The following is a 461,373-nucleotide window of genomic DNA, read 5'->3' as shown; positions in this document are numbered from 1 at the left end:
AAGCAAAACGCCAGCACTCAGGCTGGCGTCTTGCGATTGGGCGGGGCGATCAGCGCGGCACAACCGGCTTGCGCGCAGGCTTCGGTCCCTTGCCCTTGGCCGCATCCTTGCGCTCCTTGGCAGCCTGCTGATTACGGGCGAACGCAGCGGCCTTGGCTTGCTCGCGTTTATCCCAGGCATTGCCGCCGTCACTGGCCCGCGGCGGCAGGCCGGTGTGCTGGGTCAGGATCTTGGTGGTCTCCTTACCGACCTTATGGCTGCCAGCCGGGGTCGAGTTCTTGCGACGGGCACTCTGGTAGCTGTCGGTGGCAGGCTGGTGCAACGGAATCAACTGGTTCTTGCCCGGCCCGATCAGGTCGGCGCGGCCCATGCGGGTCAGCGCTTCGCGCAGCATCGGCCAGCCTTTCGGATCGTGATAACGCAGGAACGCCTTGTGCAGGCGGCGCTGCTCTTCGCTCTTGACGATGGTCACCGCGTCGCTCTTGTAGGTGACCTTGCGCAGCGGGTTCTTGCCCGAGTGGTACATCGCGGTGGCCGTAGCCATCGGCGACGGATAGAACGCCTGCACCTGGTCGGCCCGGAAGCCGTTGCCCTTGAGCCACAGCGCCAGGTTCATCATGTCTTCGTCGGTAGTGCCCGGGTGAGCCGCGATGAAGTACGGAATCAGGTACTGCTCTTTCCCGGCTTCCTTGGTGTACTTCTCGAACATCCGCTTGAATTTGTCATAGCTGCCGATGCCCGGCTTCATCATCTGGTTGAGCGGACCTTCCTCGGTGTGCTCCGGGGCGATCTTCAGGTAACCGCCGACGTGGTGGGTCACCAGCTCCTTGACGTACTCCGGCGACTCGACCGCCAGGTCGTAACGCAGGCCGGAGGCAATGAGGATCTTCTTCACCCCAGGCAACGCACGAGCGCTGCGGTACAGCTGGATCAGCGACGAGTGGTCGGTATTGAGGTTCGGGCAGATGCCGGGGAACACGCAGGACGGCTTGCGGCACGCGGATTCGATTTCCGGGCTCTTGCAGGCGATGCGGTACATGTTCGCGGTCGGGCCGCCGAGGTCGGAAATGACCCCGGTGAAACCAGGCACCTTGTCGCGGATCTCTTCGATCTCGCGAATGATCGACTCTTCCGAGCGGTTCTGGATGATCCGGCCTTCGTGCTCGGTGATCGAGCAGAAGGTGCAGCCACCGAAGCAGCCACGCATGATGTTTACCGAGAAGCGGATCATCTCGTAAGCGGGGATTTTTTCCTTGCCATACGCCGGATGCGGGACACGCGCGTAAGGCATGCCAAACACGTAGTCCATTTCCTCAGTTGTCATCGGAATGGGCGGCGGGTTGAACCAGACGTCGACTTCGCCGTGCTTCTGCACCAGCGCACGGGCGTTGCCCGGGTTGGTTTCCAGGTGCAACACGCGGTTGGCGTGGGCATACAGCACCGCGTCGTTGCGCACCTTCTCTACCGATGGCAGGCGAATCACGGTCTTGTCGCGGGTCATCCTCGGGCTCGCCAGGATCTGTACGACCTTGGCTTCGCTCGGGTCCTCGACCGGACCCTTTTCCTGCTCAATGGCGCAGGCAGCGGTGTCCTGGGTATTCACGTACGGGTTGATGATCTTGTCGACCTTGCCCGGACGGTCGATGCGCGTGGAATCGACTTCGTACCAGCCTTGCGGCGTGTCGCGGCGAATGAATGCGGTGCCGCGCACGTCGGTGATGTCTTCGATCTTGTGGCCGTAGGACAGGCGCTGGGCCACTTCGACAATCGCCCGCTCGGCGTTGCCGTAGAGCAGGATGTCGGCGCAGGCGTCGATCAGGATCGAGTTGCGCACCCGGTCCTGCCAGTAGTCGTAGTGGGCGATGCGGCGCAGGGACGCTTCGATACCGCCGAGGACGATCGGCACGTGTTTGTAGGCTTCCTTGCAACGCTGGCTATAGACCAGGCTCGCACGGTCCGGCCGCTTGCCCGCCAAACCGCCCGGCGTGTAGGCGTCATCGGAACGGATTTTCTTGTCGGCGGTGTAGCGGTTGATCATCGAGTCCATGTTGCCGGCCGCGACACCGAAGAACAGGTTGGGCTCGCCGAGCTTCATGAAGTCGTCTTTGGACTGCCAGTTCGGCTGGGCAATGATGCCAACGCGAAAGCCCTGGGCTTCCAGCAGACGGCCAATGATCGCCATGCCGAACGACGGATGATCGACGTAGGCATCACCGGTCACGATGATGATGTCGCACGAATCCCAGCCGAGCTGATCCATCTCCTCCCTGCTCATCGGCAGGAACGGCGCCGGTCCGAAACATTCGGCCCAGTACTTGGGATAATCGAATAATGGCTTGGCTGCTTGCATGTCGATGACCGGTATAGAAGATGAAAAATCGCGGGCGCGGAATATAGCACAAAAAATAACCAATTGTGGCGAGGGAGCTTGCTCCCGCCCGGCTGCACAGCAGCCGGATCCCCCGCACACCTGGATTACATGTGCAAACTGGGGGCTGCTACGCAGCCCAGCGGGAGCAAGCTCCCTCGCCACAAAGGCGGGTCAAGCGAACAGATTTACTCGTCATCATCAAAATTGTAGCTACCCGGCGCCAGGTTTTCGAAGCGCGTGTATTTGCCGATAAACGCCAGGCGGATGAAGCCGATCGGGCCGTTCCGTTGCTTGCCGATGATGATTTCGGCAATGCCCTTGTGTTCCGTCTCGGGGTGATACACCTCGTCACGGTAAACGAACATGATGACGTCGGCGTCCTGCTCGATCGCTCCGGATTCCCGCAAGTCCGAGTTCACCGGACGCTTGTTGGGGCGCTGTTCCAGGGAACGGTTCAACTGCGAAAGGGCAACGACTGGGCAGTTGAATTCCTTGGCCAGGGCCTTGAGGGAACGGGAGATCTCGGAAATCTCGTTGGTCCGGTTGTCGCCGCTAGAGCCGGGGATCTGCATCAACTGCAGGTAGTCGATCATGATCAGCCCGACCTCGCCGTGCTCACGCACCAGGCGGCGGGTTCGGGCGCGCATCTCCGACGGGCTGATACCTGCGGTATCGTCGATGAACAGCTTGCGGTCGTTGAGCAGGTTCACCGCCGAGGTGAGGCGCGGCCAATCGTCGTCTTCCAGCTGGCCGGAACGGACCTTGGTCTGGTCGATACGCCCGAGGGACGAAAGCATACGCATGATCAGCGATTCGCCTGGCATCTCGAGGGAGTACACCAACACAGCCTTTTCACTGCGTAGCACGGCGTTTTCCACCAGGTTCATCGCAAAGGTGGTCTTACCCATGGACGGACGGCCGGCGACGATGATCAAGTCGGACGGCTGCAGGCCGCTGGTCTTCTCGTCGAGGTCGGTGTAGCCGGTGGACAGGCCGGTAATGGCGTTGTCGGTGTTGAACAAGGTGTCGATGCGGTCGATGGCCTTGGTCAGCAGGTCGTTGACGCTCACCGGGCCACCGGTTTTCGGCCGCGCCTCGGCGATCTGGAAGATCTGCCGCTCGGCTTCGTCGAGAATCTCAGCGGCGGTGCGACCTTCCGGGTTGAACGCACTGTCGGCAATCTCAGTGCTGATGCCGATCAACTGGCGCAAGGTCGCCCGCTCGCGAACGATCTGGGCGTAAGCCTTGATGTTGGCGACCGACGGCGTGTTTTTCGCCAGTTCGCCGAGGTAACCGAGGCCGCCGACCTGGGATGTCTGACCTTCCTTGTCCAATTGCTCGGCCAGGGTCACGACGTCGATCGGCATGTTCTGATCGGCCAACTTGGCGATCGCGCGGAAAATCAGGCGGTGGTCATGCCGATAGAAATCGCCGTCGGAGACTTGATCAAGCACGCGTTCCCAGGCGTTGTTGTCCAGCATCAGACCACCGAGCACGGCCTGTTCGGCCTCGATGGAATGCGGAGGCACCTTCAAGGCAGCGGTTTGCAGATCGTATTGCTCGGGGGCGGTGATTTCGTTCATGGCCACGTCAGGTTATGAAAATCAGGAATTGCAGAAAGACAAAGGGCACGACCTGTAGACAGGATCGTGCCCGATGTTACCGGTTGGCGCCCGAGGGTGCCAACCGACAGGTGTTGCTTAGGCTGCTACCACGACAACGCGTACGGTGGCTTCAACTTCGGCGTGCAGGTGCACGGCTACGTCGAATTCACCTACGTTGCGGATGGTGCCGTTCGGCAGACGAACTTCGCTTTTCGCAACTTCAACGCCGGAGGCGGTCAGTGCGTCAGCGATGTCGTGAGTACCGATCGAACCGAACAGCTTGCCTTCGTCGCCAGCGGTGGCAGTGATGGTCACTTCCAGCTCGGCCAGTTGGGCAGCACGGCTTTCAGCCGATGCCTTACGGTCTGCGGCGGCTTTTTCCAGCTCAGCGCGACGCTCTTCGAACGCAGCCAGGTTGGCAGCGGTCGCAGCGGTGGCTTTGCCGAAAGGCAGCAGGTAGTTACGGCCGTAACCGGCCTTAACGTTTACTTTGTCGCCCAGGTTGCCCAGGTTGGCGATTTTTTCCAGAAGGATCAGTTGCATGTGAAAATCCTCTAACTTTTAACCTTCACCGTTCGCGTTGTCGGCGTCTTTCGGCGCCATACGACCGCGAAAATCAATCAGGCTGTCGACGATGGCCAGGACCACCAGCAACGGATAGATCAGCTGCATGAACAGCAACAACGTGACGTACAACCCGACCAGCCAGAACCTGGCCAGTCGCTTTTGCGCCACAAGCCCGTGAATCAGGGCCAGGGCGGCAAACACCAGCGGTACACTGCACAACGGCGTGAGCATGGCCATCTGCGGACCGAAATTCGGCCCCAGGAGCATGCCCGCCAGCAGTAACATCGCCAGCCCGAGCGGGAAACGAATGGCGCGAAATTCGCGACCAAAACCACCCGGGTTGTACAACAACGCTTGCCAGTAGCGCCCGATAATCAGGCTCAGCACACTGACGATTTGCAACAAGGCCGCAATCAGGCCGGTCAGGACCGGTGCGATCAGGGACGCGAAACGCGCCTGCTCCTCTGCCGACATCTGTTGGTAGAGATCACCGAGGGCCTCGGGCAGGATTTTTATCAAAGCCTGCGAGAGCATCTCGATCTGGGGTGCGAAAGCCACCCCGAGCACCACTGAAAACACCACTCCCATCGCTATGCTGACCAGCAGCACGCGGTTCCAGGATTCGCTGGCGCGCAACACCAACGCCAGCGCCGAAGACCCCAGCAGCACCATCAGTGCCCGCGGGTCAGCGGAATACAACCACCAGAGCAAGGCCGGCAGCAGTCCCAGAGCAAGAACGCCAAGGGCGTCCCTCAATCCGCGCCGCAGGAGTACGAGACTCACCGCGGCAGCACCCAACCAATACAACAACGGCAATGCCGCGCATCCAGCCACTACGAGAGTGGCCTGCATACGACCGCGCATGATGAACTCAGCTAAGGCGCGCATGCATTCAATCCTTTGCTACGTATCGACTGCCCGGTCTCAGCGGCCGTGGCTGTCGGTGTAGGCCAGCAGGGCCAGGAAGCGGGCGCGCTTGATAGCGGTGGCCAGCTGACGCTGATAACGTGCTTTGGTACCGGTGATACGGCTTGGAACGATTTTGCCGGTCTCGGATACGTAGGCTTTCAGAGTGTTGAGATCTTTGTAATCGATCTCTTTCACGTCTTCAGCGGTGAAGCGGCAGAATTTACGACGACGGAAGAAACGTGCCATGTGATTGGCTCCTTAAAAGGTCCGTGGATTACTCGTCAGCGTTATCGCTGTTGTCGCTGTCGCTATCGCTGTCATCGCCATCGGCGCTGTCAGAGTGCTCAGGACGGTCGCGACGCTCACGGCGCTCACTGCGGTTTTCTTCAGCCTTGAGCATCTCGGATTGGCCGGTGACGGCTTCTTCGCGACGGATGACCAGGTTACGGATCACTGCATCGTTGTAGCGGAAGTTGTCTTCCAGCTCGGCCAGGGCCTTGCCGGTGCACTCAACGTTCAGCATCACGTAGTGAGCCTTGTGAACATTGTTGATTGCGTAGGCCAGTTGACGACGGCCCCAATCTTCCAGACGGTGGATTTTGCCGCCGTCTTCTTCGATCAGCTTGGTGTAACGCTCAACCATGCCGCCGACTTGCTCGCTTTGATCCGGGTGGACCAAAAAGATGATTTCGTAATGACGCATGAATGCTCCTTACGGGTTGTAGCCTGCCGCTCAAAAACGGTCAGACAAGGAGTGAATGACACTTATGGACTTGAGGACGCTAGACACATAAGTGCCTGCCATCACAGCAAGGGGCGCAATTGTAGAGAAGGGTCGAGGGCGGCGCAAGGCAATTGGCGATTATTTGAACAACCACCACTTTCAGTTACACACAGACCAATGTGGGAGCGAGCCTGCTCGCGAAAGAGGTGCGTCATTCAACATAGTTATCGAATGTCAGTCCGCTTTCGCGAGCAGGCTCGCTCCCACAAGGTTGTACTGCGATCAGGGCTTTTTGGCGGCTGCCTTGGCCCCACGCTGGCGCTGGGCTTCGAACAGGCACACGCCGGTGGCAACCGAGACGTTGAGACTGCTGACACTGCCGGCCATCGGCAGCTTGACCAGGTAGTCGCAATGCTCGCGGGTCAGGCGGCGCATGCCCTTGCCTTCGGCGCCCATGATCAGGATGGTCGGGCCGGTCAGGTCCTGGTCATAGATGCTGACCTCGGCCTCGCCCGCCGTGCCGACGACCCATAAGCCGCGCTGCTGGAGTTTCTCCAGGGTGCGCGCCAGATTGGTCACGGCCACCAGCGGGATCACTTCCGCCGCACCGCAGGCGACTTTACGCACGACCGGGGTCAAGGTGGCCGACTTGTCTTTTGGCACGATCACCGCCAACGCCCCGGCGGCATCCGCCGAACGCAGGCAGGCGCCGAGGTTGTGCGGGTCGGTCACGCCGTCCAGCACCAGCAGCAACGGCGCGCCCTCGGTGCGATCGAGCAACTCGTCGAGCATCGCCTCGCCCCAGACCTGACTCGGGCTGACTTCGGCGACGACGCCTTGGTGCACGCCTTCAACCCAGGCGTCCATCTCACGCCGCTCGGCCTGGCCGACCGCCACGCGATTTTCGCCCGCCAGCTCGATCAACGTCTGGACACGCGGATCGCTGCGCCCTTCCGCCAACCAGATCTGCTTGACCCGCTTGGGGTGGTGACGCAACAGCGCCTCCACGGCATGCACGCCGTAGATTTTTTCCAGCTGACTCATGACTTGCCCTTGGGTTTACGCGCCCCGCCACTTTTGGCTGGGGACGAGCCCGCTTTCGGCGGACCTTTACGGTGCTTGCTCGGCTTGCTGGTCGCCTTGTCCGGGATCGACCTTCCGGTCTTTCCCCCAGACGCCGCTTTACCACCGTTCTTGGCTTCGGCCAGCAACGCCTGTTTCATTTCACGGCTTTTGCGCAACTCGGCATTTTTCGCCGCCGCATCGCTCGGGCGATAGGCCTCGACAGCCTTCTCCTTGGCCGAACCGCGACGCCCCGACTTGGCCGGAGCAGGCTCGGCGGCGGTCTTGGTTGCTGGCGCAGCCGTTTCGGTGCCGCGCTTCTTGCGACCGATCGGCGCGCTGATGGTTTTTTCGGCCATCTCGAAGTCGATCTTGCGCTCGTCCAGGTCGACGCGCATCACCCGCACTTCAACGGTATCGCCAAGACGGAAGCTGCGACCGGTGCGCTCGCCCGCCAGGCGGTGATGCACAGGATCGAAGTGGTAGTAGTCGCCAGGCAGCGCGGTGACATGCACCAGGCCTTCGACGTAGATGTCGGTCAGCTCGACGAACAGGCCGAAACCGGTCACGGCGGTGATCACGCCCGGGAAAGACTCACCCACGCGATCCTTCATGTACTCGCACTTGAGCCAGTTCACCACGTCGCGGGTCGCTTCGTCGGCACGTCGCTCGCTCATCGAGCATTGCTCGCCGAGCTGCTCCAGGGCCGCCTCGTCGTACGGGTAGATACGCGCCTTGGGGATGGTCATCGCGCCGGCACGCTTGACGTGCGGGGTGTCCATCTTCGAGTGGATCACGCTGCGAATCGCCCGGTGCGTGAGCAGGTCGGGGTAGCGACGGATCGGCGAAGTGAAGTGGGTGTAGGCTTCGTAATTCAGGCCGAAGTGGCCCTGGTTGTCGGCGCTGTACACCGCCTGGCTCAGCGAACGCAGCATCACGGTCTGGATCAGGTGGAAATCCGGACGATCCTTGATGCTTGCCAGCAAGGCCTGGTAATCCTTCGGCGACGGACCTTCCTTGCCCTTGTGCAACGACAGGCCAAGCTCGCCCAGGAATGCCCGCAATTTTTCCAGACGCTCTGGCGGCGGACCGTCGTGGACGCGGTACAGCGCAGGAATTTCATGCTTCTTCAGGAACTCGGCCGTGGCCACGTTGGCCGCCAGCATGCATTCCTCGATCAGCTTGTGGGCGTCGTTGCGAATCGTCGGACGGATCTCGGCGATCTTGCGCTCGGTACCGAAGATGATCCGGGTTTCCTGGGTTTCGAAATCGATCGCGCCCCGCACGTGACGCGCCGCCAGCAATACCTTGTACAGCGCGTAGAGCTGCTTGAGGTGCGGCACCACGTCGGTGTACTCGCCGCGCAGCTTGCGCGATTCGGCGAGTTTCGGCGTTTCCAGCATCGCACTGACCTTGTTGTAGGTCAGGCGGGCATGGGAATGGATCACCGCTTCATAGAAGCAGTAGTTCGTCATCTCGCCGGATTTGGAGATATCCATCTCGCAAACCATGGCCAGGCGATCGACCTGGGGGTTGAGCGAACACAGGCCGTTGGACAACTGCTCGGGCAGCATCGGCACGACGCGCTCGGGGAAATACACCGAGTTGCCGCGCACCTGGGCCTCGGCATCCAATGCAGAGCCGAGCTTTACGTAGCTGGAGACGTCGGCAATCGCCACGTACAACTTCCAGCCGCCGGAGAACAAGCGCAACTTGCCTGGCTTGGCTTCGCAGTAGACCGCGTCGTCGAAGTCACGGGCGTCTTCGCCGTCAATGGTGACGAACGGCAGATGGCGCAGATCGATGCGCTTCTCTTTGTCCTTCTCTTCGACTTCCGGCTTGAGCTTGGCAGCTTCCTTGAGCACCGCCTCAGGCCAGACGTGGGGGATGTCATAAGTGCGCAGGGCAACGTCGATTTCCATGCCCGGAGCCATGTAGTTGCCGACCACTTCCACCACGTCGCCTTGCGGCTGGAAGCGCGGGGTTGGCCAGTGGGTGATTTTCACCTCGACGAACTGACCGACCTGGGCGTTGGCGTTGCGGCCCGGCGTCACCAGCACTTCCTGCTGGATCTTTGGGTTGTCGGCGACGACAAAACCGATGCCGCCCTCTTCGAAATAACGACCGACAATGGTCTCGTGGGCACGGGACACCACTTCGACGATCACACCCTCACGACGCCCACGGCGATCCAGGCCGGAAACACGGGCCAGGGCGCGGTCGCCGTCGAACACCAGGCGCATCTGCGCCGGGCTCATGAACAGGTCGTCACTGCCGTCATCCGGAATCAGGAAGCCGAAGCCGTCGCGGTGCCCGGCAATACGACCCAGGATCAGATCGAGCTTGTCGACCGGCGCATAAGTGCCACGGCGGGTATAGATGAGTTGAGCGTCGCGCTCCATGGCGCGCAGACGGCGGCGCAGGGCCTCGAGCTGGTCCTCGGTGGTCAGACCGAATTCTTCGACCAACTGCTCACGGCTAGCAGGCGAACCCCGATCGGCGAGATGCGCCAGGATCAGTTCGCGGCTAGGAATAGGGTTTTCATATTTTTCCGCTTCACGAGCGGCCTCGGGATCGAGGGACTGCCAATCGGCCATTAGAGAGTTTTCACCTTGTCTATATGCGGGTTAGTTTGGCATAGGCGTAATGAAACGGGAAATTTCAAGCGTCAGATGCCTTTTCTAAAGCCTTTTGACACGCCTTTAAAGCCTGTGATTGCACCGCTCGTGAAATTTAGCTTTTTTTTTGCACCGAGGGGTTTACAGTTAAAAACACGCTCCGTATAGTGCGCGCCATCGACGACGCACACACGCTGTCGATATTGCCCAGATGGTGAAATTGGTAGACACGCCAGCTTCAGGTGCTGGTGACCGCAAGGTCGTGGAAGTTCGAGTCTTCTTCTGGGCACCAATTTCAAGCAGCAGATAATGTCTGCGAGCTTTTACAGAAACCCGCGAAAGCGGGTTTTTGCATTTTTGCCCCCGTCGTTTCGTTTTGGCAATTACCAAAACAAAAACAGGGGTTTACAGATCAAAACGCGCTCCGTATAGTGCGCGACATCAACAGCGGCAACGCTGAAGATGCTGCCCAGATGGTGAAATTGGTAGACACGCCAGCTTCAGGTGCTGGTGACCGCAAGGTCGTGGAAGTTCGAGTCTTCTTCTGGGCACCAATTCAAGCTTCAAGGTTTACGTACCTTGAACCTCACAAAAACCCGCGAAAGCGGGTTTTTGCGTTTTCGGGATCCGAAAATTCCCTCTGTGGCGAGGGGATTTATCCCCGCTGGGCTGCGTAGCAGCCCCAAAAGCAACGATCTCAATCTTACTGGCACCGAGTTGTCTGGCCGGGGGCCGCTGGGCAGCCCAACGGGGATAAATCCCCTCGCCACAACGCACATGAGAAACAATATCGTTTATCATTGTTACAAGTTTTTGCTACACGACAGTGAGGAACCCCCGCGAATGATGTTTCGAACCACCCTGCGCCGCGCCCTGACCTGCACCCTGCTCGGCCTGACCCTCGCAACGCCCCTCACCCAAGCCGCCGACAAGGTGGAACTGACTCTCTACAACGGCCAGCACAAAGAAGTTGGCGATGAACTGGCCAAGGCCTTCGAGGCCAAGACCGGCATCCACGTCAACGTGCGCAAGGGCAGCAGCAACCAGCTCGCCAGCCAGGTTGTCGAAGAAGGCGAGCGCTCCCCTGCCGACGTGATCTACACCGAAGAGTCGCCGCCCTTGAACAAGCTCGGCGAGCAAGGGCTGCTGGCGAAGATCGACGACGCCACGCTCAACGTACTACCCAAGGATTATGTTGCGAGCAATGGCACCTGGATGGGCGTGACCGCCCGCGTGCGTGTGGTTGCCTACAACCCCAAACTGATCGACGAGAAAGATCTGCCGAAAACCGTCCTCGATTTCGCCCAGCCGCAATGGCAGGGCAAGGTCGGCTTTGTACCAACCAGCGGCGCGTTCCAGGAGCAAGCCGTCGCCATCATCAAGTTGCACGGGATGGACGCCGCCGAGGAATGGCTCACCGGGCTGCGCGCGTTCGGCAAGGTCTACAGCAACAACATGGTTGCCCTCAAGGCCGTGGAAAACGGCGAAGTCGCGACGGTCCTGGTGAATAATTACTACTGGTTCGCGCTGCAGCGAGAGAAAGGCCAGCTCGACTCCAGGCTGCACTATTTCACCGGAGGCGATGCCGGTGGCCTGGTGACCGTGTCCAGCGCCGCTGCGCTGAAATCCAGCAAGCACCCCAAGGAAGCCCAACAACTGCTCGCCTACATGGCCAGTGAAGAAGGCCAGCGCGTGATTACCCAGACGTCCGCCGAGTACCCCCTCCACAAAGGCATGGTGTCGGACCGTGGCCTCAAGCCGTTCACTGAACTTGAACCGCCAAAAGTCACTCCGGCCGACCTCGGCAATGCTGAAGAAGCCCTGGAGCTGGAACGTGAAGTCGGCCTGAACTGATGACACCGTCGCTGAACGCTCCCTCTGCCGCGAGGAGCTATATTCCCCGGCGCAAGCGCCCGTCGATCGGTCTGCTGCTCCCGGTTCTGCTGCTGGTGCTGCTGAGCGCGTTGCCGCTCCTGTATGTCATCGCGAAGGCCTGGCAGGCCGGTTGGACAGAAGCATTGCACTTGCTCTGGCGGCCTTATGTATTCGGCCTGCTGCGCAACACCTTGGCGCTGATGATCGGTGTCACGCTGGCCTGTGGCGTGATCGGCCTGTCGCTGGCCTGGCTTTTGGAGCGCAGCGATCTGCCGGGACGCAGGGTCTGGGGCGTGATCCTCTGCCTGCCATTCGCAGTGCCGGCGTTTGTCAGCAGCTTCACCTGGGTATCGCTCAGCGCGCAATTCGAAGGACTGGGCGGGGCCATCCTGGTCATGACGCTGTCCAAATATCCGCTGATTTTCCTGCCGGTGGCGGCAACGCTACGCAATCTCGATCCCTCTCTTGAGGAATCCGCACGAACCCTGGGGCAAAATCGCTGGGGCGTGTTTTTTCGCGTCACCCTGCCATTGCTCTGGCCCTCGCTGCTGGCCGGCTCACTGTTGATTGCCTTGCACATGCTGGTGGAGTTCGGCGCGCTGTCGATCATCGGACTGCAAACGTTTACCACCGCGATCTATCAACAATTCGAGCTGGAGTTCAGCAACGCCAATGCCGCCATGCTGTCAGCGGTGCTGTTGGTGCTTTGCCTGGCACTGTTGTGGCTGGAATTGCGCGTGCGCGGCAAGGGCCGCCACGTACGCACCGGACAAGGCGCGGCACGCCGCGCGGAACAGGTACGGCTCGGCCCCTGGGCGTTCCTCGGCCAGCTGTATTGCGCGGCACTGACGGTCATTGGCAGCGGTATTCCGCTGGGGATGCTGGTGTATTGGCTGGCGGTGGGCACTTCCGCCGCCTTCCCGGTGGGCGAGATCGGCGAAGCCCTGCTGTCATCCCTGGCGCTGTCACTGGGCGGCGCCGCGCTGTGCCTTGTACTCGCGGTGCCGGTCGGCCTGCTGGTGGTGCGTCACAAGGGGCGCCTGGCGCTATGGGCAGAACGCCTGCCGTATTTGCTGCATGCACTGCCAGGCCTGGTGATTGCCCTGAGCCTGGTGTATTTCGCGCTGCACTATGTGCCGGCGCTCTATCAGACCTCGGGTTTGCTGCTGATTGCCTACGCGCTGCTGTTCCTGCCGCTGGCCCAGGCGCCGGTGCGCACGGCGCTGAACAAGGCCGCGCCGCAGCTGGAAGAAGCGGCTCGCACGCTGGGGGCTTCTCCTTTCAGTGCGTTTTGCCGGGTGACCTTGCCGATTATCTTCCCGGCGCTGGGGGCGGCATTTGCGCTGGTGTTCCTGGACGCGATGAAAGAACTGACTGCTACTTTGCTGCTCAGCCCGACCGGGCTCAACACCCTGGCGACAGCGGTCTGGGCACATACCTCGAACATCGAGTTTGCGGCAGCGGCGCCTTACGCGGCGCTGCTTATCCTGGTGTCGGGGTTACCGGTCTATTTGCTGACGACGCGGATGTATCTGAGCCGCTGAAATCGCTTTCGCGAGCAGGCTCGCTCCTACAGGGGGTTGTTGCGCATGTGGATGCAATGAACACTGGAGATCAGCGTGAGAGCGAGCCTGCTCGCGAAAGCGGTGGGTCAGCTTGCATCAGCGTTGAATGTGCCGCCTTCGCGAGCAGGCTCGCTCCCACAATGGGATTGGAATACAACCGAAGAGCCAGGTCGGCTGTCAGGCCGCCTCGCCGTGGATGTTGATCTCGGCGCCCCGTTAACCACGCTGGCCGAACGCAGGCATTGCGCAGTGGGCATCCCGGCATGGATGCCGGGATAGCCGCGCTGGGCCAGGGACGGCCCTTCGCGGCGGGCCCACGGAGCAATGCCGGAGTGAGGGCATGCCGAGCCCAAGCGAGGCACCGAGTGGTGGGGCAAAAGCGTTTTGCTTACTTTTGCGCTTCATAAAAGTGAGCCGCCGTCAGGGCGGAACCCTAAGCAGCCGTTACTACAGCAACGGATATGTACCCGGTCAAACTGTCAGTCCGTCATCGCCTCCACCTGATCAGGCCCTGAACTGCCCCAGGCTCGCCTTCAACTGCGCCGCCAGACTGTCCAACACCTTGCCGCTGGCAGTGGTCTCGACCACCGCCTGGGCGGCTTTTTCGGCCTGGGCGTGGATGGTTTCCACCCGTCCGCGCACCGCTTGGGCGCCCTGGGCCTGATGCGCCGCTGCCTGGGTCGCCAGGCCGATGGCCGCGTGGACCTGCTCGACCGAAGCCTGCACTGATTGCTGCAGCCGCGCGCTGTCTCGCAGCACCGCCAGACCCTCGTTCGCTTGTCGTCCAGCCTGGCCAATCGCAGCCACCGCTTCGCGCGCACCTTGTTGCAAGGCGACGATATGCGCCTGGATGTCGCCGGTCGAACTCTGGGTCTTGCTCGCCAGTGCCCGCACCTCGTCCGCCACCACTGCAAATCCGCGCCCGGTTTCGCCTGCCCGCGCCGCTTCGATGGCCGCGTTCAACGCCAGCAGGTTGGTTTGCTCGGCGATGCCATGGATAACCGTCAGGACCACTTCGATCTGCTCGCTCTGCTGCGCCAGCCGCTCGATGACCTTCGCCCCGGTGTCGACCTGTCCGGCCAGCGCTTCGATCAAGCCGCCGACCTTGGCCGCGGTGCGGGTCGTTTCATCGGTGGCCTGGCGGATCTCCACTACCTGCTGCAAGGCCGCCTGCATCGCCTGGCTTTCCGACTGCGCCTCATCAGCCATCTGCGACAGGGCCCGCAGGCTCTCGGCCACTTCGTCGCGCTGCATGCCGGCCGCCGCGTCGGCGCCGGAGTTGCGCAGGGTCATTGCACCGATTTCCTGGCCGGTGCGCTGGGCCACGTCACCCGCTTCACGCACGATAGGTTGCAATTTGTCGACAAAACGATTGACCGCCGAAGCCATGTCGCCAATTTCATCCTTGCTGCTGATCTGTACACGCTTGGTCAGATCGCCCTCGCCCGCCGCCAGGTCGTTCATCGCTGCAATCAACAGCTTCAAGCGATTGACCACTCGCCGCCCCAGCACCACGGCCAGCAATGCCAGCACGCCGAACCCAACCAGCGCCAGGCCCAGGCCGATGCGCCAGCGCAACGTTCCCGCAGCCTCCTGCACGGTGGCGGCGGTATTGGTCTGCATTTGCGTGGCGGTTGCCTGCGCCGAGCCCAGGCGGCCACGCATGGCGGTGGCGCTGTCCGCGGCTGCGCCCTTGAGGCTGTCACCGACCAATTGGTCACTGCTGGCGATCAATGCGGAGAAGCGCTGGTCCAGCGCTTTCAGATCGGTTTCCACCGAGGCGGTAGAAACGCCCATCAGCACTTTGCCAATTTCCACACCGTTGGGGTTGATCGACGCTTCGAGGTAATAGACCGACGGGTCGTTCTTCGCCGCGTCCAGCACCTTGTCCAGTGCTCGCTCGCCCTTGCCTTTTTCCAGCAGGGCCTTGTTGATCGGGTTTTCACGGTTCAGATAACGAGTCAGGTGTTCGCCGGCAGCGTCGTCATAGATGACGAACAACACGTTGGGATTGCGCTGGGCGCGGCGGGCGAATTCGGAAAGGGTCGGCACGTCGCTGTCCCACATGGCGCGAGGCGCGACCGAGGCCAAAAGCTGCGCCATATCATTGGCGGAATCCCTCAGGTCTTTTTCCAGAGTCGCACGCAGATGGGCCTGTTCCTCCTTCAGCCGCGAGGACAAACCGGCGTTCAACCGTTGGCGGGTGCTGGCGGAAAGGCTATCGAGGCTGGAGGTGACTTCACGCCCGGCCTGCTCCAGCTCACCGGAGAGTTTCTGGCTGTCAGCCCCAAGGCGCGCGTTCAGGTCGGCCTCCAGCGCAGTGACCGTGCTTCGGGTCAGCGCAACGGCGACCAGTACCTGCACCAAAAGGGCGATACCGAGCGTAACGAAAACAGGCCGCAGCAAACGGCTTTGTAACAGTGAGAGAACGGCCGACACAGGGGAATCCCTCTACTAACGCCAGTAAATTGATGGCACTTCACAAGAAGTACTTATTATCAAGGGTGCGTAGCAAAGGTCGTGCCGTCTGACAGACAGAGACGACAAAGGACCCAAACGAGGGTCCTTTGTGTGTTACATCAACGACTTATCAGGCGAAAGGGTGACGCAGAACGATGGTTTCGTTGCGGTCCGGCCCCGTCGAAATAATGTCGATCGGCGCACCGACCAGCTCTTCGACGCGCTTGATGTAGTTGCGGGCCGCCACGGGCAGCTCTTCCAGGGTCTTGGCGCCCACGGTCGATTCGGTCCAGCCTGGCATCTGCTCGTACACCGGCTCCAGGCCAATGTAGCTGTCTGCATCGGTCGGTGCGTCGATGACGGCGCCGTCCTGGTTCTTGTAGCCCACGCAGATGTTGATGGTCTCCAGGCCGTCCAGCACGTCCAGCTTGGTCAGGCACAGGCCCGAGATGCTGTTGACGTCGATGGCGCGACGCAGGATGACGGCATCGAACCAGCCGCAACGACGGGCACGGCCGGTGGTGGCACCGAACTCGTGGCCGCGCTTGGCCAGGAAGGCACCGACGTCGTCGAACAGCTCGGTCGGGAACGGGCCCGAACCGACGCGGGTGGTGTAGGCCTTGGTGATGCCGAGGATGTAGTCCAGGTACATCGGGCCAAAACCCGAACCGGTGGCGATGCCGCCAGCGGTGGTGTTGGAGCTGGTGACGTACGGGTAGGTGCCGTGGTCGATATCCAGCAGCGAACCCTGGGCGCCTTCGAACATGATGTCCTTGCCGGCACGGCGCAGCTCGTGCAGCTCGGCGGTAACGTCGAGCATCATCGGCTTGAGCAGCTCGGCGTATTCCATGCACTCGTCCAGGGTCTTCTGGAAGTCGATGGCCGGCTCTTTGTAGTAATTGACCAGGACAAAGTTGTGGTAGTCCAGCAACTCACCCAGCTTGGCGGCGAAACGTTCGCGGTGGAACAGGTCGCCGATGCGCAGGCCGCGACGGGCGACCTTGTCTTCATAGGCCGGGCCGATGCCGCGACCGGTGGTGCCGATCTTCAGCTCGCCACGGGCCTTTTCACGGGCCTGGTCCAGCGCAACGTGATAGGACAGGATCAGCGGGCAGGACGGGCTGATGCGCAGGCGCTCGCGCACCGGTACACCCTTCTCTTCCAGCTTGATGATTTCCCGCAGCAGGGCGTCGGGGGCAACCACCACGCCATTGCCGATCAGGCACTGCACGCCTTCGCGCAGCACGCCCGAGGGGATCAGGTGCAGAACGGTTTTCTCACCGTCGATCACCAAGGTGTGACCTGCGTTGTGGCCACCCTGGTAGCGCACTACGGCGGCAGCATGTTCGGTCAGCAGATCAACGATCTTGCCTTTGCCCTCATCACCCCACTGGGTGCCCAGGACTACGACATTCTTACCCATAACACTTGTCCTCATTCGCGCAAACTTGGTGCCGGCGATGGCCGGCAGGAAAACTCAAGAAGCCAGCGGCAATACTTGCCAAAGCCCGTTCTGCTGAATCAATTGCCGGTCGCAGTCCGCTTCACGGGCGGCGGCCAAAGGTTGCCCAGGCAATGCCTGGACGACACGCTGACCCTCACCGCGCAACTGGCAGACCATCTGCCAGAGTGCCGCATCCGTACTGTCAGGCATCCAGATACCGCCAGACGGTAACTCGATCTCAGCACGCCCCAGGGTCACCAGGGTTTTCAAATCGGTAGAGAAGCCGGTCGCCGGACGGGCACGACCGAAATCGGCACCGATGTCGTCGTAGCGACCGCCTTGGGCGATGGACTGGCCAACGCCCGGTACGAACACCGCGAACACCACGCCGGTGTGGTAGTGATAACCGCGCAGTTCACCCAGGTCGAAATACAACGGCAGCTCCGGGAAACGCACCGACAGACGCTCGGCAATCGCCAACAAGTCATCAAGGGCCGCCAGCACAGGGGCCGGCGCACCGGCCAGACGCTCGCGAGCGGCGCCCAGCACCTCACGGCCGCCACACAGATCCACCAATGCCCGCAGCATGCCGGACAATTGTGTCGGCAGGCCTTCGGTCAGGCTGATGACTTCGTCGATGGCCTTGCGCTGCAACGCATCGAACAACTGCTGTTCCACTTCGCCGGACAGGCCGGCCGCACGTGCCAGGCCGCGGTAGATGCCGACATGGCCCAGGTCCATGTGGACATCCGGCACGTCAGCCAGTTGCAGCATGGCCAGCATCAGGCTGATGACTTCCACGTCGCTGCTCGGGCTCGCGTCGCCGTACAGCTCGGCGCCCAGCTGGATCGGGCTGCGCGAAGACGACAAGGCACGCGGCAAGGCATGCAGGACACTGCCGGCGTAGCACAGGCGGCTCGGACCTTCACGACGCAGGGTGTGGGCATCGATGCGCGCCACTTGTGGCGTGATGTCGGCCCGAAAACCCATCTGCCGACCCGACTGCGGATCGATGACCTTGAAGGTGCGCAGATCCAGGTCCTGGCCCGCGCCGGTCAGCAGGGATTCCAGGTACTCGATATGCGGGGTCACGACAAATTCGTAACCCCAGCTCTGGAACAGATCCAACACCTGCCGACGCGCTACTTCGATACGCGCGGCCTCCGGTGGCAGTACTTCTTCGATGCCATCTGGCAGCAGCCAGCGGTCTACCGTTGCCATTACGCCATTCCCCTATGATCCGGGCGGCCAACTTTCGGGCTGGCCTTGAGTGAAGCAGAAAATGCCCGCGCCATGCGAAAAACCGCAAACCACGCGCAAGGGCGACGTGACGAATGGCCTTGAATCGGCCTCGCCAAGCACTTTCCTCGAAAAACCTGTCGGGTCATTTCACCCGACGCCTGCAACCAACACCACAATCGAACGTGCAGACGCAAAAAAGCCGGGAATTTCCCGGCTGCCGCATCATACACACGTTTTCCCAAAGGATCACCCCGCCCGACGTTTTAGCCGCCGGGCGGAGTGCTTCAGGTCAACGTCGCATCAAGGCTTGGCCTTTTCCAGGTAGTGGAAAAAGTCGCTGCTTGGGTCCAGGACCAGAACGTCGGACTTGTTCGCGAAGCTTTCACGGTAGGCGCGCAGGCTACGATAGAACGCGTAGAACTCCTGATCCTGGCCGTAGGCCTTGGCGTAGATCGCTGCGGCCTGGGCATCGCCATCACCACGGACTTCTTCCGACTCGCGATAGGCTTCGGCCAGCAGCACACGGCGTTGGCGATCGGCGTCGGCACGGATGCCTTCAGCCAGCTCGTTACCCTTGGCACGGTGCTCGCGGGCTTCACGCTCACGCTCGGTGCTCATGCGCTCGAACACGCTGCGGTTCACTTCCTTCGGCAGGTCGATGGCCTTGACGCGGACATCGACCACTTCGATACCCAGCTCTTTTTCCGCCATCGTGTTCAGCGAACGGGTGATGTCGGACATGAGCGCATCGCGCTCACCGGAGACCACTTCATGCAGGGTACGCTTACCGAACTGGTCACGCAGACCCGATTCCAGGCGACGGGACAGACGTTCGTCAGCGATCTGCTTGAGGCCGGACGTCGCGGTGTAGAAGCGCTCGGCATCCTTCACGCGCCACTTGGCATAGGCATCGACCATCACGGCTTTCTTTTCCAGCGTCAGGAAGCGCTGCGTCGGCGCGTCCAGCGTCATCAGGCGGGCGTCGAACTTGCGCACCTTGTTGACGTACGGCACTTTCACATGCAGCCCCGGCTGGACATCAGCCTGGACCACGCGACCGAACTGCAGCAACACCGCACGCTCGGTCTGAGCCACGATGTAGAAGCAGTTCCAGGCAGCGATCGCCACGACGACACCGACAATAAGGGCGATCAGCGATTTATTGCTCATCAGCGACTCTCCCTGGTACGTGCTTGCTGTTGCTGCAGGTCCGCCGCCGCGCGGGCATTGGCTTCATTGCTGGCGGCTGCCGCCGCGCCGGTTGACGGCGTGCCGGTGTTGCGACCGCTCTCGACCATCTTGTCCAGCGGCAGGTACAGCAGATTGCTCTGGCCGTTCTTGTTGCCGGTCACGAGGACCTTGCTGGTATTACTGAAGACTTCCTGCATGGTGTCCAGGTACAGACGCTGGCGGGTCACTTCAGGAGCCTTGCGATACTCGGCCACCAGCTTGGTGAAGCGATCAGCCTCACCCTTGGCGCGGGAAACCACTTCGTCGCGATAACCGTTGGCATCCTCGATGATGCGCTGGGCCTGGCCACGGGCTTCCGGCACGACGCCGTTGGCGTAGGTTTCGGCCTGGTTGCGCGAACGCTGCTCGTCTTCACGGGCACGGATCACGTCGTCGAAGGCTTCCTGGACTTCACGCGGTGCCGCTGCGCTCTGCACGTTGACCTGGGTGACAGTGATACCGGTGCGATAGGTGTCGAGGAAGCGTTGCAGACGCTCCTTGATTTCGCTGGCCATCAGCTCGCGACCTTCGGTCAGCACCTGGTCCATGGCGGTGGAGCCCACCACATGGCGCAAGGCACTCTCAGTCGCGTGTTGCAGGCTGATTTCCGGCTGGTCGACGTTCAGCACGAAGTCCTGCAGGTTGGTGATCTTGTATTGCACGGTCAGCGGCACTTCGACGATGTTCTCGTCCTCGGTGAGCATCTGGCCCTGCTTGGTGTAGGCACGCTCACGCGTGACGTTCTCCATGTACTTCTGGTCGATCGGCGGGAAATAGATGTTCAGGCCCGGGCCGACGGTTTCGTAGTACTTGCCGAAGCGCAGCACCACGGCTTGCTCCTGCTCGTCCACGACATACACCGCGCTGTACAGCCAGACAGCCGCAAGCACGACAAGACCGATGCCGAGCAGGCCGAAGCCACCGCCTCTGCCCGGACGGCCGCCGCCATCGTCACCGCGTTTCTTACCACCACCGAACAAACCGTTCAGGCTTTCCTGCAGCTTGCGGAAGGCCTCGTCGAGATCCGGTGGTCCCTTGCGGTCGCCGTTGTTACGACGCTTGCCGCCCCAGGGATCCTGGTTGTTCGAGTTGCCACCCGGCTCATTCCAAGCCATAGCGCTCTCCATCTGATAAAGCAAAGACGCACCCACGGCGCGCCGGCCAATGCTACAGAATGCCTGACACAGCTTTCTCAGGCTTTTATTGCAAAGTGTGTTGCTCGATGAATTCCATCGGTTGCAGCCCTTCACGACTGACCAGCCGGTTCAGTTCCGACCGAGGCAGGCGAACGGCCAGCAGGCAGACACCGTCTTCGTCGTGTTCTTCTTTCTGCACCGCCCCCAGCTCGAAGAACTGGGCACGCAGCCGGGCAAAACGCTGTGGCAGCTTCAGGGTGCCGACAAACAGGTCGTCGCCCAGCAGCTCCGCCACGGCCTGCTTGAGCAGGTCCAGGCCGCTGCCATCACGCGCCGACAGCCAGACCCGCTGCGGCTTGCCGTCGGCATCACGCTGGATCTGCGGTTCCACGCCCTCGAGCAAATCGAGTTTGTTGTATACCTCGAGGATCGGCAAGTCCTGCGCCCCGATCTCGCCCAGCACCACCATGACCTGCTCGATCTGCAGCATCCGGTCCGGCTCGGCAGCATCGATCACATGCAGCAGCAGGTCGGAGTTGCTCGACTCTTCGAGCGTAGCCCGGAAAGCCTCGACCAGTTTATGCGGCAGGTGCCGGATGAAGCCCACGGTGTCGGCCAGTACGATCGGCCCGAGGTCGTCCAGGTCGAGCCGGCGCAGGGTCGGGTCGAGCGTGGCGAACAACTGGTCGGCCGCGTAGACGTCGGACTGGGTAACGTGATTGAACAGCGTCGATTTGCCGGCGTTGGTATACCCCACCAGTGAAACCGTCGGGATGTCCGCCCGCTTGCGGCCGCGTCGCGACTGCTCGCGCTGGCTGCGGACCTTCTCCAGTCGCCCCTTGATCTGGCGCAGGCGAACCCGCAGCAGGCGCCGGTCGGTTTCCAGCTGGGTTTCACCCGGGCCACGCAGGCCGATACCGCCTTTCTGGCGCTCAAGGTGAGTCCAGCCGCGAACCAGCCGTGTGCTCATGTGCTCAAGCTGGGCCAGTTCGACCTGGAGCTTGCCTTCATGGGTACGCGCGCGTTGGGCAAAGATATCGAGAATCAGCCCGGTGCGGTCGATCACGCGACACTCGAAGACACGTTCGAGGTTACGTTCCTGACTGGGCGTAAGGATGTGATTGAAAATCACCAGATCGATGTGCTCGGCCTTGACCAGGTCGCGCAACTCCTCGACCTTGCCACTGCCGATCAGGAACTTGGCGGTTGGCCGATGACGCGGCACGTTGACAAACGCGACGGTCTCGGCGCCGGCCGAAATTGCCAATTCCTGAAACTCCTGCGGATCTTCGCGCGCCTCAGGGTCCTGTCCTTCCAAGTGAACGAGAATAGTCCGTTCACCACCACCGTGGCGCTCAAAGAACAAAGGAGGCTCCTATCAAGCGTTACCCGGCTCAGCGTCAGCGCCTTCGGATTCGGTTGCGCTAGGCAGACGAATTGGACGAACCGGCACTACCGTCGAGATAGCGTGTTTGTAGACCATCTGGCTGACGGTGTTTTTCAGCAGGATGACGAACTGGTCGAAAGACTCGATCGTGCCTTGCAGTTTGATCCCGTTGACCAGATAGATGGACACCCCAACTTTTTCTTTACGTAAAGTGTTCAAGTAAGGGTCTTGTAGCGAATGCCCTTTTGACATGTGCCGCACTCCTTTAAGGATCAATTATAAAAATCGGAATCAGATGGCTTGGGCCGTCACACCCCCAAGGATAGACGGCAATTGCAAGGACTCAGCTCAATATGGAGATGGTCCCAAGGTATTTCAAGGCGCGTGGCAGATTGTCGCAATCAAGGCTGTCGAGCCAATGCAAGTCAGTCCAGCTGCGCAACCAGGTGAACTGGCGCTTCGCCAATTGGCGCGTGGCGATAATCCCACGCTCGCGCATCTCGGCTGACGTCAGCTTGCCGTCCAGGTAATCCCAGACTTGTCGATAACCTACCGCACGTATAGACGGCAACCCGGCATGCAGGTCACTTCGCTCACGCAGGGCTACGACCTCGTCTATGAACCCCTGTTCCAACATCAATGTGAATCTTTGTTCAATACGCTGATGCAACACTTGCCGGTTCGCCGGAGCGATGGCCAGATTCGCGACAGTATAGGGCAATTGTTGCAGTCCCGAAGCGGCTGCTTCAGTACTTTGCGCAGATTGTCGCTGGCGCAGGGCCGTCATGCTCTGGCCGCTGACCCGATAAACCTCCAGCGCTCGGCTGAGCCGCTGCGGGTCGTTGGGGTGAATACGCGCCGCCGACTCGGGATCGATCAGCGCCAATTGCTCGTGAAGCGCTTGCCAGCCAAGGCGCGCAGCCTCTTCTTCGATCTGCGCGCGCACCTCGGGATCGGCCGCCGGCATGTCCGCCAGCCCGTCGACCAAGGCCTTGTAATAGAGCATGGTGCCGCCCACCAGCAGCGGAATCTTGCCCCGCGCGGTGATCTCGGCCATGGCCTGGAGCGCATCACGCCGGAAATCGGCTGCCGAGTAAGCGTCGGCCGGGTCGAGGATATCGATCAGGCGGTGCGGATATTCAGCCAGCAGTTCCTTCGATGGCTTGGCGGTGCCGATGTCCATGCCCCGATAGACCAAGGCCGAGTCGACGCTGATCAACTCGCAGGGCAGCACCTTGGTCAGTTCGATGGCCAGGTCGGTCTTGCCGGCGGCCGTCGGCCCCATCAGGAAGATCGCCGGAGGGAGCTGGTTCATCAGCGACCGCGCAGGAACAGTTTGTCCAGGTCGTCCAGGCCCAATTGGGTCCAGGTCGGCCGGCCATGGTTGCATTGACCGCTGCGCTCGGTGTTTTCCATGTCCCGCAGCAGACCGTTCATTTCCGGCAGGGCCAGGCGCCGGTTGGCGCGGATTGCGCCGTGGCAGGCCATGGTGCCGAGCAGTTCGTTCAGATGCGCCTGGATCCGGTCACTGGTGCCGTACTCCATCAGGTCCGCCAGCACGTCGCTGACCAGGCGATTGGCCTCGGCCTGTTTCAGCAAGGCCGGGATCTGCCGGATCGCCAGGGTCTCCGGGCCCAGGCGCTGCAACTCGAAGCCCAGGCGCTGGAACCAGCTCACATGCTCATCGGCGCAATCGGCTTCGCGCTGACTGACAGCCAGGGACTCGGGCACCAGCAGCGGTTGCCCGCTCAAGCCTTCGCTGGCCATGGCGATCTTCAGCCGCTCGTACATGATCCGCTCATGGGCGGCATGCATGTCCACCAGGACCAGGCCCTGGGCGTTTTCGGAAAGAATGTAGATGCCTTTGAGCTGCGCCAGGGCATAGCCTAGCGGCGGGATATCGCCCTGGCCATCGGGCAATGCCGCCGCACCAGCCTCCTGCAACGGCTTGAAAAATTCGCGATAGGCAGCCTGGGCCTCCGCCGCCGGCACATTCGACTGAGGACGCGGTGTGTATTGGTATTGATAGCCGCTGCCGGCACCGCTGCCGGCCGTGTTATAGACCGGCTGGGGCTGGGGTTGCTCAAGCAGCGCGTTGGCCGCAAGGCGCATTTCGCCTTGGGGACCGAATTCGCCAGCTTCCAATCCGCTTGGCCGGACCATGCCGGCCACCGCCGCCGGGGCCGCCAATTGATCTTCAGGACGCACGTCGCCCAGGGCGCGATGCAAAGTGCCGTAAAGGAAGTCATGGACCATGCGCCCGTCACGGAACCGCACTTCATGCTTGGTCGGGTGCACGTTGACGTCCACCACCGAAGGGTCGACCTCGAAAAACAGCACGAAGGTCGGATGCCGACCGTTGAACAGCACATCGCGATAAGCCTGGCGCACCGCGTGGGCCACGAGCTTGTCGCGCACCGCGCGGCCATTCACATAGAAATACTGCAAGTCCGCCTGGCTGCGAGAGAACGTCGGCAAGCCGACCCAGCCCCACAGGTGCAGGCCATTGCGCTCCACCTCGATGGGCAATGCCTGCTCGAGGAAACCCGCACCGCACACCGCGCCCACGCGCCGGGCGCGGGCCGCATCATCGTGGGCCTCGTGCAGGCTGAGGATGGTCTTGCCGTTGTGGCGCAAATGGAAAGCCACGTCAAAACGCGCCAGGGCCAGGCGCTTGATGACTTCCTGCAAATGATCGAACTCGGTTTTCTCGGCCTTGAGGAACTTGCGCCGGGCCGGGGTATTGAAGAACAGGTCGCGCACTTCCACCGAGGTGCCCACCGGATGGGCGGCGGGCTGGACGCGAGAAGCCATGTCGCGGCCTTCGGTCTCGACCTGCCAGGCCTGGTCGGCATCGCGGGTGCGGGACGTCAGCGTCAGGCGCGACACCGAGCTGATGGACGCCAGCGCCTCGCCACGAAACCCCAGGCTCATGACCCGCTCAAGGTCTTCCAGGTCGCGAATCTTGCTGGTGGCGTGGCGAGCCAGCGCCAGCGGCAGGTCGTCGGCGGGAATGCCGCGACCGTCATCGCGCACCCGCAGCAGCTTGACGCCACCTTGCTCGACATCGACGTCGATGCGCTTGGCACCGGAGTCGAGGCTGTTTTCCAGCAGTTCCTTGATCACCGACGCCGGGCGCTCGACCACCTCACCGGCGGCGATCTGGTTCGCCAACCGCGGGCTGAGCAGTTCGATGCGAGCGTTGCCGCCAATCACTTCATCCGTCATTGCTTGACCGCCACTTCGTTGCCGGGAATGGTCAGGGTCTGTCCGATCTTCAGCTCGTCACTCTGCAGGTTATTGGCGCTGCGCAAGGTAGCGGGCGACACCTGGTAGCGCACCGCGATCATCGCCAGGGTTTCGCCAGGACTGACGCGATGATCCCGCGGTCCCTGGGCAATCTTGCCCGAATCGCGCAGCCAGGCGATGTAGGTACCCGGCGGCGGGTTCTGCTGGAAGAACTGCCGCACACCGCTGCTGATGGAACGGGCCAGGGCCTGCTGGTGGCTCGCGGAGGACAGTTTCGAGGCTTCGTTGGCGTTGGAGATAAACCCGGTTTCCACGAGGATCGACGGGATGTCCGGCGACTTGAGCACCATGAATCCGGCCTGTTCGACGCGTTGCTTGTGCAGCGGGGTAACGCGGCCGATGTTGCTCAGGACCTTCTGCCCAACGTTGAGGCTTGACGTCAACGAGGCGGTCATCGACAGATCCAGCAACACGCCGGCAAGCATCCGGTCCTTGTCGTCGAGGCTGACATTGCCGGCACCGCCGATCAGGTCGGAACGGTTTTCACTGTCGGCCAGCCAGCGCGCCGTCTCGGAAGTGGCGCCACGATCGGACAGGGCAAATACCGAGGCGCCGAACGCAGCCTTCGAAGGCGCGGCGTCGGCGTGGATCGAGACGAACAGGTCCGCACCTTTCTTGCGGGCGATCTCGGTGCGGCCACGCAACGGAATGAAGTAGTCGCCAGTGCGGGTCAGCTCGGCGCGAAAGCCTTTCATGCCGTTGACCTGGCGCTGCAACTCCCGGGCGATGGCCAGCACCACGTCTTTCTCACGCTGACCGCGCGAGCCCGAGGCGCCCGGGTCTTCGCCACCGTGGCCGGCATCGATGACCACGATGATGTCGCGTTTGCCGGCTGGCGCCGGTGGCAGCTTGAGCGCAGGCTCGGTGGGTGTGACCGGCACGGCAGGCACCGTCGCGACCTTGGTCGGGGGCGGTGGCGCAGGCGCGGCGTCGGCCGGGTTATCGAACAGATCCACCACCAACCGGTTACCGTACTGGGCATTGGGTGCGAGGGTGAAACTCTTCGGGGTCACGGCCTGTTTCAGGTCGATGACCACTCGCAGGTCGGTGGGCGTGCGCTGGGCCGAACGCATCGCGGTAATCGGCGTGTTGGCCGTGGGCACGTTCAGCGGCGCGCCCAGGGATGCACCGTTGATGTCGATCACCAGGCGATCCGGGGCCGCGAGGGTGAACACGCTGTGCTGCACCGGGCCTGTCAGGTCGAACACCAGCCGGGTGTTGTCCGGCGCCCGCCAGAGGCGAACACTGTTGACCTTTGTCTCAGCCACAGCATCGACGGCCAGTGCCGTAAGCAACAGTCCTACGACAGCAACCACCGCGCGAAAGCGCATACCAAACCCCATCATCAATTAGTTTTCCAGTGCCAGAGCGGCACACCACGACTCGCCACGCGAGCCTTGCGGCGTCAGTTTCAGCGAACGCCCGCCGTTCTGCGCGCCAATGGTAATGGTCAGGTCGGGCTTTGGCAAAAAGCCTGCACCCTTCTGAGGCCATTCGATCAGGCACAAGGCGTCATCTTCGAAATAATCACGGATCCCGAGAAACTCCAGCTCCTCAGGATCGACCAGTCGATACAGGTCGAAATGGAAGGCGCGGGTATCACCGATCTCGTAGGGCTCGACCAACGTGAACGTGGGGCTCTTGACCGAGCCGACATGCCCGAGGCCGCGAATGATGCCACGGGACAGGGTGGTTTTCCCCGCGCCAAGGTCGCCTTCGAGAAAAATCAGACCATGGCCTGCGGTGGTCTGCGCGATGCGGGCGCCAAATTGTGTCATGGCTTGTTCGTCCGCCACGTACAGGGTTACTTCAGACACGGTGAGTGCTCCTCCAACAACTGACGAATGGCCGGAATCAGATCGGTCGCGGCCAATCCGCGGCCCGAGCGACCGACCTGCACCCCGGCATTGGCATGCAGCCAGACGGCCAGGCACGCGGCTTCGAATCCTTCCATTCCCTGGGCCAGCAAAGCGCCGGCCACGCCAGCGAGGACATCCCCCAGGCCAGCGGTGGCCATCGCCGGATGACCCTGACCGCAAACCGCCAGGCGCCCGTCCGGGCTGGCGATCAGGCTACCGGCGCCTTTGAGAATCACGCTGGCTCGGTATTTTTTGCTCAATGCGTGGGCCGCCGCTGGACGATCGGCCTGCACCTGCACGGTGGAAATCCCCAGCAGTCGCGCGGCCTCGCCCGGATGCGGGGTGATGAGGCACTGCTCCGGCAGACTGACCATGCCATGGCTCAACAAATTCAGCGCATCGGCATCCCACACCTGCGGCAGCGACGCATTGGCCGCCGCCGACAACAGGCTGCGCCCCCAAGCGGCCTGGCCAAGGCCCGGCCCCACCACCAGCACGCTGGCCTGCTTGAGCAACCCCATCAACTGGTTAGCCGAATGGGTGCCTTGCACCATCACCTCGGGCAAACGCACCAGCGCGGCGGCCACGTGCTCGCTGCGGGTCGCCATCGAAACCATCCCCGCACCGCTGCGCAAGGCGCTTTCGGCGCTCATCTGGATGGCGCCGCCAAAACCGCGGTCGCCGCCAATCAACAGCACATGACCAAACTTGCCCTTGTGGGCTGAAGGCGCACGGGGCGGCAGACGCGGCAGGTTATGCGGCAAGAGCAATCGAGCGCTGGCCGGCGCCGCGTCAACGAAGTCCGGGTCCGCGTGCAGGTCGTTGAATACCAACTCTCCCACCCGATCCGCCGCATCGCCGGTGAACAGACCGAGCTTCAGGCCAATGAAGGTCACGGTCAGGTCCGCCGTCACTGCGGTACCCAGCACCCGACCGGTGTCGGCACACAACCCGGAAGGGATATCCACCGCAGCGACCGGTAACCCGCTGACATTGATGGTGTCGATTGCCCGAACATACGGTTCGCGAACGTCACCGCTCGCCCCGGTGCCGAGCAACGCGTCGAGCAGGACACCGCGCAATTCGCAATCATCCGCCCAAGGTTCCACCGGCACACCAACCGCCACGGCTTCGGCATGGGCATTGGCGGCATCACCCAGCAACCGCCGGGGCTCGCCTACCGCCAGTACCCGGACCGCCCAGCCGGCACGCCGGGCCAGAGTCGCCACCAGGTAGCCATCGCCGGCGTTGTTGCCATGGCCGGCGAATACGGTCAACTCGCCGGCTTCAGGCCAGCGCCGAACGATCGCTCGCCAGGTGGCGCGGGCGGCGCGCTGCATCAATTCGAAGCCGCTGGTGCCCGCCACGATCAGTTGTGCGTCGAGGGCCCGGACTTGCGCGGCACTGTACAGCGCGTCGGGAAATTCATCTTTAGTCTGCGGCATGCGTCTTCGGGCTCCGATGTCTGGCAGAATTATACGCATCTCAGCTCCGGTTTCTCTCGCCTCATGCCTGCCATTCCCACAGACCTCCCCGCCCTCGCCCAATCCATCAAGGACTGGGGCCGCGAGCTGGGCTTCCAGCAAGTCGGCATCAGCGGCCTGGACCTTGGCGAGCATGAGCAGCACTTGCAACGCTGGCTCGAAGCCGGCTACCACGGCGAAATGGATTACATGGGCGCCCACGGCAGCAAACGCTCGCACCCGGAAGAACTGGTGCCCGGCACATTGCGGGTGGTGTCCCTGCGCATGGACTACCTGCCGGGCGACACCCGAATGGCGCAATTGCTTGGCGAACCGGAAAAAGCCTACGTCTCGCGTTATGCGTTGGGCCGCGATTACCACAAATTGATCCGTAAACGCGTGCAGCAATTAGCAGAAAAAATCCAGGCAGCCATCGGCCCCTTCGGCTATCGCGCGTTCGTCGACAGCGCACCGGTGCTGGAAAAAGCCATAGCCGAACAGGCAGGGCTGGGCTGGATCGGCAAAAATACGCTGGTGTTGAACCGCAAGGCCGGGAGCTATTTCTTCCTCAGCGAGCTGTTCGTCGACCTGCCGCTGCCGGTGGACCCGCCCCACGGCACCGAGCATTGCGGAAAATGCACCGCCTGCCTGGACATCTGTCCGACCAACGCCTTCGTTGGTCCCTACGTATTGGATGCCCGGCGTTGCATCTCCTACCTCACGATCGAACTGAAAAACGCTATCCCCGAGGAGCTGCGGCCGCTGATCGGCAATCGGGTGTTCGGTTGCGATGACTGCCAGATCGTCTGCCCGTGGAATCGCTTCGCCCGGCCCTCTGCGGAAGGCGACTTCAAGCCACGCCACAACCTGGACAATGCCGAACTGGCCGAGCTGTTCATGTGGGATGAGGACAGGTTTCTCAGCAGCACCGAAGGTTCGCCATTACGCCGCGCCGGTTATGAGCGCTGGCTGCGTAACCTGGCGGTGGGGCTTGGCAATGCGCCGACGACAATTCCCGTGCTGGAGGCGTTGAAGGCTCGACAGGATTATCCGTCAGCCCTGGTGCAGGAACATGTGCAATGGGCGCTGCGCCAACATGCCGAGCGTCAGACTTCGTCGTTATAGACGAACTTGGGCATTTCCCAGTGAAACCGGATCGCCAGGAGCCGCAGCAGGAAACCACCAAACAGGGTGATCAGAATCGCCTGCTCGCTGGGCAATTGCAGGTAGACACACAGCAGGTAGCACCACGCAGCGGCGAACGAGACGCTGGCATAGAGTTCGCGACGGAAAATCAACGGGATGTCGTTACAGAAGATATCCCGGAGAATGCCGCCAAAAACCCCGGTAATCACCCCACTGACCGAGGCCACCAACATGCCATGGCCCATTTCCAGCGCGGTCATGCAGCCGATCAAGGTAAACGCCACCAGCCCGACGGCATCGAGCACCAGGAACAGCGAGCGCAGGTGACGCATCCAGCGCGCGAGGAATACCGTCAACATGGCCGCCGCGGTCGTCAGCACCAGGTATTCCGGATGCTTGACCCAGGTCAGCGGGTAATGCCCCAGCAGCACGTCGCGCACCGAGCCGCCACCCAGCGCCGTGATACAGGCGATCAGCACCACGCCGAACCAGTCCATGCCACGCCGCCCGGCAGACAAGGCGCCGGTCATGGCTTCGGCGGTAATGGCGATCAGATACAGCATCAGCAGCATGGTGGCAGTCCTTGCGGGAAGGCGCGCAGTCTAGCCAGTTTGGGCAGGCACCAAAAGGGGGCAGCTACGACCTGCCCAATACAATACCCGTGGCGAGGGGATTTATCCCCGCTGGGCTGCGCAGCAGCCCCTGATACGCCTGACACCAAGCAACCTGACACAGCGGGGCATCAGGTTTTGGGGCTGCTACGCAGCCCAACGGGGATAAATCCCCTCGCCACAAGAGCGCTCGGCGCTTGAATCAGAACTTGATGAAGTGCTTGCGATAATGCTGCAACTCGGCGATGGATTCGCGGATGTCGTCCAGGGCCAGGTGGGTGCTGCCCTTCTGGAAACTGTCACGCACTTCTGGCGCCCAGCGAGCGGCCAGCTCCTTGAGTGTGGAGACATCCAGGTTGCGGTAATGGAAATAGCTTTCGAGGGATTTCATGTGGGTATAAAGGAAGCGACGGTCCTGGCAGATGCTGTTGCCACAGATCGGCGACTTGCCCCTTGGCACCCATTGTTCCAGGAAGGCGATGGTCTGGGCTTCGGCCTCGGCCATGCTGATCCTGCTCTCGCGCACCCGTTGGGTCAGTCCCGAGCCGCCGTGCTGGCGGGTGTTCCACTCGTCCATGCCGGCCAGCACCTCATCACTGTGGTGGATCGCAATCACCGGACCCTCGGCCAGGGTGTTGAGATCGCTGTCGGTGACGATGGTGGCCATTTCGATGATGACGTCGGTGTCAGGGTTCAGACCGGTCATTTCCAGGTCGATCCAGATCAGGTTCTGCGGGTTTTGCATGGGGGAGCTCCTCGGCTTAGCTGCGCAGTTTAGCCTAGGCAACCGGTCGGGCGTGCTAAACTCGCCGCCGTTTTACCCTATTCGCTGCATTTCTTCATACGGAACACCCATGGCCAAACGCCAACTCAATCGTCGTCAGAACTGGCGCATCGAAAAGATCCAGGGCGAGCGCGCCGCCCGCGCAGCCAAACGTGAATCCAGTGCCGTCGAGGCCCTGGAGGGCGGAGACCTGGGCCCTGAGCAGACCGGACTGGTGATCGCGCATTTCGGCGTCCAGGTCGAGGTCGAGGCCCAGGAAGGCGAGTTGGCCGGCCAGGTATTCCGTTGCCATTTGCGGGCCAACCTGCCGGCGCTGGTGACCGGCGACCAGGTGGTCTGGCGGGCCGGCAACCAGGGCATCGGCGTGATCGTCGCGCAACTGCCGCGCCACACCGAGCTGTGCCGCCCGGACAGCCGGGGCCAGCTCAAGCCGGTGGCGGCCAACGTCGACATGATCGTGATTGTCTTCGCCCCGCTGCCTGAGCCCCACGCCAACCTGATCGACCGTTACCTGGTGGCGGCCGAACACGCCGGCATCCGCCCGTTGCTGTTGCTCAACAAGTTCGACCTGATCGACGAACACAACGCCCCGGCGCTGAACGCCCTGCTGTCGGTCTATCGGGATCTGGGTTACCCGGTGCTGGAAGTCTCGGCCCACCACGGCAACGGCATGGAGCAATTGCAGCAGCAACTCGACGGGCGCATCAGCGTGTTCGTCGGCCAGTCCGGCGTCGGCAAGTCTTCATTGGTCAACAGCCTGCTGCCGGAAGTCGAGACCCGCGTCGGGCCGTTGTCCGAGCTGTCCGGCCAGGGCACCCACACCACCACCACCGCGCGGCTGTTCCACTTTCCCGGCGGCGGTGAGCTGATCGACTCGCCGGGCATCCGCGAGTTTGGCCTGGGCCACGTCAGCCGGGCGGATGTCGAAGCCGGGTTCATCGAGTTCAACGACCTGATCGGCACCTGCCGCTTCCGCGACTGCAAGCACGACCGCGAACCCGGCTGCGCCTTGCTCAAGGCGCTGGAAGAAGGCCGCGTGCATCAACAACGGATGAACAGCTACCGCTCGATCATCGCGAGCTTGCCGGAAAGCAGTTACTGATTGTGGCGAGGGGATTTATCCCCGCTGGGGTGCGAAGCGCCCCCCTTTCCATGTAGATGAACAACAGGGCTGCTACGCAGCCCAGCGGGGATAAATCCCCTCGCCACAGATAAATCCCCTCGCCACAGGTTTGCGATCGCCAGTCAGATCACTGCGCTGGCGGCTCCGCCGGTTTCGGCGCGGCGTCGTCGAACAGGTTCAGGCGCTCGCGCAACTCATGGGCCGGCACTGGTTGCTGGTCCGCCGGCAGCGCGTTCGGATCGGCGGCCGCGCCAGGCGTGGCGGGCGATGCAGGCACTTCGCCCGGCGCGCCCTCGCCCGGGGCCGGGTCTGGCGCCGGATCGTCGGTTTGCGAACCTTCGATGGCTTTCTGGGCTTTCTTGGTCAACACCACGATGTCGATGCGGCGGTTGACCGGGTTGAACGGATCCTTGCGATCGAACAGTGCCGAAGACGCATAACCGACGACCCGCGCCACCTGCTCATCCGGATAGCTGCCCGCCACCAGGGCACGCCGTGCCGCGTTGGCCCGGTTGGCCGACAGTTCCCAGTTACCGAAGTCGCCTTTGCCGACGTAAGGCTTGGCATCGGTGTGGCCACTGATGCTGATCTTGTTCGGCACCGCTTTGATGGTATCGGCCATGGCCAGCAGGATGTCTTCGAAATACGGCTTCAGGCGCGCACTGCCAGAGTCGAACATCGGACGGTTATCGGCGTCCATGATCTGGATGCGCAGGCCGTTCGGTGTGATCTCGAAAAGGATCTGGTCCTTGAATTTCTGCAGTTCCGGGTTCTCTTCAACCTTGTTCTGCAATTCCTGCAGGAGCAATTCCAGGCGTTCGCGCTCGACCTGCTCGGCCATGCCTTCGGCCTCATTGGCGTCGACCGTCGCCTTGTCAGGCTGAGGCTGGGATTTGACCTCGGGGTTGAGGGTATTTTCCGGCGCCAGGACCGGCGAGCCGCCCAGGTCGATGATGTAGGGCGTGCCGCTCTCGGAAAAACCGATCGGATCCTTGAAGTAACCGGCGATGGCGATTTTCTGTTCCGGGGTCGCGGTGGACAGCAGCCACAGCACCAGGAAGAACGCCATCATCGCCGTGGCGAAGTCGGCGAAGGCAATTTTCCAGGCGCCCCCGTGGTGCCCGCCGGCAATGCGCTTGACGCGCTTGACTATAATGGGCTGGTTATTTTCCATAACTTAACGACCGCGAACCGCTTGTTCCAGCTCGGCGAAGCTTGGACGGTGCGCCGGGTACAGGACCTTGCGACCGAACTCCACCGCCAGGGACGGCGGCATGCCCGAGGCCGAAGCCACCAGGGAAGCCTTGATGGCCTCATAGACGTTGAGCTCTTCCTTGGCGTCATGCGCCAGGGAATGGGCCAGCGGGCCGAAGAAACCGTACGCCGCCAGAATACCGAAGAAAGTACCCACCAATGCCGCGCCCACGTGCAGGCCGATCGACGCCTGATCGCCTTCACCCAGGGATGCCATGGTCACCACGATGCCCAATACCGCCGCAACGATACCGAAGCCGGGCATGCCGTCGGCGATGCCGTTGACTGCATGAGACGGGTGCTCGAGGTCTTCCTTGAGGCTGTACAGCTCCATGTCGAACAAACCTTCAAGCTCATGGGGGGCCATGTTGCCGGACGACATGATGCGCAGGTAGTCACAGATGAACGCCGTCATGCGCTCGTCTTTCAGCACCGAGGGGTACTTGGCGAAGATCGGGCTGGCGGCGGCGTCTTCGATGTCACCCTCGATCGCCATCATGCCTTCGCGGCGGCTTTTGTTGAGGATCTCGTAGACCAGCCCCAGCACCTCGAGATAGAAGGTGTGGCTGAAACGCGAGCCGAACATGCTCAAGGATTTCTTGAGCACATGCATTGTCATATAGCCAGGGTTGGCCTGCAGGAATGCACCAAGGGCTGCACCGCCGATGATCAACACCTCGAAAGGCTGGACCAGCGCGGCAATCTTGCCATGGGAGAGCACGTATCCGCCGAGCACGCTCGCGAACACGACGATGATGCCGATAATTTTAGCCATAGATAGAAAGTACTTATTTAAGTCGGGTTCAAGGTCATATTCGGAAGCTGAAAAATCTCTTCTTCTACTTATCGGCAAAACTGCGCCAGACTATAGCCAGTTCCGGCGAAAAGCCAATTTTGCCCCGTTCCGGGCGTAGATACCCCATGCGATGATCACGTCCAACCATGGCTAACGAAACGAACGTCCCAACTCCAAGACCGACCACCCTCGAAGGCTGGGTAAAGCTGCTCGAGGGCGTGCACCTGCCGGTGCCCCAGGCCAGCCACGACCTGGTCTGCAAGGCGATTGGCGACAGTCGCCGCTCGCTGCGTGACATCGCCGAATTGATGCAGGACAGCCCCGCGCTGGCCCTGAGTGTCATTCGCGAAGCCAACCACCACACGCACGGTACCCTGGCGGAACCGGCGGAAAACCTTGAGGTGGCCATCAACCGCCTCGGCCTCAAGCGCACCGAAGAACTGCTTGCTCGCCTGCCCTCACTGCCGGGGCAGCAGATTCCCTTGGCCCTGCGCCAGTTGCAATTGATCAGCCAGCACGCCACGCAACAGGCCAACGGTTTTTTTGCCAGCCGCCTGGCGCGGCTGTGGCAAGACATCCATTGGGGCAGCCTGCTGTTCCTGTCACCGCTCTGGCCGCTGGCCCTGACTCATCCACGACTGCTCGGGGAATGGGAGCTGCGCGTCGTTCATAAAGGCCAGCCAGCCGGCGAAGTGGAGCGTGAACTGTTCGGCGTCAGCCTGCTGAAAATCTGCCTGGCATTGGTGGAGACCTGGCGCCTGCCGATCTGGGTAGCGCAGGGCTATCGCCTGCTGCTCAACGAGCGTCGCGAACTGGTCAAAGTGCTGCGCATTGCGCGCGACAGTGAGCATCCACTGCGCCAACAGAATCGCCTGGACGACGACCCGACCCTGCGGCGCTGGCTCAATCAGCCAGCCAACACCGTGCTGCTGGCCAACGGCCTGGCACTTTCGGCACAGCAGGCGTGGGACAGCCCGCACAGTGCCCGCTGGCAATACCTCACCAGCCTGTATCTGCAGATGCCGATGGACGACATTCAGCAACAGCTTCACCAACAGGCCGCCAACAGCGCGCGTCAGCACGCCATGCCGGACCTCTGGCATCCCGCCGTGGCGCTGATCTGGCCGCCGGGCAGCAAGCGGGTCCACCCAGGTTTGCTGCCCGCCGCCCCGCCCAGCGCCCAGGACCTGAGCCAATGGCGCAAACAATGCGCCGCGTTGCTGGTGGAGCCGAGCCCGTTCCGCAACGCCATGCACCTGACCACCTCGGCACGGGATGCGCTAGCGGCATGTGGCATGCGCCGGGTCATGATCTTGATGGCCGACCGCAGCCAGACCAGCGTGCGCGTGCATCAGATTGCCGGTTTGCCCAAGGAAGCGGCGGCCATGAGCTTCTCCATCAGCCAAAGCAAAATCCTGCAACGATTACTTGCCCAGCAGGCCCAGGTTCGCCTGACCCCGCAAAACAACGCCCAATATTCGGCATTGCTGCCAGCGGGCCTGCGCAGCCTGTTTCGCGGCGAACACTTGCTGCTGCGCTCTCTGACCTGTAACGGTCGAGTGATTATGCTGGTGGTGGTAGACCAGGGCGGCGGACCGTTTTCGGATGTGACGGTACAAGCTTTCGGTAAAACCGTACAGTGCATCGAGCGCGCCCTGCACAGCTTCACCAACCGCGGCCGCTGAACTTGCTACAATCCTTTCCCTTTGCGCCCCAGGAGGCCTCACATGCCTGACTTCTCTGGCTTGCCGCTGGTAATCGAACCGAGCGAACTGCGGCCGCGCCTCGATGCTCCCGAGCTGATTCTGGTGGACCTCACCAGCGCGGCCCGCTACAGCAACGGGCACATCCCCGGCGCGCGTTTCGTCGATCCCAAGCGCACGCAACTGGGTCAGCCTCCGGCCCCAGGCCTGTTGCCGGCAAAAGCCGACCTTGAGGTGCTGTTCGGCGAACTCGGACACAACCCCAACGCCGTCTACGTGGTGTATGACGATGAAGGCGGTGGTTGGGCCGGGCGCTTCATCTGGCTGTTGGACGTGATCGGTCATTCGAATTATCACTACCTCGACGGTGGCTTGCTGTCCTGGCTGGATGAGGGCCTGCCGGTGTCCACTGAAATGCCCGCGCCCGGCGCAGGCCCGGTGAGCCTTGTGCTGCACGACGAACCCACTGCCACCCGCGAATACCTGCAAGGCCGTCTCGGCGCTGCCGACCTGGCCATCTGGGATGCACGCGGCCCGCTGGAGTACTCCGGCGAAAAAGTCGTCGCGGCCAGGGGCGGCCATATTCCCGGCGCGGTGAACTTCGAATGGACCGCCGGCATGGACCCGACGCGCAACCTGCGCATTCGCAAGGACATGCCCGAGATCCTCGAACAGTTGGGTATTACACCCGACAAGGAAATCGTTACCCACTGCCAGACTCATCACCGCTCTGGCTTCACCTATCTGGTGGCCAAGGCGCTCGGTTATCCGCGAGTCAAAGGCTATGCCGGTTCCTGGGGCGAATGGGGCAACCACCCTGACACCCCGATCGAGCTTTGAAGATTCCTAAGGACATTTAATGAAGAACCGCTTGTTCATCCTTTCCCAATACCTGCTGCCGCACCACTTGCTGTCGCGCCTCGCCGGCTGCATTGCCGAATGCCGCGTGCGCTGGTTCAAGAACGCCTTTACGGCCTGGTTCGCCAAGCGCTACCAGGTGGATATGTCCCAGGCCCTGGTGGAAGACCTGAGCGCCTACGAGCACTTCAACGCCTTCTTCACCCGCGCGCTGAAAGACGGTGCCCGCCCTCTGGATCAAACCCCAGGCGCGATTCTGAGCCCCGCCGACGGCGCCGTCAGCCAGCTCGGCCCGATCGAGCATGGCCGCGTGTTCCAGGCCAAGGGCCACAGCTTCAGCGTGCTGGAACTGCTCGGCGGCGATGCGGCCAACGCAGCGCCATTCATGGGCGGCGACTTCGCAACGATTTACCTGTCGCCCAAGGATTACCACCGCGTGCACATGCCGTTGGCCGGCACGCTGCGGGAAATGGTCTACATCCCGGGGCGCATTTTCTCGGTCAACCAGACCACTGCCGAGAACGTTCCGGAGCTGTTCGCCCGCAACGAACGCGTAGCGTGCATTTTCGACACCGAACGCGGGCCGATGGCCGTGGTGCTGGTGGGTGCAATGATCGTGGCGTCCATCGAGACGGTCTGGGCCGGCCTGGTGACACCGCCCAAGCGCGAACTCAAGACCTTCCGTTATGACGAAGCCGCCCGTGCGCCGATTCACCTGGAGAAGGGTGCCGAGCTGGGCCGTTTCAAACTGGGTTCGACCGCTATCGTGCTGTTCGGGCCGGATCAAGTGAAGTGGACCGAAGACCTGGTAGCCGGCTCGCCGGTGCAGATGGGTCAAGGACTGGCATTACCCAAGGCTTGATCACCGAGGCAGCGACGTGAGTCGCTGCCATCGCCGGCGGTCTTCCCCCACGCCTTGGAAACCTCAGCCCTGGCTCCCATTCACTGCCCCTGGAATAGGTATGACACGTTCGGTTTTTACCAGATACACCGTGCTAGTTCTGATGATCGGATTCACCGTACACCTGACAGGGCTACTCTTCATCACTGACGGCAGTAGCTACACGACGATTTCCAACCTGAGCCTGTTCCTGCCTGCATTGCTCTTGTGCATTGTCGACGCACGCCTGCGCCAAAGCCTGATGCAGAAACGCTATTGGCCGGTCCTGCTGATGCTGGCCTTCTCATTGCTGATCGCATTCCTGAACCCCGGCTCATCGACATCCGCCTTCTCGCAGTTCAAAACCGTGCTCTACGTGACCTTGTATCTCGGCACTGTGCATATACTGGCTCGAGAGGGGCTGCTTGAAAAAAGCCTCACGTTTGCCTTCGCCGTGGCAGGACTCTTTGCAATCGCAGGCCTGCTGATTCATTTCGTACAGCAAGACCAGAACATCTTTTTCATGGGCGGACGCTTGTTCAACCTGGGATATGGCGACTACGCGAATTTCAAGAACCCGATCATCGCTGCGCTGTACTACGGTTTTTTTGGCATCTACGGGTTCCACCTCCTGCTGACCAAACCCTGCGGGCCATGGCTCAGGGTCTTCTACATGGCGTGCGTGGCAGGTCTGTCGCTGTACCTGTTCTGCACCCTTTCAAGGGCCGTCTGGCTTGGGTATGGCCTGGCCATCTGCACCAGCGTGGTGTTCCAACACACACCACGAACAAGAAAATGGCTGTACCTCACAGGTGCTCTTTTTCTTGTGGCAGTTGCATGGTTATGGCCAGTCATCGTCGATCAGCAAAGTCGTGGATTCAGCCTTCGCGACCTGATCTGGGCTGGCTGGCTGAGCCGCATCGAAGAGTTCTGGCTATTCGGGGCCGGCGCGGGGAGCAATTTTGACATCTGCGTTTTGGAAACCCAATGCTACAACCAGGTGCACAACCTGTTCCTGCAGTTCTTTTATGAGTTCGGGGTCGTCGGGGCGGCGCTGCTGCTACTGGCCGTTTTCCATGTTTTCATCTGCGCCGTTGACAGAAAAACCTGGATAAACCCTATAGGCTCGGCGGGTTTTCCTCTGCTTATCTTCGCAATAGTGACGGCCATGTTCGACTACCACACGGTATTCAACAGGCCCGGGGTCTATTGGATCGTCTTCTGGCTTCCTGTCGGGATCATTCTTTCCCAGCGTTTTTTACCAGGCCCTGCGTCTTGCAAAGAGGCTGTCGATGCTCATTGATATTTTCCGATCAGCCAAACGCTACTGGCATATCGAAATTCTTGGTGGCCTGGACAAACCGTTCAGATGGCGCCGGCTTTACCAGAAGTGCCAGCGCATCAACCGGTACCGCTATCTGTTCTGGTTTCGCCTGGCCTACGCCATGCATCAGCAGGACAGCAAGTTCTGGAGACGGCGCGGCAAACTGCTGAACGAGCGAATCAGTCGCCAGTTCAATGTGGAGATCATGCTCGGCGCCACCATTGGAGAAGGGCTTTGGATCGCGCACCCGAATGGAATCGTTATCACCTCGCACGCCGTTATCGGCAAAGACTTCAAGATCTGGCAGAACTGCACGCTGGGCATCAAGGGCCAAAGCGAGGCTGCGCTCTTGCGTATCGGTGACGGCGTCAGGGTACACGCCCATGCCTGCATCATTTCAGACGATTTGGAGCTGGGCGACAACGTGATCGTCGGCGCTGGCGCCTTCGTCAACAAAAGTATCCCGGCCAACCACTTGTATATCACCCGCAGCGTCGGCGAAATGAAAGCCTACGATCCCCAGTCAATGGGCCGTCTGCAAAGCTAGCGTGGCCGACCGGCGCTGCGGCGGTCGTGGACGCCGCGGGCGCCAGGTGTCGCCGCAGCATGATCTTTTGCCCACACCTGCTAGAGTTGGAAACATTCCCTTCATTTCCCGCCGGAGCCCATCCACGGCATGAATGAGACCAGCCCTCTCCAGTTACTGCGCGTCTCGACACCGACCCAGTCGCGCCTGTCCTTCTGCGATGCCACGCCACGCGACCTCAAGCGCTGGATCGGCAACCTGCCCAAGGCCAACATCGGTGAAACCGCGCGCCTGCTGTACCAGGTCCTCGGTGAACTGAACCAGTTGCTCACCCCGAGTGAAAACCGCCTGCAACTGCTCGAACTGTTGCGGCCCGAGGTTTATTACGTCTGCAAGCACCTGGAGCGACATTTCCTGCAACAGGCCATCGTGCTGGACGAGCGCTCGCGCAAGATCGTCAACCTGAGCCAGGCCCTGCAGACTCATTTGGCGATGGGATACAAACAAATCGTCGCGCGCATCTCGCCAAAATTCACCAAGGACCGGGCGCGCCTGCTGGCGACAGCGCTGCAACGGGCGATACATGCCCTCGACGGCACGCTGTTGCGAGCCAGCCAGCTATACAGCCCCGTGCCTGAAGGTTTATGGCTCGATTTGCACCAGCTGTACCGGATCGCCTGCCAGCACCGATTGCAGCACCTCAGCGTTGGCGATGAGCTGGCCAGCCAGGTCCCTCAATTGAATGCCGAGCAGACCTACGTCGTCGCCCTGCTGCTGGGCGCTTCGCGCAGCAACCAGTTACGCCAGAGCCAGATCGCCCGGCTGGCCGAAGTGCTGGAGCCGTGGAGTCAGAGCGTCAAGCTCGACCCGGCCGTCACCGCCGCTAGCCTGTTTGCGGTCGCACCGCAACTGGATGTAGGGCCGCGCTATCGCTCCAAATTTCGCGCCGAACAGCAACCGAGCCTGCAGGGGTTCGATCCCCAGCCCCTGGTGCGTGCCATCAGCGCTCACCTGGCGCAACCTGGCGACTCGTCCCTGGCGGTACCTGCCGGCATGAGTGCCGATACCTTGCATCATCTGCAAGCGGCCTGGGGCGAAGCCGCCGAACGCAGCTTCCAACGCACCGAAGGCAACGGCACGCTGACCCTGTGCGTGGGCATGAGCGCGCTGCACTATTACCTTGGGGGCGAACGTTCCTTCAGCGAAATCCTGAAGAACCCGGCCATGCGCAAGGCCCGATTCGAGGCCTCGCCGACCAAAACCAACGACACCTGGAACCAGGCGTTCGACGCCGCGCCAGCTGGCGACAGCGACCTCTTGCCCTACGAGGAAATCGAGTATCCGGTCAACCCGGCCGATGACGACGGCGCCAGTTCCGACAACCAGCATCATTTCCCGACCTTTGAGCTGCCGATCATCAATCACAGCCCGGGTGGGTACTGCCTAGGCTGGCCGAAGGAAGTGCCGGAGCAATTGCAGGCCGGGGAGATGGTCGGGATTCGTGACACCAGCGACCAGGCCTGGAGTATCGCCGTGGTCCGCTGGATCCGGCAGGTGCGCAACGGTGCGATGCAAATGGGCATTGAACTGGTAGCTCCCCATGCCCAGCCTTGCGGCGTGCAATTGGCGCGCGAGCAGAACGAGCAAGGCCACTACTTGCGGGGGTTGCTGCTGCCGGAAATCAGCGCGATCGACCTGCCGCCCACGATGATCGCTCCGCGCCTGCCCTTCCAGGAAGGCCAGCGAGTGTTGATCAATACCAACGGACAGGAAAGACGAGCCTCGCTGGATCGGCGCGTGACCAGCACCCACAGCTTCAATCAGTTTGCTTATCACCCCGAAGACTCAGGCACCGGCGGGGATGGCAGTGACAAGGAAGGCGATTTTGATTCGCTGTGGAAGTCACTCTAGGGTGATGCGAGCCTTTGGTGGCGAGGAGATTTATCCCCGCTGGGCTGCGTAGCAGCCCGATTGCAGTCACCCCGATCAACCAATACATCGCAGTGCCTGATCTAGGGTTGCTGCGCAACCCAGCGGGGATAAATCCCCTCGCCACAGGGCTTATTGCAAACTAAACCTGCCCGTCGCGATCCCTGAAGCCCAGCAAATACAGCACCCCATCCAGCCCCAGGGTCGAGATGGCCTGCCTGGCTGATTGCTTGACCAGCGGTTTGGCCCGGAACGCCACGCCCAGCCCGGCGATCGCAAGCATCGGCAAGTCGTTGGCGCCGTCACCGACCGCGATGGTCTGCTCCAGTCGAAGGCCTTCTTTCGCGGCCAGCTCACGCAGCAAGTCCGCCTTGCGCTGGGCATCGACGATCGGCTCGACAGCCACGCCGGTGACCTTGCCATCCACCACTTCCAGTTCGTTGGCGAACACGTAGTCGATGCCGAGTCTGGCCTGCAGCTGTTTGGCAAAATAAGTGAAGCCGCCGGACAGGATGGCGGTCTTGTAACCCAGGCGCTTGAGCTCGGCGAACAAGGTTTCGGCGCCTTCGGTCAGGCGCAACGAGGCACCGATCGAGTCGAGCACATTGACATCCAGGCCTTTGAGCAACGCCAGGCGCTCCTTGAAGCTGGCGCGGAAATCCAGCTCGCCGGCCATCGCCCGCTCGGTAATCGCCGACACCTTGTCGCCGACGCCGGCAGCCTTGGCCAACTCATCGATGACCTCGGCTTCGATCAACGTCGAGTCCATGTCGAACACCGCCAGGCGACGGTTGCGGCGAAACAGCGAATCCTCCTGGAAGGCGATGTCAACGTTCAGCTCTTGCGCCACGCTGAGGAACTCGGCGCGCAAAGCCTGGGGATCGGCGGGTTCGCCGCGCACGGAAAACTCGATGCAGCCCTTGCCTTGATCGGCCGGAGTATCCAGCGGCATGCGCCCGGACAGTCGGTCGATATGGTCGATGTTCAAGCCGTATTGGGCAGTGATCGAACTGACACGCTGCAATTGCTCGGCGGTCACCTTGCGGGTCAACAGCGTCACGATATGGCGTTTCTTGCCCTGGCCAGCCACCCACTGTTGGTAATCTTCCTCGGAAACCGGGGTGAAACGCACCTGCTGATCAAGCTTGTATGCGGTGAACAAGATGTCCTTGAGCACCGATTTGCTGTGTTCGGCGTCCGGGATTTCAACCAGGATGCCAAACGACAGCGTGTCGTGGATCACCGCCTGACCGATATCGAGAATGTTCACACCACCCTGGGCCAGAACGCCGGTAATGGCCGCAGTCAGACCCGGACGGTCGCTGCCAGTGATGTTTATCAGGACGATTTCACGCAAGGCGCACCCCCGCAGGTGGAAAAAAACCGCATTCTACCCACATTCAGTGACCATCGGGCACCGCCAGTGCTTTGCCGGTCATGGGGCTGTCGCTATACTGCGCGTCAATTTCACGGACAAAGAGCCGAGCTCAGTGAACCGGCCCACGCCAGTCAAAACCGACAATTTCTTCCTGCTGATCTTCCGAGCATTGCGCCATCGCCGCGTGCCGATCGCATTGCGCATTGCCAGCCATAACGTGATCCTGGTCGCCTTGGCCCTGGTCATCTATGCCTGCGTGATGGGCCTGCAATTCAAGCAGGCCATGCACGAGCAGGCGGATGCCCTGGGCGAGAGCCTGACCACCCAGACCGCCACGTCCGCCACCGAGCTGCTGGTGTCCAACGACATCCTCAGTCTCAATGTGCTGCTCAACAACCTGACCAAGAACAAGCTGGTGGCCCACGCCGCCATCTACAGCGTGGACAACCGCATCCTCGCCGAGGCCGGCCAGCGTCCCAAGCCAGGCTTGCTCGGCGAAACCGGCGGCATGTACCAGAGCAAGATCACCTTCCAGGACGTGACCGCCGGCCAACTACGCATCAGCCTGGACATGGACCAGTTCCAGCAACCCATGACCATCAGCCTGCAAAGCATGGGCATCCTCAGCGCGATCCTGCTGGCATTGGCCCTGGCGTTGAGCTTGCGCCTGGGGCGGCATATATCCACGCCGCTGTTGCAGTTGCGCGTCTGGCTGCGAGACATCGACGAACACACGCCAGCCACCCAGCGCCAGGATGAAATCGGCGACCTGGCCCGGCAGCTGCACGCCAGCTTCGCGCCGGAGCCGGAACCCGTGCCGGAACCTGAAGACATCGACTACGTTGACGAGGACGATGCGGAGCCGGGCTTCGAAGTGCGCAACCCGCGCGACCCGGGGTTCGACGAAAGCGCGCCGCTGCCCGCTGCCCGCCCCGCGCCGCGACATGTGGTGCGCACTGTCGAAGACGACGATGACGACGAGGCCTTTGCCGATTTGCGCGACGATTCGATCGGCGCCGAACCACAACCGCTTGCCCGCCCTGTCGCCTCGAACCAGCCCCAGCACAGCGCCGTACTGGCCGTGCAACTGGGTGCCCAGGACCAACTGCGGCGCCTGCCCCAGGCTCGCCTGAAAGAACTGCTCGAACGCTATCGCGACTGCCTCGACCAGGCCGCATCGCTTTATCAGGGCGAACTGCACACCCTGAACGACGGCAGCACGCTGATGCTGTTCCACACCGAGGACAGCGGCGACGACTACCTGACCAACGCCATCTGCTGCGGCGAATTGCTGCGGGCGCTGGGTCATCAATTGCAGATCGAAGTCGCCGACAGCGGCATCACTCTGCAATTGCAACTGGGCCTGACCTTGGGCGATGGCTTGTTCGGCCTGAGCCAGATCGACCTGCTGCTGACCGAAACCGCCCAGGACGCCCTGGCCCTTTCCCAACACAGCCGCAACCTGCTGCTGGTGGAACGCAAGATAAATGACGACGCGCTGATCCGCCAACGCGCACGCATCCGTCCGATCGCCAGCCCCGAGGGCGCCTGCTGTGTGGAACGACTGATGGAGCCTTATCCGTCGATGCTGGAACGGCAACTGGCGCGGATGCATGAGCGCCAGGCCTGAGTTCCGTTGCCAGGCATAAACGAAGCCCGCAGATGAGTGATTGTCTGCGGGCTTTTTTATTGGCTTCGATGGCCTCTTCGCGAGCAGGCTCGCTCCCACAGTGGATCTGTGGCTTGCCGCCCTCCCCTGTGGGAGCGAGCTTGCTCGCGATGAGGCCGGCCCAGGCACCGGAATTCCAGCAGACAGACATGAAAAAGCCCGCATCAACGCGGGCTTTGTCTTGCATCCATACCAACCGTCAGAACCGGAACACTTCCATGTCCGTCCGAATCGGCAGGGCCATCGGAATCTTGTCCTTTTCCTTTCCTGCCGGCTTGGCCGGGGCGGGAGCGGGCTTGCGTGGAACTTCAGCGATAGGAGGCTGGTTGGCCAGCGGCTTGAGCGAGACGGACAACTGTTCGGCCAGTCGTTGCAGCAGCACACCCTGGGCCTGAACCTGCGCCGCCGTGGTGCCGGCGTGTTGCTCTTGCAGATGAACGATGCGGTTCTCACGCACCTTGCCGCGACGGTCAATCAACCGCCATTGGGCATCGAGTACCGCCGGTTGTGATTCACCCGAGTCCAGGCGGGTAATCGACAGCAGGACCTGCACATCCGGGGTGAAGCCTTGGGTAGCCGGCGCCAGCACCACGCGCTGACTGTCCAGGTGACCGGCGACCTGGCGCAGCAGCAGCTGGTCGATGTCCGAGGACAGGCTGCCGGCCCAACGACCGTCCGTGGCGGCTTGCAAGCTGCCGTCCGGTTGGCGTTGCAGGAGAGTTTCGCGTTGCAGGTAGTCGGCAATCAATACAGGGCCCAGCAAAACCGCCATGCCTGTGCTTTGCGCAGGCTGGGCCGGGGTACCGCTGTCCAACTGATACAGCGACACCGGCTGGTGCATGCTGCAACCCGCCAGGCCAAGCAGGCCGGCGAGCCACAAAATAGGTAGGCGCAGAGCAGTCATCGTCCCGTCCAGGTGGCAGCCACAAGGCTTACCACAGTGAAAATACTCGGTCATTATGAAGAACGCTCGGCCACGCCGGCGCTTGAAAGGGCCTATCATCCGTGAATATGCGTTCCGACTCCAGCGCCAAAGTTCCGATCTGCGGCTTTTAATCGCAGACCGAGCCCTCTAGCACGGTCAATTGAGGTTTTCGACGAGCAGTGCATCCACCCGTTGAAAACCCCTTGGAAGCTTGTTGCCCCGCCGACCGCGTTCACCTTTGTAATGCTCAAGATCGTCCGCTTTCAGTGAAAGCGTACGCTTTCCAGCCTGCAGCACAAGCGTGGCACCTTCAGGTAACACTGCAATATCCGTGACAAATTCCTCGCGACTCGCCACCCGTTCGCCAGGAATCCCGATGATCTTGTTGCCTTTGCCTTTCCCAAGCTGTGGCAGGTCGCTGATCTTGAAGACCAGCAACCGACCTTCGGTCGTCACCGAAGCCAGCCAGTTGTTATCGCGATCGCTGACCGGGCGCGGGGCAATGACCTTGGCGTTGTTCGGCAGGCTCAACAACGCCTTGCCCGCCTTGTTCTTGGCTTGCAGGTCTTCACCCTTGACGACGAACCCGTAGCCGGCGTCCGACGCGATAACGTACAGCCCGTCATCATCAGGCATCAGCACACATTCAAAAGTTGCACCCGGCGGAGGTGTTAATCGTCCGGTCAGCGGTTCACCCTGGCCACGCGCCGATGGCAAGGTGTGGGCCGGCACCGAATAGCTGCGCCCGGTAGAGTCGATGAACACTGCGAACTGGTTCGAGCGCCCCGGCGCCAAGGCCTTGAAGCCGTCCCCGGCCTTGTAGGAAAGCCCGGCAGCGTCGATGTCATGGCCCTTGGCGGAGCGCACCCAGCCTTTTTCCGACAGTACAACGGTGACTTTCTCGTTCGGCAACAGGTCGTGCTCGCTCAAGGCCTTGGCCTCGGCACGCTCGACAATCGGCGAACGACGGTCATCGCCGTAGGTTTCGGCGTCCTTGAGCAACTCGGTGCGTACCAGTTTCTTCAGTTTGGCTTCGCTGCCCAGCAAGGCTTGCAGCTTGGCCTGTTCCTTGAGCAATTCATCCTGCTCGGCACGCAGCTTCATTTCTTCCAGGCGTGCCAGTTGGCGCAGGCGCGTGTCGAGGATGTAGTCGGCCTGGATTTCACTGAGGGCGAAGCGCTCGATCAGGCTGGCCTTGGGATGCTCCTCGGTGCGGATGATGTGGATCACTTCATCGAGGTTGAGGTAGGCAATCAGCAAGCCGTCCAACAGATGCAGGCGACGCTCGACCTTGTCCAGGCGAAATTGCAGGCGCCGACGCACCGTCTTGACCCGGAATTCGAGCCACTCCACGAGCAATGCCCGCAGGTTTTTCAGCTGCGGCTTGCCGTCCAGGCCGATGATGTTGATGTTCACCCGATAGCTGGATTCCAGATCGGTGCTGGCGAACAAGTGCTGCATCAGCGCGTCGTGATCGACCCGGCTGTTCACCGGAATGATCACGATGCGGCAGGGATTCTCGTGGTCGGATTCGTCGCGCAAGTCAGCAACCTGCGGCGCTTTCGACGGTTTTGCCTGCATCATCGCAGCAATCTGCTCAAGGACTTTTGCCCCGGAAACCTGATGCGGCAGCGCGGTGACGATAATGTCACCGTCTTCAACGTGATAGACGGCGCGCATGCGCACCGAACCGCGACCGGTCTCATAGATTTTCAGCAGATCGGCACGCGGCGTGATGATTTCCGCTTCGGTCGGATAGTCCGGGCCCTGGATATGTTCGCAGAGCTGTTCCACCGTGGCTTTCGGCTCGTCCAACAAGCGCACGCACGCTGTGGCGACTTCCCGCAGGTTGTGCGGCGGCACGTCGGTGGCCATGCCCACGGCAATGCCGGTGGTGCCATTGAGCAGGATGTTCGGCAAACGTGCCGGCAACACCAGGGGTTCATCGAGGGTGCCGTCAAAGTTCGGCCCCCAGTCCGCGGTGCCTTGGCCCAGCTCGCTGAGCAGCACTTCGGAATAGCGTGACAGGCGCGCCTCGGTGTACCGCATGGCCGCGAAGGACTTGGGATCGTCCGGCGCACCCCAGTTACCCTGCCCGTCCACCAGCGTGTAGCGATAGCTGAACGGCTGGGCCATCAGCACCATGGCTTCATAGCAGGCCGAGTCGCCGTGGGGGTGAAACTTGCCGAGCACGTCACCGACGGTACGCGCCGACTTCTTGTGCTTGGAATCGGCGTCCAGCCCCAACTCACTCATGGCATAGATGATCCGCCGTTGGACCGGCTTCAGACCGTCGCCTATATGCGGCAAGGCGCGGTCCATGATCACGTACATGGAGTAATTGAGGTAGGCATTTTCGGTGAAGTCAGCCAGCGATCGGCGTTCTACGCCGTCCAAGCTGTCTGCAAGAATGTCGCTCATGCGGGCCTCATCAGTTCGTTGTCTGGCGCAGCAGCATGGTGCCGTCGCGCTGGGTAAATTCAAGTTTGTTCAGGGCGCTCATGCCCAGCAGCACTTGCGTGCCTTCCAGGCCTGGCGCCACCAGGGCACGGACATCACGCAACACGATGTCACCCAATTGCAGCCGGTCGATACGGGTGCGGTAGCCTTCGCTCAAACCATTGGCGGTGCTCAACCTCACGCCAAGACCTTTTTCCAGCTTGAGGCGCTCGGCCAATTCCTGCGGGATCGCCACGTCGGTGGCCCCGGTATCGAGCATGAAATCCACCGGCTGGCCGTTGATCTGGCCGCTGGCGACAAAATGTCCCTGCCGGTTGCCGATCAGCTTTACTTCGATAAAACCTTCGCCCTTCTGCGAATGCACCTCGGCATTGGGGTTGAGCTCTCGCTGCTCCCACTGGGCAAAAAACCGCGTTGCCAGAAACAGTGCCGCGCACCAGGCCAGGATCATCAGTACCCGGCCGGCGCGCTTGCCCGGTGGTTGCTGGCTCATGGCGCGGCACCCCAGCCACCCTCGGGCGCGGCGAAGCGCCAGATAACCGGCCGCTGCTCGCCGTCAGCCCGCGCACCGTCGTTGTTGTCCACGCCGATCCAGGCGCCGTCGGCGTCGACGATGAGCGCTTCGACCAGGCCGAAGGGCTGTGGATAACGGCGATTTTCCTGCAACGCCTCCCCCGCAAACGACCAGCAGCGCTCGACCTTGGCGGTCTGCGGGTCACGCCGGCAGATCTGATAGGCGTTTCGCTCCAGGGTAAACAGCTTGCCGTTGAACAATGACAGATCGGCGAAGTCCCGGGAAACCGCCTTGGCCTCGGGAAACTGCGCCGGCTGCATCTCCTGCCCCGCTTCGCTCAACAATACGCAATTGCCGTCGCAGTCCCACACCGTTTGCTGGCGCTTGAGCAACACCAGCCCACGACGCTCCCGTTCGGCGGCCAGCCATAGCTGATCGCCAGCCGGGTTGACCGCCACACCTTCGAACAGGGCATTAAAATGCAGCAGCATGCCGCTGCCCCGGGCCTGGCGGAGCATGGTCGGGGTGATTTTCAGCCAGGCTGCTTCGCCTGCCGGCGATATTCTCAGCACGGCGGCGTGGGACTCACTGACCACATAACGCTGACCGGCGCTGTCGCAACTGATGCCTTCGTAGTCCAGTTCGCCACCGCGCACGAACGATGCCGCCCAGGTCCGCGACTGCAGGCCCCAAGGCAAATCATTCTCCGGCACGGCAGGCACCTCGATACCGACAGCTTCGGCCTGCCAGGCCCGGGCATCGGAGGGTTGAAGCCGGTAAATCCGGTCATCGTCGCGATCGGATACCGTCCACATCTCGTTGCCACACAGGGCCAGCCCGGACAGATTGCCGCCGCGCATGCCATCGACGACATGCTCGGACAGCAACTTCAGTTCCGGCACTGGCGCTGCGACTACCACCCCCGCCCACAGCAACAACGCCAGGGCGAAACCGTTGCGCATCAGGCCAGGACCTCGGCCAGATCACCCTTGGATTCAAGCCAGTTCTTGCGGTCGCCGGCGCGTTTTTTCGCCAGCAACATGTCCATCATTTCCGACGTCGCTTCGAAATCATCCAGGGTCAACTGCACCAGCCGACGGGTGTTCGGGTCCATGGTGGTTTCGCGCAACTGCGGCGGGTTCATCTCGCCCAGGCCTTTGAATCGGGTGACCTGCGGCTTGCCGCGTTTTTTCTCGGCCACCAGCCGATCAAGGATGCCGTCGCGCTCGGCTTCATCCAGGGCGTAGTAGATCTCCTTGCCCAGGTCGATACGGTACAACGGCGGCATCGCCACGTAGACGTGACCGGCATCCACCAGCGGGCGGAAATGCTGGACGAACAAGGCGCAGAGCAAGGTGGCGATGTGCAAGCCGTCGGAGTCGGCGTCGGCGAGGATGCAGATCTTGCCGTAACGCAACTGGCTCATGTCCTCGGCGCCCGGATCGACGCCGATGGCCACCGCGATGTTATGCACTTCCTGACTGGCCAGCACTTCGCTGCCGTCGACTTCCCAAGTGTTGAGGATCTTGCCCCGCAGCGGCAGGATCGCCTGGAACTCCTTGTCCCGCGCCTGCTTGGCCGAGCCGCCGGCGGAGTCACCTTCCACCAGGAACAGCTCGGAGCGCATCGGGTCCTGCCCGGCACAATCGGCGAGCTTGCCCGGCAGTGCCGGGCCCTGGGTGATGCGCTTGCGCTCGACCTTCTTGCTTGCCTTGAGGCGACGGCCGGCGTTGTTGATCGCCAGTTCGGCGAGGGCCAGGCCGGTTTCCGGATTGGCATTGAGCCACAGGCTGAACGCATCCTTGACCACCCCGGAGACAAACGCAGCCGCCTCGCGGGACGACAGGCGCTCCTTGGTCTGGCCGGAGAATTGCGGCTCCTGCATCTTCATCGACAATACGAAGGCGATGCGCTCCCAGACGTCTTCCGGCGCCAGCTTGACGCCACGAGGCAGCAGGTTACGGAATTCGCAGAACTCGCGCATCGCATCGAGCAAACCCTGGCGCAAGCCGTTGACGTGGGTGCCGCCTTGGGCGGTGGGGATCAGGTTGACGTAGCTCTCCTGGACGCTTTCGCCGCCCTCGGGCAGCCATAGCAGCGCCCAATCCACGGCTTCCTTGTTCCCGGCCAGGCTGCCGCAGAACGGCTCGTTGGGCAGGCGCTCGAAACCGTTGACCGCATCGACCAGGTACGAGCGCAGGCCGTCCTCGTAGTGCCATTCGACCTTCTCGCCGGTGGCCTTGTCCTCGAAACTCACCAGCAGCCCCGGGCACAACACCGCCTTGGCCTTGAGGACGTGCTTGAGGCGCGTGACGGAAAACTTCGGTGAATCGAAATACTTCGGGTCCGGCGCGAAATACACGCTGGTGCCGGTGTTGCGCTTGCCGACGGTGCCGACCACTTCCAGCTCGGTGGCCTTGTAGCCGTCAGCAAAGGTCATCTGGTATTCGTTGCCGTCACGCTTGACCCGCACCCGCACCTGGGTCGACAAGGCGTTGACCACGGAGATACCCACCCCGTGCAGGCCGCCGGAGAACTGGTAGTTCTTGTTGGAAAACTTGCCGCCGGCGTGGAGCTTGGTGAGGATCAGCTCGACGCCCGACACACCCTCTTCAGGGTGAATGTCCACTGGCATGCCGCGGCCGTCATCGCTGACTTCCAATGAATGATCGGCGTGCAGGATGACCTGCACCGACTTTGCGTGCCCGGCCAAGGCTTCGTCGACGCTGTTGTCAATGACTTCCTGGGCAAGGTGATTCGGCCGACTGGTGTCGGTGTACATGCCGGGGCGCTTGCGCACCGGGTCGAGGCCCGAGAGGACTTCGATGGCGTCTGCGTTATAGGAGCTAGCGCTGGGAGTGGCCATGGGGTCTCGTCGTCAGTGTTCAGTGAAATAGAGGCAATGGTTCACAGTGAGGTGAAGTCGATCGCCTGGTACAAATCGGCGCCAATGCCGGCAAAACTCAATAACGCCGGCAACTGCTGGGCAAACCCTTGGAAACTGTGGTCGCCGCCGGCCTGGATACGCAACGCGCAGGCACGGTAATACTGCTGGGCGTGGCGATAATCCAGCGTTTCGTCACCGGTTTGCAACCATACCTGAAACCGCTGCGGATCCCGGGGCGCCGGCACTTCCAGCTCGGCCAGGGCCGTCACGTGGTCGTGGGTCAATTCCCAGGTCTCGTCGGTGTACAAATTCTTCTGCGTGCCCAGATAACCGTCGAACATCCGATGCGGGCTGACCGCCGGATTGACCAACAGGGCCTTGAGGCCGTGGCGCTCGGCCAAGTGAGTCGCATAGTAGCCGCCGAGCGAGCTGCCGACCAGCAGCGGCCGCCCCAGTTCTGTGATCGCCTGCTCCAACTGAGCAATCGCCTCGCGCGGATGGTGATGCAAGGCCGGCACCCGCAACTGGTCCCCCAGCCCGAGGCGCGTCATCACTTCGGTCAGTTGACAGGCCTTGGTCGACGCCGGGGCACTGTTGAAGCCATGGATATAAAGGATCGAACCCGACATGGGCAACTCCCTGGGTGCTGGGCAAAGGCCGGAGTTTACAGGGAGTTTGTGGAAGTTTGGGCGGTTTCGAATACCCCTCCGTCTTCGTGGCGAAGGAGCTTGCTCCCGCTGGGCTACGCCGTAGCCCCTTGAGCAGCAACGCCCGTTCCGACTGATAGAACACGGTGCCTGGTCTTGGGCCTGCTTCGCAGGCCAGCGGGAGCAAGCTCCCTCGCCACGGGGGGCTTTGTCAGCCGTTAAAACTTCATTGTCTCGGCTCAACGATTGTTTCTGGGGGGTTGGGCGTGGCTTTGAACATGGTGCAGTTCCTTTTTCCGTAGGGGAACCGCCATCTCCCGTTTCCAGGCGAGAGGGTGGCAGCTATGCGCGGGCTGGAAAACCGGAGTAAAGGAGCAAAACCCGGCAGACTCGAAAGTCTCCCGTGCATAGCCGCCATAACGCAGAACTGCACACGCAAAAAAAGCGCTGCAGTATCTCATGTGGCGCGCTGAAGCATCCTTACTATCGGGTTTCCAGGCCCGGCCGCTGAATTTTGCAGCGACGGGAAAAGACTAGCGACGCCCCTTCCCACCCGGCAACCGCCAGCACTCGCCGGAAAAATCCGCTTGCGTCAGAAAGGTCTTCCGCCCCTTCCCACAACCCTGGCTGACTACCGCCGCCATCGCGAGCAAGCCCGCTCCCACACAAATCCGTGGTCATTAGATTTTTCCGGCACAGCAAAAATCCCCCTGTGGGAGCGAGCCTGCTCGCGAAAGCGGTGGGTCAGCCTGCATCAGCATTGAATGTGCCGCCGCCTTCGCGAGCAGGCTCGCTCCCACATTAAAACCGGCGTACCCCCGCGAGAATAAGGCCGGCTGCCAGGCCGCCTCGCTTTAGACCTTGATCTTGATCTGGGGCGCCCCGTTAACCACGCTGGCCGAACGCAGGCATTGCGCAGTGGGCATCCCGGCATGGATGCCGGGATAGCCGCGCTGGGCCAGGGACGGCCCTTCGCGGCGGGCCCACGGAGCAATGCCGGAGTGAGGGCATGCCGAGCCTTGGCGAGGCACCGAGTGGTGGGGCAAAGCGCTTTTGCTTACTTTTGGCGCTCTCCAAAAGTGAGCCGCCGTAAGGGCGGAACCCTAAGCAGCCGTTACCGCAGCAATGGATATGTACCCGGTCAACAAAGCCCTGGTCGACTGTCAGGCCGCCATCGCGAGCAAGCTCGCTCCCACAATAGAATCGGAATACGACCGGTAAAGATATGCCGGTTGTAAAGCCGCCTTCGCGAGCAAGCCCGCTCCCACAGTTTGGGGTCAGTCCAGCTTGATCGAACTCAATAGCCGTTGGATCCGTAGTCAGGCGTAAACGCAAACCCAACCACCCGCTCAACTCCTGTCTCCAACCGCCCATCCGGCAACAACCGCAACCACCGATACCCTGGCGCCTGCGAGCCCACCGCAAAATCCTCACTCCCAGGCTCAAACTGAATACAGGTCGAAGGCGAAGCCAACAAACGAACCCCCTCGCGCACCCGGTCTATTTCCTGATGCACATGCCCCCACAACACCGCCCGCACCTGCGGAAACCGATCCAACACCGCAAACAGCGCCTCTGGATTGCGCAACCCGATCGGCTCCATCCACGCACAACCAATCGACACCGGATGATGATGCAGACACACCAGATGATGCCGCTCCGGCGCCTCGCTCAAGGCATTGGCCAACAGAATCAACTGCTCCTCGGCCAAAAAACCCGGCACCGAACCTGGCACGGCTGAATCCAACAGAGTGACTCGCCAGTTGCCGATGTCCACCACCGGATCGAGCAACATGCTCTGCACCGCCGCCTCAAGCATCACCTGCGGCTCATCATGATTGCCCGGAATCCACCGCGCCGGCGCATCGATACGCGCAGTCAGGTGCCGAAATGCCTCGTAGGATTGCAGCGTACCGTCCTGGGACAAATCGCCCGTGGCGAGCATCAGGTCGATATCCGGGTGCTGCCGGAGTACGAGGTCAACCACCGCCCGCAAGCTGTCACGGGTGTTCATACCCAGCAACGAAGCATCGGCCTCGGCGAACAAATGGCTGTCAGACAGTTGGACCAGCAGCGCCGCGTCGGCAGTGGTCAAGCTGGATACGCTCGGCAAATCGCTTTCTCCCAGGCGCAATCACGCCGTTGCATGAGCGGCAATTATGCTGGGGGATGATCGAAAGGGGAAACCCGCGAACCGGAACCGGTTCACAACTACCGTACGACTTCGAACTCGTGGCCCAGCGCCAGGCAATGACTCAGCCACTCGCCCAGGAAAAGGTTCAACTGGGCCTTTTCGTCCGGCTGGTGCATTGACGCATTGGGGTAAGGATAGATGCCGCGAAAGCGTCGTGCATGTTCGGCGCTGACCACTTCGGCCATGCGTGCATCGTGATAGACCTGCACTTCCAGCTGCGGCACCGGCAGCCAGGGCAGGCTGTGCTCCTGGCGCACCTGCAATGTGGTGGTGTATGGACAGGTCTGCAGCACTTCCAGGGCCAGCACGCCGAGCATCTGGTCGCCGTGGGTCACGGCGATGCGGCGCGGTGCCGGGTCGTTGCGCATGTCCGGCAACAAGCGCATCAGGCGGGCATAGTTGGCCTCGCAGGCGGCCTGCAACCCCACCAGGTCGACGCGATAACGATCGCGCAGCTTGTTCAGGACCATAGCCCCCTCACTTCATCTCGATTCAAGGCCAGCCATTGCAAGGCAATGATGCTGGCCGCGTTGCAGATACGTCCGTCGCGCACCGCTTGCAGGGCGTCTTCGAATGCCCAGGTCTTTACGCGGATATCTTCAGCCTCTTCCAGCAGGCCATGCAGGCCGCCGGCCCCCGTACTGTCGCAACGCCCCAGGTAAAGATGCACGAACTCATTGCTGCCGCCCGGCGACGGGAAATACTTGGTCATCGGCCAGAGCGCAGCGAAGACCAGCCCAGCTTCCTCCTGCGCTTCGCGATGAGCAACTTCTTCCGGTTGCTCGTCCTTGTCGATCAGACCAGCCACCAGTTCAACCAACCAGGGATTGGCGGCCTTGCCAATGGCACCCACGCGAAACTGCTCTATCAATACCACTTCGTCGCGCTGCGGATCGTAGGGCAGCACACACACCGCATCATGACGTACAAACAGTTCACGACTGATCTCACGGCTCATGCCACCGGCAAACAGCTCGTGGCGCAAGACGAGGCGGTCGAGCTTATAGAAACCCTTGAAGCAGGTTTCACGCTTGACGATGTCCACGTTGCTCGGTGTGGCGTTGGCGAAATCGGTCATGACAATCCTCGTGTGCAGTGGAACGATGCGGGGTTCCAACCTCGGCTTCGCGCCATCCTAACGCGCCCGTACCGTTTGATGCAGCCCCTTTCCACTGATCGGGATGGACGGCAGAAGGTGAAAGAACTCTAATGAGCTTAGTGGCGAACTGATTGCCCTGCCGACAGTCGAAGCGGGTAACTTTTTGCCTTTCCCTGTTTCACGAAGGACGCCCATGTCGCTTTTCAAGATTGCTTCGCTGGCCGCCATTGCCCTGATCCTGGGCGCTTGCCAGAGCCTGTTCCAACCCAATTACCGCGCCCCGCTGGAGACCACTCGCGATGCGTCGGAGCAATTGCAGCCTGGCTGCGCCAGCGCCGACTGCCCGCTGGTCAACATTGACACACTGCATTTCCCCACCGAGCCCGCGCTGGACGGAATCATCGAAAAACGTCTGCTGCAAATGACCCGCACGACCCCGGACGCCCCGGTGGCGCCGACCCTGGCCGCCTATCGCGAGCAGTTTCTGCGCAGCGCAGAGCCGCGCAACAGCAGCTATCTGCAGGCCAAGGTACGTGAGCAACATGACGGCCTGGTGATCATCGAACTGTCCAGCTACTTGGACACTGGCGGCGCTCACGGCACCCCTGGTCGCGGTTTCATCAATTATTCGCGCCAGCAGCAAAAAGTGCTGACGCTGTCGGACATGCTGCTGCCGGGCCAGGAAGAAGCCTTCTGGAAAGCCGCGCAAGTGGCCCACAACAGCTGGCTGATCAGCACCAAGCTGGATCAGGAACCGGAATTCCTGAAGCAGTGGTCCTTCCAGAAAACCCCGCACATCGCGCTGACCTACGGCGGGGTGATCCTCAAATACGAAGTGAGCACCATCGCGCCGTACGCCCTGGGCCACATCGAATTGAAGATCGCCTACCCCCGCCTCAACGGCATCCTCAAGCCCGAGCTGTTTCCCGGCCGTAGCTGAAAGCCCGGCCCAGCAACAATTGCAGCACCCCTGCCAGGATCAGCGACGGCAGGGTAGCGCCGATGTCCGGATAGAAGTTGGCTAGCAGGTGGTAGGTACTCACCCCGCCCAGCCAGGCCAACAACGCCGGCCAGCGCAACGCGACCGAGCGCACCTGGCTGCTGCGCTTGCGCAGGATGAAGTGATCCACCAGCACCACGCCGAACAGCGGCGCGAACACCGAGCCGATCAGCAACAGGAAGTTCTGGTACTGAGCCAGCGGCGCGAAGCAGGCGATCACGGTGCAGATGACACCAATCGCCAAGGCCAGGTGCTCGACCTTCAGCCCCGACAACATGCTCGTCGACACCGCCGCCGAATGAATGTCGGCGAAGGCGTTTTCCGACTCGTCCAGAAGAATCAGCAACAGCGGGATGCCCAACCCGGCACCAGCCAGGGCCAGCAGCAACGCATTGACTTCGCCGCTCGGCGCGAACGCCAGGGTGTAGGCCACGCCCAGGCTCATCAGCCAGACGTTACCGATGAAGAACCCCACGGCCGTGCCGCCGAAGACGTTTCTGGCGCGTTTGCCGAAACGCGAGTAGTCGGCGATCAGCGGCAACCAGGACAGCGGCATGGCGATGGCGATGTCAAAACCCACCGCCAGCGACATCGAACCGTCGCCGGACTGGGCCCACAGCGCCGGCAGATCGGCCTTGGCGAACAGGTTCCAGGTCAACCAGATGCACGCCGCCAGCAGCAACCAGATGCCCCATTTGCGCAGGATTTTGCGTACGAAGGTCAGCGGCCCGCTCACCGCGAGCAGGGTCGCCAACGCGCCGAAGAACAGCGTCCACAGCAATGGATTCGAGCCCAGGCTGCCTTCGCTGAAGGCCCGCGCGCCGAGCAGGCTGGCGGCATCGCGCATGACGATGATTTCGAACGAGCCCCAGCCGATCAACTGCAACAGGTTCAACAGCGCCGGCACGCTCGCGCCCTTGCCACCGAGGCTGAGCTTGAGCGCGGCCATGGCCGACAGGCCGGTGTCGCTGCCAATCACCCCGACCGCCGCCAATAGCAGGACGCCCACCAGCGTGCCGAGGAAAATCGCCAGCAGCGAACCGCTCAAGCCCAGGCCCGGCGCAAGCAAGGCGCCGACCTGCAAGACCATCAGGCCGATGCCCAGGGAGAACCACAGGGAAAACAGATCGCGGGCGCCGAAGACGCGTTTGTCCAGGGGCACGGCGGTGTCTGGGGAATAGGTGCTGGGTTGGATGTTCAAGGGTTGTTTTCTCAGAGAGATAATTGTTGTTCTGGTGATGACTTTCGCGAGCAGGCTCGCTCCCACAGTGGAACTCGGTGGTTCACAAATCTTGTGTTCACCGCAGATCCATTGTGGGAGCGAGCCTGCTCGCGAAGGCGGCGGCAAGATCAGCACCGCCCTCAGCGCAGATCACACTTTCTTGTAAAGCTGACTGCCTTCCTTCTTGAACCGCTCCGCCTGCTCCGCCAGGCCTTGGGCGACCTCGACATCCACCGCTTCAATGCGCTGGTTGGCCGCGTACTCACGCACTTCCTGGGTAATTTTCATCGAGCAGAATTTTGGCCCGCACATCGAACAGAAATGCGCGACCTTGGCCGAATCCTTCGGCAGGGTTTCGTCGTGGTACGAGCGGGCGGTGTCCGGGTCGAGGCCGAGGTTGAACTGGTCTTCCCAGCGGAACTCGAACCGCGCCTTGCTCAAGGCGTTGTCACGGATCTGCGCGCCCGGATGCCCTTTGGCCAGATCGGCCGCATGGGCGGCGATTTTGTAAGTGATGATTCCCGTCTTGACGTCATCCTTGTTCGGCAGGCCGAGGTGTTCCTTCGGCGTGACATAGCAGAGCATCGCGCACCCGAACCAGCCGATCATCGCCGCGCCGATGCCGGAAGTGATGTGATCGTAGCCCGGCGCGATGTCGGTGGTCAGCGGGCCGAGGGTGTAGAACGGCGCCTCGTCGCAGCACTCGAGCTGCTTGTCCATGTTCTCCTTGATCAACTGCATCGGCACGTGGCCGGGGCCTTCGATCATGCACTGCACGTCGTGCTTCCAGGCGATCTTGGTCAGCTCGCCGAGGGTTTCCAGCTCGCCGAACTGCGCTTCGTCGTTGGCGTCGGCAATCGAGCCCGGACGCAGGCCGTCGCCCAGCGAGAAGCTGACGTCGTAGGCCTTCATGATTTCGCAGATGTCTTCGAAGTGGGTGTAGAGGAAATTTTCCTTGTGGTGCGCCAAGCACCACTTGGCCATGATCGAACCGCCACGGCTGACGATACCGGTGACGCGCTTGGCGGTCATCGGCACATAACGCAGCAACACGCCGGCATGGATGGTGAAGTAGTCGACACCCTGCTCGGCCTGTTCGATCAGCGTGTCGCGAAACAACTCCCAAGTCAGGTCTTCGGCCGCGCCGCCGACTTTTTCCAGGGCCTGGTAGATCGGCACGGTGCCGATCGGCACCGGCGAGTTGCGGATGATCCACTCGCGGGTTTCGTGGATGTGCTTGCCGGTGGACAGGTCCATGACCGTGTCCGAACCCCAGCGGATGCCCCATGTCAGCTTCGCCACTTCTTCTTCGATGGACGAACCCAGCGCGCTGTTGCCGATGTTGCCGTTGATCTTCACCAGGAAGTTACGGCCGATGATCATCGGTTCCAGTTCGGTGTGGTTGATGTTGGCCGGAATGATCGCGCGGCCACGGGCGATTTCGTCACGCACGAATTCCGGGGTGATGACTTTCGGCACGCTGGCGCCGAAGCTGTGACCGGCGTGTTGCTGGTCCAGCAGGCCGGCGGCGCGGGCCACTTCCAGCTTCATGTTTTCGCGGATGGCGACGTATTCCATCTCGGCGGTGATGATGCCTTTGCGCGCGTAGTGCATCTGGCTGACGTTGGCGCCCGGCTTGGCGCGACGCGGGTTGTTTACATGGGCGAAGCGCAGCTTGGTCAGCTCGGGATCGGCCAGGCGTTCCTGGCCGAAATTGGAACTCAGGCCGGCGAGACGCTCGGTGTCGCCACGAGCTTCGATCCACGGCGAGCGCACATCGGCCAGGCCCTTGCGCACATCAATGGACACGTTCGGGTCGGTGTAGGGCCCCGAGGTGTCATACACCACTACTGGCGCGTTGATTTCGCCGCCGAAGTCGGTGGGGGTCACGTCGAGGCTGATTTCGCGCATCGGCACGCGGATATCCGGGCGACTGCCCTGGACGTAGATTTTTTGCGAGCGGGTAAACGGTTGGACCGATTGCTGATCGACCTGGGCCGATTCACTGAGGTTGGTCGCGTTTTTTGATTTTGTCGTCATCACGGGCTCTCCAGACACACATCCAGGCAGTGGATTTTTGTCGGAGCGAACCTGTGGCGAATGGACGCGTCCCTGCACGAAAGTGCGAACGCTGTGCTTGCTGCTCGAGCCTGTTCGAAGATCGAAAGTCGATTGTCGAACAACATCCCGGACGAAGCACAAGAGGACTCGCCGGGTGACGAGAAATCTTGTTCCCTACGCAGGCGCTAACCTGATCAGGTTCAACGGGATCCGAAATTATTCGATCTCAGCCTCATAGCAAGGCACCCCGACAAGAACCCGGCCAGTCTAGACACAACCGGCGCAGAACGCCATCGCCAGGGCAAAAGCCGTGATGAATGGCGCATATACAGGATTGTTGCCGTGCGTAGGCGCAACTACACTCGCTACGCCGCGCGCCTGTTATGCGCATTCAATCTTGAACGTAGGGATCGCCTCATGCTGCGCAAACTCTCACTGGCCCTTGCCGTGTCTTGTGCGACCAATGGAATGGCCTGGGCCGCCGAAGCCCCGTTATCCACCAGAACCGACCTGGTCAGCGTGTACCAGGAAGCGGTGGACAACAACGCCGACCTGGCCGCCGCCCGCGCCCAATACGGCGCCCAGAAAGAAGTGGTGCCCCAGGCCCGCGCCGGGCTGTTGCCCAATCTTTCGGCCGGAGCCGACCTGAACAACACCCGCACCGAGCTCGACCAGCCGGCGATGACCGCCACCCGCAGCTCGACGGTGTACCAGGCCACCTTGTCCCAGCCGATTTTCCGCGCCGACCGCTGGTTCCAGTTGCAGGCCGCCAAATCGGTCAACGAACAAGCGTCGCTGCAGTTGTCGGCCACCGAGCAGAACCTGATCCTGCAAAGCGCCGAAGCCTATTTCAATGTGCTGCGCAGCCAGGACAACCTGGCCTCGACCAAGGCCGAGGAAGCCGCGTTCAAGCGCCAGCTCGACCAGTCCAACGAACGCTTCGACGTCGGTCTTTCGGACAAGACCGACGTGCTGCAGTCCCAGGCCAGCTACGATACCGCGCGGGCCAACCGGATCATCGCGCAGCGCCAGGTCGAAGATGCCTTTGAAGCGCTGATCACCCTGACCAACCGCCAATACAATGCGATCCAGGGCGTCGTCCACACCCTGCCGATCCTGCCGCCGGCGCCCAACGACGCCAAGGCCTGGGTCGACACCGCTGCCCGGCAAAACCTCAATCTGTTGGCCAGCAACTATGCCGTCACCGCCGCCGAAGACACCCTGCGCCAGCGCAAGGCCGGCCACGCGCCAACCCTCGACGCCATCGCGCAATACCGCAAAGGTGACAACGACGGCCTCGGTTTTACCAACCCGAACCCCACCGGCCAGCGCTACGGTGGCGACGCCGAGCAACGGACCATCGGCCTGCAATTGAGCATTCCGATCTACAGCGGCGGGCTGACCAGCTCCCAGGTGCGCGAGTCCTACTCGCAACTCACCCAGACCGAGCAGCAGCGCGAAGGCCTGCGCCGCCAGGTGGTGGAAAACACCCGCAACCTGCACCGCGCGGTGAACACCGATGTGGAGCAGGTCCAGGCCCGGCGCCAGTCGATCATTTCCAACCAGAGCGCGGTGGACGCCACGGAAATCGGCTATCAGGTGGGCACCCGCAACATCGTCGATGTGCTCGACGCCCAGCGCCAGCTGTACACTTCGGTGCGCGATTACAACAACGCCCGGTACGACTACATACTCGACAATTTGCGCCTCAAACAGGCCGCCGGGACGTTGAGCCCGGAAGACCTGCAGGCCCTGTCACGCTACCTCAAGCCCGACTACAACCCGGACAAGGACTTCCTGCCGCCGGACCTGGCACAGGCCGCCGCGCAGCAACTGCGCGCTCGGCCGGCGCAGTAGCACACCGGTCGCCTGTGGCGAGGGGATTTATCCCCGCTGGGCTGCGAAGCAGCCCCAAAACCTGCTAGCAAGGTGTGTCTGGCAGTCTGAAGGGGGGCGCTTCGCACCCCAGCGGGGATAAATCCCCTCGCCACAACGGCGCCCGCATGTGCGATCAGCGGCCGTCGAGCAACCGCCCCAACCCGTCCAGCAATCGCTGCAACGCGCCCTGGTTGCTGCGCATCACCTTCAACCCCGCCTCGGCCATGCGCTGGGCATCGCGGGGCAGTTCGAACAGGCGCTGTACCGCCAGGGCCAGGCTTTCGGCATCTTCGACTTCCTGCAACGCACCGGCCGCGCGCAGTTGCGCGGCGATTTCGAGGAAATTGAACAGGTGTGGGCCACTGAGGACCGGTTTTGCCAGCGCCGCCGGTTCGAGCAGGTTGTGCCCGCCGTTGGGCACCAGGCTGCCGCCAACAAAAGCGCTGTCGGCCAGCGCGTAGAGAAACAGCAGCTCGCCCATGGTGTCGCCCAGCAGCACCGATGCCTGTGCAGTGACCGGTTGCGCACTGGAACGCCGGACCGTGGCGAAACCTTCACGCTCACACAACTGCGCCACCGAATCGAAGCGTTCCGGATGCCGCGGCACCAGGATCAACAACGCATCGGGATAACTGGCGAGCAGCCGTTGGTGGGCTGCCAGCACCACTTCATCCTCACCCTCATGGGTGCTGGCGGCGATCCACACCGGGCGGTCCACGGCTTGCCATTGGCGGCGCAGGGCGCTGGCGCTTTCGAGCAGTTGCGGGTCGATGGTCAGGTCGAACTTGATCGAGCCCGTCACCTCGACGGTTCCGGCTCGGGCACCGAGTTGGCGAAACCGCTCGGCCTCGGCTTCGGTCTGCACGGCGAACAGGCTCATTTCCCCGAGCATCGGTCGGGTGAGCCTAGGGAAGCGCGCATAACCGCGCGCCGAACGCTCCGAGAGCCGGGCATTGGCCAACGCCACCGGGATACCGCGCCTGGCGCATTGATGGATGTGGTTGGGCCACAGCTCGGTTTCCATGATCACCGCCAGTTTCGGCCGGACCTGATCGAGAAAACGCTTGGCCGCGCAAGGCAGGTCATAAGGCAGATAGCAGTGCTGGACGCGCGGCTCCTCGGCGAACAACGCCTTGATCCGCTCCGAACCGGTGGGCGTCATGCACGTCACCGTGATCGGCAGCTGTGGATAACGTTGCAGCAAGGCGCGGATCATCGGCGCGGCGGCAATGCTCTCGCCCACCGACACCGCATGGACCCAGATGCCGCCCGGAACCAGTGCTGGCAAGCCCCACGCAAACCGCTCGCCGATGCGGCGGGCATAGGCCGGCGCCTTGCGTGCCCGCAACCACAGCCGAATCGCCACCAGCGGCAGCCCCAGATAAAACAATGCGCTATAGAGAGTTCTGTTCATGGCGGCGGAGTTTATCGGTTTTTCAGCCAATCGCCTGCAACTGCACGGCAAAACGTTCCGCCAGCCAGCGCGCGGCCGGGCCCAGCGGTTCATCGCGACGCCAGACCAGCTCCACCACCAGGGCCGGCGGGGTCCATTCGCTGCTCAGCTCGACCATCTCTCCCAGATAGGCCGGGTATTGCACAACGTGGCGAGGGAGCCAGGCCCAGCCCAGGCCACTTCTGAGCCATTCGGCGAGCACATAGAAGCTGTCGGCGCGCCAGACCTGCGGGCTGGCCTGCTCGCTGCCGGGGTAGACGCTGGTCTGGGTCGCCATCAGCAACTGCCGGTGCCGGGCCATTTCCCGGCACGACACATAGCCATGGTGCGCCAGTGGATGGCCCCGGCCACACACCGTGACCATCTCGACGCTGCCCAGCACCCGCCGCTCCAGCGCCTCTGGGATCTGATCGTGATAGAACAGCAAGCCAAGATCGGCGCGACGTTCCACCAGTTTGCGCGCCACGTCGCCCTGGGCGGCGCTGGCAAGCTGCACTTCGAGCGTTGGAAACTGCTCGGCCAGCGCCACCAGGCTGTCGATTACCGGTTGATAGGGCATGGCTTCATCCTGGGCCAGGCGCAGCGAAGCCTCCTGCCCGCGCATCAAGGCCAGGGCTCGACCGTTGAGCCGCTCGCATTGGCGCAACACTTCCCGCGCCTCTTCCAGCAGCGTCTCGCCCGCATCGGTGAGCCGGGGTTGGCGACCGCTGCTGCGCTCGAAAAGGTTCACGCCAAGGTCGGCTTCGAGCAGGGCAATCGCGCTGCTGATGGCCGACTGCGCCTTGCGCTGGTCCCGAGCCACGGCGGAAAACGAGCGTTTCTCGGCCACACCGACAAACAGCCGCAACTGCTCCAGATTCCATTGAACATTCATGGCGCAACCTATCTCCATTACAGATAGGTAATGACTTTACCGCATCTGCTCGTTCTCTAGAATGGCCCCATCGAAACACGCAACCGTCAATGAGGATCTGCCCATGAACGCCTATTACTACCTGGCCATCGCCATCTGCGCCGAAGTGATCGCCACCGTTTCGATGAAAGCGGTCAAAGGCTTGAGCACACCGCTGCCCCTGCTGCTGGTCGTCGCCGGTTACGGCATTGCGTTCTGGATGCTGACGCTGGTGGTGCGCACCGTACCGGTAGGCGTGGCCTACGCGGTCTGGGCCGGGATGGGCATCGTCATGGTCAGCGTGGCGGCGCTGTTCATCTACGGCCAGAAACTCGACGTACCGGCGATGCTGGGGATGGCGTTGATCGTGCTGGGGGTGGTGGTGATTCAGTTGTTTTCCAAGACGGCGGGGCACTAAAGCAGCGCAAGCTCCAAGCTTTAAGCTGCAAGCGGAAGCGATACCCTCTCGCTTGTAACTTGCAGCTTGAAGCTTGAAACTTGCCGCTTCATTTCCTCCGAGGTCGCTGCATGCCATCCGTTATTTCCACCGACATCCTGATTGTCGGCGCCGGAGTCGCCGGCCTCTGGCTGAACGCGCGCTTGCGCCGCCAGGGGTTTTCAACCGTGCTGGTGGAAAGCGCCAGCCTCGGTGGCGGGCAGAGTGTCAAATCCCAGGGCATCATTCATGGGGGCGCCAAATACGCGCTGCACGGAGCCCTGACCGGCGCCTCGGAAGCCATCGCCGATATGCCGCGACGCTGGCGCGAAGCCCTGAAGGGCGACGGTGAGTTGGATCTGTCCGGCGTACGCATGTTGTCCGACGCTCATTACCTCTGGTCTCCCGGCACCCTGGCCGGCAACCTGACCAGTTTCTTCGCCAGCAAGGCCGTGCGCGGTCGCGTCGACCAGGTCAAAGGCGAGCAACTGCCGCCGGCCCTGCAGGACAAGCGCTTCAAGGGCAAGGTCTACCGCCTCGCCGAGCTGGTGGTGGACGTTCCCAGCCTGATTGCCCGCCTGGCGGACCTGGCCGGCGACAGCCTGCTGGCCGGGCAGCGCATCGAACCCTTGCACGAACAGGGCGAGCTGGTCGGACTGAAGGTCGACGACCGCGAGATCCGCGCCCAACGCATTGTCCTCAGTGCTGGCGGAGGCACTGCCGACTTGCTCAAGGCCCTTGGCCTGGATCAGCCGGCCATGCAGACCCGGCCGCTGCACATGGTGCTGGTCAAGGGGCCGAGCCTCAAGCCGTTGTATGCGCACTGCCTGGGCGGCGGACCGAAGCCACGCGTCACCGTAACCACGCACCCGGCAGCCGACGGCCAGTGGGTCTGGTACTTGGGTGGCGACCTCGCCGAGGGCGATGCCGTCGCTCGCGAACCCGCCGCGCAGATTGCCATCGCCCAGAAAGAAATCAGCCAGTTGTTGCCGTGGATCGACCTCAGTACGGCGCAATGGGCCACGCTGCGGGTCGCGCGCGCCGAACCGCTGCAATCGGGCCTGACCCGTCCGGACAATGCTTTTGTCGCCGAGCAAGGACGCCTGCTGGTGGGTTGGCCGACCAAGCTGGCGCTGGCCCCGGACTTTTCCGACCGGGTCATCACCGCGCTGCAACGCGACGGCATCCAGCCCAGCCACCCCGCCCCGCTGCCGGCCCTGCCGAAACCGCCCATGGGCGTCCCCGCCTGGGAGCAATTGTTGCCATGAGCCTACCGACCCTGCACGACCTGCATCGCCCGCTGGGCCATAACGGCCCGCTGGTTTCTCCCCTGGGCCTGGGCACGGTCAAGCTTGGCCGCGACCAGGGCGTCAAGTACCCCAACGGTTTTCGCATCCCGGATGACAGCGAAGCGCGCATGCTGCTCAAGCTGGCCCGCGAGCTGGGCATCAACCTGATCGACACCGCACCGGCTTATGGGCACAGCGAAGAACGCCTCGGCCCACTACTGCGCGGCCAGCGTCACGACTGGGTGATCGTCAGCAAGGTCGGTGAGGAGTTCAACGATGGCCAGTCGCGCCACGACTTCAGCGCCGCCCATACGCGGTTTTCGGTGGAGCGCAGTCTCAAACGCCTGGAAACCGAGTATATCGACCTGGTACTGGTGCACTCGGACGGCAACGACCTGGCGATCCTCAACGACAGCGAGGTCTACCCGACCCTGGCGGCCCTCAAGCGCGAGGGCAAGATCGGTGGCTTCGGTTTCTCCGGCAAGACCGTCGACGGCGGCTTGAAAGCCCTGGAGCAAGGTGATTGTGCGATGGTCACCTACAATCTGAACGAACGAAGCGAAAAGGCGGTCATTGACTACGCAAGCGAGCACGGCAAGGCGATCCTGGTAAAAAAAGCCCTGGCCAGCGGTCACGTCTGCCTGAGCCCCGGCGAAGACCCGGTTCGCACCAGCTTCGAACTGTTGTTTGAGCATCCCGGGGTTGCCAGTGCTATTGTCGGCACCATCAATCCGCTGCACCTCGCCCATAACGTCGCGACCGTAGCCAAGGTCCTGCGTAAAAACTGACGCCGCCTACGCGGTCTTAAGCAAGGAGCCGACATGCCGCGTACGCTCATCAGAAAAAACCCGAGCAACTTCAAGACCCTGCCCCTCGCTGTCGAAGCAACGCCCGAAGGCCTGACATACCAGAGCGTGGGCATGCCGCTGAATTTCGCCCAGACTTTGCAGCGGCGCCGCCCCGTGACAGTCGACGATGCCGAGCGTTTTTCCGTGGAACTGGCGAACCTGGGCGTCTCGGTACGCCTGACGCTGCATTGGCAGAACCGCGATTATTGGGTGCTCGTGCGTCAACGCCGACAGGATCGCGGCGATGTAGTGCTCAAGCTGATTTCCGGCTACGTCCCGGCCCATGAACTGAACCTGCCGCTGCTCACCGCGATCAACGAAATAGCCGAAGAATGCCTGCTGGAAACCCCTGAAGGCTGGCTTGGCGGACGTTTCAACGACACGTGGTTGCCGGCGCCCTATTCAAGCGCCCTGCATTACCGTGAGGCCCTGCCGTTTCGACTGGCCCCGCTATCGGGCTCGGCTCGCCCGGTGCGCTGCGCCAACCTGCAACTGATCGAACGCCCAAGGGCCTACGTCCATTTGCCCACGGCATCGCTGCAGTTGATCTACGATTTGCGCCTGGATGTGCCCAAGGAAGCCAAGTCCCTGAGCCTTTTCCATGTCGATGAACGGCTGGAGGGCGACCAACTGGTCGCGCGCCTGGATCGCAAGCGGCCCGATCTCTACCTGATGCCGCTGCAGGACGGGCAACCCTTGCCCGAGCTGTATACGTTGAAGAAAGACCAGTTATACCCGGCCAGCACCCGAGGGTTGTATCTGGCGGAGAGCTTCGCCCGACAGGACGGCTGGCTGGTGCGCGAGGAGCGGATTCGCTGGAAGGACTGGCTGCGCCAGCAAGGGCTGACGCCGCCAGGAAAAGAATCCGGGCTGACCCGATTGAAGGGCAAGGCCCGGCAGTTGCTCAAGAAGATCGTGCCACGCAAGGTGGTGCGTTAGTCGAGGCAGCGCTAACAATGGTCGATTGCAGGACCTGTGGCGAGGGGATTTATCCCCGCTCGGTTGCGCAGCAACCGCAAAAAACGGGGCCGCTTCGCAGCCCAGCGGGGATAAATCCCCTCGCCACAAGAGCCCTCGCTCACAACTGCGTTAGCTTGAGCCGGCTCAGTTATTGCGGATCTTCTCCACAATCGCCGTCGTCGAGCTGTTCTCCACCAGCCCCAGCACCTTCACGGTGCCGCCATAAGCCGCGACGATATCGGCGCCGACGACCTGGTCGATGCCATAGTCGCCACCCTTGACCAGCACGTCCGGCTTGACTTGACGCAGCAGGTTTTCCGGCGTGCCTTCACTGAAGCTGATCACCCAGTCCACCGCGCCAAGGCCGGCCAGCACCGCCATGCGGCGGTCAACGCTGTTGATTGGCCGGCCCGGCCCTTTGAGACGGCTCACGGAGGCATCGTCGTTGACCGCGACGATCAGACGATCGCCTTGGGCTCTGGCCTGTTCGAGGTACGTCACATGGCCGGCATGGAGGATGTCAAAGCAACCGTTGGTGAACACGATTGTTTCGTTGTGCGCGCGGGCGTCGTCGACGGCCAGCAGCAACTGCTCCAGCCCGAGCACGCCACGCTCGGAACCCTCTTCACGCTGGATGGCGCGACGCAGCTCCGGAGCGCTGATGGCCGCCGTACCCAGTTTGCCAACCACGATACCCGCCGCCAGGTTCGCCAGGGCCACCGCATGAGGCAGTTCCTCGCCAGCGGCGATGGCCGCCGCCAGTGTGGAAATCACCGTATCGCCGGCACCCGTCACGTCGAATACCTCACGGGCACGGGCCGGCAGGTGCAGCGCCGGATGATCGGGACGCAACAAGGTCATGCCATGTTCGCCCCGGGTGACCAGCAGCGCACCGAGCTCCAGGTCGTGCATCAGCTGTGCGCCTTTGCTCACCAGCTCGTGCTCGTCGGCGCAGCCACCGACGATGGTCTCGAATTCGCTGAGGTTCGGGGTGATCAGGCTCGCGCCACGGTAGATGGAAAAATCCTTGCCCTTGGGGTCGGCCAACACCGGAATGCCCCGGGCACGAGCCGCCTGGATAAGCGTCTGGTGATTTTTCAAGGCGCCCTTGCCGTAGTCCGACAACACCAGCACCTTGATACCTTCGAGCAGTTGATCGACCTCGGCGCCAAGGGCCAGGGGATCGGTGGCGAACGGTTCTTCGAAGTCGATCCGCAACAGTTGTTGATGGCGGCTGATGACCCGCAACTTGACGATCGTCGGCTGGTGCGCAATGCGCTGGAATATCGCCCGCACGCCCGCGCCCTTGAGGCTGTTGGCCAGGCTGTCGGCGGCTTCGTCGTCGCCGGTCACGCCGACCAGGGACGCCGGTGCGCCGAGCGCGGCAATGTTCAGGGCGACGTTGGCGGCGCCACCTGGCCGATCCTCGATATGCTCGACCCTGACCACCGGCACCGGAGCCTCGGGGGAAATCCGTGATGTACCGCCATGCCAATAGCGGTCGAGCATGACATCGCCGACCACCAATACAGGGGCTTGATCGAATCGCGGCATGGACAACTTCATGGAGCATCCCACATACAAAATGAACAGGGGCGCGATATTAGCACAGGGTTGGGGAAGGCTCGTCCATGGCGGTTATCGGATGAGATGCACGGGCTGGCCGAGGCACCTCGACGGTTCAAGGTCGACGGGCCTGGTCGTCCTCCGGCGGCGTCCCATTCAGCCGCCGGACCCAGAAAAGCTCGTGGCGCCGAACCGCCTTGCGGAAAAATTCGTCTTCTCCGGTGCTGGGCCAGCGGCGCCCGGCCAGCAGTCGCTGGATGATACGGCGCAGCCGTCGCTTGAATGGAGGTCGGCCCTGCAAGTCATGCTGCATGCCAAGGGCCATGGCCTTGTCCATGCGGGTGGAGGCGTCCAGCGACGGGCTCCACAACCCATCGGCCGGCAACGGTTCGATGGCCGGCGGCAGCGCAATGCCATAGCCTGCCGGGCCCATCGGCCAGCGGTCGTTGTCGTGCAGGTGATTGGCATAGAGCAGCAATGTCTGTGGCCGCCAGGTGCTGAGTTCGATCGCCTCCATCAGCGCCCGGGTACTGGCGACATGATCGCTGTGGGGGTCCAGCTCGGGGTGCGGCGTCAGCACCACCTCGGGCCGGTGATGTTCGAGCAGCCGCGCAAGGTCAGCCACCAGGTTGCGCCACGTCGGCAGGCCATCCGCGTCACCCGGCAGGTTCAAGGCATTGAACCGACGAACCTGGCGGATATCGCTCTCGCCCGACTCCCGCGAGCCAAAGCCCTGGTCCGGCGTCTTGGCCATGGCCTCCAATTGCAGGCAGTAGTAACCCAGCTGCACGCACTGCTGTTGCGCCACGCCCCCCCACAATGGCACGGCCAAGCTGTCCCAACTGCGCAGGCGACCCTTGAGACGAGCGGCCTCGGCGGGATCCAGGCCCATGTCGCGATAACGCTCGGCCTCGATCTCACCCTGGGTCAGCGTAACGATCGCAACCTCGCTGGCACGACTGTACAGCCCGAACGCCGCCAGTTCGGCGTCATCGGCATGGGGCGCGACGATCAGCAGGCGCTGCCGGGCGAAATCCGGGTTGCTCAGCACATGCAACATAGCCTGGGGAGCCAGGCTGCAAAAACGCCCGCGCAAGGCCAGGGTCCCGGTAGTCAGCGCGGCTCCTTGCCCGGACAGATTGAGGAAGCGCTCGCCACAGACGCCCCGCTCAAGATCCTGGCGATCCTCACCGATCCACACCTGTGGGTCGAGGAACCGCCCCAGCCAACGACTTTTTACCCGTACCTGCAGGATCAGCGTCTGCCGGGCATCGAACTGACCCGTGACCTGCAGGCGTCCGCCGCTCAGCGTGACGGGAAATTGCGGGGTATCTGGCGGAAAGTCATAGCGATAATCATCGCTCGGAGCATAGAACAGATGGTCGGAGAACCAGGCTTCATGAGCCACCCAGCCCAACAGGAGAAACACCGGCAACGACCACCACGAGACCGTGAAGCCGAGCACCAGCGCCGCCAGCAGCGCGCCGGCCAGAACCAGGCGCTTGCGTTGACGGTGGCGTTTGAGCAGTTGCTGCTTGCGTGCGCTCACGGTGCTGTTCCCTCGTTCATCAGCTGCGTGTCCTCGCTCAAACCTGGTAGACCGGAACCCGGTTGCACCAGCGATCCTTGTATTCGCGATCGGCGCGGCCGAACGAGTAGCGCAACGGTTTGCCCGCCGCCCGGGCGTGCTCCCATTGTGCCTGGGTGTTGACGAAGCTAAGCACGCTGCCCGGGCTGAAATCTCGGCTCTGCGGGTCAACCCCGCCATTGATATATTCCAGGCTGAACCAGCCGGGCGCCTCGACCCGATACAGAATCTGGATCGCCACCGGTTCGTCATTCAGATAGATCAGCGAGCCGGTCATGAATTCGCGCATCAGGCTGAACACCTCGGCCAGATGGGTCTTGCCGGGGGCTTCGAAATTCCAGCGACGCTGGAACAGGTCGGCATACACCGCAGCCTGCTCGCCGGGGCTCAGGTCGAGCATTGGCCGGATACTGCCACCGGCGTCTTCCAGCAGGCGCTGCTCGCGACGCTGGTTGTAGCGAAACTTCTTGCTGTAGTCCTCGGGCTCACGCGCCAGCGCCAGGCCTTCGGGTTGTTCGGCGAGACCGATGATGTGCGGTGCATTCAGTTCGGACACATACCGCATGCGGTGCCGCAGGCGAACCTGGGCGCCTTGGCTGACGGGCAGGATGACCTCGGCATTGCCGAGGTCGAGCATGCCACGCTTGCCTTCACGCTTGAGCACATCCTTGGACAGCGCCACATGCCGGCCCCAGGTAGGCATGGCGGCACACAGCTGGCCGTCAACGAGCCAGCCCAGGTAGCGCACCGGAATGCCCACCAGCCCGGCCAGGCGCTCGACCACATCAGGGTGTGTCGCCACGCTGCCACCGAATTGATGCCAGGCCTGGGCGTATGCCACGGCGTCTATGGGGGTCCAACCGTTCTCGCGCCAGGCCCGCCAGTAACTCAGGATCAAACGAAGGTCTCCTTCGCCACCTCGTCGGTAGCCTCGACGAAGTCCTTCTCGTGCAAGCGTGCGTAGAAGCCATTCAGCGCCAGCAACTCGGCGTGGGTACCGCGCTCGACGATACGGCCCTTGTCCATCAGCAGGATGAGATCGGCTTTCTCGATCGTCGACAACCGGTGGGCGATGACCAACGTGGTGCGCCCTTTCATCACCTGGTCGAGGGCTGCCTGGATGTGCCGCTCGGACTCGGTGTCCAGCGCCGACGTGGCTTCATCGAGGATCAGCAGCGGAGCGTTCTTGAGCAACGCCCGGGCAATCGCCAGGCGCTGGCGCTGGCCGCCGGACAGCAGCACGCCGTTCTCGCCCACCAGGGTGTCGTAACCCTGGGGCATCTGCTCGATGAACTCAGCCGCGTAGGCATCTTCGGCAGCCCTGCGGACGTCTTCAAACGGTGCGCCGGCAAGATCGCCATAGGCGATGTTGTTGGTGACACTGTCGTTGAACAGCGTGACCTGCTGGTTCACCAGGGCAATGTGGCGACGCAGGTTGGTCAACCGGTACTGCTCGACATCCACGCCGTCGAGCAATATCTGGCCCTTGTCGTGGTGATAGAACCGCGGGATGAGGTTGGCAAGGGTCGACTTGCCGCTGCCCGAGCGCCCTACGAGGGCGATCATCTGGCCCTCTTCGGCGGTGAAGGAGATATCGTCGAGTACCAGCTTTTCCGTACCCGGGTATTGGAAGCTCAGGTTGCGCACTTCCAGGCGACCATTGACCCGGACCATTTCCTGGGTGCCGGTATCGATTTCGGGCTCTTCGTCGAGCTGCTCGAAAATGCTTTCCGCCGCGGCCAGTCCTTTCTGGATCGTGGCGCTGACTTCCGACAACTGGCGGATAGGTTTGGGTAGCAGACCGGCGGCGGTGATGTAGGCGACCAGTTCCCCTGCCGACGCATCGCCACGCAGGTAAAGCACCAGGTACATCAACACGGCCATGCCGATATAGATCACCAGTTGCAGCATCGGCGTGTAGATCGACTGGGTCCGCGTCATGCCCAGGCTGCGGTTCATGTTGTCGGCGCTGGCCTTGTGAAACCGCTCGATTTCGTAGTGTTCGCCGCCGAAGCTGCGTACCACGCGGTAGCCCTGGATGGTTTCCGACGCCACGTGGGTCACATCGCCCATCGCCACCTGGATCTTCTTGCTCTGCTTACGGAATTTCTTGCTGGCGCTACTCACCAGCACGGCAATGACCGGCAGGATCGCCAGCAATACCAGGGTCATTTTCCAGTTACTGTAAAGCAGGTAGCCGAACAGGAACACCACGGTCAGGCCTTCCCGGATGACAACCTTGATGGCATCGGTGGCGGCGCCGGTGACCATGGTCACGTTGTAGGTGATACGGGAAATCAGGTGGCCGGAGTTATGGTTGTCGAAATAACGGTTGGGCAAGGTCAGCAGGTTGTCGAACAGCGCGCAACGCAAGTCATGGACGACGCCCCGGGCGACCTTGGCCAGGTAGTAGTTGCCCAGGAACGAACCGATCCCCTGGTAAACCGCGATCAGCACGATCAGCAGCGGCACCCCGAGCACCAGCGAGACCCCCATGAAGCGGGTGTCATTGGGCTTTTGCAGCGCGTCGAGAAAATGCTTGAGCATGTCCGCCAGCATCGGCTGGCTGGATGCAAACAACACGAAGCCAACGATACTGACGGCGAAAGCGCCCCAATACGGGAGAACGTATTTCAGCAATCGCAAGTAAATCTTCATGCTCGATTGCTGGTCGGAATTGGCCATTCGGTGCGCCTCGCACGTTTGAAAAGACAGACAAGCTGCGGATTGTAACAGCGAACCAATTACATCGGTTCAGTCAGGAGGAAGTCCCTGCGGCGCGACCTCGGGCAGCCAGCACGATGCTCAACGCAATGGGCAGCCAGATGGCCATCCAGTCCGCATTGGGTTTGAGCCACAAGCCAATGCCGTCGGTCATCAAGGAAACCGATGCGAAGACCCAGAGCGCCAACAACACCTGGCCCAGCGATTGCGCGCGGCACATCCAGCCTCTCCAGCCTGCAACCAGCCACAGCCCGCCAAACAGCAGCAGGCCAGGCACGCCAAGGCGCACACCGGTATCCAGGAACAGATTGTGCGGATGCTTGAAAGCCTGGCCAATTTCAGGGACGGGAATCAGGTAGGAATGGAACCCCACGCCCATCGCCCAGTGATCGAGCATCAATTGAACACCGCCCCGCCACAGCTGGGGACGATAAGACAGGCCCCGCTGCAGGAGGATTTCCGGCTCGAATGCGGCAACCATGGCCACCCCCACCACGACCAGGGCTACCAGCGCGCCGCCCAGGCGTGAAGGTCGCGCCATCGCCATCACCAGCAGACAGGCGCCCAGCCCGATCCACACCCCACGGGTCTGGTTGGAACCCAGAAATAACAGATAGCCCAGCGCCGCGATCATCAGCAGCGCCATCAAAGCCGGTTTCAGATGCCTGGATCGCCAGGTGAAAGCGCCCATGATCGCCAGGCTCCCCACCGCATGGGCAGCCATGATCGGCGTATCCCACAGGCCGATGGCAATCAACCGGTCGCTCAAAGGCCGGGCACTGAGCCCGTAGAAATACACCCAGGACGCGGCTGCGAATAACCCGCCGAGAATCGACGCCCCCAGCACCATGGACTCCAGCCGCCAGTGGCGATTCTGCGCAGCCAGCAGCACGCCTGCCAGGGTCAGCGTCACGTAGAGAACCACCTTGCTCTTGCCCAAGGCGTTATCGCCGCCCTCGACCATCAGCACTGCCAGCGTCCAGGCCACTAGCACGGCGAAAAGTACGCATTCGGGCAGCTTGAGCATCGAGCGGAAATCCCGATGCAGCAGTCCCAACAACGCGGGCAACCACAACAGGAAAATCAGCAATTGGTGGTACAGCTTGTTGCTGGGCAACACCCATGCTCCACACAACAGCACAAGGAAGCCGATGGATGCCCATATCGTCAGATTGTTTCTATCGACCAGCCGCCTCAGGCAGATGGGCATTGGTCTTTACCCAACAGCCTGTCGGCGACCCGTTGCAACTGAGCCTGATCGGCATTCTTCCAGCCACCCTTGATGCAATAGCACTCGGAAAGGTAATGGAAGAAGTTGCGGCGCAAGCGCTCATCAAGCGGCCATTGCGGGAATGCACGGGCCAATGATACGACCTGATCGGCATCGTCGGCGTGCATCACCAGCCCCTCGATATTAAAAAACGCCTGGCCCAGGGTCAGCACCGGCTTGCCCAACAACAAGCTTTCCAGGCCCACGGTCGAATTGATCGTGATCACGAACTGACTGGCCTCGATCAACTGCTGCGTGGCATTGCCGTTGGCGAAGAGCAGGCGCTCATGGGTCCGTTCGTGCAGCTCGGGGTACGTCTCGCGGCTGGACGGGTGCTCCTTGAACACCACCGTCAGGCCCGTCTCCTCGGCGAGTCGCTCGCCCAAGGCAAACATCTCGCACATGTTCCTGATCCAGGGCGAGAATAGCCGGACCTGGCTGTCACGATCGTCCTGGAACGGAATGAACACGAATTGCGCCGGCAGCTCGATCGGCGCCGGGCCGGCGCTGCGTGGCGCACGCGGAATCAGCACCGGTGCAGCCTGGTTTTCCGGCACCGGATACGGGTAGTCGAGGTAGAAACCGGCATCGCGAGGAACCGCGTTCAGGTAGTTCACGCCGCGCGGGTCCACGGTGGTGGTGTCGGGCAACAGGCCGTTCTCGAAAAAGAACGTCTTGCAGCCACTCGGTGCCAGCGCCGTGAGCAACCGGCAATAACGATGGGAACCGTTCCAGAACGCCAACGCATCGGGGCGTTCCCGATCAAGCAAGGCCTGGGCGCGCAGGGCCATCCAGAGAAGTTCGAGGCGCAGCAACAGGCGATACAGCGCGCCATTGTTCTTGTTCTTGACCCGACGTTCCGCGCACTTTTCCTCGATCAGACTCGGCCAATCGATGCGCGAAACAACCTTGGAGATCCGTCGGAACCCGGGCCAAGGCATTTGTTGAGGAGAAACGACTTTACCCTGCAGCTCGGTTTCGTTGAGCAAGCGGTTGAAATAAAGGCCTTGGTGCTTGGCCAGGGAAATGAACAGCGTTTTTGTCATGGAATGTCCAGAAAGACGGCGCCAGGCAGCCCCGCAAACAGGGCGAACACCCTGGGAAAATTGACGCGACTATACCACAGCGGTTTTTGCCGCCTGCACACTGCGCTAACATACCCGGCTGCCCCTCCCAGCGGGCCAAGCCTTGGAGCCTTGATGCAAACGCTCGACCCTACTGTTTACCTCAGCCTGCGCGAAGGTGCCGATGTCCTTGAGGCCGATCGCCAAGGGGATAAGGTGCTGCGCCTGGCCGATGGCTCGATGCTCAAGCTGTTTCGCCGCAAACGCCTGCTGACCTCCGCGCTCTGGTCACCGTATGCCAAGCGCTTTGCCGACAACTGCCAGACCTTGCAGGCGCGCGGCATCGAATGCCCGCGCATTCGCCAGGTCTACCGCATTCCCGCCATCGAGCGTGATGCCGTGCATTACGACCCGCTGCCCGGCAGCACCCTTCGTCAACTGCTCGGCGCGGACACCTCTATCGACCTTCGGTCACGACTGGGTGAGTTCATCGCTCGCCTGCATCAGAACGGTATCTATTTTCGCTCCGCGCACCTGGGCAACGTGGTGCTGACGCCTGAAAACACCTTGGGACTGATCGATGTCGCCGACCTGAAGGCCTATCGCAAGCCGCTACGCAAAGGGCTGCGCCTGCGCAATTTCAAACACATGTTGCGCTATCGACAGGACCGCGAATGGCTGCTCCAGGACAACCAGTTCCTGGAGCATTATCTCAGTCATCAGAAGGTGTGCAACGAGCGGGAGCTGAAGCTCGCGCTCGGCATTTGAGCGGCAGGCTGCGACGTCAGCCGACGGCAGGCAGCCTGAAGGTTTCGAATTTTTCTGCTGGGTCTCTGCCGCGCAGCAAGTCATCGACCAGCTCGACGGTTTTTGCCAACCCTCTGGAGCCGTGCACCAGATGGTAGTCGGCGAAGCCCCGAGCCTTGGCCACGCATTGCGGATAGTCCTGCTCAAGCGCGTGCAACTGCTGGGAAAACGCCCGTTCATCGCGCACTTGCGGCCCGAAGAACAACGCGTGGGAAAAGATATCCACATCGCGGCCGGCATTCACGTGAACTACCGGACGCCCCGCCAGCCCTGCCTCGATGCCGGCATTGGACATGATATTGATGACCACGCTGGCCTGGGCGAGCGCCTGTGCCAGCGAGCACTCCACATCCAGCAACTCGATGTTGGCGAACCGCGTCGCCGCGTCGCGCCAGAACTGCGCCTTGCTGCGCGGATGGCGCTTGAACAGCACGCGATAATCCGGGTTGCGCCCGGCCCAATCGCGCAGCAACTGATAAGTGTCTTGGTAACCGGCTTCTTTCTCCCGATCAGGCCCTACCCCCAACACCAGCAGCGTTTTGATAGTTGGATCAGCGACGGGCAGGTCATAGGTTTCGTCGGCGAGGTAGGAACCGACCAGCACCACCGTCGACTCACCGAACCGCAGCGTCCGCTCTTGCAGTGCTTCCAGCGAACTGCGGCCGAAGACGCCGTAATAATCGTAGTCGTTCATTCCCAGCCGGCGGGACGACTCCAATGTCGTGGCATGCGCCAGGTGCAGCAGGCGGGCCCCACGCGCAGCCAGCGCCAGGCGCAGGAACGGCGCGTGCAGACTGCCATTGCGTTCGTTGATCAGTACTTTGGGCTGATAGGTCATCACCAGCCATTGGGCGTGGGCGGCATAGACCAGGTAACGCAGCGGCACGGACTGTGGCGGCGGTGCCAGCATGCGCTGGGCACAGGCATCCGCGGGAGCGCGCAGCGCAGCTTCCGTCAGTTGATGACCGCGCTTGCGCAGGGCATCGATCAGGATGTTCTTGCGCTGCAGCGCCATGGACTTGGGCGCTGAATGCAGCAGCAGCACTTCGCAAGGTACCGTGTCGGTCGAATGCTTCAAGCACGCCTTGGCGCGCAAACCAATCGTTACATCCACCAGCACGTCACGAACCAGGCGCAACAGGCTGCCCAGGCGACCGTGGCGCTCGCGCAGCAGTTTCCAGCGGTAGCGGTCCAGTTCACGAGCCTTTCGAGCCCAGCTTCCGTCGGCCTGGAACATGCTGTCGTCAGACCTTGCGGCGTTCACTTGAACAACAACCGGATAGCCTTGCGCGTATAGGACCAGCGCGTGATCGAGCGAACATCGGTACGCACGGCCTGGGCATAAAAAGCCTTGGCATTGGCATAGTCACCGGCGCTGTAGCAATCGCGGAACAACGACAGGCAACGCTGGGCCATGAAGGCCTTGCGCAAATCTTGCAACGACTGCGGCATGCGCGCCGGGGAAAACACCTCGTCGACCATGCCCACGCCCGCCGCCAGGCTTTGCCTGAGGTCATGCCGCATGCTGTCGCCATGCTTGTAGATCAGCGCCAGCGGCTGATCGAGCACGGTGCATGGAAAGCGCGCCAGTACCTGGGCAAACACCGGAATGTCTTCGACGTTACGCAGATGCTCGGGATAGTTACCCGGCCCGAACACCTCGCGGTGCATGGCACAGGCGCCGTTGGACAGGGTCACCGTCTTGTCCAGCAGGTAGCCCCGAACGCGCCCACGCGGCGTGGCCGGCAGCGGCTTTACCGCATGCTGGACGCGACGCCCGTCCGTGAACACCGACCAGTGGCCGCCGATGACCAGGCGAGTTTCGGGATGACTGGCAACATGCCGGGTCACGGCGGCAAGCGCGCCCGGCGCCATCTCATCGTCGGCATCCAGGAAGATCAGGTATTGCCCCCGAGCCTCCTCGATTCCGCGATTGCGTACCGACGACAAACCACCATTGGGTTTGCGCAGGGCCCGGAAGAGCCCGGCATGTTCGGCCTGCAATTGCTCCAGGACCTGCGGCGTTGCATCAGTGGAACCATCGTCGATCACCAACAGCTCGGCCTGGGCTTCGCCCAACTGCGCAATGACCGAGTTCACCGCGCGCGGCAAGGTCTCGGCGTAGTTGTAGGCCGGGATGACGACACTGATCAGCACCTCAGTCATAAGCGTCCACACCGTCCTTGACGACCAGAATGTCTTCCATGATCAGGTACTGCAGGTCGGAGCCGAAGAACATGTTCAGCGCATCGGTCGGCGAGCAGATCATCGGCTCGCCACGACGGTTGAGCGAAGTGTTCAGCGACACGCCATTGCCGGTCAGGACTTCCAGCGCCTTCATCATGTCGTAGTAGCGCGGATTGTATTCACGCTTGAGCACCTGGGCCCGGGAAGTGCCGTCTTCGTGAACCACTTCCGGCACGCGGGTCTTCCATTCCTCGGCCACTTCGAAGGTAAAGGTCATGAATGGCGCCGGGTGATCGACCTTGATCATCTGTGGGGCAACGGTGTCGAGCATCGACGGGCAGAAAGGCCTCCAGCGCTCGCGGAACTTGATCTGCTCGTTGATGCGATTGGCCACGCCGCTGGCGCTCGGGCAACCGATGATCGAACGACCGCCCAAGGCACGCGGGCCGAACTCCATGCGCCCCTGGAACCAGGCCACCGGGTTGCCGTCGACCATGATCCTGGCGATGCGCTCGGGGGTGTTGTCGATCTTGCGCCATACCGGCTTGCTCGGATGACGGGCGCACGCGGCGATCACGTCTTCGTTGCTGTAGGCCGGGCCGAGGTAGACGTGTTCCATCTTCTCCACCGGCACGCCACGGGCATGGGACACATAAGCCGCCGCGCCTACCGCGGTGCCGGCGTCGCCGGAGGCCGGCTGCACGAACAGCTCCTTGACGTCGTCACGGGCGATGATTTTCTGGTTGAGCTTGACGTTCAGTGCGCAGCCGCCGGCGAAGGCCAGCTTGCCGGTTTCCTTGAGCACGTCGCCCAGGTAGTGGTCGATCATCTGCAGCGCGAGCTTCTCGAACAGCGCCTGCATGCTGGCGGCGTAATGGATGTACGGCTCGTCGGCGATGTCGCCTTCACGCTTCGGACCGAGCCATTCGATCAGCTTTGGCGAGAAGTAGAAGCCCTTGCCTTTCTCTTTATAGCGACGCAGGCCGATCACGTTGGCGTAGTCGGTGTTGATCACCAGTTCGCCGTTTTCGAACGAGGCCAGGCGCGAGAAATCGTACTTGCTGGCATCGCCATACGGCGCCATGCCCATGACCTTGAATTCGCCGTCGAGCATTTCAAAGCCGAGGAACTCGGTGATCGCGCCATACAGACCACCCAGGGAGTCCGGATCGTAGAATTCCTTGATCTTGTGGATCTTGCCGTTTTCGCCGTAGCCAAAGAACGTCGTGGCGTATTCACCCTTGCCATCGATACCGAGGATCGCGGTTTTTTCCTGGAAACCCGAGCAGTGGTAGGCGCTGGAGGCATGAGCCAGGTGGTGCTCGACCGGTTCGATCTTGATTTTTTTCGGATCGAAGCCCAGTTGCTCCAGGCACCAGACGATCTTGCGGCGATAACGCTTGTAGCGACGGTTGCCCATCAGGATCGCATCAAGGGCGCGATCCGGGGCGTACCAGTAACGCTTGGCGTAGTGCCAGCGCGCTTCGCCGAACAGGCTGATCGGGGCGAACGGGATCGCCACCACATCAACATCGGATGGCTTGATGCCGGCCTGCTCCAGGCAGAACTTCGCCGACTCGTAGGGCATGCGGTTCTTTGCATGTTTATCGCGTACGAAGCGCTCTTCCTCGGCCGCCGCGATCAGCTTGCCGTCAATGTACAGCGCTGCGGAAGGATCATGGCTAAGGGCGCCGGACAGGCCAAGAATCGTCAATGCCACAGGGGTCTAGCCTCTTATGTCTGCATACGGGCGACAAGCGCCGCGAAGAATTGATGTGCCGCGCGCCAAGGGCGCTGGGCAGCTAAAGGGCGGGATTATAGCTTAAAAGCGCCGGCAAACCTCTAGCGCCGAGCAAGTGACGAAGCTTACCTGAAGGACCTGAACACCCGTGGGAGCGAGCCTGCTCGCGAAGGCGGCAACGAATCTACACCTAACCCCAGGATTTACCCGATCCGTGGCGAGGGAGCTTGCTCCCGCTCGACTGCGCAGCAGTCGTAAACCCAACAACTATTTTTCCTGGCACACCGCGCTGAATGGCTTTGGGGCCGCTGCGCAGCCCAGCGGGAGCAAGCTCCCTCGCAACGGTGATCGGTCACAAGGCCGAGAGGGTGTTTTCGACATCCTTTGGCAAGCGCTCATCAATCACCCGATACAGCGCGCTATCCTGCGGCCAGTTGCGCATGAACCGCGCGCGATCCCGGGCGTAGGCCTGGGCGAAGCTCGCCTGGGTGCGGTGTTGGCACATGGAGTCGAGGTCGATCAACGCCCAGCGGTCGTGTTGCCAGAACAGGTTGTGGCCCTTGAAGTCGCCATGGCTGATCCGTTCGCGGATGAGGTCGGCGAACAAGCGATCCAGCGCCAGCAATTCTGTTTCGGGCGCCTCACCGGTCTCCACGTATGGGGCGAAGCGTTCGATGATGTCCGGGCCCGGCAAGTACTCGGTGACCAGATACGCACCACGGCGCAGCCACAGGAAACGCTTTTCCAGCAGCGCCAGCGGCTTGGGCGTGGCAATGCCGAGGAAGGCCAGGCGATGACCTTCGCGCCAGGCATGCCAGGCACGGCTCGGACGCCAGAAGCGCTTGAGCCAATGGGCGAAGCCCTTGATGTTGTAGCGCTTGATGATCAGCGTACGGCCGTCCGCCACCACCCTGCCGACACTCGCCGCGCCGCCGGTCTTGAACAGATGTCCCTGGTCAAGCAGGGCATCGGCCTGCTCAAGCACGGGCGCTATCGCGGCCTCTTCATCACGGCGGATAACCCGCAGGCCGAAGGCCCCACGCTTGACGCTGAACAGGCTGCATTCTCGCCCGACCTTTTCGAGGAAATCCTTCAGGCGCCAGGAATGCACCTTGTCGATCTGTTTTTGCAACGCCTCCATCGGCAACGCATGTTCGGCATTGCCAAGCAGATAATGCACCAGCAACTCCTCGGTGAACGGCGCCAGGGACTTGGGCAACTGGGCGAAAAACACACCGAGATTCTCCAGCACTTTTTGCCGCGACAACGGCTGCCCTGCGGTTTCGACCCGAATACCGGCGCCATCGATCAGGTAGAGTTTCCCATCGTGGCGCAGCAGGTTGTCCAGGTGCAGATCCTCTTGCCACAGGCCCTTGGCGTGCAGTTGTGCAATGGCACCCAGGGCCTCCGCCAGCACTGCGGCCTGCTCATCGGCCAACGGCGGCAATTGCTCGACTTGCCTCCAGGCGTCGCCCAGGCTTTGGGCCCCTTCGAGCAATTCGAACAGCAGCCAGCCACCCTCGCCGTCCTTCAAGCCGTCCACTAGCAACAGCGGTGTGGTCAGGCCCTGTTCCGCCAGCAGACGCACGCCTTGCAGCTCACGCTGGAAGTGACGAGCCGCCTTGGCGCCAACCAACAATTTCGCCAGTACCGGGCGACCGCGCCAGACACCCGCGCCCACGTAACGCTGCCCCGGCAATACGCGCAGAAGCGTCAGCAATTGCAATTGCGCCGGTCCGGCGGCGTCCGCCAGCTCCAGGCTCAAGGGCAGGCCAGGGCTGCGGCCGGCATTTTTCAGTTCGGACAAAATCATCAACGCGCCTCCTTGTCGGTACGGCGGGCGGCCACGCGTGTCATCCAGCTGTCGACCAGAGCGCTGTCCAGCGGCTGCTCCAGATAAGTAGCCAGCAACTGGCGCACATCGTCACCCTTCCAGGCACCTGCCCGGCGCAACAGCGGTTCCAGGTCCTTGATCCGGTCACGTTGGCCGAACAGCAGCGGCCGGGTCTTCTCCAGGTCGATCAACTGCGCTTGGTAGCCGCTGTCGCCGGCTTGCAGAAAAATGTGCTTGGGATAAAAACAACCATGCATCTGATGCGCATCGTGCAGGCGCCGCGCCAGGTGCCCGCAGGCCTGCAGGATGCCCGTGCGCTGCGCGCCACTCAGCGTCGACCAGCGCTGCAGCAATGAATCGAGGTCATCCCAGCCGTCCAGCGCACGCGTCAGCAGAACCGCACGAGCCTCGCCGTTCACCTTGCGCTGGCCATAGAACACGGCCTGCAGCGCGGGGATGCGCAGTTGCCGATAACGGCTGATATTACGGAATTCCCGGGAAAAACTCGGCTCGCCGAACGGATGCGACAAGGTTCGGGTCAGGTAATTGCTCTGACGCTTGAGGTAGTACCCCTGCCCTTCCAGTTCCAGGCGGAACACGCTGCTCCAGCCTTCCCCCGAGGTGTTGGGTTCGTCCACCGCTTCCAGTTGTCGTGCCCACAAGGCCTCGAAGCTGTCCAGGCCATGGCGTTGCAGCAACGCGCGGTCTTCATCGGCCAGAAAATCAGTCATTCACGCCCCTCGAAAAATTTCACCACGTGCCGGATACGCTTCTTGTCCAGGGCATCCAGCCGGTCGCGCTGCCGGTATTGCAGGTAAAAACGCAGGCGCTGAGTGGCCGACAGGTGATATTTGGCGACCTTGTCCAGGCACGCCAGGTCCTTGATGATCCGGTACTTGAGCCAGAAGCCGCGCCAGAAATCACCGTTCGGACAATCGATCAGGAACAACCGCGACTGATCGTCGATCAGCAGGTTGCGCCACTTCAAATCGTTATGGGTAAAGCGCTGCTCGTGCATGGTCCGCGTGTAACCCGCCAACTGCCGGCTCACACCGTCGACCCAGGCGCGATCCGCCAGCCTGCGGTCGCGACGTTCGGCCAGGGCCGAGAGGTCTTCGGTGCGAGGCAATTCGCGGGTGATCATCGCACCACGGGCGAACGCCGCGCCGTTTCGCTCCAGTCCCCAGGCAATGATTTGCGCGGTCGGGATCCCCCATTTGGCGAAGCGCTTGAGGTTCTGCCATTCGGACTTGACCCGCGGCCTGCCCAGGTAACGCCGCAAGCCCTTGCCGGCGCCGGTGTAGCGCTTGACGTAATAATTGACGCCGTTGCGCTGTACACGAATCACCTCCGACAGCGGGTCGCGCGTCAGGCGCTCGCCCTGGAGGGCGAACACCGCGTCCAGGCTACCGAAATCCGCCGCCAGTTCGGCGTAGGCCGGTTCCAGTGTCCAGCCTGACATCAGAGCGCGTCCCCATACCGCTGCTTGCGCGCATACAGCTTGTTGGCCTTGCCTTCGAGCCAGGCCAGCAGCGACGCTTCTTCAGCCAGTACCTGGCGCAACGGCTGCTGGAAATAGCCTTTGAGGAAACGCAGCTTGTCGCGGCGCGTCAGGCCGATGTCCAGCGCCGAAAAATACAGCGCGGCCAGGTCTTTGTTGCGCCAGCGCGTGGTGATGGCCGGGCGGGTCTGGGCGCGGTGCAGGTCGATCACCGAGAGCTTGAAACCGTCGGCCGTCACCGGTGTGTCGGTATGCAGCAGGAAATGGCAGATGTAGCAGTCGCGATGGTTGACCCCGGCGCGGTGCATCATGCCGGTCATGCGCGCCACTTCAGCGATCAGTGCCCGCTTGAGCCTGGGCTGCGGCGGCTGCCTGACCCAGTCGATGCTGTAATCTTCAAGGCTGATGGTGGGCGCCAGTTCTTCGGTGACGATGAACGAATGCTGGTCGGCCGGGTTGCTGCCCTTCTCGCCATACGCGACGGCCGTCATGGTCGGCACGCCGACTTCCTGCAGACGCTGGATGGCTTTCCATTCCTGTCCCGCGCCAAGTACCGGCAGCTTGGCGGTCAGCAGGTTCTTGAAAATCTCGCCCCAACCGATGCCACGGTGGATCTTCACGAAAAAGCCGCGACCGTCCACCTCGGTGCGCAAGGTGCGCCGGGCTTCGAGTTCACGGTAGACCTCGCCCTTGAGCGCCTCGACCTCGGTGAACGCATCGCGTCCAGCCCAAAGGCTCTTGAACGGTTCGGCCAGCATCAATTTCATCAAGCGTGCTCCGCCAATATCACATCGGCCGCGTGCTGCGGCATGCTGTAGAGGTCGGCCGTCTCGGCGAAGGCCAGACCGTTGCGGCTCCAGGCCGCTCTTGCCTCGGAATCACCGAGCATCCGCCCCAGGTATTCGGTCAGTTGCGTCTGCTCGAACGGCTCATCCAGCACCAGGCCGCTGTCGGCCTCGGCGATGTAATGGGCGTACCCGCACACCGCGCTGACCAGCACCGGCAACCCGGCCACCAGCGCTTCGAGCAGTACCGTGCCGGTGTTTTCGTTGTAGGCCGGGTGGATCAACAGGTCGGCGCCAAGCAGGAAACGCGGGATATCGCTGCGGCCCTTGAGGAACCGCACATTGTCGCCCAGACCCAGCGCGGCACTCTGCAGTTGGAATACCTTGGGGTCGTCCTGGCCGATTACAAACAGCCGGGTGCGTTTTCTCAATTCGGCCGGCAGCGCGGCCAGGGCCTTGAGGCTGCGATCCACACCCTTGGTCTTGAAGCCGGAGCCGATCTGCACCAGTAGCAGGTCATCGTCGGCCAGCTGGAATTCGGCCCGGAACGCGGCACGGATCTCGTCGGCGTCGGCGGGCCGGCGACGGTCCTGGGCGATGCCGGGCGGCAGCAGATGGAAGCGTTCCAGCGGCGTGTCGTAGTGCTTGATGAACAGCGGCTGCTGGACTTCGGAAATCATCAGGACTTCGGTCTTGGCATCCTTGGCGAACACCGCCCGCTCGTATTCGGCGAAATGCCGGTAGCGGCCCCAGCGCCGGTACAGCGAATTGCGCAGGTTCTGTGCCTTGTCTTCGAAGCAGCCGTCGGCGGCGTAATAGACGTCCAGGCCAGGCATTTTGTTGAAACCGATCAGACGATCCACCGGGCGCTGTGCCAGGTCGGCCTCCATCCAGGCGCTGAGCTTCTCATTGCGACGGTGGTTGAACAGCGCCTTGACCGGCGCCACCAGCACCTCGAAGCCGGGCGGCACGTCGCCCTCCCAGATCAGCGTGTAGACGCGGATCTGGTGGCCACGCCGCTGGCATTCCAGGGCGATGCGCATGAAGTCACGCTGCAGGCCACCGAAAGGAAAATATTTGTAAAGGACAAAAGCCAATTGCATCAGCGCGGCTCCTCAGCCAATAACGTGCTCAAGTGGCTGGCAACACGCTCGGGGTTTACACGCGTGAAGCACAGGGGCTGCTCGCGCTTAAGGTCAAACCGACGGGCATCTTCGGCAGTCGGTGGATAAGTACACTGTTTCTGCATGCAGGGCGCGCAGGGGAAATCACTGGCGAGGTGAATCTGGCCCTTGCCGTAGGCACCGGTCAGCACCGGGTTGGTCGGGCCGAGCAGCGAAACGGTCGGCACGTCCAGGGCCGCAGCCAGGTGACCGAGGCCAGTGTCCACGGCTACGCAGGCCTGTGCACCGGCGAGCACCTTGCCCATGCCGCCAAGGTTCAGTTTCGGCAGTACCAGGGCGTTGCGCAGCCCGCTGGCGATGCGCTCGGCGCGGGCCTTTTCGACAGGGTTGCCCCACGGCAGTTTTACCACCACGCCGTACTGGCCCATGCGCTCGGTGAGCTGGCGCCAGTAAAGCTCGGGCCAGTGCTTGGAGTCCCAGGTCGTGCCATGCAGGAAAACCACATAGGGATAGGGGCGCGGCAGTTCCACCAGGCGGTCGATGTCGAGGCCATAGTTGCCCTGGGTCTGCGGCAAGTCGTAGCCCAGCGCCACGGCAAACAGCTGGCGCACGCGCTCGACCGCATGCTGACCACGGGCCACCGCCAGGCGCCGGGAGTAAAACCGCGCCGCCAGGGGTTCGCGCGCCGAATCCTTATCCAGGCCAGCCACCGGGGCCTTGACGTAGCGAGTCAGCCAGGCGCTTTTCAGCAAGCCTTGGGCGTCAATCACCAAGTCATACTTCTCGGCCCGCATGCTTTGCTTGAACCGCCGCCACTCGCCGCTCTTGATGGTTTGCCAGATATTCTTGCGCCAGCGCCGGATCGCCACCGGGATGACTTTGCCCACCGCGGGGTGCCACGTAGGGATTTCGGCGAACCCCTCTTCCACCACCCAATCGAAGCGGATGCCGGGAATCGCCCGCGCCGCATCGGTCAGCGCCGGCAGGGTGTGGACCACATCCCCCAGGGAGGAGGTCTTGATCAGCAATACCCGCAAGTTACCGGACCTCCACGGGTGAGCCCTGCAATCGCTCCAGGGCCTCGTTCACCGACGGCGGCATGAGCTGGCGCAGGCAATTGTAGTGGCCGAAGCGGCAGGTGCGATCGAAGCACGGGCTGCATTCGATGCCCAGGCGCACGACTTCGACTTTGTCGGCCAACGGCGGCGTGAAGCCCGGCGAGGTGGAACCGTAGACCGCCACCAGAGGGCGGTTCAACGCCGCCGCGACGTGCATCAGGCCGGAGTCGTTGGACACCACGGAATCGGCACAGGACAACAGATCAATGGCCTCGGCCAGGGACGTGTCGCCGCTCAGATTGGTCGACTCCTCCCGCAGGCCCGGGATCAGCCGCGAGCGGATCTCCTCGCCCACGGAGTGATCGTTTTTCGAACCGAACAGCCAGACTTGCCAGCCTTCGCGGATCTTCGCCTCGGCCACCTGGGCGTAATGCTCGGCCGGCCAGCGTTTGGACTCACCAAATTCGGCACCCGGGCACAGCGCCAATACCGGCCGGTCCAGGGTCAGGCCGAACTTGGCCAGGGCCGTTTCGCGCGTGACCGGGTCGATCTGCAGGCTCGGTCGCGGATAAGGCTTGGGCAACTCGGCGCCCGGCTCGTAGGCCAGGGCCATGAAGCGCTCGATCATCAGCGGATAACGATCTTTATCCAGCGTGCGCACATCGTTGAGCAAGCCATAGCGAAATTCGCCACGCCAGCCAGTGCGCTTGGGGATGCTGGCGAAGAACGGCACCAACGCCGATTTCAGCGAATTGGGCAGCAGGATCGCCTGGTCGTACTGACCGGCCAGGGATTTGCCGATGCGCCGGCGGGTAGCCAGCTCAAGCACGCCATGACCGAGCGGGAAGCTCAAGGCCTTGCGCACCTGCGGCATGCGCTCAAGAATCGGCCGGCTCCACTCGGGGGCCAGGACATCGATTTCGCATTGCGGATGACGCTGTTTGAGGCACTGGAACAGTGTCTGCGCCATCACCATGTCACCGACCCAACTGGGTCCAACGATCAGAATATTCATGAGCTTTCCAAAAACGCTACGGGGAGGCCTACGCCTCCCCGCCTCGAGAATCACTGTGGCTTAGGTCGCTGCCTGTTGCCCTAATCTACAACACACCACCGATCTGTTGTGGGAGCGAGCCTGCTCGCGAAGAGGCCGGCACATCCAGCATCCACGGCGCCCGGCACTCCGCCTTCGCGAGCAGGCTCGCTCCCACAGGGTCCTGCACAAGTTTCAATTACTGCGCAGCACCACAAATCCAGTGTGGGAGCGAGCCTGCTCGCGAAGAGGCCGGCACATCCAATATCCATGGCGCCTGATACTCCGCCTTCGCGAGCAGGCTCGCTCCCACAGGGTCCTGCACAAGTTTCAAGTACTGCGCAGCACCACAAATCCAGTGTGGGAGCGAGCCTGCTCGCGAAGAGGCCGGCACATCCAGCATCCATGGCGCCTGGCACTCCGCCTTCGCGAGCAGGCTCGCTCCCACAGGGTCCTGCACAAGTTTCAAGTACTGCGCAGCACCACAAATCCAATGTGGGAGCGAGCTTGCTCGCGAAGCGGCCGGCACATCCAGCATCCATGTTGCCTGATACTCCGCCTTCGCGAGCAGGCTCGCTCCCACAGGGTCCTGCACAAGTTTCAAGTACTGCGCAGCACCACAAATCCAATGTGGGAGCGAGCTTGCTCGCGAAGCGGCCGGCACATCCAGCATCCATGTTGCCTGATACTTCGCCTTCGCGAGCAGGCTCGCTCCCACATTTATATCTTCAGCTCATATACCTTCAGCTGAGCCCCAACTCCCGCCAGATTCGCATCACCTGTCGACGCTCCTCGACGAACTGATCGCCTGCGATCACCCCGGCGTCTTTCTGCAGAGCCTGGCGGTGGGCGGCTGAGCGGTAGGCCTTGTAGGCTTCGCGCAACAGCGTGGCGTCCTCGGCGGGCAGCAACCCGACCTCCTGCAACCCGTCCAGGATGCGGATGTTGTCGGTATAGCGGACCAGCGATGGATGTTCCTCGGACCACGCCAGGGCCGCGTATTGCACCATAAATTCAATATCGACGATACCTCCGGCGTCCTGCTTGAGGTCGAAGGGTGCCGTGGCTTCGAAGGCATTTGGCGCGGTTCCGGCAGCGGTGGCCTTGCTGCCGAGATTATCGCGCATCTTGGCGCGCATCTCGCTGACCTCCTGGCGCAAAGTCGGCAAGTCACGCGAGCGTCCCAGTACCTGAACGCGGACTTTTTCGAACGCCTGGCCCACATCCTGGCTGCCCACCAGCACCCGGGCACGTACCAGCGCCTGATGCTCCCAGGTCCAGGCTTCGTTTTCCTGGTAACGGGCAAACGCCCCCAGAGAACTGACCAGCAAGCCCGACGCCCCGGAAGGTCGCAGGCGCATGTCCACCTCATACAGCTGCCCAGAGTTGGTCTGGGCCGTCAGCAAATGAATGATTCGCTGACCAAGCCGGGTGAAAAACTGTGCGCCATCGATGGGTTTCGGACCGTCGGTTTCGGCCTGCGGGTCACCGTCGTGGATAAACACCAGATCCAGGTCGGAACCATGCCCCAGTTCCAGCCCCCCGACTTTTCCATAACCGACAATAATGAAGCCCGGATCACACAGGCTGCCGTCGGTGCGCAGTGGCACCCCATGCTTGGCCGTCGTCTGGCGCCAGGCCAGGGCCAGCACCTGTTCGAGAATCGCTTCGGCCAGCCAGGTCAGGTAATCGCTGACTTTCATCAGCGGCAGGCTGCCGGCGATTTCCGAGGCGGCCACCCGCAAGCGGTGCGCCAGTTTGAAATGCCGCAAGGCTTCCATCTGCTGCTCAAGATCGTCCTCGGGAATCCGTGTCAGACGCTCACGCAACTCCGCCGCGAGCTCAGGCGCCAGGGGCGGCTTGAACAAACGGCCTTCATTGAGCAATTCATCGAGCAACAGCGGGAACCGGGTGATCTGCTCGGCGATCCACGGACTCGCCGCGCACAGCGTCAACAAACGCCGCAGGGCGCCGGGGTTCTCGGTCAACAGCACCAGATAGGCCGAACGGCGGGCGACGGCCTCTACCAGCGGCAATACCCGTTCGAGCACCAGGTCCGGGTCGGCATGTTCCACCGCCTGGGCGAGCAGGCGCGGAATGAACGCGTCCAGGCGCTCGCGCCCCAGGCGCTGCATGGCGCGCAGCTGCGGGCTGGCACGCAGGACAGCGAGGGCCTTGAGCGCTTTGGGTGCATCGGCAAAACCGGCCTCCTCCAACTGACGACACGCCGCCTCCTCGTCCTGACTGTCTTCCCACAATGGCAACCATTCGCCGCCAACCACCACTTCGCCTTCGCCGCCCTCGTCCTCATCCGGGTCAGCGATGACCTGGCCAAAATGCCACGCCACCCGACCGCGCCAGTACATCAACTGCTCGTGGAACGCCGCCCAATCGACGAAGCCCAGCATGAACGCAATGCGCGCCTGGTCTTGCGGGTTATCCGGCAGCATCTGGGTCTGGCGATCGGCAATGGCCTGGATCGCGTGCTCGGTGTATCGCAGGAATTCATACCCCTGGCGCAATTCATCGATGACCTTGGCCGGCAGATAGCCCTGGCCTTCCAGGGTACCCAACACCTTCAACAACGGCCGTTGCTGCAAGCTCAGGTCACGACCGCCATGGATCAGCTGGAACGCCTGGGCAATGAACTCCACCTCGCGAATGCCGCCCGAGCCCAGCTTGATGTTGTCGGCCATGCCTTTGCGCCGCACCTCCTGCTGGATCAGCTGCTTCATGGTGCGCAGCGCTTCGATGGCAGAGAAATCCAGGTAACGGCGATAGACGAACGGGCGCAGCATGTCGAGCAATTGCGCGCCGGCCACCTGGTCGCCGGCCACCACCCGCGCCTTGATCATGGCGTAGCGTTCCCAGTCGCGCCCCTGATCCTGGTAATACTGTTCCAGGGCATTGAAGCTCAATACCAGGGCACCGGCCGAGCCGTAGGGGCGCAAGCGCATGTCGACGCGGAACACGAACCCGTCGACGGTCATCGGGTCGAGGGCCTTGATCAGCCGCTGGCCGACGCGGATGAAAAACTCCTGGTTATCCAGCGGCCGCTTCGCGCCAACGGTTTCGCCGCCTTCGGGGTAGGCAAAGATCAGGTCGATGTCCGACGACAGGTTCAGTTCCACCGCTCCCAGCTTGCCCATGCCCAGGATGACCATCTGCTGCGGCTCGCCACTGCGCCGGCCGGTGGGGGTGCCGAATTGCTGGCTCAGGCGCTGGTACAACCACTGATACGCCTGATCGATGCAGGTGTCGGCCATGTCCGAGAGATCACGGCAGGTCTGTACCAGATCGGCCTGGCGGGTCAGGTCGCGCCAGATGATCCGTACTTGCTGACGGGTGCGCTGGCGACGCAGTACGCGACCCAGTTCATCCTCGCTCTCGGCGGCTCGTACGGCAGCGGCGATCTGCCCGCACATTTCACCCGCCGCCAGGCTGCGGTCCAGCTCACCGCTGCGCACCAGTTCCAGCAGCATCGCAGGATCCCGTACACTTTGTTCGATGACAAAGTCACTGGCAGCGGCGACGCGGTTGAACTCGGCCCAACGCTGCGGCGTCCAGGCGGACAGCCCGTGATCGTCGTCCAGCGAAGCGACCGCCGCGCGGAACGACTGCTCGGCGCGACTGACCAATGACTGGAGAATTGCCGGAATTTCGGCAAGCGAGGGCAGGCTCATGGTCTATCCTTGATCGGCGCGGGAAAGGCTGGATGTAGTGTTTCTTGCAAAGCCACTACCTGATCGACTGTCGAACAAAGATGATAAATAGCTGATTTTCTGATTTTATTGGCAGCCGGCATCAAGTTTTTACCTGTTCGAGTTGGCTAAAGACCAACAGTAACGATTATTCTCACAACGAAACGAGGGGCCATAAGCCGCTCATGTGTAGTTTTACTACTCGTCTATACATTCGAAAGGCTGAAACGGCCAACGATTTGTAGTAAAACTACACGCCGCCGAAACAACCTTCGGCAATCCAAGAATTTATATCGTCTGCCCACAAGGCCAGTCGCAAACTCAGGCAACCGATTCTGGTAGCCTTTCCGCCCTGGAGCAAGCCATGCAAGACCTCGATCCCGTCGAAACCCAGGAATGGCTGGACGCCCTGGAATCGGTTCTCGACAAAGAAGGCGAAGACCGTGCTCATTACCTGATGACCCGTATGGGCGAACTCGCAACCCGCAGCGGTTCGCAACTGCCCTACGCCATCACCACGCCGTACCGCAACACAATCCCCGTCACCCACGAAGCACGCATGCCTGGCGACCTGTTCATGGAACGCCGCATTCGCTCGCTGGTGCGTTGGAACGCGTTGGCCATGGTCGTGCGGACCAACCTGAAAGATTCTGACCTGGGCGGTCACATCTCCAGCTTCGCCTCCAGCGCGACGCTGTATGACATCGGCTTCAACTACTTCTTCCAGGCCCCGACCGACGAACACGGCGGCGACCTGATCTACTTCCAGGGTCACGCATCGCCAGGCGTCTACGCCCGTGCGTTCATGGAAGGCCGCATCACCGAAGACCAGATGAACAATTTCCGCCAGGAAGTGGACGGCAACGGCCTGTCCTCGTACCCACACCCTTGGCTGATGCCCGATTTCTGGCAGTTCCCGACCGTATCCATGGGCCTGGGCCCGATCCAGGCCATCTACCAGGCACGCTTCATGAAGTACCTGGAAGCCCGTGGCTTCATCCCGGCCGGCAAGCAGAAAGTCTGGTGCTTCATGGGTGACGGCGAGTGCGACGAGCCGGAATCCCTGGGCGCAATCTCCCTGGCCGGCCGCGAGAAGCTCGACAACCTGATCTTCGTCATCAACTGCAACCTGCAGCGCCTCGACGGCCCGGTTCGCGGCAACGCCAAGATCATCCAGGAACTCGAAGGCGTGTTCCGTGGCGCCCAGTGGAACGTCAACAAAGTCATCTGGGGCCGTTTCTGGGACCCACTGCTGGCCAAGGACGTCGACGGCATCCTGCAACGTCGCATGGACGAAGTCATCGACGGCGAGTACCAGAACTACAAGGCCAAGGACGGCGCGTTCGTCCGCGAGCACTTCTTCAACTCGCCTGAACTCAAGGCGATGGTCGCCGACCTGTCCGACGACGAGATCTGGAAGCTCAACCGTGGCGGCCATGACCCGTACAAGGTCTATGCGGCTTACCACCAGGCGGTCAACCACAAAGAGCAGCCGACCGTCATCCTGGCCAAGACCATCAAGGGTTATGGCACCGGTGCCGGCGAAGCGAAGAACACCGCGCACAACACCAAGAAGGTCGATGTCGACAGCCTGAAGCTGTTCCGCGATCGCTTCGACATTCCGGTCAAGGACAGCGAGCTGGAAAACCTGCCGTTCTTCAAGCCGGAAGAAGGCAGCGCCGAGGCCCGTTACCTGGCCGAGCGGCGCGCCGCCCTGGGTGGTTTCGTGCCGCAGCGCCGCGCCAAGAGCTTCAGTATCCCGACCCCACCACTGGAAACCCTCAAGGCGATCCTGGACGGCTCGGGCGACCGTGAAATCTCCACCACCATGGCCTTCGTGCGGATCCTCGCGCAACTGGTCAAGGACAAGGAGATTGGCCAGCGCATCGTTCCGATCATCCCGGACGAAGCCCGTACCTTCGGTATGGAAGGCATGTTCCGCCAGCTGGGCATCTACTCGTCCGTCGGCCAGCTCTACGAGCCAGTCGATAAAGACCAGGTGATGTTCTACCGCGAGGACAAGAAGGGCCAGATCCTCGAAGAAGGCATCAACGAAGCGGGCGCCATGAGCTCGTTCATTGCCGCCGGTACTTCGTACTCCAGCCACAACCAGCCGATGCTGCCGTTCTACATCTTCTATTCGATGTTCGGCTTCCAGCGTATCGGCGACCTGGCCTGGGCCGCTGGCGACAGCCGTACCCGTGGCTTCCTGATCGGCGGTACCGCCGGCCGGACCACGCTGAACGGCGAAGGCCTGCAGCACGAAGATGGCCACAGCCACATGCTGGCCGGGACCATCCCGAACTGCCGCACCTATGATCCGACCTACGGCTACGAGCTGGCGGTGATCATCCAGGACGGCATGAAAAAGATGATCGAAGAGCAACAGGACGTCTTCTACTACATCACCGTGATGAACGAGTCCTACCAGCAGCCAGCCATGCCGGCCGGCGTCGAGGCAGGTATCGTCAAGGGTATGTACCTGCTCGAGGAAGACACCCGCGAAGCGGCGCACCACGTCCAGCTGATGGGCTCCGGCACCATCCTGCGCGAAGTGCGTGAAGCGGCGAAGATCCTGCGCGAAGAATTCAACGTCGGCGCCGACGTCTGGAGCGTCACCAGCTTCAACGAATTGCGTCGCGACGGCCTCGCTGTAGAGCGCAGCAACCGCCTGCACCCTGGCCAGAAGCCGAAACTGAGCTACGTCGAAGAATGCCTGAACGGTCGCAAAGGGCCGGTCATCGCCTCTACCGACTACATGAAGCTGTTCGCCGAGCAGATCCGCCAGTGGGTTCCTTCCAAGGAGTTCAAGGTGCTGGGCACCGACGGTTTCGGCCGTAGCGACAGCCGCAAGAAGCTGCGTCACTTCTTCGAAGTCGACCGTAAGTTCGTTGTGTTGGCAGCCCTGGAAGCACTGGCTGACCGCGGCGATATCGAACCCAAGGTGGTGGCCGAGGCCATCGTCAAGTTCGGCATCGATCCGGAAAAACGCAACCCACTGGACTGCTGAGGAGAATTTTCGTGAGCGAACTCATTCGCGTACCTGACATCGGCAGCGGTGAAGGTGAAGTAATTGAACTGTTTGTGAAGGTCGGCGACCGCATCGAAGCCGACCAGAGCATCCTGACGCTTGAATCGGACAAGGCCAGCATGGAAGTGCCCGCGCCGAAGGCCGGTGTCATCAAGAGCCTGAAAGTGAAGCTGGGCGATCGCCTGAAAGAGGGCGACGAGCTGTTGGAACTGGAAGTCGAAGGCGCCGCTGCGGCACCTGAAGCGCCAGCGCCCGCTGCGGCCCCGGCGGCGGCTGAAAAGCCTGCCGCCGCACCGGCTGCAGAAGCCGCTCCGGCGGCTGCGGCTGCACCTGCGGCGGCCTCTGTCCAGGACATTCATGTCCCGGACATCGGTTCGTCGGGCAAGGCCAAGATCATCGAAGTACTGGTCAAGGCCGGCGACACCGTCGAAGCCGACCAGTCGCTGATCACCCTGGAATCCGACAAGGCCAGCATGGAGATCCCTTCGCCGGCTGCCGGCGTGGTGGAAAGCGTCGAGGTCAAGCTGGACGACGAAGTCGGCACCGGTGACTTGATCCTGAAGCTGAAAGTAGCCGGTGCCTCGGCACCTGCCGTGCCAGCCCCGGCTGCTGCGCCTGCTGCCAAGGCTGAGTCGGCCCCGGCTCCGGCTCCAGCCGCCGCGCCTGCCGCCAAGGCCGAAGCGGCTCCTGCCCCTGTCGCCGCTGCGCCTGCGCCAAGCGGTGCCAAGGTGCACGCCGGCCCAGCCGTGCGTCAGCTGGCCCGTGAGTTCGGCGTCGAGCTGTCGGCCGTCGGTCCAAGCGGTCCTCACGGCCGCGTGCTGAAGGAAGACGTGCAGGCCTACGTCAAGGCCATGATGCAGAAGGCCAAGAACGCACCGGCCGAAGGCGCCACTGGCGGCGCGGGTATCCCGCCGATTCCGGCGGTGGACTTCAGCCGCTTCGGTGAAACCGAAGAAGTCGCGATGACCCGCCTGATGCAGATCGGCGCGTCGAGCCTGCATCGCAGCTGGCTGAACATTCCACACGTGACTCAGTTCGACCAGGCTGACATCACCGAACTGGAAGCCTTCCGCGTCGCACAGAAAGCCGTGGCCGAAAAGGCCGGCGTGAAGCTGACCGTGTTGCCGCTGCTGCTCAAGGCTTGCGCGCACCTGCTCAAGGAATTGCCGGACTTCAACAGCTCCCTGGCCCCAAGCGGCAAGGCTGTGATCCGCAAGAAGTACGTGCACATCGGCTTTGCCGTCGACACCCCGGAAGGCCTGCTGGTACCGGTCATCCGTAACGTCGACCAGAAGAGCCTGCTGCAACTGGCTGGCGAAGCCGCTGCCCTGGCCGAAAAAGCCCGGAACAAGAAGCTCACCGCCGACGACATGCAGGGCGCCTGCTTCACCATCTCCAGCCTCGGTCACATTGGCGGCACCGGCTTCACGCCGATCGTCAACGCGCCGGAAGTGGCGATCCTGGGTGTCTCCAAGGCCACCATCCAGCCAGTCTGGGACGGTAAAGCCTTCCAGCCCAAGCTGATGCTGCCGCTGTCGCTGTCCTACGATCACCGTGTGATCAATGGTGCGGCCGCTGCACGCTTCACCAAGCGCTTGAGCGACCTGCTGGGCGACATCCGCACCATCCTGCTGTGACACCGAAGGGCCCTCCTCACAGAGGGCCCTTTGGGATTCGTTTTCCGAGCGCCACGCTCGTACCTCAACCCCGCCCGTCTGGCGGGGCTTTTTTTGTCTGCAATTCAAGTCAGGTACATCGGTGCAGGATGTGCCGACCTCATCGCGAGCAAGCTCGCTCCCACAATGGATTTGCGGCGCCGCCCAGCATTTGAAACTGATGAAGACCCCTGTGGGAGCGAGCCTGCTCGCGATAGCGGCAGGTCAGGCGACGCGGTAATTCCCTACTGCGCAAGATTCAAATAACTACACCCCCTGTAGTCATTGCCTACAACGTGCGCCCCCTTCCCTATGGATATTTACGACACGCCAAGCCTTAGCATCGAAGCGCCAAGGCATCTTGATGCGTGCCCCATTAAAACTTCGAATGGATTCGAATATGTTCAAACCTACCGTCGGCCCCATCGTCGGCCACACCACGACCCACCATGCGCGGATATTCCTGCGCGGCGACCACGCCAGCAACAGGGTCTTCGCCGGGATTCGCCACAGGCGCCAAGGTGACACCGGCTGGTCGCAAGGCCAATTCGTGCAATTGAAGGCTTACCGCGACATGACCGCTGTCATCGTGCTCAAGGGTCTTCGCGCCGATACCGCCTACGAATACCAGGCGGGCTGGTTCAGCCCCATGCGCCCGACCCATACCGCGGCGACCGTGGGTCAACTGCTATTGCCATGGCCAGGGGAGGTTTACCACTTGCGCACGCCGTCCGGCACCGACAACGCTACTCGCAGTTATATCCTAGGCTCCTGTCGCTATTTGCAGATCGTCGGCGACATGCCGTTGCTGCCCGGGCTCGGTGATCGGATCTTCGCGAGCATCAACCGCCTCGTGAAACAGGCTGATCCGCCGATCAGTGCCGTATTGATGACCGGTGACCAGGTCTACCTCGATGACCTGAACAGGGTCGCCCCGGACCGCAGCGCCCGGGACATTCTGTTCAAGTACCGCTCGGCCTTCTCCCAGCCGCACATCAGGCGCTTGATGTCCAGCGTACCGACCTACATGATCCTCGATGACCATGAAATAGAGGACAACTGGCCCGCCAATAAAGAACCGGACGATGAGCGTCTATACGCCAACGCCCTGGATGCCTACGCGCTGTATCAGGCCAGCCATGGCCCGGCTGGCGAAGACCTGGACGACGCAAGCCCAGGCCGACCGCCGCGACGATACTGGTACCTGTTCGCTCACGGCGATATCCAATGGTTCGTCACCGACAGCCGGACCCGACGCAACCTGTCGGCGGCTGACCGGCGCATCCTTGATCAAGAACAGGAGCAGGCGCTGCTCGAATGGCTCATCGGCAGCACTGCCCGGGTCAAGCTTGTCGTAACCAGCGTCATGTTCTATCCCGATCGCAAACTGGATGACGGAGACGCCTGGCAAGCCTTCCCGAACCAACGCCTGCGCCTGATCGAAGCCATCCGCACGCACCGGATCAAAAACGTGATTTTTGTGTCCGGCGACGTGCACGGCTCCCTGACCAGCCGCCTGGTTCATAACCAGGATCCTGATTTCGCAGTCCACACCATCGTTTCCTCGCCGCTGTGCAACAGCCTGCTGCTGCCCTACGCCACAGCCTCGAGTTTCATCATCGGCGAGCCCATGGCCAAGGCAGCGGGCGGCGAGTATCGATATGAACTGACCAGCAAGGTCATCAGCCAGGACAATTTCGCTCAGCTGCGAGTAACGACCCAGAGCATTCAAGTGACCTTTCATGACCGTGACGGCGGCCCCTTGGAGGTCGTCGATATACCGTTGCGCTGACCTGCGGTGGCACCACGAATGCCTCTGATCGGCCGGCCACTGGAGAAATCCGCTGATCGGCCGATAAAAGGTTTATAGCACTTGGCCTTCATGTCTCTTGTCAGCTAGTGCCGCAATGATGCAACCTTGCGGCAATCCGTAATAACGAGGGCGTCAGCCCGGCGCGATCAGCATCTTCGAAGCGAGTTTCCCTCATGAAAAGCCAACCCGATGCCGCCAGCCGTATGGCGGCCGAGGTAGTGACGCAGTTACCGGTGCCCTCGCGGCTCGGTATGCTGCGTTTCGAACGGCTGAATGAAGCAAGCTGGGCGCTACTGTTTCTCGATCCCAACTGCGAACGTTACTTTGGCCTGCCGGCCGTCGAGCTGTGCTCGCTGGTGAGCTCACCCTACGCCAGCCTCATGGAGCCGGAAGCACGCTATCAGCTGCACGACGCGATCCAGCAGCAGTTGACCCAGGCCCCTCATTACCAGATCCGCTACACGCTGCACACCGCCAGGGGACCGTTGAACCTCCTGGAAACGGGTGAAACCTACAAACAGCACAACCGCCATTTGCTGCGCGGCTATCTGCTGGTGGTGGACAGCCTGCTGCCGACCGAGCCCTCCGTGCCGGCGCTCGATCTGGAAACCCAGAACTCGCGCCTGCAGATCGCCCTGGAACTGAACCAGCGCGCCCAGCAGGAGCAGCTCCAGCACCTTGACCGGGTGCGCGCCCAACAAGACCTGATTCTGCTGCTGACCCGCCAGCGCTATAGCGCCAACAATTCGTTGCAGGAAGCCGCCGAGCTGATTACCCGTAGCGCCTGCGATATCTACCAGATCGACAGCGCCAGCATCTGGAATCTGGAGGACGGCAAACTGCTGCCGATCTCGGCCTATAACCGCGCCTCCCAGGGATATTTCCTTCCAGGGGTAATCAACGCCAGCGACTTCCCAACCTACATGGAAGCGTTGCAGACCTGCCGCGCCATTGATGCCCACAATGCGATGCGCGACCCGCGCACCCGCGAGATGGCCGAGAACCTGCGCATCCGCGACGTCAACGCAATTCTCGACGCCAGTATCCGTATCGACGGCCAGGTGGTAGGCGTCCTGTGCCTGGAGCAAGTGGGCGCCACCCGCGCCTGGCAATCGGATGAAATCGCCTTTGCCGGCGAACTGGCGGACCAGTTCGCCCAGGTCATCAACAACCACAACCGGCGCACCGCCACCAGCGCCCTGCACTTGTTCCAGCGCGCGGTGGAACAGAGCGCCAACGCGTTCCTGCTGGTCAACTGCGACGGCGTGGTGGAATACGTCAACCCGAGCTTCACCGCCATCACTCAGTACACCACTGAAGAAGTCCACGGTCAGCGCCTGTCCGAGCTGCCGGCTCTGGAGAATCTCAGCGAACTGCTCTTCGACGCACCGTCGGCCCTGGCCCAGAGCAACAGCTGGCAGGGCGAATTCAAGAGCCGACGCAAAAACCTCGAGCCCTACTGGGGCCAGCTGTCGATTTCCAAGGTCTATGGCGACAACCGCGAACTGACCCACTACATCGGCATCTACGAAGACATCACCCAGACCAAACTGGCGCAGCAGCGCATCGAACGCCTGGCCTACACCGACAACCTGACCAACCTGGGCAACCGCCCGGCGTTCATTCGCAATCTCGATGAACGCTTCGCCCGGGACAGTGACTCGCCCATCAGCCTGTTGCTGGTGGACATCGACAACTTCAAGCGCATCAACGACAGCCTCGGCCACCAGACCGGCGACAAGCTGCTGATCAGCCTGGCCCGACGCCTGCGCAACAGCCTGAGCCCAAGCGGCAGCCTGGCGCGGTTCGCCAGTAACGAGTTCGCCGTACTGCTGGATGACACCGGCCTGGAAGCCGGCCAGCAGATCGCCAGCCAATTGCTGATGACGCTCGACAAGCCGATGTTCGTCGATAACCAGTTGATCAGCGTGACCGGTTCGGTCGGCCTGGCCTGCGCACCGTTGCATGGGCGTGACCCGCAGACGCTGATGCGCAACGCCGGCCTTGCCCTGCACAAGGCCAAGGCCAACGGCAAGCATCAGGTCCAGGTGTTCACCGAGGCGCTGAACGCCGAGGCCAGCTACAAGCTGTTCGTGGAAAACAACCTGCGCCGCGCCCTGACCCAGAATGAACTGGACGTTTTCTACCAGCCCAAGCTGTGCCTGCGCAGCGGTCGCCTGCTGGGCATGGAGGCGCTGCTGCGCTGGAACCACCCGGAAAAAGGCATGATCCGTCCGGACCAGTTCATCAGCGTGGCCGAGGAAACCGGCCTGATCATCCCCATCGGCAAATGGATCGCCCGCCAGGCTTGCCGCATGAGCAAGCAATTGACCGCAGCCGGCCTGGGCAACCTGCAGGTGGCGATCAACCTGTCGCCCAAGCAGTTCTCCGACCCGGACCTGGTGGCCTCGATCGCCAGCATCCTCAAGGAAGAGCAACTGCCCGCCCGCTTGCTGGAACTGGAGCTGACCGAAGGCTTGCTGCTCGAAGCCACCGAAGACACGCACCTGCAACTCGACCAGCTCAAGCGCCTGGGCCTGACCCTGGCCATGGACGATTTCGGTACCGGTTATTCATCCCTGAGCTATCTGAAGAAATTCCCGATCGACATCATCAAGATCGATCGCAGCTTCATCCATGAAATCCCGGACAACCAGGACGACATGGAAATCACCTCCGCCGTGATCGCCATGGCCCACAACCTGAAACTCAAGGTCGTCGCCGAAGGCATCGAGACCGCCCAGCAGCTGGCGTTCCTGCGTCGCCACCGCTGCGACGTCGGCCAGGGCTACCTGTTCGACCGGCCGATTCCCGGTGCAGAGCTTGTCGAGAAGCTCAAGCGCTACCCGCGCGGCCCTCTTGTCTGACAGCCGCTTATAGCGAGCAGCGGCTTTTCTGAGGCACACTGACGGTCTATTTCGCTCAATTCAATCTGACTGAGAGGACTGATGATGGTCTTGCGCTCGGAAATCCTGGTGAACAAAAACGTGCTTCCTACTCAAGAACAAGCTCTGCCTGGCCGTGAAACCCCGATGACCGTGCCGGAAAAACACTTCGTCCATGACGCGCCGCTGCTGGGCCCGTTTGCCATGGACGTGGACTTCGCGATCTTTGGCCTGGGTTGCTTCTGGGGTGCGGAGCGCAAGTTCTGGCAACGTGAAGGCGTGGTCAGCACGGCGGTGGGTTACGCGGGCGGCTTTACGCCAAACCCGACTTACGAAGAGGTCTGCTCGGGCCTGACCGGCCACAGCGAAGTGGTGCTGGTGGTCTACGAGCCGGAGAAAGTCAGCTACAACGAACTGCTGGCGATGTTCTGGGAACTGCACAACCCGACCCAGGGCATGCGCCAGGGCAACGACATCGGCACCCAGTACCGCTCGGTGGTCTACTGCACCACGCCCGAGCAGCTGGAAGCGGCGAAAAAGAGCAAGGAACTATTCCAGGCTGAACTGACCAAGGCCGGGCTGGGAGAAATCACCACCGAAATCGACGAAGCGCCGACCTTCTACTTTGCCGAGGCGTATCACCAGCAATACCTGGCGAAGAACCCTGAAGGTTATTGCGGGATTGGCGGTACGGGCGTGACTTGCCCGATCTGACAATTCTAAAAGCTTCGCGAGCAGGCTCGCTCCCACAATGGCCGGGGTCGAACCTATATAGTGAGTACACTCCAGCACCTGTGGGAGCGAGCTTGCTCGCGAATGCGAGCCTGACAGTCGGCCGGGGGTTTGTGGACTGGGTACATATCCGTTGCTGCGGTAACGGCGGCTTATGGTTCCGCTTTTACAGCGGCTCACTTTTAAGAGGCGCAAAAGTAAGCAAAACGCCTTTGCCCCACCACTCGGCACCTCGCTCAGGCTCGGTGTGCCCTCACTCCGGCATTGCTCCGTGGGCCCGCCGCGAAGGGCCGTCCCTGGCCCAGCGCGGCTATCCCGGCATCCATGCCGGGATGCCCACTGCGCAATGCCTGCGTTCGGCCAGCGTGGTTAACGGGGCGCCGAAATCAACATCAAGGTCTAAGGCGAGGCGGCCTGACAGCCGACCTGGTTTTGGGTGAAACCGCGTTTCCCCTGTGGGAGCGAGCCTGCTCGCGAAGGCGCCCTTTCGGGCACCATCAATCAGCTTTCAGCAATCAACCAATCCATCTGCCAACCACCCTGGGTCTGCCCGAGCTTCCTGGATAACCAGGGCAGCAATTCCCGCAATTCTTCCTCAAGCCCCCAAGGCGGATTGGCGATGGCCAGGCCGGAGCCGTTCAGGCTGTTCGGCGTGGCCAGCGGATGCACCAGCAATTCCACCCGCAACAGCTTCGGCGCGCCGGTGCCGGCCAGGTCCTGATAGAAGCGACGCAACATGCGCTGGTCCTTCACCGGGTACCAGATCGCCGCAACCGTCTGGCGCATCCGGCCGATGGCTTCCTTGAGCGAAGCGGCGCAGCGCTGCATCTCGTCGAGCTGCTCGAACGGCGGATCGATGAGCATCAGCCCGCGCTTCTCGCTCACCGGCAGCAGAGCCCGCGGCACATGCCAGCCTTCGCCCAGGTGCACCGCCACGCGACGGTCACCCTTCATGTTGTCCTTGAGCAGTACACCGTCTTCGGGATGTTTCTCGTTGAGCAGCACCCGATCCTGCGCCCGGGTCAGGCGCCGCGCCAGCTCCGGTGAGCCCGGGTAATAACGCAACTGGCCGTCCGGGTTCATCTCGTGCAGCACCTTCATGTACTCGGCGGTCAGCGGCGGCAGGTCATCCTGGCCCCACAACCGCGCGATGCCTTCCAGGTATTCGCCGGTGCGATTGGCCTGGTCACCCTGCAAGTCGTACAGCCCGATGCCCGCGTGGGTATCGAGGTAGGCAAAGGGCTGCTCCTTGCGCGACATCAGGGCAATGAGGCGGGTCAAGGTCAGGTGTTTGAACACATCGGCGTGATTGCCGGCGTGGAAGGCATGGCGATAATTCATGGCGGCTCCTGCGAAGGCCGAGGAGTTTACCTTGAAGCGTGCCGAACGTCAGGGGTTCGCAGCCGAGCGGACGAACAGACCCGTGGCGAGGGAGCTTGCTCCCGCTGGGCTGCGCAGCAGCCCCTTACAACGAGCCTCAATACGCCAACAGATCACAGGCGCCCTCCTTGCAGCGCTCGCATTCCTCGCAGAACGGCGCGGGGCTTTTCAGGCTGAGGATCTGCGCATGGCTAAGGGCTGAGGCCGGCGCGGCGGCGAGTTTTCCCGCCGCGCCGGGCGCAATGGCTTCGGCCCCCATGACTGCCATCGGCGCGCCACCGACCTGGATCGGCACGCTGCTGAAGATTCCGCCCGGACCGATGTTGATCCAGTGCCCACCGGCCTGGATGGTCGCGCTGGCGCCACCCTCCAGCACGACCTGCCGGCCGGCACTGACATGAAAGCCCCCCACGGCGCTGATGGCCTGGTTGGCCACGCGGATATGCCGATCGCCCGTGACCAGCAGGTGATCGTCCTGGCGGACCTCGACCTGACGCCGACCTGCGGTGATGCGCTGCTCGCCGTTCTGCAGTTCATGCCGCGACAAGCCTGCGACCACGATGCTGCGCTCGTGATCGACCTGCACGCGCTGGTCGTGCAACACGTGCTGGGTCCAGTTGCGCTGGGCCCTCAGGTAGATTTCCTCGGCACCCTTGCGGTCCTCGATGCGCAACTCGTTGTAGCCACCGCCACCGGGGCTGCTCTGGCTGCGCAATATGCTGCGGGTCTTGTCCGCCGGCAGGTCCAGCGGTACCGGGTTGGCGCCGTTCGGCAGACAGCCCACCACCAGCGGCTTGTCCACGTCGCCCTCCATGAACCCCACCAGCACTTCCATGCCGACCCGGGGAATCATCACGCCGCCGTAGTGATCGTGTGCCCAGCCGCTCGCCACCCTCAGCCAGCAACCGGAATGCTCGTCACGCTTACCGTCGCGATCCCAGACCAGTTGCACCTTGACCCGCCCGAACGCGTCGCAATGTATTTCGCTGTCCGCCGGGCCGGTCACCACCGCGGGCTGGTAGCCGTTGACGGACGGCTTCCTGTGTTGCAACGGCGGACGAAAGAACACTTCACACGGCGTCGCGAGGAAGCTATTTCGGTAGCCCTGGAACTCATCCGCGCCGACAGAGGCGTTTTCTTCCAGCACCTGCGGCTGGCGGCCATGGTGGTCAACCTGCGTCAGCAACCAGAGGTCGTTCCATTGCGCCCGGGGATGCTCCTTGATACACATGAAATGTCCGCTGGCAAAGGCGCTGTCATCGCTGCCGCCCTCCGCCAGGCACCCATCACCCGCCTGCCGCTCGAGAGCATGCTGGGCCAGATGCTGGCCATCGTCGCGGTCGGTGAACTGGCCGGGGTAGTGATAACTCTCCAGAACGGGAAGTTGCTGATTGTCGATGTCCGCCTGCAACGAGAGGCCCGGCTTGCGAAAATCGTAGTCGCGCAACATCACGGCGTTGGTGTGGGTCTGCAGCCGCACCGCCAGGCGCTTGATGGCCGGCTCGGCGGCAGCCATGCCGCTGCCGGGCAGATACACAGTGGACTCGGGCAAGCGCGGGAACACCGTCTGGTCGTCGCCAAATATCAGCAGGTGGCCGTCAGGGCTGTGTCGGAAGTGATAATGGATGCCGACTTCGGCGCAAATCCGCTCGATAAAAACCAGATCGCTTTCGTGGTACTGCACGCAATATTCACGCTCGGGGTATCGTCCGCCGAGACCAGTGAACTGGCAGGCATCGGCGAGAATACCGTGGTCCTTCAATACGTGGGCGATGATTTCCGGCACGCTCAGGTGCTGGAAAATCCGCTGGTTGATGCGATGGCGCAAGTAAGCCAGGCGAGGCACCAGGCTGATTTGATAACGGCTCAGCCGCTCGCCCGAATCGCCTTGGGCGACGCTATAGACCTGGCCGTGTATCCCGCCACCTTGGTGGCCGAAGCGCAGATAAGCCTGACGATGCAATAGATCTTCAAGCACCAGGTCGGGCCGCTCGCTGACCAGTTCCAGATCAAAGCGATAGGGCTGGCTGACGGCTTCCGTGCCCTTGAACTCAAGGACCTGCAATTCATTCGGGCCGCTGTCGAATGTCAGCGTAAAACGTGGCGAGTTGGCAGGCGCGAACATCCGATGTGCCTCTGCGAAAGGGAGGCAAACGATTCTGCATGAGCCATGGTGGATTGGACCGATCAGCGGAAAAAACAGATTTGCCTTACAGACGACGGGGCAAAGGTTGCAAAAAACAAACGTATCGCCTGACATCGCGGTTTGGCAGAGCCTGTCAGGCAAAGTGAGGTAACGGCGGAGTATCTCCAACAATCGGGCCGGGGCGCCGCCAAAAAAAACGGCCCGCCTCCATAAGAGACGAGCCGTTTTCCAAACCTTCAGACGAGCCATGAAGGCCTCGCCGAGTGGCTTATTGATTCAAGCGGAAATCCTTCTCGGCCGCTTCGAAGCGCTGCAGCATGCCGGCGGTTGGCGAACCCATCTTGCTGACCAGGTAGATCGCCAGGCTGGCAAAGATGAAGCCAGGGATGATTTCGTAAAGGCCCAGCAGCTCGAAATGCTTCCAGACGATTACGGTGATCGCACCCACCAGGATCCCGGCCAGCGCGCCGTTACGGGTCATGTCTTTCCAGATCACCGAAATCAGTACCACAGGACCGAATGCCGCACCGAAACCGGCCCAGGCGTAGCTCACCAGGCCCAGCACGCGGTTTTCCGGGTTGGCGGCCAGGGCGATGGCGATGACCGCTACCAGCAGCACCATGAAACGACCGACCCAGACCAGTTCCAGCTGGGAAGCGCTCTTGCGCAGGAACGTCTTGTAGAAGTCTTCGGTCAAGGAACTGGAGCATACCAGCAGTTGGCAGCTCAAGGTGCTCATGACCGCCGCCAGGATGGCCGACAGCAGGACACCGGCAACCCATGGATTGAACAGCAGTTTCGCCAGTTCGATGAACACACGCTCAGGGTTTTCGGTTACCGGACCGGCCACTTCAGGGTGCGCCGAGAAGTAGGCGATACCAAAGAAACCGACGGCAACGGTGCCGCCCAGGCACAGGATCATCCAGGCCATGGAAATACGACGCGCCTTGGCAATCGACTTGACCGAATCTGCCGCCATGAAGCGCGCCAGGATATGCGGCTGGCCGAAGTAGCCCAGGCCCCAGCCCATCAGCGAGATGATGCCGATGAAGGTGGTGTTTTTCAGCATGTCGAACGACGTAGGGTCTTTCGCTTCGATGGCCAGGAACGTGGTATCGACGCCGCCGGTGGCCAGCAGCACGATGATCGGCGTGAGGATCAACGCGAAGATCATCAGCGTGGCCTGCACGGTATCGGTCCAGCTCACGGCCAGGAAACCACCGATGAAGGTGTAGGCGATGGTCGCGGCGGCACCGGCCCACAGCGCGGTCTCGTAGGACATGCCGAAAGTGCTTTCGAACAGACGGGCACCGGCAACAATGCCGGAAGCGCAGTAGATGGTGAAGAACACCAGGATCACGACGGCGGAGATGATCCGCAGCAAACCGCTCTTGTCTTCGAAACGGCTGGCGAAGTAGTCCGGCAGCGTCAGCGCGTCACCGTTGTGCTCGGTCTGCACCCGCAGGCGCCCGGCCACGAACAGCCAGTTCAGGTAGGCACCGATGATCAGGCCGATGGCGATCCAGCTTTCCGACAGGCCGGACATATAGATGGCGCCGGGCAAACCCATCAACAGCCAGCCGCTCATGTCGGAGGCACCGGCAGAGAGCGCCGTCACGACACTGCCCAGGCTGCGACCGCCCAGGATGTAATCGGAAAGGTTGTTGGTGGAGCGATAAGCCATCAGGCCGATCAGGACCATGGCTGCGATATAGATCACGAAGGTGATCAGGGTAGGATTGCTGAAACTCATGAGTACGCCCTGGCTTTGTTTTTATGGTGCGGTGGCAGTTGAAAACCCGGACAACGCAGACGTTGTACCGACGTTTTGTGGACCCGCGAATTTATGACTGATGTTTCCCCAGGAAAGCCACCAGCCGATGCCCCTCGGCGGAAAGCCGGTTGCACCTTGGCCGCGAATGCTATTCAACAAATCAAATAAGGTGCAACCAGTTTCGTTCAAATAAGTTGCACCTAGTCGGAATATTCGTACGGAAGGAGACTTTTCGCACGCTATTGGTGCAAACAAGGGTGATTTTCGGCTCAGTAGCGCACCAACAAAGTGCGAAGCATGTTCGGAGCCCGGTGCGTCCTGATGAGCTGCTCAATATTTCGACAAAAAACAGGTTGCACCCGGTTGCACCTCTATCGGCTCGCAGCTAATCTTGCCGCCAGCTGATGCCACGCCATACGTGGTAAACATGAGGATAAAAATATGGCTACCACCACCCTTGGGGTCAAACTCGACGACCCGACCCGCGAACGCCTGAAGGCGGCCGCAACCTCGATTGATCGCACGCCGCACTGGCTGATCAAGCAGGCAATTTTCAATTACCTGGAAAAACTCGAGGGTGGTGCAACCCTGACCGAGCTGAACGGTTCGACCCGCGCCGACAGCGATGATGCCGGTGAAGTCCAGCCCGATCACGCTCACCAGTGCTTCCTGGAGTTCGCCGAAAGCATTCTGCCGCAATCGGTCCTGCGCGCCTCCATTACCGCCGCCTACCGCCGCCCTGAGCCGGAAGTGGTGCCGATGCTGATCGAGCAGGCCCGACTGCCGGCCGAAATGGCCGAAGCCACCAACAAGCTCGCGGCGTCGATCGCGGAAAAACTGCGCAACCAGAAGAGCGCCGGCGGGCGTGCCGGTATTGTCCAGGGCTTGCTGCAGGAATTTTCCCTGTCGTCCCAGGAAGGCGTGGCGCTGATGTGCCTCGCCGAAGCACTGCTGCGCATCCCGGACAAAGGCACCCGCGACGCACTGATTCGCGACAAGATCAGCACGGGCAACTGGCAGCCGCACCTGGGCAACAGCCCGTCGCTGTTCGTCAACGCCGCCACCTGGGGCCTGCTGCTGACCGGCAAGTTGGTCGCCACTCATAATGAAGCCGGCCTGACTTCGTCGCTGAGCCGCATCATTGGCAAGAGCGGCGAGCCGATGATCCGCAAGGGCGTCGACATGGCCATGCGCCTGATGGGCGAGCAGTTCGTCACCGGCGAAACCATCGCCGAAGCCCTGGCCAACGCCAGCAAATTCGAAGCCAAGGGCTTCCGTTATTCCTACGACATGCTCGGTGAAGCCGCGCTCACCGAACATGACGCCCAGAAGTACCTGGCCTCGTACGAACAAGCCATCCATTCGATCGGCAAAGCCTCTCACGGCCGTGGGATTTACGAAGGCCCGGGCATTTCCATCAAGCTTTCGGCCCTGCACCCGCGTTACAGCCGCGCCCAGTACGAACGCGTCATGGACGAACTGTACCCGCGCCTGCTGTCGCTGACCCTGCTCGCCAAGCAATACGACATCGGCCTGAACATCGACGCCGAAGAGGCCGACCGCCTCGAACTGTCCCTGGACCTGCTCGAGCGCCTGTGCTTCGAGCCGCAGCTGACCGGCTGGAACGGCATCGGCTTTGTGATCCAGGCCTACCAGAAGCGTTGCCCGTACGTCATCGACTATGTGATCGACCTCGCTCGTCGCAGCCGTCACCGCCTGATGATCCGCCTGGTGAAAGGCGCCTACTGGGACAGCGAGATCAAGCGCGCCCAGGTCGAAGGCCTGGAAGGCTATCCGGTCTACACCCGCAAGGTGTACACCGACGTTTCCTACATCGCCTGCGCCCGCAAGCTGCTGTCGGTGCCGGAAGTCATCTATCCGCAATTCGCCACGCACAACGCCCACACTTTGTCGGCGATTTACCACATCGCCGGTCAGAACTATTACCCGGGGCAGTATGAGTTCCAGTGCCTGCACGGCATGGGCGAACCGCTGTACGAACAGGTTGTAGGCAAGGTTTCCGAAGGCAAGCTGAACCGTCCGTGCCGTGTGTACGCGCCTGTCGGCACCCACGAAACGCTGCTGGCCTACCTGGTGCGGCGCTTGCTGGAAAACGGCGCGAACACTTCGTTCGTCAACCGCATCGCCGACCAGTCGATTTCCATCCAGGAGCTGGTGGCCGATCCAGTGGCGAGCATCGAGCAGATGGCAACGCTGGAAGGCGGTTTCGGCCTGCCGCACCCGCGTATTCCGTTGCCACGCGATTTGTACGGCAGCGAGCGCGCCAACTCCAGCGGCATCGACCTGGCCAACGAACATCGCCTGGCCTCGTTGTCCTGCGCCCTGCTGGCCACCGCCCACAACGACTGGAAAGCCGCGCCGATGCTCGGCTGCGCCGCCAGTGAAGAAACCCCGGCACCGGTGCTGAACCCGGCCGATCATCGTGACGTGGTGGGCCACGTGCAGGAGGCTACCGTCGCCGATGTCGACAACGCCATCCAGTGCGCCCTCAACGCCGCGCCGATCTGGCAAGCCACGCCACCGGCCGAACGCGCCGCGATCCTGGAGCGCGCCGCCGACCTGATGGAAGGCGAGATCCAGCCGCTGATGGGCCTGCTGGCCCGCGAAGCCGGCAAGACCTTCGCCAACGCCATCGCCGAGGTACGCGAGGCCGTGGACTTCCTGCGCTACTACGCGGTGCAGGCGCGCAACGATTTCACCAACGATGCCCACCGTCCATTGGGCCCGGTGGTCTGCATCAGCCCATGGAACTTCCCGCTGGCGATTTTCAGCGGCCAGGTCGCCGCCGCACTGGCCGCCGGCAACCCGGTACTGGCCAAGCCCGCCGAGCAGACGCCTCTGGTGGCTGCCCAGGCAGTGCGCCTGATGCTTGAAGCCGGCATTCCGGAAGGCGTCCTGCAATTGCTGCCGGGCCGTGGCGAAACCGTTGGTGCACGCCTGGTGGGTGACGATCGGGTAAAAGGCGTGATGTTCACCGGTTCAACCGAAGTCGCGCGCCTGCTGCAACGCAATATCGCCGGACGCCTGGACAACCAGGGCCGGCCGATCCCGCTGATCGCCGAAACCGGCGGCCAGAACGCGATGATCGTCGACTCTTCGGCCCTGACCGAACAAGTGGTCATCGACGTGGTGTCCTCGGCTTTCGACAGCGCCGGCCAGCGTTGCTCGGCCCTGCGTGTTCTGTGCCTGCAGGAAGATTCCGCCGACCGCGTCATCGAAATGCTCAAGGGCGCCATGGCCGAATCGCGCCTCGGCAACCCCGAGCGCCTGTCGGTGGACATCGGCCCGGTGATCGACGCCGAAGCCAAGGCCGGTATCGAGAAACACATCCAGGCCATGCGCGACAAAGGTCGCACCGTGTATCAGATGGCAATCGCCGACAGCGACGAGTGCAAGCGCGGCACCTTCGTGATGCCGACCCTGATCGAGCTGGAAAGCTTCGACGAGCTGCAACGCGAGATCTTCGGCCCGGTGCTGCACGTGGTGCGCTACAAGCGCAAGGAACTGGACCAGTTGATCGGTCAGATCAACGCCTCCGGCTACGGCCTGACCCTGGGTGTGCACACGCGTATCGATGAAACCATCGCCAAGGTGATCGACAACGTCCATGCCGGTAACGTCTATGTAAACCGCAACATCGTCGGTGCCGTGGTCGGCGTGCAGCCGTTCGGCGGCGAAGGCCTGTCGGGCACCGGTCCGAAGGCCGGCGGCCCGCTGTACCTGTACCGCTTGTTGTCGACTCGTCCTACCGATGCGATCCAGCAGTCCTTCGTACGGGGCGATGCCCTGTCGGCACCGGACCTGCGCTTGCGCGACGCCATGAGCAAACCGCTGACCGCCCTGCAAGCCTGGGCCGACAGCCACAAGCTCGCCGAACTGAGCGCCCTGTGCGTGCAGTTCGCCGCCCAGTCGCAAAGCGGCATCACCCGCCAGCTGACCGGCCCGACCGGCGAACGCAACAGCTACGCCATCCTGCCCCGCGAGCACGTGTTGTGCCTGGCGGACGTGGAAGGCGACCTGCTGACGCAGCTGGCGGCCGTATTCGCCGTGGGCGGCTCGGCCGTGTGGCCGGAAACCGACACCAGCAAGGCGTTGTTCGCACGCTTGCCGAAGGACATTCAAGCGCGTATCCAGCGGGTTGCCGATTGGACCAAGGACGACGTGCTGTTCGACGCAGTCCTGCACCACGGCGACTCTGACCAGTTGCGCGGCGTGTGCCAGCAAGTGGCCAAGCGCGCCGGGGCGATCGTCGGGGTGCATGGCTTGTCCCAGGGCGAAACCAATATCGCCCTGGAACGCCTGGTGATCGAACGCGCGCTGAGCGTCAACACCGCCGCGGCGGGTGGTAACGCCAGTCTGATGACGATCGGTTAAGCGCGACGTTCGCTGAGCATCGGCAATAGATGCTCAGCCCACCGAACCTGTGGGAGCGAGCTTGCTCGCGATAGCGGCCTGACAGCCAGCATCTTTGTTGTATGTGAGATAGCTATCGCGAGCAAGCTCGCTCCCACATTTTATCCGCGTCAGATCACCCCCTGCGTTCTGCCGCTCCATCACCCAAATCAATCTTGCTGTTCACCCTCCCGCCTCACACCTAGACTCGGCCCATTCCAAGAAAAGGTAGGCCGCCATGTCCGAGACGCTGCTCAGTTCCCGCAATCTGGCTTTCGAGCTGTATGAAGTCCTTGATGCCGAAGGCCTGACCCAGCGCGAACGGTTTGCCGAGCACAATCGCGAAACCTTCGACGCGGCCATCGGTACGGCCCGCAGCATCGCCGAAAAATACTTCGCGCCGCACAACCGCAAGAACGACGAAAACGAACCGCGCTATGCAGATGGCCAGGCCATCCTGATCCCGGAAGTGAAACCCGCGGTGGATGCGTTCCTGGAGGCGGGCTTTCTCAACGCCGCCCGCAGCTTCGACGCCGGCGGCATGCAACTGCCGACGCTGCTGTCCCAGGCGTGCTTCGCGCATTTCCAGTCGGCCAATGCTGCTTCGACTTCTTACCCGTTCCTGACCATGGGCGCGGCGAACCTGATCGAAAGCTTTGGTAGCGATGAGCAGAAACAACGCTTCCTGCAACCGATGATCGACGGCCGTTTCTTTGGCACCATGGCCCTGACCGAACCACACGCGGGTTCTTCGCTGGCGGATATTCGTACGCGCGCGGAACCGGCGTCCGACGGCACTTATCGACTCAAGGGCAACAAGATCTTCATTTCCGGTGGCGACCATCCGCTGTCGGAAAACATCGTGCACATGGTCCTGGCCAAACTGCCGGACGCGCCGCCGGGCGTGAAGGGCATCTCGCTGTTTATCGTGCCCAAGTTCCTGGTCAACGAAGATGGCAGCCTGGGCAAGCGCAACGACGTACTGCTGGCCGGGCTGTTTCACAAGATGGGCTGGCGCGGCACTACGTCTACGGCGCTGAACTTCGGTGATAACGGTGAGTGTGTCGGTTACCTCGTCGGCAAACCGCACCATGGCCTGAGCTACATGTTCCAGATGATGAACGAGGCGCGGATCGGCGTCGGCATGGGCGCCGTCATGCTGGGCTACGCCGGTTACCTGTATTCCCTTGAATACGCCCGCGAGCGCCCGCAGGGACGAGTGCCCGACAGCAAGGATCCAGGCACCGCGCCCGTACCGATCATCCAGCACGCCGACGTACGCCGCATGCTGTTGACCCAGAAAGCCTACGTGGAAGGTTCGTTCGACCTGGGCCTGTACGCGGCGCGGCTGTTCGACGACACCACTACGCTTGAGAGCGAAGCCGAGCGCCGCCGCGCCCATGAGTTGCTGGACCTGCTGACGCCTATCGTCAAATCATGGCCATCGGAGTTCTGCCTGAAGGCCAACGAATTGGCGATCCAGATTCTCGGCGGCCATGGTTACACCCGTGAATATCCGGTGGAGCAGTATTACCGCGACAACCGCCTGAACCCGATCCATGAAGGCACCCATGGCATCCAGTCCCTGGACTTGCTCGGACGCAAACTGGCACAGAACGGCGGGGCCGGTCTCAAGCAACTGATCCGTCTGGTGGCCGATACCAGCGAGCGCGCCCAGGCGTACGATTCGTTGACGCCCCTGCGCCAGCCGCTGGAAGCCCTGGTGGCGCGCCTGCAATCGGTCACCCTCGGGCTGCTGACGGACCTGGCCCAGGGCAAGGTCAACAGCAGCCTGGCCAATTCGGCGCTGTACCTGAAAGTGTTTGGCCATATGGTGATTGGCTGGCGCTGGCTGGAACAGGCGATTCGTGCCGAGGAAGGGTTGGCCAGGGGCAATGCGGCGGATGTGGATTTCTACAGGGGCAAGCTGCAAGCGGCGCGCTACTTCCTGACCTGGGAAGTGCCAGGCTGTCATCACGAGCTGGCGATTCTCGAGGCGCGGGATGATACGTGCCTGGGGATGCGGGATGAGTGGTTTTGAGCCGGAGCTTGCTGCGCGGCTGAAATCCATTCGCGAGCAGGCTCGCTCCTACAGGGGCTCAAGTGTGAACACAACATCTGCGTTCACCATAGATCTACTGTGGGAGCGAGCCTGCTCGCGAAAGCGGTCTGTCAGTTAAAGCTGAATCGGCTGATCCGACGCTTTCGCGAGCAGGCTCGCTCCCACACAGGCACCACAGCCAACATTCGCTAAAGGTTCAAGCCTGCTGGATCGTCTTGGAAATAACCTCGACCGTGGCGCTGACCTGCTCCTCGTAGCGGTCGAGCTCCGCGCGGTGCTGCTTTTGCATTTCAATCTGTTGCGAACACAGGTTCATGGCCGCCAGCACCAGCAGCCGGTCGCCGATCAACGTCGGGAATTTACGCTTGGTATCGGCCAGGGCCGCCTTGAGCATCGAAGCGGCGTCCAGCAGCGCCTGCTCCTGCCCGGCAGGCGCCTTGATCGAGTATTCCTCTCCGAGAATCGAGACGACCGTCACCCCATCGGCACCCTGCTTCATGCGCCGACCGTTGCGGTGCTGGCGCGCTCGATCAGGGCCTGGATCCGTGCGGCGGTGGTGCCGTGCAATTCTTCCTGTTCCATCAGGTTCAGCTGAAGGCTTTCGTTTTCATCCTTGGCCTTGGCCAGTTCGGCGCTCAGGCTTTCATTCAGGCCGGTCAGGTGGCGGTTCTGTTGCACCAGGTCGTTGACCAGTTGCTCCAGCTGGCTGAGGGATGTTTCCAACATATTGAATTCCAGGCTTTTCAAGGGGGCGCGTACGATAAAGAAAAGTCACCGTCGGCGCCACGACTCAGAAGGCAGCGGTATCCCGCTCGCGAGCTGTAAAGACTGTGATCGGGAAATCTGGTTCCGACCCTTCGTCGCGCCAACCCCGATGGCGTGCGACAAAAGCACGCAGCGCCCTCAAGACTTCAGTTGCCAGACCGATAAGTCAGGAAACCAGTCACAGCCCCGCACGGACGCGCTTTTTCACGGTAACTTCCATGTCCCTACGTAATATGAACATCGCGCCGCGGGCGTTCCTGGGGTTTGCCCTGATCGGCGCCCTGATGCTGGCCCTGGGCGTATTTGCCTTGAGCCAGATGAGCAAGATCCGCGTCTCGGGCGAAACCATCGTCCAGAACAGCGTCCCGAGCATCAAGGCCCTCGACGAGTTCACCCAGCTCACCCTGCGCCTTCGCGTCCTGTCCTATCGCCTGCTGACCAACCGTGAACCGGACGTCCAGCAGAAAACCTATGAGCTGTTCGAACAACGCAATCAGCAGATCCGCGAGGCGCAGACCGCATACGAAAAGCTCATCAGCGCCCCGGATGAACGCGCCGCTTATGAGCAATACGTACAGTTGCTGAATCAGTACCGCCAGCTCGAAGAGCGGATGAAGACCCTGTCGCGCAACAACCAGCTCGATCAATTGCAAGCGCTGCTCAACACTGAATTGCTGAGCAACTCCGACGCGATCAACGCGGCGGTCACCCGTTTGATGGAAATCAACAATCGCCAAGCCGAAATGCTCAACCAGGGTGCTGCCCAACAGTACTCAACGGCTTTCACCTGGGTCGTCACCTTGCTGGTCGTCGCCACCGGCCTGACCCTGCTGTTCGCCTGGCTGTTGACCAACAGCATCACCAAGCCAATCGCCAACGCGCTGGATGCCGCCGAAGAAATTGCCAAGGGCAACCTGACCCGGCCGATCGTCGTGGATGGCAGCGACGAAGCCGGCCGCCTGTTGCGAGCAATGGCGACCATGCAGGAGAAATTGCGCGACACTCTGCAGCGGATCTCCGGCTCGGCCACCCAACTGGCCTCCGCCGCCGAAGAGCTCAACAGCGTCACCGACGAAAGTGCCCGTGGCCTGACCCAGCAGAACAACGAAATCGAGCAGGCCGCCACGGCGGTCAACGAGATGACCAGCGCCGTGGAAGAAGTCGCCCGCAACGCAGTCAGCACTTCCGAAGCGTCGAAGAACGCCACCACTTCGGCGGGTGACGGTCGTGACCTGGTGCAAGAGACCGTCAGCGCCATCGAACGCATGAGCGCCGACGTGCAGAGCACCGCGACGCTGATCGGCAACCTCGCCGATGAGTCCCGCGATATCGGCAAAGTGCTCGATGTGATCCGTGGCCTGGCCGACCAGACCAACCTGCTGGCACTGAACGCCGCCATTGAAGCGGCCCGTGCCGGTGAAGCCGGTCGTGGTTTTGCGGTGGTAGCCGATGAAGTACGCGCCCTCGCCCACCGCACCCAACAGTCGACCAGCGAGATCGAGCGCATGATCGGCAGCATCCAGAGCGGCACCGAACAGGCCGTGGACTCGATGCGCAACAGCACCGAACGCGCCGAGTCGACGCTGAACATCGCCCGCGGGGCCGGGATGTCCCTGGACACCATCAACACCGCCATCGTCGAGATCAACGAACGCAACCTGGTGATCGCCAGCGCCGCCGAGGAACAGGCTCAGGTGGCCCGCGAAGTCGACCGCAACCTGGTGAACATCCGCGACCTGTCGGTGCAATCGGCCACCGGCGCCAACCAGACCACCGCCGCCAGCGCCGAACTGTCGCGCCTGGCCGTAGACCTGAACAGCATGGTCGGGCGGTTCAGCCTCTGACCGCCTGTGGGTCGCTCACAGACTGTGCGCGACCCACGCTTTTGTGGCGAGGGAGCTTGCTCCCGCTGGGCTGCGCAGCGGCCCCGTCTTTAAAAGCGACGACTGCTTCGCAGCCGAGCGGGAGCAAGCGCCCTCGCCACGGTGTTTTCCTCTCTGAATCCGGTGCACATACGTCGATCCCAACCTTTTTTGACAGCATCACATTTCAACAGGTTAGAATCGCTGGCACGCAGACTGCATGGTCAGTTTGCGCCTGCCCCCTCAAGATTCCGGAGTACTGCCTTTGACTGCGACGACCATCAACAGCCTGTTCTTGATCGGCGCGTTGCTGGTGAGTGCGAGCATTCTGGTCAGTTCTCTTTCGTCGCGCCTGGGCATCCCGATCCTGGTGATCATCCTCGCCGTGGGCATGGTCGCCGGCGTGGACGGTGCCGGTATTCTTTTTGACAACTACGCCACGGCCTACCTGGTCGGCAACCTCGCGCTGGCGGTGATTCTGCTCGACGGCGGCTTGCGCACGCGGGTCTCAAGCTTTCGCGTGGCATTGTGGCCGGCGTTGTCGCTGGCCACCGTCGGCGTGCTGATCACCACCGGGCTGACCGGCCTGGCAGCGGCGTGGCTATTCGACCTGAACCTGATCCAGGGCCTGCTGATCGGTGCGATCGTCGGCTCCACCGACGCTGCGGCGGTGTTTTCGCTGTTGGGCGGCAAAGGCCTCAACGAACGGGTCAGCGCCACTCTGGAAATCGAGTCCGGCAGCAACGACCCGATGGCGGTGTTCCTCACCGTCACCCTGATCGGCATGCTCGCCAGCGGCGAAACCGGCCTGCAGTGGAGCCTGTTGGGGCACCTGGTGCGCGAGTTCGGTATCGGCGCCGTGATCGGCCTGGGTGGCGGCTGGCTGATGCTGCAACTGGTCAACCGCATCAACCTCGCCAACGGCCTCTACCCGATCCTGGTGATCAGCGGCGGCCTGGCCGTGTTTGCCCTGACCAACGCCCTGCATGGCAGCGGCTTCCTGGCCGTGTACCTGTGCGGACTGGCGATCGGCAACCGCCCGATACGCAGTCGCCACGGCATCCTGCATATGCTCGATGGCATGGCCTGGCTGGCGCAGATCGGCATGTTCCTGGTGTTGGGCCTGCTGGTCACGCCCCATGACCTGCTGCCGATCGCCCTCCCCGCCCTGGGCCTGGCCCTGTGGATGATCCTGTTCGCGCGCCCGCTGTCGGTCATGGTCGGGCTGCTGCCGTTCAAGGCTTTCCACGGTCGCGAGAAGGTGTTCATTTCCTGGGTCGGCCTGCGTGGCGCGGTACCGATCATCCTCGCGGTGTTCCCGCTGATGGCCGGTTTGCCTCACGCACAGCTCTATTTCAACCTGGCATTCTTTATCGTGCTGGTGTCGCTGCTGGTGCAAGGCACGAGCCTGCCGTGGGTCGCCAAGCTTCTGCACGTGACCGTCCCGCCAGAACCTCTGCCGATTTCCCGGGCAGCGCTGGAGGTTCACGTCACCAGCGAGTGGGAGCTGTTCATCTATCGCCTCGGTGCGGAAAAGTGGTGCATCGGCTCGCCGCTTCGGGATCTGAAAATGCCTGACGGAACCCGTATTGCGGCCTTGTTTCGTGGCCAGCAACTACTCCATCCGTCGGGTAGTACGGTCCTGGAAGTCGGTGATCTGCTGTGTGTAATCGGCCATGAACACGACCTGCCAGCCCTGGGAAAACTGTTCAGCCAGGCGCCGCAACGGGGCCTCGATCTGCGCTTTTTCGGCGACTTCGTACTCGAAGGAGACGCCCAGCTGGCCGCGGTCGCGGCGCTGTACGGGCTGCAACTCGACGGCATCGATCCGGACATGTCCCTGGGCCGCTTCATTGCCCAGAAAGTCGGGGGGGCTCCGGTGGTCGGCGACCAGGTGGAGTGGAACAGTACCCTATGGACGGTCGCGGCCATGGACGGGAACAAGATCGGCAAAGTGGGCGTCAGATTCCCCGAAGGAAGTCGCCCGGGCCCCGGCTTGTTCCTCTAAACTGCTCCCACTCTCACTTGCTTGACCGGTCTTTATGCCTACCCTGCGCTCCTTTTTCGCCATTGCCCTGCTCGGCCTGGGTCTTTCCATCTGCACGGTGCACGCCGCCGAACCGCCTACCAGCGCCTCGGTCCAGGCCAGCCTGGACAAGATCGCCGACCGCAAACTGCCGGAGGCCGACCAGAAAGCCTTGCAGGCCGTGTTGCAGAACACCCTGACCCAGCTCAGCAACAAGGCCGACTACGAACAGAAGCTGCAAGCCCTCAAGCAGCAACTGGCCAACGCCCCCAAGCAGAACATCGAAAACCAGCGCGAGCTGGCGCGGCTCAAGGGCACCAATGTGGTGCCGGTGGCGCAGCGCTACGCCAACCTGCCCATCCCTCAGCTCGAACAGATGCTGACGGAGCGCTCCACCCAGCAGAGCGACCTGCAAAAGGCCCTGGCCGACGCCAACAGCCTGGTGATCACCGCCCAGACCCGCCCCGAGCGCGCCCAGGCGGAAATCTCCGCCAGCCAGACCCGCATCCAGCAGATCAACACCATCCTCAAGGCCGGCCGCGACGCCGGCAAGGCCCTCAGCGCCGAACAGCGCGACCAGCTCAACGCTGAACTGGCGGCCCTCAATGCGCTGATTCCATTGCGCCGCCAGGAGCTGGCCGGCAACAGCCAACTGCAAGACCTGGGCAACAGCCAGCATGATTTGCTGTCGGAAAAGATCGACCGCATGGAGCGAGAGATCCAGGATCTGCAGAACCTGATCAACCAGAAGCGCCTGGCCCAGTCCCAGGAAACGGTGACCCAGCAATCCATCGAAGCGCAGAAGGCCGGCGGCAGCAGCCTGCTGGCGACCGAAAGTTCGGCCAACCTGAAGCTCTCCGATTACCTGCTCAAAAGCACCGATCGGCTCAACGAGGTCACCCAGCAGAACCTGCAAACCAAGCAGTTGCTCGATAGCGTCACCCAGACCGACGCCGCTCTGGATGAGCAGATCAGCGTGCTCAAGGGCAGCCTGCTGCTCTCCAAGATTCTCTACAAGCAGCGCCAGACCCTGCCACACCTGAAACTGGACCAGAACCTCGCCGACCAGATCGCCGACATCCGCCTGTACCAGTTCGAGGTCAGCCAGCAACGCGAGCTGCTGAACAATCCAAGCGCTTATGTCGACAGCCTGCTGGCGTCCCAGCCGTCGGAGCAGGTCACGCCGCAACTGCGCAAGACGCTGCTGGAGCTGGCCCTGACCCGGGTCGACCTGTTGGAACGGCTGAACCGTGAGTTGAGCGCGGTGCTCAACGAATCCATCACCTTGCAGCTCAACCAGAAGCAACTGCTCAGTACCGCCCAGAACCTGCGGGCAACGCTTGAAGAACAGATGTTCTGGATTCCCAGCAACAAACCGCTGGATTTCGAATGGATGCGTGGCGTGCCGGCCCGCCTGGAGAAGCAGGTCGACTCACTGCCCTGGGCGTCGAGCCTCAGTGAGCTGGCCGACGGCCTGACCCAGCGGCCGCTGCTGTTCCTGCCCCTGGCACTGCTGATCGGTGCGCTGCTGTGGCGACGCAAGAATCTTTATGCGCGCTTGAACAAGGTTCACCAGGATGTCGGCCACTTCAAGCGCGACAGCCAGTGGCACACGCCCCAGGCGATCCTGATCAACATCCTGCTGGCGATGCCGGTGGCTCTGGCACTGGCGCTGTGCGGCTATGCCTTGCAGATCGACGCCCGCGGGCAGAACACCAACCTCGGCGCCGCGCTGCTGCAGATCGGCCAAGCCTGGCTGGTGTTCTATACCGCCTATCGAATCCTCTCTCCCGGAGGCGTCGCCGAGCTGCATTTCCGCTGGGAAAAACCCCAGGTGGAATTCCTCCAGGCCTGGATCCGTCGACTTGGCCTGGTGGTGCTGGCCCTGGTGGCGGTGGTTGCCGTGGCGGAGTTGCAGCCGTCGGCCCTGGCCGATGACGTACTCGGCATGCCGGTGGTGTTGACCTGCTACGCCTCGATGGCCTGGCTGCTCAGCCGACTGCTGCTCAGCAGCCCGACGCACACCAACGCCTCGCTGTTTCGCAAGGCCGTCGGCGTACTGTTCACCGCGCTGCCGATCGCATTGTTCGTCGCTGTCTGCTTCGGCTACTACTACACCGCGTTGAAACTCAGCGATCGCTTGATCAATACCCTGTACCTGCTGATGTTCTGGCTGGTAATCGAAGCCACCTTCGTGCGCGGCCTGTCGGTCGCGGCCCGGCGACTGGCCTACCAGCGCGCCCTGGCCAAGCGCCAGGCGGCCAAGGAGGTCGGCGACGGTGAAACGGTGGTCGAGGAGCCGACCCTGGACATCGAGAAGGTCAACGAACAGTCCCTGCGCCTGATCCGCCTGGCCCTGCTGGGCGGTTTCATGGCCGCGCTGTACTGGGTCTGGTCGGACCTGATCAGCGTGTTCTCCTACCTGGACAACATCACCCTCTACGAATACACCAGCGGCACCGGCGTGAACATGAGCATGGTGCCCATCAGCATCGGCGACATGCTTGGCGCGCTGATCATCATCGGTATCACTTTCGCCCTGGCGCGCAACCTGCCGGGCCTGCTGGAAGTGTTCGTGCTGTCGAAGCTGAACCTGGCCCAGGGCAGCGCCTACGCCACCACCACGCTGCTGTCCTACGTCATCGCCGGCGTCGGCTTTGTCACCACGTTGTCCACACTCGGCGTGAGCTGGGACAAGCTGCAATGGCTGGTGGCCGCGCTGTCGGTGGGCCTGGGCTTCGGCATGCAGGAGATCTTCGCCAACTTCATCTCCGGCATCATGATCCTGTTCGAGCGCCCGGTGCGGATCGGCGACACCATCACCATCGGCAACCTGTCGGGCACGGTCAGCAAGATCCGCATTCGCGCGACCACCATCACCGACTTCGATCGCAAGGACATCATCGTCCCGAACAAGACCTTCATCACCGGGCAATTGATCAACTGGTCGCTGACCGACACCGTGACCCGGGTGACCCTGAAACTCGGCGTGGACTACGGATCGGACCTGGATCGGGTTCGCGAGCTGCTGCTCAAGGCTGCCCGCGACAACCCGCGCGTGCTGAAAGAGCCGGAGCCGATCGTGTACTTCCTGAACTTCGGTGAAAGCACCCTGGACCACGAGTTGCGCATGCATGTGCGCGACCTCGGCGACCGCAACCCGGTGCTGGACGAGATCAACCGGTTCATCAACCGGGAATTCAAGAAGGAACATATCAACATCTCGTTCCGTCAGATGGAGATCTACCTGAAGAACCTGCAAGGCCAGGAATACAAGCTGGTGCCCGCCGAGCCCGACCACAAGACCCTCGGGCCCGTGCCCTCGGCCGTAGCCAGCATCAAGCCCATTCCGGAGCCACCGCAACAGACACTCGACTGATCGCGGGATGCCTGCGGGCGCCCCGTCGGAGATGGCCATGAAAACACTGGAAACGCTGACTTTCGATAACCGCTTCGCCCGCCTGGGCGACGGTTTCTCGGCCCACGTGCTGCCGGAGCCCATCGACAATCCGCGCCTGGTGGTTGCCAGCCCGGCCGCGATGGCGCTGCTTGACCTGGATCCGGCCGAAGCACAGACGCCACTGTTTGCCGAAATTTTCGGCGGCCACAAACTCTGGGCCGAAACCGAGCCTCGGGCCATGGTGTATTCCGGGCATCAGTTCGGCCACTACAACCCGCAATTGGGCGATGGCCGCGGGTTGCTGCTGGGCGAGGTGTACAACGAGGCCGGCGAGCATTGGGACCTGCACCTCAAGGGCGCCGGCCAGACACCGTTTTCGCGGATGGGCGATGGCCGGGCGGTACTGCGCTCCTCGATCCGCGAATTCCTCGCCTCCGAAGCCCTGCATGCGTTGGGCATCCCGACCACGCGCGCGCTGTGTGTGATCGGCTCCGACACCCCGGTATGGCGCGAAAAGCAAGAGCGCGCCGCCATGGTGCTGCGCCTGGCGCCGAGTCATGTGCGCTTCGGGCATTTCGAATACTTCTACTACACCAAGAAACCGGAGTTGCACGCAGCCCTGGCCGAGCACGTGCTGAACCTGCATTTCCCTGAGTGCCGGGAGCAACCGGAACCGTACCTGGCGATGTATCGGGAGATTGTCGAACGCAACGCCGAGTTGATTGCCAAATGGCAGGCCTACGGCTTCTGTCACGGGGTGATGAATACCGACAACATGTCGATATTGGGTATCACCTTCGACTTCGGCCCTTTCGCCTTCCTCGACGACTTCGACGCCAACTTCATCTGCAACCACTCCGACGACCAGGGCCGCTATTCATTCAGCAACCAGGTGCCCATCGGCCAGTGGAACCTCAGCGCCCTCGCCCAGGCCCTGACCCCCTTCATCAGCGTCGACGCCCTGCGCGAGACCCTGGGTCTGTATCTGCCGCTGTACCAGGCCCATTACCTGGACCTGATGCGTCGCCGCCTCGGCCTGACCCGCGCCGAGGACGATGACCAGAAACTGGTGGAGCGCCTGCTGCAACTGATGCAGAACAGCGGCGTCGACTACAGCCTGTTTTTCCGTCGCCTGGGCGAACAGGCGCCCGAACAGGCCGTCGCCCGCTTGCGCGATGACTTTGTCGATCTCAAGGGTTTCGATGCCTGGGGCGAGCTTTACCTCGCTCGGGTCAATCGCGAGGGCGTTGTCGATCAAGCCCAGCGCAGAGCCCGCATGCACGCGGTCAATCCGTTGTATGTATTGCGCAACTACCTGGCGCAGAAAGCCATCGACGCCGCCGAATCAGGCGACTACGAAGAAGTCCGCCGCCTCCACGGCGTACTGTCCCGTCCGTTCGAAGAACAACCGGGCATGGACAGCTACGCCGAAAGGCCGCCGGAATGGGGCAAGCACCTGGAGATCAGCTGCTCGTCGTAACGACCTGCCAGACACATGGCCCCCGTGGCGAGGGAGCTTGCTCCCGCTGGGCTGCGAAGCAGTCCTGAAAGACCGACGCAGTCGTCCAGGTAAACCACGACGGCTACGCCGCCGAGCGGGAGCAAGCTCCCTCGCCACGGCTTCAGATTGTCAGGGAGAGAGAGTATTCGCGAGCAGGCTCGCTCCCACATTGGGAGCGATGTGATCGCGATATAGACCACAACACCAAACTCCTGTGGGAGCGAGCCTGCTCGCGATGGCGATCTTCAATCAACCGCCCACCTCCGGGCTACCCGCTCACCCCGCCTTATCGTTCCCCTGCTCAGGCGTCTCGATGCCAGATTCCGCTTCTTCCGCCGCCGATTCCGCCGGTTTTTTTTCGTCGGGATACCCCGGCATGCCGCGGGCGTCTTCCGGGGTCAGCTCATCGCGATCATGGCGGTCATCGGTCGCATAGGCCGTGGCGGCGTTCGGGTCTTCGTCGCGGCCGGCGGTGCCAAGCACGAAGCCGTCGTCGTTGGGGTTGTCCAGCGTCTGGGGAAGGGTTGGGTCTTGAGGATTGCTCATGGGACCTCCGGGTTCGCAAAAATTACGTTGTGGTGTTTTGAGGGTCTGGCGGGCTCGGGGTGCGGCTCATCTGATGAATGGCGCAGCGCATCGTTCCTAAAATAGAACGCTAAGGCTGATTTTTGCAGTCTGGCGCGACAAAGGTGTCGGTTTTAATCTTTACCCATCGAAACGCAACACGGATTGAAGCCGGCGCTTCGGCCAGATGAATCACCGATTTACCGACATCTAGAAACCCTTACTCACGCCGAAACGTTCGGCCACCAAAACTTAGAGGACTACGCCATGACTACTTCCTACAACCGTCTCGACAAAGATAACGCCGCCGTTCTGCTGGTGGACCACCAGGCTGGCCTGCTGTCGCTGGTGCGCGACATCGACCCGGACCGTTTCAAGAACAACGTGCTGGCCCTGGCTGACCTGGCCAAGTACTTCCAACTGCCGACCATCCTCACCACCAGCTTCGAAACCGGCCCCAACGGCCCGCTGATGCCAGAACTCAAGACGCTGTTCCCGGACGCGCCTTACATTGCTCGTCCTGGCCAGATCAACGCCTGGGACAACGAAGATTTCGTCAAGGCGATCAAGGCCACCGGCAAGAAGCAATTGATCATCGCCGGTGTCGTGACTGAAGTCTGCGTAGCCTTCCCGGCCCTGTCGGCCCTGGCCGAAGGTTTCGAGGTGTTCGTAGTGACCGATGCGTCCGGTACGTTCAACGAACTGACCCGCCAATCGGCGTGGGACCGCATGTCCTCCTCGGGCGCGCAATTGATGACGTGGTTCGGCCTGGCCTGCGAACTGCACCGCGACTGGCGCAACGATGTGGAAGGTCTGGCGACCCTGTTCTCCAACCACATCCCGGACTATCGCAACCTCATGACCAGCTACAACACGCTGACCAACGCGAAGTAACGGCCACACCATTTCCCTTGTGGGAGCGAGCTTGCTCGCGATAGCGGTCTGACAGTCGATGCAGTATTGACTGAGACGCCGCCATCGCGAGCAAGCTCGCTCCCACAGGTTTTTGTGGTGGTTTCGATATAATGTTCAACCTGTACCAACGATTTTCAGGAGACCGACCCGATGCTGATCCCCTGCCCTCATTGCAACGGCCTCAATCGCATCCCCGCCGAACGCCTGGGCGACCAGCCCAAGTGCGGACGTTGCAAGGCCCAGGTGTTATTGAGCGAACCGTTCGAACTCAAGCAAGGCGACTACGCCAGCCAGATCAAGGGCGACCTGCCGCTGTTGGTGGATGTCTGGGCAGACTGGTGCGGTCCGTGCAAGTCCTTCGCGCCGGTCTTCGAACAGGCCGCCGCGCAGCTGGCGGGTAAATGCCGACTGGCCAAGCTCGACAGCGAGGCCAACCAACAACTGTCGGCCCAGCTGGGGATTCGCTCGATTCCCAGCCTGATTCTGTTCAAGGATGGCCGGGAGGTTGCCCGGCAGAGCGGGGCGTTTCCTTTGCCGCAGCTGATGAATTGGTTGCGCGGCCAGGGGATCTGACCTCAGCACCGTAGGAGCGAGCCTGCTCGCGAAAGCGGACTGTCAGGCAGCTCCAATGTTGAATGTGCCACCGATTTCGCGAGCAGGCTCGCTCCCACAGTGGATTTGTGCAAGCCAGTCAGTCGGCGTTTTCCAGCAGATTATGCAACTCCACAAACTGCTGGGTCAGCTTATGCCGCGGGTCCAGGTGGATCAGCGGCAGGCTCGCCTGGTGCGACTCACGCATGCGCACCGAACTGCTCAGGTACACCGGTAACACCGGCAGGCCTTCGGCAATCAATTCGTCGAGGATCTGCTGCGGCAGGCTGGCGCGGGCCTGGAACTGGTTGACGACGATGCCTTCGACTTCCAGGCCTTCGTTATGGTCGTCCTTCAGCTCTTCGATTTCCGCCATCAGGCCATACAGCGCCTGGCGAGAGAAGCTGTCGCAATCGAAAGGAATCAGTACCCGATCAGCCGCGATCAGCGCTGAAACCGCATAGAAGTTGAGGGCTGGCGGAGTATCCAGGTAGATCCGGTCGTAGTCCTCGTCGAGCTCTTCGAGCAGCTTGCGCAGCTTGTTGATCTTGTGTTTCGCCTCAAGCTTGGGCTGCAGATCCGTCAGCTCTGCCGTGGCGGTGATGACATGCAGGTTGTCAAACGGCGTCTCGTAGATATCGACCTTGTTCTTCTTCGAGAAGGGCCCCGACGACAGGGTCTGCTTGAAGAAGTCGGCGATCCCCATGGGAATGTCATCGCCGGTCAGGCCAGTCAGGTATTGAGTGGAGTTGGCCTGGGCATCCAGGTCCACCAACAGCGTGCGATAACCCTCGCTGGCGCTGACCGCCGCCAGATTGCAGGCGATGCTGGACTTGCCCACGCCACCTTTCTGATTGAACACCACACGCCGCATGACAAAACCTCCGTGTATCAAAGATTCCCGAGTGTAGTAGGCCAAGGCGCCGCTTCGCTACCTCGGTCATGGACGGATTACAGTGTCGGTGGCTTTTTCGGACAACCGAGCGTCAATACCCCGACCAAGTGACAGAAGCGTCCGACAGACAGCCTCGACACAACCGCAATAATGGCCATGCCCGAACCGGGGCTGACCAGCCGACGGATTTCTCTGGACAAAATGTAACCAGCATTTGCTACAAGCCAACCGCACCGGGATAATGCGCGCCACTTGGGCCGCAAGGCCATGCAGGGTTGGGCGCGGGTCAAGCCACTGAACCGTGACAAGAAAAAGCCCGCAGGGGTGGGATGAGTCTGTGATCAATTTCAACATCGCCCAATGGCGCGCATGGGCCCCTGGGCTCGAAAGCGTGGACGATTGGCAGGCATGGAGCCGACAACCGGCCGTGCCGCCCATCAGCGATGCCGCCCCTGACGTGTCCTTCCTGCCCGCCATGCAGCGCCGCCGACTCAGCCGCCTGGCGCGCATGGCGTTCAGCGTCGCCTGGCCACTGGCCGAAGGTCGGCCGGACCTGCCGTTGGTCTTTATTTCCCGTCACGGCGAAACCCCGCGCACATTTGAGATTCTCAAGGACCTGGCAGCCGATCAGCCCTTGTCGCCGACACAGTTCAGCCTGTCGGTGCATAACGCCGTCATCGGCCTGTGGTCGATCATGCGCGGCGAAACCAGCGAGATGACCGCCCTCGCCGCTACCGGCGACGGCCTGGAGCACGGCATGCTGGAGGCCGCCGCACTGTTGAACGAGGGTGCGCCGGCGGTACTGCTGGTGATCACTGAAGAGCAACCACCGCAGGTGTACGCGCCGTGGGTCAACGACGTGCCGTTTCCCTACGCGCTGGGGCTCCTGCTGACTTCGGGCGATGACTGGCAACTTGAATTATCCAGCCCGTCGGCACCGATGCCCGGCAGCGACTGGCCCCATGCCCTGGATCTGCTGCGTAAGCTGCTGGAAAACGACACCACCTGCCAACATGCCTGGAAGAATCGTCTATGGACCTGGCAACGCAACCGGTGACCGGTAAACATCGCGACGCCTACTACTGGCGCCTGCTCGCAACTGCTGCAAGCTTCGCCCTCTTCGGGCTGGGCGGGCTGTGCCTGCGATTGGTGGTGTTCCCGTTGCTCAGTGCGTTACCCGGCGATCCCACGGCCCATCGGCAACGGGCCCGCCGCACGGTTGGACGTCTGTTCTGGTTCTTCATCCGGTTCATGGCCCGTACCGGCGTGCTCACCTATCGAATCGACGGCGCGGAGAAACTCGGCCGGCCCGGGCAGATGATCATCGCCAACCACCCTTCGCTGATCGACGTGGTGTTCCTGATCGGGCTGGTGCGCGACGCCAACTGCGTGGTCAAGCAGAGTCTCTGGACCAACCCCTTCACCCGTGGCCCGCTGCGCTCGACGCAATACATCAGCAACGATGGCAGCATGGACATGCTCGATGCAGCCAGTGACGCGCTGCAAGACGGCCAGTGCCTGATCGTCTTTCCCGAAGGTACGCGCACCCAGCCAGGCCAGGCCCCGGCCTTTCATCGCGGGGCCGCGGCCATCGCCCTGCGGGGCGCGAAGATCCTCACACCCGTGACGATCAAGGTCAGCCCCACCACCCTGACCAAGGCCGAACCCTGGTACCGCATCCCCCAGCGGCGCGTGCACTTCAGTTTTCGCGTGGGGGCCGATATAGATCCACAAGCCTTCACCGCGCTTGGCCCCCCGCCGCAGGCTTCGCGCCGGCTCAACGATTTTCTGCATCACTATTACATCAAGGAGCTCGCCGAAGATGAGCGATCTGCACCGTGACATCAAACAGCTGATCATCGACGCCCTTGGCCTGGAAGACATCGCCGTCGAGGACATCGGCGACGACCAGACCCTGTTCGGCGAAGGCCTGGGCCTGGATTCGGTGGATGCCCTGGAGCTCGGCCTGGCGATTCAGAAGCAGTACGGCATCAAGATCGACGCCGACGCCAAGGACACCCGTAACCATTTCAGCAATGTGGCAAGCCTTGCGGCCTTCGTCACTGCAAAACGCCCCTGAGACCGGACCATGCAAACTCGCGACGACATTTTCAACATTCTGCGTGCTGCACTGGTCGAGCTCTTCGAGCTGGACCCCGATCACGTGACGCTGGAAGCCAACCTCTACCAGGATCTGGAAATCGACAGCATCGATGCGGTCGACCTGATCGACCACATCAAGCGCCAGACCGGCAAGAAGATTGCCGCCGAAGAATTCAAGTCGGTGCGCACCGTCAACGACGTGGTGGAGGCGGTCTATCGACTGGTCCAACCGGCCGCATGAGCCGGCTGATTGGCCTCGGCCTGCTGCTGGCGGGCCTGCTGTACCCCTTCGCGGTGTATTTCGGCATGGAGCACTTTGCTCCATGGCAGTTCGGGCTGTTATTAGGTGGCCTGTGGCTGGCCCGGGCGTTACTCGGCAAAGGCAACCCCGGCAGTCGCTGGATGGCGGCCTCGGCGATTACCTTTTGTGTATTGCTCGCGGTGTTCGACAGCCCGCTCCTGCTGCGCTGGTATCCGGTGCTGATCAGCGCGTTCATGCTCGGGCTGTTCACCCTGAGCCTGAAATATGGCCCGCCGATGGTTGAACGCCTGGCCCGCCTGCGGGAACCGCAATTGCCGGCCAGGGCGGTGATCTATACCCGCCAGGTGACAGTGGCCTGGAGTGTGTTTTTCCTGTGTAACGGTGTGCTCGCTGCGGTCCTGACGCTTTGGGCGCCGCTGAGCTGGTGGATGTTGTACACCGGCCTGATTTCCTACGGACTGATGGGCCTGATGTTTGCCATTGAATGGCTCATACGACAACGGGTAAGAGGCCGCCCATGAATTGGATAACACTTGAGCAGATGCTGCTCAAGGCCCAGCCGGACCGTGTTGTTGCAGTCGCCCCGGCATTAAACCACTCGCAACTGCGCGACGACGCGCTCTGCCTGGCCGCTAGCCTGCAAGCCCGGGACATCCGGCGCGTGGCCGTGCATTTCGAAGATGCCGCCGACCTCGCGGTGGCCCTGCTCGGCGCCTGGCGCGCCGGGGCGCAGGTGCTGCTGCCCGCCGACCTGCAAGCGCAAACCCGCCAGCGCTGGTCGGCCGACGTCGACTTGTGGCTGACCGACCTGCCCGTAGACGCCCGGCCCGACGAGATCCGCCAGGCGCCGCTGGAGGCTGCCGAACTGGACCTCGATCAGTGCTGGTTGACCCTGTGCACCTCCGGCTCCAGTGGCGAGCCCAAGCGCATCGAGAAAACCCTGCGCCAGCTGAGCAATGAAGTCCAGGCGCTGGAGCAATTGTGGGGCGCCGACCTCGGTCCGCAGGCCTGCATGATCGGCAGCGTCGCCACCCAGCATATCTACGGTCTGCTGTTCCGGGTGCTGTGGCCGTTATGCGCCGGACGCACCTTTGTGCGCCGGCAGTTGGCTTTCCCGGAAGACCTTCAGCGCGCCAGTCGCGAGCATCCGGCATTTGCCTGGGTCGCCAGCCCGGCGCTGCTCAAGCGCATGGGCGACAATCTCGATTGGCCGGCCTTGAGCAGCGTACGTCGGGTGTTCTCCTCCGGCGGCGCACTGCCGGCCGAAGCAGCCCGCAGCCTTCAGCAACGCCTGGGACAATGGCCAACGGAAGTGTTCGGCAGCTCGGAAACCGGCGGTATCGCCTGGCGTCAGGGCGGCGACCTCTGGCAACCCTTTGCCGGCGTCGAACTGGGCCAGGACAGTGACGGCGCCCTGCTGATTGCTTCGCCTTATCTCCCAAGCGGCCATGTCGAGCACAGCGCCGACGCGGCGCGTATCACCGAGGACGGGCGCTTCGAATTGCTCGGCCGCCTGGATCGCATCGTCAAGCTTGAAGAAAAACGTATCTCGTTGCCAATGCTGGAGCAGGCGCTGACGGCCCACGACTGGGTCAGCGAAGCACGGCTGGGGGTGGTCCAGGAAAATCGTGCTTCTCTCGGCGCACTGCTGGTGCTCAGCGAAACCGGCCTGCATGCCTTGCGCAACCTGGGCCGACGAGCCATGACCGAGGCCCTGCGCCAGCACCTGAGCGGACATTGCGAAACCCTGGCCCTGCCGCGACGCTGGCGCTGGCTGCGGCAACTGCCGTTCAACGGCCAGGGCAAACTGGCCCAGGCCGAGGTCGAAGCTTTGCTGATGGCGCCACGTCCGAAGGCGCCTGAAGTGCTCGACCAAGGCGAGACCGACGGCGAATGGAACCTGCGTCTGGCCGTGCCGCCAGACTTGGCGTACTTCAGCGGTCACTTCCCCACCGCGCCGGTCCTGCCCGGCGTGGTGCAGGTGGACTGGGCCTTGAACCTGGGCCGCCAACTGATGGAGTTGCCGCCGCGGTTCGTCGGCATGGAAGTGCTCAAATTCCAGCAACTGGTGCGCCCCGGCGATGAAATCCAGCTACACCTGCGCTTCGATCGCGAGCGCGGCAAGTTGTATTTTACCTATCGCAATGACACCGCGGCGTGCTCCAGTGGGCGGATTGTGTTGGGGCCAACCAATGATTAATCCACATGGACGCTGCGTTCTTTTGTGGCGAGGGGATTTATCCCCGCTGGGTTGCGCAGCAACCCCAAATTCGGTGCTCCGACACAGACTCATGGCGAGCGCTTCGCACTCGAACGGGGATAAATCCCCTCGCCACAACAGCCCCTTGAAGAGCGGCGAATATGCATAACCCCTGCGCCGTCATCCCGGTCTACAACCACGAAACCGCCATCGCGACGGTGGTCCAGACGTTGCTTGGCAACGGTTTGCCCTGCGTGCTGGTGGACGATGCCAGCAGCCCGGCCTGCGCGGCTGTGCTGGAGCAACTGGCCGGGCATGAGCGGGTTCACCTGGTCCGGCTGGCAGTGAACCAGGGTAAAGGCGGCGCGGTGATGACCGGCCTGCGGGAGGCTTCGCGCCTGGGCTTCAGCCACGCCTTGCAGGTCGACGCCGATGGGCAACACGACCTTGGTGACGTGCGCACCTTCATCGAGAAATCCCGCGCCCACCCGGACGCGCTGATCTGCGGCTATCCGCTGTACGACGCCAGCGTGCCGAAGGGCCGTCTGTACGCGCGCTACCTGACTCACGTGATGGTCTGGATCAACAGCCTGTCGCTGCAGATCCGCGATTCGATGTGCGGCTTCCGGGTCTATCCGCTGGCCCCCACCCTGGCACTGATCGACTCGGCGAACATCGGCAAGCGCATGGACTTCGATTCGGACATCCTGGTGCGCCTGTCCTGGCGCAACCAGCCGATGCACTGGTTGCGCACCCGCGTGCATTACCCTTTGGACGGGGTTTCGCATTTTCGCCTGTTCCACGACAACGTGCTGATTTCACGCATGCACACTCGGTTGTTCTTCGGCATGCTGGTGCGCTTGCCGGCGATTCTCTGGCGGCGGTGGCGAGCATGAGCACAGACAAACAGCACTGGGCGGACCGCCAGGAGCGCGGCAGTTTCTGGCTGATGAAACTCACCGCGTTGGCTGCGAAGGTTCTTGGCCGAAGGCTTCTCACGCCGGTGCTGTACGGCATCGTCCTGTATTTCTTTGTTTTCGGCCGCAGCGCCCGGCAAGCGGCGTGGCAGTACCAGCAACGGCTCGCCGACTGGAGCCGTCAGCCCGAGTTGCGCCCAACGCATCGGCGAGTGTTCGGACAGTTCATGGCTTTTGCCGATTCGCTGCTGGATAAACTCGACGTCTGGAACGGCAAGCTGAGCATCGACCAGATCGAAATCGTCGACCCGGCGCTGCTGCGCAATCACCTGCGCGACAGCCGCGGGCAAATGCTGGTGGGCGCGCACCTGGGCAATCTGGAAATGTGCCGGGCCCTGGCCGAACTGGGCGAGAAGGTCACCATGAACGTGCTGGTGCACACCAAGCACGCCGAGCAGTTCAATCGTTTGCTCGGCGAGGCCGGCGCCACGCACCTGCGGTTGATCCAGGTCAGCGAGCTGGACCCGCTGATCATGTTGCAACTGAGCGAACGCCTGGAGCGCGGCGAATGGTTGGCGATCGCCGGCGACCGCGTGCCGCTGCATGGCGGGCGCAGCGTGACGGTGGATTTCATGGGGCACCCGGCCGCCTTCCCGCAAGGGCCCTGGCTGCTGGCCGGCCTGTTGAAATGCCCGGTCAACCTGCTGATGTGCCTCAAGCACGAGGGACGTTATCGCGTCACCCTCGAACCGTTCGCCGATGCCGTGGTTTGGAAACGCAACGAGCGCGAACAGGTGATCGCCCATTGGGCCGGCCTGTACGCCGGCCGCCTGGCGCAGTATTGCCTCCAGGCGCCACAACAGTGGTTCAACTTTTACCCTTTCTGGAAGACCGATGACCAAGCCCATTCCTGAGCCGGTAACTTTCGGCGAACACGCCTTGCGCATCGAAGACGTGCTGGCCCTGGCCAACCGTCAGGCGCCGACGCAATTGCAGGCGGACCCGGCGTTCCGCCAGCGCATTGCCAAGGGTGCGCAATTCCTCGACTCGTTGCTGGACAAGGAAGGCGTCATCTATGGCGTGACCACCGGCTACGGTGACTCTTGCGTGGTGGCCGTGCCGTTGCACCATGTCGAAGCCTTGCCGCGGCACTTGTACACCTTCCACGGCTGCGGGCTGGGCAAGCTCCTCGATGCCCAGGCTACCCGCGCCGTGCTGGCCGCGCGGTTGCAGTCGCTGTGCCACGGCGTGTCAGGGGTGCGAGTGGAGCTGCTGGAACGGCTCCAGGCCTTCCTCGAACACGACATCCTGCCGTTGATTCCGGAAGAAGGCTCGGTGGGCGCCAGTGGCGACCTGACGCCGCTGTCCTACGTCGCCGCCACGCTGTCTGGTGAACGGGAGGTCATGTTCCGTGGCGAGCGCCGGCTGGCCGCCGACGTGCACCGCGAACTGGGCTGGACGCCGCTGGTGCTGCGACCCAAGGAAGCCCTGGCGCTGATGAACGGCACCGCAGTGATGACCGGCCTGGCCTGCCTGGCCTTCGCCCGCGCCGATTACCTGTTGCAACTGGCGACCCGGATCACCGCGCTGAATGTCGTCGCCCTGCAAGGCAACCCGGAGCACTTCGACGAGCGCCTGTTCGCCGCCAAGCCACACCCGGGCCAGATGCAGGTCGCCGCGTGGCTGCGCAAGGACCTGGCCATCGACGCGCCGACCGCGCCGCTGCATCGCCTGCAGGATCGCTACTCCCTGCGCTGCGCCCCTCACGTACTAGGGGTGTTGGCGGACAGCCTGGGCTGGCTGCGTTCGTTCATCGAAACCGAGCTCAACAGCGCCAACGACAACCCGATCATCGACGCCGAAGCCGAGCGTGTGCTGCATGGCGGGCATTTCTACGGCGGGCACATCGCCTTTGCCATGGACAGTCTGAAAAACCTGGTGGCCAACGTCGCCGACCTGCTCGACCGCCAGCTCGCACTGTTGGTGGACGAGCGCTACAACCATGGCCTGCCGAGCAACCTGTCCGGCGCCAGCGCCGAGCGGGCGATGCTCAACCATGGCTTCAAGGCCGTGCAGATCGGCACCAGCGCCTGGACCGCCGAAGCCTTGAAGAACACCATGCCTGCCAGCGTGTTCTCGCGCTCCACCGAATGCCACAACCAGGACAAGGTCAGCATGGGCACCATCGCCGCCCGGGACGCGATCCGTGTGCTGGAGCTGACCGAACAGGTGGCCGCCGCGACCTTGCTGGCGGCCAACCAAGGCGTGTGGCTGCGCAGCCGTGTCGACGACGCGCGACCATTGCCGCCAGCGCTGGCCGCCATGCACCGGCAACTGTCCGAAGACTTCCCGCCGGTGATCGAAGATCGCGCCCTGGAAGGCGAATTGCGCCTGTGCCTGCAACGCATCGCCGAGCAACACTGGAGGCTGCATGCGTAGCCAGGGCGCTCTGCACGTTGACACCCGGATCGTGGTGCCGTTTTTCGACGTCGACTCCATGAACGTGGTCTGGCACGGCCACTACGTCAAATATCTCGAAGTGGCCCGCTGCGCCTTGCTCGACCTGATCGGCCACAACTACAACGACATGCTCGAATCCGGCCATGCCTGGCCGATCATTGACTTGCAGTTACGCTATGTGCGCAGCGCCGTGTTCGGCCAGGCCCTGACCGTGCGCGCCAGCCTGGTGGAGTGGGAAAACCGGCTGAAGATCAATTACCTGATCAGCGACGCCGCCACCGGCGAACGCCTGACCCGGGCGAGTTCGGTGCAGGTGGCCGTGGACATGGCCAGCCGTGAAATGCTGCTGGCCTCGCCTCGGGTATTTGTCGAAGCCGTCGAGAGGAAACTGTCATGAAACGCCTGTTCATCTGGCTGCTGCTGTGTGGCTTGGCGCCGCTGGCCCAGGCGTTCGACCTGCAGCAATTGAGCGAGCAACTGGCCCGCCCGGAGGTGATCCACGGCCAGTTCATCCAGGAAAAACATCTGCGCGCCCTGCCCCAGCCGCTGATCAGCAAGGGCCGTTTCGTGCTGGCGAAAAACCACGGCCTGCTGTGGCTGCTGCAAACGCCGCTGCAACAGGACTACCGCATCACGGCCAAAGGTATCGCCCGGCGCGATGGCAACGCCTGGCAGATGCTGCCGAACAAGAGCGCCGGCGCCGAGCAGAACCGCCTGTTCCTGGCGGTATTGCAGGGCGACAGCAGCGGCTTGCAGCGGGATTTCGAGCTGAGCCTGTCGGGCCAGCCACAGCAGTGGAAACTCACCCTGACTCCACGCTCGGTATTGCTCAAACAAGTCTTCAAGCAGATCAATATCGACGGCGGCGAACTGGTCCAGCGCATCGAACTGCTGGAAACCCAGGGTGACAGCACCGTACTGCGGATGCAGGACGCTACCGGCGCGCAACCGTTGAGCGAAGCGGAGCAACATGACTTTGCCGAGTGAACGCAGGCTGCCGCGGCTGTTCCTGGTCCTGCTGCTGGCGGTGCTCGCACTCGCCGGTTGGCAATGGCGCAACGGTGCGCCGCTGTCGGCCAATCTCATGGAACTGGTTCCGGGCACGTCCCCGGACGCCTTGGAACTTGTCGCTGAACAGCGCATGCAGGAACCGCTCAATCGCGAGGTTCTGGTGCTGGTCGGCCACGCCGATCGCCAGCAGGCCATCGCCCTGGCGCAAGCCCTCGGCGAGCAATGGCAGGCCAGCGGGCTGTTCGACAAGGTCCAATGGACGCTCCAGGCCGACTTGCCGGCGCTTCGCTCGCAGTTGCTGGATGGCCGCTTGGCGATGCTCTCGGCAGTCGACCGGCAACAGTTGATCGAGCAGCCCCAGGCGTTTATCCAGCAGCGGGTACAGGCCCTGTTCGACCCGTTCAGCGGCTTCAGCCTGGTGCCCAGCCAGGACGACTGGCTCGGCCTGACCGGGCGCATCCAGAACAGCCAGCCACAACGCGGCGCCATACAACTGGACGTGGGCAGCGGCGCGCTGGTCGCCGAAGCCGACGGCAAGCATTGGGTAATGCTGCGGGCGCGTACCCAGGGTAACGCCTTTGACATGCACCTGCCGCTGCAAGTCGCCGATCTGCTGCAACGCAGCCGTGATCAAGCCAGCCAGGCCCAGGGCCAATTGTTGGCGGCCAGCGGCCTGTTGTATGCCGCCAGTGGCCAGCGACAGGCTTCGCGCGAGATCACCTGGGTCGGCGGCGGCGCGACGGTCGGCATCCTGGTACTGCTGTTGCTGGCGTTCCGACGCTTTGCCGTGTGGCTGGCGTTCGTGCCGGTGCTGGTCGGCATATTGTTCGGCGCGGTGGCGTGCGTGGCGCTGTTCGGGCGCATGCATGTGATGACCCTGGTCCTGGGTTCGAGCCTGATTGGCGTGGCGGTGGATTACCCGCTGCACTACCTGTCCAAAAGCTGGAGCCTCAAGCCGTGGCGCAGCTGGCCGGCCCTGCGCCTGACCCTGCCGGGCCTGAGCCTGAGCCTGGCAACCACTTGCATCGGCTATCTGGCGCTGGCCTGGACGCCCTTCCCGGCCCTGACCCAGATTGCTATCTTCTCTGCCGCCGGCCTGGTCGGTGCCTATCTGTCGGCGGTCTGCCTGTTGCCGGCCCTGCTCAAGCACGCCGACCTGCGCCCAGCGCAATGGCCGCTACGCCTCTGCCATAACCTGCTCAGGTGCCGCGAAATGTTGCTGGCGCGGGTGCGCACGCCGATTCTGCTGGCCTTGTTGCTGGCCTTCTGTGGTGGCGGACTCTGGCAACTGACCAGCAAGAACGACATCCGCCAGTGGATCGGCACGCCCCAGCACCTGACCGACGAAGCCCGCGATGTCGCGCGCATCACCGGTTTCCAGCCGACCAGCCAGTTCTTCCTGATCCGTGCCGATGATCAAGCGCAGTTGCTCGAACGCCAGACCGCCCTCAACGAGCGGCTCGACCAGTTGATCGGCCTGGAAAAACTCCAGGGCTACCTGTCCCTCAATCAACTGGTCAGCCCACCCGCCGAACAGGAAAAACTCCGCGCGGCCCTGGCGCGGTTGCCGGCGTTCTGGCAACCGCTGCTGGACCTGGGCGTGCCGCTCGCCGCGCTGCAAGCGGAGTTGAAGCAGTTGCAGGCCTTGCCAACCGCCGACATCGATGCCGCATTGAGCGGGCCGCTGGCCGAACCCTACCGCATGCTCTGGCTCGGCCCGACAGGCCAAGGCGTGGCGGCGGTGGTCAGCCTGCAAGGCTTGAACGATGCCGCGTTGCTCCGCGTGCAGGCGGTGGATCTGCCCGGCGTGCAATTAGTGGATCGCCTCGGCGACCTCAACCGCGTCTTCGCCGCCACGCAGGTCAGCGCCGCCGAACTCAAGCTGGCGTCCTGCGTGCTGATCGTGCTGGTGCTGATCTGGCCGTTCGGCGTCGGCGGGGCCCTACGCGTCGTCGCCCTGCCGCTCCTGGCCGCGCTGTGCAGCCTGGCGAGCCTCGGCTGGCTGGGGCAACCGTTGACGCTGTTCAGTCTGTTCGGCCTGTTGCTGGTGACGGCCATCGGGGTCGACTACGCCATCCTCATGCGTGAACAGATCGGTGGGGCCGCCGTGAGCCTGCTGGGCACGCTGCTGGCGGCGACCACCACCTGGCTGTCGTTCGGCCTGCTGGCGTTGTCCAGCACGCCGGCCGTGAGCAATTTCGGCCTCGCGGTGAGCCTGGGGCTGGCGTTCAGCTTCTTGCTGGCGCCGTGGGCCGGGCAGCAGGCCCATGCGAATGCCGCTACGGAGCCGGTGCAATGATGACCCTGCTGTTCTGGTTGATGGCCCTGGCGCTGTTTGCCGTGGCGACGATTGTCGGGCGGCGCTGCGGGCTGATCCCGATTGTCAGCCAGTTGCTGCTGGCGACGTTCGGCCTGCCCTTGCTGATGTATTTCTGGATCGAACCGGGCTGGCACCTCAGCGGTGCGCAACTGGTCTCGCCGGTGTGGTTGAAGAACCTCTACAGCCTGGCGTTCGCCCTCTTGTTGGGGCATATCCTCAGCGATGTGATCGACCTGCGCCTCGACCGCCAGAGCGTGAAGATCGCCCTGCCGAGCTTTGGCGTGCCGTTTGCCTGCGGCCTGGCGACCGCGTTCTGGCTGCTGCCGCCGCAACCGTGGATCAGCTCGCTGGCGGTGGGGCTGCTGTTCGCGATCACGGCGATACCCGTGCTGTATCTGTATCTGCGCCACATCGGCTACCCGCCCGACGCGACCCGCCGCCTGGTGCAGACCGCGATCCTGATCGACCTGATCTGCTGGAGCCTGTTCGCCCTCGCCCAGGGCAGCCTGCACCTGGCCAGCCTGCTGCTGCCGCTGGCCGCCGCCGGCGTGCCGTTGCTGCTGCGACTGGCGGGCCTGCGCCAACCCTTGCTGCACAGTGGCCTGTTCTTTGTTCTGCTGGTGGTGGCCGAGCATTACCGGCTCAACGCGCTGATCACCGGTATCGGCTATCTGCTGTGCATGGCGGCGCTCAAAGTGCCGCTGGTATTGCCGCTCGGCGCGGAGTGGATGCACAGGTTGCAGACCTACCTGGCCATCCCCTTGATCCTGACGTTCGGCATTGTGCAGATCAATGTGCACAGCGCCCTGGCCAGCCTCGGCTGGGTCCAGCTGGCGGCGTTGCTGCTGTTGCCGATTGCCAGCAAACTGCTGGGCAACTGGCTGGGGCTGGGTTGGGCCGGAGCCTCGTTCGTCGGTGCCAGCCGCTTTCGGGAAAGCATCCTGCTGAATATTCGCGGCTTGAGTGAAATCGTCTTTCTCAATCTGCTGCTGCAACAGCAACTCATCAGCCCGGCGCTGTACTTCGCGCTGATGCTGATGGGGTTGTTCGCCACATTGCTGCCGGCCCTGGCCGGCTTTCACCGTATTCCCTCGATTGCCGTCCCGGCGAGGAGACCCAGTGCCAACAGTTGAAATGGAACGTCGACAGGTCGTCATCATCGGCGCAGGCCCTTCCGGCGCCATCGCCGCCGCACTGCTCAAGCGCAAGGGCCACGATGTGCTGGTCATCGAGCGCCAGCATTTCCCACGGTTCTCCATTGGCGAAAGCCTGCTGTCCCATTGCCTGGATTTCGTCGAGGAAGCCGGCATGCTCGAGGCGGTCAACGCCGCCGGGTTCCAGCGCAAGAATGGCGCGGCATTCGCCTGGGGCGAGCGCTACAGCGCCTTCGATTTCGGCGATACCTTCAGCGAAGGCAAGCCGACCACGTTCCAGGTCCAGCGCGCCGACTTCGACAAGTTGCTGGCCGATCAGGCGGCGCTGCAAGGCGTGGAAATCCGCTACGGCCAGGCCATCGCCAGCGCCGATTTCAGCCTGGGCAAACCGCAACTGGGCGTGCAGCGCGAAGACGGCAGCGAGTACCGCGTCGAGGCAGACTTCGTCCTTGACGCCAGCGGCTACGGCCGGGTCCTGCCGCGCCTGCTGGACCTTGAGGCGCCGTCGAACTTCCCGCCGCGCCAGGCGGTGTTCACCCACATCGAAGACCGCATCGACAACCCGGCATTCGATCGGGAGAAAATCCTCATCACCACGCATCCGACCCAGCGCGACGTGTGGTTCTGGACCATTCCGTTCAGCGGCGGTCGTTGCTCGGTCGGCGTGGTCGCCGCGGCGGAGCATTTCGAAGGCCGCACCGACGACCTCGATGCCTGCCTGCGCGGCTTCATCAACGAAACCCCAAGCCTGGCCAGCGTACTGGGCAATGCCGTGTGGGACACGCCGGCACGGACCATCGGCGGCTACTCGGCCAACGTCAAGACCCTGCACGGCCCTGGCTTCGCCCTGCTGGGCAACGCCGCGGAATTCCTCGACCCGGTGTTTTCTTCCGGCGTGACCATCGCCATGCGCTCGGCAAGCATGGCCGCCGGCGTGCTGCATCGCCAGCTGCAAGGTGAACAGGTGGATTGGCAGAGCGAGTTCGCCGAACCGCTCAAGCGCGGCGTCGATACCTTCCGCTGCTACGTCGAGGGCTGGTACGCCGGTACTTTCCAGGATGTGATTTTCTACAGCGAAGGCTCCGCCGACATTCGCCGGATGATCAGCGCGATCCTCGCCGGCTATGCCTGGGACCAGCGCAACCCGTTCGTCAGCGAACCCAAGCGGCGCTTGCGCATGCTTTCGGAAATCTGCGCGAGCCCGGCGCCATGAGCAAGCAAACATGAGCTACCTGAGCGACAACTACGTCGAAGAAACCCGCTTCGGTTTCTGGTTCCTGCGCAGCCACACCTGGCAGCACCATGTGCTGCGCGTGGCCATCGACGATCTGCGCAGCCTGTTCAGCTCCTCGCCGCCGGCCAATCCGGTGCTGCTGGATGCCGGTTGCGGCCAGGGCAAGTCGTTCCGGTATCTGCGCCAGGTGTTCGCGCCGCAACGCCTGATTGGCGTCGACGCCGACCCTCATAGCCTGAACCTCAGCGCCGAGGAAGCGGCTCGCCAGGGCATGGCCGTGGAGCTGATCGGCAGCGACTGCGCGACATTGGCGGTGCCCGATGCCAGCGTCGATTTGCTGTTCTGCCACCAGACCTTCCATCACCTGGTGGAACAGGAAAAAGCCCTCGCCGAGTTCTATCGCGTGCTCAAGCCCGGCGGCTACCTGCTGTTTGCCGAATCCACCAAGGCCTACATCGATACCTGGGTGATCCGCTGGCTGTTCCGCCACCCGATGCAGGTGCAGAAAAGCGCCGCGCAATACCTGGCGATGATCGCCAATCAAGGGTTCCGCTTCGAAGACTGCAACGTCTCCTATCCGTACCTGTGGTGGAGCCGCGCCAGGGACTTCGGCCTGCTGGAACGCTGGGGCCTGCGCCGGCCCAGGCCGTTTGGCGAGCGCGAGGAAACCCTGGTCAATGTGGTGGCCCGCAAGCCGCTCGAAGGGGTCGCCGGATGATCCGTGGTCTGCTTGCAGGTTTACTCTTGCTGCTCAGCGCCTGCGCCAGCCAGGCACCACTGCCTGAGCGCATGCCGACCCTGGCGCTGCCGCTGCAATTGCACGTCGAACGGCAACTGGACGGCCAGCGCCAGGATTGGCTGCTGGTGATTCAGCGCGAAAGCGCCGGCATCCGCTGGTCGATGATGGATCCGCTGGGCATTCCCGTCGCTCGCCAGCGCCTGGTCGACAGCCAATGGCAAGCCGACGGCCTGCTGCCGCCCAATGCCGAAGCCCGGGAATTGTTCGCCGCCCTGCTGTTTGCCCTGACCCCCGAGGCGGAACTGGCCGGCCGTTACCCGACCGCCCGGCAGCAAGACGCTCGACGAACGCTCGATACCCGCTGGCAGGTGCGCTACACACAACCGCTGGACTTTCAATTGAGCCTGCCGCAGGGGCCGCATTACCGCATTACACCGTTGAGCGAGAGCGCACGATGACCGCTTATTTGAACGCCTTGGGCGTGATTTGCGCCCTGGGTCGAGGCAAACAAAACGTTGCCCGCAACCTGTTTGCCGGCGACTGCTCAGGCGTGCGCGTCGAAGCCGGCTGGGTAGCCGAACGGGCATTGCCGGTGGCTTGCGTAACCGGAGAGCTCGCCGCTATCCCTGAATCCATGGCGGCGCAACGCAGCCGCAACAATCAGCTGCTGCTCGAAGCAGGGTTGCAGATTCGTCCCGAGATCGATCAGGCCATCCAGGCTTACGGTCGTGCGCGCATCGGCATCGTGCTGGGGACCAGCACTTCGGGCATCGACGAGGCCAGCCAGGGCATTGCCCACTATCTGCGCGAGCAACGATTCCCCGAAGGTTACGACTACCAGCAGCAGGAACTCAGCGCGCCCGCCAACTTTCTCTCCGACTGGCTTGGCCTGAGCGGCCCGTCCTACGTGATATCGACCGCTTGCACCTCCAGCGCTCGGGCCCTGATGAGCGCTCGCCGCCTGCTCGACCTGGGATTGTGCGACGCGGTGCTTTGCGGTGGTGTGGACAGCTTGTGCAAGCTGACCCTCAATGGCTTTTCTGCGCTGGAAGCGGTCTCGAGCGAGCGCTGCAATCCGTTCTCGGTGAACCGCAGCGGCATCAACATCGGCGAAGCGGCGGTGCTGTTTCTCATGAGCAGGACCCCGTCCGCCGGGCACTCGATTGCCCTGCTCGGCGACGGCGCCAGTTCCGATGCGCACCACATCTCTGCGCCGGAACCCAGCGGCCGGGGTGCCCGCCAGGCGATGGAAAAAGCCTTGCGCTGCGCGGGCCTTAACGCCAGCCAGATCGACTACCTGAACCTGCATGGCACCGCCACGCAACATAACGACGCCATGGAAAGCCACGCGGTGGCCGGCCTGTTCCCGGCGGGCGTGTCCTGCTCGTCGACCAAGCCGCTGACCGGCCACACCCTCGGCGCGGCGGGCGCATTGGAGGCTGCGTTCTGCTGGTTGGCCCTGTCCGGTGGAAATACCGCACAGGCCCTGCCGCCGCACGTCTGGGACGGCCAGGCCGACCCCGAGTTGCCGGCATTGGACTGGGTAACGTCCGACACCCGCTTGCCCCCGAACCTGCCCCGTCGCCTGATGAGCAACTCGTTTGCTTTCGGCGGCAACAACGTCAGCCTGATTATCGGAGACGCGCAATGATTGACTGGCCGCTCGCCGAACTGCTGCCGCACGCCGGCGACATGATTCTCATCGACCGGATCCTGTCCTTTGATGACGAGCAGATCCACACCCTCGCTACCGTCAGGCCCGGCGGTCTGTTCAACCGCGACGACGGCGCGCTGCCGGCCTGGGTCGGCATCGAGCTGATGGCCCAGAGCGTCGCGGCGTTTGCCGGTTGCCACGCACGCCAACGCGGCGATGCCGTGGAGCTGGGCTTTTTGCTCGGAACCCGCAAGTTCGAATGCAACGTCGAATATTTCCCTCTCGGCACCGAGCTGACCTTGCACGGCATCCGATCGCTGGAAGACGACAACGGCATGGGTGTGTTCGAATGCCACATCCGCGCGCCCGGTATCCATGCCAGCGCACGGTTGAATGTGTTCCGCCCGCCCCATGCCGCCCAGTACCTCAATGAACCGTCCGCAACAGGAAACCAGCCATGACTGAATCCGTACTGGTCACCGGCTCCAGCCGTGGCATCGGCCGCGCCATCGCCCTGCGCCTGGCCCAGGCCGGCCACGACATCGTCTTGCACTGCCGCAGCGGTCGCGCCGAGGCCGAAGCCGTCCAGGCGCAAATCCAGGCCTTGGGCCGCAATGCCCGGGTGCTGCAATTCGACGTCTCCGACCGCGCCGCCTGCAAGACCATCCTTGAGGCCGACGTGGAAACCCATGGCGCCTATTACGGCGTGGTGCTCAACGCCGGCCTGACCCGCGACGGCGCGTTCCCCGCCCTGAGCGAGGACGATTGGGACAGTGTGATGCGCACCAACCTCGACGGTTTCTACAACGTGCTCCACCCGGTGATGATGCCGATGATTCGCCGTCGCGCCGCCGGACGAATCGTTTGCATCACGTCGGTGTCCGGCCTGATCGGCAACCGTGGCCAGGTCAACTACAGCGCCTCGAAGGCGGGCCTGATCGGCGCGGCCAAGGCGTTGGCAATCGAGCTGGGCAAGCGCAAGATCACCGTCAACTGCGTCGCGCCGGGGTTGATCGACACCGCCATGCTCGATGAAAACGTCCCCGTGGAAGAACTGATGAAAATGATCCCCGCCCAGCGCATGGGCACGCCTGAAGAAGTGGCCAGCGCGGTGAATTTCCTGATGTCCGCCGAAGCCGGCTACATCACCCGGCAAGTCCTGGCCGTCAATGGAGGCCTGTGCTGATGAAGCGCGTCGTCGTCACCGGCATGGCCGGCATCACCTCCCTGGGCAGCGATTGGGAGACTATCGCGACCCACTTCGCCGCCAACCGCAGCGGCATCCGGCGCATGCACGAGTGGGACCGCTTCAGCGAATTGAACACCCGCCTGGCCGGGCCCGTGGACGACTTTCAGGTCCCGGCCCACTGGACCCGCAAGCAACTGCGCAGCATGGGCCGGGTTTCCCGCCTGGCGGTGGGCTCGGCGGAACAAGCCCTGGCCGACGCCGGACTGTTGGACGACCCGTCGATCAAGGATGGACGCATGGGTGTGTCGTGCGGCTCCTCCACGGGAAGCACCGATGAGATCAAGGCCTTCGGCAACATGCTGCTCAACAGCGTCGCCGAAGGTTTGAACGCCAACTCCTACGTGCGGATGATGCCGCACACCACGGCGGCCAATATCAGCATCTTCTTCGGGCTGACCGGGCGCCTGATTCCCACTTCCAGCGCCTGCACCAGCGGCAGCCATGGCATCGGCTATGCCTACGAGGCGATCAAGTTCGGCCGCCTGCCGTTGATGCTCGCCGGCGGCGCCGAGGAACTGTGCCCGACCGAAGCAATGGTCTTCGATGCGCTCTACGCCACCAGCCTGAAAAACGATGCCCCACAAACCAGCCCGCGACCCTACGACAAGGGCCGCGATGGCCTGGTGATCGGCGAGGGCGCCGGCATGCTGGTCCTCGAAGAACTTGAACACGCGCTGGCCCGTGGCGCGCGGATCCACGCCGAGATCGTCGGCTTCGGCAGCAATGCCGACGGCCAACACGCCACCCGCCCCGAATTGAGCACCATGCGCCGCGCCATGGAACTGGCCCTGGAAGACGCTGGCCTGGAGCCGTCCGCCATTGGCTACGTCAACGGCCACGGCACCGCCACCGAGCAGGGCGACATTGCCGAAACCCTGGCCACCAGCAGCCTGTTTGGCGAACACATGCCCATCAGTTCGCAGAAAAGCTTCCTCGGCCACACCCTGGGCGCCTGCGGTGCCCTGGAATCCTGGTTCAGCATCGAAATGCTGAACCGTGACCGCTACGTGCACACCTTCAACCTCGACGAAGTCGACCCCGAATGCGGCCGTCTCGATTACCTGCGCAACGAGTTTCGCAGCATGAGCAACGAGTACGTGATGAACAACAACTTCGCCTTCGGCGGGGTCAACACCTCGCTGATTTTTCGGCGCTGGCGTTGAAGCAGTCGCAGGGACTGGAAAGAAAAAGGGCACCCTTGGGTGCCCTCTAAACAGTCCGGCTCAAAGACAGTCGGGCTACTCGGCTTGGATCAGCTTGCTTTCAGACACCCCGGCGCGACCGGTTTTGTCATCAACAACCTGCAGGTTGTTACGAGCCTTGATGAAACCCACTTTCACTTCCTGCCAGACGAAATAATTCTTGCCTGGTTCGGTGCTGAGCTTGAGCTCTGAGTCATTTTCCGCAGACGAAACCAGGGTCTGTTGACCAGCCGGCACCGACAGCATCAAGTACGACTTGGCAACAGTCTGCCCGACAGCCTTGCCGTTGAGCGTTACGGGCATTTTTACCCCGGCGCCCATGCTCTCGTTGCGATAAACGTAGATGTTCGCTTTGTCAGGGGAAGTCTGAAAGGTTTTCGCCCGCGCGTCTTGGGAATCATCCGCCATTTTTACCGAAGCACACCCTGTGGTCAGCGTGGCAACTGCCAGCAAGGCGGTAAAGGTCAACTGCTTGAACATCCTGTTTCTCCATGGTGGGTTGGTCGAACATGAGCGTATCGGCTGACCTGCAGGAAAACTCAAGCGAAAAGCGCGTTCCGGAGATAAATCATAGCCTCTGCGCCACCGCGGTTCCGCGCGCAGAAGTCAACTCAAGGGATTGCTTGTCAACAGCGCCACAAACGCCTTCGCCATCGGCGAACGCTGGTCCTTGCGCTGGACCAGCCACACCGCCGAGACCGCCGCCGGGTCGAGCAATGACCGGTAGACCACGCCGTCGATACGCATGCGCTGGTATGACGCCGGCAAGACCGAGACGCCCAGCCCCGCCGCCACCAGGCCGATGATGGTCATGGCTTCGCCCGCTTCCTGGGCGAAGTGCGGGCTGAAACCGGCGTCGCGGGCCAGCGTCAACAATTGGGCGTAGAGACCGCTGCCGTAGCTGCGGGGGAAAAACACGAACGGTTCCTCGGCCAGCGAAGCGAGAAACAGGCCTTCGTCACTGCCCTGGGCTAACGGGTGCTTGGAGCTGAGCACAGCCACCAAGGGTTCGCGGCTGAGTTCGATTTCGCTCAAGGCGTCGGGAAGCGGCAGCGGACGCATGATGCCCACGTCGATGGCCTCGTCGAGCAACGCATCGGCCACTTGGGTGCTGCTCATTTCCCGCAGGTTCAGGTGGACTGCGGGAAAGCGCTGGCGAAAGGTGAAAATCGCCTGGGGAATGGTGGAATTGAAGGGGGCTGAGGAGGTGAAGCCGATTTTCAGCTCGCCCAATTCCCCCAACTGGGCGCGGCGGGCTACGTCGGCAGCCTTGTCGACCTGGGCCAGGACCCGGCGCGCCTCTTCGAGAAACAGCCGTCCGGCCTCGCTCAGTTCGACGCGACGGTTGGTGCGCTCGAACAGGCGTGCACCAATCTCTTGCTCCAGCGCCTGGATCTGTTGGCTCAGTGGCGGCTGGGAGATCCCAAGCACCAAGGCGGCGCGGCCGAAGTGCAGCTCTTCGGCGACCGCGATGAAGTAACGCAAGTGACGCAGTTCCATGTGTACTTCCCAGCAAGTCGCAAAACGTCTTAAACAGGTCGAACAATATATTGGATAGAAACATTAGCCGGCTATATGCTTTTTTCATTGCCTGCCAGGCCGTGCTCCCCGAGGTCCATCGTGAAAACCGCTGTCGCTCCACTGGCCCATGAAATCCCGCCGCGTCCTCAGGATGATGCCGCTGCCGAGCTCAAGGACATCTATATCGAAAAAGGCACGCCGTTGTTCATGCGTACGGTGTTGGCCTTGTTCTGCGGCGGTTTTGCAACCTTCGCGCTGTTGTACTGCGTGCAACCGATGATGCCGCTGCTGTCGGCGGAGTTTTCCATCAACGCCGCCCAGAGCAGCTTGATCCTGTCGGTGGCGACCGGCCTGCTTGCCGTCGGCCTGTTGGTCACCGGTCCGATTTCCGACCGCATCGGCCGCAAATCAGTGATGGTCGCCGCGCTGTTCGCAGCGGCGCTGTGCACGATCGCCAGTGCGATGATGCCCACCTGGCAAGGCGTGCTGGTCTTGCGCGCCCTGGTGGGGTTGTCGTTAAGCGGATTGGCGGCGGTGGCGATGACCTACCTGAGCGAAGAAATCCATCCCAGGCACATCGGCCTGGCAATGGGGCTGTACATCGCCGGCAACGCCATCGGCGGCATGTGCGGGCGGCTGATCACCGGCGTATTGATCGACTTTGTCAGCTGGCATACCGCGATGCTGGTGATCGGTGGCCTGGCCCTGGTTGCGGCGGCGGTGTTCTGGCGGATCCTTCCCGAATCGCGCAACTTCCGCCCACGCTCGTTGCATCCACGCAGCCTGCTGGACGGTTTCACCCTGCACTTTCGCGACGCCGGGCTACCCCTGCTGTTTCTTGAAGCCTTCGTACTGATGGGGGCGTTCGTCACGCTGTTCAACTACATCGGCTACCGCCTGCTGGCCGCGCCTTACCATATGGACCAGGCATTTGTCGGGTTGCTGTCGGTCGTGTACCTGTCCGGCATCTACAGTTCGGCCAAGGTCGGGGCAATGGCTGACAAGCTCGGCCGGCGGAAAATGCTCTGGGCGACCATCGCGTTGATGCTGGCGGGCCTGCTGTTGACGCTGTTTACGCCGCTCTGGCTGGTGATCATCGGCATGCTGGTGTTCACCTTCGGTTTCTTCGGCGCGCACTCGGTGGCCAGCAGCTGGATCGGCCGCCGCGCCCTGAAGGCCAAGGGCCAGGCTTCGTCGTTGTACTTGTTCAGCTATTACGCCGGCTCGAGCATTGCCGGTACGGCGGGCGGGGTCGCGTGGCACCTGGGGGGATGGAACGGAACCGGGTTGTTCATCGGCGCACTGCTCTTGGTGGCATTGCTGGTAGCCGTGAAACTGGCGAAGCTGCCGCCGCTCCCCGGCAACGTCCAGGGCTAGCTTCACTGACGCAACCACCTGCGCTCACTGAATGAGCACGCCTACAGATTTCTTGAATGTCATCCGCCGTAGCACCCTGCGGCCAGAAGACTCATGCCAGACCACTGCGCAAATATGCAATGCGACGAGCAGCGCCAGCGCCAGGCAGGACAGAATGTGGAGGGTCAACGCCAAGTCGTTCAGTCGCTCGTCATCCAGCGGCTGGGGGATCTGGATGAGCCCGAACAGGCTGATCGGCGTTGTCATCATCAGCACGCCGGTGGCCAGCACGACACTGGTGACCAAATAGATCACTGCATGTACCGCCAGCGCCAGGCTTTTATTGATGGACGATGCCGCAGCCCGGATTTCAAGGTTGGAGAAAAACAACCAGAGTCGCCAGGCAAACAACGGAATCAATACCGTTGTCAGTGAAACATTAAGCGATCCAACCCACTGTTTGATCGAAACGGGCACCGGAACATAGGCCACATAAAAACCGGATGCCAGCGTCCATAGAATAATGAAGGCCGATATCCAGTGCAGCAGTATCCGCGGCTTGGAATAGCTCGAAGGGCTTTTCTGCAGGCATTCGGGAAACAAGGGCAACGAAGAATCAAATCCAGGGATCGTGCTTCCCTTTAATGTTCTGGTTTTCATAAAATTTCAGACCACTCGTCAAGAAGAACGACAATCAAGTCGTTCTTGGAGTCGCGTAGATTGTTCTACGCGTCCTATCACGGGAGGCGAAACCTTACAGAGACGTTGACGTATTCTCTGTAGGAAAAATCTGCACTAGTTGAGGTATTTTCCTTGTTTGAACTTCTTTAGTTAAAAACAGAAATTCGTAAATCTTAAAAATTTTAATAAGAATTAAACACAACCGGCATAAAAAAACCTGCCCGGCACAAGTCCGGACAGGTTTCAGGATGCCGCGACATTACCCGTGATATTGCGCCGACAACTCATGCACCGCCCGCAGGAAAGCCCCAGCGTGTTCCGGGTCGACTTCCGGGGTGATCCCATGACCGAGATTGAACACGTGCCCGCTGCCCTTGCCATAACTGGCGAGGATGCGCCCGACTTCGGCACGGATGGCTTCTGGCTTGGCATACAGCACGGTCGGATCCATGTTGCCTTGCAGCGCGACTCTGTTACCGACGCGCTCGCGGGCATTGCCGATGTCACAGGTCCAGTCCAGGCCCAGGGCGTCCGCGCCGGCATCGGCGATGCTTTCCAGCCACAACCCGCCGTTCTTGGTGAACAGGATCACCGGGACTTTGCGACCTTCGTGTTCGCGAATCAGACCGCTGACGATCTTGCGCATGTAGGCCAGGGAAAACTCCTGGTACGCCGCCGCCGACAGGTTGCCGCCCCAGGTGTCGAAGATCTGCACCGCTTGCGCACCGGCCATGATCTGGCCGTTGAGATAGGACGTGACCGACTGCGCCAGCTTGTCCAGCAGCAAATGCATGGCCTGGGGATTGTCGTAGAGCATCGCCTTGGTCTTGCGGAAGTCTTTCGACGAGCCGCCTTCGACCATGTAGGTCGCAAGCGTCCACGGGCTGCCAGAGAAACCGATCAACGGGACGCGGCCGTTCAGTTCGCGGCGAATGGTGCTGACGGCGTCCATGACATAGCCGAGGTCTTTCTGCGGATCGGGAATCGGCAACGCCTCGATGTCGGCCAGGCTGCTGACGACTTTCCTGAAGCGCGGGCCTTCACCAGTCTCGAAGTACAAGCCCTGGCCCATGGCGTCAGGGATGGTGAGGATGTCGGAGAACAGGATCGCCGCGTCCAGCTGCGGGTAGCGGTCCAGCGGCTGCATCGTGACCTCACAGGCGAACTGCGGGTTCATGCACAGGCTCATGAAGTCGCCGGCCTTGGCGCGACTGGCGCGGTACTCCGGCAGATAGCGACCGGCCTGGCGCATCATCCACACCGGGGTGACGTCTACAGGTTGCTTGAGCAGGGCGCGAAGGAAACGGTCGTTCTTCAGGGCAGTCATGTCGGCATCCGGAAAAAAAGTGCGGGCATTTTCTCAGAGCGCGACGCAAAAGGCACGGCAAGAGCCGTGCCTTTTATCTATCGGGGCAATTTGTCGCGCTGCCAGGCAATTTTCGCAACACCACAAGACACCTGTGGGAGCGAGCTTGCTCGCGATGAGGGCGTCACATTCAACATGTTCGTCGACTGATCCACCGCTATCGCGAGCAAGCTCGCTCCCACATTCTGATCGCATTTCAACTATGGAAAGTGATCAGACCTGCAAGTAATCCAGAATCCCTTCCGCCGCATTGCGGCCTTCGAAGATCGCCGTCACCACCAGGTCCGAACCGCGGACCATGTCGCCACCGGCGAAGATCTTCGGATTGCTGGTCTGGTGCTTGTACTGGCCTTGTTCCGGGGCAACGACGCGGCCCTGGCTGTCGGTCTGGATGCTGAACTGCTCGAACCACGGCGCCGGGCTTGGACGAAAGCCGAAGGCGATGACCACGGCGTCGGCCGGGATGATCTCTTCGGAACCGGGGATCGGCTCGGGGCTGCGGCGGCCACGGGCATCCGGTTCGCCAAGACGGGTCTCGACTACCTTCACGCCTTCGACCTTGTCTTCCCCGACAATCGCAATCGGCTGGCGGTTGTAGAGGAATTTCACGCCCTCTTCCTTGGCGTTCTTCACCTCTTTGCGCGAGCCCGGCATGTTTGCTTCGTCACGACGATAGGCGCAGGTCACCGACTTGGCGCCCTGGCGAATCGAGGTGCGGTTGCAGTCCATCGCCGTGTCGCCACCACCGAGTACCACGACTTTCTTGCCTTTCATGTCGACGAAATCTTCCGGCGACTTTTCAAAGCCCAGGTTGCGGTTGACGTTGGCGATCAGGAAGTCCAGCGCGTCGTAGACGCCTGGCAGGTCCTCGCCGGCAAAGCCGCCCTTCATGTAGGTGTAGGTGCCCATGCCCATGAAGACCGCGTCGTATTCCTCAAGCAGTTGCTCCATGGTGACGTCCTTGCCCACCTCGGTGTTCAGGCGGAACTCGATACCCATGCCGGTGAACACTTCGCGACGATTGCTCAACACGCTCTTTTCCAGCTTGAACTCGGGAATGCCGAAGGTCAGCAGGCCACCGATTTCCGGGTTCTTGTCGAACACCACCGGGGTCACGCCACCGCGCACCAATACGTCGGCACAGCCCAGGCCCGCCGGACCGGCGCCGATGATCGCGACACGCTTGCCGGTCGGCTTGACCTTGGACATGTCCGGGCGCCAGCCCATGGCGAATGCGGTGTCGGTGATGTACTTCTCCACCGAACCGATGGTCACCGCGCCAAAACCGTCGTTGAGGGTGCAGGCACCCTCGCACAGGCGATCCTGCGGGCACACCCGGCCGCAGACTTCCGGCAAGGTGTTGGTCTGGTGGGACAGTTCGGCGGCCTGGAGGATGTTGCCCTCGGCCACCAGCTTCAGCCAGTTGGGAATGAAGTTGTGCACCGGGCACTTCCATTCGCAGTACGGGTTACCGCAGCCCAGGCAACGGTGAGCCTGGTCGGCCGACTGCTGGGGTTTGAAGGGCTCGTAGATTTCCACGAACTCTTTCTTGCGTTGACGCAACAGTTTCTTCTTCGGATCCTTGCGCCCGACATCGATGAACTGGAAGTCGTTATTCAGACGTTCAGCCATTGTTAAAACCTCATCAAACTCTTCAGGCGCATATCACTGCGGGTTGGCACGGGTGCTGGAAAGCAACGACTTCAGGTTGGCCGCTTTCGGCTTGACCAGCCAGAAACGACGTACGTAGTCATCGAGGTTCTCGGCGAGTTCACGACCCCACTCACTGTCGGTTTCCTCGACGTATTCGTTCAGCACGCGTTGCAGGTGGCTGCGGTAGGCTTCCATCGCCTCGCCGCTGATCCGCTGGATTTCCACCAGTTCGTGGTTGACCCGGTCGACGAAGCTGTTGTCCTGGTCGAGCACATAGGCGAAACCGCCGGTCATGCCTGAGCCGAAGTTGTAACCGGTCTTGCCCAGTACGCAGACGAAACCACCGGTCATGTACTCGCAGCAGTGATCGCCGGTGCCTTCCACCACGGTGTGGGCGCCGGAGTTACGTACGGCGAAACGCTCACCCGCGGTGCCGGCGGCGAACAGCTTGCCGCCCGTGGCGCCGTAGAGGCAGGTGTTGCCGATGATCGCACTGTCCTGGGTCCGGTAGACACTGCCCTTGGGCGGAACGATGACCAGTTTGCCGCCGGTCATGCCCTTGCCCACGTAGTCGTTCGCGTCACCTTCCAGGTACATGTTCAGGCCGCCTGCGTTCCAGACGCCGAAGCTTTGCCCGGCCGTGCCCTTGAAGCGGAACGTGATCGGCGCGTGAGCCATGCCCTGGTTGCCGTGCTTGCGGGCGATCTCGCCGGAAATCCGCGCGCCGATGGAGCGGTCGCAGTTGCAGATATTCAGCTCGAACTGAGCACCGCTCAGGTCATTGATCGCCGAAGCGGCCATGTCGACCATCTTCTCGGCCAGCTCGCCCTTGTCGAACGGCGGGTTGCGATCGACCTGGCAGAATTGTGGCTTGTCCGCCGGGATCAGGTCGCTGCCCAGCAACGGGGTCAGGTCCAGGTGATGCTGCTTGGCGGTCTGGCCTTCGAGCACCTCGAGCAGATCGGTGCGGCCGATCAGCTCTTCCAGCGAGCGCACGCCCAGCTTGGCCAGCCACTCACGGGTCTCTTCGGCCACGTAGGTGAAGAAGTTCACCACCATGTCGACGGTGCCGATGTAGTGATCCTTGCGCAACTTCTCGTTCTGGGTCGCCACGCCGGTGGCGCAGTTGTTCAGATGGCAGATGCGCAGGTATTTGCAGCCCAGCGCGATCATCGGCGCGGTACCGAAGCCGAAGCTCTCGGCACCGAGAATGGCGGCCTTGATCACGTCGAGGCCGGTCTTCAGGCCCCCGTCGGTCTGCACCCGCACCTTGCCGCGCAGGTCGTTGCCGCGCAGGGTCTGGTGGGTTTCGGCCAGGCCCAGTTCCCACGGCGCGCCAGCGTACTTGATCGAGGTCAGCGGCGAGGCACCGGTGCCGCCGTCGTAGCCGGAGATGGTGATCAGGTCGGCATAGGCTTTCGCCACGCCGGCGGCAATCGTGCCGACGCCGGCTTCCGCCACCAGCTTCACCGAGACCAGGGCCTTCGGGTTCACCTGCTTGAGGTCGAAGATCAGTTGCGATAAGTCTTCGATCGAGTAGATGTCGTGGTGCGGCGGCGGCGAAATCAGCGTCACGCCGGGCACCGCGTAGCGCAGCTTGGCGATCAGGCCGTTGACCTTGCCGCCAGGCAACTGGCCGCCTTCGCCGGGCTTGGCGCCCTGGGCAACCTTGATCTGCAGCACTTCAGCGTTGACCAGGTATTCCGGGGTCACACCGAAGCGGCCGGTGGCCACCTGCTTGATTTTCGAACTCTTGATGGTGCCGTAGCGCGCCGGGTCTTCGCCGCCTTCGCCGGAGTTTGAACGCGCACCGAGGCGGTTCATGGCTTCGGCCAGGGCTTCGTGGGCTTCCGGAGACAAGGCGCCCAAGGAGATGCCGGCGGAGTCGAAACGCTTGAGTACCGACTCCAGCGGCTCCACTTCGCTGATATCCAGCGGCGTGTCGAGGGTCTTGACCTTGAGCAGGTCGCGGATCATCGACACCGGGCGGTTATCCACCAGCGCCGTGTACTCCTTGAACTTGCCGTAGTCGCCCTGTTGCACGGCGGCTTGCAGGGTGTTGACCACGTCCGGGTTGTAGGCGTGGTATTCGCCACCGTGGACGAACTTCAGCAGACCGCCCTGCTGGATCGGCTTGCGCGGGCTCCAGGCTTCGGCGGCCAGGGCTTTCTGCTCGGCTTCGATGTCGACGAAACGGGTGCCCTTGATGCGACTCGGGACACCACGGAAGCTCAGCTCGCAGACTTCTTCGGACAGACCGATGGCCTCGAACAACTGCGCGCCACGGTACGAGGCGATAGTCGAGATACCCATCTTCGAGAGGATCTTGAGCAGCCCCTTGGTGATGCCTTTGCGGTAGTTCTTGAACACCTCGTAGAGGTCGCCCAGCACTTCACCGGTACGGATCAGGTCGCCCAGCACTTCGTAGGCGAGGAACGGGTACACCGCCGAGGCGCCAAAGCCGATCAGCACCGCAAAGTGATGCGGGTCGCGAGCCGTGGCGGTTTCCACGAGGATGTTGGAATCGCAGCGCAGGCCTTTTTCGGTCAGGCGATGGTGCACCGCGCCGGTGGCCAGCGAGGCGTGGATCGGCAGCTTGCCGGGCGCGATATGACGGTCGGTCAGAACGATCTGGGTACGTCCGGCACGCGCGGCTTCTTCGGCCTGATCGGCAACGTTGCGGATCGCCGCTTCCAGGCCGACGCTTTCGTCGTAGTTCAGGTCGATGACCTGGCGTTCGAAGCCGGGACGATCAAGGTTGGTCAGCGAGCGCCACTTGGCCGGAGAAATGACCGGCGAGCTGAGGATCACCCGCGAAGCGTGTTCCGGCGACTCCTGGAAAATGTTGCGCTCGGCACCGAGGCAGATTTCCAGGGACATCACGATCGCTTCGCGCAGCGGGTCGATCGGCGGGTTGGTTACCTGGGCGAACTGCTGGCGGAAATAGTCATATGGCGTGCGCACGCGCTGGGACAGCACGGCCATCGGCGTGTCATCGCCCATGGAGCCGACCGCTTCGTAGCCCTGCTCGCCCAGCGGACGCAACACCTGGTCACGCTCTTCGAACGTCACCTGGTACATCTTCATGTACTGCTTGAGCTGGTCGACGTCGTAGAAAGCCGAGCCGTGGTCGTTGTCTTCCATGGTCGCCTGGATGCGCAAGGCATTCTTGCGCAGCCATTGCTTGTACGGATGACGGGACTTGAGACGGTTGTCGATCGCGTCGGTGTCGAGGATCTGCCCGGTCTCGGTGTCCACGGCGAAAATCTGCCCAGGGCCCACGCGGCCTTTGGCGATGACGTCTTCGGGCTGGTAGTTCCACACGCCGATTTCCGACGCCAGGGTGATGAAACCATTGGTGGTGGTGACCCAGCGCGCCGGACGCAGACCGTTACGGTCGAGCAGGCACACCGCGTAGCGACCGTCGGTCATGACGATACCGGCCGGGCCGTCCCACGGCTCCATGTGCATGGAGTTGTATTCGTAGAAGGCACGGAGGTCCGGGTCCATGGTTTCGACGTTCTGCCAGGCTGGCGGAACAAGCATGCGCACGCCACGGAACAGGTCGATGCCGCCGGTCACCATCAGTTCGAGCATGTTGTCCATGCTCGAGGAGTCAGAGCCCACACGGTTGACCAGCGGGCCGAGCTCTTCGAGGTCCGGCATCAGGTCATTGGCGAACTTGGTGCGACGGGCCAGGGCCCAGTTGCGGTTGCCGGTGATGGTGTTGATCTCGCCGTTGTGCGCGAGGAAACGGAAGGGCTGGGCCAGCGGCCATTTCGGCAGGGTGTTGGTGGAGAAGCGCTGGTGGAATACGCAGATCGCGGTTTTCAGGCACTCATCGCTCAGGTCCGGATAAAAGGCGGTGAGGTCCGCCGGCATCATCAGGCCTTTGTAAATGATGGTCTTGTGGGAAAAGCTGCAGATGTAGTGGTCGGTATCAGCGGCGTTGGCCACGGACGAACGACGACGGGAGCTGAACAGCTTGATCGACATTTCCTGGTCGCTCAAACCTTCACCGGCAATGAACACTTGCTCGATCAACGGCAGGCGCTCAAGGGCCAGGCGGCCGAGGACGCTGGTGTCGATCGGCACTTGGCGCCAGCCGACCAGTTGCAGGCCGGCGGCGAGGATCTCGCGGTTCATGTTCTCGCGAGCGGCTTGTGCCTTTACCGGGTCCTGGTTGAAAAACACCATGCCCACGGCGTATTGCTTGGGCAGGGTCACGCCAAACGTTTCCTGGGCGATGGCACGCAGGAACTCGTCAGGCTTTTGAATCAGCAAGCCACAGCCGTCGCCGGTCTTCCCGTCGGCGTTGATCCCACCACGGTGGGTCATGCAGGTCAGGGCCTCAATGGCCGTTTGCAAAAGGGTATGACTGGGCTCGCCCTGCATATGGGCTATCAGGCCGAAACCGCAGTTATCCTTGAATTCATCTGGTTGGTACAGACCTGCTTTCATAGACACTTTCTCACCAGGCTGCCTCTTAGCGAGGCAAATTTCTTTTCAATTCAGCCAGTTGCGTGCCGCGCCGAACGTACGCCAGCTTTGCGGGGGCAAAAGGGAGGTCATTGTACACACCGACACAGAGGCTCACAAATTTGACGACGAACTGTCGCAAATCCATGTCGCATTTGTGAAAGGTTTAAAGCTATATGCTGTGCTAGTCAAAACTTTTTTGGGTTCGACCGCTACGACTCAAACACTACTGTGACGCAGACACCACAAGGCGCGCGGCCTGAAAGGTCGCCCGCCCTTGCGGAAATTTTGAGGTTGCCGGGAGAGGCGGCCTGGGTAAGGCCGCCGAATCATCAGCGAGTTGCTGCCAGTTCCTGTTGGACGCTGGCGACAGTGCGAGGCCAAGGTTTACCAGCCTGAACCTTCGCTGGCAAGGCCTTGATGGCGGAAACGGCTGCGTCACGATTGGCAAAGCTGCCGTAGGTGATGACATAAAGCGGCTTGCCGTTGAGCACTTTCTTGAAATAACGGTACTCGCCGCCCTGCTCCTTGACGAAGTTCTGCGCAGTGGCTTCGGAGCTGGTGCCGAGGATCTGCACCACGTAGTTGCCCGGTGCCTGACCTGCGTACCAGCTACCGCCCGTGGCTTTGGCCGGGGTGGCGGCAGGCTTGGCCGCAGGCGCCGGTGCTGGCTTGGCCGCTGGGGCGGCCGGGGTCGGGGCCGGCTTGGCGGTGGCGACCTGGGTAGGCGCAGGGGTCGGTTTGGCAGCCGGGGCAGGTGTCGGCGTCGGTGTCGGACCGGCCGGCACGCCCGCAGGTGGTGCGGTGGTGGTCACGGTTGGCGGTACGTCGCTGCTGTCATCGATCGGCGGCGGCGCGCCATCGTCGCCTTCGGTGATGCCCCCCGCGGCTTCTGCCAGAGGACCGCGCATGACCGGTTGCGACTGGCCGACCAGCGGCAGCGGCATCGGCTGGGTATTGCCGGCGAACTCCACCGCCGGCGCACCGCCGTTGGCTTGCGGAGTGCCCTGGCCGAGAGGCAGCTGTGCCTGTTCGTTGGCAGGTGCGCCGGTGGTCGGTGCCTTGTTGCGACCTGGCATCAGCCAGGCGGCGGCCACCGCAACCACGACAACGGCGGAAATCGCCAATACGTGTTTCTTCGGCATGTTGAACCCCATACTTGGACGCTTCACCGCTGAGCGGCTGGCGATCATGATTTCGATCAGAGCATCTCGGGCCACCTGGTTGATGTTGCCAGGCCAGCCGTCCGAGCTTTCGTGAATCTCAGAGATCTGATCCGCGGTGAAAAGTTCGATACCCCGGCCAGCCCCCTCCAGCCGCTGGGCCAGGTATTCACGGGTTTCTTCCTCGGTGTAGGGCGCGAGTTCGATAACGTGGAAACGCTCTTCCTCGAGCTCCAACTGGTCCAGCTCGGCGATCAGTGACGACTCACCGAACAGGAACACATGAGGACGGCCTTCCGGCGCGCCGGCAGCCAGGGCCAGCAGTGCCTCCAGGGCCGATTCGTCGAGTTGTTCGGCATCGTCCACCAGCAGGTAGACTTCCTGTCCGGTGAGCGCCAATTGTACGATCTGGTCGAGAATCGCGCCGATTTCCGCCTGGGCGACATTCAGAGCCTGGGCCACCTGGCGCAGCACACCCGCGGCATCACCCGCACCACGGGCCGATACCACCACGCTTTGCACCGACTGCTTGTTGGTACTGGCCACCAGGGCCTGGCGCAGCAAGGTCTTGCCACTGCCCTGGGGGCCGGTGACCACCAGCAGCAATTGGCTGTAGCGGGCCAGATGGTGCAACTGGCCCAGCACTGGCTTGCGTTGAGCAGGGAAAAACTTGAAGCCCGGGACCCGTGGAGCGAAAGGGTCATGACTCAATTGGAAATGGCCGAGGAACGCCTCGTCGGCATGCAGACTAGTCATCGGAATCTTATTAACCTTTAAGCTGAGCCAGGGCGCGGTAATCCGCTCCCAGCGTGGCCTGTAGAACCTCTTTCGGATAATCGTCGGTCACTACCGCTTCGCCCATGCGGCGCAGCAGCACCAGACGCAGACGACCGTCGATCACTTTTTTGTCGATTGCCATGTGTTCAAGAAAATCCGCCTCGGTCATTTCTTCCGGCGGAACCACCGGCAACCCGGCACGTTGAAACAGGCGAATACCACGATCGCGCTCCTGCTGGCTGATCCAACCCAGGCGCGCGGACATTTCCAGGGCCATGACCGTCCCTGCGGCAACGGCCTCACCGTGCAGCCAGACGCCATAGCCCATATGGGTTTCGATGGCATGACCGAAGGTATGGCCGAGGTTGAGCGTGGCCCGCACACCCGATTCGCGCTCATCGGCGCCGACGACGGCAGCCTTGGCTGCGCAAGAGCGCTCGATCGCGTAAGTCAGGGCCTGTTGATCCAGCGCACGCAGGCGGTCGACGTTTTCTTCGAGCCAGCCGAGGAACGGCTCGTCGCAGATCAGCCCGTACTTGATCACTTCAGCCAGGCCTGCGGACAGTTCACGGGCCGGCAACGTCTTGAGGGAGGCGGTGTCGATGAGCACCACGTTGGGCTGATAGAACGCGCCCACCATGTTCTTGCCCAGCGGATGGTTGATGCCGGTCTTTCCGCCCACGGACGAATCGACCTGCGATAGCAGCGTGGTAGGAATCTGGATGAAATCCACACCGCGTTGATAGCACGCCGCAGCGAACCCGGCCATGTCGCCGATCACGCCGCCGCCCAGGGCGATCACCGTGGTGCGACGATCATGACGTGCAGTCAGCAGACCGTCGAAGATCAATTGCAGGGTTTCCCAGTTCTTGAACGCTTCACCGTCGGGCAGTACGACGGAAATGACGGAAAAAGCCGACAGGCTGCGAGTCAGGCGTTCCAGGTACAAAGGAGCGACGGTTTCGTTGGTGATGATCGCGACTTGCCGTCCGGCGATATGCGGCGCCAGCAGTTCGGGCTGGTCGAGCAAGCCTTCGCCAATATGAATCGGGTAGCTGCGCTCGCCCAGGTCGACCTTAAGTGTCTGCATGTGTCCCCACAGTGAAGATGAAATCAGGCATCCCTACCTGCAATTAACGAAGTCCACGGTGTCTCAGTTAATGGCCATCCGCCACAACCCAGTCGAGCCAAAACGGGACGTCGAGGATAGCGCATTTCGCTCGGCGCATTAACGGGGTGGCAGTTGCTGAAGGCGATCGAGAATTTCCAGCACCACCATCCGTGGCGGCCGTTCATCGGTTTCGATGACCAGGTCGGCGATTTCCCGATACAGCGGATCACGCAATTCGAGCAGGTCCCGCAGCGTCTTGGCCGGGTCGGCGGTGCGCAACAGCGGCCGGTTGCGATCACGGGCGGTGCGACCCACCTGCTGTTCGACTGAAGCGTGCAGGTAGACCACCCGTCCGCCGGCATGCAGCGCCCGACGATTGGCCTCGCGCATGACCGCGCCGCCACCGGTCGCCAGCACCACGCCTTCGAAACCGCACAGCTCGGCAATCATCGCCTGCTCGCGGTCGCGAAAGCCCGGTTCGCCTTCCTTATCGAAGATCCATGGGATATTGGCGCCCGTGCGCAATTCAATTTCCTTGTCGGAATCTTTGAATGGCAGGCGCAGCTCTTTGGCCAGCAAACGACCGATGGTGCTTTTTCCAGCCCCCATCGGTCCAACAAGAATCAAATTTCGCACAGAATCAACGACTCACAGCAATCGCCTGGTTGTTCATGATACGCGGAGTGAGAAATACCAGCAGCTCGGATTTTTTCTCCGAAACCACATCACGCCGGAAAAGGCGGCCAAGATACGGCACATCGCCAAGAAATGGCACCTTATCTACAACCTTGCTCTGAGTATTTGAGAAAACGCCCCCAATCACAATGGTCTCGCCGTCGTTGACCAGCACCTTGGCGTTGACCTCGTTTTTCTTGATCGGCGGTACATCCTGGACCTTGTTCAGGTAGTCCGGCTCATCCTTGGTGACCTTGACCTCCATGATGATGCGGTTGTCCGGGGTTATCTGCGGCGTGACCTCAAGCGACAACGAGGCCTCCTTGAACGACACCGAGGTGGCGCCGCTGGAGCTGGCCTCCTGGTAGGGAATCTCCGTGCCCTTGAGGATTTTTGCCGTCTCCTTGTCGGAGGTCACCACCTTGGGCTGTGAGACGATTTCACCGTTGCCGGTTTTCTCCATGGCCGTCAGCTCAAGGTCGAGCAGGACGTTGTCGGTGATGAACGCGATACCGATCCCCGAGGTATTGCCAGAGGCGCCGAGGTCGACGAATGGCTGGTTGGTGCTGGTGCTGCCCGGCGTACCAATGGTGGTGGAATCACCGGTGGTCACCCCGGAAGAGTTCCAGTTGCCCTTGTTCTGTATCGAGCCCCCCCAGCGCACGCCCAGGCTTTTGTCGTAGTCGACGTTGGCCTCGACGATACGCGCCTCGATCATCACCTGGCGCACCGGGATATCCAGCTGCGCCACGATCCGGCGCAGTTCGTCGAGCCGGTCCTGGGTCTGGTAGGCGATGATGTTGTTGGTCCGCTCGTCGACCGTGATCGTGCCGCGCTCATCGGCCTTGGCCTCGGCACTGGTCACCGACTGGAAGAGCTTGGCGATGTCCGCCGCCTTCGCGTAGTTGACCTGCAGCAGTTCGCGGCGCAACGGGGCGAGGTCGGCAATCTGCTTTTGCGATTCCAGCTCCTGGCGTTCGCGGGCGGCGATCTCGTCAGCCGGTGCCACCAGCAGCACGTTACCTACTTTGCGCTTGTCGAGCCCCTTGGTCTTGAGCACCAGGTCCAGCGCCTGATCCCACGGCACGTTCTGCAACCGCAGGGTGATACCGCCCTGCACCGTATCGCTGGCCACCAGGTTGAGGTTGGTGAAATCGGCAATCAGCTGCAGTACCGAACGCACCTCGATGTCCTGGAAGTTCAGGGACAGTTTTTCGCCGTTATAGGCGGCTCGATCGGTATCGCGTTTTTGCAGGTCCTCGACGGTCATCGGCCGGACACTGACGGTCAGCTTGTTGTCGGTCTGGTAGGTCGAGTAATCGAAGGTTCCGCTGGGCTCGATGCTGATGGTGGCGCGATCGGAGGCGGCGCTGGCGTTGATGAACTGCACCGGGGTGGCGAAATCCTTGACGTCCAGGCGCACCCTCAGCGGCTCGGGCAACTGGGTCCTGGCGAAATCGAGGATGATCTTGCCTTCGCGCTCCTGGATGTCCGGGGCGATGGACGGATCGGACAAATCGATCACCACATTGCCTTCACCCTGGGTCCCGCGCTGGAAATCCACCCCGCGAATGGCTTTGCCCGCCGGGGCGCGAGCCCTGGCAGACACAGGGACGGTGGTCGCCGGGCGAGCGGGTTGGGCCGGGCTTCTCGATGTCGCGCCCTTGCCAACCACCACGAACAGATTGTTGCCCTCCACCCGCGTGTCATAGGGCGCCAGTTGCGTAAGGCCGATGATCAACCGGGTACGATCCCCCGCCTCGACCACGGTGGCGCTGCGGGCATTGCCACTGCCCAGGTCGCGGCTCTTGCTGGCCAGTTGGCTGGTCACCCCCTGCAGATCCAGCGCGATGCGGGCCGGTTGCTCGGTGGTATAACCACGGGGCTTGGGCGGCGGCCCGTCGAAAGTCAGCTTCAACTCGATCCGGTCCCCCGGTAACGCCGCGACATCCAGCGCTTTCAGGCTGGCGCCATGAACCACCGGCGACAACAACGCTATCCATAGCGAAATACCGAGGGCTGAAAAAATCCTGTTCATTGTTGGAGTTCCACTATTGAGTGCTCTTTCAAGGGAATGGTCCGCGGCCGCTCCAGCCAGGCGCCCTGGCCATCGGGAACGATTTCGACCACTTCAACCTGGGTGGCGCTGATAGCGATGATCCGCCCGTCGTTACGCCCCAGGTAATCTCCGACCTTCAGCCGGTGTACCCCACCAGCGCCACGCAACAGCGCAAAAGAGCCGCTGGCATTGGAGATCGTACCGACCATCTCGAATTGCTCGATGTTGAAGCCTTCCAGGTATTGCTTGACTCGGTTCGGGTCGGGGCGGACGTTGCGCGAGCCCTGCTGTCGACCAGCCTGATCGACTGGAACCTGCCGGGAAAAAGGGCTGCGCAAGTTGGCCGCGCTGTAGGTAAAGGTTTCGTGAGGCCTGAAGGTCGGCATTGGCTCGATCTTGCCGGGCGGGCGCAGGCGCATCTCGTTCATGTAGGCATCCAGGTCACTGAAACCGTTGTCGTTGTTGCACCCGGCCAGCGCAACCAGCCCGACCAGCAGACCCAGGCGGCAGACCGGCGTCATGGCTGCGCCTCCTGCTCGTTGTACCGGTAGGTCTTGGCCTGGATGTTCATGCGCAGCTTCGTCCCCGCCTCCGGCTCCATCGGCGCGATCTCGAAATCGTGCAGGGTGACGATCCGGGGCAACCCGGCTACGCCGCTGACGAAGGTCGCCAGGTCATGGTAGCCGCCGGTCACAGTGATCTGGATCGGCAACTCGATGTAGAACGGCTGGGTGACCTCCGGCAGCAACTTGATCTCCTCGAACTCCAGGCCGCTGCCCAGGCCGGTGCGGGTGATGTCCTCCAGCAGGCCCGGCACTTCAGTGTCACTGGGCAATTGGCGCAACAGCACGCCAAAGGAAGTTTCCATCTGCTTCATCTGCTCGGTATAGCGCTCCAGGTTCGCCGCCATGTGCGCCTTGCCGGCGAATTGCGCCTTGAGGGTGTTCTCCTCCTCACGGACCTGCTGCAGCTGGTTTTCCAGGTCACTGAGGGCAAAGTTGTAGCCCAGGCCGAGCACCAGGATCACTAGCATGATGCCGGCCAGCCACTTGACCGGCGTCGGCCATGAACCGACATTGTTGGTGTCCAGGTCACTGAGATCGATCTTGCGCAGCGCGTCGAACCACTCTGCCGGCTTCATTGGGCGTCCTCCGCATCGGCCGGACGGGTCTGGCGAACCGTCAGCTGGAAGACATTGGCCTGGTCGAGCTGGCCCGCCGTGGTGGCCTTGACCTCCGTCAGGCTGGGCGCATCGAACAGCTCCGACGAGTCGAGGTTGCGCATCAGGTCCGAGACCCGGTTGTTTGACGCCGCGGCCCCTTTGATGGAGAGCGTGCCCTCTTCCATTTTCACTTCAGTGAAAAACACCCCATCCGGCAGGGTCCGCGCCAGTTGATCGAAAATGCGCGCACTGACCGGCCGGTTGCCCTGCAAGTCCTGGATGATCCGCATGCGCTCCAACAGTTGCTGACGCCGAGCCTTCAGCTCGCTGATCTGCTTGATGCGCTCGTCCAGCACGGCGATTTCCCCGGTCAGATGGGCGTTGCGCGCCATTTGGTAGTCAATCTCGTTGCTCAGGTACTGTGCCGCCAGCAGCGTCAGCCCCACCGCACCGACCAGCGCCCCCACCAATGCCAGCAAAAAGCGCTTGCGCCGCTCTTCGCGCAGTTCTTCGCGCCAGGGAAGCAGGTTGATCCGAGCCATCAGTCGAAACTCCTGAGGGCCAGCCCGCAGGCAATCATCAGGGCTGGCGCATCACTGGCCAGGGCACCGGCATTGACCTTGCTGCTCAAGGCCATGTTGGTAAACGGGTTGGCCACCTGGGTAGGTGTGCCCAGGCGCTGCTCGATCAAACGGTCGAGGCCCGCGACCGAGGCCGTGCCTCCCGCCAGCAGGATGTGGTCCACTGCGCTGTACTGACCTGAAGCGAAGAAAAACTGCAGGGAACGCGACACTTGCTGCACCAGCGCTTCGCGAAACGGTTGCAGCACTTCGCCGAGATAGTCGTCCGGCAGGCCGCCCTGCTTTTTTGCCACGCCGGCCTGCTCCGGCGTCAGGCCATAACGGCGCTGGATTTCCTCGGTAAGCTGGCGCCCACCGAACAACTGCTCGCGGGTATAAATGATGCGCCCGTTGTGCAACACGCTGAGCGTGGTCATCGTGGCTCCGATGTCGATCACCGCCACGGTCAGGCGCTCCTGGGATGCCGCCAGCTGAGTGGCGAGCAGGCCGAACGCACGCTCCAGCGCGTACGCTTCCACATCGACCACCCGGGCCGTCAGCCCGGCAAGCGCCAGCGCCGCCTCGCGCACCTCGACATTCTCTTTGCGACAAGCCGCCAGCAGCACCTCGACACGCTCGGCGCTGCGAGGCGATACGCCGGCCACCTCGAAATCGATCGCCACTTCGTCCAGTGGATAAGGAATGTACTGGTCGGCCTCGATCTTGAGCTGGTTCTCCATGTCGTCATCGGACAGCCCGGCGTCCATCTCGATGGTCTTGGTGATAACCGCCGACCCCGCCACGGCCACCGCCACGTTGCGCAAGGGTGTCCTGGCCTTGGCCAGCACTCGTGAAAGCGCCTGGCCCACTCCTTCCAGCTCGGCGATGTTCTTTTCCACCACGGCATTGGCTGGCAACGGCTCGACAGCGTAGGACTCGACACGCAGACGATCGCCCTGACGGCTCAATTCGAGCAGCTTCACCGACGTCGAGCTGATGTCGATCCCCAGAAGTGTGTGGGCTTTTTTATTGAAGAGTCGTAGCACTACCAATTCCCTATGACTATCCGTGAGTTACGGACTCTCTAATATGAATTGCGTTCAATCCCCCCGGTCCGACGGACGTCCGGATGGCGTTTCCGACGAAAAAAAATGCTTATAATGCCCAGCGTTTTTTTCGCTTTGTTGCTGGCATGGGTCCTTCCCTGAACCTGGCGCCTTTTTCATTCTTTGCCTGGATATCCAAAAGCCTTGATTCGTCTGCTGAAATTTTTCGGATGGTCCATCGTCGCGGTTTTCTGCGGACTGCTCCTGGGTCTGAGTGGTGCCTTTCTTTACCTTAGTCCGGGATTGCCGTCCGTGGAGGCGCTGAGAAGTATTCAGTTGCAGATTCCTCTGCGGGTCTACAGCAGCGACAATAAATTGATCGCCGAATTTGGCGAAATGCGCCGCACGCCGATCCGTTTCGCCGACATTCCGCCCAATTTCATCAATGCGTTACTAAGTGCTGAAGACGACAACTTCGCCAACCACTATGGCGTTGATCCGGGCAGCCTGATGCGCGCCGCCAGCCAACTGGTCAAGAGCGGCCACATCCAGTCCGGCGGCAGCACCATCACCATGCAGGTCGCCAAGAATTTCTTCCTGACCAGCGAACGCAGCTTCTCGCGCAAGACCACCGAGATCCTCCTGGCCCTGCAGATCGAGCGGCAACTGACCAAGGATGAAATCCTCGAGCTGTACGTGAACAAGATCTACCTGGGCAACCGCGCCTATGGCATCGAGGCGGCGGCGCAGGTGTATTACGGCAAGTCGATCCGCGACGTGAGCCTGGCGCAGATGGCAATGATCGCCGGCCTGCCCAAGGCACCGTCACGTTTCAACCCGCTGGCCAACCCGGCACGCAGCAAGGAGCGTCGCGACTGGATCCTGGGGCGCATGTACAAGCTCGGCAAGATCAGCGAAGCCGACTACACCGCCGCGATCAACGAGCCCTTGAACGCCAGCTATCACGTACCGACTCCGGAAGTGAACGCCCCGTACATCGCCGAAATGGCCCGGGCCGAGATGGTCGGGCGCTATGGCAGCGACGCCTATACCGAAGGTTTCCGGGTCACCACCACGGTGCCGAGCAACCTGCAGGAAATGGCCAATACCGCGCTCCATGAAGGCCTGATGACCTACGACCAGCGCCACGGCTACCGTGGGCCGGAATCGCGCCTGCCAGGCAAGACCAAGGAAGCCTGGGCCCTGGAGCTGACCAAGCAGCGCACCATCAGCAGCCTGGAGCCGGCGATCGTCACTCAGGTGGACAAGGACGGCATCAAGGTCCTGACCCGCAATGGCGAGTCCGAAGAGCACGTGGCCTGGGACACCATGAAATGGGCCCGTCCGTTCCTCAATACCAACAGCATGGGCGCCAACCCGCGGCAGCCGTCGGACGTCGCTCAGGTCGGCGACCTGATCCGCGTACAGCGCCAGCCGGACAACTCCCTAAAGTTCAGTCAGATACCTGCCGCCCAAGGCGCGCTGGTGTCGCTGGACCCGCAGAATGGCGCGATCCGCTCGCTGGTGGGTGGTTTCGCCTTCGAGCAGAGCAATTACAACCGCGCCTTGCAGGCCAAGCGTCAACCGGGCTCGAGCTTCAAGCCGTTCGTCTACAGCGCTGCGCTGGATAACGGCTACACCGCCGCCAGCCTGGTCAACGATGCGCCGATCGTGTTTGTCGACGAGTACCTCGACAAGGTCTGGCGACCGAAGAACGACACCAATACCTTCCTCGGCCCGATTCGCCTGCGCGAAGCGCTGTACAAGTCCCGCAACCTTGTCTCGATCCGCCTGCTGCAGGCGCTGGGCGTGGACCGCACCATCGACTACATCAGCAAGTTCGGCTTCAACAAGCAGGACCTGCCGCGCAACCTGTCCCTGGCACTGGGCACCGCGACGCTGACGCCAATGGAAATCGCCACGGGTTGGAGCACCTTTGCCAACGGCGGCTACAAGATCACTCCGTACATCATCGACAGGATTGAAAGCCGCAACGGCGAAACGCTGTTTGTCGCCAACCCGCCACGAGTACCGACAGGCGAGCAGGCCAGCGACGGCGTCGCCGCCCCCGCCGCCGAGACCCTCACAGTCAAAGCAACTGGCGGCGAAGCCACCACCGCCCCTGGCGTACCGCAAGCGCCGGCAATCGCCGAACGCATCGTTGACGGCCGTACCACCTACATCCTCAACAGCATGCTGCAGGATGTGATCAAGCTCGGCACCGGCCGGCGCGCCCTGGCACTGGGTCGCACCGACCTGGCCGGCAAGACCGGTACCACCAACGAATCGAAGGATGCATGGTTCTCGGGCTACAACGGAGATTACGTGACCACCGTCTGGACCGGCTTCGACCAGCCCGAGAGCCTGGGTCGTCGCGAATTCGGCGGTACCGTGGCGCTGCCGATCTGGATGACCTACATGGGCGCCGCCCTCAAGGACCGGCCACCCCACACCCAGCCGGAACCGGAAGGCATCCTCAGCCTGCGGGTCGACCCGGCCAGCGGTCGCGCCGCCACCCCAGGCACGCCTGGCGCGTACTTCGAGCTGTTCAAGAGCGAAGACACGCCGCCGTCGGTCAATGAGCTGGGCAACGGTGTAGCGCCGGGCAGCCCGCTGCCGGCGGATGAGGCAGCGCCGATCGATCTGTTCTGACCGGACGCCACCGAAAAGCCCCGCCTTCGAGAGAAGCGCGGGGCTTTTTGATGTATCAGGTATTCTGAGACATTTAATCGACTGCACGTCCGCCTTCGCGAGCAGGCTCGCTCCCACAGGGATTGCATTCCAATGTGGGAGCGAGCCTGCTCGCGAAGAGGCCCTCGAATCTCACACCAAACCAAACTGACAAAAAAGCCCCGGCTCACACGAGCCGGGGCTTTTTGTTGAAGCGCTACAACGGCTTAGCCGTTGAACACGTCATCCACGCTCTTGAGCGGGTAGTTCTTCGGATACGGCAGGGTGGCCACGCCAGTCTCGATCGCGGCCTTGGCCACGGCGTCGGAGATCAGGGTGATCAGGCGCGCATCCATTGGCTTCGGAATGATGTACTCACGACCGAATTCCAGCTTGATGCCGCCATAGGCGTCACACACATCCTGAGGCACCGGCAGCTTGGCCAGTTCGCGCAGGGCGTTGGCGGCGGCGACTTTCATTTCTTCGTTGATGCGCTTGGCGCGAACGTCCAGGGCACCACGGAAGATGAACGGGAAGCCCAGGACGTTGTTGACCTGGTTCGGATAGTCCGAACGGCCGGTGGCCATGATCACGTCGCTGCGGGTGGCGTGAGCCAGTTCCGGGGAGATTTCCGGGTCCGGGTTCGAGCAGGCGAACACGATCGGGTTCGGCGCCATGCGCAGCAGGTTTTCCGGGCTCAGCAGGTTCGGACCCGACAGGCCGACGAACACGTCTGCACCGTCCAGCGCATCCGCCAGGGAGCGCTTGTCGGTCGCGTGGGCAAACACGGCCTTGTACTGGTTCAGGTCGTCACGGCCGGAGTGGATCACGCCGGTACGGTCAACCATGAAGATGTTTTCAATCCTGGCGCCCATGCTCACCAGCAACTTCATGCAGGAGATGGCCGCGGCACCCGCGCCCAGGCAGACGATCTTGGCTTCCGGCAGGGTCTTGCCGGCGATTTCCAGGGCATTGATCATGCCGGCTGCGGTCACGATCGCGGTGCCGTGCTGGTCATCGTGGAAAACCGGAATGTCGCACTGTTCGATCAGGGCGCGCTCGATCTCGAAGCACTCAGGTGCCTTGATGTCTTCCAGGTTGATGCCGCCGAAGGTGATGGAGATGCGCTTGACGGTGTCGATGAAGGCCTGCGGGCTTTCGGAATCGACTTCGATGTCGAACACGTCGATACCGGCGAAGCGCTTGAACAGCACGCCCTTGCCTTCCATGACCGGCTTGGAGGCCAGTGGGCCGAGGTTACCCAGGCCGAGAATCGCGGTGCCATCGGAAATGACTGCAACCAGGTTGCCCTTGCCGGTGTATTTGTAGGCCAGCTCAGGGTCGCGAGCGATTTCGCGTACTGGCTCGGCTACGCCGGGGCTGTAGGCCAGCGACAGGTCGCGGGCAGTGGCGGTGGCCTTGGTGAGCTCGACACTCAGCTTTCCTGGACGAGGATTAGCGTGATATTCGAGAGCGGCAGTTTTCAGATCAGACATGTGGGCATTCCGCTTTTTACTGTGTTGGACAGACGGACCGCCGAGGATACGCGCCTCGCAAAGTCCCTACAAGACTGACCAGTCACTGCTGTCAAGCGCCCTGCCCTACGACTTTGGGCCAAGAACCAGGAAACACAAGGGCTTCATGGATACAATAACGTCAAAAAATGTCTACAATTATTTCTGCCTGAGCACTGCCTGCAACATTGCCGGATCAGTCAGAGGCAACATCCACCGCGCCTGCCCGGGCCTGGCCGCACCGCGTCGAGAGCGATCGACAACCCAACCACGGGCCTCGATGGTCCGGCCTTCCAGGCCCTTGAGCATCGAAGCGTCAAAGCTTCGCTGCAGATTGGCCGCAATATGCAGGACAACCGAGCCTTGCAGCTCGATCCAGATCCCGCCGCGATTGCGTTGCACACTGTCTACGCGGCCGCTGACCAGCGCAAAACCGGGGGCCTTGATCTGCTCCGCGCGCACGACGGGTGACTTCTTCCATAGCCCCAGGCCGGCTTGCCGCGCCTTGCGCTCCGCCGCCTGCTGGCATTCGACCAGATCGACATTCGGCGCAACCGCAACCAGGTAACCCAGCCCCTCGGCAATCAATTGCTCTTCCAGGTTCCGACCCTGCTGGTCATAGACATGGGCCAGCGTGCGCCCGTAGTCGTCCCGGTCGTCCTTGCCAGGCGACACCCTGACCCGACCGGCGCTGGCAGCCACCAGTGCCTCGAGCCGCTGGCGCGCCGCCACGGCAAACGGCTCGTCCGCACGCCCGCGCTTTCCCAGTTCCGGACTGTTGAGACCGATCATGCGGATGCGACGACCGTCGCTGAGGTACAAGGTGTCGCCATCGACCACCCGTTGCACGGCCACGTCGGGCAGTCCATCCGGGAACGGGCACGCCGCCTGGGCACCACAGAGCCAAATCGCAGACACAAAAAAGGCGCCCGCTAGGGACGCCTTTTTCATCAGCCTGGAATAGCCGGAACGACTTTCCAAGATGATCAGCCTCAGGCTTTTGGAGTAACTTTGCCGAAAGCACCGAAACGATCGGCGAACTTCTGAACACGGCCGCCGGTATCCAGAGTCTTTTGCTTACCGGTGTAGAACGGGTGGCATTCATTGCAAACGTCGATCGCCAGGGCTTTGCCGTAGGTCGAACGCGTTTCGAACTTGTTGCCGCAGCTGCAGGTTACGGCCACAACTGGGTAGTCCGGATGGATATCGGTTTTCATGGTGTTTTCCTCAGGCTAGCGTGCCGCCACCCAACACTATTGTTGAATACCGCACGTAATTAGGCCGCGGATTCTACCAGACAAGATTAATCACGCAAGCTACAACTTGTACCAACCGTCTGCTAGGCTCGCGCCCTCAGCACAATCCCTGTGGGAGCGAGCTTGCTCGCGATAGCGGTCTGGCATTCAACGTCAATGCAAACTGACCCGCCGCCATCGCGAGCAAGCTCGCTCCCACATTGAATCGCGCTCAGCCTCGCGAATTTATCCGCCTACCGAGATCCCCGCGTGCCCGACGCCATCCTGCGCCTCGCCCTGCCATCGCCCCTGCGACGTCTGTTCGACTACCGTGCCCCAGCCGGGGTAACACGCGCCCAGTTGCAGCCGGGCATGCGCCTGCGGGTGCCGTTCGGCCGGCGGGAAATGATCGGGATCCTGGTGGAAGTCACCGATCACAGCGAAGTGCCGGTCGACAAGCTCAAACCGGCCCTGGCGCTGCTCGACGCCACGCCACCGCTGCCCGCGGCGCTGTTCAAGCTGTGCCTGTGGACCGCACAGTATTATCAGCACAGCCTGGGCGACACCTTGAGCTGGGCGTTACCGGTGCTGTTGCGCCAGGGCGAACCGGCCGAGGCACGCCAGGAGCGATTCTGGTCGGTGACGCCGGGCGCTTCGCTGGATGACCCGCGCATCGCCCGCGCACCGCGCCAACGCGAGGCCCTGGCGACCCTGGCCCAGCATCCCCATGGGGTAGCGCACCAGCTGTTGAGCAAGTTGATGCTCAGCAAGGACAGCCTTGACCTGCTGCTGGCCAAGAATCTCGTCCAGGTAGAAGTCCGCCGGCACGCCCCCGACGCGCGCCACGAACACTGGCTGGCCCAGCCGGAACTGCCGCTCAACGCCGAACAGCGGACCGCTTGCGAGGCGATTCGCGCGGGTTTCGACAGTTATCACGCCTTTCTGCTGGCGGGAGTCACCGGCAGCGGCAAGACCGAGGTCTACCTGCAACTGATCCGTCAGACCCTCGAAGCCGGCAAGCAGGCTTTGGTGCTGATTCCGGAAATCAACCTGGGCCCGCAGACCCTGGCGCGCTTCGAGCAGCGCTTCAATGCGCGCATCGCCCTGGTGCATTCGGCGGTCAACGACCGCGAGCGCCTGGAAGCCTGGCTCGCCGCGCGCGACGGCGAGGCCGACATCATCATCGGCACCCGCTCGGCGCTGTTCACGCCGATGAAAAACCCCGGCTTGATCATCATCGATGAAGAACACGACGGCTCCTATAAACAGCAGGAAGGCCTGCGCTACCACGCCCGTGACCTGGCGCTGGTGCGGGCTCGCCAGGAAAACATCCCGATCGTGCTCGGCTCGGCCACGCCCTCCCTGGAAAGCCTGCACAACGCCTACACCGGCCGCTATGGCCTGCTGCGCCTCAACGAACGGGCCGGCGGCGCCAAGCAGCCGCGCTTCCTGCGCCTGGATGTGAAAAGCCGCCCGCTGGACAGCGGCATTTCCGGACCGATGCAGCAAGCCATCGGCCAGACCCTTGCCGCTGGGCAGCAGGTGCTGGTGTTTCTCAACCGCCGGGGGTTCGCCCCGACCCTGCTGTGCCATGACTGCGGCTGGATGTCCGGCTGCGAACGCTGCGACGCGCGGATGACCGTGCATCAGCGCTACGGCGAACTGCGCTGTCACCATTGCGGACACTCCGAGCCGGTACCGAGGCACTGCCCGCAATGCGGGAAAGTGGACCTGCGTCCGGTAGGCGCCGGCACCGAGCGCGCCGAGGAGCGGCTGGGCATCCTGTTTCCTGATTACCCGGTGCTGCGGGTGGATCGCGACAGCACCTCGCGCAAGGATGCGATGAATCAGCTGTTCGCCACGATCCAGAAGGGCCAGCCGTGCATCCTGGTGGGCACGCAGATGCTCGCCAAGGGGCATCACTTCCCGCGCGTGACGCTGGTATCGATCCTGGATGCCGACGGTGGGTTGTTTTCCGGTGACTTCCGCGCGAGCGAGCGCATGGCGCAGCTGATCGTCCAGGTCGCAGGTCGCGCCGGACGGGCCGAGGAGCCGGGCAAAGTGATTATCCAGACCCACCTGGCCGACCACCCGCTGCTGATCCAACTGACCGAGCAGGGCTACTTCGCCTTCGCCGAGCAGGCCTTGAGCGAACGTCGCGCCGCCGGGCTGCCGCCGTTCGCCCATCTGGCGCTGCTGCGGGCCGAGGCCCACAAGCCAGGACAGGCCGAAGGCTTCCTGGACGAAGCGTGCAGCGAGGCCGAGCGCCTGCTGGCGGAACAGAGCCTCAGCGGGATCGAACTATTGGGCCCGGTGCCGGCTCCGATGGAACGGCGGGCGGGACGTTATCGCGCACAGCTTTTATTACAGGCCAATGCCCGCGCACCGCTGCATCGGTTGCTGAGCGCCTGGTTGCTGGTACTGGAACAACTGCCCAGCGGGCGGTCGGTGCGCTGGTCGCTGGATGTGGATCCGGTGGATTTGTATTAATGGAACGCTAACCTGGCCCTTGTGGGAGCGAGCTTGCTCGCGATGGCGGCGGATCAGCTTGCATGAATATTGAATGCCAGACCGCTATCGCGAGCAAGCTCGCTCCCACAGGGGATTGCGTACATCCAAGCCAGCAAGAATAGTCGCCGCACATACCCGCCCGACCCGCTACAGTTGGCAAGCTCGCCCGCGCCACGGATAATGCCCAGTTTTTCCACCAGCGCATCGAAGCGCCGCCGCGCCTGCGGTTGAAAGAGAAGACCATGAAAGACACCATTCGCCAGCTTATCCAGCAAGCCATCACCCAACTCGTCACTGAAGGTGTGCTGCCAGAAGGCCTGTCGCCGGCGATTCAGGTCGAGAACACCCGCGACAAGACCCACGGTGACTTTGCCAGCAACATCGCGATGATGCTCGCCAAACCGGCCGGCATGAAACCTCGCGACCTGGCGGAAAAGATCATCGCCGCATTGCCGGCCGACGAAAACGTCACCAAGGCCGAAATTGCCGGCCCCGGGTTCATCAACTTCTTCCAGAATACCCAGGCGCTGGCCTCGCGGCTGGACGCGGCCCTGGCCGACGAGCGCCTCGGCGTACGCAAGGCCGGCCCGTTGCAGCGCACCGTGGTCGACCTGTCGGCCCCCAACCTCGCCAAGGAAATGCACGTCGGCCACCTGCGCTCGACCATCATTGGCGATGGCGTGGCGCGCGTCCTGGAGTTTCTCGGTGACACGGTGATCCGCCAGAACCACGTCGGCGACTGGGGCACCCAGTTCGGCATGCTGATGGCCTACCTGCAGGAAAACCCGATCACCAGCGACGAGCTCTCGGACCTGGAAAACTTCTACCGCGCCGCCAAGCAACGCTTCGACGAGTCGCCCGAGTTCGCCGACCGCGCCCGTGGCCTGGTGGTCAAGCTGCAGGCTGGCGATGCCGAGTGCCTGGCGCTGTGGACAAAGTTCAAGGACATCTCGCTGTCCCACTGCCAGAAGATATACGAGCTGCTGAACGTCAAGCTGAGCATGGCCGACGTAATGGGCGAAAGCGCCTACAACGACGACCTGATCAACGTGGTCAACGACCTCCGGGCCAAAGGCATGCTGGTGGAAAGCAACGGCGCCCAGTGCGTGTTCCTCGACCAGTTCAAGACCGCCGATGGCGAGCCGCTGCCGGTGATCATCGTCAAGGCTGACGGTGGCTACCTCTACGCCACCACTGACCTGGCGGCCGTGCGTTATCGCAACGGCGTGCTGAAGGCCGATCGGGTCCTGTATTTCGTCGACCAGCGCCAGGCCCTGCACTTCCAGCAGGTGTTCGAAGTGGCCCGTCTGGCCGGTTTCGTGACCCATCCGATGGAAATGGAACACATGGGGTTCGGCACCATGAACGGCGCCGATGGTCGCCCGTTCAAGACCCGCGATGGCGGCACGGTGAAGCTGATCGACCTGCTGACCGAAGCCCAGGACCGTGCGTACACTCTGGTCAAGGGCAAGAACCCGGAGCTGGCCGAAGACGAACTGCGCAAGATCGCCAAGGTGGTCGGCATCGACGCGGTGAAATATGCCGACCTGTCGAAGCACCGCGCCAGCGACTACAGCTTCAACTTCGACCTGATGCTCAACTTCGAAGGCAACACCGCTCCGTACCTGCTGTACGCCTACACCCGTGTGGCGGGCGTGTTCCGCAAGCTCGGCAAGGGCTTCGACGAAATCGAGGGCCAGATCGTCCTCGAAGCCGCCCATGAACAGGAGCTGGCGGCCAGGCTGGCGCAGTTCGGCGAAGTCCTGAACAACGTGGCCGACAAGGGCACGCCGCACACCTTGTGCGCCTACCTGTACGACGTCGCCGGGCTGTTTTCCAGCTTCTACGAGAACTGCCCGATGCTCAACGCCGAGACCCCGGCACAAATGCAGAGCCGCCTGCGCCTCGCCGCGCTGACCGGGCGCACGCTCAAGCAAGGCCTGGAACTGCTGGGCCTGGAAACGCTGGAGCGCATGTAACTTGGCCGCCAAGAAAAAACCTGCACCCAAACGCGGCGCCAGTCGTTACCAGCCTCCGGCCAAACAGCCGATTCCGGGCTGGTTGTGGATGGCGATCGGCCTGACTGTCGGCGCATTCATCGTATTCCTGATGAAGCTGGAACCGGGCCAGGGCGATGACGTCAAGCGTGTTCGGCAAGAGCAGCAGAAAGCCACGCGGATCGCCGAGGCCAACAAGACCCCGCCGAGCCCGACACAACCGGTGAAGCCGAAATACGACTTCTACACCTTGCTCCCGGAATCGGAGGTCATCGTGCCGCCCGATGCGGTGCCGGAGAAGACCCTGCCGACGCCGCAGGTGCCGACCACGCCAGTGACCCCAGCCGAAGCGGCGAAGATCGACACCGCCCGCGCCCAGGCCGCCCTGGCCGGCATTACGCCGCCACCGGCCCCGCCGGTGCAGAAGGCCGCGCCGGTGACAAAATTCTTCCTGCAGGCCGGCTCGTTCCGCAAGGAAGCCGACGCCGACAAGGTCCGGGCGCAGATCATTCTGCTGGGCCAGTCGGTGTCGGTGGAGTCCGGAACGGTGAAGGACGAAACCTGGTATCGCGTACTGGTCGGACCGTTCAGCAACCGCGAAGAACTGACCAAGGCCCAGAAACAACTGGCTGGCAGCGGTTTCAGCAACCTGTTGTTACAACAACGTCAAAGCCGCTAGGCACACTGACACAAACCCTGTGGCGAGGGGATTTATCCCCGCTGGGCTGCGAAGCGGCCCCAAAAGCTTGAGGGAGTCAACTCAGTCGCACCGAAGCGGCAGGCTTTTAGGGCCGCTTCGCGCCCCAGCGGGGATAAATCCCCTCGCCACAGGATCGTGGAACATTCACAACACACCACTCATCCCCTCCCCCGCCCCGCAGTTGAAAAACCCCACGCCACCCCCATATGTGTTCCATCCGGGCATTTTCGCCCCGCTGCGTGGAGACTCTTCCCTTGACCACCATCGTTTCAGTCCGCCGTCACGGCAAAGTCGTCATGGGCGGCGACGGCCAGGTTTCATTGGGCAACACCGTGATGAAAGGCAACGCGAAGAAAGTCCGCCGCCTGTATCACGGCCAGGTCATCGCCGGTTTCGCCGGGGCCACCGCCGACGCCTTCACCCTGTTCGAGCGTTTCGAAGGGCAACTTGAAAAACATCAGGGTCACTTGGTCCGTGCAGCCGTCGAGCTGGCCAAGGAATGGCGCACCGACCGCTCCCTGAGCCGCCTCGAAGCCATGCTTGCGGTGGCCAACAAGGATGCTTCCTTGATCATTACCGGCAACGGCGACGTGGTTGAACCGGAAGACGGCCTGATCGCCATGGGTTCCGGTGGCGCCTACGCCCAGGCTGCCGCCAGCGCCCTGCTGAAAAAGACCGACCTTTCGGCTCGCGAGATCGTCGAGACTGCCCTGGGCATCGCCGGCGACATCTGCGTCTTCACCAACCACACCCAGACCATTGAGGAGCAGGACCTCGCGGAGTAAGCCCTTCCAGGCCCAGACTCCCGCTTGAGGACCGCCAATTATTATGTCCATGACTCCCCGCGAAATCGTCCACGAACTCAATCGCCACATCATCGGCCAGGACGATGCCAAGCGCGCCGTCGCCATCGCCTTGCGTAACCGCTGGCGCCGGATGCAACTGCCGGAAGAACTGCGCGTCGAAGTGACCCCCAAGAACATCCTGATGATCGGCCCGACCGGTGTCGGCAAGACCGAGATCGCCCGGCGCCTGGCCAAGCTCGCCAACGCGCCATTCATCAAGGTCGAAGCCACCAAGTTCACCGAAGTCGGCTACGTGGGCCGCGATGTCGAGTCGATCATTCGTGACCTGGCCGATGCGGCGATCAAGCTGCTGCGCGAACAGGAAATCACCAAGGTTCGCCATCGCGCCGAAGACGCCGCGGAGGAGCGCATTCTCGATGCCCTGCTGCCACCGGCGCGCATGGGCTTCAACGCCGACGCCGCCACGACCCAGGACTCCAACACCCGCCAGCTGTTCCGCAAACGCCTGCGCGAAGGCCAGCTGGACGACAAGGAGATCGAGATCGAGGTGGCCGAAATGGCCGGCGTCGACATTTCCGCGCCGCCAGGCATGGAAGAAATGACCAACCAGTTGCAGAGCCTGTTCGCCAACATGGGCAAGGGCAAGAAGAAAAGCCGCAAGCTCAAGGTCAAGGAAGCGCTGAAGCTGGTGCGCGATGAAGAAGCCAGTCGCCTGGTCAACGAAGAGGAGCTGAAGGCCAAGGCCCTGGAAGCGGTCGAGCAGCACGGCATCGTGTTCATCGACGAAATCGACAAGGTCGCCAAGCGCGGCAATGTCGGCGGCGCCGACGTTTCCCGCGAAGGCGTGCAACGCGACCTGCTGCCGTTGATCGAAGGCTGCACGGTGAACACCAAGCTGGGCATGGTCAAGACCGACCACATCCTGTTCATCGCCTCCGGTGCGTTCCACCTGAGCAAGCCGAGCGACCTGGTGCCTGAGCTGCAAGGCCGCTTGCCAATCCGGGTCGAACTCAAGGCGCTGTCGCCGGAAGACTTCGAGCGCATCCTGAGCGAGCCCCATGCATCGCTGACCGAACAATACTGCGCGCTGCTCAAGACCGAAGGCCTGAACATCGAGTTCGCACCAGAAGGCATCAAGCGTCTGGCGCAGATCGCCTGGCAGGTCAACGAGAAGACCGAGAACATCGGTGCCCGGCGCCTGCACACGCTGCTTGAACGCCTGCTTGAGGAAGTCTCGTTCAGCGCCGGCGACCTGGCCAGCGCCCACAACGAAGCGCCGATCATCATCGACGCCGAATACGTCAACAGCCACCTCGGCGAGCTGGCGCAGAACGAAGACCTGTCGCGGTATATCCTGTAGGCCACCGACAGGTTTCCCCGGAACCTGTGGGAGCGAGCTTGCTCGCGATGGCGGCATAACATTCAACCCTTGTGTTGACTGTCAAACCGCTATCGCGAGCAAGCTCGCTCCCACATGGACCGCGTCGTTTTGGAGATCAACGCGTCCTTCAGAGACGGATCACAGGCCATGACCAGACTCCCCACCGCCATCAACCTGCACAAAGCCTCCAAGACCCTGACGCTCAGATACGCGCCGGACGAGGAGTATCACCTGCCCGCGGAATTCCTGCGGGTGCACTCGCCTTCGGCCGAGGTCCAGGGCCACGGCAAACCTATCCTGCAATACGGCAAGCTCGGCGTCGGCCTGACCAAGGTCGAACCGGCCGGCCAATACGCACTGAAACTGACCTTCGACGATGGCCATGACAGCGGATTGTTCACCTGGGACTATCTGTACCAGCTGGCGGTGCGCCAGGAAGACCTGTGGAACGATTATCTCGCCGAACTCAAGGCGGCCGGAAAAACCCGCGACCCGAATGCGTCCGTCGTCAAGCTGATGCTCTAGCTCAAGGGCTGGCGCATTAGGGCGAATTTTCTAGACTCATCTGCTTGAATGCCTGCGCGGCAACGTCAATGACTGGCCTGCTTGCGAAAAAAATTAAACTCGGGTAACCAATGGAGCTGGCAAGTTCCCTGCAAAGGAACCGGCGAGTTCCTGGCACACGTTTCCTCATTGCCCTCGATGCGGAATTAATGGTCACCCCGAGCAGCGTACCTGGTATTGGCCTTGCGCTTCTGGCACGGTCCCCGGTACTCGTCTGAAGGACAATGGAGCGTCGTAGATGAGCAACAAGAACAACGATGAGTTGAAGTACCAAGCTTCGGAAAACACCCTGGGCTTGAATCCCGTCGTCGGCTTGCGCAGGAAAGACCTGCTGGCCTCTGCCCGGATGGTGCTGACCCAGACCATCAAACAACCGCTGCACAGCGTCAAGCACGTCGCCCATTTCGGCGCTGAATTGAGGAAAGTCCTGTTCGGCAAATCCGAGTTGCAGCCCGCCAGTGATGACCGTCGTTTCAACGACCCGGCGTGGAGCCAGAACCCGCTCTACAGACGTTATCTGCAAACCTATCTGGCGTGGCGCAAGGAGCTGCACGCCTGGATCGACGACAGCAGCCTCTCGCCCCAGGACATCAGCCGTGGGCACTTCGTGATCAACCTGATGACCGAAGCCATGGCCCCGACCAACTCGGCGGCCAACCCGGCGGCGGTCAAGCGCTTCTTCGAAACCGGCGGCAAGAGCCTGCTCGATGGCCTGTCCCACCTGGCCAAGGACCTGGTGCACAACGGCGGAATGCCGAGCCAGGTGGACATGGGTGCGTTCGAAGTCGGCAAGAGCCTGGGCGTGACCGAAGGCGCGGTAGTCTTTCGCAATGACGTGCTGGAGCTGATCCAGTACCGCCCCATCACCGAGCAGGTCCATGAGCGACCATTGCTGGTGGTGCCGCCGCAAATCAACAAGTTCTACGTATTCGACCTGAGCCCGGACAAGAGCCTGGCGCGCTTCTGCCTGCGCAGCAACGTGCAGACTTTCATCATCAGTTGGCGCAACCCCACCAAGGCGCAGCGCGAGTGGGGCCTGTCGACGTACATCGAAGCGCTCAAGGAAGCGGTGGATGTGGTCACGGCCATCACCGGCAGCAAGGACGTGAACATGCTGGGCGCCTGCTCGGGCGGCATCACCTGCACCGCCCTGCTCGGCCATTACGCCGCGCTGGGGGAGAAAAAGGTCAATGCCCTGACCCTGCTGGTGAGTGTGTTGGACACCACCCTGGACACCGACGTGGCGCTGTTCGTCGACGAGCAGACCCTGGAAACGGCCAAGCGCCATTCCTACCAGGCCGGCGTCCTTGAAGGCCGCGACATGGCCAAGGTGTTCGCCTGGATGCGGCCCAATGACCTGATCTGGAACTACTGGGTGAACAATTACCTGCTGGGCAACGAGCCGCCGGTGTTCGACATCCTGTTCTGGAACAACGACACCACGCGACTCCCGGCGGCGTTCCATGGCGACCTCATCGAGATGTTCAAGAACAACCCGCTGATCCGCCCCAACGCACTGGAAGTGTGCGGCACGCCGATCGACCTCAAGCAGGTCAGCGCCGATATCTTTTCCCTGGCCGGCACCAACGACCACATCACGCCGTGGAAGTCCTGCTACAAATCGGCGCAGCTGTTCGGCGGCAAGGTTGAATTCGTGCTGTCGAGCAGCGGTCACATCCAGAGCATTCTCAACCCGCCGGGCAATCCAAAGTCCCGCTACATGACCAGCGAAGACATGCCGGCCAAGGCCGAGGACTGGATGGAAAACTCCACCAAGCACACCGACTCGTGGTGGCTGCACTGGCAAGCCTGGCAGGCCGAACGCTCGGGCAAGCTGAAGAAGGCCCCCACCGTGCTGGGCAACAAGACGTATGTGGCCGGGGAAGCGGCGCCGGGCACTTATGTGCATGAGCGGTAAAGAACTGCAACTCGTCCGCTGCGGGGGTGAGCTTGCTCACGAATACATTCCCGCAGCCGACATGGACATGTAAGGCCCACAGCGCTGGTGAACACAGACTCAGGTTCACAGCAGATCCAATGTGGGAGCGAGCCTGCTCGCGATTGCGGTGTGTCAGCACACATTGATGTTCGGATGTACCGCAGTCATCGCGAGCAGGCTCGCTCCCACAGGAGATCGGGGAAAAATGAAAGACCGCGACCCAACCCACAGGGCTTGAAGCATGCCGCAACCGTACATTTTCCGTACCGTCGACCTGGATGGCCAGACCTTGCGCACCGCGGTACGTCCCGGCAAGCCTCACTTGACGCCGCTGCTGATTTTCAACGGCATCGGCGCCAACCTGGAGCTGGTCTTCCCGTTCATCGAGGCCCTGGACCCGGACCTGGAAGTGATCGCCTTCGATGTGCCCGGGGTCGGCGGTTCGTCGACGCCGAGCCGGCCGTATCGTTTTCCGGGCCTGGCCAAGCTTACCGCGCGGATGCTCGATTACCTCGACTATGGGCAGGTCAACGTGATCGGTGTGTCCTGGGGCGGCGCCCTGGCCCAGCAGTTCGCCCATGATTATCCGGAGCGCTGCAAGAAGCTGGTGCTCGCCGCCACGGCCGCCGGCGCGGTGATGGTGCCGGGCAAGCCGAAGGTGCTGTGGATGATGGCCAGTCCCCGACGCTACGTGCAGCCGTCCCATGTGATGCGCATCGCGCCGCTGATCTACGGCGGCTCGTTCCGCCGCGACCCAAGCCTGGCGGCTCGTCACGCGGCCAAGGTACGTTCGGCGGGCAAGCTCGGTTATTACTGGCAACTGTTCGCGGGCCTCGGCTGGACCAGCATCCATTGGCTGCACAAGATCCACCAGCCGACCTTGATCCTGGCCGGGGATGACGACCCGCTGATCCCCCTGATCAACATGCGCATGCTGGCCTGGCGCATCCCCAATTCGCAGTTGCACATCATCGATGACGGCCACCTGTTCCTGATCACCCGGGCCGAGGCCGTGGCGCCGATCATCATGAAATTCCTCGAGGAAGAACGGCAGCGCGCGGTCATGCACCCGCATCCCGCGCCGCTGGGTGGCGGCTGACATCGCCCATTTGCGCCTGGCAGGACGCCGGATCGCGCAACTACCCGAAACAGCGACTATGTTGTCTGGTTCGGTGTGTTTGTTTTCAGCCTGATGATGAAGGAGTTGACTCATGCGCGACAAACCGGCGAAGGGTTCCATGCCCGCCCCTGCCAGCTTCATCAACGCACAGAGTGCGGTCACCGGCCTGCGCGGCAGGGACCTGCTGTCGACCCTGCGCAACGTTGCCGCCCATGGCCTGCGCAACCCGGTCCACAGTGCCCGACATGCGTTGAGGCTCGGCGGCCAGCTGGGGCGCGTCCTGCTGGGGGACACCCTGCACCCGACCAACCCCGACGACAAACGCTTCGCCGACCCCACCTGGCAGCTCAACCCGTTCTACCGCCGCAGCCTGCAGGCCTACCTGAGCTGGCAGAAGGAAGTCCGCCAGTGGATCGATGAGGGCGGCATGAGCCCGGATGATCAGGCCCGTGCGCATTTCGCCTTCTCCCTGCTCAACGACGCGGTATCGCCGTCCAATACCCTGCTCAACCCGCTGGCGATCAAGGAGCTGTTCAATTCCGGAGGCAGCAGCCTGATTCGCGGGATCAGCCATCTGGTCGACGACCTGCTGCACAACGACGGCTTGCCCCGGCAAGTCACGCCACACGCCTTTGAAGTCGGCAAGACCCTGGCGAGTACGCCCGGCGCAGTGGTGTTTCGCAACGAGCTGCTGGAACTGATCCAGTACAAGCCTATGAGCGAAAAGCAATACGCCACGCCGCTGCTGATCGTGCCGCCGCAGATCAACAAGTTCTACATCTTCGACCTGAGCCCTTCCAACAGCTTCGTCCAGTACGCTCTGAAAAACGGCTTGCAGGTGTTCATCATCAGTTGGCGCAACCCGGACGTGCGCCATCGGGAATGGGGCCTGTCCAGTTATGTCGAGGCGACGGAAGAGGCCATGAACGTCTGCCGGACGATCACCGGCGCCCGCGAAGTCAACCTGATGGGCGCCTGCGCCGGTGGCATGACCATCGCCGCCCTGCAGGGCCATCTGCAAGCCAAGCGCCAACTGCGCCGGGTGGCCAGCGCCACCTACCTGGTGAGCTTGCTGGACAGCGAGATCGAGAGCCCGGCCACGCTGTTCATCGACGAACAGACCCTCGAAGCCGCCAAACGCCGCTCCTATCAGAAAGGCATTCTCGATGGCCGCGACATGGCTCGGGTCTTCGCCTGGATGCGGCCCAACGACTTGATCTGGACCTACTTCGTCAACAACTACCTGCTGGGCAAGGAGCCGCCGGCATTCGATATTCTCTACTGGAACAACGACTGCACGCGGCTTCCGGCGGCCTATCACGGCGACCTGCTGGATTTTTTCAAACACAACCCGCTGACACGGCCGGGCGCCCTGGAGGTGTGCGGCACGCCTATCGACTTGCAGAAAGTCACCGTGGACAGCTTCAGCGTGGCCGGCATCAACGACCACATCACGCCGTGGGATGCGGTGTACCGTTCGACGTTGCTGCTGGGCGGCGAACGACGTTTCGTGCTGTCCAACAGCGGACACGTCCAGAGCATCCTCAACCCGCCAGGCAACCCCAAGGCCAACTACATCGAGAATCCGAAACTGAGCAGCGACCCGCGCGCCTGGTACTACGACGCCAAGCACATCGAGGGCAGTTGGTGGACCCAATGGCTGGGCTGGATCCAGGAGCGCTCCGGCGCCCAGCACGAAACGCAGATGACGCTGGGCAACGCGAAATACCCGGCCCTGGAAGCGGCACCCGGGAATTACGTACGGGTACGCTGAACGCCTCGTCCCACGGTCGCACTGCGGGCCGTGGAAAGACTCCACCGACCAAGAAGACCGGATGAAAACCCGCGACCGAATCCTCGAGTGTGCCCTGCAATTATTCAACGAGAAGGGCGAGCCGAATGTTTCCACCCTCGAAGTCGCCAACGAGATGGGCATCAGCCCCGGCAACCTCTACTACCACTTCCATGGCAAGGAACCGCTGATACTCGGATTGTTCGAGCGATTCCAGGCCGAGCTTGCACCGCTGCTGGATCCGCCCGCCGATGCGCAACTGGCGCCGGAGGACTACTGGTTGTTCCTGCATTTGATCGTCGAGCGCCTGGCCCAATACCGGTTCCTGTTCCAGGACTTGTCAAACCTGGCGGGGCGCCTGCCGAAACTGGCCAAGGGTATCCGCCAGTTGCTCAACGCGTTGAAACGGACCCTGGCCTCTTTGCTGGCGCAGCTCAAGGCCCAGGACCTGCTGGTGAGCGACACCCAGGCACTCGGGCAACTGGTGGAGCAGATCACCATGACGTTGCTGTTTTCGCTGGATTATCAGCGGATCCTTGATCGCGAGGGCGAGGTTCGCCTGGTGGTCTATCAGATCATGATGCTGGTGGCGCCGCACTTGCCGCCAGCGATAAAGGTCGCGACCGAGCAGATGGCTTTGCGGTATCTGGAGGAGCACGAATAACGGCCGGCTGCGGCAGACCCAATGTGGGAGCGAGCCTGCTCGCGAAAGCGCTGGGTCAATCAATTCAAATGTGACTGAGAAAATGCATTCGCGAGCAGGCTCGCTCCCACAGGTTGAATCCAGGATGCATATAAAAACGCCCGACCTTCACAGGCCGGGCGTTTTTGCATGTCCCGGAAAATCAGGACTGGCTGGTAGGCGTCGACGGAACCGGCGCTGGAGTCGGAGTAGCTACCGGGGTCGGAGCCGAGGCAGAGTTTGCCGTGCTCGTCGGGGTGGCCGGTTTGGCGGCCGTGGCCGGCGCCTTGGGTGCGGCTGCTTTTGGCGCGGCCGGTTTTTTCACTGCGGGCTTTTTCGCCGCGGCCGGTTTTGCTGCGGCTTTTGCCGCTGGCTTGGCAGCCGGTTTGGCCGCAGCTGGTTTAGCCGCCGCCGTCTTGGCCGCTGGCTTGGCGGCAGGTTTGGCTGCAGTTTTTGCCGCGACGGGTTTGGCCGCCGCCTTGGCTGCAGGCTTGGCCGCTGCGGTTTTGGCTACTGGCTTGGCCGCTGCTTTGGCCGCAGGCTTGGCGACGGATTTCGCCGCCTTGACCAGTGGCTTGGCTGCCGTCTTCGCTGCAGGCTTGGCCGCCGCCGTCCTGGTTGCAGCAGGCTTGGTCGCGACCGGCGTGACCTTGGCCCCGGTGAGTTTTTCGATCTGCCTGGTCAGGGTGTCTACCTTGCTGTGCAGTTCCTTGACTTCATTGCGGCTCGGCACGCCCAAGCGGGAAATTGCACTGTTCAGACGCTTGTCGAAAGCCCCTTCCAGCTCATCCCACTTGCCCAGTGCACGATCCTTCACGCCGCCCATGCGCGACTTGGTGGACTCGGCAGAATCCTTGGCGGCATCGACTTGTTTGCCGACCGCCGTCTTGGTGAGTTTTTCGGCCTTCTCGCCGTCCTTGACCAGGGACTCGAAGAGTTTGCTGCCGTCAGTGTCGATCTTCGAGTACACGCCTAAACCAGCAAGCCAGATTTTGCGGGAGTACTTTTCAATTTTCCCGGTCCACGAGCTGCCTTCTTTTTCGGTGATTTTCTTGCCAGCCATCCCGTTCTCCTTAATGTTTACGCGCGACACGTTCGAGCAATGCCGTCAGCTCATCGAGCTTAGCAGAGAGTGTCTCAACGTCATGTTTAGACGGAATGCCGATACGATTCAAGGCACTTGCAACACGCGCGTCGAATACCTTCTCTACTTTGTCGAGTTGAACTTCAACGCGGGCCTTGAAAGTGTTGACGTCGGTCTTGGCTTCGATCAGTTCGCTGTTCGCCGCTTCAAGTTTCCCAGCAATGTTCTTTTTGCCTTTGGTTTCAACAACTTCACCGGCCTTGACCAGCTCCTTGAAGTAGTCGCCGCCCTCCTGACCGACCTTGATATAGGCGCCCAGGCCCGCCAGCCAGATCTTGCGCGCGTACGTTTTCACGTCGCCCAGCGTGGAAGAATCAACGTCGGTTTTTTTCTTCAGAATAACTTTGGCCATGGTGCACCTCACTCGAAGACAGGTTTGAGCAACTGCCCGCACACGGTCGGGCTCAGGCACAAAGTAGTGAGAATAATTAGAAAGGGCACCCTAACAACTGACATAAAACCCGGGACGATGATTTCCCCTGTGGGAGCGAGCCTGCTCGCGAAAGCGGTGTGTCATTCAACATCAATGTTGTTGATCCATCGCATTCGCGAGCAGGCTCGCTCCCACAGTTGATAGATAGGCGGTGGACTTCAGTCCTCTGCACTTCAATCAAGCCAACGCCTTGTCCAGCGCCTTTTCGATTTCCGTCTTGATTGTCCCGCTCATGGCCGACATCAACATGCCCAGCTCCACTTCGACGCGGATCGAATCCTCGCCCACATGCACTTCACCCTTGACCCCGGAACGCTTGAGCTTCAGCGTGTCGCCCTCCCACTTGGGCTCCAGGCCGTAGCTGTCGGACAGTTTCCGGGCCAGCTTGTCGGCCTTTTCGCGGGCCGCTTCCTTGCCCAGGTCATGGGCACGCTCAACAGTAATACGGGCCATCTGTTAACTCCTGCTTGATCGAGACTTGCCTGAACGTTTGCGACCCTGCCTGCGTCAAAACGTCCGGGCGGTGGCTCATCTTACCTGCAGCCTTGCCAAGACAAAGCCCTCCACCGGGATTAGAATGTCCCGCATTCTTTTTTGGTGACCGCGATATGACTGATCAGCGCAAAGGCAGCGATGCCGAACCCACCACACACTTCGGCTTCAAGAACGTGCCGGAAAGCCAGAAAGCGGAGAAAGTCGCCGAGGTTTTCCACTCGGTGGCCGCCAAGTACGACTTGATGAACGACCTGCTCTCGGGCGGCATGCATCGCCTCTGGAAGCGTTTCGCGATCGAGTTGTCGGGCGTGCGCAGCGGCAACCGCGTGCTGGACATTGCCGGCGGCACCGGTGACCTGACCAAGAAGTTCTCCCACATCGTCGGCCCCACCGGCCATGTGGTGCTCGCCGATATCAACGAATCCATGCTCAAGGTCGGTCGTGACCGCCTGCTCGACCTGGGCGTGGCCGGCAACGTCGAGTTCGTCCAGGCCGACGCCGAGAAGCTGCCGTTCCCCGACAACCATTTCGACTGCGTGACCATCGCCTTCGGCCTGCGCAACGTCACCCACAAGGAAGATGCCCTGCGCTCGATGTTGCGCGTGCTCAAGCCCGGTGGCCGGCTGTTGGTGCTGGAGTTTTCCAAGCCGACCAACGCGTTGATGTCCAAGGCTTATGACGCCTACTCGTTCGCCTTCATGCCGTTGATGGGCAAGCTGATCACCAACGACGCGGAAAGTTATCGTTACCTGGCCGAATCGATCCGCATGCACCCCGACCAGGAAACGTTGAAGTCGATGATGGTCGAAGCCGGTTTCGATCGGGTGACCTACCACAACATGACTTCCGGCATCGTCGCCCTGCACCGCGGTATCAAGCCCTGATGCTGCTCACCGGGCTGCTCGCCAGTGTCGAACTCGGTATCAACCGGGTCCTGCGCCTGGACAGCACGGCGCCGATGCGCCTGGCACACTTGAGCGGCAAGGTGATTGCCGTCGACTGCCGCAGCCCCGCGTTGCAGCTGTTCATCCTGCCCAGCGACGAAGGCCTGATGCTCGCCGCCCACTGGGAGGCCGAGGCCGACTGCACGCTGCGCGCGCCGGCATCGAGCCTGCTGGAGTTGGCGCTGAGCAAGAACAAGACGGCGGTGCTGCACAGCCCCGACGTCGAGCTCGACGGCGACAGCGGCGTGCTGCTGGAACTGGCGGCGATTCTCCAGGACCTGGAACTGGACTGGGAATACGAAGTGTCCCGCTGGATCGGTCCGGTCGCCACCCAATTGCTCAGTGGCCATCTGCGCAGCCGCTCCCGCTGGTACCGCCAGGGCTTCGCCAGCCTGGGACAGAATCTGAGTGAATACCTGGCCGAGGAATCGCGTACGCTCGTAGGCCAACGCGAAGCCCAGGCCCGTTTTGCCGAACTGGACCAGATCAAGCTCGATCTGGAACGTCTCGAGGCGCGTTTCGAGCGCCTTTCCCGATCCCTTGAACCCAAGCGATAACGCATGAAGCTGCTTGCCGTCCGCCGTCTGTTGCGCATCCAGCGCGTCGTGATCCGCTACCGCCTCGATGACCTGCTGTTCGCCCTGCCGCTGCCCTGGTTTCTCCTGGCACTGCGCTTTGTGCTGCCGTGGCGCTGGTTCCCCCGTCGAACGCTGGACTTGAGCCGCGGCGCACGCCTGCGCCTGGCCTTGCAGGACCTGGGGCCGATCTTCATCAAGTTCGGGCAGATCCTCTCGACCCGTCGCGACCTGTTGCCCGAAGACATCGCCGATGAGCTGATGCTGCTGCAGGATCGCGTGCCGCCCTTCGACTCGAAACTGTCGGTAGCGCTGATCGAGGCGCAGTTGGGCAAGAAGATCAGCGAAGTCTTCAGCCGTTTCGATGTCGAGCCGCTGGCTTCGGCGTCGGTCGCCCAGGTCCACGCCGCCCAGCTCAAGACGGGTGAAGAAGTGGTGGTCAAGGTGATCCGCCCGGGCCTCAAGCCGATCATTGCCCAGGACCTGGCCTGGCTGTTCATCCTTGCCCGCGCCGCCGAGCGGATGTCAGCCGATGCACGCCTGCTGCACCCGGTGGACGTGGTCCAGGACTATGAAAAAACCATCTTCGATGAGCTCGACCTGCTGCGCGAGGCCGCCAACGCCAGCCAGCTGCGGCGCAATTTCGAGGGCTCGCCGCTGCTGTACGTGCCGCAAGTCTATTGGGACTGGTGCCGGCCGAAAGTGCTGGTGATGGAGCGTATCTACGGGATCCAGGTGACCGACCTGGCAACCCTCGCCGACCAGCGCACCGACATGAAACTGCTTGCCGAGCGCGGCGTGGAGATTTTCTTCACCCAGGTGTTTCGCGACAGCTTCTTCCACGCCGACATGCACCCGGGCAACATCTTCGTCAGCACCGTGCAACCGTGGAGCCCGCAGTACATCGCCATCGATTGCGGCATCGTCGGCAGCCTCACCCCCGAGGACCAGGATTACCTGGCGCGCAACCTGTTCGCCTTCTTCAAGCGTGACTACCGCCGCGTCGCGCAGTTGCACATCGATTCGGGCTGGGTGCCGGCCGAGACCAAGCTCAACGAATTCGAAGCGGCGATCCGCACCGTGTGCGAACCGATCTTCGAAAAACCGTTAAAAGATATTTCATTCGGCCAGGTGCTGATGCGCCTGTTCCAGACTGCGCGCCGCTTCAACATGGAGGTCCAGCCGCAGTTGGTGTTGCTGCAAAAAACCCTGTTGAACATCGAAGGCCTCGGCCGCCAGCTGTACCCGGACCTGGATTTGTGGAACACCGCCCAGCCCTTCCTTGAACGCTGGATGCGCGAACGCGTCAGCCCGAAGACCTTGCTGGGCAACGTCCAGAGCCAGTTCGAGCAGATTCCGCACCTAGCCAACATGACCCGCGATCTGCTCGAACGCATGTCCCAGCCCCATGCCCATGATCCTGCTCCACCCTGGAAACAGCGGCGCGACGATTGGTTCCTGCGCCTGCTTGGCGCGGCCCACCTGGGTGGCGGCGCCGTGCTGGCCGCCGGTGGCCCGTTGAGCGAACTGGGCCATTGGCCCGCCGGGATCATGGTGGCCGTCGGTTTGTATCTGGTCGTTCGTCGATAGCCAGCACCGGTTCACGCTGGCACACTGTTTCAACGCTGGGCCCGCCGACTGGAAGTGCGCGGCCCATGGTCGGAGTCGAAGATGAAAAACTGGCAGGACGAGATCAAATGGGACGCCGACGGCCTGGTGCCGGCGATCGCCCAGGATCACAAGACCGGGCGTGTGCTGATGATGGCCTGGATGAACCGCGAGGCGCTGGCCCTGACCGCCGCCGAGAATCGCGCCATCTATTGGTCACGTTCCCGTGGCAAGCTGTGGCGCAAGGGTGAAGAGTCCGGGCACGTGCAGCACCTGCACGAGATGCGCCTGGATTGCGACGGCGACGTCATTATCCTGATGGTCGAACAGGTCGGTGAAATCGCCTGCCATACCGGCCGTCAAAGCTGCTTCTACCGTGTCTTCGAGAACGGCGACTGGAAAACCGTCGACCCGGTACTCAAGGACCCGCACGCCATCTATTCAGGACACAACCATGAGTGACACCCTGACCCGCCTGGCCCAGGTGCTGGAAGAGCGCAAGGGCGCCGCGGCCGACAGCTCCTATGTCGCCAGCCTGTATCACAAGGGTTTGAACAAGATTCTGGAAAAGGTCGGCGAAGAGTCGGTCGAAACCATCATTGCCGCCAAGGACGCTGCCATCAGCGGCGACTGCAGCGACGTGATCTACGAGACCGCCGACCTGTGGTTCCACAGCCTCGTCATGCTCGCCCAACTGGGGCAGCATCCGCAGGCCGTACTGGATGAACTGGACCGTCGCTTCGGTCTGTCCGGGCACGTCGAGAAAGCCTCGCGCCCGTCCGCCTGATCAACTTTTGAGAGGAATAGCCACATGGGTATTTTTGACTGGAAACACTGGGTCGTCATTCTGGTGGTCGTGGTGCTGGTGTTCGGCACCAAGAAACTGAAAAACCTCGGCACTGATGTCGGTGAGTCGATCAAGGGCTTTCGCAAGGCCATGAACGATGACGAGAAACCGGCCGACCCACAGGCCAATCCGTCGCAACCGGTACAACCGGCCCAACCGGTACACCCACAGGCCACGCAGCCGGTGAATGCGCCGAACACCATCGACGTGCAGGCCCAGAAAGTCGAAGAGCCAATCCGCAAAGACTCGTGAGCACTGACTAATGTTTGGGATCAGCTTCACTGAACTGCTGCTCGTCGGCCTCGTCGCCCTGTTGGTACTGGGGCCCGAACGCCTGCCGGGCGCTGCGCGCACCGCCGGTCTGTGGATCGGGCGCCTGAAGCGCAGCTTCAATGCGATCAAACAGGAAGTTGAACGTGAAATCGGTGCCGACGACATCCGTCGGCAACTGCACAACGAACACATCCTGTCCCTGGAACAGGAAGCACGGAAGATCTTCTCGCCGACCCAGCAGGAGCCGACGCCGGTCCAGCCCGTGGCCGAGCCGACGATTGCTCCCCAGGTCCCGGCGGTCGAATCTGCGCCAGTGGTGATTGAACCGGCCAAACCGGTTGATCCGGTTGATCCGGTTACTGCGACGCCCCCGACTCCCAACGACTCCACTCTGCCGCCGCGAGCCCCATGAGCGATATCCCTGAAAACGACCAGCCGATGCCGCTGGTATCGCACCTCACCGAGTTGCGCACCCGCCTGCTGCGCTGCGTCGCGGCGGTGTTCATCATCTTTGCCGGGCTGTTTGCCTTCACCCAGCAGATCTACACCTTCGTCTCCACGCCGCTGCGCGAGTACCTGCCGGTAGGCGCAACGATGATCGCCACCGATGTCTCGTCGCCGTTCCTGACGCCGTTGAAACTGACGATGATGGTCTCGCTGTTCCTGGCGATCCCGGTGATCCTGCATCAGATCTGGGGCTTCATCGCTCCGGGCCTGTACAAGCATGAAAAACGCATCGCCGTGCCGCTGCTGGTGTCGAGCATCCTGCTGTTCTACACCGGCATGGCCTTCGCCTACTTCTTCGTATTCCCGCTGATCTTCAAGTTCTTCGCCGCCGCCACCCCGGCAGGCGTGGAAATGATGACCGACATTACCAGCTACCTGGATTTCGTCATGACGCTGTTCTTCGCCTTTGGCGTGGCGTTCGAGATTCCCGTGGCGGTGGTATTGCTGGTGTGGATCGGCGTGGTCGACGTCGCCTACCTGAAGAAGATCCGTCCGTACGTGATCATCGGTTGCTTCGTGGTCGGCATGATCCTCACGCCGCCGGATATTTTCTCCCAGACCTTGCTGGCCGTGCCGATGTGGCTGCTGTTCGAGATCGGCATCCTGTTCGGCGGCCTGGTGCGCAAGCGCCGCGAAGAAGAACCCGAGGACCAGCCGGTCGACGACCACAACGACCAGCCGCCAGCGACCCAAGCGTGAACCTGCTGCTGCTTGAAGAGGCCGATTTCATCGAGCCGGACCGCGTCATCCTGAGCGATCGGCGCCTGACACACATGCAGGAAGTCCACCGCAGCGCCGTCGGCGACAGCCTGCGGGTCGGCCGTATCGGTGGCCTGATGGGCACGGCCCAGGTGTTGCGCCTGGAGGCTCGCGAAGCCGAACTGCAAGTGACCCTCGACCAGCCGCCGCCGGCCAAGTTGCCGCTGACCCTGGTGCTGGCATTGCCGCGTCCGAAGATGCTCCGGCGGGTATTCCAGACCGTCGCCACCATGGGCGTGCCGCGCGTGGTGCTGGTGAACAGTTATCGTGTGGAAAAGAGCTTTTGGCAGACGCCCTTCCTGGAGCCGGAGGCGATTCGCGAGCAACTTATTCTTGGTCTGGAGCAGGCTCGGGACAGCGTGCTGCCGGAAATCATCATTGAAAAACGCTTCAAGCCCTTCGTCGAAGATCGCCTGCCCGCCATCGTTGAAGGCACCCTCGGGCTGGTCGGCCACCCTGGCAACCACCCGCCCTGCCCGCGCGCGCTGACTGAACCGGTGACCTTGGCCATCGGCCCGGAAGGCGGCTGGATCCCCTACGAAATCGACCTGCTGGGCAAGGCCGGCCTGCAACCGGTGCAGCTCGGCGAACGGATCCTGCGGGTCGAGACCGCCGTCACGGCCCTGCTTGCACGGCTGTTCTAACGACCTGTTTGCTTTCCCGTGGCGAGGGAGCTTGCTCCCGCTCGGCTGCGAAGCAGTCGTAAATTCCTGGCCGCAGGTGGCCGCTTCGCGACCAAGCGGGAGCAAGCTCCCTCGCCACGAAAAACACCCGTCGCGTCTATTTTCTACAGCTCCCGACAAAGCCGCCGATACAGTCCCCATAAAACCAATTCAACGCTCCAAGGGAGTATCAGCATGTTCCGGTGGCTTGCCCAGGGTCTGGGAAACGTAAGCGTTAATCGCAAACTTGGCTTCGGCTTCGGCCTGGTGCTGTTCCTCACCCTGATGATCGCGTTCACCGGCTGGTCCGGCCTGGGCAATGTCATCAGCCGGGGCGACAAGCTGGGGTTCATTGCCAGCCTGAACGACCTGAGCAAGGACCTTGACCTCGCCAGCATCGACTACAACACCACGCGCGGCGAAAAAGGCCCGCAACAGGTCAACGACCTGCTCGGCAAGCTCGAGGCCGGGTTGAAGACAGCTCGCGAGATGATCGAACAGCCTGACGACGTGGCGTTGATCGACAAGCAACTGGCCGCCGTTGCCGAATACAAAAGCGCCTTCGCCCAGATGACCAGCGCCACCGTCAGCCGCGAAGATGCCCGCGGCAAGCTGGGCGCCAGTGCCGATAGCACCGTAGCCCGCGTCGCCGAAGTGGAGAAAGCGCTGCTGCAGGGCGGCGACATCACCCAGTTCAACAGCGTGGTGACCTTAAGCAAGGCGATCCAACAGGCACGCTATCAGGTTCGCGGTTACACCTACAGCGGCAAAAGCGAGGCCCAACAGCCGGCCATCGATGCAATTACCGATGTCCTGAAACTGCTGGCCCGCTTGCCAGCCCAGTTGCCTGAGGAACACGCCGACAGGCTCCAGCAGGCCAGCGACTCGATGAACATCTACCGGGCGGCAGTCAGCCAGTTCCGTGACTCCCAACTTGATAACGGTGCCGCTCTGCAGCGTATGAGCGAGCAAGGCCAGGTCCTGATCGACTCCAGCCAGAAGCTCACCGCGTCCCAGACGGCCGTGCGCGACCACGACACCGCCCAGGCCAAGGCCGTTCTGATCGCAGCCGCCGCGCTGGCGCTGCTGTTCGGTGTGATCGCCGCCTTGCTCATCACTCGGCAGATCGTCGGCCCGCTGGATGAGACCCTGAAGGTGGCAGAACGCGTCGCCGCGGGCGATCTTACCCACAACCTGACGTCCGAACGCCGCGACGAACTCGGTCAATTGCAACGCGCCATGCAACGCATGACCGTTGGCTTGCGGCAGTTGATCGGCGGCATCGGTGAAGGCGTTACCCAGATCGCCAGCGCTGCTGAACAGCTCTCGGCCGTGACCGAGCAGACCAGCGCCGGGGTCAATAGCCAAAAGATCGAGACCGACCAGGTCGCCACTGCCATGCACGAAATGACCGCCACCGTGCAGGAAGTGGCGCGCAACGCCGAGGAAGCCTCCGAGGCCGCCGTCGCCGCCGATCAACAGGCCCGCGAAGGTGACAAGGTCGTCGGCGAAGCCATCGCCCAGATCGAGCGCCTGGCGCGAGAAGTGGGCAACTCTACCGCCGCCATGGGCGATCTGAAGCGCGAAAGCGACAAGATCGGCAGCGTCCTGGACGTGATCAAGTCGGTGGCCCAGCAAACCAACCTGCTGGCCCTCAACGCGGCCATCGAGGCAGCCCGAGCCGGTGAAGCCGGGCGCGGCTTCGCCGTGGTGGCCGACGAAGTTCGCAGCCTGGCCCAGCGCACCCAGAAGTCCACCGAGGAAATCGAAGAACTGATCGTCGGCCTGCAAGCGGGTACCGAACAGGTCGCGACCATCATGGACAACAGCCGCAGCCTGACCGACAGCAGCGTCGAACTGACCCGCCGCGCCGGTGGCTCGCTGGAAAACATCACTCGCACGGTGTCGGCGATCCAGTCGATGAACCAGCAGATCGCAGCGGCGGCAGAGCAGCAGAGTGCGGTGGCCGAGGAGATCAACCGTAGCGTGCTGAATGTGCGGGATGTGTCAGAGCAGACGGCGTCGTCCAGTGAGGAAACGGCTGCCTCCAGTGCCGAACTGGCGCGGTTGGGGGTTCATTTGCAGACATTGGTGGGGCGGTTCAGGGTTTGATGCCCTTCGGGCAGCTCACTTCGGATTTGTGGATATATCCGTTGCTGCGGTAACGGCCACTTAGGGTTCCGCCCTTACGGCGGCTCACTTTTGAGAAGCGCAAAAGTAAGCAAAACGCTTTTGCCCCACCACTCGGTGCCTCGCCTAGGCTCGGCATGCCCTCACTCCGGCATTGCTCCGTGGGCCCGCCGCGAAGGGCCGTCCCTGGCCCAGCGCGGCTATCCCGGCATCCATGCCGGGATGCCCACTACGCAATACCTGCGTTCGGCCATCGTGGTTAACGGGGCGCCCGAGATCAACGTCCACCGCGAGGCGGCCTGAAAGCCGGCCTGGTTCTTGATCGGACCGCGTTTCCCTGTGGGAGCGAGCTTGCTCGCGATGGCGGTGGCATGGTTGATGAAGATGTTGGATGTGCCGACCTATTCGCGAGCAGACTCGCTCCCACAATTGGCTCTGCGTTCGGCCATGGATATGTAGGCGACACAACACACCTGTGGGAGCGAGCCTGCTCGCGAAGGCGGTGCCATAATTGATTAAGAGGTCGGATTTGCCGGCCTCTTCGCGAGCAGGCTCGCTCCCACAGGAGAAATGCGATCCCAGTAAGAGTCAGGTCGGCTATCAGGCCGCCTCGCTTTAGATCTTGATCTGAGACGCCCCGTTAACCACGCTGGCCGAACGCAGGTATTGCGTAGTGGGCATCCCGGCATGGATGCCGGGATAGCCGCGCTGGGCCAGGGACGGCCCTTCGCGGCGGGCCCACGGAGCAATGCCGGAGTGAGGGCACACCGAGCCTCGGCGAGGTGCCGAGTGGTGGGGCAAAGCCTTTTTTGCTTACTTTTTTTGGCGTCTGAAAAAAAGTGAGTCGCCGTAAGGGCGAAACCATAAGCCGCCTTGACCGCAGCAACGGATATGTACACCTACGTCCCACAGTCCGTCATCCCAAGGCTACGAGGTCTTGCGCGAATCGCCAATAAAATGCGCCCAACAAAAAGCCCCGCTTCTTTTCAGAAGCGGGGCTTTTTGAGTATCAGGCCAGTTGAGGCTGTGCGCCCACCGGTTGAAGCGGCAGCAACGGTGCATGCGGATCGGCCTTGACCGATTCACGCCACGCCGCCAGCCACTCGGGATGCGCCTCGCTCCAGACCTGCTCATGCAGACGGGACAGCGCCACCGGATCGCTCAGCAGCGCCAATCGCTCGGCGTTGTTGAGCCCGGCCGGGCCTACCTTCAAGGCATGACGGACGCGCTCGACGCGCAGCCATTCGATCGGCTCGGCCTTGCCGTGACGGGAGGTAGCCAATGCGTACGCCAGGGCGTTCTGTCGCGGATCGACCACCGCCCGGATGAAGCCGTCGTTCAGCGCGTGCCAACGGTTTTCATGGGTGTACTGGTCAGTCGACAGCAGTTCCTGTGGCGGCGCGTATTCCTCGGGAATCAGGAACAGGCTTTCATCACGGGACTTCAAGCCCAGGCCCACGCGGCTGGAGATCACCGAAACCGGGATCGACAACATCAGCGAGCCGACAATCGGCACGAGCCACCACAGGAAGCTCGGGTTCAGCCAGATCACCAGCAAGGCCCAGAAGAAGCCCAGCAGGGTCTGCGGGCCGTGGCGCTTGATGGCTTCGCTCCAAGGCGTGGAGTCATCGTCACGCTTGGGCGAGTTCCAGGTCGCGGCCCAGCCCAGGAAGGCGGCCAGCACGAAACGGGTGTGGAAGATCATGCGCACCGGCGCCAGCAGCATGGAGAACAGCATTTCCAGCAGCATCGACATCGTGACCTTGAACTTGCCGCCGAACTCCTTCGCGCCTTTCGCCCAGATCAGCACGATGCTCAATAGCTTGGGCAGGAACAGCAGCACGATGGTGGTCGAGAACAGCGCGATGGCTTTTTCCGGATGCCATTGTGGCCACAGCGGATACAACTGGCGCGGCTCGAGGAAGTACTGCGGCTCCATCAGCGTGTTCACCGCCAGCAGCGCGGTGGACAGCACCAGGAAGAAGAACCACAGCGGTGCCGACAGGTAGGACATCACGCCGGTCAGGAACACCGCACGGTGCACCGGGTGCATGCCCTTGACCAGGAACAGCCGGAAGTTCATCAGGTTGCCGTGGCACCAGCGACGGTCACGCTTGAGTTCGTCCAGCAGGTTCGGTGGCAGCTCTTCGTAGCTGCCCGGCAGGTCATAGGCAATCCACACGCCCCAGCCGGCACGGCGCATCAGCGCGGCTTCGACAAAGTCGTGGGAGAGGATCGCACCGGAGAAGGCACCTTTACCGGGCAACGGCGCCAGGGCGCAGTGGTCGATAAACGGCTTCATGCGGATGATCGCGTTGTGGCCCCAGTAGTGCGACTCGCCCAACTGCCAGAAGTGCAGGCCGGCGGTGAACAGCGGACCGTAGACCCGTGTGGCGAACTGCTGCATGCGCGCATACAGCGTGTCCATGCCCGAGGCACGTGGCGCGGTCTGGATGATGCCAGCGTCCGGCGTGGCTTCCATCAGGCGCACCAGGCTGGTCAGGCATTCGCCGCTCATGACGCTGTCGGCGTCGAGCACGACCATGTACTTGTAGTCGCTGCCCCAGCGACGGCAGAAGTCGTCGAGGTTGCCGCTCTTGCGTTTCACGCGGCGACGGCGGCGGCGATAGAAGATCTTGCCAAAGCCCCCGGTTTCACGGCAGACATCCAGCCAGGCCTGCTGCTCGGCGACGCAGATGTCGGTTTCGTTACTGTCGCTGAGCACGAAGAAGTCGAAGCGGTCCAGGTCACCCGTGGCCGCAACCGACTCGAACGTGGCGCGCAGACCGGCGAATACCCGTGGCACGTCCTCGTTACAGATCGGCATCACCAGGGCGGTGCGGGCATCCTTGGGAATCGGCTCGTTACCGGCACTGGCACCGGAAATGCGGTACTTGTCATGCCCGGTGAGCAGTTCGAGGAATCCCATCAGCGCGGTCCAGAAACCGGCCGAGACCCAGCAGAACAGGATCCCGAACAGGATCAGGATGCTGGTTTGCAGCGCGTATGGCAGCACTTGCGTGGCCGTCTGCAGCAGCGGCTGATGCAGCACTTCATCCAGGTCCACCAGCGACCAGCCCTGGTACGGCATGATTCCTTTCATGTACCAGCCGGCCACGATGGTCTGGCCGAGCATCAGGATCAACAGGATGTAGCGGCGGATCGAACCCACGGTACGCCAGCGCGCATGCGGCAAGACGCGCTCGTCCTTGGGCGGCTTCGGCGGGTTGGTGCGACCGGTCAGGCGGCGCCAGGCGCGTACCAGGATATTGGTGCGCCATGGCTCCGGCACGACCTTGGTCCGGCGAATCGGCGGAGTAGCCTTCAGGCATACACGGCCACTGGAATCGAGGGCCAGCATTTCGGCGTCCTCGAGTTCCTCGGCAGTGCTGAGCGCCAGGCGACGGCCCACCGAGGCTTGGGCAGCCTCGTCGGGCGCATCGAACGTCGACGAAGCCAGGCGTTCATGCAATTCGCTGAAGGACTTGCAGCCCGCCAGTTCGGCGCGCTGCTCGTCGGTCATCGGCAAATGGGCCAGATACTCGCTCAGAGACACTGGCTGTACGGAAGTATTACTCATCGGCAGGCAACTGATAGCTCCAGGTCTCGGTCAGGACTTGCTCAGTCTGCTCCGGTTCCTGCGGGGTTGGGGTCGGCTCGGCGGCGGCGGTGGACGCCTTGACGGCCTTGGCTTCCTGCTGCTCGCCGGCCTGTTCGTTGGCTTTCTCTTTCTCGCTCTGCTGCTTGGCGACCTTGTCGGCCTTGGCCAGCGTGGTCACGGAATGCGAGGTAGCCGGCAGCTCTACAGGAACCAGCGGCCGGACCAAAGCGGCACGCATCTCGGTCGCCTTGCCCGGATCCTTGATCTTCAGGCGCAACGTCAGGCGCCAGCCCTTGGTTTCAGGGTTGTAGCGCACGCTGTTCTCGACGATTTCGCCGTTGTCACCCACGCTCACCTGGCTACGCACCTCGGCGTCTTCAGGCAGGGCTTGCAGGGACGGGCCTTCGAAATCGACCAGGTAGGCCACGCTGCCATCCGGCTGGCGAATCAGGTTGGACTGCTTCACGTCACCCGTGGAACGCAGGGTCTGCTTGACCCAGGCGCTGTCTGGCGAGTGCAGGCTGGCTTCATCAAGTGTCCAGTGCAGGCGATAGGCGAAGTCCAGTGGCTGGCCTGGCTCAGGCAGTTTTTCCGGGCTCCAGAACGCAACGATGTTGTCGTTGGTTTCGTCGGCGGTCGGGATCTCGACGAGGTCTACGGTACCCTTGCCCCAGTCGCCTTTCGGTTCGATCCAGGCGCTTGGACGTTTTTCGTAGCGGTCGTCCAGGTCTTCGTAGTGGCTGAAGTCACGACCACGTTGCAGCAGGCCGAAACCACGCGGGTTTTCTACCGAGAAGTTGCTCACCGCCAGGTGTTTCGGGTTGTTCAGCGGACGCCAGATCCACTCGCCGTTGCCGGCATGGATGGACAGGCCGCTGGAGTCGTGGAGCTCGCGACGGTAGTTCAGGACCTTGGACGGCTGATTCGCGCCGAACAGGAACATGCTGGTCAACGGGGCGATGCCCAGCTTGTTGACGCGATCACGCAGGAAAACACGCGATTTGACGTCAACGACGGTGTCGGTGCCCGGGCGCACGGTCAGGCGATAAGCGCCGGTAGCCCGTGGCGAATCGAGCAAGGCGAAGATCACCAGGTGCTTGTCGGTCGGCTTCGGACGCTGGATCCAGAACTCACGAAAACGCGGGAACTCTTCACCCGATGGCAATGCGGTATCGATCGCCATGCCGCGAGCGGACAAGCCATAAACCTGGCCCTTGCCGATGACGCGGAAGTAGCTGGCGCCGAGCATGGTCATGATTTCGTCTTGCTTGTCAGCTTTGTTGATCGGGTACAACACGCGGAAACCCGCGTAGCCCAATTGTTCGGTGGCCTTCGGATCGAACTTCACATCACCGAAATCGAAGCGTGTCGGGTCGTATTTGATCTCATCGACGGTGGTCGCGGTGATTTCGTTGATCTTCACCGGTGTGTCGAAATGCATGCCCTGGTGATAGAAGGACAGCCGGAACGGCGTCTTCTGGTCGGCCCATTCAGCTTTTTCGGTGCGGAAACGGATTTTCTGATAATCGGCGAATTTCATTTCGCGGAATTCGTTCGGCAGGTTGCTGCGCGGGGCTTCGAATTTCTGCCCGGCCAGTTCTTGTGCCTTCGCCGATACATCATCCAGGCTGAATGCCCACAGTTGGCCCGCGCCAAACAGGCACAGCAGGGCCGAGCCCGCTACCAGAGCGTTTCTAAACCGTTTGGCAGTCATTTTTGGTGCATTACAGGGACTAACAATCACGAGCAACCCTCGCCGAAAACAGATCAAAAAACCAACGGCCAGATAAAGTATCTGCACGGTAACGGCGCTGAAAAACCGCTCCTGCGGACCACTCTTGCCAAGTTGGCGAGCATTGTTCCGACTCCGATGGGACAAAATGATTCCCCAAACGGTTCAGGACAAGTCTCTACCTAAGTCAAATGGACCGGCGAACGCCGATCCCCCGTAGCGCGCGATTATCTAGTAGGCCGCGTGACAACGCATCAGGGCTAGCAAAGTATTTATCGAGAAAACTCCCTGTTTTGACTCGAAACCGGACCGAAAAGATGTTTCAAACGCTTTCAGACCTGTAACAGAAAGGTTACCGGGCCATCATTGACCAGATGCACTTGCATGTCGGCGCCGAATCTACCTGATGCCACGGTGCCATGCACCTGTTTCGCCTGGGTCAGGAGATAGTTGAACAATTCTTCGCCAAGGGCGGGCGGCGCGGCGGTTGAAAAGCTCGGGCGCAGACCGCTTTTGGTGTCCGCCGCCAAGGTGAACTGCGAGACCAGCAGCAAACCACCCGCGACGTCCGCCAGGGACAGGTTCATCTTGCCGTCGGTGTCGCTGAACACCCGATAGTTAAGCAGCTTGTGCAGGAGTTTGTCGGCACTGGCCCGGGTATCCCCAGGCTCGACGGCTACCAGCACCAGCAAGCCATGGTCCACCGCACCGACGATCTCGCCCGCGACTTCGACCCGGGCGCCGCGAACCCGCTGCAGCAACCCCTTCATGCTTCTTCGGGGGGCAGGTCGAGCAGGCGGCGGGCCATTTGCGCGGCGGCGCGCACCAACGCGTCGGTAATCCCTGGTTCCGAAGCGGCATGGCCGGCGTCACGGATCACCTGCAGCTCGCTGTTGGGCCAGTTCTGGTGCAGCTCCCAGGCATTGTCCAACGGGCAGATCACGTCGTAGCGACCATGCACGATGACGCCCGGCAAATGGGCGATCTTGCCCATGTCGCGAATCAACTGATTGGGTTCGAGAAAGGCGTTGTTGGTGAAGTAGTGGCATTCGATCCGGGCGATCGACAGCGCTCGCTGCGGCTCGGAGAAACGATCGACCACCAACGGGTTCGGGCGCAGGGTCGCGGTGCGCCCCTCCCAGGTGGACCAGGCCTTGGCCGCGTGCATCTGGGCGATCTGGTCGTTGCCGATCAAGCGTTTGTGGAAAGCGCTGAGCAGGTCATCGCGTTCATCCAGGGGGATCGGTGCGATGTAGTCCTGCCAGTAGTCGGGAAACAGACGACTGGCCCCGGCCTGGTAGAACCACTCGATTTCCTGCGGACGGCAGAGAAAGATCCCGCGCAAGATCAGACCATGTACCCGTTCCGGATGAGTCTGGGCGTAGGCCAGGGCCAGGGTCGAGCCCCAGGAGCCGCCGAACAGCACCCACTTTTCGATGCCCAGGTGCTTGCGGATGCGCTCCAGGTCTTCGACGAGGTCCCAGGTGGTGTTGTTTTCCAGACTCGCGTGAGGCGTGGAACGGCCGCAGCCGCGCTGGTCGAACGTAACGATGCGGTACAGATTCGGATCGAAGTAGCGACGGCTTTGCGCATCGCAACCCGCCCCCGGGCCACCGTGGATGAACACGACAGGCAGGCCTTCCGGCGAGCCGCTTTCATCGACATAGAGCGTGTGGGTGTCATCGACAGCCAGATCGTGCCGGGCATGGGGTTTGATCTGCGGGTACAAAGTCTGCATTGCGCGCTCCGTAAGGGGTCGAGTCATCCGTGTAGGGACTTCTATTTAGTCTGCCGTCCGGCATCATAAACCCGAATTACCTTAATGAGCATGCCCTGCGGCAGTCAAAGCGTGTCGGCCAGGTAGGCCAGTAGCCTGCGATATAGCTGATCGACCTCCGGCACCTGGCTCCGCGCGCGCAGGCAACCGTGGACCAGACCCTCGCCGTTGTACAACTCAGAGGCTACCCCTGCGGCGCTCAGGCGCTCGTTATAGAGGACGCCGTCGTCGCGCAGCGGATCCCATTGCGCCACGGCAACCAGCGTCGCGGGCAGGCCGCTGAAATCATCGGCGAGCAATGGCGCGGCGTAGGCTGAGGGCTGGGTGCCACGCAGGTACCACGCGTCATAGCGTTGCAGGTCACAGCGGCTCAAGAGCGGCGCGTCGAAACATTCGGTGCGCGACGGTAAATGCTCGGGACCACCAAGCGCCGGGTAGATCAGCACCTGGGACCGGGGCAGAGGCTGCCCTGCATCGCGCAAGGCCAGGCACACCGCAGCGGCGAGGTTGCCGCCGGCGCTGTCGCCCACCACGGCCCGGCGCCGAGGGTTGATGGCAAACGGCAGGTCCCCCAGGTGGCGCCACACAGTAAGGCAATCTTCGAACCCGGCGGGAAACGGATGCTCGGGGGCAAGCCGGTAATCCACCGCCACCACCAGCACGCCGAGGGCCGCGGCCAGTTCCATGCAAATGAAATCATGGGAATCCAGGTCCCCTACCACCCAACCGCCACCGTGCAGGTAAAGAATGCACGGCCACCCGGCGAGCGGCGGCGAAGTACGCAGGTGATAGGCCCGGACAGCCACGCCAGCCAGGTGCAGATCCTCGACCGCAAGCGTTGATGGGCGCGGCGGGGTGAATGCCCGGCACATCCGGCTGTAAGCCTGGCGCGAGCCGGCGAGGCTGTCATCCGGGCTGGTGAAGCTCAGGGTCTTGTCGATGAAGGCGGACATTGCCTGGGAGAGTGGGTAGGCCATGAGCTGACAACCAATATAAAACTTGAGGAAAGCGCAACTTGTGGCGAGGGGATTTATCCCCGCCGGGGCGCGAAGCGGCCCCAAGAAGTTAATGCGTTTGGCCTGACCCACCACGGCGCCATTATTTAGGGCTGCTTCGCACCCCAGCGGGGATAAATCCCCTCGCCACAAGGGCCCTATTTGCCCGACTGGGTCAGTTCTTGAGACTGGCCTGCACCGCCGCGATGCCATCCTTGCCATCGAAGCTGGTCACGCCGGCGAGCCAGCGCTGCAGGTCCTCCGGGTGCTCGCGCAACCATTGCCGCGCGACGTCCTGGGGCATCTTGCGTTCCATGATCGGCACCATCAACTGGCTCTCCTGGGCGGCGGTAAACGTGAGGTTCTCCAGCAGCCGCTGCACGTTCGGACACCGCTGTGCGTAGTCCGGCGCGGTGACGATGGAGACCGTCGCGGCGCCTTCGTTGGGGCCATAGACATCTTCGCTGCCGGTCAGGTAAGCGATGTTCATGTTGATGTTCATCGGGTGTGGGGTCCAGCCGACAAAGACCACGAATTCCTTGCGATTGACTGCCCGCTGCACCGCCGCCAGCATCCCGGCCTCGCCGGACTCGATCAGCTTGAAATCCTTGAGACCGAAGTGGTTGGTCTCGATCATGGTCTTGATGGTGGTATTGGCGCCGCTGCCCGGCTCGATGCCGTAGATTTTCGCCCCCAACTGGTCCTTGAACCGGGCGATGTCGGCGAAGGTCTTGAGCCCCGCCGCCGCCACGTAGTCGGGAACGGCCAGGGTCGCCTGGGCGTCGGCCAGGCTTGGTTTGTCCAGTACTTTCACTTGATTGGCCGCCAGGAACGGGGCGATGTTCTTGTCCATCGCCGGTTTCCAGTAGCCGAGGAAAATGTCGAGCCGCTTGTCGCGGATGCCGGCGAAGATGATCTGCTGCACGGCGCTGGTCTGCTTGCTTTCGTAGCCCAGGCCAGTGAGCAGCACGTCAGCCATGCCACTGGTGGCGATCACGTCGGTCCAGTTGACCACGCCCATGCGCACGGTCTGGCAGGACGTTGCCTCGACGGCCATCGCGCCGGAGCTCAACAGGACGGTACCGCAGAGGATCGACAGACAGCGTTTGAACGGTCTTTTCATCGGAAAGGTCTCGTGCGGCAGCGGATTATTGTAGGCCGGTGTCTTGGTGCACCGTGACCGGAACATTACGCAGCGTCGAGGGGCTGAAGATGAACTGTGGCGACGCGGTTTTGCACAGTGGCGACAGTTCTCATTCCAGCGAATCAGAGCACATACACTTGTGGCGAGGGGATTTATCCCCGCTGGACTGCGTAGCAGTCCCAAAATTCTGAATCCGTGTGGATCATCTATTTTGGGGTCGCTTCGCGACCCAGCGGGGATAAATCCCCTCGCCACATGTACTGGGTAGGTCTATTCCTGGTAAGCCTGCCGCCCCCACGCCAGGAAACCTTCCAGCAACTCCCTGAGTACCACCTGGGTCGGCGCCGCCAGGTCCGGGCGATAGTTGAACGGCTCGAACTCTTCCATGTAGGTGCTCTGGCACAGTTCCAGTTGCACCGCGTGAATGTCCTCGGCCGGGTTGCCGTAGTGCCGGGTGATGTGTCCGCCCTTGAAGCGTCCGTTGAGCACATGGGTGAACTGGTCGTGGCGGGCGCAAATGGCTTCGAGCTGGCTGGCCAGGGCCGGGTCGCAACTGGCGCCGTTGAACGTGCCGAGATTGAAGTCCGGCAGCTTGCCGTCGAACAGGTGCGGGATCACCGAACGGATCGAGTGGGCATCGAACAGCAAGGCATAGCCGAACTCGGCCTTGAGCCGCGCCAGTTCCTGTTGCAGGGCCTGATGGTAGGGCATCCAGATCTGCTGCAGGTACGTGGCCCGCTCCTCGGCGGACGGCGCCAGGCCTTCGCGAAACAACGGCACGCCATCGAACAGCGTCGCCGGGTACAGGCCAGTGGTGGCTCCGACGTACATCGGTTTGTCATCAGAAGGACGGTTCAGGTCGACGACGAACCGGGAATATTCGGCCGCCAGGGTGCTGGCGCCCAGCTCTTCGGCGAAATCATACAGCCGGGGGATATGCCAATCGGTGTCCGGCAGGCTCTGGGCCTCGGGGATCAACCCGGCCTCTACCGCCGGCGTCAGGCGCAGGCCGGCGTGAGGCATGCTGATCAACAGCGGCACGCGCCCTTGCTTGAAATTCAGGACCTTCTCCACAACCGTTCTCCTCAATCGATTTCCACGCCGTGGCGCACGACGCGTTTTTCCAGATCGCCGCCGAGCCAGTACGACAGATCGGCCGGGCGATCGATGTGCCAGGCGACAAAATCCGCCACCTTGCCGGCTTCCAGCGAGCCGTGGGTCTGAGCCATGCCCAGGGCCTGGGCGGCATGAATCGTTGCTCCCGCCAGTGCTTCTTCCGGGGTCAGGCGCAGGCAGGTGCAGGCCATGTTCAACATCAGGCGCAACGACAGCGCGGGCGAGGTGCCGGGGTTGAGGTCACTGGCGACGGCGATTTTCACGCCGTGCTTGCGCAGGGCATCCATGGGCGGCAACTGGGTTTCTCGCAGGAAATAAAATGCCCCCGGCAGCAGCACCGCTACGGTGCCCGACTCGGCCATGGCCTTGGCGTCATCCTCGGTCATGAATTCCAGGTGATCGGCCGACAGCGCCTGATACCGCGCCGCCAGGCTGGAACCATGCAACGACGACAGTTGCTCGGCGTGCAGCTTTACCGGCAGGTCCAATCGCTGCGCGGTCAAGAACACCCGTTCGACCTGCTCTGGAGAAAACGCCAGGTACTCGCAGAACGCATCCACCGCGTCCACCAGCCCCTCGGCGGCCAACGCCGGGAGCATTTCGGCGCAGATGTGTTCGATGTAGTCGTCGGCGCGGTCCTTGTATTCCGGCGGCAAGGCGTGGGCCGCCAGGCAGGTGCTGCGCACACTGACCGGCAGTTCGGCGCCGAGGCGGCGGATGACCCGCAACATCTTGCGTTCGCTGGGCAGGTCGAGGCCGTAGCCGGACTTGACTTCCACCGTGGTCACGCCGTCGCGCATCAGGCTTTTCAGGCGTTTCGCGGCGCTGGCGAACAGCTCGTCCTCGCTGGCGGCGCGGGTGGCGCGCACGGTGCTGGCGATGCCACCGCCGGCCGCGGCGATGTCGGCGTAGCTGACGCCTTGCAGGCGCTGTTCGAATTCACCGCTGCGGTTGCCGCCGAACACCGCGTGGGTGTGGCAATCGATCAGGCCCGGGGTGACCCAGGCGCCCTTCAGGTCGTTGACTGCCGGGTAGTCGCCCACCGGCAATTCGGCACGGGGGCCGATCCATTGGATGTGCTCGCCTTGGGTGACAATGGCGGCGTCTTCGATAATCGAGTAGACGCCCTGGGCCATGGTGGCGGCGTGGCAGTTTTGCCAGAGGGTTTTCATCCCGAGTCTCCTCGAATTATTCAAAATCGAATCGCGAGCAAGCTCGCTCCCACAGGGATCAGGGGTGTACCCCAGATCGGCGTTCGGCACCGCCCCCCTGTGGGAGCGAGCTTGCTCGCGATGAGGCCCTTACAGGCTCGGCAACAACTGCGCCGTGACCAGCTCGTTCAGACACCGACTCGCCAACAGCTCACTGGCCGCGTTGATGTCCGGCGCAAAGAAGCGGTCCTTCTCATAAAAAGGCACCTCTGCACGCAGCAACGCCCGGGCCTGTTCCAGTTTGGCCGAGGTTTTCAAACCACCGCGCAAATCCAGCCCCTGGCACGCCGCCAGCCATTCCACCGCGAGAATCCCGCGGGTGTTCTCGGCCATTTCCCACAAGCGCTTGCCGGCGGCCGGGGCCATGGAGACGTGGTCTTCCTGGTTCGCCGAGGTCGGCAGGCTGTCCACCGAATGAGGATGGGACAGCGCCTTGTTTTCACTGGCCAAGGCCGCAGCGGTAACCTGGGCGATCATGAAGCCGGAGTTGACCCCGCCATTGGCCACCAGGAACGGCGGCAGCTGCGACATGTGCTTGTCCATCATCAACGAAATGCGCCGCTCGCTCAGGGAGCCAATCTCGGCGATCGCCAGGGCCATGTTATCGGCGGCCATCGCCACCGGTTCGGCGTGGAAGTTACCGCCGGAGATCACGTCGCCCTCGGCGGCGAACACCAGCGGGTTATCCGACACCGCGTTGGCTTCGATCACCAGCACCTCGGCGGCCTGGCGGAACTGGGTCAGGCAGGCGCCCATCACTTGCGGCTGGCAACGCAGGGAGTACGGGTCCTGGACCTTGTCGCAGTTCTGGTGCGAATCCGACACTTCACTGCGCTCGCCCAACAGGTCGCGATAGGCCGCGGCGGCATCGATCTGGCCTTTCTGGCCGCGAGCGGCATGGATGCGCGCATCGAATGGCGAGCGCGAGCCAAGCACCGCTTCCACCGTGAGGCTGCCCAGGGCCAGGGCAGCGGCAAACAGGTCTTCGCCTTCGAACAGGCCGCGCAAGGCAAACGCGGTGGAAACCTGGGTGCCATTGAGCAACGCCAGACCTTCCTTGGCCGCCAGGGTCAGCGGCGCGAGGCCGGCGACTTTCAGGGCGTCGACAGCCGGCAGCCATTCGCCTTTGTAACGGGCCTTGCCTTCGCCCAGCAGCACCAGCGACATGTGGGCCAGAGGCGCCAGGTCACCGGATGCGCCCACCGAACCTTTCAGCGGAATGTGCGGGTAGACCTCGGCGTTGATCAGTGCGATCAGCGCATCGATCACCTGCCGACGAATGCCGGAGAAACCCCGGCTCAGGCTGTTGACCTTGAGCACCATGATCAACCGCACCAGCGCATCACTGATCGGCTCGCCGACGCCAGCGGCATGCGACAGCACCAGGGAGCGCTGCAGGTTTTCTAGGTCTTCGCTGGCGATACGGGTCGAGGCCAACAGGCCGAAACCGGTGTTGATGCCGTAGGCGGTGCGATTCTCGGCGAGGATCTGCTCCACGCAGGCAACGCTGGCTTCGATCTGCGCCGATGCGCTGGCGTCGAGGCTGAGCGTCACCGGTTGCTGATAGATGTCACGCAATTGAGCCAGGCTCAATTGGCCGGGAATCAGGTTCAAGGCAGTCATGTATTGCTCCTTTTGAGAGTTTTTTTTTTACCCGCCAGTCGCTCCGGAATGTTCCGTTATCCGTCACCTTCGCCTTTTGGGCGACGCCTTGTGGGCTAGGTGCCTTGGCACGCTGGTGTTTTTTTTGATCAATTCAAATTCGGTATAACGTGGTGCAGCACGTTCGGATCCCTGAGCAGCCCGGCGGCGCTGGCGATGTCCGGCGCCAGCCAGCGATCCTGGTCGTAGGCCGGGACGCGCTCGCGCAGCAGCTTCCAGGCGGTGTTGGTGCCAGCGCCAAAACGCTGCGCCTTGAGAAACTCAAAGGCCTGGGCCGCCAGCAGGTATTCGATGGCGAGGATCTGCGTACAGTTTTCCAGCGCCCGGTGCAGCTTCAGGGCCGCGTTGGTGCCCATGCTCAAATGGTCTTCCTGCAACCCGGAGGTGACGAAATTGTCGAGCACCGCCGGTTGCGCCAGTTGCTTGTTCTCCGCGCACAGCGACGCGGCGACGTATTGCACGATCATCATCCCTGAATTCACCCCGGGATTGGCCACCAGGAAGGCCGGCAGCCCACTGACGTGCGGGTTGATCAAACGGTCGAGGCGACGCTCGGCGATGGAGCCGATTTCCGCCATGGCGATCGCCAACAGGTCAGCCGCCAGCGCCACCGACTGGCCATGAGGGTTGGCCTGGGACACGACCCGGAAATTGTCCGGCGTACCCAGCAGCAGCGGGTTGTCGGTAGCGGCGTTGAGTTCGGTTTCGATCTGTTGCCGGGCATGCTCCAACTGATCACGAGCGGCGCCATGCACTTGCGGAATCGAGCGGATGCTCAAGGCGTCCTGGGTGCGGATGCCCAGGCTCGAAGCGATGACTTCGCTGCCATCGAGCAGCGCCCGCAAGTTACTGCCCACCTGCTGCATGCCGGGGTGCGGCTTGAGCGCAATGATCTCGGCATCGAACGCGGCGATCTGCCCGCGCTGAGCCTCGAAGCTCATGGCACCGATCACATCGGCCCACTGCACCAGGCGCGTCGCATCGGCCAGGGCCAGGCAACTGAGGCCGGTCATGCACGGCGTGCCGTTGACCAGGCACAAACCGTCCTTGGCCCCCAACTGCACCGGTTGCAGACCTTCTGCGGCCAGCGCCTGCTGCGCCGAGACGACCTGCCCGCGATAGCTGACCTCGCCGACGCCCAGCAGCGCGATGCTGATGTGGGCCATGTGGGTCAGGTAACCCACCGAACCCTGGGACGGCACTTGCGGCGTGATGCCGCGATTGAGCAGCGCCAGCAACGCCTCGACCACCCGGCGATGGATGCCGGATTTGCCTTGGCTGTAGTTGAGAATGGCCGCGCAGAGGATCGCCCGGGTCTGCTCATCGGACAGCGCCGGGCCGACGCCACAGGCATGGCTGAGCAAGGTGTTGCGCGACAATTGGCTGAGCTGTTCGTCCTTGAGCGAGACATTGCACAAGGCGCCCAGCCCGGTGTTGACGCCATAGGCCCGTTCACCGCTTTCGACGATGCGCTGGACGATGGCCTGGGCATTGTCGATGCGCGCCCAGGCCTGGGCCGATAGCTCCAGCACAGCGCCAAAGCGGGCGACGGCGACCACGTCCTGCCAGCGCAGCGGGGCGTCGGCGATGATGATTTTTTCAGCCTGGGACATCTCAAACCTCATGCTTGCAATCTGAACATTGATGCAGCTTTGCCGACGCTTTCGCGAGCAGGCTCGCTCCCACAGAGATTTCCCTTTGGACACAACATTTGTGAACAAAAGAAGGCCCCATGTGGGAGCGAGCCTGCTCGCGAAGAGGCCAGCCCAGCCACCACAAAAACCTCAAACCACCGCCGCCCTGCGCTGCACAAACCGATCGACATACTCATCCGCCGGCGAGTGCAGGATCTCCCGTGGCGTGCCGACCTGGATCAGCTTGCCGTCCTTGAGAATCGCGATGCGGTTGCCGATGCGTACGGCCTCGTCGAGGTCGTGGGTGATGAAGACGATGGTCTTGTGCAGAGTCTTTTGCAGTTCCAGCAACTGGTCCTGCATTTCCGCCCGGATCAGCGGATCGAGGGCGCTGAACGCCTCGTCCATCAGGATGATGTCGGTATCCGCCGCCAACGCCCGGGCCAGGCCGACGCGCTGGCGCATGCCACCGGAGAGCTGGTGCGGGTATTTGTTCTCGTAGCCCTTCAGGCCCACGGTGCTGACCCAGTGCAACGCCCGTTCGGCGCAGACCTGCTTGCTTTCGCCACGCACTTTCAAGCCGTAGGCGACGTTGTCCAGCACGCTCTTGTGGGGCAGCAGGCCAAAGCTCTGGAACACCATGCTGATCTTGCGTCGACGAAATTCACGCAGGGCATCCATGTCCAGTTGCAGGATGTCTTCGCCGTCCACCAGGATCGCGCCGCTGGTAGGGTCGATCAACCGGTTGAAGTGGCGAACCAAAGTGGACTTGCCGGAACCGGACAGGCCCATGATCACGAAAATCTCACCGGTACCGATGCTCAGCGACAGGTCGTTCACGCCGACCACGCAGCCGGTTTCGGCCAGCACCTGGTCCTTGGTCCTGTTCTGGCGGATCAGCTCCAGGGCCTCCTTGGACCGGTTGCCGAAAATCTTGAAGACGTTCCTGACTTCGATCTTGCTGACGGCTGCGTTGCTCATTTGCTCACCTCATGCCGAGGGCGACCATAGGCCTGGGTAATGCGGTCGATGACCACGGCGAGAATCACGATGGCGAGCCCGGCTTCGAGGCCGCGCCCGACGTTGAGGGTCTGGATGCCGACCAGTACGTCCTCACCCAGGCCACGGGCGCCGATCATCGAGGCGATGACCACCATCGACAGGGCCATCATGGTGGTCTGGTTGATCCCGGCCATGATGCTCGGCAGGGCCAGGGGCAGTTGCACGCCGAACAGCTGCTGCCAGCGGTTGGCGCCAAAGGCGTTGATGGCTTCCATGACTTCGCCGTCGACCTGGCGGATGCCCAGGTCGGTCAGGCGGATCAAGGGCGGCGCGGCGTAGATCACCGTGGCGAAGATCGCCGGGACCTTGCCCAGGCCAAACAGCATCAACACCGGAATCAGGTACACGAAGCTTGGCATGGTCTGCATGATGTCCAGCAGGGGCATCAGCACCGAACGCAGGCGATTGCTGCGCGCCGAGAGAATGCCCAGCGGAATCCCGATCAGCACCGAAATCAGCGTCGCTACCAGCATCAACGCGAGGGTCTGCATCAGTTTGTCCCACAGGCCCACCGCGCCCACCAGGAACAACAGGCCGACGATCACCGCCGTCGCCACGACCTTGCGGGTAGCATGCCAGGCAACGCCACCGACGATCGCCAGCATCAGCCACCAGGGGGCCATGCGCAGCAGCCCTTCAAGGTTGACGATGGCCCACAGCAACGTGTCGGAGATATGCCGGAACACATCGCCATAGTTGGTCACCAGGGAGTCGACCCAACCGTTGACCCAGTCGGCGATGGAGAAGGTAAAGCTTTCGGGAAACATAAGAGACTCTCGATCAGGTGGATGCGGTGAACGTCCCGGCCAGCCCCACGGTTGGCCGGGAAATATTCGACCTACAGAGCCGCGTCGATTTTCTTGGCAGCGTCTTCGCTGACCCAGGCATGCCAGACTTCAGGATGTTCCTTCAGGAAGATCTTCGCCAGTTTCGGCGACTCGATCCGCTCTTTGGCCATGCGCCCGAGGTTCTGGTTCAGGATGTCGATCGGCAGGTTGACCTTTTCCAGCACCGCCACCAGTTCCGGAGCCTCGTCGTGGAAGGTCTTGGACAGGCCGACCTTGATGCTCACGCTTTTATCCACGCCCGGTTTTTCTTCGAGCTTCACCAGGTCGACCTGGCCCATCAGTGGCGTCGGCGACCAGTAGTAGAACAGGATCGGCTCGCCACGCTTGTAGCTCGACAGCACTGCCGCATCCAGCGCCGGGCCGGTGCCTGGGCGGAAGTTGGTGTAGGTTTTTTCCAGGCCGTAGCTTTTCAGCATTTCGCTGTTGTCCAGCTCGCAGGTCCAACCGGCCGGGCAGTTGTAGAAGCGGCCCTTGGACGGTTCCTCCTGATCCTTGAACACGGCGGCGTATTGGCCCAGGTCGGCGATATTCTTCAGGCCCGGGGCCTTGGCTTCGAGCTTGCGCTTGGCATCACCTTCGATCACGTAGCGCGGCACGTACCAGCCTTCGATCGCGCCGACCACCGGGGCACCGACGCCCACCACCTTGCCGGCCTTCTCGGCCTTGTTCCACACCTCACTGCGGCCGACCCACTCTTCGGCGAACACCTGGATGTCGTTGCTGCTCAGGGCGTTCTCCATGGTGATGGAGTTGCCTGGCAGACTGTCGGTCTTGCAGCCGTAGCCTTTTTCCAGCACGACTTGCATCACGTCGGTCAGCAGCATGCCGCTTTCCCAGTTCAGGCCGGCGAACTTCACCGGTTTGCCCGACTCGCACCAGCCGGCCGCTTGCGTGGCGCCGGCGCTGGCCAGCAGGCCCATGGCAAGCAATGTGGTCAGCAGGGTCTTGTTCGATTTCATTGTGTGACGCTCCTAATCAGTTGGATTGGCTTACGGCAGTCAAGAGGCATCCAGCCCTGTCAACGTCCCATCAGACCGCTTGGATGCGGCCCGCCCTGCTCGGTTGTGCGTCAACCGCGTCCTGCTCGACCGGCAGGATCAATTGATCGGGTACTGCGCTGTGCCACTTTCTGGCGATGAGGTAATACAACGCCGCCGGGACCACCAGACCGATGATCCACGAGATATCCACGCCACCCATGGCTTTCACCAACGGGCCGGTATAGAACTTGGTGGCGATGAACGGCAACTGAACCAATACACCGAAGACGTAGACGCTGATGCCGAGGGCGTTCCAACGACCGTAGCGACCGTTCGGGTCGTTCAGTGCCGGCACGTCATAGCGCTCGCGCGTGATGCAGTAGTAGTCCACCAGGTTGATCGCGCTCCACGGCGTGAAGAATGCGAGCAAGAACAAGATGAAAGACTTGAACGCACCGAGGAACGAGTGCTGGCCGAGCAGCGCGATCAGGGTCGCGGCGCCGACGATGACCAGCACGAAGACCAGACGCTGCAAGCGCGTTACGCTCAGGTGCCCGCGGAAACCGCTGATGATCGTCGCGATGCACATGAAGCTGCCGTAGGAGTTCAGCGTGGAGATGGTGACCTTGCCAAAGGCGATGCTGAAGTACAGCAGCGCAGCGGTGGCGCCGGTACCTCCCAGGCCTACGATGTAGGCCACTTCGTGACCGGCGAACTGCCCGTTGGCCGAAGCGGCGGCAAACACGCCGAGGATCATCGCTACCTGCGCGCCGATGACGGAACCCGCGCCGGCGGCGAAAAAGGTTTTCACCGAAGACGTCTTGCTCGGCAGGTACCGCGAGTAGTCAGCCACGTAGGGGCCGAAGGCGATCTGCCAGGAGGCCGCGAGCGACACCGCCAGCAGGAAACTGCTCCAGCTGAAATGGCGAATTTGCAAGAGCGCGCCAACGTCCGTCTGGCTGATCAGGCGAGCGAACAGGTAGACAAAGGCAATCACACCAATGACGCTGGCGACCCGGCCAATGAAGTGGATCACCCGGTAACCGAGCACCGTCACCAGCACGATGACACTGGCGAAAATAAGGATGCCGAGACTGTCACTGACGCCAAACAACTGGCCCAGCGCCTGGCCGGAAAGCACGGTTCCCGTGGCGGTGAAACCCAGGTACATCAGGCACACCAGCACGATCGGGATGGCCGCGCCATACACACCGAACTGCACCCGGCTGGAGATCATCTGCGGCAGGCCCAGCTTGGGCCCTTGCGCGGCATGCAAGGCCATGACGCCACCGCCGAGCACCTGGCCGATCAGCAGACCGATCAACGACCAGAACACATCACCGCCAAGCACCACCGCCAACGCGCCGGTGACAATTGCCGTGATCTGCAGGTTGGCCCCCATCCAGAGGGTGAACTGGCTCAACAACCGACCGTGTCGCTCCGCCTCCGGGATGTAGTCGATCGATCGTTTCTCGATCAACGGCTTGCTGCTATCGCGTGTGCTGGTGACAGCCATGGTTCAACCTCTGTGGATTGTTCTCGGATTCATTTGCGCCGCATCCCTGTGGGAGCGAGCTTGCTCGCGATGAGGGCGTGTCAGTAGACGGAACCGGTACTGATCCACCGCTATCGCGAGCAAGCTCGCTCCCACAAGGGATCCGGATTACTTGCCGGTGATCATCGGTAGGTTCAGCCCCTGCTCCTTCGCACAATCAATGGCAATCTGGTAACCCGCATCGGCATGACGCATGACGCCAGTGCCCGGGTCGTTATGCAGTACCCGGGCGATACGCTCGGCCGCTTCGTCGGTGCCGTCGCAGACGATCACCATGCCCGAGTGCTGGGAGAAACCCATGCCGACGCCACCACCGTGGTGCAGCGACACCCAAGTCGCGCCACTGGCGGTGTTGAGCAAGGCATTGAGCAGCGGCCAGTCGGAAACGGCGTCGGAGCCGTCCTGCATGGATTCGGTTTCACGGTTCGGGCTGGCGACGGAGCCGGAGTCCAGGTGGTCGCGGCCGATCACGATCGGCGCCGACAACTCACCGCTGCGCACCATCTCGTTGAAGGCCAGGCCCAACTTGGCGCGCTGGCCCAGGCCAACCCAGCAGATACGTGCCGGCAAGCCTTGGAAGCTGATGCGCTCGCGGGCCATGTCCAGCCAGTTGTGCAGGTGAGCGTCGTCGGCGATCAGCTCCTTGACCTTGGCGTCGGTCTTGTAGATGTCCTGCGGGTCGCCCGACAGCGCGGCCCAGCGGAACGGGCCGATGCCACGGCAAAACAGCGGACGGATATACGCCGGAACGAAGCCCGGGAAGTCGAAGGCATTCTCGACGCCCTCTTCCTGGGCCATCTGGCGGATATTGTTACCGTAGTCGAAAGTCGGTACGCCCATTTTCTGGAAGGCCAGCATGGCTTTGACGTGCACGGCCATCGATTGCTTGGCGGCCTTCACCACGGCAGCAGGTTCGGTCTTGGCGCGGGCGCGGTATTCGTCCCAGGTCCAGCCGGCCGGCAGGTAACCATTGAGCGGGTCGTGGGCGCTGGTCTGGTCGGTGACCATGTCCGGACGCACACCACGGCGAACCATTTCCGGGAGAATTTCGGCGGCGTTCCCACACAGCGCGATGGAAATCGCCTTGCCTTCGGCGGTGTATTTCTCGATGCGCGCCAAGGCGTCGTCGAGGTCTTTGGCTTGCTCGTCGACGTAACGGGTTTTCAGACGGAAATCGATGCTGACCTGCTGGCATTCGATGTTCAGCGAGCACGCACCGGCCAGGGTCGCGGCCAAGGGTTGCGCGCCGCCCATGCCACCCAGGCCGGCGGTCAGGACCCAACGGCCCTTGAGGTTGGAATCGTAATGCTGGCGACCAGCCTCGACGAAGGTTTCATAAGTGCCTTGGACGATGCCCTGGCTGCCGATGTAGATCCAGCTGCCGGCGGTCATCTGGCCGTACATGGCCAGGCCCTTGGCGTCGAGTTCGTTGAAATGCTCCCAACTGGCCCAGTGCGGCACCAGGTTGGAGTTGGCGATCAGTACGCGAGGAGCGTTGCTGTGGGTCTTGAATACGCCCACCGGCTTGCCGGATTGCACCAGCAGGGTTTCGTCGTCATTCAGGTTGGTCAGGCTTTCGACAATCTTGTCGTAGCACTCCCAGTTGCGCGCCGCGCGACCGATGCCACCGTAGACCACCAGCTCCTTGGGGTTCTCCGCCACTTCCGGGTCGAGGTTGTTCATCAACATCCGCAGCGGCGCTTCAGTCAGCCAGCTCTTGGCGGTCAGCGTGTTACCGCGAGGCGCGCGGATTTCAACGTCACGGTATTTTTCAGGTTTGCGGGTAGCGTCGGTCACAGCAAAAACTCCTCAGCGATCAATCCAGACCAGCCCGGGCAGTGGGCAGCGATTCAGCGAACGTTGCGTTGAATGCAGGCGACTCATACGCATACGTCTTTACTTGTATGTACAAGCATATGCAATCAAGCGGCCAACTTGTTCGAGGCGATGTTCAGAAACAGCTGGGGAGTTGGCTGAAAGCCTTGTGATTTATGGGCTGCGGGGCTGCATGAAATTTTAGAGGAGGGTTTTCGAGGGGGAAATCGGAGGGGCACGGAAGCGTGGTATTGCGCCACGCTGGGGCGTTCGGTAACAAGTTGGTGCGCATGGAAGGAACAACGAGCACGCTGTGGTGAGGGGATTTATCCCCGCTGGGCTGCGGAGCAGCCCTAGATCCAGACAACTCGATACATCAGGAAAAACGCAGGGGGTCGCTTCGCGACCCAGCGGGGATAAATCCCCTCGCCACAAGATGAGTGCAGCCGAGTTTAGTGGGCCGTCAGCTCGATCACGCAGCATTGGCCGTGGGTGGTGATCTCCAGCAGCCCGGTGTTGCCGCTCAGTTGCAGGCAGTCATAAAGCCCCAGCGTCTGGACCGCCTCGTCAATATTGACCCTCAGCGTCGGCGCCGCGCTGAACACCAACACCGTCCCCGCCTCGCTGAGAAAATGCTGCTGCCCACCCATCCACTGCAACCGCGCGCGGTAACGCTGCGGCGCATAGATCAGGTTGAAATCGCGGATCGACCCGCCCAGCAAGGTGCAGTGCACATGGCTTTCGCCGCTGAACGCAAACGGGTCCAGCGGATGCAATGCCCGCGTGGCCTGGCCATCGACATACAGCGTCATGCCGTCACCCTGCAAGACACTGATGACCCGTTCATAACCGGCGAAGGTGGAAAAACCGCCCGACTCAGCGATATCGGCGATCGACAGGCGCCAACCGAAACCTTCCAGGCCGGTGCCTGCATCGCGGGTGATTTCTTCGGTGCTGCCACCGCCGTTTTTCCACGGCATGCGTGGGTAGTCGGCGGCGCGTAAAACCTTCAGCTGGCTCATTTGTGAAAGCGTCCTTCCAGGCTATGGCGGGAGCCCGGATGGATCAGGCGCGCGGCGGTCACCGGCTGGCGCCCGGACCAGGTGCGACGGCGAATCAGCAGGCACGGCTCGCCCCGCTCGATCTGCAACAGCTTGCATTCGCTCGGCTCGGCCAGGATCGCCTCGACCACATGCTCCCCCTCGGTCAGCGGCGCGACCTGGTTCAGGTAGGCGTAAGGCGTTTGCTGGGTGAAGTCCTGCTTGAGGTAGTCGGGCGCCACGAGCGCATTGACGAAACGGTCCTCGATCTGCACGGGAATGTCGTTCTCGAAATGCACGATCAGCGAGTGAAAGACCTTCTGGCCTTCGCGCATATCCAGGGCCAGGGCACGTTCGGAGCCGGCGGCCTCCTCTTCCAGGGTAATGACCTTGCAGGTATGGCGATGACCCCGGGAGGCGATTTCATCGGCGATGTTGTGTACTTCGAACAACGCGGACTGGCTCTTGGGCTCGGCGACGAACGTGCCGACACCCTGCATGCGCACCAACAGGCCATCGGCGGTCATTTCCCGCAGGGCACGGTTGATGGTCATGCGGCTGAAGCCCAACTGACTGACCAGTTCGCTTTCCGACGGCACGCGGTAGTGCGGCGGCCAGTTTCCACTGTCGATCTGCTGGGTGATCATCTGTTTGACGCGGGCGTACAAGGGCGCCGGACTGTCACCCATGGTTGCGGCCAGCGGCGGTTTGGCAGGCGGAGTCGGCACGGCGGTTCCCTGTTCTGCAAATTAGGTGGCTAGCTTGCCGGAGTTTACCGGCCAGGCAAACGTCTGTATATGTATATACAAATTTCACAGATGAGGGTCAACCATGTCCGCCTTCTTTGCCGAACGCGCGCTGCTGCCTAGTGGATGGGCCAATGATGTACGTCTTGAGGTCGATGCCAACGGTATCCTGACCCACATCCAGGCCGACGCCCACGCAGACGGCGCCGAACGACTGGACGGCCCGCTCTTGCCAGGCATGCCGAACCTGCATTCCCATGCTTTCCAGCGGGCCATGGCCGGACTGGCGGAGGTGGCCGGCAACCCCAACGACAGCTTCTGGACATGGCGTGACCTGATGTACCGCCTCGTCGGGAAAATCAGCCCCGGGCAACTCGGCATTATCGCCCGCCAGCTGTACATCGAAATGCTCAAGGCCGGCTACACCTCGGTCGCCGAGTTCCATTACGTGCATCATGACCTCGACGGCGCGCCCTACGCTGACCCGGCCGAACTGGCGCTGCGCATCAGCCACGCCGCCAGCGCCGCCGGCATCGGCCTGACGTTGCTGCCGGTGCTCTACAGCCATTCCGGCTTCGGCGGCCAGGCGCCCAACGAGGGGCAGCGCCGGTTCATCAACAGCACCGAAAACTACCTGAAGCTTCAGGAGCGCTTGCAACCTGTCCTGGCCGGGCAAGCCAATCAGGCGCTGGGCTTGTGTTTCCACTCCTTGCGCGCCGTGACGCCCGGACAGATCAAGGACGTACTGGCCGCCAGCGATCCGCATTGCCCGGTGCACATCCACATCGCCGAACAGCAAAAGGAAGTCGACGATTGCCTGAGCTGGAGTGGCGCGCGGCCGCTGGAGTGGCTGTACGAAAATACCGAAGTCGACCAGCGCTGGTGCCTGGTTCACGCAACGCACGCCAACCCCCAGGAAGTCAGCCTCATGGCCAGGAGCCGGGCGATTGCCGGGTTGTGCCTGACCACTGAAGCCAATCTTGGCGACGGGATTTTCCCGGCCGTGGACTTCCTCGCCCAAGGTGGGCGGATGGGCATCGGTTCCGACAGCCATGTGTCGTTGAGTGTGGTGGAAGAGTTGCGTTGGCTGGAATACGGCCAGCGTTTGCGAGACCAGCGGCGCAACCGTTTGTATCGAACGGATCAACCGATGGTCGGGCGCACGCTGTATGACGCCGCGCTGGACGGCGGCGCCCAGGCGCTGGGACAACCCATCGGTGCTTTCACAGTAGGCAAGCGCGCCGATTGGCTGGTGCTTGATGGCAACGATCCGTACCTGGCCACGGCCAACGGCGACGGTATCCTCAATCGTTGGCTGTTCGCCGGTGGCGATCGCCAGGTGCGGGATGTGATGGTGGGTGGCAAGTGGGTGGTGCGCGATGGGCGCCATGCCGGCGAAGAGGAAAGCGCACGGGCGTTCACCCAGGTGTTGCGCGAGCTGCTGGGCTGATCCCAAAAATCATCAGGCAGATACCAATGTGGGAGCGAGCTTGCTCGCGATAGCGGACTTTCAATCAACATCCATGTTGAAGGTAAGGGCCTCATCGCGAGCAAGCTCGCTCCCACATGGTATTCGGGTGTCAGTCAGTCCGAAGTCTTCGCCATCTGCCGGTCCGATGCGCGCCAGACCAACCGCGTCGTGTCATAGCCCTGCTGGCGGGCCTTGCTCAGCAGTTCTTCACGTACATCCACCCTCACCGTCGGCGTGCGGGACAGCAACCACATGTAGCGCCGGCTCGGGTCGCCGACGATGGCGGTCTTGTAGTCGTCGCTGACGTACAACACCCAATATTCCCCTTTTGCCACGCCCGGCAGGATCCGCGAGAACCAGGTATCGAATTCGACCCAGAGCTTGTCGGTTTTACCCGGCACTTGCGGGTAAGCCGTGCCCCTGGCCTCTTCCCATTTCCAGTCGGAAGTCAGGCAGCGGTTGAATACGTCCATGTTGCCGTCAGGCTTGAGGGTGTAATGCGCTTCGGACTGCGCGCAGTTGCGCTGGAAGTACATCGGCAGGCGGGCCAGTTCGTACCAGGTCCCTTGGTACCGCTTTAGATTGACGCTGTTGACTGTCTTGGGCGCCAACGGGTCTACGCCAGAAGAGGCACAGCCGGCCAATACCAGGCCAGCCAGAAGCACAAAAACTAACCGCATCATTATTTTTTTCTCCCGTGGGCGCTTGGCCCCGGTTTACTTCAGGTTACTTCAGGCCTTGGCCGGAAAACATCAACACTTTGTCACCGGCATACTGCACGCTGATAAAGCTTTTCTGGTCGCCCCAGGTGCAGCTGGACATACCGAGCGCGCCCGAACAATCAGTCGGTTTCCCCAGTAACGTTTCGACTTCGGCCTTGGGCATGCCAGCCGACAGCTTCGAATAGTTTTCCTGGTTGACCTTGCTGCATGCGGTCAAGACGACGCACACAAACAGCAGGGCGATGGATCGCAGCGACATGAGTAACTCCTGGAGCGGAAGGGAGGTGGCAGGGTGCCAACCTGATCCTTAGAAGAGAAAACCCCTGTCTGGTTCCCTCGTGCCCTTGGTATTTATTGGCTGTGCAGCGGTGTTTCATCGGAAATCAACCGGTTTGTGACGCGGTCGTGCCTTTCGTCGGGAGCGCCCCCTCGACGCCTGATGGGACGGGCTTTTGCGCCGATAAAAAGTAACAGCGCAAAATCTTGCACTATGGCAAATTGGCAGCCCTTCCTGACCCGTCCCTACGCGGTAGCGTTCTTAATGACCAGAAACATGAAATTCAGCCACAAAATCCTGCTGGCTGCCGCCCTTGTGGTGGCCGTCGCATTCGCCTGTTTCATCCTGTTCAACGACTATCGTCAACGACAAAGTCTCAACACCAGCACCGAGACGTCCATGCAGGAACTCGGCAACCTGACCAGTCGCAATATCCAGACATGGGTCGAAGGCCGAATCCAATTGCTGCAATCGCTGGCCCAACAAATCGCCATCGACGGAAACAGTGCCGAAAGCCTGAAACGCGCCGTGGGCCTGCCGGCCTACACCGGTAATTTCCAGCTCAGCTATTTCGGCGGTACCGACGGTGTGATGTTCTCGATACCGGCCGGTAATCGTGCCGCCGACTATGACCCGCGCGCCCGTGGCTGGTACAAGGCTGCCAATAGCGCCCAGCAGACCATCGTCACCGAGCCCTACATCGCGGCCTCGTCGGGCAAGCTGGTGATCACCGTTGCCACGCCGGTACAGCGTCAGAACCAGATGATCGGCGTGGCTGGCGCGGACATCGACCTGTCGAGCGTCAGCGCCATCATCAACTCGCTGAACTTCGGCGGCCATGGCCATGCGTTCATCGTCAGCGCCGACGGCAAGATCCTGATCCACCCTGACAGCAAGCGTGTCCTCAAGACGCTTGCCGAGGCCTACCCCAACGGCGCACCGCAAATCGGCCCGGGCCTGAAGGAAGTCGAGCTCGACGGCAAGACTCAATTCATCTCCTTTACCCAGGTCAACGGCGTGCCCGGAGCCAACTGGTACGTGGCGCTGGTACTCGATAAAGACACCGCCCTGGCGATGCTCAGCGAATTTCGCACCTCGGCGCTGATCGCCATGATCATCGCCGTGGTGTTCATCATCGCCCTCCTGGGCATGCTGATCCGGGTGCTGATGCAACCACTGCTGACCATGGGCCGCGCCATGCACGATATCGCCGAAGGCGAAGGCGACCTGACTCGGCGCCTGACCATTCATGGCCAGGACGAATTCGGTGCGCTGGGTACCTCGTTCAACCGCTTCGTCGAGCGTATCCATACTTCGATCCGCGAAGTGGCTTCGGCGACCGGCCAGGTCAACGAAGTCGCCCTGCGGGTGGTCAGCGCGTCCAACTCCTCGATGTACAACTCCGACCAGCAGGCCTCGCGGACCAGCAGCGTGGCCGCGGCCATCAACCAGCTCGGCGCCGCCGCCCAGGAGATCGCCCAGAACGCCGCCCTCGCCTCGCAGCATTCCAGTGAAGCCCGCAACCTGGCCGAAGACGGTCAGCAAGTGGTGGATAAAACCATCACCGCCATGCAGCAGCTGTCGGCCAAGATCAGCGATTCGTGCGGCAACATCGAAACCCTGAACAGCAACACAGTGAACATCGGCCAGATCCTGGAAGTGATCACCAGCATTTCCCAGCAGACCAACCTGCTGGCCCTGAACGCCGCCATCGAAGCCGCCCGCGCCGGTGAAGCCGGTCGCGGTTTCGCGGTGGTTGCCGATGAAGTGCGCAACCTGGCCCACCGTACCCAGGATTCGGCGCAGCAAGTGCAGAAGATGATCGAAGAGTTGCAGGTCGGCGCGCGGGAAGCGGTGCTGACCATGACCGACAGCCAGCGCCAGAGCGAAAGCAGCGTTGGCATCGCCAACCAGGCGGGCGAACGCCTGGGCAGCGTGACCCAGCGCATCGGCGAAATCGACGGCATGAACCAGTCCGTGGCGACCGCCACCGAAGAACAGACCGCCGTGGTGGAATCGATCAACGTCGACATCAACGAGATCAACACGCTAAACCAGGAAGGCGTGGAAAACCTGCAGGCCACCTTGCGGGCCTGTTCCGACCTGGAACAGCAGGCGGCGCGGTTGAAGCAATTGGTGGGTAGTTTCCGGATCTAGCGCTCTCAAGACCCATCGCGAGCAAGCTCGCTCCCACAGTTGACCGCACTCTACTGTGGGAGCGAGCTTGTCCGCGATAGCGGCATCAGCCCTCAGCAGAAATCAGACCGACACCCTGACGAAAGACTGAATTAAGACTAAACTCAGTCCGTTCCTTCTTTCGAGGCCCCGCACCATGAAACTCTCATCACAAATCAAACCCATCAGCTATTTGAAGAGCCATACCGCCGAAATCGTCAAGAGCATCACAGAGAGCAGAGAGCCGTTGATCATCACCCAAAACGGTGAAGCCAAGCTCGTGGTCATGGATGTAAAAAGTTTTGAAGAACAAGAAGACACCATGGCGTTGCTAAAGCTGCTGGCGATGGGCAACCAAGAAATTGAAAACGGTAAATTCAGGGAAATAGAAGAAGTCTTCGGCGAGCTGGATAAGGCGGACGACCAATGAGGTTGAAGATCGTCATTCTTCAGTCAGCCGAAACAGATCTTAAAGAGCTTCGCGCCTATCTCATCGGTCGGTTTTCTTTCCATACATGGCAAAGCACTTACGCCAGCCTGAAGACGGCGATCCGTCATTTGGAGACCTTGCCTTACGCAGGATCGATTCCAGAAGAAATCGAAAGGCTCAATCTCGGTCAGTACCGGCAGATATTGTCAGGGATGAACCGAATCATTTATGAGGTGCGGGGCCAAACGATCTATATCCATATCATCGCCGATAACCGCAAGAGCTTGCCGACCCTGCTAATGCAGCGATTGCTTCGAAGCAGTCCTTAACAACTCACTAGAACCTGGACCCAGGCCTGCTCAAGAACTCCACTTCCTCAGCCGTGGACTCACGCCCAAGCACCGCATTGCGATGAGGGAAGCGGCCAAACCGCGCAATGATCTTCTGATGCCGTTCGGCATAATCCAGGTTGTCCTCAAACACCGCACGCTGCGCCTCGGGCTGTTCTCGAACCAACTCGATGAACCGCGACACGGCTTCGTTCTGTACGGCGAGGTTTTCGCAGTGTTCGAGTACCAGATAAATGAATACGCGCTGGACAGGCTTGAGTTGCCGGTCGAAACCCGCCGCCAGTCCCTGTGCTACCAGCGCTTGGGCACGCAGGTCGCCGGAAAAGCTTCTGGGGGTGTCGCGAAAGATCATCCGCGGAAGTTGATCGAGTAACAGCACCAGGGCCAGCCAACCTTCCGGGCGTTGCGCCCAATCGGTCAATCCGCCAGCCAGTGCCTGCTCGACCTGATCACCGAAGCGCTCTTGCGCCTGGCGATCATGGCCTTTGCCGAACCACAGCTTGCCCTTGTCAGCCGCGATGTCATCGGGTGATTCGGCTGAACCGAACCACCAATCGAGCAACGGCTGCCAGGGCTCGGCCATGATTTATTCCTTATGGTAGGCCGTGGCGCGCGCCACTTCTTCCTTCGAGCCGAGGAACACGGCCACGCGCTGGTGCAGGCCTTCAGGCTGGATGTCGAGAATGCGTTGGTGGCCATCGGTGGAAGCGCCACCGGCCTGCTCCACCAGGAACGACATCGGGTTGGCTTCGTACATCAGGCGCAGCTTGCCCGGCTTGGACGGCTCGCGGCTGTCGCGTGGGTACATGAACAGGCCACCACGGGTCAGGATGCGGTGCACATCGGCAACCATCGCGGCGACCCAGCGCATGTTGTAGTTCTTCTTCAGCGGGCCTTCTTCGCCGGCCAGCAACTCGCTGACGTAGCGTTGTACCGGGGCTTCCCAGTGACGCTGGTTGGACATGTTGATGGCGAACTCCTGAGTGGTCTCAGGAATGGTGATGTCTTCGTGGGTCAGGACAAAACTGCCCATCTCGCGATCCAGGGTGAAGCCTTTCACGCCGTCGCCCAGGGTCAGTACCAGCATGGTCTGAGGCCCGTAGATGGCATAGCCGGCGGCGACCTGTTCGGTGCCTGGCTGCAGGAAGGCCTTTTCGTTCAGCGCTTCGTTCTGGCTCAGGTACTCGTTCGGGCAACGCAGTACCGAGAAGATGGTGCCAACCGGCGCGTTGATGTCGATGTTCGACGAGCCGTCCAACGGGTCGAACACCAGCAGGTAGGCGCCCTTGGGATACTTGCCCGGGATCTGGTAGGCATTGTCCATTTCCTCGGACGCCATGCCGGCCAGGTGACCGCCCCACTCGTTGGCTTCGAGCAGGATTTCGTTGGACAGTACGTCGAGCTTCTTCTGCACTTCGCCCTGCACGTTCTCGGTGCCCATGCTGCCAAGGACACCACCCAGCGCGCCCTTGGAGACGGCGTGGCTGATTTCCTTGCACGCACGCGCCACCACTTCGATCAAAAAGCGCAGATCGGCAGGGGTATTGTTGCTGCGGGTCTGCTCAATCAAATAGCGACTCAAGGTAACGCGGGACATGGACGGCTCCGAAGAATAGGGGGCGGAAAACCCGCGCAGTTTAGCGCGAGTCGGGAGTTAATTCCTCCTATGAGACGGGATATGGAGGATTGAGTTCACGGGGTGGCGGTTCGCTTGGGTAATCTATTGGTTGATAGGACGCCATCGCGAGCAAGCTCGCTCCCACAGTTGACCGAGTTGTTCCGACGAACGCGGTTTATTGTGGGAGCGAGCTTGCTCGCGATGAACACACCTCAGTTCTTGACCGGTGGCTTGCGCAACAGGCTGAACGCCATTGCTGCGAGGAACAGCACACTCAGCAGCAACACCGCCCACAAGCCGATTTTTTTCCAATTGGTCTCGACGGGCGCAGGCGTGGTTTCGACTCTCGGGGTCGCCGTGGCCGTGCCGTTCACCGTCGCCGTACCCAACGTCGCCAGCCGCGAAGGTTTGTAGTCGGGCACCAGCGTGGTCAATGGCAGGCTGGCCGCCTTGACTGTCGCACTGCCCAGCGCCAGGCGCCAGGGGCCCTCGCCGCGCGCCAGGAACACCACCTGGGTCGGACGCACGGCAAAGCGCAGGGCCGGGGCCTCGGCGCCCAGACCGCCGCCGCGCTCGTCCACCGTCAGCTTCAGTTGTTGAACGGTCTGGCCGGACAGTTGCAGCTGGTTTTGCAACACGTCCTGGCCATTCTGGGTCAGGCGATAGAGCAGACCGCTGCCCATCGGCTGCCAGGGTTGGCTGCTTTCGCGGCGACCGGCCAGGGTCGCCGGCGCCAGGGTGTTGGCCTGGCTCAACTCGATCTGCACCTGTTCGACGTTCAACCCCATGGGTAACTGCCAGGTGTATTCGCCGGCCTTGGTCGTGCCACCAGCCAGCGGCTGCGACCAGACCAACGGCAGTGGCAGGCTTTCGCGGCTGGCGCTTTGCAGCTGGGCCGAGGTCAGCACCGGCGCCGAGGACGGCGAATCCCACAGCAGTCGCAAGTAGCGCGCCGACTGCCCCGGCAAGCTCACCTCATGCTGCTCGACCCGCTCATCGGCAAACGTCAGCCGGGCGATCTGGCCTTCGCCCCACGACTGCCAGTGCTGCAAGTCGTCGCTGGCTTCGATGGTGAAGCGCTGGAAGCCATCGCGCTCGCTGGTCCAGTCGAGGATCAATTGCTGTAACGGCGCCTTGATCGCGCTGGCGTCCAGCAACCAGCCGCGCAACTCTTCCTCGCCCGCCTCGAGCCGACTGGACGGCTGGACTTCCACCAGCGTGCCGTTGGCGTTCGATTGCACACGCACGCTGGGCGCACGCTCGCTGTCATCGGCGGCGTTGTACAGCGGGAACCATTTCACATCGGTGAGCGTGCGACTTTCCCGGCTCTGCGCCGACTCGCGAACCAATGCGTAGGCCTGGGCCTGGCCCGCCGCGTTGAAGACCCGCAAATCGCTCAGGTCGGTCTGGCGCGCCTGCAACTGCACGTCCAGCGGCAACGCCAGGCGATACCACGGCCCCTCGCCGCTCAAGGCCAACGGCACCTGATGGGCGAAGTCTTGCGGTTGTTCCTGTGCCGCGGCCGACATGGCCACCCACAACCCCACCACGCCCAGCCCGATTCGACTCAACTTGCGACTCAAGATGACACTCCCTCACTGACAGGCATCGGCGGCTCGGCATCCACGGCCGGCTCCGGGCGTTTGGGCGGCAGCGGCGCAAAGTAGCCGACCACCAGCAGCAACACGCCCACGCCGATAAACGACACGATCCGCGCCAGACCACCACGGTTACTCAATTCGACAAAGAACAGCTTGGCCACGACCACCGCAATCAACGCCGCGCCGATCAGCCACACCTCGCGACGATGCCGCAGGTGTCCGCCAATCATCAGGCCCAGGGCGATCAGGGTCCAGACAATGGACAACCCGGCCTGCACGAACATCGATTCAAGCAATGCATCCAGCTCGAACGGCACATCCATCCACTGGTGCGCAGTGCGCATCACCAAGGCGGTGAAGAACGCGAACAGCGACACGCCGGCGATCAACTGAGCGACCTGTCCGATCCGACTCCAGCGGTTCGTCGTTTGCTCCACGGCGTTGCGGGCCCACACATAGATACCGAACAAGGCGAACAGCAGACCCAGTTCCAAGGGGTTGAGCAACGGCACATAAGGCAGCGGCTCCGAGTTGCCATCACTGAACGTGTTTGTCAGCCAGAACCAACCGAGCATCAACAGTGCCATGGGCGCCGCCGCGTAGACGCGGTATTCGCGCGGTTGGGCCGACACCGGCCACGGCAAGGTACGCGGCGTGGCCATCAGCACCAGGTAGAGGCCCGGCAGGATCGCCCACGCCAACCACCGCCAGGCATTGTACTGCTCGGACAGCAACAGCAGGCCGTAACGCAACTCCAGCATCAGCACCACCATCAACAACCAGCAACCGAGCACATGGGCGGTGCTGCGCGCCTGGGCCGGCAGCTTCGTGGCCAGGCGCTTGAGCGACAGGAAATGCACGGCAAATACCGCCAGCCAGGCCAGCCAGCCGAAATCCGCCGCCGGGTGATAACGGCTGTGCCCGATCGCCACCAGCACACAGCCTGCTGCTGGAATCAACAAGGTGCACAGCAATCCCATTGCAGCCCACTTCAAGCGCAGCGCCGCAACGGTCCACACCGCCACACTGGCGGCCGCGACAATCAACAACAAACTGCCTTGCAGGTTTTGCGGGGCAAAGCGCAGCACTTCGCTGCCCCACGCCAGCGCCCACCAACCGGCACCCCAGATCAGCAGCAGCTCGGACAGGCGCTGCAAACTCAAGGCATCGAGTTCCCGCGCCGCGTGCGCCTTTTGCAGACGCCATGCGCCCACCAGCGCAGCCAGCCCCAGCACCAGCGGTGTCCAGAATCCGCTGTGGGCCAAGGGACGCAGATCCTCGGCATCAAGCGAGCCCAGCAGCGCCGGCCCTGCCATCAGGAAAGCCGCACCGCCAATCACTTGCAGCAGCAGGCCAAAGACAAAGCTCACGCGCTGCTTCAGGTACAGGCTCAGCCAGATGATCAACAGACCGCTGGCCGCCCACACGCCGCTCGCCGTTTGCCAGGGCAACACGAACAGCACCGCAAGATTGATCAACACCAACCCGGCCAGCAACACCACCGACAAGCCGCGCAGCAAGCGCACATCGTTGCGCACCATGTCGTCGCGCGCCGCCAGCAACATACCGCCGATCAATGCCAGGCCGATCAACGAGGCGCTGAGCAGACCGCTCCAACCAGCGTTGAACACCGCCGCCGAATCGCCTTCGGCGCCTTGCAGACGCAGCAGGAACAGCGCACCGCCGAGCAGTTGCACGGCGAAAGCGGTAAACAGGAAGCTGCGTGATTGCAGGCGCAGGCCGACAAACAGCGTCACCAGCCCGGCCAGCGCCCAGGCGATGGCGGTGCCCTGGGTAAAGAAGAACAGTGGCGCCAGCAGATAAAGGAAGCTCAGCCCCAGCACCGCCAGCACGGGTTGCCCGCGAAGCTCCCAACTGGCGGCGTGCCCGGGCTCGGCCTTGCGCAATTGATAGAAGCTGAACAGCAAGGCGCCACCGAGCATCAACGCGCCCAGCCATGAGCCTTCCAGCAGGCTGCCTTCGCCGCCATGCAGTTCGCTGACGAAGGCCAGCGCCGACCCCAATTGCAGCAACAGGGCAAAGATTCGCGCAAAAGGTCGCTGCTGACGCAGGCCGAGCCAGAAGATCCCGGCGCCTTCCACCGCCCACGCTGCGGCAGTCCAACGGGCGTCGAGGCCAAGGGGAATCGCCAGGCTGGTGAAAATCACGCCCAGGGCGAGGCAAGTTTCGGCCAGCAATACAGCGCGCCCGCCCATCAATACGCGGGCCAGCCCCATGTAGATCATGCCCAGGGCCAGGGCGCTGAAGGCGGCGGCGAATTCCAGATGCTGCACCAACGCGAACTGCAAGCCGAAGCCCACCAGCGGCGGACCGAACAGCATGCTGCCGTCCACATAGTCGCCCTTGCGCGCCGACCAGCGCAGCAGCGCCTGACGGCTGTCATCTTCAGGCGCATCGCTCATTTCCAGCAGCTTGCGCCGGGTGAACAACAAGCCTATCGCCAGGTACATCAGGAAGAACACGATGAGGAACGGCTCAGTGCTCCAGAGCAGCTCCGGCGTATAGGAACGCAGGCCCCAGGCGAAACCGATGCCGAAAGTGCCGACGAAGCCGATCAGGTTGAGCAGGCGCCAGGCGCGGAACCAGGCAATCGCGAAGATGCCGGTATTGAGCAGGATGAAATAGCTGAACAGCGCGACATGGTTGCCGCTGCCGGTGGAGGTCAGGATCGGCGCGGCGAAGCCGCCCAGTGCGGCAGCTGCCGCCAGCCCCAGGGCATTCTGGGTAACGGCCAGGATCGCGGAAAACACCGTGACTGCAACCAACAGGCCCAGGGCAGCCTTGGAATCGAGCAGCGGGTGCAGGCGCATGGCGGCGAACACGGTCAGGTACAGCACCGCGATCCCCGTCCCCTGCAACATCAACGCATAGTTGCTGTTGCGGTGGCGCAACCACCAGCCCAGGCCCAACAGGCCCAAGGCACTGGCCGCGACGCCGGCGTAACGCAACTCGATCGGCACTACCATGCCTTCAGTGGCGTAGCGCAGCAGGAAGGCCAGGCCGAGGAACAACAGCACCACGCCGACCCGCAGCACGGTGTTGCCGCCGAACAGCCAGTTGCGCGCGCCCGTCCAGGCACGATCGATCAGATTCGGACCGCGAGGGGCCGTCGGCTCGGTAGTCCTCGGTTCCAGGGGCAGAGGTTCGAAGTCGCGGGTTGCGCGCCGACTGGATGTTTCGGGCGCGGGTTTCCAAACGTCATCGGGCAACGGCTGGCTGGCCTGGGTGGCCATCGCGGGGATTGGTTCGAGTTCTGGTGGCAGCTGCCAGATGAGCTCCGGCTCGGTGCGCGCCTCGGGCTTCGCCGCTTGGGCAACGACGATTTCCGGCGCTGTAGCCGGTTCACTCGGTTCGGCCACGTTGCCGCGTTCGAGCACCGCCAGACGCGCTTCCAGCGTGAGCAAGCTGCGCTGGGCATCTTGGAGCAGGATCTGTTGCTTGGCGGCCTGGATACCCAGGCGTCCCAGTCGAAACGACTGGGCGATGCCAAGCCCCACCAGCGCACCGATCAGCGCGTCGGCAAACGACTCTTCCACCACCCAGCCGAGTGCCAGGCCCAACAGTGTCAAAATCCATTGCATATGGTCGATATCCCTAAGCGGCCCGTTGCGGGCATGACCGGGGTGATGTGGGGTCTGGCTCAGTCTAGTGGAAAACCCCGAAACCCTGTGGGAGCGAGCTTGCTCGCGATGGCGGCGTGTCGGGCAATATGAATGTCGCCTGATACACCGCTATCGCGAGCAAGCTCGCTCCCACATTGGATTCCTGGCATTTCCAGTACTGGTCCGGCCACACTGCCCGGCGAAACTGACGCCTAGTATATCGACGAAGCCCTACCGCCGTTGGGCTTCGCTCACATTTCTTGCAACAGTCAGTCCAGGGCCTTCCAGATATCGGTGGCGTATTCACGAATGGTCCGGTCCGAGGAGAACCAGCCCATGCGCGCGGTGTTGAGCACCGCCGAGCGCCACCATTGCTTGGGATCGTGCCACCTCTCCTCGACTTTGGCCTGGGCGTTCCAGTAGGCGTCGAAATCGGCACAGACCAGGAAGCGGTCGTAATCCACCAGCGAGTCCACCAACCCGGTGTAGCGCATCGGATCGTCAGGCGAGAACACCCCGCCACGAATCGCTTGCAGCACATCGTTGAGGCGATGGGATGCGGCGATGTCCGGCGCGGCACTGAATTCGCCGTTGCGCTTGCGCGCTTCCACCTGCTCGGCGGTCAGGCCGAAGATGAACATGTGCTCGCCACCGACGCGGTCATGCATTTCCACGTTGGCGCCGTCCATGGTGCCGATGGTCAGCGCGCCGTTGAGGCCGAACTTCATGTTGCTGGTACCCGAGGCCTCGAAACCGGCCGTGGAAATCTGCTCCGAGAGGTCCGCCGCCGGGATGATGCTTTCGGCCAGGCTGACGTTGTAGTTGGGCAGGAACACCACTTTGAGCAAGCCGCGCACGGTCGGGTCGTTGTTGACCACCCGGGCGATGTCGTTGGTCAGCTTGATAATCAGCTTGGCCTGGTGATAACTGGCGGCGGCCTTGCCGGCGAAGATCTTCACCCGCGGCACCCAATCCACCTCCGGCTCGGCGCGGATCGCCTGGTACAGCGCCACGGTGTGCATCAGGTTGAGCAACTGGCGTTTGTACTCGTGGATCCGCTTGACCTGCACGTCGAACATCGCCGCCGGGTTGACGGCAATGCCCAGCCGCTCGTGAATCAGGTAGGCCAGGGCTTTCTTGCTGTGCAGGCGCTGCTCGGCGAATTGCTTGCGGAACGCCGGTTTGTCGGCAAACGGCTCCAGTTCGATCAGCCGCTCCTCGGGGTTGTCGAGCACGCTCGGGCCGAGGGCGTCGACCATCATTGAGGTCAGTTCGGCGTTGGCCTGGAACAGCCAGCGGCGGAAAGTGATGCCGTTGGTCTTGTTGTTGATCCGGTCCGGGTAAAGTTTGTGCAGCTCAGAGAATACGGTGCTGCGCATCAGTTGCGTGTGCAGTCCGGACACGCCGTTGACGCTGTGGGAACCGAGGAACGCGAGGTTACCCATGCGCACCCGGCGACCGTTGTCTTCTTCGATCAGCGACACCGAGCGCAACACGTCGAAATCGTGCACGCCCTTGGCCCGCAGCGAATCGATATGCTGGGCGTTGATCAGGTAGATGATCTGCATGTGCCGCGGCAACATGCGCTCCATCAGCCCCACCGGCCAGGTTTCCAATGCTTCTGGCAGCAGCGTGTGGTTGGTGTAGGAGAGCGTGTCCTGGGTGATCTGCCAGGCCGCGTCCCACGCCACGTCGTAGACGTCCACCAATTGGCGCATCAGCTCGGCCACGGCAATCGACGGGTGGGTGTCGTTGAGCTGGATCGCCGCGTGATCGCCCAAGGTCAGTACCGAGGTGTGCATGTTGCGATGGCGGCGCAGCAAATCCTGCAGCGAGGCGGCGACGAAGAAATATTCCTGGCGCAGGCGCAGTTCCTGGCCGGCTTCGGTGCTGTCGGCCGGGTACAGCACGCGGGAAATACTCTCGGCGCGGGCCACTTCCGCTACGGCGCCGAGGTGGTCGCCAGCGTTGAAGCGCTCCAGGTGCAGGTCTTCCACGGCTCGGGCACGCCACAGGCGCAAGGTATTGACGCTGGCACCGCGCCAGCCGACGACCGGCGTGTCATAGGCAATCGCCCGCACGGTTTCGGCCGGGGACCAGACCTGCCGGGTCTTGCCGGTTTCGTCGGTGACAGTCTCGACGCTGCCGCCAAAGCCGATCGGGTAGACGACTTCCGGCCGCTCGAATTCCCATGGGTTGCCGAAGTCCAGCCAGTGTTCGGTCTGCTCCTGTTGCCAGCCGTCGACAATCGCCTGGCGGAACAGGCCGTGTTCGTAACGAATGCCATAACCATGGCCGGCGATTCCGAGGGTCGACATGCTTTCCATGAAGCACGCCGCCAGACGGCCGAGACCGCCGTTGCCCAAGGCCGCGTCGGGCTCCAGCAGACGGATGCGCTCAAGGTCCACGCCCAGCTCGGTCAAGGCCTCGCGGGCGGTGTCCAGCAAGCCGAGGTTGCTCAGGCTGTCGTACAGCAGCCGGCCGATGAGAAACTCCAGGGAGAGGTAGTAGACGCGCTTCTGGCCCTTTCGGTAGATCTGCCGCGTATGGTCCATCCAGTGTTCGACCATATGGTCGCGGGCAGCGAGGGCGATGGCTTCGAACCAATCGTGATCAAACGCATGATCGGGGTCCTTGCCGACGGCATAAGTGAGTTTGGTCAACACGGCGTCGCGAAAAGCCGCAACCTCGGCTTCGCGAACAAGTGGTTCTTGAGTCATTGATGAGACCTCGAACGAGCATGGAAATGTCTGAGCCTAGACGGTCTGACAGACGGTACGGGCTCTTGGTTCGGTGGTTTTTCCCCGGTGTCGGAGAATCGCCGCCAGAGAATTGCCAGATAGGCGAGTGAATGCAGGGGCCGTGCCGGTCCAGGCGGGGTTTTGCCGCAAGGTAAAAAAAACCGGCAGATGGTCGTTCAAAATTTCACCAGTCCCGGTATGATCGCGCGCCCTGATGCATGCTGGTAAACCGTGATGATGAAGCCCAACCTGATCGCCGCCGCGGAGATCGACCGACTCGATACCTGGGCGAAGTATTCCGCCCCGATGTGCGGTTCCTGCGTGTCGAGCTGTTGCACGCTGCCGGTGGAGGTCAAGATCAAGGACCTGATCCGTATCGGCATCGTCGATGAGTTCGAGCTGGGCGACCCGCCGAAAAACATCGCCAAGCGCCTGCAAAAGGAAGGGATCGTCGAGCGCTACAACCAGAAATCGGAAATCTTCACGCTCCAGCGCATGAGCAACAACGATTGCCTGTATCTGGATCGCAAGAGCCGGCTGTGCACCATTTACGAAAAGCGCCCGGACACCTGCCGCAATCATCCACGGGTCGGGCCACGGCCGGGGTATTGCGCCTACAAGCCCAAGGAAGTGGAGCGCGAGCGTAATCCGCGGACGTTGGATCGATTTTGATCGACCGTCGGTTCTTTAGCGCCTGAACAACAGCTATCGCGAGCAAGCTCGCTCCCACAGGGGATTTTAAGCGGACGCGGATTTTGTGCCCGACATAGACCTACTGTGGGAGCGAGCTTGCTCGCGATAGGGCCCTGACAGCCACCCATAAACTACAGGCACAAAAAAACGCCCCCGGTTTCGCAACCGGGGGCGTTTTTCATTCAGCCTGGGCTAAATCAGTTCTTGGCTTTCTTGGCGGCGCGGGTACGCTCGCTTTCGTCCAGGATCTTCTTGCGCAGGCGGATCGACTTAGGCGTCACTTCACACAGCTCGTCGTCCTGGATGAATTCCAGAGCCTGTTCCAGGGTGAAGCGAACAGGTGGTACCAGGGCGATGGTTTCGTCTTTACCCGAAGCACGCATGTTGTCGAGCTTCTTGCCCTTGGTAGGGTTCACGCCCAGGTCGTTGTCACGGCTGTTCAGACCAACGATCTGGCCGCCGTAGATTTCCTGGCCATGTTCAACGAACAGCTTGCCACGCGCCTGGAGGGTTTCCAGGGAGTAGGTCAGCGCCTTGCCGGTTTCAACCGAAACCAGAACGCCGTTCTGACGGCCGGACATGTCGCCGGACTTCATCACGTCGTAACGGTCGAAGATCGAAGTCAGGATGCCAGCACCGTTGGTCAGGGTCAGGAACTGGTTACGGAAACCGATCAGACCACGAGCAGGGATGTTGTATTCCAGACGTACACGGCCCTTGCCATCCGGCACCATGTTGGTCAGGTCGCCCTTACGCAGGCCCATCTCTTCCATCACCTTGCCCTGGGATTCTTCCGGCAGGTCGATGGTGACGTTTTCGAACGGTTCGTGCTTCACGCCGTCAACCAGACGGATGATCACTTCCGGACGGCCTACAGCCATTTCGAAGCCTTCGCGACGCATGGTTTCGATCAGAACCGAGAGGTGCAGTTCGCCACGGCCCGAGACCTTGAACTTGTCAGCCGAGTCGCCTTCTTCAACGCGCAGTGCAACGTTGTACAGCAGCTCTTTGTCCAGACGTTCCTTGATGTTACGGGAAGTCACGAACTTGCCTTCTTTACCGCAGAATGGCGAGTCGTTTACCTGGAAGGTCATGGAAACGGTTGGCTCGTCGACGGTCAACGGCTTCATCGCTTCAACGGTGTCCGGGTGGCACAGGGTGTCGGAGATGAACAGCGAGTCCATGCCGCTGATGCAGACGATGTCGCCGGCAGCTGCTTCTTCAACGTCTACACGGTGCAGACCGTGGTGACCCATCAGCTTCAGGATACGACCGTTGCGCTTCTTGCCGTCGGCACCGATAGCCACGACCGGAGTGTTCGGCTTGACGCGACCACGGGCGATACGGCCAACACCGATCACACCCAGGAAGCTGTTGTAGTCCAGTGCCGAGATCTGCATCTGGAACGGGCCGTCACGGTCGACTTTCGGCGCGGGTACGTTGTCGACGATCGACTGGTACAGCGGGGTCATGTCGTCAGCCATTTCGGTGTGGTCCAGACCGGCAATACCGTTCAGGGCCGAGGCGTAGACGACTTTGAAGTCCAGCTGTTCTTCGGTGGCGCCCAGGTTGTCGAACAGGTCGAAGATCTGGTCCAGAACCCAGTCCGGACGCGCGCCTGGACGGTCAACCTTGTTGATGCACACGATCGGACGCAGGCCGGCTTCGAAGGCCTTCTTGGTCACGAAACGGGTTTGCGGCATAGGGCCGTCCTGGGCGTCGACCAGCAGCAGCACGGAGTCGACCATCGACATCACGCGCTCGACTTCACCACCGAAGTCGGCGTGGCCCGGGGTATCCACGATGTTGATGTGGTAGCCGTTCCAGTTGATGGCGGTGTTTTTCGCCAGGATGGTAATACCGCGCTCTTTTTCCTGGTCGTTGGAGTCCATCACGCGCTCGTCGTTGAGCTCGTTGCGCTCCAGGGTGCCGGATTGACGCAAGAGTTTGTCTACCAGGGTGGTCTTACCATGGTCAACGTGAGCAATGATGGCGATGTTGCGTAGATTTTCGATCACTTGTGTATCTCGATCAGAGGATTCGGTGTGCTGACAGGTCGTGGCAGCGATTTACAGTAGAGTCCGACAGTTACAGCGTGTCGGCGGCGTCGGGGGGCCGGTGACGCAGGCCACAGGCAAACAGCCCCGGGCACTTAGCTCGGTCGATAAACGCGCACATTGGCATGCCCCTCACTGAGCAAATGATGGGCATGCAGGCGACTCATCACGCCTTTGTCGCAATACAGCAGGTACTGGCGAGTAGGGTCCAGTTCCTTGAAACGCGCGTTCACTGCATAGAACGGCATCGTTTGTACCTCGACGCCGGCGACGCTCAGCGGGTCGTCTTCAGCATCGTCCGGGTGACGGATGTCGATGATGATCTGACCGGCCAGCGCTTCGCCGACTTCTTCAATCTGAATGTCCTGGCCCAATTCGTCGATGACCCGATCGATCGGCACCAGCCTGGCGTTCTCGATTGCGCGTTCGAGTACCGCCATGTCGAATTCTTTCTCCTCGTGCTCCACGCGCCCGCGCTTGGCCGCCGTCTTCGGATTGACCGAGATGACCCCGCAGTACTCCGGCATGTGCCGGGCAAAATCGGCGGTGCCGATCTCCGTGGCCGTGTCGATGATGTCCTGCTTGTGGCTGGCGATCAGTGGCCGCAGCACGAGTTTCTCGGTCACGCAGTCGATCACCGACAGGTTCGGCAGCGTCTGGCTCGAAACCTGGGAAATCGCCTCGCCGGTGACCAGCGCGTCGATGTGCAGGCGGTCGGCGATGCTCGTCGCGGCACGCAACATCATACGCTTCAAAATGACGCCCATATGACTGTTATCGACTTTGCCGAGAATCTCGCCCAGGACTTCCTCGAACGGCACGCTCACAAATAACACGCGCTGGGAGCTGCCGTACTTCTTCCAGATGAAGTGCGCCACTTCCATGACGCCCAGTTCGTGGGCGCGCCCGCCGAGGTTGAAGAAGCAGAAATGGCTCATCAAGCCGCGACGCATGATCTGGTAGGCGGCGACGGTGGAGTCGAAACCACCGGACATCAATACCAGCGTCTGCTCCAGCGAACCCAGCGGATAACCGCCGATGCTGTCGTGCTGGCTGTGGATCACGAACAACCGCTGGTCGCGAATCTCGATGCGCACTTCAACTTCAGGGTCTTTCAGGGAAATACCGGCCGCGCCGCACTGCCGGCGCAACTGGCTGCCGACATAACGTTCGACGTCCATCGAGCTGAACGGATGCTTGCCGGCGCGCTTGCAGCGTACCGAGAAGATCTTGCCGGCCAAGGCGTCACCATAATGGAGCATGCACTTGGCGAGGATATCGTCGAAGTCCCCCAGCGGATATTCGTCGACCTGGAGGAAATGGGCGATGCCCGGCATGCAGCTCAGGCGCTCGGTCATTTCCTTCAAAGCCTTGGGTTCGCTGACGCGGGTTTCCAGTTCGAGGTTGTCCCACACGCCGTTCACCACCACGGCCGGGTCCAGGTCACGGAGCACGGCACGGATGTTCTTGGCCAGCTGGCGGATGAAACGCATCCGTACCGGGCGGCTCTTGATGGTGATCTCGGGGAAGACTTTTACGATTAGTTTCATGAAAACAGCGCGCGAACGGCCAGCCGAAAAAGGGGGGCGCGGATTATAGCGGAAATTGCTCAAGGTTTAACCAGTTAATCTGCAATTGGTTTTGGTCGCACCAAAACAGGTCACAATCCATAAAAGACGCCACATTGCGGTGCGCAATTGTCCGACAATCCGCGTCCAGCCCCTTCCAAAAGCGAGGATTTGGTGCAAAAAACCCATGCTGGGGCACTGGCATGCAAATTGCTCCCTTGTGAGGCAGGTTGCCTTGGCAGAGTATTCGCGCCGGCATCACCCATATCTAAGGGCACACCATTACCGCCCGAAGCCACCCGGAGGACATATGTCGAAGTCGGTTCAACTCATCAAAGATCATGACGTCAAGTGGATTGATCTGCGCTTCACTGACACCAAGGGCACTCAACATCACGTGACCATGCCGGCCCGTGATGCGCTGGACGACGAATTCTTTGAAATCGGCAAGATGTTCGACGGTTCCTCCATCTCCGGCTGGAAAGGCATCGAAGCCTCCGACATGATCCTGATGCCGGACGACGAAACCGCGGTCCTCGATCCGTTCACCGAAGAGCCGACCCTGATCCTGGTTTGCGACATCATCGAACCTTCGACCATGCAAGGCTATGACCGCGACCCACGCGCCATCGCCCACCGCGCCGAGGAATACCTGAAGTCCACCGGTATCGGCGACACCGCTTTCTTCGGTCCTGAGCCTGAATTCTTCATCTTCGACTCGGTCAAGTTCAAATCCGACATCTCCGGTTCCATGTTCAAGATCTTCTCCGAACAGGGTTCGTGGATGTCCGACCAGGACGTGGAAGGCGGCAACAAAGGCCACCGTCCAGGCGTCAAAGGCGGCTACTTCCCGGTTCCGCCGTTCGATTTCGACCACGAAATCCGTACTTCCATGTGCAACGCGCTGGAAGAAATGGGCCAGACCGTCGAAGTTCACCACCACGAAGTGGCAACTGCCGGCCAGAACGAAATCGGCGTGAAGTTCAACACGCTGGTCAAGAAGGCTGACGAAGTCCAGACCCTGAAGTACTGCGTGCACAACGTTGCCGACGCCTACGGCCGCACCGCGACCTTCATGCCGAAGCCTCTGTACGGCGACAACGGTTCGGGCATGCACGTGCACATGTCGATCTCCAAGGACGGCAAGAACACCTTCGCTGGCGAAGGTTATGCCGGTCTGTCGGACACCGCCCTGTACTTCATCGGCGGCATCATCAAGCACGGTAAGGCCCTGAACGGCTTCACCAACCCGTCGACCAACTCCTACAAGCGTCTGGTTCCAGGCTTCGAAGCACCGGTCATGCTGGCCTACTCGGCTCGCAACCGTTCCGCCTCGATCCGTATTCCTTATGTGAACAGCCCTAAAGCCCGTCGTATCGAAGCGCGCTTCCCGGATCCGGCTGCCAACCCGTACCTGGCCTTCGCAGCACTGATGATGGCCGGCCTGGACGGTATCCAGAACAAGATCCACCCCGGCGATGCCGCCGACAAGAACCTGTATGACCTGCCGCCTGAAGAGGCCAAGGAAATCCCACAGGTTTGCGGTAGCCTGAAAGAAGCCTTGGAAGAGCTGGACAAGGGCCGTGCGTTCCTGACCAAGGGCGGCGTATTCAGCGACGACTTCATCGACGCTTACATCGCGCTGAAAAGCGAAGAAGAGATCAAGGTTCGCACCTTCGTACACCCACTGGAATATGAGCTGTACTACAGCTGCTGATCCGGTAGCGCCGTCACGTACGGCGTGAAATAAAAGAGGCCTCCTTCGGGAGGCCTTTTTCATGGGCACCGGTTACAGGCATGATGCCTCGTCGCTCCTCCATAAAGACGAGACTGCCCATGACTCCGCGCCTCAAGCTCTGCCTTGCCCTGTCCGCCGCACTGCTGGCCACCAGCGCCGAAGCGGGCAACGCCCCCGAAGCCCTTACTCCGCTGCTGAACGCCATCGGTGAACGCCTGGCCATTGCCGATCAGGTGGCGTTGAGCAAATGGGACAGCGGCAAACCGGTGGAGGATCGCCAGCGCGAGCGTGAAGTCATCGCCGCCGCCGTCGCCCAGGCGCCGGCCTACAAACTGACCGGTGAAACCGTGGAAGCGTTTTTCGCCGCCCAGATTGAAGCCAACAAACTGGTGCAATACATCAACCTGTCCGACTGGGCCCTCGACGGCAAGGCCCCGGACCTGCCACGCCCGGACCTGGTGGGCGAGATCCGCCCCAAACTCGATCGACTGCAGAAACGTCTGTTGCAACAACTGGCCGACTTCGCCCCCTACCGCACCGACCCGCAGTGCCCGCAATGGCTGGCCCGCGCCACCCACCACAACAAACAACACCCAATACACAGGCTTGCCTTGATCCGAGCAACCGGCGGACTGTGTATCTCCCCGAAATCCTGAGCCCCCCCCCTTCCCCCTGTGGGAGCGAGCTTGCTCGCGATGAGGCCAACCTATCCAACACCTCACTGCCTGACACACCGCCATCGCGAGCAAGCTCGCTCCCACACTGGATCTGCGTCGCCACAAGATTCGTGTTCACAGCAGATCCCCTGTCGGAGCGAGCCTGCTCGCGAAGAGGCCAGCACATTCAACACCTCAGCGCCTGACACGCCGCCTTCGCGAGCAAGCTCGCGCCCACAGGAAATACGTGCAACACAGCAACTGGGCCAACCTGCCACGCTGGCCTATGCTGCACCCATCACCTTTCGTTTTCGGTCGATTTTCCATGGGTCGTGTTTTCTCAATCATCCTCTTATCGCTGTTGGCATTGCCTGCTACCGCGCAGATCTACAAATACACCGACGCCGACGGCAACACCGCCTACAGCAATCAGCCGCCCGACGGCGTACCAGCCCAGGCCGTGGAATTGCCGCCGCTCAACAGCGTCGAGTCCCAGACACCGGCCAGCCGCGAAGCACCTGCGGCCGCGCAAAGCAGCGACGCGCCGCGTAACGCCTATGACATCCTGGAACTGACCGACATCCCCACCGAAGAAGCCCTGCGCGCCAATAACGGCACCTTCACCGTTGGCGTCCGGGCGCAGCCGCGCCTGCAAGGCCCGCATCTGTTCAGGCTATTGCTGGACGGCCAGCCGTACGGGCAGCCGAGTAACGTGCCGCGCCTGCAACTGGTGAACATCGACCGCGGCGAACACAGCCTGGCAGTCCAGGTCATCAACGGGGAACGTCTCGTGCAACAAAGCGAAACCGTTACCTTCACTGTCCAGCGGATTCACCTTCCATGATCCGCTGGCTGCTCGCCCTCGGCCTGCTGCTGGTGGCGCTACCGAGCCTGGCGCAGGTCTACACCTACATCGACGCCCAGGGCAATCGCGTCTTCACCGACCAGCCACGCCCCGGCAACGCGAAGAAAGTGCCGCTACCGCCCGGCAACCGGATGCCGGCCACGCCCTCCGGGAATACGCCGACGACGACCGCCGAAAAGCCACCCGCCGAGCCCTTGTTCCGATACGAGATGCTCCGGCTGCTGATCCCCGAGCCAGATGCGACGATACGCAGTACCGCGGGGGAACTGATCGTCACCGCCACCAGTGAGCCCGGTTTGCAGAAAGGTCACCGCTACCGTCTGCTGCTGGACGGCAAGCCCACTGGCGAGCCGGGACCCAGCCCAGTGTTTGCGCTGAAGAATATTGATCGCGGCACGCATCACCTGGCAGTGGAGATCCTCGACGAGCAAGCGCGAATCGTCGAGCGCACCGCCAACCAGCCCTTCCACATGCAGCGCATGTCCCTGGCGCAAAAGCGCCGCGTCAAACCCTGTGCTATCGCCGACTACGGCCAACGCCCCGAATGCCCCCTGGCGGACAAGCCCGAGGAGGAAAAAAGCAGCATCCTGCCCTTCTTCTAATGCCATTCAGGATGGCGCACCATGTCAGTGCACAGCTCTGCACCTCTACCCAGATTCCAACCCATTTTGGTTCGAAACTACCCGCGAAAACTGGCAGAACGCCACACAGATGGGCGAGAAAAGGCTATTTGACGCCTAAAACGCTTCTTTTCGGAGCCTTGGTTTGGTTTTTGCATTTTGCTGGTATCAGCGCATGAATCGCGCGCGCGATTTGGGGGCCTGCCCTTGATCGCTACGCTTTAAAAGAGGTCCTGATGACCATTAGCGACGCACTACACCGTTTGCTGCTCGACAATCTCACCACCGCGACCATCCTGCTCGACGCCGAACTGCGTCTGGAGTACATGAACCCGGCGGCAGAGATGCTCCTGGCCGTCAGCGGCCAGCGCAGCCATGGGCAGTTCATCAGCGAACTGTTTACCGAATCCGCCGAAGCGCTGAATTCCCTGCGCCAGGCCGTCGAACAGGCTCACCCGTTCACCAAGCGCGAAGCGATGCTCACCGCCCTGACCGGCCAGACCCTGACGGTCGACTACGCGGTAACGCCGATCCTCAACAACAATGCCACCCTCCTGCTTCTGGAAGTCCATCCCCGTGATCGCCTGCTGCGCATCACCAAGGAGGAGGCGCAATTGTCCAAGCAGGAAACCAGCAAGATGCTGGTGCGCGGCCTGGCCCATGAGATCAAGAATCCGTTGGGTGGCATTCGTGGCGCGGCGCAGTTGCTCGCCCGGGAACTGCCAGAAGAAAGCCTCAAGGACTACACCAACGTCATCATCGAAGAAGCCGACCGCCTGCGAAACCTGGTGGATCGCATGCTCGGCTCGAACAAGCTGCCCTCACTGGCGCTGTGTAACGTTCACGAAGTACTGGAGCGCGTCAGCAGCCTGGTGGAGGCGGAGAGCCAGGGCTGCATCACCTTGGTGCGCGACTACGACCCGAGCATTCCCGACGTCCTGATCGACCGCGAGCAGATGATTCAGGCGGTGCTGAACATCGTGCGCAACGCCATGCAGGCCATCAGCAGCCAGAGCGAGCTGCGCATGGGTCGCATCAGCCTGCGCACCCGCGCCATGCGCCAGTTCACCATCGGTCATGTGCGCCATCGCCTGGTGACCAAGATCGAAATCATCGACAACGGCCCGGGCATCCCTGCGGAACTGCAGGAAACCATCTTCTTTCCCATGGTCAGCGGCCGTCCGGACGGTACCGGGCTGGGCCTGTCCATCACCCAGAACATCATCAGTCAGCATCAGGGCTTGATCGAATGTGAGAGCCACCCCGGCCACACCACTTTCTCGATCTTCCTGCCACTGGAACAAGGAGCCACATCGACATGAGCCGTAGTGAAACCGTGTGGATCGTCGATGACGACCGTTCTATCCGCTGGGTCCTGGAAAAAGCCTTGCAACAGGAAGGCATGACCACCCAGAGCTTCGACAGCGCCGACGGGGTGATGAGCCGCCTGGCCCGTCAGCAGCCGGACGTCATCATTTCCGATATCCGCATGCCCGGCGCCAGTGGCCTGGACTTGCTGGCGCGGATTCGCGAGCAACATCCGCGGCTGCCAGTGATCATCATGACCGCTCATTCCGACCTGGACAGCGCCGTGGCGTCTTACCAGGGCGGTGCGTTCGAATACCTGCCCAAGCCGTTCGACGTCGACGAAGCCGTGTCCCTGGTCAAGCGCGCCAATCAGCACGCCCAGGAGCAACAAGGCCTGGAAGAAGTCCCGGCCCTGGCCCGCACCCCGGAAATCATCGGTGAAGCGCCGGCGATGCAGGAAGTGTTTCGCGCCATCGGTCGACTGAGCCATTCCAACATCACCGTGCTGATCAACGGTGAATCGGGTACCGGCAAGGAATTGGTTGCCCACGCCCTGCACCGCCACAGCCCGCGTGCGGCGTCGCCGTTCATTGCGCTGAACATGGCGGCGATTCCCAAGGACCTGATGGAGTCCGAGCTGTTCGGCCATGAAAAGGGCGCGTTCACCGGCGCGGCCAACTTGCGCCGGGGCCGCTTCGAACAAGCCGATGGCGGTACGTTGTTCCTGGATGAAATCGGCGACATGCCGGCTGACACCCAGACCCGACTGCTGCGGGTACTGGCCGACGGCGAGTTCTATCGAGTCGGCGGGCATACGCCGGTCAAGGTCGATGTCCGGATCATCGCCGCGACCCACCAGAACCTGGAAACCCTGGTCCACGCCGGCAAGTTCCGCGAAGACCTGTTCCATCGCCTGAACGTGATCCGCATCCACATCCCGCGCCTGGCGGACCGTCGCGAGGACATCCCGACCCTGGCCCGGCACTTCCTCGGCCGTGCGGCCCAGGAGCTGGCGGTGGAGCCCAAGCTGCTCAAGAGCGAGACCGAGGAATACCTCAAGAACCTGCCGTGGCCCGGCAACGTGCGCCAGCTGGAGAACACCTGCCGCTGGATCACGGTGATGGCGTCGGGTCGCGAAGTGCATATCAGCGACTTGCCACCGGAACTGTTGAGCCTGCCACAGGATTCGGCGCCGGTGACCAACTGGGAACAGGCCTTGCGCCAATGGGCCGACCAGGCCCTGGCCCGCGGTCAATCGAGCCTGCTCGACAGCGCCGTCCCGGCCTTCGAGCGCATCATGATCGAAACCGCCCTCAAGCACACCGCCGGCCGCCGCCGCGACGCCGCCGTGCTGCTGGGCTGGGGCCGCAATACCTTGACTCGCAAGATCAAGGAATTGGGGATGAAGGTTGATGGTGGGGATGATGATGAAGGGGATGAGGGCTGACCAGCCTTTGGTCCAGCACTGAATTCAAAATCCAATCGCGAGCAGGCTCGCTCCCACAAAGGCCAATACCATCCAATGTGGGAGCGAGCCTGCTCGCGAAGCTTCTGAAGATTCGTGCACCGCTTCAATGCACTGCGAACCGCAATTGCTCATGTACGACGAGCCAGAACCGATCGCCCCAGCTCCAAAAAACCGCTCAACACCTAAGCAAAAGCCCCGGAATACGGGGCTTTTTCGCATCTTCAGCAGTTTTTTGTGACAAACCATTTAAAACTGGCACGCCCCCTGCAATAACCCAATCACTACCCAGTTTCGGGGACCTTGGTACAGGCAGGCCGGGGATTCCCCTCTTTTACACCGGGCTCATCGAGCCCACAGTTTTGGGGGCCTTGATACAGGCAGGTCAAGGTTTCCCTTCTTTACATCCGGGCTGCGCCTTCACGGCAAGCCCTCCCGTTTTGGGGACCTTGGTACAGGCAGGCCGGGGATTCCCTCTTTTATTGCTCCTGGAGACGGATCTCCAGCCGCCAGCGGTCATCGACCTCGCTGCCGGTCCACTCCCCTCGCAACGGACGCGCCGCCACCAAAGTCAGCAACAGCCCCTTGTCACTCAACCGCACCCGCCAGTTCACGTTCTTGCCGTTGAGCTTGAGCTGGCCTTTCTGCGGCCGACCTTGCGCCTGAAACAACAGCGCCACAGTGCCGTCGATGATTTCCCCATGGAGCTCCGGTTCGTTGTTGAACCAGGCCACCAGCCCTCCCTGGGTGACCTCGACCTGTTGCAGCTCGCTCGGATCGGGCGTTGTCAGGCGGCCGATCATCAGCCCGACCATCATGCCGACGATCGCCAGAGAGCCCATCACCCGAGGCAATAGCTTCGAACGTCGATCGGTTTGCGGCGTAGAATGCCGCTCATCTTTATCTGCGGAGCCGTGCATGTTTCACGTCATCCTTTTTCAACCGGAAATACCACCCAATACCGGCAACGTCATCAGGCTGTGCGCCAACAGCGGCTGCCACCTGCACCTGATCGAACCGCTGGGCTTCGAAATGGACGACAAGCGCCTGCGCCGCGCCGGCCTCGACTACCACGAGTATGCCACCTTGCAGCGGCACGCCGACTTGGCCAGTTGCCTGGAAAGCCTGGGGCATCCGCGCCTGTTCGCCTTCACCACCAAGGGCTCACGGCCGTTTCATGACGCCAGCTTCGTCGCCGGCGATGCATTCCTGTTCGGCCCGGAAAGCCGTGGCCTGCCGGCCGAAGTGCTCGACGCACTACCGGCGGACCAACGCTTGCGCTTGCCGATGCGTGAAGGCTGCCGCAGCCTGAACCTGTCCAACACCGTGGCGGTGGCGGTTTATGAGGCGTGGCGGCAGAACGGCTTTCAGTAGCACCGCATAACAAATGTGGGAGCGAGCCTGCTCGCGAAAGCGTCAGCTCAGTCGGTACTTGATTGACTGATATAGCGCTTTCGCGAGCAGGCTCGCTCCCACAGGTTTGATACTCGGCTGACAGCGCCGTTTACTGGACGGTCGCGCCACCTTCCTGTTGCATGCGCTGCAGCTCTTGCGCGTACAGGGCATCGAAGTTCACCGGGGCCAGCATCAGGGCCGGGAACGAGCCACGGGTCACCAGGCTGTCCAGTGTTTCGCGGGCGTACGGGAACAGAATGTTCGGGCAGAACGCGCCCAGGGTGTGGCTCATCGAAGCGGCATCGAGATTCTTGATCAGGAAGATACCGGCCTGCTGGACTTCGGCGATGAACGCGACTTCGTCGCCATTCTTCACGGTCACCGACAGGGTCAGCACCACTTCGTGGAAATCTTCTTCCAGGGCTTTCTGGCGGGTATTCAGGTCCAGGGCCACACTCGGCTCCCACTGCTGGCGAAAGATCGCCGGGCTTTTCGGGGCTTCGAAGGACAGGTCGCGAACGTAAATGCGCTGCAAGGAGAATTGCGGTGCGGCTTCTTCTTCAGTGGCAGCTGTGTTCTGTTGGTCAGTCATCGCAGATCCTTCTTACTTTCAGGTTCTATTAATTGGGAATTCAGGCCTTGAGCAGCGCGTCGAGCTCGCCGGCGCGCTCCAGGGCGAACAGGTCGTCGCAACCGCCCACGTGGGTGTCGCCGATCCAGATCTGCGGCACGGAGGTACGCCGGGCCTTCTGGGTCATTTCGGCGCGCAGTTGCGGCTTGCCGTCGACCTTGATCTCTTCGAAGGCTACGCCCTTGTTCTTGAGCAGCATCTTGGCTCGGGAGCAATAGGGGCAGTAATCGCTGGAATAGACAACTACGTGGGGCATGTCACTTCACCAGGGGCAGATTGTCGGCTTTCCAGCTCGCAACGCCACCAGACAGTTTGGCGGCGGTGAAGCCGGACTTCATCAGTTCGCGGGCAAGGGTACCGGCCTGCTGGCCTTGGGCGTCGACCAGGATCAGCGTCTTGGCCTTGTGTTTTTCCAGTTCGGCCACACGAGCGATCAGTTTGTCCTGAGGAATGTTCAGCGCGCCGACGATGTGACCGGCGGCGTAATCCTTGGTCGGACGGATGTCGACCACTACGCCGGCGTCCTTGTTGACCAGCGCGGTCAGCTCACCGGTGCTCAGGCTGCGTCCGCCGCCCTGCATCGTGTGGGCAACCAGCAACGCCAGCAGTACGACGAAGATACCGACGAGAATGTAGTGGTTAGTGGCAAATTCAATCAGGTGAGCAACCATCGAAGGAGGTTCCAGGGCGTTAAAATGTCGGCCAGTATACACAGCACGCAAGGCCGGCCAAACCCCGCCCGGCGGTGACGGCACCGGAACTTACCTTTAAACTGCCCGTCCCTTTTCCATCGTCTTCTTTTAACCAGCCACGAGTGGATTCCATGACTACCACGCCTAAACCTTTGGTCCTGATGATTCTGGACGGCTTCGGTCACAGTGACAGCCACGAATCCAACGCCGTCTACGCGGCCAGGAAGCCTGTGCTGGATCGCCTGTGGGCCACCGTGCCGAACGGCTTGATCTCCGGCAGCGGCATGGACGTCGGCCTGCCCGACGGGCAGATGGGCAACTCCGAAGTCGGCCACATGAACCTCGGCGCCGGCCGCGTGGTGTATCAGGACTTCACCCGCGTGACCAAATCGATCCGCGACGGCGAGTTTTTCGAAAACCCGACCATTTGCGCCGCCGTGGATAAAGCCGTGGCCGCCGGCAAGGCCGTGCACTTCATGGGCCTGCTGTCCGACGGTGGCGTGCACAGCCATCAGGACCACCTGATCGCCATGGCCGAGTTGGCCGCCAGGCGCGGCGCTGAAAACATCTACCTTCACGCCTTCCTGGATGGCCGTGACACGCCGCCGAAGAGCGCCGAATCGTCGATCAAATTGCTGGATGACACGTTCAAGACCCTCGGCAAGGGCCGGATCGCCAGCCTGATCGGCCGTTACTTCGCCATGGACCGTGACAACCGCTGGGACCGCGTCGCCCAGGCCTACAACCTGATCGTCGACGGCAATGCGGAATTCCACGCCGCCACCGCGCAAGAAGGCCTGCAAGCTGCCTACGAACGTGGTGAAAGCGACGAGTTCGTCAAGGCCACAACCATCGGCGAGCCGGTAAAAGTCGAAGACGGCGACGCCGTGGTGTTCATGAACTTCCGCGCCGACCGTGCCCGCGAACTGACTCGCGTATTCGTCGAAGAAGATTTCAAGGAATTCGAGCGCGCCCGCCAGCCGAAGCTGGCCGGTTTCGTGATGCTGACCCAATACGCCGCCAGCATTCCCGCGCCATCGGCCTTCGCCGCCGGCAGCCTGGAAAACGTGCTGGGTGACTACCTGGCGAAAAACGGCAAGACCCAGCTGCGCATCGCGGAAACCGAGAAGTACGCCCATGTGACGTTCTTCTTCTCCGGCGGCCGCGAAGAGCCCTTCCCGGGCGAAGAGCGCATCCTGATCCCGTCGCCGAAGGTCGCCACCTACGATCTGCAACCGGAAATGAGCGCGCCGGAAGTGACCGACCGCATCGTCGACGCCATCGAGAACCAGCGTTACGACGTGATCGTGGTCAACTACGCCAACGGTGACATGGTCGGTCACAGCGGCGTGTTCGACGCAGCGGTCAAGGCGGTGGAATGCCTGGACACCTGCGTCGGTCGCATCGTCGAGGCGCTGGAAAAAGTCGGCGGCGAAGCGCTGATCACCGCCGACCACGGCAACGTCGAGCAAATGTCCGACGAATCCACCGGCCAGGCCCACACGGCCCACACCACTGAGCCGGTGCCATTCATTTATGTCGGCAAGCGTGACTTCAAGGTCCGCGACGGCGGCGTATTGGCCGACGTCGCACCGACCATGCTGATGCTGCTGGGCATGGAACAGCCGGCGGAGATGACCGGGACTTCGATCCTGGTCTGACCCAGACGTACCTGTGTGGGAGCGAGCCTGCTCGCGAAAACGGTATGACAGCCAACATCACCGTTGGATGTTATGGCCTCTTCGCGAGCAGGCTCGCTCCCACAGAGGGTTTGGTGTTTTTTCGGCCAGTTATCACACAGCCCCAAATGGGCGTTTTTTTTGCAGCGTGGGGCGGGCATACTAGGCCGTCCCTTTCCCTGGTGCCACTCGCCTCTATGCTCCGCGTCCTGATAGCCCTTGCTCTGACCTGCCTGCTCCAACCGGCCTTCGCGGACGAGCGCGCGCAAACCCAACAACAGTTGGAAGCCACGCGCCAGGACATCGCCGAGCTGAAGAAGCTGCTGAACAAGTTGCAGGAAGAAAAATCCAGCGTGCAGAAAGACCTGCGCGGCACCGAAACCGAGATGGGCAAGCTGGAGAAGCAGGTCGACGCCCTGCAGAAAGAGCTGAAGAAAAGCGAATCCGAGTTGCAACGCCTCGATGGAGAGAAAAAAAAACTCCAGAGCGCGCGCACTGAACAGCAAAAGCTGATCGCCATCCAGGCTCGGGCGGCCTACCAGAACGGTCGCCAGGAATACCTCAAATTGCTGCTCAACCAGCAGAATCCCGAGAAATTCGCCCGCACCCTCACCTATTACGACTACCTGAGCCAGGCCCGCCTGGAGCAGCTCAAGAGCTTCAATGAAACCCTGCGCCAGCTGGCCAATGTCGAGAAAGACATCGAGCTGCAGCAAGCCCAGTTGCTCGTGCAGAAAAGCAGCCTCGACACCCAGCGTGAAGAACTCGAGAAGGTTCGCAAGGAGCGCCAGGTGGCCCTGGCCAAGCTCAATGACGACGTGAAGGCTCGCGACAGCAAGCTCAAGGCCCGCGAACAGGACCAGGCCGAACTGGCAAATGTCTTGAAAACCATCGAGGAAACCCTGGCTCGCCAGGCTCGGGAGGCGGAAGAAGCGCGGCAGAAAGCGCTGATCGCCCAGCAGGAAGCCGAAAAAAAGCGTTTGCGTGAAGCCCAGGCCGACGCCGATGCCGGCGAAGCCCCGCGCAAGCCGGCCAAATCCAGCCCCGGCGCAGTGGTTTCCAGCGATGGCGAAACCTTCGGCGGCGCTTTTGCTTCAGCCCGGGGCAAACTTCCATGGCCGGTCAATGGTCGATTACTTGCACGCTTCGGTGAAACCCGTGGCGACGACACCCGCACCAAGTGGGACGGCGTGATGATCAGCGCTTCCGCCGGCAGCCAGGTGCACGCTGTACATGGCGGGCGCGTGGTGTTTGCCGACTGGCTGCGCGGTGCCGGCCTGCTGGTGATCCTCGATCACGGCAACGGATACCTGAGCCTTTACGGCCATAACCAGACGCTGCTCAAATCGGCGGGTGATGTGGTCAAGGCCGGCGAGTCCATCTCCACGGTCGGCAACAGTGGCGGGCAGGACACGCCAGCACTGTATTTTGCTATTCGCCAGCAGGGTCGCCCCAGTGACCCGGCACAATGGTGTCGTGCGCAAGGATAAGCGCGCCCATCCAACTCAGGAGTTCGTTCGACATGCTGCATTTGTCCCGCCTCACCTCGCTGGCCCTGACGATCGCCCTCGTGATCGGCGCGCCCCTGGCTTTCGCCGCGCAACCCGCGCCGGCGTCGACCGCCGCTACGGCCGCCACCACCAAGGCCCCGCTGCCGTTGGATGAACTGCGCACCTTTGCCGAAGTCATGGACCGGATCAAAGCCGCGTACGTGGAACCGGTGGACGACAAGATGCTGCTGGAAAACGCCATCAAAGGCATGCTCAGCAACCTTGACCCGCATTCGGCCTACCTGGGCCCTGAGGATTTTGCCGAGTTGCAGGAAAGCACCAGCGGCGAATTCGGCGGCCTGGGCATCGAGGTCGGCAGCGAAGACGGTTTCGTCAAAGTGGTCTCGCCGATCGACGATACGCCCGCCTCCAAGGCTGGCATCCAGGCTGGCGACTTCATCGTCAAGATCAACGGCCAACCGACCCGTGGCCAGAGCATGACCGAAGCCGTGGACAAGATGCGCGGCAAGATCGGCGAAAAAATCACCCTGACCCTGGTGCGCGACGGCGGTACGCCATTCGACGTGACGCTGACCCGGGCGGTCATCCAGGTCAAGAGCGTGAAGAGCCAACTGCTGGAGTCCGGCTACGGCTACATCCGCATCACCCAGTTCCAGGTCAAGACCGGCGAAGAAGTCGCCAAGGCCCTGGCCAAGATGCGCAAGGACAACGGCAAGAAGCTCAACGGCCTGGTCCTGGACTTGCGCAACAACCCCGGCGGCGTCCTGCAATCGGCTGTGGAAGTGGTGGACCATTTCATCACCAAGGGCCTGATCGTCTACACCAAGGGCCGCATCGCCAATTCCGAGCTGCGCTTCTCGGCCACCGGCAACGACCTCAGCGAAGCCGTGCCACTGGTCGTGCTGATCAATGGCGGCAGCGCGTCGGCGTCGGAAATCGTCGCCGGTGCTCTGCAAGACCAGAAACGTGGCGTTGTCATGGGCACCACCAGTTTCGGCAAGGGCTCGGTGCAGACCGTGTTGCCGCTGAACAACGACCGCGCCCTGAAAATCACCACCGCGCTGTACTTCACGCCCAACGGCCGCTCCATCCAGGCCCAGGGCATTGTCCCGGACATCGAGGTGCGCAAGGCCAAGATCACCAGCGAGGCGGACAGCGAGTACTTCAAGGAAGCCGACCTGCAAGGTCACTTGGGCAATGGCAACGGCGGCGCGGACAAACCGACCGGTTCCGGCGCCAAGGCCAAGCCGATGCCGCAGGATGACGACTATCAGTTGGCCCAGGCCTTGAGCCTGCTCAAAGGGTTGAACATCACGTCCGGCCGCTGAGATGGGCCAGCGTTTCATTTTCGTCCTGTTGTGCCTGCTGGCGGGAGCCGTTAACGCGGCTCCCGCCACAGCTTCCCCGCCGCAGAAGGCTTACCTGAGCCTGATCATCGATGACCTGGGGCAGAATCTGCCCCGGGATCGCCGTGTACTGGCCCTGTCCGGTCCGGTCACCGCGGCAGTCATGCCCGACACGCCCCACGCCGCCGAAATCGCCCGCGAGGCTCATCGCGCCGGCAAACTCGTCATGCTGCACATGCCCATGGACCCGGCCACCGGGCCGTTCGCCTGGCATCCGGAATTATCCATCGAAGAATTGGGCAAGCGCCTGGACGCCGCGTTTGCCGCGGTGCCCTACACCAGCGGTATCAACAACCACATGGGCAGCCGCATGACCGCGCAACCCCAGGCGATGGCATGGCTGATGGCGAATCTGCAACAGCGTCACAAGTTTTTCGTCGACAGCCGCACCAGCGCGCAGACGGTCGCGGCTGCCGAAGCACAAAAGATCGGCCTCGCCAGCGTGTCGCGGGATGTATTTCTTGATGACGAGCGCACCGAAGCGGCTATCGCCGGCCAGCTTCAGGTCGCCATCAATCTGGCTCGGCGGCAGGGCTCGGCCGTGATGATCGGCCATCCCTATCCGCAGACCCTCGCCGTGCTCGAGCGCGAACTGCCCAAGCTCAAGGCCCAGGGCATCGAGTGGATCGACATCAAGTCGATGATCAGCCTGCGCAGCAACCGAGCGATGGCCGGGCACGGGAAGGATGGGGTTTATCGTTAGGCTTGGCGTCTCAGAGATAGCGCGCCATGATCGCGTCCACTTCGCCTTCCTTGCGCAGCTCATCCAGAGCCTTTTGCAGGCGGCTCACCACCTCGTCCGGCACGTCCTTGTTCAAGGCCAGGTAGAGCTCGGCACTGTTGAATCGCAGTACGGTCTTGAGATCGCTCACTCCCTCCTGACGCGCCAGATAACGCCCTGCCGGGTCGCCGGTAGCCCATAGGTCTATCTGGCCATTGACGAGTTTTCTGGCGTTGTCCTGATCGCGCAACACGACAATGGGTTTGAGCCCCTGTTTGGCCAATGTTTCGGCAATTGCATCGCCCTTGTAGGCGCCAATCCTGTACTGACGCGCCTGCTCCAACGAGTCGAGGGCAATCTTGCTGTCGGCCTTGGCGAGCATGATCCAATCGTCCGGGCCGATGGGGCCAACCCATTTGAAGAGCTTTTCGCGCTCAGGCAGCCGAGCCGTTACAAACACCCCATAACCGGGTTTTTCCAAGGCAAGCTTGTAGATTCGTTCCCAGGGAAAACGCAGCGTCAGGCTGTAGGAAATATCGGCGCGTTTGAATATCTCGCGGACGATGTCCACCGCAATGCCATGGATGTTTTCGTCTTGGGCGAAGTTCTTGCCGTTCTTCGCCATGTTGTAGGGCGGAAAGTTCTCCGTCAGCAATACCAGGCCAGCATCGCGGCCGTCCCCGGCCTGCGCCCCGCTCATGAACAGCAGGAAAGTACTGGTAACAACAACTAGAGCGCGTTTGAACATATCTGATTACCCGGGTCCATGGCGTGTTCCAGATTGCCTTGGGCCCGCCGACGTGTCTACCGTCGTTTCACATCAAACACCTGACCAAACAGGATGCGCGCAAACGCAACCTTGGCGGCGGTAATTAGTTACCACCTTCCATCACGCCGAGGCTGATTAATTAACGAAGCCGGTCAAGACCGGCCCCAATTAATCAAAGGCATGACTCAATGAAAACGATCTACTTGTTACTGGGCGGTCTGTTTTGCCTGTCTGGCGCACTGAGCGTTGCACATGGCAAAGACTATGGCGAAGGGGTTCAGAACTTCGCCGACTCAAAAATCCTGAACAACAAAGATGGCTCACATGACCATTGGCAGGGTATTGGACGCTTCTCTACGATGAACGGGAATTGTACTGCGACACTTCTCGATACCCATGACCCTTCCGGGACAACGCCCACGCCCGCCTACGTGTTGACCTCGGGACATTGCACCGAGCTGACCAACGCAAACATCGTGACCAACAAGCCAATCCTCGGCGTCATGCAGTTCAACTATTCGCCGATACCGCCCCCTACCTGACTTACCCGATGAAAAAAATCGCGTGGAGAAGCATCCAGGGCGTAGACATGGCAATCATTGAACTGGACGTCAGCCTGCAAACCTTGCTCAAGGATGGGATACAGCCATTGGGCCTGGCCACCGAGCGTCCCGTCGACGGGACGGATGTCCTGATCGTAGGCGCGCCAGTCCACGATCAGAACACGCTGCGGCTGGCTGCCTGTACCTTGCAACCTGCCCAGGAGATCGTGGAGGGCCGCTGGGTCTGGCGTAACACGCTGATGACCCGCTGCAAGGATATGAAAGGTGGTGGCTCCGGCAGCCCGCTACTGGAGCGCCGTACCAATAAGATCATCGGCGTGATAGGCACTGGCAACCTGACCATCCAAGCCCACCCCTGCGAGCAGCACGCTCCTTGCACTCCGGTTGGCGACAGCTATAAAGCGATACCGGACGATGTTTATGGGAATCCTACGGATTTTCTCAGCCGCTGCTTTGTAGAGGGCCTCTTCGTTCAAGACGTGAATTCGTCTTGCCCGCTGTATCCGGTCTTTTCCGTCAGCGCCGCAGCGGACAGCCCGCAAAGATACATAAGAATTGGGAAAAAAGACGACGGCACTGCAGAGATCCCGACCTGGAACTACCACTTCACAATCAACACGCCGTTCTATCGTCATAAGACCGTTCGAACCGCAATGGATTGCGAAAGGCCGCAAGACTACAGCGGAGTAACAAGTGCGCGGGACGCTTTCATAAACACCGGGATAGGCGACCAGGTGGGCATGTACTTCCTGTGCATCGTGGGTGTCGACTCCGCTGATCAACGCCCCTCAGAGGGGCTCATAAACAACGTGTTGTCCCTTCCGGTCGAAATTCTCGACAACGCTCCAACAGCTCAGCCTGAGTTGAGTTTCACTGCAGGCGTGCAACTGTCGACAGCTGCGAATGAACTGCCACATCGAACCTACGCCTACAAGTTCGGCCCGACAGAGTCGACTGACTGTTCAGACAAAACCGATTACAGCAACATCGAATACATAGACGCATGGCTGGACAATTCGGATCTGCCTGGAAAGCTCTGCACCATTGCCTATGACATATCCAGACAAGCATCCGAGCCAAGAATGGACATCCTGAACCCTACCCCGCTCAAGGATATCCAGGACTCGCCCTGATTCGCCCTCGGCTCGCCTGCCGGACTCTCGGCTTATCTGACGCAGATACCGCGCTGGGCCATGTAGGCCTTGGCTTCCGGCACGGTGTATTCGCCAAAGTGGAAAATGCTCGCCGCCAATACCGCGCTGGCGTGGCCTTCCAGAATGCCATCGGCCAAGTGCTGCAGGTTGCCAACGCCGCCGGAAGCGATCACCGGAATGCCCAAGGCATCGCTGATGGCACGGGTGACGCCGAGATCGAAGCCATTCTTCATGCCGTCCTGGTCCATGCTGGTCAGCAGGATTTCTCCGGCGCCCAGGCCTTCCATCTTCTTGGCCCATTCAACGGCGTCCAGCCCGGTTGGCTTGCGCCCGCCATGGGTGAAGATTTCCCAGCGCGGGGTTTCGCCCGGGCCGGAGACCTTCTTCGCGTCGATCGCCACGACGATGCACTGCGAGCCGAAATGCTCGGCCGCCTCGCCGACGAATTCCGGGTTGAACACCGCCGCGGTGTTGATGGACACCTTGTCCGCGCCGGCATTGAGCAGGTTGCGGATGTCCTGCACGCTGCGCACGCCACCGCCCACGGTCAGCGGGATGAACACCTGGCTGGCCATGCGCTCGACGGTGTGCAGCGTGGTATCGCGGCCGTCGACGCTGGCCGTGATATCCAGGAAAGTAATCTCGTCCGCACCCTGCTCGTCATAACGACGGGCGATTTCCACCGGGTCGCCAGCGTCACGGATGTTCTCGAACTTGACGCCCTTGACCACCCGGCCGTTATCCACGTCCAGGCAAGGGATGATGCGTTTGGCCAGCGCCATGATGAGTCCTCAGCCTTTATAGGAATCGCAGAAGGCCTGGGCCTCGGCGACGTCCAGGGTACCTTCATAGATCGCGCGACCGGTGATCGCACCGATGATGCCCGGCGCCCTGGCGTCGAGCAGTGCCTTGATGTCGCCCAGGTTGTGGATGCCGCCGGAGGCGATCACCGGGATCTTCGTGGCGGCGGCCAGGGCAGCGGTGAACGGAACGTTGCAGCCCTGCATCATGCCGTCCTTGGCAATGTCGGTGTAGACGATGGCGGACACGCCGTCGGCTTCGAAACGCTTGGCCAGGTCGATCACTTGCACGGTACTCACTTCAGCCCAGCCGTCGGTGGCGACAAACCCGTCCTTGGCGTCGAGGCCAACGATGACCTTGCCCGGGAAGGCACGGCAGGCTTCGGCGACGAACTCGGGTTCCTTGACGGCCTTGGTGCCGATGATCACGTAGCTCACGCCGGCCTTGACGTAGTGCTCGATGGTCTCCAGCGAACGAATGCCGCCGCCGATCTGGATCGGCAGGTTCGGGTACCGCTTGGCGATGGCCGTGACCACTTCACCGTTGACCGGCTGGCCTTCGAAGGCACCGTTCAGGTCAACCAGATGCAGGCGACGGCAACCGCCCTCCACCCACTTGGCGGCCATGCTCACCGGGTCGTCGGAAAACACCGTGGAGTCTTCCATGCGGCCCTGGCGCAGACGGACACAAGCGCCGTCCTTGAGATCGATAGCGGGGATAATCAGCATCTGGCAAACCTTCAAATACGAAAATTCAGCTTGGCTCGAAAATCAGTTTTTCTCGAGCGCCCACAAGTCGCTTTCGATGCTTTCGAACCTTTCCTTAAGGTGCGCCTGCACATCGAAAATCGCCCTGTTGTAATAGTGCGGAGCAATTTCGCGGGTAAACAGATCAAGAATTTCCGCCGCTTCGAACGAGCCAAGGTCCAGCTCGAAACGCTCCTCCATGAACCGCTGGATCTTGCGGTTCGCCTCACTTTCCTGCTCAGGCGTGAGGGTGAGGATCGGCGGTTTCTTGCGGGCCATTACCAGCGCCCGTCCCACGCCGCGAAGTTCTGCAGCAGTTGCAGGCCATGGGTATGGCTCTTCTCCGGGTGAAACTGCACGGCGAAGCGCGAGCCATCGGCCAGGGCCGCGGCGAAATCGACACCATAGTGACCGCTGCCCACCACCTGCCGGGCATTGCCGGCGGCGATGTAGTAGCTGTGCACGAAGTAGAAACGCGCGAGGTCCGGAATATCGTGCCACAGCGGGTGGTCCACTGTTTGCCGCACTTCGTTCCAGCCCATGTGCGGCACTTTCAAGTGCTCGCTGTCTTCATGCAGGTCCTTGCCAAAGAACTTGACCTGGCCCGGGAACAGCGAGATGCAATCGACCCCGTCGTTCTCTTCACTGCGATCGAGCAAAGCCTGCATGCCCACGCAGATGCCGAGGAACGGGCGATCCTGGCTGACTTCGTGCACCAGCTTGTCGAAGCCCAGGCGCCGAATCTCGGCCATGCAGTCGCGAATCGCGCCGACACCGGGAAACACCACCCGGTCGGCTTCGCGAATCACGTCGGCATCGCTGGTGATCAATACCTTGCCGGCGCCTACGTGCTCGAGGGCCTTGGCCACCGAGTGCAGGTTGCCCATGCCGTAATCGATAACCGCAACCGTCTGCATTACAGGACGCCTTTGGTGGAAGGCATCTGGCCGGCCATGCGGTCATCGAGCTCGACAGCCATGCGCAGCGCGCGGCCGAACGCCTTGAACACGGTTTCGATCTGGTGATGGGTGTTGTGCCCACGCAGGTTGTCGATGTGCAGGGTCACGTTGGCGTGATTGACGAAGCCCTGGAAGAACTCTTGGAACAGGTCGACGTCGAAGCCGCCGACGGTGGCGCGGGTGTACGGCACATGCATCTGCAGGCCAGGGCGGCCCGAGAAGTCGATGACCACGCGCGACAGCGCTTCATCGAGCGGCACGTAGGCATGGCCGTAGCGACGGATGCCCTTCTTGTCGCCGATGGCTTTGGTGAAAGCCTGGCCCAGCGTGATACCGACATCTTCGACGGTGTGATGGTCGTCGATATGCAGGTCGCCCTTGCTGACGATGTCCAGGTCGATCAGCCCGTGACGGGCGATCTGGTCGAGCATGTGCTCAAGAAAAGGCACGCCGATATCAAACCGGGCCTTTCCGGTGCCATCCAGGTTGATCGAGGCTTTGATCTGGGTTTCCAGAGTGTCGCGCTCGACAGACGCCTTACGTTCGGCCATCACCAGCTCCGCAAAATCATTGGGCGAAAAAGGCAGCCATTATAGGGGCGCGAGCGGCAAACAGAAACAAAAGAGGTGACACCGCTGACGGGCTGAAACCGATGCGGCGGCGTTAGACATGTCCGTACAAGTCTTCCAGGACTCATAAAAACAAATGTGGGAGCGAGCCTGCTCGCGAAAGCGGTGCGTCAGAAGACACTGTTGTCGACTGACACGCCCCATTCGCGAGCAGGCTCGCTCCCACAAGGATTGCCCTGACCCGCTGGCCAGGGCAACGGTTTTAGCGGAACAACACCGCCGTCTTCTGCAGGGTCACCCACACACCCCACGCCAGCGGAATGCCCACCACCAGCCAGGCGGCGATCGCCAGGGGCTTGGTGCCCGGTGCGGCTTTCCACTCCAGGGAAGTGGTGCTGTCGGCGCCCTTGTCGTGGCCCAGCGCTTGCTCTGCGGCCAGTTCGGCGTCGGTCATGAAGTACTTGTCGGCGACCGGGCGAACCATCAGGTTGCACAGGAAGCCCAGCACCAGCAGGCCGGCGAGGATGTACAGGGTGATGTCATAGGCCGCGGCGCGTTCAACGCCGATGCTCAGTTGATATTCACGCAAGTAGTTCACCAGTACCGGACCCAGTACGCCGGCTGCCGCCCAGGCGGTCAACAGGCGACCGTGGATCGCACCGACCATTTGCGTACCGAACAGGTCCGCCAGGTAGGCCGGCACGGTGGCGAAACCGCCGCCGTACATCGACAGGATGATGCAGAACGCCGCCACGAACAGCGCGACGCTGCCCAGGTGGCCCAGGCTCGGGATCAGAGCATACAAGGCCACGCCCAGGGCAAAGAACACGAAGTAGGTGTTTTTGCGACCCAGGTAGTCCGAGAAGGAGGCCCAGAAGAACCGGCCACCGATGTTGAACAGGCTCAGCAGACCGGTGAAACCGGCTGCAATGGCAGCGATCTGGCCCAGTTGCGCGGCGTCCAGCTGACCGAACGGCAGGTCGTTTCCGAGCAATTTGCCGCCGAACACTTCCTGCAGCAGTGGCGAAGCCATGCCCAGGATGCCGATACCGGCGGATACGTTCAGGCACAGCACCAGCCAGACCAGACGGAACTGCGGGGTTTTCCAGGCAACGTTCACGTGAACGTGGCGATGGGTGATCATTGCGTTCGCGGCTTTTTTCGGTGCAGGGTTCCAGCCCTCAGGCTTCCAGCCGGTCGGCGGAACGCGATACGACAGGGCGCCACCGATCATGAACACGAAGTAGATCGCGGCCATCACCAGGAAGCTCTGCCATACGCCCACGTCGGTTGGCGTAGCGAAATGGCTCATCAGCGCTGCAGCCAACGGGGCACCCACCATCGCGCCACCACCGAAGCCCATGATCGCCATGCCGGTCGCCATGCCGCGCTTGTCCGGGAACCACTTGATCAGCGTCGAGACCGGGGAGATATAGCCCAGGCCCAGGCCGATACCACCGATGACACCGGAGCCGACCCACATCAGCCAGATCTGATGGGTATAGATACCCAGCGCCGAAATCAGCAGGCCACCGCACCAGCACAGGGCCGATACCACGCCAGCCTTGCGCGGACCGGCATGTTCCAGCCAGCCGCCCCAGATGGCTGCCGAGCAACCCAGGAAAATGAAGAACAGGGTGTAGATCCAGCCGAGCATCGAGATCGGCCAGTCACATTGGGACGAAAAGACTTGCGAGATGAAGCTCATGTCCGGCGCGCAGGCTACCGGCTTAGTGATGCCCATGGCCTTGGACAGCGGCAACCAGAACACCGAAAAGCCGTAGGCCATGCCGATGCACAGGTGAATGGCCAGCGCGGCCGGTGGCACCAGCCAGCGGTTGAAGCCGGGCTTGGCGATAATGCGTTCCTTGGAGAGGAACGCAGGCTGGTCGGCAACGCCGTCCGCCGTAATGCTCGTGCTCATTGTGTATCCCCCAGTTATTGGAATAGGTTCGCCAGCCACGCATCACCCTCAGTCTTCATTTGCACGCAGGCATGACTGTATTTTGCGGTGAAGCTCCATTTTGGTGCGACATCACGTCGCAGAAGGACGGGCGAACTGACAAAGGTTACCATTTGCTCGTGACAGAAAAACCAAAGTGCTATCACCTTTTTTCTGTCATTCGTCTTATCGCGCCTCTTCTCACTTTCTGTAGGGCGTTATTCGTTTATTTTTCAGGAATGTTCATGCCCATCGTTGTCGAGCGTTTGAATGAAGCCACTCATCAGGATCTTCAGGACCTGCAGAAAATCTACCAGGACGCCCCGGCCTGGCTGTTCGAGCCGTTCAGCGATGCCGGGCAGTTGATCAACAGGTGCCTGACGGAAGGTACGCTGATTGCGGCACGGTTCAACGACCGGCTGCTCGGCGCCGCACGCCTGCAACGGCACCAGGACGCTTGGTACTTGTCTCACCTGTGCGTAAGAAAGGTTACCCGCCGCCGTGGCGTAGCTGAGCGCCTGGTGAGCGAGGCACGGAGGATGGCTCGAGAAGATGACGCCAGGCTTCGGCTCGAGGCACCGGCCGGGCATCTGGAGGTGCAGGCCTTGGCGGCAAAGCTGAAGTTGTCTCTCGATATTTGCTGACCTTTGTGGCGAGGGGATTTATCCCCGCTGGGGTGCGAAGCGCCCCTAAAACCAAACGCCGAGGTTTACCGACTGATCTACATCGCTTGCATCAGGGTTGCTGCGCAACCCGACGGGGATAAATCCCCTCACCACAGGTCTATGCCCAGCAGGTCTGCGGTAAGACAGATCACCCAACGCTCCACCAACCCGGGACGTTATACTCTCCGGTAAAATTTGAACTCAACCTACAAGGATTCGCCCATGAAAGCGTTCGGCAAAATCCTGGGTCTGGTACTTCTCGGGCTGTTGCTGATCATTGTGGCCCTGGGCTTTGCCCTGACCCACCTCTTCGATCCCAACGACTATAAGGAAGAGATCCGCCAGATAGCCCGCGACAAGGCCCACATCGAGCTGACCCTCAATGGCGATATCGGCTGGAGCCTGTTTCCATGGCTGGGTCTTGAATTGCACGAAGCCAGCGTTGCGACCCTGGCCAATCCGACCCAACCCTTTGCCGACCTGCAGATGCTTGGGCTTTCAGTCCGGGTGATGCCGCTTTTGCGCCGTGAAGTGCAAATGAGTGACGTACGGGTCGAAGGCCTGAACCTGCGGCTCAACCGCGACAAGAACGGTCATGGCAACTGGGAAGACATCGGCAAGGCGCCCGCCTCCACGACCGCTACGAAGGCGCCGGCGCCAACCGAACAGCCCGCCCCGCCGGCCAACGCTCCGACAGAGAAACCGGCCCAACCCACTCGCCTGGACATCGACAGCCTGACCGTGAACAACGCCCGGGTCGAATACAGCGACGAGCAGACCGGCAAGCTGTTTACCGCTGAAAGCATCCAGTTGAGCACCGGCCCGATCCACGATTCCACCAATATCCCGGTGACCCTCACGGCTTTCCTGTCCAGCAACCAGCCGGCTGTTCGGGTGCGCACCGAGGTGACTGGCGAGCTGCGCTTCGAACGCGCACTGCAACGCTACAAATTCGAAGACCTGAAGCTGTCCGGTGAAGCCACCGGCGATCCGTTGCAAGGCAAGACCGTGAGCTTTGCGGCGCAAGGGCAACTGTTCCTCGACAGGGCAGCCAACGTTGCCGAATGGACCGGTATCAAGCTTTCCTTGAACCAGCTTCGCGCCTTGGGCGAGCTGAAGGTCAACGATCTCGACAAAACGCCGCAGCTGAATGGCGGCGTGTCGATTGCGTCATTCGACCTGGCCAGCTTCATCGATAGCATCGGCCAGAAACTGCCGGCGATGGCCGATGGCAGCCTGAGCAAGGTCGAGCTGGCGAGCCGCATTGCAGCCACACCGACCAGCGTCGAGCTCAACGACATCAACCTGAAAATCGATGAGAGCAATTTCAGTGGTCGCATCGCCGTGGAAGATATTGCCAAGCAGTCGCTGCGTGCCCAGCTCAAGGCCGACACCTTCAATGTTGATCGCTACCTGCCGCCAAAGTCCGCCGAAGCCAACAGCGCCAAGGCTGCCCGCGAGGCCGAAGTCAGCAACACCGAGGCCAGCGCCATGGCCGGTGCCGGCAGCTCACCGCTACCAAGCGCCCCGACCCAAGGCGCGTGGAGCAATGATCGATTGTTCCCGGTGGAGCGCCTGAGCAAGCTCGATATCGATGCCGACCTGAGCTTCGGCCAACTGACCCTCGACAAGCTGCCCATCCAGAATGCCGCGCTGAAGGCCACCGGGCTCGGCGGCCTGTTGACGCTGGAAAACCTGCGGGGCGATTTGTATAACGGCAACTTCGAAGCCAAGGGCACGCTGGACGTGCGCCAGCCCACGCCGCAGTTGAGCCTGCAAACCCGCATCAACCGGGTGCCGGCCGACAAGATCATCGAAAGCCAGGGCAAAAATCCGCCCGTCAAGGGCCTGGTGACGCTCAACAGCGCCGTCACCGCCAGCGGCAACAGCCAGAAGGCCCTGATCGACAGCCTGAACGGCAATGCCGGGTTCGTCATCAATGACGGCGTGCTGCTCAATGCCAACCTCGAACAGCAGCTGTGCAAAGGCATCGCCACGCTGAACCGCAAGAGTCTCAGCGGTGAACCGCGCGGCAAGGACACACCGTTCCAGCAACTCGACGGCAGCCTTACCTTCCACAATGGCGTGGCCAGCAACCCGGACTTGAAAGTGCGCATCCCCGGCATGACGGTCAATGGCAACGGTGACATCGACCTGCGTGTATTGGGCATGGACTACCGCGTCGGCGTCATCGTTGAAGGCGACAAGAGCGACATGCCCGACCCGGCCTGCCAGGTCAACGAGCGTTATGTCGATGTCGAGTGGCCGTTACGCTGCCGAGGCCCGCTGGAGCTGGGCGCGAAAGCCTGCCGCCTGGACAACGACGGGCTGGGCAAGGTTGCCGCGAAACTGGCCGGCGACCGCCTCGGCGACAAGATCGACGAGAAGCTCGGCGACAAGGTCAGCCCCGAGCTCAAAGACGCGCTCAAGGGGCTGTTCAAGCGATGACATCCGAGCAATTTTCCAGCGCCGTATTGGATTGGTTCGACCGCCACGGGCGTCATGACCTGCCCTGGCAGCAAGACATCTCCCCGTATCGGGTATGGGTCTCGGAGATCATGCTCCAGCAGACCCAGGTCAGCACCGTGCTCAATTACTTCGACCGGTTCATGGCCGCCCTGCCTACCGTCCAGGCCCTTGCCGCCGCGCCGGAGGATGAAGTGCTGCACCTGTGGACCGGGTTGGGCTACTACACCCGCGCTCGTAATCTGCAGAAAACCGCGAAAATCGTCGTCGAGCAATATGGCGGCGAATTTCCCCGGCATGTGGAGAAGCTCACCGAACTGCCGGGAATCGGCCTATCCACCGCTGGCGCGATTGCCAGCATCAGCATGGGCCTGCGGGCGCCGATTCTCGATGGAAACGTCAAGCGGGTGCTGGCGCGCTTTACTGCCCAGGAAGGCTACCCAGGCGAGCCAAAGGTTGCGAAACAGCTCTGGGCCACCGCCGAACGCTTTACCCCTCAGGATCGGGTCAACGCCTACACCCAGGCGATGATGGACCTGGGCGCCACGCTCTGTACCCGCAGCAGACCCAGTTGCCTGCTCTGCCCGCTGGAAAAAGGCTGCGAGGCCCACATGCTGGGCCTGGAAACCCGCTATCCGATTCCCAAGCCGCGCAAGGAAGTGCCCAAGAAACGCACCTTGATGCCGATGCTGGCTAACCGCGAAGGCGCCATCTTGCTTTACCGCCGCCCATCCACCGGTTTGTGGGGCGGTCTGTGGAGCCTGCCGGAACTCGACGACCTCGACGACCTGCAACACCTGGCCCTGCAACATTCGCTGGAGCTGGGTCAGCAACAGGCAATGCCAAGCCTGGTACACACCTTCAGCCACTTCCAGTTGGCAATCGAACCCTGGCTGGTCCGGGTCCGCGAAACCGGCCATCACGTGGCCGAGGCCGACTGGCTCTGGTATAACCTCGCCACCCCGCCGCGCCTGGGCCTCGCCGCCCCGGTCAAGACATTGCTCGAACGCGCGGCCGCTGTATTGAACGCAGGAGAGTTGCAATGACCCGCACCATCATGTGCCGCAAGTACAAAGAACAGCTGGAAGGCCTGGAGCGCGCACCGTTTCCCGGTGCCAAGGGCCAGGACATCTACGACAACGTATCAGCCAAGGCCTGGGGCGACTGGCAAAAACACCAGACGCTGCTGATCAACGAAAAACGCCTGAACATGATGAATGCCGAAGATCGCAAATATCTTCAAGGGGAGATGGACAAGTTCTTTTCCGGCGAAGAATACGCCAAGGCCGAGGGCTACGTGCCGCCCTCCGAATAAGCTGCCCGGAGCGGGGGCGAATCGTAAGCGACGGTAATAGTTAAATATTTTTTGATAACTTGCTTGACGCCCCCCTGAAAAACCCGTTTAATGCGCCCCGTTGCCCAGATAGCTCAGTCGGTAGAGCAGGGGATTGAAAATCCCCGTGTCGGCGGTTCGATTCCGTCTCTGGGCACCAAATACCGAAACCCCGATCAAGAAATTGATCGGGGTTTTTTATTGTCCGGGATTTCCTTCCTGCATCCTGTCGACTCAGCTACATTCGTCCGCCCCCTCCTCCTGCATGCGAGTCGACATGGATATCACCGGCATCCCCTTCGGCACTACCGACTGGTCCACCATCGAACCCACCGAACACAAAGGCATTACCGGAACCGCTTACTGGCGCACGCAGCATTTCGGCAGCGTTCGGGTACGGATGGTGGAATATACGGCCGGCTACCTGGCCGACCATTGGTGCACCAAGGGCCATATCCTGCTCTGTCTCAAAGGCGAGCTGAACACCGAGCTCGAAGACGGCCGGCAATTCCTGCTCAAGCCCGGCATGAGCTACCAGGTGGCCGACCAGGCCGAGCCTCATCGCTCCTCCACTCCATCCGGGGCGACGCTGTTCGTGGTGGATTGAGATTCGAAGCGTTCGCGTCGAAGCTGTAGGATAGATGGCCTTATCCATAAGGAATCCGACCATGCCATCGGCGAACAAACAGCAAAAACGCAGCCAGCGTGCCAAGGAGAAAGCCAAGAAGAATCGCATTCAGCGTGCCGCTGCGCCGAACGACTTCCTGGACCCGAACGACGAGCGCATCGACCTGGAAACCGTGGACCTGTCTGACCTGTTCCGCATCATGAGCGCCGCCGAGAAGGTCAGTCAGAAAGCCATGTGCGAAGCGTTCTTGGGCCATCCACTGCTGGCGCTCGTGCTAGAACAGGAAGGCGAGGAAGAAGCGACCGACTTCATCATTACCGCCTTGATCGAATACCGTCGCCTGACCACGGGCGTCGATGAGCAGACTGCCCTGGATTGGGTGGAAAGCAAGCAGTTCCAGGCTGATTATGTCGCCGCATCCCAGGCGCTGACGCAAGGCCAAGGCTGACTTCAGTCTGCGGCTGGCGGTGGATGATACGCTGATGGGACGGCTCCTACAGACCAAGCTCCACCAGCATGGGCGGCGTCATACCCGTCCTGCATCAATCAGCTATTTTTCCTCCAAAGCAATCAGCTCCGTCTGACATCATCGAAGCTTTCATGGGAGCATTCTTCTGGTCCGCCCCTTCCAATGGCTGGACACTTCGATGAAGCCGATACTGCCCCAAGACGATCCACAGCTCGCGCCCTTGATCAACGAACTAGGCGAGCTGATTCGCCAGGCACGCCAGAAAGTGTTGCGTGCCGTTGACACTCTCCAGGTACAGACCTGCTGGCAGATCGGCCGGCACATCATCGAGTTCGAGCAAGGAGGCGTCGAACGCGCGGCTTATGGCGCAAGGTTGCTAGCGTCCTTGGCGAAGGTGCTGACGGGGCGGTTTGGGAAAGGGTTTGATGAACGTAACCTGCGGCATATGCGGGATTTTTATCTGAAGTTTTCAATTTGGAACGCAGTGCGTACCGAATTGAGCTGGACCCATTACCGCACGCTTCTGCGGGTAGTACACGACAACACTCGACATTGGTACATGAACGAAGCCGCCACCCAGAACTGGTCCACCCGCGCCTTGGAGCGCCAGATCGGCACGTTCTATTACGAACGCCTCCTGGCAAGCCGCGATCGACCTGCGGTAGAGCAGGAAGCAAGCGCAAGGCGCTGGATTGCGAACGGGCGCGGCTTGAGGAGTCCCCCCCGGACGCAGCGACCTGAAGAAATGAAGCCGTTATCGAAACGCATACTCAAAAAACCCATGTAGTATTGATGCGTTTTTTTTCAGCAACGCTCCAGCCAACGAGCATCACTCTGCATGTCACCGGCCGCAACCCACCCCTCTTTGATCCAGGCATTGCGGACTGAAACCGCCGAGTTGCATGTCGCCTTGGAAAAACGCCTGCCGTTTTTTTCGGAACGGCTGAACCTGGACCTATACCGGCGCCTGATGGCGGCCTATTACGGTTTTTACCAGCCTTTGGAACAACGGCTTCAGGTATTGGCATTGATTCCGTCCGGGCTGGACCAATCCCTGCGCATCAAGCTTCCGGTATTGCGGACCGATCTCACGGCGCTGGGCATGGATGCAGCCGCTATCGAAGCGCTGCCCGTTTGCCAGCAACTGCCGCAGATCAACTCCCGCGCGGCCGCCCTCGGGGTTTCCTACGTGCTGGAAGGAGCGACCCTCGGCGGACAGATTCTGCGACGCAGGGTGGCGGAGCAGCTTGGCCTGGATGCCTCCAGCGGCGCTGCCTTTCTCAACGTGTATGGTGAACTCACCGGCCGCCGCTGGAAGGATTTCCTCCAATACCTGGACGACAGGAACCTTGGCGAACCCCAGACGCTCGAAGTCACACGCGCCGCCAGGTCGACGTTTACTCATTTTGAACACTGGCTGGACAGCCAAAAGGTACTGCTATGACCCCGGAAAACCAGGAAGCCTTCGAAGAACTGCTGGCTAATTGCGCAGACGAACCGATTCGCTTCCCCGGCGCCATCCAGCCTCATGGCGTGCTGCTGATGCTGTCCGAGCCAGACTTCGTAATCCGTCAGGTCAGCGCCAACGTCTTGCAATTGATGGGACAGGATCCCTACAGATTGCTGGACCAGACGCTTGATGCACTGGTGGGACTGGAGCAGGCAGAAGCCATCCTCATTGCCTGCCACGCGCCCCCGGAAAGCGACAACGTGCCCGTAGCCATTGTCGTGAACCAGCAGCGTTTTGACGCCTTGGTGCATCGCCATCAGGGCGCCCTGATCATCGAGCTGGAACAACACCTGAGCGACTATCGCCCCGAAGGCGTCAGCGGCGAGGCCAACCTGGGCCGTATGCTCCAGCGCCTGCAAAGCGCAAAAGATCTTCAAGCCCTGTACGAAATCAGCGTGCGGGAAATCCAGGCCATGACCGGCTACGACCGCGTGCTGATCTATCGTTTTGAGGAAGAAGGCCACGGGCAGGTCATCGCCGAAGCCAGCGCGCCATCGATGGAGCTTTACAAGGGGCTGTTTTTCCCAGCCTCGGATATTCCCGAGCAGGCCCGTGAGCTGTATCGCACCAACTGGTTGCGCATCATCCCCAACGCCGACTACACGCCGATACCCCTGGTGCCCGAGCTGCGCCCCGATACCCAAGCGCCGCTGGATCTGAGTTTTTCGACGCTGCGCAGCGTCTCGCCGATTCACCGTCAATACATGAAGAACATGGGCGTGCTGTCGTCGATGAGCATCTCGTTGATGAAAGGCGAGCAACTGTGGGGCTTGATCAGCTGCGGCAATCGCCAGCCGCTGCTCGTGCCCCATGAAATGCGCATGGCCTGCCAGACCATCGGCCAGATCCTGTCACTGCAGATCAGCGCCATGGAAACCCTTGAACTGACTCGGCAACGGGACGCCAAGCTGGAGGACCTACAGGCGCTTGCCGCCGCCATGGCCGAATCCAGCGAAAACGTCTTCGATGGCCTGTGCCGCGAGCCACAACGCCTGATGGACCTCACCGGGGCCAGCGGCGTTGCGATCTTCGAGGACAACAAACTGCATCGCCACGGTCAGTGCCCCGAACCGGAGCAAATCCGCGAATTGCACAAGTGGATATTGGCAACAGGTCAGCCGGTCTTCTCTCACCATAACCTGGGCAGCGTTTTCGCCCCGGCCAAGGCTTTTCAGGATGTAGCGAGCGGGGTGCTGGCGATTCATCTGCCCAAGCCTGTGGAAAATGGCGTGCTGTGGTTCCGTCCCGAAGTGAAGCAAACCATCAATTGGAGCGGTGACCCGCAAAAACCCCTCGACCTGGAAGACAGCGAGACCGGATTACGCCTGCGGCCGCGCACCTCGTTTGAAATCTGGAAAGTCGAGATGGACGGTATCAGCGCCAAGTGGAGCCATGGCGACTTGTTCGCCGCCAACGACCTGCGCCGCTCGGCCCTGGAAAATGATCTGGCCCGACAGGTACGCAAGGAGCGCCAGGCGGTGCAAGCACGCGATGAACTGGTGGCGGTCGTGTCCCATGATTTGCGCAACCCGATGACGGTCATTTCCATGCTCTGCGGCATGATGCAAAAGGCCTTCAGCTCCGACGGCTCACACAGCTCGAAGCGAATTGCCTCGGCCATCGACACCATGCAACAAGCCGCCAGTCGCATGAATGCACTGCTGGAAGATCTGCTCGACACCTCGCGCATCGACGCCGGGCGCTACACCATCAACCCTCAGCCGATGGACGTCAGCCAGATCTTCGAAGACGCCTGTTCGCTACTGACGCCGCTGGCCTCCGCCAAGGCAATCAATATTTCTTTCCATGCCGAGCCCAACCTCAAGATCAACGCAGATCCCGAGCGGCTGTTCCAGGTGCTGTCCAACCTGATCGGCAATGCCATCAAATTCACGCCGCAGCAAGGGACCGTGGGCATCAGCGCGATGTCGGTGGGCGATGAGATCGTGTTCAGCGTCCGCGATACCGGTGAAGGCATCGCCCCCGAGCAGTTGCCGCATGTTTTTGACCGCTACTGGACGACCAAGGAAGGCAACCCGAATGGCACCGGACTTGGGCTGTATATATCCAAGGGGATTGTCCAGGCTCATGGCGGTAAACTGCACGCCGAAAGCCAGCCAGGCCAGGGCAGTGAATTCCGCTTTACCGTGCCGAAAATCGACTGAGCCGGGCACCGCCCCCTAACGAATTGGAAACCGAAGCCCAATGGCCTCACTGAACAAGCAGCAGAAACGCGCCAAGCGTGCCAAAGACAAAGCCAAGCAGATCCGCATGACCGGGCGTAAATCCATCCCGATGTATGGCGATCCGGCCCATGCAACCGCCCAGCCACCGGTTTACGTACAGGAGTTGTTCGTCAAGCTGCGCGACGCCGAGGCCGTCAGCCGCAGCGAAATGCTCGACACATTGCTGGCAAACGTCAGCGAAATGATCATCGAGCGCCCAGGCCTGCTGGATCTGAAGAACGCCGAAAACGAGAGCATGGCCGCCACCAACCTGGCTGCCGACATGCTGGTGGACTACCGCATGTGGGTCGACGACATGGACCGCGAGGCGGCCCAGCGCTGGCTCAGCACGCCGGAGTTCATCAAGGACTTCAGCGAGGCGCTGGACCGTTATCGCCAGTCTATGGAAGAGCCCGTCGGCGAATAAGCGGGGTGGCTACTCGCCGCTGTTCCAGTGGAATACCAGCTTGCGCGCGGCTCCGCTGCCCACATCGGCGGTGTCGCGGCGCTCCTCCCCGTTGCGCGTCGCCACCACGCTGTACTTGCCCGGCGGCAATTGCACATATACCAGCGGGCCCGCATCGCTGAGCGTCAGTAATGTTTGTCCTGATGAGTTCTGCACAGTCACGTCCACATCCGGAACGTATTTGTTCTCCGGGCCGATCGCAAAAGTCATGTGCAGGTTGTAACCCTGGGCCTGCCCGATGGCCCGGGCTTCGTCTTCGCCGATGCCGCCGGACAGATAAGTAATGCCGTTCTGCTGCATGGGTTGGATCTGGACGCCTGTGTTGTCGATGGGCGCGAGGTTGGTGGCGTTGAGGGCGAGAGGGAATAGCAGAATGGCGATGGTAACGAAAGGCAACAAAGAACATTGTAGGGATCTCATGATGGAACCTCCCGATCTCTGGAAAAGACTCTATTGTACTTTCGAGTGTGACTACTGATCCTTCATATATGTTTAGATCGATTGGAATTTGCTCATACTGCGGTTCGGAATAGAGGCAGCCAGGAACATTGCCATGACAAATAGCGTTAAACATCAGCAAGGCTGGGACAGATGGTTCGATACTGCTGCCGCAACTGCAGACTTCATGGCAGAACGCGAGCAACCCAAAGCCGCCAAAGATAAACAAACAAATTTTCCTGCGAACAATAAACAGGTACAACACGAACGCTCATCCGGTTAACCCTTCCCACCCCCGCCCAAAGCTGGCACCATCGCGCCTTTTTTTACGCGACTCCCCAGGCAATTCGCTGACAGGCAGGTTCAAACAGCCGTTCGGTTGTTGACGGCGCGACAGTCTGCTGCGCCGATGCGACAAGCCGCCGCAAGTCGCCGGTTTACCGCGCGTAGCGCTGTTGGCGGCCATCCGGACGCATGCTAGCTTGGCCGCCTCGCCAGGAAGGCTGCCGACAGCAAGGGAGCACATATCATGAGGAACGCACATGGCCCAGGCCACGCCCGCGCTTGAAATCCGCAACCTGCACAAACGCTACGGCCAGCTGGAGGTGCTCAAGGGCGTCTCGCTGACCGCTCGCGACGGCGACGTGATCTCGATCCTCGGCTCTTCCGGATCCGGCAAGTCCACGTTCCTGCGTTGTATCAACCTGCTGGAGAACCCCAACCAGGGCCAGATCCTGGTGGCTGGCGAAGAGCTCAAGCTCAAGGCGGCGAAAAACGGCGAACTGGTAGCCGCCGACGGCAAACAGATCAACCGCATACGCAGCGAGATCGGTTTTGTCTTCCAGAACTTCAACCTCTGGCCGCACATGAGCGTACTCGACAACATCATCGAGGCTCCGCGCCGGGTGCTCGGCCAGAGCAAGGCCGAAGCCGTCGAAGTCGCCGAAGCCTTGCTGGCCAAGGTCGGTATCGCCGACAAGCGCCACGCCTACCCGGCCGAACTGTCCGGCGGCCAGCAGCAACGCGCCGCCATTGCCCGTACGCTGGCGATGCAGCCCAAGGTGATTCTGTTCGACGAACCCACCTCTGCCCTTGACCCGGAAATGGTCCAGGAAGTACTTAGTGTGATCCGCGCCCTGGCCGAGGAAGGCCGCACCATGCTGCTGGTTACCCACGAAATGGGCTTTGCCCGCCAGGTTTCCAGCGAAGTGGTATTTCTTCATCAGGGCCTGGTCGAAGAACAAGGAACGCCACAGCAGGTTTTCGAAAGCCCGCTTTCGGCGCGCTGCAAACAATTCATGTCCAGCAACCGCTAACGGAGCAGTACCTATGCAGACCTACAGGAAAATACTCTTGGCCGCTGCGGCCAGCCTGGTCCTTTCGGCCAACGCCATGGCGGACGGCAAACTGAAAATGGGCATCGAAGCAGCCTACCCTCCGTTCAATAACAAGGACGCCAGCGGCCAGGTCGTGGGTTTCGACAAAGACATCGGCGACGCCCTGTGCGCCAAGATGAAAGTCGAGTGCGAAGTGGTCACTTCCGACTGGGACGGGATCATTCCGGCCTTGATGGCGAAGAAGTTCGATTTCCTGATTTCTTCGCTTTCGATCAATGAAGAGCGCAAGCAAGCGGTGGATTTCACCGACCCGTACTACACCAACAAACTGCAATTCATCGCGCCGAAAAACGTCGATTTCAAAATCGATAAAGAGTCTCTTCAGGGTAAGGTCATCGGGACACAGCGCTCCACGCTCGCTGGCACTTGGATGGAAGACAACATGGAAGGTGTCGAAGTGAAACTGTATGACACCCAGGAAAACGCCTACCTGGACCTCACCTCCGGTCGTCTCGACGGAATCCTGGCAGACAAATACGCGAACTACGACTGGCTGAAAACCGACGCTGGCCGGGCTTACGAATTCAAAGGTGACGCGGTGGTAGAGGGCGACAAAATCGCCATCGCCGTGCGCAAGGGTGACAATGAATTGCGCAACAAGCTGAACGCCGCATTAAAAGAGATCGTTGCCGACGGCACCTATAAAAAGATCAACGACAAGTACTTCCCGTTCAGCATCTATTGATCCTGACGTGCCTGGCCGGCGCCGTTGTTGTACGGCGCCGGTCCTTAGCAAAGCCTGCCGCGATATGAACGCATACCCATGATGATCGATCTCTACGGATTCGGCCCGGCGCTAGCCGCCGGCGCGCTGATGACCGTCCAGTTGGCCCTTTCTGCCTTATGCCTGGGGCTGGTACTCGGCCTGCTCGGTGCCCTGGCCAAGACCTCGTCATACAGGCCGTTGCAATGGCTTGGTGGCACTTATTCAACGCTGGTTCGCGGCATTCCGGAATTGCTCTGGGTGCTGTTGATCTATTTCGGCACCGTTAACCTGATGCGCGCCTTGGGTGAGTACTTCGGCAATCCCGACCTTGCTCTCAACGCCTTCGCCGCCGGCGTCATCGCACTCGGCCTGTGCTTTGGCGCCTACGCTACTGAAGTGTTTCGCGGCGCAATCCTGGCGATCCCCAAGGGTCACCGTGAAGCCGGCGTCGCTTTGGGCCTGTCGAAATGGCGGATCTTTACCCGATTGATCATGCCGCAAATGTGGCGCATCGCCCTGCCCGGCCTGGGCAACCTGTTCATGATCCTGATGAAGGACACCGCGCTGGTCTCGGTGATCGGCCTGGAAGAAATCATGCGACACGCGCAAATCGGCGTAACCATTTCCAAACAGCCGTTCACCTTCTATATGGTCGCCGCGCTCATGTACCTGGGGCTGACAGTACTCGCCATGATCGGCATGCACCTGCTTGAACGACGCGCGGCCCGTGGTTTCGCCAGGAGCACGCAATGAACTGGGAAGTCATCATCAAGTGGCTGCCGAAACTGGCCCAGGGCGCAACGTTGACCCTGGAGCTGGTGGCCATCGCCGTGATCGCCGGCCTGTTGCTGGCGATTCCGCTGGGCATCGCCCGTTCATCGCGCCTGTGGTACGTGCGGGCGTTGCCCTACGCCTACATCTTCTTTTTCCGCGGCACTCCGCTGCTGGTTCAGCTGTTCCTGGTGTATTACGGCCTGGCGCAGTTCGACGCCGTGCGCAGCAGCGCCCTATGGCCTTATCTGCGGGACCCGTTCTGGTGCGCCACCGCCACCATGACCCTGCACACCGCCGCCTACATCGCCGAGATCCTGCGCGGCGCGATCCAGGCCATTCCCCGTGGCGAAATTGAAGCCGCGCGGGCCCTGGGCATGTCTCGCCCCAAGGCGCTGCTGTACATCATGCTGCCCCGCGCCGCGCGCATCGGACTGCCGGCCTACAGCAACGAAGTGATCCTGATGCTCAAGGCCAGTGCCCTGGCGAGCACCGTGACCCTGCTGGAACTCACCGGCATGGCCCGTACGATCATCGCCCGGACCTACCTGCCGGTAGAGATCTTCTTCGCGGCCGGCATGTTCTACCTGCTGATGTCCTTCGTCCTGGTACAAGGCTTCAAGCAACTGGAACGCTGGTTGCGCGTCGATGCCTGCCAAGGGCGCTGAGAGCGAGGTGCTGACGGGCGAAACATTACTCGCCCGTTTCATGGCTCTGGATGCTTTTCTCACAGAGCACCAGGCGCTATGGAAGCCCCGCCCTTTCACTCATCTGCAGCTACCTTGGGAAACTTCCCACCCCGAACTGGCCCAATGGCTACGCCAGCGTTCGCTGCAAGCGGCGGAAAACGACCATCATCAGCCGTGGTTGATTGAAGACGCGCCCGCGCCGTTCCCGGAACTGGCCGCTATCGCCCGCGCATTGAGCACGGTCGCCGAGCTGCCCGCCAGCCTGCTGAAAGCGCCAACTCATCGCCTCAACGTCGACGTGCCCGGGCGCAAATGGCAGCAGATCGAAGCCTTCGCCAGCCGCCTGACCTTCACCACCAAACCGACCCACTGGCTCGACTGGTGCGCCGGCAAAGGCCACCTTGGCCGACGGTTACTGCACGACGATCAGCACCTGACCTGCCTGGAATACGACCCCTTGCTGGTCGCCGCCGGCCAGCACCTGAGCCAGCGCCACAACCTGCCGGCCATGCACTTGCAGCAAGATGTATTGGCGCCGGATGCGGCCCAGGCGATCCAACCGGGACACACCCCGGTAGCCCTCCACGCCTGCGGCGACCTGCATGTTCGGCTCATGCACCTGGCGAGTGCCGCCGGCTGCGCACAAATGGCTATCGCACCGTGCTGCTACAACCGCATCAGCACGGCGCAGTATCGACCGCTGTCCGATGCGGCCAGCCAATCCAGCCTGCAACTGTCGCTGGACGACCTCGGCCTGCCACTGAGCGAAACCGTCACCGCCGGCTCGCGCGTCCGACGGCAACGGGACAAATCCATGGCCCGACGCCTGGCCTTCGACCTGCTGCAAAGGCAAATCCGCCGCAGCAACGACTACCTGCCCACGCCGTCATTACCCGGCGCCTGGCTGGAAAAACCGTTCGCCCACTACTGCACCGACCTGGCGGCCCTGAAGAATTTATCCATAGTTCGTTCCCCCGATTGGGACCAACTGGAGGCTGCGGGTTATCAGCGCCTGGCCGAGGTGCGCAACCTGGAACTGGTGCGAGGCCTTTTCCGACGGCCGTTGGAGCTTTGGCTGGTGCTGGACCGGGCACTTTTCCTCAGCCAAAAGGGTTACGAAGTGCGCCTTGGTATCTTCTGCGAAGCACCTCTTACGCCAAGAAATCTATTACTGCTGGCAGAGCGTCAGCCACACGCGACAGCCTGTGGATAACTCTGTTGATGAAATAAGCGTGGATCCAAGTAAGTCGTGATTTTCTGAGCGCCTCCAAGCTGTTCATTTTTTGTTCATATGGATAAAAAACCATGAAAACAGGGATTTGCGCGCAAACGAGAAAAGTGTCACAAAAAGGGAAGATTCCGTTCGGCGCTTCCTTCCCATTGTGCATAAGCGCCAAAACAAACCGACATAACGGTTGGTTTTAACGCCGCCAGGGCTGCAATTTTGCTCGCCGCGCGTCGATTGATGCCCGCACACAAGCTCCGCCGCGCCGCCGAGCCACGGCCTGCATAAAAATAGTCAGAATTCAGGGGTTTACAGAACCGGCCCAATCGCTATAATCGTCGCCCACACGCCGGTATAGCTCAGTTGGTAGAGCAACTGACTTGTAATCAGTAGGTCCCGGGTTCGACTCCTGGTGCCGGCACCATACAAAACGAAGCCCTCGCAGAAATGCGGGGGCTTTGTTGTTTCTGGGATGTTCACTTGCCCCCTACACCCTGAAAACCTGTAGGAGCGAGCCTGCTCGCGATGAGGTCATTAGTCCTACCGACAATTTGTCGGCCGAGACACGGCTGCCTGCGTTGGAACGACACCAACGAAGCCATCTCAACCAAACAGCATTCTCTGCCAGTGATCCTCACCCACAATAGCAATCGAAGCACCCGCCTCCCGCAGCTCCACTGCCTTCATGATTTTCGTTCCGTAGGTACTGTGGCGCCATTGTTCATTACCCACGCTACCGACGACCAGATAATGCACTTTCTTGCTCACGCCGCCCCCTATCAAACCACCCCGCTCCTCGACCAACGCCTGACAATCCTTGCGCGGCCCGAAGGCCATTACGCCTGTAAATACAAACATTCGGCCATCCCACAGCAAATCAGGGGCAGGTAAATTGAACGGAAGATCCGTAGGGGCAACCGCAACAGCTCTGCCAACCTGCGAAGGCTCAATACTCGCTCCAGAAAAACCACGCAGGATGTTAAGCAGCTCAAGAGACTCGTCCGGGTCCAGCGCATCGTCTTGAAGCATGGACGCCAAACGTGAATAAAGTAGATTGATTACCGGATCATTGAGATGCGCGAGATTGTTTTCCAACCATTGCTTCAAGAAAATCGCTTCGGTGGTGTTCACGTCACCGTCCGCCGTAATCCCTGCGGCCAACCCTACCAAGGCATCGGCCGCGCGCCGGTCGATACGGGCATGGTGGAAGTATTTGCTCTTTTCGAATTCGCTGTGTAGGTCCATTACAAGGGTTCCTTTGGGTGGGGATTAGCTTGACACTGGAGCAGTGCTGGCTGAGGAAACGCTATGTCAAACCTAGCATTCCCGGGCGCAATCTATTCAAAATAAATCCGTCCCCTTTTTTCCCTTTTTTTCTCTTTTTTACTCCCCTTTTTTCCATGCAATCAAGCAAGGTGTGCTCACCGAGGATCAGCGATTCGGTATGCACGACTTCAAGCGCAAGGGCATCACGGACACGGTGGGCACCCGGGCCGACAAGCAGCAGGCCTTTGGACACCAAGACGAGTCAATGGTGAACGTGTACGACCTCAGCATATCTACAGTGAACCCTTCAGCAGACTGATTACTCAGGTACGCCAGGCTCGTCATTGTCGGCTGGTGGATCTATGTTATCAGGAGCCTCCCCGGCATCACCGGCTGCTTCTGGCTGCCGCCACCACAGAGGAACATTGGTGACTGGCTCTCTTGTGACGCTACTGATCATCCGAACCACGTCATATGATCGCAGTCCATCCACATGCTCACTTAAACTTGCCGCAGTTGCGGCCCACATTGGATCAAGCACAAAATCGATGCCGTTTGTCCGAGCAAGCTTCGCTGCTGGCACGAAATCAGAGTCGCCTGCTACCAAGACTATGACGTCAGCCAGCTTGTTAAGAGCGAGGGTGGTGATATCCATGCCCAGCTTGATGTCGACGGCTTTCTGATCTACGTCATAGTGAAAGTCAGCGTTTGTAAGCTGGTCCCATGTCTTTTCTCCCCGAAGCAAATCATCAAGGGAATGGTCGTTCAGGCGCCACCTACCGCTCTTCGACAGCTCGCCAAGCCGAAGCGCTGTTTTACGACTTTTTTTCAGGCGATTGTGAAGCTCCCCGCGAACCTTGTACGGCGGGTGCTCCTTGAAATTCATGTTACCAGGGGTGCGGTGTCCATCAGGGGTGATGGGATAGCGGACTTGCTTATCGTTGGGCGGGCAGTCGTAGTAGTACACCCGGTACAGCTCCCGAGGAAGCGCCCTTCGATCCTCGATGTGGTTTTTCACCATCTGATGAACGATGCTGCTCAGGTGCTCAGCGGTCAGGACAAGATCTCGCCGGAAATATTTCCTCGCGAAAAATCTCACGCGCTCGAAGAAAAATCCGCCGTCAACCAACACCGCTGTCCTTTTCTTCATCGCTTTTCCTGTGGGCAAAAAAAAGCCCAGGACCGCCGAGCAGGTTCTAAACATTGCCTGCGAGCTGTACTGGACTGTGGCGGACATAATAATTATGTCACGACGCGGCCGTCAATCAGAATTACAAGAAATCACAAGCATCCACAACACTCTTCGCCGCTCGGCGACGGATGACCGAAACGACGTTTATGCACAAGAGATTACCGCCAAAAACGGCAGAACCTCATAGCGGCAACGTACATTAAGCACGAAGAAAGCCGAAAAAAGGGGATGGAGCCTGTATATCTGGCGTACAGCGGCTGTGCGTAGGAGACCTTCGGGTCTGCCGGGTTCCTGTATCTCCGGTTTCTCAGCCTGCGCACAGCTGCCACCCATTCGCCTGAGAACGAACGTGGCAGCTCTCAACTGATATGGGAGTCAATCGATGCATGCCATGGATCTGCTGCAGTCTCGCTTTATCACTTTGCCAGCCACCCGCCGCCAATTGGCGATCGGAGGTGCGCAATGACCAATCCCAAAGACTTCAAAACCCCAGGCCTAACCCCCTTCTCCTACCACTCCGACCGCCCCCTGTTCCGCGTCAACAGCGGCATCCCCATCGGCGAAGCCCTCTCCCACGCCTCGATCTTCTCCACATCGCCATGCGCCTGGCCGATGACGCGGCGATGGTTCGGGGTACGGATCGTTATGCCTGGGCGTCGTGTTATTTGCAGGAGATGAGCAAAGCCGTCATCGACGACGTGGTGAAGGTGCTGGAGGCGCCGGGGAGTAATCCTGCTTAAAGGGTAGTGATGCGATGCTGCTCCTTGTGCGGGGGCAGCATTTGGGTTTCGTCTGTAGCAAAGAGGGGCCGCTTCGCAGCCCAGCGGGGGCAAGCTCCCTCACCACGGGTTAATGGAGCATTCATCTATTTATTTTCCCCGCCGATAGCCTCAATCAAGAGCATGCCTTTCCAAGGCTCGGCGAGCGCTCATCTACACTTGCCCAAAATCCCCCGCTCCAGGAGCAACAAGCGATGAAAATCCGCACCAAGGTTGTAGGTTCGGGGTTGGTCAGCCTGTTTTTTGCGCTGTTGCTGGGCGGTATCGGGCTGTGGGGCTACCGCGCCATGACCGACGCCTTGGCGCAGAACGAGACCAGTATCTCGGCGATGCGCAAGCACATGGAGGCGGACATGATGCACGACGCCATTCGTGGCGATGTGTTGGCTGCCTTGCTGGTTGCACCGGGAGATGCCGAGGGCGCGAAGGAAGTCACCGAGGCGTTCGATGAGCATTCGCAGCGGATGCGCAAGGTTATCGCGGAGAACGCCGAGGCTCGGTTGCCGGGTACGATTTCCCAGACCATTGCCGAGCTGAAGCCTCAGGCCGAGGCGTATATCGCCTCGGCGAAGCAAGTGATTGGCAAGGCATTGAGCGGGGCTCAGGATGGCCGGGCGTTGCGTACCGAATTTGATAAAGCGTTTTCGGCGCTGGAAGAGCGTAACGAAGCGGTCAGTGAATTGATCGAGAGCCAGGCGCAGGTTTCTCGCGAACATCAGGACCACAGCATCCATACCTCGGAACGCTGGTTGATCATCACGTTGCTGGCCACCTGCGTGGCGCTTGCATTGCTGTCGTGGAGCCTGCTCAAGGCAGTGCTCACGCCGCTGAACAAGATCATTCTCAATACCCAGGCGATTTCTCAAGGCGATTTGCAGCGCTCGATGGGCCCTCATGGCGATGATGAGCTGGGCCAGTTACAGGCGGTGATCGAACAGATGCAGGCCAACTTGCGGCAGATGATCGCGACGATCCGTAGCCAGAGCGACGAGTTGCATGGCACGTCCCGCAATCTGGGCGATACGGCGCGGCAGATTGTGTCCAGCGCCGACCAGCAAGCTCAGAGCGCTACCAGCATGGCGGCGAGCATGGAGCAGATGATGGCGAACATCAGCCAGATCCATCAGCATGCCGACAGCGCGCGGACGATTTCGGCGCAGTCCGAACAACTGGCGAGCAGCGGTGGGCAGGTGATTCTGGGGGTGGTGGAAGGCATGAACCGGATCGCCGAGGTGGTCAACCAGTCTTCCAGCAAGATCACCGCCCTGGACGCGTCCTCCGAGGATATCCATTCGATCATCCAAGTGATCAAGAGCATCGCCGAACAGACCAATCTGCTGGCCCTCAACGCCGCCATCGAGGCCGCCCGTGCTGGCGAGGCGGGCCGCGGTTTTGCGGTGGTGGCCGATGAGGTGCGCAACCTGGCGGCGCGCACCACTCAGTCCACCCAGGAGATCACCGCGATGATCGAGCGCATCCAGTCCAGCGCCCGGGATGCGGTGGCGAACATGCAGGCCTGCGTCAGCCGCGTGGACGAAGGCGTCAACCTGGCCCAGCAGGCCGGCGTGTCGATCAGCGAAATCCGCACGGGCGCACGGCATGCCGCCGAAGTGGTGGAGGAAATCTCCCAGACCATTGCCGAACAATCAAAAGCCAGTGACGAAATGGCCCAGCGGGTAGAAGCAATAGCCGAGCAGTCTCGGGAAAACACCCGCTCGATTCACGATCTGACAAAAACGGCTGACCATCTGAACGATGCCGCGGGCTCGATGCAGGCTTCGGTGCAGCAGTTCAAGATTTGATCAACCACGTCCACATATAATTGGACTAAAGGAGCTTGCCCGCTGGCGCACGGCAGCTCCTTGTTCACACCTGACTCACCTCGAATACAAACGAAATCTCCCGTTTCTGCGCACTCCACACGTAACGAATATGCTTGCCCTGCACCGGAATCGACACCGCCGGCGGGCGAAACGCGGCCACGCATTCATGACCGGGCAAGCGGACGCTGTTGTACAGCAGGCCCCACGACAAGGTTTCACGCAGCTCCCGGGCAAATACCTGGGACGGGCCGTAGGCGTCAGGGTCCGGGTTATGCAGATGGGGATAATCGTGGCGGATGTCGTGCAGGGGTTTGACGATCTTGTTGACGTAGGTGCGCATGGTCAACTCCAGGTCCGGCTCGTTGGTCGCGCCAAGGAAGCGTGCCTGGTGGTAGCAGGTCTCGGCAATCGCGGCTTCCTGGCTGCTGGCAGCGTAGTAGACGCCGAACGTGCCGTCGCTGAAGCGGCTGCGCTTGCCAATGTGAGTGAATGCCGCCATCACCGGCGAGGAGCCCGGGCCGGAAACCCGGTCTTCGGGGCGTACCCGGGACAGCACGCCGGCCTCTTCCATGAGCCGGTCATTGGTCAGCGCTTCGAGGGCGTAGGCGGTGGGCAGGTCTTCGGGATCAAGCACGTCTTCGAACAGCGTGATCGGCGGAAAGCTGCTGTTGACGATCCGATAGGCCCGTTTCCATTGCGGGTCCGCCAGTGGTGGCGTCATCAGCCGCGCACTCCGTCGAGGTATCGCCGCACATCGGCGATGTCCACCACTCGCCCGGTCAGCATGTAGGAAAGCGCCGACTGGCCGTTGAATGGCGCCGCGTTATTGGGACTGCTGACCCATTGATACACGCGGTCCCGGCTGTTACTGAAGATGATGCTCAGGGCTTTATGAATACCCATGAGGTAGGAGATTCGCTCGAGGGTATCGCGCGGCAGTCTTACGTTGTCGGGTAATTGTTTGTACTTGTAGAAAGTCGTGTTCCCTACCTTGCCCAACAGCGTGCGCTGCTGCTCGACGCTGCAGCCCCACAACTCCATGAGATTGAAGAAGAACTTCAACGCGATTCGACCCGCGTCCGGGGAATCCAATTGTTGCTGTGCGTTGAGCGTGATGGAGGAAGTCGCCATGAGGTTTGGGCTCCTGTATTACGGACTGTTGCGTAAAGACTAATACATAAACGGATAAAAATTAAGTTTTAATTCGCAAGCGAATAGATTGAGGACCAGGAAGTCTGGATTTACCCGCAGATGTTTCGGCCTATACACAGCACCAGCAAAAAATCAGAATCGCGCATAAGCTCCAATCATCGCCTGCCGGAGCTTTTCGCCACAAAACCGCGACAACCGTGGCAAGGTGCTTGATGATAGCCAGCATCGCACCGGCAGACCCTGGCCAGGTGCCAAATAATAGCGAGCCCACTTAAGCAGAGGGCATTACCCCATGGATAGCAGAACCTTACGCAACCTCATGCGCATCGTGCAGACCGGCTCGTTGTCGGCTGCGGCGGAGCAGTCGTGCCTGACGGTGCAGGCATTGGCGGCACAATTGAACAAGGTCGAAGAACAATTCGGGTTTCGGTTGTTCCGCCGCTCGAACAAAGGCCTCGCATTGACCAGCCAGGGCTCGGAACTGACGCCCTTCATGGATCAGGTCCTGGCGGCCACCCGGCAGCTGGAGGAAAAAGTCGCGGCGCTCAAGACGCCCAGGCGACGTACCCTCAAGGTAGCGCTCAACACGACGCTGCCGGCGGAATTCAATCGACGGATGATCGAACGCCTGATCGCCGTTTTCCCCCAGTATCAGCTGGAGTTCAGCTACGCCGAATCGATGGAGAACCTGAGCAAGCTCAAGAACGAGCATTTTGACCTGGCGATCCTGGTCGGACAGCCGAGCGGATTTACCAGCATCGCGATGCCGGATGTCCAGGTACGCGTGGTCGGCGCTCATTGTGGCGAAGAAGATGATTCCCTGGGCCTGCTGGGTGACCGGTTCCAAGTGCGTCCGGCCGAGGAATGCCCTTATTCGCGCAGTTTCCTGCGCTTCCTCGATGCCGGTCTCGGTGAATACGGGCCAAGCCAGCGAATGGTCTATTCCTGCAGCGAAACCCTGACGCTGTCGTTGATTACCCAGCTCGACGGTTTGGGCCTTGTCTCCCGGGACGCGGCGCTGCGCAACGGCTTGGCTATCTTCCCGGATTTCGAGGACTTCCTGGAGGTACGCCTGGCGGTAAACAACCCTGAGCTTTCGGACCAGGCGCTGCATGATGTGGTGGACCTGACGCTACAGGAACGAACCGAGCGCGATATACGCCGCCGTGCCCACCGCCACACTGAGAAACAGGTTGCGGCTGAAATACGCACATAGCAGGGTCGGAATCGCGGCGTAGAACTCTGGACGGTCGAGCTGTATCTGCTGGTCCTTGATCAACAACGGCGTCAGGGTGATCGCAGCGACGATCGCCACCGGCAGGTATTCCAGTGCACGGGCAACGAAGGGTGGCCAGTTTTCGGTGTTGACCTGCAGCGGCAAGGCCCGGGGCAGGAAGGTCACGGCCATCATCAGGACCACAACCAGGATCAGGAACGTTTGGTCAGGCATACGCCCACCCCGCAGCCAAAAAACGTGGCAATGAATACGTTGAACGGCGAACTGCCCAGCAGGCTCAGCGCGCCCATGCAGGCCACGGCCGCCAGCGCCGCGATCAGTTTGTTACGGGTGTTGCACAGCGAAACCAGCACATAGAGCATCATCGCGGTCAGGGCGTAATCGAGCTGATACTTGATCAGGTGCGCGGCGTATTGGGCACAGACAGCCCCCAGCAAACCGCCCAGCACCCAAGACGTGTGGCAGAAGAGGTTGAAACCGATCAGGTAGCGCACGCTTACCGGCGCCCCGCTGCCGAGCTTGACGCTGTGGAAAGCGAACGACTCATCGGTGAGCCCCGACGCGTAGCACCAGCGCTCGAAGCGGCTAAGCCCCAGTGCTCGCAAAGCCTTGGCCATATAGACAGACATCAGCATGTGACGGGCATTGATCAGGAATGTCGTCAGCACGATGGTGGTCAAGGAGGCCCCGCTGGAAATCAATGCCAGCGCGGCGAATTGTGAAGCTCCCGCGTACACGAACAGGCACATCGCAACTGGCAGCCACAAAGGCAAGCCGGCGTTGACCGCCATCAGACCGAACACAAACGAAACCGTGAAATAACCCGCTACCACCGGACTGGCTTCAGCAAAGGTTCGCGAGGCTTGTGGTTCGACCGCCAGCGGCTGGCTGGAAGTCTTGTTCATAAATCCCTCTCGAAAGTGATTTCACCCCGGGGTTCGCAGAACCCTTGGGCCGCCCAGAAACGCTTGCCGGCCAGATTGGCTTCGTCGACGAACAGAAACATGCGCAGCACGCCAACCCGCTTCATGTCGGCCGATGCCGCCTCTACCAGCCGCTGGCCCAGGCCTTGAGTGCGATGCCTTGGGCTGACGGCCAGGTGATTGATGGTGCCGCGAGTGCCAAGCATACCGCCGATGACCGCGCCGACGACGTCACCCGTCGCATCGAAGGCCAGGTAGGCTGTGGTGGTTTCCTGCAGCAACACCCCACGCAGGAACCGGGCATCCTGCCATTCGCAGAATGACACTTCGGCAAAACCGCGAAAAAACTGCTCCAGTCGTTCGGCGTCCCTGACCATGGCCCGGCGCAGCAGGACCTGCTGCGCCGACTCATCCATGGGTTCGAGCTGTTCAGCGAACAATGTCGAAAGCGGTCCCGGGCCGCGAAAAGGAAATCGCCAGAATCTGCCTGAAAGCCATTTCATGGCTATGGGTGTTGCGGGCAGGGGTCACGTAATGGCGCATGTCGCGATCAAGGAAGAACGTCGTGTCGAGGATGTCCTCGTAGGTGGTCGCCGCCAGTTGCTCTTCCTGGGGACTGTAGAGACGGCTTTCAGCGCCCGCCACATTGTTGCGGCCCCAGAAGTGCACGCCGCTGAACGGATACCCATCGCAATGGATGCCCTCGGGGGTGATTTCCAATTGCTTGCCCGGCTTGATCTCGATACGGATCTGGTGGATCTGGCACTGCCAGATCTCATCGTGCAATTCCTGCGGGAGGACGTTCTTGTACACCTCGAAGTCCGTGTCGATCAGGCTGCGCATGACCGGCGAATTGATCACTTCGTTGGAGAAATCCTGGAAGTGCCGCTCCAGCCCGCCGACATAGCTGTTGTTGGCCTTGGACTGGACATAGGCCCGGTGCTCGAGTTGCTTGAGCTCACGGGTTGCTGGGCTGTATTCGAAATCGCTATAGCGACGGAAACGCATGCCGGACTCGGCCTGACCGTAATAGCTGTCGGGCTCCATGTTTTCCCAGCTTTTGGTCAGCCGGACAAAGTCGCCGAAATGACCGTAGAGATTGAAGTCACCACCGCGGACGTTGACGTATTTGTCACGCCTTAGCGCTTCGCCCACTTCCCTGTTCAGAACGATCATTTTTCTCAGGTCTCCACTGCAATGAGCGGACTAATCTATTAGGTGCAGGATTTCCGTCCATGAGAAAGTATTTGAGGCATTTCAAGCCGCGCTTGAAACGGTGCAAAAAATTTCATTAGTGCGACTTTTTGCCATGAAGATCACCCTCAAGAGGACCTTTTTAAAGCGAGCGCTGGTGAAAACATTGCCGCTGCCCTGAATGCGCAAAAACCGACGCAGCACAACGCAATCCGTTAGGCATTTTTCTGTGAAAAACCCTGCCCAGCCCGCCTGAAGCATTCCTGGAAATCTCTGGAGCCGCCGGCTTGCGGGCGTTCCCAATTACCTGGCTCATTCCTTGATAGACGTGCGGCTCCGGGACAAATCCCGGTTCCGACACCACCTTTCGGCAAGGAGAGCCTCATGGCGCCATCGGCGTTCACGCCCCTCGACCCCAGGACATGGCTGGCGCAACAGCCGTTGCAGGAAAACGAACACCTGTACCTGATCATCAGCGCGGCGAGCGAAGCCGATGCGCTGCAAGCCCTTCGCACTTCAGTTCTCGCTCATCCATTGCTGCCCATCTGGAGCGACACCCCCTACGCCGCCTGGCAAGCGGTGATGCCCTATGTCACCCAGCTCGAACCCGACTCGGCGTTCCTGCCATGGATCGCTGAAAACGAGACCCTCGATTGGGGCTGGCTGGCCGTATCCCGCTGCGAACCCGGCGAGGTACTGGCGCATCTGCGCAGCTTGACGCAAGTGCGGATGCCGGACGGGAACCCGGTGTTTTTCCGGTTCTGGGATGGGCGGTTCATTTATCCGCTGCTTGAAAAGCTCGGCGCGGCGGCCGGGCAGGTGTTGCCGACGTTCGATCGATACCTGATAAACGGCAAGGCCTTGGAGATCGGTTCAAGAAAAGTTCCGGCTGTCAGGGACTGGCCATGGTGGGACATTCCACAGGAGGTGCTCGACATGTTGCCGGACGAGAACGGGTCCATGCACGTCGGCCTTCTGCTGCAATGGCTGGAAGAAGAGCATCCAGGTGTTCACGCCGCTTGGTCAGAAAACAATCTGAAGCAGAAAATTTCCCGTTTCGTCAGCCGGGTGGATGCTTCGCAAAACCTGCGCGATGCGCTGCTCGAGGACCTTATCCTGGAACAAGGCTGATGCTGTCAAAAAGGGTATGGGAAGAAACGCCGTCCTCTCGCCAGGAGACAACGGCATTCTTCTTCAGGCGAAGCGCGTCCCGAACCCGGTCGAGACGCGTTTCAAACAGTGTGAATCATCAAAAAACGTTAATCGGATAATCCACAAACACCCGCAGCTCATTACCGCTGACGTTGTACTCACTGGATTTCTGCGACACGCGCAGGACCGAGCTGCGCAAGCGTACGCTCAGGTCCTTGGCCGGGCCGCTCTGGACCACGTATTTGAACTGGTTGAAGATCTCGCGCTCGGTGCCGCCTTCACTGGTGGAGGTGGTGATGTTGTCGCCCCGCACATAGGCCACGTTGTAGGTCAGGCCCGGTACACCGAACGTGGTGAAGTCCAGGCCGTAGCCCAGCTGCCAACTGCGTTCGTCTTCGGCGTTGAAGTCGGACCAGTAGGAGTTAGCCAGATAGATGGTGTTACCACCGTCGCCGACACGATTCTGATCACGTTGATAGCCGCCGTAGGCGTAGCCCAGGTTGCTGTCGCCGGTGCTGCGCTGGTGGGCGAGCGTGAAGCTGTGCGGGCCGGTGGCGAAAGTTGCCGCCAGGCTCCAGATTTTGTTGTCGTCACCAGTGACGCCGTTTTCGCGAACATAGCTGTCGTCCAGCTTGGTGCGATAGCCGTTGAAGTCCAAGGTGAGGGATTGGTCCTTGGCCAACGGGAACACGTAATTGGCGTTCACGTATTGCTTCTTCAATACGTCCTCGACATCCGATGCGTAGAGCGAAGCCTTGAATTGCTCGGTGAACTGGTAGCTGCCGCCGAGTACGTTGATCGATTTCAAGCCACCGCTGTCACGGCCTTCAGCGCTTTTACGGGACTCGGCGGTGAAGCGGCCGGCGTTCAATTCGAGCCCTTTGATCTCCTTGGAGGTGATCAGCGTGCCGGTGTAGCTTTCTGGCAGCAGGCGCGAATTATCGTAGTTCAAAACTGGCAGGGCCGGCATCTGGTCGCCGTAGGCCAGCACTGTGTTGGAGACACGGAATTTCACCGCGGCGCCGAATTTGGAGAGATCATCGGCCGCGTTGCCGCTGTCGCCTTTCTTGAAGAAATCGATGCCTTGTGCACCGGTGCGCCCCTTGCCGCCGTCCAGACGCAGTGCATACAAGCCGAACGCATCCACGCCTACGCCCACGGTGCCTTGGGTGAAGCCGGACGAGAACGTACCGATGGCGGCCTGGCCCCATTCGGCCTTGTCCTTGTTGCCGTCCTTGTAGTCGCGGTTGATGTAGGCGTTGCGCAACAGGACTTTCAGGCTGCTGTCTTCGACGAACCCATTGGACTCGGACTGATCGCTGGCCATGGCGTGTGTTGTGCTCAAAATCCCCAGTGCTAGCAACGTAAAGCGTTTGTTCAACATGATTATTTTCCTTGTACGGGTTGATACGCACCGTAACCGGCAACCGAAATGGCGCTTTGCGCTCTTTTTCGGACTCTTGCTCCTGGAAATAATGAAAAGGCCCGGCCACGGATTGAGCGTGTCGGGCCTTTTTATTATTTAAGAGTCATGGCTGTTGGCCACAGGCGTGGGGCGAATCCTAGTCGCGCCCTGAAGTCCGTGTCAATTTCGTGAATCTTCGGTAATCAGGCGAAAAAGCACGCCCACAAAAAAAGCGCCAGCCTTTCGGCCAGCGCTTTTTATCAATCCTTCGAATTCTATCCCTGCATGACATCCCACAACGCTTCCAGCTCCGCCTCGCTGAACAGGCCAACGGGGTAGCGCTCGATGATCATCCGGCGCGGATCAGGTTCTCTGATCTGACGCGTGCCATTGGACTTCAACCACTGCGCCAACGCTTGAAGCGACTCACCATTTACGGCCAAGGGATGGCATGTGCGCTCGCTTATCATATTCATTCCAGCGCCCTCTCCTGGTTGATGAGCGGCCAATTTATCCAAGGTTTATGACAAAACAACGCAGCTCCACTCCCCAGAACTGCACGGATGTCGATACAAGAGCTATGCCAAGGTAAACGGCTCGCCGACGAACCGCGCACAAAAAAGCCCGCGCCCCAATGGGGGCGCGGGCTTGCCAGGATGGATCCAAAAGCACCGGTGTAGAGCCGCTGCGATTGAAGTCACCGGGCTGTTACGTCCCCACTCATTTTGTGTGCGCGGCAGGTTGCTGTTGGGTAAGACAATGGATATTTCCGCCCCCCAGTAACAGCTCTCGCCCAGGCACCATGATGACTTCGTGCTGGGGAAACAGGTCCTGCAGGATTTGCCTGGCCGTGCTGTCCAGTGGATCGTCGAAACTCGGGGCGATGATGCCGCCATTGACGATCAGGAAGTTCACATAAGAGCCGGCCAGACGCTCGCCAGGTTTGCGCTCCTGTGAGCCGTGTACCACGTCCACCCCGGCGCATTCTTCTTCGGTGGCATACAGCGGCCCGGGAATCGGCATTTTATGCACCGTGAACGAGCGGCCCTTGGCGTCGGTGCTGTTTTGCAGCACATCCATCGCCGCGTGGCAGCGGGCGTAGTTCGGGTCCTGCGGGTCGTCGGTCCAGGCCAGCAGCACTTCACCAGGGCGCACGTAGCAGCAGAAGTTATCCACGTGGCCGTCGGTTTCGTCATTGAACAGGCCATCGGGCAGCCAGATGATCTTGTCCACCGCCAATTGGGCACTGAGCACCGCCTCGATTTCCTGGCGGTTCAGGTGCGGGTTGCGATTGTGGTTGAGCAGGCATTCCTCGGTGGTGATCAACGTGCCTTCGCCATCGACATGGATCGAACCACCTTCGAGGACGAAGCCCTCGGTGCGGTAGCGCGGGCTGCGCTCGATTTCGAGAATCTTGCCGGCCACCAGCGAGTCCCGGTTCCATGGGGAATACAAGCCACCCTCGAAGCCGCCCCAGGAATTGAAGTCCCAATCGACACCGCGCACTTCGCCGTTGTTGTTGATCACGAACGTCGGGCCTGTGTCCCGGACCCAGGCGTCGTCGCTGGACATTTCCACCAGGCGGATATTCGGCACATCGAGCCGCGCCCGAGCGTTTTCGTATTGGGCGGTGGATACCGCCACGGTAACCGGCTCGAAACGGGCGATGGCCTTGGCAACCGCCACATGAGCGGCCTGCGCGGGCTTGCCGCCCAGGCGCCAGTTATCCGGGCGCTCGGGCCAGATCATCCAGACCTGAGTCTGGGGCGCCCACTCGGCAGGCATGTAAAAACCGTCCGCGCGCGGAGTGCTGTGCAAAGTTGTCATGATTCAGGACTCCAGTGAGCCGTCGAGAGTTTTGATCACGCCGTACAGGTTCGGGCGCCGATCACGGAAAGTGCCCCAGGCACTGCGAATGTGTTCCAGTTCGTCGAGGTCGAAGCTGTGTACCAGCACGCCTTCTTCGGTCTCGTTCAATTCCTGGACTTTTTCACCGAACTGATTGGCGATGAACGAGGAGCCGTAGAACGTGATGTCATAGCCATCCTGCTCTTCGTTGCCGATGCGATTGCTGGCGACCAGCGGCATCAGGTTGGCGCCGGCATGGCCCTGTTGTACACGCTGCCAATGATCGCGCGATGAAATAGTCTTGTCGTGCGGTTCGCTGCCGATGGCGGTCGGGTAAAACAGAATTTCCGCACCTTGCAACGCCATGCTGCGGGCGCACTCCGGAAACCATTGGTCCCAGCAGATGCCTACGCCGATTTTCGCATAGCGGGTATTCCACACCTTGAAGCCGGTATCGCCAGGGTTGAAATAATACTTCTCATGGTAGCCAGGACCGTCCGGGATGTGGCTCTTGCGGTAGATGCCCAGGTTGCGACCGTCGGCGTCGATGATCGCAATGCTATTGAAACGCGCACGCCCGGCCCGTTCAAAAAAACTGATCGGCAGCACGACCTGCAGTTCTTCGGCGATTTTCTGGAAGTGCTTGATGGCGACGTTCTCGTCGACCGGAGTCGCCAACTGCAAATAATCCGGGTTCGGCTTCTGGCAGAAGTACGGCGTCTCGAACAATTCCTGGATAAGGATGACCTGCGCGCCTTGGGCAGCGGCCTGGCGGACCAGCTTTTCAGCGGTCTCGATGTTGGCTTCGAGATCCCAGGAACAGGCCATTTGCGTGGCGGCTACGGTAACGATACGACTCATGAATCATCTCCCAGGCGATGGACAGTAACGCCTTTATAGCCGATAAAAATCGGCTTTCAAAGCGTAAAAAACCATAAACATAGGAAACGCTCATAAAAATACCGACAAAAATCGAATTAACACCCAATAAACCTGTGGGAGCGAGCCTGCTCGCGAAGAGGGGAACATTCAACATTGACGTTGACTGATCCACCGCTTTCGCGAGCAGGCTCGCTCCCACAGGAAAAACAGCGTGCTGTGCCGGATAAACTACACCCCCTCCTCCAGGGCTTTTGCCAGCATGTCGACGAAGAAGTCCACGCTCTGGCGACTGGTGACCATCGGTGGCTTGATCTTGAGGATGTTCAGGTAATCACCAGTCGGCTGCATGAAGATGCCCAACTCCCGCAGGCGATTGCACAGCGCGGTGGTTTCCTCGGTGGCCGGTTCGAGGGTGTCGCGATTGCGGATCAGCTCCACGCCCAGGTAGAACCCGGAGCCATGCACCGCTCCGACCAATGGATACTGGTCGATCAGCGCTTCCAGGCGGGCCTTGAAATGTCCGCCAACGACCCGGGCGTTTTCCCACAGGTTTTCTTCCTCCATGACGTCCAGCACGGCCATGCCGATCTGGCAACTGACCGGGCTGCCGCCGGCGGAAGAGAAAAAATATCCCTCGGCTTCCAGCGCCTCGGCGATTTCCCGGCGGGTGATGACGGCCCCCAACGGCTGACCGTTGCCCATGCCCTTGGCCATGGTGATGATGTCCGGCACCACGCCTTGCTCCTCGAAGCCCCAGAAAAACTCGCCCATGCGCCCGTAGCCGACTTGCACCTCGTCGGCGATACAGACACCACCGCGCTCGCGCACCAAGGCGTAGACCTGTTTCAGGTACCCCGGTGGCAGCGCGATGCCGCCGGCATTGCCATATACCGGCTCGCAGATGAAGCCGGCGAGCTGACGTTTCTGTTCAGCGATTTTTGCCAGGTTGTGCTCGACGCTGCGCACGTAGTCCGGCGCACTGTCGACACCGCGGAATTCACCACGATAGGTGTTCGGCGCCGTCACCGGGTGCACCCAGTCCGGACGGCTGCTAAGGGCCTGGGGATTGTCGGCAATGGACGTCGAGACCGCATCGGCCGCCACCGACCAGCCGTGATAGGCCTCCAGCACGCTGAGCATGTCGCGCCCGCCGCTGTAGGCCCAGGCCAGGCGGATCGCCAGGTCGTTGGCTTCGGTGCCGCTGTTGACCAGGAACACCCGGTCCATGTTCGACGGCGCCAGTGCCAGCAGGCGTTCGGAAAACTCGGCGATCGCCGCGTAGTGAAAACGCGAGTTGGTATTAAGCAGCGACCACTGTCTGGCCGCGACCGCCGCCATGCGCGGATGGCCATGGCCCAGCACCGCGACATTGTTGAGCATGTCGAGGTACGAGCGGCCCTGCATGTCGATCAGATGGTTGCGCCAGCCACGCTCGATGCGCGGCGGGTCGACGTAGTAGTGCTTCTGCGAACGGGCAAAACTGGCATCGCGACGGGCCAGCAGCGCCTGCGGATCGATTTCCGGCTCGGCATCGCAAGCCAGCCCCAACAGCACCGCGGGTGATGGGCAGAGCGCTTGCCAGGCCTGCGCCCGGGACGGTGTGCAGAACAATGGCGGGGCCAGATGCGCGCCCCGGCACAGCTGGACCAGCAATGGCCCAGCCACGTCGCCCACTACCTGACCCTTTGCCAGCGCGGCCCCGGGCTGCAGCGACGAGGAAACGCCCCACAAACGCACGCTCAATTGCGGGCCATCGAGCCGCAGCAAGCCGTCAGCATCCCTGTGCAACACCCCGGCGAAGGGCGACTCCAGCGGCGTACCGTGAGGAATGTGCAGTTCCACATGGAGCGGATAAGTATCGGGCTCTTCGGCACTGTCCGGCCGGGTGCGGGACAACCGATACTGCCCGTAACGGCTGGCCGCCAATCCATGCACGGCGGCGGCTTCGCTCAGCAGGCGCTGATCGATCCCCGGCTGCTCCCAATTGCCCGCCTCGAAATGCGGGCTGAGCACACCCAGGTCGATCAGGGCGAAATCACGTCCCACCAAAGTCGGCAACAGCGGTGCGAAACCCTCGTTGGCAAAGGGCGGCAGGCTATGGCCCACGGCGGCAAGGATCGCCGCTTCCATCAACTCAAGCGGCACGGAATGGGCGACGTTGAAGATCTCCCATTCATGCCTGAGGTTGTCGCGAGCATATTGGTTATCCGGGTCGACAGCGACCTGTTGCTCTCCGCTAAGTACCAGCACAGCGGCGCGGGCCACGATCAACGGCCAAAGCGCCTGGAGCTCTTCACGCTGCAACGGATTGACCGCGTGATAGGCCTTGATCGCCGGAAGGACGAAAAACGGATCTGCATCGGCATGATGCAACAGCGCCGCGCAGGTGACCGACAGATCGCTGACACGCCAGGTGCGGATCAGGTCGCCGAAATCGATGACGCCCTGCAGTTGCCATTGGCGCTGCGCATCGCGTTGCCAGACCACGTTGTCATCGGTGATGTCCATGTGGATCGCCTGCATAGGCAGGCTGGCCTTGAGCGGCTGCAAGCGCCGTTCGGCCTGCTGTGCGACGTCGGCGATCAACTGACGCCGTTGGTCATCGTCGATGACAGGCAACAGGTGTTCGATCAAGGCTGGCGCGTGGCGCGCGTCCCATTGCAGGGTTCGCTCCAGGCCCGGGTGGTCGAACGTGGCCAGGGCCAGGTCCATGTCGGCGCACAGGCGGCCCAGCCCAGTCACCAGATCAGGCGTGAGGTGTTTGAGTTGGGTGAGGGACTGGCCGTCGATGTATTCGAGCAGGCGCATGTGTATCGCTTGCCCGTGGACATCTAGCGTCAGCAGGTCCTGGCCATTGGCGGCCTCGATCACCCGCGGCACCTTCACCGCGCCGTGCCCGGCCAACTGCTTGAGCGCGGCATGTTGGGCCTGGAGCTCCTGGACGGCGTAGTCGCCATGGCAGATTTTCAGCACGAACCGCCCGCGCTCGCTGTCGACGCGGTAGTTGAGGTCCTGATGACTGCCAAGGGGTCGCAGGTCACCGCTGAGTCCGTAATTCGAGCGCAGCAGTACCAGTGCCTGTTCGGCGCTGATCTGTGGGCTTGGCAAACTGGCACGGTGAACCAACGTGGCGAGTGGCATACAACGACCCCTGGGGTGGTTTTGGTTGGATGCCTATCTCGCCACTGAGTCGTTGGATAAGCAACCCCCTCTTTGACTCGGGGCTCGCGCCGCTCGCTGCTTTGGGCAAGAATGGGCGTCCTTGCTTCTGCCATCCCACGGAGACACCCAATGAATGTAATCGCCACCGACCTGCCCGGTGTCCTGATCATCGAACCCAAGGTATTTGGTGACGAGCGCGGTTTTTTTTATGAAAGCTTCAACGCGAAGGCATTCAAGGACGCGACCGGCATCGACACTCAATTCGTGCAGGACAATCATTCCCGCTCGCAGAAAGGCGTGTTGCGTGGCCTGCATTATCAATTGCAGAACACCCAGGGCAAACTCGTGCGCGTCACCGCCGGTGAAGTGCTCGACGTGGCCGTGGACATCCGCCGCAGTTCGCCGAATTTCGGCAAATGGGTTGCGGTACGCCTCAGCGCCGACAATCATCGTCAACTCTGGGTGCCACCAGGGTTCGCCCACGGCTTTGTGGTCCTGAGTGAATTCGCGGAATTCCTCTACAAGACCACAAACTACTACGACCCGACATCCGAACGCAGCCTGCTGTGGAACGACCCTGCGCTAGACATCGACTGGCAGTTGGGGGATATCCAGCCGCAACTGTCCGGCAAGGACCTGGCGGCTTCGACCCTGGAGCATGCGGACGTCTTCGCCTGATCGAAGACGCTGGCGTGCGTCCTAGGCATAATGCGCCTGTCCCCACAGGCGCATCATGCTCATGAATTCCACTCTCCCCCGCAGACCCCGTTGGCGCAGCCTGGCACTGCTGGCCCTGTGCCTGGCGCCGTTGCTGTGGCCGCTGGAGCACCTGGCGGAGCGTTACTACCGCAGCGAGCTGGCCGGGCAGAATCGCCAGACGCTTGATCTCTACGTCGCCAACCTGTTGGGCACCCTGCACCGCTATGAAGTGCTGCCGCAGATTCTTGGCGAGCTGCCGCCCCTGCGCGCAGTCCTGTCTGCGCCGGATGATGGCGTTACCCAGGGCAATGCCAATCGATTACTGAAGAACATCAGCGCCCAGACTGGCGCTGAAGTCATGTACTTGATGGACGCCACTGGCAAGACCCTGGCGGCATCGAACTGGGACAAGCACGACAGTTTCGTCGGGCGCAATTTTGCTTTCCGCCCTTACTACATCGAAGCCATGGCCGGGCGTCTTGGACGCTTCTTCGGCCTGGGCACCACGTCGGGCAAACGCGGTTACTTCTTTGCCGCCGCCGTACGTGATCGCGAAAAAGTCATTGGCGTACTGGTGGTCAAGGTCGACCTGGACCACACCGAAAGCCTGTGGGGCAAGCCCCCTGAGCAATTGCTGGTGACCGACCATAATGGCGTGGTCATTCTGACTTCACGCCAGGAATGGCGGTTTCGCGCAACCCGCCCTTTGAGCACCGAAGAGAGCAAGGCAATCAGCGCGGTCCAACCCTACCCGACCCGCGATCCGAAGCCGCTTCATCTGGACGCCAATGCCTGGCTGACCCAGACCCAGGTCATCGAAGAGACTGGCTGGAACGTGAGCATCCTGGCCCCGCGAACGCTGATCGATCGTCCGGTGCGCACGGTGGTGGTCATTGGTGGCTCGGCGTTGCTGGTCTTGATGTTGCTGCTCGGGTTGATGATGCAGCGCCGGCGCCATTACCTGGAACGGATCGCCTTCGAAGCCAAGGCCCGGCATGAGCTGGAAGGTCGGGTGGCGGAACGCACCAGTGACCTGGAAGGCCTCAACCGGCGCCTGCGCCAGGAAGTGCTGGAGCGCGAGCAGGCCCAGCAGGAGCTGGTCCGCGCCCAGGACGACCTGGTGCAGGCCGGCAAACTGTCGGCCCTGGGCACCATGTCGGCGAGCATCAGCCATGAACTCAACCAGCCGCTGGCGGCCATTCGAAGCTACGCGGAAAACGCCGAGATCCTGCTCGATCACCAACGCACCGACGACGCCCGGGGCAACCTCAAGCTGATCAGCGAACTGACCGGGCGCATGGCCTCGATCATCGCCCATTTGCGCGCTTTTGCCCGCCGCGACCGCCACGCGCCGGAAAGCGTCGCCCTGCAACCGGCGTTGGACGATGCCTTGGCGCTGCTCGCCAAACGTCGGCGCAGCATGGAAGTGGAACTGATCCGTGACCTGCCGGCCGCCACCTTGTGGGTCGAGGCCGGCGAAACACGCTTGCGCCAGGTGCTGGGCAACCTGCTGGCAAACGCCCTTGATGCCCTGACCGAAAAGGGCCCGCCGCGCAGACTCTGGCTCAGTGCCCAGGCAACGGAAACCGGCGTCAACCTGTACATACGCGATAACGGCCCGGGGTTCTGCATGGAAGCCCTGGGCCGGGCCGGCGAGCCTTTTTATACCACCAAGACCCGCACCCAAGGCCTTGGCTTGGGGCTGGCGATCTGCGACACCCTGATGCGCGCCTTCGGCGGCGAGCTGTTGTTCGCCAATCACAAGGAAGGCGGCGCCCTGATTACCCTGAAGCTGCGCGCGGGCGCGCCCGGGGTGAGCCTGCAACCGTCCGAGGACCGTAGTGTATGACCATCGATAACCAGATTGAGGTGGTGCTGATCGACGACGATCCCCACCTGCGTCAGGCCTTGAGCCAGACCCTCGACCTGGCCGGCCTGAAGATCCTGCCCCTGGGCGAGGCCAATGGCCTGGCCGGGCAATTGCCGCGAGACTGGCCCGGCGTGGTTGTCAGCGACATTCGCATGCCCGGCATGGACGGCCTTGAACTACTGAACCAGCTGCACGCCCAGGATCCGGACCTACCGGTCCTGTTGATCACCGGCCACGGCGATGTACCGCTGGCGGTCCAGGCAATGCGCGCCGGGGCCTATGACTTCCTGGAGAAGCCCTTCGCCAGCGATCATCTGCTCGACAGCGTTCGCCGAGCCCTGGCCTTGCGTCGCCTGGTCCTGGACAACCGCAGCCTGCGCCTGGCCCTTAGTGACCGGCATGAACTCAGCGCCCGCCTGGTTGGCCAATCGGCGCCCATGCTGCGCCTGCGCGAGCAGATCGGCGCCTTGGCGGCGACCCGCGCCGACGTGTTGATCCTCGGTGAAACCGGGGCCGGCAAGGAAGTGGTCGCCCGCGCACTGCACGACCTCTCAAGCCGGCGCAACGGGCCCTTCGTGGCGATCAACGCCGGCGCCCTGGCTGAGTCAGTGGTGGAAAGCGAACTGTTCGGCCACGAGCCCGGCGCCTTCACCGGCGCGCAAAAACGCCGTATCGGCAAGTTCGAATTCGCCAATGGCGGCACATTGTTCCTCGATGAAATCGAAAGCATGAGCCTGGACGTACAGGTCAAACTGCTGCGCCTGCTGCAAGAACGCGTAGTGGAACGGCTGGGGGGCAACCAGCAGATCCCGCTGGATATCCGCGTCATCGCCGCCACCAAGGAAGACCTGCGCCAGGCCGCCGACCAGGGCCGTTTTCGCGCCGACCTGTATTACCGCCTGAACGTCGCGCCGCTGCGCATTCCACCGTTGCGCGAACGCGGCGAAGATGTGCTGATGCTGTTCCAGCACTTTGCCAACGAAGCCAGCACCCGCCATGGCCTGCCGCCGCACGAACTGCAGCCGCCCCACCGGGCGCTGCTGTTACGCCACAGTTGGCCGGGTAACGTGCGCGAATTGCAGAACGCCGCCGAACGTTTTGCCCTGGGCCTGGAACTGGCACTGGACAACAGCGCGCCGGACAGCGGCCCCGCTGCGGTGGATGTGATCAGCGGCGGCCTGAGCGAGCAGGTGGAGAACTTTGAAAAAACCCTGATCGCCGCCGAACTGGCCCGTTCCCACAGCTCCGTACGCAGTCTCGCCGAAGCCCTGGGCATTCCGCGCAAGACGCTGCACGACAAGTTGCGCAAACACGGGCTGAACTTCGGCGACAGCAGCCATGGCCCGACCGAAGAGTCGGATTGAGCTCCACCCTTTCACTTTCAGCCAAGAGGGCCTGCATGAACCGCGACAGCCACTACCTGGAAACGATCCTGCACCGGGACATCCCGCTGACGCAGGACATGGGCCTGAAGGTGCTCGGCTGGCAAGCTCGGCAGCTACGCTTGTTCCTGCCGATCGCAGCCAACGTCAACCACAAGAGCACCATGTTCGGCGGCAGCCTGTATTGCGGCGCCGTGCTCGGTGGCTGGGGCTGGCTGCACCTGGCGCTGCGCGAGGAAGGCATCGAAGACGGGCACATCGTGATCCAGGAAGGGCAGATCAGTTATCCGCTACCGGTTACCCGCGACGCGACCGTCATCTGTGAGGCGCCTGATAAAAAGACCTGGACGCGTTTCCTGGCCACTTATCGTCGCTACGGACGGGCAAGGCTGGCCTTGCAGACGCAGGTGGTGAATGTGGATAGCGAGGACGTGGCGGTGCGGTTTGAAGGGCAGTACGTTTTGCACCGTTGATGGATAGCGCACCGAAACTCTGTGGTGAGGGGATCCATCCCCGCTGAGCTGCGCAGCAGCCCCAAAAAAACAGGGCCGCTTCGCGCCCCAGCGGGGATGAATCCCCTCGCCACAAAGGATCCAGCCGGGCTCAAGAACGAGCCAGCTCCAGCAACTTCCCACGCCACGGCGCTTTCGCCGGAAGCGCCAGGAAAGACGTATTCAATAACGACTCGCGTGCCGGATAGCAGAACGGCTGGCCCTGCAGGTCGAGTACCTCGCCACCCGCGCCCTCCAGCACGCCCTGAGCGGCGGCGGTGTCCCATTGCGACGTCGGCGCCAGACGTGGGTAGCAATCCGCCGCACCTTCAGCCAACAGGCAGAACTTCAGTGAACTGCCGATATTGGTCAATTGCAGCGCCCCGAGGCTTTCGCTCAAACCGGCCAACAGGCGTTCCTGCTCCGGGCTGGTATGACGGCGGCTCGCGACCACCGTAAAGGCTTCACCGGGCGCCAGGACGTTACGCACCGCAATGGCCCCAGGCTCGGCATCCCTGTCGCCGCGCCAGGCACCCAGGCCCGCACCGCCGGCATAATAACGACCGTTGGTGGGCATCGACACCACACCGAACACCACTCGTCCGTCCTCGATCAGGGCGATATTGACGGTAAATTCCTCGCTGCCGGAAATGAATTCCTTGGTGCCGTCCAGCGGATCCACCAGCCACCAGCGTTGCCAGCCGGCGCGGACGCTTTGCGCAATATCGGCATCCTCTTCGGAAAGGATCGGGATATCCGGCGCCAGGGCTTTGAGCCCGGCCACGATCACATGGTGAGCTGCCATGTCCGCGGCGGTCACCGGCGATTCGTCGGCCTTGCGCACGACCTCCACATCGGCCCGCCAGAAGGGCAGGATCGCGTCGCCAGCCGTGAGCGCCAGCTCGATAACCGGGGCCATCAGGGGATGCGGAAAATTCATGGCAGGTAGGCTCCGCGCTGAGTCAGCAGATCGCGGGCCAGGTACAACGCCGCCAACGCCCGGCCCTCGGTGAATTGAGGGTTCTGCGCCAGGGCCGACAGCTCGCCCAGGTTGACCTTGTCCACACGCATTGGCTCGGGTTCGTCGCCTTCCAGACGCTCTTCGTACAGATCGGTCGCCAGCACCACCTGGATCTTCTGGCTCATGTAGCCGGGAGACAGTGACAACTCAGTCAGGTGTTCCAGTTGACGGGCGCCAAAACCGGCTTCCTCCTTGAGTTCGCGCTCGGCCGCCGCCAGCACATCTTCACCCGGCTCGATCAGGCCCTTGGGCAGGGACCATTCGTAGGCCTCGGTACCGCCGCAATACTCTTCCACCAGCACCGCATGGTCGGCGTCGAGCATCGCCACGATCATCACCGCACCGTAACCTGCGCCCTTGCCCGCCAGGCGTTCGTAGGTGCGTTCCACACCGTTGGAAAAACGCAGTTTCAGTTCTTCCACGCAAAACAGGCGGCTGGTGGCGACGATCCGTCGGTCGAGTATGGTGGGTGTCTGGCGCATAAACGGCTCCCTGGGCGATAGCAGGCTACTATACCCGGCCTATCCTGATTGTTTGCGTCGGATATCTGATTACCGCTGGAGAAGTTTTTATGGCGTTGTTGCCCTGGCACGAGATCGATACGGTTCTGCTGGACATGGACGGCACCCTGCTGGACCTGCATTACGACAATCACTTCTGGCTGGAGCACCTGCCCCAGCGCTATGCCGAACTGCATGGCGTCAGCCGGGCCATGGCGGAGATGGAACTACAGCCGCTGTTCGAGCGCAACGCCGGCCAGTTGCAGTGGTACTGCCTGGATTTCTGGAGTGCCGAGCTGAAGCTGCCGGTGCGCGAACTGAAGCTGGAAACCGCCCACCTGATCGCCCTGCGCCCGGACGCGGATACGTTTCTGGCAGCCATCCAGCAGGCCGGCAAACGGGTCGTGATGATCACCAATGCCCACCGCGACTCGTTGTCCCTGAAGCTGGAACGCATCGAACTGGCTCCGTATTTCGAGCGTCTGATCAGCTCCCACGACTACGGTTTTCCCAAGGAAAGCCCGCAATTCTGGGACGCACTGCAAGCCGACCTGGACTTCGACCCGGCCCGCAGCCTGTTCATCGACGATACCCTGCCGGTATTGCGCAGCGCCCGGGATTTTGGCATCGCACATTTGCTGGCGGTCAGCGAGCCGGACAGTCGCAAGGGGCCGAAGGATACGGGGGAGTTCGATGCCGTCAGAGATTATCGGGATTTGATTGCCGGGCTTTGAACCGCACCGTCCTCATCGCGAGCAGGCTCCCACCTTGGCTCGCGGCGAACCAGTAATCTCTGTGGGAGCGAGCCTGCTCGCGATAAGGACACCGCCGAGCTCAGATCCTATTCAGGGATACGCAGTGACTGCCCTGGGTAGATCTTGTCCGGGTGCTTGAGCATCGGCTTGTTGGCTTCGAAAATCTTGTTGTACTTGTTCGGGTCGCCGTAAACCCGCTTGGAAATGGCGCTCAAGGTGTCGCCTTTCTCCACGGTGACGAATTTGGCCTGCGTCGCGACCGGGCCGGTCACGGTGATCTGGTCATCGACACCGCTGATACCGGCCACGTTGCCCAGCGCCAGGAGAATCTTTTCCTTCTCTTCCTGAGTTGCGGCTTCACCCGTGGCGATGACTTTCTCACCTTCGACCTTGACCTGAATCTTTGAAGTATCGATCCCTGTCAGGGCCTCCTGTACATGCTTGGTCAACGCTTCGCTGTTGGCTTCTGCCTTGTCGGGCGTCAGCGCATCGAGGATTTTTTCACCGGCATCTTTCAAGAAACTGAAAAGGCTCATCGTATTCACTCCATGGGTTCAGGTATCCAGACGCAAAAGACTAGACCAAGCCAACCGACCCCGTTTCCCAGCCGACCAATGACCTCGCCACCGTCAAGGCGCTAGAATCCGAATCTTCCCGCGCCCAGGAGCGAAGATGGACATCAAGCAGCTGAAATTTCTTATCGCGCTCGAAGAAACCCGCCACTTCGGCCAGGCTGCCGCCCGCTGTCACATCACCCAGCCCACCTTGTCGATGCGCCTGCGCAGCCTGGAGGAAGAGCTGGGTTTGCCACTGGTCAATCGCGGCCAGCGCTTCGAGGGTTTTACCGCACCGGGCGAGCGGGTGCTGGCCTGGGCGCGCACGGTGTTGGCGGCCTATGACGGACTACAAGCTGAAGCGGCGGCCTGTCGCGGCAACCTGGTGGGCACGCTGCGCCTGGGCGTGGTTCCGCTGTCGGATTTCGACCCGCTGGCGATGATGCAGCGCCTGCACACCGACCATCCCAGCCTGCGGTTCGAATTGTCGTCCCTGAGCTCCGAACGCATTCTCGAACAATTGGCGAACAACCGGATCGACCTGGGCATCTCTTACCTGGAACGTCTGGACAACGAGCGTTTCGAAGCCCTGCCCTTCGCCCATACCCGCATGGGCCTGCTATACGACCAACGGTTTTTCTTTTTTGGCGAAGAACCGCTGAGCTGGGAAGCGCTGGTGGAGCTGCCCCTGGGCATGCTCACCAGCGGCATGCATTTTCGCCAATCCATCGACCATCACTTCCACAGCCGGGGGCTGACACCCCAACCGCTGCTGCAAACCGACGCGGTGCACCAATTGTTACAAGCTGTGCACGGCGGACTGTGTTGCGCCGTAGTACCGCTGGAAAGCGGGCTGAAGCTCACCGAAGACCTGCGAATCCAGCCCATCAACAGCGCCCAGACGCTGGTCCCGCTGGGGCTGATCATGCGGCGCGGTGCCCCACGCTCGGCATTGGCGGAGGCTTGTTTCGCCCTTTATCAGCAATCAGTAACCATTCCTTGATCGACGTCATCTATTGAAGGATCAGTAATAGCGATTAGACGTGGCAGATTGCCGCATTTAGTCTTAGGACTATTCCTACTCTCAGTGATGCCCATGAACGACAAGCCTCCGGTCTGTCCTGCGCCTGCCTTGGAAGCCTCCAAGCCAGCCGCCAGCCAGAGCTATCGCTACTGCAACCTGGACCACTCGCAATCGGACAGCGCCGCGCTGGCCGAGGAAGTGGCGTTGGCGATTGCCTATAACGGCATCAGCCAAGCGGTAATGCTGGTCACGCCCACTGACCTGGAAGATTTTATCGTCGGCTTCAGCCTCGGCAGCGGCATCATCGAAGACCCGGCGGATATCTACGACCTGCAACTGAGCGGAGCCGGTTCCGCGCAATATGCCCAGGTCACCATTGCCAACCGCGCCTTCTGGAACCTCAAGCAACAACGCCGGCAACTGGCCGGCACCAGCGGTTGCGGGCTGTGCGGGGTCGAGGCGGTGGAACAGGCGCTGCCCAACCTCAAGACGCTGCCGGGCGCACCGCTGCCACCGGCGCAATGGCTTGACGGCCTGCGCCAGCGCATCGGCCAGTTCCAACCCCTGGGCCAGCACTGCGGTGCGGTACACGCGGCGCTGTTCATGAATGACCAGGGTGAACTGCTGCTGGGCCGCGAAGACATCGGTCGCCACAACGCCCTCGACAAATTGATCGGTGCGCTGATCCGGCAGCAGATCCCGATAGCCGGGGGCCTGGCGATCGTCACCAGCCGCTGCAGCCTCGAATTGATTCAAAAAGTATTGCGTGCGGGCATCCAGACGCTGGTCAGCCTGTCGTCGCCCACGGGCCTCGCCGTGCAGTGGGCTCGCCAACACAACCTCAACCTCATCCACCTGCCGCAAAAAAGTGCGCCGCGGGTCTACAGCCCTGCGATGGAGAATCAAGCGTGAGCAATCATCAACAAGCCAACCAGAAACCCGCACCGCGCTACAAGCCTTACAAGGGCCCGGCCGGCGGTTGGGGCGCGCTGATCAGCGTCGCCCAGGCCTGGCTGACCAGCGATAACGCGCTGAAAAACATTCGCATGATGCTCAAGACCAACCAGAACGGCGGTTTCGACTGCCCTGGCTGCGCCTGGGGTGACTCGCCGGAAAGCGGCATGGTCAAGTTCTGCGAGAACGGCGCCAAGGCGGTGAACTGGGAAGCGACCAAGCGTCGTGTCGACGCGGCTTTTTTCGCCAAGCACAGCGTGACGTCGTTGCTGGAGCAGAGCGACTACTGGCTCGAATACCAGGGCCGCCTGACGGAGCCTATGAGCTACGACGCGCAAACCGACCGCTACAAGCCCATCAGTTGGGAAGCCGCGTTCGCTATGATCGGCAAACACTTGCAAGGGCTTTCCAGCCCGAGCCAGGCCGAATTCTATACCTCGGGTCGCGCGAGCAACGAAGCGGCATATCTATACCAGCTATTCGTGCGCGCCTATGGCACCAACAATTTCCCCGACTGCTCGAACATGTGCCATGAGGCCAGCGGCGTGGCCCTGTCCCAAAGTGTCGGGGTGGGCAAGGGCACGGTAACCTTTGACGACTTCGAGCATGCCGACGCGATTTTCGTCTGGGGCCAGAACCCCGGCACCAACCACCCGCGGATGCTCGAACCGCTGCGCGAAGCAGTGAAGCGCGGCGCCCAAGTGGTGTGTATCAACCCGCTGAAAGAGCGTGGCCTGGAGCGCTTCCAACATCCGCAACACCCGCTGGAAATGCTCACCAACGGCGACAAACCCACCAACACCGCGTATTTCCGCCCAGCTCTGGGCGGCGACATGGCCGTGCTGCGGGGCATGGCGAAGTTCCTGCTGCAATGGGAACGTGACGCGCAGAACAGCGGCGCCCCTGCGGTATTCGATCATGCGTTCCTCAACGAGCACAGCGCCAACGTCCTGGATTACCTGGCGGTGGTCGACGACACCCCTTGGGAGCAGATCGCCGAGCAATCCGGGTTGACGCTCGCCGAAATCGAACAAGCGGCGCGCATGTACGCCAAGGCCAAGAACGTGATCATGTGCTGGGCGATGGGTATCACCCAGCACCGCCATTCAGTGGCGACGATCCAGGAAATCGCCAACCTGATGATGCTGCGCGGCAACATTGGCAAGCCAGGCGCCGGCCTGTGCCCGGTGCGTGGCCACAGTAACGTGCAGGGCGACCGGACCATGGGAATCAACGAGCGCCCGCCCGTTGCATTCCTCGACGCTCTGGAACGGCGCTTCCAGTTCAAGGTACCGCGTGAAAACGGCCACAACGTGGTCGAGGCGATCCACGCCATGGCCGAGGGTCGGGCCAAGGTGTTCATCGCCCTGGGCGGCAACTTCGCCCAGGCTACGCCAGACAGCCACCGGACCTTCCAGGCGCTGGGCAATTGCGACCTGACGGTACAGATCAGCACCAAGCTCAACCGCAGCCACCTGGCCCATGGCAAGGAAGCGTTGATCCTGCCATGCCTGGGCCGGACTGACATCGACCTGCAAGCCGATGGCCCGCAGGCGGTGACGGTGGAGGACTCCTTCAGCATGGTCCACGCTTCGAACGGCCAACTGCAGCCACTGTCGGACCAGATGCGCTCCGAGCCGTGGATCATTGCCGGCATCGCCGCCGCCACCCTGGGCAGCCGCCCGGTGGATTGGAACTGGCTGGTGGCCGATTACAGCCGCATCCGCGACCTGATCGCCGAGACCATCCCTGGCTTCAAGGACTTCAACGAAAAACTCAAGAACCCCGGCGGCTTCTACCTGGGTAACAGCGCGGGGGCACGTCGCTGGAACACGCCTTCGGGCCGCGCCAACTTCAAGCCCAACCTGTTGCCGACCGACCTGATCCACGAACGCACCCGGGCTACAGGCCAATTGCCGGACCTGATCCTGCAATCCATGCGCTCGCATGACCAGTACAACACCACGATCTATGGCCTCGATGATCGCTATCGTGGCGTGAAGGGCCAACGTGACGTGTTGTTCGTCAACGAAGCGGACATCATCCGCCTGGGCTTCAAGCCAGGGCAGAAGGCAGACATCGTCTCGCTCTGGGATGACGGCCGCGAGCGCCGGGTCAAGGGCTTTACCCTGTTGGCCTTTGATATCCCGGCCGGACAGGCTGCCGCCTATTACCCTGAAGTGAACCCGCTGGTGCCGCTGGAAAGCACCGGCGACGGCAGCCACACCCCGACCTCGAAGTTCGTGGCTATCCGCCTGGAAGCCGCAAGCGAGAACGGGTTGATCATGGCCAAGTCGGCCTGAAGCAGTTCCGAGGGGTGATTCTGGCCCCTCGGGCACTTTTCCAACGGACACAAAAAAGGCCGTTTTCCAAAAAAACGGCCTGTCCGAAGTAGCTAAAGACCTGCGAAATAACGTTAAGTTCCGCCCAAAAAACAGTAACTTAGAGAATTGTGCACAAGTCGTGTTACTCGTCGGATTTCGATTGTAACCAAGCGAAGCCAGCCTCAGGATCGCGCCGTCATCCCTTTGAGGCTCCTCTATGAAGTTCTCCTCCATTCTCTTGTTGTCCCTTGGCCTGATCAGTGGCGTCGCATCTGCCGGCGGTACCGCCGAAGCAGGTGTAGGCGGCGCATTGGGCGGGGTTTTGGGTTCGGTCGTCGGCCAGTCCCTGGGCGGCAACACCGGTTCCACTATCGGCGCGGCCCTGGGCGGCGCAGGTGGCAGTGCGGTCGGTGCCGATAAACGCAGCCGCGGCGAAGCGGCCATCGGCGGCGCGCTGGGCGCAGCCGGCGGCAACGTGGTTGGCCGCAGCGTGGGCGGCAGCACGGGTAGCCTGATCGGTGCCGCAGCGGGCGGTGGCGCCGGTGGCGCATTGGGTAACTACATGGGCAAGGACGACGATGACGACCGTTATGAAGGTCGCCGTGGTGATCGCCGCTACTACCGTGACGGCCACCCGGGTCGCGGCCATGCCTACGGCCATCGCAAGCATAAGCACAAACATCGCTATCACGACGATTGACGGCTGGCTTGATCCAGACCGTTGAATGATCGCAGCCTTCGGCCCTTCTCGCAGAGACTGACCGAAGGCTGCGATTTTCGTTTTCAGGCCACCAACCGCTCCAACGCCCCGCGTAGCTGATCCGGAATCGCCACTGGCCGATTCGACGCCCGGTCCACGAATACATGCACGAAACGCCCCGCCGCGCAGGCCTCGTCCTCGCCCGCCTTGAACACCGCCAGCTCATATTGCACCGAACTATTGCCCAGCTTCCCGACTCGCAGGCCGATTTCGATCCGGTCCGGGAAAGCGATCGAGGCAAAATAATCGCAGGCTGAACTCACGACGAAGCCCACCACCTCCCCGTCATGGATATCCAGGCCGCCGGTCTCGATCAGATAGGTATTTACCGCTGTATCGAAAAAGCTGTAGTAGGTGACGTTATTGACGTGACCGTACACATCGTTGTCATGCCAGCGTGTAGTCACTGGCTGGAAATGCAGATACTCGGCGCGTTGGGGCATCACTTGTCCTTGGTCAGGCTATCTGAGGCGTTGTGCAGGGTGCAGATACTATCGCTGCGAGAAGCTCTTGCCTTGCGCAGCCAGCTCGCCAATCAGACGGGCAGGCTTCCATTGGTCCCCCTGCTTCGTCTCGAGCTCCAGCAACCGTGCGTGGATGTCTTCGAGGCCCTGCTGATCCGCCCAGGCCATCGGACCGCCCTTGTCCGCCGGGAAGCCATAGCCATTGAGATAAACCAGGTCGATGTCGCGGGAAGACTCGGCAATGCCCTCCTGGAGGATCTTCGCACCTTCATTGACCAATGCCAGCAAGCAGCGCTCCAGAATCTCCTCGGCAGCTATTTCGCGGCGCTGAAACCCCAGCTCCTCACTGACCCGCAGCACCAGCGCATCGACCTCCACATCCTGCTCAGCCTGGCGGCTGCCCGGCTCATAGTGGTAGTACCCGTTACCACTCTTCTGGCCGAACCGCCCCATCTCGCACAGGCGGTTGTCCACTTGCACTTCGGGCGCATCCTGACCTTTACCCGCCAACTCGCGCGCGCGCCACTCCAGGTCGATCCCAACCACGTCATACATGCGGAACGGCCCCATGGCGAAGCCGAAACCTTGCAGCGCGGCATCGACCTGATGGGGAAACGCTCCCTCCAGCAGCATCTTGCGCGCCTCCAGCACATAGGGATGAAGCATCCGGTTGCCGATAAACCCGTGGCAATTGCCCGAAACCACGCTCACCTTGCCCATGCGTTTGCCCAGCGCCAGGGCGGCATCCAGCGCCGGTCTGGAGGTTTGCGCGCCACGAACGATTTCGAGCAATTTCATGATGTGCGCCGGGCTGAAGAAATGCAGGCCCAGCACCTGGGTCGGCCTGCGCGTGGCGGCGGCAATCGCATCGATGTCCAGCGCCGAGGTGTTGCTTGCCAGGATTGCCTCGGGCTTGAGCATGCCGTCCAGCTCGCGAAAGATCTTCTGCTTGAGTTCAAGGTTCTCGTAGACCGCTTCGATGACCAGATCCACGTTACGGATTGCCGCGTAGTCGTCCGCCCGAGCTATTCGGGCGATGCGCGCATCGGCTTCACCTTGGTCAATGCGTCCCTGGCGCACGTTGTGGGCATAGGTGTCGACCACCGCCGCCAGCGCCTGCTCAAGCATTTGCGGATTATTGTCGACCCACTGCACCGTAACGCCGGCATTGGCCAGGCACATCACGATGCCTCGCCCCATGGTGCCCGCCCCGACCACCGCGGCGCGCTGGATATCAAAGGATGTCTGGCTCATGTCTGCTCTCTTGTTGGTGATCCAAAGACAGCGTTCACCTTAGTCAGGCGGCGGATTTTTTTGAAATTTATTCGTGTGATGCCGGGCATTCAGCGGATGGATGCAGCTCACAGGTGTGCGGGTTATTCGTTTGATGTCAGGTACAGATCAAGATCCTCACGCAAGGCCAGGACGCCAAGCGCTGGACCTGCGGGACACCGGCTTTTCCTTTCGTCATGCTTCGTCCTTGTTCGCTCGCCGCTGCCTCACTGACAGGGCGCGACGAACCTTACCCGGCAGCAAAAAGCAGCGCGTACAGGACGTTTCCGAAACCGCCGTGGGATCTTTCTCTTTTTGAATGCACTAAACTTTCCGGGTGTGACACGCCCTGCTCACCTGTCCTTCGGACTCTCCAACATGCATTTCGCCCCAGACTTTCCCGACGATCTCGCCATGCGTCAGCTCATGGAATTACTCCACGAAGAACTCGGCCTGCCGGAACGCAAGACCATTCGCCTGGACACTGCGATCAATTTCGATCTGGGCTGCGATGGCGCGGATGCCCGGCACCTGATGGAAGCGCTGGAGGAGCGGTTCGTCATCGACCTTGTCGACTACGACGCCTATCGTTACTTCCAACCGGAAGGCTTTGATGTGTTTCAAAAGCGCAGGGCCAAGGGCCGGGGAGACAAGCTGCCGCTGACCATCGGCATGCTTTACAAAGCGATCAAGGCGCAACGATGGGATACGCAAGAAGTGGAGAAAAAATAGCCCACAAAAAAAACCGCCCTCAAAGGGCGGCTTTTTCATTCAATCACCAAGCCTTACAGTTGCGGACCCGCCGCCTTGATTGCATCGCTCACGTCGAACTTCTTGAAGTTCTCGATGAACAGACCGGCCAGTGCCTTGGCGGCTTCGTCGTAGGCAGCCTTGTCGGCCCAGGTATTGCGCGGGTTCAGCAGGCCGGTTTCGACGCCTGGGACAGCCAGCGGCACGTCCAGGTTGATGATATCCAGGTGTTCGGTTTCAGCATCGATCAGCGCGCCGCTCTGGATCGCCGCGATCACCGCACGGGTGGTCGGGATGTTGAAGCGCTTGCCGACGCCGTAGCCGCCGCCGGTCCAGCCGGTGTTGACCAGGTAGACCTTGGAGCCGAAACCACGGATACGCTTGATCAGCAGCTCTGCATATTCACCGGCCGGACGTGGGAAGAACGGCGCGCCGAAGCAGGTGGAGAAGGTCGACTTGATGCCGCTGCCCGAGCCCATTTCGGTCGAACCCACCAGTGCGGTGTAGCCGGACAGGAAGTGGTAGGCGGCTTGTTCTTCGCTGAGGATCGACACCGGTGGCAGCACGCCGGTCAGGTCGCAGGTCAGGAAGATCACGGCGTTTGGCTCGCCACCGAGGTTTTTCGGCGCGCGTTTTTCGATCAGCTCGCGCGGATAGGCGGCGCGGCTGTTCTGGGTCAGGCTGTCGTCGGCGTAGTCGGCTTTCTTGGTGACCGGGTCCAGGACCACGTTTTCCAGGACGGCGCCGTGCTGGATGGCTTTCCAGATGACCGGCTCGTTCTTCTCGGACAGGTCGATGCACTTGGCGTAGCAGCCGCCTTCGATGTTGAAGACCACACCCACGCCCCAGCCGTGCTCGTCGTCACCGATCAGGTAACGGCTTTCGTCGGCGGACAGGGTGGTCTTGCCAGTGCCCGACAGACCGAAGAACAAGGTCACGTCGCCTTCTTCGCCCATGTTGGCGGCGCAGTGCATCGGCAGCACGTCGACCGCTGGGAGCAAGAAGTTCTGCACGGAGAACAGGGCTTTTTTCATTTCGCCGGCGTAGCGCATGCCAGCGATCAGCACTTTCTTGGCAGCAAAGTTGATGATTACGGTGCCGTCGGAATTGGTGCCGTCGCGCTCAGGCTCGCAGACGAAGTTCGGCGCGTTGAGGATCTGCCACTCGTCCTTGCCGCCGGCGTTGTACTGCTCGGGATTGATGAACAGGCAACGACCGAACAGGTTGTGCCAGGCCGTCTCGGTGGTCATCTTGACCGGCAGGTAGTGCGCAGGATCGGAACCTACATGCACGTGGGAAACAAAACGCTCGCGCTCACCCAGATAGGCCTCGACGCGGCTCCACAGGGCATCGAACTTGTCGGCCGGGAACTTGCGGTTGATCGGGCCCCAGGCGATGGCGTCCTGGGTGGTCGGCTCTTCCACGATGAAACGGTCGACTGGCGAGCGACCGGTACGATGACCGGTACGAACAACCAGCGCGCCAGTATCGGCAAGCTCGCCTTCACCGCGATTCAGGGCTTCTTTGACCAGATCATCGACACTCAGATCGGTATACACGGCGTTATTGGCTTGCGTCATGAGATTCCCCGTCGGCCCGTGGCCGAGTGCTCCAAACGTTTTGTAGTAGGAAGTCGCGCACTACTACCCGAAAAAAGTGGGCCGGATTATGCCAGAAAAGCCCAAAAAGAGTAGGGCCCTCCCGTCAGTACGGCGTAAATCCGGCGTTTGCCAGGAGATTTACCTGCGCTGAACCGTTTTAGTGACGAGTATCTGACGGTGTGTCGACACCCGCACCGGCGAACAATTGTGCGATGTCCGCCGCGTCGAACAGGTAGCGCTCATTGCAAAACTGGCAATCGACCTCGATGGCGCCGCCATGCTCGATCACCAGTTGCTGCGCATCTTCCAGACCCAGACTGACCAGCGCATTGCCGGATCGTTCACGGGAGCAACTGCATTGGAAGCGCAACGGCTGACCCTCGAACAGGCGCACCTGCTCTTCGTGGTAGAGACGATGCAGAATGGTTTCGTTGTCCAGGCCCAGCAACTCGTCGGCGCTCAAGGTGCTGGCCAGAGCGGTGACGTGCTGCCAGCTGGCGTCACGCTCTTCCGAATCGCGAATGCGATCGGCGGGCAATTGTTGCAACAGCAGGCCACGGGCGCGCCGCCCGTCGGCGTACAGCCAGAAGCGGGTGTTGGTCTGCTGGGACATGACGAAGTAATTGGTGAAGCATTCGGCCAGCGTCGCGCCGTCAAGATCGACAATGCCCTGATAACGCTGGCCATGACTAGGATCGACCGTCAGGGCCAGCACGCCGTTGGGCATCATGTCGGCCAGCGTCGCGTCGGCGCCGATCTGCTCGGCGTGGTACCGGGCCAGGCCACGAATCTCGCGCTCGCTGGAGCATTCGATCATCAGCAAGGGGACCGGACCGTCGGAGCGCGCCTGGAGAATCAGCAAGCCATCGAACTTCAGGGTGCCCACCAGCAATGCCGCCGCCGCCATCAGTTCGCCTAGCAGTTGCGCGACCGGCTCCGGATAGGGGTGCTTGGCAAGGACTTCGGCATAGCTACGCTCCAACGCCACCATCTCGCCACGGGCGTCGCTGTCATCGAAGATGAAACGCTGGGTGTAGTCGGTATCCGGTAAATCAGTCATAGGGTCTGGTATCTGCGGTGATGACAAATGATGACGGGCATTTTATGGGCATTCAGGGTGGGTTCCAAGCAAGGCATGACTTTGCCTGGTGGGAAGACTGAGCATCTATCTGCACGTGCAGCGCTGTTGTGGCGAGGGAGCTTGCTCCCGCTCGGTTGCGTAGCGACCGCAAGATTCTGGGGCCGCTGCGCAGCCCAGCGGGAGCAAGCTCCCTCGCCACGGGCTAGATGTGCCGATGTTTTATTCACTATTGCTGCCATGAAACTTGAACAGGTCGCGACGCTGCTTCTTGCTCGGCTTGCCATCGGTGCTGACGCCCAGGGCCCCGGCCTTGCGTTGTGCGGCCGCAGCTTCGCGCTTGGCGATGCTGGCGTCGGTCTCGCGATAGAGTGTCTGTGCTTCTGGCGCGCCGCGCCGCACAATCGACAGGGCTTCGACCACCACGGTTTTTTCATCGAACCCGGCGCGAATGACGTATTCGTCGCCGATACGTGGCTCTTTGCCAGGCTTGCAACGTTCACCGCGATGGTGAACCTTGCCGCTTTCGATGGCGGCCTTGGCCAGGGCACGGGTCTTATAGAATCGCGCTGCCCACAACCATTTATCGAGACGGACCTTGTCGTCCTCTTCGCTTTTTTGTGCCACTGCAATTCCTCTTTTCAACCAATAGCCAGAACTGTACTACCGTTTTTGTCGGGCGCACGAATCCGCTCCGACGGATAGAATGCCCGCCGAACCGCTCGCTTGCATTGGCATGCGCCGGTATCGGTTACACCTGTAAACAAGTACGTAGATAACTGTCGCCATTTTGTGATTATTCTGCGTGAATACCGCGATTGCGGGGCCCGCTATCCGATGCGCCAATTTCAGGTTGTTTTTATTGAAGACTTTTGACCATCTGACCGTCGTCGGTCTGCGCGAATGGGTGGCGCTCCCGGATCTGGGAGTCGCAGGCCTGCGGGCAAAAATCGACACCGGCGCCAGCACCTCCAGCCTGCACGCCACCGATATCGAGCCATTCGAGCGCGACGGCGAGAAGTGGGTGCGTTTCACCGCACACCTGGGGACGGTGGTGCAACTGCGCCACCGCCGCTGCGAAGCCCCGCTGGTGGCGCGCAAGACCATCAAGAGCTCCAACGGCCACGCCCAGGTCCGCTACGTGATCAGCACCACGCTGGCGCTGGGTGATCGGTTCTGGCGGGTGGAGTTCACCCTGGCCTGTCGTAAATCCATGCGGTATCGCCTGTTGTTGGGTTCCAAAGCCTTGATCGACGGCCAGCTGGTCGTCAATCCAGGCATCAAATACGTTCAAGACAAACCGGTATTTCCGGTGTCCACTACCTCTGCCACAGGTGTTGCATGAAGATCGCTGTGCTGTCGCGCAATCCGCGCCTGTATTCCACTCGTCGCCTGGTTGAAGCAGGGACGGAACGTGGCCATGAAATGGTGGTGATCGATACCCTGCGCGCCTACATGAACATCGCCAGCCACAAGCCGCAGATCCACTACCGCGGCAAACCGCTGGAAGGGTTTGATGCGGTGATCCCGCGTATCGGCGCATCGGTGACTTTTTATGGCTGCGCAGTGCTGCGCCAGTTCGAAATGATGGGAGTGTTCCCGCTCAATGAGTCTGTCGCTATCGCTCGCTCCCGGGACAAGCTGCGCTCATTGCAATTGCTCTCCCGACGCGGCATCGGCTTGCCGGTAACCGGGTTCGCCCACTCTCCCGATGACATTCCCGACCTGATCGCGATGGTCAACGGCGCGCCGCTGGTGATCAAGGTGCTTGAGGGCACCCAGGGGATCGGTGTCGTGCTGTGCGAGACCGCAACCGCGGCGGAATCGGTGATCGAGGCGTTCATGGGCCTCAAGCAGAACATCATGGTCCAGGAATACATCAAGGAAGCCGGTGGCGCGGACATTCGTTGCTTCGTGGTCGGCGATAAAGTGATCGCCTCGATGAAACGCCAGGCCAAACCCGGTGAGTTTCGCTCCAACCTGCATCGCGGCGGCAGCGCGAGCCTGATCAAAATCACCCCGGAAGAACGCATGACAGCCCTGCGCGCGGCCAAGGTCATGGGATTGGCGGTGGCCGGCGTGGATATCCTGCGCTCCAATCACGGACCGCTGGTGATGGAGGTCAATTCTTCGCCAGGCCTGGAAGGAATCGAGACCACCACCAGCAAGAACGTGGCGGGGATCATCATCGAACACCTGGAAAAAAATGGCGGGCCGAACATGACCCGGACCAAGGGCAAGGGTTGACTCAACACAAAGCCCTATGGGAGCGAGTTTGCTCGCGATGCAGTGTATCAGCCAGCGTCAACTTTGCTGACTGACCGCAATCGCGAGCAGGCTCGCTCCCACAAGTCCTCAGTTCTACATGAGGGGAATCGCTACACAGCATCCCGCGGCAGCATCAAGCCCAACGGCAACCGCACCCGAGCCTCCAGCCCGCCGCCAGCTCGATTGCGCAGTTCGACGTTGCCGCCATGCATCGAGGCGATGCGCTTGACGATGGCCAGGCCCAGCCCGGTGCCCTTCCCTCCCCGAGCCCGATCACCGCGGGTGAACGGGTTGAAAATGGCTTCCAGCTCCGCTGGGTCAATGCCGGCGCCGCGGTCCATGACGCTCAGGACGACATAAGGCGCACTGGTGTCGCCGGAAACATAGGCGGCGACTTCAACGCCCGTGCCGGCATGGTTGAGGGCGTTACCGATCAGGTTGTTCAACAGGCGCTTCATCGACACGCGACGTAGCGGAAACGGCTGGATGGGCTCCAGGCGCAAGTGGACCTTCTCTTCGTTCTGGTTGTAGGGCGCAGCCACCTCCCGTACCAGCTCGCTGAGGTCCACCTCCTCTACCGATTCGTCACGGCCGTCGCGAATGAACGCCAGGAACTGATCGAGAATCGCGTCCATGTCTTCGATATCGCGGACCATTTCGTCGGTCAGGTCGGTGTGCTCGCCCATCAGTTCCAGCGACAGCCGCAATCGCGTCAGCGGCGTGCGCAGGTCATGGGAGACGCCGGCGAGCATCAGCTCACGTTCGCGTCCGGCCTGCTCGACATCTTCGGCCATCTGGTTGAAGGCGCGGTACACCTCGGTCATCTCGCTGGGCGTATCGCTGACGGGCAACCGCACGCTGCGGCCCTGGCCCAGTTGCCGGGCTGCATAGACCAGGCGCTTGAGCGGCTGGTTGAGCTGGCTGACGAAAATCCACGCCGAAGCCGTCGACAACAGGCCGATCGCCAGGAACCAGCCCAGCACGTTCCAGATTTTCTGGCCGCGCAGCGGATGGGGGTACAGCGGAACCTTCAGCCACCCATCGCCAAGGCTCGGGGCACGCACCCACAAGGCCGGCGGCGAATGCATGCGCAGCCGCACTTCGGTATCGGCGCCCAGTTCGGCCTGCATCTGCCGCTGGTAGATCTCGCTGTATGGCCAATGCTGCTCACCTTCAGGCACACCGGCGCCGACCACCCGGATCAAAGTTGCCGCCTCGGCGATTTTGACTCGATTGGTTTCGTCCGCTGCCCAATAGGCGCGCAGAGTCAAGGCAACGCCGTGACTGTATTGGCGGTCCACCAGCACGTCTTCGTTCATCAGCAGGTAAACCAGCGTCAGCGCCTTGGAAAACAGCACGACGATCAGCACCAGCCAGAGGGTGCGGGAGAAAAAGCTCTGGGGGAACCAGACGGGGGTCTTCATGAGTAACCGCTACATACTTGCAGGAGCGAGCGATGCTCGCACAATGACGGACCGCGAGTCGCCTGGAAAGATTTTCACCCGCCAGGCTGCGCGCTCCTACAAATCGCCGATCACTTGCCGGCAGCGCCATCCGGCACGAACACGTAGCCAACGCCCCAGACCGTCTGGATATAACGCGGCTTGGAAGGATCGGGTTCGATCATCCGGCGCAAACGGGAAATCTGCACGTCGATGGAGCGCTCCAGCGCATCCCATTCGCGGCCACGGGCCAGGTTCATCAGCTTGTCCCGGGTCAGCGGCTGGCGGGCGTTCATCACCAGGGCCTTGAGCACGGCGAACTCGCCAGTGGTGAGCATATGGATCTCATCGCCGCGCTTGAGCTCGCGGGTGGCCAGCGACAGTTCATAGTCGCCGAAGGTCACGCTCTCGTCTTCGCTGCCCGGTGCGCCCGGCACCGGCGCCGACTGGCGACGCAGGACAGCCTTGACCCGGGCCATCAGCTCATCCGGGTTGAACGGCTTCGCCAGGTAATCGTCGGCGCCCAACTCCAGGCCTTTGATACGGCTCAGTTCGTCGCCCTTGGCGGTGAGCATGATGATCGGGATCTGGTTGTTGGCGCCCCGCAGGCGGCGACAGGCCGTCAAGCCGTCCTCGCCAGGCAGCATCAGGTCGAGGACCACGAGGTTGAAAACCTCACGGGCCAGCAGCCGGTCCATTTGCTCGGTGTTCGGTACGGTGCGGGCGCGATAGCCCTTGCTGACGAAAAAGCGCTCCAGCAGGCTGCTCAGCCCCGGATCGTCGTCAACAATCAGAATTTTTTCGCCTTCAGCAGTTTGTGCGGTGCTGCTCATAGGAAGCTCCTTTGATCTTGGCGCGCATTATGGCTTAGCTGCCGTTATACGCACCGAGTGCATTGTTAGCAGATTTTTCCTCTATCTTCAGTAGCTCACCCATCCATCCCGCAGGTCACGACACCCCCCGAACAGCGGAACGCTGGTTATAATGCGCGGCCTTTTGCGCCAGGGGATGCCGGATCGTTATACCGGCGCACCGTTCTCCCTGGCCAGGCAGCACTTTTTGAATTCAGCGGGTCACTGGCCGTCCCCTGCCCCCGGCAGCGACGCAAGCCAGGCCGCTCAACCAGCCTCGCCGCGCCCTCCTACTGTGGCGGCGGGCCTGATTCACAATTTGTCAGGTGGTTTTATGGACAGCATCAACAGCCGCATCGCCGAGGAACTCGGCGTACGCCCGCAACAGGTCGAAGCGGCCGTCGCGCTACTCGATGAAGGCTCCACGGTGCCTTTCATCGCCCGTTACCGGAAGGAAGTGACCGGCAGCCTCGATGACACCCAGCTGCGTCATCTGGAAGAGCGCCTGCGCTACCTGCGAGAACTCGACGAGCGGCGCATCAGCATCCTGGCGAGCATCCAGGAGCAGGGCAAGCTGACCCCGCAACTGGAACGCGACATCAAGCTGGCCGATACCAAGACCCGCCTGGAAGACTTGTACCTGCCCTACAAGCAGAAACGCCGCACCAAGGGCCAGATTGCCCTGGAAGCCGGCCTCGGCGAACTGGCCGACGGCTTGTTCAACGACCCCACGTTGGCGCCGGAAGCCGAAGCCGCGCGTTTCGTCGATGCCGAAAAAGGCGTGGCGGACAGCAAGGCTGCGCTGGAAGGCGCCAAGTACATCCTCATGGAGCGCTTCGCCGAAGACGCGAACCTGCTGGAAAAACTGCGCAACTACCTCAAGCAGGAGGCGATCCTGAGTGCTCGCGTCATCGCCGGCAAAGAAGAGGAAGGCGCCAAGTTCCGCGATTACTTCGAACACGACGAGCCCCTCAAGAGCGTACCGTCGCACCGGGCGCTGGCGATTTTCCGCGGTCGCAACGAAGGCATCCTCAGCTCATCGCTGAAAGTCGGCGAAGAATTGCCCGGCACCATGCACCCGTGCGAAGGCATGATCGGCCAGCAGTTCGGCATCCAGAACCAGAACCGCGCCGCCGACAAGTGGCTGGCCGAAGTGGTGCGCTGGACCTGGAAGGTCAAGCTCTACACCCACCTGGAAACCGACCTGCTGGGCGAACTGCGCGACAACGCCGAGACCGAGGCGATCAACGTGTTCGCCCACAACCTGCACGACCTGCTGCTGGCCGCACCGGCCGGGCCGCGTGCCACGCTGGGCCTGGACCCGGGCCTGCGCACTGGCTGCAAGGTGGCCGTGGTCGATTCCACCGGCAAGCTGCTGGACCACGCCACGGTCTACCCGCATGTGCCGCATAACAAGTGGGACCAGACCATCGCTATCCTTGCCGCCCTGTGCGCCAAGCACTCGGTCGACCTGATCGCCATCGGCAACGGCACCGCCAGCCGTGAGACCGACAAGTTGGCCGCCGAGCTGATCAAGAAATACCCGGCCATGAAAATGACCAAGGTCATGGTCTCCGAGGCCGGCGCTTCGGTTTATTCGGCGTCGGAACTGGCCTCGAAGGAATTCCCGGACCTGGACGTGTCGATCCGTGGCGCGGTGTCCATCGCCCGTCGCCTGCAGGACCCACTGGCGGAACTGGTGAAGATCGACCCGAAATCCATCGGTGTCGGCCAGTACCAGCATGACGTGTCGCAATTGAAGCTGGCCCGTGGCCTGGACGCCGTGGTGGAGGATTGCGTGAACGCCGTGGGCGTGGACGTAAACACCGCTTCGGTAGCATTGCTGGCGCGCATCTCCGGCCTGAACGCCACGCTGGCGCAGAACATCGTCACCCACCGCGACGAACACGGCGCGTTCAAGACCCGCGCCGCGTTGAAAAAAGTCCCGCGCCTGGGTGAAAAAACCTTCGAACAGGCCGCCGGCTTCCTGCGCGTCATGAATGGTGACAACCCGCTCGACTCCTCGGCAGTTCACCCGGAAGCCTATCCACTGGTGCAACGCATCGCCGCCCAGACCGACCGCGACATTCGCTCGCTGATCGGCGACGCGGCGTTTCTCAAGCGCCTGGACCCGAAGAAATTCACTGACGAAACCTTCGGCCTGCCCACCGTGACTGACATCCTCCAAGAGCTGGAGAAACCGGGCCGCGACCCACGTCCGGAATTCAAGACCGCTGAATTCCAGGAAGGCGTCGAAGACCTCAAGGACCTGCAACCGGGCATGATCCTCGAAGGCGTGGTGACCAACGTCACCAACTTCGGCGCGTTCGTCGACATCGGCGTGCACCAGGACGGCCTGGTGCATATTTCGGCCTTGTCGGAGAAATTCATCAAGGACCCGCGCGAAGCCGTGAAGGCCGGTGATGTGGTGAAAGTAAAGGTCATGGAAGTCGACATCCCGCGTAAACGCGTGGGCCTGTCGATGCGCATGAGCGACACGCCGGGCGAGAAAATCGACGGCGCCCGCGGTGCCCGTCCAGGCGCCGCGCCACGCCAGTCGCAGAACACCGCGCCGCGCAAGGAAACTGCCACCGCGGCCCCGGCGAATAACGCCATGGCCTCGCTGTTCGCCAACGCCAAGCAGCTGAAGAAACGCTGATGGAGGCGCCGGCCGGGTTGGTGGAGAGCGCGTTTTTCAAGCTGCTCGGCTGCCGTCTGCAGAGCCTCGGGGACGGGGTGGCGCAAGTCGCCCTGGGTCTGGAGCCGGCGTTGCGCAACCGCGGTGGCAAGCTGCACGGCGGGGCGCTGTTCAGCCTGGTGGACATTGCCATGGGGCTGGCCTGCTCCAGCGTCCATGGCTTCGACCAGCAGAGCGCAACCATCGAGTGCAAGATCAACTACATTCGCGCCGTGTCCGACGGCGAAGTGCTGTGCACCGCCCGGGTCATCCACCCGGGCCGGCGCACGCTGGTGGTCGAGGCCGAGGTGATGCAGGGCGACAAGCTGGTCGCAAAAGCGCAAGGCACGTTCGCTGTCCTATAGCTCGCTGTCATCGATTTGAGTTAATTTCACTTCCACGAATGCGCTGTCGAAATCCCATTTGTGGGAGCGAGCTTGCTCGCGATAGCGGTGGACCAGTCAATACAAGGTGGACTGACATGCCGCCATCGCGAGCAGGCTCGCTCCCACAGGGGCTGCGACGATCTGTCTTTGGCAGCACAAAAACCAGGCGAAAACGCCAGTTTCAACTTCACCCTTGTAGACCGTCTTGCCCACCCCCATATTGGGGCGACTGACGCGTGAAGGAATTCAACTTGAGCGACCTTTTAAACCGCCGCCTGGCCCTGCTCGGCGAGCGCGCCAACCTCTCCCTGCTCGAGCAGTGCCTGCACGGTATCGAACGTGAATGCCTGCGCGTCACGGGCGACGGGCGCCTGGCGCAGACCCCGCATCCCGAATCCCTGGGCTCGGCGCTGACCAACGAACAGATCACTACTGACTATTCCGAGTCGCTGCTTGAGTTCATCACCCCGGCCCTGGCCAACCCGGCCGACACCCTGCACAGCCTCGACAGGATCCACCGGTTTGTCTACAGCAAGCTCGGCGACGAGTACCTGTGGAGCCCTTCGATGCCGTGTCCGCTGCCGGCCGAGGAAGACATACCGATCGCCTACTACGGCACCTCGAATATCGGTCGACTCAAGTATGTCTACCGCAAGGGCCTGGCCCTGCGCTACGGCAAGACCATGCAATGCATCGCCGGGATCCACTACAACTTTTCCCTCCCGGAAAAGCTCTGGCCCCTGCTGCGCCAGGACGAAGCCAGCGACGTGAGCGACCGCGACTTCCAGTCCTCGGCCTACATCGCGCTGATCCGTAATTTCCGCCGCTACAGCTGGTTGCTGATGTACCTGTTCGGCGCCTCGCCGGCCCTGGATGTCGGTTTCCTGCGCGGCCGTCCGCACCAGTTGGAACAACTGGACCCGGACACCTTGTACCTGCCCTACGCCACCAGCCTGCGCATGAGCGACCTGGGTTACCAGAGCAACGCCCAAGCCGGCCTGACACCTTGCTATAACGACCTGGCGAGCTACACCGACAGCCTGCGCAAAGCCGTCGCAACGCCCTATGCGCCTTATGTCGAAGTCGGTACTCACCAGAACGGCGAATGGGTGCAGCTCAATACCAACATTCTGCAGATCGAAAACGAGTACTACTCCAACATCCGCCCCAAGCGCGTGACCTACACCGGCGAGCGGCCGATCCAGGCGCTGATGGCCCGAGGGATCCAGTACGTCGAAGTGCGCTGCCTGGACATCAACCCGTTCCTGCCGATGGGCATCGACCTGACCGAGTCGCGCTTCCTCGATGCGTTCCTGCTGTACTGCGGCCTCAACGACAGCCCGCAACTGGAAAACAACGAGTGCAGCAACGCCACGAGCAACTTCCTGACCGTGGTCAAGGAAGGCCGCAAGCCTGGCCTGCAATTGCAGCGCCAGGGTCAATCGGTGGACATGCAAACCTGGGCCATGGAATTGCTGGAAAAGATTGCTCCGCTGGCCGCCCTGCTTGACCAGAGCCAAGGCGGTGATGCCCATCGCCAGGCTCTCGACGCGCAACAGGCAAAAGTCCGCGACCCGTCGCTGACGCCGTCCGCCAAGGTCTTGGCCGCCATGGCCGAGCACCAGGAAAGCTTCGCCCAGTTCTCCCTGCGCCAGAGCAAGGCCCACGCCAAGTTCTTCCGCGCCGAACCGTTGTCGACCGAAGAGCAAGTCGCGTTCGAAGAAACCGCTCGCCAGTCCTTGGTCCAGCAAACCGAGCTGGAGCGGAACGAGGTGGGGGATTTCGACGTGTTCGTGGGTTCGTATCAGGCGAGCATTCTGGCGATCAGTAACTGAATCGCCAATGTGGCGAGGGGATTTATCCCCGCTGGACTGCGGAGCAGTCCCCAGAGGCTACGCTGGTTCGCCACAGCTTGCAGCCGAAATCCTTGGGGTCGCTTCGCGACCCAACGGGGATGAATCCCCTCGCCACAAGAGTCCTAAGCCATTCTCAGCAGATTTTTTCGAAAATAAGCTAATTCGAAAAAGTTATTTATTTACTCATTCTTAGATCATTTAGTCTCCTCCAACGCCGACTCTCCGGCGGCCTGTTGAGGAGCTTCCCCATGTCTTTGCGTTTCCCCCTTCGCCTTCTCGCGGCCGCCTCCCTGGCCGCGGCGAGCCTTTTCGCCCAGGCGGCCGACCTGACCGTGGCCTATCAGACCACCGTCGACCCGGCCAAAGTCGCCCAGGCCGACGGAGCTTATGAGAAAGCCACCCAGGCCAAGATCAACTGGCGAAAATTCGACAACGGTGCCGATATCATCGCCGCCATCGCTTCGGGCGATGTGCAGATCGGCTACCTGGGTTCCAGCCCGCTGACCGCCGCCATCACCCGCAAGGTTCCGGTGGAAACCTTCCTCATCGCCACCCAGATCGGCGCCGCCGAAGCCTTGGTCGCCCGTGATGGCTCCGGCATCAAGACCCCGCAGGACCTGATCGGCAAGAAAATCGCCGTGCCGTTTGTTTCCACCGGTCATTACAGCCTGCTCGCCGCGCTGAAACACTGGAACATCGACCCGTCGAAAGTCACCGTGCTCAACCTCGCGCCACCGGCCATCATCGCCGCCTGGAAGCGCGGCGACATCGACGCCACCTACGTCTGGGACCCGGCCCTGGGCGTTGCCAAGGAAAACGGCAAGGTGCTGATCACCTCCGCCGAACTGGCCCAGTTCGGCGCGCCAACCTTCGACGCCTGGATCGTGCGCAAGGATTTTGCCCAGAAGCATCCCGAGATCGTCACGGCTTTCGCCAAGGTCACCCTGGACGCCTACGCCCAGTACCGCAAGGACCCGCAAGCCTGGCTGGCCGACGCATCGAACATCGACAAGCTGGTGAAACTCTCCGGCGCCAAGGCCAGCGACATTCCATTGCTGTTGCAAGGCAACGTATTCCCGTTGGTCGCCGACCAGGTGGTCAGCCTCGGTGCCCCAACCACCCAGGCCATCACCAACACCGCCGCGTTCCTCAAGGAGCAAGGCAAGGTTGAAGCCGTGCTGCCGGACTACGCGCCATACGTCAGCGCCAAATACATCACCCGCTGATCAAACAGGAGACGTCGAGATGGCCTTGCTACAGCTGGAGCGCATCAGCGCACAGTACCCCGGCGCAACGAAACCGGTACTGGCGGATATTTCGTTGACCTTGGGCCCGCAGCAGTTGCTGGTTGCCCTCGGCCCCTCCGGCAGCGGCAAGACTTCGCTGCTCAACCTGATTGCCGGGTTTGTGGAACCCAGCGCCGGACAGATCACCCTGGACGGCATTCCCGTCAAGGGCCCGGGTGCCGAGCGCGGCGTAGTGTTCCAGGACGATGCGCTGTTGCCCTGGCAAGACGTGTTGGCAAACGTCGGGTTCGGCCTGGAACTGGCGGGAGTTGCCAGGGAGAAGCGCGAGGCTCGCGCTCGGGAAATGCTCGCCCTGGTGGACCTGGCCGGTTTCGAAAAGCGCCGTGTCTGGCAGCTGTCGGGCGGTCAGAAGCAACGCGTCGGGCTGGCCCGCGCGCTGGCGGCCGATCCACGGGTATTGCTGATGGACGAACCTTTCGGCGCCCTGGACGCGTTCACCCGTGAACAGATGCAGGAACTGCTGCTGCAAGTCTGGCAACGTACCGCCAAACCGGTGTTCCTGATTACCCATGACATTGAAGAGGCGGTATTCCTTGCCACCGACCTGATCCTGCTGGCCCCCGATCCGGGCCAGATCGTCGAGCGCCTGAGCCTGGATTTCGGGCGTCGCTACGGCGCGGGGGAAGCGGCGCGGTCGATCAAGTCCGACCCGCGCTTCATCGAAACCCGCGAGCATGTGCTGGCGAAAGTGTTCTCCCAACGCAGCGCCACTCGGCAACAGGAGCGCGCATGAGCAGCTATGAAATTCCAGCCGTGGCCAACGACGCCGTGGCCGCCCGCCCGCCAGTCCTCGCGCGCCGTACCCTGAGCACGCGATGGATCAGCGGCCTGACGCTGGTGGCGCTGCTGTTGCTCTGGTGGGCCGTTACCGCCAGCGGCCTGATCGAACCGCTCTTCCTGCCGCCGCCCTCCGCCGTGCTGCAAAAAGGCTGGCTGCTGGCTACCAGCGGCTACATGGATTCCACGCTCTGGCAGCACCTCGGCGCAAGCCTCGGGCGGATTGGCCTGGGCCTGCTGTTCGCGGTGTTGACGGCGGTGCCGGTGGGTATCGCCATCGGTGCCAACCGTATTGCCCGCGGCGTACTCGATCCGCTGATCGAGTTCTACCGACCGATTCCACCCCTGGCTTACCTGCCGCTGATCGTGATCTGGTGCGGCATCGGTGAGCTGTCGAAAGTCCTGCTGATCTACCTGGCGATTTTCGCCCCGATCGCCATCTCCACTGCAACCGGGGTGCGCACCGTCGACCCGGCGAAACTGCGCGCTGCCCAATCGCTTGGGGCCACGCGGGCGCAACTGATTCGCCATGTGATCGTACCCAGCGCCCTGCCCGACATCCTCACCGGTATCCGCATCGGCCTGGGCGTGGGCTGGTCGACGCTGGTCGCCGCCGAACTGATCGCGGCCACCAGCGGCCTGGGGTTCATGGTGCAGTCGGCAGCGCAGTTCCTGGTCACCGATGTCGTGGTGCTGGGAATCCTGGTGATTGCGCTGATCGCCTTCGCCATGGAAATGGGCCTGCGCGCCCTGCAACGCAAACTGGTGCCGTGGCACGGCCAGGCCCACTGAACCTTTATTGACCACGCCGACCATTCGGCGCCGATCCGAGAGAACGACGATGAGCCGTCCGACCGTTACCCCTCTGAGCGTTGCCCTCGGCGCGCAGATCAGCGGGATCGATATCAGCCAGCCACTGGCCCCGGAAGACCGTGACACCATCGAGCAGGCACTGCTCGAATATCAGGTGCTGTTCTTCCGCGACCAGCCGATCGAACCCGCACAACAGGCCCGTTTCGCCGCGTACTTTGGCGACCTGCACATTCACCCGATCTACCCCAACGTGCCGGAGCAGCCCGAAGTGCTGGTGCTCGACACCGCCGTCACCGATGTGCGCGACAACGCGGTGTGGCACACCGACGTGACCTTCCTGCCGACCCCGGCCATGGGCGCGGTACTCAGCGCCAAGCTGCTGCCGGCATTCGGCGGCGATACGTTGTGGGCCAGCGGCATCGCGGCCTACGAAGCCTTGTCGGCACCGTTGAAAAGCCTGTTGGAGGGCCTGACGGCGACCCACGACTTTACCCGTTCGTTCCCGCTGGAACGTTTTGGCAACACGGCGGAAGATCGGCTACGTTGGGAAGAAGCACGGCGCAAGAATCCACCGCTGTCGCATCCGGTGATTCGCACTCATCCGGTGAGCGGCCGCCGCGCACTGTTCGTCAACGAAGGCTTCACTACGCGCATCAACGAGCTGTCGGAAACCGAAAGCGAGGCGATCCTGAAACTGCTGTTTGCCCACGCGACGCGTCCGGAGTTCACCGTGCGCTGGCGCTGGCAGGCCAACGACGTGGCATTCTGGGATAACCGCGTGACCCAGCATTTCGCCGTGGACGACTACCGCCCCAACCGGCGGGTGATGCACCGGGCGACGGTGTTGGGGGATGTGCCGTTCTTCAGGTGAGGCGCTGAAATCCGAATCGCTTTTGTGGCGAGGGGATTTATCCCCGCTGGGCTGCGCAGCAGCCCAAAAAAAGTCAACTGAATCGACCTGATGTACCGCATAGTCAGGTTCGGGGCTGCTTCGCAGCCCAACGGGGATAAATCCCCTCGCCACAGATATCTCCAGCCACAAGGCTTGTGTTTGCCGTGCTCGCTGCGTTACTCAGCCGTCGAAGGCTTCTCCCACAGGTTGATCCCGCCCTCTTGGGCAAACCGGTCGATCTCGGCCAGTTCTTCGGCGCTGAACTCGAGATTTTGCAGCGCCCCGATGTTCTCGACGATCTGCTCCGGTCGGCTGGCGCCGATCAGGGCCGAGGTGACCCGCGGATCGCGCAATGTCCAGGCCAGGGCCATTTGCGCCAGGCTCTGGCCGCGACGCTGGGCGATCTCGTTGAGGGCGCGTACGTGGGCGATGTTTTCATCTGACAGATGCGAGGCCTGCAACGAACCGCCGCCCGGGCGATTGACCCGCGCATCGGCGGGAATGCCCTTGAGGTATTTGTCGGTCAGCAGGCCCTGCGCCAGCGGCGTGAAGGCGATCACGCCGGTGCCCAGTTCCTCGGTGGCGTCCAGCAAGTCCTTCTCGACCCAACGGTTGAGCAGGTTGTAGGCCGGCTGATGGATCAACAGCGGCACTTTCCATTCCTGAAGCAGCGCCGCCATTTCCCGGGTCTTCACGCCCGAATAGGAAGAAATGCCAATGTACAGGGCCTTGCCCTGCTGCACGGCGGTGGCCAGGGCGCTGGCGGTTTCTTCCAGTGGCGTGTCGGGATCGAAACGGTGGGAGTAGAAGATGTCCACGTAATCCAGACCGAGGCGCTGAAGGCTCTGGTCAAGGCTGGCCAGCACGTATTTGCGCGAACCGCCGCCCTGGCCATAAGGGCCTGGCCACATGTCCCAGCCGGCCTTGCTGGAGATGATCAGTTCATCACGGTATTGCTGGAAATCTTCCCGCAGCAACCGGCCGAAATTGATTTCGGCACTGCCGTAGGGCGGGCCGTAGTTGTTGGCCAGGTCGAAGTGGTTGATACCCAGGTCGAATGCCGTGCGCAACAAGGCCCGCTGAGTGTCGATCGGCGTGCTGTCGCCGAAGTTGTGCCACAAGCCGAGTGACAGGGCCGGCAGTACCAGCCCGCTGCGCCCAACGCGGCGGTAAGGGATGGATTCGTAGCGGTTTTGCGCAGCGGTGTAGGTCATCGAAAAAGCTCTCTGTTCGGACGGCTGGTGGCAGAAGCTAACATTTCACAGACGCACCAGTCAGGTCGAAAGTTCGCAAAACCCTGTGGGAGCGGGCTTGCTCGCGAAAGCGGTGGGTCAGTAGGCAGCGATATTGGATGTATTGCCGCCTTCGCGAGCAGGCTCCCTCCCACAAGGGAAACGCTAATAATATAAGGGTCAGCTAGCGCGCCTGCGCAAACACCTCCGCCACCCAATCCACAAACACCCGTACTCGTGGTGACATGTGTCGGTTGTGTGGATAAACCACCGACACCGGCATGGACGGCGGAGGTGTCGCGACGAGCACTTCGCGGATCAGGCCTTGGCGGATCGGCTCCTCCATTCGGTAATACGGGCATTGGATCAGGCCCATGCCGGCGATCGCCGACGCCGCATAGATTTCTGCCCCGGACACCGACAACGTGCCCCCGATCGAAACCTCCTTGAGTTCGCCGTCGACCATGAATTCGAATGGATAAAGCTTGGCGGTGGTGCGCGAGACGTAGTTCACCGCCTTGTGCTGCTTGAGATCCTCCAGGCTTTTCGGTTCACCGTACTGGCGCAGGTAAGCCGGGCTGGCACAGGTGATCTGGCGAAGATTGGCGACACGCCGGCCAATCAACGACGAATCCGCCAACGTACCGGAGCGCACGACGCAATCGACGCCCTCGGCGATCAAGTCGACGAAGCGGTCCGCTTCACTGATGAACAATTCGATATCCGGGTAGCGGGCCATGAATTGCGGCAACGCGGGGATCACGAAATACCGCGCCTGGGTTCCATGCAGGTCTACCCTCAACTTGCCTTTGGGCGCCACGCCGCGAAACGCCAGCTCGGCTTCTTCAAGTTCCGCCAGCAATTGCACGCAACGTGGGTAGTAGGCCTCGCCATCGAGGGTCGGACGCACCCTGCGTGTGCTGCGCTCCAGCAGACGGACACCCAGCCAGGCTTCGAATTGATTGAGCGTGTGGGTCAGCGTGGCCCGGGGCATGTTCAGGTCTTCGGCAGCCAGGGTGAAGCTGCTGCGCTCGTAGATACGGACAAACACCTTCATCGCCTTGACCTGATCCATCTGAAGCCCTGATTGTTGAGGAATGTTGAACAGTCAAGGCAACTCTCCTGCATTTATCGCTGCGCGTAAACATGTGAATCTGGCTTCAACCCATCACGACATCTCAAGGAGATCCTTGCCATGACTGCTCAAAACGCCAAAGTCGCCATCGTCACCGGTGCCTCCCGTGGGATCGGCGCGCAGATAGCCAGGCAATTGGCGAGCGACGGGTTTGCCGTCGCCATCAACTTCGCCAGCAGCGCCACCGAGGCCTCGCAGTTGGCGGTACAGTTGCGTCAGGCCGGGCACCCGGCCATAGCGGTGAAGGCCGACGTGTCGGTTGCCGCCGACGTCAGCCGGATGTTCGATGAAGTCGAAGCGCAACTGGGTAGGGTCGATGTGTTGATCAACAACGCCGGCATCCTCCAGGTGATGCCGTTGGCGCAGCACAGCGACGAGCTGTTCGATCGCACGTTCGCCATCAACACCCGTGGCACCTTCAACACCTTGCGCGAGGCCGCGACCCGGCTGAACGATGGCGGCCGCATCGTGAATTTTTCCAGCAGTACCGTGGGCATGAACCTGCCGGGCTACTCGGTGTACATCGCCAGCAAGGCCGCGGTGGAATCCCTGACCCAAGTATTTGCCAAGGAACTGCGCGGTCGCCAGATCACCGTCAACGCCGTGGCCCCGGGGCCGGTCGCCACCGAGCTGTTCATGCAGGGCAAAAGCGAAGAGCAGGTTCAGCACTATGCCAGGATGCCGCCCTTGGAACGCCTCGGCCAGCCGGAAGACATCGCCAGCATCGTGTCATTCCTGGTAAGCCCGGCCGCTGGTTGGGTGAACGGCCAGATCCTGCGGGCTAACGGAGGGCTGGTCTGAGGCTTGGCTTTGCGCAGCCACTGAAACCGCCATCGCGAGCAAGCTCGCTCCCACAAAGGTTATCCCATTACCCTGTGGGAGCGAGCTTGCTCGCGATGGCGTCGGTGCGATGCCCAATTATTTTTTCAGCGCACCAGATGCAGAAACTGCATGTGCCGCTCGTACTGGTCGAGGATGTCGTTGATGACCTGCTCCTTGGAATACCCCACCAGGTCGTAGTCCTGGCTGCCCTCGCTCAGGTGTACTTCGGCGCGGTAGTAGCGACGATTGTTGATCTGTTTGGAGCCCATGCCACCCCGGGCGAAGGACGGCGTGAAGTAACCCCGCATCTGCACCTGGTAGATGAACGGATGCTGTTCGCCGTGGCCGATTTCCAGGCTGACGCTGTCGTTGGCCGGGTCTGGCTGGGTCACCACCGTCAGGCCCTTTTCGGCGAATACCGCCTTCACCTCCTCGATGGCCGGGCGCACCGTGGTATCGAGGAAGCGATACACCTCGTCGCGGGAAGGAAAATGCACCGCCTGGCTCAAGCGCTGACGCCAACCGCCAGTGCCCCGCCGGGAGCCCGACACCGGCGCGAGGGAATGCAACTGCGCGATCTGCTTCTGCGACTCAAGGTAGAACGCCTTGTGCAGGCCCCACATCATCAGCAGCAGAATCAGCGAGAACGGCAAGGACGTCAGCACCACCGCCGACTTCAAGGCATCGATGCTGCCGGAGAACAGCAAGGCACTGGTCACCAGGGCAGTCATCGCGCCCCAGAACACCCGCAGCCATTTCGGCCCGTCCTCATCGGGGCTGCCGCCCTTGGCCGATAATGTCGACAGCACCACGGTGCCGGAGTCGGCGGACGTGACAAAAAACACGAAGCTGATGAACACCGTGACCGCAATTACCGTCTTGCTCCACGGGTAGGTTTCCAGCAGCAGGTAAAGGCTCATCGACGGGTTGTCCAGGGCCGACATGCCCAGGGCGCTCATGCCATGGTTCAGGACCTGATCGATGGCGCTGTTACCGAAAATCGACATCCACGCCAGGGTGAAACCCAAGGGGATCAGCAGCACGCCGAACACGAATTCACGGATCGTCCGGCCACGGGATATCCGTGCGATAAACAGCCCCACGAACGGTGACCACGCGATCCACCATGCCCAATAGAACACTGTCCAACCGCCCAGCCAGTCGCTGGGCTCGTTGTAGGCATACAGGTCGAAACTCTTCATCGGCAGGGCGCCGAGGTAATCGCCGAGATTCTGGATAAGCGTATTGAGCAGATGCTGGGTCGGTCCGGCGAACAGCACAAACAGCAACAGCGCGCAGGCCAGCAGCATGTTGATATCGGACATGACGCGCACGCCCTTGTCGACGCCAGCCACGGCAACAATGATTGCCGCGCCCATCATCAGCACGATCAGCCCGACCTGGATCCACTGGGTGTGAGCGATGCCGAAGAGGTAATCCAGACCGGAATTGAGGTGCAGCACGCCAAAGCCCATATCCGCGCCAAGGCCGAACACGGTCGCGATGATGCCGAAACCGTCCACCGCATAACCGATCGGGCCATTGATGCGCTTGCCGACCAGCGGGTACAACGCCGACCGCAAGGCCAGCGGCAGGTTATGCCGGTAGGCGAAGTACGCCAGGGCCATGCCAACGAAAGCGAACACACCCCAGCCGTGCAAACCCCAGTGCAGGAATAGGATCTGCATCGCCTGGCGCGCCGCATCGGCGGTGCCGGCTTCGCCTTGGGGCGGCTGGACCAGATGGGTCAGGGGCTCGGAAACGCAGAAGAAAAACAGGGTGATGCTGATCCCGGCGGCAAACAACATGCCGGCCCAGGACAGGTAGCTGAACTCGGGCTCGTCGTGGTCGGCACCGAGCTTGATCTTGCCGTAGCCGGACAAGGCGGTGACCACCACGAAGACCAGATACAGGGTCATCGCCAGCATGTAATACCAGCCGACCGTATTGGCCGCCCAGTTCTGCGCGGCCAGCAACCAGGCGCCGGCCTGCTCCGGCACGGCAATGACGACCAGGCCGAACAGCAGGATGAAGGTCGCGGCGAAATAAAACACCGGCGGATTCATGCGGACCAGGCCGCTGGATGGGAGGGACGAAGTACTCATCGACGGAGCACCTCGCAAAGCGAAATCATGACGTGCGCAAACGGACTCGGCAAAGGCAAGCCTCCTGTTGTGAGCGGGCAGCAAACCAATGGTTTAACTTGAATGAACGTTCAAGTTAAACATGAATAGGCTGCCAAGGACTAATCGCAGGGCTCAATGGCACGTTTCCTACACTAGCCCATGGGTGGGTATGACGTTGCCTGAAGTGATTTCGTTCAAACGTAGCCAACCCCTGTGGGAGCGAGCTTGCTCGCGATGACATGCTGACAATCGACATCTTCATTGGCTGGTCCGCCGCTTTCGCGAGCAGGCTCGCTCCCACAGCGGTTTATCGTTATCCGTGCCCTCACGCCCACATGCCGGTTGCCCGTGAATACTCAGCTGCCTATAGTCCGGATATCGCTTACAGCCAGTACGGACTCATGATCAAAGAACAGTTGTCTCGCTTCCATCGTCTCGACCTGCTCAGCCATCCGACGCCTCTGGAAAAACTCGACCGTCTCTCCGCCTGGCTCGGTCGCGACATCTACGTCAAGCGCGACGACCTGACGCCTCTGGCACTGGGCGGCAACAAGTTGCGCAAGCTTGAATACCTTGCCGCCGACGCCCTGGCCCAAGGCGCCGACACGCTCGTCACAGCCGGCGCGATCCAGTCCAACCATGTCCGTCAGACCGCTGCCCTGGCCGCGAAGCTGGGCCTGGGTTGTGTGGCGTTGCTGGAAAACCCCATCGGCACCGAGGAAAGCAATTACCTGGGCAACGGTAATCGGCTGTTGCTGGAGCTGTTCGACGCCAAGGTCGAACTTGTCGAAAACCTGGACAACGCAGACGAACAGTTGCAGGCCCTTGCCGGCCGCCTGCGTAGCAACGGGAAAAAACCTTACCTGGTGCCGATTGGCGGGTCGAATGCCCTGGGCGCCTTGGGCTATGTGCGCGCGGGCCTGGAGTTGGCCGAACAGATCAAGGACACCGGGCTTGAATTCGCCGCCGTGGTGCTGGCCTCGGGCAGTGCCGGCACGCATGGCGGCCTGGCGCTGGCACTGAGCGAAACCCTGCCGGACCTTCCCGTGATTGGCGTGACGGTTTCACGCAGCGAGGAAGACCAGTTTCCGAAAGTCCAGGGGCTCGCCGAACGTACGGCGCAGTTGCTGGACATGGCCCTGCCGCCGGCCTTCAAGGTGAACCTGTGGGACGAGTACTTCGCCCCCCGCTACGGCGAGCCCAACGCCGGTACGCTGGCGGCGGTCAAGTTGCTGGCGAGCCAGGAAGGCCTGCTGCTCGATCCGGTCTATACCGGCAAGGCCATGGCCGGGCTGCTCGACGGCATCGGTCGCGACCGCTTTGAAAACGGCCCGATCATTTTCCTGCATACCGGCGGTGCACCGGCGCTGTTTGCCTATGACTCGGTGTTCCAGGCTCGGTAAATGTCGCTGTGGAGCGAGCAGGCTCGCTCCCACAAGATGTTGATTACATATTGGAATATGATCGTGATTTAATATTATTTTCCAATCTATACGACCCAACCTATAGTCGCGCCGCAGGCGTATTTGCCACGAGACGCAAAGCCTGCTTTTAGGGCAGGATGTGGCAATTCTTTCGGATCGCGGCTACGCCTTTCTCTTCCAGATAAACGTCATCATAAAAATACAGGGGCTTGTCATGAATTTTTCCGCATTACGTCGCAACCTGCTGGTGGGTTCGCTGGGCCTGGCATTGAGCGCCGGGCTGATGGGGCAAGCGGTTGCCGGTGAGCAGCTGCAAAAAATCAAGGACGCTGGTGAGATCAAGATCGGCCTGGAAGGCACTTATCCACCGTTCAGTTTTGTTGATGACAGCGGCAAACTGACTGGCTTCGAAGTGGAATTTTCCGAAGCCCTGGCCAAGGAACTGGGGGTCAAGGTCAAGCTGCAGACGACCCCATGGGCCGGTATCCTCGCCGCCCTGGAATCCAAGCGTCTTGACGCCGTGGTGAACCAGGTGACCATCTCCGAAGAGCGCAAGAAAAAGTACGACTTCTCCGAGCCGTACACTGTTTCCGGGATCCAGGCGCTGGTACTGAGCAAAAAAGCCGACGAACTGAACATCAAGAAGGCCGCTGACCTGGACGGCAAAAAAGTCGGCGTGGGCCTGGGCACCAACTATGAGCAGTGGGTCAAGGCAGAAGTACCGGGCGCCCAGGTCAAGACCTACGACGATGATCCAACCAAGTTCCAGGACCTGCGTGTCGGCCGCATCGATACCATTCTGATTGACCGCCTGGCCGCGCTGGAATACGCCAAGAAAGCCAAGGACACCACCGTCACCAGCGAAGCCTTTTCTCGCCAGGAGTCTGGCATTGCCCTGCGCAAAGGCGAGCCCGAGCTGCTGGCAGCCGTGAACAAAGCCATCGAAAAACTGCGCGCCGACGGCACGCTGAAAAAGCTCTCGGAAAAATACTTCAGCGCTGACGTCACTCAATAATGGAAGCAGCTCTTCAACTCGCGCTGGACTCCACGCCCTTTTTGCTCAAGGGCGCGTATTACACGGTCATCCTCAGCCTGGGCGGCATGTTCTTCGGCTTGCTGCTCGGGTTTGGCCTGGCGCTGATGCGTTTGTCGCGCTTCAAACCGGTGAACTGGATCGCCCGCATCTACGTGTCGTTCTTTCGCGGCACGCCGTTGCTGGTGCAGTTGTTCGTGATCTATTACGGCTTGCCGCAACTGGGCATCGAGCTGGACCCACTGCCGGCGGCACTGATCGGTTTTTCGCTGAACATGGCGGCCTACGCCTGCGAAATCCTGCGGGCCGCGATCAGCTCCATCGAACGCGGCCAGTGGGAAGCGGCGGCCAGTATCGGCATGACCCGCGCGCAGACCCTGCGTCGGGCCATCCTGCCGCAAGCCGCACGCACAGCCCTGCCACCGTTGGGCAACAGCTTCATCTCCCTGGTCAAGGACACTGCATTGGCGGCGACCATCCAGGTACCGGAGCTGTTCCGCCAAGCGCAGCTGATCACCGCCAGAACCTTCGAAATCTTCACCATGTACCTTGCCGCCGCGCTGATCTATTGGGTTCTTGCCACCGTGCTTTCGCACTTGCAGAACGTCTTGGAAGCCCGGGTCAATCGGCATGACCAGGAGTCCTGACCGATGATTGTCGTGGAAAAACTGACAAAGCAGTTCAAGGGTCAGGTAGTGCTCAACGGCATCGACCTGAAGATCGAGGAAGGCGAAGTGGTAGCGATCATCGGCCCCAGCGGCTCGGGCAAGACCACCTTCCTGCGCTGCCTGAACTTCCTCGAAGAACCCAGCAGTGGCCGGATCAAGGTCGGCGACATCGAGATCGATGGCAGCCGCCCGCTGAACCAGCAACAGGGCCTGGTCAGGCGTTTGCGTCAGCAGGTAGGGTTCGTATTCCAGAATTTCAACCTGTTTCCCCATCGCACCGCATTGGAAAATGTCACCGAAGGTCCCCAGGTGGTGAAAAAAATTCCCCGTGCCGAAGCCGAAGCCCTGGGCCGCAAGCTCCTGGCCAAGGTCGGGCTGGCCGGCAAGGAGGACGCCTACCCACGGCGCCTGTCCGGCGGCCAGCAGCAGCGCGTGGCAATTGCCCGGGCGCTCGCGATGGAGCCGGCGGTGATCCTGTTCGACGAGCCGACCTCGGCACTCGACCCCGAGCTGGTGGGCGAAGTACTGGCGACCATTCGCGGCCTGGCCGAAGAAAAACGCACCATGGTGATCGTCACCCATGAAATGGGCTTCGCCCGGGACGTGGCCAATCGCGTGGTGTTCTTCGATAAAGGTGTGATCGTCGAGCAAGGGGAAGCCAAGGCTTTGTTCGCGGCCCCTAAAGAAGAGCGTACTCGACAATTCCTCAGCAAGTTCCTCTCCGCACACGCCGCGCAATAAGTTATCCGGCACACTTCCATGGAAGGAAGTGGATAACTCGGATGTCATACTCTTGACCGCTACGAAACAACTTACAGCCCCGCCCTCAGTTGAGAAACTTGTCAGCACGACATGCGTATACCTGGCGTAACACTTATGTCGGACCCCTCGCCCGTTGTCTCGCGCCTTCAGCTACCGTAAGCAATACGACAGACGCCGGGGCAAGGAAAGTGGCGTCTGACAGCAAGTAATACTAACTGCACCGCGTAGGAAACTTCTGAAGAGTTGGCCAATCAAGCATTAATCCCGCCCTTCTATTGACACTGTAACTGCCCAACCCTTATCTAGAAGCCAACAGGCGACGCGCATTATTTTAATTCCCCTCAGTCCCGCACTGAAAGTTCATGATTTTATTGCAACGCAATAAACAATGCCGCGTTTATCCGTGCCTTTGACCTTTATGAAACAGCTCGATATGGACACCAAGGAGAACACCATGACATGTACGTCACCGATCCTCGAACTGGCCGCGCCCGCGCTGGCCAATACCCTGCCTACCGGTATCAACATCACCAGTGCCGCTCGGCTGGAAGTGCTCATCACACCTTATTCCGGCATGGACGCGGGCGATCTGGTCGAACTGTTCTGGGATAACTGCTACGTCGGCTCCCGCCAGGTATCCGAGGCGGATACCCATGGCGGCATCACGTTGCGGATACCGGAAAGCTTCGTCGTCAACGGGACGTCATGCATCCATTATCGCGTCATGCGGGTCGGGCGTGGGCCGGCGCTGTCAGCCCCGCAACGGGTGCAAGTCAAACTCGACTGCCCCGGAGGTCGGCCCTCGACCTTGATCGGCGATGAAAACCAGAGCCTGGCACCGGTGCGTATCCCCCAGGCCATCCGTCGCCAAGGCGTCAATCCGAATCAGATCAAGCGTGGCGTACCGCTGACCATCGAGCCCTACCTGAACATGGCCGCCGACGATGCGATCACCGTGCGCTGGGGCGACGTACGCATGGACCTGCCTCGGATCAAACCTTGCGAGGTGGGCCAGCCGATCCATGTCTGGGTGCCACCGGAAATAATCACCGAAGCCGGCGAAGACCTGCGCCTGGAAGTGACCTATTGCATCCTTGATCGTGTAGGCAACACCTCCCATTGGGCACCGCCACGGACATTGAAGATCGGTTGCGCGAATGCGAATCTGAAGAGGCCCGTCCAAAACCTCGTTTATGGCCGTTGAAGCGCGCCGTCAAAAAGTAATCGGTTTTTGTGGCAGGGATGTCTGCTCCCTCACCACAAGAGCCGTTTCGCCCATGCGGGCTCCATGAATTTAAATCCAGCCTATCGATATTCCTAAAAGATAGTTCAAAAACATTTTATACGCGTTTAGGGTATATCGACCGGACCACCGGACATTCTTGATTTTCGCCACCGCATTCATCGCGGTGTTTTCTTGAGATGTGAGGTGGGTATGGTACGGAACACAAACGCCCCAGTGCAGGGCGCCAAGGCACTGCACGCAGCCAAGGAGTGGCTGTAATGTCCGATCTGGCGCAAGCAAAGGTCCATAGCGACCTGGATGTCGCTCCATTGTTATTGCCGGCACAGGTGCTGCGCACCGATGCCGAGGCAATCAAGGCCGCGCATGAACTCGCACAGGCTGCTCGCCAGCAGGCCGCACGCCGCGATCAGCAGCGCAAGCTGCCCTGGGCTGAAATCGAGCAATTCACCCGCAGCGGGCTTGGCAGCATTGCCGTTCCTCGTGGGTACGGCGGGCCGCAAGTCTCTTCAGTTACCATCGCCGAAGTGTTCGCGATCATTTCCGCAGCCGATCCGGCCCTCGGGCAGATTCCGCAGAACCAGTTCGGCGTGCTCCAGCTGATTCTCGCCACGGGCACCGAACGGCAAAAGAAAATTCTCCTCCAGAGCGTGCTCGAAGGCTGGCGCATCGGCAACGCCGGGCCGGAGCGCGGCACCCGCAACACCCTGGCCCTCAAGACGCGGATCACCGCCGATGGCGATGGCTTCGTCATCAATGGACAGAAGTTCTACTCCACCGGCGCCCTGTTCGCCCACTGGGTCGCCGTGAAGGCATTGAATGACGAAGGTCGCCAGGTGCTGGCGTTCGTCCGGCGCGGCACCCCGGGCCTGCGCATCGTCGACGACTGGTCGGGCTTCGGCCAGCGCACCACGGCCAGCGGCACCGTGCTGCTGAACAATGTGCGGGTCGACGCCGAACTGGTCCTGGACAACTGGCGCATCAACGAAGCGCCAAACGTGCAAGGCGCCTTCTCGCAGCTGATCCAGGCGGCGATTGACCTGGGCATCGCCCGCGGCGCTATCGATGACGCTATCGCCTTCGTTCGCGAACGCGCCCGGCCATGGATCGATGCCAAGGTCGAGCGGGCCAGCGACGATCTGTACGTGATCGCCGACGTCGGCAAGCTGAAAATCGAACTGCATGCCGCCGAGGCTCTGTTGCGCAAGGCGGGGCATGTACTGGACCAGGTCAACGCCGCGCCGATCACGGCACAGTCCGCCGCCCGCGCTTCGATAGCCGTCGCCGAAGCCAAGGTGCTGACCACCGAAATCGCCCTGCAAGCCAGCGAAAAACTCTTCGAGCTGGCCGGCAGCCGCGCCACCCTTGCCGAGTTCAACCTCGACCGCCACTGGCGCAACGCGCGGGTCCACACCCTGCACGACCCGGTGCGCTGGAAATACCACGCAATCGGCGACTACCACCTGAACGGGACCTTGCCCGCCCGACATTCCTGGATCTGACGACCCGACCACTGGAGCAGCACATGACGCTTTCCCAACACGTCGCGGTGATCACCAGCGATGAACAAGCCCTCATCGTCGCCAGCGACCTGGCCGATGACTTCAAGCGCGACAGCGCCCTGCGCGATCGCGAACGGCGCCTGCCGCACCCGGAGCTGGAAGCCTTCACCCGCTCCGGCCTGTGGGGCATCAGCGTGCCCAAGGCCTACGGCGGCGCCGGCGTTTCCAACGTCACGCTGGCGAAGGTCGTGGCGCTGATCGCCCAGGCCGATGGCTCGCTCGGGCAAATCCCCCAGAACCATTACTACGCCCTGGAAGTGCTGCGGGTAAACGGTAGCGAAGCCCAGAAGCAACGGCTGTATGCCGAAGTGCTGGGCGGTCAGCGGTTCGGCAACGCCCTGGCGGAGCTGGGAACCAGGACTGCTCACGAGCGCACCACCCAACTGCTTCGCGATGGCGACGGGTACCGCATCAACGGCCGCAAGTTTTACGCCACCGGGGCGATCTATGCCCAGCGCATCCCTACTTCGGTGGTGGACGAGAACGGCGTGCAGCAGTTGGCGTTCGTTCCGCGCAGCAGCCAGGGCCTGACGGTTATCGACGACTGGAGCGGTTTCGGCCAGCGCACCACGGGCAGCGGCTCGGTAGTGTTCGAAGCCGTGCATGTCGCCGCCGAAGACGTCGTGCCGTTCCAGAGCGCCTTCGAACGCCCTACTCCGGTGGGCCCGTTGGCGCAGATTCTCCATGCCGCCATCGACACTGGCATTGCCCGCGCCGCCTATGAAGATGCGTTGCATTTTGTCCGCAGCAAAACCCGGCCGTGGATCGACGCCATCAGCGATGTCGCCACCCAGGATCCGCATACGCTCAAGAGCTTCGGTCACCTGGGCGTACGCCTGCACGCCGCCGAAGCCTTGCTGGAGCGCGCCGGCGAATTCCTCGACCGCGCCCAGGCCGACAGCAACGCCGAAACGGTGGCGGCGGCCTCGATTGCCGTGGCCGAAGCCCGGGCCATCAGCACCGAAATCTCCCTGGCCGCCGGCAGCACGCTGTTCGAACTGGCCGGCAGCCAGGCGACCCTGGCCGAACATGGCCTGGATCGTCACTGGCGCAACGCCCGGGTGCATACGCTGCATGACCCGGTGCGCTGGAAATATCACGCGGTCGGCAATTTCTACCTCAACGACGAAAAACCACCGTTGCGAGGGACCATCTGATGGCCCTCGGCAAGAAAAAAATCCTCCTCAACGCGTTCAACATGAACTGCATCGGCCATATCAACCACGGCTTGTGGACGCACCCGCAGGACATCTCGACCCAGTACAACACGCTCGAATACTGGACCGGTCTGGCCCAGCTGCTGGAGCGCGGTCTGTTCGACGGGTTGTTCATTGCCGATATCGTCGGGGTATATGACGTTTACCAGCAATCGGTGGAGGTCACGCTGAAAGAGTCGATCCAGCTGCCGGTCAACGACCCATTGCTGCTGGTCTCGGCAATGGCTGCCGTCACCCGCAACCTCGGCTTCGGCCTCACCGCCAACCTCACCTATGAGCCGCCGTACCTGTTCGCCCGACGCATGAGCACGCTGGATCACCTGAGCCGTGGCCGGGTTGGCTGGAACATTGTCACCGGTTACCTGGACAGCGCCGCGAAAGCCATGGGCCTTGGCGCGCAGGTCGAGCACGACCGCCGTTATGACCAGGCCGACGAGTACCTGGAGGTGCTCTATAAACTCTGGGAGGGCAGCTGGGAAGACGACGCGGTGCTCAACGATCGCCAGCAACGGATCTACGCCCAGCCAGAAAAAGTGCACAAGGTCAGGCACCAGGGCGAGTTTTATCAGGTCGAGGGTTATCACCTCTGCGAGCCATCGCCCCAACGCACACCGGTGCTGTTCCAGGCCGGCAGCTCCGAGCGCGGCCTGCTGTTCGCCGGGCGCCATGCCGAGTGCGTGTTCATCAGCGGCCAGAACAAGCCGGCGACCAGGGCCCAGGTGGACAAGGTCCGCGCCAGCGCCGTCGCGGCCGGACGCAATGCCGAGGACATCAAGGTGTTCATGGGCCTGAACGTGATTGTCGGCGAGACCGAAGCAGCGGCCTGGGCCAAGCATGCCGAGTACCTGGGGTATGCCAGCGCCGAGGCCGGCGTGGCGCATTTCTCCGCGTCGACGGGCATCGATTTTTCCGAGTACGAACTGGACGAACCGATCCAGTACGTGAAGAGCAACGCCATCCAGTCCGCGACCAAGACCTTGCAGAACAACGACTGGACCCGACGCAAGCTTCTGGAGCAACACGCCTTGGGCGGTCGCTACATCACCGTTGTCGGCTCGCCCGAACAGGTCGCCGACGAGCTGGAATCGTGGATCGCCGAGACCGGCCTCGACGGCTTCAACCTGACCCGCATCGTCACGCCACAAAGCTACGTGGATTTCATCGACCTGGTGATTCCCGAGCTGCAGCGCCGCGGGTCGTACAAGACCGAATACGGCGGGGGGACGTTGCGGGAGAAGCTGTTTCACGCGCAAGCGAGACTACCCGGCCAACACACTGGCTCGAACTACCGGCGATGACCCCGTGCAGCAGACCTGACCAACCTGTGGCGAGGGGATTTATCCCCGCTGGGGCGCGAAGCGGCCCTGAAATCTGAAGCTGCGGTGTATCAGGCAGATGGCACTGGCTTTGGGGCTGCTTCACAGCCCAGCGGGGATAAATCCCCTCGCCACAAAAACCTCTTTACCCAAAATGACTGGAACAACCGACATGACCAAGCAACTCCTGACCCTGCCAGTCAAAGCACTGGCCCTGGCCCTCGGCCTGTTCAGCTCAGCGCTGTTCGCCGCCGACGCCCCTTTGAAAATCGGCACCACCGCCGCCTTCGCCATTCCTCTGGAGGTCGCTGTCGAAGAGGCCGGCAAACAAGGCTTGAAGGTCGAGCTGGTGGAATTCAGTGACTGGATCGCGCCTAACGTCAGCCTCGCTTCGGGTGACATTGACGTGAATTATTTCCAGCACATTCCCTTCCTGGAAAACGCCAAGGCCGCCGCTGGGTTCGACCTGGTGCCGTTCGCGCCGGGCATCATCAACAACGTTGGCCTCTACTCGAAAAAATACAAAAGCTTCGACGAGCTGCCCGAAGGCGCGAGCGTCGCCATTGCCAACGACCCGATCAACAGCGGTCGCGGCTTGCAACTGCTGGCCAAGGCCGGGCTGATCCAGCTCAAGCCGGGCGTCGGCTACAAGGCCACCGAAGACGACATTGTCGCCAACCCGAAGAAGATCAAGATCCTGCAGGTCGAAGCCGTGCAACTGGTGCGCGCCTATGAAGACGCCGATCTGGTGCAGGGCTACCCGGCCTATATCCGCCTGGCGAATACCTTCGACGCGACGTCCGCGTTGCTGTTCGACGGCCTCGATCACAAGGAATACGTCATCCAGTTCGTGATCCAGCCCAAGAGCAAAAGCGACCCGCGGCTGATCAAGTTCGTCGATATCTATCAGCACTCCCCGGCCGTGCGCGCAGCCTTGGACAAGGCCCATGGCAAGCTCTATCAAGCCGGCTGGGAAAGCTGATATGAATGCCGTCAACGCTTTGCTTGAACAGCAAACGCCCACGCGCCGAAGCGCCGAAAGCACCGAGCTGCACCCACAGCTCAACCGGGCCCACGTGCGTTTTGTCGGCCTGGGCAAAACCTACCTGGGCGCCCAAGGGCCGGTGAACGCGCTGCACGGCATCGACCTGGCGATCCAGCGCGGCGAGGTGTTCGGCATCATCGGCCGCAGCGGCGCCGGCAAGTCATCACTGATTCGCACCATCAACCGCCTCGAGCAACCCACCAGCGGTCGGGTGCTGATCGATCAGGTGGACATCGGCGAGTTCGATGAGGATCGCCTGGTCGAGCTGCGCCGGCGCATCGGCATGATCTTCCAGCATTTCAACCTGATGTCGGCCAAGACCGTCTGGCAGAACGTCGAGCTGCCGTTGAAAGTCGCCGGGGTGCCCAAGGAGCAACGCCAGCGCAAGGTCCGCGAGCTGCTCGAACTGGTGGGTCTGGATGGCAAGCACAAAGCCTATCCGGCACAACTCTCAGGCGGGCAGAAGCAGCGGGTCGGCATCGCCCGGGCGCTGGTCCACGACCCGCAGATCCTGCTGTGTGACGAGGCCACTTCGGCGCTGGATCCGGAGACCACTCAGTCGATCCTCCGCCTGCTGCGGGAGATCAACCAGCGGCTGGGCCTGACGATCGTGCTGATTACCCACGAGATGGCGGTGATCCGCGAAGTCTGCGACCGGGTAGTGGTGCTGGAACAAGGGCGGATCGTTGAGCAGGGGCCGGTCTGGGAAGTCTTCGGCAACCCGCAACATGAGGTCAGCCGGACGCTGCTGGCGCCGTTGCAGCACGCGCTGCCTGAAGAACTGCAGAACCGTTTGCAGCCGCAACCGGCCTCGGCGGACGCCGCCACGGTGCTGCGCCTGCAATTCACCGGTACCGCCCGCGACGAACCGGACCTCGCGGCCCTGTTCGGCGCCCTCGGTGGCCGGGTGCGACTGTTGCACGGCGGCATCGAACGGATCCAGGGACATGGGCTGGGACAATTACTGCTGGCCGTGAGCGGCTCCTCACTGGGCGCCGAGGAGTTGCGTCAGCGGGCAGGTGCATGGGCGCAACAGGTGGAGGTGCTGGGTTATGTGGCTTGATCGCTTATTGCAGGGCTTCATCGACACGTTCCTGATGGTCGGTGTGTCGTCATTGATCGCGTTGCTGGCGGGCATTCCGCTGGCGGTTATCCTGGTCACCAGCGGCAAGGGCGGCATTTACGAGGCGCCGGCGCTGAACCGTGCCTTGGGCGCGTTCGTGAACCTGTTTCGCTCGATCCCGTTCCTGATCCTGATGGTGGCGCTGATTCCGTTCACCCGGCTGATTGTCGGCACGACCTACGGCGTGTGGGCTGCGGTGGTGCCGCTGACCATCGCCGCGACGCCGTTTTTTGCCCGCATCGCCGAAGTCAGCCTGCGGGAAGTCGACCACGGCCTGATCGAAGCGGCCCAGGCCATGGGTTGCCGGCGCTGGCATATCGTCTGGCACGTATTGCTGCCCGAGGCGCTGCCAGGCATCGTCGGCGGCTTTACCATCACTTTGGTGACCATGATCAATTCCTCGGCCATGGCCGGGGCGATCGGCGCCGGTGGCCTGGGTGACATCGCCTACCGTTACGGCTACCAGCGGTTCGACAGCCAGATCATGCTCACGGTGATCGTGCTGCTGGTGGCGCTGGTCGCGGTGATCCAGTTGGGGGGCGATCGTCTGGCGCGCGGCCTGAACAAACGCTGAAGCGCGACTCATTGTGGGAGCGAGCCTGCTCGCGATTGGCGGCCGGCGGGCTTGCGGTATAGTCGTCAGACACTCCCCAGCAAAGCCCGCGATCATGAAACACACTGCCGAAGACCTGCACGTCATCACCGCCACGACCCTGGGTCATTACAACGCCGTGGCCGAGAATTTTCGCGAAGGCACCCGCGATCATGATGTCAGCCAGAACATCGATGCGTTGCTGCGCCACATCCGGGGCCAGGCGCCGTTTCATATTCTCGACTTCGGCTGCGGTCCGGGGCGGGATTTGCGTACGTTTACCGGCATGGGCCATGTCGCGGTCGGCCTGGACGGTTCCGAAGAATTCGCCCGGATGGCCCGCCAGGACAGCGGGTGCGAGGTGTGGCAACAGGACTTCCTGAAACTCGACCTGCCGGATGGACGCTTTGATGGGATTTTTGCCAACGCGGTGCTGTTTCATATTCCAGTCCAGGAACTGCCCCGCGTGCTCAGGCAACTGCACGCCACGCTAAAGGCTGGAGGCGTCCTGTTCAGTTCCAATCCACGGGGCGAAAACCAGGAAGGCTGGAACGGCCAGCGCTTCGGCGCCTACCACGACCTCGACGCCTGGCGCAGGCTGCTGGGCGCGGCAGGTTTTGTGGAGCTGGAGCATTATTACCGGCCAGCGGGGCTGCCACGGGAACAGCAGCCTTGGTTGGCGAGCGTGTGGCGTAAACCTGCTTAGGACTTGAGGACGCCATCGCGAGCAAGCTCGCTCCCACATTCGATCAGTTGTGAACTCATGATCTGTGAGCAGCGCAATTCCAATGTGGGAGCGAGCTTGCTCGCGATAGCGCTCCAATAGTCAATGAAGCTTGAAGGCTTGGCCTCATCGCCTGGAAGCTTCACTCCGGCTGTTTCAACCACTTCTGCGACAACTGCTCCAGCCGCCCATCCTCCTTGATCCGCGCCAGGGCATTGTCCAGGCTGGCCTTGAACGCCGGGTTGTCCTTCTGGAACGGAATCACCAGGCTGGGCGGCGGGCCTTTCTTTTCCTGCGCCTGGAACGACTGCGCCATGACCAGCGGACGTTGCGACTCGTCCTTGCTCGCCAGCAACTGCGCATCGGGTTGGCTGTAGGGGGTACTGGTATCGAAACGATCCGCCAGTTCCGGGGTCAGTGCTATGTGATTGATGGCGACGTCGTATTTGCCGGTTTCCACACCGGCCAACAAATCCTCGGCATCGGTGACAACGAAATCGGCCCGTACATCGAGCTCGCTCGCGAGCATTTCGCCCAGCTCCACTTCGAAGCCGGTGAGTTTGCCGTCTTCCTTGAAGTTGAAGGGCGCCGCGTTGGCCTCAAGAGCGATGCGCAACTCGCCCCGGTCGTTGATATCGTCGATCAATTCGGCATGGGCCAAAGGGCTCAAAAGGGGTAGCAGGCAGATCAGGCCAGGCAGGAAACGCATGGTCACTCCTAGAATTTATACAAGCGACGCTCGTCTCAGGCTCGCTTTGCTATGGTTGTTGCAGGCTTCGACAACGATTGTTCATGAAGTTGTCATGACTCAGCGGATTTCATCGAAAAACTGGAGAAAAAAATGAAAAGCTTTATGTCTCGTGCCGCGTTGGCTGGCCTGTTGTTGGGCACCTCGATGCTGGCAACAGCGGCGACCCCGGCCCCCAAGGGTGCAGAAGTGTTCATCGTTTCCCCGGAAGATGGCGCCACCGTCAGCCAGGAATTCAAGGTCAAGTTCGGCGTCAAGGATATCGCCCTGGCTCCGGCGGGCGATGTGACCAAGAACACTGGCCATCACCATTTGCTGATCGATGTGGACGACGTGCCGAAGGAAGGCGCGCCGATTCCGACCGACGCCCACCACATGCACTTCGGCAAGGCACAAACCGAGGCCACCATCAAACTGGCCCCGGGCAAGCACACCTTGCAATTGATCCTGGGCGACAGCGGCCATATGCCGTTCGACCCGTCTATCGTGTCCGAGAAAATCACAGTGAATGTGAAGTAACACCGGCTTGAAAACGCAGCATCTCTTGTGGGAGCGAGCCTGCTCGCGAAAGCGGTCTGTCAGACATATTTGTATTGGCTGATATTACGCCTTCGCGAGCAGGCTCGCTCCCACAGGGTTTCCAGGTTGTGCCAGATAAAAAAACGGGAGCCCCCTGCGGGGCTCCCGTTTTTTATTGCAAGTCCAGCCTGCTTAGAACAACACGCGGCAACGAATGGTGCCGTTGATGTGCTGCAGCTTCTCCTGCGCCAGGTCCGAGTATTCGGCATCGACGTCGATCACGACGTAGCCGACCTTCTCGTTGGTCTGCAGGAACTGGCCGGAAATGTTGATGCCGTTTTCCGCGAAGACCTTGTTGATCTCGCTCATCACACCCGGGATGTTCTCGTGGATGTGCAGCAGGCGGTGCTTGCCAGGGTGAGCGGGCAAGGCCACTTCTGGGAAGTTCACCGACGATACCGAAGTACCGTTGTCGCTGTACTTGACCAGTTTCTCCGCCACTTCCAGACCGATGTTGGCCTGGGCTTCAGCGGTGGACCCGCCGATGTGCGGTGTCAGGATCACGTTGTCCAGGCCACGCAGCGGGCTCTCGAAGATGTCGTCGTTGGAGCGCGGCTCTACCGGGAACACGTCGATGGCAGCGCCGATCAGGTGCTTGTCCTTGATCGCTTCGGCCAGGGCGTCGAGCTTGACCACGGTGCCACGCGCGGCGTTGATCAGGATCCCGCCTTTCTTGATGGCACGGATTTCCTTCTCGCCGATCATCCACTGGGTGGCCGGGGTTTCCGGTACGTGCAGGGTGACGATGTCGGACATGCCCAACAATTCGTGCAGGTCGTTGACCTGGGTGGCGTTGCCCAGTGGCAGCTTGGTCACGGTGTCATAGAAGAACACCTGCATGCCAAGGCCCTCGGCGAGTACCGACAACTGGGTGCCGATCGAGCCGTAGCCGACGATACCCAGCTTCTTGCCCCGGATTTCGAAGGAGTTGGCCGCGCTCTTGATCCAGCCGCCACGGTGGCAGGAAGCGTTTTTCTCGGGGATGCCGCGCAGCAGCAGGATCGCCTCGGCCAGCACCAGCTCGGCAACGGAACGGGTGTTGGAGTACGGCGCGTTGAACACCGCGATACCGCGCTCACGGGCCGCGTTGAGGTCAACCTGATTGGTGCCGATGCAGAAGCAGCCGACCGCGACCAGCTTCTTGGCGTGGTCGAAGATCTCTTCGGTCAGTTGAGTACGGGAGCGAATACCGATGAAGTGAGCATCGGCGATCTTTTCCTTGAGCTGGGCTTCCGGCAGAGAGCTGGTGATGTACTCGATGCTGGTGTAGCCCGCCGACTTGAGGACGTCGACAGCCGATTGGTGGACGCCTTCGAGAAGAAGGAACTTGATCTTGCTCTTATCGAGAGAAGTCTTGCTCATCTGCGTAAACCTGTGTCCCGGAGAAAAATGGCAGGGAATCGGGCAGCCTGGGCCGGCCCGACCGGCATGACAGCCGTCGCCGCAGAACAGCCGTTGGGCACTACGCTGCGGGGTCGGTATGCTAGCATATGCCCCCCGCAAACACCCATTCCTGCGACGTGAAGCGTTCTCAGGATGACCATGAATTGTTCGAGAGTTCTGTCGATGACCAATCCTGCCGTGATAGATGAGCTGAAGACCCTGGTTGAGCCTGGCAAGGTCCTGACCGATGCCGACTCCCTGAATGCTTACGGCAAGGATTGGACCAAGCATTTCGCTCCGGCGCCGGTGGCCATCGTCTTTCCCAAGACCATCGAACAGGTCCAGGCCATCGTGCGCTGGGCCAATGCGCACAAGGTCGCGCTGGTCCCCTCGGGCGGACGTACCGGGCTGTCCGCCGCGGCCGTGGCGGCCAATGGCGAAGTCGTGGTGTCCTTCGACTACATGAACCAGATTCTCGACGTGAACCTGACCGACCGCACCGCCGTGTGCCAGCCGGGCGTGGTCACCGAACAACTGCAGAACAAGGCCGAGGAACATGGCCTGTACTACCCGGTGGATTTTGCTTCGGCCGGTTCCAGCCAGATTGGCGGCAATATCGGCACCAATGCCGGCGGGATCAAAGTCATTCGCTACGGCATGACGCGCAATTGGGTGGCGGGCATGAAAGTCGTCACCGGCAAGGGCGACGTGCTGGAGCTGAACAAGGACCTGATCAAGAACGCCACCGGCTACGATTTGCGCCAGCTGTTCATCGGCGCGGAGGGCACGCTTGGCTTCGTGGTCGAGGCCACCATGCGCCTGGATCGGGCACCGAAAAACCTCACCGCGATGGTGCTCGGCACGCCGGATTTCGATTCGATCATGCCGGTGCTGCATGCCTTCCAGGGCAAACTTGACCTGACCGCATTCGAATTTTTCTCAGACAAGGCCCTGGCCAAGGTCCTCGGTCGCGGCGACGTGCCGGCGCCGTTCGAGACCGACTGCCCGTTCTACGCCGTGCTGGAATTCGAGGCCACCACCGAAGAAGTCGCCAACCACGCGCTGGAAACCTTTGAGCACTGCGTCGAACAAGGCTGGGTGCTGGACGGCGTGATGAGCCAGAGCGAAACCCAGTTGCAGAACCTGTGGAAATTGCGCGAGTACATCTCCGAAACCATCTCGCACTGGACGCCGTACAAGAACGACATCTCGGTAACCGTCTCGAAGGTTCCGGCATTCTTGCGGGAAATCGATGCAATTGTCGGCGAACACTACCCGGACTTCGAAATCGTCTGGTTCGGCCACATCGGCGACGGCAACCTGCACCTGAACATCCTCAAGCCGGAAAACCTGAGCAAGGATGAGTTCTTCGCCAAGTGCGCGACGGTGAACAAATGGGTGTTCGAGACCGTCGAGAAGTACAACGGCTCGATTTCCGCCGAGCACGGCGTGGGCATGACCAAACGCGACTATCTGACCTACAGTCGCTCGCCGGTGGAGATCGAGTACATGAAAGCGGTAAAGGCAGTCTTCGACCCCAACGGCGTCATGAATCCGGGCAAGATCTTCGCGGTTTGACCTTATAAACACCTGATGAAAATCCAAAGGCAGGAGTCGGTTATGAGCTATCAGCACCAGTATGTCGACGGTACGCGTATTCATTTCCCGATCGGGAAAGTGGTGTGCATTGGCCGCAACTATGCCGAGCATGCAAAGGAACTGGATAATCCGGTGCCCACCGAGCCGTTGCTGTTCATCAAGCCAGGCAGCTGCGTGGTGCCGCTGGAAGGCGGTTTCAGCATTCCCACCGACCGCGGGTCGGTGCATTACGAGGCGGAAATCGCCGTGCTGATCGGCAAGCCGCTGTCCACCCGGCCCAGCGCTGAGGAAGTGCTGGACGCGATCTCCGGCTTCGCTCCGGCCCTGGACCTGACCCTGCGGGACAAGCAGGCCGAGCTCAAGGGCAAGGGGCTGCCCTGGGAAGTCGCCAAGTCTTTCGACGGCGCGGCGGTGATCGCCCCGTTCGTCTCGAAGGACACCTTCGCCGACCTGACCGACATCCCCGTTCGCCTGGTCATCAATGGCGAAGTGCGCCAGGACGGCAACAGCAGCCTGATGCTCAACCCCATCGTGCCGATGATCCAGTACATGGCCGGCTGTTTCTCGCTGCAAGCCGGCGACGTGATCCTGACCGGCACGCCGGCCGGCGTCGGGCCGTTGAACGTCGGTGACGAGCTGGTGCTGGAACTGCCGGGCGCGAGCCGCTTCGAGAGCAGTGTTCGTTAAACACGACACCTTACCTCACTGTGGGAGCGAGCCTGCTCGCGATGGCGATCTGTCCGACAGGTTAATGTCGACTGATATACCGCTTTCGCGAGCAGGCTCGCTCCCACAGGGTATGAAAGGCAACTGCGCATTTACCGTTTTTTTCACATGCCATCCGGATAATTCCGGGCAATGCGGCATCTGAGCCAGCCAGCCCCTAGCCGAATTTCCTGGAACGTGTCCCCTGATGGCCAAGACCCAAGCACTGCCCACCCCCAAAGCATCCCGTCGCTCTCGCTTCGCCCTGCCCTGGTATGTCTGGCTGCTGATCGCGGGCGCCAGCGCTTATGGCCTGGCATTCGCCATGCATTGGGACGACCGGGGCCTGCTTTGGGTGTCGGAGCGCTTCCAGAGCCAGGCCGAGCGTCGGGAAAGCATCTGGCTGCCTGATTACCACGCTGTCATTGACGCCAAGGCGCTCCCGGGAATGGAAGACGACGAAGCGTCCGACCTGACCTATAGCCCACAGACCAAGACCCTGTTCGCGGTGATGGGCAAAAATCCGTTCCTGGTGGAGCTGAACCTGCAGGGTGACGTATTGCGCAAGATGCCGCTGGTGGGCTGGGGCAACCCTGAAGGCGTGGCTTTCATGGAAAACGGCCTGCTGGCCATCACCGATGAACGCAAGCACACGCTATCGATCGTCCAGGTCGACGCCAATACCCGCGAGCTGAACATCAAGGACTTCCCCCAATATGACCTGGGCACGTCGAAGAACCAGAACAAGGGCTTCGAAGCCATCGTCTGGGACCCGAAGAATCAGCAACTGATCCTTGGCGAAGAGCGCCCACCGGCATTGTTCACCTGGAAAAGCGACGGGAGCCAGTTGCTCAAGGGCGACAAGCAGATCCATGTCAGCAACGAACTCGACCTGCGCAACCTGTCCGCCCTGGCCGTAGACCCGCGCACCGGCCACACGCTGGTGCTATCGGCCGACTCCCATTTATTGCTGGAACTGGACGAAGCAGGCGATCAGGTCAGCTTCATGACCCTGCTCGGCGGCTTCAACGGCCTGAAGGACACGATCCCTCGCGCCGAAGGCGTCACTGTCGATGAAGCCGGCACTCTCTACATCGTCAGTGAACCGAACCTGTTCTACCGTTTCGAAAAACAGCACTGACAGCGCGACTTTGTAAGACATTTCCCACCATCGTGTAGGATGTGGCACGCGGCCATTAAGCTTCAGTTCAGGCAGTCGTGGTATTTCCAACCACCTGTTTTTATCCGAGCCCTCCTACATGCGTCGACTTGTCCGTCCCAAGCCACTGTTCCTGCTGTTGCTGGCCATCGTGCTGATCGCCCTGATCGCGGCGGGCCAGTACCTGCGCCTGTTCGAACGAGCCTGGTTCAACATGAGCAGCCTGTGGCACCCCGTCAACGAGCAGGCAATCGCACTGGATCAGTACCAGGTCGCGCTTGAGGCGCAGGTGATCGAAGGGTTGGACGATGACGTTTCGGCGCTGACCTTCGATCCGATCCGCAAGACCCTGTTCACCGTGACCAACAAGAATCCCGAGCTGATCGAGCTGTCGCTGGACGGCAAGATCTTGCGGCGCATAGCCCTGGTCGGGTTTGGTGATTCGGAAGCGGTGGAATTCATCAGCGAGAATATCTATGTCATCACCGATGAGCGCCAACAACGGCTGATCAAGATCCATCTGGACGACGACACCCGGTTCCTGGACGCGGCCGAAGCCGAGCAGATCTCGCTCGGCGTGCACATGAGCAGCAACAAGGGTTTCGAAGGGCTGGCCTACGACTCCCTGGGCAAGCGGCTATTCGTGGCGAAGGAGCGCGACCCGATGCTGATCTACGAGGTCCACGGGTTTCCCCACCACAACCCGGAAAAATCCTATGCGGTGCACGTCGTCAACAATCCCAAGCGTGACGCCGGGCTCTTTGTGCGCGACCTTTCAAGCCTGCAATACGATGAGCGCAGCGGTCACCTGATGGCGCTGTCCGACGAGTCGCGGTTGATCATCGAGCTGGATATCAACGGCCGTCCGTTGAGCACGCTGTCGTTGAGCAAGGGCCGCAACGGCCTGCAGAAAACCGTCCCCCAGGCTGAAGGCCTGGCCATGGATGACGATGGCAACCTGTATGTGGTGAGTGAGCCGAATCTGTTTTACGTGTTCAAGAAGCAGCAGCCTTGAGCTCGCATAGACCCCATGTGGGAGCGAGCTTGCTCGCGATAGCGGTGGGTCAGCTTGCATGGATGTCGAATGTGCCTTCGTCATCGCGAGCAAGCTCGCTCCCACAGGGTCCGGTGTGAACCAATAACTCTCCGCCGGGTTATTCAGCCCGCAGCGTCTTCACCCCTTCAGCAGTCCCCAGCAACAGCACATCCGCCGGACGCGCGGCGAACAAGCCGTTGGTGACCACGCCGACAATGGCGTTGATCTGGCTTTCCAGCTCAACCGGGTTGGTGATCTGCAGGTTGTGGACATCCAGGATGATGTTGCCGTTGTCGGTCAGCACACCTTCGCGATACACCGGATCGCCGCCCAGTTTCACCAACTGACGGGCGACGTGGCTGCGGGCCATGGGGATAACTTCCACCGGCAGCGGGAAGGCGCCGAGTACCGGCACCAGCTTGCTGGCGTCGGCGATGCAGATGAAGGTCTTGGCGACTGCCGCGACAATCTTCTCGCGGGTCAATGCAGCGCCACCGCCCTTGATCAGGTTCAGGTGCGCATCGCTTTCATCGGCGCCGTCGATGTAGAACTCCAGGTCGCTCACGGTGTTGAGCTCGTACACCGGGATCCCGTGGCCCTTGAGGCGCGCGGCGGTGGCTTCGGAGCTGGCGACCGCGCCATCGAACGCACCCTTGTGCTGCGCCAGCGCGTCGATAAAGCAATTGGCGGTCGAGCCGGTGCCGACCCCGACGATGCTCTTGTCATCCAGCTTCGGGAGGATGAGGTCGACGGCGGCCTGGGCCACGGCCTGTTTGAGTTGATCCTGGGTCATGCGGGCTCCGAGGGTGCCGAGAGGGAACGAAAGGCCGGCATTATAGGCGTCGGAGCCGCCTTGGTCATTGCCTGTTTGGCACAGATCCAGTGTGGCAGGTGCCTTAATTCGTGTGGTCGCCCGGCCAAAAGCCGGGTTAGACTCGCTGGCCCTGCCCAACCCGCTCAGTGATGCTTTCCGATGCTCGAACAGTACGTCAAGAAGATCCTCACCTCGCGCGTTTATGACGTTGCCGTTGAAACCCCGCTGCAGACCGCCCGCCAGCTCTCCGAGCGGCTGGGCAATGACGTCTGGCTCAAGCGTGAAGACCTGCAGCCGGTGTTCTCGTTCAAGATTCGCGGGGCCTACAACAAGCTGACCCAACTCAGCGACGAAGAGCGCGCCCGTGGCGTAGTCACGGCCTCGGCCGGCAACCACGCCCAGGGCCTGGCGCTGGCAGCCAAGGTGCTGGGCGTCAAAGCCACCATCGTCATGCCCAAGACCACCCCGGAAATCAAGGTCGAAGGCGTACGCTCCCGCGGCGGCAAAGTGGTGTTGCATGGCGACTCGTTCCCCGAGGCGCTGGCGTATTCGCTGAAGCTGGTCGACGAAAAGGGCTACGTCTATATCCATCCCTATGACGACCCTCATACCATCGCCGGGCAGGGCACCGTGGCGATGGAGATCCTCCGCCAGCACCCCGGGCGCCTCGATGCGATATTCGTCCCGGTGGGCGGTGGCGGGCTGATTGCCGGCATCGCGGCCTACGTGAAATACCTGCGCCCCGAGATCCGGATCATTGGCGTCGAGCCGGATGACTCCAATTGCCTGCAAGCGGCCCTGGCCGCCGGTGAGCGCGTGGTATTGCCGACCGTCGGCCTGTTCGCCGACGGCGTGGCCGTGGCGCAGATCGGCCAGCACACCTTTGATATCTGCAAGCACTACGTGGATGAAGTGATCACCGTCAGCACCGACGAGATCTGCGCAGCTATAAAGGATATCTACGACGATACCCGCTCGATCACCGAGCCGGCCGGCGCCTTGGGCGTGGCCGGGATCAAGAAGTACGTCGAATCGCGGGGCATCAGCGGTCAGACCCTGGTGGCCATCGATTCCGGCGCCAACGTCAACTTCGATCGCCTGCGCCATGTGGCCGAACGCGCCGAGCTGGGCGAAGGGCGCGAGGCGATCATCGCCGTGACCATTCCCGAGCAGCCGGGCAGCTTCAAGGCCTTCTGCGAAGCCATCGGCAAACGCCAGATCACCGAATTCAACTACCGCTACAACACCGGCAGCGAAGCGCACATTTTCGTCGGCGTACAGACGCATCCGGAAAACGATCCGCGCAGCAAGTTGATCGCCAGCCTGACCGAGCAAGGCTTTCCGGTGCTGGACTTGACCGACAACGAGCTGGCCAAGCTGCACATCCGCCACATGGTCGGCGGACACGCCGCCCACGTCATCGACGAAGTGGTGCTGCGTTTCGAGTTCCCGGAGCGTCCGGGCGCGTTGTTCAACTTCCTCAACAAGCTGGGCGGGCGTTGGAATATCTCGATGTTCCACTACCGCAACCATGGCGCGGCGGATGGTCGCGTGGTCGCCGGGCTGCAAGTGCCTCACGATGAACGCCACCTGGTACCGGCCGCCCTGGAAGAAATCGGCTATCCGTATTGGGATGAAAGCGATAACCCGGCCTATCAGCTGTTTCTTGGTTGAAGGGCTACGCTGAAGGACATCGGCCTTAAGGAAATCCCATGGAAACTCTGCTGACCTTGAAAGTCCTGCACGTCGCGGCCACGGTCCTGCTGCTGGCATGCGGTGTAGTCCTTGCCGTCCTGGCCTGGCGTAAACGCAGCGAGGGACCGGCCAGCACGCTGCGGCGTCCCTGGCTGTTGGCCTGGTGCGTGATGCTGGTCTGCATGCTGAGCATGCCGTTCACCGGCTGGTGGCTGGTTCACCTGGTGGGCTGGCCGTTGGGGCAAAGCTGGCTGTTGGGCTCCAGCGTGATCTACACGGTGGCGACGCTCTGCGTTTTCTGGCTGCTGGCAAGGCTCAATCGTCTGCGCTTGGGCAGCGGCGGCAGCAGCAGGTTTACCCTGGCATTGGCGATCATCGGTGGCGTCGGCTTCCTGTCCATCGCCGCGCTGATGGGTGCCAAGCCGATTTAAGCGACAGGGACGGGCATGAAGATCCTACTGGTGGGAGGCGGCGGTTTTATCGGGCGCCATCTGCTGCGAGCGTTGCACAGCGCTGGCCACTCGATCATCGCAACCAGCCGTGAACCTCAGGCGCCAGGTTGGCCTGGGGTTGAATGGCGGCAGCTGGATCTCGGTGTACTGGCAGGCGACCCTGAACACTTTGCCTTGCCCCTGGACGTCGAATTGCTGATCAACGCGGCCGGCCTGCTCAGCGTCGACACCGAGGCGCTGAGCCTGGTCCAGGATCGGGGCGCGCGAGCGTTGTTCGACCAGGCCGCGCGCCGCGGCGTCCGGATCCTGCAGATTTCCGCGCTGGGCGCGAGTGCCCAATCCGACGTGCCGTTCCTGGCGAGCAAAGGCTTGGCCGACGAATATCTTTGCACGCTGGACAGCGTATCGGTGGTGCTGCGGCCCTCGTTGGTGGTGGGACCAGGCGGCGCGAGCAGCTGCTGGATGGAAGGCCTTTCGCCGTGGCCGTTGATTCCCTTGCTGAATCTTCAAGCGCGCATCCAGCCCGTACATGTCGATGACCTGGTGGGCGCGGTGCTCGCCCTGCTGCGGCAATGGCCGAACGAGTCGGTGGTGTTGCCGCTGGTAGGACCGGAGCCGATGACGCTGGCCCGACTCATCGATCATCTGCGCGCCGCCCAAGGTTGGGCGCCGGCCCGCTACATCAAGGCCCCTGCGCTGTTGACTGAACCGGGTAGCCGGCTTGGGGATCGGTTCGGCTGGCGGGCATTGAACAGGCAAAGCCTGGCCTTGGCACAACGGGACAATCTGGCCGACCCCGCGGCACTCGCGTCAATCTGCGGGTATTACGCCGCCCCCGTACAAACCCGCTTGCAGGATTGGCCCAGCCCAGCCCAGAGCAGCCTCAGAGCGATCCGCCCGCTGATGCTCGCGGTACTGGCGATCATCTGGCTGGGTACCGCCATCGTCTGCCTCGGCCCCGGCTACGATTGGGGCTTGCGTATCATGGCCGAAGCCGGTGTCCACGGCGCCTGGGCGAAGCTTGCGGTAATCGCCGGCGCGCTGTGTGACGGCGCGCTGGGCGTGGGCATGCTATTCAAGCGCTGGCGCCGCCAGGCATTGCGGTTGCAGTTGGGATTGATGCTCGGCTACACGCTGTGCATCAGTTTTATCCTACCGCACTATTGGTTTGACCCTTATGCGGCTGTCGCCAAGAACCTGGTGCTGATAGTCGCGACTTTATGGCTGCTTTGGACTGAACCGCGCCGATGAGCATTTACGTGCTGCTGAAAACCCTGCACATCCTGTCCTCGACCATCCTCTTCGGCTTGGGCGCGGGGTCCGCCTACTACGCGCTGCGGGCCTGGCGCAGCGGCAAGCTTGAAGTCATTGCCGTCACCTTCAAGCATCTGGTCTTCGCCGATTGGGCGTTCACGGCCACCACCGCCGTGTTCCAGCCGCTGAGCGGCCTGGCCCTGATGCATGTGGCCGGCTGGCCACTGCAACAGAGCTGGTTGATGTGGAGCATCGGCCTTTATTGCCTGGCGGGCGCTTGCTGGCTGCCGGTGGTCTGGTTGCAGATCCGCGTGCACAAAATGGCCGAGCAAGCCTTGCAGGACGGCACGCCCATGCCGCTCAAGGCCAGCACCTACATGCGCTGGTGGTTTGCGCTGGGCTGGCCGGCGTTCCTCGCGTTCATGGTGATCTTCTACCTGATGGTGGCCAAGCCTGCGTGACAGGTCAATCGCGCAGGCTGATCACCGGCCAGCCGCGTTTCTCGGCCTCGGCCCGCAGGTTCGAATCCGGATCCACCGCCACCGGGTGCGTCACTGCTTCCAACAGCGGCAAGTCGTTCATCGAGTCGCTATAGAAGTAGCTGTCGTCCAGCGAATACCCGGTTTCTTCCAGCCAGCGATTCAGCCGGGTCACCTTGCCCTCGCGGAAACAGGGGATGTCGGTGCTGCGCCCACTGTAGCGACCGTCAATCATTTCGCACTCGGTGGCGATCAGGGTTTCGACGCCCAGACGCTCGGCAATCGGCGCGGTGACGAAGCGGTTGGTGGCGGTGATGATCACCAGCTTGTCGCCGGCATCACGGTGTTTTTTCAGCAGCTCGATGGCTTGGGGCAGCACGATCGGCTCGATGCAGTCGCGCATGTATTCGAGATGCCACTGCGCCAGCACCTCCATCTCGGTACGGCCGAGGATTTCCAGGCAGAAATTCAGGTACGCGGCGTTGTCCAGCTTGCCGGCCAGGTAGTCCTGGTAAAACTCATCGTTGCGCGCCTTGTAGGTGACGGCATCCAGAAACCCGCGCTCGCAGAGGTAATCGCCCCAGGCGTGATCGCTGTCGCCGCCCAGCAGCGTGTTGTCCAAGTCGAATAAAGCCAGCCGCATTGCAGTTACTCGCTGAAATTTCTTGAGAAAGGCGCCCAGAATACGGACTTTTCACAAGAGTGCACATAAGGTGGGCAGCCTCGTTGCTGCTTTCACAACCTTTGTGGAACAATGCGGCGACATGCGTTTGCGAGGTTGTTGCCGTGATCGATCCCGATGGTTTCCGTCCCAATGTGGGGATCATTCTTACGAATGATGCCGGACAGGTGCTATGGGCTCGCCGTATCAATCAAGACGCCTGGCAGTTTCCACAGGGAGGGATCAACCCCCAGGAGACGCCGGAAGAGGCTTTGTACCGCGAGTTGAACGAAGAAGTGGGGCTGGAGCGAGAGGATGTCGAAATACTCGCCTGCACCCGAGGCTGGTTGCGTTATCGTTTGCCGCAACGCCTGGTCCGCACGCACAGCCAACCGCTGTGTATCGGCCAGAAGCAGAAATGGTTTCTCCTGCGCCTGATCTCCAACGAGCAGCGGGTGCGGATGGATTTGACCGGTAAACCGGAATTCGATGGCTGGCGCTGGGTCAGTTATTGGTATCCGTTGGGCCAGGTGGTGACATTCAAGCGCGAGGTGTATCGACGCGCTCTCAAAGAGCTTGCCCCGCGCCTGCTGACGCGCGACTGACGACGGAGTTCGACCCCGAGCCATGCTCAATACGCTGCGCAAGATCGTCCAGGAAGTTAACTCCGCCAAGGATCTCAAGGCGGCGTTGGGGATTATTGTATTGCGCGTCAAAGAGGCCATGGGCAGCCAGGTCTGCTCGGTCTACCTGCTGGACCCCGAGACCAACCGTTTTGTGCTGATGGCGACCGAGGGTCTGAACAAGCGCTCCATCGGCAAGGTCAGCATGGCGCCCAACGAAGGCCTGGTCGGCCTGGTCGGTACCCGGGAAGAACCCCTGAACCTGGAAAACGCCGCCGATCACCCGCGGTATCGCTACTTTGCCGAGACCGGCGAAGAGCGCTACGCATCGTTCCTCGGCGCGCCGATCATTCACCACCGCCGCGTCGTCGGCGTGTTGGTCATCCAGCAAAAAGAGCGCCGCCAGTTCGACGAGGGCGAAGAAGCCTTCCTCGTGACCATGAGCGCGCAACTGGCCGGGGTTATCGCCCACGCCGAAGCGACCGGCTCGATCAGCGGCCTGGGCCGCCAGGGCAAGGGCATCCAGGAAGCCAAGTTCGTCGGCGTGCCGGGCTCACCGGGCGCGGCGGTGGGCACCGCGGTGGTCATGCTGCCACCCGCCGACCTCGACGTGGTGCCGGACAAGACTATCGCCGACATCAATGCCGAGCTGGGCTTGTTCAAGACCGCCATCGAAGGCGTGCGAGCCGACATGCGCGCCCTGTCCGCCAAGCTGGCGACGCAATTGCGGCCTGAAGAGCGCGCGCTGTTCGATGTCTACCTGATGATGCTTGACGATGCCTCCCTGGGCAGCGAAGTGACCACGGTCATCAAGACCGGCCAATGGGCCCAGGGCGCGTTGCGCCAGGTGGTGACCGACCACGTCAACCGTTTCGAACTGATGGACGACGCCTACCTGCGCGAGCGCGCCTCCGACGTCAAGGACCTCGGTCGCCGCCTGCTCGCCTACCTGCAGCAAGAGCGTCAGCAGACCCTGGTCTACCCCGACAACACCATCCTGGTGAGCGAAGAGCTGACCCCGGCGATGCTCGGCGAAGTGCCGGAAGGCAAGCTGGCGGGCCTGGTCTCGGTACTGGGCTCGGGCAACTCCCACGTGGCGATCCTGGCCCGGGCCATGGGCATTCCCACGGTCATGGGCCTGGTGGACCTGCCGTATTCCAAGGTCGACGGCATCCAGATGATCGTCGACGGCTACCACGGCGAGGTCTACACCAACCCCAGCGACGTGTTGCGCAAGCAGTTCGCCGATGTGGTGGAGGAAGAGAAGCAACTCTCCCTGGGCCTGGATGCCCTGCGCGACCTGCCGTGCATAACCCTCGATGGCCATCGCATGCCGCTGTGGGTCAACACCGGCCTGCTGGCCGATGTGGCCCGGGCGCAGAAGCGTGGCGCCGAGGGCGTGGGCCTGTACCGCACCGAAGTGCCGTTCATGATCAACCAGCGTTTCCCCAGCGAAAAGGAACAGCTGGCGATCTACCGCGAGCAATTGTCCGCGTTTCATCCGCAACCGGTGACCATGCGTAGCCTGGACATCGGCGGCGACAAATCGCTGTCCTACTTCCCGATCAAGGAAGACAACCCGTTCCTCGGCTGGCGCGGGATCCGCGTGACGCTCGACCATCCGGAAATCTTCCTGGTCCAGGCCCGCGCCATGCTCAAGGCCAGCGAAGGCCTGAACAATCTGCGCATCCTGTTGCCGATGATCTCTGGCACCCATGAGCTGGAAGAAGCCCTGCACCTGATCCACCGGGCCTGGGGCGAGGTGCGCGACGAAGGCACCGACGTACCCATGCCGCCGGTGGGCGTGATGATCGAGATTCCGGCAGCGGTGTACCAGACCAAGGAACTGGCGCGGCAGGTGGACTTCCTGTCGGTAGGCTCCAACGACCTGACCCAGTACCTGCTGGCCGTGGATCGCAACAACCCACGAGTGGCCGACCTCTACGACTACCTGCACCCGGCCGTGCTGCAAGCCTTGCAGAACGTCGTTCGCGACGCCCATGCCGAGGGCAAGCCGGTGAGCATCTGCGGCGAAATGGCTGGCGACCCGGCGGCGGCGGTGCTGCTGATGGCGATGGGCTTCGACAGCCTGTCGATGAACGCCACCAACCTGCCGAAAGTGAAATGGATGCTGCGCCAGATCAACCTCAGCAAGGCCCAGGAGCTGCTGGCGGAGCTGATGACCATCGACAATCCGCAGGTGATCCATAGCTCCTTGCAGTTGGCGCTGAAAAACCTCGGGCTGGCGCGGATGATCAACCCGGCTTCGAACAAGACCCTCTAGATCCCGCGGCGAGCATTGTGGCGAGGGAGCTTGCTCCCGCTGGCGGGCGAAGCCCGCCCAAAAGCTTTGGGGCTACTTCGTAGCCCAGCGGGAGCAAGCTCCCTCGCCACGGGGTTACCGTCGGCATTAAACGAGCAGCTCCACCTCCCCCAAATGCCCCCCATGCGGCCCGAAACTGCGCTCGACCATCTGCCGCGTCCCGTCAGCATTAACGATCAGCGCCGTGCTCGCCCGCGTCCCGTAGGCCGGGCTGGCGATGAACACGCTCGACAGCAGCATTTCCGTGGACAGTCCCACGCCGGTGTCCGGCAGCTCCGCCACCGGGGCCGGTTGCGGATCGTTCAATAGCGTCAGCAGCGCTTGGGGCTGCGGGTCATGCAGCACCTCACTCAACGCCGTCCGGGCCTTGAGCAATTTCGGCCAGGGCGTGTTCAACCCGGCGTTGGACAATCCGTAGATCCCTTCGGCCAACAACTGCGGGCGTGTATCGCGTGCGTTGTAGTGCCACAGTTCGGCGCCATCGCCCAGCAGCAGGTTGAAGCCACCGTACTCGCCGGCGCGCGGCACGACTTCGCTCAGATAATCGACGATCGACAGATTCCCGGTCAGGAACCGCGCCACCAGCTCGCCGCGAGACTTGAACGCCGGGAGCTGGCCAGGATCGCGGATGTTGGTCAGCGCGGCAAAGCGGCCCCCGGTGCCGACCCCGAGCCAGGTGCCGCCCGCTTCCAGGTCGCGACCGGCATGCACGTGCGGTGCGTCAGGCCACTGCGCCAGTGGCAGCGTCGGGCGCGCGTAGAACTCGTCGCGGTTAGCCGCCACGATCAGCGGCTGGGCGTGGCCGGGCCGCCAGGCAAATACGATCAGGCACATCAGGTTGTCCTGTGAAAAATCCGAGCTCCGCTTTCGTGGTGCCTACTTTACCCACACATCACCAACGCATCCATCGCCTTCAGTGGAGCCCAGGCCCCTCGATCCGTTACCATGCCGCTCTTGTTTGCGATGGTCGAGGCGACGCTGGTGGAATTTCTGCTTTATCTGCTGCTCGGCGCCTGTGCCGGTGTACTCGCCGGGCTATTCGGCGTCGGCGGCGGGATGATCATCGTCCCGGTGCTGGTGTTCAGTTTCACCTTGCAGGGTTTCGACCCGCAGGTGTTGACGCACCTGGCTGTCGGTACGTCCCTGGCATCGATCATCTTTACCTCGGTGAATGCCGTACGCGAGCATCACCGCAAAGGCGCGGTGCGCTGGCAGATCTTTACCTGGATGACCGTCGGGATCCTGATCGGTGCCGGTTTCGGCGCCATTACCGCCGAAGCGATCTCCGGCCCGCATCTGCAAAAAATCATCGGCGTATTCGCCATGCTCGTTGCCCTGCAACTGGCGCTGGATTTCAAGCCGAAGGCCAGCCGTACCGTGCCGGGCAAGGTCGGATTGGGCCTGGCCGGCACGGTTGTCGGCTGGGCCTCGGCGATTTTCGGTATCGGCGGCGGTTCGCTGACCGTGCCGTTCCTGACCTGGCGCAGCGTGCCGATGCAACAAGCGGTGGCGACTTCGTCGGCCTGCGGGCTGCCCATCGCCCTGGTCAGTGCGTTAAGTTTCATGATTCTGGGGTGGCAGGATCCATTGTTGCCGCCCCATAGTCTCGGTTTTGTATATTTGCCGGCACTGCTGGGCATCGCCCTGACGAGCATGATCTTCGCCCGTTTCGGCGCGCGACTGGCCCATCGCCTGTCGCCGCGCTTGCTCAAGCGGCTGTTCGCCGCTTTGTTGTTCAGTGTGGGCTTGAGTTTCCTGCTCTGACGCAATCCTGGCTTAATCCCGAGGTGGCAGCTTCGCCCGGGTATTTTTGACGTTCACGAGGAATATCAATGCTGCCTTACCCGCAGATCGATCCGGTTGCCCTGGCCATCGGCCCGCTGAAAATCCACTGGTACGGTCTCATGTACCTGATCGGTATCGGTGGTGCCTGGTGGCTGGCCTCGCGCCGGCTCAACCGGTTTGACCCGACCTGGAACAAAGAGAAGCTCTCGGACCTGGTGTTCTGGCTGTCCATGGGCGTGATCGTTGGCGGGCGCCTGGGTTATGTACTGTTCTACGACCTGAGCGCCTACCTGGCCAACCCGACGCTGATCTTTGAAGTCTGGAAGGGCGGCATGTCGTTTCACGGGGGCTTCATCGGCGTGATGCTGGCGGCGCTGTGGTTCGGCAAGCGCAACAACAAGTCGTTCTTCGAACTGATGGACTTCGTCGCGCCGATGGTGCCGATCGGCCTGGGCGCCGGGCGCATCGGCAATTTCATCAACGCCGAGCTGTGGGGCAAGCCGACGGACGTGCCGTGGGCGATGGTCTTCCCGCCGTTCAGCGACCCGGCCCAATTGCCGCGCCACCCGTCGCAGCTGTACCAGTTCGCCCTGGAAGGCGTGGCACTGTTCCTGATTCTCTGGTTGTTCTCGCGCAAGCCGCGGCCGACCATGGCGGTATCGGGCATGTTTGCGCTGTTCTACGGGATCTTCCGTTTCATCGTCGAGTTCGTCCGCGTACCGGACGCCCAGCTCGGCTATCTGGCGTGGAACTGGCTGACCATGGGCCAGGTGCTGTGCCTGCCGATGATCATCGGTGGCCTGGCGCTGATCTGGCTCGCTTATAACCGTGCACCGGCTGCGGCGGCCAAGGTTTAAAATTCGGACCCCGGGGCGCTGGCCCCGGGTTCAAGGACACAGGTAACTCATGAAGCAATATCTCGACCTGGTGGCTCACGTCATCAAGAACGGCACCAAGCAAGCCAACCGCACCGGCGTGAACACCATCAGTTTCCCTGGCGCGATGCTGCGCTATGACCTGAAGGAAGGCTTTCCCGCCATCACTACGCGCAAGATGGCCTTCAAGTCGGCGATCGGCGAGATGTGCGGTTTCTTGCGTGGCGTGAACAATGCCGCCGAGTTCCGGGCCCTGGGCTGCAAGGTCTGGGACCAGAACGCCAACGAAAATGCGCAATGGCTGGCCAACCCGTTCCGCCAGGGCGAAGACGACCTGGGCGAGATCTACGGCGTGCAATGGCGCAAGTGGCCGGCCTACAAGCAGATCCCGCTGAGCAACGCGGCCGCCATCGAGCAGACGCTGGCCCAGGGTTATCGGCAGATCGCCGAAGGCAAAGAAAACGGCCAGGCCTACGTGGTGCTGTACAAGGCCATCGATCAGGTTCGCCAGTGCGTCGACACCATCATCAAGGACCCGGGCAGCCGGCGCATCCTGTTCCACGGCTGGAACTGCGCCCAGCTCGATGAAATGGCCCTGCCACCGTGTCACCTGCTGTATCAGTTCCATCCGAATGTCGAGACCCGGGAAATCTCCCTGACCCTCTACATCCGCTCCAACGACCTGGGCCTGGGCACGCCGTTCAACCTCACCGAAGGCGCCGCGCTGCTAAGCCTGATTGGCCGCCTGACCGGTTATACGCCGCGCTGGTTCACCTATTTCATCGGCGATGCCCACGTCTACGAAAACCACTTGGACATGCTCAATGAACAGCTCACGCGCGAGCCGTTCCCGATGCCCCGACTGGTGATTTCCGAGCGCGTGCCGGAGTTCGCCAAGACCGGCGTATACCAGCCCGAGTGGCTGGAGCAGGTCGAACCGAGCGACTTCTCCCTCGAAGGCTACCAGCACCATGCGCCGATGACCGCGCCGATGGCGGTCTAAAAAACACCCCGTCTCCCCTGTGGGAGCGAGCTTGCTCGCGATGAGGTCATCACATTCAACACAGATGTTGACTGATAAACCGCTATCGCGAGCAAGCTCGCTCCCACACTGGATCTGCATGCGCTGCAGGTCAGTTCAATGCCCATGACTCCTGCCCACATGTGAATGCTCCACCTCCGGCGCCACCGCCCCGCTCACCTCCAACCGTTGCAAGATCCCGCACTGCTCAAGATCCGGCCCTTCGCCACAGCGATGGCGCAGGTCGATCAGTTGCGCCTGCAAGGCCTGCAGGCCGTCGATGCGCGCCTTGACGTGGTGGATGTGTTCGTCGATCAGTGCGTTGACGCTCTCGCATTGGTCCTGGGGGCTGTCGCGCAAGGCGAGCAGGCTGCGGATTTCCTCCAGGGTCATGTCCAGGGTCCGGCAGTTGCGGATGAATGTCAGCCGCTCGGCATGGGCCTGGGTGTAGACGCGATAATTGCCGTCACTGCGGGCCGGTTCCGGCAGCAAACCCTCCCGTTCGTAATAGCGGATGGTCTCGACCTGGCAGTCGGTGATTTTCGCCAGTTCGCCAATCTTCATCGGATGAACTCCAAATAGGTGCTTGACCCTATAGTGGCTACAGGGTCTTTACTGCGCAACAGGCACTTTTCACGGACGCAACCCGATGAACGATTCCATCCATACACCCCGACCCGCCCATGGCCATGAGCACGGGCACTCCTGCTGCTCATCCAAGGCAGCGCCGGCGGTAGTCACGCTCGACAAAACGCCGACGGACGGTGCGCGGCTGAGCAGTTTTCGCATCGAAGCCATGGACTGCCCCACCGAACAGACACTGATCCAGAACAAGCTCGGCAAACTTGAAGGCGTGCAGCGACTGGAATTCAACCTGATCAACCGTGTGCTGGGCGTAACCCATGACCTGCCCAGCGACACGCCGATCATCAAAGCCATCGAGTCCTTGGGAATGCAGGCGGAACCGTTGACGGCTGGCCAGGACAAACCGACTCACACCCCGCCCGCCCCAGCCAAACCATGGTGGCCGCTGGCGTTGTCCGGCGTCACGGCATTGGGCGCCGAGGTGATTCACTTCACCAACGCCGCGCCGAACTGGGTCGTCGCGTTGGTGGCGCTGGTGTCGATCCTCAGCGGTGGCCTCGCCACCTACAAGAAGGGCTGGATTGCCCTGAAGAACCTGAACCTGAACATCAACGCCCTGATGAGCATCGCCGTGACCGGCGCGGTGTTGATTGGCCAATGGCCGGAAGCGGCGATGGTGATGTTCCTGTTCACGGTGGCCGAACTGATCGAGGCCAAGTCCCTCGACCGCGCGCGCAACGCCATCAGCGGCCTGATGCAGATGGCGCCGGAACAGGCCACCGTGCAGCAGGCCGATGGCAGTTGGCAGGTCCAGGAAGTGAAGAGCGTCGCTCTTGGCGCGCGGGTGCGGGTTCGCCCCGGTGAACGCGTCGGGCTGGATGGCGATGTGGTCGCAGGCCGTTCGACCATCGACCAGGCGCCGATCACCGGGGAAAGCCTGCCGGTGGACAAGACCGTGGGCGACAAAGTGTTTGCCGGCACCATCAATCAGGCCGGCGAACTGGAATACGCCGTGACCGCCGCGGCCGATCAATCCACCCTGGCGCGGATTATCCATGCCGTGGAGCAGGCCCAGGGGGCCCGGGCACCGACTCAGCGCTTCGTTGACCGGTTCTCGACAATCTACACACCGGCGGTGTTTGCCCTGGCCTTGGCTGTGGCCGTCATCCCGCCGCTGTTCATGGGCGCAGTCTGGTTCGACTGGATCTATCGGGCGCTGGTCCTGCTGGTGGTCGCCTGCCCATGTGCACTGGTGATTTCCACCCCCGTGACCATCGTCAGCGGCCTGGCGGCAGCGGCGCGCAAAGGCATCCTGGTCAAGGGCGGCGTGTACCTGGAGGGCGGCCACAAGCTCGATTACCTGGCCTTGGACAAGACCGGCACGATCACCCACGGCAAACCGGTGCAGACCGATTACCTGGCACTCGACCCGAGCGTGGAAACCACCGCACCGGCCCTGGCCGCCAGCCTCGCGGCGCGGTCGGACCATCCGGTGTCCCGAGCGATTGCCCATGCGGCTGTGGATAAACAATCGGCGCAGCAGGTTGTGGATAACTTCGCGGCGCTTGCCGGGCGCGGCGTTCGCGGCGACATCGGCGACCAGACCTATCACTTGGGCAACCATCGCCTCGTGGAAGACCTGGGCCTGTGCTCTCCCGAGCTGGAAGCGAAACTCTTCGCCTTGGAAAAACAAGGCAAGTCCGTCGTGCTGCTGCTCGACAGCGCCAGGCCTCTGGCGCTGTTTGCCGTAGCCGATACCGTCAAGGACTCCAGCCGCGAAGCGATCCGGCAGTTGCATGACCTGGGCATCAAGACACTGATGCTGACCGGCGACAACGCCCACACCGCCGAGGCGATAGCCGCACAGGTGGGCATGGACCGAGCCCATGGCGACCTGTTGCCGGAAGACAAGCTGCAAATCATCGAGAAGCTCTACGCCGGCGGTCACCGGGTCGGCATGGTGGGCGACGGCATCAACGACGCCCCGGCCCTGGCCCGCTCGGAAATCGGCTTCGCCATGGCGGCGGCCGGCACCGACACCGCCATCGAGACCGCTGACGTAGCGCTGATGGACGACGACCTGCGCAAGATTCCCACCTTCATCCGGCTGTCGCGGCAGACGTCGAGCATCCTCAAGCAAAACATTGCCCTGGCGTTGGTGATCAAGGCGATTTTCCTTGCGGTGACCTTTGCCGGGTTCGCCACCATGTGGATGGCAGTATTTGCCGACATGGGGGTGAGCTTGCTGGTGGTGTTCAATGGGTTGCGGTTGTTGCGCAAGTAAAAATCAGAGCGACCGGGCTGGCCTGCTCGCGAAAGCGGTAGGTCAGCTTGCATTGATGTTGGATGTGCCGCAGCCATCGCGAGCAAGCTCGCTCCCACACTGGTCTCCACTGAACATCAAATCTATGTCCATCCCCAAATCCCCAGTGGGAGCGAGCCTGCTCGCGAAAGCGGTGGGTCAGCTTGCATTGATGTTGGATGTGCCGCAGCCATCGCGAGCAGGCTCGCTACCACACTGGTCTCCCAATAGACATCAAATCCATGTCAGTCCCCGAATCCCTGTGGGAGCGAGCCTGCTCGCGAAAGCGGTGGGTCAGCTTGCATTGATGTTGGATGTGCCGCAGCCGTGTCACTCGCGCTTGGGCTCGCGGATCTTGTACCAGGCCACATACAGCGCTGGCAGGAACAGCAGCGTCAGCAGCGTGGCGACGATGATCCCGCCGATCATCGCGTAGGCCATCGGGCCCCAGAACACTTCCCGGGCGATCGGGATCATCCCCAGGCTCGCCGCCGCCGCCGTCAATAGGATCGGCCGGCGCCGGTGCTCGGTCGCTTCCACCACCGCATCCCAGGGTTCATAGCCGTCACGTTCGTATTCGTCGATCTGGGTCACCAGGATCACCGAGTTGCGGATGATGATGCCGATCAGCGCAAGGATCCCGAGGATCGCCACAAAGCCCATGGGCGTGCCCGTCGGCACCAGCGCCAGGACCACGCCGATCAAGCCCAGGGGCGCGACACTGGCCACCAGGAACAACTTCTGCACGCTGTGCAACTGGATCATCAGGAACGTCGCCATCAGGAACAGCATCAGCGGCACCACGCTGGCGATCGGCCCCTGGGCCTTGCTGCTTTCCTCCACCGTGCCGCCGGTGGCGACCTTGTAGCCTACCGGCAATCTGGCGGCGAACCTGTCGATGTCCGGTTGCAGTTGCCGCACCAGGTCCGTCGGCTGGATTTCATCGCGCACGGCAGCCTTGATGGTGATGGTCGGCTTGCGGTCGCGACGCCATACCAGCGGTTGTTCCAGTTCGTAGCGCACCGTGGCAAAGGCCAGCAGCGGAATCGAGGTCCCGCCCGGTGTGACGATCTGCAGGTTCTGCAAGGTTTCCGGCGAACCGCGCTCGGCGTCTTCGGCGCGACCCACCACGTCGATCAGGTAGATATCGTCGTTGACCTGGGTCACCGGCGAGCCGCTGACAATGCTGTTCATCAGCCGGGCCACGTCATCCGAAGACAATCCCAGTTGCCGCGCCTTGTCCTGGGCGATGTCGATGCGCAGTACTTTGCCCGGCTCGTTCCAGTCGTAGATGATCTCGCCAATGTGCGAGTTCTTGTCCAGTTCGGTGGCAAGCTCGATGGCATGCTTGCGCACCTGGTCGATGTCCTTGCCGCTGACCCGGTACTGGATCGGCCGGCCGACCGGCGGGCCCATTTCCAGCGCCTGCACGTAGCTGCCGATGCCGACGAAATCTTCACGCAGGCGCTTTTGCAGGCGTTCGCTGAGGGCCGCACGCGACTCCAGATCCTTGCTGACGATCACCAGTTGCGCGTAGTACGGGTTCTGCAGTTGCTGGTCCAGCGGCAGGTAGAAGCGAATGGCGCCTTCGCCGATGTAAGTGCTCCAGCGCGCGATGTCCGGGTCGCCCTTGAGGGTGGCCTCCAGGCGATCGACCGCCTTGCGCGTCTCGTCCATCGAGGCGTTCTGCGGCAGGTTGAGGTCCACCAGGATCTCCGGGCGGTCCGAGGACGGGAAGAACTGGTTCTGTACGAAGCGCATGCAGAATACCGCCAGCGCGAACAGCAGCACGGTGATCCCGATTGCCCACCAGCGATTGCGCATCGCCCACAGCAGGCCACCGTTGAAGGCCCGTCCGACCCGTCCCGGCTCGTTGCTGTGGGGCTTTACGTTGGGACTGAGAATGTGCACGCCGATCACCGGGGCGAACAGCACCGCGACGATCCAGGACACCAGCATCGCCACGGCAATCACCGCGAACAGCGTGAAGGTGTATTCGCCAGCCGAACTGGCGTTCAGGCCGATGGGCACGAAGCCGGCCACGGTCACCAGGGTCCCGGTGAGCATCGGAAAGGCGGTCGAGGTATAGGCAAACGTCGCGGCCTGATCCTTGGAATCGCCTTTTTCCAGGCGCGTGACCATCATCTCCACGGTGATCATGGCATCGTCCACCAGTAGACCAAGGGCGATGATCAATGCACCGAGGGAAATCCGCTGCATGGTGATGCCGCTGTATTCCATGAACACGAACACCATCGCCAGCACCAGCGGGATCGAGCAGGCCACCACCAGCCCGGCGCGAATGCCGAGGCTGATGAAACTGACCACCAGAACGATGATCACCGCCTCGAACAAGGCGCTGGTGAAGCCGCCAACGGCTTCCTCCACCACTTCGGCCTGGTCCGACACCGTATGCACGCCGACCCCCACCGGCAGGTCCGCGGTCAGTTCGTCCATGCGCGCATGCAGCGCCTTGCCGAACTCCTGGATGTTGCCGCCCTTCTTCATGGCAATGGCAAGACCGATCGCCGGCGTGCCGTTGAAGCGGAACATCGGCGTGGCGGGGTCGACATAACCACGGCGAATGTCGGCGATATCGGCGAGGCGATAGAAACGATCGTTGAGTCGCAGGTTGACGTTGGCCAGGTCCTTTTCCGATTGGAACTGGCCGGACGTGCGCACGGAGATTCGCTCCGGCCCGGCGTCGATCACCCCTGCCGGGGTCACGGCGTTCTGCGACTGCAGGCTCTGCACCACCTGGCGCTGGTCGATGCCCAGTGCGGCGAGTTTGCGCGTGGAAAAATTCAGGTACAACACTTCGTCCTGCTCGCCGACCATTTCCACCTTGCCCAGGCCGGGCACGTCGCGGATCTCGGCGCGCACCTGTTCGACATAATCGCGCAACTGACGCATCGACAGGCCGTCGCCGGTAAAGGCATACACCGAACCGTACACGTCGCCGAACTCATCGTTGAACCCTGGGCCTTGCAAGCCTTCAGGGAAATCGCCACGAATGTCGTCGATCTTCTTGCGCACCTGGTACCAGATCTGCGGGATTTCCTCGGCGCCGGTGGTATCGCGCAGATACACGAACACCGTCGACTCCCCCGGCCGGGTGTAACTCTTCACATAATCGAGGGAATCGAGCTCTTCGAGTTTTTTCTCGATGCGGTCGGTGACCTGGTCGAGGGTTTCTTCCTGGGTCGCGCCGGGCCAGCGGGTCTGGATGACCATGGTCTTGATGGTGAACGACGGGTCTTCTTCGCGGCCCAGGTTCATGTACGAGAACACGCCCATCAGCAATGCGACGAACATCAGGTACCACACGAAAGACTGATGCCGCAGGGCCCATTCGGATAAGTTGAAAGGCCCTTTCATCGTGCGTCCTCGTCGAGTTTCACTTTTTGCCCCGGCTGGAGACTGTTCACCCCGGCGCTGACCACGCGGTCGCCAGGCTTGATGCCGTTGGCGACCAGGACCGATCCGGCCGATCGCTCGATAATCTGTACTTCTCGTGGCGAGACTGTCTGGCTCTGCGGGTCGATCAGCCAGATTCGCGCCTTGCCGTCGACTTCCTGCAACGCGCTGAGCGGCAGCTCGATGCGCGGTTCGATGGCCGAGCTCAGGGTCACGCTGATGGCGGTGCCCAGGCGAAAGCCCGGCGGTGTATCGGTCAGGGTCAGGCGCGCGCGGCGGGTACGGGTGGCGCTTTGCGCCTGAGGCTCGATCTCGCGCACGATGGCCGTGGTGTGGGTCGCCGGGTCGAGCTGCGCGGCGACCTCGAACACCACATCCTCGGGCAGGCGCTCGGCCAGCCCGGCGGGCAAGTCGATCACCGCTTCCTTGACGTCCGGGCGGGCCAGCGTCACTACTTGCTGGCCGGCGGTCACCACCTGCCCCGCCTCGGCCGTCCAGGCGGTGACGACCGCGTCATGGTCGGTACGCAGTTCGCTGTAGTTGAGCTGGTCGCGGGCCTGTTCCACCGTGGCCTTGGCCTGTTCCAGGGAGGCAGCGGTGGTCTTCAGGTCGGTCTGGGCGATGTCCAGTTGCGCCTGGGCGCCGACGCCACGGTCGAATAATTGCTGCTGGCGACGGGCATTGGCCTGGGCATTGATGTACTGCGCCTCGATCCGCGCCAGGTCGCCCTGAGCGGCGCGCAACTGGTTCTGCTGGTCGGTGGGGTCGAGGGTTGCGAGCAGGTCGCCCTTCTTCACTTCCGCGCCGACATCGACGTTGCGACTGGCGATGCGCCCGGGCACACGAAAACCCACGTTGGTTTCGTAGCGCGCCTGGATATTCCCGGCGAAGCGTCCCAGGGCCTGCTGGTCCAAGGCCCGGACCTCAATGGACAACACCGGCCGCACCGGCTCCGGCGGTGCTTCTTCTTTCGAGCAGGCGGCCAGCAGCAGGCCGGCCGCGACCATCCACAGGCGCTTCATGGCTGGGCTCCTGGCGGGTTTTTCTCATAGTTGTTTTCGGCGATCTCGACGCGCATGCCCGGATGAAGCAACTGCCCGCCGGCAATGATGACTTTTTCGCCGCCCTTGAGCCCGTCGCTGACGATGACCTTGCCGGTCAGGTAGCGGCTGACGGTGACATTGTGCAATTGCGCCTTGCCCTCGCCGTCCACCAGCCACACGGCCGGATCACTGAGATTCTTGGTCAGTGCCGACCAGGGCAGTTCCACGGCGGTTTTTCCTGCGGATTTGGCGGTGGCGCTGACCACCGAACCCAGGCGCATGCCTTCGGGCAAGTCGTTGAGCGTGACCTTGACCTGCACGGTGCCGGTCTCGGCGGACACCGCCGGGGTGATCTCGCGCACCGTACCGGTGGTTTTGATGGCAGGGTTGTCGAGCAGGCTGATGACAATGTCCGGCGCCGATGGCGGTTCGCTCAGCAGCGACTCGTAGATGTTGAACACCGCGTCGCGCTCACCGTCCCGGGCCAGGCTGAAGATCGGCTCCGTGGCCTGGACCACTTGGCCCACTTCGGCCTGGCGCGCCGTGATGATGCCCGGCGCCTCGGCGATCAGTGCGGTGTAGCTCAGCTGTTCGCGGGCATTGGCCAGTTGTGCCTGGGCCGCCGTCAGCGCGCTCTGGCTGCTGCGCAGTTGCGCCTGGGCCGCGTCGTATTCGCTCTGGCTGGTATAGCCCTTGGGCAAGAGCTTCTGCTGGCGCACAAATGCCGCCGCACTCTGCTTGACCCGCGCCTGTTCGGCGGCCACCTGGGCCTCGGCGGAGTCGACGTTGGTCTGCAGGTCCCGCGGATCGAGCCGGGCCAGCACTTGCCGGGCCGAGACTCGGTCGCCGACGTCGACTTTGCGCTCGATGATCTTGCCGCCGACACGAAACGACAGGTCAGCCTGCACGCGAGCCTGGACATCGCCGGTAAGCGTCACCGAGGCGGCGTATTCGGAAGGTATGGCCTGCTGCACGAAAACCCGTGGCAAGGCTTTTTCCTCGGGCTTCTTGTCACCGCACCCCGCCAACACCGCACACACGCCCAAGCCAACAATCAATTTGATTCCAGGACCAGCCATGCAGACTCCTTTGCGTTGTACGGACGTACCAGTGACGATACGACTGTGAGCTTAGAACAGGGTTCACCGAATGCACAGGAATCGGGCAGACTCGTCTGTGACATCCATGTACGAAGGGAATTCGCATGCTCACGACCCTGGCGGTGGCCAACTACCGGTCCATCAACAAACTGGTCATCCCGCTGGGCAGGCTGAACCTGATCACCGGGCCCAACGGCAGTGGCAAATCGAATCTGTATCGCGCCCTGCGCCTGCTGGCGGAGACGGCGCAGGGTGGCGTGGTCAATGCTCTGGCCCGTGAAGGTGGGCTGGGCTCGACCTTCTGGGCCGGCCCGGAAGAAATAAGCCGTCGCATGCGTAACGGCGAGGTACCTGTGCAGGGCATCGTGCGTCAGGGCAGCATGCGCCTGCGCCTCGGATTTGCCGGGGAAAATTTCAGCTATTCGATCGCCCTGGGCCTGCCGGAACCCAGTCGTTCGGCGTTTTCATTGGACCCTGAAATCAAGCGCGAATGCATCTGGGCCGGACCGGTGTACAGGCCTGCCAGCTTGCTGGTGGACCGCAACGGGCCAATGATCCGCGCCCGTGAAAGCCGTTCGTGGGACGTATTGGCCCAACACACCCCGACCTTCGATAGCCTGTTCGATCAGGTCGGCAGCCTGCGCGCTTCGCCGGAGGTCTTGCAGATGCGCGAGTTCATCCGTCGCTGGCGCTTCTACGACCACTTTCGCAGCGATGCCGACGCCCCGGTGCGCCAGCCGCAACTGGGCACTCGCACCCCGGTGTTGCACCACGACGGACGCGACCTGGCTGCAGCGCTGCAAACGATTCTGGAGATAGGCGACTTCGAAGCCCTGCACGCCGCCATTGGCGATGCGTTTCCTGGCGCTCAACTGCACATCGACAAACTGCAGGGCGGGCGTTTCGCCATCGCCTTCCAGCAACACGGCCTGCTGCGACCGTTGTCGGCCGCCGAGCTGTCCGATGGAACCCTGCGCTACCTGCTGCTGGTAGCCGCCCTGCTCACGCCGCGCCCGCCCTCGCTGATGGTGCTCAACGAACCGGAAACCAGCCTGCACCCGGATCTGTTGCCGGCCTTGGCACGCTTGATCATCCGCGCTTCGGCCAACTGCCAGGTCTGGGTCGTGTCCCATGCCACACGCCTGATCGCCGCGCTGGAGCAGGATGAAAACTGCAATTGCATCGTGCTGGAAAAAGACTTGGGACAGACCGCAATCGTCGGACAGCGGATGCTGGATGAGCCGGCGTGGCATTGGCCTGAATAAGTAGTGACTGACAAACCGCTTTCGCGAGCAGGCTCGCTCCCACAGGATTTCCGTATGGCCACAGAACTGTGTTCACTGAAGATCCATTGTGGGAGCGAGCTTGCTCGCGATGGCGATCGGAAGATTTACCCAAGAATCAGCGGCTCACCCCTGCCACTTGCCACCCTCGACAATCACGCTTTCAGGTTTGGTGTCATCGCTCAGTTCCTTGCGCACGTACTGGTCGTACAGCTTGAGCAAATATTTCTCTTCACCCAGCTTCGCCAGTTCCGCATTGACCCAGTCGCGCAGCTCGATATTGCCCTTCTTCACCGCAGGGGCAATCGGTGCTTCGGCACCCAGTTTCTGCTCCAGCACGCGATAGCCGGGGTTTTGCTTGGCCCAGCTGAACAGCACCAGATTGTCCTGGGCATACGCATCGCCTCGACCGTTGGCAAGTGCCTGCAAGGATTCGGAGTTTTTCTCGAACTTGAGCAGCTTCCAGTCCGGGTGATTACTGGTCAGCCAGATATCCGCCGTGGTGCCGGTGGTGACGATGGTGGTGCGGGTCGCCAGGTCATCTAGAGTTTTCACTTCGCTGGCTTGCGGCACCAGCGCCTGCACCGCCACTTTCAGGTTCGGATTGGTGAAATCCACCGCTTCCTTGCGCTCCGGGGTCACGGTCATGTTGGCCAGGATCAGGTCGACTTTGTCACTCTGCAGGAACGGAATACGGCTCGCCGGCTCGACTGCAACGAATTCGACCTTGTTCTCATCGCCGAGCAAGTCCTTGGCAAATCGACGGCCGATGTCCGTATCGAAGCCGACATAACGCCCCGCCTCATCGACGAAGCCAAACGGCGGCTTATCGGTGAAGACCCCGACGATCAGCTTGTCCCGCGCCTTGATCTTTTCCAGATAGCTGGCCGGTGCGGTGCCTTGGCTGGCGGCATTGGGCTTGGGTGGCTCTTCGGTTTTGTTGCAGCCGGCGAGCAAGAGGCCAGCGAGCAGCGGCAATAGCAGCAGAGACGACTTGGCAGTTTTCATGACAGTTGCAGTTCCTTTGTTAGAGTCGATTGGGGTAGTGCGGCGACGTAGGAGAACTTCTCCAGGAACTGCTGCGCTCGTGCGGTTTGCGGGTTCGTAAAGAAAATCTCGGGAGGGTTCTGTTCAAGGATCCGCCCGGCATCCATGAACACGATGCGGTCAGCCACGGCGCGGGCGAAGGCCATTTCGTGGGTGACGATCAATAGCGTCATGCCTTCGCGGGCCAGGCCCTGGATGACTTCCAGCACTTCCTTGACCATTTCCGGGTCGAGGGCGGCGGTAACTTCATCGAACAGCATGACCTCAGGGTTCATGCACAGCGAGCGAACGATGGCGATGCGTTGTTGCTGACCGCCGGAGAGCTGGCGTGGGAAAGCATCGCGTTTGTCCAACAGGCCCACACGGGCCAACAAGGCTTCGGCCTGGGCGCGCGCTTCACCGCGGTCACGCTTTTGCACTTTGACAGGGCCGAGCAGCAGGTTATCGAGCACGCTCATGTGCGGGAACAGATGGTAGCTCTGGAACACCATGCCGATCCGTTGCCGTATCTCGCGCCAATCGGTGCCCTTGTCCAGCAACTCACGACCAGACAATTCAAGGCTGCCGCTGTGGGCCACTTCCAGCCCGTTGAGACACCGCAACAGGGTACTTTTGCCGCAACCGCTGGGGCCGAGAATGACGATCACTTCCCCGGCCTGCACTTGCAGGTCGATGCCGTCCAGTACTTGCTGTTCGCCGAAAAACTTGTTGAAACCCTTGAACTCGATCAATGCGCTCATGCTTGCGTCCAGCGCCGCTCCAGCACGCGGGAGGCGGCCGAGAGCGGGTAGCAGATGAAAAAGAAAAACAGGAACAATGCGCCGTAGATCAGCACCGATTCGTAGGTCCGCTCGATGATCTGCTGGCCGACCTTGATCACGTCCACCACGCCGATCAGCACCGCCAGGGAACTGGTCTTGATGATGCGCGTGTAGACGTTGATGGTCGGCGGCGTCATGCGCCTCAGGGCTTGCGGCAACAGCACGTAACCGTAGAGTTGCGCGCCGTTCAGGCCAATCGACAATCCCGCCTCACGCTGGCCGCGCGGCAATGAATGCAGCGCGCCGCGCACCACCTCGCCGACCTCGCTTGAACCCCACAGCGACAACACCAGGACCGCGCACCAGAAGCTCGGAATACTCAGGCCGAAAAAAATCGGCAGCCCGAAAAACAGCAGGTACAACCAGACCAGCACCGGGATCGCCCGGAACAGCTCCAGGTAGATCCGCAGAACAGCGTCCAGCCACTTCACGCCCAGCGTACGCAACACGCCGTAAAGCAAGCCGCCGACGGTGCTGAAGGCGATGCCCAGGAAAGAAATCGACAAGGTCTGCACGGCGCCTTTGCCCAGTTGCGGCAACGACACCCACAACAACTCAAGACCCGAACTGGCCATGCTGGAGCCTCCTTTCCAGACGGCTGAGCAACAGCGACAGCGGCAAGAACAACAGCACGCAGATCAACGTCAGCACGGCGAGCATTTCGTAAGTCTTGTAGTAGAGCGCGATGTAGCTTTTGGTGGTGTAGAGAATCTCCGGCACCGCCACGGCCGAGACCACGGTGGTCTCCTTCAGCAGGAAAATGAAGTTGGCGAACAGCGACGGCAGGCTGAGAATCCCGGCCTGCGGCAGAATCACGTAGCGCAGCAATTGCCCGTGGGACAGACCAATGGAACGACCGGATTCCAATTGCGCCTGCGGCACCGCGTCCACGCCCGCACGCAGCACTTCCGTGAGGTAGGCACCGCCCAGGAACGTCATGGTGATGATCGCTGCGGCAAACCCCGAAATCTTGATACCCAGCGCCGGCAACGCGAAATAGACGAAGAACAACTGGATCAGCAGCGGCGTATTGCGCGCCAACTCCACATACAGGCCGACCAGGCGTTGCAGGTAAGGCGTGCGCGACACCAGAATCGTCGCGTTCAACAGCGCCACCAGCAGCGAGGTAACGATGGCGACAAGGCCCACCTGCAGCGTCACGCCCACGGCCTTGAGAAACGCCGGGAGGGTGCTGAGGATAAAAGCGTAATCGAAGTTCATTGAACATCCTGGACGCCGCTCGATAAGCGGCGGTAGCGCGGTCCTTGGGCAGCGGGTAGCTGCTCGGCAAGCGCTGACTTTAAAGGTATAAGAATTGAAATTTAAATACCGTTAAAGCATATGGATATCACCCGAAAAACTATCCCTTGTCGATCGGGCGGTGTGAAACCGCCTTTGATCTTGTGGCGAGGGAGCTTGCTCCCGCTGGCCTGCGAAGCAGGCCCCTCTGTTCTTGAGGTAGACCGCATCAGCCGCTTTTGCGACTGCTGCGCAGCCGAGCGGGAGCAAGCTCCCTCGCCACGGGTAAGCCGTGCCGCTACACGATATGTTGAGCACAAAAAACGCCGACGCTGTATCAGCCGTCGGCGTTTGTAACTGCGTTAAGGTCTACCGCGCCGATCAGAACGCCGGCAGCACCGCGCCGCTGTATTTCTTCTCGATGAACGCCTTCACTTCCGGGCTGGTCAGCGCCTTGGCCAGTTTCTGGATGGCCGGGCTGTCCTTGTTGTCCGGACGGGCCACGAGGAAGTTTACGTAAGGCGAATCCGAACCCTCGATCACCAAGGCATCCTTGGCCGGGTTTAGACCTGCTTCCAGGGCGTAGTTGGTGTTGATCATGTCCAGGTCGACCTGATCCAGCACACGCGGCAGCATGGCCGATTCCAGTTCCTTGAACTTGAAGTTCTTCGGGTTCTCGGCGATGTCTTTCGGCGTTGCCAAGGCGTTTTTCGGGTCCTTGAGTTTGATCAGGCCAGCTTTCTGCAACAGGATCAGGGCACGACCGCTGTTACTGCCTTCGTTAGGGATGGCGATGGTCGCGCCGTCTTTCAGCTCAGCCAGGCTTTTTACTTTTTTCGAGTAGCCGCCAAACGGTTCGACGTGGACGCCGATCACCGTCACCAGGTTTGTGCCTTTGCCTTCGTTGAAGCTCTTGAGGTAAGGCAGGGTCTGGAAGTAGTTGGCGTCAAGGCGCTTCTGGTCAACCTGTACGTTGGGTTGGACGTAGTCGGTGAACACCTTGATTTCCAGGTCCACGCCTTCTTGGGCCAGGGCCGGCTTGATCAGCTCGAGGATTTCAGCGTGGGGTACCGGTGTGGCAGCCACGACCAGCTTTTCCGCCGCCTGGGCCAGGCCCGAGGTCAGGGCTGCCGCCAATGCGGTGAACAACAGAACCTTTTTCATGCAGTGTCCTTATCGAATATCACTGTCGTCATGGACGACGGCCAAATGTGGGCGTGCCAGCGAAGTGCTATCGCTGGCGTGATGCGGAAGATACCGATATTTTTTATGCCTTAACAATATCTTTTATTCAAGTTCATATTCATTTTACTCATATAAGAAACCGCTCTGTGGCGAGGGAGCTTGCTCCCGCTCGGTTGCGCAGCAATCGCAAAAATCGGGGTCCGCTACGCGGCCCAGCGGGAGCAAGCTCCCTCGCCACAAATGGATATCCTGATCTATAGCGTTTGGACCAGTCGATCGAGCAGCGCCTTGAGGGCGGTGCGCTCAGCTTGCGAGCCCTGTGCAATAACCTGCTCCACCTGCCGTTCGACCAGTTCCAGGGCTGAAAGCTGGGACGGCAAATTCAAATGCTCCGGCAAAATCTCATCGCCGGCACTCACCAGCAATGCAAAATGAATAACGTTCTCCAACTCGCGGGTGTTGCCCGGCCAGCTGTGGCGTTCAAGCTCCCGTTGCGCCGCTGCACTGATCAGCGGCACGGCCAGGCCAAGGCGCTGGCTGTAGATGCCCAGGAAGTATTCGGCCAGGGAAAGGATATCGCCCACCCTTTCGCGCAAGGCGGGTAACTCGAGCTGCCCCTCGCTCAGATAGTGATAAAGCCGGTCATGAAATTTTCCGGCGTCCACCGCTTGCGCCAGATCAATGCTGGTGGCCGCCACCAGGCGCACGTCCACCGGGCTCGGTTGTTGGGCGCCGACACGCGTGACCTCATGGTTTTCCAGCGCCGCCAGCAACTTGATCTGGATCGGCAGCGGCAGGTCTCCGATCTCATCCAGGTAGAGCGTGCCGCCGTTGGCCGAGCCGAACCACCCGGCCCGACTGCTGGCCGAACCGCTATAACTGCCGGCGGAATAACCGAACAATTCGGCGTCGGCGTAGGTCGGGCTGATAGCGCCGCAATTGACCGAAACAAACAGCCCACCGCGATTGCTCTCGCGATGGATATGCCGGGCCAGCAGCTCCTTGCCGGTGCCGGTTTCGCCGCGAATCAGCACCGAAATCGCCCGTGGCGCCAGTTGTTCCAATTCCTGGCGCAACTGCCGCGAACGCGGGTCGACGAACACCAGTGCCTTGGCACGGATGCTCAGGGGGCTTTTTTCCGAGTCGGGAAAGGTCAGCAAGGGCTGACCGAAGGTTTCATGCAGGCTCATGGCAGGCTCCCGCCCCAAACCGCCGGCGAGACGGAGGGCATTAAAATTCAGGCGCGACGCAGGGCGTGATGCTCCATGCGGTTTTGCAAACGATAGAGATAAGCGAAACCCTGCTCCCAGCGCTGGTGGCCGGACTTCACATTGATGTGCCCCGCCCCGGCCAGGATCCCGGCCTCGGCCCCCCAACTCCGCGCCAGCTCCATGGCGCGCGCGGCACTGACCGCCGCGTCGTTGTCGGAACTGACCACTTGGCTGGGAAACGGCAACAGGTCCGTGGGAATCGGCGCGAAGTTGCGTAGCGCCGGGGCACAAGCGGGCCGCTCGACATCCGCCGGCGCCACCAGCAACGCGCCACGCACCTGCCGCAGGAATGGCACCGGCGCGGTGGCGGCCCAATGGGCCACGGTGATGCAACCCAGGCTATGGGCGATCAGGATCACTGGCGTGCTGTCGCTGGCGATGGCTTCGGCCAGCGCGGCGACCCAATCTTCACGCCGTGGCGTCAGCCAGTCAGCCTGCTCGACCCGGGCACTGTTGGGCAGACTGTTCTGCCAGTGGGTTTGCCAATGATTTTCCGGCGATCCTTGCCAGCCCGGCACAATCAGGTAGCGAATCGATTCGTTGCGCATGGGTGCTCTCCTGCGTGTCTGTTCCCGGACGAGTATAAGGAGGAGAGTTATATTATTTAAGGAATAAGAAGCTATTTGGTAATACTAAAATCGAATAAAACGATTATCTCAGTGGGAGCGAGCCTGCTCGCGAATAGGACCATCAATCAACATAGATGCGGCAGACTGCCGCTTTCGCGAGCAGGCTCGCTCCCACAGTTCGCCACAGTTTTTTTTACCGCGAGTCACTCGCTCCGTCCCTTGCGCAACAGCACGTCGAGTTGATCTACCACCAACGCCCAGTCGGCATCTTCAAGGATTTCGACGCGCAGCAACTGTCGCTGGCCCTCGCTCCAGAAGAACGCATCGGACAGGTGCAGCTCGGGCTTGAGCGGCGAGTGGCTGGCGATGAACTGATCGATGCTGACGGCGTCGTCGGGCAGACCGAGTTGTTTGAATAACGCGGGCAGCGTATGGACTGGGGATTCCATGCGGGACTCCTGAGCATGAACGGATGGCTGGCTGATGTTCCTCAGTCTAGACCCTCCTACTCCACCAGCCTCAACTCCCCATCGCAATACACCACCTCACGCCCCAACCATCCCACGTCTACTTGAGGCAGTACCGCCGAAGGTTTGCGCAGTTCACGCAACAACGTCGAGCCATGGGACAGGCGGCCGCCCATGCGTGCGATCACGGCGCGGGCGCCTTGATAGTGAGCATGGCGGCCTGGGTCCAGGGTGTCTTCCAGCAGGATGTCCTCGCCGAGGATGCCCTGGGCCTGGCCCGGGTAGATCAGGAATCCGCTCGCCTGCTCTGTGCCTTCGCGGCCGTCCTGCCAGAAGCTGCCGTCGCGGCTGCGGATGTCCCGGTGCGGCGCGAACCAATGCTCGCGGTCGGCGCTCGGCATGGCGTGGTGCAGGCGGAAAAAGATCCGCATCAGGTTGTCGCGATACCATTCGCGCACCTGCAGATAGTAACCGCGCAGCCCTGGCAGGCCGGCGCCATGGGCCAGGCGAATCGCCAACGGCCATTGCGGGAAGGGTTGCAATGCCAGCTCCGTTGGCGCCGGACGTGGCGTTGCCGGATCGGTTTCCCAAGGCAAGCGATGAGGGCTGTGTTCGAGATTGTCATAGGCGGTCGGCGGTCGTCCCAGCCAGTCGCCGCCACTGCTGGCCAAGGCGCTGGCGATGCACAGGTTGCCCTGCACCACGAACACGTAGAAGCGAGTAAACCAGTCGGCCAGTTGCTGGCCGCCAGCGCCTTGTCCGGTCAGTTCGTGCAGCTCTCGGTCGAAACGGCGCAAACCGTTTTCCAAGGTAAGCAGATGCCCGCGAGCGATACGCTGCATGCGCAAAAACAACGGCAGCGACCGCAGCAGGCGCAGCGGCCGCCAAGGCAAGTGCGGCGTTGCCCCACCGACCTCGCCGGCATAGCTGCTGGCGCTGACGCCCCAGTCGGCCAGCCGGGCGAGAAACAGGTCGTTGTTGATATACGAGGCGCCGCCAAACACCGCGGTGAAAGGCTCGTTGTCCTGCAAAATCCGTGAATCCCAACGCGCCATGATCGCCGGAATGCTTGCCGCCGCGCGACGCTGGGCGTACTCCACCAGAACGCTGGGTTGTGGCGGCAGGATCTCGGCGATGTTGGCGGCGGTCAGGTGACGGCGCCAGCCGTAGTCGCTGATCGGCCGGTATTGCAGCAACCAGAGTTGCGTGCCGTCCCAGGCCCATTCAACATCGCCGGGCACGTAGTGGAAGACCCGCAGCACGCCTTGGAGAAACTGCCACAGCGCTTCGGCGGTCAGGCCATGGGCCGGCGTGAATGTGCCGCTGTTCCAAGACTCGCCGAGACGGGAAATGATCGCTCGCTCAGGGCTCACCTTGCCATCGGCCAACGGCTCCAGATGGCCTTCGACCCATTCCAGCTCAACCGAAAGGTGACGCACAAAGGCGATCCCGGACAGTCGTGGCGTGATGAAACGCTGCACCACCACTTCCTCGACACCCGCCGCGCTCAGCTCGGCAATGCGTGTCGGCACATTGTGTGTCGGCTCGCGCAAGTAGGTGGTGCTCAAGCCCGCATTGGCCGCATCGGCCTGATCCTCCCCGTAACTGGAGGAACGCACGGCCCAGGCAGCATCCGGCTGGCTGCTCAAAAATCCTGGCAAGCGTGGATCATGACAATCGTTGAGTGACAGTGCCGCTGGCACCGGCTGCCCGGCCAGCTCCGCCAGGCGCAAGCGGCCGCCTTTGGTGTGCGCGACGAACCCGCGCTCGCCGGACTCCAGCCAGGCGGCGAATTCAGCTGGTGAGTCGATCCACGGGTAGTGGCCCCAACCGGGCTTCAAGCTGATGGTCAAGTCGGCGCGGGCGAGAATGGCTGACCATGCCGCTGCCTGGGCGATGCCGAGCATCTTGTCCTGATCGCCCCATACCAGTTCGACCGGGTCGCTGATCCACTCCAGCAACGGCAACGCGGTGTCGGCGCGCACCAGATCCCAATGCGGCACAAAGGCCCGGCAGCGGGCATAGCCGGCGCCCATGCGCTGGTACTGCGCGGGCGTCCATTGCTGGCGGGAGAACTTGTGGGCGAACAGCCTTGGCTTGTTCGCCAGCAGCCAGTGGATGGTCTTGCGAATCGGCAGCGGCGACATCAGCGCCGGCAATCGTCGCTGCCACAAGAACGCACCCACCGGCGCCAGCAAAACGCTGCGGCAAAAGTGTCCGGGCCGGCGTTGCAAGGCGTGCAGCACCAGCAAGGCGTTCACCCCGACCGCCATGATCGCGCTGCCCTTTACCGTTGCCGCGAGCAACGCCTGTGCGTAGGCCGCCAGGTCTTCACAAGGAGCCTGAGGGTTGTCGCCGAAACCGGGCAGCTCCAGCGGCACCACGTCGTAGCGTTTGAAGTGCGGCAACGCGTCGTCCCACCAATCGGCAGCGCTACCGTTGCCGGCCAGCAGGTACATCCTCGGCTTGCTCATGGACAGTCCTCAGGCCAGGTCGCGCAGGGCAGCGTCAAGTGTGGGGTAACGGAACGTATAACCGGCCTGAACGAGACGATCGGGCACCACGCGCTGGCCGTCAAAAAACAGCTGGGCCATCTCGCCAGCCAGGGCGCGCACCGGCGCGGCCGGGATGTGGAACCACACAGGGCGTTTGAGCGCCTTGCCGACACGTTCGGCGAACAGCGCCTGACTGACCGTTTCCGGCGCTACCAGGTTGTAGGTGCCGCTCAGGCTTTCGTCCTCGAAGGCACGGGCGATCACCTGGATCACATCGTCGCGGTGCACCCAACTCATGATTTGCCGACCATCGCCCATCCGCCCACCGAACCCCAAGCGAAACGGAATCAGCAACGGCAGCAACGCACCGCCCGGACCGAACACCACGCCCAGGCGCATCACCACCTGTCGCACGCCCAACTCGGTTGCGGGCCGCGCAGAGGCTTCCCAACGCGAACAGAGTTCGGCCATGAAACCATCGCCCTGGCTGGCGCTTTCATCGAGGCTTTCGCTGGCGTCGCGCACGCCATAAAAACCGATGGCCGACGCTTGAATCCACAACGCCGGTTTGTGCCGGGCGTTCTTCAACCATGTCATCAAGGCTTCGGTGGTATCGACCCGGCTGGCGATGAGTTGCGCCTGGCGCCTCGGGCTCCAGCGCGGCCCGGCCACCGGCGCGCCCGCCAGGTTGATCAGTACATCGAAGGTTTCGTCATGGCCCAGCTTGCCCAGCGAACGCACGCAGCGGGCGCGGCCGTCAAACAGATAGGCCGCCCTCAATGGATCGCGGGCCAACACGGTGACCGTGTGCCCGGCATCGAGCAACTGATTGACCAGGGTCTCGCCGATAAACCCGGTGCCTCCCGTGACCAGCACGCGCTTGTAGGCACCACCGGCAAACGGGTTGCCCGGCTTGCCCTGGCGCTGCATGCGCAAGGCGGCCAAGCCGTCGCGAATGCCCGAGGCGGTGACGCCGATGGCAAACAACGTCAGCAGCCAGCCGCGCCAGCCCAGGTCGATCGTGCTCAGGCCGGTCGGCAGGCTCGCCCACTGCGCCAGTTGCACGCCATACAGCGCGAAGAAGGCCCCACCGTTGACCGCCAGCACGGTGTGCATGATGCGCTCGATGGGCGGCAGTTTGCGGCTACGGTCCTCGACCACGAAATCCCACAGCGTCAGGCCGATCTCCAGGGCGAACAGCAGCGCGATGACGATCGCCCATGTCCCTTCGAAGGCCAGATGCGCGATACCCAGGAACAGGATCCCGTAGAAACACGAGCGCAGGGAGTGGATGGAGAGTTCCAGCCGCGCACTGTGGCGATAGGGCAAGGCAACGGTGAGTTCATGGTGATACAGGGTATCCAGCGCACCGAGGATGGCCTGGGCAATCAGCAGGGCAATGGCCCAGTCCAGCGACGAAAAATCAGGCATGGTTCGACTCACTCGATGTGTTGTCGGTCAGGGCGGGGCGGCGGTCATGGCGATAAAGCCAGAACAGCGGCGGCAGTAAAACAAGTAATGCAAAGCTGTCGAACCACAGGTGCGACCAGACCCGCGCCTGGGCGGAAACCAGCATGTCCTGAGGCGCCCAGAGCAGAATGCCGACGATCAGCCAGCCCCAGGGCATGGCAGTTTTCAGGCGATCGCCGAGATGGACCAGGGCGAGCATGTACAACGCATAGCTTTGCAACGTGGCGCCGAACAGCGCCAGCCACCAGACTTGTTGCGTGCGGACGGTAACCGGCACGATGTCCGCCCCCCAGAACGCCTGCTCGATGGTGTTCAGGTAATCATCGAGCAAGCCGGAGTGACCGGCCCAGGTCAGCGTAAGACCGGCGAGCAGATGCATCAGGGCCGCAGCGTACAGCCAAACGACCAGGGCTTTGCGAAGGGGGCTGGGAGGGACTGGCATTCCGTGTCCTGAAGGCTTGCTTGGAGGCGGCAAGTCTAATGGAAAAGGAAGGGGCTTTACTTGGCTAACAAGCCGGGCAGCGATAAATAAAATCCACTGCCTGGAGTCAGTTGGCGGGGAGATGGATCGGCTGGAATTCAAGCGTCAGGTTGAAAGGCCTGTGGTGGATTGAAGACCGCCTTCGCGAGCAGGCTCGCTCCCACAGGGTGGTTGACGTTGTCGCGGATATTTCAGCCAGCACAGGTCCAATGTGGGAGCGAGCCTGCTCGCGAAGGCGTCAGCCCAGACAACCCGTAACCCAGCAGGAAGTATTATCCAATCAACGCTGCATCCCCCAACGCTTCACCGTCACCCGTTCCAGGCTGTCGAATACCAGGTTCTCTACCAGCAGCCCGATGAGGATTACCACCGCCAGCCCGGCAAAGACCTTGTCGGTGTACAGCTCGTTGCGGTTCTGGAAGATGTACCAGCCCAGGCCGCCCTTGCCGCTGGTGGCGCCGAATACCAGTTCGGCGGCGATCAGCGTGCGCCAGGCGAAGGCCCAGCCGATTTTCAGCCCGGCGAGGATCGACGGCAGCGCCGCCGGAATCAGGATGAACAGCACAAAGCGCAGGCCCTTGAGCCCGTAGTTGCGCCCGGCCATGCGCAGCGTTTCCGACACGCCGAGAAACCCCGCATACATGTTCAATGCCAGCGCCCACAGCACCGAATGCACCAATACAAAAATCAGGCTGTTCTGCCCCAGGCCGAACCACAGCAGCGCCAACGGCAACAGCGCGATGGCCGGCAACGGGTTGAACATCGACGTCAGGGTGCTGAGCAGGTCACGCCCCAACTGCGTCGACACCGCCAGGGTGGTCAAGCCAAACGCCAGGACGATGCCGAGCAAATAACCCTTGAGCAGCACCATCAGGGAAATCCACACCTTGCCCAGCAACTCGCCACTGAGCAAACCGTCATACAGCGCGCTGGCAGTCTGCAAAAAGCTCGGCAGCAACAGGTCGTTGTTCTGGTAACGCGCCACGCCCTCCCATACCAGCGCCAGCACCAACAGGATCAAACATTTACGCAACCACCCCTGCTGCCAAAGGCGCTGGCCCAGGGGCAATTCCCGCTCCAGTGGCACGTGGGTCAGCGGTTGCAGATCGACTTCGTATTCTTCGCGCGCAGGCGATAACTGGCTCATGAAAGGCTCCCCTCAGTACGCGATACGAATGTCGGCAAAACCCAGCTCGCGTTCAGCGTCCGGCGACTGGCCTTGTTCGAACAGCAGCGAATGAATCCGCCGCGCCGTGTGCTGGAACCCGACGCCGCCAAGGCTGTGCAGATCATATTGATGGCTGTGGATTTCCGCCCGGACCCGCCCCGGATGCGGTGACAGCAGCAGGATGCGATTGCCCACGACCAGCGCTTCTTCGATGGAATGGGTAACGAACAACAGCGTGAAGCGCACCTCCTCCCAGAGCAGCAGCAATTCCTCCTGCATCTTGCGGCGGGTCAGCGCATCCAGCGCCGCAAACGGCTCGTCCATCAGCAGGATCTTCGGTTGCATCGCCAGCGCCCGGGCAATCGCGACGCGTGCCTTCATCCCACCAGACAAGGTATGCGGATAAGCATCGGCAAACGCTGCCAGCCCGACTTTATCGAGGTAGTGCAGCGCCCGCTCCTCGGCCTCGCGACGTTTGAGCGTGCCCGACGCCAGCAGCGCGAACATCACGTTCTGCTTAACGGTTTTCCACGGCGGCAGCTGATCGAACTCCTGGAACACCACAATCCGGTCCGGCCCTGGCGCGCTGACGATTTGGCCTTGCAGGCGGATCTCGCCTTCACACGGAGTGATGAAACCACCAATGGCCTTGAGCAACGTGGACTTGCCGCACCCGGACGGGCCGAGCAGTACAAAGCGGTCCGCCGGATCGACCTCGAAACTCACTTGATGGGTGGCGCGGACTACACGCTGCGGGGTGCGGTATTCCAGGCTGACGTTATCCACCGACAACAGCGCGGTGTCGGTGCGGGTGGCGTTGCTGGCCGCGTGGCCTGGCAATGGCGCGTTCATGACAATCAGCTCCCCTGCAGCGGTTTGGCGTCCTGGAAGAAGTAGTCTTCCCAGGAGGCCGGCTTGTTCTTGATGGCGCCGACGCGGTAGAGGAATTCGGCGAGCGGGTAGGTGTTTTTTGGCGTGACGGTAAATTCGATCTGCGGGTTTTTGATGATCTTCAGCAGAGTCGCCCGGTCGATCTTGGCCTTGCTCACGCGCAGGTAGGTGTCCGCCGCCGCGCCTTTGTCTTTCTGGGCGAACTCGGCCGCTTCGGTCAGCGCTTCGACGAAGGCCTTGTAGGTTTTTGGGTTTTCATCGCGGAATTTCTCGGTGGCGAACAGCACCGTGGGCGAATTCGGCCCGAGCACGTCATAGGAGTTGAGCACCACATGAACGTTGGGGTTTTGCAGGGCCTGGTCCTGGAACGGCGGGTTGGAAAAGTGCCCGGTCAACTCGGTGCCGCCGGCAATCAACGCGGCCGTGGCGTCCGGGTGCGGGACGGCCAGGGTGTACTTGTCGAGGCGATTGAACTCCTTGTCGCCCCACTGCTTCGCGGCGGCGTACTGCAGGAAACGTGACTGCACCGACACGCCCACCGCCGGCACCGCGATGCGGTCCTTCTCGGTGAAGTCGGCGATGGTCTTGACGTTCGGGTTGTTGCTTAACAGGTAATAGGGAAAGTTGCCCAGGGAGGCCACGGCCTTGACGTTCTGCTTGCCACGGGTGCGATCCCAGACCGTCAGTAACGGGCCGACGCCGGCCCCGGCAATGTCGATGGAGCCTGACAGCAACGCATCGTTGACCGCCGCACCGCCGGACAGCTGGGTCCAGTCGACCTTGATGTCGATGCCCTCCTCCTTGCCGTGTTTCTCGATCAATTGCTGGTCGCGGACCACGTTCAGCAGCAGGTAGACGATGCCGAACTGCTCGGCGATGCGAATCTCGCCCTCGGCCTGGGCGCTGGCCGGCGCGACCAGGCTGCCAGCGAGCAAGCTGAACCCCAGGCCGATAGCCGCAGCCAGCGGTGCAAAAGCGATGCGTTTGGACATGGTGTTTCTCCGGGCTCTTTGCGCGCTGCGCAGCCGATCAGAAAGGGGCGTCGCCCTGGATAGTGGTGCGATACAGCTTGCGGCGCAGATGGCTCGGGCATCCGGCGGCGAGGTGGATCAGCGAGCGGTTGTCCCAGAACACCAGGTCGTGGGGCTGCCATTGATGGCGATAGATGTTCTGGGGCAGCACGCTGTAGGCATACAGCTCGGCCAGGATGGCTTTGCTTTCATCCTCCGGCAGGCCGACGATGCGGGTGGTGAAGCCTTCGCTGACGAACAGCGCCTGGCGCCCGGTTTCCGGGTGGGTGCGGACGATCGGATGCACGACTTCGGCGACCTGGGCCAACTGTTCAGGCGTCAGCGTCGGGCGCCAGTTGCCTTCGAATTTGGTCTCGCTGTAACGCGCGGTGTAAGAATGCGCCGCCGAACGGCCCTCGATCGCTTTACGCAGTGTTTCGGGCAAACCGTCCCAGGCCTTGTGCATGTCGGCGAACAGCGTGTCGCCGCCCTCGCTCGGCAGCTCCTGGGCGTGGAGCATCGAGCCGAGGCTCGGCAGTTCCTTATAGGAAAGGTCCGAATGCCAGAACTTGCCGGCGTCTCCCAGACCGATGGACTGGCCGTTCTCGATGATGTTGGAGACGATGAGAATTTCCGGATGCCCGGCCAGCAGGAATTGCTTGAGCACATGGATTTGCAGCACGCCAAAACGGCGGCTGAAAGCGATGTGCTGCTCGGGAGTGATGCGCTGATCGCGGAACACCACGACGTGATAGTCCAGGTGAGCGCGGTGGATGCGCGCGAAATCCTGATGGTTGATCGGCCGCGACAGGTCCAGCCCGACGATCTCGGCACCTACGGCACCGCTGAATGGGCGTACTTCGAATGATTGCGGCGCGATGTTCGCGGCATTTGAGTCTGGAGAAAAAGAGACGGCTGGCATACATCACTCCCACGCACGGCGCGCTTGAATGGGCGCGCAGTCGATCAAAAACTCACGGGGTCACCGTGTCGGTTTGTGTCGTGCGGCGCGCCGATTGGTCGGCAGGTACGCAGGGGGATGACTTTAAGGGTATAAGAAATTAATTTTAAATACCGATTACGAATAACGATATGGCAGAGAGTTTAGCGTCTCATCTGTGGCGAGGGGATTTATCCCCGCTGGGGCGCGAAGCGGCCCCAAGCCAGCCAACTCGGTGTCAGGCATGGTTGCATTAGCTGCTTGGGGCTGCTGCGCAGCCCAACGGGGATAAATCCCCTCGCCACAGGACCTCGCTGCTACCGCTCATGCAACGCCTCGGCCCGGGCCTTGATGATGGGCTTGAGCAGGTAGCTCAGCACGGTCTTCTTGCCGGTGATGATATCCACCGACGCCACCATCCCGGGGATGATCAGCAAGGGCTTTTCAGGCGTGCCCAGGTGGCTGCGTTCGGTGCGCAACTTGATGATGTAGTAGGTGGTTTTCTTGTCTTCATCAGTGATGGTGTCGGCGCCGATCTGTTCCAGCTTGGCTTTCATCCCGCCGTAGATGGTGTAGTCGTAGGCGGTGAATTTCACCGTGGCGTCCTGGCCGGGGTGCAGGAAGGCGATGTCCTGGGGACGGATCTTCGCCTCCACCAGAATGGTGTCGTCCAGCGGCACGATTTCCACCAGGTCGCTACCGGGCTGGATTACCCCGCCGATGGTGTTGACCAGCAGTTTGTTGACGATGCCGCGCACCGGCGATGTCACCAGGGTACGGCTCACCCGGTCCTCCAGGGCCTTGCCGGTGGCTTGAGCCTTGTTCAGGTCGGTGCGCGCCTCATTGAGCTGGGTCAGTGCCTCGCTGCGGAACTTGCCACGAGTCTCGTCGATCTTGCGCTGCACTTCCTTGATCGCCGACTCGGCGCGAGGAATCGCCAGCGTCGTCGCGTCCAGTTGCCCACGGGTCTCGACCTCGGCGCGCTTGAGCCGCAGCACTTCCACCGGCGATACCGCGCCCTGGGCCACCAGCGGCTCGGACATGTTGATTTCCTGGCGTTGCAGCGCCAGGCCGGAGCGGTATTGCGACTGCTTGGAGACGAACTCGCGCAATTCCTGCTGCCGCTGGATCAACTGCTCCTGCAAGCCGCCGATTTCATCGTGCAACTGCTGGCGGCGGCTGATGTACAGCGATTCTTCGCTGGCAGCCTGACCCGGTACGGCCTTGAGTACATCAGCCGGGAAATTCAGCGGTCGGTCATCGACCTCGGCACTCAGGCGCTCGACCCGCAACAGCATGGACAGGCGATCCGCCTCGGTTTCGCCGACGTTGGAGACAAACCGCGTGTCGTCCAGGCGAATCAACGACGCACCGGCGTCGACAATCTGCCCTTCCTTTACGAACAGCTCGGCGACGATACCGCCTTCCAGGTTCTGGATTTTCTGAATCTTGGACGAAGGAATCGCCTTGCCGTCGCCCTTGGTCACTTCGTCGATCTCGGCGAAGTTGGCCCACAGCCCCAGGAACACGAAAAAACCGATGATGCCCCAGATCGTCAGGCGCACCACGCGGGGGGCGTCCTCGATCAGCGCCTTGTTGACTTCGGGCAGCGGTTGGCCATGCAGCGAGTCGGAACCTTTGAAGTAACGGCCCACAGCGCCCTTGAAACCGGATTTAAGCAACACTGATCTGCCCCTTCTTCAACGCTTCCATGACGGCGGCTTTCGGGCCGTCGGCGAGAATCTGCCCGCGGTCGATCACCAGCAGGCGGTCCACCAGCGACAGCAAGGATGCCCGGTGCGTCACCAGCAGCACGGTCTTGTTTTCCACCACGGCGGCCAGGCGCTGTTTCAAGCGCTCTTCACCGGTGTTGTCCATCGCGCTGGTAGGTTCGTCCAGGAGCAGGATCGGCGGATTGAGCAGCAACGCGCGAGCCAGGGCGACGTTCTGGCGCTGGCCGCCGGACAGGTTCTGCCCGCGCTCACCGACTTGCAGCTCATAGCCTTGCGGATGCAGGCGGGCGAATTCGTGTACGCCTGCCAGCTCCGCGGCCTGAAGCACCAATTCATCCTCGACGTAGCGGGCACCTGAAGTGAGATTGTCGCGCAGGGTTCCGGACAGCAGCTGGATGTCCTGGGGCACGTAGCCGATGTTGTAGCGCAGCTCGCTGACGTCGATCTGGCGAATGTCCACGCCATCCACCAGCAACGCGCCGTCATCCGGCTGGTAAAGCCCCACCAGGAGTTTTGCCAGAGAGCTTTTGCCCGAGCCGCTGCGGCCGATGATGCCAATTTTTTCGCCCGGCTTGATCACCAGGTTGATGTTCTTCAGCGCGGCGTTCTGCTGGTTCGGATAGGTAAAATTCAATTGCCGACATTCAATGGCGCCCTGCAACACCTTGCGGCTGAGCGGGCGCTCGTCGAAATTGCGTTCCTGGGGCAGTTCCATCATCTGGTCGACGGAAGTCATGGTGACCCGCGCTTGCTGGTAGCGGGTCAGCAGGCCCGACAACGAGGCCAATGGGCTCAGTGCGCGGCCGCTGAGCATGTAGCAGGCGATCAGCCCACCCATGCTCAGGTTGCCGGCGATGATCTGGTAGACGCCGAAGACGATCATGATCACCCCGGCCAGTTGCTGGATCAGCAAGGTGATGTTCATCGCCAGGCCGGACAGCATCTTCACGCGCAGCTCGAGGCGGCTAAGGGTGCCGATGGTCTGTTCCCATTGGTACTGCCGTTCACTTTCGGCGTTGTTGACCTTCACCGCATCCAGGCCGGCCAGGGTTTCGATCAGGCTGGACTGGCGCTCGGCGCCCAGGGCCATGGTTCGTTCCATGGTCGCTACCAACGGCTTCTGCAAGGCATAGCCAATCAGCAAGGCGATCGGGAACGCCAGCACCGGAATCCACACCAGATGCCCGCCCAGGATCGCGATGACCATGAAGATCAGCAGCGTGAACGGCAAGTCGATCAGGCTGGTCAGGGTCAGCGAGGCGAGGAAGTCCCGCAGGCTCTGGAACTCGTGGATGTTCTGGGCAAAGCTGCCGACCCGCGCCGGACGATATTTCATCGCCATGCCGACGATGCGCTCGAACAGCGTCGCAGAAATGATCAGGTCGGTTTTCTTGCCTGCCAGATCCAGGCACAGGCTGCGCAGCATCTTCAGGATCAAGTCGAAAATGTAGGCGCCGGTAATGCCGACCGCCAGTACCCACAGGGTTGATTCGGCCTGGTTCGGCACCACGCGGTCGTAGACGTTCATCACGAACAGCGGCGCGGCCATGGCGATGATATTGATCAGCAGGCTGGCCGCGATGGCATCGGCGTACAACCAGCGGGAGCGTTTGAGAGTGTCGCGAAAAACCAGGAACGCGCCCGTGGGATCAGCGTGCCGTGGTTGACGTCAAATTTATGCTGCGGCTGGGCGAAGAAAACCTTGCCACTGTAGTCATCGGCCAGCAGCTCGCGGCTGACGGTGACCTCTCCGCCATCGCTTTCGCTAAGCAGCAAGCGCGCCTGGTCGTCACCGGCCCAGCCCAGCAGCACGGCGCTGCGGCCTTCTTTGAGCAGCAGCAGAGCCGGCATGGCGATGGCCGGGATCTGTTCGAGCTTGCGTTGCAGCACCCGGCCTTGCAGACCGGCACGGGCCGCCGCGCGCGACAATAAGTCGACGCTCAAGCGTTGCTTGGGCAGCGGCAGGCCGGTGGTCAGCATCGCCGCGCTGGCAGGTTTCTGGTGCAGCATGCAGAGCGCCAGCAAACCATCCAGCAGCGGGTCATCGTGCAGCGTGCGCGGGTCGTGAACTAGTTCGACTGGACTGACTTCTGATTCCACGCTCGGCACTCTTTCGCTGAAAAACGGATGGATGGCTTAATTCATCCCAGGCAACTGGACCTTGGGTTTCACGTCGTTCTGCACAACGGATGCCAACGGCGCGACCACGCCTTGGCTTTTCAGCAACTGGCCCATGGTCGCCTTGATCCGGTACTGGCTGAACAGCTGCACGTTCTTGATTTCCGCCAGACGGCGGGAGGCGCTGAACAGCTCGTTTTCGCTGTCGAGCAAGTCGAGCAGGGTCCGCTCGCCGAGACTGAATTGCTTCTGGTAGGCGGTGCGCACGTTGGCACTGCGATCCACGTATTGCTGGGCGATCGGCACCTGGGCGTTGGCGTTGTTCAGGGCGTTCCAGGCCAGGCCCAGCTCTTCATTCAACTGGCGCAGCGCGTTGTTGCGGATATCCAGCGCCTGGTTGGACAGGTAGGACTTGGATTCCAGGTCGGCCTTGTTGCTACCACCGGCGTACAGGTTGAAGCGCATGCGCAACATGGCCTGCCATTCGTTGTTGTGGCCGTTCTGGCCGTCCAGGTCGTTGTCGGCGGTGCGGCCCAGTTCCGCGTCGAAGCGAGGGTAGAAGCTCGACTTGGCGGCCTCGTATTGCTTCTCGGCGGCGGCGATGTCGGCTTCGGCCGAACGCAGCACCGGGCTGTTTTCCAGCATCTGGGCACGGGCTTCGGTCAGGTTGGCCGGTAGCAACGCCAGAAAGTCGGCGGGGCGCTCCAGTTGGTCAGGCAATTGTCCGACGGCGCTGAGGTAGTTGGTCTCGGCATCGGCCAGGTTGGTCTGCTCGGTGATCAGGTTGTTGCGGGCCTGGGCCATGCGCGCCTCGGCCTGGTCCAGGTCGGCGCCGCTGCCTACCCCCCGGGACGTGCGCAACTTGATTTGATCGAAGATGCGCTCGTGACTCTTGAGGTTTTCCTCGGCCAGGCGCACGAACTCACGGCGGGTCAGTACGTCCAGGTACACCTGGGCGACGGTCAGCCCGGTGCGCTCGGAGGCATCAAGCAAGGAATAGGCGCGAGCACTGACGTTGGCTTGTTGACGCCCGACTTCGCTGGACGTCGCAAAACCGTCAAAAACCATTTGCGACAGACGCAGGCTCGATTCGCTGCGGTTCAGGGTTTCCCAATGATTATTACTGCCCGAACGGGTCGTCACGCTGTCGGTGCCTTCACGGCCGTAACCGGCTGCGAGGTCCACTCTAGGCAGGTAGCCGCCCTTGGCCGCCTTCAACTGATAGTCCGCCGCCAGGCGGCTGTTCACGCCTGCCTGAATTTCCGGATGAACATCCAATGCTTGTTGCATGGCCTGCGGCAAGGTTTGTGCTTGTACGAAACTGGCGGCCAGGGCGAAGGGTAAAGCCTTGAACAGGTGCGAACGCATGATTGGAAAATTCCCGAAACTCTTGTCTTGAATCACAGCGAAACGTGTCGCTGCATCGGATGATGGCAACCGGAATGACCGTATGTCGGAAAGTTCAGAACAGGGGCAGGAACACGCACCGAAAGAACAGGTCGCCGCTTAAATATCAATGTGACATTACAGGGGCGATTGTTTAGGATGGCCAGCATAAGGTCAATAGTTTGGCAGAAACAAAATAAGCCGACCTAGCTGTCAAAATATCGTCATATTTCCAGCGTCAAAACATTATCCCTTTGTGCGCATGAACGTCCAGACCGCTATGGCCAACGAGGCTGTCGGGTCCATGGAAGTCTACTGAACGTGGTACCCGGAGAGTCTTCAATGAGCAGTGTTATTGCCGTTGTCAAAAGCATTGTTGGTCAGGTTTTCGTCGTTTCCCCCGAGGGCATTCGGCGCGTACTCATTGAAGGCGATCGCCTTAACGTAGGCGACCAGTTGGACACCGGCCCTGCCGGCGCCGTCACGTTGGAACTGGCTGACGGCCGCACGCTCGACCTGGGCCGCGATACCCAGTGGAGCGCCAGCGCGCCGGACTCTTCCACCGACCTCGAACAGGCCACTGCCCAAGCCGCGCCTTCAGTAGAAGAGCTGCAGCAAGCCATCGCCGCCGGTGTCGACCCGACCACCGCCCTGGAAGCCACCGCGGCCGGCGCCACCGCTGCCGGTACAGGCGGAGCCGTGGGCGGCGGTCATAGCTTCGTCGTGCTGGATGCCACGGCCGGCAGCGTCGACCCCACCATCGGCTTCCCGACCGAAGGCCTCGCTGCGGCCGCAGCAACCGATGACAACATCCTGGGTGGTGACGACAACGCCGATACCACCGCCAACGCCGTGCTCAATGCGACGATGACCTTGAGCGCCACCCCGACCCTGACCGAGGCCGGGGGCGTGCTGGTCTACACTGCGACCGTGACCCAGGCGCCGCAAACCAACCTGACCGTAACCCTGTCCAACGGCGCGGTGATCGTGATCCCGGCCGGGCAACTGACCGGTAGCGTCAACGTGCCCCTGGCACCGAACGACACGGTCTACAACGACCCCAGCCAAGTCAGCGTGACCGTCACCGGTACCACTGGCGGCACCGGCATCGCCGTGACCCTGCCGACCACGCCAGCCGTGACGCAGATCACCGACACCGTCGACACCACCACCGTCACCCTGAGCGCCGGCAATACTGTCACCGAAGGCGGCCAGATCACCTACACCGCGACGCTGACCAACCCGGCCCAGACGCCGGTGACCGTGACATTGAGCAATGGCTCGGTCATCACGATTGCCGCTGGCCAGACCACCGGTACCGTGGCTGTCGATACTCCGGCTAACGACGCCTATAACAACGGCAGCACCGTCAGCACTACGATTACCGGCGCTACTGGCGGTAACTTCGAAAATCTGGTGCCGAGCACCACGCCTGCGGTTACTACGATCACTGATTCGGCTGACGCCACTGGCCTGACGCTTAGCGCCAGCGAAACCATCACCGAAGGCGGCCAGATCACCTACACCGCCACGTTGACCAATCCGGCCCAGACGCCGGTGACCGTGACGCTGAGCAATGGCTCGGTGATCACTATCGCCGCCGGCCAGACCACCGGTACCGTGGCTGTCGATACCCAGGCTAACGACGTCTACAACAATGGCAGCACTGTCAGCACTACGATTACCGGCGCAACCGGCGGTAACTTCGAGAATCTGGTGCCCAGCACTACGCCTGCGGTCACCACGATCTCTGACTCGGCTGATACGACTGGCCTGACGCTCAGCGCCAGCGAAACCATCACCGAAGGCGGCCAGATCACCTACACCGCCACGTTGACCAATCCGGCCCAGACGCCGGTGACCGTGACGTTGAGCAATGGCTCGGTCATTACCATTGCCGCTGGCCAGACCACCGGCACCGTTGCCGTGGATACCCCGGCCAACGACGTCTACAACAACGGCAGTACCGTCAGCACCACGATCACCGGAGCAACCGGCGGCAACTTCGAAAACCTGGTGCCGAGCACGACGCCTGCGGTTACTACGATCACTGATTCGGCTGATACGACTGGCCTGACGCTCAGCGCCAGCGAAACCATCACCGAAGGCGGTCAGATCATTTACACCGCGACGCTGACCAATCCTGCTCAGACGCCGGTGACCGTGACGTTGAGCAATGGCTCGGTGATCACTATCGCCGCCGGCCAGACCACCGGTACCGTGGCTGTCGATACCCCGGCCAACGACGTCTACAACAATGGCAGCACTGTCAGCACTACGATTACCGGCGCAACCGGCGGCAACTTCGAGAATCTGGTTCCGAGCACTACGCCTGCGGTTACTACGATCACTGATTCGGCTGATGCTACCGGCCTGACCCTTTCCGCGACTGACACCGTTGCCGAAGGCGGCTCGATTGTTTACACCGCGACCCTGACCAACGCAGCGGGCTCGCCTGTCACCATTACCCTGAGCAACGGCGCGGTGATCAATATCGCGGCTGGTGCTACCACTGGGACCGTAACTGTCGACGCGCCGAAAGACGATGTCTACAAGGATGCCGGCAAGGTTGAAGTCAGCATCGACACGGCCGTTGGCGGTAACTTTGAAAACCTGGTGCCTAACACTGCACCAGTCGTGACGGACGTGACCGACACCCTCGACACCAGCACCGTTTCGCTCACCGCGACTTCGACGGTTGGCGAAGGCGGCGTTGTGGTTTACACCGCTTCGGTGAACGCTCCAGTCACCGGTGCTCCGCTGGTCGTCACGCTGTCGAATGGTCAAAGCATCACCATCCCAGTTGGTTCCAGCTCCGGCTCAGTGAACTTCACCGCGCCTAACGATGCGTTGGCGGGTGGCAGCAACCTCAGCGTCAAGATCGACGACGCGAAAGGCGGCAACTACGAAAACCTCGAAATCGACGGCAAGCCTGCGGACACCGCAGTCACCGATTCGACTGATGCTACGGGCCTGACGCTTTCCGCAACCGACACCGTAGCTGAAGGCGGTTCGATTGTTTACACCGCGACCCTGACCAACGCCGCCGGTTCGCCGGTGACCGTGACCCTGAGCAACGGCGCGGTGATCAACATCGCCGCCGGCGCCACCACTGGCACCGTGACCGTCGATGCACCGAAAGACGACGTCTACAAAGACGCCGGCAAGGTTGAAGTCAGCATCGACAAGGCCGTTGGCGGCAACTTCGAAAACCTGGTGCCTAATACTGCACCAGTCGTGACGGACGTGACCGACACGCTAGACGCTTCGACTGTCAGCTTGACCGCTTCACCTTCCGTGGGCGAAGGCGGCACCGTGGTTTACACCGCTTCGGTGAACGCTCCAGTCACCGGCGTCCCGCTCGTGGTGAACTTGAGCAACGGCCAGTCCATCACCATCCCAGTCGGCGCAAGCTCCGGCTCGGCGAACTTCACCGCGCCCAACGATGCGTTGGCGGGCGGCAGCAACCTGAGCGTCAAGATCGACGACGCCAAAGGCGGCAACTACGAAAACCTGGAAATCGACGGCAAGCCTGCGGACACCGCAGTAACTGATACCCAGGACACTACCGGCCTGACTCTGTCCGCGACCGACACCATCGCCGAGGGCGGTTCGATTGTTTACACCGCGACCTTGAGCAACGCTGCCGGCTCGCCGGTGACCATCACCCTGAGCAACGGTGCCGTGATCAACATCGCCGCCGGCGCCAAGACCGGGACCGTGACCGTCGACGCACCGAAAGACGACGTCTACAAGGACGCCGGCAAGGTTGAAGTCAGCATCGACAAGGCTGTCGGTGGCAACTTCGAAAATCTGGTGCCTAACACTGCACCAGTCGTGACGGACGTGACCGACACGCTAGACGCTTCGACTGTCAGCTTGACCGCTTCACCTTCCGTGGGCGAAGGCGGCACCGTGGTTTACACCGCTTCGGTGAACGCTCCAGTCACCGGCGTCCCGCTCGTGGTGAACTTGAGCAACGGCCAGTCCATCACCATCCCAGTCGGCGCAAGCTCCGGCTCGGTGAACTTCACCGCGCCTAATGATGCGTTGGCGGGTGGCAGCAACCTCAGCGTCAAGATCGACGAAGCCAAAGGCGGCAACTTCGAAAACCTGGAAATCGACGGTAAGCCTGCGGATACGACCGTTACGGACGTTCAAGACACTACCGGTCTGACTCTGTCCGCGACTGATACTGTCGCTGAAGGCGGTTCCATCGTTTACACCGCGACCCTGTCCAATGCGGCCGGCTCGCCTGTCACCATTACCCTGAGCAACGGCGCGGTGATCAACATCGCCGCCGGCGCCACCACTGGCACCGTGACCGTCGATGCACCGAAAGACGACGTCTACAAGGACGCCGGCAAGGTTGAAGTCAGCATCGATAAAGCCACCGGTGGCAACTTCGAAAACCTGGTGCCTAATACTGCACCAGTCGTGACGGACGTGACCGACACGCTCGACGCTTCGACTGTCAGCTTGACCGCTTCACCTTCCGTGGGCGAAGGCGGCACCGTGGTTTACACCGCTTCGGTGAACGCTCCAGTCACCGGCGTCCCGCTCGTGGTGAACTTGAGCAACGGCCAGTCCATCACCATCCCAGTCGGCGCAAGCTCTGGCTCGGTGAACTTCACCGCGCCTAATGATGCGTTGGCGGGTGGTAGCAACCTGAGCGTCAAGATCGACGACGCGAAAGGTGGCAACTACGAAAACCTGGAAATCGACGGCAAGCCTGCGGATACCGCAGTAACTGATACCCAAGACACTACCGGTTTGACTCTGTCCGCGACCGACACCGTAGCTGAAGGTGGTTCGATTGTTTACACCGCGACCCTGACTAACGCTGCCGGCTCGCCGGTGACCATCACCCTGAGCAACGGTGCCGTGATCAACATCGCCGCCGGCGCCAAGACCGGCACCGTGACCGTCGATGCGCCGAAAGACGACGTCTACAAGGACGCCGGCAAAGTTGAAGTCAGCATCGACACGGCAGTTGGCGGTAACTTTGAGAATCTGGTGCCTAACACCGCACCAGTCGTCACCGATGTGACCGACACCCTCGACACCAGCACCGTTTCGCTCACCGCGACTTCGACTGTTGGCGAAGGCGGCACCGTGGTCTACACCGCTTCGGTGAACGCTCCAGTCACCGGCGCTCCGCTCGTAGTGACCTTGAGCAACGGTCAAAGCATCACCATCCCAGTCGGCGCAAGCTCCGGCTCGGTGAACTTCACCGCGCCTAACGATGCGTTGGCGGGCGGCAGCAACCTGAGCGTCAAGATCGACGACGCCAAGGGTGGCAACTACGAAAATCTGGAAATCGACGGCAAGCCTGCGGACACCGCAGTGACCGATACCCAGGACACTACCGGTCTGACCCTGTCCGCCACTGATACTGTCGCTGAAGGCGGTTCGATTGTTTACACCGCGACCCTGACTAACGCTGCCGGCTCGCCGGTGACCATCACCCTGAGCAACGGCGCGGTGATCAACATCGCTGCCGGCGCCAAGACCGGCACCATAACCGTCGATGCACCGAAAGACGACGTCTACAAGGACGCCGGCAAGGTTGAAGTCAGCATCGACAAGGCTGTCGGTGGTAACTTCGAAAACCTGGTGCCGAGCACCACGCCAGCCGTGACCGACGTCACCGATACTCTGAACACCAGCACCGTTTCGCTCACCGCGACTTCGACTGTTGGCGAAGGCGGCACCGTGGTCTACACCGCTTCGGTGAACGCTCCAGTCACCGGCGCTCCGCTCGTAGTGACCTTGAGCAACGGTCAAAGCATCACCATCCCAGTCGGCGCAAGCTCCGGCTCGGTGAACTTCACCGCACCTAATGATGCGTTGGCGGGCGGCAGCAACCTCAGCGTCAAGATTGACGACGCCAAAGGCGGCAACTACGAAAACCTGGAAATCGACGGCAAGCCTGCGGACACCGCAGTCACTGATACCCAGGACACTACCGGTCTGACTCTGTCCGCGACCGACACCATCGCCGAGGGCGGTTCGATTGTTTACACCGCGACCTTGAGCAACGCTGCCGGCTCGCCGGTCACCATCACCCTGAGCAACGGCGCGGTGATCAACATCGCTGCCGGCGCCAAGACCGGCACCATAACCGTCGACGCGCCGAAAGACGACGTCTACAAGGACGCCGGCAAGGTTGAAGTCAGCATCGACACGGCCGTTGGTGGTAACTTTGAGAACCTGGTGCCTAACACTGCACCAGTCGTGACGGACGTGACCGACACGCTCGACACCTCGACTGTCAGCTTGACCGCTTCCCCTTCCGTGGGCGAAGGCGGCACTGTGGTTTACACAGCATCTGTAAATGCTCCAGTCACCGGCGCTCCGCTGGTCGTCACGCTGTCGAATGGTCAAAGCATCACCATTCCAGTTGGTTCCAGCTCCGGCTCGGTGAACTTCACCGCGCCCAACGATGCGTTGGCGGGCGGCAGCAACCTCAGCGTCAAGATTTACGACGCCAAAGGCGGCAACTACGAAAACCTGGAAATCGACGGCAAGCCTGCGGACACCGCAGTCACTGATACCCAGGACACTACCGGTCTGACTCTGTCCGCGACCGACACCATCGCCGAGGGCGGTTCGATTGTTTACACCGCGACCTTGAGCAACGCTGCCGGCTCGCCGGTGACCATCACCCTGAGCAACGGTGCCGTGATCAATATCGCCGCCGGCGCTACCACTGGCACCGTCACTGTCGACGCGCCGAAAGACGATGTCTACAAGGATGCCGGCAAGGTTGAAGTCAGCATCGACACGGCCGTTGGTGGTAACTTTGAGAACCTGGTGCCTAACACTGCACCAGTCGTGACGGACGTGACCGACACGCTCGACACCTCGACTGTCAGCTTGACCGCTTCCCCTTCCGTGGGCGAAGGCGGCACTGTGGTTTACACAGCATCCGTAAATGCTCCAGTCACCGGCGCTCCGCTGGTCGTCACGCTGTCGAATGGTCAAAGCATCACCATTCCAGTTGGTTCCAGCTCCGGCTCGGTGAACTTCACCGCGCCCAACGATGCGTTGGCGGGCGGCAGCAACCTCAGCGTCAAGATCGACGACGCGAAAGGCGGCAACTACGAAAACCTGGAAATCGACGGCAAGCCTGCGGACACCGCAGTAACTGATACCCAGGACACTACCGGCCTGACTCTGTCCGCGACCGACACCATCGCCGAGGGCGGTTCGATTGTTTACACCGCGACCTTGAGCAACGCTGCCGGCTCGCCGGTGACCATCACCCTGAGCAACGGTGCCGTGATCAACATCGCCGCCGGCGCCAAGACCGGGACCGTGACCGTCGATGCACCGAAAGACGACGTCTACAAAGACGCCGGCAAAGTTGAAGTCAGCATCGACACGGCAGTTGGCGGTAACTTTGAGAATCTGGTGCCTAACACCGCACCAGTCGTCACCGATGTGACCGACACCCTCGACACCAGCACCGTTTCGCTCACCGCGACTTCGACTGTTGGCGAAGGCGGCACCGTGGTCTACACCGCTTCGGTGAACGCTCCAGTCACCGGCGCTCCGCTCGTAGTGACCTTGAGCAACGGTCAAAGCATCACCATCCCAGTCGGCGCAAGCTCCGGCTCGGTGAACTTCACCGCGCCTAACGATGCGTTGGCAGGTGGTAGCAACCTCAGCGTCAAGATCGACGACGCCAAAGGCGGCAACTACGAAAACCTGGAAATCGACGGCAAGCCTGCCGGCACCACCGTCACCGATGTCCAGGACACCACCGGCCTGAGCCTGAGCGCCACCAACTCGGTCGCCGAGGGCGGCCAGATCACCTATACCGCGACCCTCACCAACGCCGCTGGCTCGCCAGTGACCGTGACCCTGAGCAACGGCGCGGTGATCAACATCGCCGCCGGCGCCAAGACCGGCACCGTGACCGTCGATGCACCGAAAGACGACGTCTACAAAGACGCCGGCAAGGTTGAAGTCAGCATCGATAAAGCGACTGGCGGCAACTTCGAAAACCTGGTCCCGAGCACCACGCCAGCCGTGACTGACGTCACCGACACGCTCGACACCTCGACTGTCAGCCTGACGGCTTCCCCTTCCGTGGGCGAAGGCGGCACCGTGGTTTACACCGCTTCGGTGAACGCTCCAGTCACCGGCGCTCCGCTCGTAGTGACCTTGAGCAACGGCCAGTCCATCACCATCCCAGTCGGCGCAAGCTCCGGCTCGGTGAACTTCACCGCGCCTAACGATGCGTTGGCGGGCGGCAGCAACCTGAGCGTCAAGATCGACGACGCCAAGGGTGGCAACTACGAAAATCTGGAAATCGACGGCAAGCCTGCGGACACCGCAGTGACCGATACCCAGGACACTACCGGTCTGACCCTGTCCGCCACTGATACTGTCGCTGAAGGCGGTTCGATTGTTTACACCGCTACCCTGACTAACGCTGCCGGCTCGCCTGTCACCATCACCCTGAGCAACGGCGCGGTGATTAATATCGCTGCCGGCGCCACCACTGGCACCGTGACCGTCGACGCGCCAAAAGACGACGTCTACAAGGACGCTGGCAAAGTTGAAGTCAGCATCGATAAAGCTACCGGTGGCAACTTCGAAAACCTGGTGCCTAACACTGAACCAGTCGTCACCGACGTGACCGACACCCTCGACACCAGCACCGTTTCGCTCAGCGCAACTTCGACTGTTGGCGAAGGCGGCACCGTGGTTTACACCGCTTCGGTGAACGCTCCAGTCACCGGCGCTCCGCTCGTAGTGACCTTGAGCAACGGTCAAAGCATCACCATCCCAGTTGGTTCCAGCTCCGGCTCTGTGAACTTCACCGCGCCTAATGATGCGTTGGCGGGTGGCAGCAACCTCAGCGTCAAGATCGACGACGCGAAAGGCGGCAACTTCGAAAACCTGGAAATCGACGGTAAGCCTGCGGATACGACCGTTACGGACGTTCAAGACACTACCGGTCTGACTCTGTCCGCGACTGATACTGTCGCTGAAGGCGGTTCCATCGTTTACACCGCGACCCTGTCCAATGCGGCCGGCTCGCCGGTGACCATCACCCTGAGCAACGGCGCGGTGATCAACATCGCGGCTGGTGCCACCACTGGCACCGTGACCGTCGACGCGCCAAAAGACGACGTCTACAAGGACGCCGGCAAGGTTGAAGTCAGCATCGATAAAGCCACCGGTGGCAACTTCGAAAACCTGGTGCCTAATACTGCACCAGTCGTGACGGACGTGACCGACACGCTAGACGCTTCGACTGTCAGCTTGACCGCTTCACCTTCCGTGGGCGAAGGCGGCACCGTGGTTTACACCGCTTCGGTGAACGCTCCAGTCACCGGCGCTCCGCTCGTAGTGACCTTGAGCAACGGTCAAAGCATCACCATCCCAGTCGGCGCAAGCTCCGGCTCGGTGAACTTCACCGCACCTAATGATGCGTTGGCGGGCGGCAGCAACCTCAGCGTCAAGATTGACGACGCCAAAGGCGGCAACTACGAAAACCTGGAAATCGACGGCAAGCCTGCGGACACCGCAGTCACTGATACCCAGGACACTACCGGTCTGACTCTGTCCGCGACCGACACCATCGCCGAGGGCGGTTCGATTGTTTACACCGCGACCTTGAGCAACGCTGCCGGCTCGCCGGTGACCATCACCCTGAGCAACGGTGCCGTGATCAACATCGCCGCCGGCGCCAAGACCGGCACCGTGACCGTCGATGCACCGAAAGACGACGTCTACAAAGACGCCGGCAAGGTTGAAGTCAGCATCGACAAGGCCGTTGGCGGCAACTTCGAAAACCTGGTGCCTAATACTGCACCAGTCGTGACGGACGTGACCGACACGCTAGACGCTTCGACTGTCAGCTTGACCGCTTCACCTTCCGTGGGCGAAGGCGGCACCGTGGTTTACACCGCTTCGGTGAACGCTCCAGTCACCGGCGTCCCGCTCGTGGTGAACTTGAGCAACGGCCAGTCCATCACCATTCCAGTCGGCGCAAGCTCCGGCTCGGTGAACTTCACCGCGCCTAACGATGCGTTGGCAGGTGGTAGCAACCTCAGCGTCAAGATCGACGACGCCAAAGGCGGCAACTATGAAAACCTGGAAATCGACGGCAAGCCTGCCGGCACCACCGTCACCGATGTCCAGGACACCACCGGCCTGAGCCTGAGCGCCACCAACTCGGTCGCCGAGGGCGGCCAGATCACCTATACCGCGACCCTCACCAACGCCGCTGGCTCGCCAGTGACCGTGACCCTGAGCAACGGCGCGGTGATCAACATCGCCGCCGGTGCCAAGACCGGCACCGTGACCGTCGATGCGCCGAAAGATGATGTCTACAAAGACGCCGGCAATGTCGAAGCAACGATCAAGACGGCCACCGGGGGTAACTTCGAGCACCTGGTGCCGAGCACCACGCCAGCCGTGACCGCCGTGACCGACACGCCTGACAACACCACCGTCAGCATCACCGGCAGCAGTTCGGTAACCGAAGGCCAGGCCGCCACTTACACGGTCAACCTGACGAACCCGGCGCAAACCGAGGTAACGGTCAAGATCGTCTACAGCGGTACCGCCGCCGATGGCTCGGACTTCACCGGTGTCTACACCGTGAAGATCCCGGCCAACGCCACCAGCGCCAGCTTCAACGTGGCGACCCTGGACGACAAGATCACCGAAGGCACTGAAAACTTCGTGGTCAAGATCGACTCGGCCACCGGTGGCAACTTCGAGAACCTGGCGGTCAGCGGCACCAATGGCAGCGTCAGCACTTCGATCATCGACAACGATGCGGCGCCGGTACTCGATCTGGATGCCAACAATTCCAGCGGCAAGACCGGCGCCGATTACCAGGTGACCTTCACCGAAGGCACCGCGGGCCCAGGCGTATCGATCGGCGACACTGACCTGAAAATCACCGACCCGGACAGCACCCAGCTGACCGGCGCCACCATCGTGCTGACCAACCGTCAGCCTGGCGATCATCTGAACCTGGGCAGTAGCGTCAACGGCATCAGCATCAACGCCAATAGCACCGACGGCAAAATCGTCCTGACGCTGACGGGCAATGCGACGTTGGCCGACTACATGCAGCAGATCAAGAACATCAGCTTCATCAACAACAGCGAAGATCCGAGCACCGTACCGCGCGTCATCACCGTGACAGTGACCGACGGCACGAGCTACTCCAACACCGCCACCACCACCGTGAACGTGGTCGGAGTCAACGACGCACCCGTAGCCACCGGTGGCGCGGTGACCGGTACCGAAGACACTTCACTGGTCCTCGGCTGGTCGACGTTCGGCATCAGCGACGTGGACAGCGCCGCCACCAGCCAGGGTGTGAAAATCACCGGGCTGCCGGGTGACGGCAAGTTGCAGTACCTGGACGGCGCAACCTGGAAGGACGTGGCCAACAACCAGACCTTCACCAAGGCCGACATCGACGCCGGCAAGCTGCGCTTCACACCCGATGCCAACGAATCCGGGGCCGATGGCTACGGCGGCAGCGGCGTGGGCAACAAGCAGGCTGACTACGCGCAGATCAAGTTCCAGCCAACCGACGGCCAGACTCTGGGTAACACCGGCACCGTGAAGATCGACATCACGCCAACCGCCGATGCGCCGACCCTCAACGTCGCCGGCAACAACGTGACCTCTACCGGCCTGATCAAGGAAGTCTGGACCGGCCTGTCGGGCCTGGGCACCGATGGCAATGGCGCGCCGTCCGGCACGCTCAAGTCGGTGATCGACGCCGCCGGCACGCCGAACAGCAGCACCAATGTGAGCAACGTTCAGAACGACGGCAACGTCAATCCGGGCACCGCGTCGAAGACCTCGGGCCTGATCTTCCTGGAAGCCGGCAAGACCTACACCTTCAGCGGCACCGGCGACGACAGTTTGCTGGTGACCATCGGCGGCAAGACCGCCGCGGCCATCACTTGGGGTGCGGGCGGCCAGTTGAACGGTTCGTTCACGCCGACCACCAGCGGCTATTACACCCTGGATATCTACCACCACAACCAGACCGGCCCAGGCAGTTATGACGTGAACCTGTCGGTCAACGGCAGCACGCCGGTGGACCTGAGCAGCGCAGGCGTACCGCTGTATACCGGCGTGGCTGACCTGGTGAATGCCGGGGTTTCCGTTTCCGACCTGCACGGCACCAATGGCGAAGGCTACTACGACGGCTACAAGCTCAACGAAGGCGCCGAAGGCGGCAGCGTGAAGCTGTCGAAGATCACCACCGCACTGACCGACACCGATGGCTCCGAAAGCCTGAGCGTGAAAATCGGCGGCATGCCGGAAGGCAGTGTGCTGAGCGATGGCGCGGGACATACCGCAACCGTGGGCGCCAACGGCGAAGCTTCGCTCACCGGCTGGAACCTGGGTAGCCTCAACCTGACGCCGCCGACCTACTTCAGCGGCCAGATCAACCTGACCGTAACGTCGACCTCCACCGAATCCCTCGGCGGGTCGGCAGTGACGACCGCGCAGATCCCGGTCACCGTTTACCCGGCGACCTATAACGCTGTCACCGCCACCTCCGGCAGCGACAATGTCACCGGTACCGACGGCAACGACATCGTGGTCGCCGACATCGGCGGCCTGACCGTGGTACCGGGCGTCAACTACAATATCGCGTTCATGGTCGACAGCTCCGGCAGCATGAGTTCGTCGTCCGTCACAGCCGCCAAGAACTCGCTGACCCAGGTGTTCAACACGCTCAAGCAGAGCCTGGGCAGCAACTCCGGGACGGTGAACATCTTCCTGGCGGACTTCGATAACCAGGTCAACAAGAACGTTGCGGTCAACCTCAACGATCCGAACGCGCTGACACTGCTCAAGAGCGTGCTCGACTCGATGGTGTCCGGCGGCAATACCAACTATGAAGAGGTGTTCAAGACCACCGCGAACTTCTTTAACAGCACCCAGGCCCTGAGCAATACCGGCGCGAAGAACCTGACGTACTTCATCACCGACGGTGAGCCAACGCGCTACCAGTCCGGCGAACAGACGAACCCGACGCTGTACGGCACCGTCAAGCTCGACGACGTGCTGAGTGCGTCCAACTATACCGTTGGCAAGTACTACACCCAGACGATCGACAGCACACACAAATTCACCATCGAAGAAAATGGCGACATGTACCTGTCGACCAAGAGCGGCAAGAACTGGAATGACAGTTACGTCGGCACGGTGCGTGCCGAGGGCAACGGCACGTTCGAGTTCTCCAACCTGGACGGCGGCGGGTGGGGCGACGTCTCGGCAGCAACCGGCTCAGCGGCCAGCTTCACTCTGCTCAAAGGCTTGAGCAACGTTGAAGCCATCGGCCTGAACAACGGCGTGACCCTGGACGACCTCAAGCCGTACGACTCCGATGGCAAGCCGCAAACCAACATCGACCCCAAGGACCTGGCCAACTCGATCATCGGCCACACCGAAGCGACGTTGCCGGGTGCCGACACGGTCAACGGTGCCGACGGCAACGACATCCTGTTCGGCGACCTGGTGAGCTTCAACGGCATTGCCGGCGAGGGCTACCAGGCCATCCAGTCGTTCGTGGCCCAGCAAAGCGGCGTGGACGTCAGCAAGGTCAGCACTTCGAACGTGCACCAGTACATCACCGAGCACTACACCGCGTTCGATGTGTCCGGTGCCCATGATGGCAATGACACTCTGCTGGGCGGCGCCGGCAACGACATCCTCTTCGGCCAGGGCGGCAACGATTTGCTCGACGGCGGCAAGGGCAATGACATCCTGCTCGGTGGCAGCGGCAGCGACATCCTGATCGGCGGCAAGGGCAACGACACGCTCATCGGTGGCCTGGGCGGCGATACCTTCGTCTGGAAATCCGGCGACACCGGCACTGACGTGATCAAGGACTTCAAGGCCGCCGAAGGTGACCGGATCGACCTGCGAGACCTGTTGCAGGGCGAAACCGGCAGCACCATCGACCACTTCCTGAAGATCAGCACGGTCGATGGCGTGTCTTCCCTGCAAGTCAGCACCACCGGTCAATTCAACGCGGCCAACACTGCGGCGACGCCGGACGTGACGATCAAGCTGGAAGGCAACAACTGGTCGAACATCAACCTGAACTCGCTCATCGCTGGCAGTGACCCGACCATCAAGATCGATCACAACAACAGCTGAACCTGACACAGACTCTGTGGCGAGGGCGCTTGCTCCCTCGCCACAGGATAAGTGTTCATAATCCCCACAGTTGGCCTATGCTGCCCAGCATGACGCCGCTTCATACATGAGGGATGCCCGATGTTTTATGTGCAACGCGATGCGCAAGGCCTGCTGGTGCGCGTCGAAGCCGCCGCTTATGCCGAGGCCACCGAGACCTTGCCGGCCGACAACCATGAGATCCAGGACTGGTTCGCCAACCAGGCGGTAGAGAACAGCCTCAAGCAACTCAAGCAGAGCGACCTGGAGATGATCCGGGTACTCGACGACCTGATCCAGGTACTCACCAGCAAAGGCGTCATCCGCGTCACCGACCTGCCGCCAGCGGCCCAGGCCAAGCTGATGGACCGCAACCAGGCACGGGAAGCGCTGGGCGGGTTGAGTCGGTTGATCGATGACGATGAGAAGGGGTTGATCTGATTCACCGCTGACCGTGGCTAGGGAGCAAGCTCCCTAGCCACGGGGTTATACGGTGTCTGAGCTGGCGCCATCGCGAGCAGGCTCGCTCCCACAGTGGATGGGGGGGTAAATTTCAAACTTCAGCCCAACAAAAAACCATGTGGGAGCGAGCCTGCTCGCGAAGGCTCACTGACAGACAACGCAGCACTCATCCCCAACGCCTAGGCTCGCCCACCAACTGCCCTTGCACCCCAAACAACCCCATCTCGCGAATCACCACCAGTTCGCCTTCCGTCTCAACCCGCTCGGCAATCAGCGGCAGGTCGATGCTGTGGGCGGCGCGCTGGATGGCTTCGATGAACAGGCGCTTGTCGCTCTCCTGGTCGATGGCGCGAATATAACTGCCGTCGATTTTCAGATACGCCAGCCCCAGCCGCGACAAGTTGCCGATCATGCTGAACCGTCCGCCGAAACGCTGCAGGCTCAGGGAGAAACCGAGCTCGCGCAACTGCCGGGTCAACTGCTCCAGCACCGCTTGTTCAGGTAGTTGCTCCTCACCGATCTCCAGGGTCAGGCGCGCCCCGAGATTGCCGTGAGCCCGCAGGATTTCAAAGACCTTGTTCAAAGCCTGCGGGTCGGCCAGCGTGGCAGAGGACAGGTTGAGCGCCAGGGATTGCTCGTGCCCGGCCATTTGCTTGAGCACCTGTTCGAGCATCAGGCGGTCCAGGCGCGCAGTCCAGCCGAAGCGCTCCAGCCATGGCAGGAAACGCCCGGCGGGGATGCTCTGGCCCTGATCGTCGAGCAGCCGCGAAAGCACTTTGTAATGCAGCACCACCTGGGTGTCCTGGGCGGCCACCACCGGCTGGAAATACAGCTCGAAGCGCTGGTTGCTCAGCGCCTGGTCAAGCAGGTTGTGCCAGGCATGGTGATCATCGCCAACGCTGGCCGACGCGCTGTGATCCAGGCAGGCCCAGCCCGGTTCACCCTGGGTTTCGGCCTGGGCCAGCGCCTGGTCGCCGAGCTGGAGCACCGCTTGCGGCGAGTCGCCGTGGACGAACGGCGCCAGCCCGATGGAGGCCACCGATGCGACGTCCGTCGCGCCGGTGGCGTGCAGGCTCGCCAACGCGCCTTCGAGATTCTGCGCCAGTTGCAAGGCTTCCTCGCGCACCAGCCCGGGCGCCAACACGGCGAACTCTCCGCCGCGGATGCGCGTCACCAGGTTATGGGTTTCCGGATAACGCGCGCATTCACGCAGCAATTGCTCGCCCACGGCCTTGAGCAACTGATCGGTGCGCTGCCCGCCCAGCCGCTGGTTCAACCCGGCCAGGTCCCTGACCCGCAACAACAGCAGATAACCGGAACTGGCCTGCTCGGGATTGCTCACCCGGGCATGCAGCTGCATTTCGAAGTAACGTCGGTTGGCCAGGCCCGTGAGGTTGTCCTGATAGGACTCGACCCGCAGCTTCTCGCTGCGCTCGGCCTGCTCCTGGAACAGCGCCTTGAGCTTTTCGACCATCTGGTTCATCGCCTGCACCACCCGGCGCAGCTCAGGGGTACGCGGCAGCTCCGGCAAGCTGAGGAACTCCCGACGGGCGATGGCATGGGACTGGTGCACCATGTAATCCAGCGGCTTGAGCTGACGGCGCAGCAGCAAGGCCCCCAACACCGCGCTCACAGCGCCGCACAGCAACAGCCAACCCAGGCTGCCCAGCGCGCTCTGCCACAGCTTGGCGAGGGCGAACATAGGGTGGCTGACCACTTCGACCCGTGCCGCCTGCTCCCAGCCCCGACTGACGAGCGCATCGCCACCGGCCGGCTCCAGGCCAATGAGCTTGATGAACCACTGCGGTACGTTGCCGGCGTCCGGAATGCCGGTGCGTTCGACGATGGTGCTGTCGTTCTTCACGTCGACCACGCGGATGCTTGCGTAGTAGCCGCTGTCGAAGATCGAGCTGACCATCAGCTCGACCATTGCCGGGTCGTCGATATTCGGCGTCAGCGACAAGGCCAGCGCCGTGGCCGCATCCTGCGCGTGCGAGCGCAATTGATTGACGTACTGGGTCCGCGAGCTTTCCAGGCTGACCATGAAGCTGCCGCTGAAGGCAACCACCAGGAACAGACAGATAGCGATCAACAGCTGTTTGAACAAGGACATCTGAGCGCGCGCTCCTAGTTAGTCGTCTCGACCGGAAAACCTTCGGCCTGCATTTTTTTCAACACATCCTGCCAGCGGGACAGGCGCTTGGTGTCACCCACTTTTTTGTTGCCCTTGGCGCCCGGCAGCCACAGCCCTTCGGCATTGAAAGAGTAGACCGGCAGCAGGTCGGTTCGCTGGCTGGCCGGCTGGATACCGTCGATCAGGCTGTCGAGTACCAAGGGCATGGCATCGGGCGTGGCGTAGTAGGTCAGCACCATGTGCGCCCGGTTCTGCCGCAAGGCCTTGACGTAGGTGATGCGCAGCTTGTCACTGGACACCCCGAGCCGGCGCAGGCTGAAATACTTGGCGATGGCGTAGTCCTCGCAATCACCTGCGCCCTTCCATAAGGCCTGGATAGGGGTTTCCCAGTAATCAACCTCACGCCACAGGTCGATGTCTTCGACGTAGCGCACCTGCTTGTTGAAAAACAGATTCACTACCTTGAGTTGTTCCAGTTCCGGAATCTGCTTCTGGGTCGCCAACAGTTGCTGCCACGCGTCGATCCGTTGCTGCCCTTCGCCCAAAGGCCCATATAACGCTTGCGCCCGGCGGCTGATCTGCGCAAAGTCCCAATCGGCCCGCAGGCCGCCCAGCAGCAGGCCGGCCAGCAACAATGCCGAACACAGCCAACGCATGGACCTGAGGACAGGAAAAGGTGCAGCCAAGGGGAATACGTCCGAAAAGGGCCGTTGGAAAATTCGTTGGATGGTGAAGCCTGGCCGGGCAAAAGACAATGGCAGGATGCAATCACCGCAAGCAGTCTAAACTTTAGTTCAGGAACCGGCGCCGCGAGACTTTGACGGCTTGGCAATCTGTAACTAATGTTGGCTTGGATCCAATTTCGTTACTACCAGTCAGGGTGTTGTCGTGACAAAGAAGCCCAACCCGTTAAGCACTATCCAGGTCAACGGCCCCATTCCCGCCTCCCAGGCCCGCGCCATCATCGAGAGCTCCCTGCGTGAAGCCATTCTCGATGGGCGCCTGCCCAGTGGCACGGCGCTACGCCAACAGGAACTGGCCGACCTGTTCGGCGTCAGCCGCATGCCGGTACGCGAGGCATTACGCCAGCTCGAGGCGCAGTCATTGCTAAACGTGGTACAGCACAAGGGCGCCGTGGTGGCTCCGCTGATCACCAGCAATGCGATCGAGACCTATGCCTTGCGTTCGGTCCTGGAAAGCTTCGCCCTGCGCCTGTCCGTTCCGCTGCTCAACGACAACGACCTGACGATGGCCGCCCAGTACATCGAGCAACTCGAGGCGCAAACCGACTACGCCGAGATCGCCAGGCTCAATCGGCTGTTTCATATGTCGCTTTACCACAGGGCACCCAACGCCAAGCTGCTTGACCTGGTCGAGCACGAGCTCAATGAGGAAGAGCGTTTCCTGCGTTTTCACATGTCATCGATGGGCCTGGGCACGCTGACCCAGGACGACCACCGCGCGATGCTCGCAGCCGCGGTGGCGAAGGATGTCGACACAGCGGTCGCCTTGCTTGAGCAGCACTTGGAAAAAGCCTCCGTCACCATGCGCCGATACCTCAACCAATAAGCGCAACCCCATCTCTGCGCCGGCGACGCGGCCGGCGTAGCACTTTCTTACACATCCTTCCCACACCCCCCATGGCCTTGCCCGGCGCGGTCTGACTGCGCCCGCGTTCCATCGCGACGTCAGTCCGATGGAACTGCTATCCATTTGGGCTCACTCTTGCGTTTATCGATTCAAAAAAGACCTGAAGAAGTCAGCGCCTGGCTGTGGCCCAGGCGAATCGAAGCCATCACGCAAGGAGCGTCGTCCGAACGGCGAGATGACCCGCAAGTCTGGTCGGTCTCCCGCCCACAAAACATCACTTACTTAATTCCCGTTCCCTGAAGTGCTCCGGGTGAGGCATTCACTCGTACCATTCGATTCTGATAGTTATAAATCGGAAGGAGCAACTTCGACCCAATAAAACTTATATGAAAAGTTTTAACAACCCTCTTCACGCTCAAGAATTACGCCAACTTAAATATATAAAAAATAACTTGCAGAGCCTTTGTTACATGCACTAACTTTTTCTACGTCGAGTTGCCTTCGACCCCAAGACTCATGACCGAAAGGCCTCCAGCAGGCCTTTCAACCCTGAGCAAAAATAAAACATCTGTATCAAGAAAACATGGACTCCGGTTCACGCGCTCGCTCGCACCGAAAAAACTGGCGAAGCAACTTCCGGACAAAAATCATTGATGAGGACGTTCCAATGCAGCCAACCAAAGAACAACTATTCCTGAAGAAACTCGAACTAGGTGAACACCCGGTTTTTTCTGAAATAACATCAATCGACCTGTTGCGCCGTTTTATGGAAAGTCATGTTTTTGCCGTGTGGGATTTCATGTCCCTGACCAAGCGCCTGCAACGCGAGCTGACCTGTATCCAGTTGCCGTGGCTACCTCCGGCCGACCCGCACGCAGCACGGCTGATCAATGAAATCGTCTTGGGGGAAGAATCCGACGACCGTCCCGGAGCGGGCTATTGCAGCCATTTCGAGCTGTACCTGGACGCCATGCGCGAGGTCGGCGCGGATACCCGGGCCATTGAGCAATTCATTGCCCTGCAACAGGAAGGCGTCAGCCCCGAAACCGCGCTGGACAGCGTCGAGGTAGACCCGGCCGCGGCGCGCTTCGTACGCCAGACCTTGCACACTGCCTTGCACGCCCCGGCCCACAGCGTGGCCGCCGCGTTCGTGCACGGTCGCGAAAGCGTCATCCCGCAGATGTTCCAGCGCATGCTGGATGCCTGGGGCATCGGCCTGGACCAGGCACCGACGTTTCGTTATTACCTGCAACGGCATATCGAAGTGGACTCCGAAGACCATGGCCCGGCTGCGGAAAAACTCCTGGCACGGCTGATCGATGGCGACCCGCAGCGCGAGCGCGAAGTCCTTGCCGCCGCCCTCGCCGCCGTCCACAGCCGCGCGGCGTTGTGGGATGGTTTGCGTCAGAGCATGGCCCTGCCCGTTGCGCAGGTGACGCCATGAACGCCATTTCATACCAGTCCTTCGCCGACACCTGGGAAAGTCGTGCCACCATCCGTACCCGACCACGGCGCCGGGTCGAGGATGACGACAAGCTGATCTTCCCCATGAGCCGTCAGCCCCTTGTGCACAGCCAGACCTTTCTCAGCCACTGCCCGCAGTTGCGCGATTTTGTCCTGGTGCAGAGCCTCTACAAATTCATCAATGACGTGGTGATTTTCGAGACTGAGCTGGTGGACCACACCGCGCGGCGCATCGCCAAGAACCGCTTCGGCATCGAGTTTCCGTTCGCCTGTCGCTACGACGCGATGACTGTGGTGGTGGATGAGGACTATCACGCGCTGGTGGCCATGGACTTCATGCAACAGACCATCGACATGACCGGCATCGAGCCGATCCCGCTGCCCGACCAGATCGAACTCAGCCGCGCGGTCCCGGCCACGCTGGCGCGGGCACCGGAGCGTTTGCTCAGTGCCGTGGAGCTGATCTGCATCGCCATTGCCGAGAACACGGTGACCAACGAAGTGGCGGCCTTTGCCCGGGATGACTCGGTCAAGGCTTCGATCAAGGGTTTGATGGCGGACCACTTGCAGGATGAGGGCCGACACTCCGGTTTCTGGACACGGCTGGTGCAGATTTACTGGCGCACCGCACCGGAAGAAGACCGCCAAGCCATCGCGCAACTGATGCCCGGCTTCATTGCCGAGTACCTGGCGAGCGACCTGCAACAACAGTTCGATTTCGAGCTGATCGCCCATCTGCCCGTCGATGAATCGGTACGTCAGTCGCTGCGGGATGACGCCAGTGCGTTGGCGTACCCGATCAATCGCTTTCATCCGCTGGTGGGCAACATCACACGCTTTTTTCGCACCAGCTCGATGCTCGCTTCACCGTGCGTGCGCGATGCCCTGGCCGACTACCTGACCCCATGAGGAGCTTTCGATGAAACGCCTCGAAATTGCGCTATCCGGCACCAGCCAGGCCATGGCCGAACTGGCCCGGGAACTTGAACTTCACGGTCATTCGGTCAGGGAATTTCGATCGCCAACCGCCCACGGCGCGGTCGACCTGTCGATCGATGACGGTACGCTGCCGTGTGCCACACAGGCGCGCTTTCGACTTCATGTGCGCGTGGCGCTCCAGGCCCTGTCAGGCCAGGCATTGCCGCAACCGGTGGTGGTTTTCCGCGACGCTGCACAGCGCCTGTTATCCGAGGCCGTGATTGCCCCGCCAAGCCGGGGCAACGGCCAGTCATTGCGCCTCTGCGCACTGGCGGCGGTGGTCGAGCACGGCGCCCGGCTGGTCAGCCAGCTCTCGCGGGACGAGACCCGCTTCGACACCTGGCCGACGCTGGAAACCGCCGTTGCAGACGAGCTCCTGCACGGGCTCGATGCGCTGGAGCCGCTGGCTTTCGAACATCACCTCAACCGCGCCCCGGTGCCCTGGCTCCTGGCCGCCGCCCAAGTGCCGGTGATGAACAGCATCGAACAACGCATGCTTGATCAGCCGACGCAACCGGCCCTGTGGGTCGACGGTCAGCTCATCGACTACCGATCCTTGCGCGACCTGACGCTCAGGTTGCAACAATCGATGCTGGAAATCCTGCCGGGCGCGGCTGATCGCCCGAAGGTGATCGGCGTGTGCCTGCCCAAATCCGCACTGCTGTATGCAGCGATCCTGGCGGTTTTGGGATGCGGAGCGGTGTACCTGCCGCTGGACCCGCAACACCCGGCGCAGCGGCGGCGCTTCATCCTCGAAAATGCCCGGGCCGATCTGCTGCTGCATGACGTGCAAAGCGACCTGGACGACTGCGCAGTACCCAGGCTGAACGTCCATCGACTGCCCTCTTCGAAAACGATCATCCCGCTCTCGACAATCCGGCGCGTGGCGGGCATCGACGAGCCGGCCGTGGCGATCTACACCTCCGGCACCACCGGCCAGCCCAAAGGCGTGTTGCTCAGCCAGCGCAACCTCAGCCATTTTTGCGCGTGGTACTGCGACCATGTCGAGTTGAAGCGCGACAGTCGCGCGCTGCAGTTTTCCACCATCAACTTCGACGCGTCGCTGCTGGACATCCTGCCGACGTTCGTCCAGGGCGGACTGTTGATCGTGCCCAGCGAAGACCAGCGCCGCGACCCGCAGCAACTGGTCGCGTTGATTCGCGCACAGCGCGTCAGCCACGCCTTCCTGCCACCGGCACTGCTGAGCGTACTGCCACTGGACGCGCCGCTGGGGCTGGATCACCTGGTCACCGGAGGGGATGTCTGCGAGCCGTATGTGATCGAGCAACTGGCGCCACAGTGCCGCTTCCACAATATCTATGGCCCGACCGAAACCACGGTGCTGGCGACCACGCGGCAGTTCGGCAGCGGCGACAACAATCGCAACCTTGGCAGACCCATTGCCAATGCCCGGTTGCTGATTCTGGACGAGCAACGGCAACCGGTGCCCGACGGCACGCCCGGCGAGCTTTACATTGCCGGGCCGGGTGTCGGCCTGGGGTACCTGAACGCCCCGGGGCTGACCGCCGAGCGCTACCTCAACCTGACGTTGCCCACCGGGCAGACGCTGCGGGCCTATCGCACCGGGGATATCGGCCAGTGGACGGACGCTGGGATCGAGCTGTGTGGACGTCGCGATAACCAGGTGAAGATCCGTGGCTTTCGGGTCGAGCCCGAGGAGATCGAACATTGCCTGCGCGACAGCCAGTTGTTTCGTCAGGTGGCGGTGGGGGTGGATGAACGCCGGCGGATCCTGGCGTTCCTGGTGAACCCTGTGCAAGAACTTCCCGGCGCGGCTCTTCAGGCATTGCGCGAGCATGTGCAGGACAGGTTGCCCAGCTACATGCACCCGACGGCCTACATCGAGTTGCCCAGCCTGCCTTACACCAGCAATGGCAAGGTTGATCGCCGGGCGTTGCTTGCCTCGGCGGGGCCGGTCCAGGCCGAAGGCCAGGGACGCCAGCCGCAGAACGCCTTGGAAAACCAGCTGCGAGCGCTTTGGGCCGAGCTGCTGGAACTGCCGGCCGAGGACATCGCCACCGACGAGAGCTTCTTCAACCTCGGCGGGCATTCGATTCTGTTGTCGCAATTGCTGCTGAGCATCCGCCAGTCGTTCGGCCGTAGCCTGTCGATCAATCGCTTCATCGAAGCGCCGACGCTGATCACCCTGGCGAAGCTGCTCGACGACTCCGAACAGAGCGGTACGTCAACGCTGAGCCCGCAGGCTTTCATCGACGCCGAGGCGGAGCTCAACCTTGATCCACTGTCCATCAGCCAGAGCGGTGACGTGCACAAAGTGCTGGTGACCGGCGCCAACAGCTTTCTCGGCGTGCACATCGTCGAGGCGTTGCTGGCGTGGGGCGCCACCGAGGTTGCGTGCCTAGTGCGTGAGTCCGGCGGGCAAAGCGCGGCCGAACGGTTCGCCCAGGCCCTGCGGGACAATCGCCTGGAGCACCTGGACCTGAGTCGCGTCAGCGTCTACGCCGCCGACATCACCCAACCGCAACTGGGTTTGCCGGACGACATCTACCAACGCATCGACAGCACCTTCGGCGCGCTGGTGCACAACGCGGCCCACGTCAACCACGTGCTCGATTACGAGTCCCTGGCGCGGGACAACGTCGAGCCGATCTTCGAATGCCTGCGCCTGTGCGAAGGCCGGCGCAAGAAGATCTTCAACTTCGTCTCGACGCTCTCGGCTTCCAGCGCCCTGGACGCCGATGGCCAGGTGTTGGAGCAACCAGCGGCGCAGACACCGCCGATCTACATCAAGAACGGCTACAACCTGTCCAAATGGGTCGGCGAGCGGATCCTGCAGCGGGCCCGTGACCTTGGCGTGCGGGTGAACCTGTTCCGCCCCGGTAACATCAGCTTCAACAGCCAGACGGGGGTCTGCCAACCCCACAAGAACCGGTTGATGCTGATGCTCAAGGGCTCGATCCAGCTCGGCCAGGTGCCGGCCCTGTCACTCAACTTCGACCTGATGCCGGTGGACTTCCTGGCCCGTTTCATCGCCTTCCACGCCAGCCGCTACCAACCGAACCAGGCCGTGTTCAATCTGCACAACCCCGAACCGCTGAGCTGGGACGCCTACGTGGCGTCGTTCCGGGACAGCGGCCGGGCGTTTTCCCTGGTGAGCGTCGCCGACTGGCAACGGCAATTGGCGCGGGTCGATGCCGACAACGCGTTGTTCGGCGTGCTGGGTTTCTATCTGAACGGCTTCGAGGAGGACATCGGCGACATCTCGCTGATCCGTCATGACAACGCCCGGTCCGGCGTCCGGCAGATGGGCGCGCGCTACCCGGAAAAATCCCCGGCCCTGCTACGCCGTGGCGCGGACTACCTCAAGGCCATTGATTTCATCTGAACCATCCCACCCCAAAGCAAGGAGCAAGACCATGACCACATTTCAACCCGACACACTGATCAAGAATCCTCAAGCCTGCCACGTTGAAACCTCGGTGCAAGTGTCCGCTGACGCGGCGCGAGTCTGGGAAGTGGTCGGGGACTTTGGCGGGTTCAACCGCTTTATCCCCGCGCTTGAGCGCATCGAAATGACCGGCGAAGGGGTGAGATCCCTGCGCAAGAAATTCTTCGTCGACGGACAGAACCTGGTGGTGGAACAGCTCAACAGCCGTGACGACCAGGCCATGCACATGACCTGGACGCTGATCTACAACACCCTGGGCATCGACAACCTCTGGGCAGCCATGCGCGTGGAGCCCCTGGCGGACAACCGCTGCCGCGCCACCTGGACCATCATTGCCGACCACACCGACGCCCACACCCCGTCGGGCTTCAGGGATTTCCTGCAAGGGTTCGCCGATGAAGCGATGGAGAACGTGGTGAAGATGTTCACCTGACCACTACTCCCTTGTGGGAGCGAGCCTGCTCGCGAAAGCGTCAGCCCGGACACCGCCTCCTCATGGACAACCCAAAACCCGTGGCGAGGGAGCTTGCTCCCGCTCGGCTGCGCAGCAGTCGCCAAACCGGCTGATGCGGTCCGCCTGGAGAAATGCCAGGGCCCGCTTCGCAGGCCAGCGGGAGCAAGCTCCCTCGCCACAAGGAAACCCGTGAGAACCATGCATCGCCATCGCGAGCAAGCTCGCTCCCACAGGAGACCGGCGGTGGTCCTGGGTTTCACCTACACCCAAGACCAATGTGGGAGCGAGCCTGCTCGCGATGGCGCTGGTTCGGCTGGATCAGATCTTGAAGCTGTCCACCAGTTGCTTCAACCGATTGGCCTGTTGGGACAAGGCATCGCAATCCTTCAGCGTTTCGTTGAGGTTGGCGACGCTCTGCTGGTTCAGCAGGTTGATGTGGCTGACATCCATGTTGAGGGTTTCCACCACGGCGGTCTGTTCTTCGGTCGCGGCGGCCACCGACTGGTTCATGCCGTCGATCTCACCGATACGCTGGGTCACGCTGACCAGGCGCAGGCCGGCCTGGTTGGCCACTTCCACGCTTTCTTCGCTGGAGGCCTGGCTGGCGTTCATGGTGGTTACCGCCTCACGAGAACCCACCTGCAACGAAGTGATCATCTTGTGGATCTCTTCAGCCGACTCCTGCGTGCGGTGCGCCAGGTTGCGCACCTCATCGGCCACCACCGCAAAGCCACGCCCGGCTTCACCGGCACGGGCCGCTTCGATGGCGGCGTTCAACGCCAGCAGGTTGGTTTGCTGAGAGATGCCCTTGATCACATCGAGGATGTGCCCGATGTTGTCGGTGCTGGCGTTCAGGGTTTCGATCTGGGTGCACGACAGGCTGATCTTCTGCGACAGCGCGGTCATCGCCTGGATGGTTTTTTCCACCACCTGGCGCCCGTCGTCGGCCTGCTCGCTGGCGCCGCTGGCCTGTTGCGAAGCATCGGCGGCATTGCGGGCGATTTCCTGGGTCGCGGCGCCCAACTGATTGATCGCAGCGGCCACGCTGTTGGTGCGGGCGCTCTGCTCATCCGAGCCGACAAGCGAGGCGTTGGACGACGTCATCACCCGCTGCGACAGATCATGTACCTGCCGCGTGGCCGAAGACACTTCAGCAATCGATGCATGGATGCGCTCCACGAACTGGTTGAACGAACCACCCAGCACAGCGAACTCATCCTTGCCCTGCACGACGAGACGTCGGGTCAGGTCGCCTTCGCCCTGGGCAATGTCCTGCATGGCGCGGCCCATGGTGGTCAACGGACGCATCAAGACCTGGATCAGCAGGCTCAGCAACAACGCAATCGCCGCCACCGCGACGAACATCGCAATCAACGCAGACGTACGGAAATGGCTCAGCGGCGCGTAGGCCTTGGCTTTGTCGATCGACAGTCCGATATACCACTCGGCGTTCGGCAAGCCTGCCACCGGGGTAAACGAAAGGATGCGGTCCTCCCCGTTCAACTCGACTTCCTGGATACCTTTGCCGATGCGCACCGGCGTGCCTGGGTAGATGTCCTTGAGGTTTTTCATCACATGGTCTTTGTCCGGGCTGACGATCACCTGACCGTCGCCGCTGACCAGGAACGCATGGCCGATGCCGCCGAAATCCACCGAGTTGATGATCTTCACCAGGGTTTCCAGACTCAGGTCGCCACCCACCACACCGAGCAGTTCGCCGTTGTGCTTGACCGGCAGGGCAATGGTTACCACCAGCCCGCCGACGGCTGCCATGTAGGGCGGGGTCAACATGGTTTTATCCGCGGCGACCGCCTGCTTATACCAAGGGCGCTGACGCGGGTCGTAGCCGTCGGGCATCTTGGCGTCAGGCCGCTGAGTGAAAACGCCGGTGTTCTGGCCGACATAGGTGAACTGGAAATTCGAGGTCAATGCCGGCTGGTCGACGAGCCCCGGCAAATCGGCCCCGGCGCCCTGGTGCGCAATGTTCTGCGCCAGGTTCTCCAACACCAGCACACGGCCACTCATCCAGTTCTGGACGCTGCTGGCTGTCAGGTCGCCGGATTGCTCGATGGACGACTCCAGGCTTCGACCGATGGTGTTGCGCTGCAGGTAATCGTTGTAGAGCGTGAACAGGGCAAAAGCCAGGACCACCACACCAGAGGCGGCCAGGAGGATTTTGTGACTGAACTTGAGATTCATGGGTGGGCTTCTTATGCAGGAAGTGGAGTGCAACTGCCATGTAACCGGTGGGCGCGATATTGGATCCGCTCCATTTTGGTGCACCTATATCACTCTGTCGGCCAATGCCTACAAAAAATTAGGCCGCTGTTCGATTGTCCGACGGAACGGCTTGACCGGCGTGCCGTGACGCCCGCAGGCGAATGAATGGTGGTTGCAAAATTGACCCGCGCTGATGACAATGCGACCTATTATCATTTGTGACTCCAGGCCGTCGCGTTCATGTCATCCCCCCAGTTTGCAGTACAGGCGCTCTACAGCAGCCATCACGGCTGGCTCCACACATGGCTGCGCAACCGATTGGGCAATGCCGCCGATGCAGCGGACCTGGCCCAGGACACCTTCGTGCGCCTGCTGCAACGCACCGAACGCCTGGAACTCAAGGCGCCACGCGCCTTCCTGCGCACCATCGCCCAGGGCTTGGTGATTGACCATTGGCGCCGAGCGGAAATCGAACGCGCCTACCTTGAGACCATCGCGCACCTGCCGGAAGCGCAAACGCCCGGCGCCGAAGCCCAGGCATTGATCCTGGAGCTGCTGGAGGCCATCGCCCGGATGCTCGAAGGCCTCAAGCCCAAAGTGCGCAAGGCGTTCCTGCTGGCCCAGTGCGAAGGCCTGACCTACAAGCAGATTGCCGAACAGATGGGCATTTCCCTGCGCTCGGTGGAACGCTACGTTGCCGACGCGTTGTACCACTGCTATGTGCTGCGCTATGAAGATTGAACCGATGGACCAGCCTTCGGGCCGGGGCCCATCACAGCAGGTGGTCAAGCAAGCGATCCATTGGTTGCTGCGCCTGCGCAACCATGCCGCCAACCCAGCGCTGCGCCAACAGTGCGAGGCCTGGCGCATCGCTCACCATGACCACGAACTGGCTTGGCAACGGGTGCAATCGCTGCACAGCGAACTGACTTCCAGCCTGCGGGCGGTACCTGGCGCCCGGACTGCCCTCGATACCCTGGAGACCAGCGCCCAGCGCCTCGGCCGGCGCCAAGCCCTGAAGCTGTTGTCAGGCGTGGCGGTGATGGGCTGCGCCGCCTGGCTGGGCAAGGACCTGGGCTGGCAGCCGTGGAGCGCCGATTTTGCGACCGCCACCGGCGAACGACGTGGCTTCCAACTGCCAGACGGCACGCGACTGGAGCTCAATACCAACAGCGCGGCCGACCTCGATTACACGGCTTCGCGACGCCTGATCACGTTGACGCGCGGCGAAATCATGCTCACCTGCGGCCGCGATCCCGGACGCCCATTACTGGTAAAAAGCCGACACGGCTTGTTCGAGGGGCTGGAGGGCCGCTTCGTCGTGCGCCAGGACAACGACTGCACGCGCCTGAGTGTCGCCAGCGGACACGTCGCCATCCGCTCGCATGTCGGCAGCGACGGCGCCCCGATCCAGGTGGAAGCTGGACAAAGCTACCTGGTCAGCGCATCCACCGCGACGCTCGCGCCCCCCCTGGACATGGACGCCGGCGCCTGGGCGGACGGCTTGATCGTCACGCGCAACATGCGCCTGGAAGACTTCCTCAACGAAGTGGGACGTTACCGTCGGGGCTACCTGAAATGCGCCGCCTCGATCGCCGATTTGCGCTTGTCAGGCGTCTTCCGTCTGGCTGACACCGACAAGCTGCTGGCCGTCCTGCCGCACACGCTCCCCGTGCAAATACACTACCGAACCCGCTGGTGGATCACGGTGGAGCGTACGGCCTGATTTTTTTTGGCGGGTTTTGCGCGGGCGTCCGGCTAGGACAGTAAGCAACGCTTACCTGCCTCCAGCGACTCCAACGGAAACCTACAATGACTGAGCGCGTGACTCTCAAGACTTCCCTCGGCTGTTCCTCGCCCACCGGCCTGCTGCGCCAGGCCATCCGCGCCGCGCTGTTGAGCACGGCGCTCGGTGTCGGCGCCCTACCGATGTCCGCTGTCGCGGCGCAGGATGGCGCGATCGCCGGCCGCCAGAACTACAACATAGCCGCCGGCCCGTTGAGCGAGGTGCTCAACCAGTTCGCCCGCCAGGCCGGTATCACCTTGGCAAGTACCCCTGGACAAACCGGCGGCGTCCAGTCCCCCGGCCTGAAAGGCGAATATTCGGCGGACCAGGCCCTGCAGCAGTTGCTCAGCGGCTCAGGGCTGGTTGCCGTCAGCCAGGATAGCGGCAGCTATGTGCTGCAAACCGTGGCCCCCGAAAGCACGTTGGCGTTGCCGACCACCGACGTCAAAGGCTTCGCCCTGGGTAACGCTCTCGGCAGCATGGAAGGCTACAACGCCACCCACAGCCAGGTGGCGACCAAGACCAGTACCGCCCTGCGGGAAACGTCGCAAAGCGTATCGGTGGTCACGCGCGAGCAAATGGACGACCAGGGCGCGCAAACCGTGTCCCAGGCAATGCGCTACACCCCTGGCGTGCTGACCAACCCCTATGGCGCGACCCACCGCTACGACTACGTGGCGATGCGCGGCTTCAACGATGGCTCGGTGGACAACATCTACCTGGACGGTTTGAAGTCGATGGGTGACAGCGGCACCTACAGCTCGATTCAGGTCGATCCGTATTTCCTCGAGCGGGTCGACATCCTCAAGGGCCCGTCCTCCGTGCTCTATGGCCGCAGCTCGCCGGGTGGCCTGGTGGCGCTCACCAGCAAGAAACCGCTGTACGAGGCCTATCACCAGATCCAGGCCACGGTCGGTACCCAAGGCCAACGCGGCATGGGTTTCGACTTCAGCGGCCCGGTGGATGACGACAAGCGCATCGCCTACCGCCTGGTCGGCCTGGCCGATACGTCCGACACGCAATTCGACCACAACAAGGAAAAGCGCTTCGCCCTCGCGCCCACGGTGAGCATCGACTTTAGCGAAGACACCTCGCTGACGTTGCAAGCCTACCTGCAGCATGACCCCGACGGCGGTTACCACGGCGGCATGCCGGCGAACGGCACCTTGCACAAGCGCAACGGCCGGCGGATTTCGGAGAACTTCTTCGAAGGCGAGCCTGGCGTCGACGGCTACGAACGTGACCAGCAGTCGTTCGGCTATCAGTTCGAACACCGCTTCAACGACGTCTTCACCGCCCGACAGAACTTCCGCTACCTGGATTCGGACGTCAGCAATGACCAGGTCTATGCCTATGACTGGACCACGCCGACCAGCAACGAGCTGAACCGCTATTACACCGGCGCTGAAGAAAAGCTCCACGCCTTCATCGTCGATAACATGCTCCAGGCGGAATTCTTCACCGGCGCCACCAAACACACCGTGCTGATGGGCGCCGACTACCAGCGGCGCAAGACCGTGGTCGATTGGACCAGCGGCAGCCTCGCGCCGATCAACGCCTTCGACCCGGTCTACGGCAACTCGGCGATCAGCTACTTCAGCCCCACCAGCTACCTGCGGCGCCTGGAGCAGACCGGCGTCTATCTGCAAGACCTGATCGAAATGGACAAGTGGCGCTTCTCTCTGGGCCTGCGCCAGGATTGGGTCGAGACCTCGGACGAGAACCGCATTGCCGAATTCGGCCGTCCGGAAGGCACCGAGATCAACGACAAGCGCACCAAACTCACCGGTAGGGTCGGGGCGCTGTACCTGTTCGACAACGGCCTGGCGCCGTACATCAGCTACTCGGAGTCATTCAACCCCAACTCCTACGCCGACAGCGCCGGCAACCCGCTGCCGCCCACCGACGGCAAGCAGTGGGAACTGGGCCTGAAGTACCAGCCGCCGGGTACCGATGACTTGTACACTGCCTCGCTGTTCCGCATCGACCAGGAGAACCTGGCGACCAAGCTGCCCCAGGAAAACTTCTACCGCGCCGTCGGCGCTGTGCGCTCCCAGGGCCTGGAACTGGAAGCGCACATGCAGTTGACCGAGCAGTTCAAGGTGCTGGGCAGCTACACCTTCACCGACATCGAATACTCGAAATCGATGGTCAGCACCCTGAGCACGCCCACCGACATCATCGAAAACAAAGGCAACTCTCCGACCCAGGCCCCGCGCCACATGGCATCGGTGTGGGCTGACTATAAATTCGACAGCGGCACGCTCGATGGCCTGCGGCTGGGCGGCGGCGTGCGGTATGTCGGCTACAGCTGGGCCGACGCGGAAAACACCATGAAGGTGCCGTCGTACACGTTGTTCGATGCCTCGGTGGGGTATGACCTGGGCAAGGTCGGCTTGAAGGGCGTGGATGTGCGCCTGAACGCGAACAACCTGACCAACGAGAGCTACATCGCGTCATGCGCCAGCCTGAGCTATTGCTACATGGGCGAGGAGCGCAACGTGGCGGCTACGGTGAGTTATCAGTTCTGACCCGCTCTTCAGGCCAGACGCATTTGTCTGGCCTGAAGAATGGTTACTGTGGCGAGGGGATTTATCCCCGCTGAGTCGCGAAGCGGCCCTAAAAACTTGGGGCTGCTGCGCAACCCAGCGGGGATAAATCCCCTCACCACAAAGCTATATCTCTGCCCTAGGCCTGAACCGCCTTCGCCTCTTCCCTCGCAACGCCTTCCTTACCCACAAACCGATTCGCCCGCCCAAACGTGCCGAAATCATTGAAGCGCACGCCCATCTCCCGCATCACCTTGTGCGCCACCGGCACCGTCATCTGGCGAATGTAGAACGGCTCCTTCACCACGAAATGATGGATGCCGTGGCTGCTGCCGAAATTGAAGCAGAACGCCTGCAACGGCCACAGCCACCAAGGGTTCAACACCTGGGTCTGCTGGATGACGTTGCCTGGCTCGATGTCGCCGTAGTAATGCATGTTCGAGCTGATGAAGTGCAGGCAAAAGGTGCGCAGCACATTCGGGCCGATGATCACCACCGCCGCGATGTCTATGACGTGCAGGGTCGCCAGAGTGCTGGTCGACCAGTCGATCGAAGTGCCGAGCAGCCCGGCAACCGCGTTGGCGCCATGGAAACCGAGGAAAACGTACCACGCGCCCCAATGCAACAGCGCCAACGGGAAGTACACCTTCAGCGTGCGCCTGAGGATGCTGCGCTTGTGCGCCCAGGTCCTGGCTCGCAGCAGGCGAATGAACGCCGACATCACGTTGTCGCCAACCATCAGCAAGCGCGCCAATCCCCACGGCTCGCCGTTGGTGATCGCGCGCTCCTCCAGGTCCGCCTCGCTGCCGGAAACCTTGTGATGATTGAGGTGCAGGTGGCGGCGAATCCACGGATTGATGGTGCTCGGCCGCGCCAGCCAGACCAGGCCCATCATCAGGTTGTGCGGCACGCGCTGCTTGCGAAAATACATACTGTGGATCAGGTCGTGTTCCAGCTCGTGGGTCAGGGATGCAAAAAAGGCGTTGAGCAGCAGGCACGCCCAGCCGGCCAGATAGCCGTTGATGTAGAGCAGCGCCGAGCCGGTCATCCCCGCCAGGGCGAACGCCAGGATGCCCGCGCCCAGCGCATCCTGATGCCGCAGGATCGGATAGCGCTCGCGCAATTCTTCGCCCCGGGCCAGGACCACCTGGCGAATATGGGCGGAGCGCTGCTGTGCATTCAATCGCTCGGGGCTTGCGCAAGTGCCGTGCATGGCTTAATCCTCTGTTATCGATGAGCTAATCCTGCCGGGCCTTGCCTCACGGGGTGATAGCCGCAGACGCCAACCTGTTGACCGCAAGCGCCAATTGCCATGACGGAACCCACCTCCCTCGCCAGCTGGACCCGCGCCCTGCGCAAACAGCTCGATGCACTGGGCCTGGACAGCCATGCCTTGTGCCTGGAGGCGGGCCTGGACCCACAATGGATGGACGACCCGAACGCCCGTTATCCGCTCTCGGCCACCACGCGCCTGTGGGCGCTCGCGGTGCAGGCCAGCGGTGATCCGGCGATCGGCCTGCGGGTGTCGCGCTTTGTCAGCCCCACCACCTTTCATGCGCTGGGTTATGCCCTGGTAGCCAGCGGCAGCCTGCGGGAAGTGTTCGAGCGGATCGTGCGCTATCACCCGGTGGTCAGCGATGCGCTGACGTTGCAACTGAGCCGTGGCGAGGATCGCTACCGCTTCAATCTCGACATACCGGCGGGACGTCCGGCGCCGGCCCTGGAAGCCATCGACGCGTTCGCCGCGATTTACGTGCGCACCTGCCGTAACCGCCTCGGCCGCGATTACGCCCCGCTGGCGGTTTATCTGCGGCGACCGGAGCCGGCAGACCCCGCCCCTTGGCACAAAGTGTTCCGTTCACCGGTGCACTTCGATGCCGGACATGATTGCCTGGAGTTCAGCCTCGCCGATTTCGACAGTCACCTGGACGACGCCAACCCGGAGCTGGCCGAACACAACGAAACCGTGCTCAAGCGCACCCTCGCCCAGCTCCAGCCGTTGACCTGGGAGCGCAAGGTCCGCGCCGCCATCGAAGCACAACTGCCCGAAGGCGAACCCAGCGCCGAACGCATCGCCCAGACCATGCACCTGAGTCTGCGCAGTCTGCAGCGGCATCTGGCCGACGAAGGCTGCCGCTTCGACGCGCTGCTCAATGAATGCCGGGAAAACCTGGCGCTGCTACACCTGCGCGATCCGCAATGCTCATTGAGCGAGGTCAGTTATCTGCTGGGCTTTGCTGATACCAGCAGCTTCAGCCGCGCGTTCAAGCGCTGGACCGGGATGACGCCGGGGCAGTTTCGGGATGGCTTGCGTTAGGGATCTACCGTACCTGGGCCGGCCTCATCGCGAGCAAGCTCGCTCCCACATTTGATCTGCGGCGCCCACAGAACCTGTGGGAGCGAGCCTGTTTGCGATGGCCTAGGTCAGTCGTTGTCAGCTTTGAGGCTGCGTGCAAGCCCCGCCTTCCACGCCTCGACCATTGCTTCGCCAGTTGCTCTGAACGTTTGATTAGCGTCCATGTAGCGACGCATCTCGGCCAACGCAAGGTCCATCCCATGAATAACCTGCTCCAACAAATCCTTGCAGCGCCTCTCCGTCAGATTGCAGGCCGAGCGGCCAAACCCCATCAGCATTTTATATTTCGGCCAGGCTTTGGAACCGCCTAACAAGAGCGCCATGTTGTCGTTACGAATATAAACCGCTGTGCTGACGAGGTCGTAGGCGGGCGCGAGCCGGATAGATGCATCCGCGCCACAGTGGTTATAAAGCACCCCGAAATTTTTCAGGTGCGCATCACCATTCTTCAATCCGGCCGAGAGAGCCACGATTTTAAACAAGGACTCCAGCGCCTGATTGAGCATATGAGGCGAAACAAACGCCTTGATCTGCCGGGCCGCGCCTTCATACGAACCGTCATACTTGGCTTTCGATGGCGAGCCATTGAGCACACAAAAATCCTCAAAGCCCAGATATTCGCCAGTGCGTGGCAGATCAAAACGCTTGACGATCAAAAATTTTCCGCGCTCGCTCAACTCGAATTCCGGCACTTCAAGCCCCGCATGCAACGCGGCCCGCATGCAAAAGAATTCATTGGCGACCAACTCGGGGAACTCGTCCGAGCGAAACGCCTTGACCAGATGTGTAGCACCCCGGTGAGTCAAGCGATCAACAGCGGATGCGCTGTCGCGTACCAATACTTTGGGTTGTACTCCAGAAACACCCGAATATCGCCCATAGGTGTCCAGCAAATCCTCGAACAGCCCCTCGGCCCCGTCATGCACCAACAAGTCCGCCAAACTGGTTTCGGGCGGCCCGGCCTCGGTATGCAAACGACCAATACCCACCCGGCCCAGCTGATGAGGTCCCACGATGGCAAGCATGGCAAAGTCGTCAAAGCCCCGCACCGCTTTACTGAAACGGCGCACCAGCTCGTCACGCAAGGCGCCTTCCGGCAGGTTCATTTCAAAGATTGGTGGTACGCCGGGCTCCCAGCTATAGCTTTCAAGACGCGCTGGCATGGTCAGCGAAACCGAATGCTCCTCATCCGCGTCAGGTGCATAAGTGAACACTGAATCGCTGCGCTGTTGGCCTCGCCCAAGGACGCCGATAGCCGCTTCGCTGACGGTGACTTGCAATCTGTCCAGACCTTGCTCATCAGTCATGGAAAGAATCCTTTTTCAGCGTGTCGAGGGTCGGGCGCTTCGCTGGACGGGCGGTCGCTGTCAGCTCATAGCCAAAACCGTTGAGAATGGCTTCGACCTTACGAATGCCGACTTCAGCAATAGTATTGTTTTCGATCCCGGAAATCGTCGCGCGGCTCATGCCGTACTGCGCAGCCAATGCCTGCTGGGAAAGACGGTGTTCCTTGCGCAATCGCCTGATCAACGCACCGAGGGTTTCCATACGCCAACTCCGCATCGTATACAGTGCAAAAACCATTAAAAACACGAAATGCACTATATTTAATTCATCTTATCCGAGTGTAGCGCAATCACGATCTGTACGAGCGGTCGACATCAGGTAGAAGCCAGGCGCCGCAGCCCCTCGATATCAAGGATTTCGATCTCGCCATAACCAAGCTGAAGAATCCCCTGCCCCTGCAGATCCTTGAGAATCTGGTTGGTGGTCTGGCGCGACAGGGAAAGCATCAACGCCAGCTGGTCCTGGGGCAGTTGCAAAACCCGGCGTGCCGGTTCGATTTCACCGTAGCCTTCGGCAATCATCAGCAAGCGATGGACCACGCGGGCCGGAGCAGGCATCAGGCTCAGGTGTTCGAGGTTGACGAAGGTCAGGCGCAACTTGTGGCTCATCAACAAGGCCAGCTGCCGCCAATAACCAGGTTGTTCTTCGAGAAAAGCCAACAGCCCGGCCTGAGGTACATGCAACAACGTGCATTGCCCGACCCCCTGCGCGTCATGGGTACGTGGCTGGCCATCAAACAGGCTGATTTCGCCGAACCAATAGGGCGGCTCCACGACGCTCAACAGCGCTTCCTTGCCCTGCTCACTGACGGCGCCGATCCGCACCGCCCCTTCGAGCACAGCGTACACGCCACACGGCGGATCGCCGCGCTTGAACAACCGCTGACCGGGCGACAGGCGACGCAGCCGCGACATCTCCAGCAGACTATTCTGTAACTCGGCGGGCAGATGGCTGTACCAGTGGCCGGTCATCAAGTGCGCATGCCAGGGATGAGTATTCATGGAAACTCCGGGACAAGTGTCGGCTAGCTGACAGAGCGCCTGGTGGAACCTGGGCATCATGCGGGCATCACCTCAGGAGGAACAACAATGAAAAGCCTCGTCGATCATCTCAGTCAATACGCGACCTATCACCGCGACCCACGCAACATCGCCAGCCATTTTATCGGTATTCCGCTGATTTTCGTTGCCGTCGCCGTGCTCTTGTCACGGCCGGGATGGCCGGTTGGCGCGATTTTGATTTCGCCCGCGCTGCTGGTGGCAGTGGCCAGTGCCTGGTTCTACCTGCGCCTGGAATTGCGCCTGGGTGTGCTGATGACCGTGCTGCTGGGGCTTGCCGTCTGGCTGGGCCAGGTGCTCGCCACGCAAAGCACGGCGATATGGCTGGCCGGTGGCCTGGGCATGTTTGTGGTGGGCTGGGTGATCCAGTTCGTCGGCCACTATTACGAAGGGCGCAAACCGGCGTTCGTCGATGATCTGACCGGGTTGATTGTCGGGCCGTTGTTCGTCGTGGTCGAGGCGGGATTCCTGCTGGGCATGCGCGATGACCTCAAACAACAGATCGAGGCGCAGGCCGGGCCGGTAAAGGTCAATCAGAAGCGGGCCGCAGCCTGAGGCCGCCTTCGCAAGCAGGGCTCGCTCCCACATTGGATTGGCGTCGTACACAAACCCCTTGTGGGAGCGAGCCCTGCTCGCGAAGCTTTTAAAGGTTTGAAACTTTCTGCCAGACCTTCGGCTTGAAGAACAGCGTCTCGCCCTTCGCCAACCCAACCAGGCTATCGTGGTCCTTCACTACTTCGGCCTCGATCAGTTCGCTTTGGCCCTCGACCTTCAACGTCACCCGCGTGGTCGCGCCGAGCGGACGAATGTCGCGCACTTCAGCGGCGTGGTGGTCCTCCAGTTCCGAGCGCGACAGCGACACTTCATGCGGACGGAACAGCACATGCCGGTCCTCCCCGAGATGCAGACGGTTCGAGTCGCCCAGGAAGTGATAGACAAAATCGCTGGCCGGGTTCTCGTACACATCGCCCGGTGAGCCGATCTGCTCGATAACGCCCTTGTTCATCACCACGATCCGGTCGGCGACTTCCATGGCCTCTTCCTGGTCGTGGGTCACGAATACCGAGGTCAGGTTGATGTCCTCGTGCAGCCGCGCCAGCCAGCGGCGCAATTCCTTGCGGACCTTGGCGTCGAGGGCGCCGAACGGTTCGTCCAGCAGCAACACCTTGGGTTCTACCGCCAAGGCGCGGGCCAGGGCGATACGCTGGCGCTGGCCGCCGGACAACTGCTCCGGATAACGGTCGGCGAGCCAGTCCAGCTGCACCATGTTCAGCAGCTCATGGACCTTGGTCGCGATCTGGCTTTCGTTCGGGCGCTGGTTCTTGGGCTTCATGCGCAAGCCGAAAGCGACGTTGTCGAACACCGTCATGTGGCGGAACAGGGCGTAGTGCTGGAACACAAAACCGACGTTGCGATCACGCACGTCGTGGCCGGATACGTCTTCACCATGGAACACGATGTTGCCCTGGTCCGGCGTCTCGAGGCCGGCAATGATCCGCAGCAGGGTCGTCTTGCCACAGCCCGACGGGCCGAGCAGCGCCACCAGCTCGCCGCTCTGGATGTCCAGGCTGATATCGTCGAGGGCCTTGAAGGTGTTGAAATTCTTGCTGACGTTACGGACTTCGATCGACATGACTTATTCCTCCGCGGCGCTGGCGCGCAGGCGGTTGATTCGGTTTTCGCTCCACTGCTTGAGCAGCAGGATGAAGAGCGCCAGGATCAGCAACAGGCTCGCCACGGCGAACGCGGCCACATGGTTGTATTCGTTGTAGAGGATCTCGACGTGCAGCGGCAGGGTGTTGGTCACCCCGCGAATGTGCCCGGAAACCACCGACACCGCGCCGAACTCGCCCATGGCCCGGGCGGTACACAGCACCACGCCATAGATCAGACCCCACTTGATGTTCGGCACAGTCACATGCCAGAACATCTGCCAGCCGTTGGCGCCCAGCAGGCGCGCGGCTTCTTCTTCCTGGGTGCCCTGCTCCTGCATCAGCGGGATCAGTTCACGGGCCACGAACGGCACGGTGACGAAGATCGTCGCCAGGACGATGCCCGGCAGCGCGAACACGATCTGGATGTCGTGATCCGACAGCCATGGCCCGAACAGGCCCTGGGCACCAAACATCAACACGTAGACCAGGCCAGCGATTACCGGCGACACCGAGAACGGCAGGTCGATCAGCGTCACCAGCATGCTTTTGCCACGGAACGAATACTTGCTCACGCACCATGCGGCGCTGACGCCGAACACCAGGTTCAACGGTACCGAAATCAGTACCGCAATCACCGTGAGCTTGAGCGCCGACAACGCATCGGGCTCGAAGATCGCCGCGAAGAAAGTACCCAGGCCCGACTTCAGGCCCTGGGACACCACGATGAACAGCGGCAACAGCAGAAACAGTGCAAAAACCAGCCAGCCGAGGCCGATCAGGATGCGCCGCGAAACCGCGCTGCCGCGGCGGGCAGCGTTGGTGGAGGCGGCGGAAATAGACGATTGGGACATGGTTCGCGCCTCCTTATGGGGTTTCGATGCGCCGCTGCAACAAGTTGATCAGCAGCAGCAGGACGAAGGAAACCACCAGCATCAGCACGCCGATGGAGGTGGCGCCGGTGTAGTCGTATTGGTCGAGCTTGACCATGATCAGCAGCGGCAGGATCTCGGTTTTCATCGGCATGTTGCCGGCGATGAAAATCACCGAACCGTACTCGCCCACGCCCCGGGCAAACGCCAGTGCGAAGCCGGTCAACCAGGCCGGCAACAACGCCGGCACGAGGATGTGGCGGAACACCTGCCATGGCTTGGCACCGAGGCACGCGGCGGCTTCTTCGACTTCACGGGGAATGTCGGCGAGCACCGGCTGCACCGTGCGCACCACGAACGGCAGCGTCACGAAGGTCAGCGCGAGGGTGATGCCCAGCGGGGTGTAGGCAATCTTGAAACCCAGGTCGGTGGCGAACTGGCCGACCAGGCCGGTCGGCGCGTACAACGCGGTCAGGGCGATACCGGCCACGGCGGTGGGCAAGGCGAACGGCAAATCGATCATCGCGTCGATGATCTTGCGCCCCGGGAAGGTGTAGCGCACCAGCACCCAGGCCAGCAGCGTGCCAATCACGCCATTGATGATCGCAGCGTACAGCGCGGTGCCGAAACTGAGCTTCAAGGCTGCCAGCACCCGCGGCGCCGAAATGATCGCCCAGAACTGTTCCCAGGTGAGTTGGGCGGCATGTACGAACATCGCCGCCAGGGGTATGAGCACAATCAGACTGAGGTACACCAGGGTGTAGCCCAGCGTCAGCCCGAAGCCGGGTATGACGGGGGATATGCGACGCGACATAAAGGTCCTTGGTTAAAACTGGCCCGACGGTAAATCGGGACCCGTTAGCAAAGCCAGCCTGTGAGCGGGCGCAGCCTGTGGGAGCGAGCCTGCTCGCGAAAGCGGTGTCTCAGGCAACATGAATATTGACTGTGCAACCGCCTTCGCGAGCAGGCTCGCTCCCACATGAATTGCGCTCTATTGCAGCTTACTGCGCCTGATAGATCTGGTCGAACACACCGCCATCATTGAAGAATTTAGGCTGTGCCGTTTTCCAGCCGCCGAAGTCCTTGTCGATAGTCACCAGCTCAAGTTTCGGGAACTGCCGGGCGTATTTGGCGGCCACGTCCTTGTCACGCGGACGATAGAAGTTTTTCGCCGCAATTTCCTGGCCGGCCGGGCTGTACAGGTGCTTGAGGTACGCTTCGGCGATCTCGGCATTACCCTTTTTCTCGGCGTTCTTGTCCACCACCGCAACCGGCGGTTCGGCGAGGATCGACAGCGACGGCACAACGATGTCGAACTTGTCCGCGCCACCGTCCTCTTTCAGCGCCAGGAACGCTTCGTTTTCCCAGGCCAGCAACACGTCTCCCTGACCGTTGTTGACGAACGTGATGGTCGAGCCACGGGCACCGGTGTCGAGGATCGGCACGTGCTTGAACAGCGCCTGCACGTATTCCTTGGCCTTGGCTTCGTCGCCACCGTTGGCTTTCAGGCCGTAGGCCCAGGCGGCGAGGAAATTCCAGCGGGCACCGCCGGAGGTCTTCGGGTTTGGCGTGATGACCGAGACGTCATCCTTGATCAGGTCGCCCCAGTCCTTGATGCCCTTCGGATTGCCCTTGCGCACCAGGAACACAATGGTCGAGGTGTAAGGCGTGCTGGCATCCGGCAGGCGTTTTTGCCAGTCCGCCGGCAGTGACTTGCCCAATTTGGCGATTTCGTCGATGTCGCCGGCCAGGGCCAGGGTCACGACGTCGGCACGCAGGCCGTCAATTACTGCTCGGCCTTGCTTGCCCGAACCACCATGGGACTGCTGGATTTTCACGGTGTCGTCCGGATGGGCTTTTTTCCAGAAGCTGGCGAATTCGGCGTTGTAATCCTGATACAGCTCGCGGGTCGGGTCGTAGGACACGTTGAGCAACTCGTAGTCCTTGGCAACCGCGGAACCTGCAAAAACAGCACTGGCCAGGGCGGCCAAGGCATAACGGCGAATCGACGACATGGTGAAAGCTCCTGGAATTCTGGTTTTTATGGCTTCTGGAAATCGTTTGTCCGGTAACCGGAATCGCAGCCTGCGGCAGCTCCTGCATCAAGCCCCCCGGCAGGGGCTGGCGCAGGCTGTGTTCCTTCAGCTCGGTTTATGACTCGGTTGCTGCAAGCGGAATTTTTCCTTGCGCTCGATCTGGACCACCTGGGCGTTGTGCACGGTAATCTCCACCGCGCCAAAGCGCAGGTCACGCAATGCACTCTGGATCTCGCGCAAGATGGTTGCTTCGTCCTGGCCGTCAACGCTACGTAGGGATGCGCTCATGCTGCTGCTCCTTTGAATGAATGCCTGGCAGTGGGCGGCACTGCTTGCGGCGTGGGAGCAATATTAGATAAGTGCAGATATTCTTAAAAAGACTATTTAAGAATTTTTATATAACCAAATCGCAATTCCGCTTTCAGCCAATCACCGGTGCACGATTCCAATCCAACTGTTGCGCCACAACCGGTCGACCAAACCAGTAGCCCTGCCCTAGCTCACACGCCTGTTCAAGCAGAAATGCCGCTTGCTCTCGCTGCTCGATACCTTCTGCGTGCACCTGCATGCCCATGCTGCGGGCCAGGGCGATGATTACCCGGACGATCGCCGCGTCGTCTTCATCCCAGGGCAGCCCGGCGACAAAACCCTGGTCGATCTTGAGTTTCTGCACCGGTAGACGCTTGAGCCGCAGCAGCGACGAATAACCTGTGCCGAAATCATCAATGGCCAACCGCACGCCCAACTCCCGCAGACGGTGCATTTGTTCCAGCGCCACCTCCGGATCATCCATGACCGCACTTTCGGTCACCTCCAGCTCCAGGAAGGCCGGATCGAGGCCCGTGTCGTGAAGTACGCGGGCGACCTGCTCGTACAATTCGCGGCGAGCAAACAAACGGCTGGAGACGTTGACCGCAACGAATGACAAAACCACACCGGCCTGCTGCCAAAGACACATTTGCCGACAAGCCTGGTCCATGACCCAGGCATCGATCTGAGCGATCAACCCCGTGCGCTCGGCGATGGGAATGAACTCCGCCGGCGAAACCAGACCACGCACGGGATGTTCCCAGCGCACCAGCGCCTCGACGCCGATCAACCGGCTGGTGGCCAGGTCGTGCACCGGTTGGTAATGCACGCGTAGCTCCTGCTGCTGGAGCGCGCGACGCAGTTCGAAGGCGATCTCGACCCTTTGCTGGGCATGAGCAGTGAGTTCCTCGGTATATAACGCGTAGCCGTCACGTCCGCTGTTCTTGGCCTTGAACAGTGCCGAGTCGGCGTTGCGCAGCAGTTGCCCGGCGCTGAGGGCGTCACCGGGAAACAGGCTGATGCCGATGCTGGCGTTGATAAACAGCGATTGCTCGCCGAGCTGCAACGGTGCTTTCAAGGCATCGAGGATACGCCGGGCCAAAGCGGCGGCCTGACCCGGCTGCGAGCAGTTTTCCACCAGCACCGCGAATTCGTCACCGCCTAGCCGCGCCAGAGTGATACCGGGCGCAAACAGCCCGAGGAAGCGTTCGGCAACGCCTTTGAGCAGCTCGTCACCGACGTTGTGCCCGAGGCTGTCGTTGATGTTCTTGAAATGATCCAGGTCCAGCAGCAGCAACGCGCACCCACGCTTGTGCAGTTGCGCCGAAGCCACCGCCTGCTCGGCGCGATCGGAAAACAGCAGGCGATTGGGCAGGCCAGTCAGCGGATCATGATGGGCCAGATGCGCCAGCTCATGCTCCGAGTCCTTGATCGCACTGATGTCGGAAAACACCGCGACGTATTGGCTGACTTCGCCGGAGTCATCGACGACGGCCCGGATAGTCTGCCATTGCGGGTAGATTTCACCGCTCTTGCGGCGGTTCCAGATTTCGCCACTCCATTCGCCGCGGCTGGACAGCGCCGCAAACATCTCTCGATAAAAAGTCGGGCCATGCCGGCCGGACTTGAACAGATTCGGTTGCCGGCCCAACACTTCGTCGCGGGCATAGCCGGTGATTGCCATGAATGCCCGGTTCACATGCACGATCAAACCATGGCGGTCCGTGACCAGGACGCCTTCGCGGGTGCAGTCGAACACCGCGGCGGCCTGGCGTAACCGTTCACGGTCGACATTACCTTCGGCTTTCTCGAAAAAGCGTGCTATCCGCATCCGTGCAATGAAAATCAATCCGGCACTGACGAGTACCCAGGCATAACCGTTGATCAGTTGCCAACGCAGCCGATCGGCCGAATGATCGAAGAAACTGCTCAATAAATAACCAACCAGCTGCAGCCAGGCGACTGACAGCACCAGATAAAGCAGTGCCCCACGCATGGCAGCGCGGTGATAGACGGTCATGCGGTCATCCATGTCCCTGTAATGTGAGGGGATTATAGAGGAAGAAACATTCTGCCACTCTTATCTGAAAGGCCGACTGGTTTTATCGCCGGGGCCAGGGATAATGCAACGGCAGTTTTCATCTTTATCGAGGGCCCTACAGCCTATGTGGTACGAAGGTTTTCTTGGCTTGTCGGCCTGGTCGCTGGTGGCAGTCACCCTGCTGATGACTCACGTGACGATCATCAGCGTCACGGTCTACCTGCACCGGTATTCGGCTCACCGTTCCCTGGAACTCAACGCCGGTCTCAAACATTTCTTCCGCTTCTGGCTGTGGCTGACCACGGCGCAGAATACCCGCGAGTGGACCGCCATCCACCGCAAGCACCACGCCAAATGCGAAACCGAGGACGATCCCCACAGCCCGGTGATCAAAGGCCTGTCTACGGTGCTGCGCAAGGGCGCCGAGCTGTACCGCGCCGAAGCGGAAAATCCGGAAACCTTGCGCATCTATGGCAAGAACTGCCCCGAGGACTGGATCGAACGCAACCTGTACAGCCGCTTCCCCCTACTGGGCGTGGCGATTATGGGCGTCATCGACCTGCTGCTGTTCGGCACAATAGGCATCACTATCTGGGCCATCCAGATGATGTGGATCCCGGTCTGGGCCGCTGGCGTCGTCAATGGCCTGGGGCATGCCGTGGGCTACCGCAATTTCGAATGCCGTGACGCGGCCACCAATCTGGTGCCCTGGGGCATCCTCATTGGTGGCGAAGAACTGCACAACAACCACCACACCTATCCCAATTCGGCCAAGCTGTCGGTGCGCAAATGGGAATTCGACCTGGGCTGGGCCTGGATCAAGGTCTTCAGTTTCCTGCGCCTGGCCAAGGTCCAGCGGGTCGCGCCGATCGCCCACCGGGTCGAAGGCAAGGGCCACCTGGACATGGACACCGCCATGGCGATCCTCAACAACCGTTTCCAGATCATGGCCCAGTATCGCAGGCTGGTCATCGCGCCCCTGGTCAAGCAGGAGCTGGAAAAAGTCGATCACTCGGTCCGCCATCAGTTTCATCGGGCCAAACGCCTTTTGTCGCGTGAAACCAGCCTGCTGGACGAGCGCCATCATGTGCGCATCCAGAACATGCTGGAACACAGCCAGGCGCTGAAGGTGATCTACGAGAAGCGCCTGGCCTTGCAGCAGATCTGGGTCAAGACCAGCAGCAACGGCCACGACATGCTCGCGGCCATCAAGGAATGGGTCCACGAAGCCGAGGCCAGCGGCATCCAGTCACTGCGCGATTTTGCCGACCAGCTCAAGACTTATTCCTTGCGGCCGGCCACCGCCTGACCCCCTTGTGGCGAGGGAGCTTGCTCCCGCTGGGCCGCAAAGCGGCCCCAGAACCCGCCGAAACCGGACCATCAGGCCCACCGCTCCCGCCGGTTCGCGGCTGCTTCGCAGCCGAGCGGGAGCAAGCTCCCTCGCCACAAGTTCATCCCACATGTTCGAACGAAAGCTCCCGCCCTTCGTCGCCTGAAAAGGAACTTCGCCCACAATCCCCTATCTCAAGAGCACTTCGCCATCCTGGCGGGCTTTGGAGTGAGCGCGTGCAAATCCATAGCAATGCACGTTCCTTGAGATTTGTGCCGATGGTCGACAAGAACCTACAGGATTCATCCCAGCCACATTGGCCAGAAGCGGCCCAGACACTCATGGCGCTGATGCACGCCCAAGGGGAAGTGGCGCGTCTGAGCGAGCGGGAGCAGTTGTTCAGTTCGCTGCTGGTCAGCGTCAACGCGGTGCTGTGGGCATTCAATTGGGAAACCCGGCAAGTGCTGTATGTCAGCCCCGCCTACGAGCGGATTTTCGGCCGCCCGGCCGGCCTCGTGCTTGCTGACTACAACGAATGGCGTGACGCAATCTATCCGGACGATCTGGATTACGCCGAGCGCAGCCTCGCCGAAGTGTTGGTCAAAGGTGCCGTCGAGGATCGGGAATACCGCATCATCGCCGCCGACGGCCAGATCCGCTGGCTCAGCGACAAATGCTTCATCAACCGTCAGGCCGATCCGGGCCAACCGGTGATTGTGGTCGGCATCGCCGAAGACATCACCGAGAAGAAGCTGCTCGAAAGCGAACTGCAGCGACTGGCGACCACCGACGTGCTAACCCAGAGCAGCAACCGCCGTCATTTCTTCGAGTGCGCCCATCGGGAATTCGAGCAGGCAAGGCTGCAAGGCACGCCGATGGCATTCCTGTTGCTGGACATCGATGACTTCAAACTGATCAACGACACTTACGGCCACCAGGAAGGCGATACGGTATTGCAAAAGATCGCCGAGAGCGGGCGGAGCGTGCTCAGGCGCGGTGACCTCTTCGGTCGGATCGGTGGTGAAGAGTTTGCCGCTGTTTTCCCCGGCTGTGCCCCGGACATGGCATTGCAGGTCGCCGAGCGCTTGCAGCGGGAAATCCAGCGCCTGGCGTTTCGCTGCGGGGAGCATGACTTCGGCATCACCGTCAGTCAGGGCCTGACCGGGATCAGCGCCGAAGACCAGACCCTCGACAACCTGTTCGCCCGTGCTGACGCGGCGATGTACGAGGCCAAGCGCCAGGGCAAGAACCGCATCATCGCGGCTTGAGTGTCTCACCATCAATCAACTGTAGGAGCGAGCCTGCTCGCGAATACGGTATGTCAGTCAACTTATCCGTTACTGACACACTGCTTTCGCGAGCAGGCTCGCTCCCACAGGGGCCAGTGGTGGTTTTACTGGCGGCGCAACCGCATCAACTCTGGCAGCCCGATCTTCAGCAAGCGCGCCGTGCGTCCCCGGGCCAGTTCTTCAAGCCCTTCGTGCGCGGGTAAATGCGCCATCTGCGCCGCCATGTTCATCACCAGCGCCTCGCGGGAATAAACCCCGCCACCGAGACCGTAGACCGCCGCGATCAATTCGCGCAGCTCCAGCGGCAAGCGCCAGCGGGTACGCAGCGCCGAGCCAAAACCGGCGCCGAACTGTTCGAGCGAATCGCCGATTTCCTCCGGCTCGTCCAGCTCGCCGCCGGCCTGCTTCCACTCTTCCATGCAGCGCAGCAGTGCCAGGTCGCCCAAGCGATGCAACAGGCCGGCGCAATAACAGCGCTCCTGCTCCAGATCAAGCATGCGCGCCATCGTCCGGGCGTACTCGGCGGTGTGCAACGACAACTCCCAATAACGTTCGGCATAGTCCGCCAGCCAAGGCACGTTCAACCGGGCACAGCGCTTGAGCGTCAAGCCCAGGATCAGGTTCATGCTTTGCCCGGTGCCTAGCTGATGCAGCGCCTGGGCCACGGTCTGCACCGGACCGCCGCCTTGATGTTGCGCGGCGCTGTTGGCTGCGGCAATCAGCACGGCGGTGATCTGCGGGTCAGTACGGAGCTCTTCTTCCAGCAGTTTCAGATCCAGTCCACCAGGATTGAGGCTGCGTTTGATCGCGACCTGCACATCGGTCATCAACGGCGCGCCTTCGGCCATGTCTCGTCGACGCTCCAGGAACGTTGCCAATGTAAGGCCCGGTCCTGGAATTGGCGCGGCGTTGGATGTGTCTTCGCTATGGAGAAGTAACCCTTGCAGACGCTGGGTCAGGTTTTCCCGGTTCAAGGGCTTGGTCAGATAGGCCGTCGGCGCCAGGGGCAAGACCTCGCGCACGCTGGCGCTGTCGTTGCGCCGGCTCACCAGGATGAACGGCAACACGGGCGTGCGATGGTGTTGGCGCAAGCTGCGCAAGATGCTCAGGCCGTCGACACCCGGCAGTTCCCAATCGGCGATCACCATGTCGTAAGAACTATGCGCCAGGAGCTCCAAGGCCTGGCGTCCCTCGCCACAAGTGTCTATCCGCGCATCGCAACGCACTCCGGACAGCACTTGTTCAAGCAGCTCCCTGGACGCCGGATCGGCCTCGGCGATCAACACACGCGGTACAGCGGGTAAATCCACAGCAGTCATGCCGCATCGCTCCCTTGCAATACATGCACCTTAGACAATAACGGCCATTCCAGACAGGTCGAAACCACCGGGGATCTGTAGCCGAATATGAAAAAACCCGCCGAAGCGGGTTTTTTGTGGATCAGCACAAAGCTTAGAACTCGTGAAGATCAGAGCTCGTAAATATCAAAGCTCGGAGAAACACTCTTCGATGATTGCCAGGCCTTTGTCCAGTTGCTCATCCGGCGAAGTCAGCGGCACCAGCACGCGCAGGACGTTGCCATAGGTCCCGCAGGACAGCAGGATCAAGCCCTTGTCACGCGCCTTGGCCACCACTTGCGCAACGGCGGCAGCGTTCGGCTTGTGGGTGTCGCCATCTTCGAACAGCTCCACGGCGATCATGGCGCCCAGGGCACGGACTTCACCAATGACCGGGTACTTCTTCTGGATAGCCTTGAGGCCAGTCACCAGGCGCTCGCCCACGGCCTTGCAGCGATCCAGCAGGTGTTCTTCTTCGAACACGTCCATCACCGCCAGCGCAGCGGCGCAGGCAATCGGGCTGCCGGCGTAGGTGCCGCCGAGGCCGCCCGGCGCGATCGCATCCATGTATTCGGCCTTGCCGCACACACCGGCCAGCGGGAAACCGCCAGCAATGGATTTGGCAAAGGTGGTCAGGTCGGCGGCGACGCCCATCTGCTCCATGGCGAAGAACGTACCGGTACGACCGGCGCCGGTCTGCACTTCGTCGGCAATCAGCAGGATGCCGTGCTGGTCGCACAGGGCGCGCAGGCGCTGCATGAAGGCTTTCGGCGCCACATAGAAGCCACCCTCACCCTGGACCGGCTCGATGATGATGGCGGCGATGTCGCGTGGCTCGGCGTCGTTCTTGAAGATGCGTTCGATGCTGGCGATGGAGTCGTCGACGCTCACGCCATGCAGCTCGTTCGGGTACAGCGCGCGGAAAATGCCGCCAGGCATCAGGCCCATGCCGGCCGAGTAAGGCACGACCTTACCGGTCAGGCCCAGGGTCATCATGGTACGACCGTGGTAAGCGCCGGTGAAGGCGATCACACCGGCACGGCCGGTGGCGGCGCGGGCGATCTTCACGGCGTTTTCCACCGCTTCGGAACCGGTGGTCACCAGCAGGGTTTTCTTGGCGAAATCACCCGGGACCTTGGCGTTGATTTTTTCGCACAGCTCCACGTACGGCTCGTAGGCCAGGACCTGGAAGCAAGTGTGGGTCAGCTTGTTCAGCTGTTCGGTGACGGCGGCGATGATCTTCGGGTGCACGTGGCCGGTGTTCAGTACGGCGATACCACCGGCGAAGTCGATGAATTCACGACCTTCAACGTCGGTAACCGTGGCGTTCTTCGCCGATTCGGCAAAGATCGGGTGAATCTGGCCGACACCGCGGGGAACAGCGGCGGTACGGCGGGCCATCAGGTCTGCGTTGGTCTTGCTCATTAAAAATGTCCTCATTCGCCGCTCATCGGTCGGCGTGGCTCAAGGAATACATGGCGGGGAGGCAACTGCGACAGCATGCGATGATCGACTGCCGCAGCGTTCCGGCCACAAGAAACAGAACGGGGTGAAACGCGCAAAGGGACAGCGCTCTCGTGCCCTTTGCGCTTGTAGCAGATCAGATACCCAGGCAGAGGTATTTGATTTCCAGGTAGTCCTCGATGCCGTACTTGGAGCCCTCACGGCCCAGGCCCGAAGCCTTGATGCCGCCGAACGGCGCGACTTCGTTGGAGATCAAACCGGTGTTGACGCCGACCATGCCGTATTCCAGGGCTTCGGCCACACGGAACACACGGCCCAGGTCGCGGGCATAAAAGTACGAAGCCAGGCCGAACTCGGTGTCGTTGGACATCGCGATCACTTCGGCTTCGTCTTTGAAGCGGAACAGCGGCGCCAATGGGCCGAAGGTCTCTTCCTTCGCCACGGCGGCATTCTTCGGCACGTTGGTCAGGATGGTCGGCTCGAAGAAATTGCCTTCCATCGGCTTGCCGCCCGACAGCACGGTTGCGCCTTTGCTGACCGCATCGGCGATATGTTCCTGTACCTTGGCAACCGCTTTTTCGTCGATCAACGGACCGGTAGTGATGCCGTCTTCCAGACCGTTGCCGATCTTGAGCTTGGCCACCGCTGCCTTGAGTTTCTCGGCGAAGGCGTCGTATACCGAATCCTGGACGTAAAGGCGGTTGGCGCAGACGCAGGTCTGGCCGTTGTTGCGGTATTTGGAAATGATCGCCCCTTCGACGGCCTTATCCAGGTCCGCGTCGTCGAACACGATGAAGGGCGCGTTGCCGCCCAGTTCCAGGGAAACCTTCTTGATGTCCTTGGCGCATTCGGCCATCAACTGGCGACCGATCTCGGTCGAACCGGTGAAGGACAGCTTGCGCACGATCGGGTTGCTGGTCAGCTCGCCACCGATGTCGCCGGCACTGCCGGTGACCACGCTCAACACGCCTTGCGGGATGCCGGCACGGTGCGCCAGCTCTACCAGGGCCAGGGCCGAGAACGGCGTCTGCGAAGCCGGCTTGATGACCATGGTGCAACCGGCGGCCAGGGCCGGGCCGGCCTTGCGGGTGATCATCGCGGCCGGGAAGTTCCACGGCGTGATGGCGGCGGTCACGCCAATCGGCTGCTTGATCACGATCAGGCGCTTGTCCGGCTGGTGGCCGGGAATCACATCACCATAGATGCGCTTGGCTTCTTCGGCGAACCATTCGATAAAGGAGGCGGCATAGACGATCTCGCCCTTGGCTTCGGCCAGCGGCTTGCCCTGCTCCAGGGTCATCAGGCGACCAAGGTCGTCCTGGTTTTCGATCAGCAGTTCATACCAGCGACGCAGCTTGTTGGCGCGTTCCTTGGCGGTCAACGCACGCCAGGCCGGCAGCGCCTTGTCGGCGGCTTCGATAGCGCGACGGGTTTCGGCAGCGCCCATCTTCGGCACTGTGCCCAATACTTCGCCCGTCGCCGGGTTGGTGACCTTGATCGTCTGACCATTGTCCGCATCGACCCAAGCGCCATCGATAAAGGCTTGCTGGCGGAACAACTGGGTGTCTTTAAGCTGCATGTCGGCTTTCCTTAACAGCACCGCGCGCACGCGGAGCGAATTAGAGTTGTAGAAAGGCGCCTCATGGGCTGCCGTCAGGGAAATCATCCACCGGGCTGAAGCACAGAAATAACGCACATAAGCACAGACGTGCGGTTCAGCACCCAGACAAGAGCGTTTGAAATCTCAAACGAATCCTAGGGCCGATGGGGGTTGGAGGACAATAGGCTGTTCGAAAAAAAGAACGAAAAAGCTGCATTTGCCTGTTTTTTCTGATCAGCGTAGCCAACAGCCGCCGAGCGAGGCGAAAACAAACGGCAAATCAGCAGCATGGACGCCCGCCATGCTTATGAGTATCATGGCGCCCGCGTTGCACCAGTAGCTCAGCTGGATAGAGTACTGCCCTCCGAAGGCAGGGGTCGTGGGTTCGAATCCCGCCTGGTGCACCAGACATGTGTCTAGTCCTGAAATAGGTTTACACCTGTTTCATCTCAAAGCGCCCGATGCACCGCATCGGGCGTTTTGTATTTCAGAGACAAATGAGGTCGCTTACGGTTATAAATTTCTATCGACTCCTCGACCATGCGCTTGGCTTGGGCAAGGTCTTTGGGACGGTGTAAAAGAAACTCCGTTTTCAGAATCCCATTCACCCGTTCCGCTAGGGCGTTCTGGTAGCAGTCATAGCCATCAGTCATCGAGCATTTGATGCCGTGCTTGGCATGCAGCCTCTGGTAGAGATCAGAGCAGTATTGCGAGCCCCGATCAGAGTGATGTACCAGCGGCTGATTGCTTCTTCGATGCCGAAGGGCTTTGGTCATTGCCTGGATGACTGACTCGGTATGCAGGCTTTCATGCACATGATGGCCGACTATTTTGCGCGAAAACGCATCAGTGACCAGGCTCACATAAGCGACGCTTTGTTCGGTAGGCAAGTAGGTTATATCCGCTACCCATACCTGTTCAGGACCCGTGGCAGTGACTTGGTCAGGGCCGGGTTTGAGCCGATTCGGATGTCGACGGAAGCGATGATGACTATCGGTAGTCTTGTGATAAGCGCGTTTGCGTAGGACCAGTTGTCGATGGTCTCGCAAGATATCGAACAACCGATCTCGACCTACCGTTCGCGTCAGTTCAGGTTCGGCTTGCATAAGGCCATGCAGCTTACGAGTGCCCAACCGGGGCATTTCAAGACGAGTCTCCAACACAAATCCCAGCACTCTTTGCGTATGTCTGGCTTGTGCGTCGTAAGCTCGATTGCGCTTGTAGTAGGCCTGCCGAGAGATGCCTAGAACTGGCAAGCCCTGGTAATGCTCAGGCCTTCGATTTGCCCTTGGGTGAGGACTTGCCGGATCGCTTTTTTACGACAGAAACACCGTAATCGTTTTTCAGCACGTCAACGACAGCTTCAAAAAATTGGGCTTTCTGGTTGGCAAGGGCCAGCTTTTCTTCCAGCTCCTTGATTCGCTGCTCTGGTGTCAGCGGCAAATTTGGCTCGGCCATCGGTCGGTTCCTCTGGGCACGAATGGAGGCGCCTTGACTCCAGTCCTGCCGTCCATGCTTGCGTAACCACACCAACACAGTCGACCGACCCTGAATCCCATAACGCCGTTGAGCCTCTTTATAACTCAGTTCGCCCTTTTCAACTTGATCGACGACCGCCAATTTAAAGCCCAGTGTGTAGTCACACTGACTGCGCCTTTTTCCTGATTCCATTGGTTCCTCCTGAGGATAGGTCAGAAGGTGTAAACCTTATTCAGGACGAGACAATGAAAAATCAAAAGCCCCAGTCCTCACGGATTGGGGCTTTTTTTGTGGCGCTGTCCTTACCCGATCTGAACTGGGTAGTTTTGAGGCTGCTGCGCAGCCCAGCGGGAGCAAGCTCCCTCGCCACGGGCGCTCGGTCATCGCTTACGCAATATTTCCAACCGCGCCGGCAAGTCTTCCTTGGGAAAGCGCTTGTGCAACGCCAGCAGCTTCCCATCAGCCGCCTTGCTGTCACCCGCCTCGCGCAATCGCAGCACTTCCAGCAGCTCCTGCTCAAGTGTTGGCATTGCGGCGGGCGCGGCTTTGCTCATTTTCGCTGCGGGCTTATCCGCCAACGCCTGCACCGGGCTGGCCGGGGCTCGGGCCAGTTCGCCCTGGGGCGCCATGCGAGTGATCGGTGCGGGGGCCGGCATGGCTGGCGGTGGGGCAGCGGCAACCGGGGGCTGTTGCCGATCGGCGGAAAACTCCATCGAGGCGGGTGAAGCCAGTTGCTCCTCGGTCGACGTACGCAGCACCAGGCCGATCATCAGCGCCACACCGGCAACCGTGGCGAACGCCATTTGCCACCGTGGTCGCTGACAAGCCTGCAGCCAGCGCTGCCACGGGCTCGGCGCCGGCGTCGGGGCTTCACGGCGGGCGGTCGCCAGGATGAAGGCGTCCATGGAGGCCGGCGGCTCGCCGCTGGCGTGTTGGCGGAAATGTTCGACCAGCGTTTCGTCGATGGAATCCGGCGTCTGTTTGGGGTCGATCATGCGGGTACCTCCTCGGCCAACAGGCGATGCAGCTTCTGTTGGGCGTAACGCAAGCGGCTCTTGACCGTTTCCAGCGGAACGCCGGTCAGGGCAGCGATCTGTGGCAATTCGAGATCACCGTGCAGGCGCAGCAGGAAGACTTCCCGCTGATCCTCGGGCAAGGCCTGCAACGCGGCGTCCAGACGAGCCTGGTCGCGACTCAGGCGCAGCTGTTGCTCAGGGTTGCCGGTGTCGTCGGGCTGGACATGAAGCTGCTCGTCGTAACTGTCGTGCAGCGGGTTGTGGACGCCGTGCTTGCGCCAGTGGTCGATCAAGCGGTTACGGGCAATCTGGAACAACCATGTACGAAAACTCGCCCGGCCTTGTGGCTGGGTGGTGCTGCGAATCAGGCTGAGCCAGGTGTCCTGGAAAATTTCCTCGGCCAGTTCGGCCTTGTTGCTCAAGGACACGAGAAAACGATAAAGCCCTTGCCGATGGCGGGCGTACAGGGCTTCGAAACAAGCCCCGTCGCCTTCGCGATAGCGGGCCAGCAGCGATTCGTCGCTGGGAGAATCAAGCGCAGCGGGCATGTCCGTGTCGAACTCCTTTGGCGATCATTGCAACACAGCCCTGGCAGACCCCGTGGGAGCGAGCTTGCTCGCGATAGCGGTGTGTCAGCCAATACAAATGCAACTGAACCGACGCCATCGCGAGCAAGCTCGCTCCCACATTTTTGATCCTCGTTGTCGTCAGGATCAGCGTTTGGCCGCAGGTTCGAGGCTCTGGGCCAGCTCCACCAGTTGCACGAACTCGGCACGCAGCCCGAACGGATCGTCACCGCGCGCCGAGCGCGCCAACTGCGCGGTATCCTTCAAGGTCATCTGCCCAGTGTAGCGTCCATCGCCCTTGAGCTGTTGGGCGAAGGCTGCCACGGCGGCGGAGAAGCGCAGGTCGTCGCTGGTTTTGTCATTGCGCGGTGAAACGGCAATGGGATGTTCGATCAACCGGCTGCTACCGCCTTCCGCCAGCTTGTAGCGTACGCGCAACATCGCCAGTTCGCCTGACTTGCCGTCCGCCTTGGGTGCGCTGCCATAACGCAGCGGCTCCAACCAGCCCTGCTCTCCTTTCGGGACAATTTCATACAGCGCGGTCACGGTATGCCCAGCGCCGATCTCGCCTGCGTCGACCTTGTCGTTGCTGAAATCCTCACGCTTCAACGCGCGGTTCTCATAACCCAGCAGTCGATATTCGCTGACCTGGGCGGGGTTGAACTCCACCTGCAACTTCACGTCTCGCGCTACCACCGCCAGGGTGGAGCTGAGCTGGTCCACCAGGACCTTGCGCGCTTCGAGCAGGTTGTCGATGTACGCGTAGTTACCGTCACCGGCGTCAGCCAGTTGCTCCATCAGGTGTTCGTTGTAGTTATCCACACCGAAGCCCAGTGTGGTCAGGGAGACGCCGCTTTTGCGCTGATCCACGGCCATCTGCTTGAGGCTGTCGAAATCACTGATGCCGACGTTGAAGTCACCATCGGTGGCCAGCAGGATGCGGTTGATGCCTTTGTCGATAAAGCTCTCCCGAGCCATCTGATAGGCCAGTTCGATGCCCGAGGCACCGGCGGTCGATCCACCGGCGTTCAGTTGATCGATGGCGTTGCGGATCTTCACCTTGTCGCTACCCGAGGTGGGCTTGAGCACCACCCGCGACTCACCGGCATAGACCACCAGGGACACCCGGTCCTGATCGCGCAATTGGTCCACCAGCAATTTCAGCGTGCTCTTGACCAGCGGCAGGCCTTCGCGACGGTTCATCGAGCCGGACACATCCACCAGAAACACCAGGTTGGCCGGGGCCAGGTCTGAGACGGCGCGGTCGCTGGCCTTGATCCCGACACGCAACAACCGGGTGTGAGGGTTCCAGGGCGATGGCGCGATTTCGGTGGTCACGCCAAAGGGCGAACCGTCGGTGGGCAACGCGTAGTGGTAAGGAAAGTAGTTGACCATTTCCTCCAACCGCACAGCGCCCTCAGGCGGCAGGCTGCCCTGGTTGAGGAAACGTCGCACGTTGGCATAGCTACCGGTATCGACATCCACGCTGAAGGTCGAGACCGGTGTCTCGGCGACGCTGTGGACAGGATTTTCCGGCAGCTTCTCGTACTGTTCGCGCGGCTCGCTGCGGTAATCATTGGAGACTACATCGCCCATCGGCGCAGGCATTGATGCCGGCGCCGCCATGCGCTTGGCCATAGGCTGGCGCACGTAGGCGATCTCTCCTAGCGGCGCGACAATGGGCGCCGCCGCCACCGGTTCGGCCGGCTTGGCAGCCTCACGGGACGAAGACAACCCACAACCGGCCAACGCCACCAGCAGCGTGACGGCAAAGCCCTGGGTGGCAGGACGCATATACGAAAGCGGACGGGACATGGGCTGAACCTCGTGAGTGGATGATCCGTTCACAAGGTCAGACGCAAGAGATCAGTGGTTCGGGTTAACGACCAGAAAATTTTTTATGCCCTGGTCCTCTCAGCGGCGGCAAATAGCATCAGCGAGACGGAATGGCCCGCAGGTCATCGGCGATGAAACGACTCAACTGGCTGGTGTAGTACTCCTCGACATCGGAATTGCCCCGTTTCGTGAGGGCTCCAGCGATGCCTTTCATGGCGTGAAATTGCCCGATCGCGCCGGCCGGCATCAGCCCCTCGCGAGCCTGGGCGAAATGCAGCACCTCGGCGCCGGCCTTCTTCACCTGGACCTGGTAGCTGAAGTCGACACTGGCAAGGTACGTACCGTCGGCAACGATACTGCTCATCAAACCACCTTGGGTGTCCTGGATACGGCGGGCGTAGACGGCGTTGATATCCAGCAGGTAGTCAGCGCTTTCCTTGCTGGAGGCGTAGCGATTGCCGTCGAGCAAGCGCACGATCAGGTCGGTGTGCAGCTTGTCACGGACTTTTTCGTCGGGCAGGAAACGTTCGTTCTTGCCGGCGACCTCTACGTTGAACGTGTCGATCCAGTATGTGGCGGTTTTGGGAATCGCCACCGGCGCAGGAGAAATGTAGTAGTCCGGCTTGGAGGCGCAGCCCGCCATAAGCAAGATGGCCAGGAGGGTGGCAAAAACGCGCATGAGATTCGTCCCTGAAAGAAATGATGCCAAAATGGTGGCGCCATTTTAAGGACGACGGTGGGATTCTCAAGCGGTTTTTCCTTTTACGCGGCGCAGGATCAAGACTCACAGGCCAGAGAGGGCCGCAGGATCTTTGCGTGCCGCCTCGGAAAATAAGCCGCCCCCCCTACTCCCACCGCACCCATCACCACGCAATACACCACGCAAACCCACGGGCTCCACGGCACCAGCGCAATCAACAACAACGGCGTCATGCTGGCCCAGAGTGCATAAGCGATGTTGTAGGTGAAGGAGATACCGGACACGCGAATCTTTGGCGGGAACAGGCTGATCATCACCGAAGGCACCGCGCCGACCACGCCGCAACCCAGGCCGGCCACGGCGTAGGCCAGGCCCAGCCAGTCGCTGCCGCTGATCAGGCTGGCATAGAGCACGGCGATGCCCAGCGGCAACAGCAGGCTGTAGAGCATGACAGTGCGCCAGGCGCCGATGCGGTCGACGACGAGGCCGGCCAGGACGCAGCCGATGTTCAGGAAAACGATGCCGAGGCTGCTCAGGGCAAACGTGTGGCTGGGGGTCAGGCCGAAGCTTTTCTGCATCACTGTGGGGGTGATGACCACAAAGACCACCACGGCGGAAGTCAGTACGCAGGTAAGAATGGCGGCGGGCAGCAAGGCATGCCGATGGTCGCGCAAAACCGTGCGCAGCGGCAGCTCCGTCGCGCATTCGCGATTGGCTTGCAGGGCCATGAAGATCGGCGTTTCGCTCAGCCAGCGGCGCAGCCAGACGCCGATCACGCCGAATACCCCGCCCAGCAGGAACGGCAAGCGCCACGCGTAGTCGAGGATTTCGGTCGGGGTGAAGATCCGCGCCAGCGCCGTAGCGGTCAAGGCGCCGAGCAAGTAGCCGAAGGTCAAGCCTGCCTGGAGAAACCCCAAGGCATAGCCGCGATGCCGCAACGGCGCGTGTTCGGCCACGAACACCCAGGCACTCGGCACCTCCCCGCCCACCGCCGCGCCTTGCAGGATGCGCAGCGCCAACAACAGCAACGGGGCGAAATAGCCGATTTGCGCATAGGTCGGCAGTACACCGATGAGCAGACACGGCAACGCCATCATCAGGATGCTCAGGCTGAAGACACGCTTGCGGCCCAGCCGATCGGCAAAGTGCGCCATGAGTATCCCGCCCAGGGGACGCGCCAGATAGCCGGTGGCAAAAATCCCGAAGCTCTGTAGCAGGCGCAGCCACTCGGGCATTTCCGGCGGGAAGAACAGTTGGCTGAGGGTCAGGGCGAAAAAAACGAAAATGATGAAGTCGTAGATTTCCAGCGCGCCGCCGAGGGCGGCGAGGCCCAGGGTCTTGTAGTCGGAGCGGCTGAACCGCGCGCCTGGCAAATGATGGGTGGCAGTCATAGGCATGTTTGGAAAAATGGTTGGAAGAAGGCGTCGGATCAGGCAGCGGGACCCTTGTCCACGGGCTGCGCCGACGGTTGGCCTGGCTCGGCGTCTACGGCCTCGTCAGCAGGCAGAAAATCCTTGCGGCTCTGGGCGATGGCCCGGCGTATTTCGTCGCCCTTGGTGGGGCAGTTCTTGAGGCGGGCGATGCCGTCGGTTTGCTGCGTCATCGCCATCCTCCGGTATGAGTGAACAGGCGCCGATAGTGCTCGCTTTTGGCGCTCGATGCCAACTTACGTGACGATTGGGCCAGCCAGTCAGCGGTGGTAGCGACGCACCACGCTGCTGTTGCGCAGGACGTGGCCTTTGAGTTTTTCCATCAACTGGGCGCGTGTGAGGCCGGCGGGCAATGCGTCGGGTGGCAGGTCCAGGGCGAATATCTGGATCAGGTAGTGATGAGCGCTGTCGCCAACGGGTGGGCACGGACCGATGTAGCCGTGAGTGTTCTTGCTATTGATGCCGCTCATGCCTTCCAGGGTGGATTTGGTACCCGCGCCCGCCGGGATCTGTCGGGTGCTGGCCTTGATCCCGTAATGGACCCAGTGGTCGACGCCCTGCCCGCGCTGGCCGTCGGGATCGAGCATGACGATGGCATAGCTGAGGGTGCCAGGCGGGCCGGCGTTCCAGCTCAACGCCGGAGAAATATTCTTGCCGCCGCAGGTATTCGCGTCGCTCGCGGCGGCGGCAGTGAAGAGGCGGTCGTCCGATACACCGGGAATGCTCAGGGTGAAACGCTCTTCGGCCTGGACAACCCCTTGCGCGCACAGCACGAGGGTGACGGCCGCGAGCCAGGAGGAAAGGGAGGTCAATCGAGTCATACCGGGCACCTTAATTCGATTCAGGCCATGGACGGCCTGCGAACTATAGCCGCAGCGCCGGCCCGGTTGCAGTGACAATTATGCTGAACCTCGTTGCACTCCCCTGACTCGAACGGGAAACGCCTGTCGGAGAACGACCATGCCCATGCATCAAGTCGCCCGCCTCGCTGATGTGCGAGAGGACCGCGGCCTCGAAGTGACCCTCAACGAAACACCCATTCTGCTGCTGCGGGCTGGCGGACAGGTCCGAGCCTTCCAAGGCAAATGCCCGCATGCCGGGGCGCCGCTGGCCGAGGGCGCGGTGTGTCACGGCAGGCTGATCTGCCCGTGGCACAAGGCCGCGTTCCGTGCCGAAGACGGCGCCCTGTGCGAGCCGCCGGCCCTCGACAGCCTGCAGCGTTATCACGTCGAGCTGCGGGGCGATGAAGTATGGGTCGATGAGCAACCACTGCCAGCCGAAAAAATCCCTCCCGCCGATGACCCGCGCACCTTCGTCATCGTCGGCGCCGGAGCGGCCGGCACGGCTTGCGCGGCGGCGCTGCGCGAGAAGGGTTTCGGTGGCCGGATCCAGATGATCGACCGCGAAGCCGAGGCCGGTTATGACCGCACCGTACTGAGCAAATACGTGTTGGCCGGCGACATGGCCGCAGAAAAGACGCCGGCCTTGCGCGATGAAACCTACTTCACCCGGCAACGCATCGAAAGGCGCAACGGCGAAGTGGCCGGTCTCGACACCAGCGCGCGCCAGATTCATCTCGCCGACGGTCAACGCCTGGACTATGACGCACTGCTCATCGCCACCGGTGGAGTGCCCAGGACGCCAGACATGCCGGGCCTCGACTTGCCCAATGTGTTCACCCTGCGCTCTTTGGCCGATAGCCGGCAAATCCTCGACCGTGCCCAGCCGGGGCAGCGAGCGGTGATTATCGGCGACAGCTTCATCGCCATGGAAGTCGCCTCGTCCCTGCGCAAACGTGAACTGAGCGTGACCGTCCTGGCCCGCCACCCGGTCCCGTTCGCCGCGCAGTTTGGCGACAGCATCGGCAAGGCGATCCTGGCCCGACACCGGGCCAATGGTGTGGTCTATCACAGCGAGGGCGAAGCGGCGCGGATCGAAGGTGTGGAGAAGGTTGAAGCCGTGGTGCTGGATAACGGTCAGCGTTTCGCGGCGGACCTGGTCATCATCGGTGTCGGCGTGCGCCCGGCGACCGAGCCGTTCGCCGATCTGCCACGGGAAAAAGATCAATCATTGATCGCTGACGACGGCATGCGCGTCGCCGATGGCGTCTGGGCCGTTGGCGATATCGCCACCTTTCCACTGAACGGCCAACCCCGGCGCATCGAACATTGGCGCCTGGCCCAGCAACAGGCACGCATCGCCGCGACGAACATGCTCGGCGGTGAGGAACACTACCTGGATGTGCCGTTCTTCTGGACGTACCACTTCGGCAAACGCTACGACTACCTCGGTCATGCCGAGGAATGGGACGAGGTGCAATTCAAGGGCACGCCTGAGCATCCTCCGTTCATCGCTCTGCTCGGCAAGGACGGTCTCGTTGCCGCCGTCGTGGCCTGCGATGAAGGCCGGGCCATGGCGGCGCTGGCCCAGCGCATGAAACAACCGCTGCCGGTGGATGAGGCCTGGCGGCTGGTCCGGGATTTTTCGGTGTAGCTTGTCTTGAAGACAATATAAAACCTGTGGGAGCGAGCCTGCTCGCGATGGCGTCCGATCAGTCGGCATCAGTGCTGCCTGGTACTCCGCTATCGCGAGCAGGCTCGCTCCCACAGGTGTTTGGCGTTGACTACGCAGGGCGATCAGCCGGCAGATGAATCACCCGCGGCCGGTCCAGCGGTGCCAGGGGCGGCGGTTGCAAGTCCGGGCTCAGCAGATGAAAGTGCGGCACTACGTGGCTGATGTCGCCATCCGGGTTGTTATGGATGATTTTGGAGCCAGGCTGGCGCAGCGTTTCCAGTCGTTCGTCAGTCAGCTTGAAACTTGCGCTCAGGCCTTGGTCATCCACCGCAGGCCTCGGCAGCCGACGCTGGGCGAAGCTGCGGCTTTTGCGCTGTTGGTAACGCGCCCAGGTAATCAGGATGATTGCGTTGACCAGCGCGATCCAGCCATAGATCTGCAAGGTTCCCAGGGTATCGAACAGCGAACCACCCAGGCGCGGCCCGGCATGGCTGTCGAACAACGGCCAGAGCCCATTGACCAGCAGATACAACAGCCCAACCCACGCCAGCACGGTAAAGAGCACATCGATGACCACCAGAAAAGGCCGCTGCCGGGTCCTGATAATTTTCATCGGATCACTTCCTCTTCTTCGTCATCGAACGGCTTGATCCCGCGATCCGGGCTAACCCAGCGCGCACGTTTCTGATGCTGCCCGAACAGCACCTTGGGGAAGCTCACCAGGGTGGTGAACAGGCTGATCAACCAGAACACCAACGGGTACCAGACCACCCAGAACATGATGTGCCACAGGCCTTTTTCGTAGCGACGGTCGATCAGGATGCTCACCGCGAATTGCATCAGGCACACCACCGCCAGCAACAGCCCGGTGAAGGCCGGCGGCATGAGGTGGTCCACCGCGATGGCGGCGGGCATCTCGATGAATTTGCCGGCGCCCCAGAAGATCACCGACAGCAGGAAGGTGAACGCCCAACCGGTGGACAGGCAGTATTCGAACAGCAGCGGCCACAGGTAACGGTGGCGGTATTGCCAGATGCCGCGGATGTTCTTGAACAGCACTTCGGCACCGCCCTGGGCCCAGCGCAGCCGTTGCCGCCACAGGCCGCGCAGGGTTTCGGGCATGAGGATCCAGCACAACGCACGGGGTTCGTAGAAGATGCTCCAGTGGTCCAGTTGCAGCTTCCAGCTGATGTCGATGTCCTCGGTGATCATGTCCGGGCTCCAGTAGCCGACCCGGTGCAGCGCTGTGCGACGGAAGGCGACGATCACACCGGACACGGTGAAGATTCGTCCGAAGACCCGCTGGGTACGCTTGATCAAGCCGATGATCGAGGAAAACTCACCGACCTGGACCCGACCCACCAAGGTTGAACGGGTGCGAATGCGCGGGTTGCCCGTCACCGCGCCGAGGCGGGCGTTGTCGAGCATCGGCGCCACCAGGTAGGCGCAGGTATTCGGTGCCAGTAGCGCGTCGCCGTCAATGCACACAAGGTATTCGCTGCGTGCAGCGATGGCGCCCATGCGCAGGGCTACGGCCTTGCCCTGGTTTTCCGCCAGGTGCAGCACACGCAAGCGCGGGTCTTCGGCCGCCAGTCGGTCCAGCACCTCGGCGGTGTTGTCCTTGGAGCCGTCGTTGATGGCGATCACCTCGATGTTCGGGTAGTGCTGGCCCAGCGCTGCGTGAATCGTGTCGGCAACGTTGTCGCCTTCGTTGAAGCACGGGATCAGGATGCTGATCAGCGGTTCGCCGGCCAGGGGCGGCGGCAAGGTATCGTCTTTCCACGGCCAGTGGCGCTCCCAGTGCAGCCAGAAATACAGGCCCCCGGCGATCCACAGCCCGGACATGAACAGCGGGTAGAAGAACACGAAGTCCATCAGGAATTGCCCAGTGACCAGGAAGATCAGGCCCAGGGGCACCCCAAGGACGATCGCCAGCACCAGGACGGCGAGCAGTCTGTCGAGCATGTCAAGGATTCCACTTGTTGGAGAGCGCAGGCCGCACGGCTTTCACGGCAGGCTGGTCTTCGATGAAGTTGTCCGGGTAGTAGCCGAAACTGGTCACGCCCTGGCGCTTGAGTCGCCCCATCCAGTCGGCCAGTTGTTCACCTTCGATATCGGCCACCGGCTTGCTGTGCCAGTCGCGCGCTTGCAATTCGAATACCGTGCGCTTGAGCGCACCGGGGCGAGCCTTGACGGTTTCCACCAGCCGTTCGAGCCAGGGCCCGGATTGCTCGCGGGTCTGTTTTTCCATCAATGGCATGGCCATCGGAGCCGTCCAATCGTAGGCGCCGAGGAAGTCATTGAGGTTCTGGGCGAACCAGGCCTCGCTCTGCGGGTTGAGCATCGGCTCGGCAAAGATATTGCGCGCCGTGCGCACCTCCGGACCACGAATTGCCCGAACCTTGGCCGTGAGCTCAGCGGTGAAGTCGATCAGGTAGCGGCTCTTGAAACGGGTCCAGCGCTGCATGGCCGCCGGGTCGTCGCGCAGAGCGGCGATGGAAGTCGGCAAGCCGTTGGCCGCATAGACTTTCATCGCAGCTGGGCCGGCATCCTCGAAGTCGGAGAACACCGCGTCGTCATGGTACAGAACGCCGTCCACCGAGCTCATCCGCGCCAGGTCTTCGTAGATTTCGCCGATGACCTTGCGCACGTTCGGGTCGAAGGGCGACAGGCGCAGGTACTGGTCCGGGGCGACGCCAATCTTGCCGGTTTCAGGATCCCAGCGCTGTACACGCGGCAACTTCGGGTCCAGGGCAAAACTGAGCGCCGGCATCCAGGCATACACCTTCACGTTGGCCCGGGTGCGCAATTGCCATGCGACCCGATCGAACAGATCGGCGCGTACCGGCAGATGCCGATTGGGGAAGTACAGCGAATGGACCAGGCCATCGCCCTTCGGGTCGGCAAAAGCTTGCAGGAAGACGGTGTTCGCGCCCAGATCGTAGATACGCTGGACCAGCTTGCCGACGTTGGCCTCCTGCTGCACGGGGTCCGGATCGTAGACGTAATCCAGGTCGACGTGGACCACCCGCATCGGGTCCATAGTCTGCACCGAGACGATGCTTTCGGCGAAGTGAGCGCCGTCCGGATCGGAAGCCACCAGAAAGCGCGGGCCGCTCATCAGGTTATCGAGGCTGTCGAGGCCGTCTTCCAGGGTCAGGGCCATCTGGTAGCCCTGGCTGCCAATCACCTGCAACGCGGTGCCGTCCGCCTCGCCGTATGGCCAGACCCAGACGCGCGGACTGTAGCCGGTGACTTTGCGGATCTTCTCGGAAATGGCTGCCACGTCCTTGCGCAGACGCGCCTGGAAATCGGCTTCCGCTTCATAGCGACCGGTAGCCGGATCGTAGCGCCGCGTGGTCGCCGCCGGCTGCTGGTTGCCTTGCGGGTTGGCGAGTACGCCTTTGTGATTGGCGTCGGTGTGGGCGGCGATTTCCACCAGGCCCGATTTCGACACCTCGCGAATCTGCTCCCAGGTCAGGAACTCGGAACGCTTGCGCGGCACCCCGGCAAAATCCACCGGTTGATTCAGCGGCGTGTCGATCCAACTGCCGACCGGAGCAAGGATGGCCGGCCAGTTGTAGGCGCGCAGGATGGGCATGACGCGGGTGTAAAAGCTTGAGTAGCCGTCGTCGAAACTCAGCAGTACTGCGCGCGGTGGCAGTTCGGGGCCGCCGTTGCGGGCAGCGATGATCTGGTCGATCGTGACCGGCTGATAATTGTTTTCCCGCAGCCAGGCCAATTGCTCGATCAGGCGCTCGGTGCGCACGGCCACCAAGGCTTGGTCGGGGTCGCGGTCTTCGACGTCGTGGTAGGCAATACCAAGCACGTGGTTTTTCGGCCATGGCGCATCGTTGGCCATCACCGGCCGTTGCGAAGGCGGGGCAAATGCCGGGGCCTGCTGGGCACAAGCGCTGATCAGCAAGACTCCCAGCAGAAGGATGAATCGCGAAATGACGGGCATTTTCAAACTCTTCTAGAAGCGGTAGGTGAGGTCGACAAGCAGGCGCAGATCGCTTTCACGATCGCCGTCGTAAGGGCGGTTGAGCCAGCTCAGCGCGGCCCCGGCTTCAAGCACATCGTTCCAGAGCAGACGTTGGCCGTAGCTGAGCAACCCCATGGCCCCGGTGCTGTAGTCACTCTGGCTGTAGGTGCCGGCGCCCGCCTGGAACTGCTGGCTCCAGGTGGTTTCGTAGCGGCGATACAACACGTGATTGGCGCTCACGGTCGGCATGACACTGAAGTCCGATTTCGGATTGAAGTACGGCACTTCATTGGAGCCGCTGTTGCGACTGGCACCGACTTCCAGGCCCAGCTCCACTTGCAGCCTCGGAGCGCTGTAGATGCCCTCGCGGCCAGTCAGCAAGGTCTCGAGGCGGTTGTTGCCATCGCTGAAGTGGGACGGGCTGACAGCCAGCCGCCACTCGCGGCTTTCATTGGCACGCCAGCGGACGAAACCGCTTCCACCATTGGCGCGAATCCCGCTGTTGAGAGCCCGCAACGGAGTGTTGGCCGAGAGGTAGTCCAGGCTGCCGCCGTACTGCCAGTGATCATTGATGTCCCGGGCCACGGCTACTCGCGCGCCCTGTTTGTCACCGGAACCATACGAATGGTTGGAGACTTCCGCCTCCAGGGTCATGTCGCGGGTACGCCGCTCCACTCCCAGGCGCTGCCAGCGATGATGGCCGGTGCCTTCCTCGAAGTCGCCGGTTGCGTAACCGGCACCGCCGAACAGCCGCCAGTCTTCATCGATGGGCGGGCTGTAGAGCAAGGTCTCGATACCAAAATCGCGGCTGCCGGTCACCGCGCCTGCGTCGCCATTGCCGCCACCGTAGCTCTTGCCGGTGTAGGCCTCGATGCGCAGTTCAGCCATGTCATGGACGTCACGCTGGCGTTGCAGGCGCTTGACGTGAGCGTTCTCGGGATAGCGGGCGACGACGTCATCGGTAAGCGCATCCATTTGCCGCCATTCCTGCAGATCCATGGCGGCGCGGGCCTGGGCGACTTCCAGGTCGCGATTGCGCGGCGTCGTGGCCTCGACTTCCTTGAGCAGGCTTTCCGAACGTCGCGGCCAGTCACGTGCCTGGTACAGATCGGCCTGGGCCAGGCGCAAGCCGATATTGCCGGGGCCGTGGTAGACCAGAGCGTCCAGGCGCGCCTCGGCGGTAGGCAGATCGGCGCCGTAGGTACCTGCTTGAGCGGCCAGGAGCTGCGCGTCCATCCACTCGTCGTTGGGATTGCCGATCGGCAGCCCCTTGAGCTCCACGCGGGCCGGCTGTGCTTTCGCCAGGTCTTCGGCCAGTGCGCGAGCCTCCTCGGATTTTTCGCTTTCCAGCAAGGCGTAGTAGAGCGCAGTGCTGTCTTCGAAGCGGTCCGCAGGATCTGCATCCGGTGCAATCAGCACGCGGCGGTACAGATCGACGGCGATCTCCGGTTCACGTTGCTCCAGATAGGAAGACGCCACCCAGCGCAGCGCGTAGGTTGGAATGCTGACCCCTTCAGCGACCAGCTTCTGGTACTCGGCGATCACCTCGGCCCGGCGAGCCCGGGCGTTGAGGGCGCCCATGCGGTCGATCCGCCAGCGCAAGACATCATCGTGGGCCTCGGCCACCGGAGTCCAGGTGGCGAGCAGTTTGTCGTAGTCCGCCAGCGCGCGATCGGCAATGACAAAACGTTCTGTTTCGCTGCGACTGGCCATATCCGCCAGGCGCACCCGCTCGGCCGCCACATCGCCTTCGAGCCTGCGTTGCACGCCACGATCGATCAGGCCGGGCTGAAGCCGGGCCAGGCGCAGGGCCGGCTCAGGCAAACGGGCGCGTTGCAGGGCGTAGACGTACTCGCGGGCGACTTCAGGCTTGTTGCTGCCGGCACGGGTGAACGCCTGGTCGTATTCGAAAAGCGCTTCGTGGGGATTGTCCGCACGCGTCAGCGCATAACCCAAGGCCAACCGGCGCATCGGATCTTCTGGCTTGGCGGCAACGAGCGCCCTGGCGCGGTTGACGGCTTCATCTGGCTTGCCGGCATCGGCCTGGGTCAAGGCCAGGCCTAGTTGCAGATCGGGGTTCTGCGGATCTATCGCCAACGCCCGGCGATACAACTCGACCGCCGGATCCCAGCGCTTGAGGTTGCGATAGGAGCGAGCAGCTGCGGTCAGCGCCTGAACCGGAAGGTCGCGGTAGCGGCCCTGGGTTTCGTAGACTTTCACCACCTCGGCATCAAGACCGGCCCAACTGGCGATCTGCAGATGGTCACTGATCTGTGCGGTGCTGGCCTGGCCAACCGGCACCTGGCGCAATACGGACAACGCGGGCGTGTAATGCCCCGCGCGGGCGTCGAGCACCATCTGGTCATAAGCGGTATCGGCAAACGCCACCACCGACCAGCACAATTGGCTGCACAGCGCGACGCGAAACAACGGGCGCAAACCGAATTGAATAAGAGGACCCACAGTACGCGGCATTCGTCAGCATCCTTACATGGCCAGCCGGGTCGCAGTGCCCCCTTGCCCATCAAACAGAAGGCCGGATCAAAGGAACCCAGCCAAGCTCTAACGGGCCTAGTTTTGCACTCTGTGGCTGGTCATCTTCCAGATCGCCATAATTCTTCAGAATCCATGCAGATTTCAGCGCGGCATTTTCAACGGACAAAAAAAACCGGCCCGTGCACAGGGCACGGACCGGTTTCGGATGTTGCCTGGGACGGGTTACTGAATGGCGACGCCGCCGCCCAGCTTGTTCATCACAAACGCGGTGAACTGTTCAACGGTCATCTTCTGGCCGTTGAAATCGACCTGATTGTTGGCGTAGTGCAGATTGGTAACCACATCATTGCCTTCAAGCTTCGCCAGCTCCGTGCCTACCGCCATGGCGCTGAACATATCGCTGGTGGCAGTCGCCTGGTCGGCGATCAGTTTTGCGTCGGTCTGGCCTTCCATCTGCGCTTGCACGGTCAGGAGATCCACCAGCATTGGCTTGGAAAGCTTAACCTTGAAGTCCAGCAGAGCGAGCAACTGACGGCCCAGCTCATCGGGTGGCAGGTCCATGGACTGCGGCTTGGCCAGATCAACAACCAGGCTCGCGCGGCTTTCGCCGTTAGCGGTATTGAACGAGAGGTTCTCCAGGGCCACTTGCGGGGCGCCAGCCAGGAGTTTTTCCAGGTCGGCTTTGACCTGCGCTTCTTCTGCCTCGGTGAGGTTCAGCTCTGGAGCCGGCTCGCCCGCTTCAGCGGCCTCGGCAACTGCCTTTTCGTAGGGTTGCAGCTTGGCCTGGTAGACCTGCATCAGCGACATTGTGGCAGGGATGTCCAGGTTCTTCAGGCTGACCGCCATCTGTGCAGAACCGATGACCTTGTCGTTGAACGACAACTCGCCGATCTTGTAATCAGCGCGTCCCGAAGCACTGGTGCCGTTCTCGGAGCTGTTGTTCTTCATCTCGAAGTTTTTCAGGCCCAATACCGATTTCGGCTCGCCGAAGGTGGTCTTGCTGCTGCTCAGCAACAGGGTGTTGTCGCCCTTGTAGTAGCCATAGGTGCTCTTGGTCAGGTTGCTGGCCAATGTCAGGCCACTGAACTCTACCTGAACCGGCGTCTGATCTTCGGCGACGGTGGTCAACTTGAAGCTGTCCATGTAGCCGTCGGCCTTGATCTTCTCAGCCTGGGCGCTGGCGGCCACATCGATTTTCAGGCCGGAGAAGATCAGCTGGGATTGCTCATCCAGCTTGGTATCCAGAGGCAGCAGTTCGAACGTGCCGTTGGTGGATTGATCGTAACCGAGATTGAAGACGCCTTTGAGAGGCGATTTATCCTTGGCGGCAACGAACCACTTTTCGGTCAGCGGAGTCCGCTCCAGTTCGGTGTGGCTGGTGGCCATGACCGGCAACCATTTGAGCGTCATCAGGCGCGAGAATGGCAGTGGACCGTGTTCGATATTGTCAACGAACAGCAGCTCGACCGGTTCGCCGCCGAACATTTCGCCTTCACCCTTGAGACGATAACGGGCAGTACTGCTGAAAGTGCCACGGTCCAGGGAGACCAGTTCAATCGAAGCGGTGCCATTGGAACCCGCCAAAGCCGTTTGCAGTTGCTTATTGCTGTCGGCAATAGCGGTTTGCAGTACGCCTTCAAGCTTGGTGCCGGTATACCAGGCGCCACCCGCACTGATTGCACCAACAACCACAATGATTCCCAGAAGTACGCTTGCTGATTTGTTCATGAGTGATCCGATCATGTTCCATGGTTGAAAAGAGTCGTCTTCCTTGACCCGCAAAGGGCTGTGGTACGACGCGATAAAAGTGGTGGGGAGATTAGCATCAGGCAAGTCAGCAAGCCCAATGTTTAAAGGGGAAAAAGCGTGTTCTTGAGAAATGGTCTACGAATATTCGACTTCGATCTCGTCAAGTTGATGATCGAAGGTCTTGAGACGTGCTGTCCAGGTGTAGACCAACACTTCGAAATCTCGATTGATTACTGCCGCACCCGATGAATCGTCACGCCCATCGTAGAAGTCCAATTGATAGCGCTCCCGAGCCATCGCGTTGGCCACATCGCACAGCTCGCGGGCATTGTTGAGCCAATGCCAGTCGTCTTGCGCGACTTGCTTGTCCAGGGCGGCGCATTGAGTTTTCAGTGCCTCGAGGCTTTTCTCCAGCGGAGTGCCGGTGAGTTCACCCATGACTTCCTGAAACGTGCGTCCAGGCTGCCAATAGCTGCCCCAGAAATAACGGTCGAATACCGTTTCAACCCGGCGCAGCGCAACCTTGGTATCCCAGATCAGGACCAGTGTCTTGCCTTGCACAAGCTGCTTCTTCTTGATGCGCTGGCCTTGAAGAGAAGCCCAGGCGACGATTGCGACAGAAATGACACCGATCAGCGCAGCCGCGCTATCCAGGAAAATCAGTGCCTTGTCGATATGGTGAGTCAGCATGACGCCATAGAAGTAGGTGGCCGAAAGCAGCACCAAGGCCGCGACAGCGCACCAGAAGCCGGGAGCATAAGGGTTTTTCATTATTGGAATCCCCATGACCAGTCACGTCGCGGGCTGTTGCTGCCAATGCCCGACAACCAAAGCATAGCAACGGCTTGGGGGTTTGCCGGGGGGTGGCGTCAATTAGGACGGCGATCCGATTATCGGCTCCGAAAACGACAAAACCCCTGTCTGCATTGGCAGACAGGGGTTCTGGAATTCAATCTTGACGATGACCTACTCTCACATGGGGAAACCCCACACTACCATCGGCGATGCATCGTTTCACTTCTGAGTTCGGGATGGGATCAGGTGGTTCCAATGCTCTATGGTCGTCAAGAAATTTGGTAACCAACCCGTTCAGGAACAACGTGTCGGTGAAAATCGAAGACTTCTACTAAAACAAAACCCCTACCTGCGTCAGCAGATAGGGGTTTCGGAATTTAATCTTGACGATGACCTACTCTCACATGGGGAAACCCCACACTACCATCGGCGATGCATCGTTTCACTTCTGAGTTCGGGATGGGATCAGGTGGTTCCAATGCTCTATGGTCGTCAAGAAATTCGGTAGCCAGCGCGTGCCTTACGGTCACGTTCCAGCGAATGGGTATGCGATAGTTTGTGGGTTTTGACTCGAACTTTCGGTTCATTTCGTCTTCACACACCGCAATCTGGCGCCTTTCTCCGTTTCCAGAGCAGGATCAGCAAATTGCTTGGGTGTTATATGGTCAAGCCTCACGGGCAATTAGTACAGGTTAGCTCAACGCCTCACAGCGCTTACACACCCTGCCTATCAACGTCGTAGTCTTCGACGGCCCTTCAGGGGACTCAAGGTCCCAGTGAGATCTCATCTTGAGGCAAGTTTCCCGCTTAGATGCTTTCAGCGGTTATCTTTTCCGAACATAGCTACCCGGCAATGCCACTGGCGTGACAACCGGAACACCAGAGGTTCGTCCACTCCGGTCCTCTCGTACTAGGAGCAGCCCCTCTCAAATCTCAAACGTCCACGGCAGATAGGGACCGAACTGTCTCACGACGTTCTAAACCCAGCTCGCGTACCACTTTAAATGGCGAACAGCCATACCCTTGGGACCGGCTTCAGCCCCAGGATGTGATGAGCCGACATCGAGGTGCCAAACACCGCCGTCGATATGAACTCTTGGGCGGTATCAGCCTGTTATCCCCGGAGTACCTTTTATCCGTTGAGCGATGGCCCTTCCATACAGAACCACCGGATCACTAAGACCTACTTTCGTACCTGCTCGACGTGTCTGTCTCGCAGTCAAGCGCGCTTTTGCCTTTATACTCTACGACCGATTTCCGACCGGTCTGAGCGCACCTTCGTACTCCTCCGTTACTCTTTAGGAGGAGACCGCCCCAGTCAAACTACCCACCATACACTGTCCTCGATCCGGATAACGGACCTGAGTTAGAACCTCAAAGTTGCCAGGGTGGTATTTCAAGGATGGCTCCACGCAGACTGGCGTCCACGCTTCAAAGCCTCCCACCTATCCTACACAAGCAAATTCAAAGTCCAGTGCAAAGCTATAGTAAAGGTTCACGGGGTCTTTCCGTCTAGCCGCGGATACACTGCATCTTCACAGCGATTTCAATTTCACTGAGTCTCGGGTGGAGACAGCGCCGCCATCGTTACGCCATTCGTGCAGGTCGGAACTTACCCGACAAGGAATTTCGCTACCTTAGGACCGTTATAGTTACGGCCGCCGTTTACCGGGGCTTCGATCAAGAGCTTCGCGTTAGCTAACCCCATCAATTAACCTTCCGGCACCGGGCAGGCGTCACACCCTATACGTCCACTTTCGTGTTTGCAGAGTGCTGTGTTTTTAATAAACAGTCGCAGCGGCCTGGTATCTTCGACCGGCGTGGGCTTACGCAGCAAGTGCTTCACCCTCACCGGCGCACCTTCTCCCGAAGTTACGGTGCCATTTTGCCTAGTTCCTTCACCCGAGTTCTCTCAAGCGCCTTGGTATTCTCTACCCAACCACCTGTGTCGGTTTGGGGTACGGTTCCTGGTTACCTGAAGCTTAGAAGCTTTTCTTGGAAGCATGGCATCAACCACTTCGTCACCCAAAGGGTAACTCGTCATCAGCTCTCGGCCTTAAGATCCCGGATTTACCTAAGATCTCAGCCTACCACCTTAAACTTGGACAACCAACGCCAAGCTGGCCTAGCCTTCTCCGTCCCTCCATCGCAATAACCAGAAGTACAGGAATATTAACCTGTTTTCCATCGACTACGCTTTTCAGCCTCGCCTTAGGGACCGACTAACCCTGCGTCGATTAACGTTGCGCAGGAAACCTTGGTCTTTCGGCGTGGGTGTTTTTCACACCCATTGTCGTTACTCATGTCAGCATTCGCACTTCTGATACCTCCAGCAAGCTTCTCAACTCACCTTCACAGGCTTACAGAACGCTCCTCTACCGCATCACTTGCGTGATACCCGTAGCTTCGGTGTATGGTTTGAGCCCCGTTACATCTTCCGCGCAGGCCGACTCGACTAGTGAGCTATTACGCTTTCTTTAAAGGGTGGCTGCTTCTAAGCCAACCTCCTAGCTGTCTAAGCCTTCCCACATCGTTTCCCACTTAACCATAACTTTGGGACCTTAGCTGACGGTCTGGGTTGTTTCCCTTTTCACGACGGACGTTAGCACCCGCCGTGTGTCTCCCATGCTCGGCACTTGTAGGTATTCGGAGTTTGCATCGGTTTGGTAAGTCGGGATGACCCCCTAGCCGAAACAGTGCTCTACCCCCTACAGTGATACATGAGGCGCTACCTAAATAGCTTTCGAGGAGAACCAGCTATCTCCGAGCTTGATTAGCCTTTCACTCCGATCCACAGGTCATCCGCTAACTTTTCAACGGTAGTCGGTTCGGTCCTCCAGTCAGTGTTACCTAACCTTCAACCTGCCCATGGATAGATCGCCCGGTTTCGGGTCTATTCCCAGCGACTAGACGCCCTATTAAGACTCGCTTTCGCTACGCCTCCCCTATTCGGTTAAGCTCGCCACTGAAAATAAGTCGCTGACCCATTATACAAAAGGTACGCAGTCACCCAACAAAGTGGGCTCCCACTGCTTGTACGCATACGGTTTCAGGATCTATTTCACTCCCCTCTCCGGGGTTCTTTTCGCCTTTCCCTCACGGTACTAGTTCACTATCGGTCAGTCAGTAGTATTTAGCCTTGGAGGATGGTCCCCCCATATTCAGACAAAGTTTCTCGTGCTCCGTCCTACTCGATTTCACTTCTAAGATCCTTTCGCGTACAGGGCTATCACCCACTATGGCCGCACTTTCCAGAGCGTTCCGCTAAAATCAAAGAAGCTTAAGGGCTAGTCCCCGTTCGCTCGCCACTACTAAGGGAATCTCGGTTGATTTCTTTTCCTCAGGGTACTTAGATGTTTCAGTTCCCCTGGTTCGCCTCTTGCACCTATGTATTCAGTACAAGATAACCATCTTATGATGGCTGGGTTCCCCCATTCAGACATCTCCGGATCACAGTCTGTTTGCCGACTCCCCGAAGCTTTTCGCAGGCTACCACGTCTTTCATCGCCTCTGACTGCCAAGGCATCCACCGTATGCGCTTCTTCACTTGACCATATAACCCCAAGCAATCTGGTTATACTGTGAAGACGACATTCGCCGAAAATTCGAATTTCTCAACTAAGAGAACTCACAAATTTTACCTTAGCCTGAGCCGTTACCAGTGAAAGTAACGTCCAGTCTATCTTTCTATCACATACCCAAATTTTTAAAGAACGATCTAATCAAAAGACTAGAAATCAACATTCAGGCACCGTACGGTGGAATGCTCATTTCTAAGCTTTAAACGTTGGTGCCAATCTGTAATGGTGGAGCCAAGCGGGATCGAACCGCTGACCTCCTGCGTGCAAGGCAGGCGCTCTCCCAGCTGAGCTATGGCCCCGTATCGCTACAGGGGACACCATGAAATTGGTGGGTCTGGGCAGATTCGAACTGCCGACCTCACCCTTATCAGGGGTGCGCTCTAACCAACTGAGCTACAGACCCAATCGTCTTCTTCAATGAATCAAGCAATTCGTGTGGGAGCTCATGGAGCCGCTGCGGTCGTCGATTAAGGA

At 61.6% G+C, this 461,373-nt stretch carries 375 protein-coding genes, 7 tRNA genes, 4 rRNA genes, 7 pseudogenes and 1 riboswitch (1 of these 394 running past the window's edge); of the genes and pseudogenes, 182 read left to right on the top strand and 211 right to left on the bottom strand.

The window, feature by feature from the left end:
- Positions 1-49: 49 nt before the first annotated feature.
- The 8 genes from J3P86_RS02615 to rnr all read right to left on the bottom strand — a co-directional run bounded on the left by J3P86_RS02615 (position 50) and on the right by rnr (position 9,834).
- Positions 50-2,350: a YgiQ family radical SAM protein gene (locus J3P86_RS02615; RefSeq protein WP_434696032.1), complete on the bottom strand. Its 2,301-nt coding sequence runs from the start codon at positions 2,348-2,350 to the stop codon at positions 50-52.
- A 206-nt stretch (positions 2,351-2,556) separates the two neighbouring features.
- Positions 2,557-3,954 carry a replicative DNA helicase gene (gene dnaB, locus J3P86_RS02610; RefSeq protein ID WP_014336312.1) on the bottom strand — a complete coding sequence of 466 codons (1,398 nt, stop codon included), beginning with the start codon at positions 3,952-3,954 and terminating at the stop codon, positions 2,557-2,559.
- A 117-nt stretch (positions 3,955-4,071) separates the two neighbouring features.
- Complete coding sequence (rplI, locus tag J3P86_RS02605) at positions 4,072-4,518, bottom strand: 50S ribosomal protein L9 (RefSeq protein ID WP_003186385.1); 447 nt, start codon at positions 4,516-4,518, stop codon at positions 4,072-4,074.
- Positions 4,519-4,536: 18 nt separating this feature from the next.
- Positions 4,537-5,430, bottom strand: coding sequence for a hypothetical protein (locus tag J3P86_RS02600; protein WP_305497181.1), 894 nt, complete (start codon positions 5,428-5,430; stop codon positions 4,537-4,539).
- Between the two features lie 36 nt (positions 5,431-5,466).
- Positions 5,467-5,697, bottom strand: a complete 231-nt coding sequence (rpsR, locus tag J3P86_RS02595; RefSeq protein ID WP_002551829.1) for a 30S ribosomal protein S18 — start codon at positions 5,695-5,697, stop codon at positions 5,467-5,469.
- Positions 5,698-5,725: 28 nt separating this feature from the next.
- Positions 5,726-6,154: a 30S ribosomal protein S6 gene (rpsF, locus tag J3P86_RS02590; RefSeq protein WP_003186395.1), complete on the bottom strand. Its 429-nt coding sequence runs from the start codon at positions 6,152-6,154 to the stop codon at positions 5,726-5,728.
- Between the two features lie 303 nt (positions 6,155-6,457).
- Positions 6,458-7,219, bottom strand: coding sequence for a 23S rRNA (guanosine(2251)-2'-O)-methyltransferase RlmB (gene rlmB, locus J3P86_RS02585; protein WP_434569997.1), 762 nt, complete (start codon positions 7,217-7,219; stop codon positions 6,458-6,460).
- Positions 7,216-9,834 (bottom strand): ribonuclease R, encoded by a 2,619-nt coding sequence (rnr, locus tag J3P86_RS02580; RefSeq protein WP_434699355.1) that lies wholly within the window; start codon positions 9,832-9,834, stop codon positions 7,216-7,218. Before rnr ends, rlmB begins: the two co-directional genes overlap by 4 nt.
- 226 nt (positions 9,835-10,060) lie before the next feature.
- On the opposite strand from rnr, the gene J3P86_RS02575 reads away from it, so the two are divergent.
- From J3P86_RS02575 to J3P86_RS02560, 4 genes are all read left to right on the top strand, one after another.
- Positions 10,061-10,147, top strand: a tRNA-Leu gene (locus J3P86_RS02575).
- Between the two features lie 175 nt (positions 10,148-10,322).
- A tRNA-Leu gene (locus tag J3P86_RS02570) sits at positions 10,323-10,409 on the top strand.
- A gap of 289 nt (positions 10,410-10,698) precedes the next feature.
- The gene (locus J3P86_RS02565; RefSeq protein ID WP_434699354.1) at positions 10,699-11,709 is read left to right on the top strand and encodes an extracellular solute-binding protein; all 1,011 of its coding nucleotides are present in this window, start codon (positions 10,699-10,701) and stop codon (positions 11,707-11,709) included.
- On the top strand, positions 11,709-13,274 hold the full coding sequence (locus J3P86_RS02560) for an ABC transporter permease (RefSeq protein WP_434699353.1): 1,566 nt from the start codon (positions 11,709-11,711) through the stop codon (positions 13,272-13,274). Before J3P86_RS02565 ends, J3P86_RS02560 begins: the two co-directional genes overlap by 1 nt.
- Before the next feature lie 525 nt (positions 13,275-13,799).
- On the opposite strand, the gene J3P86_RS02555 is transcribed toward J3P86_RS02560, so the two are convergent.
- The 12 genes from J3P86_RS02555 to J3P86_RS02500 all read right to left on the bottom strand — a co-directional run bounded on the left by J3P86_RS02555 (position 13,800) and on the right by J3P86_RS02500 (position 28,807).
- The gene (locus J3P86_RS02555; RefSeq protein WP_434626372.1) at positions 13,800-15,734 is read right to left on the bottom strand and encodes a methyl-accepting chemotaxis protein; all 1,935 of its coding nucleotides are present in this window, start codon (positions 15,732-15,734) and stop codon (positions 13,800-13,802) included.
- A gap of 151 nt (positions 15,735-15,885) precedes the next feature.
- Positions 15,886-17,178 carry an adenylosuccinate synthase gene (locus tag J3P86_RS02550; protein ID WP_003186407.1) on the bottom strand — a complete coding sequence of 431 codons (1,293 nt, stop codon included), beginning with the start codon at positions 17,176-17,178 and terminating at the stop codon, positions 15,886-15,888.
- A gap of 54 nt (positions 17,179-17,232) precedes the next feature.
- Complete coding sequence (locus tag J3P86_RS02545; RefSeq protein ID WP_434626373.1) at positions 17,233-18,420, bottom strand: ATP phosphoribosyltransferase regulatory subunit; 1,188 nt, start codon at positions 18,418-18,420, stop codon at positions 17,233-17,235.
- Between the two features lie 321 nt (positions 18,421-18,741).
- Entirely contained in the window at positions 18,742-19,611 is an 870-nt protein-coding gene (gene hflC, locus J3P86_RS02540) for a protease modulator HflC (RefSeq protein ID WP_305497195.1), read from the bottom strand.
- Positions 19,611-20,786 carry an FtsH protease activity modulator HflK gene (gene hflK / locus J3P86_RS02535; protein ID WP_434626374.1) on the bottom strand — a complete coding sequence of 392 codons (1,176 nt, stop codon included), beginning with the start codon at positions 20,784-20,786 and terminating at the stop codon, positions 19,611-19,613. The genes hflC and hflK overlap by 1 nt, the downstream gene beginning before the upstream one ends.
- 85 nt (positions 20,787-20,871) lie before the next feature.
- Positions 20,872-22,173, bottom strand: coding sequence for a ribosome rescue GTPase HflX (gene hflX, locus J3P86_RS02530; protein ID WP_434626375.1), 1,302 nt, complete (start codon positions 22,171-22,173; stop codon positions 20,872-20,874).
- A 12-nt stretch (positions 22,174-22,185) separates the two neighbouring features.
- Positions 22,186-22,446: an RNA chaperone Hfq gene (hfq, locus tag J3P86_RS02525; protein ID WP_058546527.1), complete on the bottom strand. Its 261-nt coding sequence runs from the start codon at positions 22,444-22,446 to the stop codon at positions 22,186-22,188.
- 91 nt (positions 22,447-22,537) lie between these two features.
- The gene (miaA, locus tag J3P86_RS02520) at positions 22,538-23,509 is read right to left on the bottom strand and encodes a tRNA (adenosine(37)-N6)-dimethylallyltransferase MiaA (RefSeq protein WP_434699352.1); all 972 of its coding nucleotides are present in this window, start codon (positions 23,507-23,509) and stop codon (positions 22,538-22,540) included.
- Entirely contained in the window at positions 23,509-25,422 is a 1,914-nt protein-coding gene (gene mutL / locus J3P86_RS02515; protein WP_434699351.1) for a DNA mismatch repair endonuclease MutL, read from the bottom strand. Before mutL ends, miaA begins: the two co-directional genes overlap by 1 nt.
- Positions 25,419-26,849 carry an N-acetylmuramoyl-L-alanine amidase gene (locus J3P86_RS02510; RefSeq protein ID WP_370871022.1) on the bottom strand — a complete coding sequence of 477 codons (1,431 nt, stop codon included), beginning with the start codon at positions 26,847-26,849 and terminating at the stop codon, positions 25,419-25,421. Before J3P86_RS02510 ends, mutL begins: the two co-directional genes overlap by 4 nt.
- 3 nt (positions 26,850-26,852) lie before the next feature.
- Positions 26,853-27,320, bottom strand: coding sequence for a tRNA (adenosine(37)-N6)-threonylcarbamoyltransferase complex ATPase subunit type 1 TsaE (tsaE, locus tag J3P86_RS02505; RefSeq protein WP_434626378.1), 468 nt, complete (start codon positions 27,318-27,320; stop codon positions 26,853-26,855).
- The gene (locus J3P86_RS02500; RefSeq protein WP_434626380.1) at positions 27,308-28,807 is read right to left on the bottom strand and encodes an NAD(P)H-hydrate dehydratase; all 1,500 of its coding nucleotides are present in this window, start codon (positions 28,805-28,807) and stop codon (positions 27,308-27,310) included. The genes tsaE and J3P86_RS02500 overlap by 13 nt, the downstream gene beginning before the upstream one ends.
- A 63-nt stretch (positions 28,808-28,870) precedes the next feature.
- Between J3P86_RS02500 and queG the strand changes: the two genes are divergently transcribed.
- A complete protein-coding gene (gene queG / locus J3P86_RS02495; protein ID WP_434626381.1) occupies positions 28,871-29,950 on the top strand; it encodes a tRNA epoxyqueuosine(34) reductase QueG in 1,080 nt (359 codons plus the stop codon).
- Here the strand turns inward: queG and J3P86_RS02490 are convergent.
- Both J3P86_RS02490 and orn read right to left on the bottom strand, forming a co-directional pair.
- Positions 29,932-30,543, bottom strand: coding sequence for a trimeric intracellular cation channel family protein (locus J3P86_RS02490; RefSeq protein WP_305497211.1), 612 nt, complete (start codon positions 30,541-30,543; stop codon positions 29,932-29,934). The genes queG and J3P86_RS02490 overlap by 19 nt on opposite strands.
- Before the next feature lie 241 nt (positions 30,544-30,784).
- The gene (gene orn, locus J3P86_RS02485; RefSeq protein ID WP_305497212.1) at positions 30,785-31,327 is read right to left on the bottom strand and encodes an oligoribonuclease; all 543 of its coding nucleotides are present in this window, start codon (positions 31,325-31,327) and stop codon (positions 30,785-30,787) included.
- A gap of 109 nt (positions 31,328-31,436) precedes the next feature.
- Here orn and rsgA point away from each other — a divergent pair, with 109 nt between their 5' ends.
- A complete protein-coding gene (gene rsgA / locus J3P86_RS02480) occupies positions 31,437-32,468 on the top strand; it encodes a small ribosomal subunit biogenesis GTPase RsgA (RefSeq protein WP_217861119.1) in 1,032 nt (343 codons plus the stop codon).
- A 148-nt stretch (positions 32,469-32,616) separates the two neighbouring features.
- On the opposite strand, the gene motB is transcribed toward rsgA, so the two are convergent.
- Both motB and motA read right to left on the bottom strand, forming a co-directional pair.
- A complete protein-coding gene (motB, locus tag J3P86_RS02475; RefSeq protein WP_434602651.1) occupies positions 32,617-33,663 on the bottom strand; it encodes a flagellar motor protein MotB in 1,047 nt (348 codons plus the stop codon).
- Positions 33,664-33,666: 3 nt separating this feature from the next.
- Positions 33,667-34,518 (bottom strand): flagellar motor stator protein MotA, encoded by an 852-nt coding sequence (gene motA, locus J3P86_RS02470; protein ID WP_305497215.1) that lies wholly within the window; start codon positions 34,516-34,518, stop codon positions 33,667-33,669.
- Between the two features lie 167 nt (positions 34,519-34,685).
- Here motA and J3P86_RS02465 point away from each other — a divergent pair, with 167 nt between their 5' ends.
- From J3P86_RS02465 to J3P86_RS02440, 6 genes are all read left to right on the top strand, one after another.
- A complete protein-coding gene (locus J3P86_RS02465) occupies positions 34,686-36,224 on the top strand; it encodes an HDOD domain-containing protein (RefSeq protein ID WP_434626382.1) in 1,539 nt (512 codons plus the stop codon).
- Between the two features lie 42 nt (positions 36,225-36,266).
- Complete coding sequence (locus J3P86_RS02460) at positions 36,267-37,082, top strand: rhodanese-like domain-containing protein (RefSeq protein WP_434699350.1); 816 nt, start codon at positions 36,267-36,269, stop codon at positions 37,080-37,082.
- 19 nt (positions 37,083-37,101) lie between these two features.
- Positions 37,102-37,962 (top strand): archaetidylserine decarboxylase, encoded by an 861-nt coding sequence (gene asd / locus J3P86_RS02455; RefSeq protein WP_434626385.1) that lies wholly within the window; start codon positions 37,102-37,104, stop codon positions 37,960-37,962.
- Between the two features lie 100 nt (positions 37,963-38,062).
- Positions 38,063-39,283, top strand: a complete 1,221-nt coding sequence (locus J3P86_RS02450) for an O-antigen ligase family protein (RefSeq protein ID WP_434626386.1) — start codon at positions 38,063-38,065, stop codon at positions 39,281-39,283.
- Positions 39,273-39,851, top strand: a complete 579-nt coding sequence (locus J3P86_RS02445) for a serine acetyltransferase (protein ID WP_305497220.1) — start codon at positions 39,273-39,275, stop codon at positions 39,849-39,851. The genes J3P86_RS02450 and J3P86_RS02445 overlap by 11 nt, the downstream gene beginning before the upstream one ends.
- 129 nt (positions 39,852-39,980) lie before the next feature.
- Positions 39,981-41,741: a molecular chaperone gene (locus J3P86_RS02440; protein WP_434699349.1), complete on the top strand. Its 1,761-nt coding sequence runs from the start codon at positions 39,981-39,983 to the stop codon at positions 41,739-41,741.
- Between the two features lie 160 nt (positions 41,742-41,901).
- Here J3P86_RS02440 and serB read toward each other — a convergent pair whose 3' ends face one another.
- A complete protein-coding gene (gene serB, locus J3P86_RS02435) occupies positions 41,902-43,116 on the bottom strand; it encodes a phosphoserine phosphatase SerB (RefSeq protein ID WP_434699348.1) in 1,215 nt (404 codons plus the stop codon).
- A 133-nt stretch (positions 43,117-43,249) separates the two neighbouring features.
- Here serB and J3P86_RS02430 point away from each other — a divergent pair, with 133 nt between their 5' ends.
- Entirely contained in the window at positions 43,250-44,767 is a 1,518-nt protein-coding gene (locus J3P86_RS02430) for an AhpA/YtjB family protein (protein ID WP_434699347.1), read from the top strand.
- 238 nt (positions 44,768-45,005) lie between these two features.
- Here the strand turns inward: J3P86_RS02430 and J3P86_RS02425 are convergent, their stop codons facing one another.
- The 10 genes from J3P86_RS02425 to J3P86_RS02380 all read right to left on the bottom strand — a co-directional run bounded on the left by J3P86_RS02425 (position 45,006) and on the right by J3P86_RS02380 (position 55,511).
- A complete protein-coding gene (locus tag J3P86_RS02425) occupies positions 45,006-45,710 on the bottom strand; it encodes a PqiC family protein (protein ID WP_305497225.1) in 705 nt (234 codons plus the stop codon).
- A gap of 177 nt (positions 45,711-45,887) precedes the next feature.
- Positions 45,888-48,152 carry a DNA topoisomerase IV subunit A gene (gene parC, locus J3P86_RS02420; RefSeq protein ID WP_305497226.1) on the bottom strand — a complete coding sequence of 755 codons (2,265 nt, stop codon included), beginning with the start codon at positions 48,150-48,152 and terminating at the stop codon, positions 45,888-45,890.
- Between the two features lie 10 nt (positions 48,153-48,162).
- Positions 48,163-48,684: a retropepsin-like aspartic protease family protein gene (locus tag J3P86_RS02415; protein WP_434570018.1), complete on the bottom strand. Its 522-nt coding sequence runs from the start codon at positions 48,682-48,684 to the stop codon at positions 48,163-48,165.
- Positions 48,681-49,667, bottom strand: coding sequence for an esterase-like activity of phytase family protein (locus tag J3P86_RS02410; protein WP_434626390.1), 987 nt, complete (start codon positions 49,665-49,667; stop codon positions 48,681-48,683). The genes J3P86_RS02415 and J3P86_RS02410 overlap by 4 nt, the downstream gene beginning before the upstream one ends.
- Complete coding sequence (gene parE / locus J3P86_RS02405; protein ID WP_434570021.1) at positions 49,667-51,571, bottom strand: DNA topoisomerase IV subunit B; 1,905 nt, start codon at positions 51,569-51,571, stop codon at positions 49,667-49,669. The genes J3P86_RS02410 and parE overlap by 1 nt, the downstream gene beginning before the upstream one ends.
- Before the next feature lie 41 nt (positions 51,572-51,612).
- On the bottom strand, positions 51,613-52,221 hold the full coding sequence (locus J3P86_RS02400; protein ID WP_305497232.1) for a YqiA/YcfP family alpha/beta fold hydrolase: 609 nt from the start codon (positions 52,219-52,221) through the stop codon (positions 51,613-51,615).
- Positions 52,222-53,093: 872 nt separating this feature from the next.
- Entirely contained in the window at positions 53,094-53,285 is a 192-nt protein-coding gene (locus tag J3P86_RS02395; RefSeq protein ID WP_434700703.1) for a nucleoid-structuring protein H-NS, read from the bottom strand.
- A 251-nt stretch (positions 53,286-53,536) separates the two neighbouring features.
- A complete protein-coding gene (gene cpdA / locus J3P86_RS02390; RefSeq protein WP_434699346.1) occupies positions 53,537-54,352 on the bottom strand; it encodes a 3',5'-cyclic-AMP phosphodiesterase in 816 nt (271 codons plus the stop codon).
- A gap of 98 nt (positions 54,353-54,450) precedes the next feature.
- Complete coding sequence (locus tag J3P86_RS02385; protein ID WP_003186471.1) at positions 54,451-54,903, bottom strand: DUF1249 domain-containing protein; 453 nt, start codon at positions 54,901-54,903, stop codon at positions 54,451-54,453.
- Positions 54,894-55,511: an NUDIX domain-containing protein gene (locus tag J3P86_RS02380; protein ID WP_434626392.1), complete on the bottom strand. Its 618-nt coding sequence runs from the start codon at positions 55,509-55,511 to the stop codon at positions 54,894-54,896. The genes J3P86_RS02385 and J3P86_RS02380 overlap by 10 nt, the downstream gene beginning before the upstream one ends.
- Positions 55,512-55,725: 214 nt before the next feature.
- On the opposite strand from J3P86_RS02380, the gene J3P86_RS02375 reads away from it, so the two are divergent.
- Positions 55,726-56,472, top strand: a complete 747-nt coding sequence (locus J3P86_RS02375) for a DUF3298 domain-containing protein (RefSeq protein ID WP_434699345.1) — start codon at positions 55,726-55,728, stop codon at positions 56,470-56,472.
- Here J3P86_RS02375 and cytX read toward each other — a convergent pair.
- Both cytX and thiC read right to left on the bottom strand, forming a co-directional pair.
- Complete coding sequence (cytX, locus tag J3P86_RS02370; protein WP_434699344.1) at positions 56,441-57,733, bottom strand: putative hydroxymethylpyrimidine transporter CytX; 1,293 nt, start codon at positions 57,731-57,733, stop codon at positions 56,441-56,443. The two genes, J3P86_RS02375 and cytX, sit on opposite strands and share 32 nt — an antisense overlap.
- Before the next feature lie 171 nt (positions 57,734-57,904).
- A complete protein-coding gene (gene thiC, locus J3P86_RS02365) occupies positions 57,905-59,794 on the bottom strand; it encodes a phosphomethylpyrimidine synthase ThiC (protein WP_434699343.1) in 1,890 nt (629 codons plus the stop codon).
- Between the two features lie 175 nt (positions 59,795-59,969).
- Positions 59,970-60,075, bottom strand: a riboswitch (TPP riboswitch).
- A 157-nt stretch (positions 60,076-60,232) separates the two neighbouring features.
- Here thiC and J3P86_RS02360 point away from each other — a divergent pair.
- The gene (locus J3P86_RS02360; protein WP_434626395.1) at positions 60,233-61,672 is read left to right on the top strand and encodes a TolC family outer membrane protein; all 1,440 of its coding nucleotides are present in this window, start codon (positions 60,233-60,235) and stop codon (positions 61,670-61,672) included.
- 154 nt (positions 61,673-61,826) lie between these two features.
- Here the strand turns inward: J3P86_RS02360 and waaA are convergent, their stop codons facing one another.
- Together waaA and J3P86_RS02350 are read right to left on the bottom strand one after the other, a co-directional pair.
- Positions 61,827-63,107, bottom strand: a complete 1,281-nt coding sequence (gene waaA, locus J3P86_RS02355) for a lipid IV(A) 3-deoxy-D-manno-octulosonic acid transferase (RefSeq protein WP_434699342.1) — start codon at positions 63,105-63,107, stop codon at positions 61,827-61,829.
- A 22-nt stretch (positions 63,108-63,129) separates the two neighbouring features.
- The gene (locus tag J3P86_RS02350; RefSeq protein ID WP_434570036.1) at positions 63,130-64,020 is read right to left on the bottom strand and encodes a LysR family transcriptional regulator; all 891 of its coding nucleotides are present in this window, start codon (positions 64,018-64,020) and stop codon (positions 63,130-63,132) included.
- A 103-nt stretch (positions 64,021-64,123) separates the two neighbouring features.
- On the opposite strand from J3P86_RS02350, the gene J3P86_RS02345 reads away from it, so the two are divergent.
- From J3P86_RS02345 to J3P86_RS02330, 4 genes are all read left to right on the top strand, one after another.
- Entirely contained in the window at positions 64,124-64,456 is a 333-nt protein-coding gene (locus J3P86_RS02345) for a DMT family transporter (protein WP_305497247.1), read from the top strand.
- A 110-nt stretch (positions 64,457-64,566) separates the two neighbouring features.
- Positions 64,567-65,742, top strand: a complete 1,176-nt coding sequence (locus J3P86_RS02340; RefSeq protein ID WP_434699341.1) for an NAD(P)/FAD-dependent oxidoreductase — start codon at positions 64,567-64,569, stop codon at positions 65,740-65,742.
- Positions 65,739-66,551: an aldo/keto reductase gene (locus J3P86_RS02335; protein WP_434626399.1), complete on the top strand. Its 813-nt coding sequence runs from the start codon at positions 65,739-65,741 to the stop codon at positions 66,549-66,551. The genes J3P86_RS02340 and J3P86_RS02335 overlap by 4 nt, the downstream gene beginning before the upstream one ends.
- 33 nt (positions 66,552-66,584) lie before the next feature.
- Complete coding sequence (locus tag J3P86_RS02330) at positions 66,585-67,550, top strand: metal ABC transporter ATPase (RefSeq protein WP_305497250.1); 966 nt, start codon at positions 66,585-66,587, stop codon at positions 67,548-67,550.
- Between the two features lie 165 nt (positions 67,551-67,715).
- Here the strand turns inward: J3P86_RS02330 and hldE are convergent, their stop codons facing one another.
- The 6 genes from hldE to J3P86_RS02300 form a co-directional block, all read right to left on the bottom strand.
- Positions 67,716-69,137, bottom strand: coding sequence for a bifunctional D-glycero-beta-D-manno-heptose-7-phosphate kinase/D-glycero-beta-D-manno-heptose 1-phosphate adenylyltransferase HldE (hldE, locus tag J3P86_RS02325; protein WP_434570040.1), 1,422 nt, complete (start codon positions 69,135-69,137; stop codon positions 67,716-67,718).
- Positions 69,138-69,252: 115 nt separating this feature from the next.
- Positions 69,253-70,686 carry a PIG-L deacetylase family protein gene (locus tag J3P86_RS02320; RefSeq protein ID WP_434699340.1) on the bottom strand — a complete coding sequence of 478 codons (1,434 nt, stop codon included), beginning with the start codon at positions 70,684-70,686 and terminating at the stop codon, positions 69,253-69,255.
- Between the two features lie 37 nt (positions 70,687-70,723).
- On the bottom strand, positions 70,724-71,620 hold the full coding sequence (locus J3P86_RS02315; protein ID WP_434631519.1) for a GNAT family N-acetyltransferase: 897 nt from the start codon (positions 71,618-71,620) through the stop codon (positions 70,724-70,726).
- Positions 71,620-73,410 carry a lipid A export permease/ATP-binding protein MsbA gene (gene msbA / locus J3P86_RS02310; RefSeq protein ID WP_434602631.1) on the bottom strand — a complete coding sequence of 597 codons (1,791 nt, stop codon included), beginning with the start codon at positions 73,408-73,410 and terminating at the stop codon, positions 71,620-71,622. The genes J3P86_RS02315 and msbA overlap by 1 nt, the downstream gene beginning before the upstream one ends.
- 73 nt (positions 73,411-73,483) lie before the next feature.
- Entirely contained in the window at positions 73,484-74,566 is a 1,083-nt protein-coding gene (locus J3P86_RS02305; protein WP_434699339.1) for an O-antigen ligase family protein, read from the bottom strand.
- Between the two features lie 77 nt (positions 74,567-74,643).
- Complete coding sequence (locus tag J3P86_RS02300; RefSeq protein ID WP_434699338.1) at positions 74,644-75,765, bottom strand: capsular polysaccharide export protein, LipB/KpsS family; 1,122 nt, start codon at positions 75,763-75,765, stop codon at positions 74,644-74,646.
- Between the two features lie 153 nt (positions 75,766-75,918).
- On the opposite strand from J3P86_RS02300, the gene J3P86_RS02295 reads away from it, so the two are divergent.
- On the top strand, positions 75,919-76,551 hold the full coding sequence (locus tag J3P86_RS02295) for a toluene tolerance protein (protein ID WP_434626404.1): 633 nt from the start codon (positions 75,919-75,921) through the stop codon (positions 76,549-76,551).
- 16 nt (positions 76,552-76,567) lie between these two features.
- Here the strand turns inward: J3P86_RS02295 and J3P86_RS02290 are convergent, their stop codons facing one another.
- The 11 genes from J3P86_RS02290 to glnE all read right to left on the bottom strand — a co-directional run bounded on the left by J3P86_RS02290 (position 76,568) and on the right by glnE (position 91,536).
- A complete protein-coding gene (locus J3P86_RS02290; protein WP_434626405.1) occupies positions 76,568-77,827 on the bottom strand; it encodes a capsule biosynthesis protein in 1,260 nt (419 codons plus the stop codon).
- A gap of 23 nt (positions 77,828-77,850) precedes the next feature.
- Entirely contained in the window at positions 77,851-78,756 is a 906-nt protein-coding gene (locus J3P86_RS02285; RefSeq protein ID WP_434626406.1) for a glycosyltransferase family 2 protein, read from the bottom strand.
- Entirely contained in the window at positions 78,749-80,497 is a 1,749-nt protein-coding gene (locus tag J3P86_RS02280; protein ID WP_434626407.1) for a carbamoyltransferase family protein, read from the bottom strand. The genes J3P86_RS02285 and J3P86_RS02280 overlap by 8 nt, the downstream gene beginning before the upstream one ends.
- 373 nt (positions 80,498-80,870) lie before the next feature.
- Positions 80,871-82,331: a lipopolysaccharide kinase InaA family protein gene (locus J3P86_RS02275; protein ID WP_434699337.1), complete on the bottom strand. Its 1,461-nt coding sequence runs from the start codon at positions 82,329-82,331 to the stop codon at positions 80,871-80,873.
- Positions 82,331-83,083, bottom strand: coding sequence for a lipopolysaccharide kinase InaA family protein (locus J3P86_RS02270; RefSeq protein ID WP_434626410.1), 753 nt, complete (start codon positions 83,081-83,083; stop codon positions 82,331-82,333). Before J3P86_RS02270 ends, J3P86_RS02275 begins: the two co-directional genes overlap by 1 nt.
- On the bottom strand, positions 83,080-83,814 hold the full coding sequence (locus J3P86_RS02265; RefSeq protein ID WP_434602622.1) for a lipopolysaccharide kinase InaA family protein: 735 nt from the start codon (positions 83,812-83,814) through the stop codon (positions 83,080-83,082). Before J3P86_RS02265 ends, J3P86_RS02270 begins: the two co-directional genes overlap by 4 nt.
- A complete protein-coding gene (rfaP, locus tag J3P86_RS02260; RefSeq protein WP_434602621.1) occupies positions 83,814-84,620 on the bottom strand; it encodes a lipopolysaccharide core heptose(I) kinase RfaP in 807 nt (268 codons plus the stop codon). The genes J3P86_RS02265 and rfaP overlap by 1 nt, the downstream gene beginning before the upstream one ends.
- Positions 84,620-85,741: a glycosyltransferase family 4 protein gene (locus tag J3P86_RS02255; RefSeq protein ID WP_434570061.1), complete on the bottom strand. Its 1,122-nt coding sequence runs from the start codon at positions 85,739-85,741 to the stop codon at positions 84,620-84,622. The genes rfaP and J3P86_RS02255 overlap by 1 nt, the downstream gene beginning before the upstream one ends.
- The gene (gene waaC, locus J3P86_RS02250; protein ID WP_434626413.1) at positions 85,741-86,799 is read right to left on the bottom strand and encodes a lipopolysaccharide heptosyltransferase I; all 1,059 of its coding nucleotides are present in this window, start codon (positions 86,797-86,799) and stop codon (positions 85,741-85,743) included. Before waaC ends, J3P86_RS02255 begins: the two co-directional genes overlap by 1 nt.
- A gap of 1 nt (position 86,800) precedes the next feature.
- Complete coding sequence (gene waaF, locus J3P86_RS02245) at positions 86,801-87,835, bottom strand: lipopolysaccharide heptosyltransferase II (protein ID WP_434626414.1); 1,035 nt, start codon at positions 87,833-87,835, stop codon at positions 86,801-86,803.
- Between the two features lie 761 nt (positions 87,836-88,596).
- On the bottom strand, positions 88,597-91,536 hold the full coding sequence (gene glnE / locus J3P86_RS02240; RefSeq protein ID WP_434626415.1) for a bifunctional [glutamate--ammonia ligase]-adenylyl-L-tyrosine phosphorylase/[glutamate--ammonia-ligase] adenylyltransferase: 2,940 nt from the start codon (positions 91,534-91,536) through the stop codon (positions 88,597-88,599).
- A 382-nt stretch (positions 91,537-91,918) separates the two neighbouring features.
- Between glnE and aceE the strand changes: the two genes are divergently transcribed.
- The 5 genes from aceE (at position 91,919) to msrA (ending at position 101,652) form a co-directional block, all read left to right on the top strand.
- Entirely contained in the window at positions 91,919-94,564 is a 2,646-nt protein-coding gene (gene aceE / locus J3P86_RS02235; protein WP_434626416.1) for a pyruvate dehydrogenase (acetyl-transferring), homodimeric type, read from the top strand.
- An 11-nt stretch (positions 94,565-94,575) separates the two neighbouring features.
- Positions 94,576-96,222 (top strand): dihydrolipoyllysine-residue acetyltransferase, encoded by a 1,647-nt coding sequence (gene aceF, locus J3P86_RS02230; protein WP_434699336.1) that lies wholly within the window; start codon positions 94,576-94,578, stop codon positions 96,220-96,222.
- A 418-nt stretch (positions 96,223-96,640) separates the two neighbouring features.
- Positions 96,641-98,032: an alkaline phosphatase D family protein gene (locus J3P86_RS02225; RefSeq protein ID WP_434699335.1), complete on the top strand. Its 1,392-nt coding sequence runs from the start codon at positions 96,641-96,643 to the stop codon at positions 98,030-98,032.
- A gap of 194 nt (positions 98,033-98,226) precedes the next feature.
- Positions 98,227-100,920, top strand: coding sequence for a putative bifunctional diguanylate cyclase/phosphodiesterase (locus tag J3P86_RS02220; RefSeq protein ID WP_434626419.1), 2,694 nt, complete (start codon positions 98,227-98,229; stop codon positions 100,918-100,920).
- An 84-nt stretch (positions 100,921-101,004) separates the two neighbouring features.
- A complete protein-coding gene (gene msrA, locus J3P86_RS02215) occupies positions 101,005-101,652 on the top strand; it encodes a peptide-methionine (S)-S-oxide reductase MsrA (protein WP_434631522.1) in 648 nt (215 codons plus the stop codon).
- Positions 101,653-102,171: 519 nt separating this feature from the next.
- Here the strand turns inward: msrA and J3P86_RS02210 are convergent.
- The 3 genes from J3P86_RS02210 to putP form a co-directional block, all read right to left on the bottom strand.
- Entirely contained in the window at positions 102,172-103,011 is an 840-nt protein-coding gene (locus J3P86_RS02210; protein ID WP_434626420.1) for a 23S rRNA (adenine(2030)-N(6))-methyltransferase RlmJ, read from the bottom strand.
- Positions 103,012-103,147: 136 nt separating this feature from the next.
- On the bottom strand, positions 103,148-105,175 hold the full coding sequence (locus J3P86_RS02205) for a type VI secretion system tip protein VgrG (protein ID WP_434699334.1): 2,028 nt from the start codon (positions 105,173-105,175) through the stop codon (positions 103,148-103,150).
- Positions 105,176-105,464: 289 nt separating this feature from the next.
- Positions 105,465-106,949: a sodium/proline symporter PutP gene (putP, locus tag J3P86_RS02200; protein WP_434696077.1), complete on the bottom strand. Its 1,485-nt coding sequence runs from the start codon at positions 106,947-106,949 to the stop codon at positions 105,465-105,467.
- A 462-nt stretch (positions 106,950-107,411) separates the two neighbouring features.
- Here putP and putA point away from each other — a divergent pair, with 462 nt between their 5' ends.
- Positions 107,412-111,365: a trifunctional transcriptional regulator/proline dehydrogenase/L-glutamate gamma-semialdehyde dehydrogenase gene (putA, locus tag J3P86_RS02195; RefSeq protein ID WP_434696078.1), complete on the top strand. Its 3,954-nt coding sequence runs from the start codon at positions 107,412-107,414 to the stop codon at positions 111,363-111,365.
- Between the two features lie 256 nt (positions 111,366-111,621).
- Entirely contained in the window at positions 111,622-113,424 is a 1,803-nt protein-coding gene (locus J3P86_RS02190; protein WP_434699333.1) for an acyl-CoA dehydrogenase, read from the top strand.
- Between the two features lie 217 nt (positions 113,425-113,641).
- Here J3P86_RS02190 and J3P86_RS02185 read toward each other — a convergent pair whose 3' ends face one another.
- Both J3P86_RS02185 and J3P86_RS02180 read right to left on the bottom strand, forming a co-directional pair.
- Positions 113,642-113,944 (bottom strand): cell division protein ZapA, encoded by a 303-nt coding sequence (locus J3P86_RS02185; RefSeq protein ID WP_434626425.1) that lies wholly within the window; start codon positions 113,942-113,944, stop codon positions 113,642-113,644.
- The gene (locus tag J3P86_RS02180; protein ID WP_305497293.1) at positions 113,941-114,171 is read right to left on the bottom strand and encodes a hypothetical protein; all 231 of its coding nucleotides are present in this window, start codon (positions 114,169-114,171) and stop codon (positions 113,941-113,943) included. The genes J3P86_RS02185 and J3P86_RS02180 overlap by 4 nt, the downstream gene beginning before the upstream one ends.
- 257 nt (positions 114,172-114,428) lie before the next feature.
- On the opposite strand from J3P86_RS02180, the pseudogene J3P86_RS02175 reads away from it, so the two are divergent.
- From J3P86_RS02175 to selO, 5 genes and pseudogenes are all read left to right on the top strand, one after another.
- Positions 114,429-115,151, top strand: a pseudogene (locus J3P86_RS02175) (MCP four helix bundle domain-containing protein); the annotation flags it as partial.
- Positions 115,152-115,181: 30 nt separating this feature from the next.
- Positions 115,182-116,054 (top strand): methyl-accepting chemotaxis protein, encoded by an 873-nt coding sequence (locus tag J3P86_RS02170; protein ID WP_434604974.1) that lies wholly within the window; start codon positions 115,182-115,184, stop codon positions 116,052-116,054.
- A gap of 283 nt (positions 116,055-116,337) precedes the next feature.
- A complete protein-coding gene (locus J3P86_RS02165; RefSeq protein WP_434673379.1) occupies positions 116,338-118,080 on the top strand; it encodes a potassium/proton antiporter in 1,743 nt (580 codons plus the stop codon).
- Positions 118,081-118,114: 34 nt separating this feature from the next.
- Positions 118,115-121,477 (top strand): mechanosensitive channel MscK, encoded by a 3,363-nt coding sequence (gene mscK / locus J3P86_RS02160; protein ID WP_434699332.1) that lies wholly within the window; start codon positions 118,115-118,117, stop codon positions 121,475-121,477.
- Positions 121,478-121,514: 37 nt separating this feature from the next.
- Positions 121,515-122,978 (top strand): protein adenylyltransferase SelO, encoded by a 1,464-nt coding sequence (gene selO, locus J3P86_RS02155; RefSeq protein ID WP_434626428.1) that lies wholly within the window; start codon positions 121,515-121,517, stop codon positions 122,976-122,978.
- Between the two features lie 297 nt (positions 122,979-123,275).
- Here the strand turns inward: selO and J3P86_RS02150 are convergent, their stop codons facing one another.
- Complete coding sequence (locus tag J3P86_RS02150; RefSeq protein WP_434699331.1) at positions 123,276-123,545, bottom strand: hypothetical protein; 270 nt, start codon at positions 123,543-123,545, stop codon at positions 123,276-123,278.
- A 285-nt stretch (positions 123,546-123,830) separates the two neighbouring features.
- On the opposite strand from J3P86_RS02150, the gene ycaC reads away from it, so the two are divergent.
- Both ycaC and trxC read left to right on the top strand, forming a co-directional pair.
- Positions 123,831-124,457, top strand: a complete 627-nt coding sequence (gene ycaC / locus J3P86_RS02145) for an isochorismate family cysteine hydrolase YcaC (RefSeq protein ID WP_018603387.1) — start codon at positions 123,831-123,833, stop codon at positions 124,455-124,457.
- A gap of 171 nt (positions 124,458-124,628) precedes the next feature.
- Positions 124,629-125,051, top strand: coding sequence for a thioredoxin TrxC (trxC, locus tag J3P86_RS02140; RefSeq protein ID WP_434602606.1), 423 nt, complete (start codon positions 124,629-124,631; stop codon positions 125,049-125,051).
- A gap of 118 nt (positions 125,052-125,169) precedes the next feature.
- Here trxC and J3P86_RS02135 read toward each other — a convergent pair whose 3' ends face one another.
- Positions 125,170-125,943, bottom strand: a complete 774-nt coding sequence (locus tag J3P86_RS02135; RefSeq protein ID WP_305497306.1) for a ParA family protein — start codon at positions 125,941-125,943, stop codon at positions 125,170-125,172.
- 358 nt (positions 125,944-126,301) lie between these two features.
- Between J3P86_RS02135 and J3P86_RS02130 the strand changes: the two genes are divergently transcribed.
- The 20 genes from J3P86_RS02130 to J3P86_RS02035 all read left to right on the top strand — a co-directional run bounded on the left by J3P86_RS02130 (position 126,302) and on the right by J3P86_RS02035 (position 144,430).
- On the top strand, positions 126,302-127,021 hold the full coding sequence (locus tag J3P86_RS02130) for a beta-ketoacyl synthase chain length factor (protein WP_434699330.1): 720 nt from the start codon (positions 126,302-126,304) through the stop codon (positions 127,019-127,021).
- Entirely contained in the window at positions 126,997-127,806 is an 810-nt protein-coding gene (locus J3P86_RS02125; RefSeq protein WP_434570102.1) for a lysophospholipid acyltransferase family protein, read from the top strand. Before J3P86_RS02130 ends, J3P86_RS02125 begins: the two co-directional genes overlap by 25 nt.
- A complete protein-coding gene (locus tag J3P86_RS02120) occupies positions 127,787-128,044 on the top strand; it encodes a phosphopantetheine-binding protein (protein ID WP_434570104.1) in 258 nt (85 codons plus the stop codon). The genes J3P86_RS02125 and J3P86_RS02120 overlap by 20 nt, the downstream gene beginning before the upstream one ends.
- Before the next feature lie 9 nt (positions 128,045-128,053).
- Positions 128,054-128,308 carry an acyl carrier protein gene (locus J3P86_RS02115; protein WP_434626430.1) on the top strand — a complete coding sequence of 85 codons (255 nt, stop codon included), beginning with the start codon at positions 128,054-128,056 and terminating at the stop codon, positions 128,306-128,308.
- Positions 128,305-128,850 (top strand): hypothetical protein, encoded by a 546-nt coding sequence (locus J3P86_RS02110; protein ID WP_434696083.1) that lies wholly within the window; start codon positions 128,305-128,307, stop codon positions 128,848-128,850. The genes J3P86_RS02115 and J3P86_RS02110 overlap by 4 nt, the downstream gene beginning before the upstream one ends.
- Positions 128,847-130,529 (top strand): AMP-binding protein, encoded by a 1,683-nt coding sequence (locus J3P86_RS02105; RefSeq protein WP_434699329.1) that lies wholly within the window; start codon positions 128,847-128,849, stop codon positions 130,527-130,529. Before J3P86_RS02110 ends, J3P86_RS02105 begins: the two co-directional genes overlap by 4 nt.
- Positions 130,530-130,690: 161 nt before the next feature.
- The gene (locus J3P86_RS02100) at positions 130,691-131,425 is read left to right on the top strand and encodes a glycosyltransferase family 2 protein (protein ID WP_434699328.1); all 735 of its coding nucleotides are present in this window, start codon (positions 130,691-130,693) and stop codon (positions 131,423-131,425) included.
- A complete protein-coding gene (locus J3P86_RS02095) occupies positions 131,422-132,360 on the top strand; it encodes a glycosyl transferase (RefSeq protein ID WP_434626434.1) in 939 nt (312 codons plus the stop codon). The genes J3P86_RS02100 and J3P86_RS02095 overlap by 4 nt, the downstream gene beginning before the upstream one ends.
- The gene (locus tag J3P86_RS02090; protein ID WP_434626436.1) at positions 132,341-133,885 is read left to right on the top strand and encodes an HAL/PAL/TAL family ammonia-lyase; all 1,545 of its coding nucleotides are present in this window, start codon (positions 132,341-132,343) and stop codon (positions 133,883-133,885) included. Before J3P86_RS02095 ends, J3P86_RS02090 begins: the two co-directional genes overlap by 20 nt.
- Positions 133,878-134,303, top strand: a complete 426-nt coding sequence (locus tag J3P86_RS02085) for an acyl-CoA thioesterase (protein WP_434626437.1) — start codon at positions 133,878-133,880, stop codon at positions 134,301-134,303. Before J3P86_RS02090 ends, J3P86_RS02085 begins: the two co-directional genes overlap by 8 nt.
- On the top strand, positions 134,300-134,893 hold the full coding sequence (locus J3P86_RS02080) for an outer membrane lipoprotein carrier protein LolA (RefSeq protein ID WP_434626438.1): 594 nt from the start codon (positions 134,300-134,302) through the stop codon (positions 134,891-134,893). Before J3P86_RS02085 ends, J3P86_RS02080 begins: the two co-directional genes overlap by 4 nt.
- Positions 134,877-137,216 carry an MMPL family transporter gene (locus J3P86_RS02075; RefSeq protein ID WP_434626439.1) on the top strand — a complete coding sequence of 780 codons (2,340 nt, stop codon included), beginning with the start codon at positions 134,877-134,879 and terminating at the stop codon, positions 137,214-137,216. Before J3P86_RS02080 ends, J3P86_RS02075 begins: the two co-directional genes overlap by 17 nt.
- A complete protein-coding gene (locus J3P86_RS02070; RefSeq protein ID WP_434696089.1) occupies positions 137,213-138,370 on the top strand; it encodes a sodium:proton antiporter in 1,158 nt (385 codons plus the stop codon). The genes J3P86_RS02075 and J3P86_RS02070 overlap by 4 nt, the downstream gene beginning before the upstream one ends.
- A complete protein-coding gene (locus J3P86_RS02065) occupies positions 138,357-139,604 on the top strand; it encodes an NAD(P)/FAD-dependent oxidoreductase (RefSeq protein WP_434699327.1) in 1,248 nt (415 codons plus the stop codon). The genes J3P86_RS02070 and J3P86_RS02065 overlap by 14 nt, the downstream gene beginning before the upstream one ends.
- Positions 139,605-139,614: 10 nt before the next feature.
- Positions 139,615-140,343 carry a class I SAM-dependent methyltransferase gene (locus tag J3P86_RS02060; RefSeq protein ID WP_434626443.1) on the top strand — a complete coding sequence of 243 codons (729 nt, stop codon included), beginning with the start codon at positions 139,615-139,617 and terminating at the stop codon, positions 140,341-140,343.
- Positions 140,340-140,822, top strand: coding sequence for a DUF3261 domain-containing protein (locus tag J3P86_RS02055; protein ID WP_434699326.1), 483 nt, complete (start codon positions 140,340-140,342; stop codon positions 140,820-140,822). The genes J3P86_RS02060 and J3P86_RS02055 overlap by 4 nt, the downstream gene beginning before the upstream one ends.
- Positions 140,819-142,015 carry a beta-ketoacyl-[acyl-carrier-protein] synthase family protein gene (locus tag J3P86_RS02050; RefSeq protein ID WP_434699325.1) on the top strand — a complete coding sequence of 399 codons (1,197 nt, stop codon included), beginning with the start codon at positions 140,819-140,821 and terminating at the stop codon, positions 142,013-142,015. The genes J3P86_RS02055 and J3P86_RS02050 overlap by 4 nt, the downstream gene beginning before the upstream one ends.
- On the top strand, positions 142,012-142,479 hold the full coding sequence (locus tag J3P86_RS02045; RefSeq protein ID WP_434653912.1) for a hotdog family protein: 468 nt from the start codon (positions 142,012-142,014) through the stop codon (positions 142,477-142,479). The genes J3P86_RS02050 and J3P86_RS02045 overlap by 4 nt, the downstream gene beginning before the upstream one ends.
- Positions 142,476-143,204, top strand: a complete 729-nt coding sequence (fabG, locus tag J3P86_RS02040; protein ID WP_434626447.1) for a 3-oxoacyl-ACP reductase FabG — start codon at positions 142,476-142,478, stop codon at positions 143,202-143,204. Before J3P86_RS02045 ends, fabG begins: the two co-directional genes overlap by 4 nt.
- The gene (locus tag J3P86_RS02035) at positions 143,204-144,430 is read left to right on the top strand and encodes a beta-ketoacyl-ACP synthase (protein WP_434699324.1); all 1,227 of its coding nucleotides are present in this window, start codon (positions 143,204-143,206) and stop codon (positions 144,428-144,430) included. The genes fabG and J3P86_RS02035 overlap by 1 nt, the downstream gene beginning before the upstream one ends.
- Before the next feature lie 75 nt (positions 144,431-144,505).
- Here the strand turns inward: J3P86_RS02035 and J3P86_RS02030 are convergent, their stop codons facing one another.
- Both J3P86_RS02030 and J3P86_RS02025 read right to left on the bottom strand, forming a co-directional pair.
- A complete protein-coding gene (locus J3P86_RS02030) occupies positions 144,506-144,949 on the bottom strand; it encodes a DUF2846 domain-containing protein (RefSeq protein WP_434626450.1) in 444 nt (147 codons plus the stop codon).
- A gap of 126 nt (positions 144,950-145,075) precedes the next feature.
- Positions 145,076-145,969: a LysR substrate-binding domain-containing protein gene (locus J3P86_RS02025; protein ID WP_434626452.1), complete on the bottom strand. Its 894-nt coding sequence runs from the start codon at positions 145,967-145,969 to the stop codon at positions 145,076-145,078.
- Positions 145,970-146,110: 141 nt separating this feature from the next.
- Here J3P86_RS02025 and J3P86_RS02020 point away from each other — a divergent pair, with 141 nt between their 5' ends.
- Positions 146,111-147,367 carry an MFS transporter gene (locus J3P86_RS02020; RefSeq protein WP_434631525.1) on the top strand — a complete coding sequence of 419 codons (1,257 nt, stop codon included), beginning with the start codon at positions 146,111-146,113 and terminating at the stop codon, positions 147,365-147,367.
- A 24-nt stretch (positions 147,368-147,391) separates the two neighbouring features.
- Here J3P86_RS02020 and J3P86_RS02015 read toward each other — a convergent pair whose 3' ends face one another.
- From J3P86_RS02015 to J3P86_RS01960, 12 genes are all read right to left on the bottom strand, one after another.
- Positions 147,392-148,006, bottom strand: coding sequence for a cytochrome b (locus tag J3P86_RS02015; protein WP_434626453.1), 615 nt, complete (start codon positions 148,004-148,006; stop codon positions 147,392-147,394).
- A gap of 280 nt (positions 148,007-148,286) precedes the next feature.
- Positions 148,287-149,354 carry a uroporphyrinogen decarboxylase gene (hemE, locus tag J3P86_RS02010; RefSeq protein WP_434626454.1) on the bottom strand — a complete coding sequence of 356 codons (1,068 nt, stop codon included), beginning with the start codon at positions 149,352-149,354 and terminating at the stop codon, positions 148,287-148,289.
- Between the two features lie 252 nt (positions 149,355-149,606).
- On the bottom strand, positions 149,607-151,025 hold the full coding sequence (locus J3P86_RS02005) for an FAD-dependent oxidoreductase (protein WP_305497346.1): 1,419 nt from the start codon (positions 151,023-151,025) through the stop codon (positions 149,607-149,609).
- A gap of 33 nt (positions 151,026-151,058) precedes the next feature.
- Positions 151,059-155,507: a glutamate synthase large subunit gene (gene gltB, locus J3P86_RS02000; RefSeq protein WP_434699323.1), complete on the bottom strand. Its 4,449-nt coding sequence runs from the start codon at positions 155,505-155,507 to the stop codon at positions 151,059-151,061.
- 350 nt (positions 155,508-155,857) lie between these two features.
- On the bottom strand, positions 155,858-157,444 hold the full coding sequence (locus J3P86_RS01995; protein ID WP_434626456.1) for an AAA family ATPase: 1,587 nt from the start codon (positions 157,442-157,444) through the stop codon (positions 155,858-155,860).
- Between the two features lie 10 nt (positions 157,445-157,454).
- The gene (gene aroB, locus J3P86_RS01990) at positions 157,455-158,555 is read right to left on the bottom strand and encodes a 3-dehydroquinate synthase (protein ID WP_434626458.1); all 1,101 of its coding nucleotides are present in this window, start codon (positions 158,553-158,555) and stop codon (positions 157,455-157,457) included.
- A gap of 138 nt (positions 158,556-158,693) precedes the next feature.
- Positions 158,694-159,212 carry a shikimate kinase AroK gene (gene aroK, locus J3P86_RS01985; RefSeq protein WP_181290818.1) on the bottom strand — a complete coding sequence of 173 codons (519 nt, stop codon included), beginning with the start codon at positions 159,210-159,212 and terminating at the stop codon, positions 158,694-158,696.
- 4 nt (positions 159,213-159,216) lie between these two features.
- A complete protein-coding gene (pilQ, locus tag J3P86_RS01980) occupies positions 159,217-161,289 on the bottom strand; it encodes a type IV pilus secretin PilQ (protein WP_434626460.1) in 2,073 nt (690 codons plus the stop codon).
- Positions 161,286-161,831, bottom strand: coding sequence for a pilus assembly protein PilP (locus J3P86_RS01975; protein ID WP_434626461.1), 546 nt, complete (start codon positions 161,829-161,831; stop codon positions 161,286-161,288). Before J3P86_RS01975 ends, pilQ begins: the two co-directional genes overlap by 4 nt.
- Positions 161,828-162,451, bottom strand: coding sequence for a type 4a pilus biogenesis protein PilO (pilO, locus tag J3P86_RS01970; RefSeq protein WP_434602584.1), 624 nt, complete (start codon positions 162,449-162,451; stop codon positions 161,828-161,830). Before pilO ends, J3P86_RS01975 begins: the two co-directional genes overlap by 4 nt.
- Positions 162,448-163,014: a PilN domain-containing protein gene (locus J3P86_RS01965; protein WP_434626463.1), complete on the bottom strand. Its 567-nt coding sequence runs from the start codon at positions 163,012-163,014 to the stop codon at positions 162,448-162,450. Before J3P86_RS01965 ends, pilO begins: the two co-directional genes overlap by 4 nt.
- Positions 163,014-164,078, bottom strand: coding sequence for a pilus assembly protein PilM (locus J3P86_RS01960; protein ID WP_434699322.1), 1,065 nt, complete (start codon positions 164,076-164,078; stop codon positions 163,014-163,016). Before J3P86_RS01960 ends, J3P86_RS01965 begins: the two co-directional genes overlap by 1 nt.
- A gap of 207 nt (positions 164,079-164,285) precedes the next feature.
- Between J3P86_RS01960 and J3P86_RS01955 the strand changes: the two genes are divergently transcribed.
- Positions 164,286-166,730 carry a penicillin-binding protein 1A gene (locus tag J3P86_RS01955; protein WP_434700596.1) on the top strand — a complete coding sequence of 815 codons (2,445 nt, stop codon included), beginning with the start codon at positions 164,286-164,288 and terminating at the stop codon, positions 166,728-166,730.
- 245 nt (positions 166,731-166,975) lie between these two features.
- Here J3P86_RS01955 and J3P86_RS01950 read toward each other — a convergent pair whose 3' ends face one another.
- From J3P86_RS01950 to rpmE, 3 genes are all read right to left on the bottom strand, one after another.
- Complete coding sequence (locus tag J3P86_RS01950) at positions 166,976-168,244, bottom strand: malic enzyme-like NAD(P)-binding protein (RefSeq protein ID WP_434570160.1); 1,269 nt, start codon at positions 168,242-168,244, stop codon at positions 166,976-166,978.
- A gap of 177 nt (positions 168,245-168,421) precedes the next feature.
- Positions 168,422-169,213, bottom strand: a complete 792-nt coding sequence (locus tag J3P86_RS01945; protein ID WP_434658334.1) for a thermonuclease family protein — start codon at positions 169,211-169,213, stop codon at positions 168,422-168,424.
- 41 nt (positions 169,214-169,254) lie between these two features.
- Positions 169,255-169,479 carry a 50S ribosomal protein L31 gene (gene rpmE / locus J3P86_RS01940; RefSeq protein WP_305497356.1) on the bottom strand — a complete coding sequence of 75 codons (225 nt, stop codon included), beginning with the start codon at positions 169,477-169,479 and terminating at the stop codon, positions 169,255-169,257.
- 288 nt (positions 169,480-169,767) lie between these two features.
- Between rpmE and J3P86_RS01935 the strand changes: the two genes are divergently transcribed.
- From J3P86_RS01935 to J3P86_RS01890, 10 genes are all read left to right on the top strand, one after another.
- The gene (locus J3P86_RS01935; RefSeq protein WP_434699321.1) at positions 169,768-171,987 is read left to right on the top strand and encodes a primosomal protein N'; all 2,220 of its coding nucleotides are present in this window, start codon (positions 169,768-169,770) and stop codon (positions 171,985-171,987) included.
- A gap of 263 nt (positions 171,988-172,250) precedes the next feature.
- Positions 172,251-173,987 carry an arginine--tRNA ligase gene (argS, locus tag J3P86_RS01930; RefSeq protein ID WP_434699320.1) on the top strand — a complete coding sequence of 579 codons (1,737 nt, stop codon included), beginning with the start codon at positions 172,251-172,253 and terminating at the stop codon, positions 173,985-173,987.
- 1 nt (position 173,988) lies between these two features.
- Entirely contained in the window at positions 173,989-174,684 is a 696-nt protein-coding gene (locus J3P86_RS01925) for an SPOR domain-containing protein (RefSeq protein ID WP_186639635.1), read from the top strand.
- Positions 174,685-174,959: 275 nt separating this feature from the next.
- Positions 174,960-175,490: an ATP-dependent protease subunit HslV gene (gene hslV / locus J3P86_RS01920; protein ID WP_003186641.1), complete on the top strand. Its 531-nt coding sequence runs from the start codon at positions 174,960-174,962 to the stop codon at positions 175,488-175,490.
- A 43-nt stretch (positions 175,491-175,533) separates the two neighbouring features.
- Positions 175,534-176,871: an ATP-dependent protease ATPase subunit HslU gene (gene hslU / locus J3P86_RS01915; RefSeq protein ID WP_305497360.1), complete on the top strand. Its 1,338-nt coding sequence runs from the start codon at positions 175,534-175,536 to the stop codon at positions 176,869-176,871.
- A gap of 168 nt (positions 176,872-177,039) precedes the next feature.
- Positions 177,040-177,417: a gamma-butyrobetaine hydroxylase-like domain-containing protein gene (locus tag J3P86_RS01910; RefSeq protein WP_434699319.1), complete on the top strand. Its 378-nt coding sequence runs from the start codon at positions 177,040-177,042 to the stop codon at positions 177,415-177,417.
- 277 nt (positions 177,418-177,694) lie between these two features.
- Positions 177,695-179,374, top strand: coding sequence for a class II poly(R)-hydroxyalkanoic acid synthase (phaC, locus tag J3P86_RS01905; protein WP_434570167.1), 1,680 nt, complete (start codon positions 177,695-177,697; stop codon positions 179,372-179,374).
- 262 nt (positions 179,375-179,636) lie between these two features.
- On the top strand, positions 179,637-180,494 hold the full coding sequence (phaZ, locus tag J3P86_RS01900; RefSeq protein ID WP_039592414.1) for a poly(3-hydroxyalkanoate) depolymerase: 858 nt from the start codon (positions 179,637-179,639) through the stop codon (positions 180,492-180,494).
- 112 nt (positions 180,495-180,606) lie between these two features.
- The gene (phaC, locus tag J3P86_RS01895; RefSeq protein WP_434699318.1) at positions 180,607-182,289 is read left to right on the top strand and encodes a class II poly(R)-hydroxyalkanoic acid synthase; all 1,683 of its coding nucleotides are present in this window, start codon (positions 180,607-180,609) and stop codon (positions 182,287-182,289) included.
- Positions 182,290-182,350: 61 nt separating this feature from the next.
- Positions 182,351-182,971, top strand: coding sequence for a TetR/AcrR family transcriptional regulator (locus tag J3P86_RS01890; protein ID WP_434626468.1), 621 nt, complete (start codon positions 182,351-182,353; stop codon positions 182,969-182,971).
- Positions 182,972-183,152: 181 nt separating this feature from the next.
- Here J3P86_RS01890 and J3P86_RS01885 read toward each other — a convergent pair whose 3' ends face one another.
- The 3 genes from J3P86_RS01885 to J3P86_RS01875 all read right to left on the bottom strand — a co-directional run bounded on the left by J3P86_RS01885 (position 183,153) and on the right by J3P86_RS01875 (position 185,019).
- On the bottom strand, positions 183,153-184,052 hold the full coding sequence (locus J3P86_RS01885; protein ID WP_434699317.1) for a phasin family protein: 900 nt from the start codon (positions 184,050-184,052) through the stop codon (positions 183,153-183,155).
- Positions 184,053-184,062: 10 nt separating this feature from the next.
- Positions 184,063-184,485 (bottom strand): phasin family protein, encoded by a 423-nt coding sequence (locus J3P86_RS01880; RefSeq protein WP_434699316.1) that lies wholly within the window; start codon positions 184,483-184,485, stop codon positions 184,063-184,065.
- Between the two features lie 258 nt (positions 184,486-184,743).
- A complete protein-coding gene (locus J3P86_RS01875; protein WP_434570176.1) occupies positions 184,744-185,019 on the bottom strand; it encodes a polyhydroxyalkanoic acid system family protein in 276 nt (91 codons plus the stop codon).
- 155 nt (positions 185,020-185,174) lie between these two features.
- Here J3P86_RS01875 and ubiE point away from each other — a divergent pair, with 155 nt between their 5' ends.
- From ubiE to J3P86_RS01820, 11 genes and pseudogenes are all read left to right on the top strand, one after another.
- On the top strand, positions 185,175-185,945 hold the full coding sequence (gene ubiE, locus J3P86_RS01870; RefSeq protein WP_024779926.1) for a bifunctional demethylmenaquinone methyltransferase/2-methoxy-6-polyprenyl-1,4-benzoquinol methylase UbiE: 771 nt from the start codon (positions 185,175-185,177) through the stop codon (positions 185,943-185,945).
- Positions 185,945-186,569, top strand: a pseudogene (locus J3P86_RS01865) (ubiquinone biosynthesis accessory factor UbiJ). The gene ubiE and the pseudogene J3P86_RS01865 overlap by 1 nt, the downstream one beginning before the upstream one ends.
- The gene (ubiB, locus tag J3P86_RS01860; RefSeq protein ID WP_434626472.1) at positions 186,566-188,170 is read left to right on the top strand and encodes a ubiquinone biosynthesis regulatory protein kinase UbiB; all 1,605 of its coding nucleotides are present in this window, start codon (positions 186,566-186,568) and stop codon (positions 188,168-188,170) included. The pseudogene J3P86_RS01865 and the gene ubiB overlap by 4 nt, the downstream one beginning before the upstream one ends.
- Positions 188,171-188,251: 81 nt before the next feature.
- On the top strand, positions 188,252-188,650 hold the full coding sequence (gene hisI / locus J3P86_RS01855; protein ID WP_305497371.1) for a phosphoribosyl-AMP cyclohydrolase: 399 nt from the start codon (positions 188,252-188,254) through the stop codon (positions 188,648-188,650).
- The gene (locus J3P86_RS01850) at positions 188,643-188,975 is read left to right on the top strand and encodes a phosphoribosyl-ATP diphosphatase (RefSeq protein WP_003186671.1); all 333 of its coding nucleotides are present in this window, start codon (positions 188,643-188,645) and stop codon (positions 188,973-188,975) included. Before hisI ends, J3P86_RS01850 begins: the two co-directional genes overlap by 8 nt.
- 24 nt (positions 188,976-188,999) lie before the next feature.
- Positions 189,000-189,287, top strand: coding sequence for a twin-arginine translocase TatA/TatE family subunit (locus J3P86_RS01845; RefSeq protein ID WP_434626473.1), 288 nt, complete (start codon positions 189,000-189,002; stop codon positions 189,285-189,287).
- A 10-nt stretch (positions 189,288-189,297) separates the two neighbouring features.
- Entirely contained in the window at positions 189,298-189,720 is a 423-nt protein-coding gene (gene tatB / locus J3P86_RS01840) for a Sec-independent protein translocase protein TatB (protein ID WP_434699315.1), read from the top strand.
- The gene (tatC, locus tag J3P86_RS01835; protein ID WP_305497375.1) at positions 189,717-190,514 is read left to right on the top strand and encodes a twin-arginine translocase subunit TatC; all 798 of its coding nucleotides are present in this window, start codon (positions 189,717-189,719) and stop codon (positions 190,512-190,514) included. Before tatB ends, tatC begins: the two co-directional genes overlap by 4 nt.
- Positions 190,511-191,218, top strand: coding sequence for a 16S rRNA (uracil(1498)-N(3))-methyltransferase (locus J3P86_RS01830; protein ID WP_434570184.1), 708 nt, complete (start codon positions 190,511-190,513; stop codon positions 191,216-191,218). The genes tatC and J3P86_RS01830 overlap by 4 nt, the downstream gene beginning before the upstream one ends.
- Positions 191,219-191,431: 213 nt before the next feature.
- Complete coding sequence (locus J3P86_RS01825; RefSeq protein WP_434699314.1) at positions 191,432-193,348, top strand: methyl-accepting chemotaxis protein; 1,917 nt, start codon at positions 191,432-191,434, stop codon at positions 193,346-193,348.
- 120 nt (positions 193,349-193,468) lie between these two features.
- Positions 193,469-193,669 (top strand): nucleoid-structuring protein H-NS, encoded by a 201-nt coding sequence (locus J3P86_RS01820; RefSeq protein WP_434700701.1) that lies wholly within the window; start codon positions 193,469-193,471, stop codon positions 193,667-193,669.
- A gap of 312 nt (positions 193,670-193,981) precedes the next feature.
- Here J3P86_RS01820 and J3P86_RS01815 read toward each other — a convergent pair whose 3' ends face one another.
- The 18 genes from J3P86_RS01815 to hutC form a co-directional block, all read right to left on the bottom strand.
- The gene (locus tag J3P86_RS01815; RefSeq protein ID WP_434700700.1) at positions 193,982-194,134 is read right to left on the bottom strand and encodes a nucleoid-structuring protein H-NS; all 153 of its coding nucleotides are present in this window, start codon (positions 194,132-194,134) and stop codon (positions 193,982-193,984) included.
- Positions 194,135-194,375: 241 nt separating this feature from the next.
- Positions 194,376-196,946, bottom strand: coding sequence for a glucans biosynthesis glucosyltransferase MdoH (gene mdoH / locus J3P86_RS01810; protein WP_434570189.1), 2,571 nt, complete (start codon positions 196,944-196,946; stop codon positions 194,376-194,378).
- Positions 196,939-198,681 carry a glucan biosynthesis protein G gene (locus J3P86_RS01805; protein WP_434626479.1) on the bottom strand — a complete coding sequence of 581 codons (1,743 nt, stop codon included), beginning with the start codon at positions 198,679-198,681 and terminating at the stop codon, positions 196,939-196,941. Before J3P86_RS01805 ends, mdoH begins: the two co-directional genes overlap by 8 nt.
- 350 nt (positions 198,682-199,031) lie before the next feature.
- Complete coding sequence (gene dtd / locus J3P86_RS01800; protein WP_434699313.1) at positions 199,032-199,469, bottom strand: D-aminoacyl-tRNA deacylase; 438 nt, start codon at positions 199,467-199,469, stop codon at positions 199,032-199,034.
- The gene (gene pip, locus J3P86_RS01795; RefSeq protein WP_434626481.1) at positions 199,466-200,437 is read right to left on the bottom strand and encodes a prolyl aminopeptidase; all 972 of its coding nucleotides are present in this window, start codon (positions 200,435-200,437) and stop codon (positions 199,466-199,468) included. The genes dtd and pip overlap by 4 nt, the downstream gene beginning before the upstream one ends.
- 104 nt (positions 200,438-200,541) lie before the next feature.
- Positions 200,542-201,453, bottom strand: coding sequence for an alpha/beta hydrolase (locus J3P86_RS01790; RefSeq protein ID WP_434699312.1), 912 nt, complete (start codon positions 201,451-201,453; stop codon positions 200,542-200,544).
- Between the two features lie 193 nt (positions 201,454-201,646).
- A complete protein-coding gene (locus J3P86_RS01785; RefSeq protein ID WP_434699311.1) occupies positions 201,647-202,594 on the bottom strand; it encodes a choline ABC transporter substrate-binding protein in 948 nt (315 codons plus the stop codon).
- A 291-nt stretch (positions 202,595-202,885) separates the two neighbouring features.
- Positions 202,886-203,689 carry an N-formylglutamate deformylase gene (gene hutG, locus J3P86_RS01780; protein WP_434699310.1) on the bottom strand — a complete coding sequence of 268 codons (804 nt, stop codon included), beginning with the start codon at positions 203,687-203,689 and terminating at the stop codon, positions 202,886-202,888.
- 11 nt (positions 203,690-203,700) lie between these two features.
- On the bottom strand, positions 203,701-204,903 hold the full coding sequence (gene hutI, locus J3P86_RS01775) for an imidazolonepropionase (RefSeq protein ID WP_434699309.1): 1,203 nt from the start codon (positions 204,901-204,903) through the stop codon (positions 203,701-203,703).
- Between the two features lie 129 nt (positions 204,904-205,032).
- The gene (gene hutH, locus J3P86_RS01770) at positions 205,033-206,565 is read right to left on the bottom strand and encodes a histidine ammonia-lyase (RefSeq protein WP_434626486.1); all 1,533 of its coding nucleotides are present in this window, start codon (positions 206,563-206,565) and stop codon (positions 205,033-205,035) included.
- 128 nt (positions 206,566-206,693) lie between these two features.
- Complete coding sequence (gene hutH / locus J3P86_RS01765; RefSeq protein WP_434699308.1) at positions 206,694-208,217, bottom strand: histidine ammonia-lyase; 1,524 nt, start codon at positions 208,215-208,217, stop codon at positions 206,694-206,696.
- 171 nt (positions 208,218-208,388) lie between these two features.
- Positions 208,389-209,219, bottom strand: a complete 831-nt coding sequence (locus tag J3P86_RS01760) for a quaternary amine ABC transporter ATP-binding protein (protein WP_434699307.1) — start codon at positions 209,217-209,219, stop codon at positions 208,389-208,391.
- Complete coding sequence (locus J3P86_RS01755) at positions 209,216-210,067, bottom strand: ABC transporter permease (protein ID WP_109752006.1); 852 nt, start codon at positions 210,065-210,067, stop codon at positions 209,216-209,218. Before J3P86_RS01755 ends, J3P86_RS01760 begins: the two co-directional genes overlap by 4 nt.
- Positions 210,068-210,138: 71 nt before the next feature.
- Positions 210,139-211,107 carry an ABC transporter substrate-binding protein gene (locus tag J3P86_RS01750; protein WP_434653978.1) on the bottom strand — a complete coding sequence of 323 codons (969 nt, stop codon included), beginning with the start codon at positions 211,105-211,107 and terminating at the stop codon, positions 210,139-210,141.
- Positions 211,108-211,177: 70 nt separating this feature from the next.
- The gene (locus tag J3P86_RS01745) at positions 211,178-212,644 is read right to left on the bottom strand and encodes a purine-cytosine permease family protein (protein WP_434699306.1); all 1,467 of its coding nucleotides are present in this window, start codon (positions 212,642-212,644) and stop codon (positions 211,178-211,180) included.
- A gap of 147 nt (positions 212,645-212,791) precedes the next feature.
- A complete protein-coding gene (gene hutU, locus J3P86_RS01740; RefSeq protein WP_434570210.1) occupies positions 212,792-214,480 on the bottom strand; it encodes a urocanate hydratase in 1,689 nt (562 codons plus the stop codon).
- Positions 214,481-214,950: 470 nt separating this feature from the next.
- Positions 214,951-215,520: a HutD/Ves family protein gene (locus tag J3P86_RS01735; protein WP_434699305.1), complete on the bottom strand. Its 570-nt coding sequence runs from the start codon at positions 215,518-215,520 to the stop codon at positions 214,951-214,953.
- A complete protein-coding gene (hutC, locus tag J3P86_RS01730; protein ID WP_305501386.1) occupies positions 215,517-216,227 on the bottom strand; it encodes a histidine utilization repressor in 711 nt (236 codons plus the stop codon). The genes J3P86_RS01735 and hutC overlap by 4 nt, the downstream gene beginning before the upstream one ends.
- A gap of 142 nt (positions 216,228-216,369) precedes the next feature.
- On the opposite strand from hutC, the gene J3P86_RS01725 reads away from it, so the two are divergent.
- The gene (locus J3P86_RS01725) at positions 216,370-217,734 is read left to right on the top strand and encodes a formimidoylglutamate deiminase (RefSeq protein ID WP_434626492.1); all 1,365 of its coding nucleotides are present in this window, start codon (positions 216,370-216,372) and stop codon (positions 217,732-217,734) included.
- 134 nt (positions 217,735-217,868) lie between these two features.
- Here J3P86_RS01725 and J3P86_RS01720 read toward each other — a convergent pair whose 3' ends face one another.
- Both J3P86_RS01720 and J3P86_RS01715 read right to left on the bottom strand, forming a co-directional pair.
- Positions 217,869-218,438: a lipocalin family protein gene (locus J3P86_RS01720; RefSeq protein WP_434699304.1), complete on the bottom strand. Its 570-nt coding sequence runs from the start codon at positions 218,436-218,438 to the stop codon at positions 217,869-217,871.
- Between the two features lie 43 nt (positions 218,439-218,481).
- Positions 218,482-218,736 (bottom strand): hypothetical protein, encoded by a 255-nt coding sequence (locus J3P86_RS01715; RefSeq protein WP_092328762.1) that lies wholly within the window; start codon positions 218,734-218,736, stop codon positions 218,482-218,484.
- 282 nt (positions 218,737-219,018) lie between these two features.
- Between J3P86_RS01715 and J3P86_RS01710 the strand changes: the two genes are divergently transcribed.
- The 3 genes from J3P86_RS01710 (at position 219,019) to J3P86_RS01700 (ending at position 221,688) form a co-directional block, all read left to right on the top strand.
- Positions 219,019-220,911 (top strand): methyl-accepting chemotaxis protein, encoded by a 1,893-nt coding sequence (locus J3P86_RS01710; RefSeq protein WP_434626495.1) that lies wholly within the window; start codon positions 219,019-219,021, stop codon positions 220,909-220,911.
- A gap of 175 nt (positions 220,912-221,086) precedes the next feature.
- Positions 221,087-221,359, top strand: coding sequence for a type II toxin-antitoxin system Phd/YefM family antitoxin (locus tag J3P86_RS01705; RefSeq protein WP_434626496.1), 273 nt, complete (start codon positions 221,087-221,089; stop codon positions 221,357-221,359).
- Complete coding sequence (locus tag J3P86_RS01700) at positions 221,356-221,688, top strand: type II toxin-antitoxin system RelE/ParE family toxin (RefSeq protein WP_434626498.1); 333 nt, start codon at positions 221,356-221,358, stop codon at positions 221,686-221,688. Before J3P86_RS01705 ends, J3P86_RS01700 begins: the two co-directional genes overlap by 4 nt.
- A gap of 7 nt (positions 221,689-221,695) precedes the next feature.
- Here J3P86_RS01700 and J3P86_RS01695 read toward each other — a convergent pair whose 3' ends face one another.
- The 5 genes from J3P86_RS01695 to J3P86_RS01675 form a co-directional block, all read right to left on the bottom strand.
- Complete coding sequence (locus tag J3P86_RS01695; RefSeq protein ID WP_434699303.1) at positions 221,696-222,292, bottom strand: DUF924 family protein; 597 nt, start codon at positions 222,290-222,292, stop codon at positions 221,696-221,698.
- A 3-nt stretch (positions 222,293-222,295) separates the two neighbouring features.
- Positions 222,296-223,306: a class 1 fructose-bisphosphatase gene (locus J3P86_RS01690; RefSeq protein ID WP_107323045.1), complete on the bottom strand. Its 1,011-nt coding sequence runs from the start codon at positions 223,304-223,306 to the stop codon at positions 222,296-222,298.
- 233 nt (positions 223,307-223,539) lie between these two features.
- On the bottom strand, positions 223,540-224,856 hold the full coding sequence (locus tag J3P86_RS01685) for a DUF3999 domain-containing protein (protein ID WP_434700594.1): 1,317 nt from the start codon (positions 224,854-224,856) through the stop codon (positions 223,540-223,542).
- A 50-nt stretch (positions 224,857-224,906) separates the two neighbouring features.
- Positions 224,907-228,530 carry a DUF2339 domain-containing protein gene (locus tag J3P86_RS01680; RefSeq protein WP_434699302.1) on the bottom strand — a complete coding sequence of 1,208 codons (3,624 nt, stop codon included), beginning with the start codon at positions 228,528-228,530 and terminating at the stop codon, positions 224,907-224,909.
- Positions 228,531-228,820: 290 nt separating this feature from the next.
- Positions 228,821-231,271: a glycogen/starch/alpha-glucan phosphorylase gene (locus tag J3P86_RS01675; RefSeq protein WP_305497418.1), complete on the bottom strand. Its 2,451-nt coding sequence runs from the start codon at positions 231,269-231,271 to the stop codon at positions 228,821-228,823.
- Between the two features lie 255 nt (positions 231,272-231,526).
- Between J3P86_RS01675 and J3P86_RS01670 the strand changes: the two genes are divergently transcribed.
- Complete coding sequence (locus J3P86_RS01670) at positions 231,527-231,964, top strand: YkgJ family cysteine cluster protein (RefSeq protein ID WP_024778075.1); 438 nt, start codon at positions 231,527-231,529, stop codon at positions 231,962-231,964.
- A 218-nt stretch (positions 231,965-232,182) separates the two neighbouring features.
- Here the strand turns inward: J3P86_RS01670 and typA are convergent, their stop codons facing one another.
- On the bottom strand, positions 232,183-234,003 hold the full coding sequence (gene typA, locus J3P86_RS01665; RefSeq protein WP_305497421.1) for a translational GTPase TypA: 1,821 nt from the start codon (positions 234,001-234,003) through the stop codon (positions 232,183-232,185).
- A gap of 134 nt (positions 234,004-234,137) precedes the next feature.
- The gene (thiI, locus tag J3P86_RS01660) at positions 234,138-235,592 is read right to left on the bottom strand and encodes a tRNA uracil 4-sulfurtransferase ThiI (RefSeq protein ID WP_305497422.1); all 1,455 of its coding nucleotides are present in this window, start codon (positions 235,590-235,592) and stop codon (positions 234,138-234,140) included.
- A 328-nt stretch (positions 235,593-235,920) separates the two neighbouring features.
- Between thiI and glnA the strand changes: the two genes are divergently transcribed.
- The 6 genes from glnA to ntrC all read left to right on the top strand — a co-directional run bounded on the left by glnA (position 235,921) and on the right by ntrC (position 242,244).
- Entirely contained in the window at positions 235,921-237,327 is a 1,407-nt protein-coding gene (gene glnA, locus J3P86_RS01655) for a type I glutamate--ammonia ligase (RefSeq protein ID WP_186638815.1), read from the top strand.
- Positions 237,328-237,446: 119 nt separating this feature from the next.
- Positions 237,447-238,004, top strand: a complete 558-nt coding sequence (locus J3P86_RS01650; RefSeq protein ID WP_434602560.1) for a chorismate mutase — start codon at positions 237,447-237,449, stop codon at positions 238,002-238,004.
- Between the two features lie 325 nt (positions 238,005-238,329).
- Complete coding sequence (locus tag J3P86_RS01645) at positions 238,330-238,848, top strand: DUF4124 domain-containing protein (protein WP_434699301.1); 519 nt, start codon at positions 238,330-238,332, stop codon at positions 238,846-238,848.
- Entirely contained in the window at positions 238,845-239,471 is a 627-nt protein-coding gene (locus J3P86_RS01640) for a DUF4124 domain-containing protein (protein ID WP_434699300.1), read from the top strand. Before J3P86_RS01645 ends, J3P86_RS01640 begins: the two co-directional genes overlap by 4 nt.
- Positions 239,472-239,725: 254 nt before the next feature.
- On the top strand, positions 239,726-240,811 hold the full coding sequence (gene glnL / locus J3P86_RS01635) for a nitrogen regulation protein NR(II) (RefSeq protein WP_434699299.1): 1,086 nt from the start codon (positions 239,726-239,728) through the stop codon (positions 240,809-240,811).
- A complete protein-coding gene (ntrC, locus tag J3P86_RS01630) occupies positions 240,808-242,244 on the top strand; it encodes a nitrogen regulation protein NR(I) (RefSeq protein ID WP_186613250.1) in 1,437 nt (478 codons plus the stop codon). Before glnL ends, ntrC begins: the two co-directional genes overlap by 4 nt.
- A gap of 497 nt (positions 242,245-242,741) precedes the next feature.
- On the opposite strand, the gene J3P86_RS01625 is transcribed toward ntrC, so the two are convergent.
- Positions 242,742-243,182, bottom strand: coding sequence for a hypothetical protein (locus tag J3P86_RS01625; protein WP_434699298.1), 441 nt, complete (start codon positions 243,180-243,182; stop codon positions 242,742-242,744).
- On the opposite strand from J3P86_RS01625, the gene trmL reads away from it, so the two are divergent.
- Positions 243,181-243,636 carry a tRNA (uridine(34)/cytosine(34)/5-carboxymethylaminomethyluridine(34)-2'-O)-methyltransferase TrmL gene (trmL, locus tag J3P86_RS01620; protein ID WP_092401422.1) on the top strand — a complete coding sequence of 152 codons (456 nt, stop codon included), beginning with the start codon at positions 243,181-243,183 and terminating at the stop codon, positions 243,634-243,636. The two genes, J3P86_RS01625 and trmL, sit on opposite strands and share 2 nt — an antisense overlap.
- A 130-nt stretch (positions 243,637-243,766) precedes the next feature.
- Here the strand turns inward: trmL and secB are convergent, their stop codons facing one another.
- Genes secB through J3P86_RS01605 form a run of 3 tightly spaced genes read right to left on the bottom strand, consistent with a single transcriptional unit; the run spans position 243,767 to position 244,959 of the window.
- The gene (gene secB / locus J3P86_RS01615) at positions 243,767-244,249 is read right to left on the bottom strand and encodes a protein-export chaperone SecB (protein WP_305497429.1); all 483 of its coding nucleotides are present in this window, start codon (positions 244,247-244,249) and stop codon (positions 243,767-243,769) included.
- Between the two features lie 40 nt (positions 244,250-244,289).
- The gene (gene grxC / locus J3P86_RS01610) at positions 244,290-244,544 is read right to left on the bottom strand and encodes a glutaredoxin 3 (RefSeq protein WP_434699297.1); all 255 of its coding nucleotides are present in this window, start codon (positions 244,542-244,544) and stop codon (positions 244,290-244,292) included.
- A gap of 1 nt (position 244,545) precedes the next feature.
- Positions 244,546-244,959 carry a rhodanese-like domain-containing protein gene (locus tag J3P86_RS01605; RefSeq protein ID WP_305497431.1) on the bottom strand — a complete coding sequence of 138 codons (414 nt, stop codon included), beginning with the start codon at positions 244,957-244,959 and terminating at the stop codon, positions 244,546-244,548.
- Positions 244,960-245,111: 152 nt separating this feature from the next.
- Between J3P86_RS01605 and gpmI the strand changes: the two genes are divergently transcribed.
- The 4 genes from gpmI to J3P86_RS01585 all read left to right on the top strand — a co-directional run bounded on the left by gpmI (position 245,112) and on the right by J3P86_RS01585 (position 250,279).
- Complete coding sequence (gene gpmI / locus J3P86_RS01600) at positions 245,112-246,641, top strand: 2,3-bisphosphoglycerate-independent phosphoglycerate mutase (RefSeq protein WP_434699296.1); 1,530 nt, start codon at positions 245,112-245,114, stop codon at positions 246,639-246,641.
- Positions 246,642-246,856: 215 nt separating this feature from the next.
- A complete protein-coding gene (locus J3P86_RS01595; RefSeq protein WP_305497433.1) occupies positions 246,857-248,149 on the top strand; it encodes a murein hydrolase activator EnvC family protein in 1,293 nt (430 codons plus the stop codon).
- Between the two features lie 32 nt (positions 248,150-248,181).
- Complete coding sequence (locus tag J3P86_RS01590) at positions 248,182-249,498, top strand: S41 family peptidase (RefSeq protein WP_434602554.1); 1,317 nt, start codon at positions 248,182-248,184, stop codon at positions 249,496-249,498.
- A 1-nt stretch (position 249,499) separates the two neighbouring features.
- Positions 249,500-250,279: a divergent polysaccharide deacetylase family protein gene (locus J3P86_RS01585; protein ID WP_434626508.1), complete on the top strand. Its 780-nt coding sequence runs from the start codon at positions 249,500-249,502 to the stop codon at positions 250,277-250,279.
- A 10-nt stretch (positions 250,280-250,289) separates the two neighbouring features.
- Here J3P86_RS01585 and J3P86_RS01580 read toward each other — a convergent pair whose 3' ends face one another.
- The gene (locus tag J3P86_RS01580) at positions 250,290-251,045 is read right to left on the bottom strand and encodes a substrate-binding periplasmic protein (protein WP_434626509.1); all 756 of its coding nucleotides are present in this window, start codon (positions 251,043-251,045) and stop codon (positions 250,290-250,292) included.
- Positions 251,046-251,254: 209 nt separating this feature from the next.
- On the opposite strand from J3P86_RS01580, the gene J3P86_RS01575 reads away from it, so the two are divergent.
- Both J3P86_RS01575 and J3P86_RS01570 read left to right on the top strand, forming a co-directional pair.
- Positions 251,255-251,608, top strand: a complete 354-nt coding sequence (locus J3P86_RS01575) for a hypothetical protein (RefSeq protein WP_434699295.1) — start codon at positions 251,255-251,257, stop codon at positions 251,606-251,608.
- A complete protein-coding gene (locus J3P86_RS01570; RefSeq protein WP_434699294.1) occupies positions 251,515-252,762 on the top strand; it encodes a trypsin-like peptidase domain-containing protein in 1,248 nt (415 codons plus the stop codon). Before J3P86_RS01575 ends, J3P86_RS01570 begins: the two co-directional genes overlap by 94 nt.
- Before the next feature lie 32 nt (positions 252,763-252,794).
- Here the strand turns inward: J3P86_RS01570 and hisF are convergent, their stop codons facing one another.
- From hisF to J3P86_RS01540, 6 genes are all read right to left on the bottom strand, one after another.
- Positions 252,795-253,565, bottom strand: coding sequence for an imidazole glycerol phosphate synthase subunit HisF (gene hisF / locus J3P86_RS01565; RefSeq protein ID WP_305497440.1), 771 nt, complete (start codon positions 253,563-253,565; stop codon positions 252,795-252,797).
- Between the two features lie 9 nt (positions 253,566-253,574).
- Positions 253,575-254,312 carry a 1-(5-phosphoribosyl)-5-[(5-phosphoribosylamino)methylideneamino]imidazole-4-carboxamide isomerase gene (gene hisA, locus J3P86_RS01560; protein ID WP_305497441.1) on the bottom strand — a complete coding sequence of 246 codons (738 nt, stop codon included), beginning with the start codon at positions 254,310-254,312 and terminating at the stop codon, positions 253,575-253,577.
- Between the two features lie 42 nt (positions 254,313-254,354).
- Positions 254,355-254,609 (bottom strand): DUF2164 domain-containing protein, encoded by a 255-nt coding sequence (locus tag J3P86_RS01555; protein ID WP_030141479.1) that lies wholly within the window; start codon positions 254,607-254,609, stop codon positions 254,355-254,357.
- A complete protein-coding gene (gene hisH, locus J3P86_RS01550) occupies positions 254,609-255,247 on the bottom strand; it encodes an imidazole glycerol phosphate synthase subunit HisH (RefSeq protein ID WP_434699293.1) in 639 nt (212 codons plus the stop codon). The genes J3P86_RS01555 and hisH overlap by 1 nt, the downstream gene beginning before the upstream one ends.
- Complete coding sequence (gene hisB, locus J3P86_RS01545; RefSeq protein ID WP_003186751.1) at positions 255,247-255,840, bottom strand: imidazoleglycerol-phosphate dehydratase HisB; 594 nt, start codon at positions 255,838-255,840, stop codon at positions 255,247-255,249. Before hisB ends, hisH begins: the two co-directional genes overlap by 1 nt.
- Before the next feature lie 280 nt (positions 255,841-256,120).
- Entirely contained in the window at positions 256,121-257,782 is a 1,662-nt protein-coding gene (locus J3P86_RS01540; protein ID WP_434626513.1) for an OFA family MFS transporter, read from the bottom strand.
- Positions 257,783-258,045: 263 nt separating this feature from the next.
- Here J3P86_RS01540 and panM point away from each other — a divergent pair, with 263 nt between their 5' ends.
- From panM to J3P86_RS01485, 11 genes and pseudogenes are all read left to right on the top strand, one after another.
- Positions 258,046-258,444 (top strand): aspartate 1-decarboxylase autocleavage activator PanM, encoded by a 399-nt coding sequence (gene panM, locus J3P86_RS01535; protein WP_434699292.1) that lies wholly within the window; start codon positions 258,046-258,048, stop codon positions 258,442-258,444.
- A gap of 243 nt (positions 258,445-258,687) precedes the next feature.
- Complete coding sequence (locus J3P86_RS01530; protein WP_434699291.1) at positions 258,688-260,913, top strand: AsmA family protein; 2,226 nt, start codon at positions 258,688-258,690, stop codon at positions 260,911-260,913.
- The gene (gene mutY, locus J3P86_RS01525; RefSeq protein ID WP_434699290.1) at positions 260,910-261,977 is read left to right on the top strand and encodes an A/G-specific adenine glycosylase; all 1,068 of its coding nucleotides are present in this window, start codon (positions 260,910-260,912) and stop codon (positions 261,975-261,977) included. The genes J3P86_RS01530 and mutY overlap by 4 nt, the downstream gene beginning before the upstream one ends.
- A complete protein-coding gene (locus J3P86_RS01520; protein ID WP_003186755.1) occupies positions 261,974-262,246 on the top strand; it encodes an oxidative damage protection protein in 273 nt (90 codons plus the stop codon). The genes mutY and J3P86_RS01520 overlap by 4 nt, the downstream gene beginning before the upstream one ends.
- Positions 262,247-262,348: 102 nt before the next feature.
- A tRNA-Phe gene (locus tag J3P86_RS01515) sits at positions 262,349-262,424 on the top strand.
- Positions 262,425-262,541: 117 nt separating this feature from the next.
- Positions 262,542-262,871, top strand: coding sequence for a DHCW motif cupin fold protein (locus tag J3P86_RS01510; RefSeq protein ID WP_434570261.1), 330 nt, complete (start codon positions 262,542-262,544; stop codon positions 262,869-262,871).
- A gap of 61 nt (positions 262,872-262,932) precedes the next feature.
- Positions 262,933-263,340, top strand: a complete 408-nt coding sequence (locus tag J3P86_RS01505; RefSeq protein ID WP_434699289.1) for a hypothetical protein — start codon at positions 262,933-262,935, stop codon at positions 263,338-263,340.
- 199 nt (positions 263,341-263,539) lie between these two features.
- A pseudogene (locus J3P86_RS01500) lies at positions 263,540-264,040 on the top strand (DUF1016 N-terminal domain-containing protein); the annotation flags it as partial.
- Between the two features lie 159 nt (positions 264,041-264,199).
- Positions 264,200-264,805, top strand: coding sequence for a biliverdin-producing heme oxygenase (locus J3P86_RS01495; RefSeq protein ID WP_434699288.1), 606 nt, complete (start codon positions 264,200-264,202; stop codon positions 264,803-264,805).
- Entirely contained in the window at positions 264,802-267,036 is a 2,235-nt protein-coding gene (locus J3P86_RS01490) for an ATP-binding protein (RefSeq protein ID WP_434699287.1), read from the top strand. Before J3P86_RS01495 ends, J3P86_RS01490 begins: the two co-directional genes overlap by 4 nt.
- Positions 267,037-267,076: 40 nt before the next feature.
- Positions 267,077-267,523, top strand: a complete 447-nt coding sequence (locus tag J3P86_RS01485; protein ID WP_434626522.1) for a hypothetical protein — start codon at positions 267,077-267,079, stop codon at positions 267,521-267,523.
- Between the two features lie 9 nt (positions 267,524-267,532).
- On the opposite strand, the gene J3P86_RS01480 is transcribed toward J3P86_RS01485, so the two are convergent.
- On the bottom strand, positions 267,533-267,982 hold the full coding sequence (locus J3P86_RS01480; RefSeq protein WP_434699286.1) for a carboxypeptidase regulatory-like domain-containing protein: 450 nt from the start codon (positions 267,980-267,982) through the stop codon (positions 267,533-267,535).
- A 133-nt stretch (positions 267,983-268,115) separates the two neighbouring features.
- Here J3P86_RS01480 and J3P86_RS01475 point away from each other — a divergent pair, with 133 nt between their 5' ends.
- From J3P86_RS01475 to J3P86_RS01445, 7 genes are all read left to right on the top strand, one after another.
- Positions 268,116-268,283 carry a hypothetical protein gene (locus J3P86_RS01475; RefSeq protein ID WP_434626524.1) on the top strand — a complete coding sequence of 56 codons (168 nt, stop codon included), beginning with the start codon at positions 268,116-268,118 and terminating at the stop codon, positions 268,281-268,283.
- A 259-nt stretch (positions 268,284-268,542) separates the two neighbouring features.
- Positions 268,543-269,316, top strand: a complete 774-nt coding sequence (locus J3P86_RS01470) for an ABC transporter ATP-binding protein (RefSeq protein ID WP_434602538.1) — start codon at positions 268,543-268,545, stop codon at positions 269,314-269,316.
- Positions 269,317-269,329: 13 nt separating this feature from the next.
- Positions 269,330-270,082 carry an ABC transporter substrate-binding protein gene (locus J3P86_RS01465; protein ID WP_434699285.1) on the top strand — a complete coding sequence of 251 codons (753 nt, stop codon included), beginning with the start codon at positions 269,330-269,332 and terminating at the stop codon, positions 270,080-270,082.
- A 78-nt stretch (positions 270,083-270,160) separates the two neighbouring features.
- A complete protein-coding gene (locus J3P86_RS01460) occupies positions 270,161-270,856 on the top strand; it encodes an ABC transporter permease (protein ID WP_434699284.1) in 696 nt (231 codons plus the stop codon).
- Positions 270,853-271,542, top strand: a complete 690-nt coding sequence (locus tag J3P86_RS01455; RefSeq protein WP_434570279.1) for an ABC transporter permease — start codon at positions 270,853-270,855, stop codon at positions 271,540-271,542. Before J3P86_RS01460 ends, J3P86_RS01455 begins: the two co-directional genes overlap by 4 nt.
- A complete protein-coding gene (locus J3P86_RS01450; RefSeq protein WP_434699283.1) occupies positions 271,523-272,776 on the top strand; it encodes a methyltransferase in 1,254 nt (417 codons plus the stop codon). Before J3P86_RS01455 ends, J3P86_RS01450 begins: the two co-directional genes overlap by 20 nt.
- 360 nt (positions 272,777-273,136) lie before the next feature.
- Positions 273,137-273,212: transfer RNA gene (locus J3P86_RS01445), tRNA-Thr, on the top strand.
- Between the two features lie 179 nt (positions 273,213-273,391).
- Here the strand turns inward: J3P86_RS01445 and J3P86_RS01440 are convergent.
- Positions 273,392-274,033: a BRCT domain-containing protein gene (locus J3P86_RS01440; protein ID WP_434699282.1), complete on the bottom strand. Its 642-nt coding sequence runs from the start codon at positions 274,031-274,033 to the stop codon at positions 273,392-273,394.
- A 157-nt stretch (positions 274,034-274,190) separates the two neighbouring features.
- Here J3P86_RS01440 and J3P86_RS01435 point away from each other — a divergent pair.
- Positions 274,191-274,373: pseudogene (locus J3P86_RS01435) on the top strand (site-specific integrase); the annotation flags it as partial.
- Here the strand turns inward: J3P86_RS01435 and J3P86_RS01430 are convergent.
- A complete protein-coding gene (locus J3P86_RS01430; RefSeq protein WP_434699281.1) occupies positions 274,374-275,204 on the bottom strand; it encodes an NYN domain-containing protein in 831 nt (276 codons plus the stop codon).
- A gap of 504 nt (positions 275,205-275,708) precedes the next feature.
- On the opposite strand from J3P86_RS01430, the pseudogene J3P86_RS01425 reads away from it, so the two are divergent.
- Together J3P86_RS01425 and J3P86_RS01420 are read left to right on the top strand one after the other, a co-directional pair.
- Positions 275,709-275,986: pseudogene (locus J3P86_RS01425) on the top strand (DUF3077 domain-containing protein).
- A 233-nt stretch (positions 275,987-276,219) separates the two neighbouring features.
- Positions 276,220-277,827, top strand: coding sequence for a methyl-accepting chemotaxis protein (locus J3P86_RS01420; RefSeq protein WP_434699280.1), 1,608 nt, complete (start codon positions 276,220-276,222; stop codon positions 277,825-277,827).
- A 64-nt stretch (positions 277,828-277,891) separates the two neighbouring features.
- On the opposite strand, the gene J3P86_RS01415 is transcribed toward J3P86_RS01420, so the two are convergent.
- Entirely contained in the window at positions 277,892-278,569 is a 678-nt protein-coding gene (locus tag J3P86_RS01415) for an RES family NAD+ phosphorylase (protein ID WP_434570296.1), read from the bottom strand.
- Positions 278,569-278,979, bottom strand: coding sequence for an MbcA/ParS/Xre antitoxin family protein (locus J3P86_RS01410; protein ID WP_434570298.1), 411 nt, complete (start codon positions 278,977-278,979; stop codon positions 278,569-278,571). The genes J3P86_RS01415 and J3P86_RS01410 overlap by 1 nt, the downstream gene beginning before the upstream one ends.
- 313 nt (positions 278,980-279,292) lie before the next feature.
- Here J3P86_RS01410 and J3P86_RS01405 point away from each other — a divergent pair, with 313 nt between their 5' ends.
- Entirely contained in the window at positions 279,293-280,216 is a 924-nt protein-coding gene (locus J3P86_RS01405; RefSeq protein ID WP_305497499.1) for a LysR family transcriptional regulator, read from the top strand.
- Here J3P86_RS01405 and J3P86_RS01400 read toward each other — a convergent pair.
- The 4 genes from J3P86_RS01400 to J3P86_RS01385 are packed head-to-tail and all read right to left on the bottom strand — an operon-like array spanning position 280,133 to position 282,336.
- Complete coding sequence (locus J3P86_RS01400; RefSeq protein ID WP_305497500.1) at positions 280,133-280,450, bottom strand: AzlD domain-containing protein; 318 nt, start codon at positions 280,448-280,450, stop codon at positions 280,133-280,135. The genes J3P86_RS01405 and J3P86_RS01400 overlap by 84 nt on opposite strands.
- Positions 280,429-281,142 carry an AzlC family ABC transporter permease gene (locus tag J3P86_RS01395; RefSeq protein ID WP_305497501.1) on the bottom strand — a complete coding sequence of 238 codons (714 nt, stop codon included), beginning with the start codon at positions 281,140-281,142 and terminating at the stop codon, positions 280,429-280,431. Before J3P86_RS01395 ends, J3P86_RS01400 begins: the two co-directional genes overlap by 22 nt.
- Positions 281,139-281,576 carry a GNAT family N-acetyltransferase gene (locus tag J3P86_RS01390; RefSeq protein WP_434574309.1) on the bottom strand — a complete coding sequence of 146 codons (438 nt, stop codon included), beginning with the start codon at positions 281,574-281,576 and terminating at the stop codon, positions 281,139-281,141. Before J3P86_RS01390 ends, J3P86_RS01395 begins: the two co-directional genes overlap by 4 nt.
- Before the next feature lie 13 nt (positions 281,577-281,589).
- Complete coding sequence (locus J3P86_RS01385; RefSeq protein WP_434699279.1) at positions 281,590-282,336, bottom strand: 2OG-Fe dioxygenase family protein; 747 nt, start codon at positions 282,334-282,336, stop codon at positions 281,590-281,592.
- Between the two features lie 402 nt (positions 282,337-282,738).
- On the opposite strand from J3P86_RS01385, the gene J3P86_RS01380 reads away from it, so the two are divergent.
- Entirely contained in the window at positions 282,739-283,485 is a 747-nt protein-coding gene (locus J3P86_RS01380) for a DUF4123 domain-containing protein (protein ID WP_434699278.1), read from the top strand.
- A gap of 118 nt (positions 283,486-283,603) precedes the next feature.
- Here the strand turns inward: J3P86_RS01380 and J3P86_RS01375 are convergent, their stop codons facing one another.
- From J3P86_RS01375 to J3P86_RS01355, 5 genes are all read right to left on the bottom strand, one after another.
- A complete protein-coding gene (locus J3P86_RS01375) occupies positions 283,604-284,890 on the bottom strand; it encodes an OprD family porin (RefSeq protein WP_434626543.1) in 1,287 nt (428 codons plus the stop codon).
- A 296-nt stretch (positions 284,891-285,186) separates the two neighbouring features.
- Positions 285,187-285,387 (bottom strand): hypothetical protein, encoded by a 201-nt coding sequence (locus tag J3P86_RS01370; RefSeq protein WP_305497506.1) that lies wholly within the window; start codon positions 285,385-285,387, stop codon positions 285,187-285,189.
- Positions 285,388-285,631: 244 nt separating this feature from the next.
- Entirely contained in the window at positions 285,632-286,738 is a 1,107-nt protein-coding gene (aguA, locus tag J3P86_RS01365; protein ID WP_434699277.1) for an agmatine deiminase, read from the bottom strand.
- A gap of 3 nt (positions 286,739-286,741) precedes the next feature.
- Positions 286,742-287,620: an N-carbamoylputrescine amidase gene (gene aguB / locus J3P86_RS01360; RefSeq protein WP_434654109.1), complete on the bottom strand. Its 879-nt coding sequence runs from the start codon at positions 287,618-287,620 to the stop codon at positions 286,742-286,744.
- Positions 287,621-287,869: 249 nt separating this feature from the next.
- Complete coding sequence (locus J3P86_RS01355) at positions 287,870-290,782, bottom strand: aminotransferase (protein ID WP_434699276.1); 2,913 nt, start codon at positions 290,780-290,782, stop codon at positions 287,870-287,872.
- Between the two features lie 150 nt (positions 290,783-290,932).
- On the opposite strand from J3P86_RS01355, the gene rfbC reads away from it, so the two are divergent.
- The 4 genes from rfbC to J3P86_RS01335 all read left to right on the top strand — a co-directional run bounded on the left by rfbC (position 290,933) and on the right by J3P86_RS01335 (position 295,227).
- Positions 290,933-291,481, top strand: coding sequence for a dTDP-4-dehydrorhamnose 3,5-epimerase (gene rfbC / locus J3P86_RS01350; protein ID WP_434654113.1), 549 nt, complete (start codon positions 290,933-290,935; stop codon positions 291,479-291,481).
- Between the two features lie 61 nt (positions 291,482-291,542).
- Complete coding sequence (locus tag J3P86_RS01345) at positions 291,543-293,351, top strand: sensor histidine kinase (protein WP_434699275.1); 1,809 nt, start codon at positions 291,543-291,545, stop codon at positions 293,349-293,351.
- The gene (locus J3P86_RS01340; protein ID WP_434699274.1) at positions 293,348-294,736 is read left to right on the top strand and encodes a sigma-54-dependent transcriptional regulator; all 1,389 of its coding nucleotides are present in this window, start codon (positions 293,348-293,350) and stop codon (positions 294,734-294,736) included. Before J3P86_RS01345 ends, J3P86_RS01340 begins: the two co-directional genes overlap by 4 nt.
- A gap of 35 nt (positions 294,737-294,771) precedes the next feature.
- On the top strand, positions 294,772-295,227 hold the full coding sequence (locus J3P86_RS01335; protein ID WP_434699273.1) for a YiiD C-terminal domain-containing protein: 456 nt from the start codon (positions 294,772-294,774) through the stop codon (positions 295,225-295,227).
- A gap of 130 nt (positions 295,228-295,357) precedes the next feature.
- On the opposite strand, the gene cysQ is transcribed toward J3P86_RS01335, so the two are convergent.
- A complete protein-coding gene (gene cysQ, locus J3P86_RS01330; RefSeq protein WP_434699272.1) occupies positions 295,358-296,185 on the bottom strand; it encodes a 3'(2'),5'-bisphosphate nucleotidase CysQ in 828 nt (275 codons plus the stop codon).
- The gene (nudE, locus tag J3P86_RS01325) at positions 296,182-296,748 is read right to left on the bottom strand and encodes an ADP compounds hydrolase NudE (RefSeq protein ID WP_305497515.1); all 567 of its coding nucleotides are present in this window, start codon (positions 296,746-296,748) and stop codon (positions 296,182-296,184) included. Before nudE ends, cysQ begins: the two co-directional genes overlap by 4 nt.
- 89 nt (positions 296,749-296,837) lie before the next feature.
- Here nudE and yrfG point away from each other — a divergent pair, with 89 nt between their 5' ends.
- Positions 296,838-297,500, top strand: a complete 663-nt coding sequence (yrfG, locus tag J3P86_RS01320; RefSeq protein ID WP_305497516.1) for a GMP/IMP nucleotidase — start codon at positions 296,838-296,840, stop codon at positions 297,498-297,500.
- Positions 297,501-297,607: 107 nt separating this feature from the next.
- Here yrfG and lysM read toward each other — a convergent pair whose 3' ends face one another.
- Positions 297,608-298,057, bottom strand: a complete 450-nt coding sequence (lysM, locus tag J3P86_RS01315) for a peptidoglycan-binding protein LysM (RefSeq protein ID WP_434570328.1) — start codon at positions 298,055-298,057, stop codon at positions 297,608-297,610.
- A 136-nt stretch (positions 298,058-298,193) separates the two neighbouring features.
- On the opposite strand from lysM, the gene J3P86_RS01310 reads away from it, so the two are divergent.
- The 4 genes from J3P86_RS01310 (at position 298,194) to J3P86_RS01295 (ending at position 303,077) form a co-directional block, all read left to right on the top strand.
- Positions 298,194-299,078: a LysR family transcriptional regulator gene (locus tag J3P86_RS01310; RefSeq protein WP_434626552.1), complete on the top strand. Its 885-nt coding sequence runs from the start codon at positions 298,194-298,196 to the stop codon at positions 299,076-299,078.
- A 93-nt stretch (positions 299,079-299,171) separates the two neighbouring features.
- Positions 299,172-300,011 (top strand): formate dehydrogenase accessory sulfurtransferase FdhD, encoded by an 840-nt coding sequence (fdhD, locus tag J3P86_RS01305; protein ID WP_434570333.1) that lies wholly within the window; start codon positions 299,172-299,174, stop codon positions 300,009-300,011.
- On the top strand, positions 300,008-302,356 hold the full coding sequence (locus tag J3P86_RS01300; protein ID WP_434699271.1) for an FdhF/YdeP family oxidoreductase: 2,349 nt from the start codon (positions 300,008-300,010) through the stop codon (positions 302,354-302,356). The genes fdhD and J3P86_RS01300 overlap by 4 nt, the downstream gene beginning before the upstream one ends.
- Positions 302,357-302,594: 238 nt before the next feature.
- Positions 302,595-303,077 (top strand): glycine zipper domain-containing protein, encoded by a 483-nt coding sequence (locus tag J3P86_RS01295; protein ID WP_305497521.1) that lies wholly within the window; start codon positions 302,595-302,597, stop codon positions 303,075-303,077.
- An 83-nt stretch (positions 303,078-303,160) separates the two neighbouring features.
- Here the strand turns inward: J3P86_RS01295 and J3P86_RS01290 are convergent, their stop codons facing one another.
- The gene (locus J3P86_RS01290; protein ID WP_434699270.1) at positions 303,161-303,580 is read right to left on the bottom strand and encodes an acyl-CoA thioesterase; all 420 of its coding nucleotides are present in this window, start codon (positions 303,578-303,580) and stop codon (positions 303,161-303,163) included.
- A 48-nt stretch (positions 303,581-303,628) separates the two neighbouring features.
- Positions 303,629-304,855 (bottom strand): 3-hydroxyacyl-CoA dehydrogenase NAD-binding domain-containing protein, encoded by a 1,227-nt coding sequence (locus J3P86_RS01285; protein WP_434699269.1) that lies wholly within the window; start codon positions 304,853-304,855, stop codon positions 303,629-303,631.
- A 396-nt stretch (positions 304,856-305,251) separates the two neighbouring features.
- On the opposite strand from J3P86_RS01285, the gene J3P86_RS01280 reads away from it, so the two are divergent.
- Positions 305,252-305,605 (top strand): DUF1493 family protein, encoded by a 354-nt coding sequence (locus J3P86_RS01280; RefSeq protein WP_434700592.1) that lies wholly within the window; start codon positions 305,252-305,254, stop codon positions 305,603-305,605.
- A gap of 53 nt (positions 305,606-305,658) precedes the next feature.
- Here the strand turns inward: J3P86_RS01280 and J3P86_RS01275 are convergent, their stop codons facing one another.
- From J3P86_RS01275 to J3P86_RS01265, 3 genes are all read right to left on the bottom strand, one after another.
- Positions 305,659-307,203: a phosphoenolpyruvate carboxykinase gene (locus tag J3P86_RS01275; protein WP_434626560.1), complete on the bottom strand. Its 1,545-nt coding sequence runs from the start codon at positions 307,201-307,203 to the stop codon at positions 305,659-305,661.
- Between the two features lie 178 nt (positions 307,204-307,381).
- Entirely contained in the window at positions 307,382-308,284 is a 903-nt protein-coding gene (gene hslO, locus J3P86_RS01270) for an Hsp33 family molecular chaperone HslO (RefSeq protein WP_434626561.1), read from the bottom strand.
- 240 nt (positions 308,285-308,524) lie between these two features.
- Positions 308,525-308,929, bottom strand: a complete 405-nt coding sequence (locus J3P86_RS01265) for an RNA-binding S4 domain-containing protein (RefSeq protein WP_434626562.1) — start codon at positions 308,927-308,929, stop codon at positions 308,525-308,527.
- Positions 308,930-309,224: 295 nt separating this feature from the next.
- Here J3P86_RS01265 and J3P86_RS01260 point away from each other — a divergent pair, with 295 nt between their 5' ends.
- Together J3P86_RS01260 and rimK are read left to right on the top strand one after the other, a co-directional pair.
- A complete protein-coding gene (locus tag J3P86_RS01260) occupies positions 309,225-309,647 on the top strand; it encodes an ATP-dependent zinc protease family protein (RefSeq protein ID WP_305501394.1) in 423 nt (140 codons plus the stop codon).
- On the top strand, positions 309,644-310,549 hold the full coding sequence (gene rimK, locus J3P86_RS01255; protein WP_003196697.1) for a 30S ribosomal protein S6--L-glutamate ligase: 906 nt from the start codon (positions 309,644-309,646) through the stop codon (positions 310,547-310,549). Before J3P86_RS01260 ends, rimK begins: the two co-directional genes overlap by 4 nt.
- Before the next feature lie 131 nt (positions 310,550-310,680).
- Here the strand turns inward: rimK and J3P86_RS01250 are convergent, their stop codons facing one another.
- Positions 310,681-311,994 (bottom strand): ATP-binding protein, encoded by a 1,314-nt coding sequence (locus J3P86_RS01250; protein ID WP_434570347.1) that lies wholly within the window; start codon positions 311,992-311,994, stop codon positions 310,681-310,683.
- A 110-nt stretch (positions 311,995-312,104) separates the two neighbouring features.
- Complete coding sequence (ompR, locus tag J3P86_RS01245; protein WP_039592639.1) at positions 312,105-312,845, bottom strand: osmolarity response regulator transcription factor OmpR; 741 nt, start codon at positions 312,843-312,845, stop codon at positions 312,105-312,107.
- 352 nt (positions 312,846-313,197) lie between these two features.
- Between ompR and J3P86_RS01240 the strand changes: the two genes are divergently transcribed.
- The 7 genes from J3P86_RS01240 to tauD all read left to right on the top strand — a co-directional run bounded on the left by J3P86_RS01240 (position 313,198) and on the right by tauD (position 321,550).
- The gene (locus J3P86_RS01240) at positions 313,198-315,522 is read left to right on the top strand and encodes a Tex family protein (protein WP_434626563.1); all 2,325 of its coding nucleotides are present in this window, start codon (positions 313,198-313,200) and stop codon (positions 315,520-315,522) included.
- A complete protein-coding gene (locus J3P86_RS01235) occupies positions 315,522-315,905 on the top strand; it encodes a PaaI family thioesterase (RefSeq protein WP_434654137.1) in 384 nt (127 codons plus the stop codon). Before J3P86_RS01240 ends, J3P86_RS01235 begins: the two co-directional genes overlap by 1 nt.
- A 272-nt stretch (positions 315,906-316,177) precedes the next feature.
- Positions 316,178-317,761, top strand: a complete 1,584-nt coding sequence (gene gshA, locus J3P86_RS01230; RefSeq protein WP_434626564.1) for a glutamate--cysteine ligase — start codon at positions 316,178-316,180, stop codon at positions 317,759-317,761.
- Positions 317,762-318,030: 269 nt separating this feature from the next.
- Positions 318,031-319,008, top strand: a complete 978-nt coding sequence (tauA, locus tag J3P86_RS01225; RefSeq protein WP_434699268.1) for a taurine ABC transporter substrate-binding protein — start codon at positions 318,031-318,033, stop codon at positions 319,006-319,008.
- A 19-nt stretch (positions 319,009-319,027) separates the two neighbouring features.
- On the top strand, positions 319,028-319,822 hold the full coding sequence (gene tauB / locus J3P86_RS01220; RefSeq protein ID WP_434626566.1) for a taurine ABC transporter ATP-binding subunit: 795 nt from the start codon (positions 319,028-319,030) through the stop codon (positions 319,820-319,822).
- On the top strand, positions 319,819-320,658 hold the full coding sequence (tauC, locus tag J3P86_RS01215) for a taurine ABC transporter permease TauC (protein ID WP_434626567.1): 840 nt from the start codon (positions 319,819-319,821) through the stop codon (positions 320,656-320,658). Before tauB ends, tauC begins: the two co-directional genes overlap by 4 nt.
- Positions 320,659-320,707: 49 nt before the next feature.
- Positions 320,708-321,550: a taurine dioxygenase gene (gene tauD / locus J3P86_RS01210; RefSeq protein ID WP_434673291.1), complete on the top strand. Its 843-nt coding sequence runs from the start codon at positions 320,708-320,710 to the stop codon at positions 321,548-321,550.
- Between the two features lie 197 nt (positions 321,551-321,747).
- Here the strand turns inward: tauD and mgrA are convergent, their stop codons facing one another.
- Complete coding sequence (mgrA, locus tag J3P86_RS01205) at positions 321,748-322,785, bottom strand: L-glyceraldehyde 3-phosphate reductase (protein ID WP_434699267.1); 1,038 nt, start codon at positions 322,783-322,785, stop codon at positions 321,748-321,750.
- Between the two features lie 202 nt (positions 322,786-322,987).
- Complete coding sequence (locus J3P86_RS01200) at positions 322,988-323,878, bottom strand: LysR family transcriptional regulator (protein ID WP_434699266.1); 891 nt, start codon at positions 323,876-323,878, stop codon at positions 322,988-322,990.
- Positions 323,879-323,998: 120 nt separating this feature from the next.
- Between J3P86_RS01200 and J3P86_RS01195 the strand changes: the two genes are divergently transcribed.
- Positions 323,999-324,739 carry an SDR family oxidoreductase gene (locus tag J3P86_RS01195; protein ID WP_434602495.1) on the top strand — a complete coding sequence of 247 codons (741 nt, stop codon included), beginning with the start codon at positions 323,999-324,001 and terminating at the stop codon, positions 324,737-324,739.
- Between the two features lie 125 nt (positions 324,740-324,864).
- Here the strand turns inward: J3P86_RS01195 and betT are convergent, their stop codons facing one another.
- On the bottom strand, positions 324,865-326,826 hold the full coding sequence (gene betT, locus J3P86_RS01190; protein WP_434700590.1) for a choline transporter BetT: 1,962 nt from the start codon (positions 326,824-326,826) through the stop codon (positions 324,865-324,867).
- Between the two features lie 461 nt (positions 326,827-327,287).
- On the opposite strand from betT, the gene J3P86_RS01185 reads away from it, so the two are divergent.
- From J3P86_RS01185 to J3P86_RS01130, 12 genes are all read left to right on the top strand, one after another.
- Positions 327,288-328,289 (top strand): D-cysteine desulfhydrase, encoded by a 1,002-nt coding sequence (locus J3P86_RS01185; protein WP_434626570.1) that lies wholly within the window; start codon positions 327,288-327,290, stop codon positions 328,287-328,289.
- 235 nt (positions 328,290-328,524) lie between these two features.
- Complete coding sequence (gene tcyJ, locus J3P86_RS01180) at positions 328,525-329,325, top strand: cystine ABC transporter substrate-binding protein (RefSeq protein ID WP_434626571.1); 801 nt, start codon at positions 328,525-328,527, stop codon at positions 329,323-329,325.
- Positions 329,325-329,990: a cystine ABC transporter permease gene (gene tcyL / locus J3P86_RS01175; RefSeq protein WP_434699265.1), complete on the top strand. Its 666-nt coding sequence runs from the start codon at positions 329,325-329,327 to the stop codon at positions 329,988-329,990. Before tcyJ ends, tcyL begins: the two co-directional genes overlap by 1 nt.
- A 3-nt stretch (positions 329,991-329,993) precedes the next feature.
- Positions 329,994-330,752: an L-cystine ABC transporter ATP-binding protein TcyN gene (tcyN, locus tag J3P86_RS01170; RefSeq protein WP_305497545.1), complete on the top strand. Its 759-nt coding sequence runs from the start codon at positions 329,994-329,996 to the stop codon at positions 330,750-330,752.
- Between the two features lie 475 nt (positions 330,753-331,227).
- Positions 331,228-331,977: a hypothetical protein gene (locus J3P86_RS01165; protein WP_434699264.1), complete on the top strand. Its 750-nt coding sequence runs from the start codon at positions 331,228-331,230 to the stop codon at positions 331,975-331,977.
- Between the two features lie 299 nt (positions 331,978-332,276).
- On the top strand, positions 332,277-333,518 hold the full coding sequence (locus J3P86_RS01160) for an SfnB family sulfur acquisition oxidoreductase (RefSeq protein ID WP_434699263.1): 1,242 nt from the start codon (positions 332,277-332,279) through the stop codon (positions 333,516-333,518).
- 23 nt (positions 333,519-333,541) lie between these two features.
- On the top strand, positions 333,542-334,735 hold the full coding sequence (locus J3P86_RS01155; protein WP_434699262.1) for an SfnB family sulfur acquisition oxidoreductase: 1,194 nt from the start codon (positions 333,542-333,544) through the stop codon (positions 334,733-334,735).
- Positions 334,735-336,093: an LLM class flavin-dependent oxidoreductase gene (locus J3P86_RS01150; protein ID WP_434699261.1), complete on the top strand. Its 1,359-nt coding sequence runs from the start codon at positions 334,735-334,737 to the stop codon at positions 336,091-336,093. Before J3P86_RS01155 ends, J3P86_RS01150 begins: the two co-directional genes overlap by 1 nt.
- A gap of 190 nt (positions 336,094-336,283) precedes the next feature.
- Positions 336,284-337,093, top strand: a complete 810-nt coding sequence (locus J3P86_RS01145; RefSeq protein ID WP_434699260.1) for a MetQ/NlpA family ABC transporter substrate-binding protein — start codon at positions 336,284-336,286, stop codon at positions 337,091-337,093.
- A 1-nt stretch (position 337,094) separates the two neighbouring features.
- Positions 337,095-338,219, top strand: a complete 1,125-nt coding sequence (locus J3P86_RS01140; RefSeq protein WP_434699259.1) for a methionine ABC transporter ATP-binding protein — start codon at positions 337,095-337,097, stop codon at positions 338,217-338,219.
- Positions 338,209-338,853 (top strand): methionine ABC transporter permease, encoded by a 645-nt coding sequence (locus J3P86_RS01135; protein ID WP_368556486.1) that lies wholly within the window; start codon positions 338,209-338,211, stop codon positions 338,851-338,853. The genes J3P86_RS01140 and J3P86_RS01135 overlap by 11 nt, the downstream gene beginning before the upstream one ends.
- Positions 338,854-338,947: 94 nt before the next feature.
- Complete coding sequence (locus J3P86_RS01130; RefSeq protein ID WP_434699258.1) at positions 338,948-339,577, top strand: class I SAM-dependent methyltransferase; 630 nt, start codon at positions 338,948-338,950, stop codon at positions 339,575-339,577.
- Between the two features lie 160 nt (positions 339,578-339,737).
- On the opposite strand, the gene J3P86_RS01125 is transcribed toward J3P86_RS01130, so the two are convergent.
- A complete protein-coding gene (locus J3P86_RS01125; RefSeq protein WP_434626581.1) occupies positions 339,738-340,304 on the bottom strand; it encodes a transporter substrate-binding domain-containing protein in 567 nt (188 codons plus the stop codon).
- Positions 340,305-340,436: 132 nt separating this feature from the next.
- Between J3P86_RS01125 and J3P86_RS01120 the strand changes: the two genes are divergently transcribed.
- Positions 340,437-340,862 (top strand): DUF4399 domain-containing protein, encoded by a 426-nt coding sequence (locus J3P86_RS01120; protein WP_434570387.1) that lies wholly within the window; start codon positions 340,437-340,439, stop codon positions 340,860-340,862.
- A gap of 192 nt (positions 340,863-341,054) precedes the next feature.
- Here J3P86_RS01120 and serA read toward each other — a convergent pair whose 3' ends face one another.
- The gene (gene serA / locus J3P86_RS01115) at positions 341,055-342,284 is read right to left on the bottom strand and encodes a phosphoglycerate dehydrogenase (protein WP_039592617.1); all 1,230 of its coding nucleotides are present in this window, start codon (positions 342,282-342,284) and stop codon (positions 341,055-341,057) included.
- Between the two features lie 204 nt (positions 342,285-342,488).
- Between serA and J3P86_RS01110 the strand changes: the two genes are divergently transcribed.
- From J3P86_RS01110 to J3P86_RS01095, 4 genes are all read left to right on the top strand, one after another.
- The gene (locus tag J3P86_RS01110) at positions 342,489-343,883 is read left to right on the top strand and encodes an FAD-binding oxidoreductase (RefSeq protein ID WP_434699257.1); all 1,395 of its coding nucleotides are present in this window, start codon (positions 342,489-342,491) and stop codon (positions 343,881-343,883) included.
- A 42-nt stretch (positions 343,884-343,925) separates the two neighbouring features.
- Complete coding sequence (locus J3P86_RS01105) at positions 343,926-344,591, top strand: fumarylacetoacetate hydrolase family protein (RefSeq protein ID WP_305497557.1); 666 nt, start codon at positions 343,926-343,928, stop codon at positions 344,589-344,591.
- Positions 344,592-344,817: 226 nt separating this feature from the next.
- Positions 344,818-345,750 (top strand): SdiA-regulated domain-containing protein, encoded by a 933-nt coding sequence (locus tag J3P86_RS01100; protein ID WP_434602489.1) that lies wholly within the window; start codon positions 344,818-344,820, stop codon positions 345,748-345,750.
- A gap of 118 nt (positions 345,751-345,868) precedes the next feature.
- Positions 345,869-346,783, top strand: coding sequence for an SdiA-regulated domain-containing protein (locus tag J3P86_RS01095; protein WP_434699256.1), 915 nt, complete (start codon positions 345,869-345,871; stop codon positions 346,781-346,783).
- A 139-nt stretch (positions 346,784-346,922) separates the two neighbouring features.
- On the opposite strand, the gene rpiA is transcribed toward J3P86_RS01095, so the two are convergent.
- Positions 346,923-347,597 carry a ribose-5-phosphate isomerase RpiA gene (gene rpiA / locus J3P86_RS01090; RefSeq protein ID WP_030140525.1) on the bottom strand — a complete coding sequence of 225 codons (675 nt, stop codon included), beginning with the start codon at positions 347,595-347,597 and terminating at the stop codon, positions 346,923-346,925.
- Between the two features lie 180 nt (positions 347,598-347,777).
- Between rpiA and ilvA the strand changes: the two genes are divergently transcribed.
- Genes ilvA through J3P86_RS01070 form a run of 4 tightly spaced genes read left to right on the top strand, consistent with a single transcriptional unit; the run spans position 347,778 to position 351,480 of the window.
- Complete coding sequence (gene ilvA, locus J3P86_RS01085; RefSeq protein WP_305497561.1) at positions 347,778-349,292, top strand: threonine ammonia-lyase, biosynthetic; 1,515 nt, start codon at positions 347,778-347,780, stop codon at positions 349,290-349,292.
- Positions 349,293-349,330: 38 nt separating this feature from the next.
- Complete coding sequence (locus J3P86_RS01080) at positions 349,331-349,744, top strand: DUF2269 family protein (RefSeq protein WP_434626586.1); 414 nt, start codon at positions 349,331-349,333, stop codon at positions 349,742-349,744.
- 15 nt (positions 349,745-349,759) lie between these two features.
- Positions 349,760-351,016, top strand: coding sequence for an SDR family oxidoreductase (locus J3P86_RS01075; protein WP_434699255.1), 1,257 nt, complete (start codon positions 349,760-349,762; stop codon positions 351,014-351,016).
- Positions 351,013-351,480: a DUF2269 family protein gene (locus J3P86_RS01070; protein ID WP_434602486.1), complete on the top strand. Its 468-nt coding sequence runs from the start codon at positions 351,013-351,015 to the stop codon at positions 351,478-351,480. The genes J3P86_RS01075 and J3P86_RS01070 overlap by 4 nt, the downstream gene beginning before the upstream one ends.
- A 4-nt stretch (positions 351,481-351,484) precedes the next feature.
- Here the strand turns inward: J3P86_RS01070 and J3P86_RS01065 are convergent, their stop codons facing one another.
- A complete protein-coding gene (locus J3P86_RS01065; protein ID WP_434699254.1) occupies positions 351,485-352,141 on the bottom strand; it encodes an HAD family hydrolase in 657 nt (218 codons plus the stop codon).
- 143 nt (positions 352,142-352,284) lie between these two features.
- Between J3P86_RS01065 and J3P86_RS01060 the strand changes: the two genes are divergently transcribed.
- Positions 352,285-352,764, top strand: a complete 480-nt coding sequence (locus J3P86_RS01060; protein ID WP_003186867.1) for an RNA pyrophosphohydrolase — start codon at positions 352,285-352,287, stop codon at positions 352,762-352,764.
- Between the two features lie 22 nt (positions 352,765-352,786).
- Positions 352,787-355,066, top strand: coding sequence for a phosphoenolpyruvate--protein phosphotransferase (gene ptsP, locus J3P86_RS01055; RefSeq protein WP_305497566.1), 2,280 nt, complete (start codon positions 352,787-352,789; stop codon positions 355,064-355,066).
- A gap of 126 nt (positions 355,067-355,192) precedes the next feature.
- On the opposite strand, the gene J3P86_RS01050 is transcribed toward ptsP, so the two are convergent.
- Positions 355,193-355,939 carry an NRDE family protein gene (locus tag J3P86_RS01050; RefSeq protein ID WP_434699253.1) on the bottom strand — a complete coding sequence of 249 codons (747 nt, stop codon included), beginning with the start codon at positions 355,937-355,939 and terminating at the stop codon, positions 355,193-355,195.
- Positions 355,940-356,086: 147 nt separating this feature from the next.
- Here J3P86_RS01050 and J3P86_RS01045 point away from each other — a divergent pair, with 147 nt between their 5' ends.
- The 3 genes from J3P86_RS01045 to J3P86_RS01035 all read left to right on the top strand — a co-directional run bounded on the left by J3P86_RS01045 (position 356,087) and on the right by J3P86_RS01035 (position 358,768).
- Entirely contained in the window at positions 356,087-356,869 is a 783-nt protein-coding gene (locus tag J3P86_RS01045; RefSeq protein ID WP_305501400.1) for a sulfite exporter TauE/SafE family protein, read from the top strand.
- Between the two features lie 68 nt (positions 356,870-356,937).
- Positions 356,938-357,747 (top strand): prolipoprotein diacylglyceryl transferase, encoded by an 810-nt coding sequence (gene lgt / locus J3P86_RS01040; RefSeq protein ID WP_434570407.1) that lies wholly within the window; start codon positions 356,938-356,940, stop codon positions 357,745-357,747.
- A 49-nt stretch (positions 357,748-357,796) separates the two neighbouring features.
- Positions 357,797-358,768: a thymidylate synthase gene (locus J3P86_RS01035; protein ID WP_434626591.1), complete on the top strand. Its 972-nt coding sequence runs from the start codon at positions 357,797-357,799 to the stop codon at positions 358,766-358,768.
- 135 nt (positions 358,769-358,903) lie between these two features.
- Here the strand turns inward: J3P86_RS01035 and cadR are convergent, their stop codons facing one another.
- Complete coding sequence (cadR, locus tag J3P86_RS01030) at positions 358,904-359,350, bottom strand: Cd(II)/Pb(II)-responsive transcriptional regulator (protein ID WP_434570409.1); 447 nt, start codon at positions 359,348-359,350, stop codon at positions 358,904-358,906.
- A gap of 85 nt (positions 359,351-359,435) precedes the next feature.
- Between cadR and J3P86_RS01025 the strand changes: the two genes are divergently transcribed.
- Positions 359,436-361,655 carry a heavy metal translocating P-type ATPase gene (locus J3P86_RS01025; RefSeq protein ID WP_434699252.1) on the top strand — a complete coding sequence of 740 codons (2,220 nt, stop codon included), beginning with the start codon at positions 359,436-359,438 and terminating at the stop codon, positions 361,653-361,655.
- A gap of 348 nt (positions 361,656-362,003) precedes the next feature.
- Here the strand turns inward: J3P86_RS01025 and J3P86_RS01020 are convergent, their stop codons facing one another.
- The 3 genes from J3P86_RS01020 to J3P86_RS01010 are packed head-to-tail and all read right to left on the bottom strand — an operon-like array spanning position 362,004 to position 367,212.
- Positions 362,004-365,051, bottom strand: a complete 3,048-nt coding sequence (locus tag J3P86_RS01020) for an efflux RND transporter permease subunit (protein WP_434699251.1) — start codon at positions 365,049-365,051, stop codon at positions 362,004-362,006.
- On the bottom strand, positions 365,048-366,112 hold the full coding sequence (locus J3P86_RS01015; RefSeq protein WP_434602481.1) for an efflux RND transporter periplasmic adaptor subunit: 1,065 nt from the start codon (positions 366,110-366,112) through the stop codon (positions 365,048-365,050). The genes J3P86_RS01020 and J3P86_RS01015 overlap by 4 nt, the downstream gene beginning before the upstream one ends.
- The gene (locus J3P86_RS01010) at positions 366,109-367,212 is read right to left on the bottom strand and encodes an efflux RND transporter periplasmic adaptor subunit (protein WP_434626596.1); all 1,104 of its coding nucleotides are present in this window, start codon (positions 367,210-367,212) and stop codon (positions 366,109-366,111) included. The genes J3P86_RS01015 and J3P86_RS01010 overlap by 4 nt, the downstream gene beginning before the upstream one ends.
- Positions 367,213-367,337: 125 nt before the next feature.
- Between J3P86_RS01010 and J3P86_RS01005 the strand changes: the two genes are divergently transcribed.
- Positions 367,338-368,498 (top strand): AAA family ATPase, encoded by a 1,161-nt coding sequence (locus J3P86_RS01005; RefSeq protein ID WP_434699250.1) that lies wholly within the window; start codon positions 367,338-367,340, stop codon positions 368,496-368,498.
- Positions 368,499-368,642: 144 nt separating this feature from the next.
- Here J3P86_RS01005 and J3P86_RS01000 read toward each other — a convergent pair whose 3' ends face one another.
- From J3P86_RS01000 to J3P86_RS00915, 18 genes and pseudogenes are all read right to left on the bottom strand, one after another.
- On the bottom strand, positions 368,643-369,524 hold the full coding sequence (locus J3P86_RS01000; RefSeq protein WP_434626599.1) for a transporter substrate-binding domain-containing protein: 882 nt from the start codon (positions 369,522-369,524) through the stop codon (positions 368,643-368,645).
- Positions 369,521-370,303 (bottom strand): amino acid ABC transporter ATP-binding protein, encoded by a 783-nt coding sequence (locus tag J3P86_RS00995; RefSeq protein ID WP_434626600.1) that lies wholly within the window; start codon positions 370,301-370,303, stop codon positions 369,521-369,523. Before J3P86_RS00995 ends, J3P86_RS01000 begins: the two co-directional genes overlap by 4 nt.
- Positions 370,300-370,959: an amino acid ABC transporter permease gene (locus tag J3P86_RS00990; protein WP_434626601.1), complete on the bottom strand. Its 660-nt coding sequence runs from the start codon at positions 370,957-370,959 to the stop codon at positions 370,300-370,302. Before J3P86_RS00990 ends, J3P86_RS00995 begins: the two co-directional genes overlap by 4 nt.
- Positions 370,940-371,605 carry an amino acid ABC transporter permease gene (locus tag J3P86_RS00985; RefSeq protein WP_434699249.1) on the bottom strand — a complete coding sequence of 222 codons (666 nt, stop codon included), beginning with the start codon at positions 371,603-371,605 and terminating at the stop codon, positions 370,940-370,942. Before J3P86_RS00985 ends, J3P86_RS00990 begins: the two co-directional genes overlap by 20 nt.
- Positions 371,606-372,004: 399 nt before the next feature.
- On the bottom strand, positions 372,005-372,787 hold the full coding sequence (locus tag J3P86_RS00980; protein WP_434626604.1) for a MetQ/NlpA family ABC transporter substrate-binding protein: 783 nt from the start codon (positions 372,785-372,787) through the stop codon (positions 372,005-372,007).
- 275 nt (positions 372,788-373,062) lie between these two features.
- Positions 373,063-373,998, bottom strand: coding sequence for a sigma 54-interacting transcriptional regulator (locus tag J3P86_RS00975; protein WP_434626605.1), 936 nt, complete (start codon positions 373,996-373,998; stop codon positions 373,063-373,065).
- A 47-nt stretch (positions 373,999-374,045) separates the two neighbouring features.
- Positions 374,046-374,627, bottom strand: coding sequence for an alpha/beta hydrolase (locus J3P86_RS00970; RefSeq protein ID WP_434570425.1), 582 nt, complete (start codon positions 374,625-374,627; stop codon positions 374,046-374,048).
- A gap of 224 nt (positions 374,628-374,851) precedes the next feature.
- A complete protein-coding gene (locus tag J3P86_RS00965; RefSeq protein ID WP_434699248.1) occupies positions 374,852-375,097 on the bottom strand; it encodes a DUF2789 domain-containing protein in 246 nt (81 codons plus the stop codon).
- A gap of 56 nt (positions 375,098-375,153) precedes the next feature.
- On the bottom strand, positions 375,154-377,589 hold the full coding sequence (locus tag J3P86_RS00960) for an alpha/beta hydrolase (protein ID WP_434699247.1): 2,436 nt from the start codon (positions 377,587-377,589) through the stop codon (positions 375,154-375,156).
- Between the two features lie 9 nt (positions 377,590-377,598).
- A complete protein-coding gene (locus J3P86_RS00955; protein WP_434699246.1) occupies positions 377,599-379,041 on the bottom strand; it encodes a TIGR01777 family oxidoreductase in 1,443 nt (480 codons plus the stop codon).
- On the bottom strand, positions 379,034-379,522 hold the full coding sequence (locus tag J3P86_RS00950; protein WP_434699245.1) for a cell division protein: 489 nt from the start codon (positions 379,520-379,522) through the stop codon (positions 379,034-379,036). Before J3P86_RS00950 ends, J3P86_RS00955 begins: the two co-directional genes overlap by 8 nt.
- A gap of 319 nt (positions 379,523-379,841) precedes the next feature.
- Positions 379,842-380,708: an ABC transporter permease gene (locus J3P86_RS00945; RefSeq protein ID WP_434699244.1), complete on the bottom strand. Its 867-nt coding sequence runs from the start codon at positions 380,706-380,708 to the stop codon at positions 379,842-379,844.
- A 12-nt stretch (positions 380,709-380,720) separates the two neighbouring features.
- Positions 380,721-381,581: an ABC transporter ATP-binding protein gene (locus tag J3P86_RS00940; RefSeq protein WP_434696228.1), complete on the bottom strand. Its 861-nt coding sequence runs from the start codon at positions 381,579-381,581 to the stop codon at positions 380,721-380,723.
- Between the two features lie 5 nt (positions 381,582-381,586).
- On the bottom strand, positions 381,587-382,612 hold the full coding sequence (locus J3P86_RS00935) for an ABC transporter substrate-binding protein (RefSeq protein WP_434699243.1): 1,026 nt from the start codon (positions 382,610-382,612) through the stop codon (positions 381,587-381,589).
- Positions 382,613-382,649: 37 nt separating this feature from the next.
- Positions 382,650-383,552 (bottom strand): TauD/TfdA dioxygenase family protein, encoded by a 903-nt coding sequence (locus J3P86_RS00930; RefSeq protein WP_434699242.1) that lies wholly within the window; start codon positions 383,550-383,552, stop codon positions 382,650-382,652.
- A 335-nt stretch (positions 383,553-383,887) separates the two neighbouring features.
- Positions 383,888-385,255, bottom strand: a complete 1,368-nt coding sequence (locus J3P86_RS00925; RefSeq protein WP_434602468.1) for an HlyD family type I secretion periplasmic adaptor subunit — start codon at positions 385,253-385,255, stop codon at positions 383,888-383,890.
- Positions 385,245-387,403 (bottom strand): annotated as a pseudogene (locus J3P86_RS00920) (type I secretion system permease/ATPase). The gene J3P86_RS00925 and the pseudogene J3P86_RS00920 overlap by 11 nt, the downstream one beginning before the upstream one ends.
- A 36-nt stretch (positions 387,404-387,439) precedes the next feature.
- On the bottom strand, positions 387,440-388,789 hold the full coding sequence (locus J3P86_RS00915; protein WP_434654233.1) for a TolC family outer membrane protein: 1,350 nt from the start codon (positions 388,787-388,789) through the stop codon (positions 387,440-387,442).
- 360 nt (positions 388,790-389,149) lie between these two features.
- Here J3P86_RS00915 and J3P86_RS00910 point away from each other — a divergent pair, with 360 nt between their 5' ends.
- Both J3P86_RS00910 and J3P86_RS00905 read left to right on the top strand, forming a co-directional pair.
- Positions 389,150-402,976, top strand: coding sequence for a retention module-containing protein (locus tag J3P86_RS00910; protein WP_434699241.1), 13,827 nt, complete (start codon positions 389,150-389,152; stop codon positions 402,974-402,976).
- A 120-nt stretch (positions 402,977-403,096) separates the two neighbouring features.
- A complete protein-coding gene (locus tag J3P86_RS00905; protein WP_305497599.1) occupies positions 403,097-403,435 on the top strand; it encodes a tryptophan synthase subunit beta in 339 nt (112 codons plus the stop codon).
- A gap of 187 nt (positions 403,436-403,622) precedes the next feature.
- Here J3P86_RS00905 and lapD read toward each other — a convergent pair whose 3' ends face one another.
- Complete coding sequence (lapD, locus tag J3P86_RS00900) at positions 403,623-405,569, bottom strand: cyclic di-GMP receptor LapD (protein WP_434699240.1); 1,947 nt, start codon at positions 405,567-405,569, stop codon at positions 403,623-403,625.
- 14 nt (positions 405,570-405,583) lie between these two features.
- Positions 405,584-406,246, bottom strand: coding sequence for a cysteine protease LapG (gene lapG / locus J3P86_RS00895; RefSeq protein ID WP_434570450.1), 663 nt, complete (start codon positions 406,244-406,246; stop codon positions 405,584-405,586).
- Between the two features lie 232 nt (positions 406,247-406,478).
- Here lapG and J3P86_RS00890 point away from each other — a divergent pair, with 232 nt between their 5' ends.
- The 5 genes from J3P86_RS00890 to J3P86_RS00870 all read left to right on the top strand — a co-directional run bounded on the left by J3P86_RS00890 (position 406,479) and on the right by J3P86_RS00870 (position 413,485).
- Positions 406,479-407,159, top strand: a complete 681-nt coding sequence (locus J3P86_RS00890) for a GntR family transcriptional regulator (RefSeq protein ID WP_434626617.1) — start codon at positions 406,479-406,481, stop codon at positions 407,157-407,159.
- 688 nt (positions 407,160-407,847) lie between these two features.
- Entirely contained in the window at positions 407,848-408,624 is a 777-nt protein-coding gene (locus J3P86_RS00885; protein WP_434602463.1) for a DUF3050 domain-containing protein, read from the top strand.
- Positions 408,621-409,553 carry a diiron oxygenase gene (locus tag J3P86_RS00880; RefSeq protein WP_434699239.1) on the top strand — a complete coding sequence of 311 codons (933 nt, stop codon included), beginning with the start codon at positions 408,621-408,623 and terminating at the stop codon, positions 409,551-409,553. Before J3P86_RS00885 ends, J3P86_RS00880 begins: the two co-directional genes overlap by 4 nt.
- Before the next feature lie 10 nt (positions 409,554-409,563).
- On the top strand, positions 409,564-412,989 hold the full coding sequence (locus J3P86_RS00875) for an amino acid adenylation domain-containing protein (protein WP_434699238.1): 3,426 nt from the start codon (positions 409,564-409,566) through the stop codon (positions 412,987-412,989).
- A 31-nt stretch (positions 412,990-413,020) separates the two neighbouring features.
- On the top strand, positions 413,021-413,485 hold the full coding sequence (locus tag J3P86_RS00870; RefSeq protein WP_434696236.1) for an SRPBCC family protein: 465 nt from the start codon (positions 413,021-413,023) through the stop codon (positions 413,483-413,485).
- A gap of 339 nt (positions 413,486-413,824) precedes the next feature.
- Here J3P86_RS00870 and J3P86_RS00865 read toward each other — a convergent pair whose 3' ends face one another.
- On the bottom strand, positions 413,825-415,705 hold the full coding sequence (locus J3P86_RS00865) for a methyl-accepting chemotaxis protein (protein ID WP_434570461.1): 1,881 nt from the start codon (positions 415,703-415,705) through the stop codon (positions 413,825-413,827).
- A 261-nt stretch (positions 415,706-415,966) separates the two neighbouring features.
- On the opposite strand from J3P86_RS00865, the gene J3P86_RS00860 reads away from it, so the two are divergent.
- From J3P86_RS00860 to J3P86_RS00850, 3 genes are all read left to right on the top strand, one after another.
- The gene (locus J3P86_RS00860; protein ID WP_434626625.1) at positions 415,967-416,467 is read left to right on the top strand and encodes a sigma-70 family RNA polymerase sigma factor; all 501 of its coding nucleotides are present in this window, start codon (positions 415,967-415,969) and stop codon (positions 416,465-416,467) included.
- 4 nt (positions 416,468-416,471) lie between these two features.
- Positions 416,472-417,452 (top strand): FecR domain-containing protein, encoded by a 981-nt coding sequence (locus J3P86_RS00855; RefSeq protein ID WP_434631544.1) that lies wholly within the window; start codon positions 416,472-416,474, stop codon positions 417,450-417,452.
- Positions 417,453-417,538: 86 nt separating this feature from the next.
- Positions 417,539-420,043, top strand: coding sequence for a TonB-dependent siderophore receptor (locus tag J3P86_RS00850; protein WP_434626628.1), 2,505 nt, complete (start codon positions 417,539-417,541; stop codon positions 420,041-420,043).
- A gap of 157 nt (positions 420,044-420,200) precedes the next feature.
- On the opposite strand, the gene J3P86_RS00845 is transcribed toward J3P86_RS00850, so the two are convergent.
- Positions 420,201-421,274 carry a fatty acid desaturase gene (locus tag J3P86_RS00845; RefSeq protein ID WP_434626631.1) on the bottom strand — a complete coding sequence of 358 codons (1,074 nt, stop codon included), beginning with the start codon at positions 421,272-421,274 and terminating at the stop codon, positions 420,201-420,203.
- A 99-nt stretch (positions 421,275-421,373) separates the two neighbouring features.
- On the opposite strand from J3P86_RS00845, the gene J3P86_RS00840 reads away from it, so the two are divergent.
- The gene (locus J3P86_RS00840; protein WP_434699237.1) at positions 421,374-422,378 is read left to right on the top strand and encodes an AraC family transcriptional regulator; all 1,005 of its coding nucleotides are present in this window, start codon (positions 421,374-421,376) and stop codon (positions 422,376-422,378) included.
- A 107-nt stretch (positions 422,379-422,485) separates the two neighbouring features.
- On the opposite strand, the gene J3P86_RS00835 is transcribed toward J3P86_RS00840, so the two are convergent.
- The 3 genes from J3P86_RS00835 to J3P86_RS00825 form a co-directional block, all read right to left on the bottom strand.
- The gene (locus J3P86_RS00835; RefSeq protein ID WP_434699236.1) at positions 422,486-423,724 is read right to left on the bottom strand and encodes a type II toxin-antitoxin system HipA family toxin; all 1,239 of its coding nucleotides are present in this window, start codon (positions 423,722-423,724) and stop codon (positions 422,486-422,488) included.
- The gene (locus J3P86_RS00830) at positions 423,717-423,965 is read right to left on the bottom strand and encodes a helix-turn-helix domain-containing protein (RefSeq protein ID WP_434626639.1); all 249 of its coding nucleotides are present in this window, start codon (positions 423,963-423,965) and stop codon (positions 423,717-423,719) included. The genes J3P86_RS00835 and J3P86_RS00830 overlap by 8 nt, the downstream gene beginning before the upstream one ends.
- A 113-nt stretch (positions 423,966-424,078) precedes the next feature.
- The gene (locus J3P86_RS00825; protein WP_434602453.1) at positions 424,079-424,765 is read right to left on the bottom strand and encodes a Crp/Fnr family transcriptional regulator; all 687 of its coding nucleotides are present in this window, start codon (positions 424,763-424,765) and stop codon (positions 424,079-424,081) included.
- An 87-nt stretch (positions 424,766-424,852) separates the two neighbouring features.
- On the opposite strand from J3P86_RS00825, the gene J3P86_RS00820 reads away from it, so the two are divergent.
- Positions 424,853-425,377 (top strand): DUF962 domain-containing protein, encoded by a 525-nt coding sequence (locus tag J3P86_RS00820; protein ID WP_434626644.1) that lies wholly within the window; start codon positions 424,853-424,855, stop codon positions 425,375-425,377.
- An 88-nt stretch (positions 425,378-425,465) separates the two neighbouring features.
- On the opposite strand, the gene J3P86_RS00815 is transcribed toward J3P86_RS00820, so the two are convergent.
- From J3P86_RS00815 to dibA, 6 genes are all read right to left on the bottom strand, one after another.
- A complete protein-coding gene (locus J3P86_RS00815) occupies positions 425,466-426,455 on the bottom strand; it encodes a sulfate/molybdate ABC transporter ATP-binding protein (RefSeq protein WP_434626647.1) in 990 nt (329 codons plus the stop codon).
- Positions 426,456-426,458: 3 nt separating this feature from the next.
- Complete coding sequence (gene cysW / locus J3P86_RS00810) at positions 426,459-427,328, bottom strand: sulfate ABC transporter permease subunit CysW (RefSeq protein WP_434602451.1); 870 nt, start codon at positions 427,326-427,328, stop codon at positions 426,459-426,461.
- A gap of 13 nt (positions 427,329-427,341) precedes the next feature.
- Positions 427,342-428,160, bottom strand: a complete 819-nt coding sequence (gene cysT, locus J3P86_RS00805) for a sulfate ABC transporter permease subunit CysT (protein WP_013692011.1) — start codon at positions 428,158-428,160, stop codon at positions 427,342-427,344.
- A gap of 187 nt (positions 428,161-428,347) precedes the next feature.
- Complete coding sequence (locus J3P86_RS00800) at positions 428,348-429,361, bottom strand: sulfate ABC transporter substrate-binding protein (RefSeq protein ID WP_434602450.1); 1,014 nt, start codon at positions 429,359-429,361, stop codon at positions 428,348-428,350.
- A gap of 126 nt (positions 429,362-429,487) precedes the next feature.
- A complete protein-coding gene (gene oscA / locus J3P86_RS00795) occupies positions 429,488-429,670 on the bottom strand; it encodes a sulfur starvation response protein OscA (protein ID WP_003186967.1) in 183 nt (60 codons plus the stop codon).
- 133 nt (positions 429,671-429,803) lie between these two features.
- A complete protein-coding gene (dibA, locus tag J3P86_RS00790) occupies positions 429,804-431,711 on the bottom strand; it encodes a phosphodiesterase DibA (protein ID WP_434699235.1) in 1,908 nt (635 codons plus the stop codon).
- Positions 431,712-431,856: 145 nt separating this feature from the next.
- Here dibA and desA point away from each other — a divergent pair, with 145 nt between their 5' ends.
- Together desA and J3P86_RS00780 are read left to right on the top strand one after the other, a co-directional pair.
- The gene (gene desA / locus J3P86_RS00785; RefSeq protein ID WP_305497624.1) at positions 431,857-433,041 is read left to right on the top strand and encodes a delta-9 fatty acid desaturase DesA; all 1,185 of its coding nucleotides are present in this window, start codon (positions 431,857-431,859) and stop codon (positions 433,039-433,041) included.
- Between the two features lie 299 nt (positions 433,042-433,340).
- Positions 433,341-434,330 carry a GGDEF domain-containing protein gene (locus J3P86_RS00780; RefSeq protein ID WP_305501404.1) on the top strand — a complete coding sequence of 330 codons (990 nt, stop codon included), beginning with the start codon at positions 433,341-433,343 and terminating at the stop codon, positions 434,328-434,330.
- A gap of 125 nt (positions 434,331-434,455) precedes the next feature.
- Here J3P86_RS00780 and J3P86_RS00775 read toward each other — a convergent pair whose 3' ends face one another.
- The 3 genes from J3P86_RS00775 to gabD all read right to left on the bottom strand — a co-directional run bounded on the left by J3P86_RS00775 (position 434,456) and on the right by gabD (position 438,731).
- Positions 434,456-435,670 carry an HDOD domain-containing protein gene (locus J3P86_RS00775; RefSeq protein WP_434699234.1) on the bottom strand — a complete coding sequence of 405 codons (1,215 nt, stop codon included), beginning with the start codon at positions 435,668-435,670 and terminating at the stop codon, positions 434,456-434,458.
- A gap of 165 nt (positions 435,671-435,835) precedes the next feature.
- Positions 435,836-437,113 (bottom strand): 4-aminobutyrate--2-oxoglutarate transaminase, encoded by a 1,278-nt coding sequence (gene gabT / locus J3P86_RS00770; protein ID WP_434570495.1) that lies wholly within the window; start codon positions 437,111-437,113, stop codon positions 435,836-435,838.
- Positions 437,114-437,288: 175 nt separating this feature from the next.
- Positions 437,289-438,731: an NADP-dependent succinate-semialdehyde dehydrogenase gene (gene gabD / locus J3P86_RS00765; protein WP_434570497.1), complete on the bottom strand. Its 1,443-nt coding sequence runs from the start codon at positions 438,729-438,731 to the stop codon at positions 437,289-437,291.
- A gap of 351 nt (positions 438,732-439,082) precedes the next feature.
- On the opposite strand from gabD, the gene J3P86_RS00760 reads away from it, so the two are divergent.
- Positions 439,083-439,159 (top strand) — tRNA-Arg (locus J3P86_RS00760).
- A 42-nt stretch (positions 439,160-439,201) separates the two neighbouring features.
- Here the strand turns inward: J3P86_RS00760 and J3P86_RS00755 are convergent.
- The 8 genes and pseudogenes from J3P86_RS00755 to J3P86_RS00720 all read right to left on the bottom strand — a co-directional run bounded on the left by J3P86_RS00755 (position 439,202) and on the right by J3P86_RS00720 (position 446,600).
- Positions 439,202-440,423, bottom strand: a pseudogene (locus J3P86_RS00755) (IS3 family transposase).
- Between the two features lie 188 nt (positions 440,424-440,611).
- Entirely contained in the window at positions 440,612-441,226 is a 615-nt protein-coding gene (locus J3P86_RS00750) for a hypothetical protein (RefSeq protein WP_434699233.1), read from the bottom strand.
- Positions 441,223-441,795: an RNA polymerase sigma factor gene (locus J3P86_RS00745; RefSeq protein WP_434626664.1), complete on the bottom strand. Its 573-nt coding sequence runs from the start codon at positions 441,793-441,795 to the stop codon at positions 441,223-441,225. The genes J3P86_RS00750 and J3P86_RS00745 overlap by 4 nt, the downstream gene beginning before the upstream one ends.
- A gap of 165 nt (positions 441,796-441,960) precedes the next feature.
- A complete protein-coding gene (locus tag J3P86_RS00740) occupies positions 441,961-443,628 on the bottom strand; it encodes a vWA domain-containing protein (RefSeq protein WP_434699232.1) in 1,668 nt (555 codons plus the stop codon).
- Between the two features lie 118 nt (positions 443,629-443,746).
- Positions 443,747-444,328 (bottom strand): hypothetical protein, encoded by a 582-nt coding sequence (locus J3P86_RS00735; protein WP_434626669.1) that lies wholly within the window; start codon positions 444,326-444,328, stop codon positions 443,747-443,749.
- 98 nt (positions 444,329-444,426) lie between these two features.
- Positions 444,427-445,740: an MFS transporter gene (locus J3P86_RS00730; RefSeq protein ID WP_434699231.1), complete on the bottom strand. Its 1,314-nt coding sequence runs from the start codon at positions 445,738-445,740 to the stop codon at positions 444,427-444,429.
- A gap of 38 nt (positions 445,741-445,778) precedes the next feature.
- Positions 445,779-445,952: a hypothetical protein gene (locus J3P86_RS00725; protein ID WP_434570506.1), complete on the bottom strand. Its 174-nt coding sequence runs from the start codon at positions 445,950-445,952 to the stop codon at positions 445,779-445,781.
- Between the two features lie 87 nt (positions 445,953-446,039).
- A complete protein-coding gene (locus J3P86_RS00720; protein WP_305497633.1) occupies positions 446,040-446,600 on the bottom strand; it encodes a YbhB/YbcL family Raf kinase inhibitor-like protein in 561 nt (186 codons plus the stop codon).
- 139 nt (positions 446,601-446,739) lie between these two features.
- Here J3P86_RS00720 and J3P86_RS00715 point away from each other — a divergent pair, with 139 nt between their 5' ends.
- The gene (locus J3P86_RS00715) at positions 446,740-448,272 is read left to right on the top strand and encodes an FAD-dependent oxidoreductase (RefSeq protein WP_434626676.1); all 1,533 of its coding nucleotides are present in this window, start codon (positions 446,740-446,742) and stop codon (positions 448,270-448,272) included.
- 130 nt (positions 448,273-448,402) lie between these two features.
- Here J3P86_RS00715 and pgaD read toward each other — a convergent pair whose 3' ends face one another.
- The 12 genes from pgaD to J3P86_RS00655 form a co-directional block, all read right to left on the bottom strand.
- Positions 448,403-448,906 carry a poly-beta-1,6-N-acetyl-D-glucosamine biosynthesis protein PgaD gene (pgaD, locus tag J3P86_RS00710; protein ID WP_434699230.1) on the bottom strand — a complete coding sequence of 168 codons (504 nt, stop codon included), beginning with the start codon at positions 448,904-448,906 and terminating at the stop codon, positions 448,403-448,405.
- On the bottom strand, positions 448,903-450,258 hold the full coding sequence (gene pgaC, locus J3P86_RS00705; RefSeq protein ID WP_305497636.1) for a poly-beta-1,6-N-acetyl-D-glucosamine synthase: 1,356 nt from the start codon (positions 450,256-450,258) through the stop codon (positions 448,903-448,905). Before pgaC ends, pgaD begins: the two co-directional genes overlap by 4 nt.
- 1 nt (position 450,259) lies before the next feature.
- Positions 450,260-452,257: a poly-beta-1,6-N-acetyl-D-glucosamine N-deacetylase PgaB gene (gene pgaB / locus J3P86_RS00700; RefSeq protein ID WP_434699229.1), complete on the bottom strand. Its 1,998-nt coding sequence runs from the start codon at positions 452,255-452,257 to the stop codon at positions 450,260-450,262.
- Between the two features lie 12 nt (positions 452,258-452,269).
- The gene (gene pgaA / locus J3P86_RS00695) at positions 452,270-454,753 is read right to left on the bottom strand and encodes a poly-beta-1,6 N-acetyl-D-glucosamine export porin PgaA (protein ID WP_434699228.1); all 2,484 of its coding nucleotides are present in this window, start codon (positions 454,751-454,753) and stop codon (positions 452,270-452,272) included.
- A 243-nt stretch (positions 454,754-454,996) separates the two neighbouring features.
- Positions 454,997-456,502, bottom strand: coding sequence for a YdgA family protein (locus tag J3P86_RS00690; protein ID WP_434699227.1), 1,506 nt, complete (start codon positions 456,500-456,502; stop codon positions 454,997-454,999).
- Positions 456,503-456,658: 156 nt separating this feature from the next.
- Positions 456,659-457,294 (bottom strand): NADH:ubiquinone oxidoreductase subunit N, encoded by a 636-nt coding sequence (locus J3P86_RS00685; protein ID WP_434699226.1) that lies wholly within the window; start codon positions 457,292-457,294, stop codon positions 456,659-456,661.
- A 182-nt stretch (positions 457,295-457,476) separates the two neighbouring features.
- Positions 457,477-457,592 (bottom strand): 5S ribosomal RNA (rrf, locus tag J3P86_RS00680).
- Positions 457,593-457,699: 107 nt separating this feature from the next.
- Positions 457,700-457,815, bottom strand: a 5S ribosomal RNA gene (gene rrf / locus J3P86_RS00675).
- 164 nt (positions 457,816-457,979) lie between these two features.
- Positions 457,980-460,871: ribosomal RNA gene (locus J3P86_RS00670) — 23S ribosomal RNA — on the bottom strand.
- Positions 460,872-461,122: 251 nt separating this feature from the next.
- Positions 461,123-461,198, bottom strand: a tRNA-Ala gene (locus J3P86_RS00665).
- A gap of 27 nt (positions 461,199-461,225) precedes the next feature.
- Positions 461,226-461,302, bottom strand: a tRNA-Ile gene (locus J3P86_RS00660).
- Between the two features lie 65 nt (positions 461,303-461,367).
- Positions 461,368-461,373 (bottom strand): 16S ribosomal RNA (locus J3P86_RS00655); it runs 1,533 nt beyond the window's last position.
- Together the 16S, 23S and 5S rRNA genes with 2 tRNA genes alongside form the textbook arrangement of a ribosomal RNA operon.

Source organism: Pseudomonas sp. D1-1 (genome assembly GCF_051132225.1).
Taxonomy (GTDB): domain Bacteria; phylum Pseudomonadota; class Gammaproteobacteria; order Pseudomonadales; family Pseudomonadaceae; genus Aquipseudomonas.
This window is presented reverse-complemented; position numbering and strand designations above follow the sequence as displayed.

Bases quoted from the DNA above. Each gene is read 5' to 3' on its own strand.
- J3P86_RS02615 (WP_434696032.1), bottom strand. From the start codon at position 2,350: ATGCAAGCAGCCAAGCCATTATTCGATTATCCCAAGTACTGGGCCGAA.
- dnaB (WP_014336312.1), bottom strand. From the start codon at position 3,954: ATGAACGAAATCACCGCCCCCGAGCAATACGATCTGCAAACCGCTGCC.
- rplI (WP_003186385.1), bottom strand. From the start codon at position 4,518: ATGCAACTGATCCTTCTGGAAAAAATCGCCAACCTGGGCAACCTGGGC.
- J3P86_RS02600 (WP_305497181.1), bottom strand. From the start codon at position 5,430: ATGCGCGCCTTAGCTGAGTTCATCATGCGCGGTCGTATGCAGGCCACT.
- rpsR (WP_002551829.1), bottom strand. From the start codon at position 5,697: ATGGCACGTTTCTTCCGTCGTCGTAAATTCTGCCGCTTCACCGCTGAA.
- rpsF (WP_003186395.1), bottom strand. From the start codon at position 6,154: ATGCGTCATTACGAAATCATCTTTTTGGTCCACCCGGATCAAAGCGAG.
- rlmB (WP_434569997.1), bottom strand. From the start codon at position 7,219: ATGAGTCAGCTGGAAAAAATCTACGGCGTGCATGCCGTGGAGGCGCTG.
- rnr (WP_434699355.1), bottom strand. From the start codon at position 9,834: ATGGCCGATTGGCAGTCCCTCGATCCCGAGGCCGCTCGTGAAGCGGAA.
- J3P86_RS02565 (WP_434699354.1), top strand. From the start codon at position 10,699: ATGATGTTTCGAACCACCCTGCGCCGCGCCCTGACCTGCACCCTGCTC.
- J3P86_RS02560 (WP_434699353.1), top strand. From the start codon at position 11,709: ATGACACCGTCGCTGAACGCTCCCTCTGCCGCGAGGAGCTATATTCCC.
- J3P86_RS02550 (WP_003186407.1), bottom strand. From the start codon at position 17,178: ATGGGTAAGAATGTCGTAGTCCTGGGCACCCAGTGGGGTGATGAGGGC.
- J3P86_RS02545 (WP_434626373.1), bottom strand. From the start codon at position 18,420: ATGGCAACGGTAGACCGCTGGCTGCTGCCAGATGGCATCGAAGAAGTA.
- hflC (WP_305497195.1), bottom strand. From the start codon at position 19,611: ATGAGCAATAAATCGCTGATCGCCCTTATTGTCGGTGTCGTCGTGGCG.
- hflK (WP_434626374.1), bottom strand. From the start codon at position 20,786: ATGGCTTGGAATGAGCCGGGTGGCAACTCGAACAACCAGGATCCCTGG.
- hfq (WP_058546527.1), bottom strand. From the start codon at position 22,446: ATGTCAAAAGGGCATTCGCTACAAGACCCTTACTTGAACACTTTACGT.
- miaA (WP_434699352.1), bottom strand. From the start codon at position 23,509: ATGAACCAGCTCCCTCCGGCGATCTTCCTGATGGGGCCGACGGCCGCC.
- mutL (WP_434699351.1), bottom strand. From the start codon at position 25,422: ATGACGGATGAAGTGATTGGCGGCAACGCTCGCATCGAACTGCTCAGC.
- J3P86_RS02510 (WP_370871022.1), bottom strand. From the start codon at position 26,849: ATGATGGGGTTTGGTATGCGCTTTCGCGCGGTGGTTGCTGTCGTAGGA.
- J3P86_RS02500 (WP_434626380.1), bottom strand. From the start codon at position 28,807: ATGCCGCAGACTAAAGATGAATTTCCCGACGCGCTGTACAGTGCCGCG.
- queG (WP_434626381.1), top strand. From the start codon at position 28,871: ATGCCTGCCATTCCCACAGACCTCCCCGCCCTCGCCCAATCCATCAAG.
- J3P86_RS02490 (WP_305497211.1), bottom strand. From the start codon at position 30,543: ATGCTGCTGATGCTGTATCTGATCGCCATTACCGCCGAAGCCATGACC.
- orn (WP_305497212.1), bottom strand. From the start codon at position 31,327: ATGCAAAACCCGCAGAACCTGATCTGGATCGACCTGGAAATGACCGGT.
- rsgA (WP_217861119.1), top strand. From the start codon at position 31,437: ATGGCCAAACGCCAACTCAATCGTCGTCAGAACTGGCGCATCGAAAAG.
- motB (WP_434602651.1), bottom strand. From the start codon at position 33,663: ATGGAAAATAACCAGCCCATTATAGTCAAGCGCGTCAAGCGCATTGCC.
- motA (WP_305497215.1), bottom strand. From the start codon at position 34,518: ATGGCTAAAATTATCGGCATCATCGTCGTGTTCGCGAGCGTGCTCGGC.
- J3P86_RS02465 (WP_434626382.1), top strand. From the start codon at position 34,686: ATGGCTAACGAAACGAACGTCCCAACTCCAAGACCGACCACCCTCGAA.
- J3P86_RS02460 (WP_434699350.1), top strand. From the start codon at position 36,267: ATGCCTGACTTCTCTGGCTTGCCGCTGGTAATCGAACCGAGCGAACTG.
- asd (WP_434626385.1), top strand. From the start codon at position 37,102: ATGAAGAACCGCTTGTTCATCCTTTCCCAATACCTGCTGCCGCACCAC.
- J3P86_RS02450 (WP_434626386.1), top strand. From the start codon at position 38,063: ATGACACGTTCGGTTTTTACCAGATACACCGTGCTAGTTCTGATGATC.
- J3P86_RS02445 (WP_305497220.1), top strand. From the start codon at position 39,273: ATGCTCATTGATATTTTCCGATCAGCCAAACGCTACTGGCATATCGAA.
- J3P86_RS02440 (WP_434699349.1), top strand. From the start codon at position 39,981: ATGAATGAGACCAGCCCTCTCCAGTTACTGCGCGTCTCGACACCGACC.
- J3P86_RS02425 (WP_305497225.1), bottom strand. From the start codon at position 45,710: ATGACTGCTCTGCGCCTACCTATTTTGTGGCTCGCCGGCCTGCTTGGC.
- parC (WP_305497226.1), bottom strand. From the start codon at position 48,152: ATGAGCGACATTCTTGCAGACAGCTTGGACGGCGTAGAACGCCGATCG.
- J3P86_RS02415 (WP_434570018.1), bottom strand. From the start codon at position 48,684: ATGAGCCAGCAACCACCGGGCAAGCGCGCCGGCCGGGTACTGATGATC.
- J3P86_RS02410 (WP_434626390.1), bottom strand. From the start codon at position 49,667: ATGCGCAACGGTTTCGCCCTGGCGTTGTTGCTGTGGGCGGGGGTGGTA.
- parE (WP_434570021.1), bottom strand. From the start codon at position 51,571: ATGGCCACTCCCAGCGCTAGCTCCTATAACGCAGACGCCATCGAAGTC.
- J3P86_RS02400 (WP_305497232.1), bottom strand. From the start codon at position 52,221: ATGTCGGGTTCGATCCTTTATATCCATGGCTTCAACAGTGCCCCGGCG.
- J3P86_RS02385 (WP_003186471.1), bottom strand. From the start codon at position 54,903: ATGGTCCTGAACAAGCTGCGCGATCGTTATCGCGTCGACCTGGTGGGG.
- J3P86_RS02380 (WP_434626392.1), bottom strand. From the start codon at position 55,511: ATGACCGATTTCGCCAACGCCACACCGAGCAACGTGGACATCGTCAAG.
- J3P86_RS02375 (WP_434699345.1), top strand. From the start codon at position 55,726: ATGTCGCTTTTCAAGATTGCTTCGCTGGCCGCCATTGCCCTGATCCTG.
- thiC (WP_434699343.1), bottom strand. From the start codon at position 59,794: ATGACGACAAAATCAAAAAACGCGACCAACCTCAGTGAATCGGCCCAG.
- J3P86_RS02360 (WP_434626395.1), top strand. From the start codon at position 60,233: ATGCTGCGCAAACTCTCACTGGCCCTTGCCGTGTCTTGTGCGACCAAT.
- waaA (WP_434699342.1), bottom strand. From the start codon at position 63,107: ATGAACAGAACTCTCTATAGCGCATTGTTTTATCTGGGGCTGCCGCTG.
- J3P86_RS02350 (WP_434570036.1), bottom strand. From the start codon at position 64,020: ATGAATGTTCAATGGAATCTGGAGCAGTTGCGGCTGTTTGTCGGTGTG.
- J3P86_RS02345 (WP_305497247.1), top strand. From the start codon at position 64,124: ATGAACGCCTATTACTACCTGGCCATCGCCATCTGCGCCGAAGTGATC.
- J3P86_RS02340 (WP_434699341.1), top strand. From the start codon at position 64,567: ATGCCATCCGTTATTTCCACCGACATCCTGATTGTCGGCGCCGGAGTC.
- J3P86_RS02335 (WP_434626399.1), top strand. From the start codon at position 65,739: ATGAGCCTACCGACCCTGCACGACCTGCATCGCCCGCTGGGCCATAAC.
- J3P86_RS02330 (WP_305497250.1), top strand. From the start codon at position 66,585: ATGCCGCGTACGCTCATCAGAAAAAACCCGAGCAACTTCAAGACCCTG.
- hldE (WP_434570040.1), bottom strand. From the start codon at position 69,137: ATGAAGTTGTCCATGCCGCGATTCGATCAAGCCCCTGTATTGGTGGTC.
- msbA (WP_434602631.1), bottom strand. From the start codon at position 73,410: ATGGCCAATTCCGACCAGCAATCGAGCATGAAGATTTACTTGCGATTG.
- J3P86_RS02300 (WP_434699338.1), bottom strand. From the start codon at position 75,765: ATGACAAAAACGCTGTTCATTTCCCTGGCCAAGCACCAAGGCCTTTAT.
- J3P86_RS02295 (WP_434626404.1), top strand. From the start codon at position 75,919: ATGCAAACGCTCGACCCTACTGTTTACCTCAGCCTGCGCGAAGGTGCC.
- J3P86_RS02290 (WP_434626405.1), bottom strand. From the start codon at position 77,827: ATGTTCCAGGCCGACGGAAGCTGGGCTCGAAAGGCTCGTGAACTGGAC.
- J3P86_RS02285 (WP_434626406.1), bottom strand. From the start codon at position 78,756: ATGACTGAGGTGCTGATCAGTGTCGTCATCCCGGCCTACAACTACGCC.
- J3P86_RS02275 (WP_434699337.1), bottom strand. From the start codon at position 82,331: ATGATTTTGTCCGAACTGAAAAATGCCGGCCGCAGCCCTGGCCTGCCC.
- J3P86_RS02270 (WP_434626410.1), bottom strand. From the start codon at position 83,083: ATGACTGATTTTCTGGCCGATGAAGACCGCGCGTTGCTGCAACGCCAT.
- J3P86_RS02265 (WP_434602622.1), bottom strand. From the start codon at position 83,814: ATGTCAGGCTGGACACTGGAACCGGCCTACGCCGAACTGGCGGCGGAT.
- rfaP (WP_434602621.1), bottom strand. From the start codon at position 84,620: ATGAAATTGATGCTGGCCGAACCGTTCAAGAGCCTTTGGGCTGGACGC.
- J3P86_RS02255 (WP_434570061.1), bottom strand. From the start codon at position 85,741: ATGCAATTGGCTTTTGTCCTTTACAAATATTTTCCTTTCGGTGGCCTG.
- waaF (WP_434626414.1), bottom strand. From the start codon at position 87,835: ATGAATATTCTGATCGTTGGACCCAGTTGGGTCGGTGACATGGTGATG.
- glnE (WP_434626415.1), bottom strand. From the start codon at position 91,536: ATGAGCCTGCCCTCGCTTGCCGAAATTCCGGCAATTCTCCAGTCATTG.
- aceE (WP_434626416.1), top strand. From the start codon at position 91,919: ATGCAAGACCTCGATCCCGTCGAAACCCAGGAATGGCTGGACGCCCTG.
- J3P86_RS02225 (WP_434699335.1), top strand. From the start codon at position 96,641: ATGTTCAAACCTACCGTCGGCCCCATCGTCGGCCACACCACGACCCAC.
- J3P86_RS02220 (WP_434626419.1), top strand. From the start codon at position 98,227: ATGAAAAGCCAACCCGATGCCGCCAGCCGTATGGCGGCCGAGGTAGTG.
- msrA (WP_434631522.1), top strand. From the start codon at position 101,005: ATGGTCTTGCGCTCGGAAATCCTGGTGAACAAAAACGTGCTTCCTACT.
- J3P86_RS02210 (WP_434626420.1), bottom strand. From the start codon at position 103,011: ATGAATTATCGCCATGCCTTCCACGCCGGCAATCACGCCGATGTGTTC.
- J3P86_RS02205 (WP_434699334.1), bottom strand. From the start codon at position 105,175: ATGTTCGCGCCTGCCAACTCGCCACGTTTTACGCTGACATTCGACAGC.
- putP (WP_434696077.1), bottom strand. From the start codon at position 106,949: ATGAGTTTCAGCAATCCTACCCTGATCACCTTCGTGATCTATATCGCA.
- putA (WP_434696078.1), top strand. From the start codon at position 107,412: ATGGCTACCACCACCCTTGGGGTCAAACTCGACGACCCGACCCGCGAA.
- J3P86_RS02190 (WP_434699333.1), top strand. From the start codon at position 111,622: ATGTCCGAGACGCTGCTCAGTTCCCGCAATCTGGCTTTCGAGCTGTAT.
- J3P86_RS02185 (WP_434626425.1), bottom strand. From the start codon at position 113,944: ATGAAGCAGGGTGCCGATGGGGTGACGGTCGTCTCGATTCTCGGAGAG.
- J3P86_RS02180 (WP_305497293.1), bottom strand. From the start codon at position 114,171: ATGTTGGAAACATCCCTCAGCCAGCTGGAGCAACTGGTCAACGACCTG.
- J3P86_RS02170 (WP_434604974.1), top strand. From the start codon at position 115,182: ATGGCGACCATGCAGGAGAAATTGCGCGACACTCTGCAGCGGATCTCC.
- mscK (WP_434699332.1), top strand. From the start codon at position 118,115: ATGCCTACCCTGCGCTCCTTTTTCGCCATTGCCCTGCTCGGCCTGGGT.
- selO (WP_434626428.1), top strand. From the start codon at position 121,515: ATGAAAACACTGGAAACGCTGACTTTCGATAACCGCTTCGCCCGCCTG.
- J3P86_RS02150 (WP_434699331.1), bottom strand. From the start codon at position 123,545: ATGAGCAATCCTCAAGACCCAACCCTTCCCCAGACGCTGGACAACCCC.
- ycaC (WP_018603387.1), top strand. From the start codon at position 123,831: ATGACTACTTCCTACAACCGTCTCGACAAAGATAACGCCGCCGTTCTG.
- trxC (WP_434602606.1), top strand. From the start codon at position 124,629: ATGCTGATCCCCTGCCCTCATTGCAACGGCCTCAATCGCATCCCCGCC.
- J3P86_RS02135 (WP_305497306.1), bottom strand. From the start codon at position 125,943: ATGCGGCGTGTGGTGTTCAATCAGAAAGGTGGCGTGGGCAAGTCCAGC.
- J3P86_RS02125 (WP_434570102.1), top strand. From the start codon at position 126,997: ATGGACCTGGCAACGCAACCGGTGACCGGTAAACATCGCGACGCCTAC.
- J3P86_RS02120 (WP_434570104.1), top strand. From the start codon at position 127,787: ATGAGCGATCTGCACCGTGACATCAAACAGCTGATCATCGACGCCCTT.
- J3P86_RS02115 (WP_434626430.1), top strand. From the start codon at position 128,054: ATGCAAACTCGCGACGACATTTTCAACATTCTGCGTGCTGCACTGGTC.
- J3P86_RS02110 (WP_434696083.1), top strand. From the start codon at position 128,305: ATGAGCCGGCTGATTGGCCTCGGCCTGCTGCTGGCGGGCCTGCTGTAC.
- J3P86_RS02105 (WP_434699329.1), top strand. From the start codon at position 128,847: ATGAATTGGATAACACTTGAGCAGATGCTGCTCAAGGCCCAGCCGGAC.
- J3P86_RS02100 (WP_434699328.1), top strand. From the start codon at position 130,691: ATGCATAACCCCTGCGCCGTCATCCCGGTCTACAACCACGAAACCGCC.
- J3P86_RS02095 (WP_434626434.1), top strand. From the start codon at position 131,422: ATGAGCACAGACAAACAGCACTGGGCGGACCGCCAGGAGCGCGGCAGT.
- J3P86_RS02090 (WP_434626436.1), top strand. From the start codon at position 132,341: ATGACCAAGCCCATTCCTGAGCCGGTAACTTTCGGCGAACACGCCTTG.
- J3P86_RS02085 (WP_434626437.1), top strand. From the start codon at position 133,878: ATGCGTAGCCAGGGCGCTCTGCACGTTGACACCCGGATCGTGGTGCCG.
- J3P86_RS02080 (WP_434626438.1), top strand. From the start codon at position 134,300: ATGAAACGCCTGTTCATCTGGCTGCTGCTGTGTGGCTTGGCGCCGCTG.
- J3P86_RS02075 (WP_434626439.1), top strand. From the start codon at position 134,877: ATGACTTTGCCGAGTGAACGCAGGCTGCCGCGGCTGTTCCTGGTCCTG.
- J3P86_RS02070 (WP_434696089.1), top strand. From the start codon at position 137,213: ATGATGACCCTGCTGTTCTGGTTGATGGCCCTGGCGCTGTTTGCCGTG.
- J3P86_RS02060 (WP_434626443.1), top strand. From the start codon at position 139,615: ATGAGCTACCTGAGCGACAACTACGTCGAAGAAACCCGCTTCGGTTTC.
- J3P86_RS02055 (WP_434699326.1), top strand. From the start codon at position 140,340: ATGATCCGTGGTCTGCTTGCAGGTTTACTCTTGCTGCTCAGCGCCTGC.
- J3P86_RS02050 (WP_434699325.1), top strand. From the start codon at position 140,819: ATGACCGCTTATTTGAACGCCTTGGGCGTGATTTGCGCCCTGGGTCGA.
- J3P86_RS02045 (WP_434653912.1), top strand. From the start codon at position 142,012: ATGATTGACTGGCCGCTCGCCGAACTGCTGCCGCACGCCGGCGACATG.
- fabG (WP_434626447.1), top strand. From the start codon at position 142,476: ATGACTGAATCCGTACTGGTCACCGGCTCCAGCCGTGGCATCGGCCGC.
- J3P86_RS02035 (WP_434699324.1), top strand. From the start codon at position 143,204: ATGAAGCGCGTCGTCGTCACCGGCATGGCCGGCATCACCTCCCTGGGC.
- J3P86_RS02030 (WP_434626450.1), bottom strand. From the start codon at position 144,949: ATGTTCAAGCAGTTGACCTTTACCGCCTTGCTGGCAGTTGCCACGCTG.
- J3P86_RS02025 (WP_434626452.1), bottom strand. From the start codon at position 145,969: ATGGAACTGCGTCACTTGCGTTACTTCATCGCGGTCGCCGAAGAGCTG.
- J3P86_RS02015 (WP_434626453.1), bottom strand. From the start codon at position 148,006: ATGAAAACCAGAACATTAAAGGGAAGCACGATCCCTGGATTTGATTCT.
- hemE (WP_434626454.1), bottom strand. From the start codon at position 149,354: ATGACTGCCCTGAAGAACGACCGTTTCCTTCGCGCCCTGCTCAAGCAA.
- J3P86_RS02005 (WP_305497346.1), bottom strand. From the start codon at position 151,025: ATGGCTGAACGTCTGAATAACGACTTCCAGTTCATCGATGTCGGGCGC.
- gltB (WP_434699323.1), bottom strand. From the start codon at position 155,507: ATGAAAGCAGGTCTGTACCAACCAGATGAATTCAAGGATAACTGCGGT.
- J3P86_RS01995 (WP_434626456.1), bottom strand. From the start codon at position 157,444: ATGACTAGTCTGCATGCCGACGAGGCGTTCCTCGGCCATTTCCAATTG.
- aroB (WP_434626458.1), bottom strand. From the start codon at position 158,555: ATGCAGACACTTAAGGTCGACCTGGGCGAGCGCAGCTACCCGATTCAT.
- pilQ (WP_434626460.1), bottom strand. From the start codon at position 161,289: ATGAACAGGATTTTTTCAGCCCTCGGTATTTCGCTATGGATAGCGTTG.
- J3P86_RS01975 (WP_434626461.1), bottom strand. From the start codon at position 161,831: ATGACGCCGGTCTGCCGCCTGGGTCTGCTGGTCGGGCTGGTTGCGCTG.
- pilO (WP_434602584.1), bottom strand. From the start codon at position 162,451: ATGAAGCCGGCAGAGTGGTTCGACGCGCTGCGCAAGATCGATCTCAGT.
- J3P86_RS01965 (WP_434626463.1), bottom strand. From the start codon at position 163,014: ATGGCTCGGATCAACCTGCTTCCCTGGCGCGAAGAACTGCGCGAAGAG.
- J3P86_RS01950 (WP_434570160.1), bottom strand. From the start codon at position 168,244: ATGTCTGATCTGAAAACTGCCGCTCTCGAATATCACGCTAATCCTCGT.
- J3P86_RS01945 (WP_434658334.1), bottom strand. From the start codon at position 169,213: ATGAAAAAGGCGTCCCTAGCGGGCGCCTTTTTTGTGTCTGCGATTTGG.
- rpmE (WP_305497356.1), bottom strand. From the start codon at position 169,479: ATGAAAACCGATATCCATCCGGACTACCCAGTTGTGGCCGTAACCTGC.
- argS (WP_434699320.1), top strand. From the start codon at position 172,251: ATGAAAGACACCATTCGCCAGCTTATCCAGCAAGCCATCACCCAACTC.
- hslU (WP_305497360.1), top strand. From the start codon at position 175,534: ATGTCCATGACTCCCCGCGAAATCGTCCACGAACTCAATCGCCACATC.
- J3P86_RS01910 (WP_434699319.1), top strand. From the start codon at position 177,040: ATGACCAGACTCCCCACCGCCATCAACCTGCACAAAGCCTCCAAGACC.
- phaC (WP_434570167.1), top strand. From the start codon at position 177,695: ATGAGCAACAAGAACAACGATGAGTTGAAGTACCAAGCTTCGGAAAAC.
- phaZ (WP_039592414.1), top strand. From the start codon at position 179,637: ATGCCGCAACCGTACATTTTCCGTACCGTCGACCTGGATGGCCAGACC.
- phaC (WP_434699318.1), top strand. From the start codon at position 180,607: ATGCGCGACAAACCGGCGAAGGGTTCCATGCCCGCCCCTGCCAGCTTC.
- J3P86_RS01890 (WP_434626468.1), top strand. From the start codon at position 182,351: ATGAAAACCCGCGACCGAATCCTCGAGTGTGCCCTGCAATTATTCAAC.
- J3P86_RS01885 (WP_434699317.1), bottom strand. From the start codon at position 184,052: ATGGCTGGCAAGAAAATCACCGAAAAAGAAGGCAGCTCGTGGACCGGG.
- J3P86_RS01880 (WP_434699316.1), bottom strand. From the start codon at position 184,485: ATGGCCAAAGTTATTCTGAAGAAAAAAACCGACGTTGATTCTTCCACG.
- J3P86_RS01875 (WP_434570176.1), bottom strand. From the start codon at position 185,019: ATGGCCCGTATTACTGTTGAGCGTGCCCATGACCTGGGCAAGGAAGCG.
- ubiE (WP_024779926.1), top strand. From the start codon at position 185,175: ATGACTGATCAGCGCAAAGGCAGCGATGCCGAACCCACCACACACTTC.
- ubiB (WP_434626472.1), top strand. From the start codon at position 186,566: ATGAAGCTGCTTGCCGTCCGCCGTCTGTTGCGCATCCAGCGCGTCGTG.
- hisI (WP_305497371.1), top strand. From the start codon at position 188,252: ATGAAAAACTGGCAGGACGAGATCAAATGGGACGCCGACGGCCTGGTG.
- J3P86_RS01850 (WP_003186671.1), top strand. From the start codon at position 188,643: ATGAGTGACACCCTGACCCGCCTGGCCCAGGTGCTGGAAGAGCGCAAG.
- J3P86_RS01845 (WP_434626473.1), top strand. From the start codon at position 189,000: ATGGGTATTTTTGACTGGAAACACTGGGTCGTCATTCTGGTGGTCGTG.
- tatB (WP_434699315.1), top strand. From the start codon at position 189,298: ATGTTTGGGATCAGCTTCACTGAACTGCTGCTCGTCGGCCTCGTCGCC.
- tatC (WP_305497375.1), top strand. From the start codon at position 189,717: ATGAGCGATATCCCTGAAAACGACCAGCCGATGCCGCTGGTATCGCAC.
- J3P86_RS01825 (WP_434699314.1), top strand. From the start codon at position 191,432: ATGTTCCGGTGGCTTGCCCAGGGTCTGGGAAACGTAAGCGTTAATCGC.
- mdoH (WP_434570189.1), bottom strand. From the start codon at position 196,946: ATGAGTAATACTTCCGTACAGCCAGTGTCTCTGAGCGAGTATCTGGCC.
- J3P86_RS01805 (WP_434626479.1), bottom strand. From the start codon at position 198,681: ATGACTGCCAAACGGTTTAGAAACGCTCTGGTAGCGGGCTCGGCCCTG.
- dtd (WP_434699313.1), bottom strand. From the start codon at position 199,469: ATGAAGGGGTTGCTGCAGCGGGTTCGCGGCGCCCGGGTCGAAGTCGCG.
- pip (WP_434626481.1), bottom strand. From the start codon at position 200,437: ATGCAGACTTTGTACCCGCAGATCAAACCCCATGCCCGGCACGATCTG.
- J3P86_RS01790 (WP_434699312.1), bottom strand. From the start codon at position 201,453: ATGGCCTACCCACTCTCCCAGGCAATGTCCGCCTTCATCGACAAGACC.
- J3P86_RS01785 (WP_434699311.1), bottom strand. From the start codon at position 202,594: ATGAAAAGACCGTTCAAACGCTGTCTGTCGATCCTCTGCGGTACCGTC.
- hutI (WP_434699309.1), bottom strand. From the start codon at position 204,903: ATGAAAACCCTCTGGCAAAACTGCCACGCCGCCACCATGGCCCAGGGC.
- hutH (WP_434626486.1), bottom strand. From the start codon at position 206,565: ATGACTGCCTTGAACCTGATTCCCGGCCAATTGAGCCTGGCTCAATTG.
- hutH (WP_434699308.1), bottom strand. From the start codon at position 208,217: ATGTCCCAGGCTGAAAAAATCATCATCGCCGACGCCCCGCTGCGCTGG.
- J3P86_RS01760 (WP_434699307.1), bottom strand. From the start codon at position 209,219: ATGAGCAACGCAGCCGTCAGCAAGATCGAAGTCAGGAACGTCTTCAAG.
- J3P86_RS01755 (WP_109752006.1), bottom strand. From the start codon at position 210,067: ATGTTTCCCGAAAGCTTTACCTTCTCCATCGCCGACTGGGTCAACGGT.
- J3P86_RS01750 (WP_434653978.1), bottom strand. From the start codon at position 211,107: ATGAAATCGAACAAGACCCTGCTGACCACATTGCTTGCCATGGGCCTG.
- J3P86_RS01745 (WP_434699306.1), bottom strand. From the start codon at position 212,644: ATGGCTGTCACCAGCACACGCGATAGCAGCAAGCCGTTGATCGAGAAA.
- J3P86_RS01735 (WP_434699305.1), bottom strand. From the start codon at position 215,520: ATGAGCCAGCTGAAGGTTTTACGCGCCGCCGACTACCCACGCATGCCG.
- hutC (WP_305501386.1), bottom strand. From the start codon at position 216,227: ATGGGTGACAGTCCGGCGCCCTTGTACGCCCGCGTCAAACAGATGATC.
- J3P86_RS01725 (WP_434626492.1), top strand. From the start codon at position 216,370: ATGTCCGCCTTCTTTGCCGAACGCGCGCTGCTGCCTAGTGGATGGGCC.
- J3P86_RS01720 (WP_434699304.1), bottom strand. From the start codon at position 218,438: ATGATGCGGTTAGTTTTTGTGCTTCTGGCTGGCCTGGTATTGGCCGGC.
- J3P86_RS01715 (WP_092328762.1), bottom strand. From the start codon at position 218,736: ATGTCGCTGCGATCCATCGCCCTGCTGTTTGTGTGCGTCGTCTTGACC.
- J3P86_RS01710 (WP_434626495.1), top strand. From the start codon at position 219,019: ATGACCAGAAACATGAAATTCAGCCACAAAATCCTGCTGGCTGCCGCC.
- J3P86_RS01705 (WP_434626496.1), top strand. From the start codon at position 221,087: ATGAAACTCTCATCACAAATCAAACCCATCAGCTATTTGAAGAGCCAT.
- J3P86_RS01700 (WP_434626498.1), top strand. From the start codon at position 221,356: ATGAGGTTGAAGATCGTCATTCTTCAGTCAGCCGAAACAGATCTTAAA.
- J3P86_RS01695 (WP_434699303.1), bottom strand. From the start codon at position 222,292: ATGGCCGAGCCCTGGCAGCCGTTGCTCGATTGGTGGTTCGGTTCAGCC.
- J3P86_RS01690 (WP_107323045.1), bottom strand. From the start codon at position 223,306: ATGTCCCGCGTTACCTTGAGTCGCTATTTGATTGAGCAGACCCGCAGC.
- J3P86_RS01685 (WP_434700594.1), bottom strand. From the start codon at position 224,856: ATGTCGGCCGCGGCACAGGAACAACCGCAAGACTTCGCCCATCAGGTG.
- J3P86_RS01680 (WP_434699302.1), bottom strand. From the start codon at position 228,530: ATGCAATGGATTTTGACACTGTTGGGCCTGGCACTCGGCTGGGTGGTG.
- J3P86_RS01675 (WP_305497418.1), bottom strand. From the start codon at position 231,271: ATGACTCAAGAACCACTTGTTCGCGAAGCCGAGGTTGCGGCTTTTCGC.
- J3P86_RS01670 (WP_024778075.1), top strand. From the start codon at position 231,527: ATGATGAAGCCCAACCTGATCGCCGCCGCGGAGATCGACCGACTCGAT.
- thiI (WP_305497422.1), bottom strand. From the start codon at position 235,592: ATGAAACTAATCGTAAAAGTCTTCCCCGAGATCACCATCAAGAGCCGC.
- glnA (WP_186638815.1), top strand. From the start codon at position 235,921: ATGTCGAAGTCGGTTCAACTCATCAAAGATCATGACGTCAAGTGGATT.
- J3P86_RS01650 (WP_434602560.1), top strand. From the start codon at position 237,447: ATGACTCCGCGCCTCAAGCTCTGCCTTGCCCTGTCCGCCGCACTGCTG.
- J3P86_RS01645 (WP_434699301.1), top strand. From the start codon at position 238,330: ATGGGTCGTGTTTTCTCAATCATCCTCTTATCGCTGTTGGCATTGCCT.
- J3P86_RS01640 (WP_434699300.1), top strand. From the start codon at position 238,845: ATGATCCGCTGGCTGCTCGCCCTCGGCCTGCTGCTGGTGGCGCTACCG.
- glnL (WP_434699299.1), top strand. From the start codon at position 239,726: ATGACCATTAGCGACGCACTACACCGTTTGCTGCTCGACAATCTCACC.
- ntrC (WP_186613250.1), top strand. From the start codon at position 240,808: ATGAGCCGTAGTGAAACCGTGTGGATCGTCGATGACGACCGTTCTATC.
- trmL (WP_092401422.1), top strand. From the start codon at position 243,181: ATGTTTCACGTCATCCTTTTTCAACCGGAAATACCACCCAATACCGGC.
- J3P86_RS01625 (WP_434699298.1), bottom strand. From the start codon at position 243,182: ATGCACGGCTCCGCAGATAAAGATGAGCGGCATTCTACGCCGCAAACC.
- secB (WP_305497429.1), bottom strand. From the start codon at position 244,249: ATGACTGACCAACAGAACACAGCTGCCACTGAAGAAGAAGCCGCACCG.
- grxC (WP_434699297.1), bottom strand. From the start codon at position 244,544: ATGCCCCACGTAGTTGTCTATTCCAGCGATTACTGCCCCTATTGCTCC.
- J3P86_RS01605 (WP_305497431.1), bottom strand. From the start codon at position 244,959: ATGGTTGCTCACCTGATTGAATTTGCCACTAACCACTACATTCTCGTC.
- gpmI (WP_434699296.1), top strand. From the start codon at position 245,112: ATGACTACCACGCCTAAACCTTTGGTCCTGATGATTCTGGACGGCTTC.
- J3P86_RS01595 (WP_305497433.1), top strand. From the start codon at position 246,857: ATGCTCCGCGTCCTGATAGCCCTTGCTCTGACCTGCCTGCTCCAACCG.
- J3P86_RS01590 (WP_434602554.1), top strand. From the start codon at position 248,182: ATGCTGCATTTGTCCCGCCTCACCTCGCTGGCCCTGACGATCGCCCTC.
- J3P86_RS01585 (WP_434626508.1), top strand. From the start codon at position 249,500: ATGGGCCAGCGTTTCATTTTCGTCCTGTTGTGCCTGCTGGCGGGAGCC.
- J3P86_RS01580 (WP_434626509.1), bottom strand. From the start codon at position 251,045: ATGTTCAAACGCGCTCTAGTTGTTGTTACCAGTACTTTCCTGCTGTTC.
- J3P86_RS01575 (WP_434699295.1), top strand. From the start codon at position 251,255: ATGAAAACGATCTACTTGTTACTGGGCGGTCTGTTTTGCCTGTCTGGC.
- hisF (WP_305497440.1), bottom strand. From the start codon at position 253,565: ATGGCGCTGGCCAAACGCATCATCCCTTGCCTGGACGTGGATAACGGC.
- hisA (WP_305497441.1), bottom strand. From the start codon at position 254,312: ATGCTGATTATCCCCGCTATCGATCTCAAGGACGGCGCTTGTGTCCGT.
- J3P86_RS01555 (WP_030141479.1), bottom strand. From the start codon at position 254,609: ATGGCCCGCAAGAAACCGCCGATCCTCACCCTCACGCCTGAGCAGGAA.
- hisH (WP_434699293.1), bottom strand. From the start codon at position 255,247: ATGCAGACGGTTGCGGTTATCGATTACGGCATGGGCAACCTGCACTCG.
- hisB (WP_003186751.1), bottom strand. From the start codon at position 255,840: ATGGCCGAACGTAAGGCGTCTGTCGAGCGCGACACTCTGGAAACCCAG.
- J3P86_RS01540 (WP_434626513.1), bottom strand. From the start codon at position 257,782: ATGAGCACGAGCATTACGGCGGACGGCGTTGCCGACCAGCCTGCGTTC.
- panM (WP_434699292.1), top strand. From the start codon at position 258,046: ATGCCCATCGTTGTCGAGCGTTTGAATGAAGCCACTCATCAGGATCTT.
- J3P86_RS01530 (WP_434699291.1), top strand. From the start codon at position 258,688: ATGAAAGCGTTCGGCAAAATCCTGGGTCTGGTACTTCTCGGGCTGTTG.
- mutY (WP_434699290.1), top strand. From the start codon at position 260,910: ATGACATCCGAGCAATTTTCCAGCGCCGTATTGGATTGGTTCGACCGC.
- J3P86_RS01520 (WP_003186755.1), top strand. From the start codon at position 261,974: ATGACCCGCACCATCATGTGCCGCAAGTACAAAGAACAGCTGGAAGGC.
- J3P86_RS01510 (WP_434570261.1), top strand. From the start codon at position 262,542: ATGGATATCACCGGCATCCCCTTCGGCACTACCGACTGGTCCACCATC.
- J3P86_RS01505 (WP_434699289.1), top strand. From the start codon at position 262,933: ATGCCATCGGCGAACAAACAGCAAAAACGCAGCCAGCGTGCCAAGGAG.
- J3P86_RS01495 (WP_434699288.1), top strand. From the start codon at position 264,200: ATGTCACCGGCCGCAACCCACCCCTCTTTGATCCAGGCATTGCGGACT.
- J3P86_RS01490 (WP_434699287.1), top strand. From the start codon at position 264,802: ATGACCCCGGAAAACCAGGAAGCCTTCGAAGAACTGCTGGCTAATTGC.
- J3P86_RS01485 (WP_434626522.1), top strand. From the start codon at position 267,077: ATGGCCTCACTGAACAAGCAGCAGAAACGCGCCAAGCGTGCCAAAGAC.
- J3P86_RS01480 (WP_434699286.1), bottom strand. From the start codon at position 267,982: ATGAGATCCCTACAATGTTCTTTGTTGCCTTTCGTTACCATCGCCATT.
- J3P86_RS01475 (WP_434626524.1), top strand. From the start codon at position 268,116: ATGACAAATAGCGTTAAACATCAGCAAGGCTGGGACAGATGGTTCGAT.
- J3P86_RS01470 (WP_434602538.1), top strand. From the start codon at position 268,543: ATGGCCCAGGCCACGCCCGCGCTTGAAATCCGCAACCTGCACAAACGC.
- J3P86_RS01465 (WP_434699285.1), top strand. From the start codon at position 269,330: ATGCAGACCTACAGGAAAATACTCTTGGCCGCTGCGGCCAGCCTGGTC.
- J3P86_RS01460 (WP_434699284.1), top strand. From the start codon at position 270,161: ATGATGATCGATCTCTACGGATTCGGCCCGGCGCTAGCCGCCGGCGCG.
- J3P86_RS01455 (WP_434570279.1), top strand. From the start codon at position 270,853: ATGAACTGGGAAGTCATCATCAAGTGGCTGCCGAAACTGGCCCAGGGC.
- J3P86_RS01450 (WP_434699283.1), top strand. From the start codon at position 271,523: ATGCCTGCCAAGGGCGCTGAGAGCGAGGTGCTGACGGGCGAAACATTA.
- J3P86_RS01440 (WP_434699282.1), bottom strand. From the start codon at position 274,033: ATGGACCTACACAGCGAATTCGAAAAGAGCAAATACTTCCACCATGCC.
- J3P86_RS01430 (WP_434699281.1), bottom strand. From the start codon at position 275,204: ATGAAGAAAAGGACAGCGGTGTTGGTTGACGGCGGATTTTTCTTCGAG.
- J3P86_RS01420 (WP_434699280.1), top strand. From the start codon at position 276,220: ATGAAAATCCGCACCAAGGTTGTAGGTTCGGGGTTGGTCAGCCTGTTT.
- J3P86_RS01415 (WP_434570296.1), bottom strand. From the start codon at position 278,569: ATGACGCCACCACTGGCGGACCCGCAATGGAAACGGGCCTATCGGATC.
- J3P86_RS01410 (WP_434570298.1), bottom strand. From the start codon at position 278,979: ATGGCGACTTCCTCCATCACGCTCAACGCACAGCAACAATTGGATTCC.
- J3P86_RS01405 (WP_305497499.1), top strand. From the start codon at position 279,293: ATGGATAGCAGAACCTTACGCAACCTCATGCGCATCGTGCAGACCGGC.
- J3P86_RS01400 (WP_305497500.1), bottom strand. From the start codon at position 280,450: ATGCCTGACCAAACGTTCCTGATCCTGGTTGTGGTCCTGATGATGGCC.
- J3P86_RS01395 (WP_305497501.1), bottom strand. From the start codon at position 281,142: ATGAACAAGACTTCCAGCCAGCCGCTGGCGGTCGAACCACAAGCCTCG.
- J3P86_RS01390 (WP_434574309.1), bottom strand. From the start codon at position 281,576: ATGGATGAGTCGGCGCAGCAGGTCCTGCTGCGCCGGGCCATGGTCAGG.
- J3P86_RS01385 (WP_434699279.1), bottom strand. From the start codon at position 282,336: ATGATCGTTCTGAACAGGGAAGTGGGCGAAGCGCTAAGGCGTGACAAA.
- J3P86_RS01380 (WP_434699278.1), top strand. From the start codon at position 282,739: ATGGCGCCATCGGCGTTCACGCCCCTCGACCCCAGGACATGGCTGGCG.
- J3P86_RS01375 (WP_434626543.1), bottom strand. From the start codon at position 284,890: ATGTTGAACAAACGCTTTACGTTGCTAGCACTGGGGATTTTGAGCACA.
- J3P86_RS01370 (WP_305497506.1), bottom strand. From the start codon at position 285,387: ATGAATATGATAAGCGAGCGCACATGCCATCCCTTGGCCGTAAATGGT.
- aguA (WP_434699277.1), bottom strand. From the start codon at position 286,738: ATGACAACTTTGCACAGCACTCCGCGCGCGGACGGTTTTTACATGCCT.
- aguB (WP_434654109.1), bottom strand. From the start codon at position 287,620: ATGAGTCGTATCGTTACCGTAGCCGCCACGCAAATGGCCTGTTCCTGG.
- J3P86_RS01355 (WP_434699276.1), bottom strand. From the start codon at position 290,782: ATGCCACTCGCCACGTTGGTTCACCGTGCCAGTTTGCCAAGCCCACAG.
- rfbC (WP_434654113.1), top strand. From the start codon at position 290,933: ATGAATGTAATCGCCACCGACCTGCCCGGTGTCCTGATCATCGAACCC.
- J3P86_RS01345 (WP_434699275.1), top strand. From the start codon at position 291,543: ATGAATTCCACTCTCCCCCGCAGACCCCGTTGGCGCAGCCTGGCACTG.
- J3P86_RS01340 (WP_434699274.1), top strand. From the start codon at position 293,348: ATGACCATCGATAACCAGATTGAGGTGGTGCTGATCGACGACGATCCC.
- J3P86_RS01335 (WP_434699273.1), top strand. From the start codon at position 294,772: ATGAACCGCGACAGCCACTACCTGGAAACGATCCTGCACCGGGACATC.
- cysQ (WP_434699272.1), bottom strand. From the start codon at position 296,185: ATGAATTTTCCGCATCCCCTGATGGCCCCGGTTATCGAGCTGGCGCTC.
- nudE (WP_305497515.1), bottom strand. From the start codon at position 296,748: ATGCGCCAGACACCCACCATACTCGACCGACGGATCGTCGCCACCAGC.
- yrfG (WP_305497516.1), top strand. From the start codon at position 296,838: ATGGCGTTGTTGCCCTGGCACGAGATCGATACGGTTCTGCTGGACATG.
- lysM (WP_434570328.1), bottom strand. From the start codon at position 298,057: ATGAGCCTTTTCAGTTTCTTGAAAGATGCCGGTGAAAAAATCCTCGAT.
- J3P86_RS01310 (WP_434626552.1), top strand. From the start codon at position 298,194: ATGGACATCAAGCAGCTGAAATTTCTTATCGCGCTCGAAGAAACCCGC.
- fdhD (WP_434570333.1), top strand. From the start codon at position 299,172: ATGAACGACAAGCCTCCGGTCTGTCCTGCGCCTGCCTTGGAAGCCTCC.
- J3P86_RS01295 (WP_305497521.1), top strand. From the start codon at position 302,595: ATGAAGTTCTCCTCCATTCTCTTGTTGTCCCTTGGCCTGATCAGTGGC.
- J3P86_RS01290 (WP_434699270.1), bottom strand. From the start codon at position 303,580: ATGCCCCAACGCGCCGAGTATCTGCATTTCCAGCCAGTGACTACACGC.
- J3P86_RS01285 (WP_434699269.1), bottom strand. From the start codon at position 304,855: ATGAGCCAGACATCCTTTGATATCCAGCGCGCCGCGGTGGTCGGGGCG.
- J3P86_RS01280 (WP_434700592.1), top strand. From the start codon at position 305,252: ATGCATTTCGCCCCAGACTTTCCCGACGATCTCGCCATGCGTCAGCTC.
- J3P86_RS01275 (WP_434626560.1), bottom strand. From the start codon at position 307,203: ATGACGCAAGCCAATAACGCCGTGTATACCGATCTGAGTGTCGATGAT.
- hslO (WP_434626561.1), bottom strand. From the start codon at position 308,284: ATGACTGATTTACCGGATACCGACTACACCCAGCGTTTCATCTTCGAT.
- rimK (WP_003196697.1), top strand. From the start codon at position 309,644: ATGAAGATCGCTGTGCTGTCGCGCAATCCGCGCCTGTATTCCACTCGT.
- J3P86_RS01250 (WP_434570347.1), bottom strand. From the start codon at position 311,994: ATGAAGACCCCCGTCTGGTTCCCCCAGAGCTTTTTCTCCCGCACCCTC.
- ompR (WP_039592639.1), bottom strand. From the start codon at position 312,845: ATGAGCAGCACCGCACAAACTGCTGAAGGCGAAAAAATTCTGATTGTT.
- J3P86_RS01240 (WP_434626563.1), top strand. From the start codon at position 313,198: ATGGACAGCATCAACAGCCGCATCGCCGAGGAACTCGGCGTACGCCCG.
- J3P86_RS01235 (WP_434654137.1), top strand. From the start codon at position 315,522: ATGGAGGCGCCGGCCGGGTTGGTGGAGAGCGCGTTTTTCAAGCTGCTC.
- tauA (WP_434699268.1), top strand. From the start codon at position 318,031: ATGTCTTTGCGTTTCCCCCTTCGCCTTCTCGCGGCCGCCTCCCTGGCC.
- tauB (WP_434626566.1), top strand. From the start codon at position 319,028: ATGGCCTTGCTACAGCTGGAGCGCATCAGCGCACAGTACCCCGGCGCA.
- tauC (WP_434626567.1), top strand. From the start codon at position 319,819: ATGAGCAGCTATGAAATTCCAGCCGTGGCCAACGACGCCGTGGCCGCC.
- tauD (WP_434673291.1), top strand. From the start codon at position 320,708: ATGAGCCGTCCGACCGTTACCCCTCTGAGCGTTGCCCTCGGCGCGCAG.
- mgrA (WP_434699267.1), bottom strand. From the start codon at position 322,785: ATGACCTACACCGCTGCGCAAAACCGCTACGAATCCATCCCTTACCGC.
- J3P86_RS01200 (WP_434699266.1), bottom strand. From the start codon at position 323,878: ATGGATCAGGTCAAGGCGATGAAGGTGTTTGTCCGTATCTACGAGCGC.
- J3P86_RS01195 (WP_434602495.1), top strand. From the start codon at position 323,999: ATGACTGCTCAAAACGCCAAAGTCGCCATCGTCACCGGTGCCTCCCGT.
- betT (WP_434700590.1), bottom strand. From the start codon at position 326,826: ATGAATCCGCCGGTGTTTTATTTCGCCGCGACCTTCATCCTGCTGTTC.
- J3P86_RS01185 (WP_434626570.1), top strand. From the start codon at position 327,288: ATGATCAAAGAACAGTTGTCTCGCTTCCATCGTCTCGACCTGCTCAGC.
- tcyJ (WP_434626571.1), top strand. From the start codon at position 328,525: ATGAATTTTTCCGCATTACGTCGCAACCTGCTGGTGGGTTCGCTGGGC.
- tcyL (WP_434699265.1), top strand. From the start codon at position 329,325: ATGGAAGCAGCTCTTCAACTCGCGCTGGACTCCACGCCCTTTTTGCTC.
- tcyN (WP_305497545.1), top strand. From the start codon at position 329,994: ATGATTGTCGTGGAAAAACTGACAAAGCAGTTCAAGGGTCAGGTAGTG.
- J3P86_RS01165 (WP_434699264.1), top strand. From the start codon at position 331,228: ATGACATGTACGTCACCGATCCTCGAACTGGCCGCGCCCGCGCTGGCC.
- J3P86_RS01160 (WP_434699263.1), top strand. From the start codon at position 332,277: ATGTCCGATCTGGCGCAAGCAAAGGTCCATAGCGACCTGGATGTCGCT.
- J3P86_RS01155 (WP_434699262.1), top strand. From the start codon at position 333,542: ATGACGCTTTCCCAACACGTCGCGGTGATCACCAGCGATGAACAAGCC.
- J3P86_RS01150 (WP_434699261.1), top strand. From the start codon at position 334,735: ATGGCCCTCGGCAAGAAAAAAATCCTCCTCAACGCGTTCAACATGAAC.
- J3P86_RS01145 (WP_434699260.1), top strand. From the start codon at position 336,284: ATGACCAAGCAACTCCTGACCCTGCCAGTCAAAGCACTGGCCCTGGCC.
- J3P86_RS01140 (WP_434699259.1), top strand. From the start codon at position 337,095: ATGAATGCCGTCAACGCTTTGCTTGAACAGCAAACGCCCACGCGCCGA.
- J3P86_RS01135 (WP_368556486.1), top strand. From the start codon at position 338,209: ATGTGGCTTGATCGCTTATTGCAGGGCTTCATCGACACGTTCCTGATG.
- J3P86_RS01130 (WP_434699258.1), top strand. From the start codon at position 338,948: ATGAAACACACTGCCGAAGACCTGCACGTCATCACCGCCACGACCCTG.
- J3P86_RS01125 (WP_434626581.1), bottom strand. From the start codon at position 340,304: ATGCGTTTCCTGCCTGGCCTGATCTGCCTGCTACCCCTTTTGAGCCCT.
- J3P86_RS01120 (WP_434570387.1), top strand. From the start codon at position 340,437: ATGAAAAGCTTTATGTCTCGTGCCGCGTTGGCTGGCCTGTTGTTGGGC.
- serA (WP_039592617.1), bottom strand. From the start codon at position 342,284: ATGAGCAAGACTTCTCTCGATAAGAGCAAGATCAAGTTCCTTCTTCTC.
- J3P86_RS01110 (WP_434699257.1), top strand. From the start codon at position 342,489: ATGACCAATCCTGCCGTGATAGATGAGCTGAAGACCCTGGTTGAGCCT.
- J3P86_RS01105 (WP_305497557.1), top strand. From the start codon at position 343,926: ATGAGCTATCAGCACCAGTATGTCGACGGTACGCGTATTCATTTCCCG.
- J3P86_RS01100 (WP_434602489.1), top strand. From the start codon at position 344,818: ATGGCCAAGACCCAAGCACTGCCCACCCCCAAAGCATCCCGTCGCTCT.
- J3P86_RS01095 (WP_434699256.1), top strand. From the start codon at position 345,869: ATGCGTCGACTTGTCCGTCCCAAGCCACTGTTCCTGCTGTTGCTGGCC.
- rpiA (WP_030140525.1), bottom strand. From the start codon at position 347,597: ATGACCCAGGATCAACTCAAACAGGCCGTGGCCCAGGCCGCCGTCGAC.
- ilvA (WP_305497561.1), top strand. From the start codon at position 347,778: ATGCTCGAACAGTACGTCAAGAAGATCCTCACCTCGCGCGTTTATGAC.
- J3P86_RS01080 (WP_434626586.1), top strand. From the start codon at position 349,331: ATGGAAACTCTGCTGACCTTGAAAGTCCTGCACGTCGCGGCCACGGTC.
- J3P86_RS01075 (WP_434699255.1), top strand. From the start codon at position 349,760: ATGAAGATCCTACTGGTGGGAGGCGGCGGTTTTATCGGGCGCCATCTG.
- J3P86_RS01070 (WP_434602486.1), top strand. From the start codon at position 351,013: ATGAGCATTTACGTGCTGCTGAAAACCCTGCACATCCTGTCCTCGACC.
- J3P86_RS01065 (WP_434699254.1), bottom strand. From the start codon at position 352,141: ATGCGGCTGGCTTTATTCGACTTGGACAACACGCTGCTGGGCGGCGAC.
- ptsP (WP_305497566.1), top strand. From the start codon at position 352,787: ATGCTCAATACGCTGCGCAAGATCGTCCAGGAAGTTAACTCCGCCAAG.
- J3P86_RS01050 (WP_434699253.1), bottom strand. From the start codon at position 355,939: ATGTGCCTGATCGTATTTGCCTGGCGGCCCGGCCACGCCCAGCCGCTG.
- lgt (WP_434570407.1), top strand. From the start codon at position 356,938: ATGCTGCCTTACCCGCAGATCGATCCGGTTGCCCTGGCCATCGGCCCG.
- J3P86_RS01035 (WP_434626591.1), top strand. From the start codon at position 357,797: ATGAAGCAATATCTCGACCTGGTGGCTCACGTCATCAAGAACGGCACC.
- cadR (WP_434570409.1), bottom strand. From the start codon at position 359,350: ATGAAGATTGGCGAACTGGCGAAAATCACCGACTGCCAGGTCGAGACC.
- J3P86_RS01025 (WP_434699252.1), top strand. From the start codon at position 359,436: ATGAACGATTCCATCCATACACCCCGACCCGCCCATGGCCATGAGCAC.
- J3P86_RS01020 (WP_434699251.1), bottom strand. From the start codon at position 365,051: ATGAAAGGGCCTTTCAACTTATCCGAATGGGCCCTGCGGCATCAGTCT.
- J3P86_RS01015 (WP_434602481.1), bottom strand. From the start codon at position 366,112: ATGAAGCGCCTGTGGATGGTCGCGGCCGGCCTGCTGCTGGCCGCCTGC.
- J3P86_RS01010 (WP_434626596.1), bottom strand. From the start codon at position 367,212: ATGGCTGGTCCTGGAATCAAATTGATTGTTGGCTTGGGCGTGTGTGCG.
- J3P86_RS01005 (WP_434699250.1), top strand. From the start codon at position 367,338: ATGCTCACGACCCTGGCGGTGGCCAACTACCGGTCCATCAACAAACTG.
- J3P86_RS01000 (WP_434626599.1), bottom strand. From the start codon at position 369,524: ATGAAAACTGCCAAGTCGTCTCTGCTGCTATTGCCGCTGCTCGCTGGC.
- J3P86_RS00995 (WP_434626600.1), bottom strand. From the start codon at position 370,303: ATGAGCGCATTGATCGAGTTCAAGGGTTTCAACAAGTTTTTCGGCGAA.
- J3P86_RS00990 (WP_434626601.1), bottom strand. From the start codon at position 370,959: ATGGCCAGTTCGGGTCTTGAGTTGTTGTGGGTGTCGTTGCCGCAACTG.
- J3P86_RS00985 (WP_434699249.1), bottom strand. From the start codon at position 371,605: ATGAACTTCGATTACGCTTTTATCCTCAGCACCCTCCCGGCGTTTCTC.
- J3P86_RS00980 (WP_434626604.1), bottom strand. From the start codon at position 372,787: ATGAAAAAGGTTCTGTTGTTCACCGCATTGGCGGCAGCCCTGACCTCG.
- J3P86_RS00975 (WP_434626605.1), bottom strand. From the start codon at position 373,998: ATGAGCCTGCATGAAACCTTCGGTCAGCCCTTGCTGACCTTTCCCGAC.
- J3P86_RS00970 (WP_434570425.1), bottom strand. From the start codon at position 374,627: ATGCGCAACGAATCGATTCGCTACCTGATTGTGCCGGGCTGGCAAGGA.
- J3P86_RS00965 (WP_434699248.1), bottom strand. From the start codon at position 375,097: ATGGAATCCCCAGTCCATACGCTGCCCGCGTTATTCAAACAACTCGGT.
- J3P86_RS00960 (WP_434699247.1), bottom strand. From the start codon at position 377,589: ATGAGCAAGCCGAGGATGTACCTGCTGGCCGGCAACGGTAGCGCTGCC.
- J3P86_RS00955 (WP_434699246.1), bottom strand. From the start codon at position 379,041: ATGCCTGATTTTTCGTCGCTGGACTGGGCCATTGCCCTGCTGATTGCC.
- J3P86_RS00950 (WP_434699245.1), bottom strand. From the start codon at position 379,522: ATGCCAGTCCCTCCCAGCCCCCTTCGCAAAGCCCTGGTCGTTTGGCTG.
- J3P86_RS00945 (WP_434699244.1), bottom strand. From the start codon at position 380,708: ATGAGCCAGTTATCGCCTGCGCGCGAAGAATACGAAGTCGATCTGCAA.
- J3P86_RS00940 (WP_434696228.1), bottom strand. From the start codon at position 381,581: ATGAACGCGCCATTGCCAGGCCACGCGGCCAGCAACGCCACCCGCACC.
- J3P86_RS00935 (WP_434699243.1), bottom strand. From the start codon at position 382,612: ATGTCCAAACGCATCGCTTTTGCACCGCTGGCTGCGGCTATCGGCCTG.
- J3P86_RS00930 (WP_434699242.1), bottom strand. From the start codon at position 383,552: ATGCCAGCCGTCTCTTTTTCTCCAGACTCAAATGCCGCGAACATCGCG.
- J3P86_RS00915 (WP_434654233.1), bottom strand. From the start codon at position 388,789: ATGCGTTCGCACCTGTTCAAGGCTTTACCCTTCGCCCTGGCCGCCAGT.
- J3P86_RS00910 (WP_434699241.1), top strand. From the start codon at position 389,150: ATGAGCAGTGTTATTGCCGTTGTCAAAAGCATTGTTGGTCAGGTTTTC.
- J3P86_RS00905 (WP_305497599.1), top strand. From the start codon at position 403,097: ATGTTTTATGTGCAACGCGATGCGCAAGGCCTGCTGGTGCGCGTCGAA.
- lapD (WP_434699240.1), bottom strand. From the start codon at position 405,569: ATGTCCTTGTTCAAACAGCTGTTGATCGCTATCTGTCTGTTCCTGGTG.
- lapG (WP_434570450.1), bottom strand. From the start codon at position 406,246: ATGCGTTGGCTGTGTTCGGCATTGTTGCTGGCCGGCCTGCTGCTGGGC.
- J3P86_RS00885 (WP_434602463.1), top strand. From the start codon at position 407,848: ATGCAGCCAACCAAAGAACAACTATTCCTGAAGAAACTCGAACTAGGT.
- J3P86_RS00880 (WP_434699239.1), top strand. From the start codon at position 408,621: ATGAACGCCATTTCATACCAGTCCTTCGCCGACACCTGGGAAAGTCGT.
- J3P86_RS00875 (WP_434699238.1), top strand. From the start codon at position 409,564: ATGAAACGCCTCGAAATTGCGCTATCCGGCACCAGCCAGGCCATGGCC.
- J3P86_RS00870 (WP_434696236.1), top strand. From the start codon at position 413,021: ATGACCACATTTCAACCCGACACACTGATCAAGAATCCTCAAGCCTGC.
- J3P86_RS00865 (WP_434570461.1), bottom strand. From the start codon at position 415,705: ATGAATCTCAAGTTCAGTCACAAAATCCTCCTGGCCGCCTCTGGTGTG.
- J3P86_RS00860 (WP_434626625.1), top strand. From the start codon at position 415,967: ATGTCATCCCCCCAGTTTGCAGTACAGGCGCTCTACAGCAGCCATCAC.
- J3P86_RS00855 (WP_434631544.1), top strand. From the start codon at position 416,472: ATGGACCAGCCTTCGGGCCGGGGCCCATCACAGCAGGTGGTCAAGCAA.
- J3P86_RS00850 (WP_434626628.1), top strand. From the start codon at position 417,539: ATGACTGAGCGCGTGACTCTCAAGACTTCCCTCGGCTGTTCCTCGCCC.
- J3P86_RS00845 (WP_434626631.1), bottom strand. From the start codon at position 421,274: ATGCACGGCACTTGCGCAAGCCCCGAGCGATTGAATGCACAGCAGCGC.
- J3P86_RS00840 (WP_434699237.1), top strand. From the start codon at position 421,374: ATGACGGAACCCACCTCCCTCGCCAGCTGGACCCGCGCCCTGCGCAAA.
- J3P86_RS00835 (WP_434699236.1), bottom strand. From the start codon at position 423,724: ATGACTGATGAGCAAGGTCTGGACAGATTGCAAGTCACCGTCAGCGAA.
- J3P86_RS00830 (WP_434626639.1), bottom strand. From the start codon at position 423,965: ATGGAAACCCTCGGTGCGTTGATCAGGCGATTGCGCAAGGAACACCGT.
- J3P86_RS00825 (WP_434602453.1), bottom strand. From the start codon at position 424,765: ATGAATACTCATCCCTGGCATGCGCACTTGATGACCGGCCACTGGTAC.
- J3P86_RS00820 (WP_434626644.1), top strand. From the start codon at position 424,853: ATGAAAAGCCTCGTCGATCATCTCAGTCAATACGCGACCTATCACCGC.
- J3P86_RS00815 (WP_434626647.1), bottom strand. From the start codon at position 426,455: ATGTCGATCGAAGTCCGTAACGTCAGCAAGAATTTCAACACCTTCAAG.
- cysW (WP_434602451.1), bottom strand. From the start codon at position 427,328: ATGTCCCAATCGTCTATTTCCGCCGCCTCCACCAACGCTGCCCGCCGC.
- cysT (WP_013692011.1), bottom strand. From the start codon at position 428,160: ATGTCGCGTCGCATATCCCCCGTCATACCCGGCTTCGGGCTGACGCTG.
- J3P86_RS00800 (WP_434602450.1), bottom strand. From the start codon at position 429,361: ATGTCGTCGATTCGCCGTTATGCCTTGGCCGCCCTGGCCAGTGCTGTT.
- oscA (WP_003186967.1), bottom strand. From the start codon at position 429,670: ATGAGCGCATCCCTACGTAGCGTTGACGGCCAGGACGAAGCAACCATC.
- dibA (WP_434699235.1), bottom strand. From the start codon at position 431,711: ATGACCGTCTATCACCGCGCTGCCATGCGTGGGGCACTGCTTTATCTG.
- desA (WP_305497624.1), top strand. From the start codon at position 431,857: ATGTGGTACGAAGGTTTTCTTGGCTTGTCGGCCTGGTCGCTGGTGGCA.
- J3P86_RS00780 (WP_305501404.1), top strand. From the start codon at position 433,341: ATGGTCGACAAGAACCTACAGGATTCATCCCAGCCACATTGGCCAGAA.
- J3P86_RS00775 (WP_434699234.1), bottom strand. From the start codon at position 435,670: ATGACTGCTGTGGATTTACCCGCTGTACCGCGTGTGTTGATCGCCGAG.
- gabT (WP_434570495.1), bottom strand. From the start codon at position 437,113: ATGAGCAAGACCAACGCAGACCTGATGGCCCGCCGTACCGCCGCTGTT.
- gabD (WP_434570497.1), bottom strand. From the start codon at position 438,731: ATGCAGCTTAAAGACACCCAGTTGTTCCGCCAGCAAGCCTTTATCGAT.
- J3P86_RS00750 (WP_434699233.1), bottom strand. From the start codon at position 441,226: ATGATCGACCCCAAACAGACGCCGGATTCCATCGACGAAACGCTGGTC.
- J3P86_RS00745 (WP_434626664.1), bottom strand. From the start codon at position 441,795: ATGCCCGCTGCGCTTGATTCTCCCAGCGACGAATCGCTGCTGGCCCGC.
- J3P86_RS00740 (WP_434699232.1), bottom strand. From the start codon at position 443,628: ATGTCCCGTCCGCTTTCGTATATGCGTCCTGCCACCCAGGGCTTTGCC.
- J3P86_RS00735 (WP_434626669.1), bottom strand. From the start codon at position 444,328: ATGCGCGTTTTTGCCACCCTCCTGGCCATCTTGCTTATGGCGGGCTGC.
- J3P86_RS00730 (WP_434699231.1), bottom strand. From the start codon at position 445,740: ATGACTGCCACCCATCATTTGCCAGGCGCGCGGTTCAGCCGCTCCGAC.
- J3P86_RS00725 (WP_434570506.1), bottom strand. From the start codon at position 445,952: ATGACGCAGCAAACCGACGGCATCGCCCGCCTCAAGAACTGCCCCACC.
- J3P86_RS00720 (WP_305497633.1), bottom strand. From the start codon at position 446,600: ATGACTCGATTGACCTCCCTTTCCTCCTGGCTCGCGGCCGTCACCCTC.
- J3P86_RS00715 (WP_434626676.1), top strand. From the start codon at position 446,740: ATGCCCATGCATCAAGTCGCCCGCCTCGCTGATGTGCGAGAGGACCGC.
- pgaD (WP_434699230.1), bottom strand. From the start codon at position 448,906: ATGAAAATTATCAGGACCCGGCAGCGGCCTTTTCTGGTGGTCATCGAT.
- pgaC (WP_305497636.1), bottom strand. From the start codon at position 450,258: ATGCTCGACAGACTGCTCGCCGTCCTGGTGCTGGCGATCGTCCTTGGG.
- pgaB (WP_434699229.1), bottom strand. From the start codon at position 452,257: ATGCCCGTCATTTCGCGATTCATCCTTCTGCTGGGAGTCTTGCTGATC.
- pgaA (WP_434699228.1), bottom strand. From the start codon at position 454,753: ATGCCGCGTACTGTGGGTCCTCTTATTCAATTCGGTTTGCGCCCGTTG.
- J3P86_RS00690 (WP_434699227.1), bottom strand. From the start codon at position 456,502: ATGAACAAATCAGCAAGCGTACTTCTGGGAATCATTGTGGTTGTTGGT.
- J3P86_RS00685 (WP_434699226.1), bottom strand. From the start codon at position 457,294: ATGAAAAACCCTTATGCTCCCGGCTTCTGGTGCGCTGTCGCGGCCTTG.